Source organism: Halobacillus litoralis, from assembly GCF_020524085.2.
Taxonomy (GTDB): domain Bacteria; phylum Bacillota; class Bacilli; order Bacillales; family Halobacillaceae; genus Halobacillus; species Halobacillus litoralis_E.
Map to the genome: position 1 here is coordinate 662459 of NZ_CP129016.1, position 461373 is coordinate 1123831.

Sequence of the window (461373 nt, forward strand, 5' to 3'; positions counted from 1 at the left end):
TGCGAGGAACGCACCGATGAGGGCAAACAACGGCAAGATGTAAATACCGACTCCACTCACCATCGCCATCGACTGTTGAAAAAAGAAAATATATAAAATGACGGCAAATCCTGCGCCTGTATTAATTCCTAGAATGCCAGGGTCGGCAAGATCGTTTTGCGTGACTCCCTGGAGAATCGCCCCGGAAACAGCAAGGCCTGCACCGACAAATAACGCAAGAACCATGGACGGAAGCCTGAAATTGAAAAGCACCAATTCATGGCGGTCGGTTCCTTGTCCGATGAATGTCTTCAGAACGTCCAGAGGGGCGATGTTAACGACACCCATATTTAAACTGATGAGGACCATAAAGCTTAGGAATAGAAACAGCACGGCCATCACAAACGAAAAACGTCTCTTTTTCATAAGGACCCCCTCCCTTCACCACGAGCAAGGTAAAGGAAAAATGGGACTCCAATACATGCCGTTATCGCTCCGACCGGTGTTTCATAAGGAGCGTTGACCAGCCTCGCCCCTATATCCGACAGCACGAGCAGCAAGCTTCCGAGCACTGCCGAGACGGGGATAATCAGCCTGTAGTCAGATCCCACGAAAAAACGAGCGACGTGAGGAATAACAAGACCGATGAAACCGACTGTCCCAGCAACAGAAACAGCCGCGCCAGTTAAAACGAAAACAACGATGACGCCGAGAGCTTTAACAAGGAATGTATTTTGACCAAGGCCTTTAGAAACCTCATCCCCGAGACTTAAAATCGTAACAGATTTAGAAATTAAAACAGCCAAGGTCAACCCGACCGCTCCTGCGACCAGCAGGATTTGGACAGAAACCCAATCCGTTGCGGCTAATCCCCCGGCATACCAGAAGCTCATTTGTTTTGCTACCTGAAAGTGTAAAGAAATGGCCGATGAAAGAGAACTGAGCATACCACCGATAGCGACACCAGCAAGAGCTAACTTTGCCGGTGTCAGACCACCTTTGGAAAAGGAGCCGACTGCAAAAACAAGAATGACCCCGAGCCCTGCGCCAACAAAAGCGGCAGCTGTCATTCCGATGTTACTGACGGCAGGGAAAAAGACGATCGTCAAAATTAAAGCAAACGCCGCACCGTGCGTGACCCCCATAATGGACGGAGAAGCAAGAGGGTTTCTCGTCAGACCCTGCATGACCGCACCCGACACAGCTAAAAACGCACCGACAAGGGCTCCTGCTATAGCCCGCGGCATGCGCAGTTCGCGAATGACGGCATGGCTCGTTGACTCCGGAGCAAAAGCGAACATCGATTCCCAAACCGTACCAATGGAAATATCAGTCACTCCGACAGCAATCGATAAGGCCATCGTGACAGCTAATAGAATCATGCCGCCTGTAAATAGAAAGGCGGCACGCCATACTTTTCTCGTTACTTCATTCCACTCTTTATTTGCTTCTCTCGTTCGTTCTTCCACAGCCAGCGACCCTCTCTACCTATGTATCTACTATAATGAATTGACACATCCAATGATAATGATTATCATTATCTTATCACACATTTCTTAGGAGGAACAAATAAATGTCGAAAAAAGTAACCCTTTACATAACCGGTTTACTGCTGCTCGTTCTATTAGCTACAGGATGCAGCAGTGACGGTGAAGATACATCATCCACAAGTAACGAGTCTGATGAACCCACAAATGAGGAAACGAGCGAACGCACGCTTACACATGCGATGGGCGAGATTACCCTTGAAGAGAAGCCTGAGCGCATTCTTGCTCCTTATTTAGAAGATTCACTTGTGGCTTTAGGAGAAAAGCCCGTCGCCCAATGGTCCATCGGTGAAACGGTTCTGAATTATTTGCAGCCACAGCTTGAAGGCGTACCGAAAGTCGGCTGGGATCTCCCTGTGGAACAAGCCATTGAACAAAACCCTGATCTCATTATTTTTAGTGCCCCTTCCGCTTTACAGAACGGAAGCTACGAAGACTATTCCAGCATTGCTAAAACGTACGTGTTCGATGAGGAAACAGGTGCCGATTGGAGGAAACAGCTGACAACGATGGGAGAAATCCTGAACAAACAGGACGAAGCGGAACAAGTGCTGTCAGACTTTGACCAAAAAGTAGAAGAAGCCTCTGCAACAATCAAAGAAAACATCGGGGATGAATCCGTCGCGTTTGTCTGGACGATGGGCGAGCAGTTCTATGTTTTTGATGAAAACCGTTATGGCGCAGAAATTTTCTACAATGAAATGGGAATCGCTAAACCGGAATTCCTGCAAAGTCTTCCTGAAGAAGGCGAACAATGGAATCCTGTTGCTCTTGAAAAACTTGGGGAGTTGGATGCGGATCACGTATTCCTCATCGGGAATGAAGGCGAGCCTGGCTTCGAAATTCTTGAAAACAGCTCCGTATGGCAGAACACCCCTGCTTCTCAAAACGGTCAGGTGTACGAGGTAAACGATCCGAGTCACTGGACGATTGACGGTGTAATCGCCCATGAGATGAGTATCGATCAAATGGTAGACACGTTAAGTAAATAGAACGTAAAGATTCGCGCAAACTTCGTAAAGTTTGCGCGTTTTTTATTGTCTTTCCTTCCGCAATATCGTATATTGATATCGGAATTCGATATAGGAGGTGCTTCCCGTGCTCAGAGATTTTTTCTTAGGATCAATTAAAATCCACATTCTCTATCACGCAAGCATTGAACCCATCTATGGAGCGTTTCTTATGGAAGAGCTTGCTTCCCACGGATATGACATCAGCCCAGGAACCCTCTATCCTACCCTGAAACAGCTCCACAAAGAGGAATTGCTTGAGAAATACGAAGAAAAAGTGGAAGGAAAGATTAGAAAATATTACGTCATTACGGATAAAGGCAGAGAAGTGCTTGCTGAAGGTAGAGAACAAGTCCGTGAACTGGCGGAAGAAATACTAGGAAAAGATTGGAGGAATTTCGATCATGAGTAAACCAAAAGGTTCTCTCTTGGAAATATTTAAAGCATCAACAAAGCTTGGGTTTACTTCATTCGGTGGTCCTGTGGCCCACCTGGCTTACTTCAAGGATGAGTATATCGATAGAAAAAAATGGCTCGATGATAAAACATATGCGGACATCATCGCCCTGTGCCAATTTCTCCCTGGACCCGCGAGCAGTCAGGTTGGAATTGCCATTGGTATGCTACGTGGTGGATTGCTCGGCGGAATCATCTCTTGGATCGGTTTTACGGTACCATCGATTATCGTTCTCGTTCTTTTTGCTCTGTTATATCAATCGTTCGATCTCGCAGATGCGAACTTTATTCACAGCTTGAAGGTCGTAGCAGCAGCTGTCGTCCTGCATGCATTGATTGGTCTTGGAAAAAAAGCTGACGCCGGATCGTCCTCGGATTGCCATAGCGTTGGTGTCCGCCCTTATATTACTTCTTTATCCATCTGCCTGGATGCAGTTATTAATCATTCTCGCTGCTGGGTTATTCGGTTGGAAAATGTTTTCAAGTATGGTGGAATCTAAAATCCAGCCCTTCCCTGTGACGTTTTCGAAAAAAAGTCGGTGTCGCTTCTCTAGGCGTATTGGTCGCTCTTCTTGCCTTTTTACCGATTCTTGCAAGAAACACCGAAAGCATGCTGATTCAACTATTCGATACGTTCTTCCGTGTCGGTTCCCTCGTATTTGGCGGCGGTCATGTCGTCTTACCGATGCTTGAACGTGAAGTGGTACCGACCGGATGGCTGACGGCGAATGAATTCCTTGCTGGTTATGGAATGGCACAAGCGGTTCCGGGACCATTGTTCACATTCTCAAGTTACCTCGGAACAATGATTGATGGTATTGCAGGGGCCATCGTGGCAACCGCAGGTATTTTCCTGCCCTCCTTCTTGTTTTTGATAGCCGCTCTGCCATTTTTGAATGAATTAAGGAAGCGTCCAGCTTTCTAGGGCGTCCTTACAGGAGTGAACGCAAGTGTTGTCGGCATTCTACTTGCTGCTTTTTATGATCCTGTGTTGAAAAGTTCAATTATAGATGGAGCCGACTTTGCTCTTGCTGCCATTCTTTTCGCTCTTTTACACTTCTTCAAAGTCCCAGCCTGAGCCATCGTTTTGATTGGTGTCGGTGCCGGCGTCATTTTGAATTTATTGTAAGAAAACAGGCGCAAAAGCCCCCTTTTGTGCCTGTTTCTTTGTTTTTTTGTAAAATTTACGCTTCAAATGCAGGAAGTTCGTTATAATAGTCGAACTTTATCAAAATATGACAACTATGGAGGTTTTTCAATGGCTGAAGAACAAACTAGATATTCTCGTCTCGCACAAATCACACAGCTCATCAATACCGAGCATGATTTACGCGATGTATTAGAACACGTGGTCACAGCCATATCTGAAGAAATTATGCGGTGCGATTCTGTCGGCATTTATCTGCCGCGAGAGGATGGTACTTATCAAGGCTATGTCGGAAAACCGGCCTTGATCAATGGAATGACACTTGATATGCACATCGTTGACCCGGAGTATGACCTCCTCGCTAAAGAGGTCATCGAAACAAGAAAAACCATATACATACCGGATACATCCAAGGATGATCGTCCAGATCAACGGGCTATACAAGCGTTTAAAATTAATTCACTGCTCGTCGCACCGATTTCTTATGAAAATGAGCTTTACGGCCTCGTGTTTTTGTTTGATTATGGGACACCAATGAATTTGACAGAATCAGAAATCGAATCCGTGAAAGCATACGTCAATATGGCCGCTGTTGCGATCAGAAATGCAAACAATCTGACACGTAAAGAGAAATTGATCAGCGAAAAGCAACTGCTGCTCAATGTCACCCGTGACCTTTCCTTATGTTCCTCTTTACAAGAAGCGCTGGACAAATGCTTCTATTATTTAGGACAAGTCCTCGATAATCCGAATATTGGGGCCCACTTCATTGACCCCATTGCAGAATACAAATTAAAGCCTGCCAGCCTCAGTAAAGAAAGTGAGTGGACAGAAGAAGATTGGAAAGAAACCCATCAGAAAGCCCAGTTTAACCATAGGGAGGATCCTGTTTTTCAAGAAGTGATTAATACGAAGACATCCATTCTAGTCCCGGATGTTTTTGAAGATCACCGGACGAACAAGGAGATCTGCGAAAAGTTTGGAATGAAAAGCTTATATATGATTCCTCTCGTCTCGCTTGGAGAAGTGCTTGGTGCGATTGCCATCGTGAACTTGAAAGAATCCGGTCAAGTCTACTCCGACTCTGCCCGACAATTGGCTGAATCGATTGTAGATACAACCGCTCCCGTCCTTTTCAACCTGCTCTATATGGAGAAGCAGGAAATGATTATACAGGACCGCACATCGGAATTGATTGAGAAGAATGATGAGCTGGAAGAAGCCATTTCTGAACTGACCCAGATCAGTCGCGAAAAAGACTTGATTCTGAATTCTGCGGGAGAAGGAATTTTCGGAATTGACCTGGATGGGCATATCACCTTCGCCAATCCTTCCGCAACCGAGTTGTTGGGTTATGATAATGAGAAAGAAATCATAGGCGCTCCTTATTTCCATATCTTCGATGATCAAAAAACATTCTTGGAACATTACGAACAAAAGGACGGGCATACAGATAAAGATCACTTTTTCTTTAAAAAGTCCGGGGGTACTTTCCCCGTGGAATACGTCATCACTCCTAAATTGGAGAACGACCTTACCACGGGTTATGTCGTCACTTTTAAAGATGTAACCACGAGAAAACAAATGGAAGAAAAAATTAAATACCACGCTTATTATGACAGCGTCACCAATGTACCGAACCGTGTGCTGTTCCGGGATCGACTCAATCAAGCTCTTCAATATGCGGAACTGACAGATAAACCGATCGCCATTCTTTTCCTTGATCTTGATCGCTTCAAGAAAATCAATGATACATTCGGCCATAGTTTCGGGGACAAGGTCCTGCTGAATGTGGCAGAACGTCTCCAAAAAGCAGTCCCCAACGGAGCGACCGTCTCAAGACAAGGCGGGGACGAGTTTATCATTCTCCTTCCGACGATCGAGCGGGAAGAAGGAGCCGTGAAATGTGCGAATAGAATACTTGAAGCCTTCAATGCTCCTTTTGTGATCGGGGATCATGAAATATCCATCAAAACAAGTATCGGGATCAGTCTTTACCCTAAGAACGGGGACACAGCTGAGACGTTGATTAAACATGCGGATGTCGCGATGTACAAAGCAAAAGACCTGGCTGGTAATCAATATCAGCTATTTTCACCAGAAATTGAGAGCCGAACTTTTGAACAGATTCAGCTTGAGAATGACCTTTTCAAAGCATTACAAAAAAATGATGAATTTGAACTGTATTATCAACCAAAATTTGATGTACGCACAGATAAGCTCATTGGTATGGAGTCGCTGATCCGGTGGAATCACCCACAGCTCGGCACCCTCCCTCCCGGCCACTTCATTCCTCTCGCAGAGGAAACCGGCCTTATTACAAATCTTGGAGAATGGGTCATACGAGAAGCTTGTCAGCAAATGAAACAATGGGTTACTTCCGGTTATTCGGAATTGATCGTATCCGCTAATTTATCTCCTCAACAATTCAATCAACAGAATCTTGTGCTTAAGGTGGCTGAGATATTAGAAGAAACCGCCCTACCTGCTAAGCACCTTGAGCTTGAACTAACGGAGAATTTAATCATTCATAATACGGAGCACACATTAAAAACGATCAGCCAATTAAAAGAACTCGGTGTCCAAATTTCCATTGATGATTTCGGAACCGGCTATTCTTCCCTTGGCTATTTAAAAGATTTCCCTGTCGATACATTAAAAATCGACAAATCTTTCATTAATGATGTGACAACAAATCGGAACAATGCGGCCATTACTAAAACCATCATTACCCTTGCTGACAGCCTGCAGCTCAACGTGATTGCAGAAGGGGTTGAAAAAGCTGATCAGGCCGCTTTCCTTGCAGAGCATGGGTGCCATTGGATCCAAGGATTTTATTACAGTCATCCGCTACAAGCGGAAACATTTCAAGATCACTTTCTAAAATCATTCATAAAAAGGGGATAAGACTATGAAATCTGTTCGCGCTGTGTTGGATTACTTTGTTGCTGGAGAGGTATCTTATATATTCGGAATACCCGCAGGGTCTGTGAATGCTTTTTTTTGATGAACTTTACGACACTCCTTCGATCACACCGATCGTGACCAAACATGAAGGAGCCGCGTCTTATATGGCAACTGCTTATGCAAAGTATTCAAACTCCCTCAGTGTTTGTATCGGAAGCAGTGGACCAGGAGGAACAAATCTTGTGACAGGGGCAGCCAATGCAATGCGTGAACATCTCCCTGTGCTATTTTTGACAGGAGCGGTTCCTGTAGACACTGTTGGTTTGAACGCTTCTCAAGAATTACATGCCGACCCGCTTTACCACTCTGTTACGAAATACAGTCAGAGAGTCGACCGTGCAGAAGACCTGCTTCCGGAAATTCATAAAGCCGTAGAGATCGCTATGACAGGAGTCCCTGGTCCCGTCCACATCGCCATGCCGATTGATGTTCAACTGACCGATATTCTAGAACCAGCCATTCCGACATTCCCCCAACGAACGCCATTGCTTCCAACAGATGAAGTTGTCTTGGAAACAGCCAAGACACTCGCATCAAGTGAAAGTGGCTTCCTATTCGTAGGACAAGGGATTCGCGGGGCTGTGGATGATGTTCTTGAACTGGCCGAAACCTTAAACTGGCCGATTGTCACAAGTCCTCAAGCCAAAGGGTTCATACCAGACAACCACCCTTTGAAGAGAGGAATCTTCGGTTTTGCCGGACATGAAGAGGCTTCCGATCTAATTAATCATGGAAAAGAAGAAACGGTGCTTGTGCTCGGATCAAGTCTTGGGGAAACAGCCACGAACAATTGGAACCCAAATATCACAAAGAACCGGACATTTATTCAAGTGGATTATGATGCGACCGTTTTCAACAGAAAATACCCCGTCGACCAGCCGCTTCATGGAGACATCGATGTAACGGTTTCTTCTTTAATCACAGCCTTAAACGGGTTAGGCGTTAAGCGGGCACCCCTCCCTGCTTTGGATCACGCAGTTCCAGACGTTACCGAAGAGTTTAATTCGCAAAACGTCTTATGGTCCTTGCAGGAAAAGCTTCCTGAGGATACTCGTTTCACAATCGACATCGGTGAATTTATGGCATACGTCGTCCACTATATGAGGGTGAAAAGTGAAGATTCCTTTGATATCAACGTTCATTTTGGAGCGATGGGAAGTGGAATCGGAAGTGCCATCGGAGCAAAACTTGCAGACCCAGAACGTCCAACCGTAAGCATTACAGGGGACGGCTGTTTCTTCATGCACGGCATGGAACTTCTGACAGCGAAAGAATATGACATCCCTGTTCTATTTATCGTCATGAACAACTCAAGACTCGGCATGGTTCATCATGGACATACACTTCAATACAAACGCGCCCATAAGCGCTTTGGACAAGAAGAAGTCAACATCTCCCAGATGGCGGCATCACTCGGGGTGCCAAATGCACGCATTGAATCCATGGAAGATCTCAATGACGAGAACTTATTAGCGATACTAAACACCGAAGGGCCTGCCGTCTTGGAAGTAGCTCTCGTCGATGACAACGTTCCTCCTATGGGCGACCGCGTAAAATTCCTATCTTCGTTCGGAAAATAAATGTGACTGATCAACGAACTTTATAGAAAAGCATTGAAACTTCATGACGCCCTCTTTATGATGAAACTATCAATATGAAGAGGGTGCCTTTTTATGAAAAAAACTTTATTCCTAATCCTTACACTTTTGATCGGTACCGCGCTATCCGGATGCTCTTCGGAATCCGAAGAGGAAGCACATATCGAACACGTTAATGGCGACATTAGAGAAGAGACCGCCTCTGTGACGACACTTCCATCATTCATGGATGAGAAACCACAGGAAATGCACGACATCTATATGGCTGCCGCCCAGAGCCAAGAGTTGCTTGAGAATATCCCTTGCTACTGCGGATGCGGGGAGAGTGTAGGACACCGGGACAACTATGACTGCTTTGTAAACAAAACCAATGGAGATGGCAGCATTGTCTGGGATGACCACGGCACAAAATGCGGTGTTTGTATGGAGATTGCCGCACAATCGATCATTGATTATCAGGATGGCAAATCTATAAAAGAAATTCGTGAAAAGATCGACTCCACCTACGAAAATGGCTACGCAGAGCCAACACCAACGCCAGCTTTATAATTAAAAAAAGACCAGAAAACTCTGGTCTTTTTTTAATTTCTCTATGATCCCATTACAATTCCCTTTTACTTATTTTCCATGACAGCAAAGTACTGATCTTCATTGTCCGCAAAGTTAAATACCCGGCCCGTCGGCATTTGAACAATTTCTCCTACGGTCACTTTTTTATTTAACAACTCCCGATGAAGCTGCTCAAAATGATCCGTGAAAAACATTAAGGAAGGTGGATCAAGGTTGAGGTCTGGAGACATCTTTGCAACCACATCTTTATTGTGAAGGACAATGGATGTTTCCACACCCTCCTTGGGAGCAACCTCAATCCATCTCATCCCTTCCCCATTATTCTCTTCGGAAATCACCACGAACCCTAGTTTCTCTGTCCAAAAATTTACGGCTTCATCCTGGTCCTTCACATACACCATAATTTGACCTACTTTATTAAGCACAATTCTTCACTCCCTACCAGTGATACGTAACTATTCGCTAGTTGGAGTGGGAAATCCTCTTATTATAGGAGTTCTAGTCGATGTCTCCCTCCATTTTGGATTTTGCAGAGGTACTTTCAGCAGACCATTTTTATGTAAAGAAGAATAATCGGATCGCCATGGCAATCACGGCGACGATCAGGAACCTTTGAATCCATTTGTCTCCGTGCTTCACCGCAAATTTACTGCCTAAAAACGCTCCGATGCTTGTCCCAACAGCCAGTGTAATTCCGTATCCCCAATGGATTTGATCATTGATGACGAAAACCACTAAGGCTGATAGTGTATAAACCGCAACGACAAAAACCTTAATACTATTAATCTTCACTAGTGATAAACCCGTCACTAAGGTCAGCGCTGCTATGATCACAAAACCTACCCCCGCTTGGATGAATCCTCCATAGACACCTATTATAAAGAAGATTAGAACCAAACCCATCTTTTTCAACGGGGAGTCCTGGCCGCTTGCTGCGGACAAGTTTTTATGAGGTTTCCATATCATAATCACTAAAACTACAATCATCACAATCGATAGGATACGGTTGAATAGATCATCCGGGATATTCACCGCAATTTGTGCGCCAACAATGGAACCAATGAGAGCAGGTATCGCTAGTAGAAGACTGAACTTGCCATCAAAATAGCCGTCTTTACGATAAGAGATAATGGCGACAATGTTCTGTGCCATCAACGCAATCCGGTTGGTACCATTGGCTACAGCGGAAGGCAGGCCGAAGAAAATGAGGATGGGCAGGGTTAAAAGCGAACCTCCACCTGCGATGACGTTAATGAAACCTGCCCCAATCCCTACCCCTAAAATAGCGAGAAAAGATAGAATGGTCACGATCTCCCCTCCTTTCTATTTAATCTTTTGTGCCTGCACGATCTATATAATCCGCTACTTCATCCAAATTCGTCGTTTCCAACACAATTCCTTCTTGATCCAAGATAAAGAAAGTCGGGAAGTTTGTGATTTCTTTTCCATGGGCTTGAATGGATGTTTCTTTCTTCACTTGAATATCCACCTGTGTAAGGTCGATGGCTTCATTCGCTTGCATTTTTGCTACAAGATCATACATACGTTGATATTCCGGATCAGCATCTCCTTCTGTCGGAACCTCCTCCACAAACGCTTGAAAGTGAATGTCCCCTTCCCTCTCAGGTAAAGGCAGGGACTGTTGGTTACTTTGACACCCCATCAACAGGAACAACAAAAGGATCCAATACAAAAAATACGTTTTTTTCAAATCATCCACCTCCTTCTTGCTCTAGTATCATACAAAAAAATATAACATTCATCGTCAAAAAAAGCAGAACCTCCGTTTTGAGGATCTGCTTTTTCATTACGCTGTAAAACAATGGTGGCTTTCTTTTCCCAGCTTCCCCTTTATGGCCTGCCTTGCCCGGTGAAGTCGTGATTTGACGGCCGCCTGTGTAATTTGAAGCGTTTGGGCGATTTCCTTTTCCTGCAGTTGTTTATCGTAACTTAGTTGAAACACGGCTCGAAGCTTAGGGGATAATGTACTGATCCGCTTCTTGATGTCTTCTTCTAGATGACGGCATTCACAAATGTGCTCAACATCAGAATCCGCATTTTCATAGAAAGGTTGAGGTACCGGAACCTCTTCAATTGGCAAAAGAACGGCCCTCTTTTCTTTATTACACGTAAAAGATCGATTGCTTTCCGGTGAGCGATGGTGGAGAGCCACGCCCCCACCTTCCCTTCTTCACGGATTCCCTCGAGTTTATCGTACGCTTTTATAAAGGTTTCTTGAAGGATATCTTCGGCTGAACAAGGGTTCTTTGTCACTTTTAAAGCTGTGTAATAAACACGATGATAATACTGTTCATACATCTCACAAAAGTCCATCTTCCTGTATCTCTCCCTTTATTCAAAGTGTTCCTTTATAAAGTCCGGCGCGTCACCTTTATCGAAGCTTAAAACTTCATAAGGTTCAGGGTCGTTTTTATCAAAATAAAAAGCAACGATATAAGCTCCTTCTTCTTTATGTGCCTGTGCTCGCAGTAAAGAATCAATTTGCTCATGATCCATAACCTCTAGAGGTTCTACCTCATCCCGTTCCATTTGATCATATATAAACCGGGCACGACTGTTTAAATAGTCTTGATCTTTTGGCCATCGATAAACTTCAGCGCGTTGTATGTCTTTCGGCTGGATCATCACTTGGTCGTACAACCCTTCTTCCTTCAACCATTCCATTGATCGTTCATAGGAAGGATAAAGCTGCACATAATACGGATTGTCTCTCGTCCCATCTACAGTGAAGGTTACTCCGGAGTTCAATCCTCTCGGAGCTATCATTTCTTCATATGTCAATTGTTCAAGGTCCTGTTTCAATATTTCCATAAACCTAGAAATTCTTTCAGGATCGTACAAATCCTCTCCGCCTGAATAAGAATGTAAGAACACCTGATTGATTTCTGAAGACTTCAGTTCAAATACAGGGTATTGAATACTTTTGTATTCCTCTGTTTCATAAACAGTTTTTCTCTCATTTCTCACTTTTTCTTCATCGATCCTATATTGACGGTAGACTTCACTGCCGTCCTTCAGTTGATAAGCAAAGAAGAAATAATCCTCCCCGCGCTTTAAAGGGTCGCTCACTTTAATCAGCTTCTCATGAAGATTAATCGTGGATTGAATGGCCGTTTCAGAAGTAATGTAAGGAATTTTAAGATCTTGATCAGCAAGTTGTTGATATTCCCAGTAACCACTGCTGATGTAGACCTTTTCTACTTCATTTTGTTCAGGGACATAGGATTCGTAATTCTGCCAAAGAAGTGGAATGGCAGCAATTAATACGCCAGCAGCCGCACCATAACCCAGCCACCCTTTCAAGTTTTTAAAGTTGAATACTCTCCAAGTTTTTTGAAGAAGCATGGAGGCTGCGGCATAACCGAATGTTCCACCAATGAAATAGCCTGTGATCATCCAGCTATAAGTATTTTGCGCGACACTGAAATACATGCCACCGAATAAGGCGAAGCAGAACGTGACCCCGAGTATAAAAACAGGGTTCAAAGCGCGTACAGCTAACGCACGGCCCGCCGCTTCCAGTGGCCGTTTTTTATAAAGCCATACGGAAGCAAAGTAGAAGAGGATGGCTATGCCCCCATAAATGAATAGAGACAGAATCTCAACAGGAACACTAACCTTCTCTGGTCCATAGTTTCGATACTCCAATAGATCTACCAGTGGTGAAAAATACTGAAGGGAACGATCTAGTACCATGTCACCTGAATACCCTTTGATATAAGCGGTTAGGTGAAAAGCAATCAACCCATATAACCCCACAGGTAAAAACAGTAGAATGAAAGTCAAAACTCCTTGTACAGCGGATATCCCGGTTAAAGTTCCGACAAAAACGCCCGCTAAGAAAATAAGAAGACTCATTGTCGTAAACAGCCATAACCAATAACTAGCATTCCCAATGGTATAGTAATCTGCTACATCCGTTATTCCAGCCGTAATCATGAGAACCAAATAGTTCAGTAAAATTGGCAAGATTAATAGAATGATGCCGGATAGAATATGGTGGTGAAATAATTTCCCTCTCTTCATAGGGAAACTGTGAGCGAAATCTGAAGCCCCTTTCACATGCAGATACCGGAATAAAAACACCGCCATCAGTACTGGCATTACGATTAAAAATAGTGATTGAAGCTCATAAGCAAATATTCCGCCAAATAACCCACGATCATCTATGATACGTGGCTCGTCTCTACCGAATTCCATAAATAACTGCATCGGAACAATGAAAAACAACCCTAAAAAGTAAATGATACTGATCCACCCGACATTTCGGAAATCCTGCTTGATGATCTCTTTATTAAACGAGGATGTTTTCGAACGCATACCCTACACCTCCCATTTCATAGATAAAGATTTCCTCAAGCGTAAGTGGAAGCCTGTCATAAACGAGCGGGCGGTGTTTTTTGATTCCAGTTGAAATGTCAGCTTCCCTTCCTCGGACAATCAGCAGCCAGACACTGCCCCGCTTTTCTTTGTGAAGAATATCCAGATCTGCTTCCTCCGGATGGAAGGAATCATCATCGAAAGCGACCTGGATTTTATGGACATCGGCTTTCAAATCATCCAAATCACGTTCAAGGAGGATTTCTCCTTTATGTAGAATTCCGACATGGTCACAGATATCTTCGACTTCTCTTAAGTTGTGGGAGGAAATTAAAACGGTCATCTCTCGTTCAGCCACATCCTGAATGATCAAGTTCCGGACTTTCTGCCTCATCACAGCATCAAGTCCATCGAATGGCTCATCGAGAATCAAAACATCAGGCATTGCCGACATCGCCAGCCAAAAGGCGACTTGACGCTGCATCCCTTTAGAAAACTGACTGATTTTCTTGTTCTCATCCAGTTGAAAGACATTTTTTAATTTTTCATATCGTTCTTCGTTCCAACTGTCGTACATGGACCGGTTATAATCTGCCATCTGACGGGTCGTGTACTGTGGCAGAAAGTAGAGACTGTCAGGGATGAAAACCATCCTTTGTTTGACGGATTCATTCTCAAACACATCATCCTCCAAAATATGAACCTGACCACTGTTCTGTTTGAGAATCCCAGTAAGGATCCTCATTAATGTGGTTTTCCCTGCACCATTGGAACCAAGAAGACCGTATATGGACCCCTTATTCACACGAAAAGAAACATCCTTCAGAATCTTGGTTCGATCAAACGATTTGCTGACCGTATGGACCTCAATCATCCCGCTGACCTCCTTCAACTTCACGGAGAAGAGCTGCGATCTCTTCTGATGTCATTCCTAAATAAATCGCTTCCGCAAACAGCTTCTTTAACTCTTCTCTCACTTTTTTCAACTCCTCTTCATTGTCGACTTTTCCAGAAGAATTCACGAAGCTGCCCTTTCCCTTTAACGAGTAAATATATCCTTGCGTCTCCAACTCACGATACGCTTTCTGAATCGTATTCGGATTGATCGTCAACTGTTGGGCAAGTTCCCTCACAGAAGGTAGTTTTTCGTCTTCTTTCAGAACGTCATTGATAATCAGTTGCTTCAGCTTTTCCACGAGCTGCTCGTAAATCGGCTTTCTGCTCCTGACGTCCAACTCAAACATCCAGCCACCTCCAACGGTGTGTTCTATCTGTATTAACTGTATTATTACTCCTAGTACAGTAGTATATAGGAGAATCTTCCATTTGAGAAGCCCTTTTTTTATTTTTTCCAAAGACTCTCAAATTCTGCTCTAGAAAACATGACTCTTTTCATGAAAAAAACAAAGTGTGAATAAGATGAAAGGGATGACCTAAGAAAAAAGAGGGTGATTGAACGTGAAGGACTATGCAGAACAAGCGAATTTTGAGCATCTGTTCTGGTTGCAAATCCTTGGAGACCACGCCCGTTTTATCCGGGATTCTTTGTACACCTCCGAAGACGAAACATTAAATCAAGCGCGGGATTATGTCACTCAATGGGATAATCTTTTAAAAAAAGTTCGTGGTAGCCAAGTTCAGGACATGGCTGGTTTTTCAAAGCAAGTCGGTGAAAAAACAAGAAGGTTTCACAAGTTTAAACTCGACCTGATTGAACGTACTCTTTTTGGGGAAGTAAAAATTCATTTAAGCCCGACCTTCCTCAACCACATGGTCAATGAAGTAGAAGAGTATTTGCTTGTGCTTGGTTTTTTAGGAAATGGGGATGTTCCTCCGTTATTTCATGAACTGCACCACCACATGCTGTGGTTGATGGATGCTTCAGAACATGCAGGAGCCATCCATGATGAAATGGATGCTGTGGGAAGAAGATTGAAAGAAAAAAGTGATACCTTCCGAAAGCATTTCGATCAGTTCTACATAAAAGCCGTGGAGATGAAAGGGTATCTAAGAACAAATCAACACTCCTTTCCTGCCCTGAAACAATTGAACAATGAAGTGGGTCTAGAAATGAAACTCTTCCGCACATTTTTAGATGAAATAGAAGAGATGGAAATAAATGAGGTCGTACTTGGAACTTTCTCCCCCCCTCATGGCTGACCACATGGCAAGAGAAGAATGCTACTACCTGTACAAATTAGCAGAAACCACAAATGGCGAATATCCAACCTGCGATCCAACTAAACCCCGGGTGGAGTGAATTACCAAATAATGTATGACCTGGTACACCAGTAAATGTAAAAAAGCCGCAGAGCCTTCAACAAAGGCTTGCGGCTTTTCTTTTTATTTTGGAAGGTCGTCGTTGGGAAGTGAGAAAAAGTCCCGGATGTAGCTGTAATCTCCTGCCATTCTTCCGACAGGCTTCATCTCATGCGGGTCCACTTTGTCTGTTTCTATATAAACTTCATCCTTGATATGGTAGCCGACCAGCCTCCCTAAAACCAGACTCCCTTCACCGATTTCGATTACTTGATCGAGCTTACATTCCATGTGAACGGGTGATTGTTTCACCCTTGGTACGGAAACGAAATCCCCGTCTTCGAAATCTGTACCTGCCACCTCAAACTCATCGACATCAGGACCATACCTTTTACTGCTTTCATGCATCTGATTAGCTAAAGATTCTGAAACGACATTGATCGTAAACTGCTTTGTTTCTTTAATGTTTTTCAAAGTGTCTTTATCTCTGTCCGCACTCCCTACAGAAAAACATAGTGTGATCGGATTCATGGAGGCCACCGTAAAAAAACTGAACGGAGCCAAATTTCGTATGCCATCCTCGCTTATTGTCGAGACCCAGGCAATCGGACGCGGCACGACTGCCCCTTTAATCAACTTGCTCATGGAATGGTCTTGAAAATCTTTTTCGCTAATAATCACCTGATCCCTCCTCTATCTCTCTAGTGTATGGCTTTATCTCCTAAGTCTCATCTACCCTGCTCAGTTTGTGTGTTTAACATTTTATGTAAAGGGAATATATGGGTATCTCACAGTATGTCGAAAGGGGATCTTTCATTGGGAGATTTATGGAATAGTATCAAAGAAGGGATCACAACGGTTTCCGACTTTTTATGGACGTATCCATTAGCGATCATTTTAATTCTGGGTGGGATCTTCCTCACCTTCCGAATTAAGTTTTTCCAATTCCGCTTTTTTGGACACGTTCTCCATCAAACCATCGGGCAAATTTTCAAGAAAACGAAAAAGAAAGGAACCATCACCCCATTCCAGGCCTTCACTTCAGCATTAGCCTCTACAGCAGGGGCAACGAACATCGTCGGAGTACCCGTAGCGATTTCTTTAGGTGGACCAGGTGCTTTGTTCTGGATGTGGCTGGTCGCTTTAATCGGAATGGCCACAAAGTATAGTGAAATATTATTGGGCATGAAATACAGGGAAAAGAACGACAAAAACATTTGGGTCGGAGGGCCGCAATATTACATAAAAAAGGCCCCCTGGGTTGGAAGTGGGTCTCCACCGCCTTCGCATTCTTCCTAATGATTGAGTTAATCCCGAGTACAATGGTCCAATCCAATTCTATCGCTACTCAAACTCAAGGTGCCTTCGGCTGGCCGGTGGAAATTACCGGTATCGTTATGTGCGCAGCGATTGCCATCGTCGTTTTTGGTGGTATCAAAAGGATTGCCAAGGTCACCGATAAGATGGTGCCAGGCATGGTTATCATTTACCTCGCTGTCTGTTTGTACGTTATTTTTGCCAACATCGATCAAATCCCAAATGTATTCGGATTGATTTTCACCCACGCTTTTACACCTATTTCTGCTACCGGTGGTTTTGCCGGCGCTGCCGTTGCCCAAGGGTTACGCTGGGGGATTGCCCGCGGTCTTTATTCTAATGAAGCAGGTCTAGGAACCGCATCGATTGCCCACGCGGCAGCAAAAAACAGATCACCCCTCCCGCCAGGCGTTATGGGGAATCTTCAGCGTATTCGTTGATACCATTCTCATTTGTACCGTGTCTGGTTTGACCGTCCTCGTCACCGGCGCATGGCAGGAAGTCGGTGGTAGTGATGCATCGAATATGATCAACGTGGCGATTGGCTCCGAATTCGGAGATGCTTTCGGAGGAAGTTTCATCACAGTATTTTTACTCTTTTTCGTTATTACGACCATCGGCGTCCTCGTTTTTTACGGGGAAAAACAAGCGGAATACCTGTTCAGCTTACGTGCGGCCAAAATCATGCGGATCGTCTACATCGTAGCCGTATTTGTAGGAGCGATTGGAGGGCTTCAATTCGTCTGGCAGTTCCTGGACTTAATATTAGCCTTCGTTCTGCTCACGAACATCATCCCTTTACTGTTCCTGCACAAGGAAATCGCTGCTTTAACAGATGACTATGTAAACCGTGTGTACAAAAAGCGAACGAAGAAAAGAAAGATCCAGCTGTTTCATGAGGAAGAAGATGCGAGTTAACCGTATAGATTTTAAAAAGGAGATTCCTGTTTAGGAGTCTCCTTTACCTTTTTCCCATATCGCTTCTTTGACCAACTGTTCTTTAAGTACGGAATAGATTGTCATGAACCCGTGCATATGGAGCATTATTCGCCTTCGTATGATCCATTGTAAAAAAGGTTACAAAAAAACAAGCACCTACAAAAGGTGCTTGTTCAGATGATTTATCTCAAGAAAACATGGTCGCCGATGACCGTAGTTACTTCTTTGCTGCTCAAATAGTCACTTTGCGCTTTATCAGGGTTATAGAAAAATAGAGACTCGCGGTCATACCCTTGATATGCGATAGCTTCGTTAACTGCACGTTTTGACTCAGCGCCTGCCGGCTGATTGATCGTACCATTAAGAACAGGAGAGAACTGAATGCCGTCATAGACTACGCCATTCAATGAATCTGGGAAAAGGTCACTTTCCACACGGTTCAAAACAACCGTGGCAACCGCAACTTTACCAGCGTAGCTTTCACCCTTCGCCTCTGCTTCTACTAGACGGGCCAGTAAATCTTTTTCAGAAGCACTAAGAGCCACAGGAAGCTGTAACTGCTCCCCAGGGTAAATTTCTGCATTCTCTTTATCGTTCATCGCCTGCAATTGTTGAGCAGAAACGCCATGTTTCATAGCAATTTTATAAATAGAGTCGCCCTTCTGGACGGTGTGAGTATTGGCATGTGCAAAACTTTCGACAGGGAAGGAGAAAGCGAGCAAACTTACGGCTGCCAATCCTGTCAGCAAGAATTTTTTGAACATTTAAAACCTACCTCCTTATCTGGTTCCCTAATAAGGTAACATAGGAGGAATGAGCGATTCATTATTAATTCTTTCCATCGTTTCCAATGAAATTCCCAACATAAAAAGAGGCCCTTGTGGGAGCCTCTTCGCATTCGTTACGCTTTTTGCCAATCGACATTTAGTGTGATTCCCGCCGCTTTCAGGGTAGTGAAAACAGGACAGCGTTGATCGACGATTTCCTGAAGTTCTTCAATCCGCTCTTGAGATTCCGATGTTTCTACGTCCGCTTTGATGTACACCGTATCAAAGTACGGCTTTACATCCGCCGTTCCCATTAACCCGCGCATATCCAGTGTTCCATTGATATCAAAGGAAATACTTTGGAGATCGAACGACATTTCCTTCGCGACCATATGAGCAATAACTGTTTCACATCCTGCGAGAGAACCTAACATCGTTGCAAGAGGATCAGCACCTTCATCTGTTCCTCCCATTTGCTTCGGTTCATCAATCGTCAATGAATGTTTTCCCGCCTCAATTTCTGTTTTCATCCCTTGGGACTTACTCGTGATTGATACTTTATGTTCTGACATGTCCGCTTCCTCCTTGGTGTTGGTTACAGGGATACTATACACCCTGAACATTTTTTACAAACCCCATGTGCTCACCAATGTAACCTGGCTTACATAAGAAGCAGTTTTTTTCTATTTCCAGGGAACGTGTGCTATCGTCTAAAGGGAGACCAAATAGGGCAAAGTGGTAACAAGACGTCGTTATTATTTGCTAAAGCAGGTGTTTTTTATGCTCGATACACACGCAAGAAAATTCGTTCAGCCGTCCATCGAACGTACCGCTTCTTACTTTCTGCAAAAAGGTCGCACGGCCAACGAAATTACAGTGCTCGCCTTGTTCGTTGGTCTTGCCACAAGTGCACTTTATGTGCTCGGTTTTCCGATTTTAGCTGTTGTATTCTTATGGCTTTCCGGTTTTTTAGACGCCGTTGATGGGACGATGGCCAGAAATACAAAAACCTCCTCCTTCGGAACCGTGATGGATATTACATTCGACCGAGTCGTTGAAATCGGGATGATTATCGCCATTGCTTATGTCCATCCAGAGGTCTTATGGCCGCTTCTTCTTCTCAGCGTTTCCATCATCGTGTCCATGACGATCTTTTTAGTCGTAGGGGCCGTATCAGAAAAGGCAGGAATCAAATCCTTTTATTATCAAGCAGGACTTGCGGAGCGAACGGAAGGCTTCGTTCTGTTCAGTGTGATGCTCTTATTCCCTTCATTCCTTTTCTGGTCCACGCTGTTGTTCTTTGCGGTTGAATTGTTTACAGGAATCCAGCGGTTTATGGAAGCTAAACGGATATTAAAATAAAACCCACCTTGGCTTATGTAACCACTAAGCCGAGATGGGTTTTTGCTTTTTCTGCATGGATGGATAATACTCGGTCCTTTTTCAAATACCCTTTCTTTTTTAAACGACTGATTTCCGCACTTGTCGTTTCCCTTGTCGCCCCGATCATCGTCGCGATGTCCTGATGAGTCAACTTCATCTCAATGGTCTGCCACTCCTGGTGGCGGCGGCCGCTTTTTTCGCTGAGCATGAGCAGCAAATAAAGGATCCGCTCCCGTACCTCACCTAAAGCAATCTTCTCACTTATTTTGTAAAAATCGTTCAACTTGGCTGAAAGCAACTGAACGAGACGAAGAGTGACTTTCGGATACTTTTCCATGAATCGCTCAAACTCTTCCCGGCTCATCAGACAAACGTATGTATCTGTCATTGCCTCCGCGTACATTTCATAATCCGTCAAAGTCAATGTTGAGGCCTCACCAAATAGATTCCCGTCTTTTAAAATGTCGAGGGTGAACTGTTTCCCTTCTTTGCTTGTCCGATATAATCGGATTTGACCTTTTTTCAATATATATAAATGCTCAGCCGGATGTTCAGGAGAAAGGATGACTTCACCCTTCCCCACTTTTTTCATTTCACTGATGGCATCGACATCCATCAGTTCTTCTTTTGTTAATTCTTCAAACAAATTGACTCCGGATAAGAGGGTCTGTTTATCCATTATTCCACCCCTTTCACTACCAACAATATACTTGATTCAAGGGCGAGCACTCAAAGCTAAACGTCTAAAGTCGCTTCCCCTACTCGCTTCACACCACGAATGCTCGAGAAGTCTTCGACAAGCTTCAGAAGCGCTCGGTCCTTTTCTTTCGCTTCAATCATAAAGTCTACAGGTGTGCCGAGAGCCTTCAATTCTTTCAGGAGAGGGCGAATGAAATCAGCATCCACAAAATCGGCATGACTCCTGTACGCCTTTTCCGACTTTGGCGAAGAAATATGAATTTTCGGTGGCAGACCTAGCTTATCCCAAGTTTTATAAAAGCGCGGCAGGATTTCCGACAGTGGTTCATCTTCCGTGTGATTGGCCATGTAATGATGATAATCGAACATCATCGGGATCTCTTCTTTTTCACAAACATCAAGGGTTTCCGTTGTCGTATAAGTTTTATCATCATTTTCGAGCGTCATCTGCTGTTTAATTGGATCCGGCAATTTCTTTATATTTTCATGGAAACGAAAAACGGCTGCTTGTTTATCCCCATACGCTCCGCCCACATGCAAGTTGATATGAGATTCATTGTGAAGCCCCATCGCTTTAAGCATCGCATAGTGGTACTCCATATCCTGGACGGCATTGTCTGTCACATGAGGACGGTCACTTGTAAAAAGGGTGAATTGATTCGGGTGAAAACTTGTGCGCATGTTGTGCGTCCGTACCAATTCGCCAATTTCCTCGAAAAGATGGCGAAAAGGCTCGATGTAATCCCACTCCACTTCATCATGAGTCGCAAGTGGAATGATCGATGAAGAGAAGCGGTACAGATGGATTTCCCTCGCAATGTTGTAATGGATGATCCGACGTGTGCGCTCCAAGTTCATTTCCGCAATTTTGTGAAGCTGCTCCAGAGCTGCTTCATGCCCCAGTTTCTTATAACGTGCAAATGTCATCGTCTTCGCGGGTGTCGCTTCCCATAGGTCGAGCGCATGCGATACGTAACCGAACCGGATGATCATACAAAAGCTCCTTTACCGAAAAAATTGATACCTTTATGTTCCCCATATTTGGAGGGAATAACATAAGGGTCGGTTTGTGGAGTTTTTTACGCGAGGTATTGCGCGCGTTTCTGCTTCTTGTGCGCGTTCCCGATTTCTTGCGCGCGTTCCTCAGCTTCTTGCGCGCGTTGAGCTATTACCCTAAAGCAGATATTTAATATATTTCCCTCCACCAACTGTACTTCTTGCATATGCAGAAAGAATCCGGTAAACCACATGCCTGGAACTTATTTTAAGGAATTCCTGAGCTTCTTTATTACTAATTACCTTCGATACTAACGCAGCATACTCTCGCAAAGCTTGTTCATGTGCACTGTAAGAGCTATAAGAGCACAAGACGCATACCCATTTTTTCTTCGCCCTCTTCATGAAATACTTGCCACACTCAGGACACATCACACCTTCCTGTAAATCGGAATATCCCAAGTTGAACCGCTTCATGTAATTAGGGACAAGCTCTTGATGAGCGTCAGCAAGCGCACGCCCGACACGCATCATTTCAACACGAGTCAGCACTTTCTCCTGATAAAACTCCTTCTTCCTTTCAATCGCACCGACCAACGATGTAGCGCGTATCACTTTCTCATGTATACGGGAGTCCGAAGAGTCAAATTCAAGAACGCACCTTCGATTCGTAAAGACGACTAGGAAATCCACAGGCAGGCTAAGTCCCAGTTGGTGCAACAGCCATTCTTGGAGCAACTCTTTTTGCCGCTCTGCCTGCTCCACGGGACCCTGAAATCCTTCCAGATCGCGACGCATTTCCTTTTTCTCACGGTGAATGGATATCTGACCTTTCATATTCTTTGCTTCAATGATCAGAATGAATGTAGGGAACAAGATTAGCGTGTCGACTTGGAAGAAGTGGCGCCCATCATAAAGGCGGAGGTTGTGAAGGATGACATGAGGTTCAAGCAGATAGTCAAGATGAAAATCGAGGGAGTGTTCGCCGGTCCAACCGGCTCGTTTGGTAGAGAGCAATCCTTCTACTTGAGGGGTTACAGGATGGTTTGATTTGAGGCGTTGCAGCAGCATTTCCAGGTGATCAATGTCAGGTGGGATGACACGGGGTTTTATAATCATAGATACGCTCCTCTCTCCTTTATTAAAATGCATTCCGAACCCCTTTGTCCATATAAAAAGACTGCCACTTAAGCGGCAGTCTTCCTCTATTTATCGTACGTTCATTTCAGATGGTTTCGGGCCTTTACGCTCACCGCGGTCCAGCTTATTGATCGCAGCCATATCGTCAGCTGTCAGGTCAAAATCAAACACGTCGAAGTTTTCCTCGATGCGGGATGGCGTGACAGATTTCGGAATGACGACCGTATCGTTTTGCAGGTGCCAGCGGATGATGATTTGCGCTGGTGTTTTGCCGTGCTTTTCAGCGATGGACTGGATCGTATCGTTTTTCAATACTTCTCCACCTTGCATTAGCGGGCTCCATGCTTCAAGTAGAATGCCATTGTCACGGCAGAAGTCTTTCAGCTCGTTTTGTGCCAAGAATGGGTGGCACTCGACCTGGTTGACCGCCGGCTTCACTTCACACTCGTCAAGCAGACGCTGCAAGTGATCGATATCGAAGTTACATACGCCGATCGCTTTGACCTTGCCGTCTTTTTGCAGCTGTTCAAGCGCTTTGTATGTTTCTACGTAATCATCATATTCTGGTGTCGGCCAGTGGATCAAATAAAGGTCCACATAGTCTAAGCCAAGTTTATCGAGGCTCGTTTCAAAAGCCTTTAATGTATTTTCATATCCCTGGTCTGTGTTCCAGACTTTTGTCGTAATGAACAATTCGTCACGAGCTACACCACTCTGGCGGATCGCTTCACCGACTTGTTTTTCGTTCCCATAAATCGCAGCTGTATCAATCGAACGGTAGCCTGTTTCAATCGCTTTTGTAACGGCTGGAACCGCGTCTTTTTCTTCGACTTGCCAAACACCAAAGCCTAGTTGAGGCATTTCAATGGTGCTATGTAGCGTAACTGTCTTCATTGATCATTCTCCTTTTCTTGTAAAGGTTTTACATGGGTAAGTGTAGCACAGCGAACCCCCACAAGCTTTTATTTTGCTCATGGACATAAAAAACTTCCCGCAGAAGCGGGAAGCTATTTTTCAAAATGGATGATCCAATTCGAACCTGTACGTATATTGTAAGCCCTAGCAAATGAGCCTTGGTTGATAGCCACCGCTAAGTTATCAAGGCTGTTCACATAGACGAGTGGTTCCCCTTTATGAGTGTCTGCAAACGATCGTCCGAAAGTCATGGAATTATGATAGACTTCATCTCCATTATGCAAAATAGACACGTTCAGGGTGTCTCCATAATGGACCCCCATCTGCTTGAAAAAGTCCCTCGGAATGTTCGTCCAGAGGTTGCCGAAACGGATATCAAGGATATCAATGATGCCTGAGACTCTAGATTCTTCAATATCAGGATCTTTGACGGAAATACGCTCAATGGAGTCTGGATCTAGGGCAGGTCCGACTTCTTCAAAGGTGATGACTCCGGCGGCCAGTCGTGCTCCGGTATAGGCGTACACATCTCTGCCATGAAACGTGTAGGACTCCCCGGACCTTGGCAGGCGGTTCACTTTTTCATCAATTTCCCTAACTTCCACGATGCCCTCCGTGCGGGCTATATGGGTCAGTGTTCCATTATCCGGGGTGATGACAAAATGACCGGAACCTGTTTTCACACCAATACTCTTTCGCGTCGACCCTACGCCGGGATCGACGACAGAAACGAATACCGTCCCCTCTGACCAGTAAGCCATTGTCTGCCACAGCCTGTAAGACCCTTCCCAAATATTGAAAGGTGGGATGTCATGCGTCAAATCGAAGATCGACAATTGATGATCTACAGCATGCGCCACCCCATGCATGGCACTTACAGCTCCATCACTGATTCCAAAATCTGATTGCAAAACTAACGCTCTCGTCATCATACCCCCACCTTTTTTATTAAATAATGAATATTCTAACATATAAAAAAGACAAATAGAAAAAGTACCCGCAAGAACTCAAGGTTTCGCTGGTACTTTTGGATAAACCGTAATCATTCGGTACATGTAGTAAACGAAGATCGCCATAAAAATGAGGGCGCTGATGGCATTGGATACGGTCATATATTTCAATAATACGCTTAAAATCAGAGGCAGCGTACAAGCATAGGCGGTCAATTTCCACAACTGCTGGTAGGCAAGCTTCCGGGAAAGAGCTTTTCGCATAAGCAGGCTTCCACCGGCAAGAATGGATACTCCGACAAGGATAAGAAAAATAATCAGCAGAGGATAGAAAACGAGAAACTGTGCAATGTACATCCCCCGTGATACCTCTGTCAGATTCGTCTCCAAATACAAAATCGATGTAACCATGTCCGGTAAAAACAGGAGCAGCAGCAATACGAACAAATAACCGATCGTATGGGTGATGCCTTTCCGGTTCAAGTGGAACATCGCTTCTTTTTTTGGCAAACGCAAGCTGTTGATCAGTGAATCAAAAAAACCCATGGTCTTCTCCTGCCTTATTCAGCGTAAATCGCTAATTCTTCTTCGATTTTCGTACGGATTTTCTGCAGTGCTTCTTCGGGCGTTTTTCCAAATACCCGCTGGTTGTTGACAAGGGCGTACGGACGGAGGGCACACATGCCGCAGAAGGACAGGCATTCACTAATGAGTACCGCCACTTCCGGGTATTCGGATTCAATGATACTTTCGATATCCATTTCATTGATTAAGTTTCCATCACAAACTTCAACAACGACAATGCCCATGGTGCTTCCTCCTTTCTAAGATGTCAGTATGATTTATAGGCCTAAAATCGCTCGTGCGTTCTTTTCATCCTGGTGCATTTGCTCAATCAATGCATCCATACCATCGAAATTCTCCTCATCGCGCATGTGGCGTAAGAATTGGACGGTTACTTTTTGGTCATACAGGTCTCCTGAAAAGTCGAGGAGGTATGCTTCCACCTTATAGGAATCCCCATTGACCGTTGGACGATAGCCGGCACTAATCAACGTGTAGTAATATTCAGGAGCTTCCTGGACTTTTTTCACAAGGCCGAGGTAGACGCCGGGTTTCACTTTGACATATTCATCAATCCCCCCGACGTTCAATGTCGGAAAGCCTAATTGTCTGCCAAGCTGCTCCCCTTTTTCCACAACTCCTGTGATTTCAAAAGGTCGTCCAAGCATCGCCTGCGCGGCTTCCATCCTTCCTTGTGTCACGTGTGTGCGGATATCCGTACTGCTCACTTTTCTGTCGTGAAGCTGGACACCTGGGACGATCGAGACACCGGCACCGATTTGCTGACACAGCTCTGCCAGACCTTCAGCGTCCGACCCCCTTCCTTTACCGAAACGGAAGTCCTCACCGACGATTACATGACGGACGTTCAATCGGCTCAAGTGCTGAAGCACGAATTCTTCAGGAGATGTCTTTGCATATTCTTTTGTAAAATGGACGTGATAATAACGATCGACACCGAACTGCTCCAAGCGGGTTTGGCGGTCTTCAATCGTTGATAATGAATATTTGAATGATTCATCGCCTCTCAGGACCCATTTCGGGTGATCAGAAAAACCGTACACAGCGATTTTATCTTCCTCTGTCGCCAGTCTTTCTGCCTCCTGTAGAAGAGACTGATGCCCTAAATGCACACCATCCATCTTCCCGATGATCAATACGACGGGCTCTGAGTTGTGAGGCGGTTGTCCTTGTACTTCAATCATTTCCATTTGCAAAGCATCCCCTTCAACCTGTTGATTAAACCTATTAATTATATAATATCCATTCTTATTTAATCAAGCTTTATCACTTTTTGCAATCATTCTGCCCCTTTATTTGTTATGATGAACAAAAAAAGAAGGGGCAGGTCGTTGATGATTGAAAAAGCGAAAGCATTTGCAGCCAAAGCCCATCAAGGGCAAAAGCGTAAAAACTCTTCGGAAGACTATGTGGTCCATCCCATCCGGGTTGCGGAGATCTTAGAGCATGCAGGATTCCGTGAAAAGGTGATCTGTGCCGGTTACCTCCATGATGTGGTTGAAGATACTCCTTACACCCTCCAGGATATTGAACGTGAATTCGGTTTGGATGTCAGAGATCTCGTCGCCGCTCATACTGAAGATAAAAGCAAGTCATGGCAAGAAAGAAAACAGCATACGATCGACACCGTCCGGGAAGGTTCGTTTGAATTGAAAGCGTTGATTATAGCTGACAAGCTGGATAACTTACGCTCTCTGCAAAGTGACATTAAAACTTACGGCAACGAAGTTTGGAAAAACTTTAACGCAGGTGCCGATGCACAAAAATGGTACAACCAATCCATCGTTGAAGTGATGACAAACAGACTGAATTCAAGTGATGTTCCGAATTATTTTGATGAGTATATACAACTTGTTAAACAAACGTTTGATTAACAGAAAAATCCAGTCTCAGGAACCGAGACTGGATTTTTTATTGAGCAACTGATGGGAAAAAGCTCTCAATGATCTTTTCATCGGAGTGAGGAATTTCTTCCCCTTTGACGATTTGCGAATTGTTGATGCAGCCACTCGTCAAAAGAATAATATCTCCTTCTTCTCCCAACTGCATGGATTTACGAACGCCTGCTTCTCTGGTCAATGTTGGGTGTATGTTCGAAGCGATTGGATTCGTAAACCCAGTCATCACCTGATCGACCACGGATTGAGGATCATGATAGCCCGGGTGATCGACCGTGACAATCACTTCATCTGCTTTTCCTTCAATCGCTTTCGCCATCTTCGGCATTTTATTAAAATCCCGAATGCCGATGCCTGCAATCATGACGATTAAACGTCTATGATCAAGCTTCTTAACCTCCTCCAGCAACCTGTTTAAGGCTACGGGAGTATGCGCATAATCTAAAATCACTTTCTGGTTCATAGGTGTTTCAATGACCTGGAACCTTCCTTCAGGCCCTTCTAGGTTTGGAAGCACGTCCAATACTTCCTCCCAAGAATAGTTCAGATGGAATGCCGTAGCGATTGCGGCCAATACGTTCGCCACATTGTAGGTACCATAAACGGGAACGTAGACTTTTTTTCGTATCTCCCTTATAGGTAAGATCGAACAAAGACCCCTTTTCCATAACTTCAACGTTTTCCGCTGTCAGATCAGCCTGAGGATGACCTTCAATACTGTATGTCAGAAGACCATCATCCCCCATCGCTAAGAGCTCAGGAGCCATCCCTTCATCATCAATATTGACAACACGGTGGTCCGCCTGGTTGAACAAACGCATTTTACATTCCCTGTAATGATCGATGGTCCGGTGGTATTCCAAGTGCTCTTCAGAAAAATTTGTATGGACAGCCACATCATATTGGATTCCTTCCACCCTGCATTGATCAAGAGCAATCGATGAAACCTCCATAACCGCTCCTTCATCATCCAAGTTTCTTAAATCACGGAAAATCCGGTGCAGATCTAGAGACTCAGGTGTTGTTGGCGTGCTTTTCTTATATTGTAATTTTCGATTTGATGACCAAATTCCTGTCGTACCGATCGATCCAGTCGGAAGGCCGAGCAAGGTTAATAAAGACCGGATATAGGCCGTAACAGTCGTCTTGCCGTTCGTTCCTGTTACCCCAATGGTTTTCAGTTCATCATCTGCAAAGCTGAAGAACTCCTTTGAAAAAACAGACATGAATGCACGGACATTTTCTACAAGTAAGAAGGTTGTTCGGTCATAGATCCTTGAAAGCTCATCCAACACCGTTTCATCACTGCCAATGATCGTGGCAGCTCCCAGGCCGATGGCTTCTTCAATATATTCATGACCATCAAAGTTCTCCCCTTTCAAACAAAAGAAAGCAGCCGCTGGTTCGACTCTTTTTGAATGAAAAGCAAGACTTCTCACCTCTTGTTGAAGCGGGCCGTAAATATGTTTGATATGAAGTTTTTTTATATGTTCGAATTGTATCTTCATAGTCATTTTCCTCACTCTTTATATATGGTTTATCGTCGTCTTTTCGTAGCAAAAGTATGTATGGCAGACGGGGTGTTTTGACGGAAACAAAGCCACTATTTACCGTACGACCATGAGGTTCGTTTCCCTTAATCTACCTCGTCGCAAACGCAAAAGACACACTTAAAACAAAAACGGTCCACTATGCCTAGTTTTCTTCCAAATAAAACCACACCAGGTCATCCAGTATTTGGATGACCTGGTGTGGAATATAGAGCTAGATCAGTCATTTATCTTTCATGAGGAGGATGGTCAGGCTGATGAGTGTGACGAGAATCGTTGCCCCCATATCAGCTAAAATGGCGAACCATAAAGTGAGCCAACCTGGAATCGTAAGAAGAAGGGCGATCACTTTCAACCCAAGGGCAATCCCAATGTTCCATTTCACGACGGCATTCACTCGTTTCGCGATCCGGAAGGCATTCGGTAACTTACCGAGGTGGTCCTGCATGAGAACGATATCGGCGGTTTCAATCGCACTATCCGTTCCTTTCCCCATCGCAATTCCTAAATCAGCCATTGCAAGAGCCGGCGCATCATTGATGCCGTCTCCAATCATGGCAAGTTTGGAATTTCTTTTTAATTCATCGACTTTTTCTACTTTCTGATCCGGCAAAAGCTGCGCATGAACATCTGTGACGCCAATCTCTGCAGCCACTTTTCCAGCCGTCTTTTCATGATCTCCGGTCAACATGATTGTATGTTTGATCCCCAGGGAATGGAGACGTTTCATTAGCGTCCGGCTTTCTTCCCGCACTTCATCTGCAACTCCGAACAGACCAAGCACGTTTTTTTCGTCAGAAATGATGACAAGAGTGAACCCATCTTCCTTGAGTTTGTCAATGTCTGCTCTTACATCTTTTGAGATCGTTAAATGCGTCAGTGTCTGTTCGCTTCCCACAAAGTATGTCTTTTCATCAATGACCGCTCGAACGCCTTTCCCGGGAATCGTATCCACAGAGGAAGGCTCTAATGAGCGTGCTTTTTGAACGTGCTCTTCCTCAAGGATCGCTTTCGCAATCGGATGAGAGGAATTTCTTTCGACGGCAGAAGCAACAGAGAAGAACCTCTCTTCTTCATACGCATGCACTGCGTGGACCTTTGGCTCTCCTTTAGTAAGCGTCCCTGTCTTATCAAAAGCAATGCTCTCGATCTTGCCAAGCTGTTCAAGAAAAGCACCGCCTTTAACAAGGATACCGTTCCTCGCATTTTTGGTGATTCCTGATAAAATCGCAATCGGCGAGGACAAAATCAGGGCACAAGGGCAACCGACAATAAGGACCGCCAGCCCCTGATAAAATGATCCTCCCCAGGAAGCAGAGAAAAGGAAAGGCGGAATGACCATCACGAGGCCGGAGATGACCATGATTAGCGGCGTGTAATATTTAGCAAATCGGTTGATGAAAAGCTCTGTCGGTGTCTTTCTCTCCTGCGCTTCTTCCACTAATTGAAGAATTTTAGCGAGGGAAGAGTCATTGTAAGCCTTCGAGATCTCAACCTTCATCAACCCTTCATTATTAATACTTCCTCCAAAAAGCTTTTCACCAGGCTTTTTGTCTACGGGCAGTGATTCTCCTGTAATGGCTGCTTCATTCACGGAACTGTAACCAGCCACGACCACTCCGTCTGATGGTATCTTCTCTCCTGCCTTGACGAGGACAAGGTCCCCCTCTTGTAAGTCTTCAATCCCTACAACTTCTTCCGTGCCATCAGCGAGAAGTCTTGTCGCCTGTTTAGGTGCGACCTTCAATAATTGCTCCATCGAACTCCGAGCCTTTTCCATTCCGAGACCTTCTAAATATTCATTCAGCCCGAACAGAATCGCTACAAGGGTGGCTTCTTTCCATTCTCCGATAGCCACAGCCCCGACGAGAGCAATCGTCATCAGCGTATCGATGTTAAACTTCAACCGGACTAAGTTTTTCAAGCCTTTCCAGAATGTCTGATAACCACTGATCGTAATTGCGGCCAAATACATACCGATCAAGACAAAAGGAGCGACCATTCCTTCCAATAAAAAGGTTGCACCGAAGATGAGTGAGGAAATAATAACGAGCTGCTTCATATTCGGTCCATGACTATGATCGTGGTTATTCTCCTCATCAACAAGAGAAGCACCATCAGATTTCAGGATCCGACGGACTTTTTCCATGTCGATGCCGTCTTGAACTTTCAATTTACTCGATGAAAACTGAAGTTCAGAGTCTTCCCCGTGGTTGAGCTTGCGGATTTCTTCTTCCATCTCTGCTGCGCAATTTGCGCATGATAAGCCTTGCAGTTTGTATTCCTTCATTCTCTTTCTCCCCTTTAATGGTGAAGAGCGTGATTGATGGTTTGTTGTAAAAGGTGGATGACGTGTTCATCATCGTGGGAATAAAATAATGTTGTACCCGCTCTTCGATACTTCACCAAGCGTAAATTCTTTAGAAACCGCAGTTGATGGGAAACGGTCGATTGGCGAAGTTCTAATGTATCGGCGATTTGATTAACAGACATTTCTTGTTCACATAGTAAATGTAGGATTCTGATTCTTGTCGGATCGGACAACGCTTTGAATGTTTGAGAAACGACGAATAACGTCTCTTCATCCAGTTCATTGGCGTGCTTTTTATCCTGATCCTCTGGTTTATTCTTATCATCACTCATAGAATCGACACCTTCCTTATATGCGCATATATTCATATATACACTCATCGTATGCGCAGCATTCCATTTTGTCAATGTGTGCTCGCCCATGTTTTATCTATTTAAAAACGGGAAATTTAATGTATGTGCGACAAAGCAGAATGTTTGGCACTGTCAAATTTTAAATACTACAATGGCACCCACTACCAAAAAGGAGGACAATCATGTCTAAAAAAGTACTAATGGTCGTTACGAACCACGAAAAGATTACGGATGAGCAGCCGACAGGAATTTGGTTATCCGAATTCGGCGAAGCCTATAACGAGTTCAAAAAACATGGCTATGAAGTGACAGTAGCAAGCCCGGAAGGCGGCCGTGCACCTGTCGATCCAGGTAGTGTCAGCGAAGATGAACCACAAGAGATTTTAGATACGAAACCACATTTAGAAAATACAACACCGATTGCTGATGTCGAAGCTGAAGACTACGATGCGATTTTCTTACCGGGCGGTCACGGAACGATGTTTGACTTTCCGGATAATGAAAAGCTTCAAAAACTGCTTCGTAACTTTTATGAAACGGATAAAATCGTGGCAGCCGTCTGCCATGGTCCCGCAGGTCTTGTCGGAGCTACATTATCTAACGGTGAACCATTGGTTAAAGGTAAACGCGTCAATGCATTTACCGACGCCGAAGAAGTGGAAACAACGCTGGATCAACACATGCCATTCCTGCTTGAGAGCAAGCTGAATGAGCTGGGAGCAACATTCGTGAGCGGCCCAAACTGGTCCGAGCATTTTGAAGTGGACGGCAATCTGATCACCGGTCAAAATCCACAATCCACAGAAGTCGTTGCCAAAGAAGTCGTGAAACAACTGAATTAATAGGTAAAGGGGTCCTGAAATACAGGACCCCTTTTTCTTATTCATCGTCGTCTTTCCAACGGCCGAACAAATACGCGTACAGCTTTTGAGCTACACACACATATGAAGCGAGCCAGAGAATCAACAAGCCGATGACGATCAACCCTTTAACCCACGTCAATCCAGTAACAATAGTAAAGATTGATGTTCCGAATAAAAGTAGAGTTACACCCACGTGTAGGACAGCGGATGAAAGGATTTTGAAACTATTGCTGATCCAGGCAGGCATATAAAATCACCTCCTGCTCTACTTTATGTGGTAGAGAAAAATCAGCTTGTACGTTTTGATAGATTCTGCTAAAAAGGGCTTTTACTAAGGACCGCCTAAGAGATGATTGGGCGTTCGTATGTTAAAATGGTTCTCGAAATTGCAGTAGAGGAGAATGAACGTGAAAAAAAGACTGGATCATGTCGGAATCGCTGTCCGAAATATCGAAGACAGCATCACTTTTTATACCAAAGTCCTGGGCGGCACTTTGATTGACCGTTACCGAAGTGAAGCGAAAGGAGTAGAAAGTGAAATTGCCATCATCGATATTCAAGGTGATCGTACAGAATTATTGATGCCAACGAATAATACGACCTCCCCAATCGCTCGTTTCATTAAACAAAAAGGAAAAGGGGTTCATCACATCGCATATGATGTAGGTGATTTGGATCAAGCGCTGGAAGAATTAGAGAAAGAAGGCATACGGACCTTGGAATGGTCATTACGGACTAATAAACACGGCCGCCGTCTCATCTACTTAAACCCAGCTGATACAGAAGGAACCATTATCGAGTACTGCGACTACCCTGAAAAACAATGAAAAACCTAGCAGCCCTAATTAGGGCTGCTAGGTTTTTCATGTGGGGACATTTACTCTGACCCAAGCGCCTCTGATACGTCATAATCCGCTGGATCAAGCTCGGTTTCTTTCCCAAGTACCAGACGGGCAAGCTCTGCACCAACGTAAGGGCCGGAGGTAAGACCGGAAGCCCCGAGACCATTGGCGACATATAAATTTGACCATTCAGGGATCCCACCGAAAACCGGCAGCGATCCAGGTGTAAATGGTCGGAAACCGACACGTGTCTCAGCAAACGTGCTGTCGTAAAGACCCGGAGCGACTTCCAAGGCCTTATCAAACACATAATGGAGACCACCTACGGTCGAGCGTCCATCGAAACCCGCATCAGTTTCATGTGTGGCACCAATGACAACACGCCCACCGCCGAAGGAAAGCATGTACTGATTATTTGGAGGCATAATCACAGGCCAATCTTCCGTTTCCGTATTCGTCAGATCCAAATGGACGATCTGTGCTTTTTGAGGGTGCACAAGAAAATCTATCCCTAGTGGCTTAAGGATCGGTTTTGCCCAGGCACCAGCCGTCACAATCACTTCATCCGCTTCATGACGTACACCGTCCACTTCGACAGCGGTCACCTTCTGTCCTTCATGAATAAGGCTCGCCTCTCCATGAATTCTTTCCACCCCATGTTTCTCAGCTACTCGAATAAGGGCATCTCTCAACTCACGTCCATTAACGCGGGCCGCCCCACTGACATGTATCGCATCGTATCCATCCGCGAGCGGCGGGAACATTCTTTTCGCTTCTTCTGATGAAATTCTAGTGATTTCGCCGATTTCAGGTGCGCCATCTTCTCTCCGCTTCAAAGCACGTTCAATTGTTTTTTCTAATTTCGCTTCATCCCTTTGGAGACTAATTGCCCCAACACGACGATATCCTGTATGCGTTTCTCCCTCCGCTTCAAGCTGACGGATCAGTTCAGGATAATAACGAGCACCGCCTTTGACGAGACGGTACCAGCGCTTGTTGCGGCGTTGAGCGAGCCACGGGCAGACAATTCCAGCTGCTGCTTCTGTCGCCTGTCCTTCATCTTTGCGGTCAATGATTTTCACGTCGACGCCTTCTTTTGCTAAGTGGTAAGCGGTGGATGCGCCCAGCACTCCCCCGCCGACAACGATATATTTCTTCATAGGTAAACACCTTTTCATTCGTATTTTCATTTCCATGACCATTGTATAGAAAAAGAAACCTCCACTCAAATCCCTATTCAAGTTTATGGGATGAATGGGTAAGTCTCGGTTCCGAGATGTTCGTATGCGTTTAGGGGCTCCGGGAAACCGTTCGCCCCTTTGCCATATAAGTTTCTCGAAACCACTTCTAGAATATGAAATCATTCAGCTTAATAGGAGTATAGGGTTAGAACTCCTCTCACGCCCAGGCAATTGAACCCTGATAACTTGATACAGAGCGCTTTATGCTTCTAAAAACGGGATAGTGGAAGACAATCCAATTTGGGTAAAGGGGTTCGTTTCTCACATACATTGAATGGGGTGGTTGAGAAGCTGTGAGACTCCCGTGGGAGAAAGGAGATCGGCGAGATCCCTTAGTGCGGCAGCCCGCCCCAGGAAGCTCGCCACTCCCCCACAGGAAAGTGTTCCAATGCGGGATCGCCCTGGTAGACACGACTGGCAAACGAACTCCGGTTATCTCGAAACTGAGTCTTCCACAAGCGTGACCTTTAGCTGCAGAAGAGGAAAAGGTAACCCCCGGAGTGTGGACTCCGGGGGCTGGATTTAAGATTATTTATTTATTTTACATAAATAGGTGTAACAAGCTTCGATGTTGCTGACACAATCATGAATGCCGTCACTTTCAATTTCAATAAGAGCAAAAGGATTCAACGTAATGGTATAGGAGGCGATGCGTATTCTCGGGTTCTCCTCCGTTAAATTCTGCAATTCTTCATAAACCGGATCCCGCTCTTTTTCAACGAAATCAAACCAGCTCGCTTGCTCCATACCGCCACTCCTTCGCGAATGTTCTACTTAAAAACTATTCGCCATCAGGAAGAAAAATCCTCTTATTCTGTAATCACTTCTACTTCCCACTGGTCGTTGACATATAAGCCAATGGCATCCACATTGAATCCCCAGGACTTCACAAGGTCTACAGATTCCTTGATTTGGCCAGCTTTCACATCACGATCTACAGGGTTACCTGCGCAATTGTAATGGCCGACAACAGCCACTACGCCTGACCCGTGCTTGTCTACGGAAATGCCAATTTTCGTTTTGACAGCAGCCAGCTGATCTTCAGAGCCTTCCAGCAAGAACTTGGTCGGGCCTGCTTCTGTAATCATGTCGATATATTCCGTACCATAACGTTCCTGCATCCAGTGGATGACGGGAAGCTGCACACGTCCATCCATACAATTGATTGCTGTTGCAAATGTTTTTTCTGCCATAAAAAATCCCTCCAACTATTAAAATTCTATATTTATTTTATCATAACAAAAAAGCAGCAGGAGCGGGTGCCCTGCTGCTTCTCTTCAATTGATGCCTTGAATTTGCATTTCTTCTACAGTCCCTGTTCCGTTATCACGGATACGCGCCTGAATGTTTACTTGGTCTCCTTCTTTCAGGAAAATGGCAAGCGGCGCCTTGCTGGTATTGACCGTATAGATGGTCGTTTCCCCTTCCAATAAAAATTGGACAGACTGCATGGAATCAGTAGAGGTGACAAGAACGCGGTTAATGGTTCCTGACTTCTCCGTCAGATCGACACCTTGACTTCCCTCGACGCTGCTCGGGTCCTGGGCAATTTGCAGACGGTATGCGTTTAATGTCTGCTTGGCTGTATCTCCAAATACTGCAAAGTCTGAATCTGCAGCTTTAATATACGCATATTGCTTGAACAGACCGTTTGGATCAAGGACGTTTACGATCCATGTCGGGTGGCCATCCACGTTATAGAGAACCGGCATTGTTCCTGTCCAGTTTTTCTCAGGATACTGTTTGTTTACGATCTGTACAGCTCCTTTGCTGTCCATGATTCCCTGGTTTTGCTGGCCGTTGTAATAAGTGAGGGCCCCTGTTCGGGCATTGATCAACGTATAACCAAGGGCAGAATCAATGTTTTCTTTCGGTGAAGCCATATCTGTGAAGTAGAACATTTCACCCGCTTCATTAAAAATCGGTGTGACACTACTTTCTGTTCCTGACTCATTCGGGATCTTTACATCCTTTTTCCCAAAGATTGAATTCAACCATCCATTTACATATTTACCAAAGTATTCGTTCTCAATCGCTGCCAGTTCAGAACTTACTGATCCTTCAACGAAATCAGGTGCATTGGAAGATTCGAAGGTTTCAATATCACCTGAAACCGGATCAACAATCGCCACTTTTATATCATTCATATCCGGACGGTTGGAAAACAGCAGCGGCTTATAGATGGTTTGCACATACCACGGTTTACCATCGTCATCGACTTCAATCTGTGCGTCTCCACTTTGGATATAATCCGGATGCTTCCCATAAACGACACGCTGCACATTATGATTAAAGAAGCTTGAGTTCGTGTACCTCATTTTGCTCTGAACGAACTCCGGCTGTGCATTGATATTCGTAGCTGTAATCGTAAAGTATCCTTCCGTCTCTTTCCCTCTCAAATAACGCCAGAAGCTTGAAAACTCGACGGGCGCTACATAAGCGATTTCGCCATCAATTTGCTGAGCTTGTAGTTTTCCTAAATCGTAGAATTGCGTATTCGGCACAACACTCATGGCTTTTTGCACTTTGTTCCTTGCAGATTCAGGCGCAACAGAGATCGGTGTGTTTTCTTCATTCAAAGGACGAGCTTCCTCTTCCTCTGACTTGGAAATGCTGTCATAGCTGTCCTGCAAAGCTAAAATGCTGTAAATGAAAACACCAATGACCGCGACTGCTACGGCTAAAATAACGATTCCTGACAGTGAGCGGTGCATCGTTTGATATTGCACCGGCACTTTGGCTCCTCCGTACACTAACGGAACAAAAAGAACTGCGACAATCACATTAAAAATCAACATATTTGGTACTGTAATCGTCGGCATAAACGCATAAATGACGAAGAACATCACGATGACACCGAAAACCAGGACTCCTACTGTCGTTTTCAAGATTTTCTTTCTTCTCATTCGATTTTTCACATAGACGATGATCGACAACGTCAAAAATAATAGAAACGATAATACCGTTGTCATTACTATTCCAATCATTATGTATCCCCCTTCTTGTCCTTATTTCTTACGTTCGAATACAGCGTTATGTTTCAATTATATGTGTAACCATGAGAAAAAGCAGAACAATTACGTTCTGCTTTTCTTTTTCAAGTAGTCGGCAAGGCCCATGGAACAAACTTCTATATCCAGTTTCAGAATATCATAGACCTCATGATTCTGCGGGATTCCTTTTTCCTCTAAATAAGACGCCACTCGATCATGAAGCCGCTGTTGAATGCCCTCCAGTCCTTGACCTTCTTCTAAAGCATCCTCCGCTACACTCACAAAAACAGGAATCCAGGCACTGACTTGGTCAAACGTTTGATCAGGATCTTCCGTCTTCCCAAAATGACCGAAATAGAGGCAAGAAGGATTCATTTCCCGAAAACGATCGATGCACTCAAGCATCGCATCCGGATCAAACTGGTTGGGTGAAGTCGTTGGTAAGTAAAACGTCAATCCATGATCTTTTGTCTGATGATACCGGATCCCTGCCGTATCCCCTGTGAAAATTCCGTTGCTCAGCGAATCATAAATGCCAAGGTGGTGCTTTGCATGACCGGGAGTATCATAAAACGTGAGTGTACGATTTTTTGAAAGCGTTAGTGTGTCTCCGTCTGTCTTTGTTTCAAGGCGCTCTTCCGGTATAGGAAGAATCGGGTCAAACAATTCATCAAACGCTTCTCCATAAACCGCCTTCGCTCCTTGAATCAAACGTGAAGGATCGGCGAGATGCCGCTTTCCTTTTTCATGGACGATGACCTGTGCGTTCGGGCATTCCTGTAACAGCAGCCCCGCTCCACCCGCATGATCCAAATGGATATGTGTCAAAATCACGTACGCTACTTTTTCTTTTGGAATCTCCAACTCTTCCAAACCAGCGAGCACTCTCGGTACAGAGGGACTTGGTCCCGTTTCCACAAGCGTAATGTCATCTCCACCTAACAAAACGTATGTACCTGTCCGTCCTTCAAACCCCATATCATAACCATCAATCAAAAACACATCATTTCCTAAATCCATCGGCGCTCTCTTCTTCAATTCCTTCACCTCACCTTATGAATTATCTCTAGTGTACTAGAATTTAACAAATAATGATAACGCTTTCTTAAATAAGCATGTTCCTCCTCTATAAGCTCCCTATACTTGAAGACTAAGTTTCGTGATGTTTCCGGGGTTCGTTGCCATGTTAAGCGTCAGGGGCGGAGGGGAATGGGGAGACTCACTGCGCTCCCGCGGAAAGCGAGTCATTCCCCGCAAGCCCCATCCACTCAACAAAAGCCTCGAAACTGAGTCTTCCACAATCCTGCCATTTCCTTTATTAATTCAGAAGAAATGGATTGTCACACTTTTGGGCTGGGTGAATATCATGGATTTTGAGGAGATGGTTAAAATGACAGAAGAACGAAAGATGCACCAACAAGGTCATACGAAGCCTTCCTATGAGCAGTGCAATAGAATGAAGTACTATCATGTCATGGTCCAAACCAAAGATGGACGCAGCTTTGATGGAGTCATCACAGACGTGAATCACGATAAGATGACGATCTTAGTAAGCGAAGACGTTATGGTGGATGAGGATGGAAATGCCATGGAGGAACGCCAATACGGATATGGACGCCGTCGGGCACGCCGCTTCCGTCGTGAAGTCCTTCCAATAGCCGGGCTTGCTACTTTAGCGTTATTCCCTTACTTCGCAAGTCCTTACCCCTATTACTACCCATATTCATACGGATACCCTTACTACTACTAAGTAAGCAATAATCTCGTATAGACTGGATGCTCACTTATCTCAGTTACATGGAATAAATTACCGTACCATGGTCATCCATATTATGGAATATCCGGTACGGCATTTTTTATGTGCTGAAGATGTTCTTTTCGATTTGTTTCATTTCGTAGAAGTGCCCTTTCTTTTGCATCAGTTCATCATAAGAACCTGCCTCTACGACTTTCCCTTCTTCCATGACGATGATTTGGTCCATCTTTTCCAGCCCGCTCAAGCGGTGGCTGATGAGGACGACGGTATCCTGAGACGCGCGTTCGTACAGATGTTGGAAGATCATTCGTTCGGTCAGAGCATCGACAGAAGATGTCGGTTCATCGAGCAACCAGAGACGCTTCCCTTTCAAAAAAGCTCTTGCTATGGACAAGCGTTGACGCTCTCCACCCGAAAGGTTCTCCCCTCTTTCGAGAACCGGTTGGTCCAGGTCAAATTCCAATCCAACCTCTTTCAGCACAAGCTTCATCTCTTCATCTGAGAGGTCTTCACCCGCAAGCTGGAGGTTTTCACGAATCGTCCCGTAAAAATAATGGTTCTCCTGAAGTACAACGTTGCTGTGCTCCCAAATGCTCTCTTCAGATATATCCTTAATATCCATTCCATTGACCGTGAGCTCGCCTGAGGATGGTACTTGGAATTTCATTAACAGTTGCAGGAATGTGGATTTTCCGGATCCACTGGCTCCAACAATCGCTGTTTTACTGCCTGAAGGAATGGACACGTTGACTTCTGTAAGTGCCTCTCTCTCTTCTTCCGGAAAACGGTAACAGACATCAGATGCTTGCAGGCTAGGAGCAAGCTCGCCATCAAGTTTATACGTAGCCGATCCATGATTTTCTTTCTCTACAATGGAAAAAAGCCGCTCCGATGCTCGTTTGCTATCATCCAGGTGGCTTGGAAGAACTGCCATCGGTGCTGCGTTTTCAAAGACCGTCAAAGAAATCATCACGAGCATCGCTAAGAACAACCCGTTTAAATCTCCTTCAGCCACAAGAACAGCACCAAGACCTGTGACGATCCAGGAGACGAGGAGGGTCGCAAACGTGTTCCAGGAATGACTGGAAAGCATTTGACGACTGTCACGCTCATCTTCTCGAATATATTCCAGGGAAGACTGATGAAGCGTTTCTTTCTTCCCTTCCAGCTGCTGATAGATTTTAAGGTCACGGAAGCCGTACAGCCATTCCGCGGCTTCGGTCGATAACTCCCCGCGTGCCTGTCTTACGCGGCTGGCTAGTTTCCGCTGTTTCACTGTGTACCAAGCTGGAATCAACAGCCCTGTAACGACGAGGCCCAAAAGAAGAACGATGGCTACGGAAATAGAGAAGATGGATGTGAAAACAATCGTCCCTAAGAAGATAATGACAAGGACGACCGGTGGATAATACACACGCAAAAAGAAGTTTTGCAGACTCTCCACATCGCCCACAATCCGTGAAAGCAAATCTCCGCTCCGGTATTTCTGAAAAATCCTTGGTGCATGCGGTTCCAATTTTTTATAAAAAGCAAGACGCAGGTTGCTTAAGATGGTAAAGGTAGCCCTGTGGGAGAAGTACCTTTCAGCATATCGTCCCAGTGCTCTCGCAAATCCGAAAAGCTTTAAAAAGGCGATGAGTACCGTCAAGGCATACAACGGAGGGATGAGTGCCGCCCTGGAAATCAAATACCCACTGGCACCAAACAGTCCGACCGCTGACATTCCAGCAAGAAAACCAAAAACGATGGAAAGCACAATGTCCCTTTTTTCCAATACAACTAAATGGATGACTTCCTTCAATTCTTTCATGCGGAGTCCCCTCCTTGCTGGACGGTCACCATGTCCCTGTACTCCTTCACCGTTTCAAGTAATTCTTCGTGCGTACCTTTTCCTATAAGATGACCACGTTCCAGCAGCAGAATTTGATCAGCCTTTTTGATCGTATGCAAACGGTGTGCAACAGTGATGATCGTCGCTGTTTTTGCAAGTTCTTCCAGAGAGGCTTGCAACACCCGTTCCGTTTTCAAATCCAGACCTGTTGTCGGCTCATCAAACAAAATGACGGAAGGCTTTTTCAAAAAAGTACGGGCAAGAGCGAGGCGTTGTTTCTCGCCTCCAGAAAGCCCGCGTCCCGCTTCACCGACCGGGGTGTCGTACCCTTTTTCCAAAGAAGTGATCAAATCGGCAATGCCTGCTTTCTCCGCGGCCTGGTGAATTTCTTCCCTAGAGTGATTTCCTCGCCCACCAATCGCAATGTTTTCAGAGATCGTTCCAGAAAATAAATACGGATGCTGGGAAATGTAGCTTACCTGAGAAAACCATTCTTTTTCCTCATAGTCAAAGAGGGAGCGATTATTGATTTTGACAGCTCCAGAAGAAGGTTTAGCAAGTCCAGCTAAAAGGTGCAGCAGTGTCGATTTCCCCGCACCACTTTTACCGACGATGGCAACCTGGTGATACGGTTTGATCGTTGCTGCCAAACCTTCCATCGCAAACCCTTTTTCGTAAGAAAAGCTCACTTGATCGAGCTTAATTTCAGGAGGCTGGTCACTTTGAAGCTTTCCTCTTCCCCACTGGATTTGTTCCTCTTCTTTTTCAAGTTCTTCCGTGAGATGGCTGGCAGCTCCTGAAGCGCCTCTCCCTGTATGAAAAGCACTACCGAAGTCTTTCAGCGTCAAATAAAACTCAGGAGCAAGAATCAGAATGAAAAAGGCGGTAAAAAAGGATACACTCTCATAAACGACGAGCCGGATGGCAATCTCCAATGCGATTAAACCGATGCTGAGCATGGAAATGAACTCAAGCATCAACGAAGAGACAAAGGCGACTTTCAATACTTCCATCGTTGCATCACGAAAACCGAGGCTGCTGGATTCAATCTCTTCCTCCTGCTGCTTGGAACGTCCAAAAAGCTTTAATGTCGTCAAACCTTGAAGGGTATCCAGAAACTTTCCGGAGAACGTGTTCAACTTCTCCATCTGCTCTTCTGATTTCTTTTTTGTCATCACGCCGATGATCGCCATAAATAACGGAATAAACGGAGCTGTGATCATCATGATCAGCCCTGAATAGATATGCTGGGTGAACACTACGATAAGAATCATCAATGGGATGGTCATGGTCTGGATCATTTGTGGAATATAGCTGCTGAAATACCCGTCAATCTCGTCTACGGAATCCATCAGCACACTGACTTTCCTTCCCGATTGTCCTTGTAAGGAGGCTTGAACGGGATTACGCGCGTACTTCTCAATCATTGATCGACGGAAATAAAGCTTCGCTTTGGAAGCAAGCTTTATGCCTGCCCGGCCGTTCAGCCATGTAAACAGCGTCCGTCCAGCGAGCACAAATAGCAATCCTGCAAGAAGTGGCAGGATATCCTGAAAACGTTCCTCACCAAGAAAAATCCGGTCGACAATCGCAACGAAAAAATAAGATTGACCTACGATTGTGGCACCAATCAACACGGATGTGAGGACCAACAGCATGAAAACTTTTCGATCTGAGAAAGCTAGTCTGCTGAGGTGCTTCATTTACATAAAACTCCTTATAAGCCATTTTGTGAATGATTTCACATTGACATCATTATAATGCATGAAGCCCATGATTGCTAAAAATAAAACCGATGATTCTATGACAATTCTATAACATCGTCTCCTTAATAAACAGCTATCATACGTAACCGGTAGGCATCATTTTTTGGCCCCTTTTCTGTATCATTACCCTCTATGTAAAGAAGGAGACATTTTAATATTTTGGAAAAAGCATTCATGATCCCCTGTCCTTTTTCAGAATCAAGAGCTTACCTAATTGTGACCTGCGATGCTGTCGAAGAAAGCGACCCTTTCAATGGCAAGTCTTCAAGGGTGGGGTGGGATGAAAAAAGCCTACAGGATTCGTCTCCTGAAGGCTTGGGTGAATGCATAATCATGTTGAAGCACTCCTTATGCGATTCGTTTTACTGCTGATGTTGTCGTTTCATCTGCAGTCATCGTTTACGAAATGTGCTCCAGGTCAGGCAGTGTGTTGGTAAAAAGAAAGAAGTTCTTTAAATTAATGGGGATGGGGGATGTGTTTGGAGTTTGAATAGTAAGCCGACTATAAAAGAGGTCCTCGCACCTTTAACTTCGTATTCATGTCTTGTATCTCTGGTCTAATGTCCTCTATCTTCGATTTCATGCCCTGTAACTCTCGTTTGTTCTTCTATTTGTAAAGTTATCTCTCAAAACTAATCTAGAAAATTCGTTGGGTAATGTTTTCCGCTGCGAACATTTACTGCTACAATCTTTGTCTTTTTGCTGACGCTTGACCAGTGAGAACCAGCCAGAGCATATATAGTAGAGTGAGCAAGCGTAACGGCCTCCTCTTTCCTTTGAATATTTCAATCGTCAAGACAAGCTCGAAATCTTCTTCTAGCAGACATAGGGAAGTTTTGAATCTTATAAGGTTTCACCAAAAAGTATCCCTTCGTCTCTCCATTTCCATGTCATCAAATGATTACCAGTTGTCCTGCTGAACTTATTAGCTCCTCTTAGATGACGTTGGATTCATACTTCATAAAGCGCAGGTAAGACTGCAGAGTGTAATGATCTACCTCCAGATGACCTTCACAATCAACAAAGGACCGCCCCCGTTGATTCCTTTCTTTTATGATTTCGTTAATTTTGTTAATAAAAAATTTAACTTTTTGAATACTTTTTACGTTAACAAGCCTTTGTAAGCTTGTCAAAGTAAAATTTTTTTTGAATCGGCTATATCCTATGAGATGATAGGGCTTAAGGCGATTTTTTTCTAAAATGGATTTTGACAAGCGATTTTTATTCGTTAAGATAAAGTCTGTAAAGAAAAAATTTAATAAAGTTAATTGCTTTTACGCCTGTGAGGAGGTTTTTAATGACAAATCATCATGATGAAAGCTCCCGACAGACCATTGAGCACGCGAAAGGACTTGTGATCGATTCCATTGCGGAAACGATGGATTTGTATGGAGTGACCCGGAGTGCAGGGACCTTATATGGGACAATGTACTTCGAGGATGATATGACGTTGGATGAAATGCGTGAAAAACTCGGAATGAGTAAGCCGAGCATGAGTACAGGAGTGAAGAAGCTCCAGAATTACAATATTGTGAAGCAGACATTCCGAAAAGGAACGCGCCGGCAGACTTTTGTCGCTGAGAAAGACTTCTTTAATTTCTTCTCCAACTTTTTTACAAAGAAGTGGTTGAGAGAAGTTAAAACCAACTTGGACGCAATCAAACATGCTCAGAAGGAATTGAACGATGTCATGGAGGATTCCGAAGCGGACGAAGTTGTAAAACAAGAAGCAGAACAAATCTATCAGCAACTCGAAGCATCCAAACCTTATTACCATTGGCTGCAGAAGCTCGTCGATTCTATTGAGAGCGGAGAAATTTTCGATTTTCTTCCTGCCGACCAAGAAAAATAAGATACCGCCTCTCTAAATAACATTTCAACTGACTGTTATTCTAGGGAGACGTATGGACTTTATAATTTACAGAATATTCAGATAATATAAAGGAGTGATGTCATTGCAATCGAATCAACAATCATCTTTTTTTGCTAAAAACAAAGCCGCAATCATGCTCGGGACGCTTTTAGGTGTTTTCGTCCTCTACATGGCCCTCACCAATGAAAACATTCAATGGGGCGGATTTATCGCCATGATTGTTTTCTATGCCCTCGTCTATTTCATCGGTGCAGTCTTCGCTACAAATAAATCCGGAACTCTAGCAGACATGATGGTCGCAAACCGCAGCTTACCCCTTGGGATCGCCATGTTCACAATGGCCGCTACATGGGTTGGCGGTGGATATGTCAATGGTACAGCAGAATTCACATACAGCGATGGTCTCGTTTGGGCTCAAGCTCCATGGGGATATGCTTTAAGTCTGATTATCGGTGGTATTTTTTATGCTCGTAAAATGCGCCGCTATGAATTCCTCACGATCATCGATCCACTGGAACAACGTTTCGGTAAAAAAATGGCCGGTGTCCTATACATTCCTGCTTTACTTGGAGAAATGTTCTGGAGTGCTGCGATTCTAACAGCTCTCGGCACGACATTTGGTACCATTTTGAACATAGACTTTACTACATCCATCATTCTTTCAGGAATCATCGCTATTGCTTATACCGTAGCCGGAGGGATGTGGGCTGTCGCCTATACCGACGTATTCCAAATGGCTATTCTATTAATCGGCCTCATTTTAGTCGTACCATTCACTTTAGGTCACGTCGGTGGTATAGATAATGCATGGAGTAACTATTCAGCAGAATTCGGATCGTACGCCAATTTATTTCCACCGTTGAACGGATGGCAGGATCCTGCATGGGGCAATTGGTTCTGGAATTGGATGGACTACGCCCTCCTCCTCATTTTTGGTGGTATTGCGTGGCAAGTATATTTCCAGCGTGTCCTTTCAGCCAAAAATGAAAAAACAGCGATGTGGTTATCCATCACCGCAGGAATTATCTGCATCATTGCAGCCATCCCTGCCGTTCTGATTGGAATTGTCGGTGTGAATATGGATTGGGCAAGCATGGGACTTCCAACTCCCGAGAACCCAGCCGTCATTCTTCCGCACATCCTAAGGTATTTGACACCTGAACTTGTATCCGCAATCGGACTCGGAGCTCTAGCAGCGGCGGTCATGTCCTCTATGGACTCTTCCATTCTATCTGCCTCTTCCATGGCTTCCTGGAATGTGTATCGTCCACTGCTTAAACCGAACGCAAGCTCTGAGCAGTTGAAGAAAGTAATCAAGCGTACAATCATCATCGTCGGTGTCGGAGCTATGATCATCGCGTTAAATGTCAAAAGTGTATATACGCTGTGGTATTTAGCATCTGATCTTGTGTACACCATTCTTTTCCCACAGCTCACGATGGCTCTCTTTTATAAAAATGCGAACCTTTATGGGTCGATCGCCGGCTTCTCTGTCGCTTTATTCCTTCGTTTAGGCGGCGGTGAACCTGCAATGGGACTACCGGCATTCCTACCGTATCCAATGATCAATGCTGACGGAATCGTCCTCTTCCCATTCCGTACACTTGCTTGTATTTCAGCATTCATCATGATTTTCGTTGTATCCGAATTAACGAAGAAAAAATGTCAGCCTCAGCCACTTGTCATGCCTGAGGAGAGAGAACAAGAGAAAAAAGCTTCCTAATAGAAAAAGCACTCCAATTGTTGAATTGGAGTGCTTTTTCATGTAAAGATCCCCGAACCACACATCTATGAAAGGTGATCAAGAAACTTCTGTATATCTTTTTTCGACCTTAATTGAATGACACGCTTCTCACGGCCGATTTCTTGAAACGACAGGAGCCTCTCCTGCATGTTCTTTTTCCGTTTCCGATAGGTCGTTACAATGAATTTCAGAAAGTCTGCTTCCATTCTTTCACTGCATCCTTCCCCAAGGTCTGGGCGAGTGCTTCCACGGTGGGTCCACCAGCGCTTCAATACTCGAAATAGACAGATCATTAGAGGCAATTCCAAGTAGATGATCGTGTCTGCCCTCTCTGCTCGTATTTCATATGTAGGTCTATAATTTCCTTCTATAATCCACTTGTCTTTTTCTACGACTTCTCTCTGCCTAGCCGAGAAGTCCTCCAGTGTCGCTTCCTGCCAGCCCGGCTCCCAATAAAAACGATCGAGATGATACACGTCGGTATCGAGCTTCTCCCCTAACTTCTTTGCAAATGTTGATTTGCCTACACCGGCAGAAACACCAAGCACCATTATTCTCTTCACTGGTCTACCTCCTTTTCTTTTTTCCGATTGAAAACCCTTCGAACAACCGACCGCCGTATGGATTCAGTACCTCATTAACCAAATCAATGATGTCTTTCTTCTCCCCGTTTTTGTAAAAATAATCGAAGCAGCGAATCAATCGTTCTGCAAAAGCAGCGTCATAGTTTCGTAGTGACCGAGCCACCCATTTCGACGATCCGCTCCATTGTCCATTCGCCCGCAGATAAAACTCACTCGTCTGCTCAGCTAGTTTTGCTGCAATGAAAAGAGCTTCCCCCCCGGTCTGTGCAGCCAACGAAATCGTCCAAGGCATCCGTAATAAAATACCGCTTAAGCAGGAGAGTTTCTTCAGACCAGGAGGGTGGCCCCTTCTTCAGTAGGTCAGCCGCTTCATTTTTGACGGCTTCCAAACGATCGTCCCACTTAAGGGTCTGTCCCTCTGCCACCATTCGCGGCATCGAAGGTTGTCCACGCTTACAATCACTCTCGAAAAACTCACGGTAGGAAGACCAATGATGTACAAAGACTTCGACCGGCCACTCTCCCGCATAGAAAGACTCGCGAAAAGACGACGCTACTTTCGAATCGAAAATTACGATATCCAAATCGGATGTGCTTGTCGCCTCTCCCCTAACAACGCTTCCTGCAAGAAGAGCAGCGTCACAATCCGGGAACAGCTTTGCGATCATATCTTTTGCAGCCTCCATTGCCTTCATCCGCTCACCCTTTCCAGAATGATTCGTGCTCGCTTGTCGATATTCTCAGGGAGAGATTCTCGACTGAAATATCTCAGCTCCAACGTTTCTTCATCATCTGCTCTGAGCTCTCCACGAACCTCAGAAGCTACGAAACAAGCAATCACATTAAAGACCTCATCCCCATACGGGTATCGGTAGAAAAAGTCTTCCCCTGAAAACGTGGCGACCAGCTGCACATCTTCAGCTACAAGTCCCGTATCTTCTTCCAGCTCCCTCGCGGCCGTCTGTTCCAAGGTTTCTCCAGGCTCCATCGCCCCACCTGGCAGCCCCCACTCTTGTGTATCCTTTCGATATTGAAATAGCAGCTCTCCCTGCTCATTCTCGACGAGAACCGTGGACCCCACAACGATAAGCGGCTGTGTACCAATCCTTCTTCTCATTCTTTGTACGTAATCCATCTCACGCCCCCTAACTCTGAATATTCAGTATATCAAAAAACCCACCAAATCTTGCTAATAAACTTGCCAATATTGATGAAGAACCTGATCAGCTGGTGAGATAAGATTCAAGTATATGGCAGGATAGTGGAAGACTCAGTTTCGAGATGTTTCCGCGGTTCGTTGCTATGTTGGGCGTCAGGGGTGGTCGGGAAGCCACTCGCTTTCCTGCGGGGATGACGGCAAGCCTCCTCGTGCTTCGCACTGTGGGGTCTTGCCAGTCCATCCATTCCCGCGGGAGTCTCGTAGCTTCCCAACCACCCCTTTCGATGTAAGGGAGAAACGAACCCTTGTACCAACCATGTTGGATGGTTCTTCCACTATCCAACTGTTAGAGGTGTAAAGTGCTGTGGATCAAGCTTTAACGTACTGTTGAGGTGTTCTAGTCATCCACTTCCCATAATCATACGAGCTGCCCTTTTAGGAGTGGTTTCGAGAATCTTCCTTGGCAAAGGGGCGGAGGGAAACGGTGAGACTCCTATGGGACGTGTGAGACAGGTGAGACCCCGGAAGGCGTAGCCTGAGGAGGCTCACCGCCCGCCCCATGGAAAGCGAACCTTTTTCCGGAGCCCCTAGAACCACTTAATTGTCTCGAAACTGAGTCTTCAACAAACGGGAGATTTAGTGGAAAAGGAGGAATATTGATGTATCGATCTTTATGGAAGCAGAAGAATATAAGGTATTACTTACTGGGGGGTGGAGTTTCCAGACTTGGGGATGTGCTGTCTGCGCTGGCTTTTTTGTTCCTTGCTTATGACATGACAGAGTCCAACGTCCACACGACCGGAGTGGCACTAGCAGAAACCGTGCCGTACCTGGTGTTCGGACTGATCGGCGGAGTGATTGCTGACTCTTTCCCACGAAAAAAATTACTGATCAGACTGGATTTGTTTCGTGTACCTCTTATGTTGTCGATCAGCCTCTTACATGGATTCAACCTGCTTACCTACCCTGTGTTAATCATCGTCAGTTTTTTAGTACAAACGATTGGGTGCTTCTTCAATCCTGCACATCGTGCTGTTCTTCCAATGGTAACGACAGAAGACGAACGGTCAGCGGCTAATAGTCTCTACGACACGATCACACGTGGGGTGACGATCCTGACTCCGCTTATCGCTATTACTCTATTGAACACGGTCGGCGCCCTCCACTTTTTTACTTTGGATGCATTCACCTATTTAATTAGCGTTTACTGCTTGTCTCGACTCACCCCTGGAAGAACCGTTGAAGAAAAAGCAGACCATTCGCTCCATCTTCCTGTCCATCAAAGAGTTCTTCTTATGGATGGTTGGTCATTCAACGATTCGAAAACTTTTTTTCTTTACATTTTATACGGTTTTTCTTAATACCTGGGTGTGGCAAGTGGGAATGTTGTTAGCTCTTGAAGAGATGAGCACGAAAAGTGAAGAGTGGTACAGTGGGATTCAAGGTGTATTTGGTGCTACGGTCATCCTTACGAATATGGTGCTTCCATTTTTCATTAAAAGATTTTCTCTCTACCACTATGTCGTGGGGGGCTGCGATCTGGGGGTCTGGAATTGCTTATTACGGCTTCTTTTATGGAGTGGGACACTTTTTCATCGGCTGTATTATTGTGGGAATCGGCATGCCGGTTGCCAGTCTCGCTCGTGTGTTCATCATCCAATCTGATGTACCGGAAGAAAAGATGGGAAGAGCGTTCAGCACGAATGCTGTCCTTTTGTATGCTTCCAATACGCTCTCCTTAATGCTTTACGGATTATTATCCACCTACATCCCCATCCGGTGGCTGATGTTTACGAGCGGAGTGATGATTGTCACAGGCAGTATAATTTTAACGACGGTTCATTTTATAAAACTCTCGAAACTGCGTCGGCGTTTTCTGATAGATTCTTTTAAATAGATGATTGTATGTCGTCATACTGGAAAATCCATGTTCCAAGGCAATGGATAAGACGGAATCATCCGTATCCATCAAAGGAGACTGACTTCGGAAGAGCCGATAAACTTGCAGCCACGAATATGGAGACAGGCCGGTTTCTTTTTTAAACGCGTGGGAAAATTGAAACTTGTTCATGCGGGCGACGGCCGCCATGTCATCTAATGACCATGCTTCCCTATAGCTCTCCTTCATCGCATTCATGGCCCTGTGAACAGGATCGTGCCCGTTAACCATAGGCCACTCCAACTGGTGAGACCCTGGACCATATTCCATCAATAAAACAGCGAGCTGCATGAGGCTATGATCCAAAAAGAGATGTGCTCCTTCTCCCTTTTGATAAAAGAAAAAGTCTCGAACAAAATGAGCCCACTGGTTCAAGTGTGGGTGTTTATAACCTATTGTAGCGAATTCGATCGGTGACCACTGGGCAGATCGTTGCATCCCCGCTTCCTGCAGCAATTCCGGACGAATTTCAACAAGAAACTTCTCCTTCGTGGCACTGAGTTGTTTATGTTGATCGTCAGGATTGAAAAGAAGAAATCCCTCTTTCTCTATCGAAATATCTCCTCGGGGCGTCTGATAGAGACCTTTCCCAAAGGGTGAAAAGATCAACTTATAGCAGTCATCCGCCCGCCAATCCCTTTCTCCAAGAAAGTCTGTCCGCTTCAATAGTAACCCTTGATCATGCGTCCAGATCAATGGGCCCCCTCCTCTCTATCTACTTTTTTTAATGAAGGATGCAAATAAATGAAAGAAGCGATGGTGGAGACACTTCCTCCAATCGCGATTGTCATGGATGTACTTATGTACTCACCAATGAGTCCAGCTACCAAAGCAGCCACAGGCATCAACGCCCACGTCATGAAACGGCTCGTGGCCTGCACCCTTCCGAGCAAATGCTCCGGCGTCAGCTTTTGCCTTAACGTTACAATACATGGACTGCTGATGGAAGCACAAATCGTTCCGACAGCGTTCAAAAGGGCTAGAGCAGTAAAAGATTGATAGAAACTGAACAGGAAGATAGAAAGGCCTCCGAGAGCGCCGCACCCAAATAATAGTGTGCGATAAGTAACCCTCCTTCTAAGGACAGGAGAAAGCACCGCTCCTCCAATGGCTCCTAGGCCGCCAATGGAAAGAAGCCAACCGATCGAGACACCTGAAAAACCAATGTCAGCTTTTAAATGGACAATCAGCATTGTCAAAAAGAGAGTCGTCCCAAATACAGAAAAGAACATAGCGATATTTGTATAGAGTAGAGGTTTCTGATGGATCACAAAGCGGAAACCCTCGCTCATGTCCTAGGTGAATGGACGCTTCTCCCCTTGCCTCCGCTCTCCTTCCAACCGCAAACTCCAAACTACTAGAAAGCCAATAAGAAATGAAAAACTATTTAAGATCATCCCAACCCCTGGATTGTAAATGGCCACTATCCAGCCGCCCAGCCCCGGGGCAAGAAAGACAGCCGTATGGAACATTCCCGTGTTCCATGCATTCACAAGATCGAGATCCTGTTTTCTTACGAGTTTCGGAATCGATGCAAATTGAGAGGTTTGATAGAGCTGTCCAAGCAGACCAATGACGAAGGCCGCCGCGTAGAGAACATAGATGGTCATCATTTCGTAAAGAAACAAAGCCCCTATGCTCCCGAGTAAAAGAAAACGGAAAAAATCACAAAACAACAGGAGCCGCTTCCGGTTCAACCGGTCCGCAAGCACACCTGCAAGTGGTTGTAACAAAACAGGTACTCTCTCAATAGCAGCAACGATTCCCATACTGAGCGGTGAACCGGTGAGAGCCAGCACCATCAAAGGGAGCGCAATGATGTAGATTTGATCCCCGAAAAAAGATACTAGATTCCCTCCAATGAAACGGAAGACCTGACGATTGGATGTGAATGCCGGTTTCTTCTCCGTCTGCCATGCTTCCGCACCGTTCATTTTTCCGCTCCCAAAAACAACTCCAATTCCTTCGGCAGCATTTCCCACGCCCGTGGGCTGACATGATACCGCGGACCATAAGCGACGATGAGACGGGCAGATTTCAACAGCTTCAAATGGTGGTAAATCGTCGTTTTACCCATATCAATCTCCTCGGTCATCTCTTTCAGGGTACGACCTCCATCCATTAAAATCTTTAGCATACGCAAACGATTCTCATCTCCCAGCGCCTTGAACTTCTGAACGAGCATTTGATCCGGAATATACGGGTCATTAGGGTGGATACTTTCATTGGCTACAGGGTAATAAAAGATTTTCTGCCCTTCAATATCGGCCTCTACATTCCACGGACGATAGATAAAGTGAGGAATCATGATGACTTTATAGACACTGGGCTCCGGCGTGTAACGGATTCCAGATGTCGCCCACTCCACAAAATCCTCCGCTTCCAATTTTTCAAGCCGTTTATTTTTTGAAAAGGCATCTCGTTCTAAAATACCTTTGAACTTCTCCTCCTCCGGCTGAATAACCGATTCATACCAGCCTGTCATCACCTCCTGGATATGACTCTTCAAGTGTTGCACATCCACCTGACTAATGTACGCAATGTAACGCGGAAAGAAGGCATGGTCCTTGGATGCTTCTTGAAGACGCGCCACGGCTTGTTGATCTCCTTGAGAAGCAAGCTTTCGATCTTGTTGATGATTCTTTCCTATGTAGGGAATAGCCATGTATCGAAACTCTTCTTCCTCTAAATTGATTAAAAAATCGTTGAATTCCTCCACTGAATCCATGTCCTTCTCATGAAGTAAAAGCAAGATCGTTTTCCACGTATTGTGCTCCTGGACCATTTCTAAATGAGCCAGCATTTCCTTAGATAACGATTGTTTAATCCCCTCCCATTGGCTTTCTGTATAGTCCAGCGTGTCCAAAAGTCGTTCGTTCGTAATGGCAGCGATGCCCAGTGCCGCTTCCCACAAAAGGGAATGCTTCACTTCTACATGATACGTCTCTCTTTTTCTTGAACTCATAGAAAATACTTCCATTTCATCACCTCTTGCAACCATTCTATACTTGTAGAATTTATAATTCAATATATATTGAATTAATTTTCAAAAAATATATTCAAATGCATTTTCCAATATATGTATGACCTGGTACACCATTATTTAGGTGATTCACTCAAAGTGACCTAACCTATTTCTGGTACAAAAAAAGCATCGATCTGTAAGAACAGATCGATGCTTACTCGAGTAATTAGGATAAGTTTTCGCTCCAGTCGATCGTCGCTTCTCCTTCAAGGAAACGCTCCGTATCCATGGCTGCCATGCAGCCTGTTCCTGCAGCGGTTATGGCTTGGCGGTATTTCTGATCCTGGACATCGCCACAGGCGAAGATGCCTGGAATATTCGTGTTGGTCGTCCCGGGATCAACGAGAATATAGCCTTTTTCATCCATATTCAGCTTCCCTTTCACAAATTCCGTGTTCGGATTGTGACCGATCGCAACGAATATCCCATCGGTTTCAATGACTTCTTCTTCTCCGGACTCGTTGTCACGGACCTTGATACCACTGATCTTCATGCCATCAGACACCATTTCGACCGGTGTTTTGTTCAACGCCCACGTCACTTTATCATTTTCTTGCGCACGTGTCTGCATGATTTTCGATGCGCGAAGATCATGACGACGGTGGATTACTTGCACTTCGCTCGCAAATTTCGTAAGGAAGGTCGCTTCTTCCATCGCGGAGTCCCCTCCACCAATGATGACGACTTTCTTTCCTCGGAAAAAGAACCCATCACAGGTCGCACATGTACTGACGCCTTTGCCGAGGTTTTCCTTTTCACCTGGAATGCCGAGCATTTTGGCAGAGGCACCGGTAGAGATGATCAACGTTTCCGTCTCCACTTCACCTAAGCCATCGACTTGAAGCTTGAATGGACGTTCTCCCACCTCTACATCTGTCACCCATCCGCGCTTGAAAGTCGCGCCAAAGCGTTCTGCCTGCTTTTTCATGTTATCCATGAGCTCCGGCCCCATAATGCCATCAGGGAATCCGGGGAAATTCTCTACTTCCGTTGTAAGCGTCAATTGACCGCCAGGTTCCGGACCTTCGATGACGAGCGGTTCCATATCCGCTCTTGCTAAATATACTGCTGCCGTCAGTCCGGCAGGTCCTGTGCCTAGAATAATGGATTTATAAGCCATTCAAACTCCTCCTTAAGCAAAAGGTCTCCTCCTTAGAGGTATAACCTTATTTCATGCGAGTCATGCCTATTTCCACTATATTCAGTTCAGCTTCCGGTGTTTTTTCACTCACCAGTTTCAGCGAACTTCTGGATACGTGCTTCGATTTCGTTACGCACACGCTGGAAGAATGCCCACTTCTCTTCTTCCGTTCCTTCCGCTTTCGCCGGATCATCGAATCCCCAGTGGAATCGATTAACATGTGGAGGGGTCATTGGACACTTATCGTTCGCATCTCCACAAAGGGTAATGGCGTATTCAGCGTTATTAAGAATATCCGGGTCGATAATGTCAGATGTTTGATCTGTAATATCTACATCCACTTCATTCATCGCTTTAACAGCATTCGGGTTCAATCCGTGCGCTTCAATCCCTGCAGATTTCACCTCATACTTATCGCTCAAGTATTTCTTTCCGAACCCTTCTGCCATTTGGCTGCGGCAAGAGTTCCCTGTGCATAGAAAATAGATGACTGGTTTGTTAGACATGTAGCATTTCTCCTTTTGTTTATAAAAATTAAAGTAGTAATAACCATAGATATAGCCCGACGAGCGTGATGAATAAGGTCGGTACGGTTAGGATGATTCCGACTTTAAAGTAGTATCCCCATGAAATTTTGAAGCCTTTTGTAGATAAAACGTGAAGCCATAATAAGGTCGCTAGAGACCCGATTGGTGTAATCTTCGGCCCAAGGTCTGATCCGATGACATTGGCATAAATGAGGGCTTCTCTCATCGTTCCTGCCGTATTCGTATCAGCAATGGCAAGAGCATCAATCATTACGGTTGGCATGTTATTCATGATGGAAGAAAGAATGGCCGCAATGAATCCCATTGAAACTGTCGCTGTGAACAAGCCTTGATCAGCTGTATATTGAATGACATTCGCAAGGATATCAGTCAAGCCAACATTTCGAAGTCCGTAAACAACCACATACATCCCGACAGAGAAGAAGACAATCGCCCATGGAGCACCTTTGATCACTTCTCCTGTCTGAACGGCTGCACTCCTTCTTGCCATCAATAGGAAAAAGACCGCGACAATACCGGCAATAATGGAAACAGGAATCCCCAAAGGCTCACTTGCGAAATATCCAATCAACAGAACAGCAAGAACGCCCCACGACATGCGGAACATCTTTTTATCCTGTATGGCTTCCTTCGGCTTTTTCAATTGAGATAAATCGTAATGATCAGGAATACTCTTACGGAAAAATAAGAATAAAACAAGAATACTTGCAGCGAGTGAGAACAGGTTCGGGACAATCATGCGTGACGCATACTCTACAAAACCAATATCAAAAAAGTCTGCAGATACAATGTTCACAAGGTTACTGACAATCAATGGCAAAGATGTCGTATCAGCAATGAAACCACTTGCCATAATGAACGGTAAAATCATAGCTTCCTTGAAGTTCAAATTCCTAACCATCGCAAGAACAATCGGCGTTAATATCAAGGCCGCTCCGTCATTTGCGAACAGTGCTGCAACGACCGCTCCAAGTAAGGTCACGTAAACGAACATCCGCTTTCCGTCACCCTTGGCTACACGGGCCATGTGAAGAGCCGCCCATTCGAAAAATCCAATCTCATCTAGAATCAATGAAATAATAATAATCGCAATAAAGGCTAACGTTGCGTTCCAGACAATGTCGGTAACGGCAAGGACGTCTTGAAAATCAACAACACCAAAAATCAGAGCAAGAATGGCACCCGCACACGCGGACCAACCAATTCCAAGATTCTTAGGCTGCCAAATGACAAAGACGAGCGTAAGTACAAAAATAATCGTAGCAATCAGTGCTAAACTCAAAAAACAATCCCCCTAGCTATCGCATTGGATCCGCAATCCCGCTTCTTCCAATGCTGTCAGTTTCTCTTTTTGGTCCGGGATCTGCTCCAGAACCTGTTGGATGATGGGATATGTGGCATGTTCCCTGTTCAACGAATAGAAAATCCACTGCCCTCTTCGTTGCTCTTTTACAAGACCAGCATCACGCAGCTTTCTCAGATGCTGACTGATTGAAGGCTGACTCATTTGCAACACTTCCACAAACTCACAAACACAACATTCACTATCTTTCACCAAACCAAGAATGGTCAACCGCGTTTTATCTCCTAAAAGCTTCAACGTTTGTGCGGCTTGTTCCAACTCAACGATTGTCTTTTCCATCAGAATCACCTCACCCTCCATCATAATATAAGCATATGCTTATATATGCAATATAAAGATTAAAAAAAGCCCCTGCACTCAGGGGCTCGGCAATTACGCTACCTGTTTCCACGCTTCCGCACAATCATAGCAAGCTTTGGCACAATCCTGGCAGTGCTGATGATCATGTTTCTTGCATTCATCTCCACAAGCCTGGCAAATTTTCGCGCAAACCCCTGCTAACTCAGAAACAAACGGTGAGTTTCTAGAAATGGATTGTTCTAAGTAACCACAAATATCAGCACATTCACGGTCGGTCCGAATACATTCGGCCATCATTTTTACATCTTCCTCTTGCAAACAAGCGTCATAACAATGGTTACATGCTTCCATACAAGCGTGAAGCTTTTGGATAAGGTTTTGGTATTTTTCGTGGGCCATCCTAGCTCCTCCTATCTTGTTATTGTTTAGTATGTAACTCAAAAGAGGGTTTTATAAAACTAGTAAGGGTACGAGACCATACCAAACTCGTAGCCTCATCATAGAATAGTTGTAGCCAATCTTTTGGATGGAGGAGAACCACATGTATAGAAGAAGAGGACCGGTACGCAGACCCGGGTTCTGTGTCTTTCCCGGCTACAACTACTGTGGGCCAGGATGCAGCGGCCCTGGAGAACCAGTCAATGCCGTTGATGCGGCCTGCAAAGCTCATGATGAATGTTATCGTCGCCGCAGAGATTATTGCGCTTGTGATCTTGAATTCATCAACCAGCTTGAAAGATTACAGAACCCTTATACCACAGAGGGTCGTCACGCAAGAACACTATATAAATATATGAGAATCCAGCGACTCTTTACCTGTTTCTAAAATATGCACGCCCCCAATCACCGTTCTTTTGGTGATTTTTTTATTCTTTAAACGATTTATATGACTTATTAAACGATATCGGAAGATTCCCCTACTGGGTATAAAGAATCGTTTTTTACTTGTATCGAATCGGGTGGGAAAATCTCCACTATTTCGCAGGAAAGCAAGTATTTCCCACTCTTCCTGCCTTCCAATACGTCAGACAACCTCCGATCATCCCGGAACTGATCCTTCAAAAATAGGTCGTTTATTGATACAAAAGTGTTACATTTTCATGTCCAAGAAAGAAAAGAATCCTTTATAATCGAAGAATAAGGAAGAGTTCACTTTTCAAACGTGTTACATGTGCTTATAATAGTCAACAGCACGCTTTTTTGCTTCGCCAACATGAGAGGATGTATAACCAAAAATGAAATTCGAAGAAAGATTCGATTGGCAGCTCTTTTTTATTATGTGTTGTTTCATAGCCGTCAGCGCAGTCGCTCTTTTCAGTGCCCAGCAAAGCACTCAATATAATGATAACTTTGTACTTAAACAGTTGGTCTGGTATGGACTTGGTGGCATCGTCATCGGCTTTATGCTTCTTGTCGACCCCGAAGATTTCAAGAAGATCAGCTGGTACTTATATGGTTTCGGCATCATCCTTTTAATCGCCTTAATTGTGGCTCCACCATCCATCGCTCCTGTCATCAAAGGGCAGAAGAGTTGGTTTGCCATGCCGGGATTGTCTTTGCAACCTGCAGAGCTTGTAAAGATATTCACCATTCTTGCCCTTGGGCGAATTGCCGTTGATCATAATCAAAAGCACCGTTCATCGGTCAAAATGGACTTTTTCCTACTGTTGAAACTAGGAGCGGTTACCGGCCTTCCTGTTCTTTTGATTATGCAGCAGCCTGATTTAGGGACAAGCCTTGTGTTTATCGCCATCTTAGCAGGATTCGTCCTGATTTCAGGAATTTCATGGAAAATCATATTACCTATTTTCACCATAATCTCAGCTCTTGGGACAGGGTTGATCTGGCTTGCTTTGAAAGCACCTGAGATTCTTGACCGGTATTTAGGTGTGAAAGAGTACCAGCTCGGTCGGATCTACTCCTGGTTCCAGCCGACCAAGTATGAAGACTCTTCTGGATACCATCTCGTCAAAGCGATGAGAGCAATTGGTTCCGGCCAGCTGTATGGAAAAGGGTTCGGCGAGCGGGAAGTTTATTTACCAGAAGCCCAAACCGACTTCATTTTTAGTATCATCGCAGAAGAATACGGCTTTCTCGGTTCTTGTATCGTCATCATCCTGTTCTTTCTGTTGATCTACCGCTTCACGACCATCGCTTTTAAAGCGAACAGCAACTACAGCTCGTATGTGATGGTTGGGATTATCAGCATGATTGCTTTCCACGTTTTCCAGAACATTGGGATGTCTGTGCAGCTGCTGCCGATTACGGGAATTCCACTGCCGTTCATTAGTTATGGGGGCAGCGCTTTGCTCGGTAACTTGATGGCGCTCGGCATTGCTTTTTCCATATCCTATCACCATAAGACGTATATGTTTGGAGAATAGAGTAACACCATGCAAAAAGGAGGCGTTTTGGAACGCCTCCTTTTTGTTTAACCTTAAAATCATACCCCTCCCCCACGATCATTCACGATCGATGGAATTGGCGATTTCCACTAATTCATCAGGGAAAAAGTGATCAGAAACGCGTTGATCCATACTCAACCTGTACTGCCAATGCTCCGTTTCAAAAACGAACACGTGAAAACCCGGGACTTTCACGAAAATTCCTTTCCCTCCAGTCTTCAACCTCACCTTTTCTATGATTCGCTTCTCATGAATAAATAATTTATTTTCTGCAGGGCGGATATCTAAATTAAAGTGATTTTCCGGTACATGCTCATTCAAGTACTCCACATTTAATTCCACATTCTTGTATCCACCTAACCGATTAACCTTGGCCAATACGTGCGTAAACGTCAAAGACGGAAGTTTTTCAGGAAAAGGTACTCTCTTATTCATTTGCTGTTCAAATTCTTCGACTGCTTCCTCCAAAGACTTATATCCATATTCAGCATAGAACTCTTCAAGGGGTTTGGGCTGGTCCACTTGAGCATATGCGGACGGATGAACAGCCAACAAACAGGTGATTAATAAAGCCATTGTATATTTCTTCATACAAACACCTCTAACTGCATCTGATAGATGTATTTTCCCCAGGTTATCTATCCCCTATCCAGAGGCAAGGAAGTAAAAAAGCTGACATCCTCAACGGGATGCCAGCTTTTCGAATCTTTATTCTACCGTAACACTCTTGGCAAGGTTACGTGGTTTATCTACATCACAGTCACGGTGAAGCGCTGCATAGTAAGAAATCAGCTGCAATGGAATGACGGAAACAAGTGGTGTCATCAGATCATGTACATGTGGAATAACGAAAGCATCGCCATCTTTATTCAAGCCTTCCATGCTGATGATCATGCTGTTTGCGCCACGCGCCTCCACTTCCTGGACATTTCCACGGATGGAGTAGTTGACATTTTTCTGAGTTGCAAGAGCAATAACGGGCGTACCATCTTCAATCAAAGCGATCGTTCCGTGCTTCAATTCGCCACCAGCGAAACCTTCCGCCTGAATGTAAGAGATCTCTTTTAACTTCAGAGAGCCTTCCAATCCGACGTAATAGTCGATGCCACGGCCGATGAAGAAGCAGTTACGAGTTGTTGATAGATACTCGCGTGCCAAGTCTTCCAACTTCTCTTTTTGATCAGTTAAAGCTTCCATAGCAGTTGCCACAATTCCAAGCTCCTGCATAGGGTCGAAACTAAGTTCAATGCCCTTCGCACGTGCTGTATCGACAGCTAGAATTGCAAGGACAGCCATTTGCGCTGTATAAGCTTTTGTAGAAGCTACAGCAATTTCTGGTCCTGCGTGCAGGTGCATCGTATAGTCTGCTTCACGGGAAAGGGTGGACCCTGGCACGTTCGTGATTGTCAGCGCCGGGTGGCCAAGTTCTTTTGTTTGGACAAGGACAGAACGGCTGTCTGCCGTTTCACCACTTTGAGAAATGTAAACAAACAACGGTTTCTCAGAAAGAAGTGGCATGTTATAAGAGAATTCACTAGCTACATGAACTTCTACTGGAATGTTTGCGAGTTTTTCAATGAACTGTTTACCTAAAAGTCCCGCATGATAACTCGTACCTGCAGCGATGATGTAAATACGGTCACAATCTTTCATCGCTTGGCGGATTTCAGGGTCCAGCTTGATCTCGTCATTCTCATTTTGATATTCCTGAATGATTTTACGGATGACGAACGGCTGTTCATCAATCTCTTTCAGCATAAAGTGAGGATACGTTCCTTTTTCGATATCTGTTGTATCCAATTCGGCTGTGAATGGTTCACGCTCAACCTTTGTACCATCCGGCTTTTGGATTTCAACACCATCACGGCGAACGATGACGGTTTCTTTATCCTCAAGCTCAAGGAATTGATCCGTTACGTGAAGAGCCGCCATGGAATCACTGGCTACAACGTTGAAGTCATCACCGATTCCTACTAATAGGGGACTCTTATTCTTAGCGACATAAATGGTATCGTGATCTTCACGGTCGATCATTGCAATCGCATAAGAACCAGTCAGAAGCTCGACAGCTTTACGGAAAGCTGCAGCTACATCGTTCATTTCGTTATTCAGGACTTCAATCAATTGAACGATGATTTCTGTATCTGTTTCACTCTTGAACTCTACGTCGCTCAGGTATTCATCACGAACGTCCACATAGTTCTCAATGACACCATTGTGAACGATTGTGAAGCGTCCGGAAGTACTTTGGTGCGGGTGGGCGTTTTCTTCGCTAGGAGCGCCGTGCGTCGCCCAGCGTGTATGTCCGATGCCGTGTGTCGCTTTGACATTTTCATCGACAGCCTCACGCAAGGATGCAATACGACCTTTTACTTTCGTCACTTCCACCCCATTATCGTTCAATGTTGCGATTCCAGCTGAATCATAGCCGCGGTATTCAAGCTTTTCCAAACCATTCAATAAAATCTCTTTTGTATCATTCTGTCCAATATATCCTACAATTCCACACATAATTGTTGTCCTCCTATTATCGGAGAAGGGCAACGAATGCTCTTTAGACTTCCAAGGGACATTCCGCTGCCCCTCTCCCGTTATTCTTTATTTGATCACTTCGTCCTGAATGTTTTGTACGGAAAGTCACCTTCCCGTTTTACATTCGGACATTCGGTTGAAGTGTGGCAACCGGGAGGCATCCGCCGAAAACTCGATGAACCCCCACCTCGTCAACTGTGTTCATTAAGACGTAGCACACAGTCCTGGCGCTTTATAAATAAGGAATGACCTCGATCCTCCTTAACTATTTCAAAATAAAGTCCTTCTTGTCTGTTTTCCAGTTGTAAGCTTTCTTAAACTTGAATTTCGACATTTTTCTCAAGGACATGTTCAATTTTACACAGACCACTCAGATGGGTCAATAAAAATTGTAACCGTTACAGAAATGTAAGGGCCCTGTAATAGGATATGCGCAGATCACCCCCATGTGCGACCTGCGCAAGCCCTGAAATTACTCCTTCAAACCAAGCTCTTCTTCAACGACTTGGACAACTTTATCACAATACTCTTCGCACTGTTCTTCCGTCGGTGCTTCCACCATAATTCTTACTAAAGGTTCTGTACCGGAAGGGCGTACAAGAACTCGTCCACTTTCACCCATCTCCTCTTCTACAGCCTGGATGGCTTCATGGATTCTAGGGTGCGTTTGAACTTTATTTTTATCAATGACACGGACATTCTTCAATACTTGAGGGAACTTTTCCATTTCACCGGCAAGCTCTGAGAGTGGTTTTCCTGTCTCTTTCATAACGTTAACCAGTTGAAGAGCCGACAGCATACCGTCACCCGTTGTGTTGTAATCAAGGAAGATGATATGTCCGGATTGTTCCCCACCAAGGTTATAACTACCGCGGCGCATTTCCTCCATGACATAGCGATCACCTACGGCTGTCTTATCACTCTTCATTCCATTCGCTTCTACTGCTTTATAGAAACCAAGGTTACTCATGACTGTAGAGACCACTGTCGAGTTATTCAACGTACCATTTTCATTCATGTGCTTGGCACAAATGTACATGATTTTGTCTCCGTCCACGATATTCCCTTTTTCATCAACCGCAATTAGACGATCACCGTCTCCATCAAAAGCAAGTCCTACATCCGCTTTTTTCTCTTTCACAAGGTCTTGCAATGGCTCTGGGTGTGTAGAACCGACACCATCATTAATGTTCAGACCATCCGGGGAAGATCCAATTGAAGAAATGTCCGCTTCAAGATCTGCAAACAAGTGGGATGCCAGAGATGAAGTGGCTCCGTGAGCACAATCGAGTGCGATATGGAGTCCTTCAAAATCATAATCAACGGTTTGCTTCAAGTGTTGCAAGTACTTCTGCCCACCCTCAAAGTAATCATTGATTTGTCCAAGATCCGCTCCTGAAGGCCTTGGAAGGTCATCTTGCTCTGCATCAATCAATGCTTCAATTTCCTGTTCTTGATCATCAGTCAACTTAAAACCATCTGGACCGAAGAATTTGATGCCATTATCTTCAACAGGGTTGTGGGAGGCAGAAATCATAATTCCCGCTTCTGCCTGCAATGCTTTTGTTAAAAAAGCCACGCCTGGTGTGGAGATGACCCCAAGACGCATGACCTCTGCACCAATTGACAATAACCCGGCAGCGAGTGCACCTTCAAGCATCTCACCAGAGATTCTTGTGTCACGTCCAATCAAAACCTTCGGACGTTCGACACCTTTAGTAACGACATAACCGCCGTAACGGCCCAGTTTAAATGCAAGCTCCGGTGTTAATTCCTTATTCGCGACGCCTCGTACGCCGTCTGTGCCAAAATATTTACCCATAATCATTCGACCTCTCTTTCTATACTTTCCATTGATCTATGTTCTCACGATTGATCCGTTATCGTTGATCTGAGCCGTTTTCGTCATTTCCCGCTTCGCCTTCAACGACTTCAATGTCCACTTCAATCGTTTCAGGTTGAACAGAAGTCACTCCTTCAGGGAGCGGAATATCGACTTCCACCGTTTGATTTTCAGTCACTTCTGATACATCGACTGGTACTTCAGGAAGCGCCTCAATGCCATCGAGTACTTCCTTCGGTCCGGAAATGGTGACTTCTTCTGTTTCCGTACTGACCGATTCAATCAGTACCCCTTCCGTATTTCCTCCACGAGCGGCGACATTTAACGGGACGCTTTTCGTCCGTGTGGAGATCGGAACAGATACGTTCACAGTCGTTGGGTCCACGAGGACATTCAACTCATTCCCCTGATTATCATAAACCTTCACAGGAGCTTCCTGCGTTTCAATCGACTCTGTAGCCCCTCCGACATCAATGATCGCTTTCACAGAGGCTACACGCTCAATGACCGATGAAGCTCCCGTAATGGCAACTTCTGAAGGATCCACTTCTGGTTCACCAAGCTCAAGCGCACTATCCAGGTTTCCTTGGTTGATATAATCAATGTTCACTTCATAATCTTCGGTTACTTTTTCCTCAATCGTCACTTCAATGATTTTTGGATTGAGTGTGACTGCAAGCTGGTTGGATATCCCTGAGTGCTGTAAGGACACCTCATGTGTACCCGGACCAAGTCCATTCAAATCTACAAAAACCGTAAAATTCTTCTGTCTGGAAACAGGAGCAACAGCAGAGGTCGGCCCCTCCACAGAGACAGAGACTTCCTGAGGGATTCCACTGACCACATATTCTTCACTATCAAACCTGATTTCCAACGGAATGTTTTCCATCACTTCCATGTCAGAGGATGACTGGTTAAAGAACAAAGAATCAGAGTCCATATTGTTATCCACATTCACCGTCACCCAAAGAAGACCAGCAAGCATAAGGGATATAATTCTTATAAACCATACACTTTTGAACCAATTATCCATTCTTCTTCCCCCTCCAGTTCCAACTTTTCACCGCAGGGGCGGAGTAATCTAATTCTGTACGTAAAATCTCTTCCAGTTTCACTTGATCAAGGTCGCGATGCAATTCTCCGTTCTTCGTACAGGAAATAGCACCTGTCTCTTCAGAAACGACGATCGTTAAAGCATCTGTCACCTCACTGATCCCCATAGCCGCTCTGTGCCTCGTCCCAAGTTCCTTCGAAATAAAAGGACTCTCTGAAAGTGGGAGATAACAGGCCGCAGCGACAATTTCATCATTTTTAAGTATGACCGCTCCATCGTGGAGAGGAGTGTTCGGTATGAAGATATTCGTAAGCAATTCGCTCGACAAGTGCCCACCGACACGGATGCCTGTTTCTACGTAATCCCCCATACCTGTGTCACGTTCAATCGTAATCAATGCACCAATTCGGCGTTTGGCCATATAGTTACAGGACTTAATGATGGCCTGTAAGGTTTTCTCGGTGTCTTCTTCTTCTGAAGTGTTCCTGCTGAAGAAACTTCCCCGTCCAAGTTGTTCTAAAGCTCTTCTGAGTTCAGGCTGGAACAAAATGATAATCGCGAGGAAACCCCACGTAATCGCTTGTGACATCAGCCACCTTAATGTGGTCAGTCCAAATAAATTACTCAACAACCATATACCCAGAATAACGAAAATACCTTTTAATAGCTGAACGGCCTTCGTTCCCTGGATCAGCATGATTAATTTATATACAACAAACCAGACAAGGGCGATATCCACAGTAATCAAAAAATAATCTAAAACATCCAATCCCCCATCAAGCATGCCTACACTTCCTTTTAGATATAATAAAACTTAAAAATTCACATTTACCATTATATCACATAACCTTTCCCGTATATATGGAGAACATACCGTCCTGACGACAGACCTATACGGTTCTGTACCATTTTGGTTGTTTCAGGGAAACTTATGCTCCTTTCTGTTCAATAAAATAAAGCAAGGAAGCGTTGGCCTCCTTGCTTTATTTAATCCGACTCAAATGAGAAAATCGCCTTGAAAGTTTTCTTCGTATGATACCAGACCCATTCGTAAACCTGGTTCACTTCGGTCAATTCCCCTGAATAGGCTCTGAGATTGTTCCGGTCAAGTTCATCATTTTTTCCTCCTTGTCCGGATGGGGTGTTAAGAATGTCTCCATTGATCAGGGTAATGTCCCCATCGACTTTTCCGTCGATCCGCAAGTCTCCATTTCTAACAACTAAATCCCCTTCAACCGTAACGCCTTCCGGTACAATGACCGTATGATCACGTATTTCCAGATTCTCCTGCTTAGATACCGTCACTTGCTGGTCCTGATTCCATTCGGTAAATATGCCACCGAACATCAATATAAAAAAGACAGCAGCAGCTGTAAGCAAAGGGTGCCGCTGGAACTTACGAATGTAGTTCTTCCGTTTCTTCTCTTTCGGCAAATTCGCCATCACATTCGCAGTAAAACGTGGCGGCGCAGAAACAGGTGTGGTGTTCTTGATCAGAGTGGTCGTTCTCTTTAACTCATGAAAGTGATGTTGGCAGCTTTGGCAGCCTTGTAAATGATCTCTCAATCGTCTCTCTTCTTCTTTATTTAATTCACCATCCAGATACTTATGCATAAGTTCAATGGCTTCTCTCTTGCAATTCATTCCCTCTCAACTCCTTCACACATGTCGAAGCCTCTTACGTAAAGCCTCTCTACCTCGGTGGACCCTCGTCTTAACTGTCCCTACTGGAATATCAAGCACCTCCGCAATCTCTTGAAGAGCAAGCTCATCTAAATAACGAAGCACAATGACACTACGATATTTAGGAGGAAGCGCTAATATTTCTTTGTGGATATAAGACTGTAATTCAAGGCTTTCCACTTCTTCTTCAGGTAGAGCTTGGTCGGCAGCTAATTGCGAATACATATCTAACCCTTCCGTCCCCTTCACTTCTGCATCCAGATGATAGTCCGGCTTTTTTTTACGGATACGGTCAATCGACAGATTCGTTGCTATTCTATACAACCAAGTGGAGAATTTCCGTTTCTCATCAAACGTATGAAGATTCGTGTAGGCTCTAATAAAGGCTTCCTGGGCCAGGTCTTCAGCTTCATACGAGTTCCCAACCATTCGCAGACAAATATGAAAAACTTTATTCTGGTAAAAAGATACAATGTCTTCGAAAGCGGATTGATTGCCTTTTTTCACTTCTTTTATTTTTTGCTTAATCATGGTTTCCATCTTCTAATACCTCCGCTATACGTGCGGTCGATAACCTTTACGGATGACCTCGCCACAAAGTTTCATAAATTTAATATTTTTTTAGCTAATATAAGTTTAACTTTTTTTTAGTATCGGTTATAAAGCTGTAAATGTAAAAAATTTCTTAGGAGGAAATTTAATATGCAGCGAGAGTCCGCTTTGAAGAAAGAAATCGAAGCTTGTCGTATGGAAATGATTCGCTTAGCCAGCCTCCATAAGTTGAGCTCGCCGGAAGTCGTACAAGTGAGTGTGAAATTAGATAACCTGTTAAATGAATACGATGAAGCAACCTATAAAAAACAGCAACCCACCTTGCAAAGAGCGGGTTACTGCTAGGGATCGTTTATTTATTTCAAGCTCTCACCAAATAGAGAACCCATTAAACCTACCGCTACGCTAGCGGTTTTATTTTTTTCATCGAGAATCGGATTCACTTCTACAAATTCCGCGGATGTGATCATCCCTGACTGATGAAGCATTTCCATAGCTAGGTGACTCTCACGGTAGCTTAATCCACCCATTACCGGTGTTCCCACGCCAGGAGCTTCGTTAGGGTCCAGTCCATCAAGGTCCAGGCTTAAATGAACCCCATCGGTACGATCTTTCAAATAATCCACTGTTTCTTCCATCACTTGGGTCATCCCCATACGATCCACTTCATGCATCGTATAGACTTTAATGCCCTTCTCTTCAATAAGCACTCGTTCTCCTTCATCGAGAGAACGTGCTCCGATAATCACTATATTTTCTGGTTTAATCTTCGGTTCATAATCATGGATACTCGTCAATTTTTCGTGGCCGATCCCTAAGCTTACAGCTAATGGCATCCCATGAATGTTACCAGAAGGCGAGCTGTCGCCTGTGTTTAAATCGCCGTGAGCATCATACCAGATGACTCCAAGATTTTCATAATGTTTCGCAACTCCTGCAAGAGTCCCCATAGCTATACTATGATCTCCCCCAAGTACAAGTGGGAAACGTTTATTTTCTACTACCTCATCTACCGCTTTTGCAAGACGACGGCTTCCTTCGGCAATTTCATTCAAGTTACGTAAATTATCCTGTTTTTCATCTGTATTATGTTTTGGGCGAGGAATCTCAATGTCCCCTAGATCTTCAATGTTATATTTCAATTGCTCTAGACGTTCAACCATACCTGCATAACGAATAGCACTTGGTCCCATATCCACGCCTCGACGCATCTGTCCAAGGTCCATAGGTACACCGATAACTGAAAGCTGTTTATTCATTAAAGTTCCTCCTTTTTTCTCTACTATAATTGTATCCGTTTTTCCCGTTATGACTCAACTGGACATGTTTGTGCATATATATACGAAAACCAGTATGAAAACGTATGTAATCATGCATGTTTACAAGGTTTCGACCCATTTACCATATTATGGGTTGGATTGGATGGCGAGGTACTAAACTTTTTTATAATTACCGATAGAAAAGAGTATCGAACCTATACGCATAACAGACGGACCCGAATGAAACAGAGGAAGGAAAAAAGGAAAAATAAAAAACCTGACATCAACGATTGATGTCAGGTTCAAAGAGTGGAGCCTAGCGGGATCGAACCGCTGACCTCCTGCGTGCAAAGCAGGCGCTCTCCCAGCTGAGCTAAGGCCCCGTATGGAGCGGGAGACGGGATTCGAACCCGCGACCCCCACCTTGGCAAGGTGGTGTTCTACCACTGAACTACTCCCGCATATAAAATTGAAAGATGAGCCATGAAGGATTCGAACCTTCGACCCTCTGATTAAAAGTCAGATGCTCTACCAGCTGAGCTAATGGCTCATAATAAAATGACTTCCAGTATAACATCTTAAAAAAATGGCTGGGCCAGCTGGATTCGAACCAGCGCATGACGGTACCAAAAACCGTTGCCTTACCGCTTGGCTATGGCCCAACAGTTACAAAAATAGTATTGACCATCAAAAGATCATTATACAAGGAATGTTTATTTTCATAAAAAATAGCTGATCATGAATGTCAGCCGTTATCGTCAATGAAAAAATGGTGGAGGGAGTAGGACTCGAACCTACGAACCCGATGGGAGCGGATTTACAGTCCGCCGCGTTTGGCCAACTTCGCTATCCCTCCACTTTGACTAAATAAGTGGTGCCGGCCAGAGGACTTGAACCCCCAACCTACTGATTACAAATCAGTTGCTCTGCCAGTTGAGCTAGGCCGGCTTATGAATTTAATGGTGGAGGATGCAGGGTTCGAACCTGCGACCCCTTGCTTGTAAGGCAAGTGCTCTCCCAGCTGAGCTAATCCTCCGATAAGTGGTGACCCGTACGGGATTCGAACCCGTGTTACCGCCGTGAAAGGGCGGTGTCTTAACCACTTGACCAACGGGCCATGTGTTTGATAGTTTCTCAGAGCTTCCAGCCGGATTTGAACCGGCGACCCCTTCCTTACCATGGAAGTGCTCTACCACTGAGCTATGGAAGCAAGTGGCTCCAACGGTAGGATTCGAACCTACGACCGATCGGTTAACAGCCGATTGCTCTACCACTGAGCTACGTTGGAATAATGTTCATTCATCAAAAGCATTAATAAGGAAAGAGAATCAATGTGGCGGCGTCCTACTCTCACGGGGGTAAACCCGACTACCATCGGCGCTGAAGAGCTTAACTGCTGTGTTCGGCATGGGAACAGGTGTGACCTCTTCGCCTTCACCACCACATCAATATAAAGTTTGAGGTGAACCCTCAAAACTGGATAAGGAAACATCTTGTTTGAAAAGCAATTGTCATTCACGAATGATTGAAATCAGATAGATAAGTCATCGATCCATTAGTATCCGTCAGCTCCACGTGTCACCACGCTTCCACCTCGGACCTATCAACCTCATCGTCTCTGAGGGATCTTATTACCTTATAGGTAAGGGAAATCTCATCTCAAGGGGGGCTTCATGCTTAGATGCTTTCAGCACTTATCCCGACCACACGTAGCTACCCAGCGATGCTCCTGGCGGAACAACTGGTACACCAGCGGTGTGTCCATCCCGGTCCTCTCGTACTAAGGACAGCTCCTTTCAAATTTCCAACGCCCACGACGGATAGGGACCGAACTGTCTCACGACGTTCTGAACCCAGCTCGCGTACCGCTTTAATGGGCGAACAGCCCAACCCTTGGGACCGACTACAGCCCCAGGATGCGATGAGCCGACATCGAGGTGCCAAACCTCCCCGTCGATGTGGACTCTTGGGGGAGATAAGCCTGTTATCCCCGGGGTAGCTTTTATCCGTTGAGCGACGGCCCTTCCATGCGGAACCGCCGGATCACTAAGCCCGACTTTCGTCCCTGCTCGACTTGTAGGTCTCGCAGTCAAGCTCCCTTGTGCCTTTACACTCTGCGAATGATTTCCAACCATTCTGAGGGAACCTTTGGGCGCCTCCGTTACCTTTTGGGAGGCGACCGCCCCAGTCAAACTGCCCACCTGACACTGTCTCCGGACCGGATTACGGTCCTGGGTTAGAATGTCCGTACAGCCAGGGTAGTATCCCACCAGCGCCTCCACCGAAGCTAGCGCTCCGGCTTCCAAGGCTCCTACCTATCCTGTACAAGCTGTACCAACATTCAATATCAGGCTACAGTAAAGCTCCACGGGGTCTTTCCGTCCTGTCGCGGGTAATGTGCATCTTCACACATAGTATAATTTCACCGGGTCTCTCGTTGAGACAGTGCCCAAGTCGTTGCACCTTTCGTGCGGGTCGGAACTTACCCGACAAGGAATTTCGCTACCTTAGGACCGTTATAGTTACGGCCGCCGTTTACTGGGGCTTCGGTTCAACGCTTCGCATAAGCTAACGCATCCCCTTAACCTTCCAGCACCGGGCAGGTGTCAGCCCCTATACTTCGCCTTACGGCTTCGCAGAGACCTGTGTTTTTGGTAAACAGTCGCTTGGGCCTTTTCACTGCGGCTCCTCGGCAGAGGAGCACCCCTTCTCCCGAAGTTACGGGGTCATTTTGCCGAGTTCCTTAACGAGAGTTCTCCCGCTCACCTTAGGATCCTCTCCTCGCCTACCTGTGTCGGTTTGCGGTACGGGCACCTCTTTCCTCACTAGAGGATTTTCTTGGCAGTGTGAACTCAGGAGCTTCGGTACTATATTTCCCTCCCCATCACAGCTTGACGTTGCCGGACGGATTTGCCTATCCGACCGTCTCACTGCTTGGACGCGCACATCCAGTGGCGCGCTCTCCTTATCCTCCTGCGTCCCCCCGTCGTTCAAACGGAAAGGAGGTGGTACAGGAATATCAACCTGTTGTCCATCGCCTACGCCTTTCGGCCTCGGCTTAGGTCCCGACTAACCCTGAGAGGACGAGCCTTCCTCAGGAAACCTTAGGCATTCGGTGAAAGAGATTCTCACTCTTTTTTCGCTACTCATACCGGCATTCTCACTTCTAAGCGCTCCACCAGTCCTTACGGTCTGACTTCACGGCCCTTAGAACGCTCTCCTACCACTGATCATAAGATCAATCCGCAGCTTCGGTGGTGTGTTTAGCCCCGGTACATTTTCGGCGCAGAGTCACTCGACCAGTGAGCTATTACGCACTCTTTGAATGATGGCTGCTTCTAAGCCAACATCCCAGTTGTCTAAGCAACTCCACATCCTTTTCCACTTAACACACACTTTGGGACCTTAGCTGGCGGTCTGGGCTGTTTCCCTCTCGACCATGAACCTTATCACCCACGGTCTGACTCCCAGAACAAAGTCTATGGCATTCGGTTTGACTGAATTCGGTAACCCGATAGGGGCCCCTCGTCCAATCAGTGCTCTACCTCCATGACTTTCTATTCTGAGGCTAGCCCTAAAGCTATTTCGGAGAGAACCAGCTATCTCCGTGTTCGATTGGCATTTCACCCCTACCCACACCTCATCCCCGTAATTTTCAACTTACGTGGGTTCGGGCCTCCAGTCAGTGTTACCTGACCTTCACCTGGACATGGGTAGATCACACGGTTTCGGGTCTACGACCGCATACTCACTCGCCCTATTCAGACTCGCTTTCGCTGCGGCTCCGCTTCTGCTGCTTAACCTCGCATACGGTCGTAACTCGCCGGTTCATTCTACAAAAGGCACGCCGTCACCCATTAACGGGCTCCGACTACTTGTAGGCACACGGTTTCAGGTTCTCTTTCACTCCCCTTCCGGGGTGCTTTTCACCTTTCCCTCACGGTACTGGTTCACTATCGGTCACTAGGGAGTATTTAGCCTTGGGAGATGGTCCTCCCGGATTCCGACGGAATTCCTCGTGTTCCGCCGTACTCAGGATCCACTCCGGAGAGAGAAAGATTTCGACTACAGGGCTGTTACCTGCTCTGGCTGACCTTTCCAGATCGATTCGCCTATCTTCCTCTTTGGTAACTCCAATGGAGTGTCCTACAACCCCAGAAAGCAAGCTTTCTGGTTTGGGCTGATTCCGTTTCGCTCGCCGCTACTTGGGAAATCGCGTTTGCTTTCTCTTCCTCCGGGTACTTAGATGTTTCAGTTCCCCGGGTGTGCCTGCCTATACCTATGTATTCAGTATAGGATACTGTTCCATTACGAACAGTGGGTTTCCCCATTCGGAAATCTCCGGGTCAAAGCCTACTTACGGCTCGCCGGAGCATATCGGTGTTAGTCCCGTCCTTCATCGGCTCCTAGTACCAAGGCATCCACCGTGCGCCCTTATTCACTTAACTATCTTCGTGAAAAGACGTTTACAATTTCAATTAGATGTCTTGTCATCAATTGTCTCATCGTTAGATGAAACAATGATTCCTTATCCAGTTTTCAAGGTTCACGCCCTTATTCAGGGTTGAATATAAAACACAAAATAGATTCTTGTGTTTAGGTGTAACATTTAAATGGTGGAGCCTAGCGGGATCGAACCGCTGACCTCCTGCGTGCAAAGCAGGCGCTCTCCCAGCTGAGCTAAGGCCCCTTTTTGAATGGTGGGCCTGAGTGGACTTGAACCACCGACCTCACGCTTATCAGGCGTGCGCTCTGACCAACTGAGCTACAGGCCCATCCAATTAAAGGAAGATCATATTTTCATAGTTTGATCTCTCAAAACTGAACAACCAACACAGTACGTTTCCGTTATATCCTTAGAAAGGAGGTGATCCAGCCGCACCTTCCGATACGGCTACCTTGTTACGACTTCACCCCAATCATTGGCCCCACCTTCGGCGGCTGGCTCCAAAAAGGTTACCTCACCGACTTCGGGTGTTGCCAACTCTCGTGGTGTGACGGGCGGTGTGTACAAGGCCCGGGAACGTATTCACCGCGGCATGCTGATCCGCGATTACTAGCGATTCCGGCTTCATGCAGGCGAGTTGCAGCCTGCAATCCGAACTGAGAATGGTTTTATGGGATTTGCTACACCTCGCGGCTTCGCTGCCCTTTGTACCATCCATTGTAGCACGTGTGTAGCCCAGGTCATAAGGGGCATGATGATTTGACGTCATCCCCGCCTTCCTCCGGTTTGTCACCGGCAGTCACCTTAGAGTGCCCAACTAAATGCTGGCAACTAAGATTAGGGGTTGCGCTCGTTGCGGGACTTAACCCAACATCTCACGACACGAGCTGACGACAACCATGCACCACCTGTCACTTGGTCCCCGAAGGGAAAGCCCTATCTCTAGGGTTGTCCAAGGATGTCAAGACCTGGTAAGGTTCTTCGCGTTGCTTCGAATTAAACCACATGCTCCACCGCTTGTGCGGGCCCCCGTCAATTCCTTTGAGTTTCAGCCTTGCGGCCGTACTCCCCAGGCGGAGTGCTTAATGCGTTAACTTCAGCACTAAGGGGTGGAAGCCCCCTAACACCTAGCACTCATCGTTTACGGCGTGGACTACCAGGGGTATCTAATCCTGTTTGCTACCCACGCTTTCGCACCTCAGCGTCAGAAACAGACCAGAGAGTCGCCTTCGCCACTGGTGTTCCTCCACATATCTACGCATTTCACCGCTACACGTGGAATTCCACTCTCCTCTTCTGTCCTCAAGTTCCCCAGTTTCCAATGACCCTCCACGGTTGAGCCGTGGGCTTTCACATCAGACTTAAGGAACCGCCTGCGCGCGCTTTACGCCCAATAATTCCGGACAACGCTTGCCCCCTACGTATTACCGCGGCTGCTGGCACGTAGTTAGCCGGGGCTTCCTCGTTAGGTACCGTCAAGGTACCGCTCTATTCGCACGGTACTTGTTCTTCCCTAACAACAGAACTTTACGATCCGAAGACCTTCATCGTTCACGCGGCGTTGCTCCGTCAGACTTTCGTCCATTGCGGAAGATTCCCTACTGCTGCCTCCCGTAGGAGTCTGGGCCGTGTCTCAGTCCCAGTGTGGCCGATCACCCTCTCAGGTCGGCTACGCATCGTCGCCTTGGTGAGCCGTTACCTCACCAACTAGCTAATGCGCCGCGGGCCCATCTGTAAGTGATAGCGAGAAGCCATCTTTCAACTTTCCTTCATGCGAAAGAAAGTATTACCCGGCATTAGCCCCGGTTTCCCGGGGTTATTCCGATCTTACAGGCAGGTTGCCCACGTGTTACTCACCCGTCCGCCGCTCGTTCCACGAGCTTCACCCCGAAGGGATCCACTCGCTTCCCGCGCTCGACTTGCATGTATTAGGCACGCCGCCAGCGTTCGTCCTGAGCCAGGATCAAACTCTCCATAAAAGTTAAGTTTGACTTGCTCATTTGCACACCGAATGTGCTTTGTTTCAAATCTCTTCTATAAAGAAGAAATGTTTTGACGTACTGGTTGGTTCGTTCAGTTTTCAAAGATCAAATGTTTTGCTCGCCGCTTTGTCAGCGACTCAATCAGTTTATCACTTTCGGTTGTTTATGTCAACAACTTTTTTTGTGATGTTTTTTGATGTCGTTTTGGCGACATTTAATAATTTATCATGCCTGCCTTGCAGTGTCAACAACTTTTTTGAAGTAATTCGTTTGTTTCCGCTGCGCTGTTTTGTTTTCCGACAACGTTTAATAATATATCACAGACTAAAAAAGAAAAGCAATGCTTTTTTTGAAATTCATTTAAAAAAGTTATTTTATCGAGCAAAGGCGCATAATAAAAGCCCTGATCTACTTTCAGGGCTTAGTTTCTGACCTTTAGCATTATTGATAAGCTGAAATGATTATAGCATTAATTCTGCTTCTTTTTCCTAGGCATATACTGTAAACACTCTTCCCTGGTTGCAAATCTGCGGAAGATCTGAAAAAGAACCTCATACCTTTCTTCCATTGCTCTTTTAAGTCCTTGATCGATCCTGTGGTCTCCGAGGTCAAACGTGATTTCTTCCATTTCTCTTTTTAACAAATATTCAATTTCACGACGTTCCTGTTCATTAATCATTAAACCATGCACCTTAAAGGACCTCCCTTTAACAACTCTCTATATTTTTACCCTAAATCTTGTGTTTTTAGCATAGGTTGTCCTTTTTTTCATATGTATAGAACATATTGGAAGGAAGGTGAATCGTGCAATGAGTTTCTACACTTGGAAAGCTGAGCGGATGAAACGCTATGGAGTTGTGGTGGCTTTGGCCTTTTTTTTGCGCCCTTTTCTTATGGATCGGACAATGGAGTCAACTCCCCGTCTTTTCTAATGAAGGCGAGCCCCGTGCTTTGACACAAGGAAGCGATAAAAATTCAAACGTTGCACTGACATTCAATATAAGCTGGGGAACAGAGAAGGTCCACGATGTGTTGGAGCAGTTAGAAGCCAACAAGGTCCAGGCCACTTTTTTTTGTCAGTGGTGAATGGGCGGAGCGTCACCCCGATATAATTAAGGAAATTCATGAAGGAAAGCACGAAATCGGGATGATGGGATATAAATATGAAAGTTACCTTGAACAAAAACCCGCACAAGTACAACAAGACATGAACCAAGCCAAGGAAGCTTTTGAGAAACTGGGTTTTGATGAAATCAAGTGGATCCGCCCGCCTCATGGTCATATGGATAAAGAGGTTCTGAAGATGATTGAAAACGAAGGAATGCAGGCGGTGCAATGGAGCATCAATCCGAGAGACTGGGAAAATCCAGGCACGAATACCATCATAGACACCGTTCTTAATGAGGGTTCAGAAGGAGATATTATCTTGATGCATGCTTCTGATTCAGTGAAACAAACGGCGAAAGCTCTTGAGGTCATCTTGCCCGGTTTGAAACAAAAAGGATTGAAATTCGTAAGCATTACTGAGCTGGTCAGTGGCGCAGAATCAGAGACCACTCAAATTGAATAACCCCGATTTAAAAAAACAACCACCGCGTTTCTTGGGCGGTGGTTGTTTTTTAGGCAGCTTTTTCAGATGTTTTCGTTATACGGTGAAGTAAAATGAGTTGATAAGCATTGCAGATGAACAATGGAATAATCATCAACCACACATAATCACTGCCCTGGGCTCGTAAAGCAGGAACCCACTCGACACTTGTAACGACGATCATAAAAAACAGGGCAGGAATAAATGCATGCCGCTTCGTTTCCTTTGCTTTTATATAAGCAACAAGGACGGAAAGGCCAAGAAGACCTAAGGCTGTCCATAAAAATGGCCAGATGGACGCGTTTTCTGCAGCCTGATATCTAAAGTACACAAGATCAAAGAGCGTAAATGCGATCAAGAAGAGTTGGACCGGGGTCCATAACGAACGAAATATGCCCTTTCCAAACTGATTGACTGTCAGGTAGGCGAAGAAACCCATCTGACTGATGATACTGAATATAAATCCAAGGCCCGCAAAAAATAACAATAAGCCAAAGAGCTCAAAAAGTTGGAACGGCTTCAGCACTTCAGCATAAGAATCATATTTAAAGATAAAACTGATGATCAACGTCGTCAAACCGCCGATCCATAAGGTCGTTAAAAACAACCTTACCCATTTACGACTATTCACGGAAGTTCCCCCTATTATACAAAAGACTTTTCCACCGTATTTTACCACGAAGTCGAGCTTTTTTCCTCCAGTCTTCGTATAATTTCTGTCGAATCGCAGATAGTAAACGTAAGGAGAACTTAAGAAAGGGGACATGCAAAATGTCCAAACTCCGATTCTTATGTCCCGTCCTAATCCTTGTACTCCTCGCTGCTTGCAGCGGTGCATCAAGTGCAAGCGAACAGACGGATTATGATACAACGAAGAAGATGATCGTTGATATTCTGAAATCGGACGACGGGAAGAAAGCGATGACTGAAGTCCTTTCTGATGAGAAGATGCAGCAGCAGATGGCCCTTGAGTCAGAAGTTGTATCGCAAGCTGTCCAAAAGACACTCGTTTCTGAAGAAGGAAAAGCTTTTTGGAGTAAATTGTTCTCCGATCCAAAGTTCGTCCAAGAATTCAGTAAAGTCCTTGAAGATCAGCAGAAAAAGCTGATGAAAGGATTAATGAAAGATGCTGAGTACCAAAAATTGATGATTGAGCTTTATAAAAACCCTGAAATGATGAAGGAAATGGTAACCGTCATGGAAGGGCAGCAATTCCGTGCACATCTGCAGAAAACCATAGAAGAGACAATAAACAGCCCTGTTTTCCAAGCGAAAATGAGCGAAACCTTATTGAAAGCAGCGGAAAAAATGCAGAGTGGTGGCGGTGGGAAGTCTGATTCCTCCGGCGAAGGCGGAGAAAGCAGCAGTGAAGAGCAATCCGGCGGTGGCAGCAGCGGTGAAGGTGAAAAAAGTCAGCAAGGCTAACCACAAGCCAAAAAAACACGCACTTCTTTGAGAAGTGCGTGTTTTGCTATTAATACTTATCGATTACTTTTGCAGCCATATTACGGTAAATGACACCGATTGGATGATCTGTCTGGTAGACAGATGGCGCGAAAACATCCTCTTCTTCGTAGGGCTGTTGAAGCGGCACATGTCCCAGAACACCTGTCTGAAGAGTTTCTGCAAGCTTCACGCCGCCTCCTCGACCGAAGACGAACTCTTTGTTTCCTGTCTCTTTACTTTCAAAATAAGCCATGTTTTCAACGACACCAAGGATTTCATGTTCCGTTTTCAGGGCCATTTGACCAGCGCGTGCGGCTACAAAAGCGGCCGTCGGATGCGGAGTCGTTACGATGATTTCTTTAGATGACGGAAGCATAGAGTGTACATCTAATGCCACATCACCGGTTCATGGTGGCAGGTCAAGAAGCAGGTAATCAAGGTCGCCCCATTCCACTTCTTTGAAAAAGCTCGTCAACATTTTGCCGAGCATAGGTCCGCGCCAGATGATTGGAGAGTTATCTTCTACAAAGAACCCCATCGATACAAGCTTGACCCCGAACCGTTCTACAGGAATAATCTTCTCCCCGCGTACGACCGGCCGCTCCTCTACACCCATCATGTCCGGAACACTGAACCCATAAATATCTGCGTCAATAATCCCAACTTTTTTACCAAGGCGTGTTAAAGCTACAGCAAGGTTAACTGTGACCGTAGATTTCCCTACGCCACCCTTACCACTCGCAATGGAGATGAACTTCGTTCCTGTATTTCCACCTAAAAGAGAAGCTTCTTGCTCCTGTTCCGCTTCAGGCTGGAACCTTTGGATCACATCATCTGGAAGCTGATCGAAACGCAAGCCTACCGTTGCCGCTCCACCGCTTTTCAGTTCATTGACAATTTTCTGCTGCAATTCCATCTGTTCAGCTGTATTTGTCTTTCCAATCAATATTTTAACGCTGACATGATTTTTTTCTTCTTTAATTTTTATTTCTTCAACTCCACCGGTTTCTTCCAACGTTTTATGTAAAAACGGGTCTTCGATTGAATGGAGGATTTCTAGTACTTTTCCTTCTGTCAACAAGCCGGTTCACCATCCTTAGAAATATGTTTCACTATGGCTAGTATAACATATATGAAACGCTTTCTAAGTGATTTGCTTCAATCAGTCTTCAGAAGGAAGCTCTCTTTCTGTGACATACCGGAGCACTCCTTGATAGATGGACGCTGACATTTTTCTTTGGTAATCATTATCCTTTAACAATTCTCGCTCCCCTGGGTTTGATAAAAATCCCGCTTCCACTAAAACCCCTGGGGCTTTCGCGTGTTTTAAAATATAAATACTAGACAAACCAAAAGCTCCACGATCCGTATTCCCTATATTCTCCTTGATTTCGGATTGAATGAATTTGGCCAAGGTTTTACTTTCCTCATTTTTTGGATAATAAAAGGTCTGGGCCCCGCTCCATTTTTCAGATGGAATGGCATTCAAATGTAAACTGATGTATAAATCCGCTTCTTTTTCTTCAATGTACTGAACCCTGTTTCGGACATCCTCCGCCTGCCTGCGCCGCGCTTTTTCCGCTTCATCTGATGCAAGATCATTGTCATCATCCCGGGTGAGGTACACGAGCGCACCCGCTTGCTGCAAATAATCACGAAGGTATTCAGCCATTTGCAAAGTAATGACTTTCTCTTCCGTACCATCCTTACCAGAAGCACCAGCATCAGGTCCCCCATGCCCTGGATCCAGGACAATCACTTTACCGGACAGCGGAGACGACCATACCGTCCACGCATCCTTTGCTTCCTGAATCGGATAGGACACAGCGCACACCATTACAATGATCCCTGCTAACCATAAAAATGTCTTTACTCTAGGTTTTCGCATGCCTCACACTCCCTTATACTCCTCCCTTTTTCACTATATGGGACAGGGTGGACAAATATGTGAATGCATGAGAAAGCTTTTTTAACAGGGAATAACAACATCCCAATTATCGTTTTAAATTAAATTTCAGACAAGCAGCCGTACGCGGTTCTTTGATGGGTCCATGGTATAGATCATTCCATCGTTTTCATCGACAGAAGCTCCCATTTGCCGGATTCTATGGATCGCTTCTTTCCTAGAGTGATCCTGAGGAAAATGAATATCAAACCACTTCAATCCTGCTTCCTGATCTTCTGGAGGCGGGGCACCGGCACCCTTCCATGTGTTGAGCCCGATATGGTGATGATATTTTGCCGATGAAATAAATAAGGCTTCATCACCAAGCCGGCTCACTACATCGAACCCTAAACCTTCACAATAAAATTGCTTCGCTTTTTCAAGATCAGAGACATGAAGGTGAATATGTCCCATGACCGTCCGATCCGGTATCCCCATCCACCCGGCGTTGGTTTCAAAACGGAACAACTCCTCAAAGTCCAATGGGTCAACAGCCATTTTCACCTCACTACCGGACCATTCCCATAATGATGGAGGACGGTCGATATACACTTCTATACCATTTCCATCAGGATCAGAAAAGTAGACGGCTTCACTAACGAGATGATCTGCCGATGCCACCTGGGTGTTGTTCCTGATCAAGTGTTTGACCAAATCGGCTAGGTCTGCCTTTTCCGGCAAAAGGAGCGCAAAGTGATACAGGCCCGTCGCTTTTCTATTTGGTGGTCTAACATTCTTATCCTCCTCAAGGACAAGAAGCGGCTTTTCTTCCCCAGCACTTAAATATACAGCACCATCGGACTGCTTCCATATTTGAAAACCAACGATGTTTGTATAAAACTCTGCGGATCGCTTCAAATCCATGACCCTCAAAGTGACCTGTGTGACATGTGTGTTTTCTTTTTCATGAAAAAGCATGTGAACCCCTCCATTCGAATATCTTTTCCCTCAGTATATCGGAATAGGAATTCTACAGGTATTCATATGCTTTTAAGCATGTCCGCACCCGTCCGCGAAATTCAATACCCGGCACCACTTGTCAGCAACCGCAGTCACTACCATGAGCTAAAGGCATAAAAAAAGACTCCCAACCGAGTCGGTTGAGAGTCTTTTGTATAAGCATCGATTAACGCTTGGAGAATTGTGGAGCGCGACGTGCACCTTTAAGACCGTATTTCTTACGCTCTTTCATACGTGCGTCACGAGTCAATAGACCAGCGCGCTTCAATGGTGTACGGTATTCAGGATCCGCTTGTAACAATGCACGAGCGATTCCGTGACGGATCGCACCTGCTTGTCCTGTGAATCCACCGCCATCTACGTTTACATATACATCATAGTTACCTTCAGTTTCTGTAACAGCTAGAGGCTGTTTCAGAATCATACGAAGAGTTTCATATGGGAAAAAGTCTTCAGCATCACGTTTGTTTACTACTACACGACCAGTTCATGGAACAAGACGTACACGAGCTGTTGAGCTCTTACGACGACCAGTACCTGAGTATTGTACTTGTGCCACTAAGATTACCTCCTTTGATTATCCGCGAAGTTCGTAAACTTCTGGTTTTTGTGCTTCATGTTTGTGTTCCGCACCAGCGTAAACATGAAGTTTCTTGCCCATCTTACGTCCAAGACTTCCTTTTGGAAGCATCCCTTTAACAGCAAGCTCTAGCATTTGCTCAGGGTATTTCGTACGCATTTCGTTAGCCGTACGGGATTTCAAACCACCTACGTGGTTAGAATGACGATAATAGATCTTATCGTTGATTTTGTTACCTGTAAGTTGGATCTCACCAGCATTGATGATGATGACGTGGTCACCTGTGTCAACGTGTGGTGTGTATGTTGGTTTATTTTTACCGCGAAGGATCGCAGCAACTTCGCTCGCTAAACGGCCGAGTGTTTGCCCTGCAGCATCCACAACATACCATTTACGTTCAACGTTGTTTTCATTTGCCATGAAAGTTGTGCGCATATCGGTTTCCCTCCTGAAATGTTTGATTTCTCATAGACTTCGTTACTACTTTATCATTTATCTCGAATACGATTAGTTTTCCGGGGCTAACCGTGGTACAGAAATAAAATGCCATAGAATATAATATAACACCTTGTAACTATATGTCAAGGGCATGCACACCTGGATTCGTTGTTTTTTTAAAGAAGTGAATTATTTTTTGAATCCATCTGATTCTTGATAAAACACTTCCCATAAAAATAATCCTTGCGGTGGTGCTGTCTTTCCTGCTTCTTTACGTTTTTTTTGCTTGGATGATCCGCTTTACATCTTCAGGCTTACGATCGTTCCTTCCGATTTCCAAAAGAGTTCCGACAAGAATCCGAACCATATTATAAAGGAATCCTGATCCTCGGAAGACAAATACCATGTCATTCCCCTCTTTTGTTACCTCTGCTTTATAAATTGTCCGAACCTTGGTGCCTTTGATGTCCGTCTTCGGTGAACAAAAAGAGGTGAAATCATGCTCTCCCTCAAGGTGTCTGCATGCTTCTCTCATCCTGTTGATATCGAGTTCTGCGCGGACATGGTGAGTATAATGACGGCGGAAGAGATCCGGCTCATGAGCTTGATGGACATAATAGCGGTACTCTTTTCCCTTCGCATCATATCTTGCATGGAATTCTTCAGATGCTTGCTCGGCAGAAACGACTTGAATATCATCCGGAAGAAGCGAGCCCAATGCTCTTTTCCAATTCGCCATAGGAATATGAAGGGGAGTATCAAAGTGAATCACCTGACCGAGCGCGTGAACACGTGCATCCGTACGTCCAGAAGCGACCACTTTCACCTGATCTCCTTTGTGCATTTTCCTTAATGCTTTTTCAAGCTCTGCCTGAATGGTATTCCCATTAGGCTGAACCTGATAGCCGGCATAATTCGTCCCATCATAACGGATGACCATACGAATTCTTTTCATAAAACGTTCCTCCCCGTCAGCTTCTCGTCATGAATAGGGCGATGACTAATAGAGCGAACAGGACATACAAAGAAATATCAAGCTTCGATATCCTCAGTTCCCTGAGCTTCGTACGACCTTCCCCTCCTTGATAACCACGTGCTTCCATGGCCATAGCAAGCTCCTCTGCGCGTTTGAAGGCACTTACGAACAGCGGGACTAAGAGTGGGACAATCGCCTTCACACGGTCCTTTAACGCGCCTGTGCGAAAATCCACCCCTCGGGAAGCCTGGGCTTTGGAAATCTTCTCTGTCTCCTGCATCAATGTTGGGATGAAGCGGAGAGAGATCGACATCATCAACGCCAGTTCATGGACAGGGAATTTCACTTTTTTCAAGGGACCTAACAACTCTTCGATGGCATCTGTAATTTCAATCGGCGTTGTTGTCAACGTAAGCAACGAGGTCACAAGAATGAGGAGGAAGAACCGTAATGAAATGGCTCCCCCCTGGACAAGACCTTCTCTATAAACATCCCAGCCCAATATAGAAAACACGACGTCCCCTTCCCTCGTGACAATCAAATGAAGGAGGAACGTAAACACAATAAGGAACCATACCGGTTTCAAACCTTTCATAATGTAACGAAATGGCACTCGGGAAAGCAAAGCACTCCCAACAGCAAAGAGAGCAAGTACCCCGTAGCTCATAACAGAGTTAGCAAAAAATACGATCACAACATAAAAGAAAATGATAGCGATTTTTGAACGAGGATCAAGGCGGTGGATCACGGAATCTGTCGGTATATATTGGCCGATAATCAAAGAACTACTCATGATCGCTGCCCCCTCTCACTTTGCGGGCTAATTCTTTTGCTAACTCAGCTATGGTCTGTCCTTGATATTCAAGTTCAATCCCATACTCTTTCTCTGCTTTGCTTAAGAAAGCGATGACTTCCGGAACATCCAACTGAACTTGTTCAAGGTCTTCCTTCTGGCGGAAGATCTCCAAAGGTGTCCCTTCTTTGTAAAGTTCCCCTTGGTTCATAATTAAAATATAGTCGGCATAGGCAAGGGCATCTTCCATACTATGAGTGACCAGGATGGTCGTCAGTCCCTTTTCATGATGAAGGTCATGGAACATGTCCATCACTTCTCTCTGGCCGCTGGGATCAAGTCCAGCGGTCGGTTCATCTAAAACAAGAACCTTTGGGTCCATCGCCAGCACCCCCGATATAGCTACACGACGCATCTGACCACCACTCAAGTCGAATGGCGAACGGTCGAGCAAGTCTTCAGGAAGCTTTGTCGCTTTAACCGCAGCTTTCGTGCGCCGCTCAATTTCTTCTTGGGGGACACCGAAATTCTGCGGACCGAAGGCAATGTCTTTGGCCACTGTTTCTTCAAACAATTGATGCTCAGGATATTGAAAAACAACGCCGACTTTTTCACGTAGATCTCTTAAGTGCTTATTTTTCACTCCAGCTTCAATGGTATAATCACCCAGTTGTATTTTCCCTTCGGTTGGCTGCAGCAGTCCGTTTAAGTGCTGGATCAATGTTGACTTCCCTGATCCTGTGTGTCCGATGACAGCTACAAAAGATCCAGATTCGATCGAAAACGTCAGATCATTCAGTGCTTTGTGTTCGAATGGACTGTTCGGTTGATAGGTATAGCTTACGTGGTCAAACGAGATGTGCATAAGTCCTCCAACAACTCCTGGTGATTGAGTGGCTCACGAGATAGGCTTAAACCTTCTTCTTTGAGGTGGTCAGCCATTTTACTTACAAACGGAGTATCCAAGCCAATTTCAGTCAACTGTTCTTTTCTAGAGAATACATCTCTAGGTTTTCCTTCCATCCAAACCTCTCCACCATTCATGACAATCACTCTTGAAGCCATCGTCACTTCTTGAAGGTCATGGGTAATGGTCACTAATGAAAGATCTCTTTCACGCTGGACGTCGCTTACGGTCTGCATGATTTCTTTTCTACCTTTTGGATCAAGCATAGCGGTTGCTTCATCAAGAATAATGAATTCAGGTGATACAGCTAGGACGCTGGCGATAGCAACCCGCTGTTTTTGACCTCCGGATAATCGGTACGGTTCATGCCTCTCGTATGCTTCCATACGGACAGAGTCCAGGCTTTCTTTGATGCGCTCAACCATCAGTTCCCGGGGCATGCCGTGGTTTTCCATTCCGAACGCAACGTCATCTCTGACCGTGGTCCCTACAAACTGGTTATCAGGATTTTGAAAAACCATCCCGACCTGTTTTCTGACTTCCCACACCGTCTCAGGTGTCACTTTCATTCCATCGACGATAATTTCCCCTTCCTGAGGAAACAAAAGTCCATTCATTAATTTAGCAATCGTCGATTTGCCTGAACCATTGTGACCAATGATGGCTATCCACTCGTCCGGTCCTATGGTAAAGCTCACGTCCTTTAATACCCAGGGCATGTCTTCATGGTATTTAAAAGACACATGACGAAACTCGACTTGTCTCTCTCCCATCTGTGTTCCTCCTCTGCTCAACTGACTATTTCCCAGGAAATATGACATCATTTCCTATCAACCAAAGGATGGGTCATCTGAAAATCGACGCCATCCACACGATATTTCCTTCGATTTGGATATAAAAAAAGGGCTGGATGTAACCTCGCGATGAGATTCAGTCCTGCCCTTTAACCCTCATGGTATTCATTAAACTAGTTCAATGATCGCCATTTTCGCTCCATCACCTTTACGCTCGCCTAGCTTAAGCACGCGAGTGTAACCACCTTGACGGTCTTCATAGCGTGGGCCGATGTCAGAGAATAGCTTTTGCAAAGCTGTTTGCTCTCCTTCTTCGTCCGCCTGCGCATTGTAAAGGAATGATTCAGCTTGACGACGGGCATGTAGATCGCCGCGTTTCCCTAGTGTAATCATTTTTTCTACAACAGATTTAAGCTCTTTCGCTTTTGCTTCTGTTGTTTCCAAACGTTCGTGAATGATCAAGTCTGTCGCTAAGTTACGAAGTAGCGCCATACGCTGATCCGTTGTACGTCCTAGTTTTCTAGCCATTGATAATCCCTCCCTTATCTGAATCTCTTAGATGTGTTCTATCAATCAATCGTCTTTTCTTAGACCTAATCCAAGTTCGTCCAACTTGTGCTTCACTTCTTCAAGTGACTTGCGACCAAGGTTACGTACCTTCATCATGTCTTCTTCAGACTTATTCGCAAGTTCCTGCACTGTATTAATGCCAGCGCGCTTCAAGCAGTTGTAAGAACGTACAGATAGATCAAGTTCTTCGATCGTCATTTCTAGAACTTTTTCTTTTTGGTCCTCTTCTTTTTCAACCATGATTTCAGCTTTTTGAGCTTCATCTGTAAGGCCTACAAAGATATTGAGGTGTTCCATATAGATTTTAGCCCCAAGAGAGATCGCTTCTTCCGGACGAATGCTGCCATCCGTCCATACATCTAACGTCAACTTATCAAAGTTAGATGTTTGACCGATTCTAGTGTTCTCTACTTGATACGTTACACGGGATACCGGCGTAAAAATAGAGTCAACTGGAATAACGCCAATTGGTTGATCCTCATGGTTGTTTCCTTCAGCCGGACGATATCCTCGGCCGCGTTCTGCTGTAATACGTGCACGGAAGCTGGAGTTGCTATCTAATGTTGCAATGTGAAGATCTGGATTAAGAACTTCTACATCACTGTCGTGCGTAATGTCAGCCGCTGTAACTTTTCCTTCACCCTGTACATCAATCTCCAAAGTCTTCTCTTCGTCGGAATAAACCTTCAAAGCTAGTTTCTTCAGATTAAGAATGACTGTGGTTACGTCTTCGACGACACCTTCAATGGTTGAGAACTCATGAAGGACCCCGTCAATTTGAACTGATGTGACAGCAGAGCCGGGAAGTGAGGATAATAGGATACGACGCAAGGAGTTCCCTAGAGTTGTACCATACCCACGCTCAAGCGGTTCTACGACGAACTTACCAAAAGTAGACTCATCGCTGATCTCGACCGTTTCAATCTTTGGCTTTTCAATTTCGATCATTTACACTAAACCCTCCTTCAAAACGTCGAAACCCCGGTTAGACAATAGGTCTAACCGAAATTCCTCAGGTAGGCAGTCCCGATAAAAAGACAACTGCATATTTTCTCTGTCTACGGCGGTGATGATTAAAAGCTATCATAACCCATTATAGACAGGGTGACAAATTCTATTCAGAACTATTATACGCGACGACGTTTTGGTGGGCGGCAACCATTGTGTGGTACTGGAGTTACGTCACGGATTGCCGTGATTTCAAGACCTGCTGCTTGTAGAGAGCGGATTGCTGCTTCACGACCAGCACCAGGGCCTTTAACTGTTACTTCAAGAGTTTTCATACCGTTGTCCATAGCGTCTTTCGCCGCAGCTTCAGAAGCCATTTGAGCAGCGAATGGAGTAGATTTACGGGAACCTTTGAAACCAAGGGATCCAGCACTGCTCCACGCGATAACGTTACCTTGAACATCAGTGATCGTTACGATTGTGTTGTTGAAAGTAGAGCGGATGTGTGCCACACCGGTCTCTATATTCTTTTTCACGCGACGCTTACGACTACGAGTGTTTCCTTTACGTGCCATATAGTTAGCTTACCTCCTTTGTGTTGCTTATTATTTACGTTTGTTAGCCACGGTACGACGTGGGCCTTTACGTGTACGAGAGTTGTTTTTCGTCTTCTGTCCGCGAAGTGGAAGTCCACGACGATGACGGATTCCGCGATAAGAACCGATCTCAATCAAACGCTTGATGTTAAGAGAGTTCTCACGACGAAGGTCACCTTCCGTGTTGTGTTGTTCCACTGCTTTACGGATTTTACCTAGTTCGTCTTCTGTAAGATCGCGTACGCGAGTACTTTCAGAAACGCCAGCTTCAGCTAGTACGTCTTTGGCAAGGGATTTACCGATACCATAAACGTAAGTTAGGGATACGACTACTCGCTTGTCACGAGGAATATCTACACCTGCAATACGTGCCATAAGTTACGTGCACCTCCTTCAGTTTTAGCCTTGTTTTTGTTTATGCTTAGGGTTTTCACAGATAACCATGACTTTACCTTTACGTTTGATGACTTTGCATTTTTCGCAAATTGGTTTTACAGAAGGCCTTACCTTCATCATCCATACCTCCTTTTAGATCGGAGTTTTATTTATAACGGTACGTAATACGTCCTTTAGTTAAGTCATAAGGGGAAAGTTCTACCGTTACCTTGTCTCCTGGTAAGATTCGAATGAAGTGCATGCGAATTTTACCGGAAACGTGAGCTAAAACGGAGTGACCGTTCTCGAGTTCAACCTTGAACTGTGCGTTCGGTAAGGTTTCAACGACGGTCCCTTCTACTTCAATTACATCGTCTTTCGCCATCGAGTTGATCTCCCTTCTTCAAATCAGTCACTGCTTCATTGACATATTTTGATACGGCAAATCGAAGCTTGCCATTTGTGACACGACCAGTTTCCAGAAGGCTGTCCTGGACTTCCGGAGAGATGAAATCCATAAGCTCAACATGTTGCAAATTCTTTTTCTTTGGTCGATCATACTTACGTTTCTCTCCGTCGGCAAGCAGCACAAAGCGGCCATCCAGTACATCGATTACTACCGCGTACTGTCCTGCCTCACGCCCCTGCACAATACGAACAATTTGACCTATTCGCGGACTCGACTCAGATTCGTTCAAAAACGATCACCTTCATTTAGGATTTTGTAAGGATTTCGTATCCTTCATCCGTAATTGCAATCGTGTGCTCAAAGTGAGCGCACATTTTACCATCTTGAGTGACTACCGTCCAATGGTCGCCAAGCGTCTTCACGTAGCGAGAGCCTGCGTTTACCATCGGTTCTACAGCCAATACCATTCCAGGCTTAAGACGTGGTCCTTTGTTTGGCGGGCCGTAATGAGGAATTTGAGGATCCTCATGAAGCTCCTGCCCTACGCCGTGTCCCACATACTCTCTTACAATTGAAAACCCTTCAGGTTCAACGAAGCTCTGGATTGCATGGGATATATTTGAAAGGCGTACACCTGGTTTTGCTTCATCAAGTCCTTTAAACAATGATTGTTCAGTAACTCTCAACAATTCCATGGTTTCATCATCGACGGTTCCGACCGGATACGTCCAGGCCGAATCTCCGTGATAACCTTTATATTTGGCACCAATATCGATGCTGATGATATCACCTTCGTTCAACACCCTGTCTCCAGGGGATGCCATGAACGAGTTCTTCGTTGACAGATGCACAGATACTTCCACGGAATCCATTATAACCTTTAAAAGATGGGATTGCATCCATACTGCGTATGAATTCATCTGCAATCTTATCCAATTCTCCGGTTGTTATACCTGGTTGGATCTTTTGTTCCAACTTTTGGTGCGTCAAGGCGACGATCCGCCCTGCTTCTCGCATAATATCTAATTCCCGTGAAGTCTTACAAATAATCATTCAGCCAGAGCTCCCAGCTTTTGATCGATGTCTTGGAATACTTCATTGATATCTTTGTCACCTTCGAATGATACCAAGTACCCTTTCTCTTGGTAGAAATCAAGCAGAGGTTGCGATTGCTCAACATTGACCTCCAGGCGCTTTCTTACGGTGTCAGGCTGATCGTCTTCGCGCTGAATCAACTCAGAGCCATCGTGATCACACTTGCCGTCTTCTTTCGGCGGGTTGAAGACCACGTGATAGGTAGCACCGCACGTCGGGCAGATGCGTCGTCCAGTAAGACGCTCGATGAGTTGCTCCTTAGGAACATCGATATGAAGAACATAGTCCAATGACTCTTCCATATCAGTCAAGAGGTTCTCAAGGGCTTCTGCTTGGGCGATTGTTCTTGGGAAACCGTCTAAAAGGAATCCTTTTTTACAATCGGGTTTACTTAGACGCTCACGAACGATTCCGATGGTCACTTCATCGGGAACCAATTCGCCTTTGTCCATATAGGATTTGGCTTCTTTGCCCAGTGCTGTTCCTTCTTTGATAGCTAATCGGAACATATCTCCAGTTGAGATATGAGGGATGTCATATTTTTCGACTATCTTCTCAGCCTGAGTACCTTTACCGGCACCAGGGAGACCCATCAGAATTAAATTCAACGTGTTCCCCTCGCTCTCATTTATTCATTAGCTTTCACACTAATTATTTAATGAATCCTTGATAGTGGCGTTTTACAAGCTGACTTTCCAGCTGCTTCATAATTTGAAGGGCAACCCCTACAACAATCAGCAGGCCGGTTCCTCCGATTTGAATACTTGGCGGCAACTGCGCAGCAGAGCCCAAGATGATCGGTAGGATAGAGACAGCTGCTAGGAAGATGGATCCTACGAATGTCAATCGATACATCACACGAGTCAAGTACGTTTCCGTATTTGCTCCAGGACGAATCCCCCGGGATATACCCGCCTTGCTTCTTCAAGTTTTCAGCCATTTGTTCCGGATTAACCTGAACAAATGTATAGAAATAAGTGAAGGCAATGATCAACGCTACATAGATAATCATTCCAGGCCAGTTTTGATAATCAAATATATATTGAATGACGGAGGCGACTTCACTGTTCTCAAAGAGACCAGCAACGGTTCTTGGTGCGATAATGAAAGATATCGCAAAGATGACCGGGATGACTCCTGCAGCATTCACTTTTAGTGGTAAGTGAGTGGAATGCCCACCTACTGGCGAACGGTTAACCAAACGTTTTGCATATTGAATAGGAATTTTACGAAGGGCTTGTTGGATGAAGATGACTCCCACAACAACCGCAATAATAACAAGTACAATCAGAGCGATGATGACCAAGTTAATGAACAACTCTTCTCCGGCACCGGAGATGTATTGATCATACAACTGGTTCACACCGGTTGGGATTGCAGCAACAATTCCTGCAAAAATTAGAATGGATATACCATTTCCAACGCCGTGTTCAGTGATTTGCTCACCAAGCCACATTAGAAACGCTGTACCGCCTGTCAAGACAAGAGCAATGATTAAGAATTTCGTAACCCCTGGATCAGCGATCAATTGACCACCAGCCAGTGCATTAAAACCTATAGACATGCCGATGGCTTGAATGAAAGCGAGCACGATCGTTCCATAGCGGGTAAACTGAGCTAATTTTCGACGGCCGACTTCACCTTGCTTCTTCCATTCCGCAAACTTAGGAACAACGTCCATCTGCAACAATTGCATGATGATGGAGGCAGTAATGTAGGGCATGATCCCCATAGCAAAGATGGAGAAGTTTTGTAATGCCCCGCCTCCGAATGTGTTCAGGAAACCGAACGCATTCTGTTCATCCATGAAATTGATGGCTTCTCTATTTGTAAAAGGAACCGGGATGAATGTTCCCAGGCGAAAAACAATGAGCATCAACAAAGTGAAAATAATCTTCCGTCGAATATCACCCACGCGCATAAAATTGGAGATTGTCCGGAACATTAAATCACCTCAGTTTGACCGCCCGCTGCTTCAATTGCTTCTTTCGCGGAAGCAGAGAACTTGTGAGCTTTCACTGTAAGTTTCTTTTCGATTGAACCTTTAGCTAGTACTTTGATTCCGGCTTTTTGGTTGCTTACCACACCAGACTCAAGCAATAGCTCAGGAGTAACCTCTGTGCCTTCTTCGAAGCGATTCAGTGCATCAAGGTTGATAATCGCAAATTCCTTACGGTGAACGTTAGTGAAACCACGCTTAGGCAGGCGTTGGAAAAGTGGCATTTGACCACCCTCGAAACCTGGGCGAGTTTTGCTTCCTGAACGCTGGCCTTGTCCTTTGTGACCACGTCCGGAAGTTTTACCGTTACCAGATGCCATACCACGACCTACGCGGTTACGTTCTTTACGAGTACCTTTAGCAGGTTTTAGTTCATGCAGTTTCATGCGTTGCACCTCCTTATATCTTTTGTAGAATTAAACTTCTTTAACCGAAACTAGGTGAGACACCTTATTAGCCATACCTCGGATCGCTGGGTTATCTTCAAGTACGACAGTTTGACGGATCTTGTTCAGACCTAGCGCCTTGACAGTAGAGCGCTGATCTTGCGGTCTACCAATAACACTGCGCGTGAGGGTAATTTCTAACTGTTTAGCCATTTTATTTCCCTCCTTATCCTACAGTTCTTCTACTGATTTACCACGAAGTTTAGCGACGTCTTCTGCACGCTTAAGCTCGCTAAGTCCAGTGATTGTAGCACGTACCATGTTGATTGGCGTGTTAGAACCAAGTGACTTAGATAGGATGTCTTGAACACCTGCAAGCTCAAGTACCGCACGGACAGGTCCACCAGCGATAACTCCGGTACCTTCTGCTGCTGGTTTCATAAGAATGTTACCTGCACCAAAACGTCCATTGATTTCGTGTGGAATTGTCGTGTTCTTCACTGGTACTGTGATTAGATTTTTCTTAGCATCATCAATGGCTTTTTTGATCGCTTCCGGTACCTCTTGGGCTTTCCCTGTACCGAATCCGACATGACCATTTTTATCTCCTACTACAACCAAAGCAGCAAAACGGAAACGACGTCCACCTTTAACTACCTTAGCTACACGGTTGATGGTAACTACGCGTTCTTCAAGATCAAGTTTGTTAGGGTCGATGTTTGTAATCATTTATGTCCCTCCTTTAACTATTAAAATTCTAGGCCGGCTTCGCGAGCGGCTTCAGCTAGTGCTTTCACACGTCCATGATACAAGTAACCTCCACGGTCGAATACAACAACTTTAAAACCGTTGTCGATCGCACGCTTAGCCACTAATTCACCGACTTTTTGAGCAGCCTCGACATTGCCTGTAGCATCAAGGTTGAAGTCATTGTCGACAGTAGACGCACTTGCTACTGTTACTTGGCTTTCATCGTTGATTAGCTGAGCATAAATGTGTTTGTTAGAGCGATATACGTTCAAGCGTGGGCGTTCAGCGGTGCCAAAGACATTCTTACGAACGCGTGCATGACGCTTTTTACGTACGACATTTTTATCTGCCTTCGTGATCATCAGGGTCACTCCTTTCTATACGTTAGCTACGAAACTTACTTAGCTGTTTTACCTTCTTTTCTGCGTACATATTCGCCTTCGTAGCGAATTCCTTTACCTTTATAAGGCTCTGGAGGACGGATCGCACGGATTTTCGCAGCTACAGCACCAACAAGTTCTTTGTCGATCCCTTTAACTGTTACTTTCGTGTTGGATGGTACTTCGATTTCGATACCTTCGTGGTTATCGACTTCAACAGGGTGAGAGTAACCAGCGTTGATTACAACATTTTGACCCTGTTTTTGCGCACGGTAACCTACACCGATGATTTCAAGACTCTTCTCATAGCCTTTAGAAACACCTTCAACCATGTTACCGATCAGGCTGCGTGTAGTACCGTGAAGAGCACGGTGTTCTTTGTGGTCGCTCGGACGAGCTACAGTAAGAACGTTGTCCTCAACTTTAACTGTGATGTCCTTGTGGAATGTACGAGTCAATTCCCCTTTAGGACCTTTAACTGTAATCGTGTTGTTATCCTGGATGATTTCTACACCTTCAGGAATTTCAAGTGATTTTAAACCTACGCGAGACATGTGTTTGCACCTCCTGTCTGATCTGTTTTTTTACCAGATGTAAGCTAGAACTTCGCCACCGATGGCTTGTTCGCGAGCTTCTTTATCTGTTAATACACCTTTTGAAGTGGATACAACGGCTACACCTAGACCGTTAAGAACTTTTGGAAGTTCTTCAGCGTTAGCGTAAACACGTAGACCTGGCTTACTGATACGCTTCACACCAGTAATTACACGCTCATTGTTTTGGCCGTACTTAAGGAAGATGCGAAGAACTCCTTGCTTGTTGTCTTCAACAAATTCGTAGTCACGTACAAAACCTTCACGCTTAAGGATATCAGCGATTTCTTTTTTAACGTTGGAAGCTGGAAGCTCAAGCTTCTCGTGACGCACCATGTTAGCGTTACGAATACGTGTCAGCATATCTGCAATTGGATCTGTCATTGTCATAACTCATTAACCTCCTTCCCTGTTTCGGGTTTACCAGCTGGCTTTTTTGACACCAGGGATTTGACCTTTATATGCAAGTTCACGGAAACAAATACGGCAAAGCTTAAACTTACGAAGTACGGAGTGCGGACGTCCGCAGCGTTCACAACGTGTGTATTCGCGCACTTGGTACTTCTGTTTACGCTGTTGCTTCGCGACCATTGATTTTTTAGCCACTATTTTCCCTCCTTATAGTTAGCTCATTATTTTTGGAACGGCATGCCGAATTGAGCTAGAAGTTCACGTGCTTCTTCGTCAGAGTCAGCTGTAGTGACAATAACGATATCCATACCACGCACTTTGTTTACTTTATCGTAATCGATCTCTGGGAAAATCAATTGCTCTTTAACACCAAGCGTGTAGTTTCCACGGCCGTCGAAGGCTTTCTTAGAAATACCACGGAAGTCACGCACACGTGGTAGAGATACGGCGATCAGTTTTTGGAGGAACTGGTACATGCGCTCTCCACGAAGTGTAACCTTCGCACCGATTGGCATACCTTCACGTAGGCGGAATCCTGCAATTGATTTCTTCGCTTTCGTGATGACTGGTTTCTGACCAGTGATCAATGTTAGTTCTTCTACAGCTGTGTCAAGTGCTTTCGCGTTTTGAACAGCGTCACCTACACCCATGTTGACAACAATTTTCTCAACTTTTGGTGTTTGCATGATGGAATCATATTCAAATTTGTTCATCAAAGATGAGACAACTTCTTCTTGATATTGTTTCTTTAGTTCGTTCATCGTGTGGCCCTCCTTTCTTCTATGGCTTATTTATCTAGTGCTTCACCAGATTTTTTCGCGATACGAACTTTCTTGCCGTCCTCGACTTTGTAACCAACACGTGTCGGCTCACCAGTCTTAGGGTCGATCGGCATTACGTTGGATACGTGGATCGCAGCTTCTTGTGTTAGGATTCCACCCTGTGGATTTTCCTGAGAAGGCTTCGCGTGCTTTTTCACTTCGTTCACACCTTCAACAAGGACACGATCTTTCTTCGGATAAGCTTCAAGGATTGTACCTTGTTTGCCTTTATCCTTACCAGTAATCACCATTACTTTGTCACCTTTTTTTTACGTGCATTCTTCGCGCACCTCCTTAACAAGGCATTTCATTCAGGCTTTTATAATACTTCTGGAGCTAGAGATACAATCTTCATGAATTTAGCATCACGAAGTTCACGAGCTACCGGTCCAAAGATACGAGTACCGCGTGGTCCTTTGTCATCACGCACGATTACTGCTGCGTTTTCATCAAAACGGATGTAAGAACCATCTTTACGGCGCACTCCACTCTTAGAACGTACGATAACAGCTTTTACAACTTCACCTTTTTTAACAACGCCTCCTGGTGTTGCCTGCTTCACAGTAGCAGTGATGATATCACCAATGTTAGCTGTTTTGCGGCCGGATCCACCCAATACTTTAATGGTTTGGATTTCACGAGCACCAGAGTTATCTGCGACTTTCAGACGAGATTCCTGTTGAATCATAACATGTAACCTCCCTTCGGATTAAATCCGAGCGAACTTTATTTAGATAATGACAGACTCTTCAACAACTTCTAGAAGACGGAAACGCTTAGAAGCAGACAATGGACGAGTTTCCATGATGCTTACGATGTCGCCGTTCTTCGCTTGGTTGTTTTCGTCATGCGCTTTGAACTTTTTGGAATACTTTACGCGCTTGCCGTAAAGTTTGTGGAACTTATAAGTTTCTACTAGTACGGTAATGGTTTTATCCATCTTGTCAGAAACGACACGGCCAGTATAAACTTTACGATTATTACGTTCAGTCATGTGAGGGTGACCTCCTCTCATCTATTAGTTATTTACGCCTAGCTCACGTTCACGAGCAACAGTCTTCATACGTGCGATGGACTTGCGAACTTCACGGATACGTGCAGTGTTCTCAAGTTGACCTGTTGCCAATTGGAAGCGTAGGTTGAAAAGTTCTTCTTTAAGAGACTTAACTTTTTGTTCAATTTCGGCAGTGGTTAATTCACGGATCTCATTAGCCTTCATTGATTTCACCACCAATTTCTTCACGTTTTACGAATTTCGTACGGATCGGCAGTTTGTGTGAAGCAAGACGCAACGCTTCGCGTGCAACCTCTTCAGATACACCTGCGATCTCGAACATGATTTTCCCTGGCTTCACGACAGCTACGAAACCTTCTGGAGCACCTTTACCGGAACCCATACGTACTTCTAGGGGTTTAGCAGTATAAGGCTTATCAGGGAAGATTTTAATCCAAACTTTACCGCCACGCTTCATGTAACGAGTCATCGCGATACGCGCTGCCTCGATTTGACGGGCTGTGATCCATGCTGGATCGATTGCTTGCAAACCATATTCACCGAATGCTACTTCAGTACCGCCTTTTGCACGGCCTTTTAAGCTAGTACGGTGTTGACGACGATATTTAACACGTTTAGGCATTAACATAATGCTTTTCCCCCTTCCTTACTTGTCAGTTTTAGTTGGAAGGACTTCTCCACGATAGATCCACACTTTAACACCAAGCTTACCGTAAGTGGTGTCAGCTTCTGCAGTTCCGTAATCGATGTCTGCACGAAGTGTGTGTAGTGGTACTGTTCCTTCACTGTAATATTCAGCACGAGCGATATCCGCGCCGCCTAGACGACCAGATACTTGGGTACGAATACCTTTAGCTCCTGCACGCATAGCGCGTTGGATTGTTTGTTTCTGAGCACGACGGAAAGATACGCGGTTTTCCAATTGACGTGCGATATTGTCAGCTACAAGAGTAGCGTCAAGATCTGGCTTTTTCACTTCAACGATGTTGATGTGAACACGTTTACCAGTAAGTTGGTTTAGAGCTTTACGAAGAGCTTCTACTTCAGAACCGCCTTTACCGATAACCATTCCTGACTTAGCTGTGTGCACAGTAATGTTTACACGGTTTGCTGCGCGTTCGATTTCTACCGTAGAAAGGGCAGCATCTTTAAGACGATTTTCAACATATTCACGAATCTTAATGTCTTCATGTAACAAGTCTGCATAGTCTTTGCCAGCGTACCACTTGGATTCCCAATCGCGGATGACGCCGATACGAAGACCTACCGGATTAATTTTTTGACCCACTGATTATCCCTCCTTTTTTTCTGATACGACCACTGTGATGTGGCTTGTGCGTTTGTTGATTTGGCTTGCGCGGCCCATAGCGCGAGGGCGGAAACGTTTAAGAGTTACGCCTTCGTTTACAAACGCTTCGGAAACGTATAGGTTTTCCGGGTCCATTTCATAGTTGTGTTCTGCGTTAGCGATCGCAGAGTTAAGAAGTTTCTCAACTACTGGAGATGCGCCACGCTGTGTTAGACGTAGTGTAGCTAGAGCTTCACCAACATTTTTTCCTCGAATTAAATCAATTACCAAACGAGCTTTACGAGGAGCGATACGAACGGTTTTAGCAACTGCTTTAGCTTGCATTAGAGTGCCTCCTCTCTATATTAACGTTTTGTTTTCTTATCGTCGCCAGAGTGTCCCTTGAACGTACGGGATGGCGCGAATTCACCTAGTTTGTGACCAACCATGTCTTCAGTCACATAAACTGGTACGTGCTTACGACCGTCATAAACGGCGATTGTGTGTCCGACGAAGTTAGGGAAGATCGTAGAACGGCGAGACCAAGTCTTTACGACCTGCTGTTTATTATCTTCGTTCAACTTCTCGACTTTTTTCATTAAATGATCATCTACAAAAGGTCCTTTTTTCAGGCTGCGGCCCATGAATAAACCTCCCTTCGCGATTGAGAGACGGGTTTTACTGCCCGCCCGACAATCCCGTTATTTTTTACCGCGTCTACGCACGATATATTTATCAGACGGCTTGTTGCGTTTTCTCGTTTTGTATCCAAGAGTTGGTTTACCCCATGGAGATACTGGAGATGGCATACCGATTGGCGCGCGTCCTTCACCACCACCGTGTGGGTGATCACTAGGGTTCATTACGGAACCACGTACTGTAGGGCGCTTGCCTTTCCAACGAGAACGTCCAGCTTTACCTACGCTGATTAGTTCGTGCTCAAGGTTACCAACTTGACCGATTGTAGCACGGCAAGAGCTTAGTACCAAGCGAACTTCACCAGAAGTTAGACGTACAAGCGTGTATTTTTCTTCACGACCGAGGATTTGTGCAGAAGCACCTGCAGAACGGACAAGTTGTCCTCCGCGTCCTGGCTTAAGTTCTACGTTGTGTACGATTGTACCAACTGGAATGTCTTTCAACTGAAGAGCATTACCTGGTTTGATATCTGCACCTTCACCAGAAATAATTTCCGTTCCAACCTTCACACCTTTCGGAGCTAGGATGTAACGTTTTTCACCATCAACATAATTGATTAGTGCAATGTTAGCGGAGCGGTTCGGATCATATTCGACTGTAGCAACGCGTCCAGGTATTCCATCTTTGTCACGCTTGAAGTCGATAATACGATACTGACGCTTGTGGCCTCCGCCCTGATGACGAACTGTCAGCTTACCCTGGTTGTTACGTCCACCTTTTTTATGAAGTGGAGTGACAAGGGAGCGTTCAGGTTTGTCAGTTGTGATTTCAGCGAAATCAGATACTGACATGTGTCGACGACCGTTAGTAATTGGTCTGAACTTTTTAATCGCCATCTTTATTTCCCTCCTTCATATTTCAATTCGTGTATTTTATGCTTCGAAGATTTCTAGTTCTTCGCTGTCCTGAGTCAATGTGATGACTGCTTTCTTACGATCGGAGCGGTAGCCGCCGTAACGACCCATACGCTTGAACTTACCTTTAAGGTTCATTGTGTTGACTTGTGCAACTTGAACGCCAAAGATTTCTTCAACTGCTTTTTTAATTTCAGTTTTGTTAGCTTTTGGGCTAACTTCAAACGTATATTTCTTTTCTCCCATAAGATCAGCAGAATGTTCAGTAATGACAGGGCGCTTGATAATATCGCGTGGTTCTTTCATTATGAGAGCACCTCCCCTGCTTTTTCAGCTGCTTCCTTAGTAAGGATCAGCTTGTCATGCGTTAGCAAGTCTAACACACTTACTTGCTCTACAGGAAGACTCTTCACTGTAGGGATGTTGTTAGATGATAGAGTTACATTTTCGTCTGCTTCAGCAGTAACGATCAATGCTTTCTCGTTAACATCTAGTGCTTTTAGAATGTTTGCAACTTCTTTTGTTTTTGGAGCATCAAGAGATAGGCTCTCAAGAACAATGATGTTTTCTTCTTTCACTTTAGAAGAGAAAGCAGATTGAAGTGCCAAACGACGTACTTTTCTTGGCATCGTGTAGCTGTAGCTGCGTGGTGTAGGACCGAAAACAGTTCCGCCACCTACCCATTGTGGTGAACGGATAGATCCTTGACGCGCACGGCCTGTACCTTTTTGGCGCCATGGTTTGCGTCCGCCGCCACTAACTTCAGAACGTCCTTTTACTTTGTGTGTGCCTTGGCGAAGGTTCGCGCGTTGCATCAACACAGATTCGTGTAATACGTGAGTATTAGGTTCAATTCCAAAAACGGATTCATTTAGTTCAATTTCACCAACATTAGAACCGCTTTGGTTTAATAGTGCTACTTTAGGCATGACATATCCTCCCTTCGTTTATTATTTGCTAGCCTTAATTGCACTTGTAATCTTAACGTAAGATTTCTTCGCGCCTGGTACATTACCTTTGATAAGTAGTAGATTACGCTCAGCGTCCACTTTTACTACTTCAAGGTTTTGTAGAGTTACTGTTTCGCCACCCATTTGTCCTGCAAGACCTTTGCCTTTGAAGACTTTGGACGGGTCAGCACCTTGCCCCATAGAACCGGAACGACGGTGGAAACGGGAACCGTGGGTTTTAGGTCCAGTAGATTGGTTGTGGCGCTTGATTGCACCCCTGGAATCCTTTACCTTTAGAAGTTCCTGTAACGTCAATTGCGTCACCAGCTTCGAAAATATCAACTTTAACCTCTTGACCTAGTTCAAAGTCATCAAGGTTTGTATTACGGAATTCACGAACGTAGCGCTTAGGTGTTGTGCTTGCTTTATCAGCGTGCCCTTGAGCAGCTTTCTTCAAGCGGTTTGACTTTTCATCAGCAAAACCAAGTTGGATCGCTTCATAACCGTCATTTTCTGTTGTTTTCTTTTGAAGAACAACGTTTGGCTCAGCCTGAACAACTGTTACTGGGATCAACTCGCCATTTTCAGAGAAAATTTGAGTCATGCCGACTTTTCGTCCTAAGATTCCTTTCGTCATCCGTTACACCTCCTATTATCTTTACGATTTATTTATAGTTTGATTTCGATATCCACACCAGATGGTAGATCCAAACGCATGAGTGAATCAACAGTCTGTGGTGTTGGATTAACAATGTCGATTAGACGTTTGTGAGTGCGCATTTCGAACTGCTCACGAGAGTCTTTATACTTGTGAGTCGCACGAAGTACAGTATATACAGAACGCTCTGTTGGAAGCGGGATCGGACCAGATACATTAGCTCCGGAACGCTTCGCAGTGTCTACGATCTTTTCTGCGGACTGATCAAGTACTCTGTGATCATACGCCTTTAAACGAATACGAATTTTCTCTTTTGCCATTATTTTCCCTCCTTCTTCGCCCATTTTTGAAATAGACATTCTCCGCGAAAAAAACTTGACCACCGGCCATGGCAAAGGGGCCGGGTGTGTCAACAACCTTTCGCTTCATCGCCTTTTATGACCAACATTACTTATTATATAGAAGAAATGCGGTCAATGCAAGGATAAATCCATAATTCTTTTCATTACGGACACTTAAAACATTATACTAGCGTTCACCACTTTTTTCAAGGGGATAGCTAGTATTCATAGGCTTTCCGCCGAATGTTTCCGACTACCTCTTTGAAATCTATTGTCCATTAAAACAAATATGAATGAGAATATCAACCATCTCTGTGTAAAGAAGAATATTCTAAACTTTCGATAAGATCAATCTGATCCTTATTCGCATGTCAGTGATGGAAGTAAAAAAAACGATTAACGACAAGACGGATAAACTTCCTATTTTATAAAGCCGGTAAGGTAAAGGAGAAGAATATATTCTTATGAAGGGATTCAATGACAGTGTTGTATTTCTTCATTAAAAAAAGAGCAACAGCCAGAAGCTGTTGCTCTCTATATAGGATAGAACTGAAATTACTTAGTGATTTCAGAAACTACGCCAGAACCTACTGTACGTCCACCTTCACGGATAGAGAAACGAGTTCCGTCCTCAATCGCGATTGGGGAGATAAGTTCTACAGTCATTTCAACGTTGTCCCCAGGCATAACCATTTCTACGCCTTCAGGAAGTTGAATAACACCAGTTACGTCCGTAGTACGGAAGTAGAACTGTGGGCGGTAGTTAGAGAAGAATGGAGTGTGACGTCCACCTTCGTCTTTAGCTAGTACATAAACTTCAGCTTTGAAGTTTGTGTGTGGAGTGATAGAACCAGGCTTAGCTAGTACTTGACCACGGTTGATGTCTTCACGCTTAACACCACGAAGAAGTGCACCGATGTTGTCTCCAGCTTCAGCGTAATCTAGAAGCTTACGGAACATTTCAACACCAGTTACAGCAGTTTTGCTGGACTCTTCAGCCATACCGATGATTTCAACTTCGTCACCGACTTTAACTGTTCCACGCTCAACACGACCAGTTGCAACTGTACCACGACCAGTGATAGAGAATACGTCCTCAACTGGCATCATGAATGGCTTGTCAGTGTCACGGTCTGGAGTTGGAACATACTCGTCAACTGCGTCCATAAGATCGTAAATTGCTTGCTCATACTTCTCTTCGCCTTCAAGAGCTTTAAGAGCAGAACCGCTGATTACTGGTACGTCATCACCATCGAAGTCGTACTCAGAAAGAAGATCGCGAACTTCCATTTCTACTAGCTCAAGAAGCTCTTCGTCGTCTACCATGTCAACTTTGTTCAAGAATACAACGATAGCTGGTACACCTACGTTTTTAGAAAGTAGGATGTGCTCACGAGTTTGTGGCATTGGACCGTCAGCTGCAGATACAACTAGGATCGCGCCGTCCATTTGAGCAGCACCAGTGATCATGTTCTTAACGTAGTCAGCGTGACCTGGGCAGTCAACGTGTGCATAGTGACGAGTTTCAGTTTCGTACTCAACGTGTGCAGTGGAGATTGTGATTCCACGCTCACGCTCTTCAGGAGCACCGTCGATCATGTCATATGCCATTGCTTCACCAGAACCAGAACGCTTGTGAAGTACAGTCGTGATTGCTGCAGTTAGAGTTGTTTTACCGTGGTCAACGTGTCCAATTGTACCAATGTTAACGTGGGACTTGGACCGGTCAAATTTTTCTTTACCCATTGTATATTTCCTCCTTTAGATAAGTAACAAGTTTGGTTTTCAAGATTTATGATGCAGCTTAGGAGTAAGCAAGAGTCACTCCTAAGCTTACAATACAAGTTATACTTTAACTCGTCTAAAAAATCAATTATTCACCAGCATTTTTCTTGATGATTTCCTCAGAGATGCTCTTCGGAACTTCTTCATAGTGGTCGAAGTGCATTGTGTACGTACCACGACCTTGAGTGTTGGAACGCAATGCTGTTGCATAACCGAACATCTCAGATAGTGGAACGAATGCTTTAACCACTTGTGCATTACCACGAGTTTCCATACCTTCTACACGTCCACGACGGGAAGTTACGTCACCCATGATGTCGCCCATGTATTCCTCAGGAATAACAACTTCTACTTTCATCATTGGTTCAAGTAGAACAGGCTTACACTTGTTTTTCGCCTCTTTAAGTGCCATGGAAGCGGCAACTTTAAAGGCCATTTCGTTGGAGTCGACATCGTGGTAAGAACCGTCATAAAGAGTCGCTTTGATGTCTACCATAGGGTATCCAGCCAATACACCGTTTTCCATAGACTCTTTAATACCTTGTTCTACAGATGGAATGTATTCACGTGGTACAACACCACCGACGATCTTGTTAACGAATTCGAAACCAGCGCCTTCTTCGTTTGGTTCGAACTCAACCCATACGTGACCGAATTGTCCACGACCACCGGATTGACGTACGAATTTACCTTCCACTTGTGCACTTCCGCGGAATGTTTCACGGTAAGCAACTTGTGGAGCACCAATGTTCGCTTCAACTTTGAACTCACGCTTCAGGCGGTCAACGATGATGTCTAGGTGAAGCTCACCCATACCTGCGATGATCGTTTGACCCGTTTCAACGTTTGTTTCCGTTTGGAACGTTGGATCTTCTTCAGCTAGTTTACCAAGAGCGATGGACATCTTATCTTGGTCAGCTTTGGATTTAGGCTCGATAGCAACAGAGATTACCGGATCAGGGAATTCCATGGACTCAAGAATAACAAGACTCTTTTCGTCACATAGCGTATCACCCGTACCTGTATCTTTAAGGCCTACCGCACCAGCGATATCCCCTGCATACACAGTGGAGATCTCTTCACGAGAGTTTGCGTGCATTTGTAGGATACGACCTACACGTTCACGCTTATCTTTCGTGGAGTTTTTCACGTATGAACCAGCATTCAATGTACCGGAGTAAACACGGAAGAAAGTAAGTTTACCTACATAAGGGTCTGTAGCGACTTTAAACGCCAATGCAGAGAATGGCTCGTTGTCGTCAGGCTTACGTACAACTTCTTCGTCTGTTTGTGGTACGTGACCTTCAATTGGAGGTACGTCTAGTGGAGATGGTAGATAATCGATAACACCATCAATTAGAAGTTGAACTCCTTTGTTCTTGAAGGCAGAACCACAGAATACTGGGTAGAATTCAACACTTAGAGTCGCTTTACGGATGGCATCCTTAAGCTGGTCGTTTGTGATTTCTTCTCCCTCTAGATACTGCATCATCAAGTCTTCATCAAGTTCTGCAACAGCTTCTACTAGCTTGCCACGGTACTCTTCAGCTTGATCTTTGTAGTCGTCAGGAATCGGGCGTGCTTCAGCACGTGTTCCCAAGTCGTCCATGTAGTAGTATGCTTCCATCGTTACTAGGTCGATGATTCCTTCGAACTCATCTTCCGCACCGACAGGAAGTTGAACAGCTGCTGCATTCGCTCCTAGGCGGTCTTGCAACGTACCTAGGGAGTAGATGAAGTCAGCTCCGATTTTGTCCATTTTGTTAATGAAGACAATACGTGGAACACCGTATGTCGTAGCTTGGCGCCAAACAGTTTCAGTTTGAGGCTCAACACCAGATTGTGCGTCAAGGACGGCTACGGAACCATCAAGTACACGCAGGGAACGTTCAACTTCTACAGTGAAGTCAACGTGTCCCGGAGTATCGATGATGTTGATACGGTGACCTTTCCATTGAGCAGTCGTAGCGGCAGAAGTGATTGTGATTCCGCGCTCTTGTTCCTGCTCCATCCAGTCCATTTGGGAAGCTCCTTCGTGAGTTTCACCAATTTTGTGGATACGTCCTGTGTAGAAAAGAATACGCTCTGTCGCCGTTGTTTTACCAGCGTCGATGTGAGCCATTACCCCGATATTCCGAGTCTTTTCCAAGGAGAACTCTCTAGCCATGCATCTTTCTCCTTCCTGTTTGAACCTTTATTTTTTTGGAGATTACCAGCGATAGTGAGCGAATGCTTTGTTCGCTTCCGCCATCTTGTGCATTTCTTCGCGACGTTTCACGGATGCACCTGTGTTGTTTGAAGCATCAAGAATTTCGTTAGCTAGGCGCTCTTCCATCGTTTTCTCTCCGCGAAGACGCGCATAGTTTACGATGAAACGCAAGCCTAGTGCCTGGCGACGTTCTGGACGAACCTCAACAGGTACCTGATAGTTGGAACCACCTACACGACGAGCGCGTACCTCCAATACAGGCATTACGTTCTTCATTGCTTGATCAAATGCTTCCATAGCGTCATTGCCGCTACGTTCTTGAACAAGTTCAAATGCTTTATAAAGAATTTTTTGTGCTTTACCGCGCTGACCGTTAACCATGATTTGGTTGATCAAGCGAGTAACAAGCTTAGAGTTATACATTGGATCTGGTAACACATCACGTTTAGCTACTGGACCTTTACGTGGCATATGTTCCCCTCCCTTCTTAGGTGTTGTTATTTAAGCGATATTTGCATATCGATTATTTTTTAGCTTTTGGCTTTTTCGTACCGTATTTGGAACGGCCTTGCATACGGCCATCAACACTTGCTGTGTCAAGAGCGCCACGTACAACGGTGTAACGTACACCTGGCAAGTCTTTAACTTTACCGCCACGGATAAGAACAACACTGTGCTCTTGAAGGTTGTGGCCTTCACCAGGGATATACGCGTTAACCTCAAGCTGGTTAGTTAGACGAACACGTGCATACTTACGTAGGGCAGAGTTCGGTTTCTTAGGTGTCATAGTTCCAACACGTGTACAAACTCCACGTTTTTGTGGAGAAGAAAGGTCAGTCATACGCTTCTTATAGCTGTTGTAACCTTTGTTCAAAGCTGGAGAGTTAGACTGCTTTGTTTTGCTCACGCGTCCTTTGCGTACCAATTGGTTAATTGTTGGCATGTTTGTATCCTCCCTTCATACTTTTTTAATACCACACATCCAGGTGGTTCATAAAAAGGCAAAAAACAAAGCTTTCGCGCAGAACGCCAAAACTTTATTGCTTTATCGCCACTGTAGCCGCACCAACATCAATACCACATGCATTCCCGAGCTCCTCCATCGAAGGTACCCGTGTGTGAGGAATGTTCAGTTGTTGGGCTAATTTAGCTACTTTAAGTGTCATCGACTGATCAGCATCGTCAGCCGTTATGACTTCAACCACTTCGCCATTTTTCATGGCTTTCAGTGTTTGTTTGGTTCCAATAATTATATCGGATTTAGCCTGTGCTACTTTTTCATAAGACATCTTCATATCCTCCAAAGTAACAAGGATAAATGGAAGCACCTTGATTATATTATCACTCACCCAAATGCATGTCAACTGCATCCGGGTGAGTTTTTTGGTGCTTCCTTTAATTTTACACCTTGTTAACATCTACTTCTTTATTTTAAGAATGGGTGACTTCTTCCGTCACTTCTGGAACCTCTTGTCTTTGTTGCTCGGATTGCGCTTGGATCTTGCGGTAACGAGTCATACCCGTACCTGCAGGAACAAGCTTACCGATAATAACATTCTCTTTCAATCCTAGCAACTCATCACGCTTACCTTTAATAGCTGCGTCTGTAAGGACACGTGTTGTTTCCTGGAAGGATGCAGCGGATAGGAAGCTGTCTGTTTCAAGAGACGCTTTGGTAATACCAAGGATGACTGGACGGCCGACTGCCGGCTGGCCACCTTCCATAAGCGCTTTTTGGTTCGCTTCTTTGAATTGGTGAATTTCAAGTAGGGAACCTGGAAGTACATCGGTATCACCAGAATCAAGGACACGTACTTTACGAAGCATCTGGCGTACCATAACTTCGACGTGTTTATCGGAGATTTCAACCCCTTGCATTCGGTAAACTTTCTGTACTTCTTTGAGAAGGTACTCTTGAACGCCGTCAAGTCCTTGTACGGTCAACAATTCTTTAGGATCAATAGAACCTTCAGTCAGAGGTTCACCTGCTTTGACCTCATCTCCAACCGACACTTTCATACGTGCACCATATGGAGCCGTGTATGAACGTGATTCTACAGCACCTTGAACGACAATTTCTTGCTTCTCTTTGACTTCATTGATTTCGTGTACCGTACCATCAATTTCTGTGATAACGGCTTGACCTTTCGGATTACGTGCTTCCACGATCTCCTGGATACGCGGAAGACCCTGCGTGATATCGTCTCCGGCTACACCACCTGTGTGGAAGGTACGCATTGTAAGCTGGGTACCCGGCTCACCGATGGATTGTGCAGCGATGATTCCGACTGCTTCACCGACTTCAACTTCATCACCTGTTGCAAGGTTACGGCCATAACACTTCTTACAAACACCATGTTTCGTATTACATGTGAATGCCGTACGAATAATGATTTCTTCAATGCCGGCATCAACAATTTGACGTGCGACATCTTCAGAAATAACTTCGTTTCTTTCCAGCATGATAACGCCAGTTTCAGGATGTTTCACTGTCTGGAATGCTGTACGTCCGATAAGACGGTCGATCAATGGTTCGACCACTTCGGTTCCCTCTGTCAATGCAGCTACCGGGAGACCTCGGTCCGTTCCACAGTCATCCTCACGAACAATAACATCTTGCGCTACGTCTACAAGACGACGAGTCAAGTAACCTGAGTCGGCTGTCTTAAGTGCCGTATCGGCAAGTCCTTTACGGGCACCGTGTGTAGAAATGAAGTACTCGAGTACCGTCAGACCTTCACGGAAACTAGACTTGATCGGAAGTTCGATGATTCGTCCAGCCGGGTTGGCCATCAGACCACGCATACCAGCAAGCTGCGTAAAGTTAGAGGCGTTACCACGTGCTCCGGAATCACTCATCATGAAGATTGGGTTACGCGGGTTCAAGGACTTCATCAGACGGTTCTGAATATCATCTTTAGCCGCAGACCAAATTTCGATGACGCGATCGTAACGTTCTTCTTCTGTAATCAGACCACGACGGAACTGTTTCAAGACTTTATCTACTTTCTCCTGGGCTTCATCAAGAATTTCCTGCTTCTCTGGAAGTACGACAACATCGGATACACCAACAGTAATACCGGCCTTCGTTGAGTAAGCAAACCCAAGGTCCTTCATGCGGTCAAGCATCTTAGACGTTTCACTGATGGAGAAACGCTTAAACACTTCTGCGATGATATCACCAAGGATGCCTTTCTTGAATGGAGATACTTCTTCACGCTTCTTGAACTCTTCACGGATATCTGTACCTTTTTCAATGAAGTAATGATCAGGAGTCTTGATTTCCAAGTTCTCTTTCGTCGGTTCATTGATATATGGGAATGAATTCGGCAGCATTTCGTTGAAGATCAACTTTCCTACTGAAGTCAGTAGAAGCTGCTGATTCTGTTTTTCTGTAAATGTTTCGTTATTCAAAGAGCTAGCCTGAACTGCGACACGCGTGTGCAGGTGGGCATAGCCGTTTTGATATGCCATCAAAGCTTCGTTCAAGTCTTTGAAGAACATACCTTCACCAATCGCACCTGTTCTCTCAAGAGTCAGGTAGTAGTTACCTAATACCATGTCCTGGGAAGGTGTAACGACTGGCTTACCATCCTTAGGGTTAAGGATGTTTTGAGCAGCAAGCATCAAGATACGCGCTTCTGCCTGAGCTTCTGAAGATAGTGGCACGTGTACGGCCATTTGGTCTCCGTCGAAGTCGGCGTTGTATGCAGTACATACAAGCGGGTGCAAACGAATGGCACGACCTTCTACAAGCGTCGGTTCAAAGGCCTGGATACCCAAACGGTGCAATGTTGGTGCACGGTTGAGGAGAACCGGGTGTTCTTTGATGACATCTTCAAGGACATCCCATACTTCGTGGTGCACGCGTTCGATCTTACGCTTCGCTGATTTGATGTTATGAGCAAGACCTCGGGATACGAGTTCTTTCATAACGAATGGTTTGAACAATTCAAGGGCCATTTCTTTCGGAAGACCACACTGGTACATCTTCAAGGATGGACCTACGACGATAACAGAACGTCCGGAGTAGTCGACACGCTTACCTAGCAAGTTCTGACGGAAACGTCCTTGCTTACCTTTCAGCATGTGAGAAAGGGATTTAAGCGGGCGATTTCCTGGTCCTGTTACTGGACGGCCGCGACGACCATTATCAATCAAAGCATCGACAGCTTCTTGAAGCATACGCTTCTCGTTTTGAACGATGATTGTCGGTGCGCCAAGATCCAACAAACGCTTCAAGCGGTTGTTACGGTTGATCACACGACGATACAAGTCATTCAAGTCAGAAGTTGCAAAACGTCCACCATCAAGCTGGACCATTGGACGAAGTTCCGGTGGGATGACCGGAAGCACGTCAAGAATCATCCATGATGGATCGTTCCCTGAGTTACGGAAGGACTCCAGTACTTCAAGACGCTTGATTGCACGTGTACGACGTTGTCCTTGAGCTGTCTTCAGCTCTTCTTTCAACGTATCTACTTCACCATCAAGGTCGATATCGAATAGAAGCTTACGGATTGCTTCCGCACCCATAGCCGCCTGGAATCCTTGTCCGAATTTTTCACGATAAGAGCGGTACTCTTTTTCAGAAAGCAATTGCTTCTTCTCAAGAGCCGTCTCTCCTGGGTCCGTTACGATATAGGCTGCGAAATAGATCACTTCCTCCAAAGCTCTCGGAGACATGTCTAACACAAGACCCATACGGCTCGGGATCCCTTTGAAGTACCAAATATGAGAGACAGGGGCAGCTAGCTCAAGGTGCCCCATACGCTCACGGCGAACTTTCGCCTTAGTTACTTCAACGCCACAGCGGTCACATACGACACCCTTATAGCGGACGCGCTTATATTTTCCACAGTGACATTCCCAGTCTTTCTGCGGGCCGAAGATTCGCTCGCAGAAAAGACCGTCTTTTTCTGGTTTCAACGTACGATAGTTGATGGTTTCTGGCTTCTTAACCTCACCGTAGGACCAAGAACGAATCTTATCCGGTGAAGCCAGGCCTATTTTCATATACTCAAAGTTATTTACATCTAGCAAGGGGCCTACCTCCCTTTCAGTATCCAGGTTTTACCCTAAACTTAGAACACGAGCAGCAGCAGTGTTTCTATCTTAGTCGTCTAAGTTCAAATTCTCGGATTCTTTGGTTTGCTCTTCTTCGATATCGCGCATTTCGATCTCTTGTTCATCACCAGAAAGGATCTTCACATCCATTCCCAAACTTTGTAGCTCTTTAATTAGAACCTTGAAGGATTCAGGAACGCCAGGTTCAGGAACGTTGTCGCCTTTAACGATGGCTTCGTACGTTTTCACACGTCCGACAACATCATCAGATTTAACAGTCAAGATTTCTTGAAGAGTATAAGCAGCACCATATGCTTCAAGTGCCCATACCTCCATCTCACCGAAACGCTGTCCACCGAATTGTGCCTTACCACCAAGCGGTTGTTGCGTAACCAATGAATACGGTCCAGTTGAACGGGCGTGCAATTTATCGTCAACCATGTGCGCAAGTTTGATCATATACATGACACCGACAGATACTCGGTTATCAAACGGATCACCTGTACGTCCATCATATAGGATCGTCTTCGCATCACGAGCCATACCGGCTTCTTGCAATGTTTCCCAAACGTCTTCCTCGCGTGCACCATCAAATACTGGTGTAGCAATTCTTTCACCCATCAAACGAGCAGCCATACCCATGTGCAGCTCTAGTACCTGACCGATATTCATACGCGATGGAACACCTAGTGGGTTCAACATGATGTCAACCGGTGTACCATCCGGAAGGAAAGGCATATCTTCTTCTGGAAGAATCTTAGAGATAACACCTTTGTTCCCGTGACGACCGGCCATCTTATCCCCTTCAGAAATCTTACGCTTCTGAACGATATAGGCACGGATCAACTGGTTCACACCTGGTGGAAGTTCATCACCGTCTTCACGGTTGAAGATCTTCACATCAAGGACAATTCCGCCTGCACCGTGAGGCACACGCAAGGAAGTGTCACGGACTTCGCGGGCTTTTTCACCGAAGATTGCATGAAGAAGACGTTCTTCTGCAGATAGTTCTGTCACACCTTTTGGCGTAACTTTACCAACAAGCAGGTCTCCATCACTTACTTCAGCACCTACGCGAATAATTCCACGATCGTCCAAGTCACGAAGAGCATCTTCACCAACGTTCGGAATGTCGCGGGTGATTTCTTCCGGTCCAAGCTTCGTATCACGAGCTTCAGACTCATATTCTTCAATATGAATGGACGTGTACACATCATCTTTAACGAGACGTTCACTCATGATGATGGCGTCCTCATAGTTGTAACCATCCCAAGTCATGAAGGCAACAAGCGGGTTTTGACCCAGTGCCAGTTCACCCATATCCATGGAAGGTCCGTCAGCCAGGATTTCACCTTGCTTAACGCGATCTCCTTTAGAAACGATTGGACGCTGGTTGTAACAGCTTCCCTTGTTAGATCGAATGAATTTCTGCAAACGGTAACGATCCAGGTCTCCTTCGACCTCTTTGCCATCCACTTCAGAAATGCGGCGTACACGAACTTCTTTCGCTTCTACACGCTCAACAATTCCCTCGTGTCTACAAATGACTGCAGCACCAGAGTCTTTACCAGACACATACTCCATACCTGTACCGACAAGCGGTGCATCAGGTTTGAGCAATGGTACTGCTTGACGCTGCATGTTCGCACCCATCAAGGAACGGTTGGAGTCATCGTTCTCTAGGAAAGGAATACATGCGGTCGCTGCAGATACAACCTGCTTCGGTGAAACGTCCATGTAGTCGATACGATCACGACTAACAACGGTGTTCTCACCACGGAAACGGGCGATAACTTCTTCATCTGTAAAAGCTCCATCTTCTTCAAGCTTGGCGTTTGCCTGAGCGACAACGTAATTGTCTTCCTCATCAGCTGTAAGGTAATCGATTTGAGCTGTTACTTTGTTCGTATCAGGGTCAACACGACGGTAAGGTGTCTCGATGAAACCAAACTCATTCACTTTCGCATAGGAGGAAAGGGAGTTGATCAAACCGATGTTTGGTCCTTCCGGCGTTTCGATCGGACACATACGACCATAGTGGGAGTAGTGTACGTCACGAACTTCAAACCCTGCACGCTCACGAGTCAGACCACCAGGTCCTAATGCTGAAAGACGGCGCTTGTGCGTCAGTTCTGCCAACGGGTTCGTTTGGTCCATGAACTGAGACAATTGCGAGCTTCCGAAGAACTCTTTGATGGATGCAATAACAGGACGAATATTAATCAATTGTTGTGGCGTGATGGAGGACGTGTCTTGGATAGACATACGCTCACGAACCACACGCTCCATACGGGAAAGACCGATACGGAATTGGTTCTGAAGCAATTCACCAACAGAACGCAGACGGCGGTTTCCAAGGTGGTCGATGTCATCCGTTCCACCCACATCATGCAACAAGTTGAAGAAGTAACTGATAGAAGAAAGGATATCCGCTGGAGTGATGTTCTTCACGTCACGGTCAATGTTTGCATTGCCGATGACATTGATGGAACGCTCACCTTCTGGGTCCGTCGGGTCAACAATTTTGACAGACTGAACCTGGATAGGATCTTCAAGGACACCGTCTACCGGGTCCAGCGTTTCTTCACTCAATGTGCCTTCTTCGTCATCAAAGTGAGGGATCAGCTTATTCAATAGACGACGATCGATCTTGTCCCCTTTTTCAGCGATCACTTCGCCTGTTTCTTCATCCACCAGCGTTTCTGCCAGCGTCTGGTTGAACAAACGATCTTTGATGTGAAGTTTTTTATTCATTTTATAACGACCCACACGGGCTAGGTCATAGCGTTTCGGGTCGAAGAAACGGGAAACGAGCAAGCTTTTCGCATTTTCTACTGTAGGCGGCTCACCAGGGCGTAGACGCTCGTAGATTTCAAGCAACGCTTTCTCTGTGTTTTCCGTATTGTCTTTTTCCAACGTGTTCTTCAAGTATTCGTTATCACCAATAAGATCGATAATCTCCTGGTCTGTGCCGAATCCTAAAGCACGTAAAAGCACGGTGATCGGTAACTTACGAGTACGGTCGATACGGACGTGCACGACGTCTTTAGCATCGGTTTCGAACTCAAGCCACGCTCCGCGGTTCGGGATGACGGTAGCTGTGTAACCTCTCTTACCATTCTTATCAATCTTCTTGTTAAAGTACACGCTAGGAGAACGAACAAGCTGAGAAACGATAACACGCTCAGCACCATTGATCACAAAGGTACCTGTGTCTGTCATAAGTGGGAAGTCACCCATAAATACTTCTTGTTCTTTCACTTCTCCCGTCTCGTTATTCAAGAGACGTACTTTCACACGAAGTGGTGCGTTATATGTTACATCGCGATCCTTTGACTCATCGACTGGATACTTTGGTTCGCCAAGACTGTAGTCCACAAACTCCAGTGACAAATTACCTGTGAAATCTTCGATTGGGGAAATATCCTGGAACATTTCCTTCAAACCTTCTTCTAAGAACCAATCGTAAGAAGCGGTTTGAATTTCAATCAAGTTCGGTAATTCTAATACCTCACTGATGCGTGCGTAACTTCTGCGCTGGCGGTGTCGTCCATACTGAACTAGTTGACCTGTCAACTGATTCACCCCTCAAATCAAGCATTTTAATAACGAAAAAAGGGTCCGGCAAGACATGCCGAACAGGCTTGCGGTTGATCTTGCCACAAGCACTATTTAAACATCCGTCTCACAACGAATGGTGATTCTTCATTTCTCTCTAACGTTAGACAAAAAAGAAAAAGGCTTTTCATACGTAAAAACCTCATTTACTTTCAGTGTTCGATTTTACCATTCTGACCATCTATCAACTTTTTATACACATTTCCAAAAAAAGACTTGACAGAGTTCAGATATATTGGCATTTTCCAATACTAGCACAACTAATAGGGCTAGTCAAACTTTTTAGCTCTAAGGATGTAATACCCTTTGTGCTTATCCACGACCTCTGCATTTCCGAACAAATCTTCAAGTTTTTGCTTCGCAGACGGCGCCCCCCTGTTTCTTTTGAATCACGACCCACAACTCTCCTTCATCAAGTAGAGCTTCCTTCGCTTCTTCAAACATTGTGTGGACCACTTGTTTCCCAGCCCGGATGGGCGGATTTGTAAGAATAGCAGCAAACTGCTGATCTACGATCCCCTGAAAACGGTCGCTTTCTTGAATCGTAATGTTCACCACTTCATTATCTGCCGCATTTTTCTCTGCAAGCCCCAAAGCCCTCTCATTTACATCGACCATAAAAACGTGACGGTCTTCGTAAGCTTTAGCCAGAGACAAACCGATCGGGCCATACCCACAACCAAGGTCAAGAATGTCCCCTTGAACACTTGGTTCATGGAAGGTTTCAATCAATAAACGCGATCCGAAATCCACTTCTTTTTTGGAAAAGACGGCATTATCCGTCGTGAATGTGAAGACATGACCGAGCAACTCAAAGTTCCATGTCTTTTCTTCACTGCTCGTCGTTGTTTTCTTTGAATAATAATGCTCCGACATAATCCGAACACCTTCTTTTTCATCTATTGAAATGGCAAGGTCTATTCCTGATTCTAGCAAGTCTAGCAAATCATGAGCACTCTTGCTAAATATGCCTGTTAAGAAAAAGAAAGCCCGCCGATAAATCAGCGAGCTTTACTTTAAACATTCTCTTACTTAACTTCGACAGAAGCGCCTGCTTCTTCAAGCTTAGACTTGATTTCTTCAGCTTCTTCTTTAGAGATAGCTTCTTTGATTGTTGCTGGAGCACCATCAACCATTTCTTTCGCGTCTTTAAGACCAGCACCAGTGATTTCACGTACTGCTTTAACTACTTTGATCTTAGAAGATCCAGCAGATTCTAGTACTACATCAAATTCAGTTTGCTCTTCAGCAGCTTCGCCACCTGCAGCAGGCGCGCCAGCAGCAACTGGAGCTGCAGCAGATACACCAAATTCTTCTTCAATTGCTTTAACTAGATCGTTAAGCTCAAGAACAGACATTTCCTTAATCGCTTCGATAATTTGTTCGTTAGACATGAGAAATTTCCTCCTTAGTTTTTGTTGTTATAGTTTAAACGAACGCTAACTTACGCGCTTTCTTCTTCTTTTTGATCCGCGATCGCTTGCGTAGCGTAAGCGAAGTTGCGGATAGGTGCTTGTAGTACGCTTAGGAACATAGATACAAGACCTTCGTAGTTTGGAAGGTTTGCAAGTTCTTTGATTTGCTCAAGAGTTGCAACTTGTCCTTCAACTACCCCACCTTTGATTTCAAGGCTATCGTGATCTTTAGCGAAGTTGTTCAATACTTTAGCCGCAGCTACAGCATCGTCTTCATGGAAAGCGACAGCTGTCGGTCCTTGAAGGACTTCGTTAAGTTCAGATAGTTCGACTTCGTCAGCAGCACGACGGACCATTGTGTTTTTATACACTTTGAAATCTACGCCTGCTTCACGAAGCTGGGTACGAAGTTCAGTAACTTCTGCTACATCAAGTCCGCGGTAGTCTACAACGACTGCAGATTTACTGTTGCGGAACTTGTCAGCCAAGTCAGATACAATCTGTTTCTTCTGTTCGATAACACTGCTCATTGTTCCACCTCCTATTGACTTTTCATCATACCGTTCGAAGGTTTTACTCGTAAAAAAACACCCCCACATAGACATGGAGGTGTTTCATAGAGCAGGGCAGATCGCGCTGCTCTATTTATATCACACACCTCGGCAGGAATTTAAACGGAAGTCCGCACCTGCTGTCTACGGTATAACGTATTCATTTATACAACGCTACCTAGTATATAACGTAGATAACGGAAAGTCAACACTTTTTTATTACTTCGTGTAACCAGAAACGTCTACTTTGATTCCGGGTCCCATCGTAGATGAAACAGCAGCGTTACGCATATAAGTTCCCTTAGATGCTTGTGGCTTCGCTTTAACAAGTGTTTCAGTGATTGCTGCGAAGTTTTCAGCCAGCTTGTTCTCATCGAAAGATGCTTTTCCGATTGGAACGTGGATGTTTGCTGCTTTATCAACGCGGTATTCTACTTTACCAGCTTTGATTTCGTTAACAGCTTTTTCTACTTCGAATGTCACTGTACCTGTTTTAGGGTTCGGCATAAGACCTTTTGGTCCTAGTACTCGACCTAGTTTACCAACTTCAGCCATCATGTCAGGAGTTGCTACTACGACATCAAACTCGAACCAACCTTGGTTGATCTTGTTGATTAGGTCTTGTTCACCTACGTAGTCAGCACCCGCTGCTTCTGCTTCTTTCGCTTTATCACCTTTAGCGAAAACAAGCACACGTTGAGATTTACCTGTACCGTGTGGAAGCACCATCGCGCCACGGATCTGTTGGTCCGCTTTCTTAGGATCTACACCTAGACGGAATGCTGCTTCGACAGTTTCGTCAAAGTTCGCTTTTGAAGTTTCTTTTACAAGCTTGATGGCTTCTTGCACATCATAAGCTTTTGTACGGTCAACAAGCTTCGCTAGATCTTGTTGCTTTTTTGATTTCTTAGCCATTATTAATTTCCTCCTCGTTGTGGTTTTAACGGATTTTCCTCCCACGAATAAAGGTTGCGAAAGAGTCACAAGCTCCATTTCCGCAACCTTTTCCTATCTCCCTTTGACGCTGTGGGATTAATCTTCGATCGTGATTCCCATGCTGCGCGCTGTACCTTCAACCATGCGCATAGCAGCTTCAACGTCAGCAGCGTTCAAATCAGGCATTTTCGTTTCTGCGATTTCGCGTACTTGGTCGCGTTTAACAGAAGCTACTTTGTTACGGTTCGGTTCACCGGAACCTGATTCAACTCCTGCCGCTTTCTTAAGAAGAACAGCAGCTGGTGGAGTTTTTGTAACGAATGTAAAGGAACGGTCCTCATAAACCGTAATTTCTACTGGAATGATCGTACCTGCTTGTTCCTGTGTACGAGCGTTAAATTCCTTACAGAATCCCATGATGTTAATACCTGCTTGACCTAGTGCTGGTCCAACCGGCGGTGCTGGGTTCGCTTTACCTGCAGGAATCTGAAGCTTTACAACATTAATAACTTTTTTAGCCACGAGACACACCTCCTTAAAGTCCGTGATGTGGTAATAGGGTTCAACCCCTCCCACTCATTGCGATATCTACGCAATCGCCCTCTTTTGGGCGCATATAGAACATAAAAATTCTAGCATCTTTAATTCCAATATGCAAGGGGAGAGATGAATTTTATAATTTTTCGATTTGAGTAAAGTCTAACTCTACCGGGGTTTCACGCCCAAACATATTAACGTGGACTTTCACTTTTTGTTTGTCCGTATCAATATATTCAATGGATCCTGTGAAGTTTGCGAAAGGTCCGTCTGTTACTTTAACACTTTCCTTCACTTCGAAGTCAACCTCTGCTTTCGGCTGTTCGTTCATGCCCATGCGCTTAAGAACCGTTTCTACTTCTTCGGGCAGGAGAGGAATCGGCTTAGATCCGGAACCGGTGGATCCTACGAAACCAGTCACACCAGGCGTATTACGTACCACGTACCAGGAATCATCTGTCATGACCATTTCAGCCAATACATAGCCGGGAAATACTTTTTTCTTCGCCACTTTTCTCTTGCCATTTTTAATTTCTGTTTCTTCGTCCTCGGGAACAAGAACACGGAAGATCTTGTCTTCCATTCCCATTGATTCCACACGCTTCTCCAGGTTAGTTTTCACCTTGTTCTCATAACCTGAATAGGTGTGCACTACATACCATCTTTTTTTCCATATTCGCAGGACAAGTGCTTGCCCTTCCCTCCCTTATACTAGAGTTGATGAATATTACTCCAACATGAAAAAACCCGCGGGACGGGTTTTTTGTAAGTCTATCTCCTATTATAGCATAAAATTCACTCTACTATTCTTGAGCGATGAGTTCAATCACCTGGGAAATCCCAAGATCTACAATAGCGAAGAATACAGCTACGAAAGTGACAGTTAAAATAACTGTAACCGTGTACTTCCACAGTTCCTGACCTTTAGGCCAACTCACCTTCTTCATCTCTCGTGCTACATTCTTGAAGAACTTAAACATGCTGTAATACCCCCAAACTTGCGCCAACTGGCTTCCTTCTCTATTTCGTCTCGCGATGTAAAGTATGCGTTCCGCACTTTTTACAAAACTTGCGGACTTCAAGACGTTCGGATTGGTTGGATCGATTTATATATGAACTATAGTTCCGACTTAAACATTCTGTACAAGCTAATATGACTTTTTTTCTCATTATCCGTCACCTCAATCTAGAGAGGTTTACACATACTCACTAAATGTAGCACTCTTACCGATTACTGTCAATGCAGCTTTCATAGAGTGATTTCATTGATTTCCAAATATTTTTCGAGCTTTCTCTTCACACGTTGTAAAGCGTTATCAATAGATTTCACGTGTCGATCGAGCTCAACCGAAATCTCCTAGTAGGAACGTCCATCCAAGTAGAGGGTCAGCACTTTTTTCTCTAAATCACTTAATAACTCCGACATTTTCTCTTCCATGTCAGAAAACTTTTCTTTATTAACAATCAATTCTTGTGGGTCGATAGCTTTTGAACCAGCGATGACATCCAATAATGTCCGATCCGATTCCTCATCATAAATGGGTTTGTCCAAAGAAACGTAGGAATTCAATGGGATATGCTTCTGTCTTGTGGCGGTTTTAATTGCGGTGATAATTTGACGGGTGACACATAATTCTGCAAAGGCTTTGAAGGATGATAACTTGCCTTCTCTGTAATCGCGGATGGCTTTGTAAAGACCGATCATCCCTTCCTGGACGATATCCTCCCGGTCTGCGCCAATGAGAAAGTAAGTCCGAGCTTTCGCGCGCACAAAATTCTTGTACTTATTGATCAAGTAATCTAGCGCCTGGACTTGTCCTTGATTAATCCGTTCAACGACTTCTTCGTCATCAAGCTTGCTAAGATCCAAATCGTTGGTGCTTTTCTCCGTTTGTAAGATGCTCACACAGGATCCCTCCGACCGTGCTACCTCAATATAGCAATATTATACAGTACGATTCTGAAAAGCGTCAACAAGTTGTCAGAATTATTTATCTCCTCGCCGCCATTTTTCAAAAAGTTCCCTGACCTCTTTATTAATTGGAATTTTAGATTGATAGGGATATTGATTCTGGCTTTCGACATCTTTCTCTATTTGGTTTTCTATATTCTTCACTTCGATATACAGCTCTCTTGCTGATTTCCTGAAGGCTCCCTGCCCGAAAATGGTGCGTTGTTCCGCATAATCTGACGTCGCTACATAAACTTGAGTACGAACATCATTCAATTCTCCTGCCAGTTTTTCAATCCGTTCATCAGCGGTTTCATTTTCTTTTGTGAAAATGACTTCCACTTTGTAATTTTTTTGTTTCTTTTCAACTCCCCGGACATGATAAGCATCAAAAACAACCATGATCCGGTCCCCGGTATAAGATTGATACTCCGCCATCATTTCTATAAGGAGATCCCGGGCCTGCCCGAGATCTTTCTCCTTTAAATTTTTCAATTCCGGCCAAGCGCCAATCATGTTATATCCATCGACGATTAAGACGTTCATGCCTTACTCCCCTAACGGATGACGCTTCCTATAGACTTCGTACATCAAAAGGGAAGCCGCTACGGACGCGTTCAAAGAAGTCACTTCTCCAGCCATCGGCAGGCTGACCGTCCAATCACATTTATCTTTCGTTAATCGGCTCATACCGCGGCCTTCACTTCCTATGACGAGGGCAATCGGCATGTTCCCATCAAGCTGGCGGTAATCTTCCGTCCCAACAGCGTCTGTTCCGACCACCCAGACAAACCTTTCTTTTAACTCATCAATGGTCCTGGCAAGGTTCGTTACACGAGCAACCGGAATATATTCGATCGCTCCTGTCGACGTTTTCGCAACGGTTGCCGTTAAAGACACCGAACGCCTCTTCGGAATGATGACCCCATGTGCTCCTGCCGCATCTGCCGTCCGCAGAATGGAACCGAGGTTATGAGGGTCTTCAATTTCATCACAAATAATGAAAAATGGGGGGCTCGTCCTTTTCTTCCGCTTTCGCAAATAAATCTTCCAAATCACTGTATTCATACGCAGCTACAGAAGCAATGACCCCCTGGTGGTTTCCATCAACGAGCTGGTCTATTTTCTTTTTCGGTACTTTTTGGACAATGAGTCCCTGTTCTTTGGCCAGCTGTTCAAGCTTTTTATACGCCTGGTGCTGCAGCTGATCCGATACCATCACTTTATTGATCGGTCTGCCTGATCGGATGGCTTCCTGGACTGAATTCTTTCCGATGATCCATTCTCCATTCATTACGCTTCACTCCTTTCCTCAACGATTTGTATTGCATGCTGTATCAATGTTTCCAGCCGCTCCGTTTGTCCGGATAAATATAAATACCCCAACACCGCTTCGAATGCGGTTGAATATCGATAGGTCTGTACGTTAGTGTTCTTAGGGACGGATCCTGATTTTGCGTTCCGCCCCCTTCTAAGCACACCTTCCTCTTCTTCCGTGAGCCTTTCTTCTTCCTGCCATACACGGACAACATCCGCCTGCGAAACAGCCGACACGAACTGGATCGCTGCCTGGTGAAGGTGTTGAGGCATAACCTCTCCTTTTTCAAGCAGATGCTGCCTGACGTAAAGTTCATAAACAGAGTCGCCCATATAGGCGAGGGCAAGACTCTTCATCTGTTTCGCATTTGCGATCGCCATTGCCTTACCCCCGCTTCCATCTCGTGCCCTGTGATGTATCTTCAAGGATGATGTTGCGATCTTTCAACTCATCACGAATTTCATCGGCACGCGCGAAGTCACGGTTCTTTCTAGCTTGCTTACGCTCTTCAATTAGAGCATCCACTTCCTCATCAAGTAGTTCTTCCTGCGCCTGAAGCTGAATGCCGAGGACCCCTGTCAATTCTTCGAACAACTCTTCAAAAGCCGTTAAGACCTTTTCGTGAGTCTGGTCCTCCTGTAGATATAAGTTCGCAGCTTTAGTTAAATCGAACAAGACGGAAATCGCATTCGCTGTGTTGAAGTCATCATCCATTTCCTTAATGAACTGCTCTTTAAAACCAGCGACTTTATCGAGCCACTCGCTTTGATCTTCCTCCAAACTCATCGTGGAATTCTTCCGGTGTTGGATGTTCTCATACGCATTCTTGATGCGATCAAAGCTGCTTTTCGCCCCTTTCAACAACTCGTCACTAAAGTTGATCGGATGACGGTATTGCACACTCAGCATGAAAAAGCGGATCACTTGAGGATCGTGCTTCTTCACAAGATCATGGGCAAGGATGAAGTTTCCGAGGGACTTCGACATTTTTTCATTATCAATATTAATGTACCCGTTATGCATCCAGTAACGGGCAAAAGATTCTCCGTTATGTGCTTCTGATTGCGCGATCTCATTTTCGTGGTGCGGGAAAGTCAAATCCTGCCCGCCTGCGTGGATATCGATCGTTTCACCAAGATATTTCTTAGCCATTGCCGAGCACTCGATATGCCAGCCCGGGCGCCCGCTTCCCCAAGGACTTTCCCAAGTGATTTCGCCTTCCTTCGCATCTTTCCAAAGGGTGAAATCAAGCGGGTCTTCTTTTTTATCCCCCACTTCAATGCGGGACCCTGACCTTAACTCATCAATGGACTGGTGAGAAAGTTTTCCATATTGATTGAAGGACCGCGTACGGAAATACACGTCCCCTCCCGCTTCATAAGCGAACCCTTTGTCGATCAACCCCTGGATAAAGCTGATAATCTCATCCATGTTTTCCGTGACACGCGGATGATCCACGGCTTCTTTCACGCCTAGTGCACCGACATCTTCTTTGTAAGCCGTAATGAAACGATTGGCGATATCTGTGACTCCTTCGCCCATTTCATTCGCTGCTTTAATCAATTTGTCATCGACATCCGTAAAGTTGAGCACATAGTGCACATCATAGCCTCTGTATTCAAAATATCTTCTGACCGTATCAAAAACAATGGCCGGTCTTGCATTCCCGATGTGAATGTAGTTATAAACCGTCGGACCGCAAACGTACATTTTCACTTTTCCTTCTTCCAGCGGCTGGAACGGTTCTTTTTTTCTTGTCAGTGTGTTGTATATGTTAATTGCCATGTTGGTTCACTCCTTTGGTTTCCTCCAATTGTTTGCGCAGCTCCGCCATTTCCTTCTCGATCTCGTTTAACCGGTCGTACACAGGGTCCGGAAGTTTATGATGGTCCAGGTCCTTCTTTTGGACCTTCTTACCATCTTGGATGACAACATGACCAGGGATACCGACGACTGTCGAATTGTTCGGAACATCGTGGAGCACGACAGAACCGGCCCCTACTTTAGAGTTCTCCCCAATCGTGATCGATCCCAGCACTTTCGCTCCCGTGGCTACTAATGAGTTATCAAGGAGAGTGGGATGTCTTTTGCCTTTTTCTTTCCCCGTCCCTCCGAGCGTCACTCCTTGAAATATCGTCACATTATCTCCAATCTCACACGTTTCCCCGATGACGACCCCCATGCCGTGGTCGATGAAGAAACGACGCCCGATTTTCGCTCCGGGATGGATTTCAATGCCTGTCAGGAAGCGGCTCCACTGAGATATGAGCCGGGCCAGTAAGAAAAACTTCCGTTTGTGACAAGCATGGGCCACCCGGTGTGCCCATATCGCATGCAGTCCTGAATACGTCAGGATCACTTCAATATAAGAACGAGCAGCAGGATCTTGATCGAACACCACATCGACATCTTCTTTAAACATTTTGAACAGCCCCATACTTGCTCCCCTCCTTGTACTGAAACAGAAGCGGTCCCAATAAAAAAAACGCGCCTTTGTGCCAATGGCACAGAGACGCGTCGAACGTGGTTCCACTCTGTTTGGGATCGGCTACGCCTTTCCCCGCTTCACCCTTGATAACGGAAGGTACCCGCTTCAGCATACTTCGTTCAGCCAAAGACTCCGAGGTGCATTTCAAAGGCTTCTCAACGAATCACTTCCAGCCATGGTGATTCTCTCTGTAGAAGAGAGGGGCCTCTTACTTCTCCTCATCAACGTTTCGTATAGGTATCTCTACTATATGATATTCTTTCCCACTTGTGAACGAATTAAGCTTGCAACTTGCTTAATACATCATTCAGACGGACCGTTACCGTTTCTAATCCAAGCAAATGAATCGCGTTAGGAAGTTCTGGGCCATGGGTTTGACCTGTAGTGGCTACACGGACAGGCATGAACAACTTCTTCCCTTTATGACCCGTCTCTTTCTGAACCGCTTTGATTTGCTTTTTAATGTTTTCTGGTGTGAAGTCTTCAAGTTCATGAAGGTTTTTCTTGAACGTTTCCAATACTTCCGGTACTTGTTCCCCTTCAAGGACTTCCATAGCAGCTTCATCATACTGAATTTCCTGCTTGAAAAACAATTCGGTCAGCTCGACGATTTCCGCTCCGTAGCTCAGTTGTTCCTGATAAAGGCTGATGAGTTCGCGCGACCACTTGCGATCTTCCTCGCTCATGTCTTGAGACAAACGTCCAGCCTCAACTAAATGAGGAAGGGCAAGATCGACTACGCGGTCCAAATCAGATGCTTTGATGTACTGATTGTTCATCCATTTCAGTTTCGCCGGATCGAAAACCGCTGGTGAAGTAGAAAGTCGATCTGCATCGAAGATCTCGACAAGCTTGTCCTGGGTGAAAATTTCTTCTTCCCCGACTGGTGACCAGCCTAGTAAAGTGATGAAATTGAAAAGAGCTTCTGGAAGATACCCTAGGTTTTTATATTGTTCAATAAACTGAAGAATGTGCTGATCACGCTTGCTCAGTTTTTTGCGCTCTTCGTTTAGAATCAAAGTCATATGACCAAACTTCGGAGCTTCCCAATCAAAAGCTTCATACACCATCATTTGTTTCGGTGTATTGGAAATATGCTCTTCCCCACGAAGAACGTGTGTGATTTTCATTAAGTAATCATCAATCGCAACAGCGAAATTATACGTTGGTGTTCCGTTCTGCTTAACGATGACCCAATCACCAAAATCGCTGGATTCAAAAGTAATATCACCACGGACGATATCGTTGAACGTGTACGTATGGTTTTCAGGGACGCGGATACGAATACTAGGCTTACGGCCCTCCGCTTCAAATGCTGCGATTTGTTCCTCTGTAAGGTCGCGGTGTGCACCAGAGTATTTCGGCGCTTCCCCTCGTGCCATTTGCGCTTCACGTTCTGCTTCAAGCTCTTCTGATGTCATATAGCATTTGTACGCAAGACCGCGTTCCATCAATTCGTCGACATATTTCTTATAAATATCCAGACGTTCCATCTGACGGTAGGGACCATATTCGCCCCCTTTTTCTGAACTCTCGTCCCATTCGATTCCCAACCACTTCAAATAGTCGAGCTGGCTCTTTTCGCCACCCTCGACGTTTCGCTTTTCATCCGTATCCTCAATACGAATGACTACCTTTCCACCTGCATTTTTCGCATAAAGGTAGTTGAATAGAGCCGTCCTTGCATTACCAATGTGAAGGTGCCCTGTTGGACTTGGTGCATAGCGCACCCGTACTTCGTTAGACATAATTGTTCTCCTTTCCTATTCCGGTCTATATCCTTGACTTATTTTATCATTTTTTGTTTAGGAATGCTGATTATTTTGCAAAAGGACGACTGCCTGTGCGGCAATTCCTTCTTTCCGACCCGTAAAACCGAGTTTTTCTGTAGTCGTTGCTTTCACGTTGATCCGTCCCGGTTCCACCCTGAGGAGGGAGGCGATATTTTCCCGGATTTGCTCTATATAAGGAGCCATTTTAGGGGCTTGGGCAATGACCGTACAATCCATATTCCCAAGTGCATACCCATGCTCTGTCACGATATCCCACACGTGCTGAAGCAATTTGCCGGAGTCTGCGTCTTTAAACGCAGGATCCGTGTCTGGAAAATGTTTACCGATATCCCCTTCGCCAATCGCTCCAAGACACGCATCTGCGATTGTGTGCAGGAGAACATCTGCATCTGAATGCCCAAGAAGACCTTTTTCATGAGGGATTTCAATTCCTCCGATGATGCAAGGCCGTCCTTCCGTCAATTGGTGTACATCAAATCCTTGGCCGACACGAAACATAGGGCCATCCTCCACCTTTCCATTTCTTTGATTACTCAAGTAAGCTTGGGCTTTATGTAAGTCCTCAGGGGTCGTAAGCTTGATATTGTCATAGCTTCCTTTCACGATTGCCACTTCTTTGTCCAACCGCTCGACGAGAGAAGCGTCATCTGTGCCGTAGTATCTGCTTTTCCTTGCTCGTTCATGCGCTTCATGAATCAAATCATAGGAGAAGGCTTGAGGCGTCTGAGCCGCCCATAGAGTACTTCTATCCAATGTATCCAAACCTAGATCCGACTTCTGCTTGATTGTATCCGTCACAGGGACAGCAAGAAGAGCGGCTTCTTTTTCGTAGGCCGTCACAGACAATTTGTGTAAGAGCTCCTGAGGTACAAACGGGCGCGCCCCGTCATGAATAAACACAGGAAGTTCTCTGTGCCTGACAGCTTCCAGTCCTGCAAATACACTATCCTGTCGTTCTGCTCCACCATCAACGAGGTGAACGGAGTGACGGAGCGGATATTCTTGTAAAAGTCCCTCCATCTGAGATCGTTCACGTTCATTTGTTACTAAAACCAACTCTTCACACCACTCATCCTGATCAAAGACGGAAAGAGTGTGACAGATCAACGGTTGGTCACCGATTTTCAAAAACTGCTTATTGCGACCAGCGAGCATCCGTTTGCCCTGTCCCGCCGCAAGTATGATAGCTGTATATTTTTTCATGCGTATCCATCCTACGTTTGTTTAGACGTTCATAAAACAACAAAAGCGATAACACGCATGTTATCACTTTTGTCATTCTCTATTTGTTTATACCGTTTTTACAAGGCTTTTTCAAGTGATTTCGGCTTTGCAAAGATCATACGACCGGCCGATGTCTGCAACACACTGGTGACTACGACTTCAATCGTCTTTCCGATAAAGTCTTTCCCTTCTTCGACGACGATCATTGTGCCGTCATCCAAGTAGGCGACCCCTTGATTCTGCTCTTTCCCGTCTTTGATGACTTGAATCGTCATCTCTTCTCCAGGAAGCACGACTGGTTTCACAGCATTCGCAAGATCATTAATGTTCAAGACTTGGACATTTTGAAACTCACAAACTTTATTCAAGTTGAAATCGTTCGTTACAACAATCCCGTCCATCACCTTCGCAAGTTTCACAAGCTTACTGTCTACTTCCTGTATGTCTTCGAAATCCCCTTCATAAATTTCAACATTCACAGGGAGATCTTTTTGAAGACGGTTCAAGACATCCAACCCACGACGACCACGGTTTCTTTTCAGACCATCGGATGAATCAGCGATGTGCTGCAATTCTTCCAATACGAATTGTGGAATCACAATGGTTCCTTCTAAGAAATGTGTATCGCAAATATCTGCGATGCGGCCATCGATGATGACACTTGTATCCAAGATCTTTCGTTTCGGAATCAGAGCAGGATCCAAGGTGGAATCCTCCTGAAGTTCTTCTTCTGGTTTCTTCTCTTTCCTTGAAACCAAGTTCAGGAATTCATCCTTCCGTTTAAAACCGACCTGAAAACCAAAGTAACCTAATAAGAATGTTAAAAAGATCGGAACAACCTGGTTAACCACTTGAATCTGGATATCTTGTACAGGGATATTGATCAAGTAGGCGATGATCAGCCCAACAATCAAACCGAGACTTCCGAACAGCAAATCTGCTACCGGTGCCCGGACGAGGGTATCTTCAACCCACCTTAAAAAATCGACAATATAATCCACAATCCAAAAAGTAAATAAAAATAATATAAGTGCTCCTAGTACGGCCCCTAAGACAGATTGTATCCAATTCTGCCAAGTCAGCCCCATGGTTGTAAATAGCTCTGGGAAATAGAGGTAACCGATGGTTCCGCCGGTTATGACAATAAACAACTGTACGATACGTTTAAGCACTTGTATTCACCTCCTCAAACACAGTATGACCAAACCTAACAACCATTAATCATATAAAAAAGGAATGATGGTTTTTAACTTAGCACAACTTCCAAATTAAGTCAATGAGTAAACAAATTATCATATCACATTGTTCACAAATAAGTCAATATTCTTATATATGTCGATCTACGAACAGCTGTTCCTGTATGCGGTCAAGGCCGTCTCTGATTTTCATCGCACGGATTTCTCCTACACCATCGACTTCAACAAGCTCTTTCGGAGAAGCCTGGATCAGTTCTTCCAACGTACCGAACCTTTCGACCAAGTGTTCAATAATGAGAACAGGAAGTCTAGGAATCCGACTTAAAATACGGTATCCTCTTGGAAAGATAGGGTCCGACAACTTCGTATTTGATGAATACCCCATGAGTTTCAATACCTGCTCATCGGAGAGAAGTTCCGTATTGGTGATTTCCTGCATTTTTCTCAGTATATAATAAGGTTCATAATCAGGACGCTTGCTGTAATCGCGCAATAACAATGTGGCTTCATCTTCAATATTCGAAACTAATTCCGTTAATTGGAGCTGAATCAAACGGCCCTCTGTACCAAGCTCATTTACATAGTTTAAAATCTCTGTCTTCGTCCGAAGAACCATTTCAATCCGGTGGACGACCTGAACAACTTCAGAAAAGGATACCATGTTTTCAAACTCCATTGCACCGAGGTTCGTCACGCTTTGATCGAGCACATTTTTATACTTTTCCAGTGTTTGAATCGCCTGATTAGCTTTTGTCAAAATGACACCAATATCTTTCAGTGAGTAACGGAGAGAACCTTTATACAAAGTGATCACGTTTCGGCGTTGAGATATAGCTATAACGAGAGCTCCCGTTTGTTTAGCCACACGTTCTGCCGTCCGATGCCTCATCCCCGTTTCCGTGGATAGGATATCCGGGTCCGGCATCAATTGCGCATTAGCATAAAGAATGCGCGTCCCTTCATCATTCAAAATTAACGCCCCATCCATTTTCGCCAATTCGTAAAGGTGAGCGGGAGTGAAATCAGACTGGATGTGGAAACCGCCATCCACAAGATCCCGCATATGATCACCGTATCCGAGCACTATTAATCCTCCCGTTTTTGCACGCAAAACGTTATCAATTCCATCTCTCAGAGGTGTGCCAGGGGCAACCAGCTGAAGAATTTCTCCGATTCCATTTTCTTTGATTTCATGCCATTCCATTTATGAATCCCCCAGTGTAACCTTCATCGCCTCCTGAACGGTACTGACACCGATCACTTCGATTTGAGAAGGAGGCGTCCAGCCATCCATGTTCTTCTTGGGAATGATGACCCTGTTGAAGCCTAATTTCGCCGCTTCATGGACCCTTTGCTCAATTCTTGCAACTCTTCGTATCTCACCCGTCAAGCCAACTTCCCCAACGACCACATCATCTCCATTCGGAGACTGATTCCGGAAACTTGAGGCAATGCTAATTGCAACGGCTAAATCAATCGCCGGCTCATCCAATTTTACGCCACCAGCGACTTTTACGTAAGCATCCTGGTTCTGTAGCAGGAGCCCTGCTCTCTTTTCCAAAACAGCCATTAAAAGCGGTACACGGCTGTTATCAAGACCTGTAGCCATCCGTCTCGGGTTTCCGTATGCCGTAGGTGAGATCAAGGCCTGTATTTCTACAAGTACCGGTCTGGTCCCTTCCATGGAAGCCACCACGATTGAACCCGCAGCCCCTTGCGAACGTTCTTCCAGGAAAATTTCTGAAGGGTTCAGAACCTCTTCCAGGCCTTTCTCCTTCATTTCAAAGATTCCCATTTCATGAGTACTTCCAAAACGGTTCTTCACACTTCTTAGAATTCTGAATGTGTGATGCTGCTCCCCTTCAAAATAAAGGACGGCATCCACCATATGTTCAAGTAGACGTGGACCGGCAATGGAACCTTCTTTAGTAACATGCCCCACGATGAAAATAGGGATACCTTTGCTTTTAGCGATTCTCATCAAGTGACTTGTACATTCACGAACTTGGGAAACGCTTCCTGGAGCAGAGGTAACATCTTCTTTGAAAATAGTCTGGATCGAATCTATGACCACAAATTTTGGTTCGATGTTTTCAATTTGGTTGATGACATCCTGTAAGTTTGTTTCCGGTAAAACATAGAGTTCATCAGATGTAATATCCAAGCGTTCCGCCCGAAGCTTCGTTTGTCGCGATGACTCCTCCCCGGATATGTAGAGGACAGGAAATTCTTTTTTCGCGATCTGTGCAGAGACTTGAAGCAAAAGAGTGGATTTACCGATTCCCGGATCCCCGCCAATCAAAACTAGAGACCCCGCCACGATCCCTCCTCCTAACACCCGGTTGAACTCAGGCATATCTGTCGGCATACGCGGTTCTTTTTGAGACTTGATTTGTGTGATTTTTTCTGGTTTCGTTGTTGCGGAAGTGGAGCTCGTCTGAAACACATGTCTGGAATTCGCCGGAGCAGCCGCCATTTCTTCGACCAGCGTGTTCCATTGATTACACCCCGGGCATTTTCCCATCCATTTAGGTGTCTCATACCCACATTCATGGCAAACAAACTTCGTTTTTCTTTTTGCCAAGACTATCTCGCTCCTTATTCTTATTATTTTATACGTAAAAGATTGTGAATAAGTTTCACAATCTTATCAATCATATTAAATCATTATAGTAAAATCATAGCGGAAGATGAAAAAAATCGGAAGGCAAACCCTTCCGATTTTTCTTAGGCTCTGTTCACTTTATGATAGGTTTCGGTGAAATAGAAGAAGGGGAGCAGCCCTTCCTCCGCGTTCTTTCAACCTTCTGTAAAACAAGCCTTCCTGCTTTTATACAACTATTTTAATTTGTTGACTCCTGCTGCGTGTGGACGACAAAGTTTTTATCGTCATCAAGATCGATTTTCACACTCTGCCCTTTAGCAATGTTCTCTTTTAAGAGTTCTTCAGAAAGCAGATCCTCAACATTCTTCTGAATAGAACGGCGCAATGGACGTGCTCCGTACTCTGGATCGAACCCTGATTCTGCAATGTGCTGAATAGCAGCATCAGACAAGACGAAGTCGATCTCTTGTTCTTTTAAACGTTTACGCAGTTCTTCGACCATCAAGGTTACGATATCTTTCATGTGTTTTCTCTCCAGGGAGTGGAACACGATTGTTTCATCAATACGGTTCAAGAATTCCGGACGGAAAGCTTTCTTCAACGCATCCGTAACTTTAGACTTCATGTCTTTGTAGTCCTGATCCGTATCACCCATGGAGAAGCCAACATATTTATTTTGCTTCAATTCTTGAGCTCCTACGTTGGAGGTCATGATCAGCACTGTGTTACGGAAGTCAACGACGCGCCCTTTAGAATCGGTCAGACGACCATCTTCAAGAACCTGGAGTAAAATGTTGAATACTTCCGGGTGCGCTTTTTCAATTTCATCAAGAAGGACGACAGAGTATGGCTTGTTGCGTACTTTCTCTGTTAATTGTCCGCCTTCATCATAACCGACGTAACCTGGAGGCGAACCGACAAGACGGGACGTGCTGTGTTTTTCCATGTACTCGGACATGTCGATCCGAATCATCGCATCTTCTTCTCCGAACATGCTTTCTGCTAACGCACGAGCAAGCTCTGTTTTACCGACACCTGTTGGTCCGAGGAAAATGAATGAACCGATTGGACGTTTCGGATCTTTAAGTCCGGCACGGGCGCGGCGGATCGCTTTGGAAATCGCTTTGACCGCTTCTTCCTGACCGATCACACGGTTGTGAAGCGTATCTTCAAGATGAAGAAGGCGTTCACTCTCATCTTTCGTCATCTTGGAAACAGGCACTCCCGTCCATGTGGATACGACAGAAGCAATGTCCTCGACTGTAACTTCGGAATCTTCATGGCCTTGTTTTTCTTTCCACTCATCTTTCGTTTGTTCCAACTCATCTCTCAAGCGCTGTTCACTGTCTCTTAAGGAAGCTGCTTTTTCAAATTCATGGCTCTGGACAGCGGCATCCTTCTCTTTTCGCACTTCCTCTAGCTTCTGCTCTAACTCTTTCAAGTTCGGTGGAGCTGTATAGGAGCGAAGACGAACTTTGGATGCAGCCTCATCGATCAGGTCAATCGCTTTATCCGGTAAGAAGCGGTCTGTGATGTAACGATCAGAAAAACGGACGGCAGATTCGATTGAATCGTCCGTGATCGTTACACGGTGGTGTGCTTCATAACGGTCACGAAGACCTTGCAGGATTTGGATGGATTCATCAAGATTCGGTTCATCCACTTGAATAGGCTGGAATCTGCGCTCAAGTGCCGCATCCTTTTCAATATATTTACGGTACTCATCAAGTGTCGTCGCACCGATACATTGCAATTCACCACGGGCAAGAGACGGTTTAAGAATATTGGATGCATCAATGGCACCCTCTGCGCCACCAGCACCGATCAACGTGTGAAGCTCGTCAATGAACAGGATGATGTTCCCCGCCTGACGAATCTCTTCCATCACTTTTTTCAAACGGTCTTCAAATTCACCGCGATACTTGGTACCCGCAACGACAGTACCCATATCAAGGGTCATCACTCGCTTATCGCGAAGGATTTCAGGGACTTCATTATTCATAATCTGCTGAGCCAGACCTTCGGCGATGGCTGTTTTACCAACACCAGGTTCACCGACAAGAACTGGGTTATTTTTTGTACGACGGCTCAATACTTGAATGACACGCTCAATTTCTTTACTCCGACCGATGACAGGGTCAATGTTGCCCTCTTTCGCAATCGCTGTAAGGTCTCGGGCAAGTGAATCGAGGGTCGGTGTATTCGCATTCGCCGCCTGAGCACCTGAGCCGCCTCCACGGCGATTTTGCCCCCCTGTGGACTCATTGTTTCCAAGGAGTTGTAAAACTTGTTGACGGGCTTTGTTCAAGCTGACACCCAAATTATTCAGTACACGGGCAGCCACGCCTTCTCCCTCACGGATCAATCCAAGAAGAATATGTTCTGTTCCCACATAAGAGTGTCCAAGTTTACGAGCTTCATCCATGGAAAGCTCAATGACTTTTTTCGCACGAGGCGTATAATGAATCGTTTGGGAAACTTTCTCTCCCTTACCGATTAGTTTCTCTACTTCTTGCTGAATTTTTGAAGACTCAAGCCCTAATGCAGTCAGAGCCTTAGCAGCAATACCTTCTCCTTCACTGACTAAGCCTAAAAGGATATGCTCTGTGCCAATGTTATTGTGACCTAATCGAACAGCTTCTTCCTGTGCCAGCGCCAATACTTTTTGTGCTCTTTCTGTAAATCGCCCAAACATCATGGACATTCCCTCCTAACATTATTCTTCATTTTCTAATTGAAGTCGTTCGCGAATTAAAGATGCTCTTCTTACATCCCTTTCATCAGGGGATAAAGTAGAATTAGCGTATTGTTGCAAGAATCCGGGCTGTGTAAGAACCATCAATTCATTTAAGATCGTACGCGGGATATGATCGATGAATCCTAAATCGATGCCCAATCTCAGATCAGAAAGGCATTTCGCGGCCTCCTTAGATTCTATGATTCGACTATTGGTCAAAACACCATAGGAACGAAAGATACGGTCTTCCAACTGAATACTCGAACGAGTCATCAATGCCTCTCTTGCTTTCCTCTCCTGTTCAATCAGCTGCTTTACCACACTGTGAAGATCTTCAACAATATCCTCTTCTGATTTACCAAGGGTAATCTGATTAGATATTTGATAAATATTCCCCAGAGCTTCACTGCCTTCCCCGTAAATGCCTCTTACAACAAGACCAAGCTGGTTAATGGCCGGCGTCATACGGTTGATTTGATTCGTCATGGACAGGGCGGGTAAATGCATCATGACAGAAGCTCTCATCCCCGTACCCACATTGGTCGGACAGGCGGTTAAATACCCCCGTTTCTCATCAAAAGCATAATCCACTTTTTCTTCGAGCCAATCATCCAATTGACTAGCTTGTTCCAATGCTTGATCCAACTGAAAGCTAGGGAAATATAACTGTATGCGAATGTGGTCCTCTTCATTAATCATGATTGATACTTGTTCATTTTGTGAAATGAGAGAAGCCGACTTATCCGCTTTTTCAGCCAAATGTGGACTGATCAAATGTTTTTCTACCAGTACTCTCTTTTCAATCGGCTGTAAATCTTTCATTTGGACCAGCTCAAAATCTTTATAATCTCTGAAAGACTTCTTTTGGAACTCTTCTTGGAAGAATTCCAATACTTTATTCAAAGTCTCTTCAGAAGCAATGATAGGAAAAGGATGCTGGGAAAAGTTACGAGCAAGTCGTATACGGCTGCTGAGTACAATATCGCTGTCCGGACCCTCTTGTTTCATCCATGGACTGATTGCTTCATTCATGAATTGCTGTAAAGACATTACTCATCACCATCCTCCCTATGATGCAGTTGACTTTCTAAAGATCTGATCTTATCTCTAACTTTCGCTGCCTCTTCGAATTCTTCCTGCTCAATTAATTGTCGAAGATTAGTTTTATATTCTTCCATCTCTTTTTTAAGGTGCAAGTTGCCACCTTCACGTTTCGGAATCTTACCATCATGTCTGGTGTTCCCACTGTGAACACGGCGCAGAATGGGATTCAGACGTTCATCGAACGTTTTATAGCAGTCCGCACAACCAAACTTCCCGATCCTTGCAAACTCTTCATAGCTGAGCCCGCAATTAGGACATTTAAGTTTCGGTTTTTGATTATATGAGTGAGCGCTCTGCCCTTTTAAAGGAGAAGGTCCTTCGGAATGGAATAGACCTGAAAGGAGATCATTCAAGGTGAAGTTCTCTTCCCCGTAATTCATGTACCCATTTTCTTTCGCACATTTTTCACATACATGGACTTCTGACTTTTGACCATTAATCACCTGCGTCAAATGGACGGTAGCAGGACGCTGATGACATTTCTGACACTCCATCTGAATCTCTCCCTTCTCACTCAACACTTATATTTAAGGGTGAATAGCATGGCTGTCATGATTCGCGCACGTACTTCATCACGAAGTGGTAAAGAAAAAGCAAGGACGTCGCGATCGATGACACTTGCCATCAGTTTACTTTCCCGATCAGTGATGATCTCATAATCTACCAACCGCTCAAGCACATCGATGGCTTTCGATTGGGAAACATGGGGATTGATGAGCTCCATCACCTCTTCAATCATTTCTGATCCTTTACGGTGTTGGATTCGGCTGATACGAATATATCCGCCTCCTCCTCTTTTACTTTCCACTATATAACCTTTTTCCACAGTAAAACGTGTCTTAATCACATAATTGATTTGAGAAGGTACACAATCAAATTTCTCGGCAAGTTCACTACGCTTGATCTCAATCGCCTGGTGCCGATTTTCATCTAAGATTCCCTTGAGATATTCTTCAATAACATCAGAGATATTCCGCATGCTCCCTCCCCCCTCTTTTGACTTTGACTATCTTTGACTTTAATTTTATTATACTCATTTTCTTTTGTCATGCAACTTGTTTGTTTAGGAGAATTACATCTTCTATGTTTCCCCTTTTCCCCATGAAATAAAACAAAAAAACTGCACAGAATCAACTGTGCAGCTCTTTAATACTGATGTCCGCATTCTTCTACACCATCCATCAAAGACAGACGCTCTAAAAGAAGGGATCGATTATACCTTTGTCCTTTATTCAGTTCAACGACAACTTTTTTCTGGGTCTGATCCAAAGCAACAATATCTATTTTCCTGATTTCCGGGTTCATTTGTTCAAAAACAGTTAATACTTTATGGACCGGGGCATCCTTAGCGATGGTCAATTGGTAAATATTTTTCCGATTCCCATTAAACTTTTCTTTTTCTATTTTATTAAGGAAGACCAAGCTCATAAGCACGAAAATCGTTGTGACCGTCGCCACATCATACATTCCTGCACCAACGACAAGACCAATCCCTGCTACCGTCCATATGGAAGCTGCTGTTGTTAATCCTCTGATCGTCATCCCATTGACGATAATTGTTCCTGCACCTAAAAACCCAATACCACTAATGACGTAGGATGGGATACGAGCTGGGTCGAAACGGACATGTTCATATTGATCAATGAACGTTTCAAAACCATACAAAGAAAGGAGCATCATCATACAAGCCCCGACGCCCACAAGGATATGGGTCCGGAAGCCGGCCGAATGATTTTTCACTTCCCTTTCAAACCCAATCAACCCTGAAAGAATAAGTGCAAAAAATAACCGGAATATAAATAAAAGTATGTCATCATGAAAAAAATATGACCAGTTCAATCTACCCCTCCTTTCTTTATGTCTATGTTTAAGGAAGTTGATATAGAAAAAAAACCAGAAGAATGATCTTCTGGTTTTTCAAATGACGTGGCAGCGTCCTACTCTCACGGGGGTAAACCCGACTACCATCGGCGCTGAAGAGCTTAACTGCTGTGTTCGGCATGGGAACAGGTGTGACCTCTTCGCCTTCACCACCACATCAATATAAAGTTTGAGGTGAACCCTCAAAACTGGATAAGGAAACATCTTGTTTGAAAAGCAATTGTCATTCACGAATGATTATAATCAGATAGATAAGTCATCGATCCATTAGTATCCGTCAGCTCCACGTGTCACCACGCTTCCACCTCGGACCTATCAACCTCATCGTCTCTGAGGGATCTTATTACCTTATAGGTAAGGGAAATCTCATCTCAAGGGGGGGCTTCATGCTTAGATGCTTTCAGCACTTATCCCGACCACACGTAGCTACCCAGCGATGCTCCTGGCGGAACAACTGGTACACCAGCGGTGTGTCCATCCCGGTCCTCTCGTACTAAGGACAGCTCCTTTCAAATTTCCAACGCCCACGACGGATAGGGACCGAACTGTCTCACGACGTTCTGAACCCAGCTCGCGTACCGCTTTAATGGGCGAACAGCCCAACCCTTGGGACCGACTACAGCCCCAGGATGCGATGAGCCGACATCGAGGTGCCAAACCTCCCCGTCGATGTGGACTCTTGGGGGAGATAAGCCTGTTATCCCCGGGGTAGCTTTTATCCGTTGAGCGACGGCCCTTCCATGCGGAACCGCCGGATCACTAAGCCCGACTTTCGTCCCTGCTCGACTTGTAGGTCTCGCAGTCAAGCTCCCTTGTGCCTTTACACTCTGCGAATGATTTCCAACCATTCTGAGGGAACCTTTGGGCGCCTCCGTTACCTTTTGGGAGGCGACCGCCCCAGTCAAACTGCCCACCTGACACTGTCTCCGGACCGGATTACGGTCGCAGGTTAGAATGTCCGTACAGCCAGGGTAGTATCCCACCAGCGCCTCCACCGAAGCTAGCGCTCCGGCTTCCAAGGCTCCTACCTATCCTGTACAAGCTGTACCAACATTCAATATCAGGCTACAGTAAAGCTCCACGGGGTCTTTCCGTCCTGTCGCGGGTAATGTGCATCTTCACACATAGTATAATTTCACCGGGTCTCTCGTTGAGACAGTGCCAAAGTCGTTGCACCTTTCGTGCGGGTCGGAACTTACCCGACAAGGAATTTCGCTACCTTAGGACCGTTATAGTTACGGCCGCCGTTTACTGGGGCTTCGGTTCAACGCTTCGCATAAGCTAACGCATCCCCTTAACCTTCCAGCACCGGGCAGGTGTCAGCCCCTATACTTCGCCTTACGGCTTCGCAGAGACCTGTGTTTTTGGTAAACAGTCGCTTGGGCCTTTTCACTGCGGCTCCTCGGCAGAGGAGCACCCCTTCTCCCGAAGTTACGGGGTCATTTTGCCGAGTTCCTTAACGAGAGTTCTCCCGCTCACCTTAGGATCCTCTCCTCGCCTACCTGTGTCGGTTTGCGGTACGGGCACCTCTTTCCTCACTAGAGGATTTTCTTGGCAGTGTGAACTCAGGAGCTTCGGTACTATATTTCCCTCCCCATCACAGCTTGACGTTGCCGGACGGATTTGCCTATCCGACCGTCTCACTGCTTGGACGCGCACATCCAGTGGCGCGCTCTCCTTATCCTCCTGCGTCCCCCCGTCGTTCAAACGGAAAGGAGGTGGTACAGGAATATCAACCTGTTGTCCATCGCCTACGCCTTTCGGCCTCGGCTTAGGTCCCGACTAACCCTGAGAGGACGAGCCTTCCTCAGGAAACCTTAGGCATTCGGTGAAAGAGATTCTCACTCTTTTTTCGCTACTCATACCGGCATTCTCACTTCTAAGCGCTCCACCAGTCCTTACGGTCTGACTTCACGGCCCTTAGAACGCTCTCCTACCACTGATCATAAGATCAATCCGCAGCTTCGGTGGTGTGTTTAGCCCCGGTACATTTTCGGCGCAGAGTCACTCGACCAGTGAGCTATTACGCACTCTTTGAATGATGGCTGCTTCTAAGCCAACATCCCAGTTGTCTAAGCAACTCCACATCCTTTTCCACTTAACACACACTTTGGGACCTTAGCTGGCGGTCTGGGCTGTTTCCCTCTCGACCATGAACCTTATCACCCACGGTCTGACTCCCAGAACAAAGTCTATGGCATTCGGAGTTTGACTGAATTCGGTAACCCGATAGGGGCCCCTCGTCCAATCAGTGCTCTACCTCCATGACTTTCTATTCTGAGGCTAGCCCTAAAGCTATTTCGGAGAGAACCAGCTATCTCCGTGTTCGATTGGCATTTCACCCCTACCCACACCTCATCCCCGTAATTTTCAACTTACGTGGGTTCGGGCCTCCAGTCAGTGTTACCTGACCTTCACCCTGGACATGGGTAGATCACACGGTTTCGGGTCTACGACCGCATACTCACTCGCCCTATTCAGACTCGCTTTCGCTGCGGCTCCGCTTCTGCTGCTTAACCTCGCATGCGGTCGTAACTCGCCGGTTCATTCTACAAAAAGGCACGCCGTCACCCATTAACGGGCTCCGACTACTTGTAGGCACACGGTTTCAGGTTCTCTTTCACTCCCCTTCCGGGGTGCTTTTCACCTTTCCCTCACGGTACTGGTTCACTATCGGTCACTAGGGAGTATTTAGCCTTGGGAGATGGTCCTCCCGGATTCCGACGGAATTCCTCGTGTTCCGCCGTACTCAGGATCCACTCCGGAGAGAGAAAGATTTCGACTACAGGGCTGTTACCTGCTCTGGCTGACCTTTCCAGATCGATTCGCCTATCTTCCTCTTTGGTAACTCCAATGGAGTGTCCTACAACCCCAGAAAGCAAGCTTTCTGGTTTGGGCTGATTCCGTTTCGCTCGCCGCTACTTGGGAAATCGCGTTTGCTTTCTCTTCCTCCGGGTACTTAGATGTTTCAGTTCCCCGGGTGTGCCTGCCTATACCTATGTATTCAGTATAGGATACTGTTCCATTACGAACAGTGGGTTTCCCCATTCGGAAATCTCCGGGTCAAAGCCTACTTACGGCTCGCCGGAGCATATCGGTGTTAGTCCCGTCCTTCATCGGCTCCTAGTACCAAGGCATCCACCGTGCGCCCTTATTCACTTAACTATCTTCGTGAAAAGACGTTTACAATTTCAATTAGATGTCTTGTCATCAAATGTCTCATCGTTAGATGAAACAATGATTCCTTATCCAGTTTTCAAGGTTCACAAGTTGAAAGATCGTTTGATCTCTCAAAACTGAACAACCAACACAGTACATTTCCGTTATATCCTTAGAAAGGAGGTGATCCAGCCGCACCTTCCGATACGGCTACCTTGTTACGACTTCACCCCAATCATTGGCCCCACCTTCGGCGGCTGGCTCCAAAAAGGTTACCTCACCGACTTCGGGTGTTGCCAACTCTCGTGGTGTGACGGGCGGTGTGTACAAGGCCCGGGAACGTATTCACCGCGGCATGCTGATCCGCGATTACTAGCGATTCCGGCTTCATGCAGGCGAGTTGCAGCCTGCAATCCGAACTGAGAATGGTTTTATGGGATTTGCTACACCTCGCGGCTTCGCTGCCCTTTGTACCATCCATTGTAGCACGTGTGTAGCCCAGGTATAAGGGGCATGATGATTTGACGTCATCCCCGCCTTCCTCCGGTTTGTCACCGGCAGTCACCTTAGAGTGCCCAACTGAATGCTGGCAACTAAGATTAGGGGTTGCGCTCGTTGCGGGACTTAACCCAACATCTCACGACACGAGCTGACGACAACCATGCACCACCTGTCACTTGGTCCCCGAAGGGAAAGTCCTATCTCTAGGATTGTCCAAGGATGTCAAGACCTATAGTAAGGTTCTTCGCGTTGCTTCGAATTAAACCACATGCTCCACCGCTTGTGCGGGCCCCCGTCAATTCCTTTGAGTTTCAGCCTTGCGGCCGTACTGGCAGGCGGAGTGCTTAATGCGTTAACTTCAGCACTAAGGGGTGGAAGCCCCTAACACCTAGCACTCATCGTTTACGGCGTGGACTACTGGGGTATCTAATCCTGTTTGCTACCCACGCTTTCGCACCTCAGCGTCAGAAACAGACCAGAGAGTCGCCTTCGCCACTGGTGGTGTCCTCCACATATCTACGCATTTCACCGCTACACGTGGAATTCCACTCTCCTCTTCTGTCCTCAAGTTCCCCAGTTTCCAATGACCCTCCACGGTTGAGCCGTGGGCTTTCACATCAGACTTAAGGAACCGCCTGCGCGCGCTTTACGCCCAATAATTCCGGACAACGCTTGCCCCCTACGTATTACCGCGGCTGCTGGCACGTAGTTAGCCGGGGCTTCCTCGTTAGGTACCGTCAAGGTACCGCTCTATTCGCACGGTACTTGTTCTTCCCTAACAACAGAACTTTACGATCCGAAGACCTTCATCGTTCACGCGGCGTTGCTCCGTCAGACTTTCGTCCATTGCGGAAGATTCCCTACTGCTGCCTCCCGTAGGAGTCTGGGCCGTGTCTCAGTCCCAGTGTGGCCGATCACCCTCTCAGGTCGGCTACGCATCGTCGCCTTGGTGAGCCGTTACCTCACCAACTAGCTAATGCGCCGCGGGCCCATCTGTAAGTGATATACAAGAAGCCATCTTTCAACTTTCCTTCATGCGAAAGAAAGTATTACCCGGCATTAGCCCCGGTTTCCCGGGGTTATTCCGATCTTACAGGCAGGTTGCCCACGTGTTACTCACCCGTCCGCCGCTCGTTCCACGAGCTTCACCCCGAAGGGATCCACTCGCTTCCCGCGCTCGACTTGCATGTATTAGGCACGCCGCCAGCGTTCGTCCTGAGCCAGGATCAAACTCTCCATAAAAGTTAAGTTTGACTTGCTCATTTGCACACCGAATGTGCTTTGTTTCAAATCTCTTCTATAAAGAAGAAATGTTTTGACGTACTGGTTGGTTCGTTCAGTTTTCAAAGATCAAATAAATTGGTGGAGCCTAGCGGGATCGAACCGCTGACCTCCTGCGTGCAAAGCAGGCGCTCTCCCAGCTGAGCTAAGGCCCCTTTATATTAGGGATGGTCGGGAAGACAGGATTCGAACCTGCGACCCCTTGGTCCCAAACCAAGTGCTCTACCAAGCTGAGCTACTTCCCGTTTAAAATGGCGCGCCCGAGAGGAGTCGAACCCCTAACCTTCTGATCCGTAGTCAGACGCTCTATCCAATTGAGCTACGGGCGCATTATTTATTTATGGTGCCGAGGGCCGGACTCGAACCGGCACGGTGGAAACCCACCGCAGGATTTTAAGTCCTGTGCGTCTGCCAATTCCGCCACCCCGGCTTGGCAAGTTTATGTTTAACTTTGTTGTTGTTTATTAAGTAGCTTGGTTGAAATCATGGAGCGGAAGACGGGATTCGAACCCGCGACCCCCACCTTGGCAAGGTGGTGTTCTACCACTGAACTACTTCCGCATAAAGTGCGGGTGGAGGGACTTGAACCCCCCACGCCGTGAAGCACTAGATCCTAAATCTAGCGTGTCTGCCAATTCCACCACACCCGCAAATGAATGGTGAGCCATGAAGGATTCGAACCTTCGACCCTCTGATTAAAAGTCAGATGCTCTACCAGCTGAGCTAATGGCTCCTATCAATAAATGTTAGCACAAGCAACTAATGGTGCCGGCCAGAGGACTTGAACCCCCAACCTACTGATTACAAATCAGTTGCTCTGCCAGTTGAGCTAGGCCGGCTAACTTGATAAGAAATGGTGGAGGATGCAGGGTTCGAACCTGCGACCCCTTGCTTGTAAGGCAAGTGCTCTCCCAGCTGAGCTAATCCTCCGGATTATTATGAAATTATCAAGGCTTGGCAGCGTCCTACTCTCACGGGGGTAAACCCGACTACCATCGGCGCTGAAGAGCTTAACTGCTGTGTTCGGCATGGGAACAGGTGTGACCTCTTCGCCTTCACCACCAAACCTTTTTTTCAAGGACAAGATATATTATATTGTCCTTTGAACAAAATTTCAAGGGGTAAATTCAAGTTTTTTTGAAAACCCTCAAAACTGGATAAGGAAACATCTTTTATGAAAAGCAACGTTCATTTTCACGAATGATTGAAATCAGATAGATAAGTCATCGATCCATTAGTATCCGTCAGCTCCACGTGTCACCACGCTTCCACCTCGGACCTATCAACCTCATCGTCTCTGAGGGATCTTATTACCTTATAGGTAAGGGAAATCTCATCTCAAGGGGGGCTTCATGCTTAGATGCTTTCAGCACTTATCCCGACCACACGTAGCTACCCAGCGATGCTCCTGGCGGAACAACTGGTACACCAGCGGTGTGTCCATCCCGGTCCTCTCGTACTAAGGACAGCTCCTTTCAAATTTCCAACGCCCACGACGGATAGGGACCGAACTGTCTCACGACGTTCTGAACCCAGCTCGCGTACCGCTTTAATGGGCGAACAGCCCAACCCTTGGGACCGACTACAGCCCCGGGATGCGATGAGCCGACATCGAGGTGCCAAACCTCCCCGTCGATGTGGACTCTTGGGGGAGATAAGCCTGTTATCCCCGGGGTAGCTTTTATCCGTTGAGCGACGGCCCTTCCATGCGGAACCGCCGGATCACTAAGCCCGACTTTCGTCCCTGCTCGACTTGTAGGTCTCGCAGTCAAGCTCCCTTGTGCCTTTACACTCTGCGAATGATTTCCAACCATTCTGAGGGAACCTTTGGGCGCCTCCGTTACCTTTTGGGAGGCGACCGCCCCAGTCAAACTGCCCACCTGACACTGTCTCCGGACCGGATTACGGTCCTGGGTTAGAATGTCCGTACAGCCAGGGTAGTATCCCACCAGCGCCTCCACCGAAGCTAGCGCTCCGGCTTCCAAGGCTCCTACCTATCCTGTACAAGCTGTACCAACATTCAATATCAGGCTACAGTAAAGCTCCACGGGGTCTTTCCGTCCTGTCGCGGGTAATGTGCATCTTCACACATAGTATAATTTCACCGGGTCTCTCGTTGAGACAGTGCCCAAGTCGTTGCACCTTTCGTGCGGGTCGGAACTTACCCGACAAGGAATTTCGCTACCTTAGGACCGTTATAGTTACGGCCGCCGTTTACTGGGGCTTCGGTTCAACGCTTCGCATAAGCTAACGCATCCCCTTAACCTTCCAGCACCGGGCAGGTGTCAGCCCCTATACTTCGCCTTACGGCTTCGCAGAGACCTGTGTTTTTGGTAAACAGTCGCTTGGGCCTTTTCACTGCGGCTCCTCGGCAGAGGAGCACCCCTTCTCCCGAAGTTACGGGGTCATTTTGCCGAGTTCCTTAACGAGAGTTCTCCCGCTCACCTTAGGATCCTCTCCTCGCCTACCTGTGTCGGTTTGCGGTACGGGCACCTCTTTCCTCACTAGAGGATTTTCTTGGCAGTGTGAACTCAGGAGCTTCGGTACTATATTTCCCTCCCCATCACAGCTTGACGTTGCCGGACGGATTTGCCTATCCGACCGTCTCACTGCTTGGACGCGCACATCCAGTGGCGCGCTCTCCTTATCCTCCTGCGTCCCCCCCGTCGTTCAAACGGAAAGGAGGTGGTACAGGAATATCAACCTGTTGTCCATCGCCTACGCCTTTCGGCCTCGGCTTAGGTCCCGACTAACCCTGAGAGGACGAGCCTTCCTCAGGAAACCTTAGGCATTCGGTGAAAGAGATTCTCACTCTTTTTTCGCTACTCATACCGGCATTCTCACTTCTAAGCGCTCCACCAGTCCTTACGGTCTGACTTCACGGCCCTTAGAACGCTCTCCTACCACTGATCATAAGATCAATCCGCAGCTTCGGTGGTGTGTTTAGCCCCGGTACATTTTCGGCGCAGAGTCACTCGACCAGTGAGCTATTACGCACTCTTTGAATGATGGCTGCTTCTAAGCCAACATCCTGGTTGTCTAAGCAACTCCACATCCTTTTCCACTTAACACACACTTTGGGACCTTAGCTGGCGGTCTGGGCTGTTTCCCTCTCGACCATGAACCTTATCACCCACGGTCTGACTCCCAGAACAAAGTCTATGGCATTCGGAGTTTGACTGAATTCGGTAACCCGATAGGGGCCCCTCGTCCAATCAGTGCTCTACCTCCATGACTTTCTATTCTGAGGCTAGCCCTAAAGCTATTTCGGAGAGAACCAGCTATCTCCGTGTTCGATTGGCATTTCACCCCTACCCACACCTCATCCCCGTAATTTTCAACTTACGTGGGTTCGGGCCTCCAGTCAGTGTTACCTGACCTTCACCCTGGACATGGGTAGATCACACGGTTTCGGGTCTACGACCGCATACTCACTCGCCCTATTCAGACTCGCTTTCGCTGCGGCTCCGCTTCTGCTGCTTAACCTCGCATACGGTCGTAACTCGCCGGTTCATTCTACAAAAGGCACGCCGTCACCCATTAACGGGCTCCGACTACTTGTAGGCACACGGTTTCAGGTTCTCTTTCACTCCCCTTCCGGGGTGCTTTTCACCTTTCCCTCACGGTACTGGTTCACTATCGGTCACTAGGGAGTATTTAGCCTTGGGAGATGGTCCTCCCGGATTCCGACGGAATTCCTCGTGTTCCGCCGTACTCAGGATCCACTCCGGAGAGAGAAAGATTTCGACTACAGGGCTGTTACCTGCTCTGGCTGACCTTTCCAGATCGATTCGCCTATCTTCCTCTTTGGTAACTCCAATGGAGTGTCCTACAACCCCAGAAAGCAAGCTTTCTGGTTTGGGCTGATTCCGTTTCGCTCGCCGCTACTTGGGAAATCGCGTTTGCTTTCTCTTCCTCCGGGTACTTAGATGTTTCAGTTCCCCGGGTGTGCCTGCCTATACCTATGTATTCAGTATAGGATACTGTTCCATTACGAACAGTGGGTTTCCCCATTCGGAAATCTCCGGGTCAAAGCCTACTTACGGCTCGCCGGAGCATATCGGTGTTAGTCCCGTCCTTCATCGGCTCCTAGTACCAAGGCATCCACCGTGCGCCCTTATTCACTTAACTATCTTCGTGAAAAGACGTTTACAATTTCAATTAGATGTCTTGTCATCAAATGTCTCATCGTTAGATGAAACAATGATTCCTTATCCAGTTTTCAAGGTTCACAAGTTGAAAGATCGTTTGATCTCTCAAAACTGAACAACCAACACAGTACATTTCCGTTATATCCTTAGAAAGGAGGTGATCCAGCCGCACCTTCCGATACGGCTACCTTGTTACGACTTCACCCCAATCATTGGCCCCACCTTCGGCGGCTGGCTCCAAAAAGGTTACCTCACCGACTTCGGGTGTTGCCAACTCTCGTGGTGTGACGGGCGGTGTGTACAAGGCCCGGGAACGTATTCACCGCGGCATGCTGATCCGCGATTACTAGCGATTCCGGCTTCATGCAGGCGAGTTGCAGCCTGCAATCCGAACTGAGAATGGTTTTATGGGATTTGCTACACCTCGCGGCTTCGCTGCCCTTTGTACCATCCATTGTAGCACGTGTGTAGCCCAGGTCATAAGGGGCATGATGATTTGACGTCATCCCCGCCTTCCTCCGGTTTGTCACCGGCAGTCACCTTAGAGTGCCCAACTGAATGCTGGCAACTAAGATTAGGGGTTGCGCTCGTTGCGGGACTTAACCCAACATCTCACGACACGAGCTGACGACAACCATGCACCACCTGTCACTTGGTCCCCGAAGGGAAAGTCCTATCTCTAGGATTGTCCAAGGATGTCAAGACCTGGTAAGGTTCTTCGCGTTGCTTCGAATTAAACCACATGCTCCACCGCTTGTGCGGGCCCCCGTCAATTCCTTTGAGTTTCAGCCTTGCGGCCGTACTCCCCAGGCGGAGTGCTTAATGCGTTAACTTCAGCACTAAGGGGTGGAAGCCCCCTAACACCTAGCACTCATCGTTTACGGCGTGGACTACCAGGGTATCTAATCCTGTTTGCTACCCACGCTTTCGCACCTCAGCGTCAGAAACAGACCAGAGAGTCGCCTTCGCCACTGGTGTTCCTCCACATATCTACGCATTTCACCGCTACACGTGGAATTCCACTCTCCTCTTCTGTCCTCAAGTTCCCCAGTTTCCAATGACCCTCCACGGTTGAGCCGTGGGCTTTCACATCAGACTTAAGGAACCGCCTGCGCGCGCTTTACGCCCAATAATTCCGGACAACGCTTGCCCCCTACGTATTACCGCGGCTGCTGGCACGTAGTTAGCCGGGGCTTCCTCGTTAGGTACCGTCAAGGTACCGCTCTATTCGCACGGTACTTGTTCTTCCCTAACAACAGAACTTTACGATCCGAAGACCTTCATCGTTCACGCGGCGTTGCTCCGTCAGACTTTCGTCCATTGCGGAAGATTCCCTACTGCTGCCTCCCGTAGGAGTCTGGGCCGTGTCTCAGTCCCAGTGTGGCCGATCACCCTCTCAGGTCGGCTACGCATCGTCGCCTTGGTGAGCCGTTACCTCACCAACTAGCTAATGCGCCGCGGGCCCATCTGTAAGTGATAGCAAGAAGCCATCTTTCAACTTTCCTTCATGCGAAAGAAAGTATTACCCGGCATTAGCCCCGGTTTCCCGGGGTTATTCCGATCTTACAGGCAGGTTGCCCACGTGTTACTCACCCGTCCGCCGCTCGTTCCACGAGCTTCACCCCGAAGGGATCCACTCGCTTCCCGCGCTCGACTTGCATGTATTAGGCACGCCGCCAGCGTTCGTCCTGAGCCAGGATCAAACTCTCCATAAAAGTTAAGTTTGACTTGCTCATTTGCACACCGAATGTGCTTTGTTTCAAATCTCTTCTATAAAGAAGAAATGTTTTGACGTACTGGTTGGTTCGTTCAGTTTTCAAAGATCAAATGTTTTGTTTGCCGCTTCAAAACAGCGACTTAATTAATATATCATGTGTAGTTGTTTTCGTCAACAACTTTTTATGATTTATTTTGTTAAGCCGTTCGCGGCTTGCCGCTCTCTTAACGCGACAAGTAATAATATATCATGGGATCCAAAACCACGCAATAGGTTTTTCGTAAAAAGATAATTCAGATTATTACTCTTCATATAGTAAGTGATACAACGGGTAAAAAACAATCCCACCAGAAGCATCCGGTGGGATTGAAAAGCTTATGATTCACGATTTCTCATTTGTGGGAACAGCAGAACGTCACGAATAGAAGGAGAGTCTGTCAGGAGCATGACTAGACGATCGATTCCGATTCCTAAACCACCCGTTGGAGGCATTCCATATTCAAGAGCCTCAAGGAAGTCTTCATCCATCATATGTGCTTCATCATTTCCTTCTTCTCTTTCTTTCAACTGAGCTTCAAAACGTTCCCGTTGATCGATCGGATCATTCAACTCAGAGAAAGCATTCGCATGTTCGCGTCCAACGATGAACAATTCAAATCGATCCGTAAATCTTCCATCCTCGGGATTCTTCTTTGCAAGAGGAGAGATCTCAGTCGGGTGCCCATAAATAAAGGTAGGCTGAATTAGTTTTTCCTCTACGCGCTGCTCAAAGAATTCATTCACAATATGACCGAATGTCATCGTATCTCCAATATCAATACCATGTTCTTTAGCAAGCTCTTTCGCTTGATCATCAGACATTTGCTCCCAGAAGTCTACACCTGTGTGTTCTTTGATAGCATCTACCATATGAAGGCGTGTCCACTCTGGCTCTAGATCAATTTCTTGTTCATTGTACGTGACTTTCGTTGTACCAAGAACCTCTTTAGCGATATGAGCAACCATGTTTTCCGTCAGGTTCATGATGTCGTGGTAATCAGCATAGGCTTCATACAGCTCAATCATCGTAAACTCAGGGTTGTGACGAGTAGAGATTCCTTCATTACGGAATACACGTCCGATTTCGTATACTTTTTCCAATCCACCTACAATCAAACGCTTCAAATGCAGCTCAATAGCGATACGCATATACAACTGCATATCCAGTGCATTGTGATGTGTAATGAAAGGTCGGGCTGAAGCTCCACCTGCGATCCCATGCATCAATGGAGTTTCTACTTCTAAGAAACCTAACCCATCTAGATAACGACGCATGGACTGAATGATCTTACTGCGCAGAACAAACGTGTCTCTGCTATCAGGATTTGTTATAAGATCTAAGTAACGCTGACGATAACGCTGCTCGACATCTTGCAGGCCATGGAATTTTTCAGGAAGTGGACGTAGAGACTTCGTAAGCAATTGATAGTCTGCTGCTTTCACGGAAAGTTCTCCTACGTTTGTCTTGAACATCACACCTGTAACTCCTACGATATCTCCTAAATCAGCAGATTTGAATAGATTGTCGTAAGCTTCTTCTCCAATTTCATCTTTACGGACATAAAGTTGAATTTGGCCAGTAAGGTCCTGAATATGTGCAAAACCCGCTTTTCCTTTTCCACGCTTCGTCATGATTCGTCCAGCGATGGTTGTTGGGAATTGCTTTTCCTCCAGTTCTTCTTTCGTATATTGATCGTACTTCTCTATTAAGTCTTGGGCGTAATCCGTGCGGTCGAATTTGTCACCGAATGGGTCGATGCCCTGCTCGCGGTGAGTATTCATCTTATCGCGACGCACCCGCATATGTTCATTGAGTTCTTCTGTCATTGCTATCACTCCATTCCATGATCTTTTTAGGTACTTACCGTTACAATAACAAAAACTGCCAGCATGGGACTGGCAGCATCTAACTATCGTTTAGTATAAAAAAGTACTATGGGCGTGTCAATGTTGAAAGGGGACGGATTCTTGCATTTACACCTCTAGTTCAACTCCCAATGAATACAAATCTATTGTGCGTCGTCTATTCGACCTTACACTCTATTACTAAACTCTCCCCCACTTGCTCATGCTTCTCACTTCTTCTGAAGGAAGTAATCCAAGAACTTCTCCTGCTGTTTGTTGTAAATGAGGGAGATAAGCTTGAGCATCCACATCTGCTAACGGGACCATAACAAATGCCCGTTCGTGCATATGAGGATGAGGAATCGTTAATTGCTCTGTTTTCATATGTTCCTGATTATAAAGCAAAATATCGAGGTCAATCGTCCGCGGTCCCCATTTTATCACACGTTTTCTCCCCAGTCCCTGTTCAATGCCCTGGCAGTACTCCAGCAATAAAGAAGGGGACAATTCTGTTTCCACTTGAATGGCCATATTTAAAAAGTCGTTTTGTTCTGTGTATCCGACAGGGGCTGTTTCATAGATCGCCGATTTTTTTAAGACGGTTATATCCTCATGCTCCTCAAGCAGAGAAATAGCGTCTTTGAGATACGATTCCCGTGGTGAAATATTCGAACCTAAAGCAATATAAGCGATATTCATCTTTCCGGTCTCCGATAGATCTCAATCGCCACGGATTTATAATGCCCCGGAATTGGAGGGTCAGGCTTATATACTTTTACGAGGCACCCTTCCAACAGCGGGAACTCAGTGAAAAGTTCACTCGCTATCTTTTCCGCCACTGTTTCGACGAGCTTGTGGCGTTTCCCTTCCACTGTTTTTTTAGTGACCTCGTAAATGGCACCATAATCAATTGATTTTGTCATATCATCAGATTCAGCCGCCGGCTTCAAGTCCAACTCAATCTCAAGATCCACATAGAATCGTTGCCCTAGTTTGTTCTCTTCCGGAAAGAGACCATGATATCCCCAGAACTCCATTTGATTCACATATATTTTATCCAATTCCTTCACCCTTCCCGAGCATAGCATCCATCATTTTTGTCATTCGTACAATAGGCTTCACATCATGTACCCTCACAATATCCATGCCTTGTGCCACTCCATAACAGACGGTTGCACCTGTCCCTTCCATCCGTTCATCTTTCGGAAGATCCAGGGCTGTACCAATAAATGATTTCATGGAGGTTCCTAACAAAATCGGGTATCCGAGCTCTTTTAATGCTGCTAAGTTTCGCATGACCTCCAAGTTTTGTGCTTGGGTTTTCGCAAAACCAATACCTGGATCGAGGATGATATTCTCATCCTCAACACCCGCATCCTTGGCTATTTTAATGCTTTTTCGGAGGTCATTTTTCATGTCTTCCAATAAAGACACGTAATTTCTGTCTGACCGGTTATGTGTAAGGATGATCGGGACACCATAACGAGCAGCAACATCAGCAATGGCAGGTTCCTTACGCGCCCCCCATACATCATTGATGATCGACGCACCCGCCTGAATCGCCTTTTCAGCCACTTCTGCTTTATAAGTATCAATGGAAATAGGAAGGTGACTGGCTTTTTTAACCGCCTGAATCGCAGGCACGACTCGCGCCAGTTCCTCCTCAGCCGTTACAGGCTGATGACCAGGACGAGTGGATTCACCACCGATATCAATGATATGAGCACCATCTTCCTCCATTATCTTCGCTTGTTTTACAGCGTGATCGAGATTGAAGTAAAGCCCTCCGTCAGAAAAAGAATCGGGTGTAATATTTAGTATCCCCATCACAAGAGTTTCCTTTGTTAAATCGAACGTTTTTTCAGAAGTTCTTAATTTGGTGTGCATTGGGTTCCCTCGTTTCCATCATTCTCTTCCCCTATCTTACATCATTTCAAAATTTCTATCACACGTGCGCGTTTGGAAACAAAATAAAAAACTGCACCCCATTGAGGTGCAGTTGTCTAACCTTATTCTTCGTCGAACTGATAAAGTGGAGTAGATAGATAACGCTCACCATTACTAGGAATGATCGCTACAACTTTCTTCCCTTTACCAAGCTTTTTGGCCACCTGCTTCGCCACATGGATCGCGGATCCGGAAGAGATTCCTCCCAGAATGCCATCCTTTCTAGCGGCTTCTCTTGCAGCTTCGAACGAATCTTCTTTCGTCACTTTAATGACTTCATCATAGATATCTGTATTCAAGATACCAGGCACAAAACCTGCTCCGATTCCTTGGATCTTATGCGGCCCAGGATCTCCACCGGATAAGACCGGGGATTCTTCCGGTTCAATCGCATAAATTTTAATATCCGGGTATTTCTCCTTTAATACTTTACCTGCGCCCGTAATGGTTCCACCTGTGCCGATACCCGCAACGAATGCGTCCAGTTGGTCACCCATCTGCTCTACAATTTCAGGCCCAGTTGTTTTTTCGTGAATGAGTGGGTTCGCTTCATTGTTGAACTGTTGAGGCATAAAATAGCCCTTCTGCTCTTGAAGTTCTGCTGCCTTTTTAATGGCACCTTTCATCCCTTCACTCCCTGGAGTGAGAACGAGTTCTGCTCCATAGGCACGCAGTAGATTGCGACGTTCTTGACTCATCGTGTCCGGCATAACGAGTATCGCGTTGTAACCTTTAGCCGCTGCGATCATAGCTAGGCCGATCCCCGTATTCCCGCTCGTCGGTTCTACAATGGTATCTCCATTTTTGAGACTTCCGTCTTTTTCAGCTTCTTCAATCATGGAAAGAGCAATACGATCTTTAACGGAACTGCCCGGATTCATGTATTCCAGTTTCAGATAAATTTCTGCACTGTCTTCCTCTGCGCTTCCGTTCAGTTTGACCAATGGAGTTTGCCCGACTAATTCGCTTACGTTATTTACGATTCTCAATACACTCACTCCCAAAACCAAGTATTTTAATAGGATTTAAACCTAATGTACTGAATAAGAATACAATTGTCAAACATTTCAATCATGCTTCGTTAAAGGAAAAGGCGAAACCGTGGTTTCGCCTTTTATTATATCATTATTGGTTCTAGATTATGATGTGGAATCCGCGTCTTGAGATTGCAGTTCCTTTAAGTCCTCTACGTTGAACTGGTAATCTTCATTACAGAAGTGGCACTTTGCTTCTGCTCCCTGATCCTCATTGATCATTCGCTCTATTTCTTCGTCACCGAGGCTCGCAATGGCCATTTCCACGCGCTCTCGTGAACAGTGGCACTGAAATTTAACGGGAACCGTGTCCAGCACACGGACATTTTCTTCTCCAAGGACTGTGTGCAGAATTTCTTCAGGCGTTTTGCCGTCGCGTACGAGAGAAGAAATCGCAGGCATTTCTGAAAGTCTCTTTTCAATTTGGCTCGTCGTCTCATCATCAGCACCCGGCATCATTTGCACTATAAATCCCCCGGCAGCAAGAATGGAGTAGTCCGTATCTACAAGCACTCCAGCTCCAACAGCCGAAGGCACTTGCTCAGAATTTGCAAAGTAATAAGTGAAATCTTCACTGAGCTCACCAGAAACCAGTGGAACTTGACCTGTAAAATGGTCTTTCATCCCCAAGTCCTTCACGATACTCAACGTCCCTGACGTTCCAACTGCTCGGGCCACATCCAACTTCCCTTGGGCATTGGATTCAAAATCAACATGAGGGTTTTTGATGTATCCACGAACTTCCCCTTTAGCGTTGGCATCTGCGATAATGGCGCCGGCTGGGCCATCTCCTTCAACCTTCACTGTGAGCTTATCATTGCCCTTAAGCATCGCTCCCATCATACCGCTGATGGTTAACGTACGTCCTAGTGCTGCTGAAGTCGTTGCCCACGTATCTTGTCTGCGTCTAGCCTCTTCGACTGTTTCTGTTGACTGAATGGCATAAGCCCTGACCTGTCCATCGAAACCTATGGCACGCACTAAATAATCTGACATGCTATTCATTCTCCTTTAAACGCTTTTTTCTCTTTATTCCTTTGATATATCTTATGAAGACCTTTCAACGTCAAGTAAGGATCGACATGATCGATCGTCCTTGATTGACCGGCGATTAAATTGGCAAGACCACCTGTAGCGATAACTGTCGGTGGCTGTTCGGATGTTTCCTTCATACGACGCACGACTTCATCGACCTGACCTACATATCCATAGTAGACGCCGGACTGCATGGCTTCGACTGTACTTTGACCGATTACATGTTCCGGACTCTTAATTTCGATTTTTGGAAGTTTGGCTGCTTTTGCGTATAGAGCTTCCATAGAGATATTGACCCCTGGGGCAATGGCACCGCCAAGGTATTCCCCTTCAGCATTAATATAACAATAAGTTGTGGCTGTTCCAAAGTCGATGATGACTAAAGGAAGAGGATACTCATCAATGGCACCTACCGCATTGACCACTCGATCTGCTCCAATTTCATTCGGGTTGGGGTATTTCATCGGCAATCCATGATCCACCATTCCCTCACCTATGATCATCGGTTGCTTTTTAAAATAATACCGAGACATACGATCAAGTGCAAACATAATAGGTGGTACGACGGACGAAATAATGACACCATCCATATCTTCAAAACGCAACCCTTCGTGATCGAAGAGTGATTTAATCAACATTCCAAACTCATCTTCTGTTTTATGACGATCGGTTTTGATCCTCCACTGATACTTCAAAGAGTTATTTTCAAATACGCCTAACACAGTATTGGTATTTCCCACATCAAGGACAAAATTCATACATGAAGCCTCCCGTGTCATTTCCTTCGGCTACCATCATATCACAAGAACCCGATGTTTCGCTCTTTTAAGGATACAGAAAAAGCCACACCACCCGTTTCAGGGCTGATGTGGCTTTACTTATGAACCTTTAAGAACGACGATCCTCTGAATCAGATGGACCTTCCTCTTTCTTTTCTTCCTTCGTTTCTTCATGAGTCTCCGTCTCTTCTTTTTGTTCATCTTCTTTGGATTGAATAGTCACACGGACATCCTCATTGTTGGAAGACGTGTTGTTCTTGATTTTCGCATTGTGTTCACGTGCGATTTCTTCAAGCTCTTCATCCGTCGGAAGACGACCTTTATCAAATAGAGAACGGATTTGAGTTGCATCTAGTGTTTCGACATCTAATAGTGTCTTCGCGATCAACTCAAGCTTATCTTTATTTTCAGTAAGGATCGTTTTCGCACGATCGTAGCAGTACTGAATGAAGTTCTTCACTTCCTGATCGATTTCATAAGCGATCTGATCACTGTAGTTTTGTTCGTTCTGGATGTCACGTCCAAGGAAGACCTGACCGCCAGAATTAGAACCGAACTGAAGCGGACCGAGCTTTTCACTCATGCCATACTCTGTGACCATTTTGCGTGCAATGCTGGTTGCACGCTGGAAGTCATTGTGAGCTCCAGTACTTACTTCACCAAAGATGATTTCTTCGGCTACACGACCACCGAGTAATCCTGTAATCTTATCGAACAATTCTGGTTTCGTCATAAAGTAACGATCTTCCTTAGGAAGCATGACGGCATATCCACCCGCCTGCCCACGAGGAACAATTGTAACTTTATGAACCATGTCCGCATCATCAAGCACCATACCGATCACCGTGTGTCCACTCTCGTGGTGGGCCACAATATCGCGTTCTTTCTTAGAAATAACGCGGCTCTTCTTGGCTGGCCCCGCGATGACACGGTCAATCGCTTCATCTACGTCATCCATGTCGACTTTCTTCTTATCTCCACGTGCTGCTACAAGAGCGGCTTCGTTCAATAAGTTTTCCAAGTCGGCACCAGAAAAACCTGGTGTACGTAGTGCAATCGTCTTCAAGTCGACATTCTCAGACAACGGCTTGTTCTTCGCGTGTACAGCAAGTACCGCTTCACGGCCTTTGACATCTGGACGATCGACTGTGATTTGACGGTCGAAACGACCCGGACGTAGAAGGGCTGGGTCCAGGATGTCCGGACGGTTAGTCGCAGCGATGATGATGATTCCTTCATTGACACCGAAACCGTCCATTTCAACAAGCAATTGGTTCAACGTTTGTTCACGCTCATCGTGACCTCCGCCAAGACCAGCTCCACGTTGACGACCTACAGCATCAATTTCATCAATGAAGATGATGCCTGGAGCGTTCTTTTTCGCATTTTCAAACAAGTCACGGACACGGGATGCACCGACACCGACGAACATTTCAACGAAGTCAGAACCACTGATGGAGAAGAATGGTACTCCCGCTTCACCAGCTACCGCACGTGCAAGCAATGTTTTACCTGTACCTGGAGGTCCAACTAATAGGACACCCTTAGGAATACGGGCACCGACAGCAGAGAATTTACGAGGATCTTTTAGGAAGTCAACGACCTCAACAAGTTCCTGCTTCTCTTCATCCGCTCCGGCAACATCTTTGAAACGCACTTTCTTCTTCTCTTCTGAATACATCTTCGCCTTACTCTTACCGAAGTTCATGACACGGCTTCCGCCGCCCTGCGCCTGGTTAAGCAAGAAGAAGAACAAAATAAAGATAATGACGAACGGGATGATGGACGTCAGGAAAGTCACCCATGCGCTGGGCTGCTCTTCCTGCTCAACAGTCAGATTACTCTGTTCTTGAGCTGTCTGAGTAATTTGAGCAATGACTTCATCATTAGCTGGAAGTTGCGCGACGAAAGTTTCGCCCTCTTCCGCTCCCTGCTCTTGACCAGTTACACGAATCACCCCATTGACAGGCTGAATCGTCATTTCATGGATTTCACCATTATTCAATTTATTGTAGAATTCATTGACATTATATTCTGTTTGCGGATCACCTTGACCTCGGAATAGACCGACCACGCCGATAACCACGAGGAAGATAAGTAAGTAAAATATGGTATTACGAAAGATCCGGTTCATTGCCTACCTCCTCCCAAACGAGAAAAACTATAGTAAATACTACCATACCAAAAACGGCCGACACAACTAATTACCCTTGACATAAACACTTTCAAACTTGCCACCGCAGGTTGACTTTCAGCCTCCATAAACTTCAGGCTTCAACACTCCGACGTACGGAAGGTTACGATACTTTTCTTCATAGTCCAAGCCATACCCGACAACGAATTCATCAGGAACTTCGAACCCAACTGTATCTGCTTTAATATCCGCGCTTCGTCCCGTCGGTTTATCAAGCAGGGTAACGATTTTAATGGACTTTGCTTTGCGGTACTTGAATAAGTCGACAAGATAGGCAAGTGTTCGACCACTATCGATAATATCTTCAATGATCAAAATGTCGCGACCCTCAACCTTCGTATCAAGGTCTTTAACAATTTTGACTTCTCCTGAAGATTCCATACCTCCGTGATAGCTGGAAACATCCATGAAATCCATTTCCAAATGAGTTTCCATGCGTTTCAGCAAATCAGTCATAAACGGAAGGGCGCCTTTCAATACCCCGATCGCCAAAGGAAAACGATCTTCATATTCTTTCGAAAGTTCCGCTCCCAGCTCTTTACACTTTGCCTGAATTTCCTCTTCAGAAATCAAGACCTTTTCAATTTCGTTATGCATGATTGCTCCTCCTACGTGTCTGCTTTGTTTTTATAATGTAACCGAAGCCATGAACCTGATGAAAGGCTAGTACGCTCCCCGCCTTTTTTCAAACCAACCACCCAAAGGATCTTCCCTGCTTGATCTGTAACGATCGGCCAGGTAGGGCGCAGACGGGCCGGGATCTTTTGGTCGATAAAAATATCTTTTACTTTTTTCGAGCCGTTCATCCCTCTCAGATGCATACGATCTCCCTCCCGCCTCGTACGAACGACAAGTGGGAGTTTTACGTGATGCGAATCACATAGATACGTATGAGCATCCTCTGTACCGTCTCCGCTGAACCAATCCGCCCTGATTTGTGCTCCATCAGGAAGGTGAAGCTCCTCCCCCATGTCGAGTGTGTAGGAGTACCCCTTCCATTCTTCTTCTTTTGAAAAAGAAAAAGTGATGTCATCATAGGCACGGATGATCTTTAACCCTTCCGGAAAGTCCAGGGAAGCATTCGGTTTTTCATCATTTAAAAGGTTCATGAACATTTCTTCATGCAAGTAAGAAATGTCTTCGTTTTGGTTCACATACAGATAGTTCAATATTAGATGAAAGGCTGTCCTTTGTAAAGCAAGCGGGAATGTTTTGAAAGTTTGTTTTGATAATTGTACGAATTTCTCAACATTTGAAGAAAAATGGACAGTTTCCAAGACTTTTTGGGCCTGCTCATTTATGTATGATCTTTCTTCTCTCGCTCTCTCGCTCCACACCTGCATATGCTTATGAAATTGGGGGTTGCTTTCTTTTATAAAAGGCATGAGGTGCTGCCTGATCGCATTACGTGTGTACTCGGTTTCCTCATTGGACGGATCCATCCTCACCTCTAAGGATTGATCTTTCAGATAAGAAGCGATTTGATCTTTGGAAGCCGTAAGGAGCGGGCGAATGATCTTACCACAAGCGAAAGGCCTTGTAGCAGGCATGCCCTGAACCGCTTCCGGTCGTGCACTGCGCATAAGCTGCATCAGTATCGTTTCTGCCTGATCGTCACCGTGATGCCCCATAACAAGTGCATCCGCTTCATAGGCATACATCATCTTTTCAAAGAACGCGTACCTCAATTCCCTCGCAGCTTCCTGCGTGCCTTTACCGGTATCTTTCTTATACGAAGGGACATCCACAGTAGTTCCAACAAATTCGACGCCCCATTCTTCGCACATGTTCTCAACAAAACGAAGGTCTGCTTGAGATTCCTCTCCTCTCAATTGATGATCGACAGAAAGGACAATCAAACGAAGAGAAAGCTTTTGTTTCATAGCACACAGAACATGCAAAAGAGCGACCGAATCCGGCCCCCCGGACACAGCCACCAATAGGGTCTGATGCGGCTGGATCATTTGGTGTTTCGAAATGAAGGTATGAACAGCATGATCCATCAGGTTTTCCCCCTGTCTCTGTCTGTATATCTCTTCCTATCGTATCACTATTCGTAAGCACTTCAAAAGATAAGCATCTATTTCCCAGTTATTTTTGAAAAGGAGAGGACTTCCTCTCTCCGATCCACTTATCCTCATCTTAACAAGGTGATTTCATTAGAAAAAGAAACTCACAACCGAGACCGCAAAAAACACACCAGTTGCGACCGTTAAAGCAGCAAGTTCGACATTCTCAGCTTTTTTGTTCTGCACGCGCCTCTTACGGGGTGAATCAGGACGGGTGTCGCGTTTCATCAGCACGCTGGAAAGGTGGTCTTTCATTTGTGTCGCACTTTGTATGTTCCCTTTCCAACATTGTTGAATTACCCGTTTATAGGGTTTCAGAACAGGAGATGAAGCCAGTTTATTTTCCAGCGTCTTTTGTGGATGGCTCCCTTTTTCAAACCTTGCCGGGTGGCCCATTTCCATCATGATCATCGTAACGGCAAACAAATCATAAGTAGTTTCTGCTTTTCGGGAGCCCATGTTCCAATAGCCCCGATCATAAAATTCCGTGTATTCTTTAATAGCTCGCCCTATAGCCGTCACTCCCCCCACATCGATCCAACGGACTTTTGAACCGGAAACTAACAAATTGTCCGTCTTCAAATCACCAAATACATACCCCGCTTTGTGAAGGTTTTCAAGGTCCGCGAGTAATTGAATAGCCAGAATGCCGATCCAGTCCTTCGTCTTCCCTTTCAAAAATTCTGTGACCGGTTGTCCTTCGACGTATTCCATTACATAAAAAGGGAACGTACGCCCCGACCGATCCACCCAGTCATCCACATCAACAAAAGAAGGCCCAAGTTTCACCCCTTGGACCTTACTGAATTTTTTGAGCATATTCACTTCCAACATCATTCGGGAACTATCTTCGCCAATCTTAAGGGCATACGTATCCCCTTGATGGGAACGACATAAAAAAACAGTTCCGCAGGCTCCAGCACCCACATTTTTGATGATGGTATAAGTACGACCGCTCCATTTACCGGTTACTCGACTACCAGGGGATAAGTCAAAAACCTGTTTCTTCATATGGATCTTCCTCATTTCTCAACCGCTCATCGAGAGGTTTCCCTGCAAACGCATAAAGCGCCTCTTTTAAGGCAGGCCCTGTCGGCGTGTATCCTCCACTATTCAACTTGGAGAAGATCCCATGTATTTCACCCAATTCCGGTGTCCATCCCACCATTTTTGTAATGGTTTTTTTCGGATCCGGAAAAGCATACACACTGAATTGGTTTGATCCTGATCTCGCATTCAAACTAAGGGATAAATCGAAAAGAGCATCCTTCACAGTCGGCAGCTTATGGTGCATACTTGCACTTGTATCCACCAGCACAAGCACCTCAAGGTCGCAGCTCTCTCCGAGTTCATCCACCACCTCCACCACTTCTCCCCGCTGCTCCGGGGGAAGTTCTTCGATGGTTTGTTTTTTACCGAGGATCTCTTGTAATTCTTTATTAACAACCCCTTGAATCGTTTGGGTCATGGCTTGTCTCGTCACCATTTGCACGGTTTGGGACAAACTTTTCTGATATACAATTTGACTGACGCCTCCACCTGCTTCGGCAATCGATTCTACTTCTTCAAGCCCTTGTGGCCTGCCATTTTGCCGGTCGTCAAGAACGCCAATCACATTGACCGTTATTCCCTGGTTCCTCGCAAGCGCTGCGACGACGACAGGGTCTTCTCCATGGTTCGAGCATCCATCCGTCAATAAAAGAATCTGCTTTAATCGGCCTGGTTTCATTGTGCATATCCCTCCTGATTCGTTGCTTCCATCATCGCCGAAAAGGAGGAATTCTATACTAAAATCAGGCCTCTTTTTTCACCGAAGGAATCGACTTCCACTCCGGCATATAACGGTCGATCCGCGCTACGATAATCGTCATATCATCCACGATCGATCCAGATTGTGTACGTATCACCTCTTCTAGTAAAAGATCAGCCATCGCTTGCGGATCTTCATCGGATATTTCCCTGATCTTCCGCTTGAGCCACATGTCCACATTACCGATTTGTTTCGGACCTTCTAAAATTCCGTCACTCATCATGATCAGGAAATCTCCTGCCTTCAACTGTTCACTCCTCATATCCACGTCGACATCCGGGATGATTCCCATTGGCAGGTTTCCGGCCTCGACGGTGAAAATTTTATCTCCTCGTTTTATATAGCTCGGCGTACTGCCGACCTTAATGAACTTGGACGTCGCCTGGTGCAGGTCAATCACCGCTAAGTCCAACGTTGAAAAAATTTCATCATTTGTCCGTAAAGACAATATGGAATTGATCGACTGAATGGCTACAGACTCCTGGATGCCTGATTGTAGAATCTGTTTCAATAGCCTCAGCGTTTCCATACTTTCCTCATGAGCACGTTCCCCGTTACCCATTCCATCACTGATTGCTAATGCATATTTCCCCCTTCCAAGCTCCATCATTGTAAAGCTGTCCCCTGAAACGAACCCTCCCCCCTTAGCTGCATGCGCCACTCCTGATTCAATTGAATAATGTTTCGCTGATCCAAATGATAAATAACACCTTCCGTGTGGATATGGAGAGATTTCTTCCATTGTGACGACAATGGTTTCTCCAAGAATATCCGAAAGGACTGGTGCTATGATTTTCGCTCCTTCCCCTCTATAATTATCAATCTCTACAATTAATTCGAGATCCATGTTCCCTGCATCCAAGGAATAGATTTCTAATTTTTGAATCACCATCCCCATTCGTTCAAGTGCATGGTAGATCACCTGTTCTTTATGTTCATGATGCTCCCGCTCTTTGACAATTTCTTTTGCAAAATTGTTCATGACATCAGAGACGCCCCGGAGCTGTTCAGCTACAAACTTCCGGCTTTCTTGCACCTGACGCTTCAATTCTTTGTTGGCATGATAAAAAGACAGTTCATGATTCATCGTATCAATCAACTTTTGCGGTTTGACGCAATGCTGATCGACGTTCTTTCGCATGACACGGCTGGGCTCCCCTCTTTCGTCCAACTCATGCATAAGATCGGTCATTAAGTTATGGGTGTCGTCAAATTGATTGACCCAACATTTTTCTTTCTTAAAACATGATTGGCAGGTTTTTTCCGTGACATGACTTAAAAAATAGTCCACTTCCTCTGTGTCCCCGCTATCCTCCTTTGGAGACTCTAAATGAGTGAAACTTTTCGATAAAGCCTGAAAAACGTCCGAAAACTTCCCGACCCTGACAGCCGTGACGTCTCGCACTTTTTGTAAGTATTTTTGCTGTTCCGAATGGTGTTCATCCGTCCCCGGAACGTATCTGGATAATTGTTTGACCCAGTAATTTGGAGTCAGTATAAATAAAGCCACTGCCCAGGCTGAGGCCCATAGCGAAGATGGAAGATCAGCTCCATTACTCACATAGAAACCGATCAGTAAAGTACCGACGATGAGTCCAGCGCTCACCCCGGCTTTTTTCCCTTCTTTTAATAACCCCCCTAATAAGCCTGAAAAAGCGAGCAGGCTCATTTGATATATGTGATCCATATTGGATAAGCTTAAAACCAGTCCGGTCACTACACCGACCGTTGACCCAATCGCCGCTCCGGCAATATAGGCCATCAAAATAACTAAGTAGCGAGCAAATATATCGACGACGGCAACGCCCTGTACCTGCCAGCCGATCATCCCTGTTAACACAGAGGCCAATAAGATGATTAAACAAACAATCTCTTCATTTGTTAACGACGGTTGATACCTTTGTGGTGTTAAAAGCGGAATGCTTTGCATAAAGATGAGTACAAGGATAAAAGCTAGTACTCCTTCTGCCACCATCAAAGTAAGTTCGTAAAGCTGCCAACGATCCAGCAGAGCGAGACTCACCGTTCTCGGAATCAAGCTTGCCATCAATGCGATCATCGGCAGCCATTTCTGGGGGTGACTTGTTTTGCGCAATGCCAGACTTAAGAGCAAAAAAGTCGTCGACGCCCCTACAATAAAACCCGCGTGACCGTAGCTGTATGTAGAAGCCCCGGCGGCCATCATAATTGTGACGGGTATGACAAGCGGACGCTTTAACCACCAGATCACCGCTAAAAATGCTACGCCAAAAGGGGCCATGGACGATAGAATAATGGCTCGTCCTAGTAATAACGCCAGCACCATGTGGAAGACCCCTTTGTTTGCCATAAAGGAAAACGTACCGAATGAAGCCTTTTGTAACCCTCTCACGATCCCGGATCCTCGGACGGTTGATTGACGACTTTCTCGTTTTGATACAGTTCCTAACATTTTTATCACTCCTTCTTTGTGAAACCTATTAAACCACACCCAGAACAAGCATTTTGTCAAAACAACAGGAGAGCAGAAACAAAAACTTCGATGGTTTTCACAAGAAGAAAGGTCGTTTCTACAAATTCTCCCCACGCGCACCCCTCTGCTTTCCAAAAATCTTCCTCATTCCCTAGCGAAATAGACAGAGTTATCTGATATTTTTATCTTGTTGACACTTTATTTATCATGGTGTAATATATTTTTTGTGCTTCCGAGAGAGCATTCAACAAAATGGCGGTGTAGCTCAGCTGGCTAGAGCGTACGGTTCATACCCGTGAGGTCGGGGGTTCGATCCCCTCCGCCGCTACCAATATTTTTTTTCATACATACTGGCCCGTTGGTCAAGTGGTTAAGACACCGCCCTTTCACGGCGGTAACACGGGTTCGAATCCCGTACGGGTCATCAGAAACATTCTTGTCCTAAAAAAGTCGCGTCTCTAATACAGAGACGCGACTTTTTTCTTTATTTATACTTATTAACATATGGCAAGATGGCGGAAAAAAAGTTTCGAGATGTTCGTTTGCGTTTAGTGGCTCCGGGAAACAGTTCGCTTTCCATGGGGCGGGCGATGAGCCTCCTCAGGCTTCGCCTTCCGGGGTCTCACCTGTCCCACACGTCCCATAGGAGTCTCACCCTTTCCCTCCGCCACTTGGTCGTATAAGCGTCTCGAAACCACTTCTAGAATATGCAGTTATTCAGCTTAATAGGAATCTAAGGTTAAATCTCCCACGCCCGGTTTCATGAATCTTGAAAGTTTGATACCGAGCATTCTATGCTTCTAGCTTCTAACAGTCAGGTAGTGGAAGACACTCAAGCTTGGTAAAGGGGTTCGTTTCTCACATTCAACTAATGGGGCGGTTGGGAAGCTGGGAGTCTCCCGCGGTAATGGATTGGCTGAAGAGACCCCACAGAGCGGAGCTCGAGGAGGCTCTCCGTCATCCCCGCAGGAAAGCGAGCGGCTTCCCAACCACCCCTGACTGCCAACAAGGCAAACGAACCCTAAAAACGGAGTCTTCCACAATCGGGAGCTTTAGTGGAAGAAATGAGTGCATACAAAAAAGCAGATCCGTAATGGATCTGCTTTTTATTATGAAGACGTGCACCTTTTACTCATTGTCCTAGACAGCAAGCTATCCTCTTTTAGCACCTCGACCTCCACGTTTGGATTCCGTGTGCTTCTTCAGTGATGCTAGACGCTCGTCACTATCCTTTATAAAACGGTTCATTTTCTGTTCGAATGATTCAGCCGGCTTACGAGGTTTCTGTGGGCGACGACCGTAGTTCTCTTTTTGCTTTCTTAATGGAAAGACCAATCTTCCCATCATCTCCGACATTAATGACTTTCACATCCACCTGGTCTCCCTGGCTTAAATGCTCATTAATATCTTTTACGTAGTTATCGGCAACTTCACTAATGTGAACTAGACCCGTCTTACCATCTGGAAGCTCGACGAACGCTCCGAAATTAGTGATACCCGTTACCTTACCCTGCAGCTTGCTGCCTACTTCAATTGACATAAAAAAAAATGCTCCTCCTTAAGTTTTCGATAAAAAAATTATCCTTCTTATATATTATATATAAGCTTTGAAAAGAGTGTCAATATGACGGGTCCTCATTAGGCATTTTAAATATAATTTCTCCTTCTTTTGAGAAGAAATAGTTCGTCCGCGCAATCTGGAGCACATACTCTTCATCCTTAAGAAGTTCAATTTCCTGCTCTAAACCTTTTTCCTCTTTTTTCAAAGCGGTCATCTCTTGCTGCAGCTGTTCATATTTCTCCTGCTTATCTGCATACAAAGACTGTTGTTTCATAGAATAAAACACCATGGAGCCAGCAACGATCGACACTAACAGGGCAAACATAACGAGACGGCGGACTAATCGCTTTTTCTTACGTTGGTGTCTGTCCATATAGGCATCGTAGTGCTTCATGTATGTAGAATCCAAACGTGCCACAGACTCCTTTTGTCTCTTTGCCATGAAAGTAGGCCTCCTTTACTTCTTGATTCGTTTCATCCAATTGTTCATTGTATTCTTCATTTTATCCAGAAACCCTGCTAAATCCCTTAAGTATTTTTTCATGTTTTTCGGCAAGAGTCGCCAAATGATTCGAAAAATTAGCCGGATCGGATAAAATACGACAAGAAACAATATAATGGTACCCTTTAAAAGTATCTTATAAACGCCAAGAAGTAAAGAAATTATAAGGAAAATGATGGATTTCGAGGGGATGAAAATTAAATAATACACGGTCTTCTTTAAGAAGCGGAAAACAGCCAGGCTGACCCTGATCCACATTTCAAGTGTTTTTAAGTAAAGTTTCTGAAACAATGCACGATACGCGGCAAATCCACAAACGATGGCCACGAAAACATAAACCCGCAATTCTCCATAGTTGGCAAGATACAATAAATAAAAAAGAAAAGAGGCTTGAAAGAGCCAAAAGCTCAGCTGATAAATGATTTCAAGCCATCCCCTCTTTCTTTTTCCGAAAAAGCGCTCAAACGTATCCAATGAAGCGCCGACAAACATCCCTCCCCCAATCATGGCAACAATGGTTATGAATTGAGTGGTGAGGGTCATTTGAACAGCTTGCTAAACAGGCCTTTAGCTTTCTCCCCTTGATGCTCGTCCAAGTAGGTCATTTCATACATTTTCCCTTTGATTGCCACGACTCCAGAATCCAGGTCGAGGTTTTTCATTTGAAGGTTTTGCCCACGGACAACAAGATACCCCATCGATGTCTGAAGAAGGAATTCTTCACTATCGAAGCTATCCACCTCTTTCACACCTGAAATTTCTATATTTCTTCTATTCCATACTTTCACATTATGCTCTACCGGTTGCTGACTGCGTATCCCTTGATTCTTTTCATAACCTTCCATTTCTTCACAGCCCCCTTCTCTAGTACAAGCTATGAGAAAAAAGAGGAGATTAGAACTTTAGAATGCGGAAGCGCCTTGGGCAGCCCCGATAGAATAATCAAGACGATCAGTTGTATTATGATCCAAGCACCAATGAGAGTTATCCCAGATAAAAAAAGAATACACATAAGCAAAAAACCACTGCCGAAACTGGCAGTGGTTTTTGTCAGGGTTGATTGACAGGTTCTTCTTTTTTAATTTCATAAAGAGTCGTAGCTTCATTTTTTGTGACATTCTCTTTTAATGATTTCACTTCAATCGTCAGCACTTTCTGGCCAAATTGAATGGTCAGTTCGTCCCCCACCGCTACGTTACTTGCCGCTTTACTTTGAGCGCCATTGATGCTGATACGCCCTTGATCAGCCACTTCTTTCGCAAGCGTACGTCTTTTGATCAAACGGGAGATTTTCAAGAATTTATCCAAACGCATGTTTATTCCGCTCCTTTATGTTTTTCTTTCGCTTTTACCCATAATTTCTCTAATGAATGTAAATCATAATCTTTTAATTGCTGTCCTTCTGCATGTGCTTCCTTTTCCATGGATGAAAGACGGGTTCTGAATTTACGGTTCGTCCGCTGCAGTGCATTTTCACTACTGATCTTGTAGTGTCTGGCAAGATTAACGATTGCGAACAGCCAGTCTCCGAATTCCTTTTCCATCTCTTCACGGTCTCCGAGGTCACGCGCTTCCTTGAATTCCTGCCACTCTTCTTCCACTTTTTCAATGACAGGAGCAACAGTATCCCAATCAAATCCTACTTTAGCTGCTTTCTTCTGCAATTCATCCGCTTGAAGCAAGGCGGGAAAACTCTCGGGAACGGAGTCAAGAATGGAATCCGGCTGTTCTCCTTTTTCCACTGCTTTGATGGCCTCCCAGTTAGTGATCACTTCATCAGAGGAATCCACTGTGATTTCACCGAAAACATGAGGATGCCTGCGGATCATTTTTTCCGTTATGGATACTATTACGTCGTCGATTGTAAAATATCCTTCATCTTCCCCGATTTGGCTGTGCAGCATGACTTGAAGCAGCACATCCCCAAGCTCTTCAACCATATGGTCATCATCCATGCGGTTAACGGCATCGATAAACTCATAGGCTTCTTCAATCATATATTTCCTTAGAGATTCGTGCGTCTGTTTGCGATCCCATGGACACCCTTCCGGACTTCTCAGAATCTTGATCACTTCTCTCAGGCGGAAAAATTTATGATTGAGAGACTCTTTTTTTACAGGGGGGATATAAACACTGGTTAGATTATTCACTTCCACGCGTCGGTCCAGCTCTTCCAGAGGGACTGTCACAATCTCTTCGTGTTCACTCCCTGCAGCTGTGACTATGGTTACCGGATAATCTGCCGGTAAATCTTCAAGCAATGTCAATTTGACTTCTGATGCGATTAAAGAATCGTAAACCTGACATAGGATCAAATGATTTAAAAACTGAAGCTCCTCCCGCTTCAAATCTGTAGCGTCTGCAAACTGAAACCCTTCAATCGGGTCAATTTCAAGCGCTGTGAACGTGGCATCAAGAAAGCTTTGGCCGCCTTTAATATGGAGAGATACCTCCCCTCTGTCCCGTGCCTGAATCAGTAATTGAACCGTTTGTTCAGCAAGCATAGGATGTCCAGGGACGACATAGGTTACGTCCTGTCCATCGGAATAGGCAAGGAGACGGGAGACGATTTCTGTGTACACATCTCCGAATTGATCATGGGATTCATATACAGAATCAAAACTTTCAAATGGGATTCCTTCTTTTTGCAACGCTTGGATGACTGGGTGGTCGAGGGTCCGCGCATAGAGGTGGGATTGATTCTGTGTCAATTCACGGTAGACCCCGAGCGGAAGCTGCTCTAAATCCGCAGCCCCAAGCCCGATGATTGTTATGGTGTTCATTGGTTCATTCCTTTCGGCGAAAGTTTCCATACGACCTTACGAAAAGGTATGACATCTAATTCTTCATTTGTGAAGCTGCCCGTTCTGAGAAGAAGGCCAGCATAAATCAAGGCACCAAATCCTGTGACAAACAACGTGTACAGGAATAAAGGCAATCTTGCATCTAAGTCAAAAACCAGGAAGGCAAGCATTTTAGCCAGCCATAGTCCGAACATCATTCCTACAAGAGAAATTAGGATCCCCTTCCAAGGGAGCCTGATCCATTTTCCCCATGGAACTTCATGTCTTAAGGTTACGATATTTCCGATTAAAACAAAAGCGACAGCCATCACCGAGGCAATTGCAGCTCCTTTTAAACCCCAAAAAGGAATGAAGAGCATATTTCCAGTCCATTTCATAATCAGCCCTCCGGCAATCATCATAGCTGTTTGTTTCATATAACCAAGCCCCTGCAATATGGAAGAAAACGTAATAGAGAGAGAACTTCCGAAAATGACGAGCATCAAGATTCTTAAAGCACTCGTTCCTTGATTGTCCTGGAAAAAGGACTGATTAATGGCAGGAAACAAGAAAATCAGGCCCGCCGTTGCCCCAACACAAAGGAATACGGTCATTTTGACAGCGCTGACCACCGATTTTTTTACTTTTCCAGGATTTTGATTCATTCTTGACCTGGTGACAGAAGGGATCAGAGCAAGAGCGAGCGAAGAAGCAAGAACTGTCCCTAATTGAATGAGTGGCTGCCCTCTGTCGAATACCCCTTTCCACATACGCGCATCTTCAAGCGCCATCCCTGCTTTTTGTAGATTTGGGACCAAGGTCAATGCATCAACGAGCTGCAGGGACAAAAGCAGCATGTAGTTTAAACATATAAGGAGACCGTGCAGAAAAATTGTCCGTTTATACGAAACCTGTTTGTCCCACCTTCGCCATGTCCACATGTCCCTCTTTCTCATCAACCAATAAAAAAGTACGGAAAACGCAGCGACTGCACCTGCCATTGACCCAAGTGATGCTCCTAATCCTATTGCATAAACGTCCGTTCCCCGCATGACTAAAACAGCAGAACCAATAATGATTCCGACTCTGAAAACTTGTTCGATAATTTGAGATACAGCTGTAGGACCCATCTCATTTTGTCCTTGAAACGCACCTCGAACGACCGAAACAAACGGAACAAGGAGAAAAACAGTAAATGCCGCTTTTAAAGAAGTTGTTAATTTTTCATCTCCCATGACAGAAGCAATCCACGGAGAAGATAGAAATCCAGCAACAAAAATCAGTCCAGATGCCATCATCACCCACCAGAAGACAGGTAGGTAAAACGACGGAATGGATAAAGGGGAGGATTCATCACCTATGTCTGAAACGAGTTTTGAAATAGCTGCTGGGAACCCGTACAAGGCAAGGATAAGAGCGATACCGAGAATGGGATACACTTGTTGATAGACATAAAAGCCAAGATCTCCGGTTAAGTTCTGAAGCGGGACTCGATAGCCCGCACTGATGACCTTACTGATTAATCCGGCTAGGGTTAGAATGAATGCCCCTTGTAAAACAGAGCGTGAGCGTAATTTGGTCATTTTGGACCCTTTCTAATTTATATGTATTCAGAACATTCATTATATCATAAGAAAAGGTCAGACCCCGTACCCGCTCGGATCTGACCATACTTGCTACTCCATTTGTTTGGCTAAAAAACTAGCGGCTGTCTGCACAGCTTTACTGACCCCGTCTTCTAATGGAGAGCCTTCTTTGTTGAAGGCGACGACGCAGCCGATGGGGTCACCTTGCGCAATGATAGGATAAATAAGATATGAGATCACATCTTCTTCCTGCCCCCGAGTCAATTCAACCGGCTCCGGATGCTTCTCAAAAGACATTGTTCTAGAATCCATGACTTCCTCAATCTTAGACCCAATCGATCGGTTCATATAATCCTTTTTCGCACTTCCCGCCACCGCTATATATTCATCACGATCGCAAATCAACACAGGAGCTTCTAAAGACTCACTGAGCGCTTCTGCGTATTCTTTTGCAAAATCACCCAACTCGCTGATAGGTGAATACTTTTTAAGTATGACTTCACCCTCACGGTCTACAAAAATCTCTAATGGATCACCTTCACGGATCCTCAGCGTACGGCGGATCTCTTTCGGGATAACAACACGTCCTAAATCATCAATACGGCGTACAATACCAGTTGCTTTCATTCTTTATGCTGCCTCCTTTTCTGTGATGACTGCCTATCTATACCTGTTGAAGCGCAAGCAGAACAAGCGGGTGATTAAAGATAGTATGATACAGCAATAAAAACCTATACACCCTTTGGATGGATTTTTTCATAAAAAATGTAAACTTAGAATGTGGAGGTGCCTTGGGTAGCTTCGACAAGCATAAGCAGAGCAGCTTTTGTGAGGCGCTTTTCCTCACAAAGATGATTTGCTATGACCTCGAGAAGCTAGGAACCGGAACTGGACTTCACCGGATGTGGAGGCGACTGATTAGACACGACAAGCATAAGACAAGCCACGCAATGGAGCGGTCTTTCTCCATGGAGTGGCTTGACTTATGTCTCGAGTGTCTGGGAGCCGGAACTGGACAACTTAGAATGTGGAGGTGCCTTGGGCAGCTTCGACAAGCATAAGCAGAGCAGCTTTTGTGAGGCGCTTTTCCTCACAAAGATGAGGGGAGATGTTCGACTAAGAACGCAACGTCCTGTTGCAACGTCGAACGACCCCACTTCCTGTGGGGCCTCGAGAAGCTAGGCACCGGAACTGGATTTCACCGGATGTGGAGTCGGCCTGAATGGATAAGAAAAACCTCATCCCTATCAAGGGGATGAGGTAAGATCAAGCGGTCGATACTTCCCGCATCATCTCAGGAAGTTTGCTGATAAACTCTTCAACAAGCTCATATCGTTTGAATTCCGTCTTACGGTCCCATGTGAAGGTGACCTTCAATCGGGAGTCCTCCGTCCCAAGTTGGACCATACGACCGTATTGATTCGCAAATTCGAACAGCTTGGTTCCATCGATCTGCTGACTTTGCTCGGCTTCCATCAGCATTTCGATTTTCTTTTTCTTCTCTGTCACGCTCTCAATCCGTGAACGTTTTGCTTGAAGTCGAATAGAAGAAACCCGGAACAAGTTATCCACCTCTTGCGGGTAATCCCCGAACCGGTCGATCAATTCATCTCGCAAGTCATGGATATCCTCGACCGTTTCAATCGCTTGGAACAATTTGTACATGTCGATTTTCTGTTTTTCATCGGCGATGTATTCATCTGGAATATAAGCATCCAGCATCATATCAAGCTCCGGTTGGAATGGCTGGACACTTTCCGGTTCTTTCCCTTGCCTTTTCGCTTCTATGGCATCTTTCAGCATCTGAGAATACATATCGAATCCGACAGAATCAATGTATCCGTGCTGCTGAGCTCCTAAAAGGTTCCCTGCTCCACGGATGGACAAATCACGCATGGCGATTTTAAAACCGGATCCGAGCTCCGTGAATTCCTTAATCGCCTGCAAACGTTTCTCCGCAACTTCTGTCAGCACTTTGTCTTTTTGATAGGTGAAGTACGCGTAGGCTACCCGGTTCGACCTCCCCACACGGCCACGCAGTTGATACAACTGACTTAATCCCATACGATCGGCATCATAAACAATCAGGGTGTTCACGTTTGGAATATCGACACCCGTTTCAATGATTGTCGTACTGACGAGCACGTCAAATTCACCTTCAAGGAAAGAGAACATGACATTCTCAAGCTCCGTCTCATTCATCTGACCATGGGCAAAGGTTACTCTCGCCTCAGGGACAAGTTCGGCAATTTGCTGAGCCATCCGTTCGATGTTTTCTACCCGGTTGAAAAGGAAAAATACCTGTCCGCCCCGAGCCATCTCCCGTTCCACCGCTTCCCTAAGGAAAATCGGATTGTATTCAAGCACATACGTCTGGATAGGAAAACGGTTGGCAGGTGGTGTTTCGATGACAGATAAGTCTCTGACCCCAAGCATGGACATGTGCAGGGTTCTCGGGATTGGAGTCGCGGTCAACGTCAGGACATCCACATTGTTTTTCAACTGCTTGATTTTCTCTTTGTGTTTAACTCCGAAACGTTGTTCTTCATCGACAATCAACAACCCTAAATCCTTGAACTGCATATCTTTAGATAAAATCCGGTGTGTTCCTACGACCACATCGACGAGACCCTTCCTAAGACGATCGGTCGTTTCCTTTTGCTGCTTTTTCGTACGGAAGCGGCTCATAAGGCCAATGTTAATCCCAAAGCCTTGGAAGCGTTCTTGAAGCGTCTCATAATGCTGCTGGGCAAGAATCGTTGTAGGAACAAGCAAAGCCACCTGCTTCCCATCGACAATCGCTTTGAAAGCTGCACGAATCGCGACTTCTGTCTTTCCATAACCAACGTCTCCGCATAGCAGACGATCCATCGGACGTACACGTTCCATATCGGATTTGATTTCTTCGATACAACGGATTTGATCTTCCGTTTCTTCGTATGGGAAAGCAGCTTCAAAGTCTTTTTGCATTTCTCCATCTTCACTGAAGGCATATCCTTTGGAAGCTTCACGTTCAGCATAGAGTTGGATCAAATCATCAGCAATATCTTCCACCGAGGATTGGACACGACTCTTCACTTTTTTCCACTCACTGCCGCCAAGCTTATAAACTTTCGGCTCTTTTCCCTCTGAACCCACATATTTTTGGATCAAATCAATTTGGTCGATGGGCACATACAACTTGTCATTTCCAGAGTAATTGACCATCAGAAAATCTTTATGGTTTCCAGCCATTTTCAACGTTTCAATTCCTAGGTATTTCCCGATTCCATGGCTGGCATGGACGACGTAATCGCCGACCTTCAATTCCTGATAGTTTTTAATCCGCTCAGCGTTCGACATTTTTTGCTTGCGCTTCGGTTTGGCGGTTCGTTTCTTGAACAGTTCATTTTCGGTCATGACTGCAAGCTTATGCATCGGCCATTCGAATCCATGACTGATATTGCCTGTGATAATCGTCGGTTTTACCAAAGGAAGCTGGACGTCCCCTTCTGCAATAACCGCTTCCATATCATAATCCCGAAGCACACCTTCAATCTTGGACTTCCTATTTTCATCGGGGGCAAGGATTACGACAGAGAAATCCTGCTTTTCCCAGCGATCCATTTCAGTTTTCAATAAATTCATCTGTCCATGGAATTGCTGCATCTGACGACTCGAGATGTTCACAATATTCTGTGGTTGCGTATTGGGGATGTGCCTCATAAAAACAGACAGGTAAAGACGAGGATGCTCGATCTTCATCCAAGCATCCTGCCAATCGAAAGAAAGATGCAGCTCTCGTACGGTTTGGTTAGCTTCCAGCATACTATTGTGCCATTCCGCTTCTTCCTGGTCGAGACGGTTAGCCGTTTCCTGGATCCGGCTCATTTCATCCAGAATGACGAGGCCCGTTTCCGGCAGGTAGTCTAGTAGACTGACAGGTTCTTCGTAGAAATATCCAATGTACTTATAAATTTCCTGGAAATGTTCTTTGGCCTTCAAAAGATCCAGATCATGCTCAACTACTTGAGCGAGTGTCTCTTTCGCATCCTGCTTGGTCAGTTTCTTCAATGAATGACTCAGGGCGTTCTCCAGACGGTCATGGGCTCTCGCAAAATCTTCGTCCTTAAGCAACAGTTCTGTTGCAGGCCCGATTTGAACCGCATCCAATTTGTCATGAGAGCGTTGCGTTTCGGAATCAAACGTCCGTATCGAATCCACCTCTGTATCAAACAACTCAATCCTAAATGGAAACTCAGCCGTCAGTGGGTACACATCCATGATTCCCCCGCGCAGGGAAAATTCCCCTGGTGTAGCTACCATCTCTGTACGGTCATATCCCATGTTCACTAAGCGTTCTAAATATTGGTCGAGGTTGATTTCTTCCCCAACACGAAAAGGGAGCTGACTTTGCTCCCAGTAAGATTTTGGTGGCATCATTCGTTTGAGTGCAGCCACAGGTGCAATCAGAATCCCTCTTTCTTGAGACAGCCACTGACTTAATGCGTCGATACGCTGACTCCTCAGTTCAGGACTCGCAACAGCGATTTCTGATGCGATCAGTTCATTGACCGGATACAGGTGAACTTGATCCGCATCGGTCAATTCTTGCATATCCTCATACAATTGTTGCGCTTGAATCAGTTGGTGAGTGACGATAATAACCGGTCGTTCCAAGGACTCTTGAAGCATGGAAACCATTAAACTTCTAGAAGCCCCGGACAACCCGGCCACCATCTGTTCCTTCATCCCCGATTTAAAGCCTTCGACAACAGAATGAATGTCATCCTGCGGAAATAAATAATCCTTAATTCCTTGCATAACGAATTCCTCCACCACCCAGATTTCTGCTCGATACAGAAATCAAGATTTACTGTATAAAAAAGTCTAGCTCATGGTAATGTGGATTGTCGTCTAATGATTCTTTGCACGAGTCACAAATAGTCCTGATGTCCATATCGCCGCTCGCTGTCATATGAACCATTTGCTCTTGGTCCTGATCATTTAAGATATCAAAGCCCAATTGGGACACATCCACATGTTTCGCATCTAATTCTCCGACCTGATTTTCACAATGACGGCAAAAATATCGTATTTTCATTTCCATCCTCCTCGAAGGGTTGATGGTAGATAGTTTTTCCGTCATTCGGGACTGTTATACGAACACAGTGATTCCGTCACTTTACATTAAAATCATTCATGACTTCGTTAAAAGGTCGCTCTATCCATGCTTCACAAGCTTTTACCGAAGCATCAATACTTTCTTCCACTGGTCCTTGTTCTTCTTTAGAGAAGCCACCCAACACATGATCGATGACCGTTTTTGAACCTTCCGGACGACCTACACCGACACGCAGCCGTTTGAATTCTTTTGTTCCCAGCTGATCAATAATATTGCGAATGCCGTTATGGCCACCATGGCCTCCTTTTTTCCGCAAACGAATCTTCCCTGGCGGCAGATCCAAGTCATCATATACCACCAATACATCTTCAATATCGATATCATAAAAGTCCATCATCGGTCGGAGAGCTTCTCCGGATAAATTCATATATGTTTGAGGTTTCAAGAGGATCACTTTCTCCACGTTGAAACGCTCCATCGTGAATAAACCGTTAAATTTTTTCTGACTCAAAGACCACTGATTTCGTGAAGCCAATTCATCTATAATCATAAACCCGATATTATGTCGGGTGTCTTCATACTTTTTCCCTGGATTTCCAAGTCCTACTATACACTTCATACATAACTTCCTTTTCTGTCTTTATACTATTGATTCATTATATCAAAAGGAAACGCGGAAAGATGTCAAAATGCGTTTCATCCATTCAAAAACTTGTTCCTCATCTGTCGTGTGTTTATACAATCCCCTTAACCCGGATTCTTAAACCGCGGGAAAAGGTGAATTTGGGTATACCAATAGCATAAGCCCATCAACGGTTATAAAGCTTCTTTAACACCATTGATTGACTTATGCCCCCAAGAATATAAAAGGTGAACGATTAAAAAGGGCGCGCCTTCTTGGCCACGCCCTTTGTGTGTATCCCATTACTCTTCTTTTTCTTCGGAATCTTCTTCTGCATCCTCTGATTTCTCATTAATGACTTCAGGTTCAGCATCAGCATCTGTATCTGGCTCATCTTCCGGCATCTCTTCCGGAGGAGTAACAGATACAATCGTCGTATTTTCGTCTTCGGTAATCTCATAGTTTTTGGACTCTTTCAAGTCACCAACCATAATGCTGTCACCGATATTCAGTTCTGAAATGTCAACAACGATTTCCTCAGGAATATCACGCGGTTTCGCGCGGACAGCCAAATCGTAAAGTGGCTGCTGAACAACGCCGCCCTCTTTACTTCCTGCCGCTTCACCTTCTAAGTGTACAGGAACTTCAACATCCATCTCCTCAGACATGTTTACAACATAAAAGTCTGCGTGGATCAATTCATCTTTCAATGGATCGACTTGATATTCATGCAGCATGACATCCACGGTGTCTTTTCCATCGATATCAAGAGAGATAATCGCGTTCTTACCTTCATCACGTACGGTTTTAAGTAACTCTATGCTGTTAACAGCAACCGTGATCGGTTCTTTATCCTTCCCGTATACGACACTAGGAATGTTTCCTTCCAGGCGAAGTTCACGGGTTACAGATTGCTTGAGATTTTGTCTTTGATTTGCTTTTAATGTAATAGCCAAATTAATCAACCTCCAGTAATTTACCAATCATTATTTCAGTTTCCCGTTAAAAACAAGAGTTAAACCTAATTATTCAAAATTAATCAAATAAAATACTAATGGATTGACGTTCATGAACACGAACAATGGCTTCACTGATCAAGCCAGCTACAGAAAGCTCTGTAATTTTCTCGCTTGATTTCTCTTCACCAAGCGGAATCGTGTTTGTGACCACAAGCTCTTTAATTTTCGAATTATCAATACGCTCGATGGCAGGTCCTGATAGAACAGGGTGCGTACAACAAGCAAACACTTCTTTGGCGCCGTTCTCGACAAGAGCATTGGCCGCCAGTGTAATAGTGCCCGCCGTATCAATAATGTCATCGATTAAAATCGCGGTCTTGCCTTCAATGTTACCGACAATGTTCATGACTTCTGCAACGTTTGGACGCGGACGACGCTTATCAATGATAGCGATAGGGGCTTTTAGACGATCCGCCATTTTACGGGCACGTGTTACGCCTCCATGGTCAGGAGAAACGATGACAACATCCTCAAAATTCTTTTCCTCAAAATAGTCGGATAGAATCGGAACACCGACAAGGTGATCGATCGGCAAGTTGAAGAATCCTTGAATTTGAGGTGCGTGTAGATCAAGCATCAATACGCGGGAAGCTCCTGCCGTTTCTAGCAGATCAGCAATTAACTTCGCCGTAATCGGTTCACGGGCACGCGCTTTTCTGTCTTGTCTTGCATAACCGTAGTATGGCATGACAATATTGATTGATCTTGCTGATGCACGTTTTAGAGCATCGATCATGATTAGGAGTTCCATGATGTGTTGATTGACAGGCTCACATGTGGATTGGACAACATACACATCACACCCACGGATACTTTCTTCAATGTTGATTTGAATCTCTCCGTCACTAAAGCTCGTGACTGTACATTTACCTAGCTCGACGCCGATGTTATCAGCAATCTCTTTCGCTAACTCAGGATTTGAGTTGAGTGAGAATACTTTCAGTTTTGAATCCTTATATCCAGTTGCCATGGATGGAACCCTCCGTTAATCTTTTTTGATCGATTTCATTTTACTTGCATAGCCTTCTTTATTCGTCTGACGGGAACGGGCAATAGACAAAGCCTCGGATGGGACATCCTGATTAATCGTGGAGCCCGCAGCCACATAAGCGCCTTTTCCTACAGTGACAGGAGCGATCAAGTTTGAATTGCATCCGATGAATGCATCATCTTCAATCGTCGTCAAATGCTTGTTCTCTCCATCGTAGTTTACCGTTATGGTTCCACAGCCGATGTTGACACCACTTCCGACTTCCGCATCACCGATATAACTTAGGTGAGAAGCTTTACTTCCATCGCCGAAGGAAGCCTTTTTCACTTCCACAAAGTTTCCGACTTTCACATCGTCACCTAGAGACGATTGCGGACGGATATGAGCAAAAGGCCCAATCTGTACACGGGATCCGATTTTACTATCAGCAGCGACACTCTGCTTAATGGTCGTCTCACTACCTACGTGACTGTTTGTAATTGTAGAGTGTGGACCAATAAGGGCATCATCTTCAATCGTCGTTTTCCCTTCCAAAACGCTTCCAGGATAGATGACAACATCTCTTCCTATGGTCACATCCGGACCAATATACGTTTGATCAGGATCGACGAGCGTAACCCCGTTTCTCATATGTTGCTCGTTAATTCGTTGTTTCATTAGCTTTTCTGCTTTTGACAAAGCCACACGATCATTAACACCAAGAGATTCCGAAAACTCCGGTGTTTGATAAGCACTGATTGTTTCGCCCTGACCTTTCAGGATTTCAATGACATCTGGCAGGTAATATTCGCCCTGTACATTGTCATTGGAGACGTTTTTAAGTGCATCAAACAACATCGCATTATCAAAGCAATACGTACCTGTATTGATTTCTTGAATGGCCTGTTCTTCATCAGACGCATCTTTTTGCTCTACAATTCGTTCCACCTGGCCATTTCCGCCACGGATGACGCGTCCGTACCCATGTGGGTCTTCGGCATGGGCAGTCAAAACCGTCGCCTTCGCCCCTTCTGCATCATGATGATCCAGAAGCTTTTGCAGCGTTTCTCCTGTCAACAATGGTGTATCGCCACAAACGACCACGGTCGTCCCGTCTTTATCTGCCAGAATATCATCCGCTTGCAAAACAGCGTGTCCTGTTCCCAACTGTTCCTCCTGGATGACATAATGACTATCTTCACCAAGCTGTTCCTGAACTTTTTCAGCACCAAAACCTACAACGGTGATCAATTCTTGCAAATCTAGTTTATTCAACTGGTCGACAACGTGCTGGACCATCGGCTTACCACATACAGGATGCAAAACCTTATAAAGTTTTGATTTCATACGTGTGCCTTGGCCAGCGGCTAGAACGACAGCATATCGATTAGTCATGAACGTACCTCCATCCTAAATATCCACTTTGAATCATATCTCAATACAACACGTATTTCAACATTTAGAGGAGGAACACGGACGGAAATCCCACCAAGGTTTGGGACCAAAAAAAGAGTCTAACCTGGTTCGGTTAGACTCTTGTTGTGCGTAAGTATTAGGAAGCGCCGGCTTCTTCGAATTCCACCTCAGCTTCTTCCTCATCACCAGCACGGTGATAAGCTTCAAGTACAGCGTCTTGGATCTTTCCACGAGTACCTGAATTAATCGGGTGTGCAATGTCACGAAACTCCCCATCCGGAGTACGTTTGCTCGGCATCGCCACGAACAGTCCATTGTTGCCATCAATCACCCGTATGTCATGGACAACAAACTCCTGGTCCAAGGTAATAGAAGCAATTGCTCGCATTCTTCCATCAGTATTCACGCGTCGCAGTCTTACGTCAGTTACTTCCATTAGATTCACCACCTTTTATACAAAAGAACTTATGTAAGACAAATTCCACAAAACGGGAAAAAATCCTGCTAATTTTTCTAAAAAATTTTTATGATTCTGTTTATTTAACTGTAAAACCATGAAGAAAGCCCCCATACAAAAGGATGAGGGCTTTCTTCAATAAATATTTTTTATATATTTTTTAACAAGTTTCCAGGCCGGACTTCGATGGAGGATTTACGTTCATCCGCATTAATGATCTGTACCACCGATAAATAATCATCCACGACACGATCTTCTTCTTCATCTTCCGCTTCAGCAAGCACACCAATTCCTGCTAATTCTGCATCGAATTCCATTAATAAATTCCGCATACCATTGATGGTTCCACCAGCTTTCATGAAGTCATCAATAATGCAGACCCTTGACCCTTGAGGGAGAGATCTCTTGGTTAGAACCATCGTTTGAATCTTCCGCGTCGAACCGGATACATAATTAATGCTCACCGTTGACCCTTCAGAAATTTTCGGATCTCTCCTGGCAATCACTACAGGAACGTTCAAGTAGGAAGCGACGGCGTAAGCGAGAGGAATACCTTTCGTTGCTACCGTCATGACCACATCGATGTCTTTATCACGAAAAGCAGAAGCGAACAGCTTGCCGATGTTACGCGTCGTTTCCGGATCTCCAAGCAGGTCACTCATAAATAAATAGCCACCTGGGAGGAGTCGCGCGGGATCCTCTAATTTCTCACATAACTCTTCAACGAAACGATGGCTTTCTTCTTTTGAGAAAGCAGGAATATATTTCACTCCCCCCTGCCGCTCCAGAAATCGTCTCCAAATAACCGATTCCCTCATGTTGAAACATTTTGTTTATGATTCCTAAATCTTCACTGATGGATGATTTCGCAGCATCATACTTTTCTGAGAAAAAAGGAAGAGAAATAAGCTCTCGTGGTCGATCGAGAATATAATGAGTCATAGCGACAAGTCTTTCGCTTCTTTTCATACAAAGACACCTCTAAATCCGAATGTTTTCATTAAATATAACAAATTCGTACGTTATTTATCAAGTGGTTCACTGTAACCAAGCATACGAACCATGAAAACCTCCGTACAAAAACCCTTTAAACTGTTATAAATTCTTTGGGCTCGAGCATCGTGTTCAACAATGGAAAAGACAGTCGGTCCACTTCCGCTCATAAGAACCGCATCAGCCCCTGCCTGTTTCATCTGCTCTTTGATTTGACCGACTTCCTCATGCATCTGAAGCGTCACACCTTCAAGGGTATTGCCGACGTTCTGACAAATACCGTCATAGTTTCCTTCATTCAAAGCTTTTACCATGGCTTTTGTATTCGGATGGTGAGCAGCACTCAAATCAAGATTCTTATAGACCGACTGGGTCGATACACCAAGCGTTGGTTTAGAAAGGACCACCCAACACGGCGGAGGGGCAGGCAGGTGCTGGATTTTTTCCCCTCGCCCGGTTGCAAGTGCCGTTCCTCCATACACGCAAAAAGACACGTCTGAACCAATTTCAGATCCTAGTTCAGCTAATTCATCCATGCTCAACCCTAGTCCCCACATCCGGTTCACACCTCGGAGGACAGCTGCCGCATCACTGCTACCACCTGCAAGCCCAGCAGCTACAGGAATGTTCTTTTCAATAAAGATCTTTACTCCTTGAGTCACACGGAATCGATCTTTCAGCAATTTGGCCGCACGATAGGCTAGATTTCGCTCATCGTTCGGAACAAAACGGCTTTCCGATTCCACTTTGATTTCATCTTCAGAGAGGAGAGTCAATTCAATGCGATCCGCAAGATCTACAGTTGTCATGACCATCTCTACTTCATGAAATCCGTCCGCTCGTTTATGTAAAACATCAAGAGACAAATTAATTTTCGCAGGAGCTTTTTCAAGTATTTGCATGTAAGCACCTCTTCTTCCATATGATTCTGAAAGCATTGTACCATATTTAATGGGTTGGTGAGAGGCGCGGGAAAGGAAAAAGCCCCCGGAGCATCAAGCGCCAGGGGTAAAAGCTTACTGTTGGTTGTTCACCATTTGTTCTTCTGCCATTTGAATTGCTCGTTTTACCATATTGCCGGCATCCCGCCCAGAAATGCCGCCCCATCCGTCTTTTTCTACCTTGTCGTAAAACCCAAGTTCTCTCGCGATTTCCTCTTTCAACGAATCGGACATCATGCTGCGCTTACGTCCCATCGTCTTCAGCTCCTTTCGCTTTCACTAAAGCTACGACAACGTTAGTATGTGCGAAACATGTAACGGACAAGCAAGGGAGTTGTATGTAAGGATGGTAATGATTCCTTCTTTATCTTAGTGAATGATATTTTGTATTGCAGACAAAATAAAAAAGCAGCAAACGGTGGGTTCACTGCTCAAGTGCCATAGTCTGTAGGTCGTCGAAGTTCAATTCGACTGTCTCTGTAAGTACATCTGCATAGCTGTAAGATACACGTTCAAAAGCATTTTCTTCTTGATCCAACTCTACAATGAAAACGGCAGGATATGTTTCTGCCAGTACACCGGATCGCTCGATTGTTTTACGGCGTCCGCCGTTTGCTTTCAAAGTTAGGCGTTTACCAATTTGCCCTTCAAGGGATTGCTTGATTTCTACTAACGTTTTAGCCACTGCACTCCACCTCACTGTAATTTAGTTTACCACAGACATGGGACAAAGTCAAATAAAATTATTAATTATACCAACTGCGCATTCACATTGCAACAGAATGATATAAATAATCGGTCCTGGTTAGCTTATCCATTTAGAGGAAAAGTATGTAAACTTTTTTCTTTCACTCAAATTCCGTACATAACCTTCTCCCACTAAAGCTCCCGATTGTTGAAGACTCAGTTTCGAGACGTTTGTGTGATTCTAGGGGCTACGGGAAAAGGTTCGCTTTCCATCGGGCGGGCGCTGAGCCTCCTCAGGCTACGCCTTCCGGGGTCTCACCTGTCCCACACGTCCCATAGGAGTCTCACCGTTTCCCTCGCCCCTTTGCCAAGGAAGATTCTCGAAACCACTCCTGAAAAGGCAGATCGTATGATTATGGGAAGTGGATGACTAGATACGTTAAAGCATGATCCACAGCGCTTTACACCTCTAACAGTGGATAGTGGAAGAACCACCCTACTTGGTACAAGGGTTCGTTTCTCCCTTACATCGAAAAGGGTGGTTGGGAAGCTGCGAGACTCCCGCGGGAATGGATTGGCTGGCGAGACCCCGCAGTGCGTAGCACGAGGAGGCTTGCCGTCATCCCCGCAGGAAAGCGAGTAGCTTCTCGACCACCCCTAACACCCAACAAGGCAACGAACCCCGGACACATCTCGAAACTAAGTCTTACACAATCCTGCCAGTTAGTTGAACAATGAATATGAAAAAGCCGTCATGGGGAGATGACGGCTTTGTTTTATGGTTCTTCGGTTTCTTCGGTTTGGTTTTCGGTGTAAGGCATGCCGATGCGGAGCAATCCTTTGGTTTCAATTCCGCCAAGGCCATCTTCTCCACTTATGGTATTGCGAATGACTTCCCATATGTTGATATGGTCCATGAACGAAGTGTATGCTACACGTGCAGCGACGTAGACCGGATCGATGGCGTGAATGTTTACTCGGGCGGGGGAGCTCGCGAAGTTCGCTCCTGCTCTGATGATGGACTCAAAATGGGATTGGCAGGCCCCTGCAAATACGACCATCTGATCAAAATTCGGATATTTTCTCCGTATGTTCCTGACAGCTTCTACAAAGTATTTGGAGTGACGATAAGACTCTAACTCCCTGACGGTTCCTTTCGCTTTTGAGTAAGAGTCATGCCCCGTCAAAACGACAATTTCCGGGTGCACTTTTTCGATTAGAGACAGGACTTGGTTCGGCATTTCTTTCTCGTGAAGGTATTGTCCATGAACTTGCAATCCAAGTTGTTCATATAAAGCAATACACTTTTTCAAAAACAATGGATCTCCATCTATATGAAGAATACGGGGCGGTATTTGAAAGTAATTGGTTTCTTTCTTATCTGCATACCCGCTTCCCGCTTCTGCTTCCCTTTTTTCTTTAAGGAGCCTGTAATCCTGACGAAACAAACGGTAGGAATAGGCTTCTTTCTCATCCACTTCACTTTTTCTACGGTGATACTCAGCTCCAGTTACTTTTTCAAGATCATCGAGAGGGGCGTCGGCCTCGAGTCGTACATGTTCGCCCATCAATTTTAAGAGCGGTCCCTTCTCTGTCTTCACTCGAAAAATGATGTCGTGCTGATAGGATTTCCGTGTTACAAGGTCTCCACTTGATATCATCACTTCCCCACCTCACTCTATACACTACTGTAGTGTATGTGTGAACATGGGCTTTGTGCTACTTATATAAAACGTTGGCTAGATCGGCGAATTCCTGCATCGACAACGATTCTCCACGTCGAGATGGTTCAATGTCGACCTTTTCCAGGCGGTTTCTGAGCTCTTCCTTATCCATTTCTCCTTTGAAATGACGGGCTAAGTTGTTCATTAACGTTTTTCGACGCTGACCGAATGTTGCTTTAACGACGTCAAAAAAAGAATTCTTCATCCTCAACCTCAACAGGCGGTTTCTCCCTCATTTCCAGATGCAAAACAGAAGAATCGACATTCGGCTGGGGCATAAAGACGGTCTTAGGTACATTTAAGACGACACTTGCTTCTGTATAATACTGGACGGCTATGGAAAGAGAACCGTAACTTTTCGTATTCGGTTCAGCAGCCATACGATCCGCCACTTCTTTCTGGATCATGACCGTAATGCTGTCGATCGGCAATCGATCCATCAGAAGTTTCATTAAAATCGGCGTCGTAATATAATAAGGAAGGTTAGCTACGACACGGACCGGTTGTCCTGGTTTGAAATGCTCAGCAATCACACGGGTGACATCCGCTTTAAGAATATCCTGGTTGATGACTTCAACATTGTCATAGGAACCAAGGGTTTCTTCCAAAATCGGAAGGAGACGCTGATCGATCTCGAAGGCAACGACACGGTCGGCATGTTGAGCCAACTGTTCTGTCAAAGCCCCAATTCCTGGTCCAATTTCTATCGCACTTGCTGAACGGTCAATTCCAGCCTCTGTAATGATATTTTTTTAAAATGTTTACATCAATTAAGAAGTTTTGCCCCAAGCTTTTCTTAAATGAGAACCCGTAGGCCTGCAAAATTTCTTTTGTTCTTGTCGGTGTGGCTACTGCTTTACTGTTCATCTCTTTCCTCCTGTATGATCTGATCCATCGCTTCATTTAGCTGGTGGGATGTAATGTGGAACATATTCAATCGTTTTAGCAATTGTTTTCCGTTCGTCTTGCCAATTTTGAGGACGATCCCCAATTTTTCACGACGCTTAGAGGCTTTTGGCCCTCCGATGAGACCGTAGTTGACGAGGTCACTTTTTCCAATTTCGCCTTCATGGATATCCATTAGTTCATAAACCGCAGACAGTGCTTCCTGAATATCGGCAATCGAGGCATGTTCGATACCGATTCCTTTATCATGTTTGGCGCGCGCACGATGTTTTGGTAAAAAGGCATGCTTGCATGCAGGAACATGCTGACTTACGATATGCCTGATCCGTTCTCCAGGGTAATCGGGATCTGTAAAAATGATGACTCCTCTTTTTTCATGGGCATGTTTGATTTGCTCAAGAACACGCTCATCAATCGCAGATCCATTTGTCTCAATGGTATCTGCATCCACGGCTGATTTAATTCGGGCGGTATCATCTTTCCCTTCCACGACAATCACTTCTTTAATTTTCACGTACCTTCCTCCTGTTGCGTTCCCTTCATCATCTTTCCATAGCATACCACGACTCTATACACGGAAAAAAGCAGAGGAACGATTCCTCTGCTATCTCCATTAATCCAATATTTTAACTTTTACATTGCGAGACCCAAACTTAAGCGCTTCGCTCCTGGAAGAAACGAATAAATCGATTCGGTTTCCGTTGATGGCTCCACCTGTGTCTCCGGCAATGGCATACCCATATCCTTCTACCCAGACACGACTTCCAAGTGGAATGACGTTCGGGTCAACGGCTACGACTTTTTTGTTAGGATTCGCTTTCAAGTTGATGCCTGTAGCCGTAATGCCGGAACATCCTGCACAGTTGGCCGTGTAGGCTGTGGCATGCATATATAAGGTCTTCGCTCCACTTGTATCGTTTCGCGATACCGTTGTAGAAGCTTGACTGGAAGAAGACCGGGAAGAGCTTGACGAGTTGGAAGAACTTGAAGCAGCAGCTGTTGCTTTCTTCTCTACTTTCGTGCCAAGAGCAACTACTTCTGTCTTGCTCTCTTGTTCCACTGTTTCTTCGACCAGTTCACGGCTTGCTTCCTCGCCGTTTTTTAAGATTACTTCGTATTCCTTCGTAATCAAACCTTTTTCCCCATTGGAAACGACTTTCTTTTCCCCTTTCGGAAGAGAATGGTCTTTCTTTGTTTCCACTGTGAAGTCAACTTCCTCTTCCACAATATCCGTCACTTTTTCGACTCTTGTAATCATGACCTTTTTATCAGAGGAAAGCTCTTCTTCTTCATTGAGATTCAATTCATCCAGTTCATTCAGGGTGATTCCCTCTTTTTGAAGCAATTCGTCAACCGTGGAGGCGGTCGTCCAGACTGCTTCGGATTTCCCACCATCATTGACGGTCACTTGGAAGGCCTGCTGGACTTTAATATCCATGCCTTCTTCAATGAGAGCATCAGGATCATGGGATAATTCATCCCGTTCCTTAAACTCAAGACCCTCCTGCTCAAAGAACTCCTCCACCGTCGAGGCTGTTGTAAAGTATTCTTCTGTATGGTTACGATCGATGGCTAGATTGATAGACTTAGATGCTATGTACGTGACATCCATTCCATATTCAACCGGATCGGATAAGTTATGTGATAATTCATCATGTTGTTGGACAGTGACATTGAGCTCTGATAATAATTCATCAATTGTATCAGCATGAGTGCGTATCAGTTCTTTCTGCCCGTTTTGTGTCACTTGTACAGAAGCTTTAGTAGCTTCATACGAAACGGTTACTAAAAAGGCGATGCATAGGACGGCAATCACAGTTGCCCATACCATCATGTGACTAATGGCTGATTTTAACAGTTTTCCTATTTTCATCCTTTGGCCTCCTTTCTAAAGCACGCGTTTTATTGTAGTCAAGTGACAAACTCATGTCAAATGGATCCTCTTTACACAAAAATAGAGGAGCCAGCATGACCATCACTGACTCCTCTATTATGCTATTTTACCTAGACGATTAACATAACAAACATGTTACAGTTCCCATACAATTGGGTGGATCTTGTAATATACCCTCCAAGGTCCCCGTTATTGCGACTGGATTCCAAAAAATTCGAGGGCGTTCGAGGTTGTCGTTTTGCTGACCTCTTCATACGAAATTTCCTTCAACTCGGCGATTTGTTCCGCAACAAGCTTCACATAGGCAGGCTCATTTCGTTTCCCGCGGTTCGGATGCGGAGCAAGAAACGGGCAGTCCGTTTCCACCAGCAAATGCTCAAGGTCCACTGCTTTGGCCACTTCTTTCGGTAATTTTGCATTTTTAAAAGTGACCGGACCACCTAAAGAGATCATAAAGTTCATATCGATGCATTCTTTTGCCGTCTCGACCGGACCGCTATAACAGTGCATGATTCCTCCAACTTCCGCTGCATTCTCTTCTTTAAGAATTTCAACGATATCATCGGTTGCCTCACGGTTGTGGATGATGATTGGCATCTTCACTTTCTTTGCCAGATGGATCTGTTTGCGGAACACTTCCTTTTGGACATCCTTTGGTGATTTATCCCAATGATAATCGAGTCCCATCTCGCCAATCGCGACGACTTTAGGATGCTGAGATAATTCCTCGATCCACTGAAGGTCCTCATCTGTCATATCAATGGCATCAACCGGATGCCAACCTACAGCTGCATAGATGTTTTCATACCGTTCGGCAATTTTCATCGCTTTCGGAATTGTTTTCCTATCGAATCCTACAACTGTCATATACTGGACACCAGCTTCTTGAGCTCTTTCAATCGTTTCTTCTAAGTCCTCATCGAATTGATCTGCATTCAAGTGGACGTGCGTATCAAACAACATTCATTTTCCCACCCTTATCAAATAATCGTTATGCAAAAAAAGGGAAAGCACTATGGTGAGCTTTCCCTTTTTGTTCATGTGTTATTTCACTTTCGTACCATTCTTCAATGTCTGGTCAACGGATGCTAAAGATAAGCCATTGTCATCTTCACCCGCAAGAATCATCCCTTCTGACAATTCTCCACGGAGTTTGACCGGCTTCAAGTTGGCTACGCAAATGACTTTTCTACCAACAAGGTCTTCCGGAGTGTAGTGTTCGGCAATGCCAGAAACGACTTGGCGCTGCTCATACCCAAGATCCAGTTGAATTTTCAGCAGCTTATTTGCTTTTTTCACCTTATCGACTTTCATGACTTCGGCGACACGGAAATCAAGCTTCATGAAATCATCGATCGTTACTTCTTCTGCTTGATCCTTTTTCTCTTCTTTCTTCTCTTCTTTTTGAGGAGCTGATTTCTTCATCATGTCTTTAATGATTTGAGTCTCCTCATCCGCATCGAGACGCGGGAAGATCGGCTGGTCTTTTTGTACCTTCGTCCCAGCTGGAAGAATTCCAAATTCGACTAGGCTTTCCCATGCTTTATGATCATCTGCTGTTACTCCGAGCTGCTGGAAGATACGCTCAGGTGTCTGCGTCAAGAACGGCTGAAGCATAACGGCGATTTGACGTAGAGATTCAGCCAGGTGAGCCATCACATTACCAAGGCGTTCTTTTTGGTTTTCATCTTTAGCCAGAACCCAAGGCTGCGTCTCATCAATATATTTATTCGTACGGCTGACGAATTTCCAAAGATCTGCAAGAGCCACAGAAAACTCCATGTTCTCTAGGGAGTCTTCGACAGAGATTCTCGTCTCTTGGGCAAGTTTTTCAAGGCTTTGATCAAATTCATCTTCGCCTAGTTTCAGAGCTGGAATTTCACCATCGAAATATTTACTGATCATCGCCACTGTACGGTTCAACAGGTTTCCGAGGTCATTCGCAAGGTCATAGTTCGTACGTTCAACGAATGCTTCTGGTGTAAAGACCCCATCAGAGCCGAATGGTACTTCACGAAGCAAGTAGTAACGTAGAGCATCAAGACCATAACGATCACTCAGCTGAACAGGGTCCACGACGTTCCCCTTGGATTTGGACATTTTTCCATCTTTCATTAAGATCCATCCATGGGCAAATACCTGCTTCGGTAAAGGAAGATCCAAAGCCATAAGCATGATCGGCCAATAGATGGTATGGAAACGTACAATCTCTTTCCCTACAAGCTGAACATCTGCCGGCCAGTATTTTTGGTATTTGGAATCATCATCACTTTCGTAACCAAGCGCTGTAATATAATTACTTAACGCATCAATCCATACGTAAATGACGTGTTTCTCATTTCATGGTACTCCAATTCCCCAATCGAATGTCGTCCGGGAAACAGCCAAGTCTTCAAGACCTGGTTTGATGAAGTTGTTGATCATTTCATTCTTACGGCTTTCCGGCTGAATGAATGTCGGGTTCTTTTCATAGAACTCAAGCAATTGGTCGACATAGTTGCTCATCTTGAAGAAGTAGGATTCCTCTTTTACTTTTTCTACTTCACCGCCACAATCCGGGCAGCGGCCGTCTTCAAGCTGACGTTCTGTGAAAAAGGATTCACACGGAGTACAGTACCAACCTTCATACTCATCCAAGTAAATGTCGCCTTTTTTCATTAAGTGATCGAAAATTTTCTCTACCACTACTTTGTGGCGATCCTGTGTTGTACGAATGAAGTCATCATAGGAAATATCGAGTTTATCCCATAATTGTTTAATTCCACTCACAATATCATCAACGTAAGCTTGTGGGGAGACTCCTTTTTCCTCTGCCTTCCGCTGGATCTTCTGTCCATGCTCATCCGTTCCGGTCAGATACATCACATCGTAACCCCGCAAACGTTTGTAGCGGGCCATTGCATCACCAGCTACGGTTGTATAAGCATGTCCAATATGCAAATTACCACTAGGGTAATAAATAGGTGTCGTTATATAAAACGTCTTGTTTTCCTCAGGCATCCTGTTCCCTCCTCAAAATCTTCATACCATAAGTCATAAAAGGTCATGGTATCATTCTATCGATTTATCTCCTTTATTTCCATTCCTAACATTAAAATATACCGAATTTTACTTAAAACTGTCAAAAGAACCAAACATTATAATTTCACATCTGTAAATACTCTGGTAAAATGAAATGTATATAGACATGTTGGATAAACCAACCATATATGGGATGAAAGGGATGGGTTGAGATGGAATGAGGCCTGGATGAAACGCTTCACTCACCCATTTTCAATACCCTCACCAGTATGTGGAGTTGGAAATTCTTATCCCTTTTTAAGTAATTGACACGTCTGGGAATGGTTGGTACTATATTGTCGAGACATATGTCGAAACATGACAGCAAAACTTTTGATTGAGGGGAGACAGAAATATGAAATCTACAGGTATCGTACGTAAAGTCGACGAGCTCGGTCGCGTGGTTATTCCGATCGAACTCCGCCGCACATTAGGCATTAACGAAAAGGACGCGTTGGAGATTTATGTAGACGATGATCGCATCGTTCTAAAAAAATATAAGCCCAACATGACTTGCCATGTCACAGGGGAAGTTTCAGATGAAAATATGAAACTGGCAAACGGCAACCTAGTCCTAAGCAAAGAAGGCGCGCAAATGCTGCTTTCAGAATTACAAGACAACCTAAAATAAATAAGATATAGAGATAAATAGATAAATAGATAAGAGACGATTTACTGGTTACAGAGAGAAAAAGACATATGTTAAAGCAACCCCTTACTGTTCACAGGCCTGACAGTAAGGGGTTTTTTCATGTTTCTTATATTATTCTTCTACGTGATAGGCCTGGTACACTTCCCGTTTCGGAAGCTTCCTGTCTAAAGCCGTCTGTTTTATCGCTTCTTTATTCCTCATTCCATTGTTTTCGATATAGTGCTGGACGTGATCGACGACAGATAAGCGGGTCCACCACTGGCTCTCCTCCGATTCTACATCCTCTGATCCTTCAATCACTACACAAAACTCCCCACGGACTTGTTCAGAATGGGCCCAGTCGACTAGTTCACCCAAATCCCCACGGACATATTCTTCATACCGTTTCGTTAATTCCCGGACCAGCGAGGCTTTTCGATTTCCAAACACTTCATGGACATGGCTCAACATCTCTTTCAATCGGTGTGGAGATTCATAAAAACCAGGGTTACTTGAACGGATTGAAGTTGCTGTAAAACGGCGGCGCGATCTTTCTTTTTCCTAGGAAGAAATCCATGAAAGTAGAACCCTTCCGTAGAAAGACCTGATCCGGCGAGCGCAGGCAAGGCGGCATTCGCACCTGGCAGAACAACGACTGGCACATCTGCCTCCACCGCTCTTTGGACAAGATCTGTTCCAGGATCTGATATTCCAGGCATGCCGGCATCACTGACGATGGCAATGTTCTGTCCATCACGAATTCTTTCAAGCAACTCCGGTCCTTTCGTATGTTTATTATGTTCATGGTAACTGACCAGTGTTGTAGAGATTTCAAAGTGATTGAGCAATTTTCTAGAATTTCTCGTATCCTCGGCAGCAATCATGTCCACTTCTTTTAAAGTGTTGACCGCACGGAAGGTCATATCTTCCAAGTTACCGATGGGAGTGGGGACGATATAAAGCGTCCCTAGATCATGATCCGTGAAACTTTTTTGTACGTTCATTCAAGCTCACCCCTTCCTTTCTTTGTTTGATCCAATTTTCTTTCTCTTTCCTTGTCATTCGTTTCAGCCGGTATTCTTGTTGTAAGGCTTCTGACTTCGTCTCATACACTTCATAAGCTTCCAGTACGAGCGGCCCTCTACCTCTTGTGTACTTGGCCCCTTTGCCGCTCTGATGCTTATCTAATCTAGCTTCCAGATTGTTGGTGTAACCGGTATAAAGGGTCCCATCTTTACATTTGAGCATATAGACAAAATGACTATTCTCCATAAAGAATTTCCCTTAGTTCTTGAGTATATTCGTCATCTTTCGTAAGAGCGTATAGCGGTGGTAAAATTTTCAGCCCTGGCTTTCCATCTCTGACCCCTTCCATCAGAAGAATGTTCGCCTCTTTTCCTTCTTTTGGATATACGAGTTGCATCCGTTTCGGTTCCAACTTGTACTTCTTGAATAACTGAATGATTTCTACCATACGATCTGGGCGATGTACCATAGATACTTTGCCCCCGGACTTGGCCAGCCTGCTGCAGGACTCTACCACGTCTTCTAAACTGCAGTGGATTTCGTGCCTTGCGATTGCCAAATGCTCATTCAAGTTCTGTTCATCCGCTTTGGGAGTAGGAAAATAAGGAGGGTTGCACGTGACAAGGTCGAATTTGTCATTTCCGTAATGACCAGGCATGTCCTTCAAATCACCATGAATCATATCAAGTTGATCACCGAGATCATTCAGCTCGATATTACGGAGGGCCATATCATAAAGCCGCTCCTGAATTTCCACTCCGGTAATCGGAACACTGGAGCGCGTGGAAAGAAAAAGAGGGACAACTCCGTTACCTGTACATAAATCCAGGATTTTTCCGCGTGTTTTTGGTACGTAAGTAAAGTCAGCAAGTAATACCGCATCCAATGAAAAAGCGAATACGCTCGGACTTTGTATAATCCGCATGTTTTCTTTCGCTAATAAAAAATCAATTCGTTCATCTCCATATAATTGAACCATTTCCGCTTTCCTTTCTTTTTTCACTCTATTTCCTATGATATATAACTTTAACACTAAGTTTCGAGACGATCGTGTGAGTTTATGGTGGCTGGGAAACGGTGAGACTCCTGTGGGATTTGCGGGGCAGCTGAGACCCCGCAGAGCGTAGCTTGAGGAGGCTCAGCGCCCGTCCACGGAAAGCGAACCTTTTCCCGTAGCCCCCCTAACTCACGCAAACATCTCGAAATCCACTCTTAACCAACCCAGCCATGATATAAAGAGAGCCCTTCCTCGAACGAGCAAGGAAAGGCTTGGACCTGGAATTATTTCTTTTTGTTCAAGAAAGATAAGCAAAACAGACAATCTTCATCTCTCGGGCTGCCAAAATGAAGATTACAAATGTGAAAGCCTTCTTCGTATAGCCGTGCGAGGTTATCATAGCCTTCCCCCCACAACTGCACCCTTGTCCTGTTTGGACCCTGAGGAAGATTGTTCTTTTTCATTCTCTTTCTCTAATCGTTGTCGCAAGTGATGATTTTCAAGCGATAAATGCTGGTTTTCTTCTAAGAGATAGGCCAGCTGTTTTTTTAAATCGCCGAGCTGTTCATAAAGCTCACCGATTTGACTTTCAAAATGGGATACTTGTTCAAATATGGCTTTCTTCTTCACGCTCGACTCCACCCTTTATTCTGAGGCTTCGGTTTGAAGAACTCCTTCATCGATCAGCTCTTGCAGAGAGTATTCAAGGACACGCTCTTTGTCTCGGAATTCAATCTGGACCATACGCTCCAGCATATTAAGCCCGACGACTTTTCCTTTACCGAAGGATGTCGCAATGCTTTCACCGAGGTCAGGAAGCTCTTTCTTCGCATTTTCGTAATCATCATTTTCATACTTGAGACAACACATCAAGCGGCCGCAAAGGCCAGAAATTTTCGCTGGGTTCAAGGATAAGTTCTGATCCTTGGCCATTTTTATAGAAACAGGTTCGAAATCACCTAAAAACGTTGAGCAACAAAGCATCCGTCCACATGGACCGATCCCCCCGAGCATTTTCGCTTCATCCCTGACACCGATTTGGCGCAGTTCGATCCTCGTCTTAAAGACAGACGCAAGATCTTTGACTAATGTACGGAAGTCCACACGGCCATCAGCCGTAAAGTAGAAGATGACTTTATTACGATCAAACGTGTATTCGACATCCACAAGATTCATGTCCAATTTATGTTCACGGATTTTCTTCTCGCAAACCCGGTAAGCTTCTGCGGCGTTGTCTTTGTTTTCATCCACCGTTACTTTATCTTTATCATCTGCCATACGGATGACTTTTTTAAGAGGTAAAACAACGTCTTCTTCATCTATGGATTTATTAGCAATGACAACTTTTCCGAATTCGATCCCGCGTACGGTTTCGACGATGACATAATCATCCGTCGTCATCCGCAGTCCCCCCGGATCGAAATAATATACCTTACCCGCCTGCTTAAATCGGACACCTACAACTTCGATCATTCGATCATCACCTCTGTAGTTGAAGGGTAAGTTGTTCCATCACTAAATTAGGATGGACATTTTGATTTATCTTTCGTTTCGCCTCAAGAATATCCGTTAAGCTCCGCGCTGCCGACTGACGTGACCAACGCATCGCTGCCTGGTTTAATTTTTCTCTCTCTGTCGTAAAAATAATCGATTCTTCCCGGTCCAAAAGTTGGTTAATTACATCTTGAAACCAGAGCATCAATACATCCAGACCACGCTGCAGCTGCGGTCGCTCTTTGAAATGAGGCATCCACTGATGGTTGATAAACAAAAGTCCTTCATTTGGTTTATTTTGAAGCACTTCAATTAATTGTATCACTAGTTTTCGCACATTCGCAAACCACTCATCTTCATTCATCTCGAGGGCTTCTGTCAAGTTATTCGTTAACGATGACAAAAGTCTCGCATTCGATTCAGAGACGCCTTCTTCGACCAATTTTTTCTGAATACGCAAGGGGTTCAAAGGTTGAAAGGCGAGCAATTGACAGCGGGACCTGATGGTATCGAGAATGGTCGAACCGTTTTCTGTCAGCAGCATAGCTGTCGTCTGCTGGCTCGGCTCCTCTAAAAATTTCAATAAACGGTTCGAAGCATTGACCGTCATTTTTTCTGCATCGACGATGATGTACACTTTTCGGTTTGACTCCAAGCCTGTATAGGTGAATTCTTTTTGCAAATGAAGAATTTGTTCTTTTTTAATGGATTGTCCCTCAGGTTCAATCCAGTGCAAATCAGGATGGTTCCCTGAATCGATTCTGTGGCAGTCCCTGCAGCTTTGACAAGGTTCCGCCCCTTCTCTATTTTTGCAAAAGATGCTTTTCGCAAAAAGGATGCTCATCTCCCGCTTACCCGTTCCCCGGTTTCCTTGAAATAAATAAGCATGTGAAATGCGGTCCTTTTTGAAACTGTTCATCAGCATCTGGGCAGCTAGAGGCTGGATGTCTTTCATTTGTGTCCAAGTCTGCATACTACTTCCGTCCTTACGTATATAAATTAATGAGCAACCCTTTGATTTCACCGATCAGTCCAAGCAGGTCAACCGTCCGCTTTTCTTGATCCATGACTGCCTCTGTCAGTTCAGACAGCTTCTCATCGACAGATTCTACAATCGTTAACTTACGAGTCTGCCCATGTGCATTCCAACTATGAGAATGCTTCAAGTTCATTCCATATTGAACGGATTCTTTCATGAAATCTTGGATGAGACGCTTATATTTAGCCAAATCACGGAAGGACCGAGCCCTTGCCACCCGTTCCCCCTGTGCTGTTATACTATTCATCAGCCGATTCAATTGAGCTTCTTGAAGCTGCCGCGATTGGGACTGGACCAACGCATCAAAACTAGGCCTCCCGTTCGTCTGATGAGAGGATTGTTTTTTTGCCGCATCCATCTGTGTCCGTATTTCTTGATTGATCTTCATACTTGTACCCCTTCTAAGTTAAAACTGAAAAAAGGAATCAACCGGCAAAATAAATACTGTGGCTCCCCCTACCTCGACCTTTACTGGTTTTGGAATGTAAGAGTCCGCATTTCCACCCATCGGTGAAATAGGAGCAACCATTTGTTCACGCTGGCTGCAATTATCTTTAATAATATCTAAAGCATCATCGACTTCATCATCACCACAACCGATCATGAACGTGGTATTTCCTTCTCGTAAGAATCCACCTGTCGTTGATAGTTTGGTCGTTTTAAAATCATTCTCTGCTAAAGCATCTGTCAAACGATTGCTATCTTTATCCTGAACGACCGCAATGATCATCTTCATGCAATCATACCCTCCTGTTGGGTGTTTTCTCCTATTATAACAAATGGCTGGAAATTATGATGGCAGGTAATCGTTTAAAACGTGGTACGCATCTTTTTTCACAGATTCAAACTCCTGATCAGCATCAATGACTTTGATACGATTCTTATCTTGTACAGCCAGTCGTTGGTAGGCATTATAGACTTTTTCATGAAAATCGATGTGTTCAAGGTCAAGACGGTTTTTCTCTCTTCCCTGGTTCGCAGCAATCCTCTCCAACCCTCTTTCAGGCTTGATATCAAACAACAAGGTCAAATCCGGCATATGGTCATCGATTGCGAATTCATTGATTTTAAAAACTTCCTCCAGGCCAAGTTCCCTTGCCACTCCCTGATAGGCAAGACTAGAATCCACAAACCGGTCGCAAAGGACGATTTTCCCTTCGTTTAATGCCGGGATGACTTTTTCCACGAGGTGCTGCCTGCGTGCAGCCGCATAAAGCAGAGCTTCTGTACGTCCGTCCATTTCTGTGTGAGAAGGATCAAGGATCACTTCCCGTATCTTTTCCGCGATGCGGATCCCACCAGGTTCTCTCGTTTCGAGTACAGAATACCCTTGCTCTCTCAATTCTTTTCCAATCTCACGCAGGATAGAGGATTTACCAGCTCCATCGCCACCTTCGAATGTTACAAACAATCCTTTCACATCTATTCTCCTTTAAAAACAAGAACACCTTGTTCCATACCTGTATTTTGAAAGCGTGCACCCTGACTCAACAAAGCGTGCACCTGAGCTACGTGCTGCTCATTCAACCGCTCTCCTTTCATGACTAAAGGAATGCCTGGTGGATATGGAATGATGGCTTCTGCTGCCACATATCCTGCAGCTTCTTGCCAACCCACTCTCACCACATCCATTCTTTGCATGAACGAATAGCTGTATTCCAGCTTCTGAACCACTGGAAATTGGATTTGATCCTCTATTATTGTAGCACGGTTTCTTCGCTTTTTTAATTGGGAATCCAAGGTCTTGAGCCGTTCTTCCAATAGCATCAAATCTACACTCGGGGCGAGCCCAAACACGAGCAAAACTTGATTCGTTGTTGCAAGTTCCGGGACAATTCCCACGGTATCCAAGGCATCCGCCCAGTCAAAACCTGTTTCGCTTCGAACCTCCAACGTAAGCTTCAACGGATCATCCGTAGCTCTTACTTCCCAATAGTTATACGACTTGAACAAGGACTTCACTTTTTCTAAGTAATCAAACAAGTTTTCCTTATCAGAGGGCTTCCATGAAGCTAAATAGGCCCTTGCCACGTCTAAGCTCGCCATAAGGGGATAGGAAGGACTGCTCGACTGGAGCATTTGCAAATAATGACGAACCCGGTTCAGATCCATTCTGTCTCCTTGTACGTGAAGGAATGAAGCCATGGTCATCGCTGGGGCCATCTTATGGGCAGACTGGGCCACACTATCCGCGCCTGCCGTTAAGGCAGCCTTTGGGAAGGAGTTTCCCAATTGAAAATGAACCCCATGAGCCTCATCAACCAGTAAGGGGATACGGTAGCTATGAATGACTTCTGCAATCTTTTCCAAATATGTCCTTCCAAAGTAATCCGGATATGTCAAAAACACGGCTTTACTTTCAGGGTGGTCCTTCAATGCTTGCTCGACATCCCGATGGGAAACGTGACTATGGCGTCCTGTTTCTTTTTCGTACCTTGGAGAAATAAATACAGGGGATGCACCCGAAAGTTCAAGAGCATTCAGTACAGACTTATGACAGTTTCTCTGCACAATAATCTCTTCCCCCAGGTTGACAAACAGATAAAATCATAGCCATGTTACCGACCGTTGTACCATTGACTAGGAAAAAGGTGTGATCACTATTAAAAAAATCACTCGCCATTTGTTGAGCTTCTTGAATCACACCTTCGGGAGCATGCAGATCATCCAGACCTTCTACTTCCGTGGCATCCAACTGTAAGATTGATTGAAACTTTTCATGCGCCTGCTTCTCAAACACTTTTCCATACTTGTGGCCAGGGACATGAAAAGATAAAGGATTTCGTTCTATATTCCGTTTAAGCGCTTCGTACAGCGGCATATATGTGGGGTCCATATAAATCACCTTCTTCCATGTTCAAGCTTACATAAATAGTCCCAGACAAGCAATACACATCGGCCTGGAACAAAGGATCAGGATCTCTGATGGACACGAAGCATATAAATAAGCTTTGGCTCGAATGGATTTTATCTTTCTAGACAATAAAAAATCCACCCTGCATACAAGGATGGATGTGTATTCTTCTTCATAGCTGCTACGCTCATTTATATTAAGACGGAATCATCGAACGATGGGCTTTGGCCATACGTTTCACAAAGTAATCATATTTCGGGTCATCAGCAGGTGTGTCGATCATCTCTTCCTCACAATCTTCACAAATAAAAACTCGTAATAGATAAATTCCCTTTTCTGTTTCTCTCTCACAAATACTGCAATGATCTTTACGACTCACTCGTTCTCCTCCTCTCTTTAATCACTAAGCCTTTACACTTAGTATCTCCGAATCTATCAACCTTATACATGAAATTTAAAGAAAGTAGATTTCTAATAGAAGAAGTGGAATGAGTTTTAATATAAAACAAAAAATCTTCAGGAATAAGTCCTGAAGATTTTCAAATGACGTGGCGGCGTCCTACTCTCACGGGGGTAAACCCGACTACCATCGGCGCTGAAGAGCTTAACTGCTGTGTTCGGCATGGGAACAGGTGTGACCTCTTCGCCTTCACCACCACATCAATATAAAGTTTGAGGTGAACCCTCAAAACTGGATAAGGAAACATCTTGTTTGAAAAGCAATTGTCATTCACGAATGATTATAATCAGATAGATAAGTCATCGATCCATTAGTATCCGTCAGCTCCACGTGTCACCACGCTTCCACCTCGGACCTATCAACCTCATCGTCTCTGAGGGATCTTATTACCTTATAGGTAAGGGAAATCTCATCTCAAGGGGGGCTTCATGCTTAGATGCTTTCAGCACTTATCCCGACCACACGTAGCTACCCAGCGATGCTTCTGGCGGAACAACTGGTACACCAGCGGTGTGTCCATCCCGGTCCTCTCGTACTAAGGACAGCTCCTTTCAAATTTCCAACGCCCACGACGGATAGGGACCGAACTGTCTCACGACGTTCTGAACCCAGCTCGCGTACCGCTTTAATGGGCGAACAGCCCAACCCTTGGGACCGACTACAGCCCCGGGATGCGATGAGCCGACATCGAGGTGCCAAACCTCCCCGTCGATGTGGACTCTTGGGGGAGATAAGCCTGTTATCCCCGGGGTAGCTTTTATCCGTTGAGCGACGGCCCTTCCATGCGGAACCGCCGGATCACTAAGCCCGACTTTCGTCCCTGCTCGACTTGTAGGTCTCGCAGTCAAGCTCCCTTGTGCCTTTACACTCTGCGAATGATTTCCAACCATTCTGAGGGAACCTTTGGGCGCCTCCGTTACCTTTTGGGAGGCGACCGCCCCAGTCAAACTGCCCACCTGACACTGTCTCCGGACCGGATTACGGTCCAGGTTAGAATGTCCGTACAGCCAGGGTAGTATCCCACCAGCGCCTCCACCGAAGCTAGCGCTCCGGCTTCCAAGGCTCCTACCTATCCTGTACAAGCTGTACCAACATTCAATATCAGGCTACAGTAAAGCTCCACGGGGTCTTTCCGTCCTGTCGCGGGTAATGTGCATCTTCACACATAGTATAATTTCACCGGGTCTCTCGTTGAGACAGTGCCCAAGTCGTTGCACCTTTCGTGCGGGTCGGAACTTACCCGACAAGGAATTTCGCTACCTTAGGACCGTTATAGTTACGGCCGCCGTTTACTGGGGCTTCGGTTCAACGCTTCGCATAAGCTAACGCATCCCCTTAACCTTCCAGCACCGGGCAGGTGTCAGCCCCTATACTTCGCCTTACGGCTTCGCAGAGACCTGTGTTTTTGGTAAACAGTCGCTTGGGCCTTTTCACTGCGGCTCCTCGGCAGAGGAGCACCCCTTCTCCCGAAGTTACGGGGTCATTTTGCCGAGTTCCTTAACGAGAGTTCTCCCGCTCACCTTAGGATCCTCTCCTCGCCTACCTGTGTCGGTTTGCGGTACGGGCACCTCTTTCCTCACTAGAGGATTTTCTTGGCAGTGTGAACTCAGGAGCTTCGGTACTATATTTCCCTCCCCATCACAGCTTGACGTTGCCGGACGGATTTGCCTATCCGACCGTCTCACTGCTTGGACGCGCACATCCAGTGGCGCGCTCTCCTTATCCTCCTGCGTCCCCCCGTCGTTCAAACGGAAAGGAGGTGGTACAGGAATATCAACCTGTTGTCCATCGCCTACGCCTTTCGGCCTCGGCTTAGGTCCCGACTAACCCTGAGAGGACGAGCCTTCCTCAGGAAACCTTAGGCATTCGGTGAAAGAGATTCTCACTCTTTTTTCGCTACTCATACCGGCATTCTCACTTCTAAGCGCTCCACCAGTCCTTACGGTCTGACTTCACGGCCCTTAGAACGCTCTCCTACCACTGATCATAAGATCAATCCGCAGCTTCGGTGGTGTGTTTAGCCCCGGTACATTTTCGGCGCAGAGTCACTCGACCAGTGAGCTATTACGCACTCTTTGAATGATGGCTGCTTCTAAGCCAACATCCCAGTTGTCTAAGCAACTCCACATCCTTTTCCACTTAACACACACTTTGGGACCTTAGCTGGCGGTCTGGGCTGTTTCCCTCTCGACCATGAACCTTATCACCCACGGTCTGACTCCCAGAACAAAGTCTATGGCATTCGGAGTTTGACTGAATTCGGTAACCCGATAGGGGCCCCTCGTCCAATCAGTGCTCTACCTCCATGACTTTCTATTCTGAGGCTAGCCCTAAAGCTATTTCGGAGAGAACCAGCTATCTCCGTGTTCGATTGGCATTTCACCCCTACCCACACCTCATCCCCGTAATTTTCAACTTACGTGGGTTCGGGCCTCCAGTCAGTGTTACCTGACCTTCACCCTGGACATGGGTAGATCACACGGTTTCGGGTCTACGACCGCATACTCACTCGCCCTATTCAGACTCGCTTTCGCTGCGGCTCCGCTTCTGCTGCTTAACCTCGCATACGGTCGTAACTCGCCGGTTCATTCTACAAAAAGGCACGCCGTCACCCATTAACGGGCTCCGACTACTTGTAGGCACACGGTTTCAGGTTCTCTTTCACTCCCCTTCCGGGGTGCTTTTCACCTTTCCCTCACGGTACTGGTTCACTATCGGTCACTAGGGAGTATTTAGCCTTGGGAGATGGTCCTCCCGGATTCCGACGGAATTCCTCGTGTTCCGCCGTACTCAGGATCCACTCCGGAGAGAGAAAGATTTCGACTACAGGGCTGTTACCTGCTCTGGCTGACCTTTCCAGATCGATTCGCCTATCTTCCTCTTTGGTAACTCCAATGGAGTGTCCTACAACCCCAGAAAGCAAGCTTTCTGGTTTGGGCTGATTCCGTTTCGCTCGCCGCTACTTGGGAAATCGCGTTTGCTTTCTCTTCCTCCGGGTACTTAGATGTTTCAGTTCCCCGGGTGTGCCTGCCTATACCTATGTATTCAGTATAGGATACTGTTCCATTACGAACAGTGGGTTTCCCCATTCGGAAATCTCCGGGTCAAAGCCTACTTACGGCTCGCCGGAGCATATCGGTGTTAGTCCCGTCCTTCATCGGCTCCTAGTACCAAGGCATCCACCGTGCGCCCTTATTCACTTAACTATCTTCGTGAAAAGACGTTTACAATTTCAATTAGATGTCTTGTCATCAAATGTCTCATCGTTAGATGAAACAATGATTCCTTATCCAGTTTTCAAGGTTCACAAGTTGAAAGATCGTTTGATCTCTCAAAACTGAACAACCAACACAGTACGTTTCCGTTATATCCTTAGAAAGGAGGTGATCCAGCCGCACCTTCCGATACGGCTACCTTGTTACGACTTCACCCCAATCATTGGCCCCACCTTCGGCGGCTGGCTCCAAAAAGGTTACCTCACCGACTTCGGGTGTTGCCAACTCTCGTGGTGTGCGGGCGGTGTGTACAAGGCCCGGGAACGTATTCACCGCGGCATGCTGATCCGCGATTACTAGCGATTCCGGCTTCATGCAGGCGAGTTGCAGCCTGCAATCCGAACTGAGAATGGTTTTATGGGATTTGCTACACCTCGCGGCTTCGCTGCCCTTTGTACCATCCATTGTAGCACGTGTGTAGCCCAGGTCATAAGGGGCATGATGATTTGACGTCATCCCCGCCTTCCTCCGGTTTGTCACCGGCAGTCACCTTAGAGTGCCCAACTAAATGCTGGCAACTAAGATTAGGGGTTGCGCTCGTTGCGGGACTTAACCCAACATCTCACGACACGAGCTGACGACAACCATGCACCACCTGTCACTTGGTCCCCGAAGGGAAAGCCCTATCTCTAGGGTTGTCCAAGGATGTCAAGACCTAGTAAGGTTCTTCGCGTTGCTTCGAATTAAACCACATGCTCCACCGCTTGTGCGGGCCCCCGTCAATTCCTTTGAGTTTCAGCCTTGCGGCCGTACTCCCAGGCGGAGTGCTTAATGCGTTAACTTCAGCACTAAGGGGTGGAAGCCCCTAACACCTAGCACTCATCGTTTACGGCGTGGACTGGGGTATCTAATCCTGTTTGCTACCCACGCTTTCGCACCTCAGCGTCAGAAACAGACCAGAGAGTCGCCTTCGCCACTGGTGTTCCTCCACATATCTACGCATTTCACCGCTACACGTGGAATTCCACTCTCCTCTTCTGTCCTCAAGTTCCCCAGTTTCCAATGACCCTCCACGGTTGAGCCGTGGGCTTTCACATCAGACTTAAGGAACCGCCTGCGCGCGCTTTACGCCCAATAATTCCGGACAACGCTTGCCCCCTACGTATTACCGCGGCTGCTGGCACGTAGTTAGCCGGGGCTTCCTCGTTAGGTACCGTCAAGGTACCGCTCTATTCGCACGGTACTTGTTCTTCCCTAACAACAGAACTTTACGATCCGAAGACCTTCATCGTTCACGCGGCGTTGCTCCGTCAGACTTTCGTCCATTGCGGAAGATTCCCTACTGCTGCCTCCCGTAGGAGTCTGGGCCGTGTCTCAGTCCCAGTGTGGCCGATCACCCTCTCAGGTCGGCTACGCATCGTCGCCTTGGTGAGCCGTTACCTCACCAACTAGCTAATGCGCCGCGGGCCCATCTGTAAGTGATAGCAAGAAGCCATCTTTCAACTTTCCTTCATGCGAAAGAAAGTATTACCCGGCATTAGCCCCGGTTTCCCGGGGTTATTCCGATCTTACAGGCAGGTTGCCCACGTGTTACTCACCCGTCCGCCGCTCGTTCCACGAGCTTCACCCCGAAGGGATTCACTCGCTTCCCGCGCTCGACTTGCATGTATTAGGCACGCCGCCAGCGTTCGTCCTGAGCCAGGATCAAACTCTCCATAAAAGTTAAGTTTGACTTGCTCATTTGCACACCGAATGTGCTTTGTTTCAAATCTCTTCTATAAAGAAGAAATGTTTTGACGTACTGGTTGGTTCGTTCAGTTTTCAAAGATCAAATGTTTTGTTTGCCGCTTCAAAACAGCGACTTAATTAATATATCATGTGTAGTTGTTTTCGTCAACAACTTTTTATGATTTATTTTGTTAAGCCGTTCGCGGCTTGCCGCTCTCTTAACGCGACAAGTAATAATATATCATGGCATTCCGGATGACGCAATAGGTTTTTATAAAAAAGATTTATATTTTAATAGAATGTTTCTTCTATCGAAAACTCCCACTCATAAAGAAGGTTCTTAAACTCCCCAGACGTTAAATCTTGTAATAAGGAAAGATCTAATTACAGAGGATTTGCCACAAAACAAAAAGGCGAAGCATATAAGCTTCCCCCTTTAGATGACCCAAAAATGAATTGCTGTTAAAGACAGTACTCCAGGAACCCCTAGTACAGCTGATACGACTGCCGTAAAACCATTGATCGGAACGTGCAACCCGAATTGGGCACCGAACAGGTTCACAAAAAACAAAAGAATGACAGCTACAATCAGCCTGGTCATTACCTGCCCTACAACCTTCAACGGCTTGGCCGGCATGCCTATAATGAGTAATAACGGGATGGCCAGTCCTAATAAAAGAATGACGAGTACCGGATCCATAAAAAACCCCCCCTTGTCCAACAAACTGTTCTATCAACAGTCTATGCTCGTAGACAAGAGGGTAGTACATCAATTAAGACAACGCATTGATTCCTCTGAATCTTGCTTCTCTTAATAGGTAGAAATACTTCGCTTTGACGACCGCTAAATCATTTAAGCCTTCGTCACTCGGTTCGATGCTTTGTTCAATGATCGTGTTTAAAGTTTCCCACTCCCGCTTCAACTCTTTAATATGAAGGAGGAGTTCTCGATCCATTTCTTTTTTCACTGTTTTCTTTCTGCCAAACAAACCTTCTCCCCCTCTCCTAAAGTTCTCTTCGTCCTTCAAGAGCTTTGGACAGGGTCACTTCGTCTGCGTATTCAAGATCGCCCCCGACCGGAAGACCATGAGCAATTCTCGTCATGCGAATACCAGAAGGTTTCACGAGGCGAGAAATATACATCGCTGTCGCTTCCCCTTCGATGTTCGGGTTCGTTGCGAGAATCAATTCCTCAATTCCCTCATCCTTCAACCGGTTAATCAGGCTTGCTACGTTAATATCTTCTGGACCGATGCCATCCATAGGCGAAATAGCTCCGTGAAGCACGTGATATTTCCCACTGAATTCTTTCATTTTTTCCATTGCGATGACATCCTTTGGATCCTGAACGACACAAATCAACGTTTGATCTCTCGATTCATCCTGACAGATGGAGCAAGGGTCCTGGTCTGTAATGTGCCCGCAAATGGAACAATGAGTGAGTTCCCTTTTGGCATTGACTAGTGATTTGGCAAAATCGAGGACATCATCCTCTTCCATTTCTAAAACGAAAAAAGCCAGGCGAACAGCCGTCTTCGGTCCGATTCCTGGCAGTTTCGTAAAACTGTCGATCAGTTTTGATATAGGTTCCGGGTAATACATGAAAATTCCTCCTAGAACATTCCTCCAGGCATACCTTTCGTGAATTGTCCCATAGTATCATTCGTTTTATCATCCACTTGCTTCAATACGTCATTTGTTGCTGTAATGATCAAGTCCTGCAGCATTTCTACATCATCTGGATCAACGACCTCTTCATCAATAGCCACGTCGGTGATTTCTTTCTTGCCGTTCGCGGTCACTTTAACCATACCGCCACCTGCAGAAGATTCGAATGTCATTTCATAAAGCTCTTCTTGAGCCTTCATCATTTTCTTCTGCATTTTTTGCATTTGTTTCATCATGTTATTCATGTTTCCTCCACCACGCATGGAGCATTCCTCCTTTAAATAGCTGTTAATCTTGGACTTCTATTAAATCATCTCCGACTAGTTTTCGGGCTTCTGAAACTAAAGGATCCTCTTCGCCTGCTTGGGATGAAGACGTTTCACTTTCTTCCCCTTCTACTCCAGAGCCTTCGTCAGATGATTGTTTCTGTTTCCGGACGTATTCTTCCCTGATTTCCTGCCAATTCTGTTCAGGGATCGGAATGATCGTCAACGGTTTCCCAATGAATTCCGTCAGCAATGGCTCAATGGTCTTCTGGTGTTCCGATGCCAATGAACAATGGATATCATACCGGAAAGCAAGCACAAGCGCTTTCGAAGAGGCAGCTCTCGGCTTACTATTCAAAAGTGTTGCATGGGCCGGAGCGTTCGTCCGCTTCAGAGCTTCCATAAAGTCCGCCCAGCGTCCCTGAACATTCTTAATATCTTCCTTGGACGCTTCATTCAACACTTGGCGAATACGTTCATAAGGAACATTATACCCTTTTTTCCCGGATTTTGCAGGGGTCCGCTTCTTCGGGGCCGACTGTGGTTGTGCCGTTGCGCTGATCCCTTTTTCTTTCAGGGTGGCAAGCTCCTTTTCAAGGCCTTCAAGCTTTCTTGTCAGCTGATCCACAGCTTCTGATTGAACCGGCTGTCCTTGGGCCGGTCCCGCCTGAACTTCCACCATATTAAGCATGGCGATTTCTATGAAAACTTTCGGGCTCGTCGTCCATTTCATTTCCTGCTGGCAACGGTTCAGCTCGCGGATCGCTTGCTGAATCCAGGCCGGCGACAATTCGCCGGATAAGCTTTTGAAAGCTTCATCAGGAATCGCTCTTTCCAAATTATGCTCAAGGTCTGGAGCACTCTGGAATAAAAGCAGATCCCTCAAATAATAGATAAGATCGAAAACAAAGCGGCCTGGATCTTTTCCTTGTTGAATCAAGTCATCCACCGCTTCAAGAGCCGCTCTTGCATCCTGGTTGTGAAGCGCCTGCAAAACCGCTGTTAATTTACTTTGAGAAACGGAACCCGTCACCGCGAGAACGTCGTCAATCGTCACTTCATCTTCACTGTAGGAAATCGCCTGATCAAGTAGACTCAAAGCGTCACGCATTCCACCTTCTGCTGTGAGCGCTACAATCTCCAATGCTTCTCTTGCAATGGCGATTTCTTCAACCGATGTGATTTTTTCCATTCGTTCAACCATTGCTTTTTGCGAAATCCGCTTAAAATCGAATCGTTGACATCTGGATATGATCGTCAATGGAATTTTATGAGGCTCCGTTGTTGCTAGAATGAATATGACATGCTTTGGAGGTTCCTCTAATGTTTTCAATAAGGCGTTAAAAGCCCCCATGGAAAGCATATGAACCTCATCGATGATGTACACTTTGTAAGGCACCGCACTAGGAGCATATTTCACCTTGTCCCGGATTTCCCTGATTTGCTCGACGCCATTGTTTGAAGCGGCATCAATTTCAATGACATCTGAGATCGATCCATCCTGAATACCCAGGCAAGCATCACATTCATTACACGGTTCCTTCACAGGGGAACGCTCGCAGTTGACGGCTTTAGCGAAAATTTTGGCAGCACTCGTTTTCCCTGTCCCCCTCGGTCCAGAGAATAAATACGCATGCGAAAATTTATTCTGCTCAATCGCATTCTGCAGTGTCCGTGTAATATGCGTTTGTCCGACGACTCCTTCAAAATTCCGCGGCCGCCATACGCGATATAAAGCCTGATAGCTCATAAAACCGTTCTCCCTTAATAGTCTCTTCCTCATTATACCTGATTCAAGGTTGTGATGTGAACCTTCGAAAATAGGTATAAAAAAGAGCTGTTATGAATGGATCATAACAGCTCTTTGTGTTTGCTTATGTAATGCCGTGCACCCATCTTCGATGATGTGGCCCTAAGCGTTACTTATGGTTGTGGCTCGACCCAGGCACTCCCACGGCACACGGGAGAGACAGCTTACTGCTGCTTCCTTCCGGACCTGACAGGATTCACTGATTCCCGTTGCGCAGGACCTGGGTGTCAACACCACTCACATAAGGCAGACCTTAAGGCCGCACCACCTCGGACGGGGATTCGGCCTCGCTATAGCGGATTGCGAGTACAGGGCACCGCTACCTCCCCGCTTAGCACGGCATAAACAAGTATAGCGAGTTTTTGAGAAAAATGCAATGATAAAACACTGTCAATTATTAGTCGATGGTTTGTTTTTCTTGCGCTCACGCAGATGACGGAAGAAATCCGTTAATATTTTTCCACATGTTTCTTCCATAACTCCCGGTAGAACTTCTGATTTATGATTGAAGCGGTTGTCATCTAATAGGTTAAGAAGCGTCCCTGCACAACCTGCTTTCGGATCCTTAGCACCATAAACCACCCTTGGAATTCTCGATTGCAAGATTGCACCTGCACACATTGGACAAGGCTCTAAAGTGACATACAACGTACATTCCTCAAGCCTCCAACTGCCTACTTGCTGGTTCGCCCTTTCAATCGCAATAAATTCAGCGTGGGACGATGCCAACTGGGAGGTTTCTCTCTGATTGTATCCTGTGGCGATCACTTCCCCATCTTTTACGATGACAGCACCAATCGGAACTTCCCCTTCCAACTCTGCTTTTTCAGCTTCTTCTAACGCCAGTTTCATATAATGTTCATCGCCAAGCATGATGATCCTCCTGTGATTTTCAAGAATAATTCCGTTTTCCCCTCTCATACATTATTAAAGATGAGAAAGGAGCGAATCCATATGCAAATCCACGTCGTTCAAGAAGGAGATTCGGTATTCTCCATTGCTGGTCTCTACGATAGTACGCCAAACGCCATTATCGAGGCCAATGAGCTGGAAACCCCGGGAGACCTTGTCATCGGTCAGGCTCTGGTCATACCGATTGTCGGCCAATTTTATTTTGTCCAGCAAGGGGACAGCTTATATTCCATTGCTCAAAAGTTCAATACCACGGCTGAAAAGCTTGCTCAGGTAAACGGACTTCAAGTCGGAGCCCCTCTTTCTGTTGGTTTACGTCTTTACATTCCAGATGAGCCACCGAGACCAATTACAGCGAATGCTTATATTGAGCCCTACGGCGAGGAAGTTTCTGACACACTTCGTGCTTCTGCTGAAAACAGGGCGGGATCACTGACCTACATGGCTCCATTCAGTTATGAGATTCAAGAAGATGCTTCGTTGAAGGCACCGCCGCTTGATAACTTCAAAGAAATTGCTCAACAAAATGATACGGCTCTTATGATGGTCGTCACAAACCTGGCGGAAGATGGATTCAATGCTGAATTAGGCAGGAAAATTCTTTCTGATGAAGCCCTGCAGGATAAACTGCTCGACAATATCATTCAAACGACCAAGCAAGTAGGGTTTAAGGACGTCCACTTTGATATGGAGTTTCTCCCTCCTGAAATGAAAGAGAACTATAACCAGTTTCTAAGAAAAGCGAAAAAGAGATTGGGAGCGGAAGGCTTACTCATTTCTACCGCTCTTGCTCCAAAAACGAGTGCCGAACAAAAAGGAGCCTGGTATGAAGCCCATGACTACAAAGCGCACGGAGAAATTGTAGACTTCGTCGTTTTAATGACTTATGAATGGGGATACAGCGGCGGTCCTCCACGTGCCGTAGCTCCTATCGGTCCCGTTACAGAAGTGGTCGATTATGCGTTGACAGAAATGCCCGCAGAAAAAATTCTTCTCGGTCAAAATTTATATGGCTATGACTGGACCCTTCCTTATGAGCCTGGTGGAGAGTTCGCCAAAGCCATTAGTCCACAGCAGGCCATTCAAATTGCGAGAGAGAACAATGTACCGATTTCCTATGATAAGGAAGAGCAAGCCCCTTACTTCACTTATACCGATAACAACGGAAAGAAACACGAAGTATGGTTTGAAGACGCCCGCTCGATTCAACGAAAATTCGACTTGATCAAAGATCGGAGTCTTCTTGGCATCAGCTACTGGAAACTGGGACTTTCCTTCCCTCAAAACTGGGTGTTGCTCAATGGACAATTCAGTATCGATAAGAAGTAAAGAGAGCCCCTTGCCTGCGAACGGTCAGAAAAAAATGAAACAGTCACTTACACTTCGGAATTGTAAGTGACTATTCTTTTTTTACAAAAGTAACAATATACGTTTGAACCTCTGTATCGTGAAACGCTTGAGATAGACCTTTTTCTTCTATTTCCCTTTTTGGTACTTGACGGTAAGGAACCTCGATGCTGAACGGCTTCTCAAATGGAAAAGGGTGAACGGAAACATTCTCATGATCCACCCAGCGAGCGATTATGCCAGCAGGAGCGAAATCAAAAGACTGCCTGAAGCCGTTTTTGAACCATGGAACTTCTTCTTCCTTGGGTGTTCCAGGTTCCTGCATGCATACATAAAGGGACAAATCATCACAAAATTGCAGCCGGCGAAAATGAAGGTCATAGATATCATAGGGAATGTCCATTTCCATTGATTCGAAAAGATCCTGCTGACGTGTTTTTTCTTCAGCTAAAAACGTCTGTATAGCCGGATTTTTATCATCTTTAGAAAAGAACGACGCGTAGTGCATACTGCAGAGCATCCCAGCATACAAGGAGCGGTCGGCTACCTCTTCTATCCCGCGCTGGTAGGCTTGCAGTTTTTTCTCTAACGGATAATCGACGAACGTATAAGGGCGCTGCTTTTCTTCATTCCATTCAGGATGATCATCCAGTGGAATCCAGGCTCTGTCGTGCTGCTGAATCGCCCAATCTGCTTCTTCTCTCAATTTTGAGCGCAATAAAAAATTATTTTTCCAATGAGTGACGATTTCGGCTGAAATTTTGGCATGCTCATGCTGAGGAATCATGTGAAAATGTTGTTCTTTCTCAATGACAATCATCGTTTGGTCCTCCTCCTTCAATACGTATGCATGTATGTAATATAGAACGATCTATGATCTTCCTTTCATTATATAGGAACTTTCTTCTCCTCTCTACAATAGCAGGTTACAAAATTGGTACTGTTTTGGTAAACGTTTTTTAACAATAAGGCAGGATTGTGTAGGATTCGATTTCGAGATGTTTATTGAGTGAATGGGGCGGAGGGGAATGACTCGCTTTCCAACCACCCCTGACGCTATATATGGCAAACGAAACCCGGTCATCTCGAAACTGAGTTCTCCACAATCAGGACCCTATATGTAATAAGGCAGTTGATTTATTAAGACGAAGAAAAAGGCCATGGGGGAGTTCCCTCATGGCCTTTCTGGTGTTTATTTCAAGAGTTTTATTGCTTCGCGGTTGAAGGCTGGAATATCATCGGGCTGGCGGCTTGTGACCAGCTGATTCTGACAAACAACCACTTCTTTATCCTCATAGTTGACGCCTGCATATTCCATATCAACGGAAATGGATTTGAACCCGGTTGCTGTGCGCCCTTCGAGAGTTTTAGCCGTAATCAATAGTTGTGGACCATGGCAGATTGCGAATACAGGTTTCTTTTCATCCATAAAATGTTTCGCAAAGGAAACGAATTTCTCATCACCACGCAAAATATCAGGTGAAAAACCACCAGGGATAAATAATGCATCAAAGTCTTCCGGTTTCACGTCATCGATGGATGTATCAATTTTAACGGACGCTTCCCCTTGTTTTCCTTCCACTTCTTTGCCTGCTTCCCATTCAATGGTCGTTACTTCGTGGCCTTCTTTTGAGAATGCTTCTGCCGGTTGTGTATATTCTACATCTTCAAACATGGACGTCATGACACAAGCAATCTTACTCATATCTAAATCATCTCCTTGAATGTATGGGTTGAATTTAAACACATAGGATATCTTCCCCCATGAGATGATTTTAAAACCATTTTTCCACTTTATGGTTATTCGAAGCCTTTCATAGAAAACTGCTGGAAGGTTGTATCCGATTGGTTCCGGTACACCTCTCGCCCTGCAATCCTATTAATAATATGAACATTCCGATGTACGGATAATCCTAAATTCGTAGCTCCCGCTCCATGTGAGTGGACGAGGTCGGTCAACGTAAAGAAATGATGGTTACGATCATCGTTGAAGAGGAGCTGATAATCGCGTGATACTTTATACATCCCATCCTCTTCCCATTGGATTTTTTCTTTAAAACGGGTCATGAACCAATCAGGAAAATGAGGTTTATACCCTGTGGCGAGCACAACTTTTTCCGTTGGATACTTATACTCGACTTCTTCCTGCCACTGATTACAGTGCAGGTAATAACCGTCTTCTTTCGCCTCAATCCCTGTAATTTCAGTCATCGGTTGAATAAGGACACGGCTATCCTTCATACCGGCTGTTCTATGGTAAAGCTTCGAATACAGCCTCGTGAGTGTATCAGGATCAATTCCTTTCCGAAGCGGTCCGAGCGTATCAAGAGCATCTTTACGTTGTTGGAGACTCAAGGCATGAAAGTAATCGACGAATTCCGGTGTAAACATTTCTTGAGCAAACTTAGCTGTATCCAATTGAAAAAGCCCACCAGATCTTGTGAGGAGGCTCAATTTCATATCCGACTGTCTGTCCTGCTCTTCTAATAAATCAAGGAAAACCTCTAAAGCACTCTGCCCCGATCCGACAATGGTCACATGTGTTGATTTCAGTAAATGATCTTTTTCGAAAAGGTAGCGACTCGTATGCATCACGTCTTCGTTCGGTAATCGGTCCATACCTTCCAAAATCAACGGTTCGCTGCCAGTCCCCATGACAATATGTTTGGCTTGGTAATACTTTTCCTCACCCGTTGCTGTTTCTTTGACCACCACTTCATAATGGGGAACAGCCGCGTCTTTATGGTCCATCACGTCAACGACGGTATGGCCGAAAAACAGACCATCCAACTGCTTGGCTACCCACTGCATGTAGTGATTGTATTCTTGGCGCGGGATTTCAAAATGACGATGGAAGAAGAAAGGGAACATCCGGTCATGCTCGTGCAAATAATTCATAAAGGTATAAGGGCTTTTCGGGTCCGCGAACGAGACCATGTCCGCCAAAAAAGGGACCTGTAGATCCATCGTTTCAATAAGCATGCCTGGATGCCATACAAACTCAGGGGTCTTGTCAAAAAAGACAGCATCCAAATCTTCGGTCTGATCAAGCAATGCGGCCATTCCTAAATTATAGGGACCGATTCCGATCCCGATCACATCATATATTTTACTTTCCATTCCATCACTTCCTTGTACCATCAATTTTCCCTATGATGCTGTCTTTGATTCTTTCCAGAGACGGTCCAGAACAATGACGAGTACAGTCCCGACCAGCAATCCATTGCTCAGTAAGTTTTGTAAAACCCCTGGAACACCACTGAAAGCTTCTGGCGGGATGAACATGAGTCCAATTCCCAGTAAGAAAGACAAACCTAAAATGGTGAGTCTCCGTTCATCGAGCGTTTCACTCGTCATGTTAGATATTCCAAGTCCCATCAATTGGACAAAAGTTGCGAGCAAAGCTGCGTTAGCTACTGGTGCGGGAATTCCAGAAATAAATGCCACCACCGGCGGGAAGAACGAAAACAACACTAATAATAAAGAAGCATATAAAAAAGGACGCTTCCTTTTTTGCCCCGTCAATTGCATAAAACCAGAAGATGAAGCAAGGGAAACATTAGCCACTGCAGAAAAAATGGCTGTAATACCGTGGTTAATCCCTAGAAAACTACTTCCTTTATTAACCTGATCATATGTATATTTTGGTTTTCCATAAACGGTATGACTGACCGCAATAATGGAGGCCACCAGATTCGACAATAAGATCACAGCGGTAATAAATCCTAAAGGGAGCGTTCCCCACGTCATTTGAGGTGGTCCCCAAGCAAAAATTTCAGGTAATGAAAAAGCTGAGGTTCCACCTGTTTCACTGGCACCTCCATTGAATGTCATGGCATACAATACCCATCCGAAACCAATTCCAATCAAAACAGCGAAACTTTTCAACCAACCTTTTCCCATAACCGATAACCCGAGCACAAGCGCAAGCGTAACAAAAGCAACGAGCGCCTGTTTTCCATCGACTGCTTCTGTCGACTGCTGGATGCCTAACATCCCCTGAAGAAACGTTCCGCTCAATTGTACGGTCAGTAAAAATAAAAAAGCACCCGTAACGAGTGGGGTGAACACAAAAAGCACCCGGTGCGATAAACGTAATACGCCAAACAGGAACAGAAAAATCCCTGTCCATATCATAGTCCCCTGGAGAACTTGTAACGTTTCCATATAACTGTTGCCGGACTGTGACCCACTATAAGCCATAACAGCAAAAATACTGATCCAAAGGCCGGCGGGTCCTTCCATGATTGGAAGACGGTGTCCGAAAACGCCCTGTAGGAAGGAAGCGATGCCGACAACAAAGAATGTCCGTTGCATCAATCCTGCTACTTCATTGAAATTCAATTCAAAAATAGAACCAATGACAATGGGCAGGGCAACTGCACTCGCCAACAGAAATACGAACCATTGAACGGTCTCTAAAGAGCCGTCCAAAAACCGTGTAGATCCTTCTTTCATCATTGTGCCACCTGCAATCTATGTAATATCTCTCCATATCTTACCATAGGATACATGAAAATTATGTGACTCACGCTTGTTGGTCGTTCCACGTGAAACAACTTCCACACGAGCACCAAAAAATAAAAAGCACAACCCTGTAGGGGGCTGTGCTTTCGTTATTACTCTTCAAGAGTAGAAGTATCGCCGGTCGGTAATCCAAGCTCCCAAGATTTCAGGAGACGTCTCATGATCTTACCACTGCGTGTTTTAGGAATCGTATCCTTAATTTCAATCTCCCTTGGAGCGGCGTGAGCACTCAATCCTTTTTTGACGAACTGACGGATGTCTTCAAGCAGTTCATCAGATTGTTCATGGCCTTCTCTTAGGGTGATGAACGCTTTAATGATTTCCCCGCGTTCTGGGTCCGGTTTACCGATGACTCCCGCTTCTGCTACTGCTTCGTGTTCGATCAACTTACTCTCCACTTCAAACGGTCCAACACGCTCACCGGAAGTGTTAATAACATCATCAAGACGGCCTTGGAACCAGAAATAACCGTCTTCGTCTTGATACGCGCTATCTCCGGAAACGTACCAGCCATTCAAGAAATAACTCTCATATTTCCCTGGATTCTTCCACACCGCACGCATCATGGACGGCCAACCCTGTTTGATCGCAAGGTTCCCCATTTGATTGGCAGGGAGTTCATTTCCTTCATTGTCCACGATGGCAGCTTCAATTCCAGGGAACGGTTTACCCATGGAACCCGGGCGCATATCCATCGCAGGATAGTTACAAATCAACATACCACCAGTTTCCGTCATCCACCATGTATCATGGATACGCAAATCAAAGGCCGAAAGCCCCCATGTCACAACTTCAGGGTTCAACGGTTCTCCCACACTTAACACATGGCGAAGGGAAGAGAGATCATGCTTTTTCGCCACTCCTTCCCCAGCACTCAATAGTTTACGGAAAGCAGTCGGAGCGGAATACCAGACGGAAACATTTTTCTCCGCAATCGTTCCATACCAATCATCAGGACTGAATCGTCCACCACGAATGACATTCGTCACCCCATTTAACCACGGAGCAAAGATTCCGTAGCTTGTCCCTGTTACCCAGCCCTGGGTCTGCAGTACACCAGTACACATCGTCTTCTTTAAGATCCAGGACCCATTTACCTGTTTGGTAATGTTGAAGCATAGCGTTGTGGACATGATAGACGCCTTTTGGCTTACCTGTTGAACCAGACGTATAGTGAAGGAGCATCCCGTCTTCAAGGTCCACCCACTCGATATCAAATTCATCCGAAGCTTTCTCCATTTCTTCTTCATAAGAAATGTAGTTGCCTGGTGCATCGCCGCCGACAAGTACGACTTGCTTCAAGTTCGGAAGCTCATCCGCCGGCACACGCTCAAGCAATTCAGGCGTCGTAATGAGCATCGTCGCTTCACTGTCTTCCAAGCGATCTCGTACGGCTTGTTCCATAAATGCTTCAAACAGCGGTCCAGCAATCGCTCCTACCTTAAGAATGCCAAGGAATGTGGCATAAAACTCAGGGCTTCTCGGCATGAAAAGAAAGACACGATCGCCCTTTTCTATATTGTGTTTTTTCAGTACATTTGCGAATTGATTACTTTTAAGCTTCAAATCTTCAAAAGTAAGGGTCTCTTCTCTATCCGGTGCAGAGTAGATCAGAGCTGCCTGATCTTTCTTATCAGGATTTTCTGCATGGCGATCGACAGCTTCATAGGCAATGTTTACTTTGCCTGTCTCGTTCCATGAGAACTTCTTTTTCACTTCTTCCCACTGGAAATTCTCATACGCTTCTTTGTAGTTTTCCATGTTGTGATTGCCTGATCGAGCTGGAATTGGTTTCATGTCCATATTCATCATCACCTCATAAGAATGTTTTGTAAACGTTTTCCCTTTGTGGCTGAAGAAAGCTCTGATCCTTTCAGAGCCACGAACTGCATACTTTTCTGAAAATTTTATGAATTACTTCTATTGTAGGGGATTTCTACTCACATTTAAAGAGTTATCTCCAAAGATTTACAGAATTAGGACAAGGGAACGAGGTAAATTGACAGCATTCTTCTCTGTTTATATAATGAAACGAGCATAAAAGCTTCATAGTAGAGGTTTCTTAGCCAACCCCTCTATAAAAAACTAAGGACCACGTCTTATGATAAGCCGCAGCCCTTAGCCGCTGCGGCTTTTTTATTGAAAATACATTCACAAAGGAGCATGCCTCATGCCAGGACGCAACGACCAAGACCTTGATTTATCACTCCTTGGTAACCAAGGAAATTCCTATTCTTTCGAGTATGACCCGGATGTCCTTGAAACGTTTGATAACCAACATCCGAACCGTGACTATTTTGTAAAATTCAACTGTCCGGAATTTACCACCCTTTGCCCGAAGACACGCCAACCCGATTTTGCAACCATCTATATCAGCTACATTCCAGATGTGAAAATGGTGGAAAGTAAGTCACTCAAACTCTACCTTTTCAGCTTCCGGAATCACGGAGACTTCCATGAAGATAGTGTGAATACAATCATGAATGACCTAATTGACTTAATGGACCCTCGTTATATTGAAGTCTGGGGTAAATTCACCCCGCGTGGCGGGATTTCCATTGATCCATTCTGCAATTATGGAAAACCTGGCACGAAATTTGAGCAAATGGCGGACCATCGCTTGATGAATCACGACCTTTACCCTGAAAAAATCGATAACCGATAAAAAAAGAGCTGCGACAAGGGTCGCAGCTCTTTTGCTGTTTATTTTTTATCATCTTTATACTGCATGTAAACGACTTGAGTAACAAGGAAATCTTCCATTCCGTGTTTACCATCTGCTCCACCTAGTCCTGATTTCCTCATACCTGCGTGGTAGCCCTGGACAGCTTCGAAGTTTTCACGATTGACGAATGTTTCACCGAACTTCAGTTCATTCACGACACGCATGGCTTCATTCATGTCTTCGGTATAAACAGAGGAAGATAATCCAAAATCTGTATCATTACCTTTTTCAATCGCTTCATCCAATGTCCTGAATGTCGTCACAGGGATGACAGGCCCGAAGATCTCTTCCTGCATAATCTGCATATCATGGTTTACATTTGTAAGGATCGTCGGCTTATAAAAATAACCTTTGTCTAAGTCCCCACGTTCTCCTCCAATTTCAACTTTCGCCCCTGCATCGACCGCTTCTTTTACCATGCCCTCCACTTCTTCAAGCCGATCTTTACTTACAAGAGGACCGACATTCGCTTCCTTATTTTCTCGAGGATCGCCCATGGTCATCGATTCAAATTTATGACGTAACTTAGCGATAAGCTCATCCGCCACACTTTCATGAACATAGACACGCTCAGCGTTTGTACACGCCTGTCCATTATTAGCAAGACGGGATGTCGTAATGCTTTCAGCAGCAACATCCAGGTCCGCATTAGCCGTGACGATCGCAGGTGCTTTACCTCCAAGCTCCAAATTCACTTTCGTAATATTCTGTGCCGCCGCTTCCATTACCTTCGTACCTGCTGGCACACTCCCCGTCATAGATATCATGTGCACGTTTGGATGAGAGGCAAGTGTGTTCCCGATTTCTGAACCTGTACCTGTCACCACGTTATAAACACCTTTTGGAATTTCGTCCATCGAGTCAACGATCTTTGTAAATTCCATCGCTGTATTGGGTGTCTGCTGACTTGGTTTTAATACTAATGTATTTCCTGTTACAAGTGCCGTTGCTACTTTACGGGCCAAAATGAACACAGGGAAATTCCAAGGTACGATTCCAGCTACTACACCGATCGGCTTTTTATAAATGAAGATGTTCTCATTCTTACGATCACTTGGTACAATTTCGCCTTCGATTCTACGTGCCCACTCGGACATGTATCGGAAATAATCGATGGCAAGGTCTACTTCTCCACTGGCAAGCTCATAATCTTTCCCTTGCTCTTCTTGTAGTAGATCAATAAAAGTGGCTCGGTTTTCTTCTATACGATCTCCGAGTTCCCTTACGATTTTTCCACGTTCAATATTGGGCGTAAGCTCCCAGCCTTTTTGAGCTTCAAATGCTGCTTTCACTGCTCGATTCACATCTTCTTCTGTGCCTTTAGGTATTTGAGAAATGACCTCTTCGGTCGCCGGATTTAAGATATCAATCCATTCAGACCCATTTGATTCCGTATATTCTCCGTTAATATAAAGTTTATGTTGCTGCATGAAAATGACCTCCTGTTGGGATTTACCATTTTCATTCCCCTTGTGCTTCAGAATAAACAAACCAGTGTTCAACAATATGGCAGGATTGTGTAAGACTTGATTTCGATATTTTCGTTGGGGTTTAGGGGCTCCGGGAAAAGGTTCGCTTTCCGTGGGCGAGTGATGAGCCTCCTCGAGCTAACGCTCTGCGGGGTCTCATCTACCACGCACTTCCCACAGGAGTCTCACCGTTTCCCTCCGCCCCTTTACCAAATGAGGTTCTCAAAATCCCTCTTATAGTAACCTGCCTAGTTGTGTTGTGAAATCCTGCTTAATCTGCCTCGGTATAGGATTCTTAACTACAAAAGCTCTTATTACTGGAAGGTAGTTTCGAGAATGTCTTACGAAAAGTGGGCGGAGGGGAATGGCGAGACTCCTATCTTAAGTGTGCAGGCGCCTTGATTAGCGGCGTATAGACTGGACTGAGCTGGCGGAGATAAAGGAAACACGAAGAACGGAGTGATTCGATGTTGACTTATCGTACAGAAGCGAGGAAATCTCACTAGCCGCTTGACGCCGGAACCGGATATCGTAGAGGAAAAAAGTGCCGGGTGAGACCCCAGAGGACGAAGTCCGAGGAGGCTTAAAAGAATAGGGGAAGTTCAATTAAGTTCGGCACGTCCTGTGCCAACATCGAACGACCCCACTTCGTGTGGGGCCCCGCGGAAAGCGAGCTATTCCCCGCAGCCCCCAGAACCACACAATCGTCTCGAATCTGAGTCTTCAAGAATAGGGAGCTTATCTGCAATTATTAAGTGTTATTTTGGGCATAAAAAAAAGCCCTGTGGGGACAGGACTTTACCATTCGAGGATGAAACCTTTAATTTTCTTGCCATCGCTGGACTCTGACTGCTGCTCAGCCTCAAAATAAGGATCCTCTTCCTTAAAATGATAAGAGATTGTTTCAGGTTTAAGATAAAGCTTGTACTCTAAATCCGTCACCTTTGGGAGAGAAATGTCGGCAACTGTAGTTTGGTCGCCCTCTTCATCAATTAGAAGAATATCAATATGATCATACCCATGTGCTACTAAGTGTTCTTTTAAATCCATAAACGACTCCTCCGTCCAATTATTCTAGTCCCCTAATACCCTTTTCCAAACTTCAAGAAACGTTTAATTTTATGTAACAGCGGGAAAAGATTCCCGCTTTGTTTATTTATTAGTATCCATAACCGTAACCACGGCCACCCATATAAGATGCACCGATGATGATCAAAAGGATGAACAAAACAACCAATAGCGCGAAACCGCCACCGTATCCTCCGCTCATTCTATTCCCCCCCTCTCTTACTTACTTTACTACCTTATTCAGGAGGGCTGAAGAAGGCAGGGCATGTGCGGAATTTAATCTTTTTTCTTCTTTTCATTCACAACTTCAGAAAGGAAAGACACGCTTAATGGAAAGCAGGGCAAAGTATAAGGCTTGAACGAAAAAGGCCAATCCCCAGAAAGGGGCGGGAATGAATTTTGTCGCTTTTGCCAAGTTTGCTGCGTCCCCGGCTTGTCCTGGAGATATAAAGCTGATCCACATCACCTCAAAAGCACTGGTCACAGACTCAACTAGGACGAGCGAAGCGAGAAACAATAAGACGTATTGGACCACCTGATCATGGCCGGTTCTTAACAGCCATATAAACCCTGCCCCAAAGGTGAGGATCCAAAATAGACCATACACATTCCTCACCCAGAAAAGAAGATTGATGGCAAGGAACGCTATTAAAATATAAATCATCCATTTATACTGCCCACGGCTGATGAGGAAAAAGAAGACAAATGCGAAGAAAGAAGCAAATACATAGCCGGCCATGCTTGTTAACACTTGCCCGATCCATGAAGTATGTCCGGTCAAAGCAAAACCGGATGTATTGGGAAGCAGGGAAATTCTTCTTACTTCTCCCCCTGTAATCAGCGCCATCAAGGAATGACCACTCTCATGGATCATTGTATTTAATATAGCGAAATATTTTCCTACAACCGGGAGTTGTGTGAGCAGGAAAGCAAGGATAAGAGCTGAAAGAACCTGTAATTTCATATAAGAGTACTCCTTTCTTCGTGACCTTTTTATCGCTTTCTTCCTACATATAACGTATCTTAAGAATAGAACCAATGGTAACAAAGGAGAATAAACATGCGAAAGTTAACATGGATCTCGTGTTCAATGATTTTACTATTTTTATGCAGCTGTGCTTCTTCATCGGATTCAAGTGAGACGACCGTAAGAATTGCGGCGGCTGCAAGTTTGAAAGATGTGATGGAAAAGCTGACTCCTCTTTTTGAGGAACAATACGAAATAGAAATTGAAACGATATACGGAGGTTCAGGTAAATTGGCAAGACAGATTGAACAAGGTGCTCCTGTAGACGCATTCTTGTCTGCCGATCTTCGCTGGATCGAACTGCTCAAGAAGCAAAACCTTGTGGAAAAGGATACCTACATAGAGTTTGCTACCAACCGAATCGTCCTGATTAGTGACGATTCCAAGAATCGTTTGAATACCATTCAGGAACTAAGACTTAAAGAAAACGAACAGTTGGCCGTCGGTAATCCAGATAGTGTGCCTGCTGGTACTTATACGAAACAAGCGTTGGAAAGGATTCAACTTTGGGGGAGATTGAAGGACAAGGTGGTATTTGGAAGCGATGTAAGACAAGTCCTTGCTTATGTCGAATCCGGTCAGGTGGACTATGGTTTTGTCTATGCCAGCGATGCCATGATTTCCGATCAGGTGACCTCTCTTACACAAGTAGCCCCTACCCTCCACGATTCGATCATATATCCGGGAATCGTTATTTCAAAAAGCCGGACTAAGGAACAAGGACAGCAATTTCTCACCTTTTTAACCAGTGACCGGGCGACAGAAATTTTCAAAGCTTATGGATTCAATCCTATGAGAGGTGGAAAGATAGAACAATGAACTTCGAACCTCTCTTTCTGTCTCTGAAGGTAGCGGGAATCGCTACTTTCATCGTATTTATTATCGGAATCATTAGCGCACGAATCATTTCCAGAAAATTATTTCCCGGGAAAAGTATTCTAGAATCGATCCTTTTGCTCCCTCTCGTCCTTCCCCCGACAGTAATTGGATTTGGTTTGCTTTATTTATTTGGCAAAAACGGGTGGATCGGACAATGGCTCATGGACTGGTTCGGTTTGCAGGTGATTTTTTCGTGGACCGGGGCAGTCATTGCGTCTGCAGTCGTCTCATTCCCTCTTATGTACCAGAGTGCATCGGCTGCTTTTCAAAATTATGACCAAAACCTGGAGAATGCCGCTTTGACAATGGGAGCTTCGAAAGTAAAGGTGTTCTTCACCATATCGCTTCCGTTAGCTTGGCCTGGATTACTCGCCGGGTTAGTCATGACTTTCGCTCGTTCCCTTGGTGAATTCGGGGCTACATTGATGATTGCGGGCTACATCCCTGGTGAAACAGACACGATTCCACTCGCCATCTATTTTGCTGTCGAATCAGGTCGAATGGAGGAAGCCCTCATGTGGGTGATTGTGATTCTCTGTCTTGGGTTCAGTGCGGTATTATGGCTTAACACGTGGAGTCAGAGGAAAATCAATTTTGTAAGGAAATTATAAAAAAGCTGAAGCTTCAAAAGCTTCAGCCAGCGCCCCCGGCAGGATTCGAACCTGCGGCACACGGTTTAGGAAACCGATGCTCTATCCCCTGAGCTACGGGGGCGTATGAACGTACGAGTAATATTATACAAAACAAACCAAAGATTGAAAAGCAAATGCACCTTAAAAATATCGCTCGGATGTTACTTCCAACGTATGTATGTGATAAAATGTTATTTGTCTGTCTAAAAGTATCGTATTTTGTAAGTGAGTGAAGAGCACTCACGTTTTTTTGAATTGAGTTTGAAGGAGGAAAAGAGATGGGAGATTTACCTTTCATATCCGTTGAAGGGCCCATTGGGGTTGGGAAAACGTCTCTGTCTAAAAAGCTCGCCTCCCAGTTTGATTTTCATTTGCTGAAGGAAATCGTTGAGGAGAACCCGTTTTTAGGCAAGTTTTACGACAATATTGAAGAATGGAGCTTCCAAACAGAGATGTTCTTCTTGTGCAATCGTTTCAAGCAGCTCGAAGACATCGATCGCAAATATTTGCAGTCGGGGAAGCCTGTGGTCGCCGATTACCATATATCGAAGAATATGATTTTCGCACGACGCACGTTGAGAGAAGATCAATTTGACAAGTATGCGCAGATTTTTGATATATTAACACACGATATGCCTAAACCGAATATGGTCGTCTATTTACATGCGAGTTTAGATACACTGCTCGAACGCATCCGCATGCGTAACCGTGATGTAGAGGCAAATATTCAACCCTCTTATCTTGAACAACTCTCTCAAGACTACGAAGACTTCATGAGACATTTTGAAGCCACTCACCCAGAGATTCCTGTGATCCGTTTAAACGGGGATCATATAGACTTCGTAAAACATCAAGACGATTTAAATTATATTGTTGATCAAGTAAAGCAGCATTTAAATAAAGGAGAAGTTATCAAATGAATGCACGTGAACGCTATGGAATTCCACATGACAGCGTCATAACGATTGCAGGTACGGTCGGTGTCGGCAAGTCAACGATGACCAATGCTCTCGCTGATGCCCTCAACTTTCGTACCTCTTTTGAGAAAGTCGACACCAATCCTTATCTCGACAAATTCTATCAGGATTTTGAACGCTGGAGCTTCCATTTACAGATTTACTTCTTGGCGGAACGCTTCAAAGAACAAAAGAAAATCTTTGAATATGGCGGCGGGTTCATCCAGGACCGTTCCATTTATGAAGATACCGGCATTTTTGCAAAGATGCACTACGAAAAAGGGACGATGTCCGCAACCGATTATGAAACGTACCGGAACCTGTTTGATGCGATGGTGATGACACCATATTTCCCTCATCCCGATCTTTTAATTTATCTAGAAGGTTCGTTTGATGATATCGTTTCCCGTATCAAAGAACGGGGACGTCCAATGGAACAAGAAACTCCGATTGAATATTGGGAAGAGATGTTCACGCGTTATGACAATTGGATTGATAATTTCAATTCCTGCCCTGTCCTGCGTCTCAATATTGCCGACTATGACGTATTGAATGACAAAACAAGCATCGAACCCGTGCTTGAAAAAATCGGTCACTTCATCCAACAATCACGTAAATGGCGCTCCAGTCATTTATTGACGTAACTATAAAGAAGAAACTCCTGAACGTTCATCCGACGTCAGGAGTTTTTTTGTCTATAATCTTCAATCATCATCCGGTGACTGCCAATCATTATCTCAGGCAAGCCATGAAGATCGAAAAACTTCACCTGCACGGTTTCTTCCGGATCCAAAGCATAGTCCCCACTATAATGGTGAGTGAAATAAGCCGTTGTCACAACGTAAAACTCATCTCCATTAGGAGCTCGACTGAACTGATCCTCCCCAGAGTACACATTCAATAATTGCAGGTCATCGACTTCCAAACCCGTCTCTTCGAAGGCTTCACGTTTCGCGACTTGTTCAGTGCTTTCCCCAAGCTCCATCAAACCTCCCGGCAATCCCCATACACCTTCAGGGGACGTTCGTTCTTGCAACAATAAACGACCTTCTCCATCAAGGATCATCACAACAGATCCAACTAATATAATCGGCCGATGACCAATGATTGCACGTAAGTCCTCGACATAACCCATATGATCCCTCCTCTCTACACCCTTATATTATAACAAGAGAAAAGGACCCCTTTGAAAAAAGGAGTCCTTCTCGTAGATTATCGTTCCATCCTATTCAGCAGTTTTGTTAAGATGACAGCGCCACCTACCATTACTGCACCAATCCATGGTGTATGAACAAGACCAATCGTATCAACGATGACACCACCAACAGAGGAGCCGATAGCAATACCGACATTGAAAGCGGCAATATTCAAAGCTGATGCTACATTAACCGCAGATGGAACATATTTCTCAGCTAATTGAACGACCAAAATCTGCAAAGCAGGCACGTTCATGAAAGCAAACAATCCCATGAAAAACAATACGACCAAACTGAACACTTTAAATGGAATGACGAAAGCCAAAAGGAGCAAGACGATCGCCTGCAACACAAACATCCAAAACAATGCTTTGATCGGCTTCTTATTGGAAACTTTCCCGCCAATCGTATTTCCGATTGCCACCGCAACTCCATAAATGAGCAGGATCACGCTGACAAACTTCGGATCGAAACCTGTCACTTCTTCTAGTAAAGGAGCAAGGTATGTGAATGCCACAAACGTTCCGCCATATCCTAATCCTGTAATAGCGAAGGATAGCAGAATTCTTTTTTCCGTTAAAATTTTTAACTGGTCACGAAAACTTGCTGGAGGTGCTTCTTCCAGGTTTTTCGGGACAAGCAGAGCACTAGCGATGATACCAATCACACCAAGCAGTGCTACACCGGCAAATGTGGCCCTCCAACCAAAGGTTTGGCCAATGAATGTTCCTAAAGGCACGCCCGTCACTGTCGCAACCGTCAATCCGGTAAACATAAAGGCAATGGCACTCGCCCGCTTATGCTCAGGGACTAAACTTGCAGCAATGGTCGAACCGATCGAAAAGAATATTCCGTGAGAAAAAGCAGTGATGATCCTTGCAATTAACAGCAAGGTAAAACTTGTCGAAACCGAAGCCACTAAATTACCAAGAATAAACACAACCATGAGAGCCAGCAATAAACTTTTCCGGCTCATTTTATTTGTGAGAGCTGTCAAAACAGGAGCTCCCACAGCGACACCGACAGCATAACCGGATATCAATAAACCCGCAAGAGTAATCGATATAGAAAGATCATCAGCCATCGTTGATAACAAACCTACGGGTACGAATTCTGTCGTTCCTATCCCAAACGCACTAATGGCAAGGGCTAATAAAGCAAATGGAAAACTTTTTGATTTATGATCAAGAGAATTTTCTTGAATTTTCTCTGCGTGTGAACTCATCATTTTCCTCCTTACAAAAATATATATAAGAATTAAAACTGAAAGGAATGAATCCAGGGCGCCTCTGGATGACAAACCTTATTATGAGGGCTGACCACACACTTGAGAAGTACGTACTTCTATGTGCTATAGGCACCTGGAAGTAACAATTGTATAAAACAGGGGATTCTGAGACTGTTCGTGCAAAATCTTTTTAACATATGTTCCTTTCGTGTATAGTGAATCAACGGATATACATGCTAAAAAGAAACATAGGGTCTCTAAAGGAGGTAAATCTCATGGCAAAATATAATATACCGGTTGAAGCCGCTCTTGAGGTGATTGGAGGCAAGTGGAAGGTCGTTATTCTGTGTCACTTAATAGAAAGTAAACGACGGACAAGTGAGCTGAAACGGTTAATGCCGGGTATTACGCAGAAAATGTTGACCCAGCAGCTGAGAGAATTAGAAACGGATGGAGTCATCACGCGAATCGTTTATAACCAAGTACCACCTAAAGTGGAGTATGAACTGACGGAATACGGATGGACATTAAAAGGAGCATTAGACATGCTGTGCGCCTGAGGAGAGCAGCATATTAAAAAGACCTATCCCAATAAAGAAGAGGTTCTATTAGATTCCTGAAAAATATAAAAAAAGCCCTCACCGATCCGTCCCCGGTGAGGGCTTTTCCCTTTTTCCATTCACATTTTTAATCAAATGAAACAAAATAAAAAATCGTTACTCGAAGTAACGATTTCTGTTCTATAAATCTCCAATATTTATGCGCTATTGTTGATAATAATATGGCGGAGGAGGAGGGATTCGAACCCCCGCGGGGCGTAAACCCCCTGGCGGTTTTCAAGACCGCTCCCTTCAGCCGGACTTGGGTACTCCTCCGTGTGACCGACAATGAATATAATATCATGGTTGTCCGAATCCGTCAACAAAATCCTTTAAACTTTTTTAAAAGAAGTTGTTGTCGAACAATCACGAAAAAATATCACCTCGTTATTATACAAATTCCCTTCTACAGAGTCAAGGACGATTCGCAATGGCTGTCTCTAAAAACGAAACCAAGAAAAAACGCCTGAAACCATTCATAGGATTCAGGCGCGTTTCCTTTTTTATGTGTTACTTGATGATTTCTTTCCCACCCATGTATGGACGTAAGACCTCTGGTACGATGACCGTTCCGTCTTCCTGCTGGTAATTTTCAAGGATGGCTGCAACGGTACGACCGATGGCTAGACCAGAACCATTCAACGTGTGTACAAATTCAGGCTTTCCTTTTTCTTCTCTACGGAAGCGAATGCCTGCACGGCGGGCCTGAAAATCTTCGAAGTTAGAGCAAGAGCTGATCTCACGATAAGTCTCCTGGCTCGGGATCCATACTTCAATGTCGTATTTCTTAGCTGCTGTGAATCCTAGATCTCCCGTGCACATGCTCATCACACGATAAGGAAGCTTCAACAGTTGAAGGACTTTTTCTGCATGTCCTGTCAATTCTTCCAGAACATCATAAGATTCTTCCGGCTTTGCCAGCTGGACAAGCTCGACTTTATTGAATTGGTGCTGACGGATCAACCCTCTTGTATCGCGACCGGCAGACCCTGCTTCAGAACGGAAATTTGTGCTGAAGGCTACGAATTTTTGTGGAAGGTCTTCAACAGATAAAATTTCTTCTCTATGGAAGTTTGTGACTGGAACCTCAGCTGTTGGTACGAGGAAATAATCCCAGTCTTCAATTTTAAACGCATCTTCTTCGAATTTCGGTAATTGACCTGTACCTGTCATCGCTGTGCGGTTGACCATTTGTGGTGGCAGCATTTCCTGATAGCCGTGTTCATCTGCATGCAGATCCATCATGAAATTGAGTAACGCACGCTCTAAACGAGCCCCAAGTCCTTTATAGAATACGAAACGACTTCCCGTTACCTTGGATGCTCTTTCGAAATCAAGGATGCCTAAATCAGTCGCTACATCCCAGTGAGGCTTAGCTTCAAAATCAAATGTCGGAATCTCTCCTGCTTTTCGTGCTTCGATGTTGTCTTCTTCATCCCCTCCGACGGGGACGCTTTCGTGAGGGATATTCGGGATAGATAAGAGAAGCGTTTCAAGTTTCTCTTCCACTTCTTTCAACTCTGTATCAAGGGTCTTGATACGATCGCCGACTTCGCGCATTTCCTTAATCTTATCATCGGCGTCTTCCTTCGCTTTTTTCAGCTGGGAAATTTCCTTGGATACTTCATTGCGCTTTGCTTTCAATTCTTCTGTTTCCTGAATCAGCTCACGGCGTTTGCTATCTAAATCACCAAAGGCATCCAGGTCAGAGAGGTCTTCTCCACGATTTTGCAGTTTTCCTTTAACTTCTTCAAAGTTCTGGCGTAAGTATTTCATGTCCAACATGTTTACTTCCTCCTTTATATGATCAGTTCAATGGATTGGAAGCCAAACAAAAAGCTCCCGTCCCTAATAAGGGACGAGAGCTTTGGTTTATGCTTCCCGCGATACCACCCAAGTTGAAGGTCTATGTGACCTTCCGGCTTCACTCATAACGGTGAGTACCGGTCTGACCTACTTCTTTCAGTCAGACACTCGAGGATGGATTCACATGGCTTCTCCGTCAGTTCACACCAGCCACTGACTCTCTTTGAGAAGAAGGGACATGTTACTATTTCCTGTCATCGCGTTCATTTATGGTTTGTGTTACATAAGATTAGCGGATTCAGAATTATAATGCAAGTGTTTTTTTAGCTTCTTCTACCATTTTTACAAAATGTTCCGTCAAACGGTGGTCATCCGTCAACTCTGGATGGAAAGAACAAGCTAAATAGTGACCTTCCTGAGCGGCTACGATATGACCGTCATAACGAGCCAGCACTTTTGTATTTTCTCCAACTCCTTCAATGTAAGGAGCACGGATAAATACGGCATTAAACCCTTCTGCTACACCTTCAATATCAAGATCGGCTTCAAAACTTTCACGTTGACGCCCGAAAGCGTTTCGCCGGACTTTAATATCCATGACCCCAAGGTGAACGTCATAAGAACCATCGATTTCTGAAGCGAGTAGGATGAGCCCGGCACACGTACCGAAAATCGGGTTGCCGCTTTTTCCAAATTCACGGATCGGCTCTAGAAACTCGTACTTATCAATCAGTCTGCGGATGGTCGTACTTTCACCGCCAGGGATAATCAAGCCATCAATCTCTTTCAGCTGTTCTGTTCTTTTGACGACGACGGCGTCAGCACCTGTCGCTTCGACAGAACGAACATGCTCACGGAATGCGCCTTGCAGGCCTAATACACCGATAGTAGTCATGCTGCATTCTCCTTTGCTTACTGGCTGCGATCTTGCATGCGCTGTTCAGGAGTAAGGGTGGACATTTCCATACCCTTCATGGCTGTTCCAAGACCTTTAGACAATTCACCAATCAACTTGTAATCGTCATAATGAGTCGTTGCTTCAACGATTGCACGTGCGAACTTTTCAGGGTTGTTGGATTTGAAAATACCAGACCCAACAAACACGCCGTCTGCTCCAAGCTGCATCATCAAGGAAGCATCCGCAGGAGTTGCGATACCGCCCGCAGCAAAGTTCACGACAGGGAGACGTCCTTCTTCACGGATCTCCATCAGTAGATCGAATGGAGCACCGTTTTCTTTTGCATAGACCATCACTTCATCTTCTGAAAGTCCACGCAGATGACGGATCTGAGACTGAACCTGACGCATATGGCTGACAGCCTCTACAATGTTTCCTGTTCCTGGTTCACCCTTCGTACGAAGCATGGATGCACCTTCACGGATTCGGCGAGTCGCTTCACCAAGGTTACGGCAGCCACATACGAATGGTACCGTATAGTCATCTTTTTTGATGTGATAAATTTCATCAGCTGGAGTAAGAACTTCACTCTCATCGATATAGTCTACGCCCATGGCTTCAAGGACGCGTGCTTCTGTAATATGCCCAATACGAGCTTTTGCCATAACTGGAATTGAAACAGCATTCATCACTTCTTCAACGATCGTAGGGTCTGCCATACGAGCGACCCCGCCCGCTGCGCGGATGTCTGCTGGAACTCGTTCAAGAGCCATTACGGCTACTGCGCCTGCTTCTTCAGCGATTTTTGCTTGTTCTGCGTTTACGACGTCCATGATGACGCCACCTTTTTGCATTTCTGCCATGCCGCGTTTTACGCGATCCGTACCTGTTTGTGCCATGTTGATTCCTCCCTAACAGCTCTATAGTTTAAGCATTTCATTTTGAATCATAGATTCTTATTCTCTATTGTAACGCAATCCTATATTAAATCCCACTGGTTAAATAGGGATTTTTTCACCTAAAACCAGCCTTTGACCATATCGACTGCGCCAGTGAAGATATCACTGAAAAATTCACCGATCGCACCGAGAGTCAGCATAAACCAGTTTGCTTTTTCTACATTGGAAGAAGTGACGATATCAACGGTTTGTCCACCTTCAGAAAGAATATTTCCGTAGTTCTCTTCTCCGTTATAAATAAGCTTTGCTGTTCCTACTTTTTGTCCTTTTTCTACAGGAGCAACAAGATTGCCTTCATCATCCAGCTGGTCCTCAGAGATATTGAATTGAATCTCATATTGATCTTCTTCTCCACTTTTCACAAGTGTGCTTAGAGCGGCACTTGTTTCAATCGCAACCTGGTCTTCTTTTCCTTTTGCAACAGGAAGCGTTGACTCTTCTTCAGGAGTGGCTCCTGCTGCAAAAAGTTCCTGACGGGAGAATTGATTGAATCCGTAGTCCAGCAGTTGTCTCGTTTGATTGAAACGGGATGCTCTGGTTTCAGATTTCATAACGACAGAGATAAAACGTTGTCCGTCTCGCTTGGCCGTTCCTGTAAACGTGTTCTGAGCGAGTTCTGTGTAACCTGTTTTCAATCCGTCCATACCTTCGTACTCGAACTGCTTCAAGTTCTGCCCAGGCATACCCGGAAGCATCCAGTTCCAGTTCGTCACGGTTTGACCGGCAAATTCAAGTGTCGGTTTGCTTGAAATTTCAAGCGCTTCCGGATAATCATTTGTTAAGTGGTATGCAAGCAGTGCGGCAGACTTCGCTGAAAGCATGTTCGTTGCTTCAGGGTCTGTGCCTTCAGGATAATTGTCTCCCAAGTGAGAATTATTCAGTCCTGTTGCATTCACGAAATCATAGTCAGGCAGCCCCATTTCTGCTGCTTTTTCGTTCATCATTTGAACAAATTCACCTTCACTGCCAGCAATCAATTCAGTAAGAGCGATGGTTGTCGCATTATCCGAGTTGATCGCCATCGCCTCATATAGCTCCCGTACAGTATATTGTTCGTTCAACTTCAGGCCAACTCCTGAAAACTCAGGATTTGCCGATATATCATAAGCGTATTGACTAATTTGTGTTGTCGTATCCCAGCTGATTTGACCTTCCTCAATTGCTTCCATGACAAGATATTCGGTCATCATCTTCGTCATACTGGCAGGAGGTAATGTCAAATCTGCCTCTTTTTCAAGTAAAATCTTCCCTGTTTCCGCGTCCACAAGTATTGCCGATTCTGCGCCAACATCTACGCTTGCGTATGTATGTCCAGGATTTATGGACACAGCAAAGAACCCCATAAGCAATGCCAACATCAAGGCCATAGATGTTTTTATTCTTTGTGTCACTTTCTCAACCTCCACCCTTAAAATATGCATCTTTGTTATTTTATCACATGCGTATATAAAAAAATAGACAGGGAAAAGTCCCTGTCTATCACTTTTTATACGGGTCAAACGGAGTAGTTTGGCGCTTCTTTTGTAATTTGGACATCATGGGGGTGACTCTCTCTTAAACCAGCCCCTGTAATTCTTGTGAATTGAGCGTCTGTGCGTAAAGCACTGATGGTTGGTGTGCCACAGTACCCCATCCCCGAGCGGATACCGCCGAGAAGCTGATGGATGGAGTCTGCCAATGGTCCTTTGTATGGCATGCGGCCTTCAATCCCTTCCGGCACAAGTTTCTTCGCTTCTTGATCATTTTGGAAGTAACGATCTTTGGATCCGGATTCCATGGCACCAACAGACCCCATCCCCCGGTAGACTTTAAAGCGGCGGCCTTGGAAGATTTCTGTTTCTCCAGGACTTTCAGAAACCCCGGCTAATAAGCTTCCAAGCATGACGGCATGTCCACCTGCGGCAAGGGCCTTCACGATATCACCGGAGTATTTAATTCCTCCGTCGGCAATGACCGGCTTGTTGTACTTCTCTGCTTCTCTCGCACAGTCATAGACGGCAGTGATTTGAGGAACGCCGACACCAGCAACGACACGGGTCGTGCAGATTGAACCTGGTCCGATTCCGACTTTAACAACGTCAGCTCCTGCTTCGATCAATTCGCGTGTTGCATCTGCTGTACCTACGTTTCCTGCAATAATATTCACTTTTGGATGACGGTCACGGATGCGTTTCACCTGATCGATCACACCCTGAGAGTGACCATGTGCGGTATCGACAACAAGAGCATCAACACCTGCTTCCACTAGTTTATCAATACGCGTCATCGCATCGGCTGTGACACCGACAGCTGCTGCACAAAGGAGACGACCCTGTTCATCTTTTGCTGATAAAGGGAATTCGATCACTTTTTCAATATCCTTGATGGTGATCAATCCTTTAAGAATCCCGTTATTGTCTACCATCGGAAGTTTTTCAATCTTATATTGCTGCAAGATTTTTTCTGCTTCATCCAATGTGGTTCCTACAGGTGCTGTGACAAGATTTTCACGCGTCATGACGTCACTGATTTGTATCGAATAATCTTCAATGAAACGGAGGTCACGGTTAGTGATGATTCCGACAAGTTTCTGTTCTTCTACACTATTGACGATCGGCACACCGGAAATACGGAATTTCCCCATTAAATGTTCAGCATCAAATACCCTTATGGTGTTCCGGAGTCAAAAAGAACGGGTTCGTAATGACGCCGCTTTCGGAGCGTTTCACTCGATCGACGTGTTCCGCTTGCTCTTCAATCGACATATTCTTATGAATAACGCCAAGTCCTCCCTGACGTGCCATACCAATCGCCATTTTCGCTTCCGTCACCGTATCCATTCCAGCACTAATGATCGGCATATTCAGACGTAGCGTCGGGGACAATTCTGTTGCCAGTGAAACATCACGCGGCAAAACATCGGACTTAGCAGGCAAAAGTAGTACATCGTCAAACGTTAAACCTTCTTTTGTAAACTTGTCTTCACGCATGCTTGACCTCTCCTTTTCTTCTTAAAATAGTTTGGGTGAAAGTGGGTAAAATAAGTGGTATATTCTCGTAACACCAACTCTTATTGTTATTTACAATACGACAATGGTCGGGCTTTTTCAACCATAAAAAAATGGGGGAGAATTCCTTTTATGTTAGAAAGGAGGAACTTTCTTTGCACTCGACAGATCCAATTCTCACGTACCTTCAAGTGACCGCACATACAAGACCCTTTTTGTTTTCTTGTTATGAAAAGATCAACCACTCAAGAGCCGAGCATCATGCTTACAATAATGCAGAACGGTTCATTCACGGACTCAGCCTCGGTCAGGATTATTGGTCGACCGCTTTACATACTCCTTTGAGTGTAAAGCCTCTTCTTTTTTATTATGGAATGAACCATTTCATTAAAAGCTGTCTGTTGACGGTTGATCCTGGCTACCCTGCAACGGCAAAAGTGCTTGCACATGGGCTCTCGACACGTAAAAGAAAAAAGCAGCATTACCGTTTTTTAGAGGACGATATCCGTATTCAACCGCATGGATTATTTCCGCACGCCGCTGAGCATTTGTTTCAATTTTCCTCAGAAAAAACAAAGATATCCATGGATGAATTGCTCCGGCCACTTCATGGAATGGAAGAGCTGTTCCACCTGAAGAATCCTGGCCCTATCACCATTGAAGAAGAATGGCCTGAGCTGTTGGCTTATTTCGCTGTGCTTTATAATTTGAGTATGCTCGTGCGTTATGAAGGAGATTGGTGGGGGGAGATGGAGCAGATGAAAGATCGGGAGGATTATGTATTCATCGTACATTTTTTAAATTCAGCCTCGAATCGCATTCCGAAAATTTTCGCTTCATGGCTTAAAGACCAGTTTGCATCCATTTCATGACACAAACCGGCCTCTACTTATTCATATACTTCTTCAATATGAAGGTCCAGTTGTTCTTTCAACGGGAGAATTTGTCCGTCTGCAATGGTTCGCACAAGCGGCCTTGTCGGGGTTGTCTTTTCAACAAAGATCACTTCTGCTTCGCGATGATCAGACAACCGGATTTTAGTTCCTGTAGAGTAACTGGTCATTTCTTTAACTAAAGCACTGATCACTTTATGATCATAACGTCCGAACTGCTCCTGGAGGATTTCCTCGAGCACTTTATAAGGCGACTGTTTCCTTCGGTACATCCTCTCAGACGTCATGGCGTGGTACATATCACAGACAGCAATAATCTGACTGAACGGATGGATTTTATTCTGACTGACTCCTAAAGGGTAGCCTGTTCCATCCAAACGTTCATGATGCTGTAAAATAGCAACCTTCGCGTGATTGCTCAAGGAAGAGATTTTTTCTACGTTGCGATAACTGTAAGTCGGGTGTTTTTTCACCATCTCATATTCCCTCTCTGTTAAAGGGGCTTCTTTCCACGTAATTCGTTCACTGATTTTCGCCATCCCACTATCTGCAAGAAGGCCAGCTAATCCGACTTGAATCCATTCACCATAATTGTATCCCATTTTTGATGCCACATAACTAGATAACAGACCCATCGCTACACTATGATGATAGATGTAATCTTTACTGGAGGTATAATGATGGAGCGAGAAAACTTCCCTCTCTGAAGAATCGACAGCTCTCTCAAGTAGAGGAACCATCACTTTACGGATCGCGCTAATATTTACAGGCGATCCCCCCTGCCAGGAAATGAACCATTTTTTATACTCCTGCACGGCAGCTAAATAGGATTCGAAAAAAGGAAGGACAGGTTCGCCCGAGCGCAGATCCTGATGTATATCTTCTTGGGCTGCCTTCTCAGAAGCAATGAAAAGCGATCCGTCTGACCGGCGATTGGAAACTTCAACGATATCAATCTTAAATTTCTTCAGTACATCAATATGGACGGGCTTTAGGGTCGTATTCTTAGGGACAATCGGTCGATTCGTCCGCCCCATGACGTCTTTCGTCAAGAGACACCCCGGCTCCAATTGTGATGTAGCAATCCTCATGGAAACGAACCACCTTTCTATAGTTTCTTCTATAGTAAAATTCCTTTAATATAGTTCTATATTACCATGAACCATATAAATAAATAGAAAATATTGAAAAATTATTTGATAACGTTCCTCTTTTTATATAAAAAAGCCGCCTGCCGAAGTAAATCGACAGGCGGTGGATATCATAAGAGTTTGCCTACTTATGATTCATCGGACTCTTCTTCAGTTGTTTCAGCTGGGGTTTCGGCCCTTTCTTCAGAAACCTCATCTTGAGATTCTGCTTCTTTTTCAAGCGCTTCTTCCACCAGTTCTTCTTCCTCTTTTTCAGACTCGACACGAGCGACGGTCGCGACTTCTTCACCGTCACCAAGACGAATCAAGCGTACGCCCTGTGTGTTCCGTCCTGTTTCAGAAATACTTTCCATCGGCATTCGGATTAAGACACCGCTGGCAGTGATGATCATAATATCCTCTTCGCCATTGACGGCTTTCGTAGCGACTACTTTACCATTCTTATCTGTGAGATTACACGTAATGATTCCTTTACCACCACGGTTGGTAATCCGGTACTCGTCAGCTGGCGTACGTTTTCCATAGCCTTTGCTCGTAACGGTGAGCACTTGCAGGGAGTCGTCGAGGATTTCCATGGATACGACTTTGTCGTCTTCACGAAGGGAAATCCCTTTAACACCTGCAGCTGTACGTCCCATCGCACGAATTTGGTCTTCATTGAAACGGATTAAGTAACCGTTCTGCGTACCAATCATGATATCTTTCTTTCCATCTGTCAGTCGGACAGAAATCAGCTCATCATCTTCACGCAATCCGAGAGCAATTAGACCGCCTTTTCGAATATTCGCGAATTGGGAAAGCGTTGTCCGCTTCGTGATTCCGTTCTTCGTTGTAAAGACAAGGTACCAGTCATCTACGAAATCTTGAACGGAGATCACAGCATTGATCCACTCATCACGTTCCACGTTCAACATGTTGATGATCGGAATTCCTTTAGCCGTTCGGCTGAATTCCGGTACTTCATAACCTTTGGCTTTATATACTTTCCCTTTGTTTGAGAAGAAAAGCAGCGTATTGTGGGTCGACGTGGACAATAGGTGTTCCACAAAATCTTCTTCGTGTGTCCCCATCCCCTGTACTCCTCGTCCACCTCTGCGCTGTGAACGGTAAGTGGATGCAGGAAGACGTTTGACATAGCCCTGGTGAGTGACCGTAACGATGACCGTTTCTTCAGGGATCAAGTCCTCATCCTCGATGAAGTCTGTTCCGCCAAGGACGATTTCTGTACGGCGCTCATCATTGTAGCGCTCCTTCACATCAAGCAGTTCTTCACGAATGATTTCAAGAACCTTTTCATCGTCTGCAAGGATCGCTTTCAATTCTTGAATCAATTTCATGACTTCCTGATATTCATCCTCGATTTTCTCACGCTCTAAACCGGTCAGGCGCTGCAGACGCATATCAAGAATTGCTTGGGCCTGCTTTTCAGAAAGACCGAAGCGCTCCATCAAACCGGTACGTGCGATTTCAGTCGTTTGGGATTCACGAATCAGTGAAATCACTTCATCCAAGTGGTCAAGGGCAATACGCAGACCAGCAAGAATATGAGCACGCGCTTCTGCTTTTCTAAGTTCATATTCCGTACGGCGGCGAATGACGACTTTCTGGTGTTCCAAATAATGCTCAAGGCACTGTTTCAAGTTGAGCACTTTCGGGTGGCCGTTGACGAGTGCGAGCATATTGATGCCGAACGTTGATTGCAGAGCCGTCATTTTGTAAAGGTTGTTGAGAAGCACGTTCGGATTAACATCCCGGCGTAACTCAATAACGACACGCATACCATTACGGTCCGACTCATCACGAAGATCTGTAATGCCGTCGATTTTCTTATCGCGGGCAAGATCGGCAATTTTTTCAACAAGCCGGGCTTTGTTCACCTGATAAGGAAGCTCGTGCACGATTAAACGGGCTTTGCCGTTGGCTTGTTCTTCAATTTCTACATCCGCACGGACCGTGATCGAGCCTTTCCCTGTTTCATAGGCTTTGCGAATGCCACTTAAGCCGAGAATTTTACCAGCTGTCGGGAAGTCCGGGCCATAGATATGGTTTTCCATCAATTCCTGGATGGTAATTTCCGGATCTTTACTAAGAGCGAGTACCGCATCAATAACCTCACCCAGCTGATGAGGAGGGATGTTCGTCGCCATTCCAACCGCAATTCCTGAACCGCCATTGACGAGCAAGTTCGGGAACTTGGCTGGAAGCACTACAGGCTCCCGCTCTGTTCCATCGTAGTTATCGTTGTAATCGATGGTATCTTTGTTGATATCACGCAGAATCTCCATGGAAATCTTGGACATGCGTGCTTCCGTATAACGCATGGCGGCTGCGGCATCTCCGTCCACCGAACCGAAGTTTCCGTGTCCATCGACGAGCATGTATCGGTAGTTGAAGTCCTGGGCCATACGCACCATTGTGTCATAGACAGCAGAGTCCCCGTGAGGGTGGTACTTACCAATGACTTCCCCTACGATACGTGCCGACTTTTTGTAAGCTTTGTCCGCATGCATCCCAAGGTCATGCATCGCATATAATATCCTTCTGTGTACAGGTTTCAGGCCGTCTCTGACATCTGGAAGGGCACGGGCTACGATGACACTCATCGCATAATCCAGGAATGAGGTGCGCATTTCGTGACTGATGTTGACTTCCTGCACGCGCGGACGTTCGGGTTGATCCACCATTCTTTTACCTCCTAGTTACCTAAAAGGGGAAAGGATATGTTCGCCTCCCTTTCCCACTCTTTCATGACATTTGTTTTATATTAAACATCAAGGTTTTGTACATATTGGGCGTTCTCTTGAATGAAGTTACGACGCGGTTCGACTTTGTCTCCCATAAGAATATCGAAGGTTTCATCCGCCCCCATCGCATCCTCTAAGCTGACCTGAAGCATCGTTCTTGTTTCAGGGTCCATGGTCGTTTCCCAAAGCTGTTCCGGGTTCATCTCCCCAAGACCCTTGTATCGCTGAACGCCGGGTTTCGGTGAATTGGACAGCTCTGCAAGCTTTGCATCCAGCTGCTTATCACTATACGTATAGTAAATCGCTTTTCCTTGCTGGATTTTATAAAGCGGTGGCTGAGCGATATAGATATAGCCATGTTCAATCAATGGACGCATATAACGATAGAAGAACGTTAATAGTAAGGTACGAATGTGTGCACCATCGACGTCGGCATCGGTCATGATGACAATCTTATGATAACGTGCCTTTGAAATATCGAATTCTTCACCGATTCCAGTACCAAGGGCTGTAATGATGGCACGGACTTCGTTGTTGGAAAGAATTTTATCCAGGCGGGCTTTTTCGACATTGATGATTTTACCGCGCAATGGCAAAATCGCCTGGAAATGACGATCGCGTCCCTGCTTGGCTGATCCACCGGCAGAGTCACCCTCAACGATGTAAAGTTCAGAGATGTTGGCATCTTTGGAAGAACAGTCCGCCAGTTTACCCGGCAGGTTGGAAACCTCCAGGGCATTTTTACGGCGCGTCAGTTCACGTGCTTTTTTCGCAGCCATTCTTGCTCTTGAAGCCATCAATCCTTTTTCAACAATCGTTTTCGCCATGTTCGGATTTTCAAAAAGAAACTTTGTGAAACTCTCAGAGAACAGAGAGTCCGTAACGGTACGAGCTTCACTGTTACCGAGTTTCGTCTTTGTCTGACCTTCGAACTGCGGGTCCGGGTGTTTGATCGAGATGATCGCTGTCAAACCTTCCCGGACATCGTCTCCTGTCAAATTCGGATCCGTCTCTTTGAACATATTGTTTTTACGCGCATAGTCGTTGATCACACGTGTCAAACCGGTCTTGAAACCAGATTCGTGTGTTCCGCCTTCATACGTATGGATGTTGTTGGCATAGGAATAAATATTACTCGCGAATCCATCGTTGTACTGCATGGCGATTTCGATGGAAATCTCATCTTGTTCATCCTCGATGAAAAAGGCCTCATGCAAAGTTTCACGCGTACGGTTCATGTGTTCGACATAGGATAGGATTCCGCCTTCAAAATAGTAATTCACAGGCTCTTCATCCGTACGTTTATCTTCGATCGTGATGGTAAGACCTTTGTTAAGGAAAGCTAGCTCCCGCAATCGATTTGCAAGAATCTCAAACTTATACTCCTCTGTCTCTGAGAAGATTTCAGGGTCTGGTTTGAATTGGATGCGAGTTCCTGTCTGATCAGTCTCTCCGATCACCTTCAAGTCTTCTTCTGGAACACCACGGTGATAAGCCTGGTAATGGATGTTTCCATCACGGTGAACGAACACTTCCAGTTTCGTAGACAGAGCGTTTACGACGGACGCCCCTACACCATGGAGTCCTCCGGATACTTTATATCCGCCCCCGCCGAACTTACCTCCGGCGTGAAGAACGGTCAAAATGACTTCAACAGCGGGACGGCCCGTTTTCTCCTGGATCCCGACAGGAATACCACGGCCGTTATCGGTAACGGTAATGCTGTTGTCTTTTTCAATCGCGACTTGAATATGATCGCAAAAACCGGCCATCGCTTCATCGATACTGTTATCGACAATTTCCCATACGAGGTGGTGCAGGCCTTTTTCGTTCGTAGAACCAATATACATTCCTGGACGTTTTCTTACCGCTTCCAACCCTTCCAGTACCTGTATTTGACTCTCATCATATGCCTGCTGCTCTTCGATAATATCTTCCTTCATGGTACTCACCTACATTTCTCAAGTGGTTTATCTCTAATCCCTTACGTCTCTCGTCTATCGGTATATTAAAAATCGGACTCTTCCGAGAAATCTTCCAGTTTGTTCAGTGTCGTCATCATGTTCGCCCGCTTCTTCAAAGTATAGACAGATAATGGGCTGAAATAGATGACATCATTCGTGATTACAATGGCTTTCGCCTGGTGGTCTTCCGTTTCAATGACCTGCTTTTCCTTACGTTGGTTATGAATCATTTCTTCGATGATGGAAGAAGATGAAATCAAACTATGATCAATGATCGCTACGACATCCTTCGACTGGATGACGTGATCATCCCCGATATGAATGAACAATTCGCCACCTCATTTCTCTACGTCTATCGTTCCTTCTTTCACACGGAAAATCTCCGCTTGTTCCAGTGCTTCATGTTCAATTCCATCAATACTTGTCGTAGAAACGAACGTTTGCACTTTTCCTTGAATCGTATGAAGCAAATGCGATTGTCTAAAGTCATCCAGTTCACTAAGTACGTCATCAAGAAGTAAAATGGGATATTCGCCTACTTCACTATGAATCAGTTCAATTTCAGCGAGTTTCAAAGATAAAGCTGTCGTCCGCTGCTGTCCCTGTGATCCATACGTTTGTACGTCTTTTCCGTTCACATAAAAAACCAAATCATCTCTGTGTGGTCCTGCCAACGTCGTCCCGCGTTCCACTTCTTTTGATTCAATTTCTGCAAACTTATCAGAGAATGTATCTTTTATTGTTTCCAAATTCATATCCTCTGATACTCGGACACTGGCATCATAAGCAATTTCAAGCTGTTCCAGCTGCCGGCTGATTCCTTCGTGGATCGGTGTCGCCCATGACCTTAGAAGCTGTAAGAATTTGAAACGGCGTTCGACTATCGTTGTCGCATGTTCAATCAGCTGTTCTGTCAAAACACCGAGCATCGTCCGGTCTGCTCCCGGCTTTCGCTGCAAATCTTTCAACAGATGATTTCGTTGTCTGAGAATCTTCTGATATTGACCTAAGTGATATATATATGTGGGCTGAATTTGGCCGATTTCCATGTCAATAAACCGACGACGCACCTGAGGACTCCCCTTTACAAGATTGAGATCCTCAGGTGCAAACATCACCACGTTTAAAGCGCCGATGTAGTCGCTCAGACGCTTTTGCTCAATATGATTCAATTTCGCTTTTTTCCCTTTTTTAGAAACAATGATCTCAAGAGGAAAGCGACGATTCCGTTTAAAGATACTCCCTTTTATTTTACCATACTCTTCATCCCACTGTATGAGTTCTTTGTCTCGTGGCGTACGATGGGATCTTGTAAAAGCGAGGACATAGATCGCTTCCATCAGATTGGTTTTTCCCTGGGCATTTTCACCAATGATGACATTGATCTTATGGTCAAACGTCAATGAGAGCTCATCATAGTTCCTGAACGAACGTAATGATAACTCATGGATATACATTAAAAGGCGCCTGACCTAAGCTTCTTTAACGACAGTGAAGCTGCCGAATTCTTCAACTTCTACTGTATCGCCCACATACAGTTTGCGGCCACGACGATTGTCAGGTTCTCCGTTTACGAAAACTTCAAATTCCGACAAGAAAATTTTCACCATTCCACCAGATTCGACAATATTGGCTAATTTTAAAAACTTCCCTAATGGAATATATTCTGTACTAATACCGATCTCTTCGCTCATATCATTTCACCCTATTTCATGAATTCACCTATCTTCCATTTTACTAAAGATAGGAGTGTAAGGAAAGTGGAAGACAACGAAACAGGTCTGTCTGCCTCTTTCATCTTTTGTTTGATGACATTTCAACCTTCTCACTGCCCCATTCTTTCACCATTCGTTCATTTTCGATTTTTGCTTGTTCACACCATAATACTTAGGAGTCTAACTATCTAATGCTGTGAAAACGAACAATTATCAACATAGCCTTCACGGAGTTGGAATTCATTGATAAAACATAAAATCTGACCAATTAGAAAAGGTGCTCTATGCAAAACATAAAGCACCTTTTTACGTTAACCTTTTTCTAAGATTTAATAAGTTCGTACTGGAAGAATCAACTGTAAAATCTGGTCGTCGTCTACAGGGCGAATCAAGAATGGACGCATGGCTCCTGTGAATTCAACTTTCACCTGGTCATAATCGACCGCTTTCAGTGCATCCATCATATACTTGGCACTGAAAGAAATCTTCAAGTCTTCCCCGTTTACATCTGTCGCCATCACTTCTTCAACAACATTCCCTACTTCCGGGGAGTTACCTGTAATTTCAAGATGATTGTCTTCTTTAGTAATTAAGCGAACAACGTTGTTGCGATTCTCTTTCGCAAGAAGAGACGCACGATCCACCGATTGCAGCAATTCTTTCGCATCAATTTTGACGATCGTCTTGCTTTGTTCGGGGATCAGACGGGAAGTTTCCGGGTAATTTCCATCAAGCAAGCGGGAGAGGAAGTACAAATGTTTCGTACGGAATAAAACCTGATTTTCTGTCACACTCACTTCGATCGTATCTTCGGAATCATCCAGAATTTTGTTTAATTCCGTCAAACTTTTACCAGGAATGACAACCGCCGGTAAAGATTTTCCTTCTGGTTGTTCCAAAGGTATTTTACGTGAGGCTAACCTGTGGCTGTCTGTCGCGATAAATTCAAGGTTTCCGTCTTCAAGTTTTACGTGAACCCCTGTAAGAATCGGTCTTGTTTCAGATGTCGATACCGCAAAAACAGTTTGACGTATCAAATTTTTCAAAAGGTCAATCGGTAATTCAAAGCTTTCTTCTGTGTGTAACTGCGGAAGCTGAGGATACTCTTCTGGATCTTGTCCGTTTAGATGGAATTCTGCATTTCCAGAACGGATGGTGACATTCCGAGTATGGTCACTCTCAATCTCTACAGTATTTTGAGGAAGTTTACGAACAATATCAGGAAAATATTTAGCCTGAAGAACGATACTTCCCGGTTCGATGTTTTCTACATAAACGATGCCGTCTTCTTCACTAGGTATGAAAGACTCAATCGATATATCTGAATCACTACCAGTTAATTTAATTCCTTCTTCAGTCGCTTCGAGTTTCATTCCTGTAAGAATTGGAATCGTCGTTCTGGAAGAGATGGCTTTCATGACGTTTTGAACACTATTGATCAATTGATCCCTTTGGATAACAAATTTCATTTTGAATACACTCCTCCTACTTGAGCATATATTAATTATTTTTATTATAAATGCAGTAATAGTACTAGTATGGGCTGTGGAAATGTGGATAACAAGGTTAAAGGTTTATTTCACAAGGTTATCCACATGTGGATAGGGTGTTGATGAACGTGCAATCTCTATTCACATTATCCACTAGTGAGATTTTAATTGTTCTCTGATTTCATCCAATTCTTTTTGCAGCTGTTGATCATCAGCAACCATTTTTGAGATTTTTTCATGAGCATGAATGACCGTTGTATGGTCGCGACCTCCAAACTCTTCTCCAATTTTCGGCAATGAAAAATCTGTGAGCTCTCTGGATAGATACATCGCAATCTGTCTTGGGAAAGCTACGGATTTTGTCCGTTTCTTCGCTGGGAAATCTTCCAGTCTCACATTATATTTTTCACCGACCATTTCCTGAATGGCTTCAATCGTAATGACCTTAGGTTTCGAGCTAGGAATGATATCTTTCAAAGCTTCTGCTGCAAGCGACGCGTTGATATCACTATTGATTAAAGAAGAATAAGCAACGACACGGATCAGCGCACCTTCAAGTTCGCGGATGTTCGTATCGATTTGATTGGCGATGTAAAGCATCACTTCGTTCGGGATATCCAGCCCTTCAGCTTTTGCTTTCTTACGAAGAATCGCAATTCTCGTTTCTAAATCAGGCGGAGTAATGTCTGTAATCAGTCCCCATTCAAATCGTGAACGCAGACGATCTTCCAGTGTAGGGATTTCTTTTGGCGGACGGTCACTGGATATGACAATCTGCTTGCTCTCTTCATGGAGTGTATTGAACGTATGGAAGAATTCTTCCTGTGTTTGTTCTTTTCCAGCTAGGAACTGTATATCATCTATTAAAAGCACGTCGACACTTCGATATTTATTACGGAAGTTGACGGCCTTGTTGTCTCTAATGGAATTAATGAATTCATTCGTAAACTTTTCTGATGATAGATAAACGACTTTAGCATTCGGATTATGATCGAGTACATAATGTCCAATTGCATGCATCAGGTGCGTTTTACCAAGTCCTACGCCACCATAGATAAACAATGGGTTATAGGCTTTGGCTGGTGCTTCTGCAACAGCTAAGGAAGCTGCATGAGCGAAGCGGTTGCCTGAACCGATGACAAAAGTATCGAATGTATATTTGGAATTCAGCATGCTTTGTGGTGATTCATCGTTTCCATTGTTTTTTACATTCGGTACTTTTTTAGATGATAGTTTCACATCTTCCAGGGAGTCGTCCTTAGATTCCGGAATAATAAACTTTGTATCAAGTTCCGCCCCTGTCACTTCATATAAAGTTTCCGTGATCAGTCTCTCATATTGATTTTCAAGCCAATCTCTGGCGAATTCATTCGGAGCAACGATCGTCAACGTATTTTCATTTAAAGAATCTGCTTTGGTTGCTTTCAGCCATGTTTCGAAGCTCGGTTTGCTGATTTTTTCTTTAATCTGCTCGAGCGTATTGTTCCATAATTCATTGATGTTCTCCAAATTGTTTCACCCCTCTCTGTTTCAGTGGAAAACAAAAAAACCTTTCGTTCTCTTTTTCGAACGTAGCAAAAGGATCGAAAGGTAATCGTATAAGGTTTGTATAATAGATGTCGTTAAAAAACCTCTGATCGGATGTGGATGTCCGAAAGTTGATTTTACTAGAGTTCTAGAAAGTTATTTTCAATATCCACACTCTTGTGCATAACTACATAAACAGCCGTGTTAATAACTGTCCACACGTTATCCACAATCTGTGGAAAAGATTTATGGTCTTCAGAAGTCATTCACGGTTAAACACAAATATAATACCAGATAAAAACGGCAGTTGCAATGGTTCACACTAACTTATCCACAATTTCAACGCCTTGTAGACAAAACTCATCCACAACACTATATTTTGTGATTTTCTTGTCGATATTTGTTGTGGACAGTAAAAAACGCAGGTTTAAATTATACACAGATCCTGTTAATGTTCGCCAGGGGGAGATTTTGTTCGCTTATTTCTTAAGATTGATCCAACTTGTTATAGTACAGACCTGTTATATAACGGGGCGGGATCTTTAAGAGATTACTCTTAAAATAAAAGTTGACAAAAAGCAAGGGGATTTATTATACTAATCGGGACTGCCTTTTAGATGTATTATTGGAATTTTCCTCAGGAGGTGTATATATAATGAGTAAACGCACGTTTCAACCAAATAATCGTAAGCGCAAAAAAGTACACGGCTTCCGTGCACGTATGAGCAGTAAGAATGGTCGTCATGTTCTTGCACGTCGTCGTCGTAAAGGAAGAAAAGTTCTATCAGCATAGGCCACTGAAAACAATCAGTGGTCTTTTTTTCAGTATAATGGTCAAAAGAAGGGGCGGATCTTCGTCCCTCTTTTGTTTTTTTAGAGAAAATAAGAGCGTATTCTTAATAAAACTTCGATCGCCAAAAAAAGTGAGAGAAGGATAAAAAGAGATGTTTTCCTACATAATGGTAAAATGATCTCTTACAGGGAGAATAGTGGAAGGCAAAACGGTCTGCCCAAGCCACCTTGTTTGTGATTTTGGAGGTTGTTCGATGAAAAAAGCTTATCGTATTAAAAAAAATGAAGATTTTCAAAAGGTTTTTCGTCGCGGGCAGTCGTTCGCCAATCGCCAGTTGGTCCTTTATTACATGAAAAAAGAAGAACAATCCCATTTTCGAATCGGTTTATCCGTAAGCAAGAAAATTGGACATGCAGTCATGCGGAACCAGATCAAGCGGTATTTACGTCAGGCTTTCCATGAACTGGAGGCAGACATCCATCCGAATTATGATCTTGTCATCATTGCACGTAAACCGACGAACCAAATGGAATTTCACGAGATAAAGAAAAGCTTGACCCATGTGTTATCACGGTCAAAGCTATTAAATAAAAAAATTCGCACGTAATCATATAGAATTATGGTGTCAACTAATGCTAAACTTATGATTGTCGTATAGTCATTCATCGGTTTGCATTTTAAAAAGATAGAAGAGCGATTTCATTAAGGAGGAAGGAACGTTGCGGAATAAAATACTCATCCTGGTCGCGATGACAGGTATGCTTACGTTCCTATCCGGGTGTATGGACGTCAACCAAGAAATCACCTCGGATAGTACAGGATTTTGGAATGAATATATTGTTTATCCATTATCACAAACATTGTTGTTTTTCGCTGATGCCACGAATGGAAGTTACGGATTAGCGATCATCGTCGTTACGATCATTATCCGTGTCTTGCTGCTGCCATTGAACGTCAAACAATTGAAAAGTTCAAAAGCGATGCAGGATATTCAACCGGAATTGAAAGAACTGAGAGAGAAGTATTCTTCAAAAGATGCTCAGACACAACAGAAGCTTCAACAAGAAACCATGCAGCTTTTCCAGAAAAACGGTGTCAATCCACTAGCGGGTTGTTTGCCGATTATTGTGCAGATGCCGATCTTGATCGGTTTCTACCACGCGATTATGAGAACGCAAGAGGTTCAAACCCATAACTTCCTATGGCTTGAGCTTGGACAATCAGATCCATTTCTAGCGATTCTGACAGCGGGAACCACGTTCTTGCAACAAAAATTGATGATGGCTGGAGGCGCAGCTGCGCAGAATCCACAAATGCAAATGATGCTTTATATCATGCCATTGATGATTGGTACTTTCGCGTTCTTCTTCCCATCTGCCCTAGCGTTGTACTGGATTGTCGGTAACATTGTCATGATTCTTCAAACCATTTTCATTCGTAGACCAATGATGAAAGATGAGACAGGAGGAGCAAACTAGTGAAGCAATGGACTGCTACAGGTACCACAGTTGATGAGGCGATCCAAACAGCACTAGAGCAATTACGCACATCAAGAGATCAAATCGATGTCGAGATCATTGATGAAGGTAAAAAGGGATTTCTCGGTTTTGGTACGAAACCAGCGATTGTAAAAGCAACGATCAAGAAAAATCCAGTGCAGGACGTCGAAACATTCATCTATGAAGTAGCAGAACAAATGGGCGCTCCTGTCCAAGTGAAAACAGAGCTCCGTCAGCGCGACATTCATATGGAGCTTGAAGGTGAAAAGATTGCGATGCTGATCGGCAAGCGTGGCCAAACATTGAATTCTCTTCAATATTTGGCACAGCTCGTCGTGAATCGCGAGTCCGATGTCTTCTATACCGTCATGTTAGACGCGGAAGGATATCGTGGTCGAAGAAAAGAAACATTAGAAAATCTCGCGCACCGATTGGCTGAAAAAGCGGTTCGGACCAATCAGGAAGTGAAGCTTGAACCGATGCCGTCGTATGAAAGAAAAATCATACACAGTGCGCTGCAAAACCATAAAAAAGTCGAGACGGATTCTGACGGGAATGACCCCCGCAGACACGTCGTCATCCGACCTCAATAATGTTGGATCATGCTTCTGTTCATCTCTTATGAACAGAAGCATTTTTTATGGTTCCTAAACCAACAAACGCTCCCTATTCTTTAAGACTCAGTTTCGAGACTTTTGTGGGAGGGTGTGGTGGTTGGGAAAACGGCTCGCTTTCCGTGGGGATGACGGCAAGCCTCCTCGGACTTCGTCCTGTGGGGTCTCGCCAGCCAATCCATTCCCACAGGAGTCTCACCGTTTTCCCAACCACCATGCGATAGAAAGATGCTCGAAACTACCTCCTAGGACCAAGAGCTTTTGAGACGGAGAAAGCTATAAAATAGTACTTGGATATGTTCACCCTACTTTTCTAAGCAGGTGTTCAAAGAAATGATTTCGAGAAGCTATTATGGCAAGGGACGGCGGGGAATGGGGAGACTCCCGCGGAAAGCGAGTCATTCCCCGCCGCCCCGATCCACCGGCACAAAAGTCTCGAAATCAAGTCCTCAACAATCCTGCCAGATGTTTCAATAAATAGCTGGTGGTCGTATTGTTCCCTGGTATGGTGGAGAAAATGATAGGAAGAGTTATGCACATGTGGATAACTAAAAGGTGCAGAAATAGGGAATATATGTGTTGATATCTTTTCAAAACACGTGGCGGTGTGGTAAGCTAGTTTGTTAGTGACATTAATAATATTCCTGTTGTGGATAAATATAAATCAAACATTTTTCAGGAGGTGAGTGCGTGTGGAAACAGATACAATAACCGCAATTTCGACCCCAATGGGAGAAGGGGCGATTGCCATTGTCCGTTTAAGTGGACCTGAATCCGTGGCGATTGCTGCCAGCCTTTTCAAAGGGAAGGATTTAAATGAGGTCGATTCCCACACGATGCATTACGGAAAGATTATTGACCCTGAATCGGGCGAAATGGCGGAAGAAGTGATGGTATCTGTCATGCGTGCCCCGAAAACTTTTACAAGAGAAGATATTGTCGAAATCAACTGCCACGGCGGTCTTGTGTCAGTCAATCGTCTGCTGGAGATTGTGCTGGCAAGCGGTGCCCGATTGGCTGAACCTGGTGAATTTACGAAACGTGCTTTTTTGAATGGCCGTATCGACCTTTCACAAGCAGAAGCGGTCATGGATTTGATCCGTGCCAAAACGGACCGGGCAATGGATGTCGCATTGAAGCAGATGGATGGCCGGTTATCAAACCTGATTCAGGATTTAAGACAAAAACTTCTTGAAACACTCGCTCATGTCGAAGTGAATATCGACTATCCGGAATATGATGACGTTGAAGAGATGTCACATGAAATGATGGAAGAGAAAACGAAAGAAGTGCATGAAGAAGTCACCCGGATTATTGAAACAGCTAGGCAAGGGAAGATTTTAAGAGAGGGACTGGGCACGGCGATCATCGGCCGTCCGAACGTCGGTAAATCTTCCTTGATGAACGCCCTTGTCCACGAAAATAAGGCGATTGTTACAGAAGTTCCAGGAACGACTCGAGATGTGATTGAGGAATATGTCAACGTTCGCGGCGTTCCTCTTCGGCTTGTCGATACCGCGGGAATCCGGGAGACAGAAGACATCGTAGAAAAGATCGGTGTTGAACGTTCAAGACAAGTACTAAAAGAAGCTGATCTGATCCTGTTTGTGTTAAACTATGGGGATGAGCTGAGCGAAGAGGATGAGAAACTTTTCGAAGCGATCCGCGATATGAATATCATTGTAATTGTCAATAAAACGGATCTGGAACAACGCTTAGACCTTGATCAAGTGAAGGAAATGGCTGGAGATCATCCTGTAATTACAACATCCTTGATCCGTGAAGAAGGCATCGATCAATTGGAACAAGCGATTGGCGATACATTCTTTGAAGGAGATCTTGATGCTGGGGATATGACGTATGTTTCGAATGTCCGCCATGTTCAGTTGTTAAAACAAGCGAAACAAGCCCTTGAAGATGCCAAAAATGGGATGGAGATGGGAGTTCCGCTTGATGTCGTCCAAATCGATGTCACAAGAACGTGGGAGATCCTCGGGGAAATTATCGGGGATGCGGTCCACGAGAGCTTGATCGATCAGTTATTCTCGCAATTCTGCTTAGGAAAATAAACGTTCTGTTTGAACGATATTCATTACGATAAAAAAGGAGAGTCATCCGAATGACATATGATGCAGGGCATTATGATGTAATTGTTATTGGTGCTGGTCATGCCGGAGTAGAAGCAGGTCTTGCTGCCGCGCGCCGCGGGGCGAAAACGTTGATGCTGACCTTGAACCTCGACCTCGTTGCCTTTATGCCGTGTAACCCGTCCATTGGTGGTCCCGCAAAAGGGATTGTTGTACGTGAAGTTGATGCATTAGGTGGAGCTATGGGACGAGTCATTGATAAAACGCACATCCAAATGCGTCTTTTGAACACGAGAAAAGGTCCAGCTGTGCGTGCGTTGCGTGCGCAAGCAGACAAACCACTGTATATCAAAGAAATGAAGCGGGTTCTTGAGAATCAGGAGAACTTGACGCTTCGTCAAGCGATGGTTGAAAAAGTATTGGTGGAGGATAACCAGATCAAAGGTGTCGTAACAGAAACGAAAGCGGCCTATTATGCTCCAACTGTGATCGTTACGACAGGGACATTCATGAGAGGACGCGTCATCATTGGCGATTTGTCATATGAAAGTGGCCCGAACAACCAGCGTTCTACTGTTTCTCTTTCTGAACAATTGGAGGAAATGGGCATTGAAATGGTCCGTTTCAAAACCGGAACACCAATGCGTGTCAACAGTCATACCATCGATTATTCTAAAACAGAAATTCAGCTAGGAGAAGAAGAGCCGCGCTCCTTTTCTTATGAAACGACAGAGTTCATCACTGATCAAATTCCGTGTTGGCTGACGTACACGAATGAAGATACGCACAGGATCATTAATGATAACTTAGGACTTTCTGCGATGTATTCAGGAGCGATCAAAGGTACAGGCCCGCGTTACTGCCCGTCCATTGAAGATAAAATCGTCCGTTTCAATGATAAACCGCGTCACCAGATTTTCCTTGAACCGGAAGGAAGAGATACGGAAGAAGTCTATGTCCAAGGTCTTTCCACCTCTCTACCAGAGTACGTGCAGAATGAAATGATGCGTACCGTTCCAGGCCTTGAAAAAGCGGAAATCATGCGTGCCGGTTATGCGATCGAGTATGATTCTGTAGTGCCAACACAGTTATGGCCGACACTTGAAACGAAGCAGATTGAAGGCCTGTTTACAGCTGGACAGCTTAACGGAACTTCCGGATACGAAGAAGCTGCTGGACAAGGCTTGATGGCAGGAATCAACGCGGCTGCAAAAGCGCTCGATTTGGAACCTTTGATTCTTGACCGTTCTCAAGGTTACATTGGCGTCATGATCGATGACCTTGTGACCAAAGGTACAGGCGAACCGTACCGACTTTTGACATCACGTGCGGAATTCCGTTTAATGCTTCGCCATGATAATGCGGATCTCCGACTGACAGAAATCGGTTATCAGCTCGGTTTGATTCCTGAAGACCGTTATGAGCGCTTTCAAGAGAAGAAACGCTTGATCGAAGAAGAGAAAAAACGTCTCGACAAAGTCATTTTGAAAGATACGGACGAAGTTCAATCTGTCATCGAAGAAGCAGGTGGATCGAAGCTGAAAGATGCTATTCGTGCGACTGACTTACTGAAACGTCCAGAAATGAATTACAGCCACTTGGAACGTTTAACTCCAAGCGAGGTTCCTCTGCCTGATGATGTTAAAGAGCAAGTGGAGATTCAGGTGAAATACAGCGGCTATATTAAAAAAAGCACTGGAACAAATCGATCGTATGAAGAAGATGGAAACGAAGAAAATTCCAGAGGATATTGATTATGATGCGATTCACGGCCTGGCGACAGAAGCTCGTGACCGTCTGAAATCCGTCAGGCCACTATCTGTCGGGCCAGGCTTCCCGCGTATCAGGGGTGAACCCGGCGGACGTTTCCATTCTGCTTGTTTATATTGAACAAGGGAAAATCGCCCGCGTATCCGGGGAATAATTTGAAAGGATGGACTTATGGATATCAACACCTTTCTTAAAGCATTACAGGAACATGGCATAGAGCTCGACGATCAACAGCAGCGCCAGTTTGAAAAGTATTTTGACATTCTTGTCGAGTGGAATGAGAAAATGAATCTCACGGCCATCACTGATCAAGAAGGCGTCTATTTGAAACACTTTTATGATTCATTGACGGCTGCCTTCTACTATGACTTCAATCAACCGCTCCGTATTTGTGATGTCGGAGCGGGGGCCGGTTTTCCGAGCTTGCCATTGAAAATCGTCTTTCCGCAATTAAAAGTGACGATTGTCGATTCTTTGAAAAAACGAATCACATTTTTGAACCACTTAGCCCACGAATTGGAGCTGGATGATGTCGCTTTTTATCATGATCGTGCCGAAAACTTCGGGAAAAATGCGAATTTCCGTGAAAGTTATGACCTCGTGATGGCACGCGCCGTTGCGCGAATGTCCGTCCTTAGTGAATTATGTTTGCCATTAGCTACAAAAGGCGGCAGGTTCATGGCCATGAAAGGCCCGAATTTGAAGGATGAAATGGAAGACGCAAAAATTGCGATCCAAACCGTCGGTGGTGAAGTGCTTGATGTCCACACGTTTGAATTGCCTGAAGAGGGCAGTGAGCGAAACATCGCCATCATCGAAAAGAGAAGAAAAACACCGAAGAAATACCCGAGAAAAGCGGGAACACCGAATAAAACACCGATTCAATAACATCGTTTGCCTCTCTGCCGTTGGTAGAGAGGCTATTTTTTTAGGGAATAGGAGAATGAGAGCGTAGAATCAGAATTACAGGACCTGAACATAAAGGAGGGGATTATAAGTGAAAATCATGGTGCTTTCGGATACACATATGCCGAAAAAAGCGAAACAGCTTCCGGAGCGTTTTTTAGAAGAATTGGTGGATGTGGATGCCATTATTCACGCGGGAGATTGGCAGACTTTAGAGCTTTATGAGACGTTGAAAGACTATGCTCCCGTTTACGGAGTCTATGGCAATGTGGATGCTGAAGAGATCCAAAGTGAATTTCCAGCCAAACAAATGTTGGAATGGGAAGGATACAGGATTGGCCTTGTCCATGGCCATGGAGAGAAAAAAACGACGGAAAAACGTGCACTGGAAGCTTTTAAGGATGACGGCGTGGACGTGTTGATTTACGGACACTCTCATATCCCGGTTCTCCGTTATTTTAAGAAAACCCTCTTGTTCAACCCGGGATCTCTCACTGATAAAAGGCGATTGCCAATGTATTCATTCGGGAAAATCTCCTTAACGAAGGATGGAATCCATGCAGAACATATTTTCTTTCCTTGATTATGAAAATAAATTTCATAGATAAATTTTAAATGATGAAAGGAATTTCCTTTCTACATATCGAAAGGGTTATAAGAGAATGTAAACGCTATCGTAGCGTGAAAGGGGATTGGAATGTCTGAGAGTATGTTTCGTTTAGATGGAAAAATAGCAGCGGTTACTGGTGGAACAAGAGGGATCGGACGTGCTGTGGCGATCGGCCTTGCTGAAGCTGGAGCCGATGTTGCTTTGTTACAGAGAAACACATCACAAATCGATGTAAAAGAGGAAATTGAGGGTTATGGTCGTACCTGCCACATCATTCCATGTGATTTGAATGATAAAGAGCAAGTGAAAGAGGCCATTCCATCTGTGGTGGAAGCGTTCGGGCGTGTGGATATTTTAGTGAATGCTGCTGGAATCCAAAGGCGTTCTGATGCTGTTGATTTTTCAGAGGAGGACTGGGATGATGTTCTGAATATCAATTTGAAAACGACGTGGACGCTCTGTCAGCAAGCGGGGCGCTATATGGTATCGGAGAAGAGTGGGAAAATCATCAATTTCGCTTCCTTGCTGTCCTACCAGGGAGGAATTCGTGTACCGGCTTATGCGGCCTCCAAAGGTGGCGTTTCACAGTTGACGAAAGCTCTATCCAATGAATGGGCGAAAGAAGGAGTGAATGTCAACAGTGTCGTGCCTGGCTATATCGCGACTGATATGAACACAGCGCTCATTCAGGATGAAGACAGAAACAAACAAATTCTTGATCGAATACCAGCAGGCGACTGGGGGAAACCGGAAGACTTCATTGGTGCCGTTGTTTTTCTTGCTTCCGATGCTTCCCGTTATGTGCATGGACATCAGCTGGCCGTTGATGGTGGCTGGTTGGGAAGATAAAAAAATCCCGCTCCTTTTATGAAGGAGCGGGATTTTTTTTGGCAGGTCGGACAGTAGTAACAGCGACGGGAAGCGGCACGGAACTTGATAATTTCCGTCCCATCGATCCGGCACGGTCGGCCTTCGCGGTTGAACACCCAATGTCTGTATTCATAGCGCTTTTTACCTTGCTTTTTCAATTCTTCCACAAGGGCTGGATCGTTTGTGATGCCTTTGTTTTCATAGGAACGCCACATCAGGTCGATGCACGCTTTTGCGGCGCAGTAAAGCTGTTCCTCTGTGCAGTCAATCGGTCGTGAAAAGGGAGATATCCCAGCAACGAATAAAATTTCACTGCGTAAATAATTTCCGATTCCTCCGATGAATGCTTGATCGAGTAATAGAGAGGTCCATTTCCTCCGGTGAAATCTCTTTTCCTGAAAACGTGCAAAAAGATCATCTGGCGTCACATCTTCACTTAATAGATCGGGTCCTACTTTTGAAAGAAAAGGGTGATGATCCTCTTCTCCATCTGTCAGCACTTCTATATCTGACGCACTGTAAAGCAGGGCGGATTTTTTTTCATTATGAATGGCGAGCCGCAATTGCCGGTTCGTTTTCGGGTAGTTGTAAGCGTTCCTGATATACCATTTTCCGTACAATTGATTATGCGAATAAATAATTTTGTCATTGTCGAAACGAATGAGCATGGCTTTTCCTTTGGTGTCGACTCGTGTCACTGTGGACCCACGCAGAATTTCTTCATATCCTTGTAAATGGTCGAAAGCAAAACTGAGATCAATGATGGTTCTGTTTTTTAATGCTTTTTCTACTGAATCAGCAGCTCGTCTGATTTCTGGTCCTTCTGGCATCTGTTTCGTTCCTTTCGATTAGCTGGATGTAAACATTCCACCATGGATGAACTGACTTGTGATTCTCTAATCATAAAAGTAGTCCTCCTCAAATCATGTTTGTTTGGTGTCATTCCACCATTTTGGAAAAATCAAACAAACATAACAAAAACCCCTTCATTTTGGGAACTATGAGGGGCTTCTGGAAGAGCGTAATAATAATGACCTTACGAAAAGTCCAATGATGATACCCGGCAATAAGAATAGAATGGGAAGCCAGACCGGTCCAATTAAAACTCCTCCTACCTTAAAGAGAGGAGAATAGATGAGCCCAACGGTGACGGAATAGGCGCAAAAAGCAAAAGGGACAAAGCTATAGGGCGCGCATTCCCCATCCGCCTCACGGTACGCATCCCAGACGGCGAACATATACACACATGGGTAAAACATGAGCCATTGATAGTCCGTCACTTCAATGGCTTTTTCTATATTTCCGTGAAAGCTATGGACAATCGCCATGTTGAAAGAGCTATTCACGTTGAGAATCACTTCTAAGAGAATGAAGGCGAGTCCTTTGATGAGATGTCCATTCAATAGCTGGCCGAATCCCGGAAAAGCAATGCTCCATAATAAAATTTCCAGTCGTTTTTCTTTCATATCGATTCCTCTTCCGCTAAAAATTATTGGATGAGTTTCTCTCTGTCTGGAGCTTGAGGGGGTTCTTCAAACCATCCATTGTGGATCATGATATCCAGACCGTCTTTGGAATAGATCGCTGTATCTATAATCAACTTTTGATAGGTGAAAATGATATCGTAACGAAGGCTTACAGATGAACTAGTCGCGTAATTCCCTTGTCCAGCTGAAGCAAGCACGCTGATTAAATACATCATGAGTCTGTCGGAAAAGACAGGATCGGTGTTTGTAGTTAAGAAGTTCGCAGATACCATCGGTGTCATAATTCCGGACTGATCCAAAAGTTCTGAGAATAATTTGCGATGTTTAATCGACATCTTCTTCCCTTGTTTCATATACTCTTTGACTGTTTTATTTTTACTTGTCTGAGCAAACCCTTGACATAACACTTCTCCGATCGTGTTATTTTTTATGTTTTCATACAAATGAGTGATTTCCATCGCATTCAAGGATCGTTTACTAAAAGGATGGTAATAACTTTTGGATTCGATGTATTCTGTTTCTTTTTTTATGGCAATTTGAGGAGGTCTTGTATAAATGCCTTTCTCGAGTCCAATGTTCACACACTCGTGGAAAAGTTGGTCTTGCTTTTGAATGCGTCCGCTGAAAAAATTCCTTACATCCTCTCTTGAAGAAGCCCCTAATGAAAAACCATCAGAGGTAAGGCCTGCCTGCCCCATATGCTCTAAAAAGGTCAACATGAATGGATCTGTAAACAGCTTCGGTGCATTCGGGTTCAAGTCATCCATGGTATAGCCATTGGGAACGGGAAGTTCTGCTTCTTCAAAGAAACGACGACAATCGTTCACTCCATGGTCCGCAATTTCCTTTGCCAGAGTAATCAACGATTGAATTTCTTCATCCCTGTGGGTTAATTGAAAATGTTCCAAAACAGGGATGGCCATACTGTTCTGAATATATTGTGTCCATAATAGCCCGATTTCATTGGCTGTCAGAGTTTTTTGGGACATATTGGTTTCCCTCCTGTGATGATGGTGGCGGCGCTAATTTAGTTTCTTTCACTTCTTCCTTGTACAACAGATAACCAGGTAAACACACCAGGTTCACAAGAAAAATATATATCAATAATTTAGCTAACCAGTCGATGACGAACACGGTTGATAAAAAAACGAGAGCAACGATGAATAGTGGGGATACATATGCGTAAATCATGGTTCGTCCTCCTTGTCTTTTTATACTTTCCGTACAGGTATAAATTATTACGAAAAGAGGATGATAGGAGAAAGAAGTCAGACTAGTAATAAAGGAGTTCGTCATGTGGAAATGGAAGCGGAAAGAAAAACAGCAGCCAGAAAAGCAACAACCAACGAAGAAGCAGAGCGGCTCTCTTTCTGAATTTATTCAAGCGATGAAACAATCGGAGGATTTCGTTCATTACAAATTAAGTGGTAGTACGAGATGTACGATTTCGTATTTGAAAACCATGTGTGACTCGAAAATTTTAAATCGCAGTGTTTTATCGACTTTGAATAGTGAATCGTTACACACGCTGCATGACATGAAAGAAAGAATTCCTGTTGAGAATATACGTGTGACATCAAAACTGGATTTAATTGAAGAGAAAGTCATGTTCGGCTACATCATGATTCAGATGAACGAAAAGGAAGAGGAAGTGCTTTTAATTCCGGCCATTTCCTTAGAATCAAGGGATGTCAGTATTCCAGAAGTGGAATTTAGTGTGGTAGGTCCTAAAGAGGCATTCGTGGAAACACTGAACACGAATATCAATCTTATTCGTAAGCGCCTGCCTTTGCCACAGCTGACCGTTAAAGAAACGAACATTGGCAAAGTGACTAAAACTCGTGTCGCCGTCGTTTATATCGATGGAGTGGTAAACCAGGATAATGTAGATACAGTGGAACAGAGACTGAAAGGGATTGAAATTGATCAGTTGGTGGACAGTTCGTTTGTGACACAAATTATTGCTGATAATTCCAATTCGCCTTTTCCGCAGTTGTTGGATACGGAGAGGCCGGACCGTGTCGTGTCTAACCTGGTAGAGGGGAAAATAGCTATTCTCGTAGATGGGTCACCGCATGCGTTGACCTGTCCGACAACAGTCGTTGAATTTTTCGGGGCGTCTGATGATTATTTTCTTCCTTGGCATTTAGCGACGGCTTTTCGTTTGATTCGATTATTTGCTGTCATTTTTTCTGTTTTGAGTACACCTTTATATGTAGCTGTGCTCACCTATCATCATGAAATGATTCCAGCTGCTTTGATGGCGACCATAGTCTCCTCCCGTTCCGATATTCCCTTTCCACCGATACTGGAAGTGATTGTCCTGGAATTGGCGATCGAATTGTTACGTGAGGCCGGAGCCAGACTTCCGACGAAGATCGGCCAAACGATCGGTATCGTAGGAGGTATCGTCATTGGTACCGCTGCAGTAGATGCGGGACTTACGAGTAATGTGCTGTTAATCATCGTCGCTCTTAGTGCCCTTGCTTCCTTTACAACACCTGTTTATCAAATCGGTAATACGATTCGCCTCATTCGTTTTCCTTTTATTATTGGTGCACAGCTCTGGGGGCTTGTGGGGGTTTCGATGTGTATGGTTTTTTTCATTGGTCATCTCATCAAATTACAATCCATTGGACGTCCTTTTTTCGAACCTCTCTATCCACTGAGAATCAAAGATTTGAAGGATGCCTTTATTCGCCTGCCTTTTAATAAGCAGACAGAACGACCTGTTCTAATGAGAACAGAAGATCCACAACGGATGAACCCATCACGTGTGAGTGCAAAGAGGGATATCGATGAATAAATTGAACAATAGCCAGGGGTTAAATATACCTGAGAATTACTTAGTGACACCCGCCTATGTCTTTTTTTTTAATTCATAGCATGCAGGTAGGGGTAGGAATCCTCGGATTTGAAAAATATTTAGTCGAGATAGCCGGATTTGATGCATGGATTTCTGTATTGATTGCGGGCGGTATCCTGCATGTGATTCTATGGATGATTTACCGCCTTCTTCAAAATGGCGAAGGAGACATCGTGGAGATCCATAAAAACATTTTCGGGAAATATCTAGGGGGGTTATTAAGCCTCCTCTTTTGTGCTTATTTTACTTTGCTCGCTTTTACCGTGGTAATCACATTCATAGAGGTCATTAAAGTCTGGGTATTTCCTGGACTGCAAGTCTGGGTTTTTGCTTTTGTCCTCCTGTGGCTTGTGTACTATTTGGTCAGTGGGGGATTTCGTGTTATTACGGGAATGTGCCTGATTAGCGTCATCATAGGACTGCCAATTCTTTTATTGAAGTATTTTCCGGTTGAGGCCGGGCATACGATGAACATCTATCCGGTGGTCAGTCATAGTCTTGCAGAAATATTAGGTGCAACCAAACAAAGTATTCTCAGCTTTATAGGATTAGAATTTTTATTGATCTATTATCCATTTATCAAAGATCCACAAAAATCCAAAAAATGGGCTCATTACGGGGTATTTTACACGACGATGATTTATTTGATCAGTGTCCTTGTCACGTTTGTTTATTATAGTGAAGAACAATTGAAACAAGTCGTCTGGGGGACCATATCGGCATGGAAGATTGTTGAGTTTCCCTTTATTGAACGGTTTGAGTTTGTCGGGATCGCGATGTGGCTTTATGTCGTCCTTCCTAATATTTGTTTAGGTTTATGGGGAGCGACAAGAATCCCCAAACGTGTGTTTAATGTGAAACAGAAATATTTTGTCATCCTTTTTTGTATCGCCATCTATTTCCCTGCTGTTTTAATAGATGGGCGACCGATCATCGATGCTGTAAACAACTTATCAGGACAACTTGGTATGTACGTTTTAATGTATATTCCCGTTTTATTAGTGTTGAAGACAATCTCAGATAAAGTGAGGAAGCGGACATGAAGAAATCCTGGATTTTTCTTATGATGGTGCCTGTCATACTTCTGGCCGGCTGTATGCCAAGTAGAAGTGTAGAGGAGAATGCTATCGTCCAGATTGTCGGATATGATGTAGGAGAAAAAGAACGCATTCAGGGAACAGTTTCCATTCCTCAGTACGGGAAAAGCGAAGACAAACAAGCAGCCTCGGAACTTTATTTAACGGTCGATGCCGATTCAACGAAGGATGTCGAAATACAAATACAAAAACAATCCTCAAAGCCCATTTCAATTGGTAAGCTTGCCGTTACGTTATACAGCAAAGAACTGGCTGAACAGGATTTAGGAGATATTGTTGACGTACTTAGTCGAGATCCTCGGCTTAGTAGAAACATGTTTTTAGGTATAGTCGACGGGTCTTCAAAAGATTTAATAGAAAATGGATACACGCAGGACGAAACCACCTCGAAGCATCTGCAGGGACTTATTGAAAACAACACGCTTCATAATTTCCCATCGACCAGTCTTCACAATTTTTTATACGCCTATTATGCTCAGGGGATGGATCCGTTTCTGCCTATGCTGAAAAAACGCGAATCCTTTGTCGAACTATCCGGGGTCGCGTTTTTTAAAAAAGGATTGCTTGTGGCTGAGGTGCCGGACTCTAAAATCTTTACATTTAAAATGTTAAAAGAGAATTTTATTAAAGGAGCCCAGGATCTCCCGTTTGAAGGTGGAGCTATTATGCTTGAAAACATTGGATCGAACGTCGATTACACTCTGGAAGGACACCCTGATCAACAAAAGTTTATCATCAAAGTCAACTTAAAAGCTGAAGTTAATGAAATGGCGGGCGTCGATCGCAAGGCAAACCCCAAATTAGCAAGAGAAATGGAAGAAAAATTCGTCGAATATTTTGATAAAGAAGCTGACGAACTCATTGCGCTATTCAAGGAAAAAAATATCGATCCGCTCGGTCTTGGGAATTTTACCAAAACGAGAAAAGGTGATTTTGATATTAGTCAATGGGAGGACAATTACTCTGATCTTGAGGTTGATATTCAGTTTAATGTAGAAATTACGGAATACGGGATCTTCTCCTAGAATATTGAGAGCTTCTTAAAAAAGCGAAAGGTCATCCGTTATGAGGGGGACCTTTCGCGCCAAAAGAAAAAGAAGAACTCCACGGAATGGAGAACTATACTCCATTCCGTGGAGTTCTCTATATGGATTAGATTTATTTCAATACTTGAAAGCGTGATCGAATAAGCTCAAAATAGAGGGCCGTGAACGTCTGGGTAGTTAAGAAAACAGCAAAAGAAAAAGGGATTTTATACCCGTTTTGGAATTCAACAATTCCTAACTTTGTAAACACCCACTGCATACTGACTCCAACGATGACCCATAGAAGGATATAGAAAATGAACGTCTTTTTATGAATGTTGAACATGTCATAAAAATAAATGAAAAAATAACTGAATGGAGCGAATATCAAGTAATAGCAGAAGTCAAATAACTCATAATGATTCGTATCATTGAGTGTGAAAAAATCAATGAGCCCTCCCCCAATTGTAAAGTCGAAAAAAACGCCAATGGTAAATCCGAGCAGCATTAACAGCCAAGTGATCTCTCGTTTGAATTTAAAAGGAAGCACAAAAAAGAGAGCATAGGCAATAGTCATGAGAATTAAGATGGAAATTTCATTTTTATCAAAATTTTGCCAAAGGAAGTTCACGAGTGCTTCACCTCAATGTGGGTAAATTTCCTGATTATTTTCCATACTCCAATGCTGAAGAAGTGGAGAAACACATAGTAAACGGTATCAAAGCCCAGGTTCCAGTCTTTGTACGTAGAAATATCAAGAACTCTGGATGAAATGGTAAGCAGAAGTAAACAGATTACAGAAGCAGCGATAACCAACCCTTTTTTTATAGTAGATGAGGAAGCACTGTATAAATTCAGCTGTACCATTAGAAGAGTGGGGATGATAACGCTTCGAAAAAATAAAAAACCAGCATAATTTGCAGGATCCTCCGTTATTTTCACATATTTCAATTCTTCGTTGATGATCCAGGTCCAGTTGATGCTGATGACACTTGTGGTTAAGAATATGAATGTATTTTCTATGAGGGTTAAGCGCTTAGGGATTATGGTGAAGATGCTCACGATCAGCCAAGCGCTTACGAAAAATACTGTGAAAGCCATACAAATCCTCCTTATCATCTCCCCCTATTGTTTGTTTTCTGTACTGAAAATATTCCACTATAAAACCACCTTCCATTGGGCTTGAGTTTGAGATTTGGGTAAAGGAAAGTATGCGGAGGTAAATGACTCGCTTTCCCGACCCTAAAATGAAAATCTTGGGAAAGAGCCTTTAAGAATCAGGCGAGAATCCTGAAAAAACTCAGAGCAAGGCTCTGAGTTCCTGTTTCACGTGAAATATTCAAGACTTGCTTCGGGGAAGTACTGGTCGATGTATCCACCAAGGACACTCTTCATTTCTTCTTGTTCGTCTTTTTGATAAACGTACTTTCCTATTCCATATTTACCCCACTTGTATTTACGTTTTTCTTCATCCATTTCAAGCTTTGTCATCGGATAATTCTTTTGGATGACACGCTTAGCTGGTTTCGTGAAGCGATGCTGAATCAATTCAAAGGTTAAATCCTTCGTCGCATAATCCGGCAATTTGTCTTGAAGTTTTTCGAAAAGAATACGGTACCCTTCTTTCCAATCGTCGTACAAATAAATCGGTGCAATGATAAATCCAAGCGGATATCCAGCTTTCGCTACTTTCGCGGCAGCCTCGATGCGCTCATCTAAACGGGACGTGCCGGGTTCTAAGTATTTGATGACATAATCTGCGTTCATGCTGAAGCGAAATCTAGTCCGTCCGTTGTGTTTTGCATCAAGAAGGTGGTCGACATGCGCGAATTTCGTAACAAAACGAAGTCTGCCGTGTTCCGATTCTCCGAAGTATTCAATGGCCCGCTTTAACGAGTGGGTCAAGTGATCGACCCCAACGATATCCGATGTACAGGATGCTTCAAAGCGGGTCTCCTCAGGGGCACGCTCCTTCATGTATTGCTCAGCTGCATCGAACACTTCATCGACATTGACATACGTACGGATATAAGGTTTGCTTCCCATGGTCGTCTGCAAATAGCAATAGTGGCAATGCCCCATACACCCTGTAGCAAGAGGGATGGCATATTCTGCTGAAGGTTTTGATGTATCGAACTTCAGCGTTTTTCTGACTCCAACGACAAGGGTGGATTTCGCCATCCGGTATTTTTGAAAATCATTTTCCCCTGGCAGGTTACGGACCTGATTGTGAGATGTGGTTTCCCGGATTTCAATTCCCAACCCTTCGAATTTCTCCTTCAATTCACGTCCCAACGGGTATTCAAGTGCTCTAGGCTCAATATAGACAAGTTCTGGCATGAATGGTTTTACCACAGCTCACCCTCCGATTCTACCCCTCCACCAAAGGCATCATAATACGCTCGTTCTGCTTCCCCTTCGGACGCATAAATCGCAATATTTTCATCCAGTGGAAAGTAGGTTTCATACAAAAACAAGGCCAATTCTCCTGGTTGTTCAGGATTGTTTACCACAGCAGCTTCCTGCACATTGGCAACATCATACGTGTGAGGATTCCTATATATCACATAAACGATGTCTCCTGCTTTGTAGTTTTGTTGTAGATCCATCCAATCACCTGCTTCTCATATTTTTTGCTTCCACCTGTCAGTCTTATCTTTTTTCTAATCGTGCTCATTTTTCCACAAATGTCGACTTTTATTACGACTTCGCTTGTAAAAAAGGATTATTCTGCATGGAACTAGAAGTAAAGTCTATATCACAGGAGGAGGGTGGAACATGGAGCTGCATACAGAGCGACTTTGTTTGAGACCGTATACGAAAGACTTAGCGGAACGGGTGGTTGAATTAGCAGGAGATGAAGCAGTGGCAGCGACCACTTTTGTTCCCCATCCTTACACGCTTGAAGTGGCTGAGGATTGGATAGCCCTTCATCAGGACTGGATAGAAAAAGGAACCGCTTATCCTTTGGCGATGATTTTAAAGGAATCCAATGAACTAGTCGGCACAATGACGATAAGGGTGGATGAGAAACACCACAAAGGAGAACTTGCTTACTGGGTGGGGAAACCTTATTGGAACCTGGGGTATGCGACAGAAGCAGCCATCCGGGTCGTGGAATACGGGTTTAAAGAATTGCATTTGAACCGGATATGGTCGGCGGCGATCACTTCCAATCCAGGATCGACGAAAGTTATGCAAAAAGCCGGTCTGACATATGAGGGAACGTTAAAGCAGGACATCTATCATTGGGGAGAATACAAAGATATTGACGTGTATGGAAGAATTAATAGTGATGGATAGGTTTCATGTGAAACAAAGCCCCCCGATGGAATCGGACGGGCTTCTTCAATTTTAGAGAGTTATGTCGCAGCTTGACGAATAGGAATCAATGTTCCTATTAATGCGATTCCAGCACAAACAAGGAACATAGGCATAAAACCGAAGGGAGCTATTCCACTTACGGTTGTAAAGATCACCAAGTCAAAGACAGAATCCAGAATGGAAAGCAAAGAAATGGTCGTTGCTCTTACATGTGAAGGAATAATATCGTTGGCCAGCTGGGAATAAACCGGATAGCGAATGGCACTCACCAGTTTCAAAAGGATGAGAGCTAAAAGAACCGCCCAGAGCTGATTGTTTATTAGAGCAGCCACTAAAAGTGACAGAACGGCAAGGATCCCTGTGATGAACAGGAGATGTACTCGAGTCACCCTTTTTGTCATCCACCCAATGGATCGTGCCGCAACAAAACCGATGAGAGCGGTCACCGCGTAGACTAACCCAATTCCATAAACCGGAAGTCCCGCATCTACTAATAGTTTTTGATCAAATTTCTCAAAGATAGCGACGGCTGGAATGAAAACAAGGGAGATGTTTATGAACATCCATAGTACTTGCGGCGTTTTTCGGATCGCTTGATATCCTTCTATCACTTGTTTCACCATTGGCGTCTTTATCCCACCTTGGTTCAGTGGATTCTTAATGAATAAGAGAAAGACGAATTGAATCAACATGAAGAAAACACCGAGCATGAGTAGAAGTCGGAATTGGTTTTCATGCAAATCTTTAGCTAAGAAAGCCCCGATGATCACCACGAATATGGAGACGATAAAACGTGCCGATCCGATCTCTCCCATTGCCCGGTCCATGAGATTTTGTTCATGACTTTCTTTTAATGATTCATAGATAAGCGCTTCATCCGCCCCACTGAAAAACGTAGCAGCGAATCCTGTCAAAAAGCTGCTTGCGAAGAAAACCAATGGATCGAAGGCGATGATTAATAAAGCGTGGGCAAAGATGCTGAGAACGGAACCGATAAGAAATGCTTGTTTGGCTCCAAACCGGTCGGCGATGATCCCTGTAGGAATCTCCCCAAACAGTACTCCTATACTGAAAAAGGTCATGACAAGAAGGATCATTGTTTCATCAAGGCCCCTGGCAAAATAAAATAGCGTAAGGACAGGCTGGATGAAGCGGAAATTCCCAAAGATTTCTGCCCAAAATAAAAGACGAATGTTATAGGATGCTAGCGTATTCTTTTTCAACATGTTTCCTCCTGCATTGTAAAATCCGATGCAAGCAGGAGATTAAGCGTAGATGAAAATTAAGAAGCTCTCCCCCCTGCTGATTGATTGAAACGCTTTGTGGAATTTTTTTGCATATCGATATCCTCCTAAAAATTTAGTCCAATTTTATATATTAATCATCCTTCCCCTATATTCCTCCTTAAACTTTTCACCCTATAGCTCCCTTTACTTGAAGACTCCGTTTCGAGACTTTTGTTGAGTGGATGGGGCTGAGGGGAATAACTCGCTTTCCGCGGGGCCTCACACGATGTGGGGTCGTTCGATGTTGGCCCAGGACGTGCAGGTCTTAATTGAACTTCCTCTATTCCTTTGAGGCTCCTCGGACTGGATCCTGTGGGGTCTCACCCTGCACTTTTTTCCCGCAGGAGTCTCGCCATTCCCCCACAGGAAAGCGAGTAGCTTCCCAACCACCCCGGAAACATCTCGAAATCGCGTATTCCAAAATAATACCAAGTTGTTTGAAAAGTTTTAGGATTTAGAAAATCTATCGACTTGATTTGTCAGGAAAAGTCATGAAATAGAGTCAGTCAAAAGGCGGAAAACCACGTTTCTTATGAGGGAAATGTGAGTTTTCGACAAAGCTGACAATCAATTCTTCAATCTTGAAGATACTTTTCATAGATTAAATGTGATAAAATGAATAAAGAAATGAAAAACGGCATACGTACGCGCAGCAGCTGAGTAGCCTGCGGCGCTTTTTATGTTTCAAAATATAGGGTAGATACAATAAAAACAGCGTATGCTCGATCGTATAAAGGTGGTGTCTGATCGTGTTACATCCTTTTGGTCGTTTGTTCGGGCTAGGGGACAAACCGGATTCGGATAATGACAACAATGAAGAAGAAGGCTACAACCCCGACGAGGTTGTACAAGTTCCTGTCGAACGCGTACAGCCCAACCGTTACCAACCTCGAGCGATATTCAACAACGAGAAGATTAGCGAACTCGCCCAGACGATACATACGCATGGGATGATTCAGCCGATCGTTCTCCGTCGGTTAAACGAAGAAGAGTATGAATTGATCGCCGGTGAACGTAGGTGGCGTGCCGTCCAGTCTCTGGGCTGGGAAACGGTCCCTGCGATTATCCGCGAGATGAATGATTCACAAACGGCCTCTGTTGCTCTTATTGAAAACTTGCAGCGGGAGGAGCTGACTGTGATTGAAGAAGCAGTCGCCTATGCAAAGCTTTTGGAACTGCACCAGATTACGCAGGAAGCCCTAGCGCAACGGCTGGGAAAAAGTCAATCGACCATTGCGAATAAATTGCGTCTTTTAAAATTACCGGAGTCTGTTCAACAGGCCGTTATGGATAAGAAGATTACGGAACGCCATGCACGCGCCTTAATTGCTTTAAAAGATGAGGAACAGCAGGAAAAGATTTTGACAGAAATCATCGAAAAGCAGTTGAACGTGAAGCAGACCGAAGAGCGGATTGCTAAATTGAATGACCCGGCACCAAAGAAAAAGAAACCGAAGATGAAAGGCGTCAATAAGGACATGCGAATTGCGATGAATACCATTCGCCAATCTTTGACAATGGTGACGGATACAGGGATCGATTTAGAAACGGACGAAGAAGACCACGATGAATATTATCAGATTACAATTAAGATTCCGAAAGGTAAGAAAAAATAGTAGCCTGAACGACCCATCTTGACGTTTGTGGAGATGGGGCTTTTTTTAAGTCATTTTACCTAATGCTTTCAATAAAATGGTAGAATGATAAAAAAGATAGTGAGGCAGGTGACATCATGGGGAAAGTGATTTCAATCGCCAATCAAAAAGGCGGGGTCGGAAAAACGACAACGGCCGTTAATTTAAGTGCATGTCTGGCACACTTGGATAATAAAGTCCTTTTGGTGGATATTGATCCTCAAGGCAATGCGACAAGTGGAATTGGTGTAGAAAAAGGAGATATGGATCGATGTGTCTATGACGTACTTGTGGATGATGTGAAAGCGGATGATGTCAAAACGAGTACGGTTGTAAATAATCTTGATACCATCCCAGCGACGATTCAATTAGCTGGAGCAGAAATAGAATTGGTCCCGATTATTTCCCGGGAAGTAAAGTTAAAGAAAGCACTGGATGAAATTAAAAGCGAGTATGATTATGTTATTATCGACTGCCCCCCTTCTCTTGGTCTTCTAACCCTGAATGCATTAACCGCCTCTGATTCCGTCATCATCCCTGTACAATGTGAGTATTATGCGCTGGAAGGCTTAAGTCAGCTTTTGAATACGGTGCGTCTCGTACAAAAGCATATGAACCATGACTTGATGATTGAAGGTGTACTTATGACGATGCTGGATGCCCGTACGAATCTCGGTATCCAAGTCATTGAGGAAGTGAAAAAATACTTTCGGGATCGTGTTTATCGATCAATTATCCCTCGGAATGTCCGTCTCAGCGAAGCCCCTAGTCACGGCAGACCGGCGATTCTTTATGATGCAAAATCCCGTGGCGCAGAAGTATATTTAGATTTAGCAAAGGAAGTGATTGTGAATGCCGAAAGGGTTAGGTAGCAAAGGCCACGAGGCTTTAGGCGCTTTTTTCAACAACCAGACATCAACAGAAGAAATACAACATATAGCGATCAAAGACTGTCGTCCGAACCCTTACCAACCTCGCAAACAATTTGAACAAGAAGCTTTGGAAGAATTGAGACAATCCATTGCAGAACACGGCATCCTGCAACCTTTAATTGTGAGGAAGAGCATCAAAGGTTATGAAATTGTTGTCGGGGAGCGTCGTTTTCGCGCAGCCCAAAAAGCCGGTCTCACTCATGTGCCTGCTATTGCCAGGGAAATGACAGATGAACAAATGATGGAAATCGCTTTATTAGAGAACTTACAGAGAGAAGATCTTTCCCCTATCGAAGAGGCAAAGTCTTATGAACAACTGATTGAAGATCTCGGTGTCACACAGGGTGAGCTATCCAAACGCTTAGGGAAAAGCCGCTCCCATATCGCGAACCTTATCCGCCTCTTAGCTTTGCCTAAAGCGGTGACAGATAAAATTAATGAAGGTACCCTATCCATGGGGCATGGACGTGCCTTATTAGGTGTGAAGGATCAAGATTTACAATTGGAACTGCTGAAAAAAATTGAAGCAGAATCTCTGAACGTTCGTCAGGTGGAACGGTTGATTCAGGAGATGACGAATCGGCCTTCGAAAAAGAAAGACAAGAAACCTCGGGATATTTTTTTACAGGAACGTGAGTTGAATTTGAAAGAACGCTTGGGGACAGGCGTAAAGATCCATAAAGGAAAACGTAAAGGCAAAATTGAAATCGAGTTTACGAACAATGAAGATTTAGAACGGATTATCGATTTGTTTGCCGGTAAAGAGTGATTGCTGGAGATTTGTGAGATCTCTGGTTCTTTCTTTTTTATGAACCAATTCTTCTTTGTTCCCCTATGTAAACTCAAGAAAAAGAAAAGGTAATGGAGAGAATGCGATGGTTTTATTTGGAGCGTTAGTCAATGGTTTGTGTATATTTGTCGGTACATTGTTAGGGCTTTTTTTCACGAAGATACCGGAGAGGTTTAAAGAAACGGTCATGAGCGGTGTGGGGCTTGTCGTCCTTTTGATTGGCTTACAAATGGCGTTGGAAACGGAAAACATCGTCATTGTCCTGCTCAGCTTGCTTTCGGGTGCCATCATCGGTGAGGCCATCCATTTGGAAGACAAGCTTGAATACATCGGGCGTTGGATTGAAAGGAAATTTACGAAACCTAACCAAACCTCAAGCGTTGCTCAGGGCTTTATTACCGCATCGCTTATTTTTGTCATCGGTGCTCTTGCCGTGATCGGTGCCTTGGACAGTGGGCTACGTAATGATCATGAAGTGTTGATTACAAAAGCGATCATTGATGGTTTTGTTTCTCTGGTGCTGACCTCCACCCTTGGCATTGGAGTGATTTTTTCCATTATTCCTGTCGTTCTCTATGAAGGGTCTATTGCCCTTTTAGCGACACAAATCAATAACTGGGTCCCCCAACATATGCTCGATCTATTTATTATTGAAATGACGGCCACAGGTGGTTTGATGATCGTAGCGATCGGGATGAACTTGTTGAAATTAACCAAAATTCGTGTCGCGAATTTACTCCCGGCTTTACTTACGGTCGGCATCATTTTAACGATCTCACAGTGGTTTTAAGCCGTTACTGAATGCTTTTTTTGAACTTTGTAGAAGAGGTTGTAAAGGTGTGGAAAGGCTTCGTTTCCATATGAAGCTGTTTCCTCTTCGCTTCTGTTAATTGGATAGCTGCTGCTACTTTTGCTGCCATCTGCATGACGACGTGCAGTCTTGTATTCTGTAAGACCACATGCTCCATAAACCCACTGACATTGACCATTCCGCTAATGTGTAGTTGACCTACAGGCGGAAGGTCTTTTTTTAATGCCGACCCCGGGTTTAACGAGCCTTTCCCAAGCACGACAGATCCGACTGAAGATGATTTTCCAAGGCATGCATCAATGGCAAGAATATAAGGGCTGGGATGGCTTTTCCTGATTTCAGCTAATCGTTCTTTCAAATTCAACGCATGCAAAGGTTCTTCAAGTGTTCCATATATATGGAACGTCTCTAGTGCATGGTCGTGGAGCATCGAACCGACCAAAGGACCGAAAGAATCTCCTGTTGATCTGTCGGTGCCGATACAGGCGATCACGATATCTTTGGAAGATGGAAGCCACTCTTGCAAGTAAGTGCTCAACAAATCGCTCATGGCTGGATCGTCGGTGTTCACGCGTTTTTCTTCTTTTGAAAACTTGTCCTTGAAATTCATAGCTTCTCCTCCAGACACATAGTAGTAACAGTATATAAGGTTGTCCGTGGTTCTATACGTGACAAATACATAGATGTGGAGGAACGGTCATGTTAAAAGCAGGGTTCAAGTGGATGTTCTTAATCATAGGGACTATGATTGGTGCCGGATATGCTTCTGGAAGAGAACTTTGGCAGTTTTTTGGACATGACAGCAGCTTGGCGATTCTTTTGTTCTCTCTCATGTTCATCATTTCTTGTAAAGCCATACTGGATATCAGCTACAAAAAACAGACCGGACACTATTTGCCTGTTCTCCGGGCAGTTGTCGGCAAACACTTGACCGGCGTATATGACTGGATGATCATCATTTACCTTTTTACAACGACCGTCATCATGCTCGCAGGAAGCGGTGCCACTTGGCAGGCATTCAACTTTTCCTATCGAATTGGCGTCCTGGCGATAGTCATTCCTCTGATTCTTTTGTTCGTTTGGGACGTGAAAGGGATTGTCATCGTGAACAGCTTTGTTCTTCCGCTGCTCATATCAGGTCTTTTGTTCGTGTTGATTTTATTTATCAGGGATCAGCAGCTGTCCCTTTTTGGACATGTGCATGAAATGAGTAACTGGATGTCCGCCTTTCCATTTACGGCGTTGAACATTCTTCCACTTATTGCTGTTCTAGGTGCCATCGGTAACCAGGTTAGAAACAAAGGGGAGATTTGGATTGCAAGTGTCGGCAGCGGGGTTATTCTTGGGGCAGTTTCTTACCTTTACAACAACAGCCTGATCCAAATATCTGAAGACATCATTTTGTATGAAATCCCCCTTTTCGCGATTTTAAAACATTACCCGTATGAAATGATGATTTTTATGTCGATCATGCTTTGGATCGCGATCTTTACGACGGCTGCTTCTGGGACGCTCGGACTTGTAACGAGATTCAGAGAATACGTGAGACAACCCCTTTGGATTCTGGCGATGGCTGTGATTGCTGTGATGCTTCCTTTTACATCATTCGGATTCTCAACACTCATTGAATATTTGTATCCGTTATACGGCATCCTTAACTTGTATGTTTTAGTTTCTCTTCTTTTATACCCGATTCTTTCCCGATTCAAAATTCGCTAGAAACCTGTTAAAATAGATGTCATATTCATAGACGGAAACAGGAGGGAAAGTGGTGGCCGAGCCTACAAATGTGGTAGAGGATGCGAAAACGGCGGTAGAGGATGCAAAAACGCAATGGGATGAAATTGTGGACTACGTAACGGGACCAGATCTTTGGATTACCGTAGCCCTTGGTGCAATCCGTATTGCTCTCATTATATTGGTCTCCTTTTTAGTCATTCGAATCGGAAGGAGACTCATCACCCAGTTTTTTGCCAACAAAAGACGCGGCCCTTTTCGGATTACTGAACGAAGGGAAGCCACGCTCAATAAATTGGTTTTAAACACAATGTCTTATGTTGTGTACTTTATGGCCTTCATCATGATTCTTGAAACATTCAATTTTGAAGTCGGCGCTTTACTTGCCGGAGCTGGTGTGGCAGGGCTTGCCATCGGTTTTGGAGCGCAGAACCTTGTCCGTGATATCATTTCTGGTTTCTTCATCATTTTTGAAGATCAGTTTTCTGTCGGGGATTATATTCAAACTTCTGGTGTTGAGGGTTTTGTTGAGGAGGTCGGTCTCCGTACGACGAAAGTGAAGGCATGGACAGGTGAGGTTCATATCCTTCCTAATGGGAATGTCACACAGGTGACGAACTTTTCCATTCATAATAGTATTGCAGTTGTTGATGTAAGTATTGCTTATGAGGAAGACATCGAAGCGGCTGAAAAAGTTATTCAGGAATTACTGAAGGAAATGCCAGCACGCTACGAATCGATACTGAATGTCCCTGAACTGCTTGGAGTTCAAACATTAGGGGCATCGGATGTGGTCATGCGTATTATTTGTGAAGTGAATCCGATGGAGCACTGGGCAATGGCCCGGGTTCTTCGGAAAGAAGTGAAGAACAGACTCGACGCGGAAGGAATTGAGATTCCGTTCCCTCGTATGGTCATGTATTCACGTGACGAAGAGCCGAATGAGCCCGTCCATCACGAAGAAAAAGGAGGAGTTTCCTGATGGCTGATAAATCCTATGAGTTGAATGATATTGTTCAGATGAAAAAACCTCACCCCTGCGGAGAAAATCGCTGGAAAATCATCCGTATGGGTGCTGATATCCGAATTAAATGTGAGGGATGCGGCCACAGCGTGCTCGTTCCTCGTAAGAAATTCGAAACGAAGATGAAAAAGGTTCTTGAAACAAGCGAATGATTTCATTCCCCTTCTGTATTCAGAGGGGGTTTTTCTGTGAGGTTATAAGAAGGAATGAACAGTAAACATCGAACTATTGGAACTCTTGGTGGTATCAGGTCTCCATCATCGTTTTTTCATACCTCGTACTAGCATGGATCACCCGCTCATTCAAAAAAGGCGCAAATACAAATAAAAAGAATGTTCTTCCTCTCTTTTTCAATAAATATTGAATTTGTTACTGTAGAAAAAGGAGTTTTTTAGGAGATCCGACCGAAGCTTTCCCGTTTTTGCATAGGTTGTTATTTTCAAGTACAGAATCTATAATTAAGTGGACTAACATGCATGTATGTAAATCCTTAAGGAGTGAAAGTCTCATATGGCACTAACAGCAGGAATCGTAGGTTTACCGAACGTAGGGAAATCTACGTTATTTAACGCAATTACACAAGCAGGCGCCTTGTCTGCCAACTATCCGTTCGCCACAATTGATCCGAACGTAGGGATCGTGGAAGTTCCGGATAGTCGTCTGGAGAAGCTGACCGAGCTTGTGAACCCTAAGAAAACTGTACCGACAGCTTTTGAATTCACAGATATTGCAGGAATCGTCAAAGGCGCGAGTAAAGGGGAAGGACTAGGAAACCAGTTCTTGTCTCATATTCGCCAGGTCGATGCGATTTGTCACGTGGTACGAGCGTTTGAAGACGAAAATATCACTCACGTATCCGGTCAGGTCGATCCGATTACGGATATTGAAACCATCAATCTCGAGCTGATTCTGGCAGACCTTGAAACCGTGTCGAAGCGTATGGATCGTGTTGCTAAAATGGCACGTCAAAAGGATAAAGAAGCAGTGGCTGAGTATGCAGTGCTTGAAAAACTGAAAGATGCATTGGAAGAAGAAACCCCGGCCCGTGCCGTCGAATTCAGCAGCGATCAAGAGAAGATTGTCAAAGGCCTTCATCTATTGACTTCAAAGCCCATCCTCTATGTTGCGAATGTAAGTGAAGATGAAATCGGTGAAGCTGACAACGATCGAGTGAAACAAATTCGCGAATTTGCAGCTCAAGAAAACGCGGAAGTCATCGTGGTTTGTGCAAAAATCGAATCTGAAATTGCTGAGCTTGATAACGAAGAAAAAGAAGAATTCCTTGAAGATCTAGGGATTGAAGAATCCGGTCTCGACCAACTGATTAAAGCCACTTACAACTTGCTTGGGCTGGCTACGTATTTTACTGCTGGTGAGCAGGAAGTCCGTGCGTGGACATTCAAAGAAGGTATGACCGCTCCACAGGCAGCCGGTATCATTCACACTGACTTCGAACGCGGCTTCATCCGTGCAGAGACGGTATCTTATGAGGATCTCGTGGATGCAGGATCCATGGCTGTAGCCCGTGATCGTGGCCGTGTCCGTCTAGAAGGTAAAGAGTATTTGGTGAAAGATGGCGACGTTATCCATTTCCGTTTCAACGTATAAGCGAGGATCCTTCCGTTAAAAAGGTTGTAAATCTTGGACAACTTTGATACAATACTAAATTGTGAGTAATTCAATGAAGATTACTCCTTGCTCCTTTGATAGAAAAGGAGCCGTCAAGTCCATAAGGAGGTGAAAACGGATGAGTAGAAAATACGAAATCATGTATATCATCCGCCCAGACATCGAGGAGGAAGCGAAAACATCTGTCAAAGATCGTTTCAGCAAAATCCTAACAGATAACGGTGCGGAGATCGAAGAAGTTAAAGAAGTTGGCAAGCGTCGTCTTGCTTACGAAATTAACGACTACCGTGATGGGATCTATGTAACAGTTGATTTCACAGGTACACGTGAAGCAATCAACGAATTCGACCGTCAAGCGAAGTTCACGGATGATATTATCCGCCACATCGCTGTACGCGAAGATGACAAATAAGGAGTGGTTCTGATGTTAAATCGTGTCGTATTAGCCGGCAGATTGACGAAGGATCCTGATTTACGCTATACGCCAAACGGAGTAGCTGTTGCCAACTTTACAATTGCTGTTAACCGTCCTTTTTCAAATAACTCAGGAGATCGCGATGCCGATTTCATTAACTGTGTGGTTTGGAGACGTGCGGCTGAGAACTTAGCTAACTTTATGAGTAAAGGAAGCTTAGTTGGAGTTGATGGACGTTTACAGTCCCGCAGCTTCGATAACCAAGAAGGTAAGCGTGTATTTGTAACAGAAGTTGTTGCAGATAGCGTGCAGTTCCTAGAGTCCAAAGGTGCTTCCCAAGGTGGGGGTAACCGTGGAGGTTCAGGATACCAATCAAATCAGAATCAACAACCATCAGGAAACAACTTCGGTTCTAATAACAACAATAACCAACAACGAAATGACGACCCATTCGCAGATAATGGGGAGCCAATCGATATATCAGATGATGATTTACCATTCTAAATAAAAAGGAGTGAATGCTACATGGCACGTCGTGGACGCGGAAAACGTAAAAAGGTGTGTTTCTTCACAGCTAACGGAATCACACACATCGACTTTAAAGATGTGGATTTGCTAAAACGTTTCGTTTCTGACCGTGGGAAGATCCTTCCTCGCCGAGTAACAGGAACGTCTGCAAAATATCAGCGTAAATTGACGAAAGCGATCAAACGCGCTCGTACAATGGCCCTACTTCCTTACACTACGGAGTAAGAGTAGCGTCGCAAACCCCTTGAGGACTCATTAGAGCCCTCAAGGGGTTTTTTTGTCGTTTGTCTTAATTAATAGGATATGGCAGGATTATGGGTGACTCAGTTTCGGGGTGTTTTCGGGATTCGTTGACTTGTTTTGAGTTAGGGTGGTCGGGAAGCTACTCGCTTTCCTGCGGGGATGGCGGCAAGCCATTCCCGCGGGAGTCTCCCAGCTTCCCACCCCCCTAATAGATATAGAGAGAAACGAATCCATTTACCAAGAAGGATTACCTTACACAATTCTTGTAGTATAAGTGAAAAGCGTTATCAAGCTCTCACGCCAGGAATGACCGCTATGTAAATTTCCATTTATCCTTTTAACTTAAACAAACAAGCTGGATATACTCAATGGTTTCGAGACACTTATTAGTAAAGGGGCGGAGGGAAACGGTGAGACCCCGGAAGGAGTAGCCTGAGGAGGCTCACCGCCCGCCCCATGGAAAGCGAACGGTCTGAAACCCACAAAAACATCTCGAAACGGAGTCTTCAAGTAAAGGGAGCTCATACGCAATAATAAAAAACACGGCTGTACTTCCTTGCTGGAAGGAACAGCCGTGTTTTTATTTCAATCCCATTAATTCTCTCAGCTCTTGTTTGTTCGTCAGCAAGTCTTCGAGTGTGTATTTATCTAGCACGGTTAGAAAGGCTCGTAAAGCTTCGTGAAGAACACCTTTCAGTTTACATGCCGGGGTGATGACGCAATAGTTAGTGGCGCAGTCAAAGCATTCAAGCAAATGAAAGTCGTCTTCCATGGCACGGACAACGCTTCCTATGTTGATGTCTGCTGGTTTTTTCGCCAGGCGAATGCCACCCGACCGTCCCCGGTGTGTTTCGATCAGCTCTAGTTTATTCAACTCGTGAATGATCTTCCCTAAATGATTTTCGGAGATGCGAAAAACTGCGGAGATCTCCTTTTTATTTGCAAGCTCGCCATCTCGTTTCGATGCAGTAAAAATCAGGACTCTCAAAGCGTAATCAGTGTATTTCTTGAGACGCATTTAGTTTAACCCTCATTCTTGTTTTTTTATTATCTTATCATAAACCACAGGGACTGTCTTAATGGGAGAAGGTTTTGTTTTCTGTCACAAAAGATGTATTTTAAATATTGCTATTGTATAGAGAGACTCCCTATAATAAAGGTGTATATAAAATACATTAATTAACAAAGGAGTTTTTAAGTATGTCTACGAAGGCGACTGAAATTCTCGATCAACAGACGATAAAAACGATTAAAGCAACCGTTCCTGTCTTAGCAGAACATGGAGAAGCAATTACGACTCACTTTTATAAGCGGATGTTTGAAGATCACCCCGAATTAAAGAATATCTTCAATCAGACACACCAGAGGGCGGGAGATCAGCCAAAAGCACTTGCGAATACAGTCTACGCCGCTGCACAACACATTGATCAACTGGAAGTCATTGTACCGCGTGTCAAGCAAATTGCAGAAAAGCATCGTAGTTTAAATGTGAAACCTGAACATTACCCGATTGTAGGAGAATACTTATTAAAAGCGATCAAAGAGGTCCTTGGGGATGCGGCTACGGATGACATTATCGAAGCTTGGGGAAAAGCATACGGAGTCATTGCGGATGCCTTTATTGGGGTGGAGGAAGCGTTATACCAAGAAGCAGAACAGCAAAAAGGTGGCTGGACCGGGTATCGGTTATTTGATGTCGTCGATAAGGTGAAAGAAAGTGAAGAAATCACTTCTTTCTACCTGGAACCGAAGGACGGAAATGCTTTACCTGTTTACAAAGCTGGGCAGTATTTAACAATCAAGGCAGAAATACCAGGAGAAACCTATACTCACCTTAGACAATACAGCCTTTCTGATGCCCCGGGAAAGTCCTACTACAGAATTAGTGTGAAAAGAGAGCGGGGACTCTTCAACCATCCCGATGGCATGGTTTCTTCCTGGCTGCATGATCAAGTGAATCCCGGTGATTCTATTCCTGTCAGTGCCCCAGCAGGCGATTTTTACCTCGATAATCATACGGAACGTCCACTCGTCCTAATTAGTGGAGGTGTAGGACTCACTCCTCTGATGAGCATGTGGAAATATGCAGAGAAGGCTCAGCCGGATCGCCTGGTTCATTTCATCCACGCGGCTAGAAACGGACGTGTGCATGCGTTCAAAGAGGAGATGGAAGAGGCGGAACTGGGTAAAGCCCATCTCATTTATGAAAAGCCTGATGAAGAAGATAAAGCGAAAGGGCTGCACAAGTCCGAAGGCTATATGACGCTTGATTGGCTGAAGTCTATGGCTCCTAAAGAGGCGGAATTTTATTTTTGCGGCCCAGAAGGGTTCATGAAAGCTGTTAATGGCATGCTGAATCGTTGGGGCATTCCTGAAGATCGTATTCATTATGAATTTTTTGGACCCCAGGGAGAGTTATAAAAAAGAGGCGGAATCAGGTGGTGATTCCGCCTCTTTTTTCGTCTAGATAAATCCCAAGCCTTTGCGCCTTAGTTTTTTATGAACAGGAAGGGGCGACGGGGTGCAGGCGCTGATCAAATTTGTTGATTTGCGCCATGAACCCTTGAATGACTGGGCCACTGAACAGAGTGATCAGTACAGTGCCTATGCCGATTGCCCCGCTGAAAAGGAAGGCGAGAATCACAAGGAGGATGCTGATAAGTGCCCTCGAGATGGAAACGTTCCAGCCGGTGAGTTTGCTGACAACGAGCATCATCCGGTCGAAGGGGTTCGGGGCGAAATCTGCTTGAAGGTTAAGCGCGATTCCGAAACCTGCGATACTCATCCCAGCAACAAGACAGATCATCTGCGTCCAGAATACATCCGGATGGATGGTATCACGGATCGTGAAGACCCAAAAATCGATGCCAACCCCAGTTAAAAGAGACGTTGCCAAAGCAAGGAGCTCTGGTCGTCTTTTTTCCGCAATGGCATTGAAGACGATCATGCTGAAACCGACGACAATCTCCCAACTCCCGATCGTCAACCCGAATGTCCGGTGCAGACCTACGAGAAGGGCATCAAATGGAGATGTACCCAGTGCAGACTGGATCGTCAAGGCGATGCCAAGCGTCATAATGATAATGCCTACCGTATAATACATCGTCCTCATATAAATGCGCTTCACGTCTATCCGCCCCTTTCTTTTTCATACCTTAAGAGACTATATCGCGAATAGATGGGAAAATTCAAGACTAAGAATGTAAAAAAACGGCAGGGAAAATTCCCTGCCGCTTGTTAGACTCTTTTACTCTTCTACATGAGCCCATTTGAATTCAAATTCTGGACCTGTAGCTGTTGTGAAGACACCTTTGATTGACGGACGGAAAAGTTGAGCTTTTGCATCCTGATAAATTGGTGCTACCGCTTGATCTTCTTCTAAAAGCAGTTTTTCAGCTTCTAAGAATGTTTCAAAACGTTTTTCAGGCTCTTGAGCATATTCACCGTTTGCCTTTTCAATCAACGCGTCATATTCTTCACTGGAATAGCCCATGTTGTTGTTCTGACCATCTGTAAGATACATGTTCAGGTAAGTGTTCGGATCCACATAGTCTGGTCCCCATGTAGCAGCTTCCATCTCGAATTCGGCTTCGTTGTCACGACGAACACGTTCTTTGAATGGTACTTCCATCAATTTGATCGTTACACCCTCAAGGTTTTCTTCCAGTTGGTTCTTGTAGTAAGCAAGGACGTCTTTGGAAGTTCCTGTATCATCACCAAGCAGTTCGATTTCAACAGAATCGGTACCTAGAGCTTCCAGGCCTTTCTGCCAATGTTCTTTTGCTTTTTCAACGTTATATTCTACCAATGGACCTTGAGCTTCACGGAAGTCTTGGTCACTGTCCGGCATAGAAACAAAGTTGGATGGTACATAGCCTTCTGCCGGCACAGATCCATCGTTCAAAATGACGTCAACGAGTGACTGACGGTCAATCGCGTAAGAGATTGCTTTACGAATGTCTACATTCCCAAGAGCTTCATTATTTTCCTGGTTGAACTTAAAGAAATATAAGTATGGTTTTTCAGCAACATTGAAAGCGTCGCTCGTGCGGTACTGGTCGACGAATTCAGCGTTCAATTCAGTCTGATCTATTTCACCAGTGTCATAAAGGTTGACACCTGTAGAAACTTCTTTGATTACTTTCGCATTGATTGTTTCTAGTTGAACCGTTTCTGCATCCCAATAAGTATCGTTCTTTTCAACGGTCCAGCCTTCGCCGTGATTCCACTCCGTCATTTGGAATGGTCCGTTAGAAATTGTGTATTCAGCTTCTGTAGCGAACTTGTCCCCCTGCTCTTCAACATACGCCTGGTTCAACGGCATGAACGTAATGAAAACCGTCATGGACTTGAAGTATGGAACAGGCTTTTCAAGTTCTACCACAAGGGTCTTATCATCTTCTGCAGTAGCCCCCAGGTCTTCAAGTTCTGCTTCGCCATTACTGATTGCTTGGGCATTTTTAATGATGCCTCCAAGGAAGTAAGGGCCGTACTCAGAGCCAACCTCCGGGTCGACAGCTCTTCTCCATGCATATACGAAATCGTTTGCTGTGACAGGGTCACCGTTGGACCATTCTGCATCACGCAATTTAAATGTCCATGTTAGGCCATCTTCACTCACTTCGGAGCTTTCTGCCATTCCATCTACAAGCTGACTGTTCTCATCCAGGCGGTATAGCCCTTCATAAGTCTCTCCAGCCCACTGGAAACCGACAGAATCGGTGATTAGAGATGGATCCATGCTAGGAATCTCACTTTTCGCTGTTACGGTAATTTCTTGATTTCCGGAAGCTTCTCCCTCATCTGACTGTTCAGTTGTTTCATCTGTGCTTTCTTCACCTGTGTCTGTTGATGTTTCGCTGTCTCCCCCGCTACAAGCTGCAAGGAACAATGCGAACATCAGTGCCATTAACACCAATAGATGTTTTCTCAAAGTGAATTCCCCCTATTTCTAATTTTCTAAAAATAATTACTTTTTGAATTATACAGATAAAAAAGAAAAAAATCAAAGTCCTTTATTCGATAAAAATAAGAAAAAAATGTCGTCAAACAGAATATTCTAATTTAATTGACAATGGTTCTTTCTTTGATAGGATTAGAGAATATCATTGCTTTTCTAAAGCATAAAAGGATCTATGGAGAAAAGTGAATCACTGAATATAGAGGAGGTTGAAGGAAGTTATGAAACGTGAATGGGATTTATTGCACACCCCCGGCCCCACTCCGGTTCCACCGAGTGTCGAACGTAGCATGAATCAACCGATGATCGGCCACCGTGGTGGGAAGGCCAAAGAATTAATTAATGCTATTGCTCCTAAACTGAAGCCGGTGTTCGGTACATCGGGAGAGGTGCTTATCGTTACAGGGAGTGGAACGTCTTCTTTGGAGGCATCTGTTGTAAACACAACCAAGCCCGGAGATAAAGTGATCGTCGTGGTCGCCGGAGCCTTCGGTGATCGTTTTGCACAGATCTGTGAGACGTATGAATTAGATGTGGTACGCATAGAGATTCCATGGGGAAAAGCGGTTGAGGTCTCTCAAGTGGAAGAAACGCTTCATAAACACCCAGATACGAAGGCTGTATTCCTTACACATTGTGAAACATCGACAGGGGTCATGCATCCCGTTGAAAAGGTAGCTGAGGGTGTGAAGAACTTGAGTTCAGCTCTTGTCATCGTTGATGGGGTATCTTCTATTGGAGGCGCCGAAGTGAAGATGGATCAGTCTGGAATCGATATCTTAGTTTCGGGTTCGCAAAAAGCGATGATGCTTCCTGCGGGTCTCGCGTTTTTGGCTGTCGGAGCGCAAGCCTGGTCAGTCATTGAAGAAAATCCGCGCCCTCGTTTTTACTTGGATTTACGAAAATACCGTCAACAACTTGTAGGGGGCCAAACCCCATTCACACCTGCTCTTTCCCTTCTTTTCGGTCTTCAACAGGTCCTGCAAATGTTAGAAGAGGAAGGCTTAGATCGGGTTTTTGAACGTCATCAAACGATGAAGGAAATGACACGCGAGGCTTGCCGTGCCTTGAACCTCCCTCTGTTGGTTTCTGATGAAGATGCTTCATCGACTGTAACGTCGATCCGCCCGGAAACTTTTGAGGCTGAACAACTGAGAAAAGTGGCGAATGAAGAATTCGGCCTTATTTTAGCAGGCGGACAGAAGCATATGAAGGGCGAAATTTTCAGAATTGGACACATGGGATACTCCCGTCCTGCCAATGTTCTTCAATATATAGGGATTCTTGAGATTGTCTTAAAACGTTTAGGTCATGAATTCGAGCCAGGTGCGGGTGTCGCAGCTGCACAAGCCGCTTATTTGGAACGTACAAGGGAGGAATAGAAATGCACCGTGTATTGATTAGTGATCCACTGAGTGAAGATGGAATCAGGCCTCTATTGGAGGCGGAAGATATCGAAACCGTCATGAATCCGAACCTATCTCATGAACAGTTATTGGAGGAAATCGGATCGGCAGAAGCGCTCATCGTAAGAAGCCAGACGCAAGTGACAAGAGAAGTCATTGAACACGCGACTCATTTGAAAATCATCGGTCGTGCGGGAGTGGGAGTCGATAACATTGATCTTGATGCGGCAACGGAAAACGGCATCATCGTCGTGAATGCTCCAGATGGGAATACGATCTCTACAGCCGAACACACGATGGCAATGCTTATGTCGTTAGCTCGGAACATCCCGCAAGCCTATCATCAACTTCAACAAAAGCGTTGGGAACGTAAAAAGTTCGTCGGCGTTGAGTTGAAAGATAAAGTGCTTGGCATAGTCGGATTCGGGCGGATTGGTCGCGAAGTTGCCCAGCGTGCCAAAGGTCATCGCATGAAAGTGATCGCCTTCGATCCGTTCTTGAATGAAGAAAAAGCAGAAAAAGCCGGGGTCACTCATGGAACTTTAGAGGAAGTTCTCAAGCAGGCAGACTTCCTGACTGTACACACTCCTCTCATTGAAAAGACGAAGCATCTAATCAATGAAGAGGCTATTGCTATGATGAAGACGGGAGCGCGTATATTGAATTGTGCCCGTGGAGGAATTGTAGAAGAAAATGCGCTTTATGAAGCGGTCCAATCAGGAAAGATCGCTGGTGCTGCGCTTGATGTTTTCGAAGAGGAGCCTGCGACGGAGCATCCGTTGTTATCCTTGCCGGAAGTGATTGCGACCCCTCACCTTGGTGCCAGTACGATTGAAGCTCAGGAAAATGTTGCGACAGACGTCAGCTTTGATGTGTTGGAACTATTGCGCGGAGGAACAGTAAAAAACCCGGTCAACCTGCCTTCTGTGTCTTCAGAAATGATGGAGAAGCTCTCTCCATACTTTAAGCTCTCTGAACGTTTGGGCGCTTTTTTATCAAAAGTGGTAGACGGTACGCTTGAGCGTGTGAATGTCTACTATAGTGGCGATTTGCTTGAAGTTGATACCATGCCACTTACACGGATCGCTGTGAAAGGAATCTTGAAACGTCATATCGGCGAACGTGTGAATGATGTCAATGCGTTTAAAACAGCTTCTGACAAAGGAATTACAGTGAATGAGCAGAAGTCGACCCAAACGAAAGGATTCACAAACTTGATTACCGTCGAAATCGAGACCGATCAAGAAAAGCGCAGCGTCGCCGGTACGTTGCTGAATGGTTTGGGCGCACGTATCGTTCAGTTTGATCAATATTCCATCGACGTTGTTCCAGATGGCCATCTGGTCGTTATTCGTCACACCGACCAGCCGGGTGCGATCGGCCGCGTAGGAAGTTTACTTGCGGAACATCAAATCAACATTGCAACCATGCAGGTTGGACGTACGAACGAAGGTGGAGAAGCCGTCATGGTGCTGACCGTAGACAAACCCGTGGACGGGGACTGTAACGAAAAGCTTGCTCAAATTGCAGATATCAAGCAAGTGCAGTGTTTGACAATTTAATGGTGTCCAATGTTGGGTAGCAAATCAAGAGATATGTGACATTACTTCATAATATAAAAGACAAACCTCGGTTACTCGCTGGAGTTTACGCGTTCGCTCAGGGCTACGATACGAAGCTTGGAATTGGCACACTCATTTCTAATGATGATTCCTTATTCCGCTGCCTTCTTGCTTGGCTGGTTGCTGCTGTTGCCCGTTTGGGTGCTTTTAGGAATCCCTTTAGGACCTGGCGAACCGATTCTATACTAATAAAAAAGCTCAACGTCCCACTGACGTTGAGCTTTTTACATATAACCTTCCTTATAAGATTCAGGAAGTCTGCATGGAATTCAGTAATTGCTTCAAGACGTAATTTTCTCTTTGGATCCATGAATTTTTCTTTGTGAAATCCAGTGTTTTTTCATTATTGGAAATGGCTTCCTCAACGCTTACCCAGACAGGTGTGAATTCCTGGTCTTCTTCATATGAGTCCAGCTTTTGTTCGCCTTTTTCTCCCGACCACTTACAAAAATAATATCGGGAGGTCATTTCGAAAACCGCCTCTCTGACATACGCGTCGAGGTGGCTTTCTACAACCACGCCGGCATATTGTTTGACCTGGCAGTTTTTGAAGCCTGTTTCTTCTTGGATTTCTCTGATGAGAGCTTCCTCGTCTTTCTCGCCCTCATCGACGCCGCCCCCAGGCAGTTTATAATCCCCCAGGTTGGACTTCACCATCAGGATTTTTCCTTCCCTAAAAATAATCCCTCTGACTGCGAGCCGTTTGTTTTTTTTGTAACCATCATTATTTTCGGTTCCGAACCGTTTTTTGAAAAGGAGGTCAGCCAATGGGGTGCACCTGGCGTTTGCGGTTGGAGAAAGTATGGACTTCTGTATAACCGACAGATTTTGCAAGATCGATCGCTTCTTCATAGCGGTACCCGATATGATCCGGTTTGTGGGCATCTGAACAGAGAACGATTCCAACACCTTCATCTTTACACATTTGTAGAAGCGTCGGATCTGGATAGAGTTCTCCGACGGGCTTTCGCAAGCCTGCCGTACTAATTTCAATGCAAGTGTCGGTTTTTGCAAGGGCTTTCGCTGCCCGTTTGTATTGTTCTTTCAAAAATTCTTCGTCATCTGGCCGGTAGCCGAATACTTTGATCACATCGATATGGCCTACAAAATCAAAAAGACCTGACTCTGCTAGGGTGACGACACGGTCAAAGTATTGCTGATAAACGTCTTTTAAATCCCGTTTTTCATATTCATCCCGGTAAATGGCAAGATCGATGCCCCAATCATCAATCCAGTGTACTGAGCCGATCACGTAATCGAAAGGATGGGAAGAAATAAAGGTTTCCATCTCTTTTTCTTTTCCTGGCATGTAATCCATTTCAATGCCCATCTTGATTGGAAGTTCTGCTCTAGCTGCTTCATCAAACATCTTCTGGTAGGTTTCAAAATCAAGCGTACGACGGTTTTCTACCCAAGGGTTAGAGAGGATGTCACGTGTTTCCTGAAAGAAATAAGCATGTTCAGATATGCCTAATTCTTCAATTCCTTCTTCTTTGGCTTTAGTTATGTAGGTTCGTAGATAGTCGACATCAAGGTTTCCTGTTTCCGCCATATGGACGTGGTAATCGGTGCGCATGTGCGGCCCTCCTCTATCGAATTTTATTCATCATAACAAACATTAGAAAAAATCACCAAGAAGAAGCGGATGGAAGCAATTGATACGAGAAGTATGAGGGGGTGATATGTTAAAATAGGGAGGTTAAGACAAGCGCGATAGAAATAGAGGTGCTTTATCAATCATGAATGACACAAAGAGGTTGACGGAAGGGGCTTTAATGACCGGCCTATATCTGCTATTGTTATTGGTAATAATTTTTATGCCAGGACCAGTTGGGTCGATTTTATTACTCATTTTACCTGTCCCTTTCGTTTTCTATAGTTACCGGTACGGTTGGAAGCCAGGCGTACTGATGTTTATCGGATCTTTGATCTTCACTTTGCTGTTTGCCACGGTTTTCTCTCTTCCTATAACTTTACTGGCAGGATTCGGAGGCCTTGCTCTCGGAGGAGCGATGTATGCAAAACGTTCTTCTTATGAAACGCTTGCCATTGGATCCGTTGGTTTTAGTATTGGACTTTTAGCCATATTCCTCCTGACACAACTGTTCCTCGGGGTCAATTGGATGGAAGAATTGAGAAACAGCATGAATCAAGCATTTAGTACTTTAGAAAGTTTATTCTCCGGGATGATGCAGGGAGAAGAGGTTCAGCAGGATATAGATGATTTTCGTGAATTGATCGATTTCATTCCCGATATCGTTCCAAGTGTATTGGCGATGGCAGGGGTTTTCATGGCCTTTATAAGCCAATGGGCGACTTACAAACTAATCAATCGTATCGAAAATCAGTCTATGAGATTTCCTGATTTTAAGAACTTCAAGCTGCCGACATCCGTCCTATGGTATTACTTTGTGGCAATGATCTTAAATTATGTCACGATGGACGGAAATGATCTGATTTACTTAGCTGCCGTTAATGTATTCATTTTGACGGGGACACTGATCGTACTGCAGGGATTCTCTTTCGTCTTTTTCTATGCTTGGAAGAAAAAGTGGTCAAAAGCCATACCGATTCTTGTGGTTGTATTTTCCATACTTCTTCCACAAATCGTCATGTATCTTGTGCGAATAATCGGTATAATTGATATAGGATTTCCAATGAGGGAACGTGTGGAAGAAAAGAAAGAATGATCGCTCTCAAGAAGATGGTAGGAGCTGAATGCAATGCCGAATTTTTTTAAAAAACCAACGATGAGCGGACACTTGTGGATCATTTATTTGATCTCTCTCATTCTGCTTGGCTTCATCTGGTACTATCAATGGATGCTGGGACTAATGATGACGCTGTTTTTAGCTGCGTCCATCTTTTACAGTGTCCGTACTGAACAGAACATGATCAATGAGACAGAAGAATATATATCGACCTTATCCTACAGGGTGAAAAAAGTCGGCGAAGAAGCCTTGTTGGAAATGCCTATCGGGATAGTTCTTTATAGTGAAAACTATATGATCGAGTGGGCGAATCCTTATATGAATAAGTTCACTGAAGAGGATACGATTGTTGGAGAATCATTAAAACGACTTTCCGATCATCTGATTCCATGTGTGAAAGATGAGGAAGATGAAGTTTGGATCACGATTGCCGGTTATAAATTCCAGACAATCATTAAAAGGGACGAACGTCTGCTTTACTTGTTCGACCGGACGCAGCAGACGGAAATCCACAACCGTTATGAAAATGAACAGACAGTTCTTTCTATTATTTTTCTTGATAACTATGAAGAAATTACCCAGGGCATGGATGATACGGCCAAAAGCCATATCAACTCACAAGTGACCTCCATATTGAACAAGTGGGCGGGGGATTATGGCATTTATTTGAAGCGAACGTCTCAAGAGCGTTTCATGGCGGTCATGAATCAGAAAATCCTGTACACCTTGGAAAAAGCGAAGTTTGAAATTCTTGATGATGTACGTGAATTGATTACAGACCAGAACGTTCCATTGACGTTAAGTTTCGGAATTGGTGTTGGTCCGGTTAGTCTCCCTGAACTTGGAGAATTGGCTCAGTCCAGTCTCGATCTCGCCCTTGGCCGCGGTGGTGATCAGGTTGCCATCAAAGATGATTCAGGAAAAGTCCGCTTCTATGGTGGAAAGACGAATCCGATGGAAAAACGGACACGGGTACGCGCGCGGGTGATCTCCCACGCTATGAAAGAGCTTGTACAGGCAAGTGAAAAGGTATTGATCATGGGACACAAATCCCCGGATATGGACTCTGTCGGTGCGTCAATCGGTATTTTGAAAATTGCCCAGGCGAACGACAAGAAAGCCGCTATTGTGCTCGATCCGGATGATATTGACACCGGCGTTCAGCGCATGGTCGAGGAAATTGAGAAAGACGAAGACCTTTGGCATTATTTCATCCCACCAGAAGATGCTTTAGAGATGGTGACGAATGAGACGTTGCTGGTCGTTGTAGATACGCACAAGCCTTCCATGGTCATCGAGGAGAAGCTCCTTTCCAAAACGGAGCATGTCGTCGTAATCGATCACCACAGACGTGCAGAAGAATTCATCGCTGATCCGACCCTGGTTTATATGGAACCATACGCATCATCGACCGCAGAGCTCGTCACTGAGCTCCTTGAATATCAGCCGAAAAAACTGAAACTTTCGATGCTCGAGTCCACGGCCCTCCTTGCAGGGATTATCGTTGATACAAAAAGTTTCACGCTCCGCACAGGATCACGGACATTCGATGCTGCTTCCTACTTGAGGTCCAAGGGAGCAGATACCGTACAAGTTCAGAAGTTCATGAAAGAAGATTTAGATGTCTATGTACGGAGAAGTAAACTGATTGAACGGGCTTCTGTTTACCGTGATGGTATTGCCATTTCCACCGGGGACCGCGGAGAAACTTACGGACCAGTCATTATTGCGCAGGCTGCGGATACCTTACTGACGATGAGCGGAATCGTTTCTTCGTTCGTTATTTCTGAACGGAGTGATGGAAGGATTGGCATCAGTGCCCGTTCTCTCGGAGATATCAACGTCCAGGTTATCATGGAGAAGATGAACGGCGGCGGGCACTTGACGAACGCAGCCACACAGCTTGAAGATACAACGATTGAAGATGCAAAAGCATTGTTGCAAGATATTATTGATGAGTATTTTGAAGGGGGAGACACAGAATGAAAGTAATTTTTAAAGCGGATGTTAAAGGGAAAGGCAAAAAAGGCGAAATCAAAGAAGTGAACGATGGATACGCACGCAACTACCTCCTTAAAAACAATTTGGCGGTAGAAGCGACGAAGGGGAACGTTCAGGCCCAAAAAGCCAAAGATGCCAAAGTTGAGCAGCAAGCACAGGAAGAAGTCGAAGAAGCGAAGCGACTGAAAGACCAACTGGCCAACTTGGAAGTGAAGCTTGTGGCGAAATCCGGAGATAACGGGCGCCTGTTCGGCTCCATTACGAGTAAGCAAATTGCCGAGCAGCTGAAGAAATCCCACGATATTAAAATCGATAAACGTAAAATCGAGCTTGATGATCCGATCCGGACGTTGGGCTACACAAATGTTCCTGTGAAACTTCACCCAGAAGTAACAGGTACGATCAAAGTCCATGTCGAGGAAAAGTAAGTCTTGAACGATCAAGCGCCCAATCCATTCTACTGGAGCTATTGGGCGCTTCTGTTTTGTATTTCTGGCTCATAACCTTCTTTTTCATAACGAAAAGGAAGGATGTATAAAATAACCGTACAACGTGTGGTTGTTTGTGACGGACGGGCCATCCGTGCTTTAGATTCAGAGGAGGAACAACAGTGAGTGAAATGTGGAACGATCGGACCCCGCCCCATAATATAGAAGCAGAACAAGCGGTACTCGGTGCGGTCTTTTTAGAACCTGAAGCGATGTCGACAGCTGCTGAATATCTTCTTCCTGAAGATTTTTACCGGGCGAGCCACCAGCGAATATTCGAAGTCATGCTTTCGCTCTCAGATAAAGGAGAGCCTATCGATCTCGTAACGGTAACGGCAGCTCTTTCCAACAATCAGGTGCTTGAGGAAGTGGGAGGAGTATCTTATTTGACGGATATTGCAAACTCTGTCCCGACTGCTGCAAATATCCAGTACTATACAAGTATTGTGAGTGAAAAATCGACTCTTAGAAGTTTAATCCGTACGGCTACGAATATCGTAACCACGGGCTATTCAGAAGAAGAGGATTTAGAGGATGTATTGAACGCTGCAGAAAAAGACATTCTCGAGGTTTCCCAAAGGAAAAATTCCAGTGCTTTCAAAAGCATCAAAGACGTACTGATTGACGTTTATGACAACATTGAACAGCTGCACCACAATGATGGAAGTACGACTGGTATTCCGACGGGGTACCGCGATCTTGATCATATCACCTCTGGTTTCCAACGGAATGATTTGATTATCATCGCTGCCCGGCCGTCCATGGGTAAGACCGCATTTGCTTTGAATATTGCCCAAAACGTAGCGGTCCACACGGATGAGAATGTTGCTATATTTAGTTTGGAGATGGGTGCCGACCAACTTGTCTCCCGTATGATTTGTGCGGAAGGAAACATCGATGCTCAGCGTCTTCGTACAGGACAGATGGAAACAGAGGATTGGAACAAACTGACGATGGCGATGGGGAGTCTATCGAATGCCGGGATTTATATTGATGATACGCCAGGAATCCGGGTCAGTGAGATCCGTTCCAAATGCCGTCGTCTTAAACAGGAACACGGACTTGGTATGATTTTGATTGACTATTTGCAGTTAATTCAAGGTAGCGCCAACTCTAAGGAAAACCGTCAGCAGGAAGTATCAGAAATTTCCCGTTCCTTAAAAGGTTTGGCTCGTGAACTTAATGTTCCGTTGATTGCTTTGTCGCAGCTTTCCCGTGGAGTTGAATCAAGACAGGATAAGCGACCGATGATGTCTGACTTGCGTGAATCCGGTTCAATTGAGCAGGATGCCGATATCGTAGGGTTCCTATACCGTGACGATTACTACGATCAGGAATCTGAAAACCAGAACATTATTGAAATCATCCTAGCTAAGCAACGTAACGGTCCGGTGGGGACAGTCTCTTTAGCCTTTGTGAAAGAATACAACAAATTCGTCGACTTGGACCACCGGTATTCCGATGCCGATGTACCACCAGCTTAGAAAAGGAAGACGCCCGAGACATCAAGTCTCGGGCGTCTTTTTTTAAGAGAAGCTTTAAAGAAGCCATCTATATCATCATCCCCATCACGCCTCCCGAAAAGTCACGCTGGGAATTGGATGATCCTAATAAGCAAGGAAGTGGTCGATTGCATGGGCAACGCCATCTTCGTCATTCGTTTTCGTAAGGAATTGGCAGGCCTCTTTCACCTCAGTTTTGGCATTTCCCATGGCGGCGCTGTTTCCTGCCATATTGATCATAGATAAATCATTCAAACTGTCTCCAATTACTGCTGTTCTTTCTATAGAAAGATTCAGTTGTTGAGCCAATTGCTTAACGGCATTCCCTTTAGAAGCAAGCCTATGTTCCACTTCAAAGTTATGGTTGGCAGAGCTTACAAGGGTTAAGTCAGGGTAGTCTTTGAACCTCTCCCATCCTTTTTGAAGTTTTTCCTCTTCAAAGGAGAAGGTGAGGATGTTGTACACGTTCCTTTTCCTATCAACGATTTCCTCATAGGAGTCTACATGAGAAAAACCGGACTGACTGAACTGTTTTTCGGCTGCCTTTTCAAGCCTGGTCAAATTCGTATTCGGATTGGCACTGCGAATCCGGTCAAGCTCAATGTTCATAAGCTCCCTGCCATTTTGCGGGGTTAAAATAGCTTCATCATCAATGGCTTCATAGTAGAAGCCTTTTTCTTCAAGCCATGCTAAAACTTCAATGACATCTTCTTTCTCCATAGGTATGGATGAAAAAAGCGTACCGTCCGGACGATGTATGGTAGCCCCATTGGCTGCGATCACCCATGTTTTAAGGTCGAGGTCGGAGAACAGGTTCCGGACATCGAATGCTGCCCTTCCCGTTGCAATAACCACCTCGACGCCCTCCGACTGTGCACGACGAATCGCCTGAATATTGTTTTCGCTGATTTCATTCCCCGAATTTAACAGTGTCCCGTCTAAATCAATGGCGATCATGTCCATAGATTAGTGCCCTCCTCTTCCGTAACAATAAGATCCACATGATACTCTTGTAATCTCTGTTGAAATTCTTCATCAGGAAGTTGGTCTGTTATGATGACATCCACATCTTCAAGTTCTGCAAAAGTAAAAAACTCTGTCACACCAAATTTCGTATGGTCTGCAAGCACGATGACTTGTTCTGCCTGTTTGATCATGTTCCGTTTGACCATCCCATCTTCTTCGTGGGCAATGGAGAGTCCTGAATCAGAAATTCCTACTACTCCGATAAAGGCCTGATCCACATGATAGCTTCTTAACCGTTCGATGACGGAAGCTCCGTAAAGGAACTGATGCTCCTTTTGGAGAAAACCGCCAAGCAGTTGGATGGACACGCTTTCAACATTTGATAAAATTTCCGCCTGGTGAATGGAGTTCGTAATGACCGTGATGTCCATAGGCCGGATTTGATTCGCACACGCCTGAACCGTCGTGGATGTATCCAGAATGATTTTATCCCCTGGGCGTATAAACGACGCCGCTTTGCTACCGATCTGCTGTTTTTCAAAAGAAACCGTTTTTAATCGGTGAGAATAATTTTGAATGGTCGTTTGTGTCCGCGGCAGGATGGCTCCCCCGCGAGTACGTACAATCGCTTTTCTTTCCTCTAACTTTACTAAGTCCCGTCTTGCTGTATCTCTTGATATATCAAACATCTCACACATTTGATCAATGGAGATCCTTCGGTTTTCTTTTAAAAACTGCAAGATTCCAATCAGACGTTCTTCCTGATACATCGAATCCACCTCTCATTGTTGCTCTTATAAGTGATTATAAGTAATTATTTAATTGAAATCAATCAAAAATAAGTTATTTTAAGTTTTATTGTAAATATTAGTTAATCTACAGCTTTTATGATAAAAATAAGATATTCAAAATAATGCAAGGAAAGGGGGGCTTCTTTCAGACAGAGTTTAATGAAAGGTCTGGAGGTCGTAAGGGCCGGTTCCCGGTCTATATAAATGCTCCCAAAGGAACGGAACAGAGTTTTTAAAGGGTACGAGTTATAATCGAACAATAATAATGTAATTATAATTTAATGTTCGGTTTTAGCGTTGACTTACAAGGTGTGAATTGGTAAACTGACGGTGGATAAAATATTTAACAAATTTTTGGCGGAGGTGCCTTATGTCTTCTGTAGTTGTAGTCGGAACCCAGTGGGGGGACGAAGGAAAAGGCAAGATTACTGATTTTCTATCACAAAATGCCGAAGTTGTCGCTCGTTATCAGGGCGGAAATAATGCGGGTCATACAATAAAATTTGATGGAGTCACATATAAACTTCACTTGATTCCTTCAGGGATCTTTTTTGAAGATAAAACATGCGTTCTTGGAAACGGAATGGTGATTGATCCAAAAGCACTGCTCGAAGAATTGAAATACTTACATGACAAAGGGGTATCTACAGATAATCTGCGGATCAGTAACCGTGCTCATGTCATTCTTCCCTATCACTTGAAATTAGATGAACTACAAGAGGAAGACAAGGGTGCGAATAAGATCGGAACGACCAAAAAAGGAATTGGTCCTGCCTACATGGACAAAGCGGCTCGTACCGGAATCCGTATCGCTGATTTACTTGATAAGGAAAGCTTCCATGAAAAGCTCGAGCAGAACCTTGCTGAGAAAAACCGTCTTTTTGAAAAAGTATATGAAACAGCACCATTTGCGGTGGAAGATATTCTTGATGAGTACTTTGAATATGGTCAACAAATAGCAGCCTACGTATGCGATACATCTGTCGTTTTGAACGATGGACTGGATGAAGGGCGTCGTGTTCTTTTTGAAGGTGCCCAGGGAGTTATGCTCGACATCGACCAAGGGACGTACCCTTTCGTCACCTCTTCCAATCCAATTGCGGGTGGAGTAACGATTGGCTCTGGTGTGGGACCATCAAAAATTAAACACGTCGTTGGTGTTTCGAAAGCTTATACGACACGTGTCGGAGATGGACCTTTCCCGACTGAGCTTGAAAACGAAGTCGGAGATCAAATCCGCGAAGTGGGACGCGAATATGGTACAACGACAGGGCGCCCACGCCGCGTCGGTTGGTTTGATAGTGTCGTTGTTCGTCATGCCCGTCGTGTAAGTGGAATTACTGACCTTTCCTTGAATTCCATTGATGTACTGACAGGTATTGAGACATTGAAAATTTGTACAGCTTACAAGTACAAAGGGGAAATCATGGAAGAGTTCCCGGCAAGTTTGAAAGTTCTTGCCGAATGTGAGCCTGTTTATGAGGAAATGCCAGGCTGGACGGAAGACATCACAGGGGCGAAGACGCTGAGTGATCTCCCTGAGAACGCACGTCACTACATTGAGCGTGTTTCTCAGTTGACTGGAATTCCTTTGTCTATTTTCTCTGTTGGTCCTGATCGTGCACAAACGAACGTTGTCCGCAGCGTATATAGTGAATAAAATGAAAGCCTGGCTTACTCAGCCGGGCTTTTTTTTACAAAAGTCCGGAGGTAAGCATCAAAAATTTATAACTTAGGGTAAACTCTACATAGAAGAAAATGAGGAGGAGTGTTTCACGTGGAACGCATTTGTGTATTCGCCGGGTCCAGTGCGGGGAATGACCCGATTTTCATTGAGAAAACGAAAGCTTTAGGAAAAAAGCTGGCTGCAAAGGACATTGAGCTGGTCTATGGTGGTGCTAAAAGTGGGTTAATGGGTGTGTTAGCCGATCAAGTGCTGGACAGCGGTGGAAAAGTGACCGGGATTATGCCGAGCCACCTCTTTGAAAAAGAAATCGTCCATCCGAACATTACAGAAATGATCGAGGTTGGAACCATGCATGAAAGAAAAGCAAAGATGAGCGAATTGGCCGACGGATTCATTGCCCTTCCTGGAGGTTTTGGTACGTTTGAAGAGCTTTTTGAAACGGTTAGCTGGGCTCAAATTGGCCTTCATACAAAACCGCTCGCGCTATACAACATTGCGGAATACTACACTCCGCTTGTTCAGCTCATTGAACACGCTATAAAAGCAGGGTTTGTACCTGAGGATAACCGTGAGCTTTTTATCGATGCCAAAGATCCTTCATCTTTATTGAATGACATGGAGCAGAAAAAATAAAAGACGGGCCTATTCAGGCGCGTCTTTTATACTTGGATCGTTTTAAAGAATATAAGTCCAAAAAACCGATACGTCAATTTAATACTTTCAATCGATGACTCTTCGGTGATGCTTAAACCGTAGATTGTCGTTGGTGAGGTATCAGGCGACGCAGCCATTGCTTTAGAGGCGAGTGGCGAAGTGTCCGGGGCGAGAGGAATGGTTTCAAATTCATTGATGGCATACGCATCTTCCACAAGAGCGTATGTATCGGTGATCATGAACCCTTTTTCAGAATCACTAATCTGCATCTTGATGTTAGTAGGCTGTTGGTTGTTATTAATCGATACATCAGTGATTTGGATGCTTCCAAGCAAACTTTTGTTGCCGAGAGCGACAATGACGGTTTGCTTATCTTCTGTCGTACCGATCGATCCATGGGTGAGCGGCGGATTCAATTTCAAGAATCCAATAATAGATACAAATAAAAGGATAAGGACAAAAACAACGTAGCGAATAACCTTTTTCAAACGGACCCTCCTTTCTTTTGATTGAACAGAATGGGGAAAAATCTATATTTCTAGTAAAATTACTATTGCTTACGTTTATTCTGTATGGTACGATAGTTATCGTTGCGGTGAACAAGCCGTTTGGTCCGGTAGTTCAGTTGGTTAGAATGCCTGCCTGTCACGCAGGAGGTCGCGGGTTCGAGTCCCGTCCGGACCGCCACTTTCATTATATCATTTGAGGTAGTCGAATACACACGTAATGTGATGTGCTCATTAGGTTATAACGTCGAATGATCTTGAATAAAATACCCATGGCTCGGTAGCTCAGTCGTTAGAGAAGCCGTAAACTCCAGCGAATTTCCTCCATTGTAGGCTTTGCGAGGAGCGTATGCTTCACCGAAATCACATGCAACGTGACGAGCACAAACATCTTCGAATAACCTTCGAAACAAGATGTGGAGCGAAAGCAAGATTTAAAAATAATACTTATTATGGCTCGGTAGCTCAGTCGGTAGAGCAACGGACTGAAAATCCGTGTGTCGGCGGTTCGATTCCGTCCCGAGCCACTCCTTAAAAGCTTACGGAAATTTCCGTAAGCTTTTTTGTATGCAAAATTCTTATAAACTCTTAAACAGTCTGGCATGATTGTTTAATACTCAGTTTCGATATGTTTTGGGGTTCGTTTCTGAGTTGAGCATCAGGGGTGGTTGGGAAGCAACTCGCTTTCCTGTTGGGATGGCGGCTCACCGCTCGCCCCATGGAAAGCGAACCATTTCCCGGAGCCCCTAAAATCACACAAACGTCTCGAAACTGCGTCTTAAGAATAGAGAGTTTTAGTTTATTATAGTGAACAGTTTAATATGAAAATATGGCTATCGTTTCGTAATTTTGGTAAGAATGTTATATCTTTTTTACATATTTAAATATCTATTTCTTATAAAACTTCCGTGTGATAAATTAATCTAGGAATAGTTTAGACAGGTGCATCAGGAGGATCAATATCATGTGGAAAAAACTAGCTGTCACAGCGATTTCCGTCGTAAGTATTGGTGTAGGGACGGCCTACGCCGAAAGTTCACTGCCGACGGTTTATCACGTATATATAGATGAACAACATGTAGGTATGGTAGAAAATCAAGCTGAGGTCAAAGCAGAACTACGCGAGCGTATGGAAGAGGCAGAAAAAGATCACGAAGGATTGGATCTCTCTTATATGGAAGAAGTCTCGTTCAAGGAGCAGAAAGTATTATCTGCGAAAGACGAATCCTCAGAGGTCATGGATTCGATTCAGAATGATTTAACCTTTGCTGCCGAGGTGGTACGCCTTTACATCAACGGGGAGCCTGTTGCCCATCTTCCGAATGAAGAGAAAGCCGAACAAGTCATAGAATCCATTAAACAGGAATATGTCGGAGAAGATGAACTTGAGGTTATAGAAAAAGGAACGCCTGAGCTGCCGGACGTCGGCGAAACGAAGGTTATGGATGTCGGCTTATCAGCTCCCGTCAAAATGGAAGAGGATCAGGTCGCGCTTTCGCAGGTTCATACGGTCGAAGAAGCAGTGTCCAAGGTGGAAGAAGGTCGTCATTATCCAAGCGATCAATCTGAAACTTCATCTTTCATAGGGATGATGGCTAAATCAAAGAAGCCACTTGTGGATGTTGTACTCACGGAGAAAGAACGTAAGGAAGAAGAAATTCCCCATAAAGTCCAAATAAAAAAGACGGATGAACTTTTTAAAGGTGAATCCAAAGTGAAGCAAGATGGGGAAGATGGAAAAAGAGAGCTGTTGATTGAACGAACGTACCGAAATGGTGAAGAAACAAAAGAAGAGACAGTTGAAAAAGAAGTCGTCAAAGAACCGGTCAAGAAGATTGTTCTTCAGGGAACAAAGAAAGTCCCTTCTAAAGGTACCGGTGATTTCACATGGCCGGCCGTCGGTGGTGAAATTACAAGTAAGCAGGGAAAACGCTGGGGCCGTTATCATAAAGGCATTGATATTGCTGGTGTCTCTGATAAAACGATTAAGTCCGCTGACAATGGTAAAGTGGTAGAGGCTGGATATCGGAATAGCTTCGGAAATAAAGTTGTTATCGATCATGGGAATGGATACGAGACCATTTACGCTCATCTCTCCTCGATTGATGTCACAAAAGGACAGACTGTCAAAAAAGGGGAAAAGATCGGAGTCATGGGAACGACAGGGCATTCCACAGGTGTACACCTTCATTTTGAAGTCCATAAAGGAGGGGCACTTGAAAATCCTCTTTCCTACGTCTCCCCCTGACCCTAACCGCTATGATTCAATCATAGCGGTTTTTTCTTTATCAAATCGCTATGGAATGCGAATGGTTTTCTCATTCCCCCTAAGCAAAGTATCAAAACTGCTGACAGTGAGTTGGAGTAAGATATAGTAAGAGGATTAAGAAATAGGCATGATAAAAATATAGGTGAAACGGCTGATTTCAAGAGAGCTTTATGGTGAAATAAGACATTTACCATTAAATAAGTTAAAATAAGAGAAAGAAAAGATGACGAGGAAAAGGATGTGACGTAATATGGCACAGAAAATTTTAGTGGTCGATGACGAAAAACCCATTGCGGATATATTGAAATTCAACCTAGAAAAAGAAGGTTATGAAGTCGTATGTGCATATGACGGAGATGAGGCGATTGCGAAAGCAGATGAAGAAGAGCCGGAATTAATTCTTCTTGATATTATGCTGCCAAACAAAGACGGTAATGAAGTCTGCCGTGAAGTGAGGAAACGTCATAATATGCCGATCATAATGTTAACGGCCAAAGATGCAGAGATTGATAAAGTACTCGGACTGGAAATGGGGGCCGATGACTATGTGACCAAGCCCTTTAGCAATCGTGAATTGATTGCCCGGGTAAAGGCGAATCTGCGTCGTCAACAGCAGGAGCCTGAAGACAGTGCGCAGCAGACGAAGGATATTGAAATCGGCCGTCTGGCCATCCACCCGGATGCTTATACGGTAACTCGTGACGGGAATCATATTGAATTGACTCACCGTGAGTTTGAACTTCTTCATTATCTTGCTCGTCATATCGGACAAGTCATGACTCGTGAACATTTGCTTGAGACTGTTTGGGGCTATGACTATTATGGGGACGTCCGTACCGTCGACGTAACGGTAAGACGCTTGCGTGAAAAAATTGAAGAGAATCCTAGTAACCCAATGTGGATTGTTACCCGTCGCGGGGTTGGGTATTATTTGAGAAACCCAGAGCAGGATTAAGTCTTTATGAAAGAAGTGGGCTTCTTTCAGTCTGTTAGGCTGAAGCTGATTCTTGTATACATTTTGTTATTGTTATTGGGCATTCAGGTCATTGGTGTCTACTTTGTCGACCGGTTGGAAGAGCAGTTGGAAACGAACTTCACGAATTCCGTTGAAGGGCAGCTGAATTCATTAACCTACAGTTTGCAAAATGCGTTCAATACAGAGCGGGGAGAAGATTCGCTTCCTTTGAATGCAGACCTACAAAGTCTTATTAATGATTTTAGCGACGATAACACAGACATTGGGAAACTCATGGTGGTCGACAATAACCAAAAAGTGCTTGCAGCTACGACAACAAGCGACCAGTCTCCCATAGGTAAAAAAGTGACGGACACCACGATTACGAAGGTGTTCTTGTTTGGAGAGGCTACAGAACCTGAACCCCGCCGGGAAGAGGGAACCAACAACCGTCTGTTCCGCGGAACGAACCCGATTACAGATGAGTCCGGGGATGAAATTGTCGGGGCTCTTTATTATGAAGTTTATATGAACGACATCTATGAACAACTCGGGGAAATCATCAGTATTTTCGCCAAAGGGACGGTCTTAGCTATAACGGTTACGGCTTTGCTCGGGATTTTGGTGGCTAGGACCATCACGAAACCTCTGACAGAAATGAAACGACAGGCACAAGTCATGGCGACAGGGGACTTCTCCCAGAAGGTCGATGTAAAAGGTAATGATGAAATTGGACAGTTAGGCCATACCTTTAATGATTTGAACGATAAACTGAAGCTCGCTACTGCAACGACCGAGGGTGAGCGCCGGAAGCTTAGTTCTGTGCTTTCCAATATGTCAGATGGAGTTATTGCGACAGATCGTCTCGGCGCCATCACACTGATGAATGCCCCTGCCTCGAAATTAATTGGACAGACATTCGAGGAAGTCCAAGGACAATCCCTTGTGGATGTTCTTGATTTGAATGATCAGGTTGAAAATATTTCTGAGGTGGAAGAAGCGGGTTCTATGATCATTGATTTAAGCAGTGACGATAACCACCTTCTTCTGAAAGCCAACTTTTCTGTGGTTGAAGATGAAAACCATGACATGAATGGTTTTATTACGGTCATTAGTGATGTGACCGAACAACAACGTGTAGAAAAAGAAAGAAGAGAGTTTGTTTCGAATGTATCGCACGAACTACGTACACCGTTGACGACGATGCGGAGTTATATAGAAGCATTGAACGATGGAGCATGGCAAGATCCTGATATCGCACCAAGATTCCTTGATGTGACTCAAAATGAGACAGATCGTATGATTCGTTTAGTGAACGACCTTTTACAGTTGACCAAAATGGATCACAAAGAAACCAGCCTGATGAAAGAGCGTGTGGAGTTCGTCAGCTTCTTTGACCATATCATTGACCGTTTTGAAATGAACAAGAATGAAAAGGTAGAGTTCATTCGCAATTTGTCGAATAAGAAGATGTACGTATGGATGGACAAAGATAAGGTTACTCAAGTGCTGGATAACATCATCTCAAATGCCATCAAATACTCTCCAGAAGGTGGAAGTATACGGTTTAATGCCCATTCTACTAAGAAACAGCTGCGGGTGAGTATTACCGATGAAGGGATCGGAATGCCTCCGGACACCGTTGATAAAATCTTTGATCGCTTTTATCGTGTCGATAAATCCCGTGCGAGAGAAATGGGAGGAACCGGACTGGGCCTCGCTATTGCCCGGGAAATGATTGAAGCTCATCATGGGAAAATTTGGGCGGAAAGCCGTGAAGGTAAGGGCACGACTGTCCACTTTACTTTACCGCTCATGAGTCAGAAGCGGAGGGGACAGTCATGAAAAAAGAAACCATGAAGTCCGTCATTTTGGTGATTCTCATCGCCTTCAGCTTAGTGTTGACGGTAGCTCTTTGGACGTATCAGCCCGTGAATGAAACCTTGGAAGAGGATGTGTTCATTGAAGACACGAAATTAGAAGAAATAGGATCAGAACGGTCCTTACCAAATCTGGTTCCTCCGGATGAAATTGTGTTTCATGAGCAAAATTCTTATTTTACATTCAAAGATAATATCGATCGAACAGCTTTTTACCAAAAGCAGATGCAGCAGTGGAACTTATCCAATCTTGATTCAAGTCCAAGAACGATCAATGTCGATAACCACAGCGAGATTGTGGAAATTATTTTTCCTGCGCATCTGCCGGTCCAGGTGATCAGTGATATCTTTCAAGTGAACGAAGGTGTTCCAATAGAGAACCTGCAGGCTAACTTCAATCGAATCTTCTTATTGCGTCATTCCCAAGAAGGAAGTGCTGCTTCAAGTGCTTCTTACGAGTTATGGTTTGTAAATAGTAATGATGAGGGAAGTGAAGTTACCCTTCAGGCAGATATCAGTGCAGCTTCTGGTGAACGTGCCATACAGGAAGTCGACAATAAAGATGAACTGGTGGAAATGTCACGTGTGGCAGATGTACTGCAGATTGAAGCCGAGGATGGAACGAATGCTTCTCACATTTACGTCCCTAAAAACCCTGTGAGTATGTCGGAATATGTTCTGCAAACAGGAGCTGTAAACGTAAAACCGATACAAAATGATATTTTTCCTTCTAACACACGGGTGTTCAAGTCCCGGACGAATAGTGGGGAGAATATAACCAAAACATTCCAGAGAAGGTTAACGCAATATGATAAAAGAATGGAATATGATTTAACGATTCCTAACTCAGCAAATCAGAAAAACTTGACGGAATATGAATTGTTTGTCCAGAGTATGGAGGATATCAATAGTCATTTGGGTTGGACGAATGACTATCGTCTGAACTCGATCTTGAGTGGTCGTGATGAAGTTCGCTACCGCCTCTACTTTAATGACCGTCCTGTTCTTGAGAACGTAGAGACTTACAAGTTGGCAAGCATCCAGTTAAGTTATCAGCAAGGGCAGATCCAGGAATATGACCGCCCGCTTGTCCAGTACAGCAGCATTAATGAAAGTAAAACGAATCTTTTGTCCGGCGTAGAAGTCCTTTTGGATCTCCAAAAAGATGGGGAATTGGAAACGTCCAGAATCAGGGATCTGGAGATTATGTACACACTTGAAGAACAAAGGAGCGACTTGGTGTACAACTTGATTCCTGAATGGTACATGTTGACAAACAGCGGTTGGACGAAAGTTTATCCAGAAGAAAGGTCTCAAAATGCAGAGGTTTCGTAACGAGGAGGTAAAACATGCAGTGGGGTCAAATTAAAACATTATTTATCGTCAGTTTCCTAATCCTCGACCTTTTCCTGCTGCAGCAATTGTTAAGCAAGCAAGCGGAGGATGAAGTGGGGCAGATCTCCACTGTTGCTGAAAGCATTGAAACCGAACTGGAAGCGAACGACATTTCTATTGCGGATGGTGCGATCCCGGAGGAATTGCCAGAAGCTACCCCGATTGAATCAGAGAGTACGCATACGCTTCCTGATGATGTGATGAGTGAGATTGAAGGTATGGACGAGAGTGATAAAGAAATTGAGCTCAAAGAAGACAATCAGGTATTACAAGTCACTTTTGATGAGCCGATCGAAGTGACAGAAGATACGATTCAGAGCGTAGTAACAGATATCGTACCTTTTGCGTCCCGTTATTCTTACTGGGGGTGGAACGAAGAGTCGGGTGCGGCTCTCTTTTTCCAGGCCAAAGACAATAAGACGGTTTATTTTAACAATAACGGATACTTGCTGTTGAATATTGTGGATGGTGAAATAACGGGGTATGTCGCAACTTTGCTCGCTTTTGAAGAAGGGGAGTACTCTGGTCCTTCCGGTGATACGGAAGTCAATATCGAACCTTTAAGTGCGATTCGTATCCTGTTGAATAACGGTCTTATTGAGCCGGGAGATGAAATCACCTCGATGGATATTGGCTATCATACGAGTTACAGTCTGCCTGCCGGGGAAGAAAATGAAACACAAGTTTTCGCATCTACATGGAAAGTGACGGTGAACGGTGATCGTAATCATTTTCTCTACACTTTGGACGGGACAATCATTGAATACATCAATGAAGAAACTTTTATCTCAGATGTTAAAAGTGAATACGGCTTAAAAAGTGTGGAAGAAGAGCAAACGGCAGCCAATGAAAATAGAGAAACCAATTAAATGGAGTGTATGGAATGAGCATGAGATTTAGTGTACTTGCTTCAGGCAGTACGGGGAACGCATTCTATATTGAATCGGGAGAAGAGAGAATATTAGTGGATGCTGGCTTGAGTGGTAAGAAAATGGAAGGATTGCTTGATCAAGTGAACATCGATCCGCAATCGTTGTCACGAATCCTTGTCACTCATGAGCATAGTGATCACATCAAAGGTCTGGGTATCATGGCAAGACGCTACAACCTCCCTATCTATGCGAACGAAAAAACTTGGAATGCGATGGAAGGACAAATTGGTAAACTTTCCATCGATCAGAAATTCCATTTTTCCATGGAGGAAACAAAGACATTCGGGGGGTTGGATGTAGAATCCTTTGCCGTCTCTCATGACGCGGCAGATCCTATGTTTTATACGTTTCATAAGGACGGGAAGAAGGTTGCCCTCGTCACCGACCTCGGTTATGTATCAGAACGGATTAAAAAGACAGTGGAAGGTGCTGACGCCTACATTTTTGAATCGAATCATGATGTGAGCATGCTGCGAATGGGGCGTTACCCATGGAATGTGAAACGGCGTATTTTAGGGGATTCCGGTCACGTTTCAAATGAAGACTGTGCCCTCGCCCTCACTGATATCATTACGGACCAGACGAAAAGAATCTATCTTGCTCATTTGAGTCTGGATAATAATATGAAAGACCTTGCCCATATGTCTGTCAAAAATGTTTTGGAAGAGCGTGGAATTGAAGTGGGCAGCCACATTGAACTGCATGATACAGACCCACAGGAAGCTACACCAATCTTTGAGGTTTAAAAGGTTTTAAATAGTAAAGAATAAGGAAACAGTACCTTAGAAATCTGAGAGCGTGAGAAAGGTAAGGTGAAAGAGGCGTGGGTTATTATGATGATCATTCCCCTACCCGTCAGCAGAAGCAACAGCGCAGACGGTGGGTGATGCCGACAATAGTCGGAGGTATTCTTGGAGCCGTTCTTGTTTTATTGGCATTGCCTGCTTTGGTTCAGACAGAGTTGCTTCCTTATGATATGACGATCCCCGAAGATGAAAGTGGACTTGTTGAAGATGATCAGGGATTGACGGGTGGCACGACTAAAAATGTCCAGCTTGATGTAAATACCCAAATCACCGATGTCGTTGAAAAAGTGACTCCCTCCGTTGTAGGAGTCGTCAACTTGCAGACACGTCAAGATTTTTGGCAGCAGGAAGGTGACTCCGCCCAACAGGCAGGAGTAGGATCCGGGGTTATTTATAAAAAGGAAGATGACACAGCTTATGTCGTGACGAATAACCACGTCATTGAAGGGGCCAGTGAAATTGAAGTCGTCCTTGCCGATGAAACAAGGGTCAAAGCCCAGCTGATCGGTGGAGATTTATTTACCGATCTGGCCGTTTTGAAAATGCCGGCTGATCAAGTCGATCAAGTCGCTGAGCTCGGCACTTCAGAAAACTTGAAAGTTGGTGAACCGGCCATCGCCATCGGCAACCCGCTTGGTCTCAGTTTCGCAGGATCGGTCACTCAAGGAATCATCAGTGGTAAGGAACGGGCGATTCCTCAGGACTTCAATGGAGATGGAATGGAAGACTGGCAGGCAGAAGTCATTCAAACGGATGCAGCCATAAACCCCGGAAACAGCGGTGGTGCCCTTATTAACATAGATGGTCAATTGATTGGCATTAACTCCATGAAAATTGCTCAGTCTGCCGTTGAAGGCATCGGTTTTGCTATACCCATTGATTCAGCCAAACCAATCATTGATGAATTGGAACAATACGGGCAGGTAAATCGTCCTTACATTGGTATTGAAGCCTATGGACTGAATGAGGTACCGACGTCCGAGTGGAACAATACGTTAAACCTCCCTCAAGATGTAGACGGCGGGTTATATATCCGAAGCATCCGTCAAATGTCTCCAGCTGCTAAAGCAGGTCTTGAGCCATTGGATGTCATCACAGCCCTTGATGGAGAACCCGTTCGGGACATCATTGACTTGCGTAAGTATTTATACAATGAAAAAGATCCAGGTGATGAGATGGAAATTACCTATTATCGTGACGGTGAGCAAGCAACCACCACTCTAACACTGGGATCCCAAGAGTAATTCACACAAAAAGAGTATCCTCTATTGGATACTCTTTTTCACGGACAAAATTCGCTATAATTCTACGAAATACACCATGATGTTATCCACAGGCTGTGAATAGTATTCTGGATAAGTGTCATATATGGTAGTAGAAAATATGTTCGCCACCATATAGGTTCAGCAATTGTGTATATGTGGATAATTTCCGTGGATAACCTGTTTATATTCAGGGGAAAGCTGTGAATATCAGAAAATTTACAAGGTTTGTGCATAAGTCTGTGGACAATTGTGGGTAACTATTTTCGTTAGTATGTATTTTCCACATGTGTATAAATATAAACAGGTTTCCTTACCATTTCTTATTGTTTTTCTTTGTTTGATTCCATCAAAAATTGTCTAATGGTAACGAGAATCGAGAATTCTTTTAAGCGCTCTGTTTTGTTACTTTCTGGAGCTTAAATTTCTTGCGGTAGTGCCAATTGAACACGTAAATCAATGGAGTCAAAACGGCAGTGGGCAGCAACCATAGCCAAATGCTTATACTAGAAATATTCAACAAACGTGGAGCACCAAAGACGGTGAAGGCCGTAAGGGTCGCGATCGAACAGCCGATTAAGTTTCCGAAATGCTCAAAATACCAGTGCATTTTATTTTTTGGTGGGGTCAGCCAATAATACAATTGTCCTCCGCCTAAAATGATCCCTAGGATAGGGAAGTATTGAAGCAATGGAAAGTCGAACATCCATCCGAATACCATGGTGATGGCTGACATTAGGATAAGCAGACCGGAAATTCCCAGATCGTACACATTCCGGTGTTTTTCTGTACGTCGCTTAAAGCGCAGCACACGAATGCCCATCCATGCCGTTGCCGCACTTAATGTAGCAATGAAAAGCAGGAAAAAGGAAAAAGCTCGCGCTTCTGGTACGGTATAATCGAAAAAGATGCGATAAACTCCCATATATAAAGCTGTAGCCGCTACGGTGTACATGGCCGTCACGTAACCCCATCCGACTTTTCTGTGGATTTTTCCTCCTTTCTTCGTTACAAGAGGAATCCAAAAGATGATGAGAGCGCTGAATCCAGCGATGATATGGATGGTAAGCATAATTGAAAAGAAAAGCATAGGAATCGCTCCTTTCATAACCTCCTCCTATATATACGCTTTCCAAAAGCTTCACTCCTCTTTATTTACTAGATGTTTACAAAAAAAGACCGGCTTGCGCCGGTCTCTTTAATCGAGTTGATCCTGTTTCCATGTTTTCTTGATGATTTTCGTTAATGCGAGGATTGCAATCAAGTTCGGCAGCACCATAAGCGCGTTGAACGTGTCAGCCATTTGCCAGACAAAATCCACCTGGACAAGCGAACCTGCCACAATGAATATCAACACAATGCCGCGGTAAAATGGAACTCCTTTATCACCGAACAAAAACTTCACGTTCACTTCACCGAAATAAGCCCACCCAAGAATTGTTGTGAAGGCAAAGAATAAAAGACAGATTGCAATGAACGGAATGCCGAATTCTCCAAGTCCGCGTGCAAACCCTTCCTGTGTGATTGCACTTCCTTGCAAATCTGTTTGATGGGCATCTGTAATCAAAATGACCATCGCTGTCAGAGTGCAAATGATGACGGTATCGATGAAAACACCGACCATGGCGACGAGCCCCTGATGGGATGGTCGCTTAACGTTTGCAATCGCGTGCGCATGTGGGGTCGAACCCATGCCGGCTTCGTTTGAAAAAAGCCCGCGCGCAATTCCGTATCGAATCGCTTCTTTGATCGTGGCACCGAGTACACCACCGCCGGCTGCTTCAGGACTGATCGCTGCTTGGACGATGAGCTGGAGTGTCGGAAGAACCTGGTCCCAGAAGTTTACCATAATCACGAGACTACCGATGATATAAAGCAAGGCCATGACCGGAACGACATTCCCTGCAAAGGACGAAATTCGTGTAATCCCTCCAAATAGGATAAGACCGATGAAAAAGGCGACAGCGACTCCAAGTCCAAAGTTAAGCGTTATGGAACTTGAACCCATCGCTTCGTTCATCGCAGTCGTAATGGCGTTGGATTGTACCATATTTCCGACAAATCCAAGGGCTATAATAATGGCAAGGGCGAAGAATCCCGCGAGCCACTTGCTGCCAAGTCCGTCACGGATGTAATACGCAGGACCACCGTGGACCTGGTCCCCTTTTTTCACTTTATAAAGCTGAGCGAGAACGGCTTCTGCGAAAATCGTCGCCATGCCGAAGAAGGAGCTGATCCACATCCAGAAAATTGCCCCGGGTCCGCCGGCTGCGATGGCCGTCGCGACACCAGCCAGGTTCCCTGTTCCGACTTGGGCAGAAATTGAAGTCGCAAGTGCCTTGAAGGAGTGGATGCCTTCTGTTTTTTCTTTTTTTAAAAAGGGGAGCGAAGGTCTGCTTAAATCCTTGTCCCAAGTAGCGGACCTGGATGAATCGCAGCTGGAACGTGAGCCATACACCCGTTCCAAGTAGGAAAATCAGCATGACAGGTCCCCATAAAAAGCTATTAATCTCTATGAATACGTTGGTTAGTTGTTCCATTCCTAAGATCCTTTCTTTCTTTAACATATGACCATGGAAAAGAGTATCTCACTTGCAAGCGTTTTAAGACAAGAGGAAATGTGTGATTAAGGAATTCGACAGCATTATTTTAGTATTCGACACAGCTATATAAGAATTCGGAAGCGTTTTTTAAGAATTGGACAACGATATTTAAGTATCCACCGCCACCGCTAATGCTTTCCAAACGCTGAGGAAGTTACGTACAATAGATAAAAGGAGGGGTACTTATGATTGATTTGCGAAGTGATACCGTAACCAAACCGACGATGGCAATGCGTCAGGCAGCTTTTGAAGCAGAGGTCGGGGATGATGTTTATGAAGAAGATCCAACCGTAAAAAAACTTGAGGACAAGGCAGCGGAAATGCTCGGTAAAGAGGCGGCATTGTTTGTGACCAGCGGAACTCAGGGCAATCAGATTGCTGTATTGACCCACTGCAACCCCGGGGATGAAGTGCTTTTGGAGTCGAACGCTCACCTTTTCTTATATGAAGGTGCGTCGATGTCGGCACTAGCTGGCGTACAGCCACGGACGATTCAAGGGACGCGAGGAGTGATGGACCCTGAGCATGTGAAAGCAGCTATTCGGCCGGATGATATTCATTTTCCGGAAACGAGCTTGATCTGCCTTGAGAACACGCATAACAAAGCGGGGGGTGTTGTCGTACCGCTTGAAAATATGCAGGCGATTTATGAAGTAGCTAGAGAAGCAGGCGTTCCCGTCCACCTCGATGGTGCACGTTTGTTTAATGCTTCTGTCGCCTCAGGCATCTCTTTGCACCGGTATGCGGACCAAACGGATACCGTGCAGGTGTGTTTGTCCAAAGGGTTAGGTGCACCGGTCGGCTCCATCATTGCCGGTTCCTATGACTTTATTCAAAAGGCGCGGAAATGGAGAAAGCGTCTTGGCGGCGGTTTGCGCCAGGTCGGGATGATCGCTGCACCTGCGTATGTGGCCTTGACCGAAATGATCGACCGATTAGCAGGCGATCATGCGCATGCAAAGCAGCTGGCAAACGGACTTCAGCATGTGGAAGGCCTGCAGATTGAAAAAGTGGAAACGAATATCGTGCTCGTCCATGTGGAGGGGCTGGGGGAAACAGCCGAATCTTTTCTACATAAGCTGAAGGAAGATGGTATTCTGGCCGTGCCCTTTGGTCCAACTACAGTCCGGTTCGTCACGAATTATGATGTGAGTGAAAGAGACATTGACCAGGTCATTGATGTGGTCATTTCCCGATATCAGTATTAGGATTATCTTTTCATGAATAGGGTATAGTTAGGCAACAAAACCAGGAGGTGGCTTGCATAGCGGACATCCGAGCAAATCAGGTCAAACGAGGTCCGTCGGTCAATGAAGAAAAATTTGCTGAGATGTTGTACAAGGATTCTTTTGTTGATGGCATTCCGCTGGATGAGCTTGGAAAAGATTTGAGAAGAATGAAACGATATAGAAAAGAATTGGATAAGCGAAAATAGCCAAACCCCCATGGATGCATCCATGGGGGTCATTTATTATACAAGTTCAGGCAGTCGGCTTGGTTCCTTGGATTGTGCTTCGAGACCAGCTTTGTTCAGGAAGTTCCACGGCTGATTAAAGTGTGGCTGGAAAAAGAAGTCCGTGTACGCTAGTTCGTCGATGGTCATACCTGTTTGGATGCATACGCTCATTGTATTGATGGATTGTGTCACGTCCGCTTTGGAAATGACTTGTGCACCAAGGATGCGTCGGGTATCCGGGTGGATGGTCACCTTTAGAATTACGTTTTCTGCTGTCGGCATAAACGCCGGGCGATGAGTATCTTCAATTGTGATACTTTTCACATGAATGTCTAAAAGATTAGCAGATGTTTCCGTAAGGCCAGTAGAAGCCATGTTGAGATCGAAAATGTGAAGGCCGGATGTGCCTTGTGTTCCAACGTGTTTCATCGTCGGATCGATTAAATTGCGAGCGACCAGGGTTCCCATACGGACAGCATTCGTCGCAAGTGGAATATACATGTGTCCTCCCGTCGGATTGTAAGGAACAGCACAGCAGTCACCGGCAGCGAAAATTTCAGGGTCACTTGTTTGCATATATTCATTGACTTTGATAGCGCCGTTATCAAGCATGTCGACCTTTCCTTTTAACAGGTCCGTGTTCGGACGGAATCCGACGCAAAGGATGACAAGGTCTGTTTCGTATGTTCCGGCGTTTGTCGTGACGGTGGAGACAGATCCATTTGTCCCTTCAAAACGTTGGACCGTTTCGTTCATGGCTAGATGGATGCCGCGTTCTTTGAAATCGTCTTCGACCATGGTTGTAAATTCTTTATCCAGGTATTTGTTCAAGGTTCGATCCGCACCATCGATGAGCGTCACGTCTTTTCCTGCTTTTTCAAAGGCTTCAACAAGTTCTACCCCGATATATCCGGCTCCGACGACCGTGACCTTTTGGGCATTTTTCGCACGCTCAATGATCGTGTTTGCCTGGTGGTAGTTTTTCGCAAGTAAAATGTTTTCAAGATCGATGCCTTTGATTGGAGGAGTGACCGGCCAGGATCCTGTTGTCATCACGAGCTTATCGTACGTATCGTAGACGGTTTCGCCTGTAACAAGGTTTCTGGATTCAATGGTTCTTCTAACTGTATCGATGTGTTCCACGTCATGCTGCATTTTCATCGTCACACCAAGGTTTTGCAGCTCTTCAGGGGAAGAATAAAATAACCCTTGAGGATCATCGACGACTCCTCCGACATATAAAGCTAAACCACAGGATAGGAAAGATACGTTGTCATTTCGTTCATAAACGGTAATGTCTGCTTCTGGGTATAGTTTCGCCATATTTGTAACCGCAGCCGTACCTGCGTGAGTGCTTCCAATAACAGCAATTTTCATGGTAAATCCTCCTTGAATGTTCATGTGAAATATTTCACATGTTAAATATGGTTCTATTATAAAACGGTCCATATCGAAAAACAACCCTTTTGCTCAATATTTCACATAACATTTTTCCTTTTAATGTGTGACCAGGTCATACATATTTTGGAAAGTTTATGGATGCTTTGTTAATGGGCTGTGAGGTTTGTATTAATTTTGTGGTTAGTTGAAGGATATTACGCCCTGGCATGGAAGAGGTAGGCGAAGGTCTAATTTGTATAAAGGGAGTGCTTCATTTGAAAAGGATGTTCGTTTTCGTTGTTAGTCTTGTTTTTATTTTATTTGCCCATGGTGTTCAGGCTGCTGGAACGATAAACGTAGGCGATGCTTTGTACACCCCGAATGGAACAGATGTAACGGTCGAAGGGTATATTGTGGGTGTTCCTGTAAACGTTGATACGGTCGAGCAAAGTAATTTCACGAGTAATTATGCTTTAGCGGTAGCGGATGATGCTTCGGAAACTCAGGTGGACGACATGATTTTTGTGAAGTTGGATTCGGAATATCGTAGTGAATACGGCCTGCAAAACAACCCTGGGTTAATGGGTACGAAAATCAGAGTGAATGGTACAAGGGATGATTATTTCGCTCACCAAGGAATTGAGTATGTGACATCGATATCTAAAGTTTCATCCAATGATGGGGGAGAGGACGATGGTGGTACATATACTGGAAGCTACTATCAAGATGCGGAAGGTTTGTCTGGTTATGCATTGAAACAATCGCTGCATGAGATCATCGATGACCATACCGAGCTTTCTTATTCCAACGTGTGGGATGCACTGCGTCATACAGATGAAGATCCATCAAACCCGAACAATGTATTGCTTTTATACTCCGGAAAGTCCTACAGCAAGTATGACAACGGAGGTTATGTCGATGACTGGAACCGTGAGCATGTGTGGGCGAAGTCACATGGAGATTTCGGAACATCGATGGGAGCGGGGACAGATATCCATCACCTCCGTCCGACAGATGTAACGGTCAATTCAGCTCGTGGGAATCTGGACTTTGATGATGGAGGATCTTCTTTTTACGAAGCGCCGGGCACCTATTATGATAGTGACTCCTGGGAGCCTCGTGACGCGGTAAAAGGGGACGTCGCACGAATGATTTTTTATATGGCTGTCCGTTATGAAGGGGATCAGGGAGAATTGGATTTGGAAATTGCGGATTATGTAGGGACAAGCGGCCCATACTTAGGAAAGCTTTCTGTATTGAAGGAATGGCATGCACAGGATCCTGTCGACGACTTTGAACGAAATCGAAATGAAGTCATTTTTAATGATTATCAAGGAAACCGTAATCCTTTCATTGATCACCCAGAATACGTTGAGCAGATATGGTAAAGAATGAAGACAAGAACCGGACCACCAGAAGGGTCCGGTTTTTTATGGTTTTAATTACCAATATCTGTATGACCTGGTACAACAGTATTTGGAATATTCTTGTATGTTATACGATTGATGCAGGAGTTTGGTTTTGGGGTGTAGTAGTTTATAGGATATGAGATTTTTAGGAGGGATTGGATGGCGAGGGATGTGCGGTTTAAGGTGGAAGGGCAGCGGTTCAACTACCGGGCGGCTGGCATTATGATTGAGAATGATCATGTGCTTTTACATAAACAGGTGAATGATTCTTATTGGGCGCTGCCAGGTGGAGGCATTGAGCTTGGTGAAGCGTCTCAAGATACGATTGTGCGGGAGATGAAAGAAGAGCTTGGCTTTGCCGTTGAGGTGGAGCGTACGGTATGGATGGCGGAAACGTTTTTTTGAGCACCGCGGGGACGATATGCATGAAGTGGCTTTCTACTACCTATTAAAAACAAAGAAACCAAAATTCAGGGAAGGACCTTTCTATGGCCTTGAAGGGGAGCGGCTGATCTATCAATGGATCCCTATAGAAAATATGGACAAAATAGAAGTACGACCGCCTTTTCTCAGAAAAGCATTGCCGAATGTTCCATGTGAAACATCGCATCTCGTTGTGAAAGGGTAAGAGAGTTCTAGTCACTTACATAGGCTCGTACAATGGTACGAGTCCTATTTTTCGGAGGTGGGGAAGTGAAGAAAAAGTTCATCACTTGGACACTCGTGTTGTATGTCTTTTATGGTCTTTTGTTAGGCCTTTATTTCTTCCAGTGGACAGATGTCGGTGTTCCACCAGCTTATGAGGGAACGGCCGCGGATCCAGCGACTTTCATGACGGAAAAGGAGCTTGAGCTGAGTCAGGAGTATTCGCGGTATCAGAATTTCTTATCTTTCCTAGGGGAACCGCTCGAATGGATCCTCTATCTTGGTGTAATGATTTTTGGTGCTTCCGTGGTCTTTAGGAATTTCGGTGAGCAGATTTCCCGTTTCCGTATCATTCAAATTCCGCTCTTCGTTTTACTGCTACAAACCTTGACGACGATCTTTTTATTTCCTTTGGATTATGCGAAACGATGGTTATCTGTAGAATATGGCATTTCCACACAAAGTTTTTCCAGCTGGATGCGGGATGAGCTGATCGGCTTTTGGATCGGATTTATCATCATGGCCCTGCTCATCACAGTCCTTTACTTCCTTATGAAAAAGTTTGAAAAGCGCTGGTGGTTGATCGCCTGGGTGCTCATGATCCCATTTTTATTTTTCATGATGTACTTACAACCGGTCGTCATCGATCCGCTTTACAACGACTTTACTGAGCTTCAAAATAAGCAGCTTGAAGAGAAAATTCTCACGCTTGCGGATGAAGCAGATGTTCCTGCTGACCGGGTGTATGAAGTGAATATGTCTGAGAAGACGAACAGCATGAATGCCTATGTGAACGGCATTGGGTCGAATCTGCGTATCGTGCTGTGGGATACGACGCTCAATCACCTTGAAGAAAATGAAGTGCTATTTATTATGGCGCATGAAATCGGCCACTACGTCATGAACCATTTGTATTGGAATTTAGCTGGAGTCATTGTCGCGACGTTTTTTGGTCTTTTCTTCACCTATCATTTTTTACGTTTTGTGACGCGTAGATGGGGAGAACGACTGGGATTCACAAAAGTATCGGATATCGCTAGTTTGCCAATGTTCTTTCTCATCCTGACGATGCTTTCGTTCTTATCCAGCCCAGTTGAGCTTGCCATATCGAGGAATGCCGAAAAGGATGCCGATCAGTACGCGATTGAAATGACCCAGGATCTGGATGCAGCGATTGGTTCGTTCCAAGAGCTCACCGTGAACGGATTGAGTGACGTGCATCCCCCTGCGCTCGTCAAATATTTACGTTACGGACACCCGACAATGATGGAACGCATCCATATGCTTGAAACATATCAAGGCATGCATGTAAAAGAAGAGTAACGGACTTACAAGATCTGCCACACCAGGTCATCCATATTATGGATGACCTGGTGTGGCATTTTTTAGGTTGTATCTAGTATGTGAAGGGGTATTCTGATAGACTTTTAGTAAATAAGCTTGTAAACGTTATCATTTTAAATAGGAAGAAAGAGGAGGATATGGGATGCTTTCTATGCTTGAAGATTATCGGAATCAAGTGCTTGAGACGTTGTTTGGAAATGTAGAACATTGTATTGTCGTCGTCGATCGCGAGGGCTGCATTTCTTATATGAATGAAAGCTACTGCCGGTTCATTGATGTGGATCAAACGACTGTGAAAGGAAAGCATGTAACGGACGTCATTGAAAATACGCGCATGCATATCGTTGCGGATACTGGGGAAGAAGAAATGGCCGACCTTCAGCAGATCCGTGGCGATTATATGATTGCCCATCGCATTCCACTCTGGGAAAACGGCGAGGTGATCGGTGCTCTCGGTATGGTTCTTTTCCGTGACACGGATGAGTGGAAAATTATGAACACGCATATCAAGGATCTGCTTCTTGAGCTTGAAACCTACCGTAATCAAATGCAGCAGCAGAACGGGGCCAAGTATTCCCTGCATGACATCATTACGAGCTCGCCTGACGTTTTACAACTAAAAGAAAAGATTCGCAAAACGGCACACAGCGATGTATCTGTTCTGTTGCGAGGAGAGAGCGGAACAGGAAAAGAGCTGTTCGCTCACAGTATCCATCACCTCAGCGAGCGGAGCACAAAGCCTTTTGTGAAAGTGAACTGTGCGGCTATCCCCGAGGATCTCATCGAAGCGGAGCTGTTCGGCTATCAGGACGGGGCGTTTACGGGTGCGAAAAAAGGGGGCAAGCCCGGGAAATTTCAGCTTGCCCATGGGGGAACGCTTTTTCTTGATGAAATCGGAGACATGCCTCTAAGAGCGCAGGTGAAAATTTTGCGCGCTCTCCAGGAAGGGGAAATCGAAGCGGTGGGAGCGGTTCACCCGCAGGAAGTGGATGTCCGCATCATTGCTGCAACCAACCAGTCGCTCGAGGAAATGATTCAGGAGCAGCGTTTTCGCGAGGACCTTTTTTACCGGATTAATGTTGTCCAAATTGATATTCCCCCTCTCCGGACGAGACGAGGAGACATTAAAATCCTCTCCAAATATTTGCTGCAGAAAATATCCGACCGTACAGGCAAACGCGTGGAAGAGTTTTCGAAATCTGTTGAAGACGTCTTTTACAAATACCACTGGCCGGGTAATGTCCGTGAGCTTGAAAACGTCATCGAGTCAGCGGTCCATATGACCGACGGAGAAGCGGTTCAATATGAAGATCTTCCTGCCCATCTTCAAAAGGAATCAGCTCCTGCTCAGGAGGCGGAAACGTTGAAACAAATTGTAGAGCAGACGGAAAAGCACACCATTCAAAAAGTTTTAAAAGAAGCCGATGGGGATAAAAGTTTGGCTGCGAAACGGCTGGGCATTGGAAAATCATCTCTATATGACAAAGTGAAGAAATACAATCTCTAACCATTCCAGAAATCAGGAATCTATTCCGGATTTCTGGAATGGTTCTTTTTGTGCGTGCATGTAAGGGTTTTCATTAAATGCGTATGCCTGATTCCGGAAATCCGTAAAAGCGATTTCACAAAAGATTCAAAATCCTTGATGCAGCAATACCGTAAAGTTGGCACGAAAATTGCATGTAAATAGGTGAAGGGAGTGTGAAGACTCATGAAACAAATTTATTCATCATTTCATGAAGCTGTAAAAGATATAAAGGATCATTCAACAATTATGGTAGGAGGATTCGGGCTCGTCGGAATACCGGAGAACTTGATTCTTGCCCTCGTCGAATCGAACGTGAAGCATTTGACGGTCATCTCTAACAACTGCGGTGTCGATGATTGGGGACTCGGACTACTTTTGAAAAATAAACAGATTGATAAAATGATAGGTTCGTACGTGGGGGAAAACAAGGAATTTGAACGCCAGGTACTCGCAGGTGAACTTGAAGTCGAACTTACACCTCAAGGAACGTTAGCTGAGAAAATCCGTGCAGGTGGAGCTGGAATCCCAGCCTTTTACACACCAGCAGGAGTCGGTACGCCGATTGCGGAAGGCAAAGAGGTACGCACATTCAATGGTAAGGAATACCTTTTACAAGAAGGATTGACGGCAGACTTCAGTCTTGTCCGTGCGTTCAGAGGTGACCGTCACGGAAATCTCGTTTACAACAAAACGGCTCGCAACTTCAACCCGATGATGGCGGCAGCTGGTGCTGTGACGATTGCAGAAGTCGAAGAACTCGTCGAACCGGGTGAACTGGAAGCCGATGCGATTCATACGCCGGGCATTTATGTACAAGGACTGATTGAAGGCCAGCAGGAGAAGCGCATTGAACGTTATACGGTAAAAGCAGAAGCATAAATAGGAGGTAGATGAACAATGGCAGTACAAAAAGACAAAGCGGCAATCCGCGAAATGATTGCCAGACGAGCAGAGCAGGAAATTGAAAGCGGTTACTATGTAAACCTTGGAATCGGCATGCCGACCATGGTCGCGAACTACATCCAGCCGGATAAAGAAGTCGTGCTTCAGTCAGAAAACGGGCTTTTGGGTATTGGCCGGTCGCCTTATGAGCATGAAGTCGATCCGGATTTGATCAATGCCGGAAAAGAAACGGTGACGGCGTCTGTCGGTGCCGCTTACTGCGACAGTGCGGAATCATTTGCCATGATCCGTGGCGAGCACCTTGACTTAGCGATTTTAGGCGGCATGGAAGTCGCAGAAAACGGTGACCTTGCCAACTGGATGATTCCAGGGAAAATGATTAAAGGCATGGGTGGTGCGATGGATATCGTACACGGATCGAAAAAGGTCGTCATCATTATGGATCACGTCAACAAACATGGCGATCCGAAGATTTTGAAAGAATGTAAACTGCCGCTGACAGGAAAAGGCGTCGTTGACCGCATCATTACTGATCGAGCTGTCATGGACGTAACGGACGAAGGCCTGAAGCTCGTTGAAATTGCTGAAGGATGGACGGTAGACGAAATCAAAGAACAGACAGAAGCAGAACTCATCATCAGTGACGAACTTTTAAAAATGCCATCCAGCAAATAAGGAGGAACACCCATGGTTGAAAATAAGGTCGTATTCATTACAGGTGCAGCGAGCGGAATCGGCTATGAAATCGGAACCGAATTCGCCCGTAACGGTGCGAAAGTAGCGCTCAGCGATATAAACGAAGAAAAAGTGAAAGAAGCAGCGGATCGTTTGAATCAGGAAGGTTTGCAGGCGATCGGACTTGTCTGTGACGTGACGAAAGAGGAACAGATTCAGAATGCGATCGACGAAACGGTAGAAAAATTCGGCCGTCTTGATGTGCTTGTTAACAATGCAGGATTGCAGCACGTTGCGTCGATAGAAGATTTTCCATCAGAGAAGTTCGAGTTGATCACAAAAATCATGTTGGTTGCCCCGTTCATGGCGACGAAACATGCTTTCCCGATTATGAAAAAACAAGGGTTCGGCCGCATCATCAACATGGCGTCCATCAACGGATTGATTGGTTTTGCCGGCAAGTCTGCCTATAACAGTGCGAAACACGGGGTCATTGGCCTTACGAAAGTGACAGCTCTTGAAGGTGCAGAAGACGGCATCACCGTCAATGCAGTCTGTCCGGGTTACGTTGACACGCCACTTGTGCGCAATCAGCTGGAGGATCTAGCTAAAAACCGTGGCGTTTCTTTAGAAAAAGCGCTGGAAGAAGTCATTTATCCGCTTGTTCCACAAAAACGTCTTTTGACCGTTCAGGAAATTGCGGATTACACGCTGTTCCTTGCAAGCAATAAGGCTAAAGGGGTCACTGGTCAAGCGGTCGTCATTGATGGCGGCTATACGACTCAATAATCGAAAGGGGATTTTCACATGAAGCCAGTCTATATCGTAGAAGGGGCTCGTACTCCATTCGGAACCTTCGGCGGCGCATTGAAAGACGTCGATCCGACCGATTTAGGAGTGACGGCAAGTAAAGAAGCACTCAAGAGAAGCGGCATTTCGGCAGAACATATCGATCTCACCATCATGGGGAACGTTATCCATTCTTCTCAAAATGCACCATACTTAGCACGCCATATTTCCTTGAAAACAGGCGTGCCGCACACAAGCCCGGCTCTTGCGGTCAACCGTTTGTGTGGATCTGGTATGCAATCCGTCGTATCAGCTGCCCAGTCCATTCAGCTTGGCGAAGGGGAGACGGCTTTAGCTGGTGGTGTGGAAAGCATGAGTCTTGCACCTCATGCCATGCGCGGCAGTCGTTTTGGAACGAAGCTCGGTACACCGAAAGTTGACGATATGCTTTGGGCCGCTTTGACAGATGAGTACATCGGAGCAGGGATGGGTGTGACCGGTGAAAACCTCGCGGAGAAATACGAAATCTCAAGAGAACAACAGGATGAGTATGCGACACGCAGCCACAAGCTTGCAGCGGAGGCCCGTTCAACTGGAAAATTTGCGGATGAAATAGTCGCTGTAGAAATTAAGACACGTAAAGGGACTAAAGTGGTCGATCAAGATGAGCATATCCGTGAAGATACGAACCCTGAATCCTTATCCAAGTTGAAGCCTGCCTTCAAAAAGGACGGCACGGTAACAGGCGGAAACGCAAGCGGCATCAATGACGGCGCGGGTGCTGTCGTTTTAGCAAGTGAGAATTATGTGAGCGAACATAACGTCCAACCGATTGCTGAAATCCTATCCTGGTCCGTTGCAGGTGTTGAGCCTGAGTACATGGGCATCGGTCCAGCACCAGCGATTCGTCAAGCATTGGAAAAAGCAGAGCTCTCACTTGATGATATGGACCTTGTTGAAGTGAACGAAGCGTTCGCCTCTCAATATCTTGCTGTTGAAAAAGAACTAGGTCTTGACCGTGACAAAGTAAACGTCAACGGTGGAGCAATTGCTCTTGGTCATCCAATTGGCGTAAGCGGCACACGTGTCCTGTACACGATGATCAAGGAACTTAAACGAAGAGGTGGACGTTACGGCGTCGCATCGTTATGCATCGGCGGCGGTCAAGGCATCGCCATGGTCGTCGAGACTCAATAAACCTAAGGAGGAAAAACCATGCTCGGAATTTTTCTCGGACTTGCCGTATTGATGGCCCTCGCCTATTTAGGCTGGTCGATCATCTGGGTGGCGCCCATCGCAGCTGGTGTCGTCGCCCTCACCGGCGGTCTCGATCTACTTGAAGCTTATAAAGATACATACATGGGCGGATTCGTCGCCTTCGCTAAAGACTGGTTCCCGGTCTTCATGCTCGGAGCTATCTTCGGAAAACTGATGGAAGACACAGGGATGGCCCGATCTGTCGCAGTAGCCTTCACAAAATTGATTGGTACACAGCGTGCAATTTTAGGAGTGCTCGTATCCGCTGCAGTTCTGACGTACGGCGGAGTCAGCCTTTTCGTTGTTGTTTTTGCTGTTTACCCATTGGCCCTATCTCTTTTCCGTGAAGCGAACATCAGCCGAAAGCTGATTCCAGCAACGGTAGCATTAGGTGCTTTTACGTTTACGATGACAGCTCTGCCAGGTTCACCGCAAATTCAGAACCTGATCCCTATGGAATACTTCCAAACGGATGCCATGGCAGCCCCTGTGATGGGTATAATCGCAGGTATCATCATGGGTGGTGGAGGTTACTTTTACCTGAGATGGCGTGAGAAGAAACTTGTCGCTCAGGGAGAAGTTTTCACTGAACCGAAAGAAAAGAAAGAAATGGATCAACCTGATGAAACACCGAACTTCTTCTTGTCCCTTTTGCCATTATTAACGGTTCTTCTTACATTGAATCTATTAGACTGGGACGTTGTCACTGCCTTAATTTCAGGAATCGTGCTCATCATGCTCCTGAATGTGACAATGTATAAGAAGTTCATTCCATCCATGAACAGTGGAGCGGGCGGATCGGTTATTGCCATTATAAACACGAGTGCCGCGGTCGGCTTCGGTACAGTCGTACGTGAAGTTCCAGGGTTCGCCAACCTGACACAATTGCTGATGGGCATCAAAGGAAACCCATTGATCTCAGAAGCAATCGCCGTTAACGTGCTCGCTGGTGCAACCGGTTCCGCATCCGGTGGTATGGGAATCGCGCTTGAAGCGCTGGGATCCAAATACTATGAAATCGCCACGAATACCGGAATCAGTCCGGAAGCTTTTCACCGCGTAGCTTCCCCTGTCCTCCGGCGGTCTGGATGCGCTCCCGCACAACGGAGCGGTTTTGACACTGTTTGCGATTACGGGAATGACGCACAAAGACAGCTATAAAGATATCTTTGTCGTTGCTGTTCTCATTCCAGTCATCTCTGTAGCCTTCGTTATTTTATTGAACACGATTGGCATTCTGTAAGAGTTGAATAACCTTTATTTAACAGACCAGGTCATCCATATATTGGATGACCTGGTCTGTTTGATTTAAAAAAAAGAACCCGGTAAGAACCGGATTCCTTTGTGGTACGGTCTATTTCTTTCTGTTGAACGTCTTATCTTTGATCGATTTAAACGCTTTGGAAGAAGTGTCGACGGTCTTCCCAATGACGTCTGAGCCTTTCTCAGAGGCTTTCTTAACGATATTACCGGAAGAATCCACCGTTTTCCCAATCAATCCACCTTCACCCGTGATCGACTTAATGATCTTGCCAGAAGTGTCGACCGTATTATGAATGAAGTCATTGGCTTCTTTGGATACCCCTTTTACAAATCCATCATCATTTTTCTTTGCCTGCTCATTTTCCCTAGAGTCGTTGTTTTTCTTGAAGTCACTCATGCTCTCATCTCCTCTTTAGGAATTAATGGCTTACCTTTCATGTCTATGTGTAAAAGAGTTGTTTATGAACGATTTCCATATTATGTATGACCTGGTACACCTAATTATGGAAATCCACTTCGTGGTACACTAGAGAGAAATGAAGCGATACGGAGGAATACAGCATGAAGATTACAATTGTCAGTGTTGGGAAGTTGAAAGAAAAATATTTGAAGCAGGGGAATTGCGGAATACGTAAAGCGACTAGGACCTTACGCGAAAGTAGATGTCGTCGAGGTTCCGGACGAAAAAGCACCGGAAAACTTGAGTGAAGCGCAAATGGTTGAAGTGAAGCAAAAAGAAGGGGAACGCATTCTTTCGAAGATTTCACAAGATACATACGTCATCACGCTTGAAATCGAAGGCAAGCAGCTGACCTCTGAAAAGCTTGCGAAGAAAATGGATGAACTTGCGACGTACGGGAAGAGTAAAGTGGCGTTTGTTATCGGGGGGTCGCTTGGATTGAGTGATGAGGTGCTGGAGCGGAGTGATTTTGGGTTGTCGTTTTCAAATATGACGTTTCCTCACCAGTTGATGCGGTTGATGTTGGTGGAGCAGGTGTACCGGGCGTTTAAGATTATTCGGAATGAACCCTATCATAAGTAAAGAATAAACAGTTAAAACGATAATATTATTGGCATTGAAGTGATTCAGATATGAGTATACCTGTATGCATGAGAGAAGACTGTCGAAACTTTTTTCGGCAGTCTTTTTTCAATCAAAAGATGCAACTTGTGCCTTTAGGTGTTAACTTCTGTTGCTGTAAATGTTCCTTGAGCAATAGTCACCGTTTGATTACCTGTCAAATCTTCAGCTTCAGCTCTCAAAGTATAGTCGTGACTGCCTGTGAGTGGATTTTCATCACAACAAGTTAAAGCTGTCGTAATAGGGTTATTTGCGCTGGCGGTAGAGTCGCTGGCTGTGCATATAACTGTATCGTCATCCCGGATAATGGAGAAATTAACGGTTTCATTACCTGTACTGGCACTCCAAGTTATATATGCATTAAACCAGACAGTGTTATCGCTCTCGTCAACATTTATGTTTACAGTAGCTAAGTCAGCTGTTGGCTGTTGAGGTGTCAACGAAATATTTGAAAACTGCGTACAGTCAAATTCGATAAATACTCCTGGAGGCCCTGGAGGTCCTGGGGGACAAATACATTTACATGATTTGCAACATGTGCAACCACATTTTCTTTTCTTCATACTTCTCCCTTCTCCCTCCTTTCGTCATTGCTATATCATATTTTCGAATCGAATATATGATTGGACTAAACCCTAACATGTAAATTTTTTATAGTATTTATAGATGAAAAGCTGAATGGACTAGTATTGAAGGATTGTATCGTCATATCAGTAAATGCTTCTTAATATTTATGATTATGGAGAACCTTAAACCGTTTTATAATTGGTAGCGTTCAGAAATTTTTTTATTATAGAAAAGATTATCGCTTACAAAATTGGGAGGAAGTTTTACATGCCACATCCACGCTCACATATACTGAGTAATAATGAAGTGATATTTTATGGTTAAAAAACAAGAGTTCAGCACCTTCAAACGTTTCCTGCCTCCCACAGCCACCATCGTTCATCTTGCAACACCCAGCGCCAAGCCATCCGTATTAAGCACCGATGTGGATGGGGATGGTGTTCCAGAAATCGCAGGCGTCTACTACTGGCGAGGTGAAAACTATCTGATGATTTTGAAGCAAGGACCAGATGGATGGTACGTTGCTGATACTAAAAAAGGTAAAGGGTACGGAGTGAAGTACTTAGGGGCGGCTCCACTAAAAAACAGAAACGAATACAATATCCTTGTCGGTTGGCAAGTAGGATCGATTTGGGCAGACCTCAGTGTTTATAAATGGGATAGTGGAGGGTTCACAGATTTAGTTGAAGGTAATCAATACTTCAGTATGATTGATGTGGAAGACATAGAGAATGAGTATGGAAGAGATGGAATTTACGAGGTTGCATTGTGGAAACACGATACCGGTTTAGCCTACATTGTAGAGGTTTTCCGTTTGGGACATGATGGGTTTGAAAGGGCAGAAGATGTTTATCCCGCTTATTTTCAAAAAGTGGAACGATATTACGGCTCACTATTAAGGGAATATGATTCTTCTACGTATTGGTATTATTTAGCGGATTCACAAATAAAAACAGGACGTAAACAAGAAGCCTATAAGTCTATTACTCGTGCTTTAGCTTTTGAATATCCTTATCCCTCAAGAGATCAGTTGCTAAATTTAAGAAGGAATCTTTGTGAGTTTGAACCGTTTCCTAATCAAAAGGGAATAGATTTCTCTTCTCTCACTTATGTTTGTTCAGAAACTGAAAGAGATCCAAAATTGGAAGCAGCGATTGAACAGGAATATAACCTTACATTATCTGAAGAAAACATCAGGTATTATTATAATAGAATCGACTTGAATAACGATGGGGACAAAGAGGTTTTTGTATTTTTAGTTGGGCCATTTGTCTGTGGGACGGGTGGGTGCAGTGCTGTTATTTTCAAAGACATAGAAGGGGAATATCAAGTGTTGTCGCGCTTCTCCCTCGTAAGAAATCCCGTTATTGTATCCAATACAACAACCAATGGGTATCGCGATTTGATTATGTATGTGGCGGGAGGAGGAATAGAAGACTTCTTTGCTCACATCAAGTTCGATGGTCATACCTATCCTCTGAACCCATCCGTTCAGCCGAGTGTCGCACCTGGAACGAAAGTAGAAGGGGTAGCAATCGTTGCAGATGATTTGGCAAAGAGTAAAGGGATCCCATTCAATTAATATGTAAAAAAGAGCCTGTTCCTCATAAAGAGAACAGGCTCTTTTTCTATTGGTAGTTCACAATTGCTGGGCTTGGATCGAGTTTTACCACTTCTTCCGGTGTCATCACCGGCTCATCTTTATCATAAAAAACTTTAAACCCACCATACTGGGAAGGCTTGTCACGCACATATTTTTTATACAGCGCCATTTTATCAATGGATGACCCCCAGCCGTCAAAATTAAGCGCCACTTCTACATTGTCCGTGGGTTGGATAGCATCTTTATTCGTCAGCACGTGTTCTGTGAACTGGTGGACAAGGACAAATTTATCAGGAAGATTATTTTTCTCCGTAAGCTTGGATAGGTATTCGACCGCTTTTTGAATTTCAGTTCCATCGACCTGGCCGAGATCTTCACCTGGTACTTCACCTTCATCGACTTGGAATTCTGTGTCGATCGCCAGGTGAACGTTCGGGTGCTTAAGCCACTTCTCAATGCTTTTCACCTGGTTCATGACTGTATCAGTTCCTAGCTGAATATCAAGAAGAACGAGAGCATCATGTTTCTCGGCTAGTTTTACATACTCCTCAATCTTTTCATCCGGGAGCTTGCTAACATATGTACCCTCAGGACCCGGATCGCGTTGAGCCATTGTCGTAATCAGTTCAATGGTTGGGATGGCCGGCCGCGCAGGATCAGCATTTGAGTAGGCCTGTGCCTGCTCCTTGATCTGGTTCATTAGTTCCTCCGGCTTCATTGTACCGAGAATTCCCATGTTTTCCGATTGAGGGGTCCCATAATAAGCGACAAGTCTGTGGTCTTTCAATGGTCCATCAGACTTATCCTTCACCCCCTTGGCGAGCGTTTCACCAGCAGGTACAGAGCGAGCTGGATCACCACCGAGAGCCAGTTCCTGATCTGGCATATTCGTCCGTTCTTCTTTGGACAAGCGTTCCTTGAGGGGAACGGCGTCTTCAGATGGTTCTAACGCTTGATAAGGAGGCTCTGGGTCCTTTTTTTGTTCTGGTGTCGTTTCTTTGTTCGGAGCTTCTTCTGCCTCTTTCGAAGTCTGCTCTGCACAGGCTCCAAGAAAAATAACGAGTAGGACAGCAAGCAGCAGTTGTGTGAATTTTTTCATGGTGTCATACACTTCCTTTTAACAGAAAAGTTTGGTTGTAAAGGTACAATATAGAAGAATGCTAACATATTGTTCATGATCCAAGGCACATGTCATGAGAATGAAAAAGAAATATAATGAAGTGGTCTTATGTTTTGGTGGTAGGGGCATTAAGATGTGCGGAAGTTTGAGAGAGAGGTTTTTTTGAAAGAGTATGATTTAAAGATTGGATACAAAGAGAAAAAGATTTAGTACGTGATGCAGGGGAAATAATTTTATTGCAAAAGTCATGTCCTTTTCATGTAAAAACTAAGGAGCAGGATTTTTGTATGATCTTCACATTCCTATATAATAAAGGAAGTAAACTTCCATCTCACAACTAGAAAGAAGGATCACACGTGTCAAAAGCAGTCACTATCATTCTGCAAATTGTAGGCTTATATATGATCTATCTACTCGGAACACTCATACAAAACACATTCAATCTATTCATTCTAGGCAGTGTCATCGGACTGGTCATCCTTTTCGCACTTTTATCATTAAAAATAGTTCCCGAACACTGGCTCAAACAAGGCGTTGGTTTCATGATCAAACATCTGCCGTTCTTTTTCATTCCGGCAACGGTCGGGGTCATGAGCTATGCGTACGTTTTTGAAGGGAAAGGGGTTCTTTTAATACTGATCGGTCTGTTGAGTACGGCTTTAGTGATGGGGATCTCAGGCTTCGTCGCTCAGTGGATGGCGAGAAGGAGGGAGGCTGCTCATGAATGATCTTCTTCTGGCTTCAGTCCTAATCATTCTGACGATCGTTATCTATCAAGGGGCATTGTTCGCTTATCGCAGGTTTCGCCGCATCTATACGGCGCCGATTATCTTGTCGACGGTGACGATTATCCTTCTTTTACTGTTGTTCGGTTTTTCCTATGATACGTATATGCTTGGCGGCAAGTGGATTGATTATTTACTTGGTCCGGCAGTGGTTGCGCTTGCTTTCCCTCTTTATCAGTACCGTGACCTTTTGAAAAGGATGCTCCTGCCGATTTTGGTAGGGACTTCGGTAGGCGCGTTTATTGGCGTGACCTCTGGACTTCTGCTCAGCAAATGGGCAGGGTTCAGTGAATTAATCATCCACTCGATCGTTCCGAAATCGGTAACCACCCCTGTCGCGATGTCGATTGCAGAATCAAGCGGCGGTGTCATGCCACTCGCAGCGGTGTTTGTCATGATTGCAGGCATTGGTGGGGTGCTGATCCACCCTGTGGTGATGCGCTATGCCCGTTTGACCCACCCTCTTGGAAAAGGCGTCGGTATGGGTAGTGCTTCTCATGCAATTGGGACAGCGACGTCGATGGAACGGGATCCACTTGAAGGTTCAGTGAGTACAATTGCGATGGTGTTAAGTGCTGTCATCGTTTCGGTCCTGGCGCCGGGATTAACATTACTATTCATGTGAAAAAGGTCTGCCTCTTTTTTGAGGCAGACCTTTTTTGACCAGAAGAAGGAAGTCCTTACCCCAGTTCCCTTTTGAACAACACCTTTGGATTTGCTGGATACTGAACAACTCCGAGATTTCTTGAATAGTCTGGTGGAGAAAGTTTTTTATTTTTTAAATCAATGGGAATCATATGGAATTAACGTTGTAAGGGTTACCAAATATTTTAATTTTTCAACAATAGTGATACACTGAACATAGATAAAAATATCTGATAATAGGGAGAATGAAAGGGAAATGAGCAAAAAATACTCGAAGACAGACGTGATTTTAATTGGTGCAGGGATCATGAGTGCGACATTAGGATCTTTGCTTAAAGAATTGGTGCCGGACTGGAACATTCGCGTGTTTGAAAGGCTTGGAAGTGCAGGGGAAGAAAGTTCAAATGTATGGAACAATGCAGGCACAGGCCATGCAGCCCTTTGTGAGCTGAATTACACGAACGAAAAGCCCGACGGCTCGATCGATATGACAAAAGCCATTAAAGTAAATGAACAGTTTCAAGTCTCCAAGCAATTTTGGTCTTATCTCGTGAAAAACAACCGAATTAGTAATCCGAATGACTTTATTATGCCATTGCCTCACATGAGTTTCGTTCAGGGAGAGAGAAACGTTGACTTCCTAAAAAAGCGCTTTAACACCATGGTTGCGAATCCGTTGTTCAAGGACATGGAATTTTCCGATGACCCAGACAAACTGGAAAAGTGGATTCCTCTGATCATGAAGAACCGGACGATTACAGAACCAATTGCAGCAACGAAGATTGATGCAGGAACGGACGTGAACTTCGGTTCGCTGACACGGAAAATGTTCGATTATCTAGAAAAAGAAAATCTCGAAATCAATTATAAGCACAGCGTTGAGGATATCAAACGTGCGGAAGACGGTTCCTGGGAAGTGAAAGTGCGCGATCTTCAGAACAATAAGATGGAATTTCATAAGTCCGATTTTGTCTTCATCGGCGGTGGGGGCGGAAGTCTTCACTTGCTGCAAAAAACGGGTATTCCTGAATCCAAACAAATTGGCGGATTCCCTGTCAGTGGTCTGTTCATGGTGTGCAACAACCCGGAAGTGATTGCCGAACACCGTGCAAAAGTGTACGGCAAAGCGAAAGTCGGTGCCCCACCGATGTCAGTTCCTCACTTGGACACACGTTTTATCGACGGCAAGGAGAGCTTGCTTTTCGGACCTTTCGCCGGCTTCTCACCGAAGTTTTTGAAAACCGGATCGCTGCTTGATTTGATTACATCCGTGCAAAAGGATAACCTTGCGACTATGGTCGCAGCAGGCGTGAAAAACGTTTCTTTGACGAAATATCTGATCGAGCAGGTCATCCAGTCGAAAGAAAAGCGTCTGGAAGAACTACGTGAATTCATCCCTACGGCCAAAGCAGAGGATTGGGATCTCGTCACCGCAGGTCAACGCGTACAGGTCATCAAGGATACCGAGGGTGGAGGGAAAGGGACCCTCCAATTCGGAACCGAAGTTGTCAGTTCTGCAGATGGGTCTATTGCTGCCTTGCTTGGGGCCTCTCCAGGAGCATCGACAGCCGTTTCGGTTATGGTTGAGCTGATGGGGAGATGTTTCCCAGAGCAGCTGAAAGAGTGGGAGCCGAAGCTCAAGGAGATGATTCCTTCTTACGGGAAAGAATTAGTTGAAAATCCAGAATTGATCCGTGAGATTCATGCGACGACCGAAGAGACACTTGGGTTGACCGAGGAGCAGGAAGAGAGCCCTGTGAATATTTAAGAAAATTAAAGTTGCCTCTATCCACAAGGTGGTAGGGCAACTTTTTTATTGTTTTTTCACGTGATGACCTATAACGAGTGTTCATTGCCCTCTCGTTTGAATATCTTCTAACCTTGTTTTAAAGTCCCCTATCGAGGTAGCGCCCATTTTTTCAGTCAAAAGTTGTATGTGTTTTTCATTCTTTTCGCGAATGGCTTTTCCTTCTGACTTGGTTACGATTGATAAAAAGAGGGATTTCGTTACGATGGGCTTTTGAGAAAGCACCCTCTGTATGTGGGAGGAAAACAAGAATGAAGTTTCCAAGGTTTAATGCATCGCAAATAAGAATAGCGAGACCAACGGATCAATTCGAAAACGTGATCGATTTTTATGAGGCAGGACTTGGTTTAGAGAGACTAACAGACTTTGCAGGTCACAGAGGATATGAGGGAGTGGTTTATGGATTACCCGGTCTACCCTACCAACTCGAGTTTACTAGACATGAGTCAGGCAGCCCATGCCCTGCACCCTCCAAGGATAATCTGCTTGTTTTTTATATAGAAAACAGGGGTGAGGTGTTAGATGTAGCTGAAAGACTCCATGATATGGGGTATCAAGAAGTGGAATCTGAAAACCCATATTGGGAAGAAAAGGGGATAACGATAGAAGATCCCGATGGTTGGAGAGTCGTTTTAATGAATACGAAAGGGATTTGATAAAAGGGTTAAAAGAAGAGTATGGTTTTAGAATCTCTGTGCTTCTTTCTTTATTTCTGCCGCCTCCATACCGTTCCTCATTAACGGTTTCATCGAGTCTAATTTATGGCTCACCCTTTTACCTTCAATTATTTGTCTTCGATTGTCCTGGTTTGAAATAATGAAAAAATGTAAGGAGGAGTGTGCATGTTGTTCTTTATTATTCTTGTCTGCATGTTATTAGGTTGGTTGATTATGACGACCGGGCCTTTAATGGGAGGAATCATCACTTTTGGTATTGTCGTTGGCTGCTTATTTAGGGGATTGTTTCTCATCAGTGAAATACATAAACAAATAGTCAAAGGTGAGAAAGGGGCAGACTCAGACATCGATATGGGCAAGGGGGAATTATCATATTGCCGCCTCAGCCCTATTGATAAGTAGTATGAATATAGGAATGGAAAAGCATGGATAAAAAATGACGTCCATGTTTTTTTATGGCTAAAAGCCCCTTTTTAAAAACAGGTGTTGCAAAACGACACCAGTGTCGATATAATAAAGTTAACAAAACGACACACGTGTCGTTTAATTGAGAGGGGCCCAGCCTATGGATCGCTTATGGAAAAACAAAGGGTACGTGACCTTGATGTCTGCGCAAGCCATTTCGAGTATCGGTGACTGGTTAAGTATTGTCGCGATTATTACACTCGTTGGTTTGAAGTGGGATGCATCACCACTTGAAGTATCATTCGTCTTTTTGTGCTTGGCCGTGCCGATGGCCTTGTTTGGACCGGTTGCTGGAATGGTGGCTGATCGATTCAGCAGGAAAACGCTTATGATTGTCTCTGATGTTGTAAGGGCAGCTTTAATACTGATTTTGACGGTCGCTACATCACTTTGGATGGTTTATGCAACGCTACTTACAATTGGAATTTTTTCCGCTGTCTTCATCCCTGCGAAAAACGGAAAATTGAAAGAAGTGGTTGCGGAGGAAGATATGAAAGGGGCGATGTCAATCACCTCGATGATTGACTCCTCAACGAAAATTCTCGGCCCGCTCATTAGTGGGTTGCTTGTCACAGTAGTCGGTGCCCAGCAAGTGTTCATTATCGATTCTGCCACGTTTCTCATGTCTGCGGTCATCCTTTTGTTTGTTCCAAATGCGCGCTCCCTGGAAACGATCGAAGAAGAAAAAGAGGAGGGGGCGTTCAAGAAAGAGTTCGCACTCGGCTTTTCTTTTCTTAAGTCAAACCGCTTTATGATGACGGGTTTGATTTTGGTTGGTCTCAGCCTTTTGATTCTCCAATCGGCCGATTCCCAACTCATCGTCTTAATCCGTGAACTGACGCAGGCTTCACCAGATTTGTTCGGTTATCTTGTGACCGGTTCTGGCCTCGGCATGTTCTTAGCGGGCTTTTTGTTAGCGAAGAAAACGGATTATCAAGCTTATCCGCTCATGCTTCTCGGGGTATGTGGAATCGGAGCGAGCTTTGGTGTTATGGGGATGCTTACCTATTATGACCTTAATTATTCCATCCTGTGGGGACCAGGGCTTGGATTCACGGCGGGTTTTTCAGCAAGCTTGATTTTTATTCCATTCCAGGCGACTGTCCAGGTGAACACGCCTGTTCATATGACCGGGCGCGTGTTTGGGGTCATCAATAGTGTCATGACGACTGCGACGATCATCGGGCCTCTCGTCGGAGGGTGGATCGCAACAATGATCGGCGTCATTCCGACATTTACGATTACAGCAAGTCTTCTCGTCTTCGTATCTATCGTAGGGTTTATTTCGAAGCAAAAAGTAGAGGGAGTGAAGAGAGATGTCTCCACGAGTGAGCAAGGAACACCTGAAGCAACGACGAGCTGACATCATGGAAGCTGCAAGGAACGTATTTATTAAGCATGGATATGAGTACACGACCATGAAGCACGTCATGGAAGCTGCTGGCGTCAGCAGGGGCGGTCTCTATCAATATTTTTCAAATAAAGAAGATCTGTTTGAAGCTTTGCTTGAAGAAGGGCTCACGGACGAAGCGGAAGCGACAGTGGATTCACTGGAAAAAGTAGAATCTTACTGGGCTTTGCTTATGCAGCTTTTGTTCGGAGAAGATGGAAATCCTGATACAGAGATGGACCCACTCGCACCAAGCAAATTAGAATTTTTCATCACGGGTCGGAACGATGAACGAAGACGTGACTATGGAGAAAAGCGTTATGAAATGGGGCTGCGTATTTACGATGAACTCATCAAAAAAGGGCAGGAATCCGGTGAGTTCAGTGACCGCTATGACAGCGAGCTTGTGGCAAGGTCAATCATCACTTTTATCGACGGTCTTGCGCTAGATCATGCGATTTTGCCGGAAGAGAAAGTGAAGATAAAGGAGCAGTCAGCTTTGTTTGTAGAATATTTGAAAATGGCATTGGATGTACCCTCCTCTCGTTGAGGAGGGTTTTCTATATTTGTGCATGTTTGACTTTATAAATAGTTGGATATACAACTATATGATTCGACCAAAGGAGGAATCACACATGAAATCACTGGAGAATGCGTTGAAGCATAGAGTAGGACTAGGAACCGCCCCTTTAGGAAATATGTTCAGGAATGTACCGGAAGAAGAAGCTCGTGACACGATACAAACGGCCTGGGATCAGGGCGTCCGCTATTTTGACACCGCCCCTTTTTATGGCGCTGGTTTAGCGGAAATGCGTGTCGGTGACGTATTATCGAAGTACAACCGCGATGACTATGTGTTAAGCACAAAAGTAGGACGTTATATGACGGATGAGACAGAAGAGAACGAAGGTCTTTTTGAACATGGCCGGAACAATAAAGTCATTACAGATTATACGGAAGACGCAACAAAGAGGTCGATCGAGCAAAGCCTCGAACGACTGAAAACCGATCGTTTAGATATGGTCTTCGTGCACGACGTTTCTCCTGATTTCCACGGTGATGAATGGGTAGCTAAATTTGAAGAAGCGAGGACCGGAGCTTTCCGTGTGTTGTCACGTCTTCGCGAAGAAGGAGTCATCCGTTCGTGGGGCCTTGGTGTCAACACGACAGAACCGATTGAACTTGCGATGGAACTTGAAGAAACAAAACCGGATGTCTGCTTATCCGCAACGCAATATACGCTCCTGCAGCATGACCGCGCACTGCAGCGGATGATGACGATGGCAGAAGAGAAGGGCGTAGATATCGTTATCGGCAGTCCCTATAACTCCGGCGTTTTGTTTGGTGGAGATCACTATAACTATGAAAAAGCTGGAGCGGAGATTATTGGTAGAGTAAATCAATTGAAAGAGATCGGCGACAAGTACAATGTCCCGTTAAAAGCAGCTGCACTCCAATTTTCAACAGCCCATCCAGCCGTGAAATCGGTCATCCAGGTTCAACGCGTCCGGACCGGATTAAGGAAGATTTAGAGATGATTCAGCGTGAGATTCCAAAAGCGTTTTGGGATGAACTTGTGGAGAGAGGGTTTGTCTCGGCGCAGGCTCCTCTGCCTGAATGATTCACTCTATATATGATAGGAAGGAAGCTGCAAGATCTGCTTCCTTCCTTTTTATTTTCTGTGCTTTAAACTAACCCCAATCAAATATTACGATTAAGGTTAAGTGGAAGACATAGATTTGATATTTATTTTAGGTTTTTTTTGAGGACCATGGAGCTGCTTCCTCCAGTTGGGCAGCCAATGATAGGAGTAACCCCTCATTCGAGAAAGCGCTTGCAAATTGCATCCCAATGGGAAGACCTTCTTTACTCCAACCTAAGGGTAAAGAAATGGCGGGAGTTCCGGTAGCATTATACAAATTCGTATAAGGGGCATAGGTGAAAATTTGATTGGTCCAATCTTCAGCCGTCAGGCCTTCTTTGTTACAATTGAGGGTTCCCAGGGGTAAGGGTTTTTGTGCTGTCACAGGGGAGAGTATCACATCGTATTTTGTGAAAAATTCACCGATGACCCTCGAAATCATGGCATTGATATCAATGGCTTGTAGCAATTCTTCTCCCGAAATCTTTCCTCCAAATTCATAACAGGCCCAAATGCCTGATTCAAGATTTTCCTGTGATGGAATGCGGTTCACCATACTGGCAGCTCCATTGATCATATGTCTGATGTTCGTGGTCCAAATTCTGAGAGTTGATAATGAAAGTGCTTCCGCATCAACAGCAGGAGATACTTCTATGACCTCATGACCAAGATCTTCACACAATTTCGCGGTTTTATCCAACTCATTCAAGCAGTCTTCATCTACAGGTACATGGGATAACGGATCCCTCATCAAAGCGATCTTTAGTTTTTGCGGGGCTTTCTTCATTTGAGAAGAAAATGATTCAACAGGGGGCTCAGCCCAACCATAGCAACCGATGTCAGGTCCCGAGACAGCATCCAGGAGTGCCGCTGTATCCCGAACGGTTTTGGTTAAAGCAAATTCAATGGCTATTCCGTTCAATGGTTCGCTATTGTATGGGCCTGCAGGAATACGTCCTCGCGTCGGTTTGAGTCCTACTAATCCATTACAGGACGCCGGTATCCTGATAGATCCGCCTCCGTCATTGGCGTGGGCAACCGGGACAATCCCCGCAGCAATAGATGCCCCTGAACCGCCGCTTGATCCGCCAGGGCTGAGGGAAGAGTCCCATGGATTTCGCGTCGCTCCATAAAAAACAGATTCAGTTGTCGCATTATATCCAAATTCAGGAGTCGTTGTGGTACCGACAGTTAAAAGGCCAGCCTCTTTGTATCTCTTCATAAGTTCACTATCTACAGGGAAAGTGAGTCCTTCAGTTAATTGACTTCCCATATTAACGGGAACGTTTGCTTTGTGTAACACAAGTTCTTTAATTAAGAACGGGACCCCATGAAATGGACCTTTTGGGAGCTCCTTATTTATCTCTTCCTGAGAGTCTTGGTGTAATGTTTGTACGACTGCATTCAACTCGGGATTCAACAATGTGATAGCCTCAAGGGCCAATTCTCTTAACTCTGAAGCTTTGACTTTTTTATCCTTCACTAATCCAGATAGACCTAACCCATCATAGCTTGCATACTCATCTAAGCGCATACTTTCTCCTCCTTTTGTATAGTTTCCCATGTTAGAGGAGAGAGATAAATTACCCGAAAGTATAGTATTTTGAAAATTCTATATATTTAAGGTATAATGAGGACGGCTTAACGCTTCACCATCTAGGACTATGGAGAGGGGTTCTATAATGTTGAGCGAAACTCGTCTAGATCAAACCGATTACGAAAAGATGCTGTCCTTTTATAATATAGTCCTTCAGTGTAACGGTAATCATATAATTATTCAGGAGGCGCTCAAAGAAATCTTCAATTTTAACCAGACCATCCTATGGGATCTTCATCCAAAAAGAACCTTAGCCTTGCCACGTGCTTTCAATCTTCCAAGACAAGCGCTAGATGATTATTTAAGCTATTTTCAACCTTTGGACCTTCTTCACCCTAAAAATCTTTACATATCTAGCAGGAAACAAATATTTTGTTTGAATGAAATACTATCTCAGAACGATTATGAGCAATCCGAATACTATCAAGATTTCATGAAGAAACACGGGTACTACGATGAGATGGGTGTTTATTTCATGTTGGACAATCAAGTCAGAGGGGTTCTTGGATTAGTACGCACCCACGATGAGCCGCCTTTTACAACGAAAGATGTGACTCTTCTAAGCTATCTAATCCCTCCAATGAGCTCGATATTTATGGATAAGAAGAAAGAAAAGTTGAAAGGCATTTTAATTAAGAATGGAATCACAGAGCGAGAGAGCCAGGTAGTTCATCTTGTCATAGAGGGAAAGACGAATAAAGAGATGGCAGAGATATTATTCGTTAGTGAAAATACAATTAAGAAACATTTACAAAACATTTTCCATAAATTTGGTGTTTCTAATAGAACAAGCATCTATCGAGTTTTGCAGATGGAATAAAGTTGCGACTTTCTGTTTGTTGTAGGAAGGTTTCTGGGAGCTAAAAAGGGAAAAGCCTATCTAACATAGCATAAAAAAACGAGGTATAGGTTGGTCCCTATACCTCGTCTATTTGTATTAGTTACGAATCAAGTAATCAAACGCACCAAGCGCCGCGTTCGCACCATCACCCATAGAGATGATGATTTGGTTGTGTGGGCTGTCGGTGACGTCACCAGCCGCAAACAATCCTGGAATGTTTGTAGCGCCGCGCTTGTCTGTGATAATTTCCCCGATACGGTTCATTTCAACAGATTCGTCCATCCATTCGGTGTTTGGTACAAGGCCGATTTGGACGAAGACACCTTCAAGGCCGATGTGCTGTTCTTCACCAGATTCACGGTCGATATATGTGATTCCATTCACATTGTCATCGCCAGTGATTTCTTTGGTTTGGGCATTCGTTTTCACTTCGGCATTCGGAAGGCTGTTCAAGCGTTCTTGTAAGACTTCGTCTGCTTTCAGTGTGTCTGCGAATTCAAGCACGGTTACGTTTTGGACGATACCGGCAAGGTCGATCGCTGCTTCGACACCAGAGTTTCCGCCGCCGATGACAGCAACGTCTTTGCCTTCGAACAATGGTCCGTCACAGTGTGGGCAGTAGGCGACACCTTTGTTCTTGTACTCGTCCTCACCAGGGACGCCGAGCTGACGCCAGCGAGCACCTGTGGAGATGATGACGGTTTTACTTTTCAGCACCCCGCCGTTTTCTAGTTCAAGTTCAAACATATCGTCATCGTTTTTCTGCAAGCTTTTCGCACGTTGAAGGTTCATGATATCGATCTCATAATCTTTGACGTGTTCTTCAAGACTTGCTGCGAACTTCGGTCCTTCTGTGCTCTTCACACTGATGAAGTTTTCAATCGTCATCGTATCTAGGACCTGTCCACCGAATCGTTCTGCGACGATTCCTGTACGGATGCCTTTACGTGCAGAGTAGATCGCTGCACTTGCGCCTGCAGGGCCACCACCGATTACGAGAACTTCATAAGGCTCGCGGTTAGTGAACTCTTCTGGAGAAGGGCCTTCACTAATTTTCGCAACGATTTCTTCAAGCGTCGTGCGTCCACCACTGAAGAATTCTCCGTTAAGGTGGACAGAAGGAACGGCCATGATGTTTTTCTCTTCTGCTTCTTCTTTAAACGCCGCACCATCAATCATTGTGTGCGTAATGTTCGGGTTCAGCACGCTCATGATATTCAGGGCCTGAACAACATCCGGACAGTTGTGGCAGCTTAAGCTGACAAACGTTTCGAAATGAAACTCACCGGAGATGTTTTTGATTTGGTCGATCATCGTATCATCGATTTTCGGAGCTCTACCGCTCACTTGCAGTAAAGCAAGAACCAAGGACGTGAATTCATGACCAAGCGGAACACCGGCAAACGTAACGCCTGTCTCTTCTTGCGGGCGGTTCACGCTGAAGCTTGGTGTGCGTTTCAATTCTGTGTTTTGTGCTGTGATTTTCGGTGACATGGATGCAAGCTCATCCGTGAGAGCCAGCATGTCACGGGAGACTTTGTCGTCTCCCGCGCTGACTTTCAGTTCGATGTCACCTTCTAAAAGCTTTAGATACTCTTCTAATTGTGCTTTTATTTGTGCATCGAGAACCATTTATTTTCCACTCCTTAAATTTTGCCGACTAGGTCAAGGCTTGGTGTTAGTGTTTCTTCGCCTTCTTCCCATTTTGCTGGGCAAACTTCGCCAGGATTGTTACGTACGTATTGAGCAGCTTTGATTTTGCCAATTAGGCTGCTTGCATCGCGGCCGATTCCGCCAGCGTTGATTTCTACAGTCTGAATAACGCCATCTGGATCGATAATGAATGTACCGCGCTCAGCTAGTCCATCTTCTTCGTTCAGTACGTCGAATTGACGGGAGATCTGCTGAGATGGGTCACCGATCATGGAGTAAGTGATTTTGTTGATTTTTTCGGAAGCATCGTGCCAGCCTTTGTGTACGAAGTGAGTATCTGTAGAAACAGAGTATACTTCTGCACCTAGTTCTTTCAGTGCGTCGTAGTTGTTTTGTAGATCTTCAAGTTCTGTAGGGCAAACGAAAGAGAAGTCTGCTGGGTAGAAGCAAACAACGCTCCATTGTCCTTTGAAGTTTTGTTCTGATACGTCAACGAAATCACCGTTTTTGAATGCTTTCGCCCTGGAATGGTTGTACTTCTTTACCGATTAGAGCCATAGTAGAATTCCTCCTGAAAAGTATGTTTGATTAGCTGCTGTGATGTTGCAGCTTTTTATAATAATTCTAATTCAGTAGCTATTATTATATAAAATCGAGTATTTGTCAACAAAGACAAAAATCTGTCGAAATTTAGTTCTCAGCTGGCTGAATGAGAATGATTATACAAAAATTTCTCACGTTTTCTAGTGTAACAAGAAATAGAGAAAGGGTTTAGTAATTAGCCTTCCCGATTTTCATTTAATATAGAATCATATTGAGGAAATAATTTCATGTGAACATCCTTTTTCTTTTGTTCGGGTTTTGTAAAGGCTGGAAGGGAAGTACAGGGGATTGGCGGGTGATGTCGAATAGTATATAAGCAGTTAATAAAGAGGAGGATGAGAATGACTGATGATAAGAAAAATGTAGTGGCTTTTGCGCAGCCATCCAAACAAACGGATCCTTTTCGTCATGGCCAACCGTTATCAGAAGAACTTTAGATAAGATTACTCCTTCATCCTCCTCTTCACTCTGTTTTAGCTAATCGCCCATTCCATTGTCATAGAAGGCTCTCTTCGTGGTAATATTGAAGGAGCAACCATTCGAGCGGAGGAGCTTACTATGCGCATTTTCAAAATCCTGAATAACAATGCCGTCGTTGTGTACGATGGTCCCCAAGAGAAAATCGTCATGGGGAAGGGCGTTGCTTTTCAGAAGAAACGGAACGATATTGTGCCGAAACATAAAATCGAGAAGATCTTCCTCTTACGAGACCAGTCCTCAGAAAAATTCCAACAGTTATTATCCACTTTACCAGAAAAGCATATTGAAGTGGCCGAGCGAATCATCAGTCATGCAGAAGGATATTTGGAAGCCCCCTTGAACGACCATATCCATATTGCGCTTACCGACCACTTATCGTTTGCTTTAGAACGTTTGGAGCAAGGCTTTCCGATCCAAAACAAGTTGACGAATGAAATTAAGTTCCTATATAAGAAGGAATTCGAAGTAGGGATGTGGGCGAAAGAAGAGATCAAACGTGAACTTGGTGTCGAAGTTCCGATGGATGAGGTCGCCCATATCGCCCTTCACGTTCATACCGCGAAAATGGACACGCCGTCGATGAGCGAATCGTTGCAGACGGCGACCATTTTGCGTGACTTTGTTGAGCAGGTTGAAACGATTGTTGGGCTTACTATTGAAGAGACGAGCATCAACTACCAACGCTTGATTACCCATCTTCGCTTTGCATTGAATCGTGTAGAAGAGGGGAGCAATTTCGAACCAATTGATGAAGACATGCTGGATCTAATTCAAACGAAATATAAGGAAGCTTTTGAGACTTCAGAGAAGGTAGCCCTCTATTTGAAGGAAGAATACGGCATTGATTTTCCCGATTCTGAAATCGCCTATATCGCCTTGCACATCCAACGCCTGTTAAAAATAAATTAATTTTATTAAGGGATTGACGATAGCGTTTTCAATAGTTAGAATGAAATTGTTCAAAGTTAAATAGTGCAGGATTGTTACTGTTAAAGCAGGCAAGACCTAAAATGTGTAGAGTTGGATAGGTGACTCGTGTATGCGAATGACCTAACCACACTGTGCGCGTTTTAGGTCTTTTTTATTTTCTATAAAATGACAAGGGGGAAATATCATGAATCATAAAGAAGTAGCTGAACAATTGGTTCCGTTGCTCGGCGGCAAGGATAATGTTGTCAGTGCCACTCACTGTGCCACACGTTTACGTCTCGTCATTGAAGATGAGAGTCAAATCGATAAAGCAGCCATAGAAGAACTCGATGGGGTTAAAGGGGCGTTCTCAAGCTCTGGTCAGTTCCAGATTATCTTCGGAACAGGAACGGTCAACAAAGTGTTCACCCACTTTGGACCAATGGTCGGAGCTTCGGTGGAAGAAGAGGAAAATGACAAGTCCGTCTCTCACAAGGATGCGGCGAAAAGTAAAATGAATCCACTGGCACGTTTTGCCCGGACACTATCGAATATTTTTGTTCCAATCATCCCGGCGATCGTTGCTGCGGGTATGCTGATGGGGCTGCTCGGCCTGATGAACACATACAACTGGGTCGATCCTGAAAGCGGAATATTCGTCATGCTGGATATGTTCTCATCTGCTTCTTTCATCATTCTGCCAATCTTGATTGGTTTTAGTGCCGCGAAGGAATTTGGCGGAAATACGTATTTGGGTGCCGTCATCGGTGGAATCATGACCCACCCGAACCTTTTGAACCCGTGGGGACTTTCTGATGCTCAGCCGGAAACACTGGATTTCCTAGGCTTTGGGGTTGAAATGCTTGGATATCAGGGAACGGTTATCCCTGTGCTATTGACGGTTTATGTGATGTCAAAAATGGAACGAGCCTTCCGTAAGGTTGTTCCGAATGCCATTGATCTATTGGTTACACCGTTCTTGACAGTTATTTTTACAGGTTTTGTTGCTTTGCTTGTCGTTGGACCACTTGGCCGTACGCTAGGTAATGGACTGACTTCCGTGCTTGGTGTTGTGTATGACACAGCTGGTCCAATTGCAGGACTCATTTTCGGTGGCTTGTATTCAACGATTGTACTGACAGGAGTGCACCACAGTTTCCACGCGATTGAAGCGGAACTGTTGAACGTCGGCGGAAACTACTTGCTTCCGATTTGGGCAATGGCGAACGTAGCTCAAGGGGGAGCGACGATTGCGGTATTCTTCAAGACGAAAAACAAGAAAACGAAAGAAATTGCTCTTCCTGCAGGAATCTCTGCTTTCTTAGGAATTACAGAGCCAGCGATTTTCGGTGTCAACTTGAAATACCGTCGTCCGTTTATCGGAGCGGCGATTGGTGGAGCGCTTGGCGGTGCGTACGTCGTGTTCACAAAGGTAATGGCAAATGGAATCGGATTGACTGGTTTACCGATGTTCGCGATAGCTCAGGATCCGATCAACTACGGAATCGGCTGTCTAATCGCGATTGGTGGTTCCATCTTGGCGACGCTTCTGCTTGGATGGAGTGAAGATACGAAATAATAGTGACAAATCCTTACCAGCCCTTCGGCTGGTAGGGATTTGTTTTGTATAGGTGAATGGAAGATAATAAAGCAAAGAACGACTTTTGGAGGAGGATGAACGATGAAAAAAGGTGTCATTTCGCTTGGGGAAGCATTGATTGATTTTATCCCGTTGGATCAGGACAACACGAACTATCAAAAGAGCCCAGGAGGTGCGCCGGCAAACGTTTCTGTCGGTGTTGCGAGACTTGGGGCGACGTCTACGTTTTTAGGGAAAGTCGGCGATGATGTGCTCGGCCGTTTTATGAAAAAAACGCTCACCGATTACGGGGTGCAGACGCATAGCATGTTCCTGACGCCTGAGGTGAGGACAGGCGTTGTTTTTGTAACGAATGCTGAGGATGGGGAACGAAGCTTTGACTTTTATATCCATCCAAGTGCCGATCAGTTCCTTGAAGCAGGGGAGGTCGACGTGTCCGATTTCGATACCCATAAAGTGCTTCACTTCGGTTCGATTTCAATGATTGGTGAGACGGTCAAAGAGGCGACGCGCCATGCGGTTTCTTTGGCGAAGAAAAAAGAGATGATTGTCTCGTATGACCCGAACCTACGCCTACCGCTTTGGGATTCAGAGGAACAGGCAAGGGAAACGATTCAGTCGATGCTGTCAGAAGCAGACCTTTTGAAAATATCGGAGGAAGAATTGGAGTTCATCACAGGCGAAGCGGATATAGAGCGCGGGCTTGAGAAGCTTGCGGGTTACGATATTCCTTTGACACTGATTACAATGGGTGGAGAAGGCAACTATGTGTGCACGTCTGATGGAATACAGCATGTTCCTGCCATGAAAGTGAAAGCCGTCGATACGACAGGTGCAGGCGATGCGTTTGTTTCGGGTATGTTGTACTCCTTGAATGAGTACGAAGGCGATATCACTAGCATCACACTTCCGGAAGCGGTGAAGATGGCGAAGTTTGCAAGTGTATCCGGAGCCCTTGCGGCATCGACAAAAGGTGCGATGACAGCCCTTCCGACGCGGGATGAAGTAATGAAGCATCTCGAAGAGGCAGGCGAGTAATCGATGAGCAAGGATCAGGAATTGCGCCGAACCGCATTTGCAGAAGTGGAAAAGTATCAGGACATTGTAGAAGCGGATCCTTATCGGCTTCATTATCACATTATGCCACCCGTCGGTTTGTTGAATGATCCAAACGGCTGGATCCAGTGGAACGGTACCTATCATTTGTTTTACCAATGGATGCCGTTCAAGACGGGTCATGGTGCGAAATTTTGGGGACATTATTCGTCTCAGGACCTCATCAACTGGACACATGAAGATATTGCTCTTACACCCTCTGAATGGTTTGAGAAAAATGGCTGTTATTCAGGATCTGCGATTGAGCATAACGGCGAGCTTTATGCTTTTTACACAGGGAACGTGAAGGATGAGAAAGGCAATCGTGAGTCGTATCAATGCCTTGCTGTGTCCAAGGATGGCATTCATTTTGATAAAAAAGGTCCGGTCGTACACCTGCCGGAAGGATACACGGCCCATTTCCGCGACCCGAAAGTTTGGGAGCAAGATGGTTCTTACTTTATGGTGGTAGGCGCACAAACGGAAGACTTAAAAGGGGCTGTTGCGTTGCTTCGGAGTGAGGATTTACTTGCTTGGACTCATATTGGTGTCTTAGCTGGAGGGGGAGAAGACCGCTTAGGTGAGTTTGGCTATATGTTTGAATGTCCAGATTTGTTTGAGCTGGACGGCGGGGATGTCCTTGTTTTTTCACCCCAAGGGCTAGAACCTGAAGGGATGAAATATCAGAACGTCTATCAGGCAGGGTATGTGGTCGGAACGTTTGAGTCTCAGAATGGAGCCTATGAGCATGGCGATTTTTATGAGCTGGATCACGGTTTTGACTTTTATGCACCGCAGACGACGGAAGATGAGCACGGCCGCCGGGTTATGTTTGGCTGGATGAGCGTTCCGGACCAGGATGAACAGGAGCACCCAACCATAAAGCATCAGTGGCTGCATAATATGACCCTTCCGCGTGAGATGAAGCTCGTGGATGGAAGAGTCTATCAAACACCAGTGGCGGAGCTTGAGGACTTACGTAAGGATGATGTGGTGGAACGAGAAGTCGAGATTGATCACGAGACACTTGAGGTGGACGGTGTCAAAGGGAAAGCAGTTGAGATGAAGTTTGAAGATATCAACGTTTCTAAAGGTTGGTTCTCGCTTGAGATTGGCGGAGCTGCACGTATCGTTTATTCCAGTGAGCAAAGAACTTTCACATTGGAACGCGAAAGTTACGTAGACGGTGTCGTTGAGAAGCGGCAGACCGAAGTTGCCGAGTTGAAGGACCTGCATATCTTTATCGATACGTCGTCCGTAGAAGTGTTTGTCAATGGAGGCGCACATGTCTTCACAGCCCGTTTCTACCCAGCGCCCAACAACGATAGAATTCAATTTACCGCATCACAGAAAACCTCCCTCAACCTTAAAAAATGGGACTTGAGGAAAGTGTTTTAATTTCCATTATCTGTATGACCTGGTACGTAAAAATATGGTATCTAAAACAGTAAAGGAAGCCGAAGCTCGCTTAGAATGTGTCTAAGTAGGCTTCGGCTTCTTTTTTGTTGGGGAAAATTTTGTTGTGGCCCATTTCGTCCATTCGCTGTTTCAAGTATGGGTACATGTATTCAGCATGTGTGTAGAGAGCGATGGCTGAGGGTTTTTTGGAGGCGACAAGGGTGCGTAGTTCTTCCATTTCCCCTTCTACATCAGGAGTATTGATCTTTTCGCCGTTCATATCAATGAGGATCGTAAATCCTTCAGTCGTGTGCTCCAAGCTCTCTTTAATTGCGTTGCAGTAAATATTGACGTTTTCCTTCGTAATGAGTTCGCGTATTTTAATAAACTGTCTTTGGGTGGCCGGGTCGTAATAGACAATAAATTTCGAATGGTAGTACCAGTCTGTGAGCTCAAACATGATGGAGTGGGCTTCTACTTCCACACGAATGAAGGCTTCATTTTCACGGCCGTCCATAATCATACTTTTGAAGAATTGAAGCTGTGCTTCTTCTTTTCTTAGGTGAAAGATGATGGAAGAACGATTCCCACGCCCGCGTCCAGGAATCCAGGTCAGCCACCTGAGATCTTCCATCTTTTTTATAATGATCCTTAAGTTCCTCAGCGTATAAAAAAGATCATCCGCCAGCTGCTGCATGTTGACTTCCACCTGCTCTTCTTCTCCTACCTTATGAAAATGTGTTCGCAAACGAATATACGTTTCCTCAAGCTTCACAGTCTTCTCATCTCCTAAAAAGCGGAATTTTCAACGCATGACCTCTGCCTCTTTATCTTTCTCTATTCCTGATATGATTGAATTAGAAGTTAAAAACAGTATAACAATTTGCCTTCGGAATAGGGACGTACATTCAGTTCTCTCCATACAATCTCCTGCCTTTTTGTTCAGTAAGTTAACTTGTCTGAAATTAGGGCATGTGAATCATTGCGTTGACTTTGTCGGCACCTTCCCCCGTGAAAGTTTGGAAATGTTGGGTCTTAGTTTTTAAGTGCGAAAATATGGGATAACATGTAAGGGGTAAGATCATGATCAAATTCATATTATTTATACAGAAGGTGGTTGTACGGATATTATCGATGAATGGATGTTTGCAAATTACTACAATGAAGAACGGTCCGCATTTCAGTTTAGAAATCATTCTAACTAAAAAGAAGCGGCTTCCTTTATATCATAAGACCATCCCAATCTTAGAGAGATCAGGAGATGACCTTGAAAAAAGAAAGGTACTTCATAAGTGTGATTAGTAGGGTTTTTAATTCCCATAAAATGTATGACCTCCTGGTACGCCAATATATGGGAAAAGACGGTCCTATCATGGACCGTCTTCTTTGGTTATGGTGTGTAGAGCTTCCCTTTATCATCGATGTAAACGGATTGGATGATGGTCCGTTCGACAGGTGTACCTTCGTAGGTGCCTTTCACGTCAATCGTCATATTGTAGACCCCTTCACCCAGGCTTGGGATGTTAAAGTTATTCCCACTCTTCTTGGCATTCCATTTCTTCTCTTTCAATTTCCCGTTTTTATCATAGTACTCGATCGTCATTTCGGTGGTGACATTCAGTTTTTTGTTTCCTTTCACTTTCATTTGATTACCTTCCACTTCACTACTGAGCATGGCATCGACTGGACTTTCAAAGGTCGTGTTCAGAAGGTAACGTTCTTTTTGGTTAGCTTTCGTTTCCAGTGTCCACTGCCCAGCTTCCGGTTTTTCAAAGGTGATGGTGTGGTGAAAGGCTCCATTGAAAAACTCAGTATTGTCAGCCGTCACATCGAAGTCGGCATACGTTTTTTTACTCGGTGATGTGAGTGTTAAGGAGGTATCTTTTTGATCACTCATCCAGTCGAAGGTGACGGAATCCACTTCTTTTTCTACCGCTACCCTTTCCTTATGTGTCCCGACATATTCCCCACCGTTTACATAATGCCCCGCAGTTGTTTCCGCTTCTTCCGTGACGGCGGCTGCCTCGAAGCTTGCGATAGAAGCCGAATAAGCCATGCTTTCGTTAAGATAATCTTTAAAGAGGTTAAAGGTGGAGGACCCTTCTTTGATCGTCGTATGATTCCATCTTCCTACACTTATTTCAGTAGCGTAAGGAAGGCGGGAACTTTGGACAGTAACAGCGCCGTCATTGCTACCATAGGAGCTTAAATAAAGACCACCCCAGTAGAGAGCGCTTCCAAAACTGCCCCACTTCGTTCCTCCGAATGTGTAAAAAGGGGTATTGTACACATTGGCATGGCTGTCTGTAACGGAGCGGTAATAATCCATGTAGCCGGTTTGGAGGGAGTAGGTGCCATCATTTTTACTTCCTATGATACCGGCAAGCCAGCCCGCCCAGCTGCTGTAGGCTAGGTCTGCGAGTTGTGAGCCGCGATGTGGTGAAGACAATGTAATGACACGTTCAATATACGGATCTGCTCCGTAATGAACGAGAGCGGATTGGGTATCTACACCGCCTTTACTATGGGCGACGACAACAACTTTTTCGCCGAAGTAGTTATAGATTTCCTTTACTTTTTCGGCTAAAAGAGCTCCGTTGTCCCACATGCTCTTACCGGCATTGAGGTCGATGAAAGCTGTTTCATAGCCGTTTTGATAGGCGGTTGTGTACATATTGTTGTTTTCATACCAAGTGTTTGAGGAGCTGTTCAATCCGTGTACAAAAAGAATGGGGTGTGAGTTAGCGGTGATTGTAGAAGGAGTTTCCCCGACATACCATTCGCCAGGGTTACCCGATGCACCATCCTTGATCGATCCAGCCATACTGACGGATGGTACGGTGAGAAAAAAGGCAGTAAAAACGACGAACCACTTCTTAAAGTTAAGCATTTCCTGTCTCCTTTAAAAAAGTTTTTGGAGTCGTGTAGATGGGTTATGTAGGTGTCTCCTTCTATACCATTCGTTGTACAATGCTCATTTCCTCCATTTGGAAAATGGGAAGTTTTGTTGAAATATGTTTCTTAGGCCTTCCGCTTCCAAGGTGGCTCACATAGGATGGATTATGAGCAAATGGGGGAGGAATGAGGATGTCCCACAGAATCACTTCAGGTAATCGTCTTCTTTTCGTCACGGAACCAGGCGGCCAGGTCATTGAGGAAGGACAAACGGTCGATTTGACGGAAGAATATCCGGCGGGCATCGATGTCAGCCCTTTTTATACGATTCGGGTGGCCGGGGGAAACCGGGTGGTCTCAGAAGGCGCCGTCACGTTCAAGTTACTTATGAAAGTCAATCAGGTCAGTTTTTTAACCCTCGATCAGATTACGGTGTATCCGGGAGAACGGTTCAACCGTACCTATAATGTGCCGGGGCTTGGGTTGGGGATTAAAGCGGAAGCAGAAAATGGTTCGGGCGTAGATGCCGTCGATTTAGTTGTGATCGGGTTTAAGTTCTAGAATGGAAATAAGGACATAAAAAAGGACGCCTCCGCTAAAAGACGTCCTTTTGCTTTATTCTTTTTCAATGGTGTAGGTGCCTCGTGCGGTTTCCAGTGTGAAGCGGTCATTCAAGTATTGGTATCGAGTCGAATCTTCCAGGGGAATTTCATAGTAGGCGGATGGCAGCGGCTGGGCGCTTTGTGCATCCGTTTCTGTCTGTCCCTGGCCATGTAAGTAAAGCGCGTGCATCGGTGTGTAATCGTCGAGACGGCGCGTGTGAGTCTCATAAGATATGTGATCAAGGGTCATCGTGATGGTATCCTCATCGCGTAGCTCGTGTTTCTGAATACGAATGTTTTCCCCCTGCCACTGTTGCAGGCGCTGGTTGAATTCTTCAATCGTTAAATCGTTCATGCTGATCCCTCCTGCGTTTATCTTTTCCACAAGGGTCGTAAACATGCAGGTGATGCTTCCCATATCATGGTAAAATGAAGGCGGAACAGTAATTCCAGTGATGATACCGTCCAATGGATGGATATATTTATACGGAGAATATACAAATTAAAGCTAGGATCTATCCATGGAAGGACGATGGCTTACATATAAATCAGATGGAGGAGGGACCATTCTATGAGTAAATTCGGACAAGTTTTCGTAGTGATTTTTATGGTCACTATTTTGACGGCGTGCGTGGAAGGGGACTTGAAACTGAAGATTAATAAAGATGGAAGCGGTGAACATACGATCACGGCAGGCGTTGAAGATGACACGTTGAGTCGCTTCGGAAACCGCGCTGAGAATACGATGAATTCCGTTTCAGAAGAGCTTGAGTCAAAAGGTTACGAAGTGGAATCTTATCATAAGAGCGGCTTTACTGGTTTTCGGGCTAAAAAGAACTTTGAGGATGTGCAGGAGATGGAAATCCTGCCTGTGTCGAGTGGTATGACAGAAGCAGGTGTTGCGCCTGCGATTGGCAACGTTCCAGTCGAGATGACGACAGAAGGGGGTATTTTTACAACGACATACAAAGTGGAAGCAGAACTCGACCTCTCGAATTCAGGGGTCATCGGAGGCATGCAGTCACTTGTTGCGGATCAGTTGGATCTTACGTTTACCCTTGACCTTCCTATAAAACCGAAGTCTCATAATGCTGACCGTGTGGATGGAGATGTATTGCAATGGGACATCCGGGCAGCTGGTGAAACGAACATGATGGTGGAAATGGTTGTACCGAACGTGAAAAACATCATCATTGCAGGGGTGGCAGCAGTAGTTGTATTAGGACTGATCTTCTTCCTTATTCGAAAACGACGCCGGAATTAAAAAACTCCCACATTAACGGGAGTTTTTTTGTGCTTGTTCAAATACTTGTTTCCTTATTCTCATGGATTCATGCAAATCCACAACGGGTAGCGGGTAGTCTTCTCCCAGCCTAACCCCGTACTGCTCTTGCTCGAGCATCCCCATCTCTCTAGGCTGGTGGATCCACGGGGCGGGAAGGTCCCTTAATTCAGGCAGCCAGTAGCGCAAATAAGACCCATCTGGATCATAATCGAGAGCCTGCTTTTCTACATTGAACGCTCGAAAGGGTACAGCATCGTTACCTACGCCTGCGATATAAAGCCAGTTTCCGTAATTGCTGGCAACATCAAAGTCCACCAGTTGTGATTCAAACCAGGCGGCGCCAATGCGCCAATCCAGTCCAAGGTTTTTTGTGAAAAAGCTTGCCACATTCTGCCTGGCACGGTTGGACATAAATCCTGTTTGCTTCAATTCTCTCATGGCGGCGTCGACGAGAGGATAGCCTGTCATCCCATCCATCCAGCAGTGCAGAAGTTCTTGGTCGTCATCCCAAGGGATCCGGTCCCCTTTGATCCCTGCCGGGTAAAAAATTCGATCGCCATATTTACGATGCACCAGATGGAAATAATCGCGCCATAACAATTCAAAATAAAGCATGTATGTGGACTCATTTTTTCCGTGTTTCCTTTCATAGGTGCGAATCTGGTCAAGGACGACCTTAGGGGACAGGCACCCGTTCGCAAGGTAGGGAGAGAATTTAGAGGAGTCATCTTCCTTCAGCATCCCGTTCCTCGTCTCCTTGTACACCTTCAGCCGGTCTGCTTTGAAAATATAATGAAGCAGACGGTCCTTAGCTTTAGACGAACCCCCTGGATAACGCGGCGGCCGATCCAACTCCTCCAAACCAAGCTCCTGCAAAGTAGGGATGTCCCCTTCAGGAACATTCATCGGCAAGTGTGAGCCTCTGATTGATGATGGTATGGATATTTCTGTGAGACCTGGTAAACCATTTTTTCCCAACACCTTGCGGAACTGCGAAAAGGTGTCTGGAAGTTCGCTGATGTTGAATGGGAGGTCTTCTGGTGGATACAGGTTATGGCCGCGGTCAATGGTGAAGGTGGTGTGCGGAAGTCGTTCACGGACCTTTCGCTCGATGGAGCGTTCTTCACTGCCGATTTCTTCATGGAGGAAGATCTCTTGTATAGTAAAGCTCTCCGATATCGAAGTAAATACTTCTTCAGGTGAGCCATGTCTTACGAGAAGGGGTACACCTAATTGCTTTAGGTTCTGTCGCAAATCTGCGACACTTTCCCGAATGAATTGAGTACGATGTTTGCCCGTCTTCGGAAATCCGTAGGAGAGGTTTTGATATTGTCCTGGATCAAATACGTAAACACCGAGGACTGGAAGCCCATGGGATGAAGCGTGTAACAGCGGGCGGTGGTCGTGCACGCGTAAGTCATTCCGGAACCAGACGATAACACAAGAATCCATTTGATCGCCTCCTTTTAGCCTAGTGTACCCTCTCCGTGATGGAGCAATAAACTTTCAATCGGCCGTCACACCTGTTGAAGCGTTTTAGAATAGGCTATCTATAAAGGAGATGACTGCATGGATACTCTCTTAGTGGAAAAGTTGCAACAAGGTGGCTACACGCTGTATGTCCGTCATGGAGAAGCGAATGTCGGAACGGACCAGCCCGATTTCTCATTCGAAGATTGTTCCACACAACGGAATCTTTCAACAAAAGGACAAAATCAGGCAGAACGATTTGGAAACGCGATCCGCAGGCTGAACATCCCTGTCGCAACCCCTGTGATTGCAAGTCCTTTTTGTCGCGCGAAAGAATCCGCCATGCTTGCATTCGGAGCTGAAAATACTCGCATCAATCCTTTCTGGTACAACGTTTATAAGCTGAATACACCCCTATTACCCTACGTGCAGTCTGCCATTCTGACACGTCTTTCTGGTTTTCTCGAACAGCGGCCACCCAAAGGAGCAAACCGGTTCATCATCGCCCATAGCTTTCCGAAAGGTGTTGCGTTTGGCCCCATGCCTAGTATGGGGGCCATAGTCGTGAAACCTTATGGAAAAAGGGAAGGATTTTCTGTTGCCGGTCACTTTACCCTTGATGAACTTGAAGAGTTTGTAAAGGAATAAGTTATTGCTTTCCTTTATTCGACAAGAACAGTTATAGTAAACATAGATATGTGCAACGGTAGACGAAGCCTTCATAGAATCCTGTCACCATCCAGCGTCTACATTGAGAACCCGCAGCAAAACAGTCATGGAGGGTACACAATGTTCAAGTGGTTTAGGAAAAAGAAGAAGGGATCGATGATCATTATGACAGTATTGTCTCTTTTCATTTTAGGGGCTTGTACTGTTGGGACCAGGAGAAACCGAAGCGAAGAGTTGGAAGAATGAACTGAAACAAGCAGAAGGATTGAAGTATTCAAAAGAGCTGACAGAGGAGCTTTATAAGCAATTACGTAAAGAGGAAAAAGGACCGCTTCCTTTTTCAGATGCCTTAGAAGACATTCATTCGTTGAGCAAAGTGGAGACCATGGATTTATACTTAGATCGTAACAACAAAAAAAGTGAAGCCGAAAGAAATCCGCGCCATCGTTGACGGTGTGTACGGCATTGACCTTGAAGCGGTTTCTGAACTTGGTGTTGGGAAACAGACGAGCACCTATTCTGACGACGTAATCCAACGGATAAGACAAGCCCTTGGGGAAGAAGTCAGTGATGAAGCTATCACTAAGATGCCAAAGGTAGAAGTAATGGAGTTATACTGGGAGTCCTTTGATGGGAAAATGTCCGGCGATGATATGAGGAAGATGATCAATGCCATTTTTGGAATTAATTTAGCGGGCATATCCGGACTTGAAGGAACGGGCGTCTCGCTTTTTTCAAAAGATCAGTGGATCTCCCGCTATGATCACGATTTGTTCGTCGTCCATACGGGAGCAGATGATGTAGATGTGTGGATTTACCCGACGGACTATTTCAAAAAACAGACAGGACTGGAGGAGAACCCTCGTGGATTGGAAGTCGCCCTCACCGCTCTAGGCTTTGCATATAATGAGGAGAAAAATGCGTTATATTATGCGAATCCTACAGGGGAATCAGTACCTGACAACTTCAAAGGACAGACTCTCGGAATGATGATCGGTTTTATTAAAGAGAATTATGAGGATTTGAAATAAAGAAAAGCTCTGCGTCTGAACGCAGAGCTTTTTTAAAATGCCTGCCTTTCTTTTAGAAAAGATAAGGAGTCATCCGTTTTTATTTTTTCAGGATATCCACAAAATGGGAAACGATCCTTGCTGTCATCCCCCAGATTACTTTATCTCCATAAATATAGAAGTATTCCTCAAGCTGACGCGTCCGCCAGTTGTATTCTTCCCCCCCTGGAATTAAATCAAAGGGGAAATTCGCTTCCGGCTGAGCTTCAAAGTGGACGTAGTGGATGCGAGGTCCATTTTCCATGAAAAAGGATAGCGGCACTGTAAACACTTCGCGGACCTCATCGGGGTTACGGACGAGTTCTTCTTCGGCTACATCCAAATATCCTGCAAACGTGTAGACGATCATGCCGAAGGGAGAAATCAGGTAGTCGAGTGGATGGACTTCTGTGAACTGCCCTGGTTTGACGCCTAATTCTTCTTCCGTCTCCCGAATGGCGGCTTGTTTTGCGGAAGGGTCCTCAGGGTCAATTTTTCCACCTGGGAAACAAATCTCACCCGGTTGTCTTCTGAGTTGATGAGAACGCACTTCGAAAACGACATGAAGCTCATTGTTTTTTTTAATAATTGGTAAAAGGACAGCGAACTTACGGAACTGTTCGTGACCGAGAACAGAGGGGTCATGTTTTTTCACTGTCTCAAAAATGGTTTTTGCGTCCATAGTTTTCACCTCGTCTTTTTACTATACCAGAACATTTGCCTGAATAGAAAAGAGGCACTCATCAGAGCGCCTCTTTAATGATTTTTTTGTAATAAAGAACAGACAGCATTCCGAAAATCGAATAGAAAGCTGTGTAAAGCCCCATGACGATCAGCATCGGCGTCCATAACTCGGTCCCGAAAAAGAATCAGCCGGACTTTACGGCAAAGTAGCTGTGCAGGAGTCCAATCAGTAACGGAATTCCGAAGTTGAACAACTGCTTTCCTTGAATACCGCGCAAAAGTATAGGTGTTCACGCATTTTATTACGAAAAAGCGGTGGTGTAGTAAAAATATTTTGACCATTCCGTCAAATCCTCTTTAAAAAAGGTGAGGATGAGCGTACAATGGATACTAATATTCAAAGACCACCATAGAAAAGGAGTCATGAAAATGTCAGTGAACATCGTCGAAGCAACCCATAAAAAAGCCAAACCAGAAAGTGAAAAGATTCCTTTTGGACGCACTTTCACGGATCATATGTTTGTGATGGATTATGAAGAGGATAAAGGATGGCACGAACCGCGGATCGTTCCTTATGAACCGCTGACGCTCGATCCGGCTGCGATGATTTTTCATTATGGACAAACCGTTTTTGAAGGATTGAAAGCATACCGCACGGATGATGGACGCGTACTTCTTTTCCGTCCCGAAAAAAACTTCGAGCGACTAAACTTGTCGAGTGACCGATTGAGCATACCGCCGGTCGATGAACAAGAAGTGCTCGGTTACTTGAAAGAATTGGTCCAACTTGAAAAAGACTGGGTGCCTTCTTTTGAAGGAACGTCGCTGTACATACGACCATTTATTATTGCGACAGAACCGAGCCTTGCGGTGGCTCCGTCCAAATCATATAAACTGATGATTATCTTATCACCAGTCGGGCCCTATTTTTCAGGCGGCATCAAACCGGTAACGATAAACGTAGAAGACAAATTTACTCGTGCTGTCAAAGGTGGAACAGGCATGGCGAAAACCGCCGGCAACTACTCTTCCGGATATCAGGCTCAAGCGAAAGCCGTAGAAGAAGGAAACAACGATGTCCTATGGCTCGATGGCGTAGAAAAACGCTACATCGAAGAAGTCGGAAGCATGAATATCTTTTTCAAAATCGATGGAGAAATCGTGACTCCAGCCTTGAGTGGAAGCATTCTGCAGGGGATTACACGTACATCAATCCTTGAGCTTCTACGTAAATGGGAGGTTCCTGTAACCGAGCGCCGGATTTCGATTGATGAACTGTACCAGGCCTATGAAGACGGGAAGCTCGAGGAGGCCTTCGGAACCGGTACCGCCGCCGTCATTTCGCCTGTTGGTGAATTAAACTGGCTCGGCAAGAAGATGGTCATCAACGACCATGAAATCGGTGCTTTATCTCAAGAGCTTTATGATACGATTACGGGGATTCAACGGGGAAGAAAAGAAGATCGCTATGGTTGGACAGTGGAAGTATAGAAGGAAAGCCTCAGGTGTTGGTGCCTGAGGCTTTTTAATGCTCATTTGTTTTTTGATTCAAGAAATTTATCAGGGACATCAGGACAAAGTATAGAATGAAAACAATTGCAAGGCTCACAAACCAACTGAATGTTGAGTGGAGAAAAGGACTTAGCATGATGACGACGAGAAGAAAAAGAAACCGGGCGATGTCTTTCTTCTTTTTCTGTCGCTTGGACATGGTATTCCTCCTTTTTCTATCTTCTAACCGAATATCATACTCCTTAATCTTTTTGAAACCGAAGGGGTTTAGACAATCAGCAGAGAATAAAAATAGAAATACCCATATCTTTTTCGTGGAGTTTTCCGTTATAGCTGTGAGAGGTCGAAAGGAGTGTGAAAAGTGGAACTGAATAGAAGGAATTCCGAGGGCAGGACTGGTCTTAAGGGGATAGAGAAGGACTATGATAAACTTTTACGTTATTGCCTTTTCTTAACGCGCGATGGATGGGACGGAAGAGACCTTGCCCAGGAGTCGGTGGCAAGGGCGTTTGAGCACTATGATGCTGGTGAGATCAGACCGGCTCTTCTCAAAAAGATTGCCTACCATGTGTGGATGGATCAAAAACGCATGGAGAAAAAGACCCCTTTGATGGAGAGAGCGGCTGATGACTTTGTAAAAAATGAAGAGGGTGTCGATGAAACATTAATTCAATTTCTTATAGAAAAATTGACGGTGAAGCAGATGTTTGCATTTATTTTGAAGGAAGCTTTTCATTATAAAATTGCAGAGGTTGCAGAACTGCTTCATATGAAGGAAACAGGAGTCAAGGCGTTATTGAAGCGTTCGCGGGACAATCTGCACAGGTGTGCAGAAGTGGATAGGCTTCATATCATGCGTACCCGCTCAGAGGACGATCTTCTTTACCAAACATTGATCAGAACGCTAACTATACAGGATCCAACGGTATTGATTGAGAAAATTCCTGTCCTCCTCAAACCGGCTTCCAGAAATCAGCTCCCAGATTCACCTTTAAACGATCTCTCCTTAGCAGCATAAAAGGAGGAAAATCCGATGAATACGATTCCTTATGTCATTGAACAGACAAGCAGAGGGGAGAGGTCTTACGATATCTACTCCAGGCTTTTGAAAGACCGGATCGTTATGGTAAGTGAAGAAATCAATGATCACATGGCCAACAGTATTGTTGCCCAACTTTTATACCTTGCAGCGGATGATCCGGAAAAAGACATCTCCTTGTATATCAACAGTCCAGGAGGGTCGACGACGGCAGGGTTTTCCATTCTGGATACGATGCAGTATATCCAGCCTGAAGTTAGAACGATCTGTACGGGAATGGCCGCTTCTTTTGGAGCCATGCTTTTGTTGGCAGGGACAAAAGGGAAGCGGTATGCATTACCGAATAGTGAAATCATGATTCACCAGCCGCTTGGAGGAGCTCGCGGTCAGGCGGCTGACATAGAGATTTCAGCGAAACGAATCATCAAACTGAGGCAGCACATCAATGAAATCATCGCCGAACGGACCGGACAGCCGGTAGAAAAGGTGGCAGAAGATACCGATCGTGATTATTTTATGAGTGCGGAAGAAGCAAAGGAATACGGAATCATCGATGAGATTGTTCACAAAAAATGAAAAACCGCCCATGCCGGGCGGTTTTTCTTATGAAGCTTTGACCGCTTCTTTCGGTTGTACTTTTTCAAGTTCGCCGAGCACCTGCTTTTCTTCTTCTTCTGAAAGCGGCAGAAGGGGAAGACGGACTCCACCGACCTCCACACCTTTAGCATTCAGAGCCGCTTTCACAGGGGACGGGCTTGGTGCAGAGAAGATGGCATGCATAACAGGAACAAGCTTCTGGTGAAGGCGGGCGGCATACGCAAAATCGCCTTCCCGGAAACTCTGGATCATCTGCTGCATTTCATTTCCGATCACATGGGAGGATACGGAGACAATTCCTGTACCTCCGATCGATACGAATGGAAGTGTATTGGAGTCCTCACCACTATATACAGAAAAATCATCGGACGTTTCACGGATGATTTCCGTCGCCGCATCAAGATCGCCGCTTGCTTCCTTGATGGAAACGATATTTTTGATTTGAGATAAGCGAATGACTGTAGCTGGCTCCATATTGATGACGCTTCTGCCTGGAATGTTGTAAAGCATCACGGGAAGCGATGTAGATTTGGCAATCGTAGAGAAGTGCTGGTAAAGGCCTTCTTGAGTTGGTTTATTGTAATAAGGGGACACGAGCATGACGGCGTCGACGCCGACTTCCTCCGCTTTTTCAGTCAACCGGATAGACGCTCTCGTGTTGTTGGATCCGGTACCTGCGATAACAGGAACTCTTCCGTCCACTTCTTCGACAACGAACTTGAAGAGTTCTACTTTCTCTTCTGTGGTCAATGTCGGTGATTCACCGGTCGTGCCTGCAATGACAAGGCCATCCGAACCGTTCTCAATCAAGTGGTTGACTAGCGCTCGTGTTGCATCCAAATCAATGTTTTCTTCACTGTCAAAAGGGGTCACCATCGCTGTTAATACTTGGCCGAAATTCATAACCTCACACACCTTTGTTTAGAATTTTGAATACGTTCGAGGTTGTGAGGGCTACGGCAGTCAAAATAAAAACGGCAACAACGAGGGCGTCGCTGCTGCCGTAGAAACTTTTAACCGTTCCTGCGTAAGATAGCCCTCCATATAGTTTCCTATATGACAGTCCTGTACTTGTTCAGCAGCAGAACCAGCATCAGGGATATGAGATCCCTTTCGCTTCGGCAATTTCCCCTTTCCACTTTCATCTCAGGAGCTCATTCTCCTCCGACAAGTGTACTTATGTCATTGCACCTCTATCCTTACTTCAAAATCATTTGAAATAAGAAAATATTTAGTTAGTTAAAGATTATCAAAAAAGTATCAAACTTACAAGTGGAAAGACAAGGGAACAAACGATTCGACAAAATCTCTGAGATTCTTATCTTAAGCTATCTGGCAGGTTTGTGGAAGGCTCAGTTTTCGAGACTTTTGTTGAGCGGAGGGGGCTACGGGGAATAGCTCGCTTTCCGCGGGAGCGCGGTGAGCCTCCTCGGACTGCGTCCTGTGGGGTCTCACCATGCACTTTTTTCCCACAGGAGTCTCGCCATTCCCCACCGTCCCCTTGCTATATCGGTGTCTCGAAACCACTTATGGAAGACTCAGCTTGTATGATTGTGGAAAGTGGATGTGGGTATTCAGAACGTAAAAGTTTGATACAGGGGGTTTTATGCCTGATTAGGAGGAAGGGTGGGGGACACTTCCTCTCGGTGGTGTAGGGGTTCGTTTCTTCCTTGCATGGAATGGGGTGGTTGGGAAGCTGCGAGACTCCCGTGGGAGAAAGGAGATAGGCAAGATCCCGCAGGGCGGTAGCCCGAGGAAGCTTGACACTCCCCCGCAGGAAAGCGAGTGGCTTCCCAACCACCCCTGACGCTCAACCTAGGTAACGAGCCCCGGTTATCTGGAAACTGAGTCTTCAAGTGAAGGGAGCTTTTTTTGGAAGAGTTGTAGAAATCAGACCTGAGGCGGATGAAGATTCATTCCCGGGAACATCGTGGATAGCATCAACCTTTTATACAATAGAATCAACCAATAACAAACGAAGGTGTGATTCGAATGGCAGTCAATGAAATAGCGTTGCAACAGTCAGAAACAGAACCGAAAGAGATCCCATCCATATTCAAGAATCGAAACTTTTTGCTGCTTTGGGGAGCGGCACTCTTATCAAGCTTTGGCATTTCCTTTTTCCTTTTCTCACAAAGCTGGTACGTCGTTAATGTCTTAGGCTTAGAGGCTTCTCTTGGAATTCTTTATATCGCCGTCAGTATCCCGAGGGTACTTTTTATGATTATCAGTGGAACGGTTGCTGACCGCTTTGATAAAGCGAAAATCATGTTTTTGTCTGATTTTATCCGGGGACTGCTCCTTATCGGTCTTGTCGTTTGGTTTATGTTTGGTGGGATTACGTTATGGACATTTGTGACGTTCGCCTTTTTCTTCGGTATTCTGGATGCCTTTTTCTGGGCGGCGGAAAGTGCCGTCATTCCTTCGATTATTCATAAAGATAATCTTACGAGAGGCAATTCGATTATCCAGATGACCAACCAGACATCGTTCATACTCGCTCCTATGCTTGCCGGGGTCATCATTGCGTTTGGAAACTATGAAATTGTGTTTGCCACAACTGCAATTATGCTCGTTGTGGCGAGTGGTTTAATTTTCTGTATGCGTGTACCAAAAGTGAAAGAAGAGTCAGACGAACAAAAAAAGTTTTGGGATGATTTTAAGGAAGGATTGCTTTATGTAAAAAACTCCCGTGTCATTTCGCTGGTCGTGTTGACGACGATCTTTATGAATCTCTTCTTAGTCGGACCTTTGACAATGGGGCTTCCGTTATTTGTGAAGACTATTTTAGAGGGGACGGCCATGGATTTCAGTTTTCTTGAAGCAGGTTTGGCTGTGGGGATGCTGCTTGGTTCAATTGTGGTGGGTGTGTTGAACGTGAAAAAGAATCGAGGGAAGATTGGTATTCTGGCACTGGTCATTGGTGGGATGGCGTTTACAGGACTCAGCTTCACAACAGAACTTTGGATGAGTATTCTATGCCTTGGGATCTTCGGATTCGCCTTATCAGGTTCTAATATCCCATTCATTGCCGCAATTCAGAGCTTGATTGAAGAGAAGATGCTTGGGCGTGTGATGGGACTCATTTCGCTAGCTTCGATGGGACTGATTCCCGTCAGCTATGCCTTAACATCTGGAGTTTTAGCTTTTGGAGTATCCATCCATCATATTATGGCGGTCGGTGCGATTTTAGTAACTATGTATTCTGTGTTTATTTTCTTTAGGTTTAAAGAACTGAGAGAGATTGAATAAGAAAAAACCCTAGGACATACTAATGTGGGCTTTAGGGAACGCATACTACTTCCAATAAAAAATAAAGGAAAAATACGGAAGAGGAGCATTCTCATGAAAAGTCTTAAAAAAAGGATTTCAGTATCTTTTTCGGTGGTTATAATGTTGACGGTCATTTTAAGCAGCTTCAATTTTTTTGCCACAAAATATACGCCGGTGAGCATGGCAAAGGTTTTGCTGTCGTTGCAGATGAAGTAAGGAAGCTCGCCGAACAAGTCACAAATTCCGTAGGTGATATTACAGAAATAGTGGAAGGCATTCAAAAAGAAACCGGGAGTGTTGTCAGCTCTCTTGAAGCGGGGAATCAAGAAGTGGATCAAGGTTCCATGCAGATGAAAGAGACGGGCGCAATGTTTGAGGGAATTAAGGGTTCCGTTTCAGAAATGGTCGCCAAAATCCTGAGCATCTCTACGCACTTGAAAGAGATTGCAGAAAACAGCCTGCAGATGAACCACTCCATTGAAGAAATTGCTTCGATCACAGAAGAGTCTGCTGCAGGTGTTGAACAGGATGCTGCCTCTGCTCAACAGTCGAACAGTTCTATGGAGGAAGTTTACAGAACAGCTGAAGACTTAAATAACCTTGCTGAACAATTAAATGAACAAGTCCGCCGATTTAAGCTGTAAGTACAGAAACCTCGCTCATGTAATGGGCGAGGTTTTTTCACGTGACTTTAGGGTTAAATGATCTGGATGAAGAGTTTTATATGTCGTAAGTGTGAATGGGTTCTGGGGAACCACTCGCCTCTGGAAAACGAGTGGTTCTCAACGCACCTCATTCTAGTTCGAATTTCTGAGGAGGGTTAGCGGGATTTTTTGTACCAGCCTTTTTCTTTAAATCTAGAAATGGCTTCGATGCGGTTGCTGACCTCTAATTTTTCTAAAATGACAGAAATATAGTTACGAACGGTCCCTGGAGTGATGAACAGTTCTTGGGAAATGTCTTTGGTGTTTTTTCCGTCAGCCATCAGTTGGATGACCTCGCGCTCACGTTCTGTTAAGGGGTTTTGCTGTGTGAATGCCAGGTCGACGAGTTCTGGGTCAAAGATACGCTGCCCGTTGGTGATTTTCCGAATGGCGGTGGCGAGTTCTTCACTCGGGCTGTCTTTCAACAAATAACCACTGACACCCGCACGCCGGGCGCGGTCGAAATATCCGGGCCGGGCGAAGGTTGTCAAAATGATCACTTTGCAAGGCTCTTCATATAATTCTTCAGCGGCATCCAGTCCATCCTTCACAGGCATCTCAATATCCATGATGCAAACATCGGGTTTTAATTTTTTTACAAGTTCACAAGCTTCTTCACCATTTTGAGCCTGGCCCACAACTTCCATGCCGTCCTCTAAATCGAGAAGAGCACCCAGTGCGCCTAGCAGCATGCGCTGATCTTCGGCAATGACAATCCGAATCATGCTCATTCCTCCTTTTCTTTGTTTTTAATGACGTTCGGAACGTGGAATCGTAGTGTCGTTCCATTTTTTGATTCGATTTCAAGCTTTCCGTTCACAAATTCGAGGCGCTCACGCATGCCTTGTAATCCATTTCCGCGAAAAGGATCCAATGAGGTGGGGAGGCCTTTCCCATCATCTTCAACACCGATGAGAATTTCAGTCGGGAATTGTTCGATCGTCACACAGCAGGTGGTTGCTTCACTGTGTTTCACAATATTCGTTGCCGCTTCTTTTAAGCACATGCTGAGCACATTTTCAACAAGCAGGGGAGTATTGGTGACGTGCGGGTCTCCTTCGAATTGAAAGTTCATTTCTGCCGCTTCGATAATCTGCTGGACGCGGACAATTTCATCTTCAAGCTTCGTCCCTTTCATATTCGATACCATCTCCCTGACTTCCTTCAAAGCCGTCCGGGCTGTGTTACGGATATCCTCCACTTCTTTACTGGCCTTTTCCGGTTGAACCGTCATTAACTTGCGGGCGAGATCACTTTTCAAACCGATCATTGAAAGCTTTTGTCCAAGCGTATCATGGAGGTCACGCGCAATCCTTTCACGCTCTTCAATGACCATCAGCTGTGAAATTCGTTCATTCGCATCTTCCAATTCCCCTTCGAGTTTTTGTTGTTGGTTCCGGTAGCGGACAGTAAATGGAAGGAGAATGACCCCGATCACGGTAACGATGATGAAAGGGAGGTTCGGAAAAAGAGAATCAATTTGATAAATGAATGTCGTCGTAATTGCAATTAACGTCGTCGTCAAATGGACGATATATAGAGCTAAAAAGCCGCCAAGGTGTTTGATGTTACCAATAAAATAAGCGATGAAAAGAGCGAAATAAATGTATCCGAACAGAGCCGTCATGACGATACTGATGACCATCTCCACACTGACCCATAAATAGACGAATCGGCTGTTGGATATGAACGACAACCGGTACGCGAGGAAGAAGATCAGCGTCATTAGAATGCCGAACAGCATTTCGTATATGGATGAAGAACGGAAAATGAAGAAAAAGGGCAACAAACAAAAAATGATCCAGACGTAAATGCTGAGTCCTGTATTTTTCGGAATAATTTGATACCAGTTCTGCATGCGGGTCCACCTCCTTTTTCTTAGCATAAAGGAAAAGCCCATTCGAGGGAATGGACTTTCAACTTCTTTATTCATCCTGGAAGCTTGGCTGCCTTTGATCGATCATGGCTACGCGCTTCTTTTTCAGGAGTGGTTTCACTTCCTTGAAGGATATGAATGTTTTATTTTCTGTATCATAGAGGCGGAATCGGATTGATTCAAGGCTCGTGGCCAGTGTAATTGTCGTCGCGTGTTTCAAAGGCGGTGTCTTTTCGTGCGCTTCTTCCAACGCATAGTTCGGAACCCTAGGGGCTAGATGGTGAACATGGTGGAAGCCAATGTTGCCGGATACCCACTGAAGCATTTTAGGAAGCTTGTAATACGAGCTGCCATCGACAGCTGCTTTTACAAAATCCCATTCTGACTCGTCTTCAAAGTAAGAATCTTCGAATTGGTGTTGGACATAAAACAACCAGATGCCTAGGACCCCTGAAACGTACAGGACGGGGATTTGTATGATTAAGAATGCTTCCCAGCCGATCGCCCAAATAATCAAGCTGTAGATGGCGAGAACAGCAATATTTGTCACATACGTATTGGTGCGCTCTTTCTTTTTGGCGCCTTTCCGATTAAAACGGTTGGAGACAAGGAACAAGTAAAGCGGTCCTAAGCCAAACATGACAATTGGGTTACGGTAAAGGCGGTAGGCGAGTCTTTCTTTCCATGACGCTTCTATATACTCGTCCACGGTCATGACCCAAATGTCGCCAGTGCCGCGTTTATCTAAGTTTCCGCTTGTTGCATGGTGAATCGAATGGCTTCGTTTCCACTTATCGAAAGGAAACAACGTTAGAATGCCTGTGATCGTCCCTATGATGCGGTTGGCCTTTTGGCTTTTCAAGAACGACTGGTGTGTACAATCGTGGAAAATGATGAAAAGACGGATGACGAATCCACCAGCAATCATAGCGACAGGAACAGCAAGCCATACAGAGACGGACAGGCTTGCATAGGCCAATACCCATAATAAAACAAATGGAATAATTGTATTGATCAACTGGCGAATGCCCGCTTTTGTATCAGGTTTCGCAAAGGCTGAAACGCTTTTCTTCAGCTCTCGTTGTTTATCCTTGTTCATAATAACGACTCCTTCATATTTCTTCATGTTATATATGATAGGAAAAACCCCTCCATTTTATAAGACACAAACGTCAGGACATATACATGACACTTGTCATGGGTGTTTGTCTATTGTTAGGAGATAAAGTGGGGGATAAAGGAAAAAGCTATTCCTTCTCATTAGCATAAAGATGAGGTCGCTATTAAGATAACGCTTACAATGTGATATAATGGAAGTGTAAATCGATACTCTATTATTGGAGGGTTACCCTATGACCAAACGAATTCTCGTTGCGTACGATGGGAGTGACTTAAGTAGAGAAGCGGTATGGGAAGCAAGGAATCAGGCGTGTGAAACTTCTAATAGAGAAATTCATATTGTATCTGTCGTTAAACCCACAGGTCCAGCAACAAATGCTGCGGTCTCCCATAGTATAGGGGACGAAATGGCAGGGAAGTTGCGTTCAGAAATGGATGGACTGAAAGAAGAATTGGCTTCACCTGATGTGGGTGTCATTACAGAAGTCATCGTTAGTGATGTACAAGAAAACCCTGGTATCGGTATTTGTAAATATGCGGAGGAGCAAGCGGTGGACTTGATCATCGTCGGGAACCGCGGCCTTGGAAAAGTGAAAAAAATGTTATTGGGAAGTGTCAGTAATAACGTCGTCCAACATGCCACCTGCCCCGTATTAGTTATGAAATAAAGGATAAAGAAAGCTTGAAGGACTCCTTCAAGCTTTCTTTTTTTTATGGTCATAAAGACATTGCGGATAGATTCTTGAATCACCCATATTTTGGGTGACCAGGTCATACATATATTTCCATTTAAAAGGGTTGATGAATCAATCATCAACGCCTGAAAGCTGCAACCGCCGAAGTCCTCCTACATCGAGGAGGCTAAATCCAACCTTGGATAGGATGGGGAGGATGATGAATGCTGTGATCTCTGTCGCTTGCTGTGTCCACCCGACTCCAGAAGGGCCAATAATCCAGGCTGTCGGGTAACAGACCCAAAAGATAGTCAGGTAAGCGGCGGTTCGCTGGTAGTGTTTTTTCAGTTCCGTCCCACCTTTGGCAGCAATCTTCCTTAACGGATACCAAACAATATAAAGGATGATGACTAGAGCAACTACACCGAGTACATACCAGATGTATTTGATGGTCTCGGAGGAGAAGTCGGCAATCAAACCAGTCAGAATCATAAATACGTCAGCTGCTACTAAAGCAGCGATTAAGGCTTTGTCTTTTTTCTTCTCATAAAACATGGCGGTCAAAGCGAGTGCGAGCAATAGGAGGGGCGTTGTTACCACCCAGTCTAAGTAACGGGCAAAGTACACAGTTTTGTCAGGCTGTTCGAGCAATCCTTGTCCTAAGGCAATGGATAAGTAAGCGGCTCCCGACCATGAAGGAATAATAATCGCAATCACATACTCATACTTCGGAACACCCCGCGGATTCCGACTTAAATATAGAAACGTCAAAGCCCCAGCCAACATGACGAACGTATAAATCCAATGCAGCGAAACAATATATTCACTCATCGTGTCACCTCAATCTTCTATCTCATTACCTCTCATTCTAGTCAAAAATACGAGGGGCTAGACAGTTACATATTCTGGTGTACCAGGTCTTACATAATTTCCCATACTCTCACATTAAAGGCATCCTGTCTTCCCGCTGAAGTCTTTTTATAAACGGGGGTGAGTCGCTTTTGTGTTTAAACTATAAAACTGGGGGCTTATCTTTGTGTTTGCTACACGTTGCTGAATGTAAGCGCTATTCGTTACAATTTTCTTAACAGTTCAAACATTATTACTTCCATTCCACCTAACGAGCCCACTTGGTGAATCAATAGGAGAATGATGAAAGGGTGTGGTGATCTTGGAAGCCATCAGTAAGAACTTTTTCTTATACCTTTCCAACAATAAGTTGTTAGATCGCTTCGCTAAGCGCTTTGGCAGTAAATTTGGGGCTGACAAGATAGTAGGGGGAGAAACGTTCTCCCAGGCAATTCCATTAATACAGCAATTGAACCATGAGGGTCTGGTCGTTACGGTTGACCATTTAGGAGAGTTTGTAGACTGTGAGGAAGAATCAAGAGACCGCGCAGGTGAATGCATCCGTTGTATTCAACAGATTGCGAGTAACCAGCTGCAGTCGGAAGTATCTCTGAAACTGACATCGCTTGGACTGGACATCAGTCGCGAGCTGGTCATGGAGAATATGGAACTTATTTTGAAAGAAGCCCAGAAACACGACATCACGGTGACCATTGATATGGAAGACTCGTCACGGTGCGGGGCTACTTTAGATATTTATCAGGAGTTGAAAAAGGACTACCCGAATCTGGGTACGGTCGTTCAGTCTTATCTTTATCGAACCGATGAGGATCTTGATCGACTGAATGAGTGCCAACCTTACTTGCGCCTTGTGAAAGGGGCTTATAAGGAATCGGGAAAAGTGGCTTTTCCTGAAAAGCATCTCGTCGACAATAATTTGAAGCATCTGATCAAGAAAAATTTGTTGAACGGCAACTATACAGCCATTGCAAGTCACGACGATGCGATTGTCGATTATACGAAAAAGCTTGTGAAAGAGCACAACATTCCGAAAGACCAGTTTGAATTCCAGATGCTTTACGGAATGAGGAATCAAATGCAGAAAGATCTTCTTGAAGAAGGGTACAAAGTAAGAGTGTATCTTCCTTATGGAGAAGACTGGTATGGGTACTTCATGAGAAGACTCGCCGAAAGACCAGCGAACATCGCCTTTGCATTAAAAGGTGTTTTCAGTAAATAAAACTTCTACACATTAGAAAGGGGAATTTTATCATGGTCCAGCCTTATAAACACGAACCATTCACAGACTTTACAATTGAAGAAAACAAGAAAGCTTTTGAGGAAGCGCTGAAGCAAGTGAAAGAAGAATTAGGGCAGCATCATGATCTTCTCATCGATGGCGACCGTATCCGCACAGACAATACGATTACCTCCACAAACCCTGCGGACACGAAGCAGGTCGTAGGTACCGTATCCAAAGCGAATGAAGACTTAGCGGAAAAAGCCGTCCAGTCAGCAGCGACTGCTTTTGAAGACTGGAGAAAATGGGATCCGCGTGCTCGCGCTGAGTTATTGTTCCGTGCGGCTCACATCATCCGTCGTCGTAAGCATGAATTTTCCGCTTATCTTGTGTATGAAGTAGGAAAGCCTTGGAAAGAAGCTGATGCAGATACGGCAGAAGCGATCGACTTCCTTGAGTATTACGGCCGTCAGATGATCGAATTGAAGGAAGGCAAGCCAGTTGAAAGCCGCCTGGTGAGCAAAACCGTTACATCTATACATCCACTGGCGTTGCGGTTGTTATCCCGCCTTGGAACCTTGCATTTGCCATCATGGCAGGTACAACGGTTGCTCCACTTGTTACAGGAAGCACGGTCGTTATGAAGCCGGCAAGTAACAGCCCTGTCATTGCTGCGAAATTCGTAGAAGTACTTGAAGAAGCAGGTCTACCGAAAGGTGTCTTGAACTTCGTGCCAGGAAGCGGTGGCGAAGTCGGTGACTATCTTGTCGATCACCCTAAAACGGCCCTGATTTCCTTTACAGGTTCCCGTGATGTTGGAACACGTATCATTAAACGTGCGGCAGAAATTCAAGAAGGTCAGAACCACCTTAAGCAAGTGATTGCTGAAATGGGCGGGAAAGACACTGTCGTCGTCGATAAGGAAGCGAATATCGAAACAGCGGTCGATGCCATTATCGTCTCCGCCTTCGGATTCTCCGGTCAAAAATGTTCTTCCGGTTCACGCGCCGTCGTTCACGAAGATGTGTATGATGAAGTGTTGGAAAAAGTAAAAGAACGCGCTGAACAGCTGACCGTCGGAAATGCATCTGAAGAGAACGTCTACATGGGACCCGTTGTCGACCAGGGCGCTTATGATAAGATCATGAGCTACATGGAGATCGGTAAAGAAGAAGGCCGTCTAGTCACAGGTGGTAAAGGGGACGACTCGAAAGGGTACTTTATCGAGCCAACGGTATTTGCGGATCTCGCTCCGGATTCCCGTATGCAACAGGAGGAAATCTTTGGACCGGTCGTCTGCTTCACAAAAGCGAAAAACTTCGATGAAGCCATCGACATTGCCAACAATACAGAATACGGTCTCACAGGTGCGGTCATCTCTGACAACCGTGACCACTTGGAAAAAGCGAAATACGACTTCCACGTAGGGAACTTGTATTTCAACCGTAACTGTACAGGAGCCATCGTCGGTTATCAGCCATTCGGCGGTTTCAAGATGAGTGGAACAGACTCCAAAGCCGGCGGACCTGACTACCTTGCTCTACACATGCAAGCGAAGACGATCTCTGAAATGTTTTAAAAAAAGCCTAAGGCTCTCCCAAACTTGGGAGAGCTTTTTTCATAGGATAACATCGTTCTGTTTACCGTATTTTGCTTGAACGGAAGCAGGAAAGCGAATGATCACCGATTCCTGTATTAAACGAAGGAACAGCATGAAAGTTATTCAAGATGCCTTAGATATATTTCTTTTTCTTTCCATCCACAACCGATATAATGGAGGGTAACGATACATGACATTCAACCTACTCGGAAAGGTCAGGATTCCTATGGAAGTCAAAGAATTGATCCTTCAGGCAGAAGATATTCATAAAGCGACAGAGCTGATCAGTTCGAAGTTGAAGAAGCCTGTCATTATTGAAAATAAAAATTTCGAATTGATTGCCTATAGTTCGGCGTTTGATGATTTCGATCAGACACAGCAGAAAACGATTCTTTCGAAAAAATGTCCGATCTTCATTATCGATCGTTTAAAGAAAGAAGGCATTGTCACTCGTTTGGAAAAACAATCAGATCCTATCCGCGTCCATCCCATGGAGGATCTTGGATTTCAACAGCGTGTCGTCATTGCCGCCAAGCACCTTGGACATACGCTTGGGTACGTGTGGGTTCAGGAATCGGAGCAATCCTTGAACGCAGAGGAAATGGAATTTTTAGAGGAAATCAACGGCCATCTCGGGAAGTTGATCTATGATCAGTTCATGAAAGAGAACGCCAAAGAAGGACGTAAAGAGGAGCTTCTCTGGCAGCTCCTTCATCATGAATACGCCAGTGAAAGCCAGTTTCGTCATGATGCTTCTCTCGCTCAACTTAAGGTCCCGGATCGATTTTCAGTCGTTGTTTTTTCAGTGACTGCTCCTCAGTACAAGTCGATGCTGGATGATTTGGAAAACACGGTGAACCGCTTCCGTACGAACCGCCACCTGTATTACTTGAAAACCGAATTCCAATTGATTCTGTTTATTGAGGGGAGAGAATCCGACCGCTTTTCATCAAGGGATATCGCCCGTGACCTCATTGATGTGGTCAAAGTGGAAACAGGGGAGGAAGATTTTTATCATTTCCTCATTGGTGTCGGGAAAGAATACACGAAAATTTATTACATGCGAAAAAGCTTTCTTGAAGCGTTGGAAGTGATTGAGACCGCGAACTTCATCGGCCCGCGTCCTGAAACGATGCCGCGCGAGTTCTCCAAACTTGGTTTGTACCGCTACTTAGCGGCATTGTACGAAAAAAACAGTTCGGAGGATTACTACAGTGAAGACTTGCTGACGTTGATTAAAAATGACACGACGAAGCAGACGGACCTTCTCTTCACATTAGAAGCGTACCTTGCGAACAACGGGAAAGGAAAGCAGACGGCGAATGAACTGTTCATCCATCCCAATACACTGAATTATCGAATCAAGCAAATCCAGGAGCTTACGAACATCGATTTCTCTGATTTCAATATGAAGGCCTATTTATATACCGAGTTGTTGTTACTGAATAATGTAGACAGCTATTATGAACGATACGAAGCAGCGTTACAAAAATAAATGATATGGGTGCCCGGGATGATAGCGGTCGGTTTTTTGTACTGCTGATTGTTTGTGTATTTGTCGACAATTCCGAACAGTTATCCCGTCCAGAAAAAAACAAAAGGGAGCGCTTTTTTGGGAGGATCCTGGACCTGTAAGCCAGAGCCTGACCATCCGTAGTAACTAAAACGACTAATACCATTGCAAAACCAAAAAAGGAGGGGGCATCCATCATGTCCCCTCCTTTTTCTTATGCCTGAACGGCGCTTTCGTAAGTTTTGTAACCACCACTTAAATTCTTGACTTGATACCCGTTGTGAGTAAGGATCCTTGTCGCCAGATACCCTCTTAAACCGACCTGACAGTGCACATAAATAGGACGATCATTAGGCAGTTCATTCAATCGGTCTCGTAATTCTCCTAAAGGAATATTGATGGATCGTTCAATGGCTCCGTTTTCCCGCTCTTTCGGTTCTCTGACATCCACAATGATTTCCCCTTTTGCAACAAGGTCAGCTACTTCATGGTAGTGAAAAACGGATACTTCACCATCCATCACATTTGAAGCTACGTAACCTGCCATGTTCACAGGATCTTTAGCTGATGAATACGGAGGGGCATAAGCCAACTCCAAATCTGCCAAATCGGTTACTTTCAAGTCCCCTTTGATGGCTGTTGCAATCACATCAATTCTTTTCTCTCCTTTTATGCCGACACCTTGGGCCCCTAGTATGTTCCCTGTGCTAGGATCGAACAGCAACTTTAAGGATACTGGGCTCCCGCCAGGGGTAATAGGACGCGTTTGACGCCGGATGTATATGAATCGCTTCATATTCTTTTTGAAGACTCTTCAAAAGTTTCTCGTTATTCCCGGTAGTTGCGACGGTAAGATTGAAAATTTTTGCGACAGACGTTCCTAATGTACCTGAATAGACGACTGGTTGACCGTGGATGTGGTCGGCAACCAAACGTCCTTGCCGGTTGGCCGGCCAGGCAAGTGGGATCATTGCAGGAGTTTGCTGGATATAATCTTTGACTTCAATGGCATCGCCGATCGCATAAATGTTTTCATCCTTCGTTTGAAGGTGTTCATTTACGAGGATGCCGCCACGGGATCCGATATCGAGATCAGCTTTTTTAGCAAGGTCGCTTTCAGGTTGGACACCAATGGATAAGATCGTTAAATCGCTCGCAATGGAACGGCCGCTCTGTAAAAGGATCATTTTCCCCTGGTCTTCAAAAGCTTTTACCCCGTCATTGAAGATTAAGTTAACCCCGTTGTTTTTCAGCTCTTTATTCACCATGGCTGCCATCTCGTAATCGAGCGGAGCCATCACCTGGCTTCCAAGTTCAACAATCGTCACCTTTACGCCACGGTGAACTAGGTTTTCAGCCATTTCCAAGCCAATAAACCCTCCACCTATAATGACAGCATGTTCAGGCGCTTGATCGTCCACCCACGCCTTAATTTTATCCGTATCAGGGACTGTACGTAGAGTGAAAAGATTTTCAGTTTTTTTTATACCTTTGAAAGGTGGAACAATAGGCTTTGCTCCAGGGGATAAGATGAGTGTATCGTACGTTTCCTTATATGTTTCACCCGTATCCACTTTTCTAATGGTGAGCGTTTTTCTTTCTCGGTCAATTTCTGTGGCTTCACTAAGGTTGCGGATATCGAGATTGAATTTTTTTGACATTCCTTCAACGGTTTGGACAAGGAGCCGGTCCCGGTCGGTGATCACTTCTCCAATATAATAAGGCAAACCACAGTTTGCGAAAGAAATGTACGTTCCTTTTTCAATCAAGATGATTTCATTTTCTTCACTCAGGCGTCTTAGTCTGGCTGCAGCAGTTGCTCCGCCGGCGACACCGCCCACGATAATAATTTTTTTTGACACCGTCATCCTCCCCTTCTCTCCTTAATGTGAAATGATTCACATTAAGTCTTATCTATAGATTACTCCGTGTTTCTCTAAAATACAATATACCCCCTTATGTATATTTTGTGACACTTTCTCTAATAAAAATAGGGATCCGTGCATGACGGGGTTCTGACGTTGTAAGATAAGGATAGTGGAAAAAGGAGATGGTGGTTAATGGTAGATGAAAGAAAACTCATTCAGCAGCATTTAGCCAATGAACGGACATATTTAGCTTGGATTCGGACGAGTATCGCCCTTGTCGGGATCGGGTTTTTAGCTACAACGCTCCATATTTCAGCCCTTCCGACGGCCGGGGATTTCACGAATAATCTGGCGATGCTCGTCAGCATATCCTCCTTGTTTCTTGGCGTAATGACGATTATTGGTGCAACCGTGAATTATTATCATACGCGGAAGAATATCAATGAGGACCGCTTTGTCTCTTCCCACCGGATTATTGTCTATATGACCTCTGTGGCCTTTTTGCTGTTTATATTGGTGACGACGTATCTATTTTTTGTATAATTCCTTTGAATAAAGAAAAGCCTCGCTGTCCTGTCAGCGAGGCTTTCCTTGTGTGAAATTTTCAAGCGTTACTTAATTCACCTTCATCCGAACGGGATTTTTTAATGAAAAATGCCATGATAAAACCGGAAACAGCAAAGATCCCAGCAACAATAAAGGAAACGTTCACTCCATGAATCAGACCGGTCACACCTTCAGAAGGAATGGTTTGACTCGTCATCACAGAAACGAGCATAGCCGTACCGACGGCTCCGGAAACTTGACGCATGGTATTGTTCATGGCCGTTCCATGTGGCATTAAATGCTGTGGCAGCTGGTTAAGTCCTGCTGTAGTCACAGGCATCATCACCATAGCAATCCCGAACATACGGACACAATTGACGAGAGCCAAATACAGAAAGGTCGTCGATGGATCAAGGTTCGTAAACAGGAATGTGGAAACTGTGAGAAGTCCGAGACCAATGATCGCAAGCCAACGCGCACCGAATTTATCAAACAGACGGCCGGTAATTGGATTCATTATGCCCATTAACAATGCTCCTGGCAATAGCATCAAGCCTGACTCAAAGGCTGTAAATCCAAGCATGTCCTGCATGAGAATCGGTAAAATGACCGCCCCACCGATCATGGAGATAAAAACAATCATCCCGAGTGCTGTCGTCAGGGTGAAAATTTTATATTTAAAAATACGGAATTCCAAAATTGGTTTTTCCAATTTCATTTGGCGGGTGATGAAAAGCGTCAACGTAATCGCTCCGACAGCTAGAGAAATGAGCACCTCTTGACTTAAGAAGCTGGCACTACCGGCAACACTGAATCCGTATAAAATTCCGCCAAAACCAAACGTAGATAGGATAATGGATATCGGATCAACTTTAGGGAACGTCTGCTTCGTTACATTTTTCAAAATGAAGTAAGCGACGATCAAGTCGGCAATTGCGATTGGCAAAATGACGAAGAACAGGCTTCTCCATGGGAACTGTTCGACGAGCCAGCCGGATAATGTCGGGCCGATGGCCGGTGCAAAAGCAATGACGAGACCGAACATGCCCATCGCTGACCCTCTTTTTTCAATAGGGAAAACGAGGAACATAATCGTCTGCATTAATGGAAGAATAATACCGGCACCTGAGGCCTGCAACACTCTTCCTGACAAAAGAATTGAAAAATTAGGGGCAATTCCGCAGACAAGTGTTCCGACAGCAAATAATCCAACGGCTGTCATGAACAATCCTCTCGTAGAAAAACGTTCAATTAAAAAAGCTGTGATAGGGATCATGATTCCGTTCACTAACATAAAGATCGACTGCAGCCATTGGGCTGTATTTGCGTCTAAATTCAAATCTGCCATTATGTGAGGCAGGGCCGTAGCTAACAGGGTTTGATTTAATATCGCTACAAAGGCACCTGATATGAGCACGATCATCAAAGGGATACGGTTAATTTCTTGAGATGACATCATTTAACCTTCTTTCTAAAATACTTAGGCAACTAATAAAATATCATATCATAATAAAGAGTATTTGTTCAGTATCCTGCATATATTTCCTGTTAAAAAATTAGGCATCTAAGATTATTACATTGAAAAACAACGCCTGCTATGCGCAGACGTTGTTTTGTTTAGGCTGCTTTTTGTTTTCCGAAGTAAAACAGTCCAAAAAAGATACCAATCGCTGTCATGGCGACGGCTACGATCAGCGTCGGCCATGGCCCGAATTGAGAAATGAACGGAACAGATAAAGCTGTCACAAACCCTCCACCCAAGAAGGGTTCATAAAACAGTTGTTTGTATCCGAATGCTTCAAAAGCGGGGGATTCATTATCAGGATCGACAACGCGCATCAGAAGCAACCCTGTTGCGGTGACACCCATTGATTGTCCAAAGTCTCCAATTCCCCGTTCAAACCAGTATTGTGGAATCATTCGAGGAGCAAGCACAAGGAATCCGAATAAATTCCAAGCGATCCCCGCAGCCGCTAGAATCACAAATGGAACGAGGTATTCGCCAATGACATCTAATGACACAGTGGATATTGCCGTCAGAATAAGGATATCGAGCGCAAGTCCTTGAATTCTGTTAATCATTCTCCGGTCAACGAGGTTGTATTTATCCCATTTACTGAAAAAGATTTGGAGAGCAATTCCACCAATCATTGCTAGCGGGAACAATGGAATATAGCTCATAAAATCAGATCCGATGGTGATAGACTCGAGACCAATCAACCCTTGCAATAATAGCCAGCCGAGCAGAATAGCGATGAAAACGATAGAAAGGTGGAAGGATAACGGTTCGATTGATTCCGGACGTAAGGTCATTTTTCCCGCTGGTTCACGGTTTTGGTACTCCATCACTCCACGTTTTCTTAAATCAGAAAAGTCTTCCACATCTTCAATGACTTTCGTCTTTTTATTTCGAACACCCCAGTTAATGAGGATGATTCCAAAAATAACTCCAGATAATACACCGATTGTTGCAAGGCCGATGGCCAAATCGAAAGCTTCTGCAAAACCAAGCTCTTCAAAAGTACTCGCCATTCCCGCAGCCGTCCCGTGGCCACCCTCAAAAGCAACCTCAACCAAAGCACCTGACATGGCAGGGAGATCAAAGAAAGGAACTAAGATGAGTACCGCCAGTGTAATCCCGACCACATACTGACCCCAGCCCACAGACCATCCAAGCGCCAGCTGCGGACCGGCGTAATACCAAATATCTTTTAATTTTGGTATGGCAGCTCCAAGGAAAAGAGCAGCAAATACCACATTGATCATGAGACCGGGAAGGGCGGACCATACTTCCATAATGGATTCAGTCATGACCCCGTTTGAGAAGAAGCTGTCTTCCGGCATGAACTTTCCGAGTACCTGAGGACCAAGGAAGAGTGCGATAAACCCTCCGATAATGGAGGAGGGTAAGAATAAATTTTGTAGTAATGTCCATTTGACCCGGATAATTTTACCGATCAAAAGGAAGACACCGATGTATAGAAGTGCGAAGCCTATTTCATTCGGAGTCATATGTTCACCTCTTTCTTAAAGGGGATGTTTCCCGTTTGTGTAATTGCAACATTTTCTCACTTTCCCTGTTATTTGTTTTTTTGAAACTACATTTTTTATTAAATCTTTAATGATTTTTAATCGTCTTTCCTTCTTCAACTAAAGCTCACTGTTCTGGAAGACTCCGTTTCGAGATTTTTTGTGTGTTTAGGGGCTCCGGAAAACCGTTCGTCTTGCTCCATCGTCCAGACACTCGCGTCATAAGCAGAACAGCAAAGGAATGAAAGAGCACATTCTTTTGCTGTTCTGCTTATGCCAGTCGTGTCTACCAGGACGATTTCGCATTTGAACACTTTCCATGGGGCGGGCGGTGAGCCCCCATCCACTTAACTAAAGTCTCGAAATCAAGTCTTCAAGAAACCTGCCATATAGTGAAAAAATCCTCCGTCTGTACAGACGGAGGATTTCTGGCTTTAGGATTGGCTTTTTTCTGTTTTGTTAATAAGTGAAGTTCCGACAAGGTCGCCGGTTACGTTTAGGGCTGTGGCCCCCATGCCGATCAGAACGTCTACGGATGCAAGAAGAGCGACAGCTTCCATAGGCAGTCCGACTTGAGAGAACACAGTCGCAATCATGATGATTCCGGCTCCTGGAACTCCAGCTGTCCCAACAGAAGCAAGTGTACCCACAATGACAATTTGAAGGATGGAGACAAAGCTTAATGGATCGCCGATAATGTTGGCAGCGAATACGGCAGATACAGCAATTCGAATAGCTGCTCCGTCCATATTAATTGTCGCTCCTAATGGGAGGCTGAATCCATACAAGCTTTTATTCAATCCCAGGTTCTTTGCAGCATTCAATGTGACAGGAAGCGTACCAGAACTGCTCTGTGTAACAAAGGCGGTCAACATAGGAGTGCGTGCTTCTTTGAAAAAAGCAGTGGGTTTTCGCTTGCTCATAAATAGGAAAAGAATATAAATGGCTAATTGTACAAGTAAACCTACGTAAAGGACGACAATGAAGTTTCCGAGCTCAAATAACGTGTTTGCCCCTTGTGTCCCAACGACTTCAGCGATAATCGCAAAAATCCCGACGGGGACATATTGAAGGATTCCCTTCATGACGATTAAAGTGGCCTCATTTAAAGCATTAATGACTTTGTACAGGTGACCTCCAAGACTTTGATAAGCGTTGGTAGAACGCATGTAAGAGAGTGCCAAACCAAAGACGATTGCAGTAAAAATGATTCCAAGCAAGTTCATTTCGGTGAAGGCTGTAAGAATATTTTCGGGCACGATGTTTAAAAGCACGCTGGTGACGCCAGGGTTTTCAGGGACATCGACGGTTTCATCTCCAAGACTCATCCCTGTACCCGGATTAAACAAAGTGGCAACGGATACGCCCACCAGGATGGCAAGGGCAGAAGTACCGAGGTAATAAAGGAAGACCTTTCCTCCCATGCGTCCCAATGAATGAATGCTTGTCTGATTAATCCCTACAACAAGAGTGAACAGAATCAACGGCACAATGATAAATTTCAAGAGACGGAGCAATAGATCACCAAAAGGGGCTAGAACAGAAGCGTCTTCTCCAAACAGGAGACCAACGGATACACCTAGCACCAAGGCGACGGTGATTTTTTTAATCAATGATGTTTGTGTGTAGATTCTCCACAACTTACTCATGGTGAACCCCTCCTTTTTCTATTTTTAATCAGAATAAAGCTGATTGGTTTACTGAGGTTTACTAGGGTAAGATAAGGCATGTGAACAAGGATGTCAACGGTATTGCTTACCATTTACACAATCTTAATCAAAGTCTTCCTCAATTTTCGTGATATATTTTCCGTATACAGGACTAAGTTGTGATGAGGTGTATCAGTGCGTCGGATTTTTTCAAAGCTATAAACTGACACAAACATCTCGGAATAGAACCTTTTACAATCCTGCCATATAGTCAAGCATTGCTCAAAGGATAGGTGTTACATATGCATAGTCCGAGGGTACTAGGTTTAAAAAACGTAAGGAAGTGATAACTGTGGAAAATAAAACTATCGTTGCTCTTGCGGGGGCAAGTGGATATATAGGCCAAAATTTAATGGAAAAACTGAAAGACCGCTCACACATTATCGCCTTATCCCGAAACGGCGACGAAAAGGAAGACAGTGACCAAGTGACCTGGCGTTCGTGCGATTTATACTCGATGGCTGATGCAGAAAAAGGCCTGGATGGAGCGGATATCGCTGTATATCTAGTGCACTCGATGATGCCTTCAGCTAAGTTGACCCAGGGGTCTTTTGAAGATATGGATGTGATCCTTGCTGATAATTTTGCTCAGGCGGCCAAAAAAGTAGGCGTGAAGCAAATCGTTTATTTGAGTGGCATCATCCCTGAAAACCAACCGGAACTTTCCCGTCATTTGAGCAGTCGGCTTGAAGTGGAAAAGATTCTAGGGGCTTACGGAGTACCTGTGACAACGATCCGGGCAGGGCTTATTGTTGGCCCAAGAGGATCTTCGTTTCCGATATTGAAAAAGTTAGTGAAGCGACTTCCTTTTATGGTTCTCCCGCAATGGACGAAGACCAAGACGCAACCGATTGCCTTACCGGACGTGATCGGTTCCCTCGACCAAAGTATCGGCAAAGATAGCCTAAAGGGGCGTTCGATAGACGTTGGCGGCCCGGATGTGATGACTTATGAAGAAATGATGCAAAAAGTGGCAGGCGTTATGGGCAGGAAACCTTTTATAGTTCATATACCTTTTTTGACCATTGATTTATCTAAGCTCTGGGTAAGGCTTGTAACAGGTGCGTCTAAAGAAATGGTATACCCACTCATTGAAAGCCTTATTCATCCGATGGTTACCCATTCAAAAAATAAAGTGGATGGAATCAGTGAAGGGGAAATCCCTTTCGAGGAAGCGGCCGAATGGGCTTTAAGAGAGGAAGAAAAGCAACCTAAAAGCAAATGGAACAGGCCAGGTCTCCCTTCCATGTAGGATGATGTCCGCTCTGTCCAGCGTATCCCGCTCCCTCAGGGCCATTCTGCAGACTGGATTGGGAAGTATTATGTGAAGTGGCTGGAAACGGTATTGAATCCATGGGTGAAAACGACCGTGGATGAAACCCATTGTTGTCAAATTGGTGTGATTTTTAATGACATACCACTGCTCGAATTCACCTACTCAGCAGAGAGAAGTACGAAGGACCGTGCTTTGTATTATATATCCGGGGGCCGTTTGTCCAATAAAGAGAAAAACGTCAGGGGGAGACTGGAATTCAGGAAAATTCCAGAGAAAAATGAAGCGATTGTAGCCATTCATGACTATATGCCATCATTGCCATGGTTCTTATATAAGTACACACAGGCAAAGGCTCATTTGATTGTCATGGCGTTATTCCGCAGGCATTTGGAGAGATGGGGGACAAACCAACCTTCGTTTCATGTGCATGAATAATTTCAGGATATCGAAACATAATAACCGTGTAAGACATTATGTTTTACACGAGGTGATTAGGATGGGCAACAAGGAAAAAAAACCGGATCGCCAGTTCAAGGAAAGAAAGAGCCATGGCGAGCACCGGAATGGCCGAAAAGCTCAATTCAAAAACCACAGTACACATTTTGGAGAAGTTCCGAATGAGTACGTCGACCGTGAGCGTTTAGGATACAACGCTGACGCGTAACCTAATCCCCCATACGGCATCATGCCGTATGGGGGATTTTCTTCTTCAAAAGCCATGCACTTCAACTAAATGGAAAGATTGTGAGAGGTGTTGCAGGGTTCGTTTGCTGTTTGGAGAGTCAGGGGTGGCTGGGAAGCGGCTCGCTTTCCTGCGGGGATGACGGAGAGCCTCCTCGAGCTAAAGCTCTGCGGGGTCTCTCCAGCCCATCCATTCCTGCGGGAGTCTCGCTGCTTCCCAACCACCCATTCGATGAAAGTGAGAAATGAACCCCTCCCACGTGAGGACTGTCTTTCACCACCACACTGATATAATCATAAAGCGCTCCCGGGAGCTAAATACATGACCTGGGAGTTTAATTCTCGTACTTTCGTCAATTTGGATAAGCTGCTTATTATAGAAGTGGTTTCGAAACACTAACATGGTAGAGGGGCGGAGGGAAACGGTGAGACCCCGGAAGGCGTAGCCTGAGGAGGCTCACCGCCCGCCCCATGGAAAGCGAACCTTTTCCCGGAGCCCCTATATTCACATGAACATCTCGAAACTGAGTCTTTAAGTATAGAGTTCGTTTGGGGAAGAAGTGGAATCTCTTACTTAACTGTTCGCTCGTTAAAGTCGATATTACTAGAAGAGAGAGTCAACTTAAGGGGGAAGAACATGGGTATATTCATGACGAAGAAGAAAGAGGAAGTTCGACCGCTCGGGGAAGGATTTACAGGAGTCATTGACATACAAGAAGGTTCCAATTTACATACACAGTTCGAAATGGTTCATCTTAGTGAACAGGATTTGGCGATTCTGCAATCTTTACAGCCGGTGATCAGCAATCACATCGATCGAATCGTTACCCAATTCTATAAAAACTTGGAAAGTGAACCATCCTTAAAACGGATCATCAAGGACCATAGTTCTGTTGATCGATTAAAACAAACATTGACCGTTCATATTCAGGAAATGTTCAATGGTACAATTGATCACACATTTATTGAAAAAAGAAAAAGGATTGCGACCGTTCATTTGAAAATCGGACTGGAACCGAAATGGTACATGTGTGCTTTCCGGGACCTATTATTATCATTTATGGATATTTATGAAGAGGAACTTCCACATGAACATTATGGCCAGGCGACTCGTGCAACGACCAAAATATTAAATATTGAGCAGCAGCTCGTGCTGGAAATGTTTCAGGAAAAAGCCGAAGATCTCCGTCAGATTGAAGTGGAGCGAAGAGAAGAGGCTTACCGTCGAGTAGATCAAATGTCCGAAGAGGTGGCGGCTGTCTCCCAACAGGCGAGTGCTTCCACAGAGCAATTGACGGAACAGACAGATAAGATTGTCAGTGACTCTAAAAAAGGTTCCCAAGTCGCTCAACAAGTGGAGCAGCAGTCAATGGATGGCAAGCAGCGTTTGGAAATTCAGCAAAAACAAATGAACGAGATCCAAGAAAATATCAATGAAATATCGGGGGACATGGAAAAATTAAAACATGTCGCTGAAGAGATTAGTAAAATCGTAACTATCGTTTCTTCCATTGCTGAACAGACAAATTTACTCTCATTGAATGCATCAATCGAAGCTGCAAGAGCGGGTGAGCACGGTGCAGGTTTTACTGTGGTCGCAAATGAGGTGCGGAAGTTGTCTGAACAGACGCAGAACTCAGTAGCAGAGGTTTCAGACTTAATTTCCACTACAAGTGGTCAGATTCATAATGTTTCAAGTAATGTCGGAAACATCAACACCATGATTTCTGAAGGTGCTGACAGCATGGGTCAAATCAATCAATTTTTTACAGAAATCGTATCCGCGATGGGTCAGAACAAAATGTATAATGCAGGGATTGAAGCAGAGCTCGAACAATTCGCTCAGGTGATCGAGGAAATAAATGGCGCAGTCTATAAGGTGGCAGCTTCTTCTCAACAGTTGACGGAGCTTACAGAATAAACGTGAAGAACCGAATTCTATCTAAATGGAACATTTCAGGTGTTACACGATGAATACGTAACATATCCTCCTTCAGTGGTCGTGAAAAAACAGGAAGCCCTGCACTTTTATGTGCAGGGCTTCTTTCTTGCAGAATAGAATTAGCGTGGAGGATTGACCTCTACGACTTTTTCTTGAGGTAATTTAGCTTCTTCCTCAGCTGAATCTTCTTTAAGCTCGTCCTTCGCTTCTTGGGCTTTATCGCCCACTTCCTGCAAATCTTCTCCGGCCTCTTTTGCTGTGTTTATAATTTCTTCAGACTCTTCTTTAATATCTTTGGCTCTATCGGCAATCTCTTTTCCTTGGTTATTAAATACGTCTTGAACAGTTGCGGCAGCTTCACTTACAATGTTCACCACGTTACGGACGCGTGTAACAAGGTCATCTTTTTTTGCAGATGGATCTTCTTTTACCTCAGAAGCATAGTCAGAAACCGCGTCTTTCGTTGAACGCGTGCCTTCTTTCAGACGCTTTCTTTCTTTAGGGTCTTTAATAAGAATGAAAGCCCCGCCGATTAATGCCCCTGTTAAGATAGCAATCGGCAATTTTTTGTTGCCTCTTTTTTTAGTTGTTTGAGCTTGTGGTTGCTGGTTAACATTTTGATTTACATTTTGGTTTTCCATTAGGAAGTTCCCCTTTCGGTGGTTAAATTTTTTTGCGCTTCCATACGCATTTTTTCTTTTGTCGTTTGGATGTCTTCATATTGATTTCTACCTGCATTATAAAATTCCTCTTTTTTGCGGTCATACTTCATTTTTGAAACAGAAGGTTCCTTGACCCATATCCTTAAAGCTAATCCACTGATGAAACCGGCGACGATTCCAATGATCCACTCGAGAGCCTTCATGAGGAAGTGGTCTCCAACTGAGTGGCTTTCATTGCCTTCCGTTTTTGTGAAAAGTAATACGTCAAAGCTAGAGCACCGTAAACTCCGCGCCAACCTTCTTCGTTAATCTTTTGTTCGCCTTCATGCGTTGTCTGCTTGAGGGAATAGGTCATATCAACAAGAGAGGAAGTAAGTTTCCTGGAAGACTCACCGATATCACCGACGATGTAGAAAAGAGGACTGAGCGCCCGAATTTTTTCATTCACATCAGCTAATGTATCATTACTGTGGTGCAGGACACCTGTCGTTTCTTTCATGACAGAATCCAGTTGCTCTGGCAGTTGATCGACGGTTTTTTTAACTCCGCCAAGGACACCTGCCAAGTTGTTCAATGCTTTAATGAGGAAAATGGAGACAATCGCAAAGGCGATCCCGATAATTAAAACACCGATTCCTAAAAAGTCCATCTGAAAAACCTCTCTTCTTTATTGTACTTTTTTTCTCTTCCATTTCAGATACAGTTCAATTGCTGCATCTCCCCAACGGAGTGCTTTTGTTACTTTTTCATCTCTTTCATGAGAAGCATGCGCGACACTTTCAGAAACGCCCTGAATGGACTGGTTGACATGACCGACCGTGGTACCGACATTGCTGAGGGCGTCCATCAGACCGTCAAGCGTCTTCGTTTTGGTTTCAATATCTGAAGCAATGTGATTCGTTTTCTTTAGTAAGCTTTCTGATTCTGTTGTGATGCCCTGCATCTGTCCTTCGACTTTTTCTAACGTCTGAAACACTCGTCATCGTACTCGATGCAGCTTTCAATGTTTTCACGACGAAGATGGCTATGAATGCAAAGGCAATCGCGATGATGAGTAAACTGATTCCCGCTAATGACATGACTCTTCACCTCTTTTATGTTTTAGGAATTCCTCTATCTGCTTTCTTTTTGCAAAGGAGAGAAAAAGCCACTGGAACATCTGTCTCCAGCTAACCCTTTAATTCTTGTAAAGCTATACCACTAATCTTTTTCAATGAAACACTCTCCAAGCTAGAAGTTTATGTAAATCTAAAAGATCGTCCTTTTTCCTCAAAATCGGCTTTTCTAAAATAGTTGGTTTCATTGGGGGCAGGGAAGTCTCCCTCGATGTAAGAGAAACAACAAGGAGTCAATCTGCTCCTTATGAATTCTTGTCCATTGCCAGTCTATTTTTTGCCCATTAACCAATAAGAATTCACACAGAGTGGTTCATCGTTTTCTTCTATTGTTAAGCTACTATCTTCCGCCTCTTAGATCTTCCAACCTATATTTCTTTAGAGACTGAGCAAAAACAAAAAGCAATTCTTCCAAACGATGAATACCTATATATTCATTACTATAAAAGTCCTATATTTGGAATCTTTTGTATAAGTCATGTTTTTCCATAAAAGGAAGAGGGAAGTACATAATCATGCAAGCGCTTACTTATAAACGTTGTTATCAAAGTAAGCAGAAATAATAATTTTGTATAAAAATTCGTCACGATTCGACAAAACTTTTCAGAAAATTTTTATTAATAGCAATTGTAAAAGAGGTTTTCTGATTTTATGATGAATATAGGCAAAAATAAAACACGTAAATTTTTTGCATGTTCATCAACAGAAACTAAAAATCTACTAGATTTAAGAGGAGTGATGGTGTGGTCCAAGATACAACTTTAGAGCATGATATCTATTTATTCCATGAAGGAAATCTCCGTTACAGTCACAGGCTGCTCGGGGCGCATCCGGAGACGAGAAACGGAGAGAAAGGTGTCCGTTTTGCTGTTTGGGCTCCAAATGCGGTTCAGGTGAGTGTCGTCGGGATGTTTAACGAGTGGGACGGTCGGGAGAATCCCATGGAAAAAATCAATGATAACGGAATTTGGATCGCCTTCATTCCAGGTCTTGATAAAGGCACCATGTACAAATATGAGATTTTAACCACTCACGGTCATCTTCAGCTGAAAGCGGACCCATATGCTATTTCCAGCGAACTTCGTCCTGATACGGCTTCTGTCGTCCATCCTTTGGACAATTACTCCTGGGGTGATGATGAATGGATGAAGCAGAGAAAAGCGAAGAACCCCTATGAATCTCCGATGTCGATCTATGAGCTTCACCTTGGTTCATGGAAAAACATAGAACCTGAGGTTTTTTACAATTACCGAGACTACGCAGAGATGGTCATTCCTTACGTAAAGGACCTCGGATATACCCATATTGAACTCCTTCCATTGACAGAGCACCCTTTTGACCGTTCATGGGGATATCAAGCTACCGGGTACTTCTCTGTCACATCCCGTTATGGAACCCCTGACGATTTCAAATATTTTGTCGACCAGTGTCATAAATATGGAATCGGTGTCATATTGGATTGGGTTCCGGGGCATTTTTGTAAGGATGCCCATGGGTTACGTCGGTTCGATGGAGAAGCTCTCTATGAATATGCAAATCCTAGTAAGGCGGAGAAAACGCAGTGGGGTACGCTTACGTTCGATTTTGCTAGAAACGAAGTTCAGAGTTTCCTGATTTCGAACGCGATTTACTGGCTGAAGGAATACCACCTCGATGGCTTGCGGGTGGATGCCGTTGCTAGCATGTTGTATTTGGATTTCGGCAAGGAAGATGGAGAGTGGGAGCTGAATGAGTACGGCGGGCGTGAAAACTTGGAAGCCGTTTCGTTTATCAAAAAAATGAATGAAGCTATTTTTGAGGAAACACCAGATGTATTGATGATGGCCGAAGAGTCCACCTCATGGCCGCTCGTCAGTGCGCCAACCTATATCGGAGGTCTAGGCTTCAATTATAAATGGAACATGGGCTGGATGAACGACATGCTTAAGTATATGGAGATGGATCCGATTCACCGGAAGTACCACCATAACTTGATTACTTTCTCTTTGTTCTATGCTTTTTCCGAGAATTTTGTATTGCCGATTTCTCATGATGAGGTCGTTCATGGTAAGAAATCGTTACTAAATAAAATGCCGGGTGATTACTGGCAGAAGTTCGCGAACTTGCGAGCCTTTCTCGCCTATATGTATGCCCACCCAGGGAAAAAACTCATGTTCATGGGAGGTGAATTCGGACAGTTCGATGAGTGGAAAGATTTAGAGGATTTGGATTGGGAGCTATTGGACTACGATTCCCACGCCTCCATATTGGATTATACGAAACAGTTGCACCAATTGTATCAAGATATGCCAGCTCTATGGGAACTTGATCATAAAGAAGAAGGCTTCATGTGGATCGATGCCAACAACTATGAGCAGAGCATCATCTCATTTGTCCGCAACAGTCGTACATCGAATGACCAACTGGTGGTCGTCTGCAATTTCACTCCAGAAGTCTACCACGATTACAGAGTAGGAGTACCGAAACATGGCTCATATAAAGAGATTTTCTCGAGCGACGCGGAACATTTCGGAGGTTCTGGGCAGACAAACGGTTTGCCTTTAGAAAGCGTACCTTCCCCATGGCAAGGACAGGATCAGCATATTACCATGACGATTCCCCCGCTCGGTGTGAGCTTCTTGAAAAGAACTTCAGTATCCAAGGAGGAAAATCATGAAAAATAAAGAATGTGTAGCAATGCTTCTGGCTGGCGGACAAGGAACCAGGCTGAAGTCATTGACCAAACAAATCGCAAAGCCTGCCGTCTACTTTGGCGGAAAATATAGAATCATCGACTTTCCATTGAGCAATTGCACAAATTCAGGGATTGACACAGTCGGTGTCCTTACTCAATACGAACCGTTGATATTGAACGACTATATAGGAATTGGAGACACATGGGATCTTGACCGTAAATATGGCGGGGTATCCGTTCTTCCTCCATTCATGCAGGCGGAAGGGGGCGGCTGGTACACAGGAACAGCCAACGCCATTTACCGGAACTTGAAATTTCTGAATCAATACGACCCTGAACACGTACTTGTACTTTCTGGAGACCATATTTATAAAATGGATTACGGTGCGATGCTTGATTATCATAGAGGATCCGGTGCTGATGCAACGATTTCGGTTATTGAAGTGCCGTGGGACGATGCCAGCCGTTTTGGCATCATGAACACGGATGGAGATGGAAGAATTACTGAATTCGATGAAAAACCTGAGAATCCGAAGAGCAACTTGGCATCTATGGGTGTGTATATTTTCCGTTGGGATGTATTGAAACAATACCTGATTGAAGATGCAGAAAAAGAAAATTCCTCCCATGATTTCGGGAAGGATATCATTCCAGCTCTTCTTTATGACTATAAAAAATTGATGGCTTATACGTTTGAAGGTTATTGGAAGGATGTCGGGACGATCGACAGCCTTTGGGAAGCGAACATGGACCTTCTGAAGAGGGAGCCTGAGTTGGATTTGAACGATTCGAAGTGGCGAATTTACTCAAAGAACCCGAACCAGCCGCCACAATATATCGCGCCGACTGCTCATGTGAGAAATGCCTTGATTAATGAGGGGTGCCGCATCAAGGGATCTGTAGATACATCGATCATTTTCTATGGTGTGCACGTAGATGAATCTTCGGTTGTCAAAGACAGTGTCATCATGCCTGATGTGAAAATCGGTAAAAATGTTAAGATTCACCGTGCCATCATTTCAAAAGGCAGCGTCATTGAAGATGGAGCGGTCATCGGCGACCCTTCACCAGACAGTGAAATCACACTCGTGGCAGATGAGGGAAGTGTCCTTGCCACAAGTTATGCTACCAATAGTTAAAGGGAGGATTTTATGGATCGTATAGCAGGAATCATAAACTTAGATCACGAACAAGACATGTTGGATGAGTTGACCTATTTCCGTTGTGGCGCAGCCGTACCGTTTGCGGGGCGTTACCGGATGATCGACTTTGCCATTTCAAATATGACGAATTCCCGGATTGAATCCGTGGCGGTATTCGCTCGCAGAAAGTACCGCTCCCTGATGGACCATTTGGAACAAGGGAAAGCATGGGACTTGGACCGCAAGCGCGGGGGACTGTTCATCCTTCCTCCTGACTGGAATGATCCAACAGACATTTCACGTGGGGACTTGCAGCATTTCCACAACAATATCGATTTCATCAATCGAACGTTAGCCAACTATATCGTCGTCTCGGGCTCTCAGCATATCTGCAACATCAATTATCAAGATGTCCTTCAAGAGCATAAGAGCTCTGGTGCGGATGTTACGGTTATCTACAAAAAAGTCGATGAACTTTACCCCGAGCATCAAAGAGCCCACAAGCTTGACATTAATCAAGACAACCGTGTGACAGCGATCCACAATGATCATAGCAATAACAATGTGTACATGGATATGTACATCATTGAGAAAGACCTCTTGTACTCCTTAATTGAAAAATGCATCGCCCACGGCTGCTCCCACTTTTTCTTGGACGGGATTAAAGCCAAACTTCCTGAAATTAATATTCATGCGTATGAATACCATGGTGGTCATGCTTTGGTGAATTCTGTTGAAAGCTACTACCGTAACAGTGCGAAGCTCTTGAATCCAGAAGAACATGATGAATTGTTTAAGGATGATGCTCCTGTATTCACAAAAGTAAAAAACGAAGCACCTTCCAACTATACCGCGACATCCAACGTGACTAATACGATGGTCGCAAATGGATGTGTCATTGAAGGTCATGTTGAGGACAGCATTCTATTCCGCGGTGTGAAAGTCGCTGAAGGAGCGGTTATTAAAAATTCGATCATTATGCAACGCTGTGAAATTGATAGCAATGCCGTTTTAGAAAACGTCATTCTTGATAAAGATTGCAACATTTCAAATGGAAAGACATTAATTGGTGCTCCAGAGAAGCCGTATGTCGTAGCGAAAAGAAGAACAATGTAATATCCCAATGGAAGGGACTGTCCGGATCTCATCACTCTGACAGTCCTTTTCATGTAATCAGCTTATTCGTGATGTTTTGAACATGTTCGAACTAATATTAAAGGAGTGGGTCAAGCGTGAATGTATTGATGATTGGTTCTGAGTGTACCCCTTTTATAAAAACGGGTGGTCTTGCCGATGTTTTGGGTTCTCTTCCTCATGCCTTGAAAAAGCAGGGCGCGGATGTCAGGGTCGTCCTGCCGAAATATGAAAACATGGATGATCACTGGAAAGAGCAGCTGGAGCATCTGGGTGAGATGAATGTGCAGCTGGGATGGCGCAGCCAATATGCTGGAATCGAATATATCAAATATGAAGGCATTCCTGTTTATTTCATAGATAACGAGTATTATTTCAAGCGTTCCAATCTATACGGATACGATGATGAAGCCGAACGTTTCGTATTCTTTAACCGTGCCGTGATGGATTGGGTCTGTGAGATGGACTGGACGCCTGATGTTTTGCATTGCCACGACTGGCAGACGGGGTTGATTCCGGTTTACTTACATACCCACTACAAGGAAGTTGAGAAACTTCAAGGTATGAAAACAGTTTTTACCATCCATAATTTGAAGTATCAAGGCGTTTTTGCGCAATCTGTGCTTCATGATTTGATGGACTTTGATGAGAACATGATGTCGGAAGATGCGTTTGAATTTTTCGGAGACATCAATTTTATGAAAGGGGCCTTGAATTACGCGGACTTCATTACAACAGTCAGTGAAACTTACGCAAAAGAGATTCAAACGCCTTATTATGGGGAAAACCTAGACGGAGTGTTACGTAAGCGTACTGATGAATTGATCGGGATCGTTAACGGCATCGACGATCAAAACTATAACCCTATGAAAGACGATGCCCTGGCGTTTCCTTATCGCAGTTCTTTGATCAAGAAAGCCCAAAACAAAATGTGGCTGCAGGCGGAACTTGGTTTGCCAGTCAGAAAAGATGTTCCAATGATTGGCATCGTTTCCAGGCTGGTGGAGCAAAAAGGATTCGATTTAATCGGGCGGGTCATCGATGAGTTATTACATGACGATGACGTCCAGATCGTCTTACTTGGTACAGGCGAATACCAATATGAACAGATGCTCCAGTGGGCTCAGCACCGACACCCAGAAAAAATGTCTACGAACATCCGATTTTCAGAACCTTTTTCCAGACAGATTTATGCGGCGAGCGATCTATTCCTCATGCCATCCCGTTTTGAACCATGTGGCATCGGCCAGTTGATCGCTTTGCGATATTTGGCTGCTCCGATTGTAAGAGAAACGGGAGGACTCGCGGACACCGTCCAGCCATATAATGAAGAGACGGGAGAAGGGAACGGATTTACGTTTACGAACTACAATGCGCATGACATGCTGTACACCATTCGCAGAGCGCTCGAATTCTATCAGGAACCTGCTGCTTGGCAGAATCTTGTGAAGAACATTTGCAAGAGTAAGTTCACATGGAAAAACTCTGCTGATCAATATATGGATCTTTATCAATCCATGTTTCGTTAGCAGAGGTGATAGGAGGAACCTTCATGGTGATGTTCAGTGACAAAGAAGAATTCAAGTCAGAGTTCAAAGCGCAGTTGGAAAGTAAGTTTGGTAAGACCATAGACACAGCATCCGAATTTGATACGTACCGGGCACTCGGTGCGCTGATCCGCGAGAAGATCAATAAAGATTGGTTGAAAACGAACCGGGAGTACAAAACGAATAAGACAAAGCAGGTGTATTACTTCTCCATGGAATTTCTAATGGGACGTCTGCTTGGCAATAATTTATTAAATTTGGACGTACTTTCGCTTGTTGAAGAAGGGTTAGCGGATCTGGGGCTTTCTTTATCAGAACTTGAAAAGAAGGAAAGTGATGCTGGACTTGGTAATGGCGGCTTAGGACGATTAGCTGCTTGTTTTCTCGATTCCCTTGCTTCTTTAGAATTAGCTGGACATGGCTATGGTCTACGGTACCGATATGGAATGTTCGATCAGCATATTATCGATGGAAAACAGGTGGAGTTCCCGGATTATTGGCTTTCAAAAGAATTCATCTGGGAAGTGCGCCGTCCTGAAGATGCGATCGAAGTCCGCTTTGGCGGAAATGTATCATCGACAAGAGATAAAGATGGAAAACTCCATTTCAAATATGAAAACTATGAACCAATCCAGGCTGTCCCGTACGATGTACCTGTTGTCGGTTACCACAACGATACGGTAAACACATTGAGGCTTTGGTCCGCTGAACCGACGGTTGAGGATACGATGACAAAAGCGGAAAGAGAAGGGTTATTTGGTCACTTTTTAGATCATAAACGATCTCTCGAATCCATCTCGGATTTCCTTTACCCCGACGATTCTACAGAGGAAGGTAAGAGCCTTCGTTTGAAGCAGGAATACTTCTTGGTGTCTTCTGGAGTGCAATCGGTTGTGCGTTCGTTTGAAAGGCTTGGGCTTCCGTGGTCATCGTTCCCTGACAAGGTAGCCCTTCATATCAATGACACGCACCCAGCTCTCGTCATTCCTGAGCTGATGAGGATTCTTATGGATGAAAAAGGGGTGGGCTGGGAGGAAGCCTGGGAAATTACACAGTCCTCTGTTTCTTATACGAACCACACGACATTAAGCGAAGCTCTCGAGTCGTGGCCGGTGGGACTAGTACGGACATTGCTTCCTCGGATTTTCATGATTATCGACGAGATCAATGAACGTTTTTGTCAGGGTTTATGGAAAACCTATCCTGGTGAATTCGACCGAATTGCGGATTTAGCCATCGTGGCGGATGGACAGGTGAAAATGGCACACTTAAGTATTGTCGGCAGTCACAGTATTAATGGAGTGGCTAAGCTCCACACGGATATATTGAAGGAACGTGAAATGAAACGTTTCTATAATACATTTCCTGAGCGTTTCAATAATAAAACGAACGGCATTACCCATCGTCGCTGGCTGATGCACGCAAACAGTCCATTGACCTCAGTCATTACTGAAGCCATTGGTGATGAGTGGATGAAAGAGCCGAAACAGCTGACCCGTTTGCTTGACCATAAGGATGATCTGGCTTTTCTTGACCAGCTCCATTCAATCAAGCAGGAGAACAAAATCGAGTTCGCTAAATGGGTCAAAAATACACAAGGGATTACGGTCGACCCGAATTCTATCTTTGATGTTCATATCAAGCGCTTGCACGGGTACAAACGCCAACTGCTTAATGCCCTTCATATTATGCATTTATATAATGAATTGAAGTCAGACCCGACGCTCGATATCGTTCCGAGAACCTTCTTCTTCGGAGCAAAAGCAGCGCCAAGCTATCACTTCGCAAAAAAAGTGATTCAACTCATCAACCGCATCGCATCTGTGATCAATAACGATCCTGATGTGAAGGATTATATAAAGGTGGTCTTCCTGCCGAACTACTCGGTTTCCATCGCAGAGAAAATTATTCCGGCGAGCAATGTCAGTGAACAAATTTCAATGGCGACCAAAGAAGCCTCAGGAACAGGCAACATGAAGTTTATGATGAATGGAGCGCTGACTCTTGGAACCATGGATGGAGCGAATGTTGAAATCCATGATCTTGTCGGAGATGATAATATTTACATTTTCGGTTTAACGTCTGATGAAGTGTGGGACTATTACCGAAACGGATCCTATTCTTCCCGATACGTTTATGAAAATGATGAGCGTGTCCGTCACATCATGGATGAACTCATTCACTACAGTCCGTTTTCTAAGGGAGAGACCGTTTTTCAGGAGATTTATGATGCCCTTTTGACCTATAACGATGAATATTTCGTGCTTAAGGATTTCGCGAGCTACGTATTGGCTCAGAAAAAGGTAAGCTAGGATTACCAACGCAAACGTCAGTGGAACTTAAAGAGTCTTGTCAATATCTCTCAATCCGGAGTTTTCTCAAGCGACCGGACCATTCAGGAATATGCCCGCGATATATGGGACATTCAACGTGTGAAGACGTTGAAGTGAGGTACTATTTAGGGGGACGGATGTGTGAGACAAAAGGATATGTATCATAATAGTTTCGAAGAATCTTATCGAGAGCCTTTCGGCGCAGCGCCGAAGGGTTCTCCTGTTACGCTCAAAATTGATCTCAGTGACCGGTACAGGGTTTCCCACGTCATCCTTCATTACATCTTGGACCGCACAGATGACGAGAAAACGAAGGAGATGGACCTCTGCAGTCAGGAACATCAGCAGGTGTCTTATGAAGCTACAATCCGGATGCCTGAGACGCCGCAGCTCATCTGGTACTTTTTCGAAATCACCCTAGAGGACCAGACCCTTTTTTACGGAAGGGAAAAAAGCTATGAAAGTGGGGAGGGGAAAGTGTATGATCACATCCCTCCTTCTTGGCAGATTACGGTGTACGACTCTTCTTATAAAACCCCGGATTGGTGGAAAAACGCAACGATGTATCAAATTTTCCCGGATCGTTTCTACACGGCAGGGGAACTCCAGAGGGAGAAGGCGCCTGAAACAAGTCTGATCCACGCCCATTGGGAAAATGAACCGGTGTATATTCGAAATGAACGAGGAGAAGTTATCCGCTGGGATTTCTTCGGTGGTAACTTGCAAGGAATTACGGAAAAACTCGATTATATTGAAGGTTTAGGGGTATCGGTTATTTATTTGAATCCAATTTTCGAAGCGGAAAGCAACCACCGCTATGATACAGGCGATTACCATAAAATCGATCCTCTGCTCGGTACAAAAGAGGACTTGGAAACATTGATCAAGGAAGCGTCTGGAAGAGGGATTGAAATCATGCTGGACGGAGTGTTCAGTCATACTGGAAGTAACAGCATCTATTTTAATCGAGAAGGAAAATATGATTCGCTCGGCGCGTATCAGTCTAAAAACTCCCCGTACTACAGCTGGTACACCTTTCACCATTATCCAGATGAATACGATGCCTGGTGGGGCGTTGGAACTCTTCCTACATTGAATAAAGAAAATGAAGATTATCAAGACTTCCTCGTCCATGATGAAGAAAGTGTCATTAAAACTTGGCAGCGATCAGGGATGAAGAACTGGCGCCTGGACGTGGCAGATGAGCTGACCGATGACTTGATCAGTCAAATCTATCGGCAGTTGAAGAAGGAAGATGAAACGAGTGTCCTCCTTGGTGAGGTTTGGGAGGATGCTTCAAACAAAACGGCTTACGGAAAACGGCGGGACTATTTCTTGGGTGGTGTTTTGGATTCGGTGATGAACTACCCCATGCGCCGCTTGATGCTTGACTTTATGAAAGGTGAAATGGATGCTTATACCGTTCACCGCCGACTTATGACGTTAAGCGAACATTATCCGAAAGAGTATTTCTATGCCGTCATGAACATGCTTTCAAGTCACGATGTAGAGAGGATCCAAACGATGTTGGAAGACTACCTCCCTGATGACTTTAGTCAAGAGGAAGCAGAGAAACTCATCATCAAGCAAATCAAATCTCTCAGTCTATGGCTTTATGCTTTCCCAGGCGTACCATCCTTGTACTATGGAGATGAAGCGGGAGTGACAGGCGGGGCTGACCCTGATAACCGCAAACCTTACCCTTGGGGGCGGGAGAATGAAGAGTTGCTGGACTGGTATAAAAAAATCGGACAGTGGAGAAAAGAACATACCGCTCTCCGGACAGGTCACTGGAAGTCTTTCACCCTCGACAAAGATGTCATCGGTTTCGAGCGCTGGACAGAAAACGGTGTGGACCACTTCAATGAAGAAACAAGCGATGAACGAATGCTGTATTTATTCAACCGGAATACAAGAAAGAAAATAGAGATCAACTTGCCGATTCAAAAAGGGAAGTGGCAGCACCTGGAAAACAAAAAACGGATATTCAGTTCAAAAAACAATGTGTTAACAATTGAACTAGAACCTTGTGAAGCCATGTTATTACGCTTAATGAAATAGGAGGTGTACGGATGGGATTTTTAGATGGACTGATGGGCAATGCCAGTCAGGTGGATGTCGATAAGATTGAAAGAGAGCTTGAAGGCATTCTTATTGAAGGTGAAAACATTCAAAACGGTTATAAAGTTCTCAGAGATTCTTTCATTTTCACAGACCGACGCCTCCTGCTTATTGATAAGCAGGGCATGACAGGGAAGAAGGTCGAGTACCACTCCATTCCTTACAAAAGCATCACACACTTTAGTGTTGAGACAGCAGGGAGCTTTGATCTCGATTCCGAATTGAAAATCTGGATCTCTGGAACAAATGAACCAATTGGGAAACTCTTCAAGAAAGACAGTCCGATTGAAGAAGTCCAACAAACACTCGCCACTTATGTATTATAAATGTTTCACGTGAAACAATTCTGAAAATAAGCCTGGAAACTAGCTTTCGGGCTTATTTTTTATGTTTATTTTTCACTTATTTAACAGGTTTTTGGAATGCTTGATTACCAGCTTAATGGGGTTCTTTGCAGGGCTTAGCGTCAGAGGTTGCTCGGAAGGAATTGGAATTTTAGATGTAGAAGTAGTAATATAGTCGGGTGTCATTTTTTACATAATAGTTTAGTGAGTTTCACAAAAGGGGGAGTTTAGAATGACAAAATTAAAAGATAAGATCCAAGGCGAAGTCTTGGTACCAGGTGATGACCAGTACGAGGGGACAAGAAAAATTTTTAACGCCGCCATTACAAAAAGACCGTCCGTTATCGTCGTATGTAAGGATGCCCAGGATGTATCAGAAGCAGTGATGTATGCAACGGAAAACGATTTAGAGATTGCGGTCAGAGGGGGAGGTCACCACGTTTCAGGAACATCATTGACAGAAGGTGGTTTACTCATTGATCTTTCCCAGATGACAACCGTCGATGTACATAAAGAATCGCAAATCGTATCTGTCCAAGGTGGGGCTACTCTTGCGGATATCGATGAAGAAACACAAAAACATGGGTTGGCCATGCCAACCGGAACCGTTTCAGAAACTGGGATTGCAGGCCTTGCCTTATCTGGGGGTGTCGGGTACCTCCGCGGGGTGTTAGGCTTATCCTGCGACCAATTGGTAGAAGCGAACGTCGTGACCGCTTCTGGAGAACAAAAAGTGGTGAATAAGGACACAAATGATGATTTATTCTGGGCTATTCGTGGAGGTGGAGGTAACTTTGGTGTAGTGACAGAATTCAAATTCAATCTGCACCTCGTTGGTCCTGAAGTATTAGCATTTAACGTCATGTATGACTTGAAAGATGGCATGAAAGTATTCCGAGGTTTGAACGAATATTTAATGACCGCTCCTGATGAAGTCAGTGTAAACATGACAGTGATGGATCTTCCACCAGCACCCATGCTCCCGGAATTTCTTCATAATAAATCTGTGATGGTCATCGCAGGCATGTATGCGGGTGATGCTGATGAGGGACAGGGTATCATCAATCCATTGAGAAAGTTAGCGGAACCAATCATTGATCAGACGGGGGTCATCCCATATACGGATCTACAGAAAAAGTTGGACCCGATGGTACCGCAAGGCGCTAGTTTCAAAGGAACATCGCTGTTTTTCAAGGATCTTAATGAAGATACATTTAAACAACTACTAGAGGAAAAAGATAAGGCCCCTGGTGGACTTTTGTTCCAACTATGGGAAATGCATGGGCAAGTCAACTCCGTCCCTGCAGATTTTAATGCCTTCTCCGTCCGTGATAGTCAGTATTTACTGCTGCTAGATCTCGTTTATGAACCAGGCAACGATAAAGCTGCGGACGATTGGGCTGAAAAATTCTATGAAACATTCGCTCCCTTTTCATTAAACGGTGCCGCATATTTGAATGGCATCGATCCAGATAAAGACGTCATTGAAAAGACCTACGGTTCCAATTACCAGCGTTTGCAAGAAATTAAAGCAAAATACGACCCTCACAACGTTTTTACACGGAACCACAATATTAAAGCCAATCAAAACGTCTAAAAACTACCAGAATCCACCTTCTACTTTACGTAGAGGGTGGATTATTTTTAGTAACTTTTCAACTATATGGCCGGATTGTTGAAGACTCAGTTTGGAGACTTTCCGGGGTTCATTACCCGGGTTAAGCGCCAGGGGTGGCTGGTAAGCAGCTCGCTTTCCTGCGGGGATGACGGAGAGCCTCCTCTAGCTAAAGCTCTGCGGGGTCTCTCCAGCCCATCCATTCCCGCGGGAGTCTCGCAGCTTCCCAACCTCCCCTTTCAATGTAAGGGAGAAACGAACCCTTGTACCAAGTTGGAGTGTCTTCCGCTATCCAATTGTTAGAGGTATAAAGCGCTGTGGATTAAGCTTTTAAGAGTTATGTAGGTGTTCTATAACCCACTTCCCATAATTATATGAGCTGACCTTTTGGTAGTGGTTTCGAGGATCTTCCTTGGCAAAGGGGCGGAGGGGAATGGCGAGACTCCTGCGGGAAAAAAGTGCAGGGTGAGACCCCACAGGACGCAGTCCGAGGAGGCTCACCGCGCTCCCGCGGAAAGCGAGCTATTCCCTGCAGCCCCCATCCACTCAACAAAAGTCTCGAAACTGAGTCTTCCATAATCGGGAGCGTTAGTGGTAAAACTACTCTAGGAATCTAAAAATTCCATATATATTTGAATTTTTGGTCTGATTAGCCCATCATAAGTAATAGATATATACTGTTAAACAACAATGAAAGCGTTATCAAAAGAGGTGTGGACATGAAGCTTGAATTGACTCATAAGCAAACGACAGGCTTAGTAATGACAACACAAATGCGTCAAGCGATCACGATGCTCCAATGGACCTCTGCTGAATTGTGGGAACATATCCAGCAGGAAATCCATGAGAACCCCATTCTAACGTTAGAAACCTCAAGTATTATCCCTTCCACTCGTCATCATCGAGAGGCCTATCACGATCCCATTGATCAAATCGTACCCGACGAAAAAAACTGGCGTGATGGATTGGTGGAACAAGCAGGCTGGTTGAAGGTTGATCAGTCATTAAAAGAGACGCTTCTTTTTTTAATTGGGAATTTAGATGAACGGGGATTTTGTACAGTTTCTGAAGAAGAAGCGTCACTTGAAACCGGTCACTCCATGAATACGGTAATGCGGGCGAGACGCCTTTTATTACAATTTGAACCGATGGGTGTCGGGTGTTTGGATTTTAAAGAATTTTTACTCTTACAAGTAGAGAAAAAGCATCCGGATTCTTCCGTCTTATCTGTTTTAATTGAAAACCATTTAGATGACTTAGCCACTCAGAACTTCAAAAGGGTGGCTTGTGAACTGGACATAGATGAAAAATGTGTCATTGAAGCTTTAGAAGTAATCCAAGCTTTAGAACCACGTCCTTTAATTTCGGATTATGGACCGAACAATATCCCTTCGATGCCTGATTTGATACTAGAAAGAAAAGATGGGGGTTATGTGCTGCGTGACCCATTTTCTTTCAGTGGTCAAATCCAGTGGGATGATCAGTTGGTTCGTATGTACAAAGAGGGCAAAGAAGCCCATGAATATTTGGATGATTGCTATAAAAAAGCGCGCTGGCTTCTGCAAAGCATAGAGCAACGGCAAAACACCATTTTGAAAGTGGCGGAAATGATTATCAAACACCAGAGAGACTTTTTGAATGGAGGTTCATTGAGGCCTCTCACTTTAAAGAAGGTGGCTAAAAAATTGGGTGTCCATGAGTCGACGATCAGCCGGACCGTTGCCAACAAAGTTTTGCAGACTCCCAAAGGATTGTACGAATTGAAGAGCTTTTTTGTCACTGGTTATCACTCCGCGGATGGAGCAGAAGTTTCTTCTCAGCACATTAAAACTTTAATAAGAGAGATGATAAAAGAGGAAAACCCTCTGAAAGCTTTATCTGATCAAAAGATGGCGACCGAATTAAAAGAAAAGCATAACGTTAAAGTGTCGCGACGAACGGTTGCCAAATATCGAGTCTCTCAATCTGCCATCCTCATCCAAACGAAGAGCGTCGGCACGTGAAGGGGTTTCTCCTATTCTTCTACATTCCTAGGTTAATTCCCTGAAAAAAAGGGGATAGTCTAGTAGAAGATGGATGAGGAGGATTTCCTGGTGAAAAATTTGATATCCTATGTGAAAGATGTGATTGCCGAATTTCAGAAAGACAACATACCTCTGCTAGGCGCAGCACAGGCGTACTATTACTTATTGGCCATCGTTCCACTTTTAATTTTAGTGTTATCCATTCTCCCATATTTAAATATAGACGCTGAAACAGCCATTCAGGCAATGAGCAATGTGATCCCCAGTGATACAGCCCAAGTGTTCAGGGAGAACATCGTCGCTGTTGTGGAACAGCCAAGCGGCGGGCTTTTAACAGTTGGTATTTTAGGGACGCTTTGGTCTGCTTCGAATGGAATTAATGCGTTTATTCAGTCCTCGAACTTGGCTTACAACGTGGAAGAGACAAGGTCATTCATTAAAGTCCGTCTTCTTTCCATCGTGTTGACGATCGGGATGATATTGGCGATTATCGTTGCGCTTGTCCTGCCTGTATTCGGCCAGGTTTTAATTGATATGATTAATCTGCCATCTCAAACAGCCGTTTTATTGCAAGTACTGCGCTGGACGCTGAGTATCGTTGTCATTGGCACCGTTCTCATGGCCCTATATCATTTTGCACCCAATAAGAACATCCCCTTTAAACATATCCTTCATGGTGCTGTAATCACGGCTGTGCTCTGGCAGTTAATTTCTCTTGCTTTCTCTTTCTATGTGAGTAATTTCGGAAATTACTCTGCAACCTATGGAAGTCTTGGAGGAATAATCATTTTAATGCTATGGTTCTTCCTTACAGGGATCATCTTAATGGTAGGAGCAGAAATTAATGTCATATACCACCGTCGTCATGGCGGGGAAAAAAGTAAAGCAGCTTAGTCCTTTGAATTTTTTGGCCTTTTCATGAAGAAAGGTTCCGTACCTGTAAAGAGGTGGTCGGAACCTTTTTCTATTTGTCTAAATCCTTGTGGGCTGAAATCTGATGGGGTAACTTTCAATCAGTTCCGTTAAGGTAGGTCTTTGATGGTTGTCTCTCCCGTTCACTGGTGTCGCTTGAAAAAGGGACTCAAGAATGGATTCCTCGGTAGCTTCCCCGACCGCTCGGAAGGCTTCGTCCATATCTTCTTCATGAATCGATGAAAAAGTCATCACTTCCTCAGATTTTTGGTGAGGGATGGTTGTGGACGTTGAAAATCCGATCACAATATCTCCGCTTCCATTTCCAATCATCGACCCGGTTCTCGACAATCCAGTCACGGTCCTTTTGCAAATTCTCTTTATTTGCCGGTCTGTCACTGGGAGGTCGGTTGCGACTACGATCATGATTGATCCTTTATCCTTTTTTTCTTGGGCTTGAATCCGGCCTTTTAATTTTTGGCCAATCGGTTGACCATCAATCCTAAGATCATTCAGTTTACCAAAATTCGTAAGGGTTAGAACGCCTATCGTATAGCTGCCATGTGCAAGCTGTACCTTCCTTGAAGAAGAACCAATCCCACCTTTCAAAGAATAACAGAGCATCCCCCGCCCTGCTCCAACGCACCCTTCCGTGAAGTGATCTTGGGCATCTGCAATAGCTTGTAAAACATGTTCCTTGGTCACCGTCTGTTCCCTTATATCATTGATAAACATATCGTTGCATTCTCCAATGACAGGATTGACCGTACCCGTCGTACGGCCGATCTCTGGATTTCGCTCAAGAGTATAAGCGACGAGAGCATCAAAAGCGGCTCCCACACCGAACGTGTTCGTTAATACAATGGGTGCTTCCAGCGTCCCGAGTTCTTCAAGCTGAATCGTTCCCGCGGACTTGCCAAACCCATTGATGACATGAGCAGAAGCCACCGATTTATTTTGAAAAAGGTTGCCCTGATGCGGAAGAATGGCGGTAACTCCTGTCTGGACCCTATTCTTGTTTAATGTGTAATGCCCGACGGTCACCCCAGGAACGTCGGTGATCTGATTACGTGGACCGGTAGGCTTGGAACCTATGATGATTCCGTGTTCACGGGTCGTTTTATTCCTAGTCATGGTTACACCTCCACATGCCCTATTCGCAATGCAGCGGACAAATTCCTCCCTTTTGTATGTTCATACAATCCGTGGATTTTATATGCATATCCCAATAGAAATTTCGATTTAATCTTGTATAAAACCAGTATAAGATAAAAAAAATTCTTCGATTTTCTAAGTTTTTTGTTTGCGCTTACATCCTTTTAATATTCGGGTTTCTAATGAAATTGAATTGTCGCATTATCGTGAAAATTCAGCGTTTGAGCGCGTCAAGAGCGTGATTCTCTAAGTGTTTCATGCTATACTAGTAAGAAACTGAAAAGACAGAATTTTTTAATTTTTGCCTGTAACCTACAAGAATATGTCCGCTAGGGGGAAAAAATATGCAAAAACACGGATATCCTGCTCCGCAGGGGCTGTATCATCCGGAAAATGAGCATGAAGCTTGTGGTATCGGAGTGATTGCCAACATCGATGGAACAAAGAGTCACAGTATCGTAGAGAATGCCATCACTATTCTATGTAACTTAGAGCACCGTGGTGGACAATCTGCTGATGTCAGTACAGGAGATGGGGCCGGAATACTGACGCAGATCCCTCATCATTTTTTTGAAGCACAATGTGAGAAGGAAGATATATATTTGCCTGAAGCCGGTAAATACGGCATCGGCATGATTTTCTTCCCGGAAAATCATGAGACTAGAACAGAATGTATGCAGACTTTTGAGCGTATTGTCGCAGAAGAAGGACAAGAATTTTTAGGCTGGCGTACGGTTCCGGTAAATGATTCGTTCGTTGGGGAAGATGCGAAGAAGACCAAACCATTTATTCGTCAGGCTTTCGTTGCTCCATCTGGAAATGTTCAAACACAGATGGACCTGGAGCGCCGCCTGTACATCATTCGTAAGCGAGCGGAAATCGAGATTGCTGGAAAAGACGGGTATGATGACTTTTATATCAGCAGCTTGTCATCGAACACGATTGTCTATAAAGGGATGTTGATTCCGGAACAGCTGGATTCCTTTTATATCGATCTGAACCACCCGGATTTCAAAACGGCCCTCGCTTTAGTACACTCCCGCTTTAGTACGAACACCTTCCCGAGCTGGAAACGTTCGCACCCGAACCGATTCACTATTCATAATGGAGAGTTTAATACATTACGAGGCAATGTGAACTGGATGAGAGCACGCCAGGAGCTTTGCAACTCGGAATATTTCAGTGAAGAAGACTTACAAAAACTTCTTCCTGTCATCGATTCTAACGGTAGTGACTCTTCCATGTTTGATAATGCCTTTGAATTCTTATACTTGTCCGGTCGTTCACTCGCTCACACCGCTATGATGATGGTGCCCGAGCCTTGGTCAAATGATGAAACGATCCAGGAAGACAAGAAGAATTTCTATGAATACCATAGCTGCTTAATGGAGCCTTGGGACGGACCGGCTGCCCTTGCTTACACGAATGGAAAACAAATTGGTGCATGCCTTGACCGTAACGGCTTGCGTCCGGCGCGCTATTACGTAACAAAAGACGGGATGATCGTCCTTGGGTCTGAAGTGGGTGCTCTTGATATTTTCGCTGACGACATTTTGTATAAAGATCGTCTTGCGCCAGTAAAGATGCTTCTCGTCGATCTTGAGGAAGGGAAAATCATTCCTGATGATGAAATTAAATTGCAAATTGCTCGTGAAAAGCCATATAAAGAGTGGATTGAAGAGAACAAGTTTGATTTAGAAGACCTACCTGAACCGATTAGCGAACACCGTCCGGTTGAAAACTTGATCGACCAGCAGCTTGCTTTCGGTTACACGACAGAAGAATTAAACAAAATCCTACTGCCGATGGTCAACGATAAAAAAGATCCCGTCGGTTCAATGGGATACGATTCACCGCTTGCAGTGCTTTCTAAAAAGCCACAATTGCTATACAGCTACTTCAAGCAGTTGTTCGCCCAGGTCACGAACCCGCCAATTGATGCCATTCGTGAAAAATTGATTACGATGGTGGAAACGACAATTGGAGCAGAGGGGAACCTCGTGGATCCAAAACCGGAAAGCTGTCGTCAAATCCGACTGCAGACGCCTATTTTGACTAACCGTGAACTTGAACAGATTCGTCAGCAGGATGTGGAAGGGTTCGCAGCACGTACCCTTTCCATTCTTTTCGATGCCAAAGAAGGCGGTTTGAAACCTGCCCTTGATCGTTTATGTGAAGAAGCGGATGCAGCTGTAGAAGATGGTACGACGCTGATTGTCCTATCTGATCGTGGAATCAGTGAAGAGTATGCAGCCATTCCTTCTCTCCTTGCCGTATCCGGTCTGCACCATCACCTCATCCGTAAAGGGACACGTACGAAAGTGAGCCTGATCATTGAATCTGGAGAGGCGCGCGAAGTGCACCATTTTGCTACACTACTCGGTTATGGAGCGGAGGGAATCAACCCTTATCTTGCTTATGAATCTTTGAGGGATTTGATGGAGCGCGACCTGCTTGAAGCAGAGTCTCATGAAACGGCTGTGCAGACGTATATCCATTCTGCAACGGACGGGATCATTAAAGTCCTTTCTAAAATGGGCATTTCAACCATTCAAAGTTACCGTGGCGCACAAATTTTTGAAGCGGTTGGTATCCATAAAGATGTGATCGACCAGTATTTCACTCGTACAGCTTCCAGACTCGGCGGTATCGGTCTTGATATCATCGAAAAAGAAGTGCTTATGCGTCATGAAGTGGCCTACGGGGAAACGCGTGGGTCAAACCGCACACTGGAAGCTGGTGACGAATACCAGTACCGCCAGAACGGGGAAGATCACCAGTACAATCCGCAGACGATTGCAACATTGCAGCACGCCTGCCGTTCGAACGACTATGATCTTTTCAAGCAATATTCCAAGATGTTGACCGATGAAAAGAACAACCTGCAGTCTCTCCGTGGATTGCTTTCCTTCAAGGATCGCCCATCCATTCCGGTTGAGGAAGTAGAGTCTGTCGAGGATATTTGCAGACGATTCAAAACGGGAGCGATGTCTTTCGGTTCCATCAGTGAAGAGGCTCACGAAGCCTTAGCCATTGCGATGAACCGTATCGGAGGCAGAAGTAATTCCGGTGAAGGTGGAGAAAATCCGAAACGATTCACTCCTGAAGAAAATGGTGACTTGAAACGTAGTGCGATTAAACAGGTAGCGTCTGGCCGTTTCGGAGTGAATAGCCATTACCTTGTCAATGCGGATGAAATCCAAATCAAGGTCGCTCAAGGAGCGAAACCGGGTGAAGGTGGTCACCTTCCTGGCAAAAAAGTATATCCATGGGTAGCAGAAGTCCGTGGTTCCACACCTGGTGTTGAACTCATTTCACCACCACCGCACCACGACATCTATTCCATTGAAGACTTGGCTGAGCTTATTTATAACTTGAAAAATGCCAATCCGAAAGCTCGTGTAAGTGTGAAGCTCGTTTCCGCTGTCGGTGTTGGAACAATTGCTGCAGGGGTAGCGAAAGGACGGGCTGATCTCGTACTCATCAGTGGTTACGATGGAGGAACGGGTGCGGCGCCGAGAACAAGTATTAAGCACACCGGTCTTCCTTGGGAAATCGGTCTTGCTGAAACGCACCAGACGCTGGTCCTTGACCGTCTTCGTGATCGGATTGTCGTTGAAACCGACGGGAAAATGATGACAGGACGTGACGTTGTAGTTGCCTCCTTGCTAGGAGCGGAGGAATACGGATTTTCAACCGCACCACTCGTCGTCCTCGGTTGTATCATGATGCGTGTCTGTCATTTGAATACATGTCCTGTGGGTGTAGCGACCCAGGACCCTGAACTTCGTAAGAAATTTACAGGGGAAGCGGATCACCTTGAGAACTTCATGCGTTTCATCGCACAAGAAGCTCGTGAAATCATGGCAGAGCTCGGTTTCCGTACGATCAATGAAATGATCGGCCGTACCGATGTTCTCCAGACCAACGAAGCGATTGATCACTGGAAAGCTAAAGGTGTTGACTTGTCTGCCTTGCTTTACCAGCCGGATGTTCCTGCCGACTATGGTCGTTTTGCTGTTAGAAAGCAGGACCATGGCCTTGAGAAGACGCTGGATATGGAAGAGTTGATTCCGCTTTGCAAGAAAGCCATTGAAACAGGTGAGCCGGTGGAAGGCACAGGATCCATCCGTAACATCCACCGTGTAACAGGTACGATCCTTGGTAGTGAAATCACACGTCGTTATGGAGCGGAAGGGCTTCCGGAAGACACGATCAAGTTGACCTTCAAAGGTTCTGCAGGTCAAAGTTTCGGTGCCTTCATTCCTAAAGGAGTCACTCTACGCCTTATCGGTGATTCCAATGATTACGTAGGAAAAGGTCTGTCCGGTGGTAAAATCATCGTCCATCCATCACCACGGTCATCTTTCGTACCGGAAGAAAACACGATTATCGGAAACGTATCCTTCTACGGTGCTTCAGCTGGAGAAGCTTACATCAATGGTCTTGCAGGTGAACGTTTCTGCGTCCGGAATAGTGGAGCAGAAGTGGTTGTCGAAGGTGTCGGTGACCATGGGTGCGAATATATGACAGGCGGGAAAGTCGTCGTCCTTGGGGGCACAGGGCGTAACTTCGCGGCAGGAATGTCCGGAGGCGTCGCTTACGTGTTGGATGAGTCTGAACTTCCCTTTGATACAAAATGTAATAAAGAGCTCGTTCATCTGCAGCAGTTGTCAGATGCGAATGAAATTCAAGAACTCTATGACATGATCGACAAACATGTTTCCTATACAAACAGTCCGCGTGGTCAACGGATACTTGCCAATTGGAACGACTATGTATCCAGATTTGTCAAAGTCATTCCGAGAGATTACTTGGCGATGCAAGAACGGATCAAGAATTTGAGAGACAGTGGTCTTGAGAAGTTTGATGCGGAAATGACCGCATTTGAAGAACGCAACAAACCGGTAGAAACAGTCAAATAACGGAGAAGGGGGAGATCTGATGGGTAAGTCTACTGGATTCATGGAATACACACGCCAATCCACACCTGAGCGCGATCCTGAAACAAGAATAAAAGATTGGGAAGATTATAAACTTCCCCTTTCAGATGAAGAAGCACAAAAGCAAGGGGCACGCTGCATGGACTGCGGCGTTCCTACTTGCCATTCTGGAATGGAAATCAACGGCATCACGAGCGGTTGCCCTGTTTACCACCTGATACCCGAATGGAACGACCTTGTCTATCAGGGGAAATGGAAGGAAGCTCTTGCCAAAGAACATGAAATGAATAACTTCCCGGAGTTCACAGGTTTCGCTTGTCCTGCTCCTTGTGAAGGGGCTTGTGTTCTTGGAATCAACGAACCACCGGTTGCCATTCGCAGTGTAGAGAGATCGATTATTGAAAAGGGATTTGAAGAAGGATGGGTCACGCCAGAACCTCCTGCCTATCGTACAGGTAAAAAAGTTGCAGTCGTCGGATCAGGCCCTGCTGGTCTGGCAGCCGCCGCACAGCTGAACAAAGCTGGCCACTGGGTGACGGTTTATGAGCGTAACGACCGTGTCGGTGGATTGCTAACCTATGGAATTCCTGAAATGAAGCTGCCTTATTCTGTGGTTGAACGCCGCGTGAATATTCTAAAAGAAGAAGGCATCCAGTTCATGACGAACACAGAAGTTGGTCGTGACTATCCCGTTTCTCGTTTGAATGAAGAGTATGATACGGTCATTCTTTGTGGCGGAGCGACAACGCCAAGGAACCTGCAAGTAAATGGGCGCAACTTGAAAGGTATCCACTATGCGATGGACTTCCTACACTCCAACACGAAGAGCCTTCTGGATTCCGACCATGAAGACGGAAACTACATCAGTGCGAAAGACAAAAATGTGATCGTCATCGGTGGGGGGGACACAGGAACCGACTGTATGGCGACATCCATGCGTCACGGCTGTAAGAGCCTCACTCAGTTTGATATTTATGATAAAAAGGGTTCTACACGTGACAATGAAGTCAACCCATGGCCACAATACCCGGTCATCCACCGCGTGGAGTATGGACAAAAAGAAGCAGAAGCGACATTCAATAAAGACCCACGTGCCTATGCGGTCATGACGAAGAGATTCGTCGGGGATGAGAACAATCGTATCAAAGAAGTGCACACGATTGACGTCGCTCTTTCTTATGATGAAAATGGAAACAAAGTCCGTACTGAAATCCCGGGAACAGAAAAAGTATGGGAAGCAGACCTTGTCTTGCTTGCGATCGGTTTCAGCGGACCAGAGCAGGACCTTATTGAAAAGCTTGGCATCGAAACGACCGTGCGTTCAAACGTCGCTGCCCAATACGGGAAGTACACGACGAACGTCGAAGGTGTATTCGCTGCTGGAGACATGCGCCGCGGGCAAAGTCTGATTGTTTGGGCTATCAATGAAGGTCGCGAAGTCGCACGCGAATGCGATCGCTACATGATGGGAGCCTCCCAGCTGCCATAGTTGATAGATAACCATTTCAAGCCACCTCTGAAACAGAGGTGGCTTTTTTGTCTAGATGGTGAGTTCACTAAAAGCATACGAATTGATCACAAACCTGTGATAGCTACTAATATTTAGAGCTTCTTCGCTATTTACGAACACCTTCCGACAAACTACTTTTCTAGGAAAGTAATTGTGTGTTTATTCTGTCGAATCGGCGGGTACGTAGATTGTAATGTTTATTTATTACTTACCATTCTAAGGAGTGGTTTCTTAAGGAGGAGCTCAATGAGTAATAAAAGATCAAGTAAAGATGAGCAGTTGGATCAGTTCCGGGTAGATGACTCCGGCAAACATATGACGACAAACCACGGCGTCAAAGTTTCAGAGGACGAATTTTCATTAAAAGCTGGTGTACGGGGTCCTACCCTGCTGGAGGACTTTCATTTTCGTGAAAAAATGACGCACTTTGACCATGAGCGTATTCCTGAGCGTATTGTTCACGCGAGAGGGTTTTCAGCACATGGCGAATTTCAATTATATGAATCACTTGAGAAATATACGAAAGCTGATTTTTTAAATGATACATCAAAAACTACGCCGACGTTTGTAAGGTTTTCCACGGTTGCTGGGTCCAAGGGTTCTGCAGAAACGGTGCGTGATGCACGGGGATTCGCAACGAAATTTTACACAGAAGAAGGAAACTATGATCTAGTCGGAAATAACATACCTGTCTTTTTTATCCAGGATGCTATTAAATTCCCTGACCTTATCCATGCAGTCAAACCTGAACCACATAACGCTATGCCACAGGCAGCATCCGCCCATGATACGTTCTGGGATTTCGTAGGACAAAACCAGGAGTCTGCTCATATGGTCATGTGGACGATGTCTGATCGTGCTATTCCTAGAAGTCTGCGTATGATGGAAGGCTTCGGGGTTCACACGTTCCGTTTAGTATAAAGAAGGTAAGGCGCACTTCGTTAAGTTCCACTGGAAGCCTCTCCTTGGCACACACTCTCTTGTATGGGATGAAGCACAAAAAAATCAATGGTAAAGACCCTGACTTCCACCGAGGGGATCTTTATAACTCCATTGAAAACGGTGATTATCCTGAGTATGAGCTTGGTATTCAGGTCATACCTGAAGAAGATGAATTTAAGTTCGATTTTGATGTTCTTGATCCAACGAAGCTGTGGCCGGAAGAAGACGTTCCCGTTCAAATCGTCGGTAAAATGACGTTAAATCGTAATGTAGATAACGTATTCGCTGAAAACGAACAGGTGGCTTACCATCCAGTAAACGTCGTACCAGGGATCGACTTTACGAATGATCCGTTGTTGCAGGGGCGTTTGTTCTCCTACACGGATACGCAGTTGATCCGGCTAGGTGGACCGAACTACCATGAACTTCCGATCAACCGTCCTGTCTGTCCTTTCTTTAATAATCAGCGTGATGGCTATGGCCGCCAAACGATCAATAAAGGGCAGGTCAGTTATCATAAGAACTCACTTGCAAACAATACACCGACACCGGCAAGTGAAGAAGAGGGCGGCTATTCCCACTACCGGGAAAAAGTGGAAGGTCACAAGATCCGTGCTCGCAGCGATAGCTTTAAAGATCACTTCTCTCAGGCTACCCTGTTTTGGAACAGCATGAGTGATCATGAAAAAGAGCATCTCATCAATGCGTTCAGCTTTGAACTTGGAAAAGTAGAGAGCGAAGCCGTGCGGGAAGAAGTCGTGAAAATGTTTGCGAACGTAAGCTTAGATCTTGCCCAAGGATTTGCTAAGAACATTGGTGTCACTCCTCCGCAGAGCGGCGGCTCAGAGGTGAAGAAATCTTCTCCTGCTCTAAGCCAGGCAAATACCGTTCATAAGCCATCGACTCGTAAAGTGGGAGTCATTTTAGCGAACGGATTCAACGGAAAAGACGTCACCCAAGCTCTCAAAGAGCTGGATTCAGAAGGAATCATGACAGAAATCATTAGTGACAAGCAGGGAATGGTGCAAGGAGATGACAGTTCAGAATTGAAGGTCGATCACACCTTCCTTACTACGGATTCTGTCCTTTATGATGCGCTGTATGCGGTAGGAGGAAGCAATGAGGAAGAGGCGTTCAAAAAGCATGCCTCTCATTTCCTTAATGAAGCATTCTCTCATTATAAACCGCTGGGTGCTACCCACAATGCTGTTCAGTGGTTGAGCGATAACAAGCTTGCTGATCACAGCGGTGTCGTAGCTGGTGATGACATTAAAGGCTTCACAGAAGATTTCGTAAAGGCAGTGGCTGCCCACCGTCACTGGGATCGTCAACTAATTTAACAACAAACCCTGCCACCCTAGGATCACTCAGGGCCGGCGGGGTTTTTAATTTTCTCTCATAGGCGCGAGTCGTAGAGGTTTGTACTGCCTCCAATAACTAAATATAGAGAATTATATTTGTAAAATAATAAGGAATCCATAGACCAAAAGCCATTGGTTCTTCAAAATTGGTATGGCCCGGAAAGGGAAAAAGGGAGGATTTTTCGTATAGTTTGTTTAAATCTCGTGATGATAAGGGAAAGGATGAATAAATACAAAAAGACGAAGAGGTGATTCCATGATTCGTACAATCTTAATGATCATCGGATTAATTGTTGTGATTAGCTTCATTATTTCCCTGCTATAATAATTATTTTAATAAGACCAAACGAAAGTGACCGGTACACCATACCAGGTCACTTTTTCATTTACAAAGCTTTAGCACATTGTGATTTGGGTAAAAATTAAAAAGTTATTAAAGTATATCAGGATTGTGTAAGACTCGATTTCGAGATGTTTGTGTGCGTGTAGGGGCTCCGGGAAACAGTTCGCTTTCCATGGGGCGGGCGGTGAGCCTCCTCGGACTTCGTCCTGCGGGGTCTCACCCTGTCCCACACGCTCACCGTTTCCCTCCGCCCCTTGGCCGTATGAGTGTCTCGAAACCACTTCTAGAATATGCAGTTATTCAGCTTGATGGGAGTATAAGGATAAAAAATCCCATGCCCCGGTATTTGAATCCTGGGAGCTTGATACATTGCGCTTTATGCTTATAACAGTAGTATAGTGGAAGATAATCCAAATTGGTAAAGGGGTGCGTTTCTCACATTCATCGAATGGGGTGGTTGGGATGCTGCGAGACTCCCGCGGGAATGGATTGGCTGGCGAGACCCCACAGAGCGGAGCTCGAGGAGGCTTGCCGTCATCCCCGCAGGAAAGCGAGTTGCTTCCCAACCACCCCTAACGCTCATTATGGCAATGAACCACGGAAACATCTCGAAACTGAGTCTTCAACTGAAGGGAGCTTTTGTGGAATGGAAGAGGTGTCTGTGTTTCAGCCATTGTGGAAAATTCGGTATAATGAGAGCACATGAATATAAGGAGGGCGATAAGGTGAAGGAAGCCATTGAGTTACATAAAGATCAGTTCATCGAAGAATTAAAACAGTATTTAAGCATACCAAGCATTTCTTCCTTGTCTCAACATAAAGAAGACGTTAAAAAGGCAGCGGATTGGACAGCTGGTGCTTTGAAAGAAGCCGGCATGGAGAATGTGGAGGTCATCTCTACAGAAGGACATCCGATCGTTTATGCGGATTGGCTTCATGCAGAAGGAAAGCCGACCGTTCTTGTGTACGGCCACTATGATGTGCAGCCGGAAGATCCCCTCGACCTATGGGAAACCCCACCATTTGAACCGGTCATCGGGGACGGGAAAATTTTCGCCCGGGGAGCTACGGATGATAAAGGCCAGCTGTTCATTCATATTAAAGCTGTTGACCTTCTTATGAAAGAAAAGGGCGATCTTCCGGTCAATGTAAAGTTTGTCATAGAGGGTGAAGAGGAGATCGCAAGCCCGAACCTAGGTCCTTTCATTCAGGAAAATGAGGAAAAGCTTGCTTGTGATGCGGTGGTCATTAGTGATACCTCCTTTAGTGAGGAAGGGCAGCCGGCGATCTGCACATCTTTACGCGGGGCTTTGGCCATGGAAATGACCGTCACAACCGCCAATTCGGATCTACATTCGGGTACCTATGGCGGTGGCGTACCAAATTCGATTCACGCCCTCATCCAACTGTTGGATTCACTGCATGAAGAAAATGGCCGCATTGCCGTTGAAGGTTTTTACAAAGGTGTTCCGGAGCCTACAGAAGCCTTAAGAAAAGAGGTTGCGGAAGTTCCATTCAATGAAGAACGTACAAAGCAGGAACTTGAGCTTGATGAACTTTTCGGAGAGGAAGGGTTCACGTTCCAGGAACGTGTCGGCATCCGGCCAACACTTGAAATCAACGGAATTACGGGAGGTTTCCAAGGTGAAGGATTGAAAACAATTGTCCCTAAAGAAGCGAGTGCGAAAATAAGCTGTCGTCTCGTTGGTGAGCAGGACCCTCAGGCGATTTTTAAGGCGATTCAACACCATGTAGACACCAGCCGACCAGTGGGCGCAAAGGTTGACCTTCATCAGTATATTAAAGCAGACCCCGTGGCCATTGATTCAAAAAATCCTTATATTCAAAAAGCGGCAGATGCGTTTGAGAGTGTGTATGATGTGCGTCCACTCTTTCCGAAAGAGGGCGGATCCATTCCGATTGTCGAAGTTTTCGGTCGTGTGTTAGATGCACCGGTCGTTTTGATGGGATTCGGACTACCGACAGAAAACCTCCATGCACCTAATGAACATTTTCATCTGGAGAATTTCACTAAAGGGATGGAAACGGTTTGTAAGTACCTGCAAGAGTTATAAAGGAAAAAGGCTGAGAATGAAGTTCTCAGCCTTTTTTATAGGCAAGATTAAGAATGGACTCGATGAATGGGCCTTTTTTCTTTGTGTAGACGGATCTTTCTTCTCTATAGGCTTCAGCCAACTGCTTTTTTAGAGATTCATAGGCTTTGGCGGATTCCGGGTTCACTCGTAAGTAGTCTCGAAATGCGATTTTTTCTCCCCATTCAGAGCTGTTCCACTCACAGATGTGAAGATGGAAGGTGCTGTTCGTACCGGTTTCTTTTTTGAAAAAGCGCCTTGTTCTTAATTCAGGCTTAGGAACATATTCATACCCTGCTTGTGAAAGGGGATGAATGTAGTGTGTGAACTCATTAAGGTTCTCCACCCCTAATAATATATCAATAATTGGCTTAGCGTCGAGGTGTGGAACAGAAGTACTTCCGATGTGCTCTATAGGAATGGTCGGATCGCCAAGCTTTTGTAGAAGGGCGTTTTTTTCCTTAGCGAATGTATCAGGCCAATTGGATTGATAAGGAGAAAGCTGTACACGATTGATGTGCTTACGTTCATCACAGGAGAAGCATTTTAGTGTTTGGTTTTCCGATAACACCCCATTCAGGAACCCATTTTCACAATAGATCGTTGTACCGCAAGCATCGCACGTGGCGACATTTTCATGCACGACGGTCACTCCTTTCCTTCGTATATTTTGGATATGTCTGTATTTTTTTGTCAAAACGAAACGCTGAAATGTTAGAATGGTAGAAAGATACTAGTTAGGGGGATGAAGATGGAACAACTCCAGACAAAACCAAAGACGTTTGCCGAAATACTCGATCATACATTCAGTATATCAAAGAAAAACTTCGGTCCTTTATTTCTTACTTTACTCATTATATTTGCGCCACTCTACATATTTGATTATTTATTCATGGTGTTGAGTGGGATCAGCTTGTTCCGCGAGCCTTCAAGTGGAGGGTTTGCAGAAGGCGTTCTGAACAACCTTGATACGGCAGCAGCTACCCAGGAGCTTGTAGCTACAAATCTTGGGATCGGTATGGAAATGTTGTATTTACTTGTTTCTACAATTCTTGCCATTATCATCTATCCGATTGCTCAGGCATCGGTGATCGTGGCGACAAGTAAAGCACTTAAGAATGAAACCTGGTCGAAAGGTCAAGCGATTAAAGGGGCGTTCTCAAGGTTTTGGCCCCTCATTGGGAGCACAGCCTTGATGGGAGTCATATTCGGAGCCGCCGTTTTTATCGGGTTTCTCCTTTTCGGTGTTTTAGGAGGCATTAGCTTTGCGAGGGATGGCTTTGGAGTCGGATTCATCATGTCAATCGTTTTCGGTCTGTTGTTTTTCGCAGCGGTCGCTTTTTTTTGTGACGAAACTGAGCATGTTCTTTGGAGCGATTGTTTTTCAGAAGGTCGCCCCGGGCTTTTCAAAAAGCTGGCAGCTGACGAAAGGGCGTTTCTGGTTCGTTTTCGGATTGTTCGTCGTCTTTTTCATCATTACCATCTTGCTTACATCCGTAATGGAGGGTGTCTCCGCTCTTCTTTTAGGTGGCAGTCTTCTCGGTCGTGTGCTGACGGACCTTGCTTCGATCATTACCACACTGTTTATGATGGTCGGTTATACGGTACTGTTTTTTGACTTGAAAACAAGGAACGAAGCGGATGATTTGAAAGATATGATTGCTTCTTACAAAGAAACATGAACGTAGGTGAATCATGTGAGTGGATCAAATGAAGGAAAAGAACAACTGAAGGAAATACTCGAGCGTCCGGAGTATCAAGCGTACCAGCAGGAATCTCAGACAGCGAGTCAGCGCCTGCTGGATATAATTGCTCAGTGGGTTAAAGGGTTGCTTGAGACTTGGTTTCCTAATTTCCAAGTCTCTGATTCTGCCATCAACGGCTGGATCTATTTTTTTGGTTTCATCGGAATTGGCATCCTTTTGTTGCTTGTTCTCAAGCTTGTGGGGCGGCTCTCAGGTGAGAAAAAACTGTCTGAAAAACGTACATTCAGCATGACTTCAGAGTTGGCATGGTCATCAGAAAAGCATATGGAGGAAGCAGACGCGCGTGCGGCAGATGGTCAATTTTCTGAAGCGGCCCGTCATGTGTTCCTGGGCATGCTGTTGGATTTTGATGCGAGGAATCTTGTTGAGGTGAAAACCTGGAAAACGAACGGCGACTATGAAAAGGATCTGCAGGACTCACATCATAGACTCGTTGCAGATTTTTCTTTTCTTGCGAAGATTTTTGATCAGATCACCTATGGAAACCGGACCCTTCTGAAAGAGGAGTTTGATGAATTTCGTTCCCGAGCCTTTCAATGGATGGATCAAGAAGGGAGGAGAGAAGCGTGACGAATACAAAGAAAACGTGGCTTTGGGCCGCTGTCACCTTTACCCTTCTTGCCGGTGTGCTCTATTGGCTCTCCAGCGGACGTCCAGAACCGTATCCTCCATATTTATCTGAATCCCCTTCCCAGACAGGAATTAAAGCCTTTTACACGCTTCTTGATGAACAAGGTGATGAACCTGCACGCTGGGATAGCAAACCCAACCGGCTTCCGGAGGCAAGTGGCCGACAAACGCTCTTGATGATCGAGCCTTTTTCCACCGTCAGCGGAGATGAGATGCGGCAGTATGAAAAGTGGATGGAAGAGGGGAATACCATCTGGCTGATGAAAAACAATCCTGTCGGCTATTTTGATATCCAGGTAGACTACGGTGTCTTACCTGCAGGTGAAACGAAGCTGGAGGGGGAGGATGGTCGTACATATATTGTAGAGGTTCAACAGGAGCACCGGCTGCAAACGAAGGAGTCGGATGATGTCCTATTGAGTGATCCTCGTGGTGTGCTTGCCTTTGAGCGCTCCTATGGGGATGGTGCACTGATTGTCGGCATGAATCCGGATTGGTTCACAAATGAATGGATTGCGGACCATGAACATTATGAAGTGATTACATCGATATTAGCATCAGAAGCCGAAGACAGCAGGATTTGGTTTGATGAATATATCCACGGACAAGATGGTTTATTTACAGGGTTGGACGTTTACCCGAAGTGGCTGCTTGTCTTTGCTCTTCAGCTTGCTTTGTTCATGCTTTTCTTTTTGTGGATGCAGGGGAAAAGGTTCGGTCCCTCCTTCATGCCGCGAGAAGCGGTTGTACGGTTTGGGGATGAACGCCTGCAGGCTCTTGCTGCCTGATACCGGAAAGGTGAGTTTTACAGAGAGTCGCTGGCCGTCCAAGAATCCTACCTTCGGAAGCTGTTACAGGAGCGATTCGGCGTATCCTCCCAGGCGTCCTGGGAGGAGATTCGTCACACGCTATCGTATCGGTTGAATGAGGAGGATTATCAGGATTGGGAGAAATGGACGAAAACCGTGGAGCCGTTGGAGAACGTAACGGATGTAGATAAAAAGGCATTTTTAGATTGGTCGCATACGTTTGATCAGATGAGGAAAGAGGTGCAAGGGTCATGAATGAAAAATTGACAGAGTTGATACAGGCCTATGAACAAAGAGTTTACGGGCAGTCCGAGAATGTCCGATTGATGCTCGCGTCCGTCCTTGTTGGGGGGCATGTGTTATTAGAAGGTGTTCATGGTACTGGGAAAACAAAAATGGTGCGAACGTTAGCGAACCTCCTTGGAGGCGACTTCAAGCGGATTCAGTTCACCCCGGACCTCTTACCGAGCGATATTACTGGAAGCATGATCTACAACATGAAAACCGGTGAATTTGAGACGATGAAAGGACCTGTGTTTACGAATGTCCTTCTTGCTGATGAAATCAACCGGACACCAGCGAAAACACAAGCCGCTTTACTTGAAGCGATGGAAGAAAAGCAGATGACCATTCAGGGCGAGACGTACACACTTCCTGCTCCTTTCTTCGTTGTCGCGACCCAAAACCCGGTGGAGTTTGAAGGGACTTACCCACTACCAGAAGCTCAGCAAGATCGCTTTTTGTTTAAATTACATATTGATTTTCCCTCTATGGAAGACGAAGTGGCCGTGCTTAAACAGATGCTACTATCTAAACAAGAGGAGACGGCCCAGCCACTGTTGACAGTGGAAGAGTTCAACAGGATCAGTGAAGAGATAGCACGTGTCACGATGACCGACGAAATGTACGGGTACATCATGTCGATCGTTCGCAAGACTCGCGAAACGGAATCCATCCGCCATGGAGCAAGTACGCGTGCAGCGATTGCCATTGCGAAGGCAGCAAAAGCGTGGGCGTACCTCGAAACACGCGATTACGTCACCCCGGACGATGTCAAAAAGGTCGCCCTCGCCTCCTTGAGACATCGGGTGATTTTAGCGCCGCATATGGAACTGGAGGGAGTGACCCATGACCAAATCATTCAAGAACTTGTGGGATCAGTTCCTGTTCCGCGATAAAGGGATTGTTCCAACGAAACGTCTGCTCTTGCTTATCCTTTCCATATCATTCGTATTGCTTTTACTAACATGGACAGGTCTTTCATGGCCATTAATCATCGCCACAAATGGGGCGATTCTATTATTGAGCTTGGTTGATCTTACTTTTTCCCCTAAACGGAAAGATCTTCAAATTCGACGGGATATGGATGAAGAAATGGAGCGCGGGATTGAAAATGAGGGATCTGTGGTGGTCAGGAATGGTTCTGGTAAAGGAATGGCGATGAAAGTCATCGATCACTTTCCGCAATCGTTCAGCCAGCCGTTTCCTCTGAGAAAAGAGATCCAGGGATATGAGCAAGTACGCATCACCTATCCTTTTCACGCCGAACAACGTGGAGAGTACACGCTTCCTCACCTTCATATTCGCTATCGTTCTCGTTTTGGTTTATGGGAAAAACAGATGAGGGTGGATCAAACCGAGAGTGTGCGGATCATTCCTGACCTCACGGAGAGCAGGAACTTCCTTGAGGACGCGCAGCGTTTCCTTCTCTACGAAGGAACACGTTTGAAGAGACGTCAGGTGGGAGCGGGGGAGTTCAGTAAAATTCGTTCCTATGTCGTAGGAGATGATATCCGGAAAATCAATTGGAGACAAACCGCAAAAGTTCAGAACCTGATGACCAACGAATATGAACCTGAGCATGGAAAATTTGTCACCTTATTGATTGACTGTGGACGGATGATGGGCGTGGAACTTGAGGAGAGCAACCGATTGGAGAAGTCCCTCGAGGCTGCGATGACGGTGGCGACCGCTGCCTTGAAGCGCGGCGATTACGTGGCGGTCCTCGCATTTTCAAAACACGTTCATGTGTATGTGCCGCCGGCAAAAGGAATGGCGCATATGCAAACCATTTTAAAAGAAATTTACAACTTGAAAGTCGAAGGATACGAATCCAACTATACGGCTGTGTTCCAACACCTGCAGAAGGTACAAAGCAGGAGGAGCCTTCTTTTATTGTTCAGTGATGTGAGCACGTTTTTATATGAAGAAGCAGCTCTGCATTATTTACAACGGTTACGGCGCTCGCACTTGTTCTTAATGATGGGAATCGAAGACAAAGTCATCGATTCCCAGACGAAGCGGGAGCCTGAAGATGTAAAGACCACATTAGTAAAGACGATGGCTCAAAAGCATGTGTTGGATAAAAAGCAGGAGTTGAAAAAATGGGAACGGCAAGGCCTCCAAATGACTGAGGCACCGGAAGAGGAGCTGGCGACCGCCGCCGTTTCCCACTATATTAACATCATGAACCGTGGACTTCTCTAGTTTTGCTGGCATTGATTTTCCCAATGATTACGTATGCTAAAAGCCCCAGGACAGTAATGAATGCAAATGCATATTTCGCTTCAAGGGATAAGTTGGAAGGGGTGATGTAACCTTCTACAATCCCTGCGATGATAAAGAGTGGAATGGTTCCAATTAACAGCAGGACGGACCGGTAGGCATAGGTTTTTAATTGATAACTACGCGTGCGTTTGCCGGGTACCCAAAGTTTATAACCCATTAAAAGTCCTGCACCGCCCGCAATGAAAATGGCCGTCAGTTCAATAATTCCATGTGGGACGATGTAGGCCCAGAAGTCATAGGCTTTTCCATGAACCATGAACAAAGCGGCTAAGGCACCGACAATGATTCCGTTGTAGATGAGTAGATAAACGGTCAGTAACCCGAAGGTCACCCCTCCGGCAAAAGCAAGAAAAGCTACTTGAATATTATTGGTCATGATTTCCGCTGACATGATAGGAGAATTCACCCCACCCTCCTGGCTGCCGAGGCGGCTCGGATCTACAGCTTGAGCGATGGAATCAGGCAGAATCGTATAAAGGCTCATCGGGTCCTGGTAGACAGCAAGAAAAGCAGCCAACCCACCTAAAAAGAACAACAGCATGCTGATGACCACGAACTTCCATTGTTCACCGATGAGTGTAATGAATGAACTTCCAAACATTTGTTTCAAATGTTTCCAATTGGATGTGCTTTCATGGTAGAGCATGTTATGTGCTTTAGTCACGAGGTCGTTCAAGTAAACGGTCGTTTCTTCTTCTGTAAAGTACGTTTGACTGTAAGAAAGATGTTGGGTGATTTTTTGGTACAGGCGCTGAAACTCTTCTAAGTGTTTCGGAGCCCAGTGGCGTCTGTTCTTATGTAACAACTGAATCAGTTCTTCTAAACGTCTCCACTCTTCACGGTAGCGCTTTACGAAAGATCGATAGTTCATGGTTTCACCTGCAATACGGGAATTTTTTACATTCTACTTCTATTATAGAAAACCGAAAGACATATGGGAACCCATAAGGAAGGAGGAAGAAGATGGAGGAAAGGTGGAGAGTAAAGACACCGGAACACGTGACTTTGAATTTTCAATTGGCAGGCTTAGGGAGCAGGGGAGCGGCTCAAATCGTCGACTCCATTCTATTAGGCTTATTATATAGCGGAATGATTGCGTTTCTCGTTTTTACAGAAAACCATTTGGACTTCATGTTGGAAGGGCGCGGGTGGGTGATCGCTTTTGTTATCCTTGTCTTATTCGGCATCCAGTGGGGGTATTTCTTCTTATTCGAATGGTTCAGTGGGGGGAAAACCCTTGGAAAAATGATGCTTGGTCTCCGAGTCGTCAAAGAAGATGGAGGAAAAGCAACGGTCCTATCCATATTGATTCGAAACTTATTACGAATCATTGATATGCTTCCTTTTTATTATCTGATTGGGATGTTGATGGTTTTCTTCCATCCTCAGCACAAAAGACTGGGTGATCTTGTCGGTGGAACGATCGTCATCCATGAACGGAAAAAAGAACGCGCGAAAAAGAAACAGACGCTCGTGGAGAAAGAGATTGAAAACCGGGGCCTGGAATCGACTCAGCAAGTCGTTGGAGACTGGGAAAGACAAAACCTTACGAAAAAAGATTGGACGCTGTTGAAAACCTATGTTCATCGGTACCCGACCCTAAAACCTGCAGAAAAAAACACCATGACCAGGGAGGTTGCTGAGATCCTTCTTCCCAAACTCGGGTTAGATGATGGAACAAAGAGTGAAGATGAGTTAGCTACTCGACTTTATGCTGCTTATATAGAGATAAAAGAAGAGTGGGAATTCCAGTTATAAAGGAGAAAAGAAAAGCCGGCTTTCCAGGAGGGGAAGCGGCTATTTTTTTTGTCTATAAGAGATTTTCCACGTTGTTGATCTTTATGTATACGTTTGAATTTATAAGTATTTAAGTGAATATAAAAGAATTCACGAAAATATATTTACTTCAGTGTAGAATTTGGTATTATATACTAGGATTTAATCGAATATAGGTGAATAAACGGTCTATCCGTGGGGGAAGGTTATGTTTGTTCCTACCTGAAAATATCAAGAGGAAAGGGGATTATAGCTTATGCTTACATCTCTTTATGTGTTGTCTTTAACCGTTTTGCTTACGTTCCTTGTACTATATGCCATTGATAAAGTTGTTCGTCGTTTTAAGAAGGTTCAAAGCCCTACCATTCACCAAGACCAAGTTCCAGCTGAAGTCGATTTCAGCCACCAGACATTCAAATAAATGCTTCAACAGAAAGTGGACCTGCATAAAAAGGAACCACTTTCTTTTTTTTAGCCCGAACCTTACACATTGCAGATTAGCTCCCTATACTTTAAGGCTCAGTTTCGAGACGTTTGTTGAGTGGATGGGGGCGGAGGGGAATAGCTCGCTTTCCGCGGGGCCCCACACGAAGTGGGGTCGTTCGATGTTGGCACAGGACGTGCCGAACTTAATCGAACTTCCTCTATTCTTTTGAGCCTCCTCGGACTACGTCCTGTGGGGTCTCACCATGCACTTTTTTCCCGCAGGAGTCTCGCCATTCCCCTCCGCCCCATTGCCATATAAGTATCTCGAAACCACTTGCGGAAAAGGGAGCTTTTATCTATTAAGGAAAACCATGCAATATGCATATTTCCACCGCTGTTATGAATAAAAAAGCATGTTATTAAGCGCTTTATGACTATAGATCATGATTTGTTACAGATTCATATACTCGGAAAAGGGTTCGTTTCACGCATATATCGAATGGGGTGGTTGGGAAGCTGCGAGACTCCCGTGGGAGAAAGGAGGTAGGCGAGATCCCGCAGGGCGGTAGCCCGAGGAAGCTCGAGGAAGCTCGCCACTCCCCCACAGGAAAGCGAGTAGCTTCCCAGCCACCCCTGGCGCTCAATCCGTGCAACGAACCCCGGAAAGCCTCGAAACTGAGTCTTCAACAATCCTGCCATTTACTTTAATAACGAAGAGGGTGACTTGGACTAAGGTTGTTTCAGGTAGAGGGGTTTACGTTTTGTTAGGTACCTGTTTGTGGTAAAATAGTTATGTTTACATATAGAAAGAAAACAACCAAAATAAATACGTGTTCTATATATATTTTCAAGTACAATTCAACAGATGGAAAAGGGGATATCTCATGGCGAATAAAGCGGTTGTTCTAGGAGCGAATTATTATATTGGATTGAGTACGATCAGGTGTCTAGGCATTCATGATGTTCATGTTGCAGCGGTGGACTATGCCTGGGAAGGCTCCTACGGACTTGAGTCCAAATATTGTACAGAAGCGTTGATTGGTCCTCACTATAAGGAAGATCCAGAAGGTTTAAAAACTTTCTTGATCGACTATGCCAAAAAGCAGGATCATGCGCCTGTACTTATTCCGACAGCCGATCCATATGTAGAATTCGTGGATGAATATCTGCCGGAATTAAGGGAGTATTTCCTTATTCCTCAAACGGAACAAGGATTATATACTAAGATAATGGACAAAGGTACACTCCACACACTGGCTTCCGAGCATGGAGTAGCTGTTCCGGAAACGGTTCAAGTGGATGATGAGAATCTTGTAAAAAGAGTAGAAGAGGAAATCAAATACCCTTGTCTCGTCAAGCCGGTCGATTCACCAGCTTTTGTTTCTAAGTTCAGAAGGAAGCTTTTCAAAGTCCATAATAAAAAAGAACTAATTGAAAAAGTGGAACAAGCGAAAGAAGCGAATATAGAAGTCATCGTCCAACGAATTATTCCTGACTTTGATGACCATATGTACACATTTGATGCGTACCTGGACCAAAACTCCAAAGTGACGCATTGGGTGACTTGCCAAAAGCTGCGTCAATTCCCTGTCAATTACGGGGCATCTGTTTACACCCAGCAAAAATATGTACCTGAGCTTTATGAGCTAGGTACGAAGTTTTTAGAAGGAATCGGATATAAAGGTTTCGCAGAAATTGAATTTAAAAAGGACGCAGAAACCGGCCAGTACTATTTAATTGAAATCAATGTCCGTATCACGAATTTGAACCATTTATTACAAAAAACAGGCATCAACATCCCTTATATCACTTATAAAGAGTTGATTGGAGACCCGGTGGAGCCAAAAGCGGTAGAAGAGGATCAGAATCTTGTTTTCTGGTATGCCTACGAGGATCTTCTGGCTGTCAGGGAATATATCAAAACGGGACAACTCTCCCCTCAGAAGGTGTTGAAGTCGTATTTCAGACCGAAAGCTCATGCTATCTGGGACCCGAAAGATCCAAAACCAGCATTCTCTTTTGGGAAAAAGTTGGCGAATTTGGTGGTCAATAAAGTAACAAAGAAAAGCAAGTAACTATTGCTCCGACAGGGTCCAAAGAATATAGATGGCGGACCGTAGGAAATGCTAACCAATAATCGAACGTTTTGTACGGTACTCCTATGTTTTCCAATAGAACAGGCAAAAACAATGCAGGGAAGGTAGATAAGAATGGCTAAGTTAAAAGAATTATTATCATTCATCGATGTACTTGAATCATGGAATGATAGAGACCTGGACGTCCGAGGACTCGCATACAATTCAAGAAATGTAGAACAGGGGGACGTGTTTGTCTGCATTAAAGGTTTCAAGACAGATGGACATCGTTATGTAGCAGAAGCTGTAAAAAATGGAGCGTCTGCCATTGTGGTTGAAGATTATCAACCCGGTTGGGATGCCCTTCCGCAATATAAAGTAAATGACAGCCGTCGTGCCCTTGCAGCACTCAGCGATGCTTTTTATAACCATCCTTCAAACGCTATGAAAACGATTGGAATCACAGCGACCAACGGGAAAACGTCCACTTCATTTATGACGAATGCCATTCTCGAAGAGCATGGTCTTAAAACAGGCTTGATCGGAACGGTTGTGGTCAAGTTTGGTGACTACTCCGAACCTACAAAACTTACGACACCGGAGTCGCTCGACCTGCATCATTATTTTGCCCAAATGAGAGATCAGGATGTTTCCCATGTGACGATGGAAGTTTCCTCATCAGCGTTGGATTTAAGCAGAGTGGGGAGTGTAGACTTTGATATTGTTACTTTAAACAATATCAGCCGGGAGCATATTGATCTGCATGGTTCTTTTGAGGAATACTTTAATTGCAAAGCAAGCTTGATCCGTAATGCGGGTGAAGACAAATGGGCGATATTGAATCTTGATGATCCTTATTCCGCGTCCTTAATCGATCAAACAAAAGCCAATGTACTCACATTCAGTGTAGAAACAGGAGATGGCGATTTAGTATGTAAAGACTTGGACCTTACCACAGGCCGGGCGAAATTTACGGTTGAAATCCGGAAGCCTTTTACTGTAGGTGGGACAACCTACGACCCACAGGAGTTTGCCATTGAGCTTTCGACGCCGGGATATCACTCTGTTTATAATTCCATGGTAGCTATTACTGTAGGGTTGTTGAATGAGGTACCGATTCCAACCATCCAATCTGGATTAAAAGGTTTCGGTGGTGTAGAACGACGCTTTGAAATGGTGTTTGAAGACGATATTAAAATTTTGGACGATCACTTCGCCAACTATGGAAATATCAATGTCACCTTGAACACTTTGCAGCAAATGGAATATTCAAAGCTTAAGCTTGTCTATGCAATTCGTGGAAGTCGTGGAATTACAGTCAACAGAGAAAATGCAAAAGCCATTGTAGAATGGGCACCAAAATTGGGTCTTACTGAAGTGATTGCTACCCTCAGCCATTCGCATGTGGATGAAAAAGACCGGGTGACAGAAGAAGAACTGCGTGTCTTCCAGGAAATGATGGAGGAAGCAGGCATCCATGTAGACTTGTATAAAGAGTTGGATGATGCCGTCCACCATGCACTTTCAGAAGCAGAAAAAGACGACGTGGTCTTGTTGGCAGGATGTCAGGGAATGGACCCCTGGAGCGAAAATCGCCCTGGAACAGTTAAACAAGATACGTCCGGAAATGGATGAAGAGAAATTGTTCAAGCCATTGAAAAACAGAGTAGCAGGAATCCTCTGAGTCAATTTTACAGCTAGGTCCCGGTCTTTCGTTAGGAGGCATAACAGTGAATGATAAAATTATCGGCATACTCGGGGGGAATGGGACCTGAGGCAACCGCCGAATGTTATATGAAGATTATACGAGCGACGAATGCAAGCAAAGATCAAGAGCATTACCGAGTCATCATAGACAGCAATGCGAAGATCCCCGACCGTACCGAAGCTATTTCAGGAAAAGGGGAAAACCCGGTTCCTGAAATGGTCCACGCAGCTAAAAATTTAGAAAAGCTTGACGTGGATGTGGCGTGTATACCTTGCATGACCGCCCACTATTTCATTGAAGAGGTTCAAAAGTTTGTGTCGTTCCCATTATTAAATGCTTTCTTGGAATTGAAGAAGTTTATTCAGGACCATTATCCAACCGTCCAAAAAATCGGAGTGCTTGCCACTACCGGAACTTTGGAAACCGGACTCTTCAAAAAGTATTTCGATCACTTGGAAGTGATCAATCCCACACCATACACACAAAATGATAAAGTCATGCGAGCCATTTATGGTGAAAACGGGATTAAAAGCGGGAACACAGATGGAGAACCCCTTCAACTACTGAAAGACGCTTCCCAGGAACTTTTGGATAATGGTGCAGAATTGATTATTTCAGGCTGTACAGAGATTGGTCTTGTGTTGAAGCCCTATCACCTACCCGTTCCTCTGATCGACCCTATGGAAGTCGTCGCCAACGTTGTCGTAAAAGAAACGGTTTATCAAAAGTCATGAAAAGCGTCCCCCCTTCTTATATTTGTAACAAGAACCATTCTTCAGGAGGGGGACAGATCATGACCAAAAGTGAGTTCGAGCAGTTTTTGTCAGAGTCTTTCAAAGAGGGGATTTCTTTCAGGGAATTGAGGCTTTCTGAAAAAGAAGTATCTCATTTGAAGTCCCACTACCCTTCAGCAGTCATCAGAAGGACGAGTGAAGTAAACGATGCGTTGAAAAAGTCATGGTATGAAGTACATTTATCACCTACTCAACGAAATCCAGACAGTCTGGACTCCATACGGCAGGAAAATATCCGGCTCAAGCGCGAGTTGGAGACTTTGAAGAAAATGAAAAATTAAGCTCTTAAGACAATTCCAAAAGAATTGTCTTATTTTTTTGCCTTTTTTAGATGTTTATAATCAACAACACCTCCTTATGGTTGGAAGTTCATCCTTGTAATAGTGTGTATCTGATTCTATTAACCTATGACTTTAATCCTTGTTATAAATCATCTTGAGAGCATAATTTGTCGACGGGAAACGCAAACATACGTGTGTTTTGTTATGATTTGAAACACAAATGTAATAATAATTTGTCTTTATTTAGCGAATATCTTTGATATAATGAGATAGGAAAATGCAACAGACGACTTAAAGTACATACAACAGACAACATAGATTCACAAAATGAGAGTTTAGTAGGAAGTGATATAAATTGTTCGATCTGCATCACCGCAGTCCAGCACCTTATGTTCTGAGGGATTCCGTTCTATACAATGGAGAGGTTGAACGGATGACACGGGGGGACCAATCTTATGAAATTTAAGACATTTGGTCGCCACGGAAAAGAGGGAGTCAAAAGCTTAGCTAGAAACAGGTGGATGTCCATAGCTTCTATTTCAGCTGTGACTGTAACCTTGTTGCTGGTGGGAGTTTTTGCCACATTGTTATTGAATCTAAACGACATTGGTACACAGATCGAAGAAGACGTAGAAGTTCGCGTCTTTATAGATAGAACGGCTGAAAATCAAAGCCGTGAAGATTTAAAGAATCAAATTGAAGAAGTATCGGCTGTTTCTTCTGTAGAGTTTCAATCCAAGGAAGAAGGATTGGATCGCTTGATCGATAGTCTTGGCGATGATGGAGAGGTATTTGAATCCTTGAAGGATGAAAACCCTTTGAATGATGTGTACATCGTCAAAACAGAAAACCCTGAAGATACAATCCCGGTTGCACAGATTATTGAAGATTTTAATAGCGTAGCAAAAGTTGAATATGCCAAAGAAACAGTGCAACGTCTTTTCAATGTCATGGATGTGGCTCGTAATGTAGGTTATGCGGTTATCGCCGGGCTTCTATTCACGGCTATGTTCCTGATTGCGAATACGATTCGAATTACGATCGTTGCTCGTAAGAGAGAGATTGAAATTATGAAAATGGTCGGAGCGACAAACTGGTTTATTCGCTGGCCATTTCTTTTCGAAGGCTTGTTAATTGGTATTCTTGGTTCACTTGTACCCATTGCACTCGTTGTATTCGGGTATGATTATCTTTACACAGAAGTGACCACAAGATACCCTACATTGTTTATTGAATTGCTGCCCGTTTACCCATTCGTCTTAAAAGTATCCGCATTGCTGATCTTAATGGGGGTCGTCATTGGTTTATGGGGAAGTTTCACGTCTATTCGTAAGTATTTGAGAGTTTAAATCTATGGATCTAACAAAAATAAACAGGTAAGGATTCGGGGGAGGAAGAAAGTTTGAAGTTGAGAGTTTTAGTTGCCGCTCTGACCGTCAGTCTTATTCTATCCGGTTTTCCACTCTATTCCCAAACAGTCAACGCAGAAACGAATCAGGATAAATTAGAGGAGAACCGTTCCAAGCAGTCTGAAAAAGAAAAAGAAAAACAAGAAAAACAGAAAGAAATTGAAGAGCTTCAAGAACAACAGGAAGCAGTAAACGCTGAAATCGCACAGTTGGACAAGCAAGTGATGGAAGCGATGGACAAGATCGAAACGAAAGAAAAAGAAATTGCAAAAACAAGAGAAAACATCGAGCAATTAAAAGCGGACATTGCTGAACTTGAAAAAAGAATTGCCGAACGAGATGAACTTTTAAAGGACCGCGTTAAATCCATGCACCAAAACGGTGGAGCGATTGATTACCTGGATGTTCTTATGGGTGCGGAAAGCTTCGGGAACTTCTTAGAGCGTGTCATGAGTTTGAATACGATCGCTACACAGGATAAAGAAATCTTGGAGCAGCATAAAGCTGATAAAGAAGAAGTAGAAAAGAAAAAAGCTCAGGTTGAAGAAGAACTAGCATCTCTTGAGGATAAACTGCAAGAATTAGAAGCTTTGAAACAAGAACTCGATCAGAAAAAAGAAGAGAAAAACGAATTGATGGAGAATCTTGAACAGAAAGAAGAGCTTGCGCACAATCACGTGATGGACATTAAAGAAGAACAGGATACTCTTGCTGCGCAAGAAGCTGCCATTCAGAAGGAAATTGAACGTGAACGTGAAAGACAGCGTAAAGCAGAAGAAGAAGCTAGAAAGAGAGCAGCTGAAAAAGCGGCGGCTGAAAAGAAAGCAACGGCTTCAAACACAAGCAGCAATGATTCCAGCTCAAGTTCAAGCTCAAGCTCAAGCTCAAGCTCGTCCAATGAGTCATCTTCTTCTAATAGTGGAGCATACTTCAGTTGGCCTGCAAGTGCACCTGCTACATCAGAATTTGACCGAAACCGTATCCATCCTATTACAGGAGAACCAAAGTTGCACTCAGGAATTGATTTGGCTGCCGGGGGCACTATTCCGATTCATGCAGCAGCTGACGGAACAGTGATCCGTGCCAATTACTCATCAAGCTACGGGAATGTGGTTATGATCTCTCACCGTATCAATGGCCAAACATTCACGACAGTATATGCTCATATGAGAAGTACGCCTGCCGTCTCTGCAGGACAGTCTGTATCTAGAGGCCAGTTCCTTGGAAACATGGGGACCACAGGGGCGTCTACAGGACAGCACCTTCACTTTGAAATCCATGAAGGAAGCTGGAACGGAGCACGTTCAAACTCTGTAAACCCACGTAAATACTTGCCATAATAGTAAAGCGCAAGAACGAAACCGATGGAAAATCTTTATGATTTTCCATCGGTTTTTTGCTTTGTTCTTCTCTATACGCTTTTTAATGATGTATGAGATTTCATTTTAGGACATCTTGAGAAATTTAAAGATGTCGTGAGTTCTGTATTTTGGCATACAGATAATTATTGTAACCCGCCCATTCGTTTCATCCTGTCTTAACACACCCTAATCAACAGAAGCCACAAAGATTGCGACTGCTAGGAGTTGTCAGGACAATTCGATTTACTCTGTCCCCTCTTAAAGCATCATATTAAGACAAGTAGCCTTCTTTATACACCTCTATGAGCCATGGGGGGTTATTTTTCAAGGTCTAAGAGTATACAGCATTCCAACGCTGCAAACAGCGTTTCTGACATCATCTTTGCAAACATGGGTGGATTCGTAATGGATCTTAGGAATATTAAGAATGGTCATCGCGTGTAGTTCCTGTGGAAATCTTGTTAATAGAAGGGTGGGGAAGATTATTTAATGAGTTATTCACATGTGCATAACTTGGCAGGGTATGATTAGGTAGTGTGTCAGCATCAATTTTCTCCCTTCTTGTCTTGGAGGTAAGAGACAGACTAGCCTTCCATCTGAAGATCTAGAAGGGAACCGTACACGATGAGAAAAATTAGTGAATCACATCATAAGACCGTTTTATTATGGACATAAGCTTGAATTATTTTCTTTTTAGAGGCGTGAAACTTTATAGAATGTATGGGGAGAGGTGCAATATGTGTGAGGTTTTCGTTGCAAATAGGACAATACCAAGGACTGTTATTACTACTACTGTAGGAAGCTCTATAACAACGGGTACACATCTTCTTTATCACGAAAAAACCTCCTCAATTAGGGTTCAATTAGTTCTTTATAAAGAATAGTTACTGAATATTATACCTTATCCATGCTATAAAACAAACATGATTAAGAATAATGATTCATTATATTTCGAAGTTCATCGTATATAAGTCCTCTTTTTCTTAATATTGTGAACGTAACATATGTTCGGTGTTATAATTAAAGGAGAACATTCTTCATGACTAGTCTTCCAGTTTGTAGTTCATATCCGAAGGAGGAAGAGTATGAATCGAATGAAACTTATACCTTACAGAATGGATGCTATTTTGGACACGACGAATGAAATACCCAAAGGTGTCCATATGGTCGAGGCTCAAAGTTTATGGGACGAGACGCGGCAAGGGGAGAGCAGTGTCATAGCTGTTATTGATACAGGGTGTCAGAGTGATCATCCAGACTTACAAGGACAAATTGTAGGTGGACGAAACTTTACTGATGATTATAATGGTGATGCCGAAAATTTCCAAGATAATAACGGGCACGGAACTCACGTAGCCGGTACTATTGCCGCTAAGGAAGATGGTGAAGGTGTAGTTGGTGTAGCACCTCAAGCGAAGCTTCTTATTCTTAAGGTTCTCTCAGAAGAGGGGAGTGGGCAATATCAATGGATTACAGATGCTATTGATTATGCGGTGCAATGGAGAGGGGAGAACAATGAACGTGTTCGTGTGATCTCCATGTCTCTTGGAGGACCAGAAGATACGCCAGAATTAAAAAAATCGATCTTGAATGCCATTTCCGAAGGAGTATCTGTGGTATGTGCGGCAGGGAATGAAGGTGATGGACGGGAAGATACGATGGAGTATGCATATCCCGGAGCTTATAACGAAGTCATCCAAGTAGGGGCTGTGGATGAGCGGAGACGGCTGGCACCATTTACGAACACGAATGATCAAATTGATCTTGTTGCTCCTGGTGTGAATGTCCTCTCCACCTATCTTGAAGGTAAATATGCTCGCTTATCAGGTACTTCTATGGCAACTCCACATGTTTCTGGTGGCCTTGCATTAATCATTCCTTTAGTAGAATCTCAATTTCAGAGGCAAATGTCCGAATCTGAAGTATTTTCACAACTGATCAAGCGTACAACTCCTTTAGGTCACTCTAAAGTAGCCGAAGGAAATGGACTAATGACCTTGGCTCTGACAAAAAAATTAGAAGAATTATTTAGCACCTACATCACATAACTATATATTTAAATGGAGAGGTTGTTACCTCTCTTTTTTTTGTGCAAACCAAGTCCACCGTTTAGAAAACACAATATAAACTCAGACCGTGATTTTGTGTCGAAGATAGTTAAATAATGGTAAATAACCGGTTGCACACATTTTTGAATACAAGTGTACGAAAATGATTACATGTACACAAAAATGTATTCAGTGCGTTTGCAATTACGTTTACATGTGTACGAAACTGTATGCACGTTGATATATAAGGATGTGTGCAAATTTGAATACATGCAAACAATATTGCAAGCAAGTATACAATTATGAACACGTAAAAAGGCGCATTGACTATTTTCAGATTGTTTAATAGATTTAGAGTAAGGTGAGGTCAAATCTAGCAAAAGAAAAGGAGAGCTGTTTAATGACAAACTCTAGAATTGCAGCTGTTGATGTTGGTAATGATGCCGTGAAGGCGAACTTTGGAAAGTTGGAATCTTCTCTATATATTCCTAATGTGGTCGCTAGAGACCTTGAGGACCGTCCGGTTATCGGAATTGAAGATCTAGATGATAAGGATCCACTCGATAATCTACATATTCGAGTGCATTCCCCTGCTTTACGTGAGAACAATGCTATTTATCGTGTAGGGAATTTAGCTACGAAGACTACAAACTCTGCGGAGTTGGATCCTGGGAGTTACAAATCCGAAGAAGATCAAACATTGATCATGCTGTTTGCATCTCTTGCCATGGACGCTGTTACTGGGAAAGATGCACAATCAGCTAAAAACAACGTGATTGAAGCGAACTATACACTTGGTACAGGGTTACCATTACGTGAAGTAAAAGAAGGAAAAGATGTGGGTTACCGCTCCCAGCTTCTAGGTTCTGTACACCAAGTGGAATTCTTGGTTACACCTAAATATCAAGGAATGAAAGTGAACATCAAGTTTGATGAGGTTAAAGTTTATCCAGAAGGCTTTGCTGCTTATGTAAACCTTGTGATGGATAATGATTTGAACATTATTAATAAAGAGTTGGTAGATAAGCAAATCCTGATCCAAGACATCGGTGGTCTTTCTACGGATATCGCTGTTATCAGAAACCGTAATGTGGATGATGACAAGGCTCAGGGATTCAACTTGGGAGTATCTGAGTCATTAGAGATGATTCGTGATGAGATCCTTACGAAGCATGGGGTTGAACTGGACAGTCGTCGTGATGTCGTTGATATCATTACACGTAAAAATGATCGCCATCACATTATGGTCCGAGGAAGCCGTACAAATGTCCACGACATCACGGACCGCATTTTGCTTGAACTTGCGAAGAAACAATACCGTTACTTGAGAAATGTATGGCAGAAGAATTCCCAGTCTGAAATCTGCTATTTCGTAGGTGGCGGATCAGCTGTATTGAAAGATTATATTAAGACATTGAATAATAAACTGGATGGCTTTAACATTGAATTCTTTGAAGATGAAAATGAGAGCATTTGGATGATGGCCAATGCTTATTATAAGCTCATCTCTGACTATATCCGCAAGAATTCGAAGTTAGAAGACAAGTCTAATAAAAAAGTAGAACAAAAAGCCGGATCTTCTAAGTAAGGTGATTGGATGAGTTCTTCTAGAAAAAGTGTGGAGAGGGGACAGTCGATTACGTTCCGGGTCCCCTCGGACACACCGGATCATTTATTAAAACAGCTGTCCCAGTTAAAAGAGAAGGAACGTAGGAATTTTTCAAGTAGAATTGCTCAGTTCGTCCTTGATGGAGTGAACCAGTCCTTTACGAAAGAGAAGGAAACCGTGACGATCCCGCTTCCGAAAGCTCTTACGAAAGAGCAAAAAAGTTGGATTAAACACGAACACTCAGAAGCCCTCATCGGCAGCATCCTTTACCAACTCATGATGGATCCTGTAAGAGCAACGACTTTACTTGCATCGTTGAACAGCAATGCCTATCATATTGATGATGCACTCTACCTTCAAGAAGAGGCGGCCTCAGAGGAAGAAACACAGATTCCAACAGAGATCGAACCTGAGAAGGAGAAAGCTGTCCTGCCTGAGACCCCACTTGAGATAGACGGGGATGATGACTTGGATGATCTGGATTTGGACAATCTTCAAGCTGATTTCCAAGAACAACGAGAAGAAGATGTTCAAGAAGAAGATGACGATGACTTGCTTGGTGACTTTTTATCAAGAATGAATAAATGATTATAAGCCCCTCGTATAAGCGGAGAGGGCTTATTTTTATTGGGCAACTTTTTTAACAGCCATACCATTAGCGAAATCACCTGGATGAAATTTGAAACTATTTTCTGCCTGTACTCGTAAATAAATCAAAATAGGCGGAGGTGTTGGCATGGAAGTGGTATTGGACGTCAAGAATTGCAGTGTCGATATACAAAAAGAAAGAATACTGAAGGATATCAGTTTTCATGTGAAAAGAAATGAAATCATGGCACTGGTCGGTCATAACGGGGCTGGAAAATCAACATTGATGAAGACGATCATCGGCTTGCGGGAAAAAAACAATGGAACATTAACCATTACGGGAAATGATCAGGACAAGCAATATAAAGCGTACAAAAGAAATTTTACATATATACCGGAAGAACCGCTTTTGTTCAACGAATTGACGGTCTATCATCACTTTAAGCTTTATCAGAAGAGTTATTCTGTTCCCGGGGACGTTTTTGAAAGTCGAGTACAAACCTATACCGAAGGGTTTGAATTGAAGGACAAGCTGGATGAATATCCGGAAGCGCTGTCTAAAGGAATGAGGCAGAAAGTCCAAACCATTTGTGCTCTCATCCCTGATGTTCCTGTTTTATTCATAGATGAACCGTTCATGGGACTGGATGTTTATGCAGGTCGATTTCTTGAGGAAGAGTTACAAAGGAAAAAAGCTAATGGGGCCGGTATATTACTGACAACTCACCAACTGGAGAAGGTATCTGAACTTGCCGACCGTTATGTCATGCTCGTAGAGGGGGAAGTCTCTTCCTCGGGAGATGTGTCAGAATTTCACGAGCTGGAAAGAAGGTCGACATGATGGAGCCTAGTACGACATATTCGGTATATAAATGGCTGAGAAAGAAAAGAAGGAAGAAAAAGTTCGATCTTTATAAGCAGACATACCATATGGTTATTGATCCCGTTGTGGCTTTTTATAGCGGTTTGTTCATTATCTTCTGTTTGTTCATCGGTTATGACTGGCTGAAACAGTTGATTACTATTTTAGACGGAAGGGGATCATTCTTAGCTTCTTACGCATTATTTCTCCCTTTTTTGGCAGTCATTAGTGCAGCCGTAACTTCTTTTACAGACCCTGGCATTCGTTTTACATCTTCAGAACTTCAGCTTAGCTTTTTACCTCACCCAAGAAAGCGACTCCTAACCTATTTATTTTTAGAAAAGTACACCCTTCAAATTTTAGTGATCATGGTTGTCCCTCTTCCCTTTGCGCTTGTCTTGATGTCGTGGGAATCAGCCGTTTTATGGGCATCGCTTCTACTCTTTAGTTATCCGTTATCTTTATGGATGCAGTGGAAGTTGTTTTCAATGTCGTCCGTTCATAAATTGAGTGTTTCTTTATTTAGTGGAGCTCTTTCCGTTTTATTTTTTCTTGGATATCCTGTGACACTTCTTTACCTTGGCTTATCCGTGCTGATTCTAGTATATTTCATGCGTAAAGAGGAGGTGGACTGGGGGAGAGTTATCGATATCAATGATGCGCGTGTGTGGAATATGTGGTTGGTCGGCTATTTCACCGAGGTGAATATTAAGCCGCCGAAAAGATTTGGGATTACCCAGTCGATCTGGAAAAAGAAACGAGGCCGTCATTATTCTGTGCGGCATCTTTATGGACGGATATGGACCGGGTATTTTCAAAAGTCAGCGGATGTGATCTGGAAAACGATCCCGACGGTTTGTTTAATTATCCTTGTCATTCCGATGAGGGTCGATTGGATGTTAATGTTCACGCTGCCCATTGCTATTGTTGTTTACTGCGAAGTAGCAGGAGGGCTTTTTTTAGATGTGGAGAAAGTTTTCCATTCCCTGCCGATTCAGGAGGAAAGCTGTAAAAACAGTTATTTGATTTGGGCGTATGTTGGGTTTCTACCTGTGCTCTTCTCCTTCATAAGCATTCAAATCGTACTTGCTGAATCGTTAGCAGCTTTGGGAATGCAATTGATTGCAATCATCTTATTTGTTTATGTTGATCTTGCAAGGGTCATCAGCGAACGCTTGATGATGATCCAAAAGGAAGATTTCTATCGTGAAGAATGGAGAAGAGTCGCAAGTTTGATTCTGCTGGGAGCTGGAGTGTACCATCCTTTGTTCTTATTAGGTGTTCCACTTGTGGTTTTCAAGCTGGGACGATCGGTCAGGAAAGAATTGATTTCATAAAAAAGACCCTCTGGTTCATCACAGAGGATCAGTCTAAGCGATTATGCTCAGCGAAAGCGATAAAAGACTTTTCATCTTCAATTAAACCGCACGCTCCGCATTGGACTTTAATTTGCGGACCCTTGTAGGCCATGTGAAAAGGATCCATATTTTCAGATGAGTAACTTTCATCTGGTTCACCTGTTCTTGGATTCATTTTTACAGCTTTTGCTTCCTGTTCGATTAAATTAAAACGAGAGCGGTTGGTTTTACAGTTGGGACATAGATAAGGTTGCATGTTTGTCCACCTCCATTCTTACGTTCCCCATGTTCCTGAAAATTATGAACGGACTATGAAAATCAGGGAATGCCCTAATATCCGTTCAGTCTTTTTGAAGGTATGATGATAGTAAGATTACGTGTGATCGAGGTGGAATAGGATGAAGGAGAAAACGAAACTTCCAGCGGATGAAATCATCCAAATGTATGAAACGATGTTACATGATTTATCTTATGACCTTCATGAAAGGTATAGTCATCTTTTGACTGGGCTGCTCCATCAAATGGACCAGGAGGGTGATTCATCAAAAGCTGCTCTTTTGTTAACTCATATTATTGATGATATGAGAAGTAAATCGAATGAGTCTACCCCCCTATCCCTTGAAAAAAAGAGGGGTGGTTCCTGCCATAAAGCAATTTAGTAAAGAAATAGAAAATCGGTTCGGCGTAACGGTGCGTATTTCGGATGACGGAGAAACCTTTTTTATAGATCAACAGGTGATATTCCGGTTGATTCAACAAACCATCCTCTTAATCGTAGAGAATGCGGATACCGATGCGATCGATATCCATATGGAGGAGGAATCGATAACGTTTCGATTCCATTCCCCACACGAGCAGATCGATGTAGATAAAAAGGATTTTCTTCGACATATACAGAACAGAACAGGTATGGAACTAAAAATAGAGCAGAGGTCAGGGCTGTGGCTTTGGATCTATATCAAGAAGAGGGGGAATGAGGATGATTTCCATTGTGATCGTCGATGACCACGCCGTTGTTCGTTCTGGATTACGGATGCTCCTAAATGCGGTGGATGATTTTGAAGTCGCAGGTGAAGCCTCAGAAGGGGATGAAGCTTTTGCTCAAGTAGAGGAAAACCGTCCGAACGTCGTTTTGATGGATTTGTCTATGCCCCACGGAAAAGATGGGTTATCCGCTACATCAGAAATAAAGAAACAATTCCCTGACACACATATCCTTATTCTCACTATGCATGATGATGAAGAGTATTTGTTTCGGGCCATTGAACTTGGTGCATCCGGGTGTATTTTAAAAAATGCTCCTCATGAAGAACTTTTAAAAGCCATCCGCCAAGTAGCGGAGGGGGATGCTTATCTGTACCCCTCAGCGACAAAACGGTTAATGGAAGATTATATGAACAAACTGAAAAGCGGCAAGACATCGGATTCTTACCGTTTGCTGACGGACCGGGAACGCGAAGTTCTGGCCTTGGTCGCGAAAGGGTTTGCTAATAAGGATATTGCTGAAAAACTAGTCATCAGTGTTAAAACGGTCGAAGCTCATAAGGCGCATGTGATGGAGAAATTACAGCTTAAAACCCGGCCTGAATTGGTGGAGTATGCATGGAAGAAAGGATTGCTTGGATATTCTCTATAAAGGGGCTGAACGCGTGAGGCGATCGTTAGAAGAATTTTGTGCAAAAGTCGCTGCAGATACAGATGCATCCTTAGTTGCTATTGCGGAGTTTCACTCCCCATCCAAGGGAATCAGGTGGACGTATGCCGATCGCCCATTGAATGAACGGTATAAGCGAATGAGTGTCATGTACGGAAAAGGGGTAGCAGGAAGGGTTTTACAAACAGGAACAGATTTCAGATGTGAGAATGTTGCACATTTACCCTTGCCAATCAGAGAGTATCCCATTGTATTATCCGAAAAAATACAGGCTTTTGCAGCGGTCCCAATCGTCACGTCATCTCTTTTCGGTGCTGTTCTTCTGATCGCTTACCGTTCATCCCATGCCTTGCCAGACAAGGAGTTGTGTGATCGATTGGCATCTTATATACAAGCATATTTTCAAGAAAGGGAGGCGGTGGAATGAAGAAAGAAACACTTTCACCTATTCTTCCCGCCCGAAGGGAAGGATTTTTGATTGTAAGAGAAGACGGCGTGGTTACGTGCTTTAATGGTCGGGCAGAAGAGTTATTTCAACGAAATCGAGAGGAAGCAGTGCTGGAAGATCTGTTTCTTCACCTGTCTCTCGACGATCTACATAGCTGTGAAAAAGGTGTCCTTCTGGAGCATTATATTACCCCGCAGGGAGAGAGCCCCTCTCCGGTTTTCTTAGTTGTTCACGATTCAGTCGTCTCAAGTATCCGCTACTTTTATGTTACGATTCAAAATCTTGCCGAAAGAAGCACCCTTGATCGCGAAAGCTATGAACCATTTAAAGAGCTTCTAGATATTAAGTATGCGTTGGATGAGTCCTCGATTGTCGCTCTCACAGACAAAAGGGGGAGAATAAGGTACGTAAACAAAAAATTTTCAGAGATATCGAAGTACGACGTTGAGGAATTGATTGGGCAGGACCACCGAATATTAAACTCCGGATCCCACTCGAAAGAATTTTTCAAGGAGCTGTGGCGTACGATTGGCACCGGCCGCGTATGGAAAGGAGAAATCCGTAACAAAGCAAAGGACGGATCCTTTTATTGGGTAGATACAACGATTGTCCCGTTTCTAGATGAAAACGGTAAACCCTATCAATATTTGGCCATACGAAATGAAATCACGGAACGTAAGCGTGTGGAACAAGAGCTCCAACATATGATGACAAGAATCATCGATGTACAGGAGAATGAACGGAAACATGTATCGAGAGAACTTCATGACGGCATCGGCCAAGAGTTATACAGCCTGCTCATAACCGTTCAAAGGCTCGAAAAAGAATACACGCATCCATTGATTGACCAGATGACTACAGACATCAGCCACTTGATTCAAAGTGTAAGGGATATGTCCTGGGAACTCAGACCGTCTGCGTTAGATGAACTCGGACTAATGCCTGCCTTACGCTCGTTTATTAATCGATTAGAAAAATCATATGGATTGAATGTAACGTTTCAATCAGACGTCCGCTGCCGCTTATCTCCTAATGTTGAAACAAACATTTACCGCATCACCCAGGAAGCGCTGACTAATGTAAGAAAATACGCCGGTGTAGAGGAAGCGCAGGTCCTGATAAAAGAAGAAGAGAGCGGCCTTTTTATTGAGATATCGGATAAAGGAAACGGGTTCCCCGTTGGTCCATCCAATAAAGGTGTAGGATTGTTCAGCATGGAAGAAAGGGCACGTGCCGTAGGTGGATCCCTCTCCATCACATCGGCCGAAAACAAAGGAACCACAATCCAAGTGAATATCCCCTTAGAAGTCTGAGAATAAATCAGGCTTCTTTTTTTATGTGAGATTTAGAAATACTGTCCCTTTAGAAAAGTTATTAAACTATATGGCAGGATTGTGTAAGACTCAGTTTCGAGATGTGTCCAGAGTTCGTTACCTTGTTGGGCGATAGGGGTGGTCGGGAAGCTACTCGCTTTCCTGCGGGGATGACGGCAAGTCTCCTCGTGCTACGCACTGCGGGGTCTCGCCAGCCGATCCATTCCCGCGGGAGTCTCGCAGCTTCCCGACCACCCCATTCGATATAGGAGAGAAACGATCCTCTTCACTGTGGGGGGGCTCTCCACTAACGTGATGTTATAAGCATAAAGCGCTATATAACAAGCTTTACGCATGCAGAATAGCTTTCTGGGGAGTTGATTCCCCTCCAATTATCATGTGGATAAAACAACTTATTTCGGGAGGGTTTCGAGATACTTATATGGCAGGGGGCGTAGGGGAATGGCGAGACTCCTGCGGGAAAAAAGTGCATGGTGAGACCCCACAGGACGTAGTCCGAGGAGGCTCACCGCGCTCCCGCGGAAAGCGAGCTATTCCCCGCAGCCCCTTCCACTCAACAAAATTCTCGAAACTGAGTCTTCCACAATAGGGAGCTCTTGTTGGATAAGGTTGTTAAGTGATTTTTTTGAGCTTAAAAAGAGGAATAGGGGATTTTGCTTTTTAAGATGAGGGGATTCCCCAATATTTTATTTCCCGTACCCTCGATACAATAGAACTAGATCAAATGAAGGAAAGAGGGGGCGGAATGGTTATGAAAAAACAGGAGGATCATACAGAGCTAAAGGGGACCCTTGTGAGTGTTCTGGCCGTTGGGGCCATCATTATAGTCATGTGGGTGAGCATTTACTTTTTATATATCCAGAGGTTATAGGAGGGGAAGGGCATGCATTTACACAAATACGAAAAAATCTGGCTTATTTTCGGAATCATGGCACTTATTATCTTTTTATCTGTCGTTGGCGTCAGTGCCTTCCATCAGGGTCATACACCTTCGGGGGGACATATGAAAATTGATCCAGATAAGGTTTTTGAAACGGCCCCTTTCGATCAGCCGGGGGTGTATGAAAACGAGGATGGCACCTATGAAGTGGTTATGGTGGGCAAAGCTTTCGGGTACGATCCTGGAAAGATTCAAGTACCTGCAGGGAAAGAGATCACGTTTACGGTTACAAGTGCAGATGTCGTTCACAGTTTTTCCGTCGTCGGGACAAACGTGAATATGATGGTCGTGCCGGGGGAGATCAACCATAAAAAGCATACGTTCCAAGAGGCTGGTACGTATCTTGTCATTTGTAATGAGTATTGTGGATCCGGCCACCATTTTATGAGTACAGAAATCGAGGTGGTTGAACAATGAAAATCGGACAAATAGAAAAGGGAGAACGAAAACTTGCCCTCGCGAACTTAGGTTTTGCGTATGCCGCTTTCTTGATAGGGACACTTTGTGGTCTGCTTCAGGTCTTCATAAGGAATGACGCTCTTACGTTACCGGGGTGGCTTGATTATTACCAAGTGTTAACAGCTCACGGCCTATTACTAGCGATCGTCTTTACGACATTTTTCATTTTCGCCTTTTTCCAGGCAGGGATGAGTCGGACGCTTGGGTCATTCGGACATAAGGTGCTTTTGTGGAATTGGATTGGTTTTATTGTAACTTCCTTAGGAACTCTTTTAGTTGTCATCATGGTGATCGGAGGCCAGGCTTCTGTCCTTTATACCTTTTATGCTCCTTTACAAGCTCACGGCCTGTTCTATGTTGGCCTCGCCTTATTTGTCATTGGTACATGGATACAAGGCTTTGCTTTGATCGGCCATTATCGGGCTTGGAGGAAACAGCACAAAGGGGAATTCAGCCCTTTATTCGCTTTTATGACAGTCGCTACTCTTATCATGTGGGTCATCGCCTGTCTTGGGGTTGTAGCTGCTGTGCTGTTTCAGTTTATCCCTTGGGCATTCGGATGGGTGGACGGAATTAATGTTGAATTGAGTCGTTCACTGTTCTGGTATTTCGGTCATCCACTCGTATATTTCTGGTTATTGCCTGCCTATATGGCATGGTATGTGATTGTACCAAAAATTATTGGTGCGAAAGTTTTTAGTGATTCGCTGGCACGCCTATCGTTCGTTCTGTTTATTCTTTTCTCGATTCCTGTCGGTTTTCACCATCAGTTGACAGAGCCAGGGATCGCAAGTTTCTGGAAGTTTCTACAAACGGTTTTGACGTTTATGGTTATTATTCCATCTCTCATGACAGCTTTCTCCATGTTTGCCACGTTTGAGTTGCGGGGCAGAGAACTCGGTGGAAAAGGTTTGTTTGGGTGGTTCCGGAAGTTACCATGGAAAGATGTTCGATTTACTTCTATCTTTATCGCCATGGCTTTCTTCATTCCAGGGGGTGCAGGTGGAATTATCAATGCAAGTTTCCAAATGAATGAAGTGATCCACAACACACTATGGGTCGTGGGCCACTTTCATATCACGGTCGGAACACCGGTAGCTATGACCTTCTTCGGCCTGACGTTCTGGTTGATCCCTTACTTGACCGGACGACGTTTTACGAAGGCCTTACAAAAGCTCGCTTTTATTCAAATCATTTCATGGTCGGTGGGGATGCTTCTCATGAGTACGGCCCAGCATGTACTGGGATTGATGGGGGCACCAAGGCGTACCGCTTATACAGGATATGCACATGATGATGCACTGGCGTGGTTTGATGGAATTTTATCCAATCATGTGACGATGGCTGTCGGAGGATCTATTCTCTTTCTGTCGGCCTCATTACTGATATACATTGTCATTCAATTGTGGTGGATAGCGCCTAAAGCAGATGTTCATCAAGCCGAGTCGTTTCCGATTGCCTCCAGTGATGTTTCTGCTACACCAAGGTTTTTGGAAAATTGGAAGTTGTGGATTGGGATTGCCTTTGTACTCATCGCTGTTGCTTACACGATTCCTTTATCAGACCTGATCCAACATGCACCACCAGGGTCTGGAAGGTTCCAAACATGGTAGGAGAGGGGGGAGACCATGTCATTCGCATTTGCATTCACCGTCGCGTGCATTCCGCTTTTCCTTATTGTTAGTACGATTCTTGTAGATCTACAAACAGAAGAATAAAAAAAGAACGTCGTGACTAATCACGGCGTTCTTTTCATTTCCTGGGAAATATGCGGTTACGAAGCTGCTGGTTGGGGATCTTCTTTAATATATCTTGCCTGAATCAGTCGTTTTCTGACGATAATGCCAATCCAGCTGGCAAGGAAAGCTTTAATGAGTCCAACAGCGATAAAAGGATAGACACCAGCGGCGAGGGCCTGGTTCCAAGTCATATCGAGGACGAACTTCAACTGAATCGTTCCACAAATTAATGTAATGATCATACCAGTCACATTTGCAACAATTGCCATGGGCAAATGAAAGGATGTTTTCTCTAAAATATAGCCAGTAATGAATGCTGTTAAAATGAAGCCGAATATGTACCCCCCGGTAGGGCCGGCTAAAACTTGGGCTCCTCCACTGAATCCTGCGAAAACAGGGAGACCAACGGCCCCTAAAGCCGCGTACCCAATCATCGCAACAGCCCCCTGCCTGCTTCCTAATATAGTAGCTGTGAGACCCACGGCTAAGGTTTGTCCACTGATCGGTACAATGGGAAGCGGAATTTCAATTTGGGCCATAATTGCTGTCAGTGCGGCAAACAATGCTCCGTTTACAATAAACCTCAATTTTTTACTCTGTGGTGACATACCTAACACCTCTTTCGTTAACCTTTTATAAATATAAGTTAACATATAAAGAGGAGAAGTGTTAGGAGATTCGTGATTTTTTCCTTTAATAGGAAAAATGACGGAAGTATAGGTATTGAGCTTCATTTTTTCTATCTAATCATTGATATAAACGGTGCAAATGTGTCAGAGTTTTTAAACTATCTATAAGGTGGTACAAAAAAGATTTGAGATGAGGTAAAATAGGGTAATGTAAAATTAACGGAGGTTTTACAATGTTTACAAACAATAAATATATCAATAAAAAAACTGGTTTAAAACTACTAGTCTACCTATTGGTTATCGGACTATTTTGGTTGAAAATGAATTATATACAGACAAGTATCTTTTCACTGAATGTGGAAAATTCCAATGAAGCAAACATACTGGCATTTAATCCACTGAGCAGTATTTTTCTCATATTCGGATTGGGGATTCTGCTGGCTGGACGTCGGGGAATGTTCGTTTCCTATATCTTAGGCTCCATTCTTTTATACGTAAATGTTCTCTTTTATAGAGAATACAATGATTTCATTACGATCCCGATGTTAAACCAGGTGGCGAACCTTGCAGACTTGGGAGGCAGTATCACAACGATTATGAGTCCTGTTGATGCCTTGCTGTTTGTAGATGTTCTCATTGCTGCTTTTCTCTTATTCTACTTGAAACCTTCACGCTTCCAGGCTTTTAAGCCAAAGCGCTGGGAGGGAATCGTTCTTGCTATCGTTGCTATTCCTTTGTTCATGATCAACTTGCAGTGGGCAGAACAAGAGCGGACGGACCTTCTAGAGCGTACGTTTGACCGCAATATGCTCGTTAAGTACATCGGTGTCATCAATTATCATGTCTATGATGTGGTGTTGCAGGGGAAAACCGAGATGAAAAAGACGTTGGCAGATAGTAACGAACTTGTACCGGTCATCAACTACTTGAACGAAAATAAATCGGAAGACAGCAATCGTTTAGAAGGTGTCGCAGAAGGTAAAAACGTCATTTTACTTTCTCTGGAAAGTACACAGACATTCGTTGTCGACAATACGTTGCACGGCGAAGAATTGACTCCTTACTTCAATGACCTGAAAGAAGAAGGAATCTATTTTGATAATTTCTATCACCAAGTAAAACAGGGACGTACGTCAGACTCAGAGTTTTTACTTGCGAACTCCATGTATCCATTGAACCGTGGCGCTGTTTTCTTCACTCATTCATCGAATGAATATGAAGGACTGCCAAGTTTACTTGGAGAGAATGGCTATTTTACCAGCTCCATGCACGCGAATGATAAAACATTCTGGAACCGTAATGTGATGTACGACTCTCTAGGCTTTGACGAATATTTTTCCAAGGAAGATTACGATGTCACACCGGAAAAATCTCACGGCTGGGGGTATTTGGATGAATATTTCTTCGAGGATTCATTGAACATGATGAAAGAAATGGATAAACCTTTCTACTCGAAGTTGATTACGTTGACGAACCATTATCCATTCACACTTCCTGAAGAGCAAAAGTTCATTGAGGAAGGGGAAACGGGCAGTGGTACGTTGAACCGTTATTTCCAGACGATCCGTTATCAGGATGAAGCCTTGAAGAAATTCGTTGAAGACTTTAAAAATTCGGAGCTTTATGATGATACCATCCTCGTCATGTATGGTGATCATTTCGGAATATCTGAAAACCACCAAAAAGCGATGGGCGAATATTTAGATAAAGAAATCAACGATTTTGAGCAGTTCCAGTTGCAGCGTGTTCCAATGTTGATTTACGGAAAAGGAATTGACGCTGAGAAAAACCATACCGTTGGTGGACAAGTTGACCTTCGTCCGACTTTGACGAACTTGTTGGGCATTCAAGATGATAATCCGATTCAATTCGGGCACGACCTGCTTGATGAAGACCGTCGTCAATTAATGATCACTCGTGATGGTAATTTTGCCAGCGAAGAATATGTTGGTATTCAAGGGACCTGTTATGATCGAGAGACAGGGGCAGAGCTAGAATCTGATCTTTGTAATGAAGGGTTCCAGAAGGCTCAAGAGGAATTGGAGATGTCTGATTCAATCATCTATGGTGACTTGCTACGCTACTTGGATGAAACGGAAATGGTTCAAAGCGAGAGCAATGAACCGAATCAAAATAAACAAGAACAATAATTGAAACCCTCTCTCCATTTAAATGGAGAGAGGGTTTTCTATGTGGTGATACCTATCATGGAGGACGGAGGCGCTCCACAAGCCCCAGCTGATTTAATCCAGCTCACTTTCTTTATTCTTAGAGAAAAACGTGTAGAGAATGTAAATCACAAATAAGATGACCACGGCTAATTTTCCCGTTCTGTAGCCAATATCCCCTGATATGAAGTCATAAATGAAAAAACCAATTAAAATAAACCCTGCCATGATGAAAATGAATACCTTCCATCTTGAGCTCATTTTTTCCCTCCTATCTCTTCATCCTTTACCCCTTCCTCTGGTAATTAACCCATTTTATGTAAGGGGAGGCATTAAAAAAATAAAGCTTGGAGAGAGTGTGGTAATGGGAAGGTTCCGGAATTTCAGCATAGAGAAAGAGCAGACACTTCATAGTGTTCTGCTCTTTTTGAATGCCAGTATTAAAAGATATCCATCCAAACTTTGATTGTTGTCCCTAAGATCAATAGGGCTAGGACGGTTTGTAGAATCTTGGTGTTTACTTTCTTACCAGCCATCGCTCCAAGTGGTGCAGCAATTAAGCTTGCCACAACCATGATGGCTGCTGGGAAGTATTCGACCTGACCTGTGGTCACTTTTCCGATTGTAGCTCCGATGGATGAAATCAAAGTAATAGCAAGAGAAGATGCAATCGTCATCCGTGTTGGGATCTTAAGCACAACAAGCATAATCGGTACTAATAAGAAAGCTCCTGCGGCACCGACAATCCCTGCTCCTATTCCTACAATTAGTGCGAGAATGGCAGCCAGTGGTTTGTTAAAGGTGACCTCATCCAATGGCTTGTCATCAATACCTTTTTTCGGTACGAACATCATAACGGTCGCAATTAAAGCAAGAACACCGTACACAATGTTAATGCCGTCTTCAGCCATGAACCTTGATCCATATCCACCTATGAAGCTCCCGATCAAAATACTGACACCCATATATATAATAAGCGTTTTGTTCAGGAAACCGCCTTTACGGTAGGCCCATACACCACCGATTGTTGCGAAAAAGACCTGCACGGCACTGATGCCGGAAACTTCATGGGCGGTGAAAGCGGTAAAGCCTACAAGTGGTGGAATATAGAGCAGCATCGGGTATTTGATGATGGATCCACCAATACCGAGCATTCCAGATATATAAGAACCTATGAAGCCGATAAGAAAGATCGTGATGATTAATCCGAATTCCATAGTCTGTCTACCTCCTATAAAAAAGGGAACCGTTACAGGCTCCCTTTATTCCATAATGGGGCAATCAGGTGATCGCTGATTATTCTCCCTTTTTAATCCAGAACTTGAATACACCATTGTCTTCTTCTGTTTGTAGAAGTTCGTGACCACCGGACTTCGCCCATGCAGTCAAGTCTGCTTTTGCACCCTGGTCTGTTGCGTGGATTTCAAGTACTTCTCCAGCTTCGATGTCTTTCATCGCTTTCTTTGTTTTCACGATAGGCATTGGGCAAGCTAGTCCTGTTGCATCGAGTGTTTTTGTTACGTTCATAATTGAATACCTCCAAATAGTTGAATCATTGATTAAGGGTGAGCCCGGATAACCAGGCTCAACAGTTTTTTTATCTTACGGCACAACGGTTCGGGCCGATTTCCATTTCCCGTTGTTCTTCATTGTCCGGGCTGATTTTACCCATGTTAGTTTCACGGATTTCTTGATAAGCATTCGGTTGAGGCGGCAGATTCTCTGTGACCATTTTTCTGAACTCCTCTTGATCATCAATGTTCAAGCCGTGGTTCTTTTCAAAAAGGGTACCTAGTTTTTCAGCGACGGTACCGTCTTCGTTCAACTCATCCATAATCATGAAGTGAGCAGGTAGGACGATCAGCTCGTCAGAAAGCTCTTTATACCGTGTATAAAGGGTTTCTCTCAAATCCATCACCCAGTCATCGGCCTTACCAGCAAGGTCTGGACGTCCGATAGAGTCGATGAACAGGATGTCGCCTGTCATCAAGTATTGATCATCCACAACGAAAGAAGTAGAGCCTTTCGTGTGGCCTGGAGAATACAACGCATGAATATCGATGTTTGTATTTCCTACCGTGACATGGTCTCCATCACGAAGTGGTTGGTAATCGAATGTCACTTCACCAGCATCTTCGGGAGGCAGCCAATATGTGGCACCTGTTTGTTCAGCAATTTTGCGTCCACCAGAAATGTGATCGGCGTGCAAGTGCGTATCAAAGACGTTCGTGATTTTCACACCAAGTTCTTTAGCGAAATCAACATACACATCTGTCATTCTTGTTGAGTCGATAATCGCTGCTTCTCCGTTAGATACAACCATGTAAGAAAGGCAGCCTTTCCCGATACGTACGAACTGATAAAGTTCGCCGCCATCTTTCAGGTCATTGACTTTGACAGGCTCCAGATGCTCACTCCAGGCTTTCATGCCGCCTTCTACGGAGTAAACATTTTCGAATCCTTCTTCCACAAGCATTTCAGCAACCATTTGAGAAGATCCGCCTTTGGCACAAACGACTGCAATCTCTTTATCTTTTGGCAGCTGATCTACAATCTCTTCGACACCATCAAGGAGATCGAAATAAGGAACGTTCAAGTATGAAAAGTTTTCGCCTTCGATTTTCCAGTCCTGATAGGCATCTTCTGTGCGTACATCAAGAAGGAATAGCTCTTCATTATTCAACACTTTATTAGTAATTTCTTTTACCGTCATGTTTTTAACAGTCATCTCATTACCTCCCAGGGTATTAATTTTAATAAAAAAATATAGAATTAAAGCTTCGTCGTTTCGCCATCCCAGCCACTCATGCCTGGAACAACATTGTAAACATTCTCAAAACCTTTTTCTGTCAGTTTCTGTGCAGCAAGATCACTTCTGCTTCCTGTACGGCAGATGATATAAACATTTTTCGTGCGATCCAGTTCATCTACACGTGTGTCAAGTTCCCCAAGCGGAATAGACGCTGCTTCAGGGATATGCTCAAAAGCATATTCGGCAGACTCGCGCACGTCTAATACTAGGACGTCTTCGTTTTTGCGAAGAGCATCCAATTCTTCATTGTTTACGACATGGGGGTGCTTTTTCTCTTGCTCTTCTTCACCGCTTGATTTGCGGACATAGTGCTTGAGTACGTCTCCCTCTTCGATCGTACCCAAGTACTGATGACCTGCACTTTTCGCCCATGCTTCAAGGTCTGCTTTAGATCCTTTATCTGTCGCTTGAATTTCAAGGACTTGACCAGCTTCAATGTCCTTCATTGTTTTCTTTGTCTTCACAATTGGCATAGGACATGCTAATCCTTTGGCATCTAACGTAAGATCTGTTTTCAGTTCCATTTTTACATTCCTCCTCTACCCTTATAGGGGGATTTATTTCGTTGGACCTTCCCAGCTCATCATGCCGCCTTCCATGTTCGTCACATCGAATCCTTTATCCTCAAGAATTTGTGATGCGCGACCACTGCGACCACCGGAACGACAGACCATTATATATGATTTATCCTTATCTAATTCATCTGTGCGTTCTTCGACAGTACCTAGAGCGATGTGTTTCGCACCAGGGATCATTCCCTCTGCTACTTCTTCATCTTCGCGGACATCGATAATGTTTAGTTCTTTACCTTCAGATAGTTTTTGTTCGACTTCTTTAGCCGTCATGGTTTTCATAAATGATACCTCCTAATTAGATAAACAGGTTAACATTGCCGTCTTCTGCATCTCCAAGGTAAGCAGCAACGCCTGCATATTGAATGTCATCAAGCAATTCTTCTTTTTGTAATCCTAGTAAATCCATCGTCATTGTACATGCGACCAAGTTGATTTCCTGCTCTTGAGCCATATCAATAAGATCCGGCAATGGCATCGCATTGTGTTTTTTCATGACATCTTTGATCATCTTAGGACCAAATCCTGCGAAATTCATTTTTGAGATGCCCATCTTATCTGCTCCACGCGGCATCATTTTACCGAACATTTTTTCCATGAAGCCTTTCTTCACTTGAATGTTTTCATCCTTACGGAGAGCATTCAGTCCCCAAAATGTGTGGAAAATCGTAACTTCGTGATCGTAAGCGGCTGCTCCGTTTGCAATAATATAGGCTGCCATTGCTTTATCATAATCCCCGCTGAATAAAATAATATTCGTCTTTTTTGTTTCAGACATGTTCCATCCTCCTAATTTTTGTATATATACGTGTGTGGGTATATTTTATTGTAAAAAAAATTTATCTGCTTTTAACAAGCAACTGAACAGCTTCATTGATTGAAGCTTCTTTGTTTTCTTGATCATCAGCGTCCTGGATACACTCCACAAGGTTGGAGGCTTACCACGAGCCCGATCGCGCGGTCAATCGCACTTCTGGAAGCGGAAAGCTGCGTAATGACATCTTTGCAGTCTTTATTTTCTTCCATCATTTTTAAAACGCCTCGCAACTGACCTTCTAGACGTTTCACTCTGTTCTTCATTGCGTCATTGTATTCCATCGAATTGACCTCCCTTGTGAAGTTTTTTCTGTCGCTGTTGAACAGTACATGACTAATAATATACCCCATTAGGTATAATGTCAACACCCCGGTACGTATTTTTATGGATAAGGAATCCTGCCCCGTGTAAAGCTAAGGTAGAGGTGAAGCACATGGATATATGGATGGATACACTTAAAGTGGTCGGAAGAATATTGACCATTTTGCCATTACTTCTAGGGGTATGGCTATTTATGGGGAAAAGGTCGGTTGGAGAATTGCCCGTCTTCGATTTTTTAGTGGTGCTTGTGCTGGGTTCCGTCGTGGGGGCGGATATTGCTGATCCCAAAATTGATCATATACATACTGTAACGGCGATTATAGTCATTGCGCTTTTACAAAAATTTATCGTATGGCTGAAGTTGCGGAACAGGAAGATCGGAAAAATTCTCACGTTTGAGCCGACCATCGTTGTATTTCAGGGAGAAATGGTAGAAGAGAATATCTCCCGTATCCATTATTCTCTGGATAACATTACGCACATGCTCAGAGAACAGAAAGTATTTGCTTTGAGTAGTGTCGAACTTGGAATCATCGAACCGAATGGCCAACTATCCGTTAAACTGAAAAACGCGAACGAAGCCGTGACTCGCGAAGATATGAAGATTCCATATAGGGGTGGGGGTTATGATATCCCCCTGATTATGGACGGTCAACTACAACCAGATCTTTTAACTCGCGCAGGGCGGGATATGGAGTGGTTACGTACGAACCTGGGTACCCACGACGTATCAGATGTCTTTTATGGTGCGCTTACCAGCCAAGGGGAATTCCATTTCACATTAAAGGGCAAACAGACAGAGTCTTTACCTCCTATTGAACATTGATAGATTTTGGAGAAGAAGGTTAAATATGATCCTATTCATTAAATATAAAAGAGCCGCTAAAATTAGCAGCTCTTTTATAATCAAACGCTTTGATCCATGCATTTCTTCAGACGGTCTTCAATATCACTTGCCATCTCTTGGATATTGTCATCTTCAACCATTTGAGTGAGAGAGGTAGGTTTAGGCATACCGATTTTCGTCTTGCTTCCATCCTCATAGACAACCATCTTACATGGAAGGAAATAGCCAGCCATAATGTTTTCATTTAACACGCGCTGCGCCTCTTTAGGGTTACAGACTTCCAAGACTTTAAATTCTTTTTCAAATTCCAGTCCTTTTTCATGAAGCTTATCTTTGATGTCAAAGTTCCATAATACGCCAAACTTTGCTTCCTTAAGATTAGCCTCAAGACTTTCAATCGCTTCATCCATACCTTTGTCCGTTTCAACCGTATAGTGAAACATGAAATACCTCCTTGAAAATAAGTTCTTCTTATCCATACCCATTAAGGTATAAAAGTAATCATCTAATCGGACGGATCTTTTAAGCCCCCCTTTTGAGGAAGGGGCAGATTCTTGAATGTAAAAAATACTCGAACCTCCACAGGTTGTCTTTTGAATTGTGTATGGAAGTTCCTTATATTAAAATGGGTACATTAGAGAGAGGACGTGAATCACATGACAAAAGACATCAAATTGATTGCTCTGGACTTAGATGGCACCACCGTCAATCATGAAGGAGTAGTTTCCGAGGCAAATAAAGAAGCTATAAAAAAAGCAAAGGAAAAAGGCATCCACGTTGTATTAAGTACAGGAAGATCATTATCCCGATGCCGGAACATTGCAGATGATCTCGGCCGCTCTTCCTATATCGTTACGATCAATGGTGGAGAGATTTATGATCATGAGTTTAACCTGGTCGAACGAAATAAGCTCGAACATCAACATGTGGAGCGTCTGTGGGAATTGAAAAAGGAGCATGGTCTCTATTTTTGGTCCTCCACCGTGCAAGGCTTGTACAACAGCCAAAATCCATTCGATCAAGAGATTGTAGATTACGATTGGTTGAAGTTCGGTTTTGATATACAAGATGACGAAGTAAGACAAGTCATTCTCGATGAAGTTAATGCGAATCCAAACCTGGAAGTAACCAACTCCAGTCCGACAAACATTGAAATTAATCCTGAGGGTGTAAATAAAGCAGCGGCTCTCATGAAAGTTTGCCAGTGGCTTGATTTAGAAATGGATCAGGTGATGGCTGTTGGCGACAGCATGAACGATATCGCAATGATTCGCGAAGCAGGTTTCGGCGTCGCGATGGGGAATGCCCAGGAGCCAGTGAAAAAAGAAGCAGACTTTGTAACAGCGTCCAATAAGGAAGACGGCGTCGCTTTTGCCATTGAAAAAGTCATAGACTAACTCCAAAAAACCAGCCCAAACCAGGCTGGTTTTTTTGCATCTACTGGGGAACACTCGCTTTTCGTAAATACTGATAAAATCACTGAAGTCACTGATAAAAGTTTTGTATTGTGATTGAAAGTGACTTCCTAACCAACCCTCATTCCTGCCACGAAAATAAACCCCAGTGATAGTCTTCAAATCCCTACGATATCGTTTATTATCTACTTTTAGCGCTATAATGAATTGTGCCAGTAAGAGAGTATGTCGAAATCCTTCTAAATACATAAAAATGTAAGCGTTTTCTGTTTGTGGCAGGAAAGGGAGGAATAAAGAGAGAATTACATCCATTAGCGAAGAATGTTCAGGGAGGAAGATTATGAAGGCATCATACATAACAGAAGAACATGAAATACTCCGTCAGTCTTTACAAAAGTTTTTAGAAAAAGAAGCTTATCCCTATTACGATGATTGGGAAAAGGCAGGGGAAGTTCCCCGGGATTTCTGGAGAAAGCTTGGAGAACAGGGATATCTATGTCCTTGGCTCGACGAGGAATATGGCGGTTTTGGAGCAGACTTCGGCTATTCCGTTGTCATCAACGAAGAGATGGAGAAGGTAGGGACGGGATTGATTGGAGTTGGTTTACACAACGATATAGTCGTTCCTTATTTGGAAGCTTATGGAACAGAAGAACAGAAGAAAAAATGGCTGCCAAAATGTACAACAGGAGAATGTATTACCGCAATCGCGATGACAGAACCGGGGGCAGGATCGGACCTTGCTTCAATAAAGACGACAGCTATAGAAGGCGACAAGGGGTTTACGATGAATGGAGAAAAAACGTTCATTACGAATGGAATTCACGCGGATTTGGTAGTGGTGGTGTGTAAAACGGATCCCCATGCATCTCCAGCGTATAAGGGAATCAGTCTGATGGTCGTTGAGAGAGGCACTTCCGGTTTTTCCCGAGGGAGGAAGCTGGACAAGATCGGCCTGAACAGCCAGGATACTTCAGAATTGATTTTTGAAGATGCAGCCGTCTCCAAGGATAACCTTCTGGGTAAAAAAGGCGAAGGTTTCTATTATTTAATGAACCAGCTGCAACAGGAGCGCTTGATCGTAGGTATTGGTGCCATTGCGGCATGTGAACGGATGCTTGAGTTGACGGTTGATTATGTGAAGGAGCGCAAAGCTTTTGGGAAGTCCATTGCCTCTTTTCAAAATACTCAGTTCAAACTAGCTGAACTACAAACGGAAGTTGAGATTGGAAGGACATTTCTGGATCGGACAATCGAGGCGCATATGAACAGAGAGGACGTTGTCAAAGAGGTGTCGATGTCCAAGTGGTGGACGACCGACCTGGTGAAAAAGGTAGCAATGGAATGTATGCACCTTCACGGTGGATATGGATATATGGAAGAGTATGAAATTGCGAGAAGGTTCCGTGATGCACCGGTCACTGCGATTTATGCGGGATCCAATGAAATTATGAAAACAATCATTGCCAAAAAGATGGGCTTAGTATAGGAGGAAGAAGAAATGAATGAAGTCGTCATAGTAGAAGCGGTAAGAACCCCTGTGGGTAAAAGGAATGGGGGACTCAGTGAGATCAGGCCGGATATTCTTTTCGCAGATGTACTCAAGGAATTGGTTGAACGGGCTTCTCTTGACCCTATAGAGGTGGAAGATGTTATTGCCGGCTGTGTGAGTCAGGTGGGAGAACAGGCGGGGGATATTGCTAGGATTTCTGCCCTGACTGCTGGGTTTCCGATGGAAGTCCCTGGAGTAACGCTCGATCGGCAATGTGGATCGAGTCAACAGGCGATCCATTTCGCTTCACAGGCTATTGCGTGTGGGGACATGGATGTCATCATTGCAGGCGGTGTGGAAAGCATGTCACGAGTGCCGATGTTCTCAAACATGCAAGGGGCATCTTTTAACGAACGGTTGACGTCAAAATACGAGATGATTAATCAAGGCCATTCAGCAGAAAGAATTGCAGACAAGTGGCAATTGAGTAAGGAAGAGCTGGATGCTTATGCAGCGGAAAGTCATCGAAGGGCGTTAATGGCCATTGATAAAGGCCGGTTTGAAAAAGAAATCATGCCTGTGACCACAGGTGATTCCAATGTGATAAAAACAGATGAAGGTCCAAGAGCGGGTACCTCTGTTGAAACCCTCGCCACTCTGAAAACCGTTTTTCAGGAAAACGGAAAAATCACCGCAGGAAATGCCAGTCAAATTAGTGATGGAGCTGCAGCAGTGCTTTTAATGTCACGGAAGAAAGCAGAAGAACTGGGGTTGAAGCCTCGCTTTCGTATTGTCTCGAGAGCTGTCGTCGGTTCCGACCCGACATTGATGCTGACAGGTCCGGTTCCTGCTACATATAAAGCTTTACAAAAAGCCGGACTGAGTCTTGAAGATATTGATCTTTTTGAAGTGAATGAAGCCTTTGCCCCTGTTCCTATGTTTTGGATGAAAGAGACTGGTGTGCCACATGAAAAGCTGAATGTGAATGGTGGAGCCATTGCGCTTGGTCACCCGTTAGGTGCTACCGGAGCGAAGCTGATGACCACCCTCGTTCATGAATTAGAAAGAACAGCAGGTAAGTACGGGCTGCTTGCCATCTGTGAAGGACATGGAATGGCGAACGGTACGGTCATTGAAAGGCTGGAGGGATAGCGATGGATTCTAAAAATGTGGTAGCCATTGTGACAGGCGGGGCATCAGGCCTCGGAGAAGCGACGGTAAGGAAGATTGCAAGAAATGGCGGGAAAGTGGTGATTGCAGACCAAAACACAGACAAAGGCGAGGCACTTGCAGAAGAATTAGGATCTTCTGTGCTCTTTGTCAAAGTGGATGTTACTTCCGCTGATGAAATTGAGCGCATGCTCCAAATGGCTGCTGAAACCTTTGGTCAGGTAAACACCGTCATCAACTGTGCTGGCATCGTAACAGGTGAAAAAGTGGTTGGAAGAAATGGCCCGCACCGCCTGGAGTCTTTTTCTAAAATCATTGAAGTGAACCTGATTGGTACATTCAATGTCATCCGTCTGGCTACTGAAAAAATGCAGCAAAATGAGCCAAATGAATATGGGGAGCGGGGAGTCATCATTAACACAGCTTCGATTGCAGCCTATGAAGGGCAGATCGGTCAGGCGGCTTATAGTGCGTCTAAAGGTGGCGTCGCCGCGATGACGATGCCGCTCTCAAGGGAACTCGCCCGTCACGGCATCCGTGTAATGGCAATTGCACCAGGGTTGTTCGAAACTCCAATGTTTGAACAGCTCCCTGAAGAAGCAAGGGATGCTCTGGGTAAAGCTACACCGTTCCCCTCTCGATTAGGAAAGCCTTATGAGTATGCGAAGTTAGCTTTAAGCATTTTAGATAATCCGATGCTTAATGGGGAGGTGATCCGTCTAGACGGAGCGATTCGATTACAACCCAAGTAAATGTTGCCCAGGCAGGTATTGATCCCCGTACTTAGAAGGTAAGGAAAGTACGCTTTATTTTTCACACAGAATAATCTGGCTGAAGCACTCCAATATTTGATCGTTCAGTAAGCTTGGCGGATCGAGCACGTTGGCAAATAGGATTTTATAAAAAAATCAAAAGGAGTCGATGAGGAATGGGACCAACACTTAGGAGTATGTTTGAGCATACGGTGGCGAAGTACGCTGATAAAGAAGGATTGGTGGATCTCCGGCTTGGTACACGCTGGACATACGGAGAATGGGACCAGGAAGTCAACCGCACTGCGAACGCGCTGAAGGCCTCAGGGGTGGAAAAAGGGGATAAAGTATCGACGGTCCTTTTTAACACAGCTGAATATGCGACGGTGCTGTTTGCCTGCATGAAGATTGGAGCGGTATTTAATCCGGTCAACTTCCGTCTCATGGAAAAAGAAATCGGGTTCATTTTAAAAGACGCTGATCCAAAGGTGGTTGTGTTTGAAAAAGCGACGGCTGCTCAAATCGCTCCAGTTGCAAAAGAGATGCCAAGTATTGAGTTCTGGTCCATTGACGAAGAAAATCTGCCTTATGCGATGAACTATTATGAACGAATCGATGGAGTGACGACCGAACGGCCAGTGTGTGAACTGGACGAGAACGACCCTTATGCCATCATGTACACTTCCGGAACGACGGGGCTTCCGAAAGGGGTCATCCATACGCATAGAGATATGGTCGATCAAGCGCTCATCATGACCGCTTGTTTGAGGCTGACAGAAGAAGACCGTGGATTGACTGTCGCGCCGATTTTCCATTGTGCAGAGCTGCATTGTGCGTTCTTCCCGAGAGTGATGATTGGGGCGACAAACGTTCTGCTTCACCACTTCGATGCACCTGAAGTGATCAGAACGGTCAGGGAGGAGCAGGTTACGTCCTTCTTTGCAGCTCCAACGATGTGGAACATGATGCTGCAAGAAGAATTCACAAAAGAGGATTTCCAGACGTTGAGGCAAGGTCTCTATGGAGGAGCACCAATGGCCCCTGCTTTAACGATGAAGTTGCATGAATCCTTAGGTGTCCAACTTTTACAGGCCTATGGTATGACGGAGATGGGACCGGCCATTACCGCACTTACAGAAGAAGAACAGGTCACGAAAGCAGGGTCGGCAGGAAGGGCGTTGCTGAACCATGAAGTGCGAGTGGTGAGAACGAATGAGCATGGTCCTGCCGAGCCCGAAGAGATTTGTAAACCTCGAGAACTCGGGGAAATTATTGTACGAGGGCCCAGCATGATGAAGGGATATTACAATAGGCCGGAAGCGACAGAAGAAGCCATGTACAAAGGGTGGTATCATACAGGTGACATTGGATCGTTCGATGAAGATGGATACCTCTGGGTCAGTGACCGTGTGAAAGACATGATCATATCCGGCGGTGAAAATATCTACTCAAGAGAAGTCGAAGATGCTTTGTTCGATCATCCTGCAGTCATGGATGCAGCCGTTGTTGGTGAACCAGATGACTTGTGGGGAGAAAGGGTGGTCGCCTACATTGTCAAAAAGGACAGTAGCGTCACCGAACAAGAACTGGATGAGTTCTGTACTTCAGGAAACAGGCTTGCCCGCTACAAACGGCCGAGACGTTATGAATTTGTAGATGAACTCCCTCGTAACGCGAGTGGGAAATTACAAAAGTTCAAACTGCGTGAGCGAAATAAAACATTATCAGAATAAAAATATTATGAAAGGCTGCTGGTGACGACCGGCAGCCTTTTCTATGCATTTAACTGGCTATTTATTAAAATATTTCTTCAATTTCCCGGGCAATATTCGACAAGTTATCGAAGCAATTGTCTCAATTTTTGAATGGGCTGCTCGTCTCTGGCCTCTTCATACATAGAAAAAGGGCACCCATATTCAGCTATTCGGTCAGGTACAGTATGAATGGTCAACGACTCCGGGCGCAAATCTTCCGTCACCTCTTCCCAATGAAGCGGCGTAGCGACGGTTGCCGCTTCTGTCGCTCTTGTTGAATACGGAGCAATAATCGTTTTGCCTTCTGCATGTTGAACATAGTCAATATACAAACGATCTCCACGCTTTTTCTTCAACCGTTCTATTGTAAAGAGTTCAGGTTCTTCATTAACGAGGAGTGTGGCTAACGTTTCTGTGATTTTCCTCGTCTCATCATAGCTTAAATCTCCCTCGCGGATAGGGATGTGGATCTGCATGCCTTTATTTCCGGAAGTTTTGACAAAGCTTTTGACTTCAAGTTCGTCTAGAAGATGCTTTAATAATTGGGCAGCCGTAATGGCCTTACTGAAATGACTTCGATCTTTCGGATCCAAATCCAGAACTATTTCATCGGGCTTTTGACCACCAGCCTTCTCAAAGGGGATATGGTATTCCAATGCACCCTGGTTGGCAAGCCAAAGAAGAGAGTGAAGTTGATCGCAAATGATAAACGGCTCCCCATCCTCCATCCACATTTTTAGGAAATCCGGGGCATGGTCGGGATAATGTTTTTGGTAAAAGGATTCTTCGTAAATCCCATCAGGGTAACGGATCAATGTTAACTTCTTTTCCTCTAGGAACGGGATCATGTGAGGTGCTAATTGACGGATGTAAACGAGAAAGTCCTGTTTAGCAATACCCTTCCATAAAGGTTTATCCACATTGGTCGGCTCAAAATCATCAGGAAACAAGGAAAGATCCCACTGTTTCTTAGATTCTGTGCAATCTTCAGGAGTAAGATCAAACCGGAATTGGTGGAAAAGGGGTTCACGAAGTTCCCCTTTCTCTGCATTTAGACAATGAACATCTACACACGTGCCGGGGTCTAAATGCCATGTGTCTTTTTTCTTTCTTCCATGTTCTTTGAAAAAGGTACGGAGTGTCTCACTCTCTTCATCTGTCAATCCATGTTTGAACTTTCCAAGAGGGAGAGGGCTGTCGTCTTTATATAATCCTATATCGTAATATCCATTCTCAGAGTTGTACGTCTGTAAAAAGCCGGAGACTGTCCTCCATTGTTTCCATTTTAACCACTGTCTTCCGCGGTCCCCAGGCTGATACTTGCTCTTTTTCATTTTTGCAATGATCCCCTCAGCTAAGTGCAGCTCAGCGATAGTTAGGATGTCCTCTATTTCCTCATATACATCAATACATTTAATTTGGGGGTGCCTTAGCTTTCCGGAAAGCTTTTTCAAGTTTTCTTTTCTTTTTACTAGAGGAGTAGCACCTTTTTCGATTATGTCAAAAGCTATGAAGGTAGCGGGCCTTCGTATAGAAGAAGCTTTTATTTTTTCTTTACTTCGCATTCTTCCTCTTGTTTGTAAAGCTTCAAAGTTTGCCTGATATGGAGTGTTCAATAGGACCAGTTCGCCATCAAGTGTAAAAGGAAGGAGGCTTTTAGGAATGTCCACCTGAACAATTTCAGGAAAACGTTCGCTCATATCTTTTCCATTCCGGCTCCAAAGCTTGATCCCTTCTACACCTGCTTCGAGAATAGCCCTGAAACCATCATACTTCACTTCATATACCCACTCATCCCCTTCCGGGAGTTCCGTGGTCCCTGTCAAAAGCATCGGCTTCATTTCCTCATCTCCTTTCTATCAGCTTTCTTCCACAAAAGCTCCTTTTTCTTGAAGACTCATTTTCGAGACGAATGTAAGGTTCTTGGGGCTACGGGAAAAGGTTCGTCTTGCTCCATCGTCCAGACACTCGCGTCATAAGCAGAACAGCAAAGGAATGAAAAACACATTCCGTTGCTGTTCTGTTTATGCCAGTCGTGTCTACCAGGACGATTCCGCATTTGAACACTTTCCATGGGGCGGGCGGTGAGCCTCCTCAGGCTACGCCTTCCGGGGTCTCACCTGTCCCACACGTCCCATAGGAGTCTCACCGTTTCCCTCCGCCCCTTTGCCATGGGAGATTCTCGAAACCACTCTTAAAAGGTCAGATCGTATGATTGTGGGGAGTGGATGATCAGACCACCACCACAATACGTAAAAGTTTGATCCAGAGAGCTTTACACCTCTTACCGTTGGATAGTGGAAGACCATCCTACTTGGTACAGGGGTTCGTTTACCCCCTCTTAAGAATGGGGTGGTTGGGAAGCTACGAGACTCCCGCGGGAATGGCTTGCCGTCATCCCCGCAGGAAAGCGAGTAGCTTCCCAGCCATCCCTTACGCTCAACCTGGGTAACGAATCCCGGAAAACATCTTGAAACGGAGTCTTACACAATCCTGCCATTTAGTTGAATAGGTTAGGCTTTTTTTATGTAGTTTATCCATAGAGAAGAAACATATTTTTCGTGGATATCGTGAAACCTATAGGAAAAAGGAGTGATCGGGATGCACACCATGTGGAAAGGGACCATCAGTTTCGGACTAGTGAATATTCCGGTGAAACTGCATGCAGCAACAGAGAATAAGGACATTAAACTGCGTCAGCTTCATGAAGAATGTAAATCACCAGTCGAATATGAGAAACGCTGCCCGGTATGTGATCGGGATATTGAGAGTGAAGAGATTGTCAAAGCTTATGAATATGCGAAGAACAAGTTTGTCGTTTTAGATAAAGAAGACTTGGAACAGTTGAAGAAAGAACAGGAAGATAAAGCAGTTGAAATCATCGATTTTGTAAAATTAGAAGAAATTGACCCGATATATTTTGAGCGGAGTTATTTTATTTCTCCAAGCGAAGGAGGATCGAAAGCATACAGTCTCCTTCGTCAGGCGCTTGGAGATACGGAGAAGATCGGGATTGCTAAAATCATCATCCGCTCCAAGGAACAACTGGCGATTGTCCGGGTGTATGAGAATACGCTTGTCATGGAAACCATCCATTATCCTGATGAGGTCAGGTCCGTCCAGGATGTGCCGAATGTTCCTGAAGAAACAGAGTTAAGTAAGAAAGAATTGAGTACGGCTGTTACGTTGATCGATCAGTTGACGGCGGAATTCGATCCTGAAAAATATAAAGATGAATACCGAACGGCGCTGATGGAACTGATTGAAGCGAAGAAAAACAATGAGGAAGTCACAACGGCTAAAGATAAGCCGAAGCCGGATAACGTAACGAATTTAATGGATGCTTTGGAAAAATCGTTAGAGAAAACAAAAGGGCCCAAGAAGAAGAAAACAACGAAGAAAAAGACGACGACATCTGGCAAGAAAAAGACTTCCTGACAGGGTTTCATCGTCTATAAAACCTCCATCTGTAGTATAATGTAGAGAGTATGATTAAAGTTCGGAGGGATTTGATGACCGTACGTTCCGAGGAAGAAGTGGAATTACTTATGCGTCCGGCCTTGGCTTCTCTTGCTGTCGAGGGAGACCGCTTGAGCAAGAAGCAGAAATTGCTTGTGAAACAGTGCCTGACAGGGGAGATCTCTCATGAGGAGTTCGTCACACGGGCGTTGGAACTGGCTCGTCATGCCTAACACTAGGTACGGGAATGAAAAGTCGAAGTATTGTTATCCAGGATCCAATGTATTAATCAACCATTATGACATTAAAGATGAGAAACAACTGACAGCCCTGGAGACGATGTTTACGGCACAAAGGCTTGCTGAGCTTCAATCCACGCCGATTGAAGGGGATTTCGACTTGCGTCATTTACAGAAGATCCATGCGCGCCTTTTTTCAGATCTTTATCCTTTTGCTGGAGAAATTCGAACAGAGAACATTACCAAAGATGGGTTCTCTTTTGCTCAGGCCAGGTTCATTCACGATGCAGCTGAGCCCATATTTCAACAGCTGATGAGAGAAGATTGGAAAAGTATGAGCAGGGTCATGGTTGTAGAGAAATTGGTTTACTACATGTCAGAAATTAATGTTCTCCATCCGTTCAGAGAAGGAAATGGGAGAAGTTTACGAGAGTTCATTCGCATCTTAGCATTGGAAGCAGGATATCATCTGGATTGGTCAGCGGTACCTCCTGAGGAAATCTTTCAGGCAAGTGTTCACTCTGTCAAAGATGTGCGTCCGCTTGCTCAAGTGATCAGTCATTCCTTATCTACCTATCAAAAACCTTCAGCATAAAACCAGGCTGGAGGTTTTTTGCATGTATGAAGAGGATTCTATCTGAATGAAGGTCCATTCCGCGAATGTCTATTCTATGTGACTCCTTTTTCTGGATTTCGCTTGTTTTGCTTACATTTGCTTACAAACCCGATTTGATGAACAATCAAAAAGGGCGTAGCCTGAGTCGTATGCAAATCATGCATGCAAACTTAGGAGGTCTTTATAACTTATGTGTGGAATTTTCGTGACCCAAGGGAAGATGAGTGAAAAACAAATGAATGAGGTGCTGGATCTGCTTTACCATCGTGGTCCAGATGAAGGGAAATCAGTGGTTACCGATCGTGTTCGTCTTGGACACCGCCGCTTATCAATCATCGGTCTTGAAGATGGCATCCAGCCGATTCATAACGAAGATAAAAAACGTTGGATCGTGTGTAATGGTGAGATTTACAATTATGCAGCCATTAAAGAATCCTTAGCGAAAGATGTCTCTTTTCTTACAAAGTCAGACAGTGAAGTAGCTCTGAAATTAGTCGAAAAGCAAGGACCGGAAGCCATCCATCAGCTTGATGGAATGTTCGCGTTTTTCATCGCAGATGAGGAAAATGATTCGTTTGTTGTGGCTCGGGATACACTTGGGATCAAGCCGCTTTATTACGGGAAGGACCACGACGGTCAGTATGTCTTTTCATCTGAATTGAAAGCAATCGAATCTTTTGTGGATGAGGCGAAGGAATTTCCTCATGGACACTACTTTACTCCGGAAAACGGCTTTGTCTGCTATAGGGAGATTCAATCTCCGCAAGAATCTTACACGGAACATGAAATGAATGAAGTATTCACTTCTATAAAAGAAACCATGAACGAAGCGGTACGAAAAAGACTGATGGCAGATGTTGAAGTAGGCGTACTGCTGAGTGGTGGGTTGGACAGTAGTTTGATTGCCGCCATCGCTGACCAGCAGAAACAAGGGGGCAAGCCTTTAAAATCGTTCTGTGTCGGGTCGGAAGGCAGTGCAGATATCATCAACGCTCGCACGGTTGCCAGAGCGCTTGGAACCGAGCATTATGAATATATTTATACGGAAGAAGAATTAATTGAGGCTGTCTCGGATGTCATCTATCATCTGGAGTCTTACGAGCCTTCCCTTGTCCGTAGTGCTATCCCAAATTACTTCGTGTCAAAGCTCGCATCCGAACACGTAAAAGTGATTTTATCTGGAGAAGGAGCCGATGAATTATTCGCTGGATATGCATATATGGAAAAATACCAGGATACTACATCCATGAACAAGGAGATCATTCGTGTGTTGAATACTCTTCACCACGTTAACCTACAGCGCGCGGATCGTATGAGCATGGCGCATTCGCTTGAACTTCGCGTGCCATTTCTCGATTTGGATGTTGTGGAGAATGCCCTGCAGATCCCTGCCGGTTTGAAAGTTCACAAAAAAGACCGCATGGAAAAATGGCTGCTTCGAAAAGCATTCGACGGCATCATTCCTGATGAAGTATTATGGCGTAAGAAAGCAGAGTTCTCAGAAGGAAGCGGCGCATTGGACTTGCTTGACCTTCATGCAGAAAGAACCATTACAGATGAAACTTTTGAAAAGGTGCAAACGGAGGCACCAGTTGATATAAGATCCAAGCAGGAAATGTTCTATTATCAAATGTTCAGAGATCATTTCCCAGAAGAAAAAATGCTCCATACCGTAGGCAAATGGGCTACGGCTTAACCAAAAGGGCAGATGCCAAGCGCATCTGTCCTTTTTGATGCTTTATTTTCGATTGAAACGCGCCAAGGGAAGAGCGAATCGCGTCAAAGGAAAACCGCATACCATCAAAGGGTGAAAGTCTCACACCAAAGAACACCGCTTGACCCGAGTGAAAATATAGAGGTTAACTCTTTAAACATAAGAGCTTGTTCCACTATAATAAAAATAACTGAATATTCTAAACTCAAGACCACAGATTTTATAGAAGGAGGACGTTATGAATGAGCAGCCTTTCCTTCAGAGATGTTTGGGAAGCGAGGAAGCGCATATCTTCGTTTGTCCATCCCACTCCTATCCTGTATTCAGAACCTCTCTCTGAGCACATAGAGGGGCACGTTCACTTGAAGCTGGAGCATTCCCACCCGACGGGTTCATTTAAGCTCCGAGGGGCAGCAAACAAAATCTTATCTTTGGAAGATAAGGATTTAAAAAAAGGTGTGACCACTTTTTCAACAGGAAATCACGGGATTTCTGTTGCGTATGTAGCAGCAGAGTTAGGAATTCCTTGTACGGTGTGTATATCGAATCGTGTTCCGAAGGCGAAGGTGAACCGTCTGAAAAAATTGAACGCTTCGGTGGAAGTCGTCGGAAGCAGTCAAGATGAAGCAGAAGCACGGTGTACTGAATTGGAAAGAGAGGAAGGGATGACAGTTATCAAGCCTTTTGATGATCGGAAAATCATTGCCGGTCAGGGTACAATCGCGCTTGAAATTATGGAACAGTGTCCTGAGGTGGATGAAGTGATTATTCCTTTGTCTGGAGGTGGATTGTTGTCCGGTATTGCTTTTGTAATGAAGTCGATTGAACGTTCTATACAAGTAACAGGAGTGACGATGAAGAAGGGGGCCGTCATGCAGGAAAGTCTGACGAAGGGTAAACCTGTGATTCTTGAGGAGTCTTATACCTTGGCAGACAGCCTGCTTGGAGGAATCGGGACAGAGAACCGTTACACATTTCCAATGACGAAAGCTTATATGGATAAGGGAGTGCTTGTGGAAGAGGCACACATTGAAGAAGGACTGATCTTCATCCTTGAGCACCATAAGATGGTCGTGGAAGGAGCGGCCGCAACGGGAATCGGGCACGTCCTTCATTGTAATGAGCTACGAGGGGAAAATGTGGTTGTGGTCATGAGTGGAAACAATATCGACCATGATGTGGTTACAGATCTTTTGGCTAAATCGTAAGTGGGGGAGGAGTGGAGATGGGGGTTGCGGTGGAGGCAGTCTTAAAACTTCCAGTTCTTGAAAAAGCAAAAGTGCAGACAGATGTGTACAATCGCCAGGTGGACTGGATCTCGGTGATTGAAACACCTGTGGAGAACTTTGTGAGGAATAATGAATTTGTACTAAGTACAGGGGTTGGTTGTGGGGACGATGTATTGGCACTGGAAGGGTATGTAGAGGATGTCATCCGATCGGAGGCTTCTGTGCTGGCTTTTGCCACTGGGCGTCATTTGTACAAAATTCCCGACCGTGTGTTAAAGCTTGCGGAGAAACACGAGTTGATCGTGATGGAAATTCCATGGGAGGTCCGGTTCGGAGATATTTTACAGGACGTTTTAAGGTTGATCAGTGAGGAAAACCGCCAGGAGCAACAACGGACGGAAGAGATTCGACAGGAGTTGATCAACTGTGTCCTGAATGGAAAAGGGCTGCAGGAGATCACATCAATCATCTACCAGAACACAGGCATTCCGACGGCCATCAGTGATCATAACAAACAGATCCGGGCGAACCAGTACTTTGACCGTTATTATATCGATGTCTTAAATGGGCATGAACTTTCCCAGGAAGGGATCCTTGTGGAAACAAAAATGGACAGTGATCACCCGCTCCGCCATTACATTGAAACCTACGAAATAGGAGATCAGAAATGCTATCAGCTTACCATTTTATCGAACTATAAGAAACAGGGATATATCCTGTTTAAGCCCAAGGACGAAAAGGATCTAACATGGGTGAACCTTCACATTTTGGAGCATGCGCTGACAGCTTGTGCCTTATATTTCGTAAAAGAGAACGCCATTGAAATGACTGAAATAAGGCTTAAGGATAACTTTTTGCTTGATTTAGCCAAGCGGGAGAGGGAAATGGACAGAGCTCTGTTATCAAAAGCACAGCTGCTTGGCTATGACCTGGAGAAGCCCTATATTTGTCTTGTCGGCCACATCCGTTTCGTACAGCCGGAGGAGGAACGCTCCTCTTCAACGATGCCTCAAGTCAAATCGTCATCGATCAACAGTCGGAATTATTACATTCAGAAGGAAGTCACCCATGCAGGGGATGCGCTGCACAGGAGGACGATGACCACTTTTGATGAAGGGGAGGTGATCGTATATTTGGAAACGGATCGCCTGGATTACGGCGAAACCGCGAATCAGTTTCTCGATCTGATTGAGCGGAGGCTTCATGAGTTATTGAAAGGGATTACGATTAGCTGGGGTATTTCCTGTCATAAAGGTGGGTATCAGTTTTTTCATAAAAGCTATGAAGAGGCGGAAACGGCTTTGAAAATCGGTCAGCAGCATGAAGAAGGGGAGCGGACGTTTTTCAGTGATACAAGAATGAATCGCCTGCTCATGGCGCTGTCCCACGAAGAAGAAATCGGAGCGATTGTTTCAGATACATTAGAAAAGCTGATAGATTATGATCAGAAACGGCAGACAGAACTGATTCATACGTTTATGGTCTACAATAAATACAACAGCAATGTCAGCCAGACGGCCCGTGCGCTGAATTTGCACCGGCAATCTTTGCTGCACAGATTGAGAAACATTGAACATTTGACCGGACTATCTCTTCTCAATGCTGATGACCTCTTTTTGCTGGAGCTTAGCGTAAGGTTATGGCTTTTGAAAAAAGTGGATGCATAGAGCGCTCCCTCAGGATAGCGCTCTATTTTTCATCTTTGACGGTCGTTTTCCATTCGCCCTGATTTGTCCCACGTCGGTCCAATTTGACAGTCCACTGGTCGGATTCTTCATCAAAAGAAAGCAGAGAAACGATCAGCACATCTGTCTGTTCTGGTTCTGTCTCGGATAAAGCTGTAGAAAGAGCCTCGGAAGCTTTTAAATCCGCTCCCTGCACTTCACTCATTTCGAGCTCCTGGACTTTTTCAGCAGTGGCTTTTTCGGGATAGGATTCAGCGATATCTCCGTCCACCCAGACTTCGACCTGTTTGCCGACCCACAAGCCTTCAGGAGCTCCAGATACCCACATGGCACGTCCTTCCTCCCCTGATCCATCATCCATCGGGGTGACAACCAGGATGCTATCCTCCTCTTGATCCATCACAAATCCACTCATGTCCGGATCGGAGACTTCTGCTTCCACTTCATTCTGGTCTACTTCTTCTGTCTTTGAGAGTCCACATGCACTAAGGGATAAAAAGAAAACCATGAATATACCAAGCATCCATCTCATTTTCATCATTCCCACACTCCTTATCTTCTTTTGTTGACGTTTGATCGGGAGGAAAAGTTTCACATGACAGAAACATCCAACTTTGTTATGATGAAAATCACCAAGCGAATAAGTTTATGAAACTACTAGGGGAGCCTGAATGGGCTGAGAGGAAAGCGAGCAAGCTTTCTGACTCTTACGAACCTGATCTGGTTAATGCCAGCGGAGGGAAGTAGTCTGACGATACGTGTATCGACTTACTGCATACCAGGCCAGGTCCTCTAAGGATCTGGCTTTTTTATTTGTTTCCATTCAACTCCCATACGGAAAGGTGGTGGAATATGAAAAACACAAAGTTACTCACAACGATGGCTGTACTTGTTGCCATTGGAACGCTCGGGGCTCAATTTCTCTGGTTCCCGGCTGGAATTGCAAAAGCTTATCCTGTCCAACATGCGGTTAATGTGGTCGCGGCGGTGGTGCTTGGACCCGTCCCGGCGGTCATGATTGCTTTTGTCATCGGGCTCTTACGTTTTTTATTAGGGCTCGGCACCTTTCTTGCTTTTCCGGGCGGAATGTTTGGTGCATTGTTGGCAGGGCTTTGTTACCGGATGTTTGAAAGAAAAAGTTCTGCGGTGATTGGTGAAGTGCTGGGCACTGGAGTCATCGGGGCTTTGGCATCTGTCCCGATTGCAAATGTCTTGATGGGAAGTTCAGCTGGTGTTTTTGCGTTTGTTCCTTCTTTTGTCGTAAGCAGTGTCTCGGGAGCATTGATTGCTGCCTTCATTTTATCACGAGTGAAAGTTGAAAAGATGATCTTACAACCATAATACACGGAAACTGCTAGGGGCGCGAGTATTCGCTGAGATAAGGACATATTCCTTGGTCCCTCAATACCTGATCCGGGTCATGCCGGCGGAGGGAAGTAGTAACAATCCCCTTCTGTCCTCTAGTAGCTTCCGAGAATAATAGGAGGCTCTATCATGTCTTTTTCCAATCAATTAAGAAAAGAAAATCAGGATATCTATCAAAGAATCTTCTCCCATCCTTTTATCCAAGGCATCGGAAAAGGGGAGGTTCCAAAAGAAGCCCTCATTCACTATATCAAGGCTGATTATGAGTATTTGAATGCCTTTATGCACGTCTATGGAATCGCGATTTCCAAGTCTCCTTGCAGGGAAGACATTCAATTGTTTAATGAACAAATCGATTTTGTATTAAACAGTGAAGTTCACCCTCACAACAATTTTTGTGAACAAATTGGCGTTCCCTATGAAAAACTGCAAGGGTATCCATTGCCGCCGACCGCTGATCACTATATTAAACATATGCTTTTTCATGCCCATCATGGAAACTTGGGTGAAATAGTAGCAGCTTTGCTCCCGTGCCCTTGGACCTATTATGAAATCGGGATGGAGCTGATGAACACCTATCATCCAGAACCTGATCACCCCTTCCTCCCGTGGATTGAGTTTTATGCCAATACGGAAGTGAAGAGTCTGACGGCAGTGTTATGTGAACGGCTTGATCAGTGTGCTGAACGTGCGTCTGAACTGGAAAAGCACCGGATGAGAGAAGCCTTCCGAAAAAGTTGTCAGCTGGAATACGCCTTTTGGGATATGGCTTACACACAAGAGCAATGGCCTTGTGAAAAGGAGGGTGTGAGATGACGAAAGTATCATGTGCGTTGACGATCGCCGGAACAGATCCGAGCGGAGGAGCGGGTATTCAAGCAGACTTGAAAACGTTCCAGGAGCTGAAGAGTTACGGCATGAGTGTTGTGACCTCAGTTGTTTCTCAAAATACGACAGGTGTGAAGGATGTCCACCACCTCCCGGAAAACTTTATTATGAGTCAACTGAAAGCTATTTCTGAAGACATGCCTGTTCATGCATTGAAAACAGGAATGATTGCAAACAAGAATATGATGAGAGTCATTAGTGAATGGTTGGATGAGGTAGAGGCTCCTTACGTCATGGACCCTGTCATGGTTGCCCAGAGTGGGGACCCGTTGATTGAAAAAGAAGACCAGCGCTATTTGAAAGAATATCTTGTACCAAAGACATCGCTTGTCACTCCCAACATTCCGGAAACGGAAGTGCTTGTTGGAGGGAAAATTGAAACTGAAGCAGATATGAAAGAAGCGGCTGAAGCAATCGTGAAAGACTTAGGTGCGGATGCGGCCCTTGTGAAAGGGGGCCATCTTAATGGAAGAGCGGTTGATTTTTTATATGATGACGGGCGTGTCTATGAATTTGAATCCGAACGTATTGATTCTTCAAATACGCACGGCACAGGGTGTACGTATTCAGCAGCCATTACGGCTTACCTGAGCTAGGGGCACGCTTTGCCACAAGCTGTCAAAGAAGCCAAATACTTTGTAACAGAAGCGATTCGCCACTCTTTCAACTTAGGAAAAGGAAGCGGACCGACCAATCATTTTGCTTTACGTGAGGAGGTTTTCAACAAATGGCTGTAAGTGTTATCGATAGAGTAAGAGAAAAACGGCCACTGATCCATCACATTACGAATTCGGTCGTCATGAATTTTACAGCGAACGGACTTCTTGCTTTCGGCGGATCCCCGATTATGGCTACTGCTAAACAGGAGGTTGAAGATGTCACCCGATTGTCTCAAGGGCTTTTATTGAATATCGGGACGCTTCATGAAAACAAGGTGGAAGCGATGATTCTTGCAGGGAAAGCAGCGAATGAGATCGGCATTCCGATCGTCCTCGATCCTGTCGGCGCCCCTGCAACCCGCTATCGTTCAGAGGCATGCCAGCGAATCTTGCAGGAGGTGAAGCCGACCGTCATTAAAGGGAATGCCGGGGAACTCGCCCATCTCGTCGGTCAGGATGTGGAAACGAAAGGGGTAGACTCAACAGGGAAAGCTGACCTTGAATCCATCGTTCGCCTGGTAGCAGAAAAATACCAAACTGGAGCCGTCTGTACAGGTGAAAGGGATCTCGGATGCATGAGAGGAGAGGTTTTTGTCAACGAAACGGGTCACCCGCTTCTTGCTCAAATTACAGGATCCGGCTGTTTGTTAGGTTCCTTGCTTGCAGCAGGCTTATCTGTAAAAGGTGAGCCTAAAGTGAAGGTTTTGGGAACATTAAGCCATTATGGCCGGGCGGCCGAACATGCTGCGGCTCATCCTGATGTGAAAGGACCAGGGACATTCATTCCGAGGTTTGTCGATGCTTTATCCATGGGGGATAAAACATGAAAGCTTCTATTCTTAGAAAATACTTCGTTATGGGCAGTCAAAACTGTAACAAAGATCCATTGAGCATTTTGGATGAAGCGATCCAAGCCGGAATTACATGCTTTCAGTATAGAGAAAAAGGGGAAGGGGCACGAACTGGAGAAGCGAAGTACAGTCTCGGCCATAAGATCCGCCAACGTTGTGCTGAAGCAGACATTCCATTTATCGTCAACGATGACGTTGAACTTTTTGATGTGCTTAAAGCCGATGGAATCCACGTGGGACAGAGTGATCGAAGTGTGAAAGAGATTCGTTCAAAATATCCAGATGCAATCATTGGATTATCAGTATCCGATCGGAGAGAATTAGAGCAAAGTCCTGTCCACCTTGTCGACTATTTAGGTGTGGGGCCGATGTACAGGACAACCACGAAGAAAGACGCCAACCCTGTAGCAGGGCCTGAATGGGTGAAGGTCGTCAAAAAAGCGTTTCCTGACATGCCCGTAGTAGGTATTGGAGGCATTCAACCTGAAAATGCTGATAAAGTGATGGAAGCAGGAGCAGACGGAGTCGCTGTCATTTCAGCCATTACACACGCGACGGATATACCGGCAGTTGTACAAGCGATATAGCAAAAAGGAACTCATGCCGAAGCATGAGTTCCTTTTATGCTGTGAAGTAGGATGAGTCCCACTTCACACACAAACCTTTTTACTCCCAGGTTTTTGATGACTATTAAACCTAAGTCTTCCACCAATCAAATTCTAATAGCTGTATAGCTGAAGATATGTTGGACTTAGTATCTGAAACGACTGACTTGTTCCTGAAGATTGCCAGCTTCTTGAGCTAATGTTTCACTCGCAGATGTAATCTCCTGGATGGATGCATTTTGCTGCTCTGTCGTAGCGGCCACGTGCTGGGATTGTTCCGAAGCCTGGACAGCAAAGTTCTTAACCGCTTCAAAAGACTCTACGAGACTTTGAATATGATGAGTCATCGATTGGATGGATCCTGTGATATCGTTCATCCCTCCAGACAGATCATGGACATCTGCCGTAATCGTTTTAAACGTTTGTTCAGCTTCTCCGACCACATTCACCCCGGATTTGACAGCATCATCACTTTTATTCATAAACTGGACGGCTTCATGGGTTTTTTGTTGGATATCATGTACCAGCTCCATGATGTGATTCGCCGATTGACTGGACTGCTCGGCCAGTTTCCTCACTTCCTCGGCTACTACAGCAAAGCCCTTTCCATGTTCACCTGCCCGAGCTGCTTCAATGGCTGCATTCAACGCGAGCAAGTTCGTCTGTTCAGAGATATCTGTAATCAGAGATACGATTTTGCCAATTTCATTGGATTTTTTCTCGAGAACCTGAATTGTACCACTTGTGGTATTGGTATGATCATTGATTTCATGCATTTGCTGTAGGGCAGTATGAATAAGATTCTCTCCTGATCCGGATGTTTCAGCGGTCTGATTCGACTTTGCTGAGAGGTCGATCATTTGTGTGGAAATGGCTTGAATATTTGATGATATATCATGAATCCATTCGGAAGATTCATTGGCATTGTCCATCTGTTGATCAGATCCTGCTGCTACTTCTTGAATAGCTGTGGTTACTTGTTCTGCCGCAAGTGAGTTTTCTTCCGCGTTGGCATTCAATTGTTGGGAAGCGGCTGCCACTTGTTCTGAAGAAGCAGAAACAGACTGGATCAGCGCCTTCAGGTTGTTTTTCATTATATTAAAATTTTCCACGAGCACGCCTATTTCGTCCTTGTTCGACACTTGAAGGTCGGCTGCGGTGAAATCTCCTTCAGCAATCCTTGTAGAGTGGTCAGATAACTGTTTGATCGGTTTTGTTAAGCGATTGGAGAAGAACCATATGATGATGGCACCTAAAATCAACGATACTCCAAGCGTGATTAATAATGTGTTTAAGATCTGACTGGCTCCGCTGTTGAAATCCATCATGTATGTGCCTGAGACGATAATCCAGCCCCAAGATGGTTCGTAAAGGGAGTAGGATACTTTAGGGGCAACGGTGTCAGGATCCCCCGGCAACGGCCATTCAAAATAGGTGAAACCGCCTCCGTTGGTTCCATTTGCGATAAGCTCCTGTGCGACCATGACTCCATTTGAGTCTTGGGATTCCCATATATTTTCCCCTTCAAGGGAAGGGTGGGCTAATTCGGTTCCCTTTTCATCCAACACGAAAAAGTAACCGTTTTCACCAAGGTCAATAGTTGAACTGATCGGACGAGTTCCATCTTCCTGCATGGGTCCGAGGAGTTGTTCTTTTACTGTTTCTTGTGCTTCTTCCAGGGAGAGGTTCCCTGCCTGAACCGATTGATTTGCAATTTCAATCATGTCCACCGCTTGTTCTACACTGTTTTTCAGGTTTGTCTTTCCAAGTTCATCAAGACTTCCTTTACTGGACTGGTAGCCGATCAATCCAATAATTAATGACGGGATAGCCAAAAGCAACAATCCCATAATGAATACCTTTGCCCGGATTGTCCGGTTCATTTTCCAAAAGCTTCTCATACTCCAAACCCCTTCTTCTGTGTCTTTTCTCTCTTTTCCTTAATATCGGAAGAAGGGGATGGATTTATATACGTGGCACAAAATTTGTAAATGTTTCGTGTGGAAAGTTTAAACCTTGCTTTGCAGACTGTCCCCAGGGTGAAGAACAGGTATATCGATATGAACCGTATCTGGATACTTAATTCCTGCCCCTGTATTGAGTACGACCACTTCATCCTCTGCAGAAATCCAGTTTTCTACTCTTAACTTTCTGGCAGCAGCAAATGCTGCAGCTCCTTCTGGACAGACAAAGGCCCCTTCTTTTTGTGCGATTCTTTTTTGCTCTTCCAACAGTTCCTGATCGCTGACGGATACAGCACATCCATTCGTCTCATATAGAGCGTCAAGAACGAGGAAATCCCCAATAGCTTTTGGTACATTGATGCCGAACGCAATCGTTTCAGAATCTTCCCAGAATGATGATTCCCTACGCCCTTGCTGCCATGCTTCCACGATCGGAGCACAGCCTTCAGATTGGACAGCTACGAGCCTTGGCATCCGGTCTTCAGCAATCCAACCAAGCTCCTGTAATTCTCTCAATGCTTTATGAATGCCAATTAATCCGACGCCACC

Annotated in this window: 413 protein-coding genes, 27 tRNA genes, 12 rRNA genes, 1 other RNA gene, 34 pseudogenes, 3 riboswitches and 3 other annotated features (2 of these 493 only partly in view); of the genes and pseudogenes, 180 read left to right on the forward strand and 307 right to left on the reverse strand. The window is 44.7% G+C overall.

Annotated features, from left to right (window positions below):
- Positions 1-405, reverse strand: the 5' end (the start) of a protein-coding gene (locus LC065_RS03430; RefSeq protein ID WP_306163754.1) for a FecCD family ABC transporter permease. The gene continues 600 nt to the left of window position 1, outside the view; only the first 405 of its 1005 coding nucleotides appear in the window; its start codon is at positions 403-405; its stop codon lies off the left edge, out of view.
- On the reverse strand, positions 402-1361 hold the full coding sequence (locus tag LC065_RS03435; protein ID WP_226594627.1) for a FecCD family ABC transporter permease: 960 nt from the start codon (positions 1359-1361) through the stop codon (positions 402-404). Before LC065_RS03435 ends, LC065_RS03430 begins: the two co-directional genes overlap by 4 nt.
- Before the next feature lie 191 nt (positions 1362-1552).
- Between LC065_RS03435 and LC065_RS03440 the strand changes: the two genes are divergently transcribed.
- The 6 genes and pseudogenes from LC065_RS03440 (at position 1553) to LC065_RS03475 (ending at position 9253) form a co-directional block, all read left to right on the forward strand.
- Entirely contained in the window at positions 1553-2518 is a 966-nt protein-coding gene (locus tag LC065_RS03440; protein ID WP_226594528.1) for an ABC transporter substrate-binding protein, read from the forward strand.
- A 106-nt stretch (positions 2519-2624) separates the two neighbouring features.
- Complete coding sequence (locus tag LC065_RS03445) at positions 2625-2948, forward strand: PadR family transcriptional regulator (protein ID WP_226594526.1); 324 nt, start codon at positions 2625-2627, stop codon at positions 2946-2948.
- Positions 2941-4070 (forward strand): annotated as a pseudogene (chrA, locus tag LC065_RS20340) (chromate efflux transporter). The gene LC065_RS03445 and the pseudogene chrA overlap by 8 nt, the downstream one beginning before the upstream one ends.
- Positions 4071-4250: 180 nt before the next feature.
- A complete protein-coding gene (locus LC065_RS03465) occupies positions 4251-7046 on the forward strand; it encodes an EAL domain-containing protein (RefSeq protein WP_226594522.1) in 2796 nt (931 codons plus the stop codon).
- A gap of 4 nt (positions 7047-7050) precedes the next feature.
- Positions 7051-8686: pseudogene (locus LC065_RS03470) on the forward strand (thiamine pyrophosphate-binding protein).
- Between the two features lie 93 nt (positions 8687-8779).
- On the forward strand, positions 8780-9253 hold the full coding sequence (locus LC065_RS03475; protein ID WP_226594517.1) for a PCYCGC domain-containing protein: 474 nt from the start codon (positions 8780-8782) through the stop codon (positions 9251-9253).
- Positions 9254-9318: 65 nt separating this feature from the next.
- Here the strand turns inward: LC065_RS03475 and LC065_RS03480 are convergent, their stop codons facing one another.
- The 8 genes from LC065_RS03480 to LC065_RS03510 form a co-directional block, all read right to left on the reverse strand.
- A complete protein-coding gene (locus LC065_RS03480) occupies positions 9319-9699 on the reverse strand; it encodes a VOC family protein (protein ID WP_226594514.1) in 381 nt (126 codons plus the stop codon).
- 130 nt (positions 9700-9829) lie between these two features.
- Positions 9830-10582: a sulfite exporter TauE/SafE family protein gene (locus LC065_RS03485; protein WP_226594510.1), complete on the reverse strand. Its 753-nt coding sequence runs from the start codon at positions 10580-10582 to the stop codon at positions 9830-9832.
- 19 nt (positions 10583-10601) lie between these two features.
- Positions 10602-10985 (reverse strand): hypothetical protein, encoded by a 384-nt coding sequence (locus LC065_RS03490; RefSeq protein ID WP_226594507.1) that lies wholly within the window; start codon positions 10983-10985, stop codon positions 10602-10604.
- A gap of 96 nt (positions 10986-11081) precedes the next feature.
- On the reverse strand, positions 11082-11375 hold the full coding sequence (locus LC065_RS03495; RefSeq protein ID WP_306163758.1) for an RNA polymerase sigma factor: 294 nt from the start codon (positions 11373-11375) through the stop codon (positions 11082-11084).
- Positions 11288-11608, reverse strand: a complete 321-nt coding sequence (locus LC065_RS20345; protein ID WP_371933393.1) for an RNA polymerase sigma factor — start codon at positions 11606-11608, stop codon at positions 11288-11290. Before LC065_RS20345 ends, LC065_RS03495 begins: the two co-directional genes overlap by 88 nt.
- An 18-nt stretch (positions 11609-11626) precedes the next feature.
- A complete protein-coding gene (locus LC065_RS03500; protein WP_226594503.1) occupies positions 11627-13615 on the reverse strand; it encodes a DUF6449 domain-containing protein in 1989 nt (662 codons plus the stop codon).
- The gene (locus LC065_RS03505) at positions 13590-14489 is read right to left on the reverse strand and encodes an ABC transporter ATP-binding protein (protein WP_226594501.1); all 900 of its coding nucleotides are present in this window, start codon (positions 14487-14489) and stop codon (positions 13590-13592) included. The genes LC065_RS03500 and LC065_RS03505 overlap by 26 nt, the downstream gene beginning before the upstream one ends.
- The gene (locus LC065_RS03510; RefSeq protein ID WP_226594499.1) at positions 14482-14859 is read right to left on the reverse strand and encodes a GntR family transcriptional regulator; all 378 of its coding nucleotides are present in this window, start codon (positions 14857-14859) and stop codon (positions 14482-14484) included. The genes LC065_RS03505 and LC065_RS03510 overlap by 8 nt, the downstream gene beginning before the upstream one ends.
- 214 nt (positions 14860-15073) lie before the next feature.
- Here LC065_RS03510 and LC065_RS03515 point away from each other — a divergent pair.
- Positions 15074-15875: pseudogene (locus tag LC065_RS03515) on the forward strand (DUF2935 domain-containing protein).
- A gap of 83 nt (positions 15876-15958) precedes the next feature.
- Here LC065_RS03515 and LC065_RS03520 read toward each other — a convergent pair.
- On the reverse strand, positions 15959-16555 hold the full coding sequence (locus LC065_RS03520) for a flavin reductase family protein (protein WP_226594495.1): 597 nt from the start codon (positions 16553-16555) through the stop codon (positions 15959-15961).
- Between the two features lie 114 nt (positions 16556-16669).
- Between LC065_RS03520 and LC065_RS20655 the strand changes: the two are divergent.
- Positions 16670-18109, forward strand: a pseudogene (locus LC065_RS20655) (alanine/glycine:cation symporter family protein).
- A 203-nt stretch (positions 18110-18312) separates the two neighbouring features.
- Here LC065_RS20655 and LC065_RS03530 read toward each other — a convergent pair.
- Complete coding sequence (locus LC065_RS03530; RefSeq protein WP_226594490.1) at positions 18313-18894, reverse strand: cell wall hydrolase; 582 nt, start codon at positions 18892-18894, stop codon at positions 18313-18315.
- A gap of 137 nt (positions 18895-19031) precedes the next feature.
- Entirely contained in the window at positions 19032-19469 is a 438-nt protein-coding gene (locus LC065_RS03535; protein WP_226594488.1) for an OsmC family protein, read from the reverse strand.
- Between the two features lie 208 nt (positions 19470-19677).
- Between LC065_RS03535 and LC065_RS03540 the strand changes: the two genes are divergently transcribed.
- Positions 19678-20259 (forward strand): CDP-alcohol phosphatidyltransferase family protein, encoded by a 582-nt coding sequence (locus tag LC065_RS03540; RefSeq protein WP_226594486.1) that lies wholly within the window; start codon positions 19678-19680, stop codon positions 20257-20259.
- Between the two features lie 13 nt (positions 20260-20272).
- On the opposite strand, the gene LC065_RS03545 is transcribed toward LC065_RS03540, so the two are convergent.
- The 8 genes from LC065_RS03545 to LC065_RS03580 form a co-directional block, all read right to left on the reverse strand.
- Positions 20273-20959 (reverse strand): Crp/Fnr family transcriptional regulator, encoded by a 687-nt coding sequence (locus tag LC065_RS03545; protein ID WP_226594484.1) that lies wholly within the window; start codon positions 20957-20959, stop codon positions 20273-20275.
- Between the two features lie 56 nt (positions 20960-21015).
- Complete coding sequence (gene uvsE / locus LC065_RS03550; protein ID WP_226594482.1) at positions 21016-21972, reverse strand: UV DNA damage repair endonuclease UvsE; 957 nt, start codon at positions 21970-21972, stop codon at positions 21016-21018.
- Between the two features lie 180 nt (positions 21973-22152).
- A complete protein-coding gene (locus LC065_RS03555) occupies positions 22153-23094 on the reverse strand; it encodes a nuclease-related domain-containing protein (protein ID WP_226594480.1) in 942 nt (313 codons plus the stop codon).
- 90 nt (positions 23095-23184) lie between these two features.
- Positions 23185-24009 carry an aldo/keto reductase gene (locus LC065_RS03560; RefSeq protein WP_226594478.1) on the reverse strand — a complete coding sequence of 275 codons (825 nt, stop codon included), beginning with the start codon at positions 24007-24009 and terminating at the stop codon, positions 23185-23187.
- A 113-nt stretch (positions 24010-24122) separates the two neighbouring features.
- Complete coding sequence (locus LC065_RS03565) at positions 24123-24962, reverse strand: SAM hydrolase/SAM-dependent halogenase family protein (protein WP_226594475.1); 840 nt, start codon at positions 24960-24962, stop codon at positions 24123-24125.
- Between the two features lie 75 nt (positions 24963-25037).
- Entirely contained in the window at positions 25038-25526 is a 489-nt protein-coding gene (locus LC065_RS03570; protein WP_226594472.1) for a DUF1189 family protein, read from the reverse strand.
- Between the two features lie 14 nt (positions 25527-25540).
- A complete protein-coding gene (locus tag LC065_RS03575; RefSeq protein ID WP_146818124.1) occupies positions 25541-25789 on the reverse strand; it encodes a YuzB family protein in 249 nt (82 codons plus the stop codon).
- 33 nt (positions 25790-25822) lie between these two features.
- Positions 25823-26755 carry a bifunctional riboflavin kinase/FAD synthetase gene (locus LC065_RS03580; RefSeq protein WP_226594469.1) on the reverse strand — a complete coding sequence of 311 codons (933 nt, stop codon included), beginning with the start codon at positions 26753-26755 and terminating at the stop codon, positions 25823-25825.
- A gap of 144 nt (positions 26756-26899) precedes the next feature.
- Here LC065_RS03580 and LC065_RS03585 point away from each other — a divergent pair, with 144 nt between their 5' ends.
- On the forward strand, positions 26900-27439 hold the full coding sequence (locus tag LC065_RS03585; protein WP_226594625.1) for an HD domain-containing protein: 540 nt from the start codon (positions 26900-26902) through the stop codon (positions 27437-27439).
- A 37-nt stretch (positions 27440-27476) separates the two neighbouring features.
- Here LC065_RS03585 and LC065_RS20365 read toward each other — a convergent pair whose 3' ends face one another.
- The 4 genes from LC065_RS20365 to LC065_RS03600 all read right to left on the reverse strand — a co-directional run bounded on the left by LC065_RS20365 (position 27477) and on the right by LC065_RS03600 (position 31656).
- Positions 27477-27980 carry a glutamate ligase domain-containing protein gene (locus LC065_RS20365; protein ID WP_371933397.1) on the reverse strand — a complete coding sequence of 168 codons (504 nt, stop codon included), beginning with the start codon at positions 27978-27980 and terminating at the stop codon, positions 27477-27479.
- A complete protein-coding gene (locus LC065_RS03590) occupies positions 27955-28977 on the reverse strand; it encodes a Mur ligase family protein (RefSeq protein WP_371933398.1) in 1023 nt (340 codons plus the stop codon). The genes LC065_RS20365 and LC065_RS03590 overlap by 26 nt, the downstream gene beginning before the upstream one ends.
- A 259-nt stretch (positions 28978-29236) precedes the next feature.
- The gene (locus tag LC065_RS03595) at positions 29237-31303 is read right to left on the reverse strand and encodes a heavy metal translocating P-type ATPase (RefSeq protein WP_226594467.1); all 2067 of its coding nucleotides are present in this window, start codon (positions 31301-31303) and stop codon (positions 29237-29239) included.
- 14 nt (positions 31304-31317) lie between these two features.
- The gene (locus LC065_RS03600) at positions 31318-31656 is read right to left on the reverse strand and encodes an ArsR/SmtB family transcription factor (RefSeq protein WP_226594464.1); all 339 of its coding nucleotides are present in this window, start codon (positions 31654-31656) and stop codon (positions 31318-31320) included.
- 203 nt (positions 31657-31859) lie between these two features.
- Between LC065_RS03600 and LC065_RS03605 the strand changes: the two genes are divergently transcribed.
- The gene (locus LC065_RS03605; RefSeq protein ID WP_226594461.1) at positions 31860-32519 is read left to right on the forward strand and encodes a type 1 glutamine amidotransferase domain-containing protein; all 660 of its coding nucleotides are present in this window, start codon (positions 31860-31862) and stop codon (positions 32517-32519) included.
- A gap of 37 nt (positions 32520-32556) precedes the next feature.
- Here LC065_RS03605 and LC065_RS03610 read toward each other — a convergent pair whose 3' ends face one another.
- Positions 32557-32787 carry a hypothetical protein gene (locus LC065_RS03610; protein ID WP_226594458.1) on the reverse strand — a complete coding sequence of 77 codons (231 nt, stop codon included), beginning with the start codon at positions 32785-32787 and terminating at the stop codon, positions 32557-32559.
- A gap of 160 nt (positions 32788-32947) precedes the next feature.
- Between LC065_RS03610 and LC065_RS03615 the strand changes: the two genes are divergently transcribed.
- Entirely contained in the window at positions 32948-33367 is a 420-nt protein-coding gene (locus tag LC065_RS03615; protein ID WP_226594456.1) for a VOC family protein, read from the forward strand.
- Between the two features lie 50 nt (positions 33368-33417).
- Here the strand turns inward: LC065_RS03615 and LC065_RS03620 are convergent, their stop codons facing one another.
- From LC065_RS03620 to LC065_RS03640, 5 genes are all read right to left on the reverse strand, one after another.
- Positions 33418-34542 (reverse strand): NAD(P)/FAD-dependent oxidoreductase, encoded by a 1125-nt coding sequence (locus tag LC065_RS03620; protein WP_226594453.1) that lies wholly within the window; start codon positions 34540-34542, stop codon positions 33418-33420.
- 609 nt (positions 34543-35151) lie between these two features.
- Positions 35152-35370 carry a hypothetical protein gene (locus LC065_RS03625; RefSeq protein ID WP_226594450.1) on the reverse strand — a complete coding sequence of 73 codons (219 nt, stop codon included), beginning with the start codon at positions 35368-35370 and terminating at the stop codon, positions 35152-35154.
- A gap of 62 nt (positions 35371-35432) precedes the next feature.
- The gene (locus LC065_RS03630) at positions 35433-35816 is read right to left on the reverse strand and encodes a carbonic anhydrase (protein WP_226594446.1); all 384 of its coding nucleotides are present in this window, start codon (positions 35814-35816) and stop codon (positions 35433-35435) included.
- A gap of 84 nt (positions 35817-35900) precedes the next feature.
- Complete coding sequence (locus LC065_RS03635) at positions 35901-37610, reverse strand: AI-2E family transporter (protein WP_306163759.1); 1710 nt, start codon at positions 37608-37610, stop codon at positions 35901-35903.
- A gap of 90 nt (positions 37611-37700) precedes the next feature.
- A complete protein-coding gene (locus LC065_RS03640) occupies positions 37701-38663 on the reverse strand; it encodes an MBL fold metallo-hydrolase (protein ID WP_371933399.1) in 963 nt (320 codons plus the stop codon).
- 343 nt (positions 38664-39006) lie between these two features.
- Here LC065_RS03640 and LC065_RS03645 point away from each other — a divergent pair, with 343 nt between their 5' ends.
- Positions 39007-39366 (forward strand): hypothetical protein, encoded by a 360-nt coding sequence (locus LC065_RS03645; protein ID WP_226594439.1) that lies wholly within the window; start codon positions 39007-39009, stop codon positions 39364-39366.
- Positions 39367-39472: 106 nt separating this feature from the next.
- On the opposite strand, the gene cydC is transcribed toward LC065_RS03645, so the two are convergent.
- Together cydC and cydD are read right to left on the reverse strand one after the other, a co-directional pair.
- Complete coding sequence (gene cydC, locus LC065_RS03650; RefSeq protein ID WP_226594436.1) at positions 39473-41182, reverse strand: thiol reductant ABC exporter subunit CydC; 1710 nt, start codon at positions 41180-41182, stop codon at positions 39473-39475.
- Complete coding sequence (gene cydD, locus LC065_RS03655; protein ID WP_226594434.1) at positions 41179-42906, reverse strand: thiol reductant ABC exporter subunit CydD; 1728 nt, start codon at positions 42904-42906, stop codon at positions 41179-41181. Before cydD ends, cydC begins: the two co-directional genes overlap by 4 nt.
- Positions 42907-44266: 1360 nt before the next feature.
- Between cydD and cudC the strand changes: the two genes are divergently transcribed.
- Positions 44267-44821, forward strand: a complete 555-nt coding sequence (gene cudC, locus LC065_RS03660; RefSeq protein WP_226594431.1) for a choline uptake/conversion transcriptional regulator CudC — start codon at positions 44267-44269, stop codon at positions 44819-44821.
- Between the two features lie 154 nt (positions 44822-44975).
- Positions 44976-46565, forward strand: coding sequence for a high affinity choline transporter 1 (locus LC065_RS03665; protein ID WP_226594621.1), 1590 nt, complete (start codon positions 44976-44978; stop codon positions 46563-46565).
- A 65-nt stretch (positions 46566-46630) separates the two neighbouring features.
- On the opposite strand, the gene LC065_RS03670 is transcribed toward LC065_RS03665, so the two are convergent.
- The 3 genes and pseudogenes from LC065_RS03670 to LC065_RS03680 all read right to left on the reverse strand — a co-directional run bounded on the left by LC065_RS03670 (position 46631) and on the right by LC065_RS03680 (position 48305).
- The gene (locus LC065_RS03670; protein WP_226594429.1) at positions 46631-47149 is read right to left on the reverse strand and encodes a P-loop NTPase family protein; all 519 of its coding nucleotides are present in this window, start codon (positions 47147-47149) and stop codon (positions 46631-46633) included.
- Positions 47150-47153: 4 nt separating this feature from the next.
- A pseudogene (locus tag LC065_RS03675) lies at positions 47154-47865 on the reverse strand (nucleotidyltransferase domain-containing protein).
- Positions 47862-48305 (reverse strand): NUDIX hydrolase, encoded by a 444-nt coding sequence (locus LC065_RS03680; RefSeq protein WP_226594423.1) that lies wholly within the window; start codon positions 48303-48305, stop codon positions 47862-47864. The pseudogene LC065_RS03675 and the gene LC065_RS03680 overlap by 4 nt, the downstream one beginning before the upstream one ends.
- A 683-nt stretch (positions 48306-48988) precedes the next feature.
- Here LC065_RS03680 and LC065_RS03685 point away from each other — a divergent pair.
- Positions 48989-49690, forward strand: a complete 702-nt coding sequence (locus LC065_RS03685) for an MFS transporter (RefSeq protein ID WP_306163760.1) — start codon at positions 48989-48991, stop codon at positions 49688-49690.
- Between the two features lie 92 nt (positions 49691-49782).
- Positions 49783-50226 carry an MFS transporter gene (locus tag LC065_RS03690; RefSeq protein WP_306163761.1) on the forward strand — a complete coding sequence of 148 codons (444 nt, stop codon included), beginning with the start codon at positions 49783-49785 and terminating at the stop codon, positions 50224-50226.
- On the opposite strand, the gene LC065_RS03695 is transcribed toward LC065_RS03690, so the two are convergent.
- From LC065_RS03695 to LC065_RS03735, 9 genes are all read right to left on the reverse strand, one after another.
- The gene (locus LC065_RS03695; RefSeq protein WP_226594418.1) at positions 50158-50964 is read right to left on the reverse strand and encodes a helix-turn-helix domain-containing protein; all 807 of its coding nucleotides are present in this window, start codon (positions 50962-50964) and stop codon (positions 50158-50160) included. The genes LC065_RS03690 and LC065_RS03695 overlap by 69 nt on opposite strands.
- On the reverse strand, positions 50961-51560 hold the full coding sequence (locus tag LC065_RS03700; protein WP_306163762.1) for an MFS transporter: 600 nt from the start codon (positions 51558-51560) through the stop codon (positions 50961-50963). Before LC065_RS03700 ends, LC065_RS03695 begins: the two co-directional genes overlap by 4 nt.
- A 3-nt stretch (positions 51561-51563) precedes the next feature.
- Complete coding sequence (locus LC065_RS03705) at positions 51564-52202, reverse strand: MFS transporter (RefSeq protein WP_306163763.1); 639 nt, start codon at positions 52200-52202, stop codon at positions 51564-51566.
- Positions 52199-53248: an ArsR/SmtB family transcription factor gene (locus LC065_RS03710; protein WP_226594414.1), complete on the reverse strand. Its 1050-nt coding sequence runs from the start codon at positions 53246-53248 to the stop codon at positions 52199-52201. The genes LC065_RS03705 and LC065_RS03710 overlap by 4 nt, the downstream gene beginning before the upstream one ends.
- 211 nt (positions 53249-53459) lie before the next feature.
- Entirely contained in the window at positions 53460-54413 is a 954-nt protein-coding gene (gene trxB, locus LC065_RS03715; protein ID WP_226594412.1) for a thioredoxin-disulfide reductase, read from the reverse strand.
- Positions 54414-54517: 104 nt separating this feature from the next.
- A complete protein-coding gene (gene arsC, locus LC065_RS03720; protein ID WP_226594410.1) occupies positions 54518-54940 on the reverse strand; it encodes an arsenate reductase (thioredoxin) in 423 nt (140 codons plus the stop codon).
- Positions 54941-54968: 28 nt separating this feature from the next.
- Positions 54969-56264, reverse strand: a complete 1296-nt coding sequence (locus LC065_RS03725) for an arsenic transporter (RefSeq protein WP_226594408.1) — start codon at positions 56262-56264, stop codon at positions 54969-54971.
- 12 nt (positions 56265-56276) lie between these two features.
- Complete coding sequence (locus tag LC065_RS03730; RefSeq protein WP_226594406.1) at positions 56277-56624, reverse strand: ArsR/SmtB family transcription factor; 348 nt, start codon at positions 56622-56624, stop codon at positions 56277-56279.
- Between the two features lie 93 nt (positions 56625-56717).
- Positions 56718-57044, reverse strand: coding sequence for a four-helix bundle copper-binding protein (locus tag LC065_RS03735; protein WP_226594404.1), 327 nt, complete (start codon positions 57042-57044; stop codon positions 56718-56720).
- Between the two features lie 142 nt (positions 57045-57186).
- On the opposite strand from LC065_RS03735, the gene LC065_RS03740 reads away from it, so the two are divergent.
- Both LC065_RS03740 and LC065_RS03745 read left to right on the forward strand, forming a co-directional pair.
- Positions 57187-57471, forward strand: coding sequence for a phospholipase (locus LC065_RS03740; protein ID WP_226594401.1), 285 nt, complete (start codon positions 57187-57189; stop codon positions 57469-57471).
- A gap of 409 nt (positions 57472-57880) precedes the next feature.
- The gene (locus LC065_RS03745) at positions 57881-59029 is read left to right on the forward strand and encodes an FtsW/RodA/SpoVE family cell cycle protein (protein WP_226594398.1); all 1149 of its coding nucleotides are present in this window, start codon (positions 57881-57883) and stop codon (positions 59027-59029) included.
- Between the two features lie 78 nt (positions 59030-59107).
- On the opposite strand, the gene LC065_RS03750 is transcribed toward LC065_RS03745, so the two are convergent.
- The 7 genes from LC065_RS03750 to sigW all read right to left on the reverse strand — a co-directional run bounded on the left by LC065_RS03750 (position 59108) and on the right by sigW (position 66702).
- Positions 59108-59641 (reverse strand): hypothetical protein, encoded by a 534-nt coding sequence (locus tag LC065_RS03750; RefSeq protein WP_226594396.1) that lies wholly within the window; start codon positions 59639-59641, stop codon positions 59108-59110.
- 117 nt (positions 59642-59758) lie between these two features.
- Positions 59759-61561, reverse strand: a complete 1803-nt coding sequence (gene glmS / locus LC065_RS03755) for a glutamine--fructose-6-phosphate transaminase (isomerizing) (protein WP_226594393.1) — start codon at positions 61559-61561, stop codon at positions 59759-59761.
- A 493-nt stretch (positions 61562-62054) separates the two neighbouring features.
- On the reverse strand, positions 62055-63404 hold the full coding sequence (gene glmM, locus LC065_RS03760; RefSeq protein ID WP_306163938.1) for a phosphoglucosamine mutase: 1350 nt from the start codon (positions 63402-63404) through the stop codon (positions 62055-62057).
- Positions 63405-63462: 58 nt separating this feature from the next.
- Positions 63463-64458, reverse strand: coding sequence for a CdaR family protein (locus LC065_RS03765; protein ID WP_226594390.1), 996 nt, complete (start codon positions 64456-64458; stop codon positions 63463-63465).
- Positions 64451-65263: a diadenylate cyclase CdaA gene (cdaA, locus tag LC065_RS03770; protein ID WP_089652931.1), complete on the reverse strand. Its 813-nt coding sequence runs from the start codon at positions 65261-65263 to the stop codon at positions 64451-64453. The genes LC065_RS03765 and cdaA overlap by 8 nt, the downstream gene beginning before the upstream one ends.
- Before the next feature lie 203 nt (positions 65264-65466).
- Positions 65467-66123 carry a zf-HC2 domain-containing protein gene (locus LC065_RS03775; RefSeq protein ID WP_226594387.1) on the reverse strand — a complete coding sequence of 219 codons (657 nt, stop codon included), beginning with the start codon at positions 66121-66123 and terminating at the stop codon, positions 65467-65469.
- 15 nt (positions 66124-66138) lie between these two features.
- Positions 66139-66702 carry an RNA polymerase sigma factor SigW gene (gene sigW / locus LC065_RS03780; protein WP_146818059.1) on the reverse strand — a complete coding sequence of 188 codons (564 nt, stop codon included), beginning with the start codon at positions 66700-66702 and terminating at the stop codon, positions 66139-66141.
- Positions 66703-66864: 162 nt separating this feature from the next.
- Here sigW and LC065_RS03785 point away from each other — a divergent pair, with 162 nt between their 5' ends.
- On the forward strand, positions 66865-67059 hold the full coding sequence (locus LC065_RS03785) for an aspartyl-phosphate phosphatase Spo0E family protein (RefSeq protein WP_226594385.1): 195 nt from the start codon (positions 66865-66867) through the stop codon (positions 67057-67059).
- A gap of 11 nt (positions 67060-67070) precedes the next feature.
- On the opposite strand, the gene rocF is transcribed toward LC065_RS03785, so the two are convergent.
- The 17 genes from rocF to LC065_RS03870 form a co-directional block, all read right to left on the reverse strand.
- On the reverse strand, positions 67071-67973 hold the full coding sequence (rocF, locus tag LC065_RS03790) for an arginase (RefSeq protein WP_226594381.1): 903 nt from the start codon (positions 67971-67973) through the stop codon (positions 67071-67073).
- 310 nt (positions 67974-68283) lie between these two features.
- Positions 68284-68356, reverse strand: a tRNA-Ala gene (locus tag LC065_RS03795).
- A gap of 3 nt (positions 68357-68359) precedes the next feature.
- Positions 68360-68434 (reverse strand) — tRNA-Gly (locus LC065_RS03800).
- A 16-nt stretch (positions 68435-68450) separates the two neighbouring features.
- Positions 68451-68523 (reverse strand) — tRNA-Lys (locus LC065_RS03805).
- Between the two features lie 37 nt (positions 68524-68560).
- A tRNA-Gln gene (locus tag LC065_RS03810) sits at positions 68561-68635 on the reverse strand.
- Between the two features lie 108 nt (positions 68636-68743).
- Positions 68744-68829 (reverse strand) — tRNA-Tyr (locus LC065_RS03815).
- A 16-nt stretch (positions 68830-68845) separates the two neighbouring features.
- A tRNA-Thr gene (locus LC065_RS03820) sits at positions 68846-68921 on the reverse strand.
- Between the two features lie 12 nt (positions 68922-68933).
- Positions 68934-69009 (reverse strand) — tRNA-Val (locus LC065_RS03825).
- Positions 69010-69015: 6 nt separating this feature from the next.
- Positions 69016-69090 (reverse strand) — tRNA-Glu (locus tag LC065_RS03830).
- A gap of 21 nt (positions 69091-69111) precedes the next feature.
- Positions 69112-69183, reverse strand: a tRNA-Thr gene (locus tag LC065_RS03835).
- 3 nt (positions 69184-69186) lie between these two features.
- Positions 69187-69261: transfer RNA gene (locus tag LC065_RS03840), tRNA-Asn, on the reverse strand.
- Positions 69262-69304: 43 nt separating this feature from the next.
- Positions 69305-69418, reverse strand: a 5S ribosomal RNA gene (gene rrf / locus LC065_RS03845).
- Between the two features lie 90 nt (positions 69419-69508).
- A 23S ribosomal RNA gene (locus LC065_RS03850) occupies positions 69509-72421 on the reverse strand.
- A gap of 166 nt (positions 72422-72587) precedes the next feature.
- Positions 72588-72663, reverse strand: a tRNA-Ala gene (locus tag LC065_RS03855).
- Positions 72664-72671: 8 nt separating this feature from the next.
- Positions 72672-72748: transfer RNA gene (locus LC065_RS03860), tRNA-Ile, on the reverse strand.
- Positions 72749-72833: 85 nt separating this feature from the next.
- Positions 72834-74399: ribosomal RNA gene (locus LC065_RS03865) — 16S ribosomal RNA — on the reverse strand.
- The 16S, 23S and 5S rRNA genes sit together here with 12 tRNA genes alongside, the layout of an rRNA operon.
- A 472-nt stretch (positions 74400-74871) precedes the next feature.
- The gene (locus LC065_RS03870; RefSeq protein WP_089654407.1) at positions 74872-75093 is read right to left on the reverse strand and encodes a hypothetical protein; all 222 of its coding nucleotides are present in this window, start codon (positions 75091-75093) and stop codon (positions 74872-74874) included.
- 429 nt (positions 75094-75522) lie between these two features.
- On the opposite strand from LC065_RS03870, the gene LC065_RS20370 reads away from it, so the two are divergent.
- Entirely contained in the window at positions 75523-75972 is a 450-nt protein-coding gene (locus tag LC065_RS20370; RefSeq protein ID WP_371933440.1) for a polysaccharide deacetylase family protein, read from the forward strand.
- A 49-nt stretch (positions 75973-76021) separates the two neighbouring features.
- Here the strand turns inward: LC065_RS20370 and LC065_RS03880 are convergent, their stop codons facing one another.
- On the reverse strand, positions 76022-76621 hold the full coding sequence (locus LC065_RS03880; protein ID WP_226594782.1) for a KinB-signaling pathway activation protein: 600 nt from the start codon (positions 76619-76621) through the stop codon (positions 76022-76024).
- Between the two features lie 140 nt (positions 76622-76761).
- Between LC065_RS03880 and gerD the strand changes: the two genes are divergently transcribed.
- Positions 76762-77415 (forward strand): spore germination lipoprotein GerD, encoded by a 654-nt coding sequence (gerD, locus tag LC065_RS03885; RefSeq protein ID WP_226594780.1) that lies wholly within the window; start codon positions 76762-76764, stop codon positions 77413-77415.
- Positions 77416-77464: 49 nt separating this feature from the next.
- On the opposite strand, the pseudogene LC065_RS03890 reads toward gerD, so the two are convergent.
- From LC065_RS03890 to spoIIE, 99 genes and pseudogenes are all read right to left on the reverse strand, one after another.
- A pseudogene (locus LC065_RS03890) lies at positions 77465-78517 on the reverse strand (P-loop NTPase).
- 81 nt (positions 78518-78598) lie between these two features.
- Positions 78599-79324 carry an N-acetylmuramoyl-L-alanine amidase CwlD gene (gene cwlD / locus LC065_RS03895; protein WP_226594775.1) on the reverse strand — a complete coding sequence of 242 codons (726 nt, stop codon included), beginning with the start codon at positions 79322-79324 and terminating at the stop codon, positions 78599-78601.
- A gap of 126 nt (positions 79325-79450) precedes the next feature.
- Positions 79451-80299, reverse strand: a complete 849-nt coding sequence (locus LC065_RS03900) for a VOC family protein (RefSeq protein ID WP_226594773.1) — start codon at positions 80297-80299, stop codon at positions 79451-79453.
- A 208-nt stretch (positions 80300-80507) separates the two neighbouring features.
- A pseudogene (gene rpsI, locus LC065_RS03905) lies at positions 80508-80900 on the reverse strand (30S ribosomal protein S9).
- Positions 80901-80918: 18 nt separating this feature from the next.
- Positions 80919-81356, reverse strand: coding sequence for a 50S ribosomal protein L13 (rplM, locus tag LC065_RS03910; RefSeq protein ID WP_075038156.1), 438 nt, complete (start codon positions 81354-81356; stop codon positions 80919-80921).
- A 274-nt stretch (positions 81357-81630) separates the two neighbouring features.
- Complete coding sequence (truA, locus tag LC065_RS03915) at positions 81631-82314, reverse strand: tRNA pseudouridine(38-40) synthase TruA (protein WP_371933400.1); 684 nt, start codon at positions 82312-82314, stop codon at positions 81631-81633.
- A 16-nt stretch (positions 82315-82330) separates the two neighbouring features.
- Positions 82331-83128, reverse strand: coding sequence for an energy-coupling factor transporter transmembrane component T family protein (locus LC065_RS03920; protein WP_226594769.1), 798 nt, complete (start codon positions 83126-83128; stop codon positions 82331-82333).
- Positions 83121-83993, reverse strand: coding sequence for an energy-coupling factor ABC transporter ATP-binding protein (locus tag LC065_RS03925; RefSeq protein ID WP_226594768.1), 873 nt, complete (start codon positions 83991-83993; stop codon positions 83121-83123). The genes LC065_RS03920 and LC065_RS03925 overlap by 8 nt, the downstream gene beginning before the upstream one ends.
- On the reverse strand, positions 83969-84808 hold the full coding sequence (locus LC065_RS03930; protein ID WP_306163764.1) for an energy-coupling factor ABC transporter ATP-binding protein: 840 nt from the start codon (positions 84806-84808) through the stop codon (positions 83969-83971). The genes LC065_RS03925 and LC065_RS03930 overlap by 25 nt, the downstream gene beginning before the upstream one ends.
- A 189-nt stretch (positions 84809-84997) precedes the next feature.
- On the reverse strand, positions 84998-85357 hold the full coding sequence (rplQ, locus tag LC065_RS03935; RefSeq protein ID WP_146818453.1) for a 50S ribosomal protein L17: 360 nt from the start codon (positions 85355-85357) through the stop codon (positions 84998-85000).
- A gap of 45 nt (positions 85358-85402) precedes the next feature.
- Complete coding sequence (locus tag LC065_RS03940; protein ID WP_089654419.1) at positions 85403-86347, reverse strand: DNA-directed RNA polymerase subunit alpha; 945 nt, start codon at positions 86345-86347, stop codon at positions 85403-85405.
- Positions 86348-86526: 179 nt separating this feature from the next.
- Positions 86527-86922, reverse strand: coding sequence for a 30S ribosomal protein S11 (gene rpsK / locus LC065_RS03945; RefSeq protein ID WP_146818455.1), 396 nt, complete (start codon positions 86920-86922; stop codon positions 86527-86529).
- Between the two features lie 30 nt (positions 86923-86952).
- On the reverse strand, positions 86953-87318 hold the full coding sequence (gene rpsM / locus LC065_RS03950) for a 30S ribosomal protein S13 (protein WP_146818457.1): 366 nt from the start codon (positions 87316-87318) through the stop codon (positions 86953-86955).
- A gap of 24 nt (positions 87319-87342) precedes the next feature.
- On the reverse strand, positions 87343-87456 hold the full coding sequence (rpmJ, locus tag LC065_RS03955; protein ID WP_002509257.1) for a 50S ribosomal protein L36: 114 nt from the start codon (positions 87454-87456) through the stop codon (positions 87343-87345).
- 28 nt (positions 87457-87484) lie between these two features.
- A complete protein-coding gene (infA, locus tag LC065_RS03960; protein WP_008636026.1) occupies positions 87485-87703 on the reverse strand; it encodes a translation initiation factor IF-1 in 219 nt (72 codons plus the stop codon).
- Positions 87681-88016, reverse strand: a complete 336-nt coding sequence (locus LC065_RS03965; RefSeq protein ID WP_035511657.1) for a KOW domain-containing RNA-binding protein — start codon at positions 88014-88016, stop codon at positions 87681-87683. The genes infA and LC065_RS03965 overlap by 23 nt, the downstream gene beginning before the upstream one ends.
- Before the next feature lie 16 nt (positions 88017-88032).
- Positions 88033-88780 (reverse strand): annotated as a pseudogene (map, locus tag LC065_RS03970) (type I methionyl aminopeptidase).
- The gene (locus LC065_RS03975; protein ID WP_226594762.1) at positions 88777-89430 is read right to left on the reverse strand and encodes an adenylate kinase; all 654 of its coding nucleotides are present in this window, start codon (positions 89428-89430) and stop codon (positions 88777-88779) included. The pseudogene map and the gene LC065_RS03975 overlap by 4 nt, the downstream one beginning before the upstream one ends.
- A 43-nt stretch (positions 89431-89473) precedes the next feature.
- Positions 89474-90767, reverse strand: a pseudogene (gene secY, locus LC065_RS03980) (preprotein translocase subunit SecY).
- Positions 90767-91207 (reverse strand): 50S ribosomal protein L15, encoded by a 441-nt coding sequence (rplO, locus tag LC065_RS03985; RefSeq protein ID WP_089654425.1) that lies wholly within the window; start codon positions 91205-91207, stop codon positions 90767-90769. Before rplO ends, secY begins: the two are co-directional and overlap by 1 nt.
- 30 nt (positions 91208-91237) lie before the next feature.
- On the reverse strand, positions 91238-91420 hold the full coding sequence (gene rpmD / locus LC065_RS03990) for a 50S ribosomal protein L30 (protein WP_089654426.1): 183 nt from the start codon (positions 91418-91420) through the stop codon (positions 91238-91240).
- Between the two features lie 18 nt (positions 91421-91438).
- Positions 91439-91933: a 30S ribosomal protein S5 gene (gene rpsE / locus LC065_RS03995; RefSeq protein ID WP_326315280.1), complete on the reverse strand. Its 495-nt coding sequence runs from the start codon at positions 91931-91933 to the stop codon at positions 91439-91441.
- A 23-nt stretch (positions 91934-91956) separates the two neighbouring features.
- Positions 91957-92319: a 50S ribosomal protein L18 gene (rplR, locus tag LC065_RS04000; protein ID WP_115895005.1), complete on the reverse strand. Its 363-nt coding sequence runs from the start codon at positions 92317-92319 to the stop codon at positions 91957-91959.
- Between the two features lie 35 nt (positions 92320-92354).
- On the reverse strand, positions 92355-92891 hold the full coding sequence (gene rplF / locus LC065_RS04005; RefSeq protein WP_089654428.1) for a 50S ribosomal protein L6: 537 nt from the start codon (positions 92889-92891) through the stop codon (positions 92355-92357).
- A 30-nt stretch (positions 92892-92921) separates the two neighbouring features.
- On the reverse strand, positions 92922-93320 hold the full coding sequence (gene rpsH / locus LC065_RS04010; protein WP_089654429.1) for a 30S ribosomal protein S8: 399 nt from the start codon (positions 93318-93320) through the stop codon (positions 92922-92924).
- Between the two features lie 30 nt (positions 93321-93350).
- Positions 93351-93536 (reverse strand): type Z 30S ribosomal protein S14, encoded by a 186-nt coding sequence (locus LC065_RS04015; RefSeq protein WP_035511674.1) that lies wholly within the window; start codon positions 93534-93536, stop codon positions 93351-93353.
- A gap of 26 nt (positions 93537-93562) precedes the next feature.
- Positions 93563-94102, reverse strand: coding sequence for a 50S ribosomal protein L5 (rplE, locus tag LC065_RS04020; protein ID WP_115824707.1), 540 nt, complete (start codon positions 94100-94102; stop codon positions 93563-93565).
- 26 nt (positions 94103-94128) lie between these two features.
- Positions 94129-94431: pseudogene (gene rplX, locus LC065_RS04025) on the reverse strand (50S ribosomal protein L24); the annotation flags it as partial.
- A 50-nt stretch (positions 94432-94481) separates the two neighbouring features.
- Complete coding sequence (rplN, locus tag LC065_RS04030; RefSeq protein ID WP_035511677.1) at positions 94482-94850, reverse strand: 50S ribosomal protein L14; 369 nt, start codon at positions 94848-94850, stop codon at positions 94482-94484.
- 42 nt (positions 94851-94892) lie between these two features.
- Positions 94893-95156, reverse strand: a complete 264-nt coding sequence (gene rpsQ, locus LC065_RS04035; protein ID WP_035511679.1) for a 30S ribosomal protein S17 — start codon at positions 95154-95156, stop codon at positions 94893-94895.
- A gap of 24 nt (positions 95157-95180) precedes the next feature.
- Positions 95181-95381 (reverse strand): 50S ribosomal protein L29, encoded by a 201-nt coding sequence (gene rpmC / locus LC065_RS04040; RefSeq protein ID WP_008636054.1) that lies wholly within the window; start codon positions 95379-95381, stop codon positions 95181-95183.
- Positions 95371-95805 carry a 50S ribosomal protein L16 gene (gene rplP / locus LC065_RS04045; RefSeq protein ID WP_027953416.1) on the reverse strand — a complete coding sequence of 145 codons (435 nt, stop codon included), beginning with the start codon at positions 95803-95805 and terminating at the stop codon, positions 95371-95373. Before rplP ends, rpmC begins: the two co-directional genes overlap by 11 nt.
- Positions 95806-95823: 18 nt before the next feature.
- A complete protein-coding gene (gene rpsC, locus LC065_RS04050; protein ID WP_306163765.1) occupies positions 95824-96465 on the reverse strand; it encodes a 30S ribosomal protein S3 in 642 nt (213 codons plus the stop codon).
- Positions 96466-96468: 3 nt separating this feature from the next.
- A complete protein-coding gene (gene rplV / locus LC065_RS04055; RefSeq protein WP_035511684.1) occupies positions 96469-96810 on the reverse strand; it encodes a 50S ribosomal protein L22 in 342 nt (113 codons plus the stop codon).
- Between the two features lie 20 nt (positions 96811-96830).
- Complete coding sequence (rpsS, locus tag LC065_RS04060; protein WP_035511685.1) at positions 96831-97109, reverse strand: 30S ribosomal protein S19; 279 nt, start codon at positions 97107-97109, stop codon at positions 96831-96833.
- 57 nt (positions 97110-97166) lie between these two features.
- The gene (gene rplB / locus LC065_RS04065; RefSeq protein ID WP_146818467.1) at positions 97167-98000 is read right to left on the reverse strand and encodes a 50S ribosomal protein L2; all 834 of its coding nucleotides are present in this window, start codon (positions 97998-98000) and stop codon (positions 97167-97169) included.
- 36 nt (positions 98001-98036) lie between these two features.
- Positions 98037-98324: a 50S ribosomal protein L23 gene (rplW, locus tag LC065_RS04070; protein WP_146818469.1), complete on the reverse strand. Its 288-nt coding sequence runs from the start codon at positions 98322-98324 to the stop codon at positions 98037-98039.
- The gene (gene rplD / locus LC065_RS04075) at positions 98324-98947 is read right to left on the reverse strand and encodes a 50S ribosomal protein L4 (protein ID WP_226594759.1); all 624 of its coding nucleotides are present in this window, start codon (positions 98945-98947) and stop codon (positions 98324-98326) included. Before rplD ends, rplW begins: the two co-directional genes overlap by 1 nt.
- A 21-nt stretch (positions 98948-98968) precedes the next feature.
- Positions 98969-99605: pseudogene (gene rplC, locus LC065_RS04080) on the reverse strand (50S ribosomal protein L3).
- Between the two features lie 32 nt (positions 99606-99637).
- Positions 99638-99946, reverse strand: a complete 309-nt coding sequence (gene rpsJ, locus LC065_RS04085) for a 30S ribosomal protein S10 (protein WP_089654435.1) — start codon at positions 99944-99946, stop codon at positions 99638-99640.
- A 576-nt stretch (positions 99947-100522) separates the two neighbouring features.
- Entirely contained in the window at positions 100523-101713 is a 1191-nt protein-coding gene (tuf, locus tag LC065_RS04090; protein WP_089654436.1) for an elongation factor Tu, read from the reverse strand.
- 127 nt (positions 101714-101840) lie between these two features.
- Positions 101841-103919 carry an elongation factor G gene (fusA, locus tag LC065_RS04095; protein ID WP_226594758.1) on the reverse strand — a complete coding sequence of 693 codons (2079 nt, stop codon included), beginning with the start codon at positions 103917-103919 and terminating at the stop codon, positions 101841-101843.
- 42 nt (positions 103920-103961) lie between these two features.
- On the reverse strand, positions 103962-104432 hold the full coding sequence (gene rpsG / locus LC065_RS04100; protein ID WP_089654438.1) for a 30S ribosomal protein S7: 471 nt from the start codon (positions 104430-104432) through the stop codon (positions 103962-103964).
- 52 nt (positions 104433-104484) lie between these two features.
- Positions 104485-104904, reverse strand: a complete 420-nt coding sequence (gene rpsL / locus LC065_RS04105) for a 30S ribosomal protein S12 (protein ID WP_089654439.1) — start codon at positions 104902-104904, stop codon at positions 104485-104487.
- A 94-nt stretch (positions 104905-104998) separates the two neighbouring features.
- On the reverse strand, positions 104999-105250 hold the full coding sequence (locus LC065_RS04110) for a 50S ribosomal protein L7ae-like protein (protein ID WP_089654440.1): 252 nt from the start codon (positions 105248-105250) through the stop codon (positions 104999-105001).
- A gap of 142 nt (positions 105251-105392) precedes the next feature.
- Positions 105393-109004 carry a DNA-directed RNA polymerase subunit beta' gene (rpoC, locus tag LC065_RS04115; RefSeq protein WP_226594756.1) on the reverse strand — a complete coding sequence of 1204 codons (3612 nt, stop codon included), beginning with the start codon at positions 109002-109004 and terminating at the stop codon, positions 105393-105395.
- A gap of 72 nt (positions 109005-109076) precedes the next feature.
- Positions 109077-112604, reverse strand: coding sequence for a DNA-directed RNA polymerase subunit beta (gene rpoB / locus LC065_RS04120; protein WP_306163766.1), 3528 nt, complete (start codon positions 112602-112604; stop codon positions 109077-109079).
- A gap of 311 nt (positions 112605-112915) precedes the next feature.
- A pseudogene (locus tag LC065_RS04125) lies at positions 112916-113651 on the reverse strand (class I SAM-dependent methyltransferase).
- Between the two features lie 23 nt (positions 113652-113674).
- Positions 113675-114040 carry a 50S ribosomal protein L7/L12 gene (rplL, locus tag LC065_RS04130; RefSeq protein ID WP_089654443.1) on the reverse strand — a complete coding sequence of 122 codons (366 nt, stop codon included), beginning with the start codon at positions 114038-114040 and terminating at the stop codon, positions 113675-113677.
- Positions 114041-114090: 50 nt separating this feature from the next.
- Positions 114091-114591 (reverse strand): 50S ribosomal protein L10, encoded by a 501-nt coding sequence (gene rplJ, locus LC065_RS04135; RefSeq protein ID WP_160916763.1) that lies wholly within the window; start codon positions 114589-114591, stop codon positions 114091-114093.
- Positions 114592-114633: 42 nt separating this feature from the next.
- Positions 114634-114780: a sequence feature (ribosomal protein L10 leader region), on the reverse strand.
- 51 nt (positions 114781-114831) lie between these two features.
- Positions 114832-115527: a 50S ribosomal protein L1 gene (rplA, locus tag LC065_RS04140; protein WP_226594752.1), complete on the reverse strand. Its 696-nt coding sequence runs from the start codon at positions 115525-115527 to the stop codon at positions 114832-114834.
- 117 nt (positions 115528-115644) lie between these two features.
- Positions 115645-116070 carry a 50S ribosomal protein L11 gene (gene rplK, locus LC065_RS04145; RefSeq protein ID WP_035511717.1) on the reverse strand — a complete coding sequence of 142 codons (426 nt, stop codon included), beginning with the start codon at positions 116068-116070 and terminating at the stop codon, positions 115645-115647.
- 151 nt (positions 116071-116221) lie between these two features.
- The gene (gene nusG / locus LC065_RS04150; protein ID WP_306163939.1) at positions 116222-116761 is read right to left on the reverse strand and encodes a transcription termination/antitermination protein NusG; all 540 of its coding nucleotides are present in this window, start codon (positions 116759-116761) and stop codon (positions 116222-116224) included.
- A 127-nt stretch (positions 116762-116888) separates the two neighbouring features.
- Positions 116889-117065, reverse strand: coding sequence for a preprotein translocase subunit SecE (gene secE, locus LC065_RS04155; RefSeq protein WP_160916728.1), 177 nt, complete (start codon positions 117063-117065; stop codon positions 116889-116891).
- 40 nt (positions 117066-117105) lie between these two features.
- Positions 117106-117255: a 50S ribosomal protein L33 gene (rpmG, locus tag LC065_RS04160; RefSeq protein WP_074736204.1), complete on the reverse strand. Its 150-nt coding sequence runs from the start codon at positions 117253-117255 to the stop codon at positions 117106-117108.
- A 79-nt stretch (positions 117256-117334) separates the two neighbouring features.
- Positions 117335-117991: pseudogene (sigH, locus tag LC065_RS04165) on the reverse strand (RNA polymerase sporulation sigma factor SigH).
- An 81-nt stretch (positions 117992-118072) separates the two neighbouring features.
- Positions 118073-118582 carry an NYN domain-containing protein gene (locus tag LC065_RS04170; RefSeq protein WP_226594750.1) on the reverse strand — a complete coding sequence of 170 codons (510 nt, stop codon included), beginning with the start codon at positions 118580-118582 and terminating at the stop codon, positions 118073-118075.
- 3 nt (positions 118583-118585) lie between these two features.
- A pseudogene (rlmB, locus tag LC065_RS04175) lies at positions 118586-119330 on the reverse strand (23S rRNA (guanosine(2251)-2'-O)-methyltransferase RlmB).
- On the reverse strand, positions 119330-119734 hold the full coding sequence (locus LC065_RS04180) for a Mini-ribonuclease 3 (protein ID WP_226594748.1): 405 nt from the start codon (positions 119732-119734) through the stop codon (positions 119330-119332). Before LC065_RS04180 ends, rlmB begins: the two are co-directional and overlap by 1 nt.
- Before the next feature lie 4 nt (positions 119735-119738).
- On the reverse strand, positions 119739-121139 hold the full coding sequence (gene cysS, locus LC065_RS04185) for a cysteine--tRNA ligase (protein WP_226594745.1): 1401 nt from the start codon (positions 121137-121139) through the stop codon (positions 119739-119741).
- On the reverse strand, positions 121129-121785 hold the full coding sequence (gene cysE / locus LC065_RS04190) for a serine O-acetyltransferase (RefSeq protein ID WP_306163940.1): 657 nt from the start codon (positions 121783-121785) through the stop codon (positions 121129-121131). Before cysE ends, cysS begins: the two co-directional genes overlap by 11 nt.
- 74 nt (positions 121786-121859) lie before the next feature.
- Positions 121860-122076: a binding site (T-box leader), on the reverse strand.
- Between the two features lie 44 nt (positions 122077-122120).
- Positions 122121-123590, reverse strand: coding sequence for a glutamate--tRNA ligase (gene gltX, locus LC065_RS04195; protein ID WP_226594744.1), 1470 nt, complete (start codon positions 123588-123590; stop codon positions 122121-122123).
- Between the two features lie 57 nt (positions 123591-123647).
- The gene (locus tag LC065_RS04200; RefSeq protein WP_226594742.1) at positions 123648-124838 is read right to left on the reverse strand and encodes a bifunctional 2-C-methyl-D-erythritol 4-phosphate cytidylyltransferase/2-C-methyl-D-erythritol 2,4-cyclodiphosphate synthase; all 1191 of its coding nucleotides are present in this window, start codon (positions 124836-124838) and stop codon (positions 123648-123650) included.
- Positions 124839-124936: 98 nt separating this feature from the next.
- Entirely contained in the window at positions 124937-126031 is a 1095-nt protein-coding gene (locus LC065_RS04205; protein WP_226594740.1) for a PIN/TRAM domain-containing protein, read from the reverse strand.
- Between the two features lie 154 nt (positions 126032-126185).
- Positions 126186-127259, reverse strand: coding sequence for a DNA integrity scanning diadenylate cyclase DisA (disA, locus tag LC065_RS04210; protein ID WP_226594738.1), 1074 nt, complete (start codon positions 127257-127259; stop codon positions 126186-126188).
- Positions 127260-128639 carry a DNA repair protein RadA gene (gene radA / locus LC065_RS04215; RefSeq protein ID WP_306163767.1) on the reverse strand — a complete coding sequence of 460 codons (1380 nt, stop codon included), beginning with the start codon at positions 128637-128639 and terminating at the stop codon, positions 127260-127262. It lies immediately after the preceding gene.
- A 259-nt stretch (positions 128640-128898) separates the two neighbouring features.
- A complete protein-coding gene (gene clpC, locus LC065_RS04220; protein ID WP_306163768.1) occupies positions 128899-131358 on the reverse strand; it encodes an ATP-dependent protease ATP-binding subunit ClpC in 2460 nt (819 codons plus the stop codon).
- An 18-nt stretch (positions 131359-131376) separates the two neighbouring features.
- Positions 131377-132447 (reverse strand): protein-arginine kinase McsB, encoded by a 1071-nt coding sequence (locus LC065_RS04225; RefSeq protein WP_306163769.1) that lies wholly within the window; start codon positions 132445-132447, stop codon positions 131377-131379.
- Positions 132447-132995, reverse strand: a complete 549-nt coding sequence (locus tag LC065_RS04230) for a protein-arginine kinase activator protein McsA (protein ID WP_226594732.1) — start codon at positions 132993-132995, stop codon at positions 132447-132449. Before LC065_RS04230 ends, LC065_RS04225 begins: the two co-directional genes overlap by 1 nt.
- Before the next feature lie 20 nt (positions 132996-133015).
- The gene (locus LC065_RS04235) at positions 133016-133480 is read right to left on the reverse strand and encodes a CtsR family transcriptional regulator (protein WP_160917571.1); all 465 of its coding nucleotides are present in this window, start codon (positions 133478-133480) and stop codon (positions 133016-133018) included.
- 167 nt (positions 133481-133647) lie between these two features.
- On the reverse strand, positions 133648-134340 hold the full coding sequence (locus LC065_RS04240; protein WP_306163770.1) for an MgtC/SapB family protein: 693 nt from the start codon (positions 134338-134340) through the stop codon (positions 133648-133650).
- Positions 134341-134425: 85 nt separating this feature from the next.
- Positions 134426-134539 (reverse strand): 5S ribosomal RNA (rrf, locus tag LC065_RS04245).
- Positions 134540-134629: 90 nt separating this feature from the next.
- Positions 134630-137547: ribosomal RNA gene (locus LC065_RS04250) — 23S ribosomal RNA — on the reverse strand.
- A gap of 170 nt (positions 137548-137717) precedes the next feature.
- Positions 137718-139284 (reverse strand): 16S ribosomal RNA (locus LC065_RS04255).
- A gap of 118 nt (positions 139285-139402) precedes the next feature.
- A tRNA-Ala gene (locus LC065_RS04260) sits at positions 139403-139478 on the reverse strand.
- Positions 139479-139491: 13 nt separating this feature from the next.
- A tRNA-Pro gene (locus tag LC065_RS04265) sits at positions 139492-139568 on the reverse strand.
- 7 nt (positions 139569-139575) lie between these two features.
- Positions 139576-139652: transfer RNA gene (locus LC065_RS04270), tRNA-Arg, on the reverse strand.
- 12 nt (positions 139653-139664) lie between these two features.
- Positions 139665-139753, reverse strand: a tRNA-Leu gene (locus tag LC065_RS04275).
- A 56-nt stretch (positions 139754-139809) separates the two neighbouring features.
- Positions 139810-139884: transfer RNA gene (locus LC065_RS04280), tRNA-Gly, on the reverse strand.
- 6 nt (positions 139885-139890) lie between these two features.
- A tRNA-Leu gene (locus LC065_RS04285) sits at positions 139891-139973 on the reverse strand.
- A 7-nt stretch (positions 139974-139980) separates the two neighbouring features.
- Positions 139981-140056, reverse strand: a tRNA-Lys gene (locus LC065_RS04290).
- 30 nt (positions 140057-140086) lie between these two features.
- Positions 140087-140162: transfer RNA gene (locus LC065_RS04295), tRNA-Thr, on the reverse strand.
- 15 nt (positions 140163-140177) lie between these two features.
- Positions 140178-140253 (reverse strand) — tRNA-Val (locus tag LC065_RS04300).
- Positions 140254-140275: 22 nt separating this feature from the next.
- Positions 140276-140389, reverse strand: a 5S ribosomal RNA gene (gene rrf, locus LC065_RS04305).
- Positions 140390-140537: 148 nt separating this feature from the next.
- A 23S ribosomal RNA gene (locus tag LC065_RS04310) occupies positions 140538-143454 on the reverse strand.
- A 170-nt stretch (positions 143455-143624) separates the two neighbouring features.
- A 16S ribosomal RNA gene (locus LC065_RS04315) occupies positions 143625-145189 on the reverse strand.
- Between the two features lie 377 nt (positions 145190-145566).
- Entirely contained in the window at positions 145567-147057 is a 1491-nt protein-coding gene (gene lysS / locus LC065_RS04320) for a lysine--tRNA ligase (RefSeq protein ID WP_226594907.1), read from the reverse strand.
- A gap of 219 nt (positions 147058-147276) precedes the next feature.
- Entirely contained in the window at positions 147277-147774 is a 498-nt protein-coding gene (gene folK, locus LC065_RS04325) for a 2-amino-4-hydroxy-6-hydroxymethyldihydropteridine diphosphokinase (protein ID WP_226594908.1), read from the reverse strand.
- Entirely contained in the window at positions 147771-148136 is a 366-nt protein-coding gene (folB, locus tag LC065_RS04330; protein ID WP_226594910.1) for a dihydroneopterin aldolase, read from the reverse strand. Before folB ends, folK begins: the two co-directional genes overlap by 4 nt.
- Positions 148129-148962, reverse strand: coding sequence for a dihydropteroate synthase (gene folP / locus LC065_RS04335; RefSeq protein ID WP_306163771.1), 834 nt, complete (start codon positions 148960-148962; stop codon positions 148129-148131). Before folP ends, folB begins: the two co-directional genes overlap by 8 nt.
- A 122-nt stretch (positions 148963-149084) precedes the next feature.
- Positions 149085-150011 carry a cysteine synthase A gene (cysK, locus tag LC065_RS04340; protein ID WP_226594914.1) on the reverse strand — a complete coding sequence of 309 codons (927 nt, stop codon included), beginning with the start codon at positions 150009-150011 and terminating at the stop codon, positions 149085-149087.
- Positions 150012-150161: 150 nt separating this feature from the next.
- Positions 150162-151052 carry an Hsp33 family molecular chaperone HslO gene (gene hslO / locus LC065_RS04345; RefSeq protein WP_226594917.1) on the reverse strand — a complete coding sequence of 297 codons (891 nt, stop codon included), beginning with the start codon at positions 151050-151052 and terminating at the stop codon, positions 150162-150164.
- Positions 151053-151057: 5 nt separating this feature from the next.
- Positions 151058-151849 carry a type III pantothenate kinase gene (locus LC065_RS04350; RefSeq protein ID WP_226594919.1) on the reverse strand — a complete coding sequence of 264 codons (792 nt, stop codon included), beginning with the start codon at positions 151847-151849 and terminating at the stop codon, positions 151058-151060.
- A 130-nt stretch (positions 151850-151979) separates the two neighbouring features.
- Positions 151980-154004, reverse strand: coding sequence for an ATP-dependent zinc metalloprotease FtsH (gene ftsH / locus LC065_RS04355; RefSeq protein WP_306163772.1), 2025 nt, complete (start codon positions 154002-154004; stop codon positions 151980-151982).
- A 117-nt stretch (positions 154005-154121) separates the two neighbouring features.
- A complete protein-coding gene (gene hpt / locus LC065_RS04360; protein WP_115824762.1) occupies positions 154122-154661 on the reverse strand; it encodes a hypoxanthine phosphoribosyltransferase in 540 nt (179 codons plus the stop codon).
- Between the two features lie 11 nt (positions 154662-154672).
- Positions 154673-156067 carry a tRNA lysidine(34) synthetase TilS gene (tilS, locus tag LC065_RS04365; protein WP_226594923.1) on the reverse strand — a complete coding sequence of 465 codons (1395 nt, stop codon included), beginning with the start codon at positions 156065-156067 and terminating at the stop codon, positions 154673-154675.
- 156 nt (positions 156068-156223) lie between these two features.
- Entirely contained in the window at positions 156224-157144 is a 921-nt protein-coding gene (locus tag LC065_RS04370; RefSeq protein ID WP_226594926.1) for a protein kinase domain-containing protein, read from the reverse strand.
- Entirely contained in the window at positions 157125-157862 is a 738-nt protein-coding gene (locus tag LC065_RS04375; RefSeq protein ID WP_226594928.1) for a vWA domain-containing protein, read from the reverse strand. Before LC065_RS04375 ends, LC065_RS04370 begins: the two co-directional genes overlap by 20 nt.
- 64 nt (positions 157863-157926) lie before the next feature.
- Positions 157927-160374 carry a stage II sporulation protein E gene (gene spoIIE / locus LC065_RS04380; RefSeq protein ID WP_306163773.1) on the reverse strand — a complete coding sequence of 816 codons (2448 nt, stop codon included), beginning with the start codon at positions 160372-160374 and terminating at the stop codon, positions 157927-157929.
- Between the two features lie 275 nt (positions 160375-160649).
- Here spoIIE and LC065_RS04385 point away from each other — a divergent pair.
- Positions 160650-160726 (forward strand) — tRNA-Met (locus LC065_RS04385).
- A gap of 21 nt (positions 160727-160747) precedes the next feature.
- Positions 160748-160819, forward strand: a tRNA-Glu gene (locus tag LC065_RS04390).
- Positions 160820-161547: 728 nt separating this feature from the next.
- Here LC065_RS04390 and LC065_RS04395 read toward each other — a convergent pair.
- The 25 genes and pseudogenes from LC065_RS04395 to metG all read right to left on the reverse strand — a co-directional run bounded on the left by LC065_RS04395 (position 161548) and on the right by metG (position 186560).
- A pseudogene (locus LC065_RS04395) lies at positions 161548-161935 on the reverse strand (S1 domain-containing RNA-binding protein).
- 79 nt (positions 161936-162014) lie between these two features.
- Positions 162015-162398 carry an FtsB family cell division protein gene (locus LC065_RS04400; RefSeq protein ID WP_226594932.1) on the reverse strand — a complete coding sequence of 128 codons (384 nt, stop codon included), beginning with the start codon at positions 162396-162398 and terminating at the stop codon, positions 162015-162017.
- A 15-nt stretch (positions 162399-162413) separates the two neighbouring features.
- On the reverse strand, positions 162414-163001 hold the full coding sequence (gene yabQ, locus LC065_RS04405) for a spore cortex biosynthesis protein YabQ (RefSeq protein WP_226594934.1): 588 nt from the start codon (positions 162999-163001) through the stop codon (positions 162414-162416).
- A complete protein-coding gene (gene yabP, locus LC065_RS04410) occupies positions 162998-163303 on the reverse strand; it encodes a sporulation protein YabP (RefSeq protein ID WP_220586281.1) in 306 nt (101 codons plus the stop codon). The genes yabQ and yabP overlap by 4 nt, the downstream gene beginning before the upstream one ends.
- A gap of 205 nt (positions 163304-163508) precedes the next feature.
- Positions 163509-163772 carry an RNA-binding S4 domain-containing protein gene (locus LC065_RS04415; protein ID WP_226594936.1) on the reverse strand — a complete coding sequence of 88 codons (264 nt, stop codon included), beginning with the start codon at positions 163770-163772 and terminating at the stop codon, positions 163509-163511.
- Positions 163773-163774: 2 nt separating this feature from the next.
- Entirely contained in the window at positions 163775-165241 is a 1467-nt protein-coding gene (gene mazG, locus LC065_RS04420) for a bifunctional methyltransferase/pyrophosphohydrolase YabN (RefSeq protein ID WP_226594938.1), read from the reverse strand.
- Entirely contained in the window at positions 165238-166824 is a 1587-nt protein-coding gene (locus LC065_RS04425; RefSeq protein WP_226594940.1) for a putative polysaccharide biosynthesis protein, read from the reverse strand. Before LC065_RS04425 ends, mazG begins: the two co-directional genes overlap by 4 nt.
- Positions 166825-166917: 93 nt before the next feature.
- The gene (gene spoVT / locus LC065_RS04430; RefSeq protein ID WP_089654593.1) at positions 166918-167454 is read right to left on the reverse strand and encodes a stage V sporulation protein T; all 537 of its coding nucleotides are present in this window, start codon (positions 167452-167454) and stop codon (positions 166918-166920) included.
- Positions 167455-168093: 639 nt separating this feature from the next.
- Positions 168094-171630, reverse strand: a complete 3537-nt coding sequence (gene mfd / locus LC065_RS04435; protein ID WP_226594942.1) for a transcription-repair coupling factor — start codon at positions 171628-171630, stop codon at positions 168094-168096.
- A gap of 49 nt (positions 171631-171679) precedes the next feature.
- A complete protein-coding gene (locus LC065_RS04440) occupies positions 171680-171910 on the reverse strand; it encodes an anti-sigma-F factor Fin (RefSeq protein WP_115824771.1) in 231 nt (76 codons plus the stop codon).
- A 76-nt stretch (positions 171911-171986) separates the two neighbouring features.
- The gene (gene pth / locus LC065_RS04445; RefSeq protein WP_226594944.1) at positions 171987-172550 is read right to left on the reverse strand and encodes an aminoacyl-tRNA hydrolase; all 564 of its coding nucleotides are present in this window, start codon (positions 172548-172550) and stop codon (positions 171987-171989) included.
- A gap of 305 nt (positions 172551-172855) precedes the next feature.
- Entirely contained in the window at positions 172856-173509 is a 654-nt protein-coding gene (locus LC065_RS04450) for a 50S ribosomal protein L25/general stress protein Ctc (protein ID WP_226594947.1), read from the reverse strand.
- Positions 173510-173588: 79 nt separating this feature from the next.
- Positions 173589-174542, reverse strand: coding sequence for a ribose-phosphate diphosphokinase (locus tag LC065_RS04455; protein ID WP_146818732.1), 954 nt, complete (start codon positions 174540-174542; stop codon positions 173589-173591).
- Positions 174543-174557: 15 nt separating this feature from the next.
- On the reverse strand, positions 174558-175937 hold the full coding sequence (glmU, locus tag LC065_RS04460; protein ID WP_226594949.1) for a bifunctional UDP-N-acetylglucosamine diphosphorylase/glucosamine-1-phosphate N-acetyltransferase GlmU: 1380 nt from the start codon (positions 175935-175937) through the stop codon (positions 174558-174560).
- Positions 175938-176094: 157 nt separating this feature from the next.
- Positions 176095-176394: a septation regulator SpoVG gene (spoVG, locus tag LC065_RS04465; protein ID WP_075038302.1), complete on the reverse strand. Its 300-nt coding sequence runs from the start codon at positions 176392-176394 to the stop codon at positions 176095-176097.
- 170 nt (positions 176395-176564) lie between these two features.
- Positions 176565-177384, reverse strand: a pseudogene (gene purR / locus LC065_RS04470) (pur operon repressor).
- A 53-nt stretch (positions 177385-177437) separates the two neighbouring features.
- Positions 177438-178310, reverse strand: a complete 873-nt coding sequence (ispE, locus tag LC065_RS04475) for a 4-(cytidine 5'-diphospho)-2-C-methyl-D-erythritol kinase (RefSeq protein WP_226594952.1) — start codon at positions 178308-178310, stop codon at positions 177438-177440.
- 114 nt (positions 178311-178424) lie between these two features.
- A complete protein-coding gene (locus LC065_RS04480; protein ID WP_226594954.1) occupies positions 178425-178604 on the reverse strand; it encodes a small, acid-soluble spore protein, alpha/beta type in 180 nt (59 codons plus the stop codon).
- Between the two features lie 169 nt (positions 178605-178773).
- Positions 178774-179034, reverse strand: a complete 261-nt coding sequence (veg, locus tag LC065_RS04485; protein ID WP_035511778.1) for a biofilm formation stimulator Veg — start codon at positions 179032-179034, stop codon at positions 178774-178776.
- A gap of 778 nt (positions 179035-179812) precedes the next feature.
- Positions 179813-180697, reverse strand: coding sequence for a sporulation peptidase YabG (gene yabG, locus LC065_RS04490; RefSeq protein ID WP_226594956.1), 885 nt, complete (start codon positions 180695-180697; stop codon positions 179813-179815).
- A 58-nt stretch (positions 180698-180755) separates the two neighbouring features.
- Positions 180756-181627, reverse strand: a pseudogene (rsmA, locus tag LC065_RS04495) (16S rRNA (adenine(1518)-N(6)/adenine(1519)-N(6))-dimethyltransferase RsmA).
- The gene (gene rnmV, locus LC065_RS04500; protein ID WP_306163774.1) at positions 181617-182180 is read right to left on the reverse strand and encodes a ribonuclease M5; all 564 of its coding nucleotides are present in this window, start codon (positions 182178-182180) and stop codon (positions 181617-181619) included. The pseudogene rsmA and the gene rnmV overlap by 11 nt, the downstream one beginning before the upstream one ends.
- Before the next feature lie 99 nt (positions 182181-182279).
- Positions 182280-183539: a G5 and 3D domain-containing protein gene (locus LC065_RS04505; protein WP_226594962.1), complete on the reverse strand. Its 1260-nt coding sequence runs from the start codon at positions 183537-183539 to the stop codon at positions 182280-182282.
- 210 nt (positions 183540-183749) lie between these two features.
- Positions 183750-184523: a TatD family hydrolase gene (locus LC065_RS04510; protein ID WP_226594964.1), complete on the reverse strand. Its 774-nt coding sequence runs from the start codon at positions 184521-184523 to the stop codon at positions 183750-183752.
- A gap of 81 nt (positions 184524-184604) precedes the next feature.
- Positions 184605-186560: pseudogene (gene metG, locus LC065_RS04515) on the reverse strand (methionine--tRNA ligase).
- Positions 186561-186975: 415 nt separating this feature from the next.
- On the opposite strand from metG, the gene LC065_RS04520 reads away from it, so the two are divergent.
- Entirely contained in the window at positions 186976-187251 is a 276-nt protein-coding gene (locus LC065_RS04520; RefSeq protein ID WP_075038313.1) for a transition state genes transcriptional regulator AbrB, read from the forward strand.
- 132 nt (positions 187252-187383) lie between these two features.
- Here LC065_RS04520 and rsmI read toward each other — a convergent pair.
- The 22 genes and pseudogenes from rsmI to tadA all read right to left on the reverse strand — a co-directional run bounded on the left by rsmI (position 187384) and on the right by tadA (position 204681).
- A pseudogene (rsmI, locus tag LC065_RS04525) lies at positions 187384-188255 on the reverse strand (16S rRNA (cytidine(1402)-2'-O)-methyltransferase).
- Positions 188224-188523 (reverse strand): GIY-YIG nuclease family protein, encoded by a 300-nt coding sequence (locus LC065_RS04530; protein WP_226594970.1) that lies wholly within the window; start codon positions 188521-188523, stop codon positions 188224-188226. Before LC065_RS04530 ends, rsmI begins: the two are co-directional and overlap by 32 nt.
- Positions 188513-189256 carry a tRNA1(Val) (adenine(37)-N6)-methyltransferase gene (locus LC065_RS04535; RefSeq protein ID WP_226594972.1) on the reverse strand — a complete coding sequence of 248 codons (744 nt, stop codon included), beginning with the start codon at positions 189254-189256 and terminating at the stop codon, positions 188513-188515. The genes LC065_RS04530 and LC065_RS04535 overlap by 11 nt, the downstream gene beginning before the upstream one ends.
- Before the next feature lie 302 nt (positions 189257-189558).
- Positions 189559-189904 (reverse strand): annotated as a pseudogene (yabA, locus tag LC065_RS04540) (DNA replication initiation control protein YabA).
- A gap of 15 nt (positions 189905-189919) precedes the next feature.
- On the reverse strand, positions 189920-190747 hold the full coding sequence (locus LC065_RS04545) for a PSP1 domain-containing protein (RefSeq protein ID WP_089654613.1): 828 nt from the start codon (positions 190745-190747) through the stop codon (positions 189920-189922).
- A 7-nt stretch (positions 190748-190754) separates the two neighbouring features.
- Positions 190755-191741: a DNA polymerase III subunit delta' gene (gene holB, locus LC065_RS04550; protein WP_226594974.1), complete on the reverse strand. Its 987-nt coding sequence runs from the start codon at positions 191739-191741 to the stop codon at positions 190755-190757.
- A gap of 13 nt (positions 191742-191754) precedes the next feature.
- The gene (locus LC065_RS04555) at positions 191755-192195 is read right to left on the reverse strand and encodes a YaaR family protein (protein WP_226594977.1); all 441 of its coding nucleotides are present in this window, start codon (positions 192193-192195) and stop codon (positions 191755-191757) included.
- A gap of 18 nt (positions 192196-192213) precedes the next feature.
- The gene (locus LC065_RS04560; protein WP_226594979.1) at positions 192214-192543 is read right to left on the reverse strand and encodes a cyclic-di-AMP receptor; all 330 of its coding nucleotides are present in this window, start codon (positions 192541-192543) and stop codon (positions 192214-192216) included.
- 54 nt (positions 192544-192597) lie between these two features.
- The gene (gene tmk / locus LC065_RS04565) at positions 192598-193227 is read right to left on the reverse strand and encodes a dTMP kinase (RefSeq protein ID WP_226594981.1); all 630 of its coding nucleotides are present in this window, start codon (positions 193225-193227) and stop codon (positions 192598-192600) included.
- 2 nt (positions 193228-193229) lie between these two features.
- Complete coding sequence (locus tag LC065_RS04570; protein WP_306163775.1) at positions 193230-194318, reverse strand: aminotransferase class I/II-fold pyridoxal phosphate-dependent enzyme; 1089 nt, start codon at positions 194316-194318, stop codon at positions 193230-193232.
- A complete protein-coding gene (locus LC065_RS04575; protein ID WP_306163776.1) occupies positions 194299-194643 on the reverse strand; it encodes an aminotransferase class I/II-fold pyridoxal phosphate-dependent enzyme in 345 nt (114 codons plus the stop codon). The genes LC065_RS04570 and LC065_RS04575 overlap by 20 nt, the downstream gene beginning before the upstream one ends.
- Positions 194644-194857: 214 nt before the next feature.
- Positions 194858-195040, reverse strand: a complete 183-nt coding sequence (locus LC065_RS04580) for a sigma factor G inhibitor Gin (protein WP_206948351.1) — start codon at positions 195038-195040, stop codon at positions 194858-194860.
- A gap of 167 nt (positions 195041-195207) precedes the next feature.
- Positions 195208-195321: ribosomal RNA gene (rrf, locus tag LC065_RS04585) — 5S ribosomal RNA — on the reverse strand.
- Between the two features lie 90 nt (positions 195322-195411).
- A 23S ribosomal RNA gene (locus LC065_RS04590) occupies positions 195412-198327 on the reverse strand.
- 170 nt (positions 198328-198497) lie between these two features.
- Positions 198498-200056, reverse strand: a 16S ribosomal RNA gene (locus tag LC065_RS04595).
- A gap of 444 nt (positions 200057-200500) precedes the next feature.
- A complete protein-coding gene (locus LC065_RS04600) occupies positions 200501-200764 on the reverse strand; it encodes a pro-sigmaK processing inhibitor BofA family protein (RefSeq protein ID WP_226593557.1) in 264 nt (87 codons plus the stop codon).
- Between the two features lie 73 nt (positions 200765-200837).
- Positions 200838-201053 carry a YaaL family protein gene (locus LC065_RS04605; protein ID WP_226593555.1) on the reverse strand — a complete coding sequence of 72 codons (216 nt, stop codon included), beginning with the start codon at positions 201051-201053 and terminating at the stop codon, positions 200838-200840.
- A gap of 16 nt (positions 201054-201069) precedes the next feature.
- Positions 201070-201666 carry a recombination mediator RecR gene (gene recR / locus LC065_RS04610; RefSeq protein WP_146814432.1) on the reverse strand — a complete coding sequence of 199 codons (597 nt, stop codon included), beginning with the start codon at positions 201664-201666 and terminating at the stop codon, positions 201070-201072.
- 11 nt (positions 201667-201677) lie between these two features.
- On the reverse strand, positions 201678-201995 hold the full coding sequence (locus LC065_RS04615) for a YbaB/EbfC family nucleoid-associated protein (RefSeq protein ID WP_035507411.1): 318 nt from the start codon (positions 201993-201995) through the stop codon (positions 201678-201680).
- A 25-nt stretch (positions 201996-202020) separates the two neighbouring features.
- On the reverse strand, positions 202021-203748 hold the full coding sequence (dnaX, locus tag LC065_RS04620; protein ID WP_226593553.1) for a DNA polymerase III subunit gamma/tau: 1728 nt from the start codon (positions 203746-203748) through the stop codon (positions 202021-202023).
- Positions 203749-203882: 134 nt separating this feature from the next.
- Positions 203883-204148: signal recognition particle sRNA large type (ffs, locus tag LC065_RS04625), an RNA gene on the reverse strand.
- Positions 204149-204198: 50 nt separating this feature from the next.
- Positions 204199-204681: a tRNA adenosine(34) deaminase TadA gene (tadA, locus tag LC065_RS04630; RefSeq protein WP_226593551.1), complete on the reverse strand. Its 483-nt coding sequence runs from the start codon at positions 204679-204681 to the stop codon at positions 204199-204201.
- Positions 204682-204762: 81 nt separating this feature from the next.
- Between tadA and LC065_RS04635 the strand changes: the two genes are divergently transcribed.
- The gene (locus LC065_RS04635; protein ID WP_226593549.1) at positions 204763-206049 is read left to right on the forward strand and encodes a glycoside hydrolase family 18 protein; all 1287 of its coding nucleotides are present in this window, start codon (positions 204763-204765) and stop codon (positions 206047-206049) included.
- A gap of 70 nt (positions 206050-206119) precedes the next feature.
- Here the strand turns inward: LC065_RS04635 and LC065_RS04640 are convergent, their stop codons facing one another.
- From LC065_RS04640 to acsA, 5 genes and pseudogenes are all read right to left on the reverse strand, one after another.
- Positions 206120-206887, reverse strand: a complete 768-nt coding sequence (locus LC065_RS04640; RefSeq protein ID WP_226593548.1) for a DUF3891 family protein — start codon at positions 206885-206887, stop codon at positions 206120-206122.
- A 372-nt stretch (positions 206888-207259) separates the two neighbouring features.
- Entirely contained in the window at positions 207260-207772 is a 513-nt protein-coding gene (locus LC065_RS04645; protein WP_226593546.1) for a type 1 glutamine amidotransferase domain-containing protein, read from the reverse strand.
- 95 nt (positions 207773-207867) lie between these two features.
- Positions 207868-209187 (reverse strand): lysine N(6)-hydroxylase/L-ornithine N(5)-oxygenase family protein, encoded by a 1320-nt coding sequence (locus tag LC065_RS04650; RefSeq protein WP_226593544.1) that lies wholly within the window; start codon positions 209185-209187, stop codon positions 207868-207870.
- Positions 209188-209217: 30 nt separating this feature from the next.
- Complete coding sequence (locus tag LC065_RS04655) at positions 209218-210525, reverse strand: purine/pyrimidine permease (RefSeq protein WP_226593543.1); 1308 nt, start codon at positions 210523-210525, stop codon at positions 209218-209220.
- A 161-nt stretch (positions 210526-210686) separates the two neighbouring features.
- A pseudogene (gene acsA, locus LC065_RS04660) lies at positions 210687-212397 on the reverse strand (acetate--CoA ligase).
- 367 nt (positions 212398-212764) lie between these two features.
- On the opposite strand from acsA, the gene queF reads away from it, so the two are divergent.
- Positions 212765-213259, forward strand: coding sequence for a preQ(1) synthase (gene queF, locus LC065_RS04665; RefSeq protein ID WP_226593539.1), 495 nt, complete (start codon positions 212765-212767; stop codon positions 213257-213259).
- A 38-nt stretch (positions 213260-213297) separates the two neighbouring features.
- On the opposite strand, the gene aldA is transcribed toward queF, so the two are convergent.
- From aldA to LC065_RS04685, 4 genes are all read right to left on the reverse strand, one after another.
- The gene (aldA, locus tag LC065_RS04670) at positions 213298-214749 is read right to left on the reverse strand and encodes an aldehyde dehydrogenase (RefSeq protein ID WP_226593537.1); all 1452 of its coding nucleotides are present in this window, start codon (positions 214747-214749) and stop codon (positions 213298-213300) included.
- Between the two features lie 837 nt (positions 214750-215586).
- Positions 215587-215838, reverse strand: a complete 252-nt coding sequence (locus tag LC065_RS04675; protein ID WP_226593535.1) for a hypothetical protein — start codon at positions 215836-215838, stop codon at positions 215587-215589.
- A gap of 109 nt (positions 215839-215947) precedes the next feature.
- Positions 215948-216058, reverse strand: a complete 111-nt coding sequence (locus LC065_RS04680) for a YjcZ family sporulation protein (protein WP_089650761.1) — start codon at positions 216056-216058, stop codon at positions 215948-215950.
- Between the two features lie 105 nt (positions 216059-216163).
- On the reverse strand, positions 216164-216820 hold the full coding sequence (locus tag LC065_RS04685) for a M50 family metallopeptidase (protein ID WP_226593533.1): 657 nt from the start codon (positions 216818-216820) through the stop codon (positions 216164-216166).
- 96 nt (positions 216821-216916) lie between these two features.
- On the opposite strand from LC065_RS04685, the gene modA reads away from it, so the two are divergent.
- Positions 216917-217702, forward strand: coding sequence for a molybdate ABC transporter substrate-binding protein (gene modA, locus LC065_RS04690; protein ID WP_226593531.1), 786 nt, complete (start codon positions 216917-216919; stop codon positions 217700-217702).
- Positions 217699-218373, forward strand: coding sequence for a molybdate ABC transporter permease subunit (gene modB, locus LC065_RS04695; protein WP_226593529.1), 675 nt, complete (start codon positions 217699-217701; stop codon positions 218371-218373). Before modA ends, modB begins: the two co-directional genes overlap by 4 nt.
- A 30-nt stretch (positions 218374-218403) precedes the next feature.
- Here modB and LC065_RS04700 read toward each other — a convergent pair.
- Positions 218404-218476: transfer RNA gene (locus LC065_RS04700), tRNA-Arg, on the reverse strand.
- Positions 218477-218672: 196 nt separating this feature from the next.
- On the opposite strand from LC065_RS04700, the gene LC065_RS04705 reads away from it, so the two are divergent.
- Together LC065_RS04705 and LC065_RS04710 are read left to right on the forward strand one after the other, a co-directional pair.
- On the forward strand, positions 218673-219314 hold the full coding sequence (locus LC065_RS04705) for a deoxynucleoside kinase (RefSeq protein WP_226593527.1): 642 nt from the start codon (positions 218673-218675) through the stop codon (positions 219312-219314).
- Positions 219311-219994: a deoxynucleoside kinase gene (locus LC065_RS04710; RefSeq protein ID WP_226593525.1), complete on the forward strand. Its 684-nt coding sequence runs from the start codon at positions 219311-219313 to the stop codon at positions 219992-219994. Before LC065_RS04705 ends, LC065_RS04710 begins: the two co-directional genes overlap by 4 nt.
- Positions 219995-220029: 35 nt before the next feature.
- Here the strand turns inward: LC065_RS04710 and LC065_RS04715 are convergent, their stop codons facing one another.
- Together LC065_RS04715 and LC065_RS04720 are read right to left on the reverse strand one after the other, a co-directional pair.
- Positions 220030-220485, reverse strand: coding sequence for an NUDIX hydrolase (locus tag LC065_RS04715; protein ID WP_226593523.1), 456 nt, complete (start codon positions 220483-220485; stop codon positions 220030-220032).
- Between the two features lie 77 nt (positions 220486-220562).
- Positions 220563-221771 carry an MFS transporter gene (locus tag LC065_RS04720; protein WP_226593521.1) on the reverse strand — a complete coding sequence of 403 codons (1209 nt, stop codon included), beginning with the start codon at positions 221769-221771 and terminating at the stop codon, positions 220563-220565.
- Between the two features lie 278 nt (positions 221772-222049).
- Between LC065_RS04720 and LC065_RS04725 the strand changes: the two genes are divergently transcribed.
- Entirely contained in the window at positions 222050-222334 is a 285-nt protein-coding gene (locus tag LC065_RS04725; protein WP_306163777.1) for a winged helix-turn-helix transcriptional regulator, read from the forward strand.
- A 222-nt stretch (positions 222335-222556) separates the two neighbouring features.
- Here the strand turns inward: LC065_RS04725 and LC065_RS04730 are convergent.
- The 6 genes and pseudogenes from LC065_RS04730 to guaB form a co-directional block, all read right to left on the reverse strand.
- Positions 222557-222649 (reverse strand) — tRNA-Ser (locus tag LC065_RS04730).
- Positions 222650-222883: 234 nt separating this feature from the next.
- Positions 222884-224158: a serine--tRNA ligase gene (gene serS, locus LC065_RS04735; protein ID WP_226593518.1), complete on the reverse strand. Its 1275-nt coding sequence runs from the start codon at positions 224156-224158 to the stop codon at positions 222884-222886.
- A gap of 66 nt (positions 224159-224224) precedes the next feature.
- Positions 224225-224446 (reverse strand) — a binding site (T-box leader).
- 37 nt (positions 224447-224483) lie between these two features.
- Positions 224484-225074 (reverse strand): pyridoxal 5'-phosphate synthase glutaminase subunit PdxT, encoded by a 591-nt coding sequence (gene pdxT, locus LC065_RS04740; protein ID WP_226593516.1) that lies wholly within the window; start codon positions 225072-225074, stop codon positions 224484-224486.
- 17 nt (positions 225075-225091) lie between these two features.
- Positions 225092-225976: a pyridoxal 5'-phosphate synthase lyase subunit PdxS gene (gene pdxS / locus LC065_RS04745; RefSeq protein WP_146814478.1), complete on the reverse strand. Its 885-nt coding sequence runs from the start codon at positions 225974-225976 to the stop codon at positions 225092-225094.
- Positions 225977-226095: 119 nt separating this feature from the next.
- Positions 226096-227427 (reverse strand): serine hydrolase, encoded by a 1332-nt coding sequence (locus LC065_RS04750; protein ID WP_371933401.1) that lies wholly within the window; start codon positions 227425-227427, stop codon positions 226096-226098.
- A gap of 104 nt (positions 227428-227531) precedes the next feature.
- A pseudogene (gene guaB / locus LC065_RS04755) lies at positions 227532-229005 on the reverse strand (IMP dehydrogenase).
- A 173-nt stretch (positions 229006-229178) separates the two neighbouring features.
- Here guaB and LC065_RS04760 point away from each other — a divergent pair.
- Positions 229179-229895 (forward strand): YaaC family protein, encoded by a 717-nt coding sequence (locus LC065_RS04760; protein WP_306163778.1) that lies wholly within the window; start codon positions 229179-229181, stop codon positions 229893-229895.
- 17 nt (positions 229896-229912) lie between these two features.
- Here the strand turns inward: LC065_RS04760 and LC065_RS04765 are convergent, their stop codons facing one another.
- From LC065_RS04765 to dnaA, 8 genes are all read right to left on the reverse strand, one after another.
- A complete protein-coding gene (locus tag LC065_RS04765) occupies positions 229913-231007 on the reverse strand; it encodes an HD-GYP domain-containing protein (protein WP_226593509.1) in 1095 nt (364 codons plus the stop codon).
- 188 nt (positions 231008-231195) lie between these two features.
- Complete coding sequence (gene gyrA, locus LC065_RS04770) at positions 231196-233751, reverse strand: DNA gyrase subunit A (protein WP_226593507.1); 2556 nt, start codon at positions 233749-233751, stop codon at positions 231196-231198.
- Between the two features lie 80 nt (positions 233752-233831).
- Complete coding sequence (gene gyrB, locus LC065_RS04775) at positions 233832-235754, reverse strand: DNA topoisomerase (ATP-hydrolyzing) subunit B (RefSeq protein WP_264187901.1); 1923 nt, start codon at positions 235752-235754, stop codon at positions 233832-233834.
- Positions 235755-235819: 65 nt separating this feature from the next.
- Positions 235820-236104 carry an extracellular matrix regulator RemB gene (gene remB / locus LC065_RS04780; RefSeq protein ID WP_089650744.1) on the reverse strand — a complete coding sequence of 95 codons (285 nt, stop codon included), beginning with the start codon at positions 236102-236104 and terminating at the stop codon, positions 235820-235822.
- A 9-nt stretch (positions 236105-236113) separates the two neighbouring features.
- On the reverse strand, positions 236114-237232 hold the full coding sequence (recF, locus tag LC065_RS04785) for a DNA replication/repair protein RecF (RefSeq protein WP_226593505.1): 1119 nt from the start codon (positions 237230-237232) through the stop codon (positions 236114-236116).
- 15 nt (positions 237233-237247) lie between these two features.
- Positions 237248-237469: a S4 domain-containing protein YaaA gene (gene yaaA, locus LC065_RS04790; protein ID WP_226593503.1), complete on the reverse strand. Its 222-nt coding sequence runs from the start codon at positions 237467-237469 to the stop codon at positions 237248-237250.
- Positions 237470-237819: 350 nt separating this feature from the next.
- Complete coding sequence (gene dnaN / locus LC065_RS04795; RefSeq protein WP_226593501.1) at positions 237820-238959, reverse strand: DNA polymerase III subunit beta; 1140 nt, start codon at positions 238957-238959, stop codon at positions 237820-237822.
- Between the two features lie 174 nt (positions 238960-239133).
- The gene (dnaA, locus tag LC065_RS04800) at positions 239134-240489 is read right to left on the reverse strand and encodes a chromosomal replication initiator protein DnaA (protein WP_226593498.1); all 1356 of its coding nucleotides are present in this window, start codon (positions 240487-240489) and stop codon (positions 239134-239136) included.
- A gap of 673 nt (positions 240490-241162) precedes the next feature.
- Here dnaA and rpmH point away from each other — a divergent pair.
- The 9 genes and pseudogenes from rpmH to LC065_RS04845 all read left to right on the forward strand — a co-directional run bounded on the left by rpmH (position 241163) and on the right by LC065_RS04845 (position 249635).
- Positions 241163-241300 (forward strand): 50S ribosomal protein L34, encoded by a 138-nt coding sequence (gene rpmH, locus LC065_RS04805; protein ID WP_160910483.1) that lies wholly within the window; start codon positions 241163-241165, stop codon positions 241298-241300.
- A gap of 253 nt (positions 241301-241553) precedes the next feature.
- On the forward strand, positions 241554-241907 hold the full coding sequence (gene rnpA / locus LC065_RS04810) for a ribonuclease P protein component (protein WP_226593496.1): 354 nt from the start codon (positions 241554-241556) through the stop codon (positions 241905-241907).
- A 112-nt stretch (positions 241908-242019) separates the two neighbouring features.
- Positions 242020-242778 (forward strand): YidC family membrane integrase SpoIIIJ, encoded by a 759-nt coding sequence (spoIIIJ, locus tag LC065_RS04815; protein WP_226593494.1) that lies wholly within the window; start codon positions 242020-242022, stop codon positions 242776-242778.
- Positions 242778-243392 (forward strand): RNA-binding cell elongation regulator Jag/EloR, encoded by a 615-nt coding sequence (gene jag / locus LC065_RS04820; RefSeq protein ID WP_226593492.1) that lies wholly within the window; start codon positions 242778-242780, stop codon positions 243390-243392. Before spoIIIJ ends, jag begins: the two co-directional genes overlap by 1 nt.
- A gap of 713 nt (positions 243393-244105) precedes the next feature.
- Positions 244106-245482 carry a tRNA uridine-5-carboxymethylaminomethyl(34) synthesis GTPase MnmE gene (gene mnmE / locus LC065_RS04825; RefSeq protein WP_226593490.1) on the forward strand — a complete coding sequence of 459 codons (1377 nt, stop codon included), beginning with the start codon at positions 244106-244108 and terminating at the stop codon, positions 245480-245482.
- A 50-nt stretch (positions 245483-245532) separates the two neighbouring features.
- A pseudogene (gene mnmG, locus LC065_RS04830) lies at positions 245533-247424 on the forward strand (tRNA uridine-5-carboxymethylaminomethyl(34) synthesis enzyme MnmG).
- Between the two features lie 17 nt (positions 247425-247441).
- Positions 247442-248158, forward strand: a complete 717-nt coding sequence (gene rsmG, locus LC065_RS04835) for a 16S rRNA (guanine(527)-N(7))-methyltransferase RsmG (RefSeq protein ID WP_226593486.1) — start codon at positions 247442-247444, stop codon at positions 248156-248158.
- Between the two features lie 118 nt (positions 248159-248276).
- Positions 248277-248759, forward strand: a complete 483-nt coding sequence (locus LC065_RS04840; RefSeq protein WP_264187915.1) for a metallophosphoesterase family protein — start codon at positions 248277-248279, stop codon at positions 248757-248759.
- Positions 248760-248873: 114 nt separating this feature from the next.
- Entirely contained in the window at positions 248874-249635 is a 762-nt protein-coding gene (locus tag LC065_RS04845) for a glucose 1-dehydrogenase (protein WP_226593481.1), read from the forward strand.
- Here the strand turns inward: LC065_RS04845 and nei are convergent.
- The 4 genes from nei to LC065_RS04865 form a co-directional block, all read right to left on the reverse strand.
- Positions 249599-250486, reverse strand: coding sequence for an endonuclease VIII (nei, locus tag LC065_RS04850; RefSeq protein WP_306163779.1), 888 nt, complete (start codon positions 250484-250486; stop codon positions 249599-249601). The two genes, LC065_RS04845 and nei, sit on opposite strands and share 37 nt — an antisense overlap.
- Before the next feature lie 168 nt (positions 250487-250654).
- Positions 250655-251122, reverse strand: coding sequence for a hypothetical protein (locus LC065_RS04855; protein ID WP_226593477.1), 468 nt, complete (start codon positions 251120-251122; stop codon positions 250655-250657).
- 23 nt (positions 251123-251145) lie between these two features.
- On the reverse strand, positions 251146-252132 hold the full coding sequence (locus tag LC065_RS04860; RefSeq protein ID WP_226593475.1) for a DUF3231 family protein: 987 nt from the start codon (positions 252130-252132) through the stop codon (positions 251146-251148).
- Entirely contained in the window at positions 252104-252334 is a 231-nt protein-coding gene (locus LC065_RS04865; protein WP_226593473.1) for a hypothetical protein, read from the reverse strand. The genes LC065_RS04860 and LC065_RS04865 overlap by 29 nt, the downstream gene beginning before the upstream one ends.
- A gap of 103 nt (positions 252335-252437) precedes the next feature.
- Between LC065_RS04865 and LC065_RS04870 the strand changes: the two genes are divergently transcribed.
- The 3 genes from LC065_RS04870 to LC065_RS04880 are packed head-to-tail and all read left to right on the forward strand — an operon-like array spanning position 252438 to position 256131.
- Complete coding sequence (locus LC065_RS04870) at positions 252438-253949, forward strand: spore germination protein (RefSeq protein ID WP_226593471.1); 1512 nt, start codon at positions 252438-252440, stop codon at positions 253947-253949.
- Between the two features lie 56 nt (positions 253950-254005).
- On the forward strand, positions 254006-255052 hold the full coding sequence (locus tag LC065_RS04875; protein WP_306163780.1) for a GerAB/ArcD/ProY family transporter: 1047 nt from the start codon (positions 254006-254008) through the stop codon (positions 255050-255052).
- Entirely contained in the window at positions 255049-256131 is a 1083-nt protein-coding gene (locus LC065_RS04880) for a Ger(x)C family spore germination protein (RefSeq protein WP_226593467.1), read from the forward strand. Before LC065_RS04875 ends, LC065_RS04880 begins: the two co-directional genes overlap by 4 nt.
- A gap of 133 nt (positions 256132-256264) precedes the next feature.
- Here the strand turns inward: LC065_RS04880 and LC065_RS04885 are convergent, their stop codons facing one another.
- The 4 genes from LC065_RS04885 to LC065_RS04900 form a co-directional block, all read right to left on the reverse strand.
- Positions 256265-256762 carry a hypothetical protein gene (locus LC065_RS04885; RefSeq protein ID WP_226593465.1) on the reverse strand — a complete coding sequence of 166 codons (498 nt, stop codon included), beginning with the start codon at positions 256760-256762 and terminating at the stop codon, positions 256265-256267.
- Entirely contained in the window at positions 256759-257232 is a 474-nt protein-coding gene (locus tag LC065_RS04890; protein WP_226593463.1) for a hypothetical protein, read from the reverse strand. Before LC065_RS04890 ends, LC065_RS04885 begins: the two co-directional genes overlap by 4 nt.
- 225 nt (positions 257233-257457) lie before the next feature.
- The gene (gene splB, locus LC065_RS04895; protein WP_226593462.1) at positions 257458-258486 is read right to left on the reverse strand and encodes a spore photoproduct lyase; all 1029 of its coding nucleotides are present in this window, start codon (positions 258484-258486) and stop codon (positions 257458-257460) included.
- Positions 258480-258740 carry a transcriptional regulator SplA domain-containing protein gene (locus tag LC065_RS04900; protein WP_146814537.1) on the reverse strand — a complete coding sequence of 87 codons (261 nt, stop codon included), beginning with the start codon at positions 258738-258740 and terminating at the stop codon, positions 258480-258482. The genes splB and LC065_RS04900 overlap by 7 nt, the downstream gene beginning before the upstream one ends.
- 169 nt (positions 258741-258909) lie before the next feature.
- On the opposite strand from LC065_RS04900, the gene LC065_RS04905 reads away from it, so the two are divergent.
- Complete coding sequence (locus LC065_RS04905) at positions 258910-259434, forward strand: GNAT family N-acetyltransferase (protein ID WP_226593460.1); 525 nt, start codon at positions 258910-258912, stop codon at positions 259432-259434.
- A 59-nt stretch (positions 259435-259493) separates the two neighbouring features.
- On the opposite strand, the gene LC065_RS04910 is transcribed toward LC065_RS04905, so the two are convergent.
- Positions 259494-260678: an MFS transporter gene (locus LC065_RS04910; protein WP_226593458.1), complete on the reverse strand. Its 1185-nt coding sequence runs from the start codon at positions 260676-260678 to the stop codon at positions 259494-259496.
- 812 nt (positions 260679-261490) lie between these two features.
- On the opposite strand from LC065_RS04910, the gene noc reads away from it, so the two are divergent.
- The 4 genes from noc (at position 261491) to LC065_RS04930 (ending at position 264887) form a co-directional block, all read left to right on the forward strand.
- On the forward strand, positions 261491-262357 hold the full coding sequence (gene noc, locus LC065_RS04915; protein WP_226593456.1) for a nucleoid occlusion protein: 867 nt from the start codon (positions 261491-261493) through the stop codon (positions 262355-262357).
- Between the two features lie 116 nt (positions 262358-262473).
- A complete protein-coding gene (locus LC065_RS04920; protein ID WP_226593453.1) occupies positions 262474-263247 on the forward strand; it encodes a ParA family protein in 774 nt (257 codons plus the stop codon).
- Positions 263228-264076 carry a ParB/RepB/Spo0J family partition protein gene (locus tag LC065_RS04925; RefSeq protein ID WP_226593452.1) on the forward strand — a complete coding sequence of 283 codons (849 nt, stop codon included), beginning with the start codon at positions 263228-263230 and terminating at the stop codon, positions 264074-264076. The genes LC065_RS04920 and LC065_RS04925 overlap by 20 nt, the downstream gene beginning before the upstream one ends.
- A 106-nt stretch (positions 264077-264182) precedes the next feature.
- Positions 264183-264887: a DUF554 domain-containing protein gene (locus LC065_RS04930; RefSeq protein ID WP_226593450.1), complete on the forward strand. Its 705-nt coding sequence runs from the start codon at positions 264183-264185 to the stop codon at positions 264885-264887.
- Between the two features lie 4 nt (positions 264888-264891).
- On the opposite strand, the gene yyaC is transcribed toward LC065_RS04930, so the two are convergent.
- Positions 264892-265518: a spore protease YyaC gene (gene yyaC / locus LC065_RS04935; RefSeq protein ID WP_226593448.1), complete on the reverse strand. Its 627-nt coding sequence runs from the start codon at positions 265516-265518 to the stop codon at positions 264892-264894.
- 89 nt (positions 265519-265607) lie between these two features.
- On the opposite strand from yyaC, the gene LC065_RS04940 reads away from it, so the two are divergent.
- From LC065_RS04940 to rpsR, 7 genes are all read left to right on the forward strand, one after another.
- Positions 265608-266627: a YkvI family membrane protein gene (locus LC065_RS04940; protein WP_226593446.1), complete on the forward strand. Its 1020-nt coding sequence runs from the start codon at positions 265608-265610 to the stop codon at positions 266625-266627.
- 52 nt (positions 266628-266679) lie between these two features.
- Positions 266680-267627 carry a mechanosensitive ion channel family protein gene (locus LC065_RS04945; RefSeq protein ID WP_226593444.1) on the forward strand — a complete coding sequence of 316 codons (948 nt, stop codon included), beginning with the start codon at positions 266680-266682 and terminating at the stop codon, positions 267625-267627.
- Positions 267627-267821: a DUF951 domain-containing protein gene (locus tag LC065_RS04950; RefSeq protein WP_089650710.1), complete on the forward strand. Its 195-nt coding sequence runs from the start codon at positions 267627-267629 to the stop codon at positions 267819-267821. Before LC065_RS04945 ends, LC065_RS04950 begins: the two co-directional genes overlap by 1 nt.
- A 358-nt stretch (positions 267822-268179) precedes the next feature.
- Positions 268180-269277: a redox-regulated ATPase YchF gene (gene ychF, locus LC065_RS04955; protein ID WP_226593442.1), complete on the forward strand. Its 1098-nt coding sequence runs from the start codon at positions 268180-268182 to the stop codon at positions 269275-269277.
- 139 nt (positions 269278-269416) lie between these two features.
- Positions 269417-269710 (forward strand): 30S ribosomal protein S6, encoded by a 294-nt coding sequence (gene rpsF, locus LC065_RS04960; protein WP_226582281.1) that lies wholly within the window; start codon positions 269417-269419, stop codon positions 269708-269710.
- A gap of 12 nt (positions 269711-269722) precedes the next feature.
- Complete coding sequence (ssb, locus tag LC065_RS04965; protein ID WP_226593440.1) at positions 269723-270217, forward strand: single-stranded DNA-binding protein; 495 nt, start codon at positions 269723-269725, stop codon at positions 270215-270217.
- Positions 270218-270238: 21 nt separating this feature from the next.
- Positions 270239-270466 (forward strand): 30S ribosomal protein S18, encoded by a 228-nt coding sequence (gene rpsR, locus LC065_RS04970; protein WP_115822996.1) that lies wholly within the window; start codon positions 270239-270241, stop codon positions 270464-270466.
- A 598-nt stretch (positions 270467-271064) separates the two neighbouring features.
- Here rpsR and LC065_RS04975 read toward each other — a convergent pair.
- Positions 271065-271502 (reverse strand): Rrf2 family transcriptional regulator, encoded by a 438-nt coding sequence (locus LC065_RS04975; RefSeq protein WP_226593437.1) that lies wholly within the window; start codon positions 271500-271502, stop codon positions 271065-271067.
- A 182-nt stretch (positions 271503-271684) separates the two neighbouring features.
- On the opposite strand from LC065_RS04975, the gene hmpA reads away from it, so the two are divergent.
- Positions 271685-272905, forward strand: coding sequence for an NO-inducible flavohemoprotein (gene hmpA / locus LC065_RS04980; protein ID WP_226593435.1), 1221 nt, complete (start codon positions 271685-271687; stop codon positions 272903-272905).
- A gap of 76 nt (positions 272906-272981) precedes the next feature.
- On the opposite strand, the gene LC065_RS04985 is transcribed toward hmpA, so the two are convergent.
- The gene (locus LC065_RS04985; protein WP_226593433.1) at positions 272982-273611 is read right to left on the reverse strand and encodes a YczE/YyaS/YitT family protein; all 630 of its coding nucleotides are present in this window, start codon (positions 273609-273611) and stop codon (positions 272982-272984) included.
- 120 nt (positions 273612-273731) lie between these two features.
- Entirely contained in the window at positions 273732-275393 is a 1662-nt protein-coding gene (locus LC065_RS04990; RefSeq protein WP_371933443.1) for a peptide ABC transporter substrate-binding protein, read from the reverse strand.
- Positions 275394-275665: 272 nt separating this feature from the next.
- Here LC065_RS04990 and LC065_RS04995 point away from each other — a divergent pair, with 272 nt between their 5' ends.
- The 3 genes from LC065_RS04995 to LC065_RS20375 all read left to right on the forward strand — a co-directional run bounded on the left by LC065_RS04995 (position 275666) and on the right by LC065_RS20375 (position 278661).
- Positions 275666-276826: a pyridoxal-phosphate-dependent aminotransferase family protein gene (locus tag LC065_RS04995; RefSeq protein WP_306163781.1), complete on the forward strand. Its 1161-nt coding sequence runs from the start codon at positions 275666-275668 to the stop codon at positions 276824-276826.
- Positions 276827-276828: 2 nt separating this feature from the next.
- Positions 276829-278412, forward strand: coding sequence for a phosphoglycerate dehydrogenase (gene serA / locus LC065_RS05000; protein WP_226593427.1), 1584 nt, complete (start codon positions 276829-276831; stop codon positions 278410-278412).
- 144 nt (positions 278413-278556) lie between these two features.
- Positions 278557-278661 (forward strand): AbgT family transporter, encoded by a 105-nt coding sequence (locus tag LC065_RS20375; protein ID WP_371933444.1) that lies wholly within the window; start codon positions 278557-278559, stop codon positions 278659-278661.
- Between the two features lie 60 nt (positions 278662-278721).
- Here LC065_RS20375 and LC065_RS05010 read toward each other — a convergent pair whose 3' ends face one another.
- Both LC065_RS05010 and LC065_RS05015 read right to left on the reverse strand, forming a co-directional pair.
- Positions 278722-279324 carry an NUDIX hydrolase gene (locus LC065_RS05010; protein ID WP_226593425.1) on the reverse strand — a complete coding sequence of 201 codons (603 nt, stop codon included), beginning with the start codon at positions 279322-279324 and terminating at the stop codon, positions 278722-278724.
- Positions 279233-280048: a histidinol-phosphatase HisJ family protein gene (locus tag LC065_RS05015; RefSeq protein WP_226593423.1), complete on the reverse strand. Its 816-nt coding sequence runs from the start codon at positions 280046-280048 to the stop codon at positions 279233-279235. The genes LC065_RS05010 and LC065_RS05015 overlap by 92 nt, the downstream gene beginning before the upstream one ends.
- Positions 280049-280211: 163 nt before the next feature.
- On the opposite strand from LC065_RS05015, the gene LC065_RS05020 reads away from it, so the two are divergent.
- From LC065_RS05020 to dnaB, 4 genes are all read left to right on the forward strand, one after another.
- Positions 280212-281162 carry a YybS family protein gene (locus LC065_RS05020; RefSeq protein WP_226593421.1) on the forward strand — a complete coding sequence of 317 codons (951 nt, stop codon included), beginning with the start codon at positions 280212-280214 and terminating at the stop codon, positions 281160-281162.
- Between the two features lie 33 nt (positions 281163-281195).
- Entirely contained in the window at positions 281196-283169 is a 1974-nt protein-coding gene (locus LC065_RS05025) for a DHH family phosphoesterase (protein WP_226593419.1), read from the forward strand.
- Positions 283166-283612: a 50S ribosomal protein L9 gene (gene rplI / locus LC065_RS05030; RefSeq protein WP_146814584.1), complete on the forward strand. Its 447-nt coding sequence runs from the start codon at positions 283166-283168 to the stop codon at positions 283610-283612. Before LC065_RS05025 ends, rplI begins: the two co-directional genes overlap by 4 nt.
- Positions 283613-283794: 182 nt before the next feature.
- Complete coding sequence (gene dnaB / locus LC065_RS05035) at positions 283795-285156, forward strand: replicative DNA helicase (RefSeq protein WP_089650694.1); 1362 nt, start codon at positions 283795-283797, stop codon at positions 285154-285156.
- A 123-nt stretch (positions 285157-285279) separates the two neighbouring features.
- Here dnaB and LC065_RS05040 read toward each other — a convergent pair whose 3' ends face one another.
- Both LC065_RS05040 and LC065_RS05045 read right to left on the reverse strand, forming a co-directional pair.
- On the reverse strand, positions 285280-286137 hold the full coding sequence (locus LC065_RS05040; RefSeq protein WP_226593417.1) for a Cof-type HAD-IIB family hydrolase: 858 nt from the start codon (positions 286135-286137) through the stop codon (positions 285280-285282).
- Positions 286128-286910, reverse strand: coding sequence for a DeoR/GlpR family DNA-binding transcription regulator (locus tag LC065_RS05045; protein WP_226593415.1), 783 nt, complete (start codon positions 286908-286910; stop codon positions 286128-286130). The genes LC065_RS05040 and LC065_RS05045 overlap by 10 nt, the downstream gene beginning before the upstream one ends.
- Before the next feature lie 391 nt (positions 286911-287301).
- Between LC065_RS05045 and LC065_RS05050 the strand changes: the two genes are divergently transcribed.
- Together LC065_RS05050 and LC065_RS05055 are read left to right on the forward strand one after the other, a co-directional pair.
- Positions 287302-288591 carry an adenylosuccinate synthase gene (locus LC065_RS05050; protein WP_226593414.1) on the forward strand — a complete coding sequence of 430 codons (1290 nt, stop codon included), beginning with the start codon at positions 287302-287304 and terminating at the stop codon, positions 288589-288591.
- A gap of 117 nt (positions 288592-288708) precedes the next feature.
- Positions 288709-289251 carry an LOG family protein gene (locus tag LC065_RS05055; protein WP_226593412.1) on the forward strand — a complete coding sequence of 181 codons (543 nt, stop codon included), beginning with the start codon at positions 288709-288711 and terminating at the stop codon, positions 289249-289251.
- Positions 289252-289277: 26 nt separating this feature from the next.
- Here LC065_RS05055 and LC065_RS05060 read toward each other — a convergent pair whose 3' ends face one another.
- Entirely contained in the window at positions 289278-289760 is a 483-nt protein-coding gene (locus tag LC065_RS05060) for a hypothetical protein (RefSeq protein WP_226593410.1), read from the reverse strand.
- Positions 289761-289882: 122 nt separating this feature from the next.
- Here LC065_RS05060 and LC065_RS05065 point away from each other — a divergent pair.
- From LC065_RS05065 to LC065_RS05105, 9 genes are all read left to right on the forward strand, one after another.
- Positions 289883-289959 (forward strand) — tRNA-Asp (locus tag LC065_RS05065).
- 273 nt (positions 289960-290232) lie between these two features.
- A tRNA-Phe gene (locus tag LC065_RS05070) sits at positions 290233-290305 on the forward strand.
- A 437-nt stretch (positions 290306-290742) separates the two neighbouring features.
- Positions 290743-292026: a peptidoglycan DD-metalloendopeptidase family protein gene (locus LC065_RS05075; RefSeq protein WP_226593408.1), complete on the forward strand. Its 1284-nt coding sequence runs from the start codon at positions 290743-290745 to the stop codon at positions 292024-292026.
- Between the two features lie 271 nt (positions 292027-292297).
- The gene (gene yycF / locus LC065_RS05080; RefSeq protein ID WP_226593406.1) at positions 292298-293002 is read left to right on the forward strand and encodes a response regulator YycF; all 705 of its coding nucleotides are present in this window, start codon (positions 292298-292300) and stop codon (positions 293000-293002) included.
- Between the two features lie 6 nt (positions 293003-293008).
- A complete protein-coding gene (gene walK / locus LC065_RS05085; protein WP_226593404.1) occupies positions 293009-294847 on the forward strand; it encodes a cell wall metabolism sensor histidine kinase WalK in 1839 nt (612 codons plus the stop codon).
- Positions 294844-296217 carry a YycH family regulatory protein gene (locus tag LC065_RS05090; protein ID WP_226593402.1) on the forward strand — a complete coding sequence of 458 codons (1374 nt, stop codon included), beginning with the start codon at positions 294844-294846 and terminating at the stop codon, positions 296215-296217. The genes walK and LC065_RS05090 overlap by 4 nt, the downstream gene beginning before the upstream one ends.
- 14 nt (positions 296218-296231) lie before the next feature.
- Positions 296232-297146 carry a two-component system regulatory protein YycI gene (gene yycI, locus LC065_RS05095; protein WP_226593400.1) on the forward strand — a complete coding sequence of 305 codons (915 nt, stop codon included), beginning with the start codon at positions 296232-296234 and terminating at the stop codon, positions 297144-297146.
- A gap of 14 nt (positions 297147-297160) precedes the next feature.
- The gene (locus tag LC065_RS05100) at positions 297161-297955 is read left to right on the forward strand and encodes an MBL fold metallo-hydrolase (protein WP_226593398.1); all 795 of its coding nucleotides are present in this window, start codon (positions 297161-297163) and stop codon (positions 297953-297955) included.
- Positions 297956-298032: 77 nt separating this feature from the next.
- A complete protein-coding gene (locus LC065_RS05105; RefSeq protein WP_226593396.1) occupies positions 298033-299259 on the forward strand; it encodes a S1C family serine protease in 1227 nt (408 codons plus the stop codon).
- 406 nt (positions 299260-299665) lie between these two features.
- Here the strand turns inward: LC065_RS05105 and LC065_RS05110 are convergent, their stop codons facing one another.
- Complete coding sequence (locus LC065_RS05110) at positions 299666-300385, reverse strand: DUF2306 domain-containing protein (RefSeq protein WP_226593394.1); 720 nt, start codon at positions 300383-300385, stop codon at positions 299666-299668.
- A gap of 90 nt (positions 300386-300475) precedes the next feature.
- The gene (locus LC065_RS05115; protein ID WP_306163941.1) at positions 300476-301735 is read right to left on the reverse strand and encodes an alanine/glycine:cation symporter family protein; all 1260 of its coding nucleotides are present in this window, start codon (positions 301733-301735) and stop codon (positions 300476-300478) included.
- A 330-nt stretch (positions 301736-302065) separates the two neighbouring features.
- On the opposite strand from LC065_RS05115, the gene ltaE reads away from it, so the two are divergent.
- Entirely contained in the window at positions 302066-303088 is a 1023-nt protein-coding gene (gene ltaE, locus LC065_RS05120; RefSeq protein ID WP_226593390.1) for a low-specificity L-threonine aldolase, read from the forward strand.
- A gap of 263 nt (positions 303089-303351) precedes the next feature.
- Here ltaE and LC065_RS05125 read toward each other — a convergent pair whose 3' ends face one another.
- Positions 303352-304713 (reverse strand): FAD-dependent oxidoreductase, encoded by a 1362-nt coding sequence (locus LC065_RS05125; protein ID WP_226593388.1) that lies wholly within the window; start codon positions 304711-304713, stop codon positions 303352-303354.
- Positions 304714-305000: 287 nt separating this feature from the next.
- Between LC065_RS05125 and LC065_RS05130 the strand changes: the two genes are divergently transcribed.
- From LC065_RS05130 to LC065_RS05175, 10 genes and pseudogenes are all read left to right on the forward strand, one after another.
- Positions 305001-306104: an endonuclease gene (locus tag LC065_RS05130; protein ID WP_226593571.1), complete on the forward strand. Its 1104-nt coding sequence runs from the start codon at positions 305001-305003 to the stop codon at positions 306102-306104.
- Positions 306105-306284: 180 nt separating this feature from the next.
- Complete coding sequence (locus LC065_RS05135; RefSeq protein WP_306163782.1) at positions 306285-306530, forward strand: NUDIX domain-containing protein; 246 nt, start codon at positions 306285-306287, stop codon at positions 306528-306530.
- A gap of 16 nt (positions 306531-306546) precedes the next feature.
- Positions 306547-306753, forward strand: a complete 207-nt coding sequence (locus LC065_RS05140) for an NUDIX hydrolase (protein ID WP_306163783.1) — start codon at positions 306547-306549, stop codon at positions 306751-306753.
- 65 nt (positions 306754-306818) lie between these two features.
- Positions 306819-308093 carry a M48 family metallopeptidase gene (locus LC065_RS05145; RefSeq protein WP_226593384.1) on the forward strand — a complete coding sequence of 425 codons (1275 nt, stop codon included), beginning with the start codon at positions 306819-306821 and terminating at the stop codon, positions 308091-308093.
- Positions 308094-308256: 163 nt separating this feature from the next.
- Entirely contained in the window at positions 308257-309621 is a 1365-nt protein-coding gene (locus tag LC065_RS05150; protein WP_226593382.1) for a sigma-54 interaction domain-containing protein, read from the forward strand.
- Positions 309622-309825: 204 nt separating this feature from the next.
- Complete coding sequence (locus tag LC065_RS05155) at positions 309826-310521, forward strand: CoA transferase subunit A (RefSeq protein ID WP_115823022.1); 696 nt, start codon at positions 309826-309828, stop codon at positions 310519-310521.
- An 18-nt stretch (positions 310522-310539) separates the two neighbouring features.
- Positions 310540-311220, forward strand: a complete 681-nt coding sequence (locus LC065_RS05160) for a 3-oxoacid CoA-transferase subunit B (RefSeq protein WP_226593380.1) — start codon at positions 310540-310542, stop codon at positions 311218-311220.
- Positions 311221-311232: 12 nt separating this feature from the next.
- The gene (locus LC065_RS05165; RefSeq protein WP_226593378.1) at positions 311233-312009 is read left to right on the forward strand and encodes a 3-hydroxybutyrate dehydrogenase; all 777 of its coding nucleotides are present in this window, start codon (positions 311233-311235) and stop codon (positions 312007-312009) included.
- A gap of 18 nt (positions 312010-312027) precedes the next feature.
- Positions 312028-313206 carry a thiolase family protein gene (locus LC065_RS05170; RefSeq protein WP_226593377.1) on the forward strand — a complete coding sequence of 393 codons (1179 nt, stop codon included), beginning with the start codon at positions 312028-312030 and terminating at the stop codon, positions 313204-313206.
- 18 nt (positions 313207-313224) lie between these two features.
- Positions 313225-314509 (forward strand): annotated as a pseudogene (locus LC065_RS05175) (GntP family permease).
- A 111-nt stretch (positions 314510-314620) separates the two neighbouring features.
- Here the strand turns inward: LC065_RS05175 and LC065_RS05180 are convergent.
- A complete protein-coding gene (locus LC065_RS05180) occupies positions 314621-314926 on the reverse strand; it encodes a hypothetical protein (protein WP_226593373.1) in 306 nt (101 codons plus the stop codon).
- 164 nt (positions 314927-315090) lie between these two features.
- On the opposite strand from LC065_RS05180, the pseudogene rlmH reads away from it, so the two are divergent.
- Positions 315091-315571, forward strand: a pseudogene (gene rlmH / locus LC065_RS05185) (23S rRNA (pseudouridine(1915)-N(3))-methyltransferase RlmH).
- Between the two features lie 134 nt (positions 315572-315705).
- Here rlmH and LC065_RS05190 read toward each other — a convergent pair.
- Complete coding sequence (locus tag LC065_RS05190; RefSeq protein ID WP_226593369.1) at positions 315706-316173, reverse strand: hypothetical protein; 468 nt, start codon at positions 316171-316173, stop codon at positions 315706-315708.
- A 320-nt stretch (positions 316174-316493) separates the two neighbouring features.
- Here LC065_RS05190 and LC065_RS05195 point away from each other — a divergent pair, with 320 nt between their 5' ends.
- Entirely contained in the window at positions 316494-317759 is a 1266-nt protein-coding gene (locus LC065_RS05195) for a hypothetical protein (protein ID WP_226593368.1), read from the forward strand.
- Between the two features lie 46 nt (positions 317760-317805).
- Here the strand turns inward: LC065_RS05195 and LC065_RS05200 are convergent, their stop codons facing one another.
- Positions 317806-318879, reverse strand: coding sequence for a hypothetical protein (locus LC065_RS05200; protein ID WP_226593367.1), 1074 nt, complete (start codon positions 318877-318879; stop codon positions 317806-317808).
- Between the two features lie 377 nt (positions 318880-319256).
- Between LC065_RS05200 and LC065_RS05205 the strand changes: the two genes are divergently transcribed.
- From LC065_RS05205 to LC065_RS05240, 8 genes and pseudogenes are all read left to right on the forward strand, one after another.
- Positions 319257-319628 (forward strand): CidA/LrgA family protein, encoded by a 372-nt coding sequence (locus LC065_RS05205; protein WP_306163784.1) that lies wholly within the window; start codon positions 319257-319259, stop codon positions 319626-319628.
- The gene (locus tag LC065_RS05210; protein WP_226593365.1) at positions 319621-320310 is read left to right on the forward strand and encodes an LrgB family protein; all 690 of its coding nucleotides are present in this window, start codon (positions 319621-319623) and stop codon (positions 320308-320310) included. The genes LC065_RS05205 and LC065_RS05210 overlap by 8 nt, the downstream gene beginning before the upstream one ends.
- Positions 320311-320586: 276 nt before the next feature.
- Positions 320587-322098, forward strand: a complete 1512-nt coding sequence (locus LC065_RS05215; RefSeq protein WP_226593364.1) for a malate:quinone oxidoreductase — start codon at positions 320587-320589, stop codon at positions 322096-322098.
- Positions 322099-322388: 290 nt separating this feature from the next.
- The gene (locus LC065_RS05220; protein WP_226593363.1) at positions 322389-322793 is read left to right on the forward strand and encodes a VOC family protein; all 405 of its coding nucleotides are present in this window, start codon (positions 322389-322391) and stop codon (positions 322791-322793) included.
- Between the two features lie 186 nt (positions 322794-322979).
- Positions 322980-323216, forward strand: coding sequence for a hypothetical protein (locus LC065_RS05225; protein ID WP_226593362.1), 237 nt, complete (start codon positions 322980-322982; stop codon positions 323214-323216).
- 163 nt (positions 323217-323379) lie between these two features.
- Entirely contained in the window at positions 323380-324642 is a 1263-nt protein-coding gene (locus LC065_RS05230) for an MFS transporter (RefSeq protein WP_226593361.1), read from the forward strand.
- On the forward strand, positions 324596-325219 hold the full coding sequence (locus LC065_RS05235) for a TetR/AcrR family transcriptional regulator (protein WP_226593360.1): 624 nt from the start codon (positions 324596-324598) through the stop codon (positions 325217-325219). Before LC065_RS05230 ends, LC065_RS05235 begins: the two co-directional genes overlap by 47 nt.
- A gap of 85 nt (positions 325220-325304) precedes the next feature.
- Positions 325305-326290 (forward strand): annotated as a pseudogene (locus LC065_RS05240) (aldo/keto reductase).
- Positions 326291-326420: 130 nt separating this feature from the next.
- Here LC065_RS05240 and LC065_RS05245 read toward each other — a convergent pair.
- Positions 326421-327845, reverse strand: a complete 1425-nt coding sequence (locus LC065_RS05245) for an amidase (protein WP_306163785.1) — start codon at positions 327843-327845, stop codon at positions 326421-326423.
- Between the two features lie 148 nt (positions 327846-327993).
- Here LC065_RS05245 and LC065_RS05250 point away from each other — a divergent pair, with 148 nt between their 5' ends.
- Positions 327994-328728 carry a response regulator transcription factor gene (locus tag LC065_RS05250; RefSeq protein WP_226593357.1) on the forward strand — a complete coding sequence of 245 codons (735 nt, stop codon included), beginning with the start codon at positions 327994-327996 and terminating at the stop codon, positions 328726-328728.
- A gap of 117 nt (positions 328729-328845) precedes the next feature.
- On the opposite strand, the gene ahpF is transcribed toward LC065_RS05250, so the two are convergent.
- Positions 328846-330381 carry an alkyl hydroperoxide reductase subunit F gene (gene ahpF, locus LC065_RS05255; RefSeq protein ID WP_226593356.1) on the reverse strand — a complete coding sequence of 512 codons (1536 nt, stop codon included), beginning with the start codon at positions 330379-330381 and terminating at the stop codon, positions 328846-328848.
- Between the two features lie 14 nt (positions 330382-330395).
- Positions 330396-330960, reverse strand: a pseudogene (gene ahpC, locus LC065_RS05260) (alkyl hydroperoxide reductase subunit C).
- Between the two features lie 603 nt (positions 330961-331563).
- On the opposite strand from ahpC, the gene LC065_RS05265 reads away from it, so the two are divergent.
- The 4 genes from LC065_RS05265 to LC065_RS05280 all read left to right on the forward strand — a co-directional run bounded on the left by LC065_RS05265 (position 331564) and on the right by LC065_RS05280 (position 336487).
- A complete protein-coding gene (locus tag LC065_RS05265) occupies positions 331564-332394 on the forward strand; it encodes a PRD domain-containing protein (protein ID WP_226593355.1) in 831 nt (276 codons plus the stop codon).
- Positions 332395-332599: 205 nt separating this feature from the next.
- A complete protein-coding gene (locus tag LC065_RS05270; protein ID WP_226593354.1) occupies positions 332600-333973 on the forward strand; it encodes a sucrose-specific PTS transporter subunit IIBC in 1374 nt (457 codons plus the stop codon).
- Positions 333974-334075: 102 nt separating this feature from the next.
- Complete coding sequence (locus LC065_RS05275) at positions 334076-335032, forward strand: aminoimidazole riboside kinase (protein ID WP_226593353.1); 957 nt, start codon at positions 334076-334078, stop codon at positions 335030-335032.
- A 3-nt stretch (positions 335033-335035) separates the two neighbouring features.
- Entirely contained in the window at positions 335036-336487 is a 1452-nt protein-coding gene (locus tag LC065_RS05280) for a glycoside hydrolase family 32 protein (RefSeq protein WP_226593352.1), read from the forward strand.
- Positions 336488-336557: 70 nt separating this feature from the next.
- On the opposite strand, the gene LC065_RS05285 is transcribed toward LC065_RS05280, so the two are convergent.
- Positions 336558-337262, reverse strand: a complete 705-nt coding sequence (locus LC065_RS05285; protein ID WP_226593351.1) for an SgrR family transcriptional regulator — start codon at positions 337260-337262, stop codon at positions 336558-336560.
- Between the two features lie 308 nt (positions 337263-337570).
- Here LC065_RS05285 and LC065_RS05290 point away from each other — a divergent pair, with 308 nt between their 5' ends.
- Positions 337571-337789 carry a hypothetical protein gene (locus LC065_RS05290; protein WP_226593350.1) on the forward strand — a complete coding sequence of 73 codons (219 nt, stop codon included), beginning with the start codon at positions 337571-337573 and terminating at the stop codon, positions 337787-337789.
- Between the two features lie 88 nt (positions 337790-337877).
- Here the strand turns inward: LC065_RS05290 and LC065_RS05295 are convergent, their stop codons facing one another.
- Positions 337878-339377 (reverse strand): esterase/lipase family protein, encoded by a 1500-nt coding sequence (locus LC065_RS05295; RefSeq protein WP_226593348.1) that lies wholly within the window; start codon positions 339375-339377, stop codon positions 337878-337880.
- 197 nt (positions 339378-339574) lie between these two features.
- On the opposite strand from LC065_RS05295, the gene LC065_RS05300 reads away from it, so the two are divergent.
- A complete protein-coding gene (locus LC065_RS05300) occupies positions 339575-339943 on the forward strand; it encodes a hypothetical protein (RefSeq protein ID WP_089650642.1) in 369 nt (122 codons plus the stop codon).
- A gap of 54 nt (positions 339944-339997) precedes the next feature.
- Here the strand turns inward: LC065_RS05300 and LC065_RS05305 are convergent, their stop codons facing one another.
- On the reverse strand, positions 339998-340339 hold the full coding sequence (locus tag LC065_RS05305) for a protein YmzB (protein WP_226593346.1): 342 nt from the start codon (positions 340337-340339) through the stop codon (positions 339998-340000).
- A 216-nt stretch (positions 340340-340555) separates the two neighbouring features.
- Here LC065_RS05305 and LC065_RS05310 point away from each other — a divergent pair, with 216 nt between their 5' ends.
- The gene (locus LC065_RS05310; RefSeq protein WP_226593344.1) at positions 340556-341248 is read left to right on the forward strand and encodes an EGFR-like transmembrane domain-containing protein; all 693 of its coding nucleotides are present in this window, start codon (positions 340556-340558) and stop codon (positions 341246-341248) included.
- Between the two features lie 12 nt (positions 341249-341260).
- On the opposite strand, the gene LC065_RS05315 is transcribed toward LC065_RS05310, so the two are convergent.
- The gene (locus LC065_RS05315) at positions 341261-342721 is read right to left on the reverse strand and encodes a DASH family cryptochrome (RefSeq protein WP_226593342.1); all 1461 of its coding nucleotides are present in this window, start codon (positions 342719-342721) and stop codon (positions 341261-341263) included.
- A gap of 117 nt (positions 342722-342838) precedes the next feature.
- Between LC065_RS05315 and LC065_RS05320 the strand changes: the two genes are divergently transcribed.
- From LC065_RS05320 to LC065_RS05330, 3 genes are all read left to right on the forward strand, one after another.
- Positions 342839-343387, forward strand: coding sequence for a histidine phosphatase family protein (locus tag LC065_RS05320; RefSeq protein ID WP_226593340.1), 549 nt, complete (start codon positions 342839-342841; stop codon positions 343385-343387).
- A gap of 226 nt (positions 343388-343613) precedes the next feature.
- Positions 343614-343859 carry a hypothetical protein gene (locus tag LC065_RS05325; protein WP_306163786.1) on the forward strand — a complete coding sequence of 82 codons (246 nt, stop codon included), beginning with the start codon at positions 343614-343616 and terminating at the stop codon, positions 343857-343859.
- A complete protein-coding gene (locus tag LC065_RS05330; protein ID WP_306163787.1) occupies positions 343828-344439 on the forward strand; it encodes a hypothetical protein in 612 nt (203 codons plus the stop codon). Before LC065_RS05325 ends, LC065_RS05330 begins: the two co-directional genes overlap by 32 nt.
- Before the next feature lie 79 nt (positions 344440-344518).
- Here LC065_RS05330 and LC065_RS05335 read toward each other — a convergent pair whose 3' ends face one another.
- Together LC065_RS05335 and LC065_RS05340 are read right to left on the reverse strand one after the other, a co-directional pair.
- On the reverse strand, positions 344519-345139 hold the full coding sequence (locus LC065_RS05335) for an NUDIX hydrolase (protein WP_226593336.1): 621 nt from the start codon (positions 345137-345139) through the stop codon (positions 344519-344521).
- A 61-nt stretch (positions 345140-345200) separates the two neighbouring features.
- Positions 345201-345422, reverse strand: a pseudogene (locus tag LC065_RS05340) (bacitracin ABC transporter permease); the annotation flags it as partial.
- Positions 345423-345570: 148 nt separating this feature from the next.
- On the opposite strand from LC065_RS05340, the gene LC065_RS05345 reads away from it, so the two are divergent.
- On the forward strand, positions 345571-346632 hold the full coding sequence (locus LC065_RS05345; RefSeq protein WP_226593335.1) for a branched-chain amino acid aminotransferase: 1062 nt from the start codon (positions 345571-345573) through the stop codon (positions 346630-346632).
- A 34-nt stretch (positions 346633-346666) separates the two neighbouring features.
- Here the strand turns inward: LC065_RS05345 and LC065_RS05350 are convergent, their stop codons facing one another.
- Entirely contained in the window at positions 346667-346852 is a 186-nt protein-coding gene (locus tag LC065_RS05350; RefSeq protein WP_226593333.1) for a hypothetical protein, read from the reverse strand.
- A 162-nt stretch (positions 346853-347014) separates the two neighbouring features.
- Here LC065_RS05350 and LC065_RS05355 point away from each other — a divergent pair, with 162 nt between their 5' ends.
- Entirely contained in the window at positions 347015-347671 is a 657-nt protein-coding gene (locus LC065_RS05355) for a sigma factor-like helix-turn-helix DNA-binding protein (protein WP_226593331.1), read from the forward strand.
- 15 nt (positions 347672-347686) lie between these two features.
- Positions 347687-348268, forward strand: coding sequence for an ATP-dependent Clp endopeptidase proteolytic subunit ClpP (clpP, locus tag LC065_RS05360; protein ID WP_226593329.1), 582 nt, complete (start codon positions 347687-347689; stop codon positions 348266-348268).
- Between the two features lie 27 nt (positions 348269-348295).
- Here the strand turns inward: clpP and dapA are convergent, their stop codons facing one another.
- Positions 348296-349192 carry a 4-hydroxy-tetrahydrodipicolinate synthase gene (gene dapA / locus LC065_RS05365; RefSeq protein WP_226593327.1) on the reverse strand — a complete coding sequence of 299 codons (897 nt, stop codon included), beginning with the start codon at positions 349190-349192 and terminating at the stop codon, positions 348296-348298.
- A 122-nt stretch (positions 349193-349314) separates the two neighbouring features.
- Positions 349315-349493: riboswitch (Lysine riboswitch) on the reverse strand.
- A 788-nt stretch (positions 349494-350281) separates the two neighbouring features.
- Here dapA and LC065_RS05370 point away from each other — a divergent pair.
- Both LC065_RS05370 and LC065_RS05375 read left to right on the forward strand, forming a co-directional pair.
- On the forward strand, positions 350282-351541 hold the full coding sequence (locus tag LC065_RS05370; RefSeq protein ID WP_226593323.1) for an MFS transporter: 1260 nt from the start codon (positions 350282-350284) through the stop codon (positions 351539-351541).
- Positions 351542-351726: 185 nt separating this feature from the next.
- A complete protein-coding gene (locus LC065_RS05375) occupies positions 351727-352206 on the forward strand; it encodes a methyl-accepting chemotaxis protein (protein WP_226593569.1) in 480 nt (159 codons plus the stop codon).
- Between the two features lie 176 nt (positions 352207-352382).
- On the opposite strand, the gene LC065_RS05380 is transcribed toward LC065_RS05375, so the two are convergent.
- From LC065_RS05380 to LC065_RS05390, 3 genes are all read right to left on the reverse strand, one after another.
- Positions 352383-352991 (reverse strand): response regulator transcription factor, encoded by a 609-nt coding sequence (locus LC065_RS05380; protein WP_226593321.1) that lies wholly within the window; start codon positions 352989-352991, stop codon positions 352383-352385.
- Positions 352992-352993: 2 nt separating this feature from the next.
- Complete coding sequence (locus LC065_RS05385; RefSeq protein ID WP_226593319.1) at positions 352994-354124, reverse strand: sensor histidine kinase; 1131 nt, start codon at positions 354122-354124, stop codon at positions 352994-352996.
- Positions 354125-354191: 67 nt separating this feature from the next.
- Positions 354192-355241 carry a Delta(5) desaturase DesA gene (locus LC065_RS05390; protein ID WP_226593317.1) on the reverse strand — a complete coding sequence of 350 codons (1050 nt, stop codon included), beginning with the start codon at positions 355239-355241 and terminating at the stop codon, positions 354192-354194.
- 253 nt (positions 355242-355494) lie between these two features.
- On the opposite strand from LC065_RS05390, the gene LC065_RS05395 reads away from it, so the two are divergent.
- Positions 355495-355929 carry a universal stress protein gene (locus LC065_RS05395; RefSeq protein WP_226593315.1) on the forward strand — a complete coding sequence of 145 codons (435 nt, stop codon included), beginning with the start codon at positions 355495-355497 and terminating at the stop codon, positions 355927-355929.
- A 138-nt stretch (positions 355930-356067) separates the two neighbouring features.
- On the opposite strand, the gene LC065_RS05400 is transcribed toward LC065_RS05395, so the two are convergent.
- Positions 356068-356766, reverse strand: a complete 699-nt coding sequence (locus LC065_RS05400; RefSeq protein WP_226593313.1) for a bacteriorhodopsin — start codon at positions 356764-356766, stop codon at positions 356068-356070.
- 340 nt (positions 356767-357106) lie between these two features.
- Here LC065_RS05400 and LC065_RS05405 point away from each other — a divergent pair, with 340 nt between their 5' ends.
- The 3 genes and pseudogenes from LC065_RS05405 (at position 357107) to LC065_RS05415 (ending at position 361119) form a co-directional block, all read left to right on the forward strand.
- On the forward strand, positions 357107-358024 hold the full coding sequence (locus LC065_RS05405; protein ID WP_226593311.1) for a proline dehydrogenase family protein: 918 nt from the start codon (positions 357107-357109) through the stop codon (positions 358022-358024).
- Between the two features lie 32 nt (positions 358025-358056).
- Positions 358057-359603, forward strand: a pseudogene (gene pruA, locus LC065_RS05410) (L-glutamate gamma-semialdehyde dehydrogenase).
- A gap of 211 nt (positions 359604-359814) precedes the next feature.
- Positions 359815-361119, forward strand: a complete 1305-nt coding sequence (locus tag LC065_RS05415; protein WP_226593306.1) for a PucR family transcriptional regulator — start codon at positions 359815-359817, stop codon at positions 361117-361119.
- A 232-nt stretch (positions 361120-361351) separates the two neighbouring features.
- Here the strand turns inward: LC065_RS05415 and LC065_RS05420 are convergent.
- Positions 361352-363005, reverse strand: a pseudogene (locus LC065_RS05420) (FAD-dependent oxidoreductase).
- Positions 363006-363197: 192 nt separating this feature from the next.
- On the opposite strand from LC065_RS05420, the gene LC065_RS05425 reads away from it, so the two are divergent.
- Entirely contained in the window at positions 363198-363548 is a 351-nt protein-coding gene (locus LC065_RS05425; RefSeq protein ID WP_226593302.1) for a YidH family protein, read from the forward strand.
- 61 nt (positions 363549-363609) lie between these two features.
- Here the strand turns inward: LC065_RS05425 and LC065_RS05430 are convergent, their stop codons facing one another.
- The 3 genes from LC065_RS05430 to LC065_RS05440 form a co-directional block, all read right to left on the reverse strand.
- Positions 363610-365010: a DHA2 family efflux MFS transporter permease subunit gene (locus LC065_RS05430; protein ID WP_226593300.1), complete on the reverse strand. Its 1401-nt coding sequence runs from the start codon at positions 365008-365010 to the stop codon at positions 363610-363612.
- A 158-nt stretch (positions 365011-365168) separates the two neighbouring features.
- A complete protein-coding gene (locus LC065_RS05435) occupies positions 365169-366563 on the reverse strand; it encodes a sodium/glutamate symporter (protein WP_226593298.1) in 1395 nt (464 codons plus the stop codon).
- Positions 366564-367015: 452 nt separating this feature from the next.
- Positions 367016-368230 (reverse strand): dicarboxylate/amino acid:cation symporter, encoded by a 1215-nt coding sequence (locus tag LC065_RS05440; protein ID WP_226593296.1) that lies wholly within the window; start codon positions 368228-368230, stop codon positions 367016-367018.
- A 352-nt stretch (positions 368231-368582) separates the two neighbouring features.
- On the opposite strand from LC065_RS05440, the gene LC065_RS05445 reads away from it, so the two are divergent.
- The 4 genes from LC065_RS05445 (at position 368583) to LC065_RS05455 (ending at position 372168) form a co-directional block, all read left to right on the forward strand.
- The gene (locus tag LC065_RS05445; RefSeq protein WP_371933402.1) at positions 368583-369542 is read left to right on the forward strand and encodes an NAD(P)H-binding protein; all 960 of its coding nucleotides are present in this window, start codon (positions 368583-368585) and stop codon (positions 369540-369542) included.
- A 72-nt stretch (positions 369543-369614) separates the two neighbouring features.
- Entirely contained in the window at positions 369615-370001 is a 387-nt protein-coding gene (locus LC065_RS20380; protein WP_371933403.1) for a hypothetical protein, read from the forward strand.
- Positions 370002-370062: 61 nt separating this feature from the next.
- Positions 370063-370230 (forward strand): hypothetical protein, encoded by a 168-nt coding sequence (locus LC065_RS05450; protein ID WP_167449461.1) that lies wholly within the window; start codon positions 370063-370065, stop codon positions 370228-370230.
- Positions 370231-370884: 654 nt separating this feature from the next.
- Positions 370885-372168 (forward strand): globin-coupled sensor protein, encoded by a 1284-nt coding sequence (locus LC065_RS05455; RefSeq protein ID WP_306163788.1) that lies wholly within the window; start codon positions 370885-370887, stop codon positions 372166-372168.
- Positions 372169-372308: 140 nt separating this feature from the next.
- Here LC065_RS05455 and LC065_RS05460 read toward each other — a convergent pair whose 3' ends face one another.
- Genes LC065_RS05460 through LC065_RS05475 form a run of 4 tightly spaced genes read right to left on the reverse strand, consistent with a single transcriptional unit; the run spans position 372309 to position 373827 of the window.
- Positions 372309-372830 (reverse strand): hypothetical protein, encoded by a 522-nt coding sequence (locus LC065_RS05460; RefSeq protein ID WP_226593292.1) that lies wholly within the window; start codon positions 372828-372830, stop codon positions 372309-372311.
- Positions 372830-373054, reverse strand: a complete 225-nt coding sequence (locus LC065_RS05465; protein WP_226593290.1) for a hypothetical protein — start codon at positions 373052-373054, stop codon at positions 372830-372832. The genes LC065_RS05460 and LC065_RS05465 overlap by 1 nt, the downstream gene beginning before the upstream one ends.
- Positions 373051-373500, reverse strand: a complete 450-nt coding sequence (locus LC065_RS05470; protein ID WP_226593288.1) for a DUF948 domain-containing protein — start codon at positions 373498-373500, stop codon at positions 373051-373053. Before LC065_RS05470 ends, LC065_RS05465 begins: the two co-directional genes overlap by 4 nt.
- An 18-nt stretch (positions 373501-373518) precedes the next feature.
- The gene (locus LC065_RS05475) at positions 373519-373827 is read right to left on the reverse strand and encodes a DUF948 domain-containing protein (protein ID WP_306163789.1); all 309 of its coding nucleotides are present in this window, start codon (positions 373825-373827) and stop codon (positions 373519-373521) included.
- Positions 373828-374709: 882 nt separating this feature from the next.
- On the opposite strand from LC065_RS05475, the gene glgB reads away from it, so the two are divergent.
- The 10 genes and pseudogenes from glgB to LC065_RS05525 all read left to right on the forward strand — a co-directional run bounded on the left by glgB (position 374710) and on the right by LC065_RS05525 (position 389794).
- Positions 374710-376629, forward strand: a complete 1920-nt coding sequence (glgB, locus tag LC065_RS05480; RefSeq protein WP_226593286.1) for a 1,4-alpha-glucan branching protein GlgB — start codon at positions 374710-374712, stop codon at positions 376627-376629.
- Positions 376619-377779 carry a glucose-1-phosphate adenylyltransferase gene (locus LC065_RS05485; protein WP_264187899.1) on the forward strand — a complete coding sequence of 387 codons (1161 nt, stop codon included), beginning with the start codon at positions 376619-376621 and terminating at the stop codon, positions 377777-377779. The genes glgB and LC065_RS05485 overlap by 11 nt, the downstream gene beginning before the upstream one ends.
- Positions 377780-377791: 12 nt before the next feature.
- Entirely contained in the window at positions 377792-378898 is a 1107-nt protein-coding gene (glgD, locus tag LC065_RS05490) for a glucose-1-phosphate adenylyltransferase subunit GlgD (RefSeq protein WP_226593284.1), read from the forward strand.
- A 116-nt stretch (positions 378899-379014) separates the two neighbouring features.
- Complete coding sequence (gene glgA, locus LC065_RS05495; protein ID WP_226593282.1) at positions 379015-380445, forward strand: glycogen synthase GlgA; 1431 nt, start codon at positions 379015-379017, stop codon at positions 380443-380445.
- A 29-nt stretch (positions 380446-380474) separates the two neighbouring features.
- Positions 380475-382913: pseudogene (locus LC065_RS05500) on the forward strand (glycogen/starch/alpha-glucan phosphorylase).
- Positions 382914-382937: 24 nt separating this feature from the next.
- Positions 382938-384857, forward strand: a complete 1920-nt coding sequence (locus tag LC065_RS05505; RefSeq protein WP_226593280.1) for a glycoside hydrolase family 13 protein — start codon at positions 382938-382940, stop codon at positions 384855-384857.
- A gap of 11 nt (positions 384858-384868) precedes the next feature.
- A complete protein-coding gene (locus tag LC065_RS05510) occupies positions 384869-385243 on the forward strand; it encodes a PH domain-containing protein (protein ID WP_226593278.1) in 375 nt (124 codons plus the stop codon).
- Positions 385244-385493: 250 nt separating this feature from the next.
- Positions 385494-386858, forward strand: a complete 1365-nt coding sequence (locus LC065_RS05515) for an FAD-binding oxidoreductase (RefSeq protein WP_226593276.1) — start codon at positions 385494-385496, stop codon at positions 386856-386858.
- A gap of 737 nt (positions 386859-387595) precedes the next feature.
- Positions 387596-388879: an RNA polymerase factor sigma-54 gene (gene rpoN / locus LC065_RS05520; protein WP_306163790.1), complete on the forward strand. Its 1284-nt coding sequence runs from the start codon at positions 387596-387598 to the stop codon at positions 388877-388879.
- A 90-nt stretch (positions 388880-388969) separates the two neighbouring features.
- The gene (locus tag LC065_RS05525; RefSeq protein ID WP_306163791.1) at positions 388970-389794 is read left to right on the forward strand and encodes a YihY/virulence factor BrkB family protein; all 825 of its coding nucleotides are present in this window, start codon (positions 388970-388972) and stop codon (positions 389792-389794) included.
- Between the two features lie 78 nt (positions 389795-389872).
- On the opposite strand, the gene LC065_RS05530 is transcribed toward LC065_RS05525, so the two are convergent.
- Positions 389873-390946, reverse strand: a complete 1074-nt coding sequence (locus tag LC065_RS05530; RefSeq protein ID WP_226593270.1) for a DmpA family aminopeptidase — start codon at positions 390944-390946, stop codon at positions 389873-389875.
- A 365-nt stretch (positions 390947-391311) separates the two neighbouring features.
- Here LC065_RS05530 and gltB point away from each other — a divergent pair, with 365 nt between their 5' ends.
- The 4 genes and pseudogenes from gltB (at position 391312) to LC065_RS05550 (ending at position 402141) form a co-directional block, all read left to right on the forward strand.
- Positions 391312-395892: a glutamate synthase large subunit gene (gene gltB, locus LC065_RS05535; protein WP_306163792.1), complete on the forward strand. Its 4581-nt coding sequence runs from the start codon at positions 391312-391314 to the stop codon at positions 395890-395892.
- A gap of 19 nt (positions 395893-395911) precedes the next feature.
- Entirely contained in the window at positions 395912-397399 is a 1488-nt protein-coding gene (locus tag LC065_RS05540) for a glutamate synthase subunit beta (RefSeq protein WP_306163793.1), read from the forward strand.
- Between the two features lie 267 nt (positions 397400-397666).
- Positions 397667-399702 (forward strand): annotated as a pseudogene (locus LC065_RS05545) (catalase).
- A gap of 1056 nt (positions 399703-400758) precedes the next feature.
- Positions 400759-402141: a dipeptidase gene (locus tag LC065_RS05550; protein WP_226593262.1), complete on the forward strand. Its 1383-nt coding sequence runs from the start codon at positions 400759-400761 to the stop codon at positions 402139-402141.
- A 25-nt stretch (positions 402142-402166) separates the two neighbouring features.
- Here the strand turns inward: LC065_RS05550 and LC065_RS05555 are convergent, their stop codons facing one another.
- Positions 402167-402802, reverse strand: a complete 636-nt coding sequence (locus tag LC065_RS05555) for a GrpB family protein (RefSeq protein WP_226593260.1) — start codon at positions 402800-402802, stop codon at positions 402167-402169.
- Between the two features lie 108 nt (positions 402803-402910).
- On the opposite strand from LC065_RS05555, the gene LC065_RS05560 reads away from it, so the two are divergent.
- The 5 genes from LC065_RS05560 (at position 402911) to LC065_RS05580 (ending at position 407851) form a co-directional block, all read left to right on the forward strand.
- Positions 402911-403777 (forward strand): hypothetical protein, encoded by an 867-nt coding sequence (locus tag LC065_RS05560; protein ID WP_306163794.1) that lies wholly within the window; start codon positions 402911-402913, stop codon positions 403775-403777.
- A 79-nt stretch (positions 403778-403856) separates the two neighbouring features.
- The gene (locus LC065_RS05565) at positions 403857-404495 is read left to right on the forward strand and encodes a DUF4129 domain-containing protein (protein ID WP_226593256.1); all 639 of its coding nucleotides are present in this window, start codon (positions 403857-403859) and stop codon (positions 404493-404495) included.
- Positions 404492-405343, forward strand: a complete 852-nt coding sequence (locus LC065_RS05570) for a DUF4350 domain-containing protein (RefSeq protein ID WP_306163795.1) — start codon at positions 404492-404494, stop codon at positions 405341-405343. The genes LC065_RS05565 and LC065_RS05570 overlap by 4 nt, the downstream gene beginning before the upstream one ends.
- A 272-nt stretch (positions 405344-405615) precedes the next feature.
- Positions 405616-406542 carry an AAA family ATPase gene (locus LC065_RS05575; protein ID WP_306163796.1) on the forward strand — a complete coding sequence of 309 codons (927 nt, stop codon included), beginning with the start codon at positions 405616-405618 and terminating at the stop codon, positions 406540-406542.
- Positions 406493-407851, forward strand: a complete 1359-nt coding sequence (locus LC065_RS05580) for a DUF58 domain-containing protein (protein WP_226593250.1) — start codon at positions 406493-406495, stop codon at positions 407849-407851. The genes LC065_RS05575 and LC065_RS05580 overlap by 50 nt, the downstream gene beginning before the upstream one ends.
- Here the strand turns inward: LC065_RS05580 and LC065_RS05585 are convergent.
- Positions 407829-408803 (reverse strand): stage II sporulation protein M, encoded by a 975-nt coding sequence (locus LC065_RS05585; RefSeq protein ID WP_306163797.1) that lies wholly within the window; start codon positions 408801-408803, stop codon positions 407829-407831. The genes LC065_RS05580 and LC065_RS05585 overlap by 23 nt on opposite strands.
- A 92-nt stretch (positions 408804-408895) precedes the next feature.
- Here LC065_RS05585 and LC065_RS05590 point away from each other — a divergent pair, with 92 nt between their 5' ends.
- The 13 genes from LC065_RS05590 to LC065_RS05650 all read left to right on the forward strand — a co-directional run bounded on the left by LC065_RS05590 (position 408896) and on the right by LC065_RS05650 (position 424206).
- Positions 408896-409690 carry an RDD family protein gene (locus tag LC065_RS05590; RefSeq protein WP_226593246.1) on the forward strand — a complete coding sequence of 265 codons (795 nt, stop codon included), beginning with the start codon at positions 408896-408898 and terminating at the stop codon, positions 409688-409690.
- Between the two features lie 274 nt (positions 409691-409964).
- Positions 409965-410129: a hypothetical protein gene (locus tag LC065_RS05595; RefSeq protein ID WP_226593244.1), complete on the forward strand. Its 165-nt coding sequence runs from the start codon at positions 409965-409967 to the stop codon at positions 410127-410129.
- An 889-nt stretch (positions 410130-411018) separates the two neighbouring features.
- Entirely contained in the window at positions 411019-412209 is a 1191-nt protein-coding gene (locus LC065_RS05600; RefSeq protein ID WP_306163798.1) for a carboxylate--amine ligase, read from the forward strand.
- Between the two features lie 135 nt (positions 412210-412344).
- Entirely contained in the window at positions 412345-413844 is a 1500-nt protein-coding gene (locus LC065_RS05605) for a Mur ligase family protein (protein ID WP_306163799.1), read from the forward strand.
- Between the two features lie 99 nt (positions 413845-413943).
- Positions 413944-414651 carry a cysteate racemase gene (locus LC065_RS05610; protein ID WP_306163800.1) on the forward strand — a complete coding sequence of 236 codons (708 nt, stop codon included), beginning with the start codon at positions 413944-413946 and terminating at the stop codon, positions 414649-414651.
- Between the two features lie 59 nt (positions 414652-414710).
- Positions 414711-414992 (forward strand): hypothetical protein, encoded by a 282-nt coding sequence (locus LC065_RS05615; protein WP_226593235.1) that lies wholly within the window; start codon positions 414711-414713, stop codon positions 414990-414992.
- Positions 414993-415447: 455 nt separating this feature from the next.
- On the forward strand, positions 415448-416341 hold the full coding sequence (ftsX, locus tag LC065_RS05620; RefSeq protein ID WP_226593234.1) for a permease-like cell division protein FtsX: 894 nt from the start codon (positions 415448-415450) through the stop codon (positions 416339-416341).
- Between the two features lie 53 nt (positions 416342-416394).
- Positions 416395-417741 carry a murein hydrolase activator EnvC family protein gene (locus tag LC065_RS05625; RefSeq protein ID WP_226593232.1) on the forward strand — a complete coding sequence of 449 codons (1347 nt, stop codon included), beginning with the start codon at positions 416395-416397 and terminating at the stop codon, positions 417739-417741.
- A gap of 1106 nt (positions 417742-418847) precedes the next feature.
- Positions 418848-419810, forward strand: coding sequence for a S8 family peptidase (locus LC065_RS05630; RefSeq protein ID WP_226593230.1), 963 nt, complete (start codon positions 418848-418850; stop codon positions 419808-419810).
- Positions 419811-420210: 400 nt separating this feature from the next.
- Entirely contained in the window at positions 420211-421398 is a 1188-nt protein-coding gene (locus tag LC065_RS05635; RefSeq protein ID WP_160910633.1) for a ParM/StbA family protein, read from the forward strand.
- A 9-nt stretch (positions 421399-421407) separates the two neighbouring features.
- Positions 421408-422007 carry a hypothetical protein gene (locus tag LC065_RS05640; protein ID WP_226593228.1) on the forward strand — a complete coding sequence of 200 codons (600 nt, stop codon included), beginning with the start codon at positions 421408-421410 and terminating at the stop codon, positions 422005-422007.
- 148 nt (positions 422008-422155) lie between these two features.
- Entirely contained in the window at positions 422156-422848 is a 693-nt protein-coding gene (locus LC065_RS05645; RefSeq protein WP_226593226.1) for an ABC transporter ATP-binding protein, read from the forward strand.
- Positions 422845-424206: a hypothetical protein gene (locus LC065_RS05650; RefSeq protein ID WP_226593224.1), complete on the forward strand. Its 1362-nt coding sequence runs from the start codon at positions 422845-422847 to the stop codon at positions 424204-424206. Before LC065_RS05645 ends, LC065_RS05650 begins: the two co-directional genes overlap by 4 nt.
- A gap of 28 nt (positions 424207-424234) precedes the next feature.
- Here LC065_RS05650 and LC065_RS05655 read toward each other — a convergent pair whose 3' ends face one another.
- Positions 424235-424483 (reverse strand): DNA alkylation repair protein, encoded by a 249-nt coding sequence (locus LC065_RS05655; RefSeq protein ID WP_220584712.1) that lies wholly within the window; start codon positions 424481-424483, stop codon positions 424235-424237.
- A gap of 142 nt (positions 424484-424625) precedes the next feature.
- Here LC065_RS05655 and LC065_RS05660 point away from each other — a divergent pair, with 142 nt between their 5' ends.
- From LC065_RS05660 to LC065_RS05695, 8 genes are all read left to right on the forward strand, one after another.
- Positions 424626-424886: a hypothetical protein gene (locus tag LC065_RS05660; protein ID WP_306163801.1), complete on the forward strand. Its 261-nt coding sequence runs from the start codon at positions 424626-424628 to the stop codon at positions 424884-424886.
- 88 nt (positions 424887-424974) lie between these two features.
- Positions 424975-425232 (forward strand): hypothetical protein, encoded by a 258-nt coding sequence (locus tag LC065_RS05665; RefSeq protein WP_306163802.1) that lies wholly within the window; start codon positions 424975-424977, stop codon positions 425230-425232.
- Positions 425207-425863, forward strand: a complete 657-nt coding sequence (locus LC065_RS05670; protein ID WP_264187890.1) for a response regulator transcription factor — start codon at positions 425207-425209, stop codon at positions 425861-425863. Before LC065_RS05665 ends, LC065_RS05670 begins: the two co-directional genes overlap by 26 nt.
- Positions 425864-425876: 13 nt before the next feature.
- A complete protein-coding gene (locus LC065_RS05675) occupies positions 425877-426308 on the forward strand; it encodes a GAF domain-containing protein (protein ID WP_226593220.1) in 432 nt (143 codons plus the stop codon).
- Complete coding sequence (locus tag LC065_RS05680) at positions 426305-427642, forward strand: PAS domain-containing protein (RefSeq protein WP_226593219.1); 1338 nt, start codon at positions 426305-426307, stop codon at positions 427640-427642. Before LC065_RS05675 ends, LC065_RS05680 begins: the two co-directional genes overlap by 4 nt.
- A gap of 772 nt (positions 427643-428414) precedes the next feature.
- Positions 428415-428534: a cytochrome C oxidase subunit II gene (locus LC065_RS05685; RefSeq protein ID WP_226593217.1), complete on the forward strand. Its 120-nt coding sequence runs from the start codon at positions 428415-428417 to the stop codon at positions 428532-428534.
- Between the two features lie 12 nt (positions 428535-428546).
- Positions 428547-429020, forward strand: a complete 474-nt coding sequence (locus tag LC065_RS05690) for a cytochrome c oxidase subunit II (RefSeq protein ID WP_226593215.1) — start codon at positions 428547-428549, stop codon at positions 429018-429020.
- Positions 429017-430675, forward strand: a complete 1659-nt coding sequence (locus LC065_RS05695; protein WP_226593213.1) for a b(o/a)3-type cytochrome-c oxidase subunit 1 — start codon at positions 429017-429019, stop codon at positions 430673-430675. The genes LC065_RS05690 and LC065_RS05695 overlap by 4 nt, the downstream gene beginning before the upstream one ends.
- A 161-nt stretch (positions 430676-430836) precedes the next feature.
- Here the strand turns inward: LC065_RS05695 and LC065_RS05700 are convergent, their stop codons facing one another.
- Positions 430837-431409: a biotin transporter BioY gene (locus LC065_RS05700; RefSeq protein WP_226593211.1), complete on the reverse strand. Its 573-nt coding sequence runs from the start codon at positions 431407-431409 to the stop codon at positions 430837-430839.
- Positions 431410-431663: 254 nt separating this feature from the next.
- On the opposite strand from LC065_RS05700, the gene LC065_RS05705 reads away from it, so the two are divergent.
- Positions 431664-433580 (forward strand): LTA synthase family protein, encoded by a 1917-nt coding sequence (locus tag LC065_RS05705; protein WP_226593209.1) that lies wholly within the window; start codon positions 431664-431666, stop codon positions 433578-433580.
- 93 nt (positions 433581-433673) lie between these two features.
- Here LC065_RS05705 and LC065_RS05710 read toward each other — a convergent pair whose 3' ends face one another.
- The 8 genes and pseudogenes from LC065_RS05710 to LC065_RS05745 form a co-directional block, all read right to left on the reverse strand.
- Positions 433674-433859: a hypothetical protein gene (locus LC065_RS05710; RefSeq protein ID WP_226593207.1), complete on the reverse strand. Its 186-nt coding sequence runs from the start codon at positions 433857-433859 to the stop codon at positions 433674-433676.
- Positions 433860-434038: 179 nt separating this feature from the next.
- Positions 434039-434815, reverse strand: coding sequence for a sulfite exporter TauE/SafE family protein (locus tag LC065_RS05715; protein ID WP_226593206.1), 777 nt, complete (start codon positions 434813-434815; stop codon positions 434039-434041).
- A 79-nt stretch (positions 434816-434894) separates the two neighbouring features.
- Entirely contained in the window at positions 434895-435125 is a 231-nt protein-coding gene (locus LC065_RS05720) for a sulfurtransferase TusA family protein (RefSeq protein ID WP_089654675.1), read from the reverse strand.
- A 70-nt stretch (positions 435126-435195) separates the two neighbouring features.
- The gene (locus tag LC065_RS05725; protein WP_226593204.1) at positions 435196-436326 is read right to left on the reverse strand and encodes an MBL fold metallo-hydrolase; all 1131 of its coding nucleotides are present in this window, start codon (positions 436324-436326) and stop codon (positions 435196-435198) included.
- A 44-nt stretch (positions 436327-436370) separates the two neighbouring features.
- Entirely contained in the window at positions 436371-436934 is a 564-nt protein-coding gene (locus tag LC065_RS05730) for a sulfurtransferase TusA family protein (protein ID WP_226593202.1), read from the reverse strand.
- 33 nt (positions 436935-436967) lie between these two features.
- A complete protein-coding gene (locus LC065_RS05735; RefSeq protein ID WP_226593201.1) occupies positions 436968-437264 on the reverse strand; it encodes a rhodanese-like domain-containing protein in 297 nt (98 codons plus the stop codon).
- Positions 437265-437280: 16 nt separating this feature from the next.
- Positions 437281-437760, reverse strand: coding sequence for a DsrE/DsrF/DrsH-like family protein (locus LC065_RS05740; RefSeq protein ID WP_226593199.1), 480 nt, complete (start codon positions 437758-437760; stop codon positions 437281-437283).
- A gap of 61 nt (positions 437761-437821) precedes the next feature.
- Positions 437822-438080 (reverse strand): annotated as a pseudogene (locus LC065_RS05745) (metal-sensitive transcriptional regulator).
- Positions 438081-438232: 152 nt separating this feature from the next.
- Between LC065_RS05745 and LC065_RS05750 the strand changes: the two are divergent.
- On the forward strand, positions 438233-438946 hold the full coding sequence (locus LC065_RS05750; RefSeq protein WP_226593197.1) for a DUF421 domain-containing protein: 714 nt from the start codon (positions 438233-438235) through the stop codon (positions 438944-438946).
- 80 nt (positions 438947-439026) lie between these two features.
- On the opposite strand, the gene LC065_RS05755 is transcribed toward LC065_RS05750, so the two are convergent.
- Positions 439027-439410, reverse strand: coding sequence for a DUF302 domain-containing protein (locus tag LC065_RS05755; protein WP_226593195.1), 384 nt, complete (start codon positions 439408-439410; stop codon positions 439027-439029).
- 213 nt (positions 439411-439623) lie between these two features.
- On the opposite strand from LC065_RS05755, the gene LC065_RS05760 reads away from it, so the two are divergent.
- The 5 genes from LC065_RS05760 (at position 439624) to LC065_RS05780 (ending at position 445529) form a co-directional block, all read left to right on the forward strand.
- Complete coding sequence (locus LC065_RS05760) at positions 439624-440364, forward strand: Cof-type HAD-IIB family hydrolase (protein ID WP_226593193.1); 741 nt, start codon at positions 439624-439626, stop codon at positions 440362-440364.
- Positions 440365-440722: 358 nt separating this feature from the next.
- On the forward strand, positions 440723-441871 hold the full coding sequence (locus LC065_RS05765; RefSeq protein ID WP_226593191.1) for an acyl-CoA dehydrogenase family protein: 1149 nt from the start codon (positions 440723-440725) through the stop codon (positions 441869-441871).
- 12 nt (positions 441872-441883) lie between these two features.
- Positions 441884-443026, forward strand: coding sequence for a thiolase family protein (locus LC065_RS05770; RefSeq protein ID WP_226593189.1), 1143 nt, complete (start codon positions 441884-441886; stop codon positions 443024-443026).
- Between the two features lie 2 nt (positions 443027-443028).
- Complete coding sequence (locus LC065_RS05775) at positions 443029-443796, forward strand: 3-hydroxyacyl-CoA dehydrogenase (protein WP_226593187.1); 768 nt, start codon at positions 443029-443031, stop codon at positions 443794-443796.
- 176 nt (positions 443797-443972) lie between these two features.
- Positions 443973-445529 (forward strand): fatty acid--CoA ligase, encoded by a 1557-nt coding sequence (locus LC065_RS05780; RefSeq protein WP_226593185.1) that lies wholly within the window; start codon positions 443973-443975, stop codon positions 445527-445529.
- Positions 445530-445633: 104 nt separating this feature from the next.
- Here LC065_RS05780 and ligD read toward each other — a convergent pair whose 3' ends face one another.
- On the reverse strand, positions 445634-447391 hold the full coding sequence (ligD, locus tag LC065_RS05785) for a DNA ligase D (protein ID WP_226593184.1): 1758 nt from the start codon (positions 447389-447391) through the stop codon (positions 445634-445636).
- Between the two features lie 760 nt (positions 447392-448151).
- Between ligD and ku the strand changes: the two genes are divergently transcribed.
- The 6 genes from ku (at position 448152) to LC065_RS05815 (ending at position 454474) form a co-directional block, all read left to right on the forward strand.
- On the forward strand, positions 448152-448988 hold the full coding sequence (gene ku / locus LC065_RS05790; RefSeq protein WP_226593182.1) for a non-homologous end joining protein Ku: 837 nt from the start codon (positions 448152-448154) through the stop codon (positions 448986-448988).
- 74 nt (positions 448989-449062) lie between these two features.
- The gene (locus LC065_RS05795; RefSeq protein WP_226593180.1) at positions 449063-449242 is read left to right on the forward strand and encodes a hypothetical protein; all 180 of its coding nucleotides are present in this window, start codon (positions 449063-449065) and stop codon (positions 449240-449242) included.
- Complete coding sequence (locus LC065_RS05800; protein WP_306163803.1) at positions 449196-449843, forward strand: Fic/DOC family protein; 648 nt, start codon at positions 449196-449198, stop codon at positions 449841-449843. The genes LC065_RS05795 and LC065_RS05800 overlap by 47 nt, the downstream gene beginning before the upstream one ends.
- Positions 449844-450054: 211 nt before the next feature.
- Positions 450055-451560 (forward strand): asparagine synthase B, encoded by a 1506-nt coding sequence (gene asnB, locus LC065_RS05805; RefSeq protein ID WP_226593177.1) that lies wholly within the window; start codon positions 450055-450057, stop codon positions 451558-451560.
- Between the two features lie 260 nt (positions 451561-451820).
- Complete coding sequence (locus tag LC065_RS05810; RefSeq protein ID WP_226593175.1) at positions 451821-452786, forward strand: threonine/serine dehydratase; 966 nt, start codon at positions 451821-451823, stop codon at positions 452784-452786.
- Between the two features lie 17 nt (positions 452787-452803).
- Positions 452804-454474 (forward strand): PucR family transcriptional regulator, encoded by a 1671-nt coding sequence (locus LC065_RS05815; protein ID WP_226593173.1) that lies wholly within the window; start codon positions 452804-452806, stop codon positions 454472-454474.
- Positions 454475-454496: 22 nt separating this feature from the next.
- On the opposite strand, the gene LC065_RS05820 is transcribed toward LC065_RS05815, so the two are convergent.
- On the reverse strand, positions 454497-455033 hold the full coding sequence (locus tag LC065_RS05820; protein ID WP_226593170.1) for a DUF3221 domain-containing protein: 537 nt from the start codon (positions 455031-455033) through the stop codon (positions 454497-454499).
- A gap of 108 nt (positions 455034-455141) precedes the next feature.
- Positions 455142-455251: riboswitch (TPP riboswitch) on the forward strand.
- Positions 455252-455344: 93 nt separating this feature from the next.
- Here LC065_RS05820 and thiW point away from each other — a divergent pair.
- From thiW to thiE, 5 genes and pseudogenes are all read left to right on the forward strand, one after another.
- On the forward strand, positions 455345-455833 hold the full coding sequence (gene thiW, locus LC065_RS05825) for an energy coupling factor transporter S component ThiW (protein WP_226593168.1): 489 nt from the start codon (positions 455345-455347) through the stop codon (positions 455831-455833).
- A 5-nt stretch (positions 455834-455838) separates the two neighbouring features.
- Positions 455839-455944: riboswitch (TPP riboswitch) on the forward strand.
- Positions 455945-455986: 42 nt separating this feature from the next.
- A complete protein-coding gene (tenA, locus tag LC065_RS05830) occupies positions 455987-456673 on the forward strand; it encodes a thiaminase II (protein WP_226593166.1) in 687 nt (228 codons plus the stop codon).
- Positions 456670-457482: pseudogene (gene thiD, locus LC065_RS05835) on the forward strand (bifunctional hydroxymethylpyrimidine kinase/phosphomethylpyrimidine kinase). Before tenA ends, thiD begins: the two are co-directional and overlap by 4 nt.
- Positions 457473-458231, forward strand: coding sequence for a hydroxyethylthiazole kinase (gene thiM, locus LC065_RS05840; protein WP_306163804.1), 759 nt, complete (start codon positions 457473-457475; stop codon positions 458229-458231). The pseudogene thiD and the gene thiM overlap by 10 nt, the downstream one beginning before the upstream one ends.
- The gene (gene thiE, locus LC065_RS05845; RefSeq protein ID WP_226593160.1) at positions 458228-458842 is read left to right on the forward strand and encodes a thiamine phosphate synthase; all 615 of its coding nucleotides are present in this window, start codon (positions 458228-458230) and stop codon (positions 458840-458842) included. The genes thiM and thiE overlap by 4 nt, the downstream gene beginning before the upstream one ends.
- A 164-nt stretch (positions 458843-459006) precedes the next feature.
- Here thiE and LC065_RS05850 read toward each other — a convergent pair whose 3' ends face one another.
- Positions 459007-460761: a methyl-accepting chemotaxis protein gene (locus LC065_RS05850; protein WP_226593158.1), complete on the reverse strand. Its 1755-nt coding sequence runs from the start codon at positions 460759-460761 to the stop codon at positions 459007-459009.
- Between the two features lie 108 nt (positions 460762-460869).
- A protein-coding gene (locus tag LC065_RS05855) for a threonine synthase (protein ID WP_306163805.1) crosses the window boundary here: on the reverse strand, positions 460870-461373 show its 3' end. Its footprint extends 717 nt past the window's final position; the window shows 504 of its 1221 coding nt (coding positions 718-1221); its start codon lies off the right edge, out of view; the stop codon is at positions 460870-460872.

Coding starts and splice junctions, on each gene's coding strand:
- LC065_RS20345 (WP_371933393.1), bottom strand. CDS start 11,608: ATGGACTTTTGTGAGATGTATGAACAGTATTATCATCGTGTTTATTAC.
- thiM (WP_306163804.1), top strand. CDS start 457,473: ATGGCTGTAAGTGTTATCGATAGAGTAAGAGAAAAACGGCCACTGATC.
- LC065_RS05690 (WP_226593215.1), top strand. CDS start 428,547: ATGCATTTACACAAATACGAAAAAATCTGGCTTATTTTCGGAATCATG.
- sigW (WP_146818059.1), bottom strand. CDS start 66,702: ATGGAAACCATGATTAAGCAAAAAATAAAAGAAGTGAAAAAAGGCAAT.
- rplF (WP_089654428.1), bottom strand. CDS start 92,891: ATGTCTCGCGTAGGTTTAAAATCACTTGAAATTCCTGAAGGTGTAGAA.
- LC065_RS20375 (WP_371933444.1), top strand. CDS start 278,557: ATGATTCCTTATTCCGCTGCCTTCTTGCTTGGCTGGTTGCTGCTGTTG.
- rsmG (WP_226593486.1), top strand. CDS start 247,442: ATGGATATCAACACCTTTCTTAAAGCATTACAGGAACATGGCATAGAG.
- rplJ (WP_160916763.1), bottom strand. CDS start 114,591: ATGAGCAGTGTTATCGAACAGAAGAAACAGATTGTATCTGACTTGGCT.
- cydD (WP_226594434.1), bottom strand. CDS start 42,906: ATGAAGCACCTCAGCAGACTAGCTTTCTCAGATCGAAAAGTTTTCATG.
- rplN (WP_035511677.1), bottom strand. CDS start 94,850: ATGATTCAACAGGAATCTCGTCTGAAAGTCGCAGATAACTCTGGTGCT.
- asnB (WP_226593177.1), top strand. CDS start 450,055: ATGTGTGGAATTTTCGTGACCCAAGGGAAGATGAGTGAAAAACAAATG.
- LC065_RS04765 (WP_226593509.1), bottom strand. CDS start 231,007: ATGAGGATTGCTACATCACAATTGGAGCCGGGGTGTCTCTTGACGAAA.
- rnpA (WP_226593496.1), top strand. CDS start 241,554: ATGAAAAAAGCTTATCGTATTAAAAAAAATGAAGATTTTCAAAAGGTT.
- LC065_RS03775 (WP_226594387.1), bottom strand. CDS start 66,123: ATGAATTGCAAGAGAGAAGCCATTGAACTTATGCATAAGTATCTGGAT.
- LC065_RS03735 (WP_226594404.1), bottom strand. CDS start 57,044: ATGGCCCACGAAAAATACCAAAACCTTATCCAAAAGCTTCACGCTTGT.
- LC065_RS04990 (WP_371933443.1), bottom strand. CDS start 275,393: ATGGCACTGATGTTCGCATTGTTCCTTGCAGCTTGTAGCGGGGGAGAC.
- recF (WP_226593505.1), bottom strand. CDS start 237,232: ATGTATATCCATGAGTTATCATTACGTTCGTTCAGGAACTATGATGAG.
- LC065_RS04455 (WP_146818732.1), bottom strand. CDS start 174,542: ATGGCAACTGGATATAAGGATTCAAAACTGAAAGTATTCTCACTCAAC.
- LC065_RS04530 (WP_226594970.1), bottom strand. CDS start 188,523: ATGGAGAATAGTCATTTTGTCTATATGCTCAAATGTAAAGATGGGACC.
- LC065_RS05820 (WP_226593170.1), bottom strand. CDS start 455,033: ATGATGAAAATGAGATGGATGCTTGGTATATTCATGGTTTTCTTTTTA.
- LC065_RS05215 (WP_226593364.1), top strand. CDS start 320,587: ATGAGCAAAAAATACTCGAAGACAGACGTGATTTTAATTGGTGCAGGG.
- LC065_RS03605 (WP_226594461.1), top strand. CDS start 31,860: ATGTCTAAAAAAGTACTAATGGTCGTTACGAACCACGAAAAGATTACG.
- glmU (WP_226594949.1), bottom strand. CDS start 175,937: ATGACTAATCGATATGCTGTCGTTCTAGCCGCTGGCCAAGGCACACGT.
- LC065_RS04865 (WP_226593473.1), bottom strand. CDS start 252,334: ATGATTTACGCATATGTATCCCCACTATTCATCGTTGCTCTCGTTTTT.
- LC065_RS05300 (WP_089650642.1), top strand. CDS start 339,575: ATGTCCCACAGAATCACTTCAGGTAATCGTCTTCTTTTCGTCACGGAA.
- LC065_RS04600 (WP_226593557.1), bottom strand. CDS start 200,764: ATGGATCCGGTACTCGTCATTCTTTTATTAGGACTGGCCATCCCGTTA.
- hpt (WP_115824762.1), bottom strand. CDS start 154,661: ATGCATAACGAAATTGAAAAGGTCTTGATTTCTGAAGAGGAAATTCAG.
- LC065_RS05135 (WP_306163782.1), top strand. CDS start 306,285: ATGGCGAGGGATGTGCGGTTTAAGGTGGAAGGGCAGCGGTTCAACTAC.
- LC065_RS05180 (WP_226593373.1), bottom strand. CDS start 314,926: ATGAGTGACTTCAAGAAAAACAACGACTCTAGGGAAAATGAGCAGGCA.
- LC065_RS04575 (WP_306163776.1), bottom strand. CDS start 194,643: ATGGACCCCACATATATGCCGCTGTACGAAGCGCTTAAACGGAATATA.
- yabQ (WP_226594934.1), bottom strand. CDS start 163,001: ATGACCCTCACCACTCAATTCATAACCATTGTTGCCATGATTGGGGGA.
- LC065_RS03500 (WP_226594503.1), bottom strand. CDS start 13,615: ATGCGTTCGAAAACATCCTCGTTTAATAAAGAGATCATCAAGCAGGAT.
- rplD (WP_226594759.1), bottom strand. CDS start 98,947: ATGCCTAAAGTAGCACTATTAAACCAAAGCGGTTCTAATGTTGGTGAA.
- LC065_RS05795 (WP_226593180.1), top strand. CDS start 449,063: ATGACCGTACGTTCCGAGGAAGAAGTGGAATTACTTATGCGTCCGGCC.
- LC065_RS03580 (WP_226594469.1), bottom strand. CDS start 26,755: ATGGAAATGATTGAAGTACAAGGACAACCGCCTCACAACTCAGAGCCC.
- LC065_RS05460 (WP_226593292.1), bottom strand. CDS start 372,830: ATGGAAAACCAAAATGTAAATCAAAATGTTAACCAGCAACCACAAGCT.
- LC065_RS05755 (WP_226593195.1), bottom strand. CDS start 439,410: ATGTTTCACTATACGGTTGAAACGGACAAAGGTATGGATGAAGCGATT.
- tenA (WP_226593166.1), top strand. CDS start 455,987: ATGTCTTTTTCCAATCAATTAAGAAAAGAAAATCAGGATATCTATCAA.
- LC065_RS05590 (WP_226593246.1), top strand. CDS start 408,896: ATGGAGGAAAGGTGGAGAGTAAAGACACCGGAACACGTGACTTTGAAT.
- LC065_RS03505 (WP_226594501.1), bottom strand. CDS start 14,489: ATGATTGAGGTCCATACGGTCAGCAAATCGTTTGATCGAACCAAGATT.
- LC065_RS05010 (WP_226593425.1), bottom strand. CDS start 279,324: ATGAAGAAGCGATCGATCTTGCAAAATCTGTCGGTTATACAGAAGTCC.
- LC065_RS03710 (WP_226594414.1), bottom strand. CDS start 53,248: ATGGAAGTATTTTCTATGAGTTCAAGAAAAAGAGAGACGTATCATGTA.
- recR (WP_146814432.1), bottom strand. CDS start 201,666: ATGTATTACCCGGAACCTATATCAAAACTGATCGACAGTTTTACGAAA.
- LC065_RS03940 (WP_089654419.1), bottom strand. CDS start 86,347: ATGATCGAAATTGAAAAGCCAAAGATTGAAACGGTCGAGATCAGCGAT.
- LC065_RS05295 (WP_226593348.1), bottom strand. CDS start 339,377: ATGCTTAACTTTAAGAAGTGGTTCGTCGTTTTTACTGCCTTTTTTCTC.
- LC065_RS04110 (WP_089654440.1), bottom strand. CDS start 105,250: ATGTCTTATGAAAAAGTAGCACAGGCTAAATCCGATATAATTATTGGA.
- LC065_RS05230 (WP_226593361.1), top strand. CDS start 323,380: ATGGATCGCTTATGGAAAAACAAAGGGTACGTGACCTTGATGTCTGCG.
- LC065_RS03785 (WP_226594385.1), top strand. CDS start 66,865: ATGCAGCGAGAGTCCGCTTTGAAGAAAGAAATCGAAGCTTGTCGTATG.
- walK (WP_226593404.1), top strand. CDS start 293,009: ATGAAAGAAGTGGGCTTCTTTCAGTCTGTTAGGCTGAAGCTGATTCTT.
- LC065_RS05210 (WP_226593365.1), top strand. CDS start 319,621: ATGAATGATCTTCTTCTGGCTTCAGTCCTAATCATTCTGACGATCGTT.
- LC065_RS05615 (WP_226593235.1), top strand. CDS start 414,711: ATGACCAAAAGTGAGTTCGAGCAGTTTTTGTCAGAGTCTTTCAAAGAG.
- LC065_RS05680 (WP_226593219.1), top strand. CDS start 426,305: ATGAAGAAAGAAACACTTTCACCTATTCTTCCCGCCCGAAGGGAAGGA.
- LC065_RS05425 (WP_226593302.1), top strand. CDS start 363,198: ATGGTAGATGAAAGAAAACTCATTCAGCAGCATTTAGCCAATGAACGG.
- tadA (WP_226593551.1), bottom strand. CDS start 204,681: ATGCTTGGCGATGAACATTATATGAAACTGGCGTTAGAAGAAGCTGAA.
- rpmD (WP_089654426.1), bottom strand. CDS start 91,420: ATGGCTAAACAGTTAGAAATTACCCTCACGCGCAGTGTTATTGGTAGA.
- LC065_RS05635 (WP_160910633.1), top strand. CDS start 420,211: ATGACAAACTCTAGAATTGCAGCTGTTGATGTTGGTAATGATGCCGTG.
- rpsG (WP_089654438.1), bottom strand. CDS start 104,432: ATGCCACGTAAAGGTCCAGTAGCTAAACGTGATGTGTTACCAGATCCA.
- LC065_RS04535 (WP_226594972.1), bottom strand. CDS start 189,256: ATGGTTCAATTATATGGAGATGAACGAATTGATTTTTTATTAGCGAAA.
- yycF (WP_226593406.1), top strand. CDS start 292,298: ATGGCACAGAAAATTTTAGTGGTCGATGACGAAAAACCCATTGCGGAT.
- LC065_RS04685 (WP_226593533.1), bottom strand. CDS start 216,820: ATGAAATTACAGGTTCTTTCAGCTCTTATCCTTGCTTTCCTGCTCACA.
- LC065_RS05090 (WP_226593402.1), top strand. CDS start 294,844: ATGAAAAAAGAAACCATGAAGTCCGTCATTTTGGTGATTCTCATCGCC.
- ahpF (WP_226593356.1), bottom strand. CDS start 330,381: ATGGTTCTCGATGCACAAATAAAAGCACAATTAGAAGAGTATCTAAAG.
- LC065_RS04705 (WP_226593527.1), top strand. CDS start 218,673: ATGGGAGATTTACCTTTCATATCCGTTGAAGGGCCCATTGGGGTTGGG.
- LC065_RS05720 (WP_089654675.1), bottom strand. CDS start 435,125: ATGAACGTAACAAAAACACTCGATGCAACAGGACTAGCTTGCCCAATG.
- LC065_RS04880 (WP_226593467.1), top strand. CDS start 255,049: ATGAAGAAATCCTGGATTTTTCTTATGATGGTGCCTGTCATACTTCTG.
- LC065_RS05140 (WP_306163783.1), top strand. CDS start 306,547: ATGCATGAAGTGGCTTTCTACTACCTATTAAAAACAAAGAAACCAAAA.
- LC065_RS05315 (WP_226593342.1), bottom strand. CDS start 342,721: ATGGATTCTTGTGTTATCGTCTGGTTCCGGAATGACTTACGCGTGCAC.
- tuf (WP_089654436.1), bottom strand. CDS start 101,713: ATGGGTAAAGAAAAATTTGACCGGTCCAAGTCCCACGTTAACATTGGT.
- LC065_RS04720 (WP_226593521.1), bottom strand. CDS start 221,771: ATGAGTTCACACGCAGAGAAAATTCAAGAAAATTCTCTTGATCATAAA.
- LC065_RS05155 (WP_115823022.1), top strand. CDS start 309,826: ATGAAACAAATTTATTCATCATTTCATGAAGCTGTAAAAGATATAAAG.
- truA (WP_371933400.1), bottom strand. CDS start 82,314: ATGAAAAGAATTCGTATGGTCATCCGTTATGATGGGACGAATTATGCC.
- clpC (WP_306163768.1), bottom strand. CDS start 131,358: ATGATGTTTGGGCGATTTACAGAAAGAGCACAAAAAGTATTGGCGCTG.
- LC065_RS03535 (WP_226594488.1), bottom strand. CDS start 19,469: ATGTCAGAACATAAAGTATCAATCACGAGTAAGTCCCAAGGGATGAAA.
- LC065_RS05305 (WP_226593346.1), bottom strand. CDS start 340,339: ATGAACGATTTAACGATTGAAGAATTCAACCAGCGCCTGCAACAGTGG.
- rplR (WP_115895005.1), bottom strand. CDS start 92,319: ATGATCACGAAGGCAGATAAAAATGTCGTACGTAAAAAGCGTCATGCA.
- LC065_RS05380 (WP_226593321.1), bottom strand. CDS start 352,991: ATGATTCGGATTGTCATTGCCGAAGATCAGCGCATGCTGCTAGGCGCA.
- LC065_RS03510 (WP_226594499.1), bottom strand. CDS start 14,859: ATGTTTGAGTTGGACGTCAGGAGCAGAAAGCCGATTTACGAGCAGCTC.
- LC065_RS04230 (WP_226594732.1), bottom strand. CDS start 132,995: ATGGAGTGTCAGAAATGTCATCAGCGTCCTGCTACCGTCCATTTGACG.
- LC065_RS03925 (WP_226594768.1), bottom strand. CDS start 83,993: ATGCACATCTCGTTTGACCACGTAAGCTATACCTATCAACCGAACAGT.
- LC065_RS05685 (WP_226593217.1), top strand. CDS start 428,415: ATGAAAAAACAGGAGGATCATACAGAGCTAAAGGGGACCCTTGTGAGT.
- tilS (WP_226594923.1), bottom strand. CDS start 156,067: ATGGATCATGCTGTTCATACCTTCATTTCGAAACACCAAATGATCCAG.
- LC065_RS04995 (WP_306163781.1), top strand. CDS start 275,666: ATGAAACGTGAATGGGATTTATTGCACACCCCCGGCCCCACTCCGGTT.
- LC065_RS05510 (WP_226593278.1), top strand. CDS start 384,869: ATGGGATTTTTAGATGGACTGATGGGCAATGCCAGTCAGGTGGATGTC.
- LC065_RS05170 (WP_226593377.1), top strand. CDS start 312,028: ATGAAGCCAGTCTATATCGTAGAAGGGGCTCGTACTCCATTCGGAACC.
- LC065_RS05810 (WP_226593175.1), top strand. CDS start 451,821: ATGAGCAGCCTTTCCTTCAGAGATGTTTGGGAAGCGAGGAAGCGCATA.
- yabG (WP_226594956.1), bottom strand. CDS start 180,697: ATGATATCAAGTGGAGACCTTGTAACACGGAAATCCTATCAGCACGAC.
- ftsX (WP_226593234.1), top strand. CDS start 415,448: ATGAAATTTAAGACATTTGGTCGCCACGGAAAAGAGGGAGTCAAAAGC.
- LC065_RS03530 (WP_226594490.1), bottom strand. CDS start 18,894: ATGTTCAAAAAATTCTTGCTGACAGGATTGGCAGCCGTAAGTTTGCTC.
- LC065_RS03730 (WP_226594406.1), bottom strand. CDS start 56,624: ATGGAAAAGACAATCGTTGAGTTGGAACAAGCCGCACAAACGTTGAAG.
- spoVT (WP_089654593.1), bottom strand. CDS start 167,454: ATGAAAGCAACTGGTATTGTACGCCGTATTGATGATTTAGGACGTGTT.
- lysS (WP_226594907.1), bottom strand. CDS start 147,057: ATGACAGAAGAACTCAATGAACATATGCGGGTGCGTCGCGATAAGATG.
- rpmC (WP_008636054.1), bottom strand. CDS start 95,381: ATGAAGGCTAATGAGATCCGTGAATTAACCACTGCCGAAATTGAACAA.
- LC065_RS04520 (WP_075038313.1), top strand. CDS start 186,976: ATGAAATCTACAGGTATCGTACGTAAAGTCGACGAGCTCGGTCGCGTG.
- serS (WP_226593518.1), bottom strand. CDS start 224,158: ATGTTGGACATGAAATACTTACGCCAGAACTTTGAAGAAGTTAAAGGA.
- ssb (WP_226593440.1), top strand. CDS start 269,723: ATGTTAAATCGTGTCGTATTAGCCGGCAGATTGACGAAGGATCCTGAT.
- LC065_RS04890 (WP_226593463.1), bottom strand. CDS start 257,232: ATGGCTTTCACAGTATTTTTCGTAAGCGCTTGGCTGATCGTGAGCATC.
- LC065_RS05655 (WP_220584712.1), bottom strand. CDS start 424,483: ATGCAACCTTATCTATGTCCCAACTGTAAAACCAACCGCTCTCGTTTT.
- LC065_RS04675 (WP_226593535.1), bottom strand. CDS start 215,838: ATGGATTTAAAAGAACACTTAGTAGCACATGGGTATGATCATATTGAT.
- LC065_RS03705 (WP_306163763.1), bottom strand. CDS start 52,202: ATGAACGGTGCGGAAGCATGGCAGACGGAGAAGAAACCGGCATTCACA.
- LC065_RS05640 (WP_226593228.1), top strand. CDS start 421,408: ATGAGTTCTTCTAGAAAAAGTGTGGAGAGGGGACAGTCGATTACGTTC.
- LC065_RS05645 (WP_226593226.1), top strand. CDS start 422,156: ATGGAAGTGGTATTGGACGTCAAGAATTGCAGTGTCGATATACAAAAA.
- aldA (WP_226593537.1), bottom strand. CDS start 214,749: ATGCAGCAACATAAACTTTATATTAACGGAGAATATACGGAATCAAAT.
- rocF (WP_226594381.1), bottom strand. CDS start 67,973: ATGAATAAACAGCTTTCAGTTATCGGTGTACCTATGGACCTTGGACAG.
- LC065_RS03740 (WP_226594401.1), top strand. CDS start 57,187: ATGTATAGAAGAAGAGGACCGGTACGCAGACCCGGGTTCTGTGTCTTT.
- LC065_RS03585 (WP_226594625.1), top strand. CDS start 26,900: ATGATTGAAAAAGCGAAAGCATTTGCAGCCAAAGCCCATCAAGGGCAA.
- rpsQ (WP_035511679.1), bottom strand. CDS start 95,156: ATGACTGAACGTAATAATCGTAAAGTTTATACTGGCCGTGTCGTTTCT.
- LC065_RS03560 (WP_226594478.1), bottom strand. CDS start 24,009: ATGAAGACAGTTACGCTACATAGCACCATTGAAATGCCTCAACTAGGC.
- modB (WP_226593529.1), top strand. CDS start 217,699: ATGAACTTCGAACCTCTCTTTCTGTCTCTGAAGGTAGCGGGAATCGCT.
- LC065_RS05335 (WP_226593336.1), bottom strand. CDS start 345,139: ATGGACGCAAAAACCATTTTTGAGACAGTGAAAAAACATGACCCCTCT.
- LC065_RS05040 (WP_226593417.1), bottom strand. CDS start 286,137: ATGGACATGATCGCCATTGATTTAGACGGGACACTGTTAAATTCGGGG.
- LC065_RS05200 (WP_226593367.1), bottom strand. CDS start 318,879: ATGAAAAAATTCACACAACTGCTGCTTGCTGTCCTACTCGTTATTTTT.
- LC065_RS04555 (WP_226594977.1), bottom strand. CDS start 192,195: ATGAAGATCAATCAAGAAATACGGACACAGATGGATGCGGCAAAAAAA.
- LC065_RS05195 (WP_226593368.1), top strand. CDS start 316,494: ATGGTTAAAAAACAAGAGTTCAGCACCTTCAAACGTTTCCTGCCTCCC.
- ychF (WP_226593442.1), top strand. CDS start 268,180: ATGGCACTAACAGCAGGAATCGTAGGTTTACCGAACGTAGGGAAATCT.
- LC065_RS03645 (WP_226594439.1), top strand. CDS start 39,007: ATGACAGAAGAACGAAAGATGCACCAACAAGGTCATACGAAGCCTTCC.
- LC065_RS03565 (WP_226594475.1), bottom strand. CDS start 24,962: ATGATGACGAGAGCGTTAGTTTTGCAATCAGATTTTGGAATCAGTGAT.
- glgD (WP_226593284.1), top strand. CDS start 377,792: ATGGATCGTATAGCAGGAATCATAAACTTAGATCACGAACAAGACATG.
- folP (WP_306163771.1), bottom strand. CDS start 148,962: ATGCACACCAAATTAAGAACTTCTGAAAAAACGTTCGATTTAACAAAG.
- LC065_RS05025 (WP_226593419.1), top strand. CDS start 281,196: ATGCCGAATTTTTTTAAAAAACCAACGATGAGCGGACACTTGTGGATC.
- rplL (WP_089654443.1), bottom strand. CDS start 114,040: ATGTCTAACGAACAAATTATCGAAGCGATTAAGGAAATGTCTGTTCTT.
- LC065_RS05470 (WP_226593288.1), bottom strand. CDS start 373,500: ATGGACTTTTTAGGAATCGGTGTTTTAATTATCGGGATCGCCTTTGCG.
- pdxS (WP_146814478.1), bottom strand. CDS start 225,976: ATGGCACAAACAGGTACGGATCGCGTAAAACGCGGCATGGCAGAAATG.
- ftsH (WP_306163772.1), bottom strand. CDS start 154,004: ATGAACCGGATCTTTCGTAATACCATATTTTACTTACTTATCTTCCTC.
- LC065_RS05430 (WP_226593300.1), bottom strand. CDS start 365,010: ATGATGTCATCTCAAGAAATTAACCGTATCCCTTTGATGATCGTGCTC.
- LC065_RS04875 (WP_306163780.1), top strand. CDS start 254,006: ATGTCTTTTTTTTTAATTCATAGCATGCAGGTAGGGGTAGGAATCCTC.
- rpsR (WP_115822996.1), top strand. CDS start 270,239: ATGGCACGTCGTGGACGCGGAAAACGTAAAAAGGTGTGTTTCTTCACA.
- LC065_RS04560 (WP_226594979.1), bottom strand. CDS start 192,543: ATGAAGATGATCATTGCGGTCGTTCAGGATAAAGATAGCAATCGTTTG.
- LC065_RS03600 (WP_226594464.1), bottom strand. CDS start 31,656: ATGAGTGATGATAAGAATAAACCAGAGGATCAGGATAAAAAGCACGCC.
- LC065_RS04200 (WP_226594742.1), bottom strand. CDS start 124,838: ATGAAAAAATATACAGCTATCATACTTGCGGCGGGACAGGGCAAACGG.
- gerD (WP_226594780.1), top strand. CDS start 76,762: ATGTCCAAACTCCGATTCTTATGTCCCGTCCTAATCCTTGTACTCCTC.
- LC065_RS03930 (WP_306163764.1), bottom strand. CDS start 84,808: ATGGGAGAGAGACAAGTCGAGTTTCGTCATGTGTCTTTTAAATACCAT.
- LC065_RS05580 (WP_226593250.1), top strand. CDS start 406,493: ATGACCAAATCATTCAAGAACTTGTGGGATCAGTTCCTGTTCCGCGAT.
- rpmJ (WP_002509257.1), bottom strand. CDS start 87,456: ATGAAGGTAAGGCCTTCTGTAAAACCAATTTGCGAAAAATGCAAAGTC.
- LC065_RS05275 (WP_226593353.1), top strand. CDS start 334,076: ATGAAAAAAGGTGTCATTTCGCTTGGGGAAGCATTGATTGATTTTATC.
- LC065_RS03440 (WP_226594528.1), top strand. CDS start 1,553: ATGTCGAAAAAAGTAACCCTTTACATAACCGGTTTACTGCTGCTCGTT.
- LC065_RS04860 (WP_226593475.1), bottom strand. CDS start 252,132: ATGTCCCAAAAAACTCTGACAGCCAATGAAATCGGGCTATTATGGACA.
- LC065_RS03610 (WP_226594458.1), bottom strand. CDS start 32,787: ATGCCTGCCTGGATCAGCAATAGTTTCAAAATCCTTTCATCCGCTGTC.
- cysS (WP_226594745.1), bottom strand. CDS start 121,139: ATGGCAATTAACATATACAACACACTGACAAGAAAAAAAGAACCGTTC.
- LC065_RS04400 (WP_226594932.1), bottom strand. CDS start 162,398: ATGGCAAAGAGACAAAAGGAGTCTGTGGCACGTTTGGATTCTACATAC.
- LC065_RS05270 (WP_226593354.1), top strand. CDS start 332,600: ATGAATCATAAAGAAGTAGCTGAACAATTGGTTCCGTTGCTCGGCGGC.
- LC065_RS03920 (WP_226594769.1), bottom strand. CDS start 83,128: ATGAGTAGTTCTTTGATTATCGGCCAATATATACCGACAGATTCCGTG.
- LC065_RS04225 (WP_306163769.1), bottom strand. CDS start 132,447: ATGTCTTTACAGCAATTCATGAATGAAGCAATCAGTCCATGGATGAAA.
- LC065_RS05530 (WP_226593270.1), bottom strand. CDS start 390,946: ATGACTAGGAATAAAACGACCCGTGAACACGGAATCATCATAGGTTCC.
- cwlD (WP_226594775.1), bottom strand. CDS start 79,324: ATGCGAAAACCTAGAGTAAAGACATTTTTATGGTTAGCAGGGATCATT.
- LC065_RS04975 (WP_226593437.1), bottom strand. CDS start 271,502: ATGCGTCTCAAGAAATACACTGATTACGCTTTGAGAGTCCTGATTTTT.
- LC065_RS03590 (WP_371933398.1), bottom strand. CDS start 28,977: ATGACTATGAAGATACAATTCGAACATATAAAAAAACTTCATATCAAA.
- LC065_RS04710 (WP_226593525.1), top strand. CDS start 219,311: ATGAATGCACGTGAACGCTATGGAATTCCACATGACAGCGTCATAACG.
- mazG (WP_226594938.1), bottom strand. CDS start 165,241: ATGAACACCATAACAATCATCGGGCTTGGGGCTGCGGATTTAGAGCAG.
- LC065_RS04440 (WP_115824771.1), bottom strand. CDS start 171,910: ATGAAAATACGATATTTTTGCCGTCATTGTGAAAATCAGGTCGGAGAA.
- LC065_RS04840 (WP_264187915.1), top strand. CDS start 248,277: ATGGTGCTTTCGGATACACATATGCCGAAAAAAGCGAAACAGCTTCCG.
- LC065_RS05450 (WP_167449461.1), top strand. CDS start 370,063: ATGGGCAACAAGGAAAAAAAACCGGATCGCCAGTTCAAGGAAAGAAAG.
- LC065_RS05290 (WP_226593350.1), top strand. CDS start 337,571: ATGATCAAATTCATATTATTTATACAGAAGGTGGTTGTACGGATATTA.
- LC065_RS04615 (WP_035507411.1), bottom strand. CDS start 201,995: ATGCGTGGTGGAGGAAACATGAATAACATGATGAAACAAATGCAAAAA.
- rplB (WP_146818467.1), bottom strand. CDS start 98,000: ATGGCGATTAAAAAGTTCAGACCAATTACTAACGGTCGTCGACACATG.
- LC065_RS04425 (WP_226594940.1), bottom strand. CDS start 166,824: ATGACCAAATTACGCTCACGCTCTGTTTTACAAGGGGCATTCATTCTA.
- fusA (WP_226594758.1), bottom strand. CDS start 103,919: ATGGCTAGAGAGTTCTCCTTGGAAAAGACTCGGAATATCGGGGTAATG.
- LC065_RS05700 (WP_226593211.1), bottom strand. CDS start 431,409: ATGTCACCACAGAGTAAAAAATTGAGGTTTATTGTAAACGGAGCATTG.
- LC065_RS04940 (WP_226593446.1), top strand. CDS start 265,608: ATGTTAAAAGCAGGGTTCAAGTGGATGTTCTTAATCATAGGGACTATG.
- rplM (WP_075038156.1), bottom strand. CDS start 81,356: ATGCGCACAACTTTCATGGCAAATGAAAACAACGTTGAACGTAAATGG.
- LC065_RS05020 (WP_226593421.1), top strand. CDS start 280,212: ATGAATGACACAAAGAGGTTGACGGAAGGGGCTTTAATGACCGGCCTA.
- rpoN (WP_306163790.1), top strand. CDS start 387,596: ATGAAGCTTGAATTGACTCATAAGCAAACGACAGGCTTAGTAATGACA.
- LC065_RS05850 (WP_226593158.1), bottom strand. CDS start 460,761: ATGAGAAGCTTTTGGAAAATGAACCGGACAATCCGGGCAAAGGTATTC.
- LC065_RS03435 (WP_226594627.1), bottom strand. CDS start 1,361: ATGATTCTATTAGCTGTCACGATGGCCTTATCGATTGCTGTCGGAGTG.
- LC065_RS05280 (WP_226593352.1), top strand. CDS start 335,036: ATGAGCAAGGATCAGGAATTGCGCCGAACCGCATTTGCAGAAGTGGAA.
- LC065_RS04510 (WP_226594964.1), bottom strand. CDS start 184,523: ATGTTGTTTGATACGCACGTCCACTTGAATGCAGATCAATTCGATGAG.
- LC065_RS04930 (WP_226593450.1), top strand. CDS start 264,183: ATGGTTTTATTTGGAGCGTTAGTCAATGGTTTGTGTATATTTGTCGGT.
- LC065_RS04480 (WP_226594954.1), bottom strand. CDS start 178,604: ATGGGACGTAAGCGCAGCATGATGTCCGATTCGTTGAAAGAGGAAATC.
- LC065_RS05370 (WP_226593323.1), top strand. CDS start 350,282: ATGGCAGTCAATGAAATAGCGTTGCAACAGTCAGAAACAGAACCGAAA.
- LC065_RS05735 (WP_226593201.1), bottom strand. CDS start 437,264: ATGAAAACCATGACGGCTAAAGAAGTCGAACAAAAACTATCTGAAGGT.
- LC065_RS04715 (WP_226593523.1), bottom strand. CDS start 220,485: ATGGGTTATGTCGAGGACTTACGTGCAATCATTGGTCATCGGCCGATT.
- folK (WP_226594908.1), bottom strand. CDS start 147,774: ATGAATATCGCTTATATTGCTTTAGGTTCGAATATTTCACCACGGGAA.
- ispE (WP_226594952.1), bottom strand. CDS start 178,310: ATGCAAATACTTGAAAAAGCTCCTGCGAAAATTAATTTGTCTCTTGAT.
- LC065_RS04235 (WP_160917571.1), bottom strand. CDS start 133,480: ATGCGGAATATCTCTGATGTTATTGAAGAATATCTCAAGGGAATCTTA.
- ltaE (WP_226593390.1), top strand. CDS start 302,066: ATGATTGATTTGCGAAGTGATACCGTAACCAAACCGACGATGGCAATG.
- LC065_RS03620 (WP_226594453.1), bottom strand. CDS start 34,542: ATGAAGAAATATATCGTTGTCGGCGGGGGAGTGCTGGGCGCATCCACC.
- rplO (WP_089654425.1), bottom strand. CDS start 91,207: ATGAAACTGCATGAACTAAAACCTGCTAAAGGTACTCGTAAAGAACGT.
- LC065_RS05560 (WP_306163794.1), top strand. CDS start 402,911: ATGGAACAACTCCAGACAAAACCAAAGACGTTTGCCGAAATACTCGAT.
- gyrA (WP_226593507.1), bottom strand. CDS start 233,751: ATGGTGGATCAACCCGAACGTCCGCGCGTGCAGGAAGTCAACATCAGT.
- LC065_RS03625 (WP_226594450.1), bottom strand. CDS start 35,370: ATGGAGCAAGCGAGCTGGTTTGATTTCGTTGAAAAAGAGCGGGATCCG.
- LC065_RS04950 (WP_089650710.1), top strand. CDS start 267,627: ATGGCTGATAAATCCTATGAGTTGAATGATATTGTTCAGATGAAAAAA.
- LC065_RS05265 (WP_226593355.1), top strand. CDS start 331,564: ATGCGCATTTTCAAAATCCTGAATAACAATGCCGTCGTTGTGTACGAT.
- LC065_RS04680 (WP_089650761.1), bottom strand. CDS start 216,058: ATGAGCGGAGGATACGGTGGCGGTTTCGCGCTATTGGTTGTTTTGTTC.
- LC065_RS05150 (WP_226593382.1), top strand. CDS start 308,257: ATGCTTTCTATGCTTGAAGATTATCGGAATCAAGTGCTTGAGACGTTG.
- dnaN (WP_226593501.1), bottom strand. CDS start 238,959: ATGAAATTTGTTATCCAAAGGGATCAATTGATCAATAGTGTTCAAAAC.
- LC065_RS05250 (WP_226593357.1), top strand. CDS start 327,994: ATGTTGAGCGAAACTCGTCTAGATCAAACCGATTACGAAAAGATGCTG.
- cydC (WP_226594436.1), bottom strand. CDS start 41,182: ATGAAAGAATTGAAGGAAGTCATCCATTTAGTTGTATTGGAAAAAAGG.
- LC065_RS03545 (WP_226594484.1), bottom strand. CDS start 20,959: ATGGATAAACAGACCCTCTTATCCGGAGTCAATTTGTTTGAAGAATTA.
- rpsL (WP_089654439.1), bottom strand. CDS start 104,904: ATGCCAACAATTAACCAATTGGTACGCAAAGGACGCGTGAGCAAAACA.
- LC065_RS03630 (WP_226594446.1), bottom strand. CDS start 35,816: ATGGCAGAAAAAACATTTGCAACAGCAATCAATTGTATGGATGGACGT.
- LC065_RS04180 (WP_226594748.1), bottom strand. CDS start 119,734: ATGGCGATCGCAAATGCGAAACAGATGAAGAGTCTTGCCCTCGCCTAT.
- LC065_RS04845 (WP_226593481.1), top strand. CDS start 248,874: ATGTCTGAGAGTATGTTTCGTTTAGATGGAAAAATAGCAGCGGTTACT.
- LC065_RS05400 (WP_226593313.1), bottom strand. CDS start 356,766: ATGAGTGAATATATTGTTTCGCTGCATTGGATTTATACGTTCGTCATG.
- rplQ (WP_146818453.1), bottom strand. CDS start 85,357: ATGGCTAGAAAACTAGGACGTACAACGGATCAGCGTATGGCGCTACTT.
- LC065_RS05660 (WP_306163801.1), top strand. CDS start 424,626: ATGAAGGAGAAAACGAAACTTCCAGCGGATGAAATCATCCAAATGTAT.
- rpmH (WP_160910483.1), top strand. CDS start 241,163: ATGAGTAAACGCACGTTTCAACCAAATAATCGTAAGCGCAAAAAAGTA.
- LC065_RS05385 (WP_226593319.1), bottom strand. CDS start 354,124: ATGCAGAACTGGTATCAAATTATTCCGAAAAATACAGGACTCAGCATT.
- LC065_RS03570 (WP_226594472.1), bottom strand. CDS start 25,526: ATGGGTTTTTTTGATTCACTGATCAACAGCTTGCGTTTGCCAAAAAAA.
- pth (WP_226594944.1), bottom strand. CDS start 172,550: ATGAAGTGTATAGTAGGACTTGGAAATCCAGGGAAAAAGTATGAAGAC.
- LC065_RS05765 (WP_226593191.1), top strand. CDS start 440,723: ATGAAGGCATCATACATAACAGAAGAACATGAAATACTCCGTCAGTCT.
- rpsJ (WP_089654435.1), bottom strand. CDS start 99,946: ATGGCAAAAGAGAAAATTCGTATTCGTTTAAAGGCGTATGATCACAGA.
- LC065_RS05605 (WP_306163799.1), top strand. CDS start 412,345: ATGGCTAAGTTAAAAGAATTATTATCATTCATCGATGTACTTGAATCA.
- rpsM (WP_146818457.1), bottom strand. CDS start 87,318: ATGGCACGTATTGCAGGTGTAGATATTCCTCGTGACAAGCGAGTAGTC.
- gltX (WP_226594744.1), bottom strand. CDS start 123,590: ATGTCTAACGAAGTACGGGTGCGCTATGCACCAAGTCCAACAGGGCAC.
- LC065_RS04350 (WP_226594919.1), bottom strand. CDS start 151,849: ATGAATTTTGTCCTTGATGTGGGAAATACCAATACTGTGTTAGGCGTA.
- rpsH (WP_089654429.1), bottom strand. CDS start 93,320: ATGACAATGACAGATCCAATTGCAGATATGCTGACACGTATTCGTAAC.
- LC065_RS05235 (WP_226593360.1), top strand. CDS start 324,596: ATGTCTCCACGAGTGAGCAAGGAACACCTGAAGCAACGACGAGCTGAC.
- LC065_RS05630 (WP_226593230.1), top strand. CDS start 418,848: ATGAATCGAATGAAACTTATACCTTACAGAATGGATGCTATTTTGGAC.
- cdaA (WP_089652931.1), bottom strand. CDS start 65,263: ATGCTTGATGGGGGATTGGATGTTTTAGATTATTTTTTGATTACTGTG.
- LC065_RS05670 (WP_264187890.1), top strand. CDS start 425,207: ATGATTTCCATTGTGATCGTCGATGACCACGCCGTTGTTCGTTCTGGA.
- LC065_RS04505 (WP_226594962.1), bottom strand. CDS start 183,539: ATGAAAATAGGAAAACTGTTAAAATCAGCCATTAGTCACATGATGGTA.
- LC065_RS05705 (WP_226593209.1), top strand. CDS start 431,664: ATGTTTACAAACAATAAATATATCAATAAAAAAACTGGTTTAAAACTA.
- LC065_RS05710 (WP_226593207.1), bottom strand. CDS start 433,859: ATGAGCTCAAGATGGAAGGTATTCATTTTCATCATGGCAGGGTTTATT.
- LC065_RS04900 (WP_146814537.1), bottom strand. CDS start 258,740: ATGGATCTACAACAAAACTACAAAGCAGGAGACATCGTTTATGTGATA.
- dnaX (WP_226593553.1), bottom strand. CDS start 203,748: ATGAGCTATCAGGCTTTATATCGCGTATGGCGGCCGCGGAATTTTGAA.
- LC065_RS04370 (WP_226594926.1), bottom strand. CDS start 157,144: ATGAAGAAACAGGTTTTTGACTTATCCCCTGGTAGTCGAGTAACCGGT.
- LC065_RS05540 (WP_306163793.1), top strand. CDS start 395,912: ATGGGTAAGTCTACTGGATTCATGGAATACACACGCCAATCCACACCT.
- LC065_RS05650 (WP_226593224.1), top strand. CDS start 422,845: ATGATGGAGCCTAGTACGACATATTCGGTATATAAATGGCTGAGAAAG.
- hmpA (WP_226593435.1), top strand. CDS start 271,685: ATGTCTACGAAGGCGACTGAAATTCTCGATCAACAGACGATAAAAACG.
- LC065_RS05770 (WP_226593189.1), top strand. CDS start 441,884: ATGAATGAAGTCGTCATAGTAGAAGCGGTAAGAACCCCTGTGGGTAAA.
- LC065_RS05225 (WP_226593362.1), top strand. CDS start 322,980: ATGTTGTTCTTTATTATTCTTGTCTGCATGTTATTAGGTTGGTTGATT.
- pdxT (WP_226593516.1), bottom strand. CDS start 225,074: ATGACTACTATCGGTGTATTAGGCCTGCAAGGCGCATTCCGTGAGCAT.
- LC065_RS03575 (WP_146818124.1), bottom strand. CDS start 25,789: ATGGGCATTGTCGTTGTTGAAGTTTGTGATGGAAACTTAATCAATGAA.
- LC065_RS03900 (WP_226594773.1), bottom strand. CDS start 80,299: ATGCTTTTTCATGAAAAAGAAAACACACATGTCACACAGGTCACTTTG.
- LC065_RS05465 (WP_226593290.1), bottom strand. CDS start 373,054: ATGAAGGCTCTCGAGTGGATCATTGGAATCGTCGCCGGTTTCATCAGT.
- LC065_RS05780 (WP_226593185.1), top strand. CDS start 443,973: ATGGGACCAACACTTAGGAGTATGTTTGAGCATACGGTGGCGAAGTAC.
- LC065_RS05775 (WP_226593187.1), top strand. CDS start 443,029: ATGGATTCTAAAAATGTGGTAGCCATTGTGACAGGCGGGGCATCAGGC.
- LC065_RS05715 (WP_226593206.1), bottom strand. CDS start 434,815: ATGGAATTCGGATTAATCATCACGATCTTTCTTATCGGCTTCATAGGT.
- LC065_RS05190 (WP_226593369.1), bottom strand. CDS start 316,173: ATGAAGAAAAGAAAATGTGGTTGCACATGTTGCAAATCATGTAAATGT.
- hslO (WP_226594917.1), bottom strand. CDS start 151,052: ATGTCAGATTATTTAGTGCGTGCCATAGGTTTCGATGGACAGGTCAGG.
- infA (WP_008636026.1), bottom strand. CDS start 87,703: ATGGCGAAAGACGATGTAATTGAAGTAGAAGGGACCGTCGTTGAAACC.
- trxB (WP_226594412.1), bottom strand. CDS start 54,413: ATGGCTTATAAATCCATTATTCTAGGCACAGGACCTGCCGGACTGACG.
- cudC (WP_226594431.1), top strand. CDS start 44,267: ATGACAAATCATCATGATGAAAGCTCCCGACAGACCATTGAGCACGCG.
- modA (WP_226593531.1), top strand. CDS start 216,917: ATGCGAAAGTTAACATGGATCTCGTGTTCAATGATTTTACTATTTTTA.
- rplV (WP_035511684.1), bottom strand. CDS start 96,810: ATGCAAGCTAAAGCAGTTGCTAAAACCGTTCGTATCGCTCCTCGTAAA.
- nei (WP_306163779.1), bottom strand. CDS start 250,486: ATGCCAGAAGGACCAGAAATCAGACGAGCTGCTGATTCAGTAGAAAAA.
- rpmG (WP_074736204.1), bottom strand. CDS start 117,255: ATGAGAAAAAAAGTCATATTAGCTTGTACAGAATGTTTAAGTCGGAAC.
- LC065_RS05160 (WP_226593380.1), top strand. CDS start 310,540: ATGGCAGTACAAAAAGACAAAGCGGCAATCCGCGAAATGATTGCCAGA.
- LC065_RS03680 (WP_226594423.1), bottom strand. CDS start 48,305: ATGGATTACGTACAAAGAATGAGAAGAAGGATTGGTACACAGCCGCTT.
- rpsS (WP_035511685.1), bottom strand. CDS start 97,109: ATGGGCCGCAGCCTGAAAAAAGGACCTTTTGTAGATGATCATTTAATG.
- LC065_RS05110 (WP_226593394.1), bottom strand. CDS start 300,385: ATGAAAGGAGCGATTCCTATGCTTTTCTTTTCAATTATGCTTACCATC.
- LC065_RS05815 (WP_226593173.1), top strand. CDS start 452,804: ATGGGGGTTGCGGTGGAGGCAGTCTTAAAACTTCCAGTTCTTGAAAAA.
- yyaC (WP_226593448.1), bottom strand. CDS start 265,518: ATGAATTTCAAGGACAAGTTTTCAAAAGAAGAAAAACGCGTGAACACC.
- LC065_RS03685 (WP_306163760.1), top strand. CDS start 48,989: ATGTATCGATCTTTATGGAAGCAGAAGAATATAAGGTATTACTTACTG.
- LC065_RS04375 (WP_226594928.1), bottom strand. CDS start 157,862: ATGAAACCAGGCCGATTAAAGCAGATTCTTTTATTGACGGATGGATGC.
- secE (WP_160916728.1), bottom strand. CDS start 117,065: ATGTTTAAGTTCTTCAAGAATGTAGCACGAGAGATGAAGAAGGTGAGT.
- LC065_RS04725 (WP_306163777.1), top strand. CDS start 222,050: ATGGCAAAATATAATATACCGGTTGAAGCCGCTCTTGAGGTGATTGGA.
- LC065_RS05740 (WP_226593199.1), bottom strand. CDS start 437,760: ATGTCTGAAACAAAAAAGACGAATATTATTTTATTCAGCGGGGATTAT.
- LC065_RS05125 (WP_226593388.1), bottom strand. CDS start 304,713: ATGAAAATTGCTGTTATTGGAAGCACTCACGCAGGTACGGCTGCGGTT.
- LC065_RS04925 (WP_226593452.1), top strand. CDS start 263,228: ATGCCGAAAGGGTTAGGTAGCAAAGGCCACGAGGCTTTAGGCGCTTTT.
- yycI (WP_226593400.1), top strand. CDS start 296,232: ATGCAGTGGGGTCAAATTAAAACATTATTTATCGTCAGTTTCCTAATC.
- serA (WP_226593427.1), top strand. CDS start 276,829: ATGCACCGTGTATTGATTAGTGATCCACTGAGTGAAGATGGAATCAGG.
- LC065_RS03555 (WP_226594480.1), bottom strand. CDS start 23,094: ATGATTATAAAACCCCGTGTCATCCCACCTGACATTGATCACCTGGAA.
- LC065_RS05485 (WP_264187899.1), top strand. CDS start 376,619: ATGAAAAATAAAGAATGTGTAGCAATGCTTCTGGCTGGCGGACAAGGA.
- LC065_RS04645 (WP_226593546.1), bottom strand. CDS start 207,772: ATGAGTAAGATTGCTTGTGTCATGACGTCCATGTTTGAAGATGTAGAA.
- thiE (WP_226593160.1), top strand. CDS start 458,228: ATGAAAGCTTCTATTCTTAGAAAATACTTCGTTATGGGCAGTCAAAAC.
- LC065_RS05800 (WP_306163803.1), top strand. CDS start 449,196: ATGAGGAGTTCGTCACACGGGCGTTGGAACTGGCTCGTCATGCCTAAC.
- ligD (WP_226593184.1), bottom strand. CDS start 447,391: ATGAAGCCGATGCTTTTGACAGGGACCACGGAACTCCCGGAAGGGGAT.
- LC065_RS03635 (WP_306163759.1), bottom strand. CDS start 37,610: ATGATTGGAATAGTAATGACAACGGTATTATCGTTTCTATTATTTTTG.
- LC065_RS05015 (WP_226593423.1), bottom strand. CDS start 280,048: ATGCGCACCGATTACCACGTCCATATGGCGGAAACAGGAAACCTTGAT.
- LC065_RS05345 (WP_226593335.1), top strand. CDS start 345,571: ATGTCAGTGAACATCGTCGAAGCAACCCATAAAAAAGCCAAACCAGAA.
- LC065_RS05045 (WP_226593415.1), bottom strand. CDS start 286,910: ATGTATCAGGAAGAACGTCTGATTGGAATCTTGCAGTTTTTAAAAGAA.
- LC065_RS04655 (WP_226593543.1), bottom strand. CDS start 210,525: ATGAAAGAAGGATCTACACGGTTTTTGGACGGCTCTTTAGAGACCGTT.
- glmM (WP_306163938.1), bottom strand. CDS start 63,404: ATGGGTAAATATTTTGGCACAGACGGCGTACGAGGCGTCGCGAATAAG.
- rpsF (WP_226582281.1), top strand. CDS start 269,417: ATGAGTAGAAAATACGAAATCATGTATATCATCCGCCCAGACATCGAG.
- LC065_RS05415 (WP_226593306.1), top strand. CDS start 359,815: ATGACATTCAACCTACTCGGAAAGGTCAGGATTCCTATGGAAGTCAAA.
- thiW (WP_226593168.1), top strand. CDS start 455,345: ATGAAAAACACAAAGTTACTCACAACGATGGCTGTACTTGTTGCCATT.
- rplP (WP_027953416.1), bottom strand. CDS start 95,805: ATGTTAATGCCTAAACGTGTTAAATATCGTCGTCAACACCGTACTAGC.
- rplE (WP_115824707.1), bottom strand. CDS start 94,102: ATGAACGAACTAAAGAAACAATATCAAGAAGAAGTTGTCTCATCTTTG.
- LC065_RS05310 (WP_226593344.1), top strand. CDS start 340,556: ATGAGTAAATTCGGACAAGTTTTCGTAGTGATTTTTATGGTCACTATT.
- LC065_RS04415 (WP_226594936.1), bottom strand. CDS start 163,772: ATGCGTTTGGATAAATTCTTGAAAATCTCCCGTTTGATCAAAAGACGT.
- LC065_RS05585 (WP_306163797.1), bottom strand. CDS start 408,803: ATGAACTATCGATCTTTCGTAAAGCGCTACCGTGAAGAGTGGAGACGT.
- yabP (WP_220586281.1), bottom strand. CDS start 163,303: ATGGAAGGTTATGAAAAGAATCAAGGGATACGCAGTCAGCAACCGGTA.
- LC065_RS03595 (WP_226594467.1), bottom strand. CDS start 31,303: ATGAAGGAATACAAACTGCAAGGCTTATCATGCGCAAATTGCGCAGCA.
- disA (WP_226594738.1), bottom strand. CDS start 127,259: ATGGAATGGCATGAAATCAAAGAAAATGGAATCGGAGAAATTCTTCAG.
- LC065_RS05220 (WP_226593363.1), top strand. CDS start 322,389: ATGAAGTTTCCAAGGTTTAATGCATCGCAAATAAGAATAGCGAGACCA.
- LC065_RS04650 (WP_226593544.1), bottom strand. CDS start 209,187: ATGGAAAGTAAAATATATGATGTGATCGGGATCGGAATCGGTCCCTAT.
- gyrB (WP_264187901.1), bottom strand. CDS start 235,754: ATGAAGGAAGATATTATCGAAGAGCAGCAGGCATATGATGAGAGTCAA.
- LC065_RS03700 (WP_306163762.1), bottom strand. CDS start 51,560: ATGAGCGAGGGTTTCCGCTTTGTGATCCATCAGAAACCTCTACTCTAT.
- LC065_RS03465 (WP_226594522.1), top strand. CDS start 4,251: ATGGCTGAAGAACAAACTAGATATTCTCGTCTCGCACAAATCACACAG.
- yaaA (WP_226593503.1), bottom strand. CDS start 237,469: ATGAGCGAAGAGATCGGTATTAGTACAGAATATATTCCATTAGGGAAG.
- LC065_RS03540 (WP_226594486.1), top strand. CDS start 19,678: ATGCTCGATACACACGCAAGAAAATTCGTTCAGCCGTCCATCGAACGT.
- LC065_RS05390 (WP_226593317.1), bottom strand. CDS start 355,241: ATGAACAAGGATAAACAACGAGAGCTGAAGAAAAGCGTTTCAGCCTTT.
- LC065_RS04920 (WP_226593453.1), top strand. CDS start 262,474: ATGGGGAAAGTGATTTCAATCGCCAATCAAAAAGGCGGGGTCGGAAAA.
- rplA (WP_226594752.1), bottom strand. CDS start 115,527: ATGGCTAAGAAATCAAAAAAGCAACAAGATCTAGCGAAGCTTGTTGAC.
- LC065_RS05695 (WP_226593213.1), top strand. CDS start 429,017: ATGAAAATCGGACAAATAGAAAAGGGAGAACGAAAACTTGCCCTCGCG.
- LC065_RS04905 (WP_226593460.1), top strand. CDS start 258,910: ATGGAGCTGCATACAGAGCGACTTTGTTTGAGACCGTATACGAAAGAC.
- ku (WP_226593182.1), top strand. CDS start 448,152: ATGCACACCATGTGGAAAGGGACCATCAGTTTCGGACTAGTGAATATT.
- LC065_RS05455 (WP_306163788.1), top strand. CDS start 370,885: ATGGGTATATTCATGACGAAGAAGAAAGAGGAAGTTCGACCGCTCGGG.
- LC065_RS05515 (WP_226593276.1), top strand. CDS start 385,494: ATGACAAAATTAAAAGATAAGATCCAAGGCGAAGTCTTGGTACCAGGT.
- LC065_RS05725 (WP_226593204.1), bottom strand. CDS start 436,326: ATGACTGTTAAAAACATGACGGTAAAAGAAATTACTAATAAAGTGTTG.
- LC065_RS04635 (WP_226593549.1), top strand. CDS start 204,763: ATGCAAATCCACGTCGTTCAAGAAGGAGATTCGGTATTCTCCATTGCT.
- LC065_RS04855 (WP_226593477.1), bottom strand. CDS start 251,122: ATGAAAGAAAAACGACTGGAAATTTTATTATGGAGCATTGCTTTTCCG.
- LC065_RS05435 (WP_226593298.1), bottom strand. CDS start 366,563: ATGACTCCGAATGAAATAGGCTTCGCACTTCTATACATCGGTGTCTTC.
- LC065_RS03475 (WP_226594517.1), top strand. CDS start 8,780: ATGAAAAAAACTTTATTCCTAATCCTTACACTTTTGATCGGTACCGCG.
- mfd (WP_226594942.1), bottom strand. CDS start 171,630: ATGCAAGGAATTAAGGATTATTTATTTCCGCAGGATGACATTCATTCT.
- LC065_RS05600 (WP_306163798.1), top strand. CDS start 411,019: ATGGCGAATAAAGCGGTTGTTCTAGGAGCGAATTATTATATTGGATTG.
- LC065_RS03665 (WP_226594621.1), top strand. CDS start 44,976: ATGCTCGGGACGCTTTTAGGTGTTTTCGTCCTCTACATGGCCCTCACC.
- LC065_RS05595 (WP_226593244.1), top strand. CDS start 409,965: ATGCTTACATCTCTTTATGTGTTGTCTTTAACCGTTTTGCTTACGTTC.
- LC065_RS05165 (WP_226593378.1), top strand. CDS start 311,233: ATGGTTGAAAATAAGGTCGTATTCATTACAGGTGCAGCGAGCGGAATC.
- queF (WP_226593539.1), top strand. CDS start 212,765: ATGCCAGGACGCAACGACCAAGACCTTGATTTATCACTCCTTGGTAAC.
- LC065_RS05320 (WP_226593340.1), top strand. CDS start 342,839: ATGGATACTCTCTTAGTGGAAAAGTTGCAACAAGGTGGCTACACGCTG.
- LC065_RS04170 (WP_226594750.1), bottom strand. CDS start 118,582: ATGAACGTCTTAATCGTCGATGGATATAACATGATTGGCGCTTGGCCG.
- LC065_RS05350 (WP_226593333.1), bottom strand. CDS start 346,852: ATGTCCAAGCGACAGAAAAAGAAGAAAGACATCGCCCGGTTTCTTTTT.
- LC065_RS03745 (WP_226594398.1), top strand. CDS start 57,881: ATGAAATTCGAAGAAAGATTCGATTGGCAGCTCTTTTTTATTATGTGT.
- rplI (WP_146814584.1), top strand. CDS start 283,166: ATGAAAGTAATTTTTAAAGCGGATGTTAAAGGGAAAGGCAAAAAAGGC.
- LC065_RS05245 (WP_306163785.1), bottom strand. CDS start 327,845: ATGCGCTTAGATGAGTATGCAAGCTATGATGGGTTAGGTCTATCTGGA.
- holB (WP_226594974.1), bottom strand. CDS start 191,741: ATGCAGACTTGGACACAAATGAAAGACATCCAGCCTCTAGCTGCCCAG.
- LC065_RS04545 (WP_089654613.1), bottom strand. CDS start 190,747: ATGATCGAAGTTGTAGGTGTCCGATTTAAGCAGGCGGGTAAGGTATAT.
- spoIIE (WP_306163773.1), bottom strand. CDS start 160,374: ATGTTAGGAACTGTATCAAAACGAGAAAGTCGTCAATCAACCGTCCGA.
- dapA (WP_226593327.1), bottom strand. CDS start 349,192: ATGAATTTCGGCCAAGTATTAACAGCGATGGTGACCCCTTTTGACAGT.
- clpP (WP_226593329.1), top strand. CDS start 347,687: ATGAATACGATTCCTTATGTCATTGAACAGACAAGCAGAGGGGAGAGG.
- LC065_RS05440 (WP_226593296.1), bottom strand. CDS start 368,230: ATGAGTAAGTTGTGGAGAATCTACACACAAACATCATTGATTAAAAAA.
- LC065_RS05130 (WP_226593571.1), top strand. CDS start 305,001: ATGTTCGTTTTCGTTGTTAGTCTTGTTTTTATTTTATTTGCCCATGGT.
- LC065_RS05760 (WP_226593193.1), top strand. CDS start 439,624: ATGACAAAAGACATCAAATTGATTGCTCTGGACTTAGATGGCACCACC.
- LC065_RS05750 (WP_226593197.1), top strand. CDS start 438,233: ATGGATATATGGATGGATACACTTAAAGTGGTCGGAAGAATATTGACC.
- LC065_RS03765 (WP_226594390.1), bottom strand. CDS start 64,458: ATGGATAATTGGTTCAAAAGTGTATGGTTTATAAGAATTATATCCCTT.
- glmS (WP_226594393.1), bottom strand. CDS start 61,561: ATGTGTGGAATTGTAGGATATATTGGACAGAATGATACAAAAGAGATT.
- LC065_RS05075 (WP_226593408.1), top strand. CDS start 290,743: ATGTGGAAAAAACTAGCTGTCACAGCGATTTCCGTCGTAAGTATTGGT.
- LC065_RS05610 (WP_306163800.1), top strand. CDS start 413,944: ATGATAAAATTATCGGCATACTCGGGGGGAATGGGACCTGAGGCAACC.
- LC065_RS05730 (WP_226593202.1), bottom strand. CDS start 436,934: ATGGAACTGAAAACAGATCTTACGTTAGATGCCAAAGGATTAGCATGT.
- rplW (WP_146818469.1), bottom strand. CDS start 98,324: ATGAAAGAACCACGCGATATTATCAAGCGCCCTGTCATTACTGAACAT.
- LC065_RS05575 (WP_306163796.1), top strand. CDS start 405,616: ATGAATGAAAAATTGACAGAGTTGATACAGGCCTATGAACAAAGAGTT.
- rpsK (WP_146818455.1), bottom strand. CDS start 86,922: ATGGCACGTAAAGGAAACACTCGTAGTCGTAAGCGTCGCGTGAAAAAG.
- uvsE (WP_226594482.1), bottom strand. CDS start 21,972: ATGATCATCCGGTTCGGTTACGTATCGCATGCGCTCGACCTATGGGAA.
- LC065_RS05050 (WP_226593414.1), top strand. CDS start 287,302: ATGTCTTCTGTAGTTGTAGTCGGAACCCAGTGGGGGGACGAAGGAAAA.
- LC065_RS05100 (WP_226593398.1), top strand. CDS start 297,161: ATGAGCATGAGATTTAGTGTACTTGCTTCAGGCAGTACGGGGAACGCA.
- LC065_RS04870 (WP_226593471.1), top strand. CDS start 252,438: ATGTGGAAATGGAAGCGGAAAGAAAAACAGCAGCCAGAAAAGCAACAA.
- LC065_RS03750 (WP_226594396.1), bottom strand. CDS start 59,641: ATGAAGAAATATACAATGGCTTTATTAATCACCTGTTTGTTGGCTGTT.
- arsC (WP_226594410.1), bottom strand. CDS start 54,940: ATGTCTAACAAACCAGTCATCTATTTTCTATGCACAGGGAACTCTTGC.
- spoVG (WP_075038302.1), bottom strand. CDS start 176,394: ATGGAAGTAACTGACGTAAGACTGCGACGCGTGAATACTGATGGAAGA.
- gltB (WP_306163792.1), top strand. CDS start 391,312: ATGCAAAAACACGGATATCCTGCTCCGCAGGGGCTGTATCATCCGGAA.
- LC065_RS05550 (WP_226593262.1), top strand. CDS start 400,759: ATGAGAGCACATGAATATAAGGAGGGCGATAAGGTGAAGGAAGCCATT.
- LC065_RS05395 (WP_226593315.1), top strand. CDS start 355,495: ATGACCAAACGAATTCTCGTTGCGTACGATGGGAGTGACTTAAGTAGA.
- LC065_RS04640 (WP_226593548.1), bottom strand. CDS start 206,887: ATGATTGTCATTGAGAAAGAACAACATTTTCACATGATTCCTCAGCAT.